At 52.0% G+C, this 347,034-nt stretch carries 326 protein-coding genes, 7 tRNA genes, 1 other RNA gene, 11 pseudogenes, 2 riboswitches and 1 other annotated feature (1 of these 348 running past the window's edge); of the genes and pseudogenes, 144 read left to right on the forward strand and 201 right to left on the reverse strand.

Annotated features, from left to right (window positions below; genetic code table 11):
• Both sopF and icd read right to left on the reverse strand, forming a co-directional pair.
• Window positions 1-117, reverse strand: the 5' end (the start) of a protein-coding gene (gene sopF, locus NA197_RS02650) for a type III secretion system effector SopF (RefSeq protein ID WP_058115935.1). Its footprint begins 1,008 nt before the window's first position; only the first 117 of its 1,125 coding nucleotides appear in the window; it begins with the start codon at window positions 115-117; its stop codon lies off the left edge, out of view.
• Window positions 118-574: 457 nt separating this feature from the next.
• Entirely contained in the window at window positions 575-1,825 is a 1,251-nt protein-coding gene (gene icd, locus NA197_RS02655) for an NADP-dependent isocitrate dehydrogenase (RefSeq protein ID WP_000444508.1), read from the reverse strand.
• Between the two features lie 171 nt (window positions 1,826-1,996).
• Here icd and rluE point away from each other — a divergent pair, with 171 nt between their 5' ends.
• The 9 genes from rluE to roxA all read left to right on the forward strand — a co-directional run bounded on the left by rluE (window position 1,997) and on the right by roxA (window position 10,186).
• Window positions 1,997-2,662 carry a 23S rRNA pseudouridine(2457) synthase RluE gene (gene rluE / locus NA197_RS02660; RefSeq protein WP_023233928.1) on the forward strand — a complete coding sequence of 222 codons (666 nt, stop codon included), beginning with the start codon at window positions 1,997-1,999 and terminating at the stop codon, window positions 2,660-2,662.
• Window positions 2,659-2,988 carry a lysozyme inhibitor LprI family protein gene (locus tag NA197_RS02665; RefSeq protein ID WP_000825956.1) on the forward strand — a complete coding sequence of 110 codons (330 nt, stop codon included), beginning with the start codon at window positions 2,659-2,661 and terminating at the stop codon, window positions 2,986-2,988. The genes rluE and NA197_RS02665 overlap by 4 nt, the downstream gene beginning before the upstream one ends.
• 11 nt (window positions 2,989-2,999) lie before the next feature.
• Window positions 3,000-3,461: an NUDIX hydrolase gene (locus tag NA197_RS02670; RefSeq protein WP_000476064.1), complete on the forward strand. Its 462-nt coding sequence runs from the start codon at window positions 3,000-3,002 to the stop codon at window positions 3,459-3,461.
• A gap of 53 nt (window positions 3,462-3,514) precedes the next feature.
• Window positions 3,515-4,621 carry a tRNA 2-thiouridine(34) synthase MnmA gene (mnmA, locus tag NA197_RS02675; RefSeq protein ID WP_000004540.1) on the forward strand — a complete coding sequence of 369 codons (1,107 nt, stop codon included), beginning with the start codon at window positions 3,515-3,517 and terminating at the stop codon, window positions 4,619-4,621.
• An 86-nt stretch (window positions 4,622-4,707) separates the two neighbouring features.
• Window positions 4,708-5,349 carry a high frequency lysogenization protein HflD gene (gene hflD, locus NA197_RS02680; RefSeq protein ID WP_001519653.1) on the forward strand — a complete coding sequence of 214 codons (642 nt, stop codon included), beginning with the start codon at window positions 4,708-4,710 and terminating at the stop codon, window positions 5,347-5,349.
• A gap of 3 nt (window positions 5,350-5,352) precedes the next feature.
• The gene (gene purB, locus NA197_RS02685; protein ID WP_058115952.1) at window positions 5,353-6,723 is read left to right on the forward strand and encodes an adenylosuccinate lyase; all 1,371 of its coding nucleotides are present in this window, start codon (window positions 5,353-5,355) and stop codon (window positions 6,721-6,723) included.
• Window positions 6,724-6,849: 126 nt separating this feature from the next.
• The gene (phoP, locus tag NA197_RS02690) at window positions 6,850-7,521 is read left to right on the forward strand and encodes a two-component system response regulator PhoP (RefSeq protein WP_001537766.1); all 672 of its coding nucleotides are present in this window, start codon (window positions 6,850-6,852) and stop codon (window positions 7,519-7,521) included.
• On the forward strand, window positions 7,521-8,984 hold the full coding sequence (phoQ, locus tag NA197_RS02695; RefSeq protein WP_001031687.1) for a two-component system sensor histidine kinase PhoQ: 1,464 nt from the start codon (window positions 7,521-7,523) through the stop codon (window positions 8,982-8,984). Before phoP ends, phoQ begins: the two co-directional genes overlap by 1 nt.
• 80 nt (window positions 8,985-9,064) lie before the next feature.
• Complete coding sequence (roxA, locus tag NA197_RS02700; protein WP_000456514.1) at window positions 9,065-10,186, forward strand: [50S ribosomal protein L16]-arginine 3-hydroxylase; 1,122 nt, start codon at window positions 9,065-9,067, stop codon at window positions 10,184-10,186.
• A 39-nt stretch (window positions 10,187-10,225) separates the two neighbouring features.
• On the opposite strand, the gene NA197_RS02705 is transcribed toward roxA, so the two are convergent.
• Entirely contained in the window at window positions 10,226-11,560 is a 1,335-nt protein-coding gene (locus NA197_RS02705) for a hypothetical protein (RefSeq protein WP_064043269.1), read from the reverse strand.
• A 3-nt stretch (window positions 11,561-11,563) separates the two neighbouring features.
• Window positions 11,564-12,793: a peptidase T gene (gene pepT, locus NA197_RS02710; protein WP_000359412.1), complete on the reverse strand. Its 1,230-nt coding sequence runs from the start codon at window positions 12,791-12,793 to the stop codon at window positions 11,564-11,566.
• 250 nt (window positions 12,794-13,043) lie between these two features.
• Between pepT and potA the strand changes: the two genes are divergently transcribed.
• The 5 genes from potA (at window position 13,044) to potD (ending at window position 18,532) form a co-directional block, all read left to right on the forward strand.
• Window positions 13,044-14,180 (forward strand): spermidine/putrescine ABC transporter ATP-binding protein PotA, encoded by a 1,137-nt coding sequence (gene potA, locus NA197_RS02715; protein ID WP_000531607.1) that lies wholly within the window; start codon window positions 13,044-13,046, stop codon window positions 14,178-14,180.
• The gene (gene potB, locus NA197_RS02720; RefSeq protein ID WP_000799391.1) at window positions 14,164-15,027 is read left to right on the forward strand and encodes a spermidine/putrescine ABC transporter permease PotB; all 864 of its coding nucleotides are present in this window, start codon (window positions 14,164-14,166) and stop codon (window positions 15,025-15,027) included. The genes potA and potB overlap by 17 nt, the downstream gene beginning before the upstream one ends.
• A 328-nt stretch (window positions 15,028-15,355) precedes the next feature.
• Entirely contained in the window at window positions 15,356-16,366 is a 1,011-nt protein-coding gene (sifA, locus tag NA197_RS02725; RefSeq protein ID WP_064043270.1) for an SPI-2 type III secretion system effector SifA, read from the forward strand.
• A 315-nt stretch (window positions 16,367-16,681) separates the two neighbouring features.
• Window positions 16,682-17,461 carry a spermidine/putrescine ABC transporter permease PotC gene (gene potC / locus NA197_RS02730; RefSeq protein WP_000580299.1) on the forward strand — a complete coding sequence of 260 codons (780 nt, stop codon included), beginning with the start codon at window positions 16,682-16,684 and terminating at the stop codon, window positions 17,459-17,461.
• Window positions 17,462-17,485: 24 nt separating this feature from the next.
• The gene (potD, locus tag NA197_RS02735; protein WP_000759329.1) at window positions 17,486-18,532 is read left to right on the forward strand and encodes a spermidine/putrescine ABC transporter substrate-binding protein PotD; all 1,047 of its coding nucleotides are present in this window, start codon (window positions 17,486-17,488) and stop codon (window positions 18,530-18,532) included.
• A gap of 81 nt (window positions 18,533-18,613) precedes the next feature.
• Here the strand turns inward: potD and cobB are convergent, their stop codons facing one another.
• Genes cobB through lolC form a run of 5 tightly spaced genes read right to left on the reverse strand, consistent with a single transcriptional unit; the run spans window position 18,614 to window position 23,531 of the window.
• Window positions 18,614-19,435 carry a Sir2 family NAD+-dependent deacetylase gene (gene cobB / locus NA197_RS02740; protein ID WP_001191854.1) on the reverse strand — a complete coding sequence of 274 codons (822 nt, stop codon included), beginning with the start codon at window positions 19,433-19,435 and terminating at the stop codon, window positions 18,614-18,616.
• 18 nt (window positions 19,436-19,453) lie between these two features.
• On the reverse strand, window positions 19,454-20,365 hold the full coding sequence (nagK, locus tag NA197_RS02745) for an N-acetylglucosamine kinase (protein WP_000291319.1): 912 nt from the start codon (window positions 20,363-20,365) through the stop codon (window positions 19,454-19,456).
• A 28-nt stretch (window positions 20,366-20,393) separates the two neighbouring features.
• Entirely contained in the window at window positions 20,394-21,638 is a 1,245-nt protein-coding gene (gene lolE, locus NA197_RS02750) for a lipoprotein-releasing ABC transporter permease subunit LolE (RefSeq protein ID WP_023233932.1), read from the reverse strand.
• On the reverse strand, window positions 21,638-22,339 hold the full coding sequence (gene lolD / locus NA197_RS02755) for a lipoprotein-releasing ABC transporter ATP-binding protein LolD (RefSeq protein WP_001033714.1): 702 nt from the start codon (window positions 22,337-22,339) through the stop codon (window positions 21,638-21,640). Before lolD ends, lolE begins: the two co-directional genes overlap by 1 nt.
• Window positions 22,332-23,531, reverse strand: coding sequence for a lipoprotein-releasing ABC transporter permease subunit LolC (lolC, locus tag NA197_RS02760; RefSeq protein ID WP_001518787.1), 1,200 nt, complete (start codon window positions 23,529-23,531; stop codon window positions 22,332-22,334). Before lolC ends, lolD begins: the two co-directional genes overlap by 8 nt.
• A 337-nt stretch (window positions 23,532-23,868) precedes the next feature.
• Between lolC and mfd the strand changes: the two genes are divergently transcribed.
• Both mfd and ldtC read left to right on the forward strand, forming a co-directional pair.
• Window positions 23,869-27,315 carry a transcription-repair coupling factor gene (mfd, locus tag NA197_RS02765; RefSeq protein ID WP_064043271.1) on the forward strand — a complete coding sequence of 1,149 codons (3,447 nt, stop codon included), beginning with the start codon at window positions 23,869-23,871 and terminating at the stop codon, window positions 27,313-27,315.
• 147 nt (window positions 27,316-27,462) lie between these two features.
• The gene (gene ldtC, locus NA197_RS02770) at window positions 27,463-28,428 is read left to right on the forward strand and encodes a L,D-transpeptidase LdtC (RefSeq protein WP_023233933.1); all 966 of its coding nucleotides are present in this window, start codon (window positions 27,463-27,465) and stop codon (window positions 28,426-28,428) included.
• A gap of 96 nt (window positions 28,429-28,524) precedes the next feature.
• Here ldtC and bhsA read toward each other — a convergent pair whose 3' ends face one another.
• Window positions 28,525-28,782, reverse strand: coding sequence for a multiple stress resistance protein BhsA (gene bhsA, locus NA197_RS02775; protein ID WP_000800159.1), 258 nt, complete (start codon window positions 28,780-28,782; stop codon window positions 28,525-28,527).
• Between the two features lie 241 nt (window positions 28,783-29,023).
• Here bhsA and comR point away from each other — a divergent pair, with 241 nt between their 5' ends.
• On the forward strand, window positions 29,024-29,659 hold the full coding sequence (gene comR, locus NA197_RS02780; protein WP_000205986.1) for a TetR family copper-responsive transcriptional repressor ComR: 636 nt from the start codon (window positions 29,024-29,026) through the stop codon (window positions 29,657-29,659).
• A gap of 73 nt (window positions 29,660-29,732) precedes the next feature.
• On the opposite strand, the gene NA197_RS02785 is transcribed toward comR, so the two are convergent.
• From NA197_RS02785 to hinT, 8 genes are all read right to left on the reverse strand, one after another.
• Complete coding sequence (locus NA197_RS02785; RefSeq protein ID WP_001043449.1) at window positions 29,733-30,272, reverse strand: glycine zipper 2TM domain-containing protein; 540 nt, start codon at window positions 30,270-30,272, stop codon at window positions 29,733-29,735.
• Between the two features lie 178 nt (window positions 30,273-30,450).
• A complete protein-coding gene (gene ndh / locus NA197_RS02790) occupies window positions 30,451-31,755 on the reverse strand; it encodes an NADH-quinone dehydrogenase (RefSeq protein ID WP_000211053.1) in 1,305 nt (434 codons plus the stop codon).
• A gap of 253 nt (window positions 31,756-32,008) precedes the next feature.
• The gene (ycfP, locus tag NA197_RS02795) at window positions 32,009-32,551 is read right to left on the reverse strand and encodes an alpha/beta hydrolase YcfP (RefSeq protein WP_000587943.1); all 543 of its coding nucleotides are present in this window, start codon (window positions 32,549-32,551) and stop codon (window positions 32,009-32,011) included.
• 24 nt (window positions 32,552-32,575) lie between these two features.
• Window positions 32,576-33,601: a beta-N-acetylhexosaminidase gene (gene nagZ, locus NA197_RS02800; protein ID WP_000529339.1), complete on the reverse strand. Its 1,026-nt coding sequence runs from the start codon at window positions 33,599-33,601 to the stop codon at window positions 32,576-32,578.
• 10 nt (window positions 33,602-33,611) lie between these two features.
• Window positions 33,612-34,436 (reverse strand): thiamine kinase, encoded by an 825-nt coding sequence (gene thiK / locus NA197_RS02805; RefSeq protein ID WP_001257334.1) that lies wholly within the window; start codon window positions 34,434-34,436, stop codon window positions 33,612-33,614.
• Window positions 34,417-35,055: a penicillin-binding protein activator LpoB gene (gene lpoB, locus NA197_RS02810; RefSeq protein ID WP_000164359.1), complete on the reverse strand. Its 639-nt coding sequence runs from the start codon at window positions 35,053-35,055 to the stop codon at window positions 34,417-34,419. Before lpoB ends, thiK begins: the two co-directional genes overlap by 20 nt.
• 13 nt (window positions 35,056-35,068) lie before the next feature.
• Complete coding sequence (locus NA197_RS02815) at window positions 35,069-35,443, reverse strand: YcfL family protein (protein ID WP_000589565.1); 375 nt, start codon at window positions 35,441-35,443, stop codon at window positions 35,069-35,071.
• Between the two features lie 2 nt (window positions 35,444-35,445).
• Complete coding sequence (gene hinT / locus NA197_RS02820) at window positions 35,446-35,805, reverse strand: purine nucleoside phosphoramidase (protein ID WP_001532068.1); 360 nt, start codon at window positions 35,803-35,805, stop codon at window positions 35,446-35,448.
• A 341-nt stretch (window positions 35,806-36,146) separates the two neighbouring features.
• On the opposite strand from hinT, the gene fhuE reads away from it, so the two are divergent.
• Window positions 36,147-38,321 carry a ferric-rhodotorulic acid/ferric-coprogen receptor FhuE gene (fhuE, locus tag NA197_RS02825; RefSeq protein WP_064043272.1) on the forward strand — a complete coding sequence of 725 codons (2,175 nt, stop codon included), beginning with the start codon at window positions 36,147-36,149 and terminating at the stop codon, window positions 38,319-38,321.
• Between the two features lie 84 nt (window positions 38,322-38,405).
• Here the strand turns inward: fhuE and ptsG are convergent, their stop codons facing one another.
• The 14 genes from ptsG to yceD form a co-directional block, all read right to left on the reverse strand.
• Window positions 38,406-39,839 (reverse strand): PTS glucose transporter subunit IIBC, encoded by a 1,434-nt coding sequence (gene ptsG / locus NA197_RS02830; protein ID WP_000475708.1) that lies wholly within the window; start codon window positions 39,837-39,839, stop codon window positions 38,406-38,408.
• Between the two features lie 294 nt (window positions 39,840-40,133).
• Complete coding sequence (locus NA197_RS02835; RefSeq protein ID WP_000480274.1) at window positions 40,134-40,931, reverse strand: metal-dependent hydrolase; 798 nt, start codon at window positions 40,929-40,931, stop codon at window positions 40,134-40,136.
• Between the two features lie 10 nt (window positions 40,932-40,941).
• Window positions 40,942-41,946 (reverse strand): DNA polymerase III subunit delta', encoded by a 1,005-nt coding sequence (holB, locus tag NA197_RS02840; protein WP_000872450.1) that lies wholly within the window; start codon window positions 41,944-41,946, stop codon window positions 40,942-40,944.
• On the reverse strand, window positions 41,943-42,584 hold the full coding sequence (gene tmk / locus NA197_RS02845; RefSeq protein WP_000535396.1) for a dTMP kinase: 642 nt from the start codon (window positions 42,582-42,584) through the stop codon (window positions 41,943-41,945). The genes holB and tmk overlap by 4 nt, the downstream gene beginning before the upstream one ends.
• Entirely contained in the window at window positions 42,574-43,596 is a 1,023-nt protein-coding gene (yceG, locus tag NA197_RS02850) for a cell division protein YceG (protein ID WP_000736459.1), read from the reverse strand. Before yceG ends, tmk begins: the two co-directional genes overlap by 11 nt.
• A 2-nt stretch (window positions 43,597-43,598) precedes the next feature.
• The gene (gene pabC, locus NA197_RS02855; protein ID WP_000478653.1) at window positions 43,599-44,408 is read right to left on the reverse strand and encodes an aminodeoxychorismate lyase; all 810 of its coding nucleotides are present in this window, start codon (window positions 44,406-44,408) and stop codon (window positions 43,599-43,601) included.
• A 123-nt stretch (window positions 44,409-44,531) separates the two neighbouring features.
• Complete coding sequence (gene fabF / locus NA197_RS02860) at window positions 44,532-45,773, reverse strand: beta-ketoacyl-ACP synthase II (RefSeq protein ID WP_000044664.1); 1,242 nt, start codon at window positions 45,771-45,773, stop codon at window positions 44,532-44,534.
• An 85-nt stretch (window positions 45,774-45,858) separates the two neighbouring features.
• Window positions 45,859-46,095 (reverse strand): acyl carrier protein, encoded by a 237-nt coding sequence (gene acpP, locus NA197_RS02865; RefSeq protein WP_000103754.1) that lies wholly within the window; start codon window positions 46,093-46,095, stop codon window positions 45,859-45,861.
• Between the two features lie 155 nt (window positions 46,096-46,250).
• Window positions 46,251-46,985: a 3-oxoacyl-ACP reductase FabG gene (gene fabG / locus NA197_RS02870; protein ID WP_000007236.1), complete on the reverse strand. Its 735-nt coding sequence runs from the start codon at window positions 46,983-46,985 to the stop codon at window positions 46,251-46,253.
• A 12-nt stretch (window positions 46,986-46,997) separates the two neighbouring features.
• Window positions 46,998-47,927 carry an ACP S-malonyltransferase gene (gene fabD, locus NA197_RS02875; protein ID WP_064043273.1) on the reverse strand — a complete coding sequence of 310 codons (930 nt, stop codon included), beginning with the start codon at window positions 47,925-47,927 and terminating at the stop codon, window positions 46,998-47,000.
• Window positions 47,928-47,942: 15 nt separating this feature from the next.
• Window positions 47,943-48,896: a beta-ketoacyl-ACP synthase III gene (gene fabH / locus NA197_RS02880; protein ID WP_000288148.1), complete on the reverse strand. Its 954-nt coding sequence runs from the start codon at window positions 48,894-48,896 to the stop codon at window positions 47,943-47,945.
• 79 nt (window positions 48,897-48,975) lie between these two features.
• Window positions 48,976-50,055, reverse strand: coding sequence for a phosphate acyltransferase PlsX (gene plsX, locus NA197_RS02885; RefSeq protein ID WP_001518286.1), 1,080 nt, complete (start codon window positions 50,053-50,055; stop codon window positions 48,976-48,978).
• A 133-nt stretch (window positions 50,056-50,188) separates the two neighbouring features.
• Complete coding sequence (gene rpmF / locus NA197_RS02890) at window positions 50,189-50,362, reverse strand: 50S ribosomal protein L32 (protein WP_000290727.1); 174 nt, start codon at window positions 50,360-50,362, stop codon at window positions 50,189-50,191.
• A gap of 51 nt (window positions 50,363-50,413) precedes the next feature.
• A complete protein-coding gene (gene yceD, locus NA197_RS02895; RefSeq protein ID WP_001174492.1) occupies window positions 50,414-50,935 on the reverse strand; it encodes a 23S rRNA accumulation protein YceD in 522 nt (173 codons plus the stop codon).
• 197 nt (window positions 50,936-51,132) lie between these two features.
• Between yceD and NA197_RS02900 the strand changes: the two genes are divergently transcribed.
• Complete coding sequence (locus tag NA197_RS02900; RefSeq protein ID WP_001137603.1) at window positions 51,133-51,717, forward strand: Maf family protein; 585 nt, start codon at window positions 51,133-51,135, stop codon at window positions 51,715-51,717.
• 82 nt (window positions 51,718-51,799) lie between these two features.
• Here the strand turns inward: NA197_RS02900 and rluC are convergent, their stop codons facing one another.
• The gene (gene rluC / locus NA197_RS02905; RefSeq protein ID WP_064043274.1) at window positions 51,800-52,759 is read right to left on the reverse strand and encodes a 23S rRNA pseudouridine(955/2504/2580) synthase RluC; all 960 of its coding nucleotides are present in this window, start codon (window positions 52,757-52,759) and stop codon (window positions 51,800-51,802) included.
• Between the two features lie 573 nt (window positions 52,760-53,332).
• Between rluC and rne the strand changes: the two genes are divergently transcribed.
• Window positions 53,333-56,539 (forward strand): ribonuclease E, encoded by a 3,207-nt coding sequence (gene rne / locus NA197_RS02910; protein WP_064043275.1) that lies wholly within the window; start codon window positions 53,333-53,335, stop codon window positions 56,537-56,539.
• Window positions 56,540-56,795: 256 nt separating this feature from the next.
• Here the strand turns inward: rne and flgL are convergent, their stop codons facing one another.
• From flgL to flgB, 11 genes are all read right to left on the reverse strand, one after another.
• Window positions 56,796-57,749 (reverse strand): flagellar hook-associated protein FlgL, encoded by a 954-nt coding sequence (gene flgL / locus NA197_RS02915; RefSeq protein WP_001223032.1) that lies wholly within the window; start codon window positions 57,747-57,749, stop codon window positions 56,796-56,798.
• A gap of 14 nt (window positions 57,750-57,763) precedes the next feature.
• Entirely contained in the window at window positions 57,764-59,425 is a 1,662-nt protein-coding gene (gene flgK, locus NA197_RS02920) for a flagellar hook-associated protein FlgK (protein WP_000096425.1), read from the reverse strand.
• 64 nt (window positions 59,426-59,489) lie between these two features.
• Entirely contained in the window at window positions 59,490-60,440 is a 951-nt protein-coding gene (gene flgJ / locus NA197_RS02925; protein WP_000578680.1) for a flagellar assembly peptidoglycan hydrolase FlgJ, read from the reverse strand.
• Window positions 60,440-61,537 carry a flagellar basal body P-ring protein FlgI gene (locus tag NA197_RS02930; protein WP_001518955.1) on the reverse strand — a complete coding sequence of 366 codons (1,098 nt, stop codon included), beginning with the start codon at window positions 61,535-61,537 and terminating at the stop codon, window positions 60,440-60,442. Before NA197_RS02930 ends, flgJ begins: the two co-directional genes overlap by 1 nt.
• A gap of 11 nt (window positions 61,538-61,548) precedes the next feature.
• Entirely contained in the window at window positions 61,549-62,247 is a 699-nt protein-coding gene (flgH, locus tag NA197_RS02935) for a flagellar basal body L-ring protein FlgH (RefSeq protein WP_001174897.1), read from the reverse strand.
• A gap of 54 nt (window positions 62,248-62,301) precedes the next feature.
• A complete protein-coding gene (gene flgG / locus NA197_RS02940) occupies window positions 62,302-63,084 on the reverse strand; it encodes a flagellar basal-body rod protein FlgG (RefSeq protein ID WP_000625851.1) in 783 nt (260 codons plus the stop codon).
• A 13-nt stretch (window positions 63,085-63,097) separates the two neighbouring features.
• A complete protein-coding gene (locus NA197_RS02945) occupies window positions 63,098-63,853 on the reverse strand; it encodes a flagellar basal body rod protein FlgF (RefSeq protein WP_000349278.1) in 756 nt (251 codons plus the stop codon).
• Between the two features lie 20 nt (window positions 63,854-63,873).
• Window positions 63,874-65,085, reverse strand: coding sequence for a flagellar hook protein FlgE (gene flgE, locus NA197_RS02950; protein ID WP_000010567.1), 1,212 nt, complete (start codon window positions 65,083-65,085; stop codon window positions 63,874-63,876).
• 26 nt (window positions 65,086-65,111) lie between these two features.
• The gene (flgD, locus tag NA197_RS02955; protein WP_000020450.1) at window positions 65,112-65,810 is read right to left on the reverse strand and encodes a flagellar hook assembly protein FlgD; all 699 of its coding nucleotides are present in this window, start codon (window positions 65,808-65,810) and stop codon (window positions 65,112-65,114) included.
• Between the two features lie 11 nt (window positions 65,811-65,821).
• Window positions 65,822-66,226 (reverse strand): flagellar basal body rod protein FlgC, encoded by a 405-nt coding sequence (flgC, locus tag NA197_RS02960; RefSeq protein ID WP_001196448.1) that lies wholly within the window; start codon window positions 66,224-66,226, stop codon window positions 65,822-65,824.
• A gap of 3 nt (window positions 66,227-66,229) precedes the next feature.
• Complete coding sequence (flgB, locus tag NA197_RS02965) at window positions 66,230-66,646, reverse strand: flagellar basal body rod protein FlgB (RefSeq protein WP_000887043.1); 417 nt, start codon at window positions 66,644-66,646, stop codon at window positions 66,230-66,232.
• Window positions 66,647-66,802: 156 nt separating this feature from the next.
• On the opposite strand from flgB, the gene flgA reads away from it, so the two are divergent.
• From flgA to flgN, 3 genes are all read left to right on the forward strand, one after another.
• Complete coding sequence (flgA, locus tag NA197_RS02970; protein WP_001194088.1) at window positions 66,803-67,462, forward strand: flagellar basal body P-ring formation chaperone FlgA; 660 nt, start codon at window positions 66,803-66,805, stop codon at window positions 67,460-67,462.
• 91 nt (window positions 67,463-67,553) lie between these two features.
• Complete coding sequence (flgM, locus tag NA197_RS02975) at window positions 67,554-67,847, forward strand: flagellar biosynthesis anti-sigma factor FlgM (RefSeq protein ID WP_000020893.1); 294 nt, start codon at window positions 67,554-67,556, stop codon at window positions 67,845-67,847.
• Window positions 67,848-67,851: 4 nt separating this feature from the next.
• A complete protein-coding gene (gene flgN / locus NA197_RS02980; RefSeq protein ID WP_000197547.1) occupies window positions 67,852-68,274 on the forward strand; it encodes a flagella biosynthesis chaperone FlgN in 423 nt (140 codons plus the stop codon).
• 81 nt (window positions 68,275-68,355) lie between these two features.
• Here flgN and murJ read toward each other — a convergent pair whose 3' ends face one another.
• The 4 genes from murJ to rimJ all read right to left on the reverse strand — a co-directional run bounded on the left by murJ (window position 68,356) and on the right by rimJ (window position 72,387).
• Complete coding sequence (murJ, locus tag NA197_RS02985; RefSeq protein ID WP_064043278.1) at window positions 68,356-69,891, reverse strand: murein biosynthesis integral membrane protein MurJ; 1,536 nt, start codon at window positions 69,889-69,891, stop codon at window positions 68,356-68,358.
• Window positions 69,892-70,194: 303 nt separating this feature from the next.
• Window positions 70,195-71,118, reverse strand: a complete 924-nt coding sequence (locus NA197_RS02990) for a Gfo/Idh/MocA family protein (RefSeq protein WP_001259725.1) — start codon at window positions 71,116-71,118, stop codon at window positions 70,195-70,197.
• 1 nt (window position 71,119) lies between these two features.
• Window positions 71,120-71,767, reverse strand: a complete 648-nt coding sequence (locus NA197_RS02995) for a YceH family protein (RefSeq protein WP_064043276.1) — start codon at window positions 71,765-71,767, stop codon at window positions 71,120-71,122.
• Window positions 71,768-71,802: 35 nt separating this feature from the next.
• Complete coding sequence (rimJ, locus tag NA197_RS03000; RefSeq protein ID WP_000468204.1) at window positions 71,803-72,387, reverse strand: ribosomal protein S5-alanine N-acetyltransferase; 585 nt, start codon at window positions 72,385-72,387, stop codon at window positions 71,803-71,805.
• 236 nt (window positions 72,388-72,623) lie between these two features.
• On the opposite strand from rimJ, the gene mdtH reads away from it, so the two are divergent.
• The 10 genes from mdtH to NA197_RS03050 all read left to right on the forward strand — a co-directional run bounded on the left by mdtH (window position 72,624) and on the right by NA197_RS03050 (window position 80,033).
• Window positions 72,624-73,832 (forward strand): multidrug efflux MFS transporter MdtH, encoded by a 1,209-nt coding sequence (gene mdtH, locus NA197_RS03005; RefSeq protein WP_064043277.1) that lies wholly within the window; start codon window positions 72,624-72,626, stop codon window positions 73,830-73,832.
• Between the two features lie 63 nt (window positions 73,833-73,895).
• The gene (grxB, locus tag NA197_RS03010; protein WP_000780893.1) at window positions 73,896-74,543 is read left to right on the forward strand and encodes a glutaredoxin 2; all 648 of its coding nucleotides are present in this window, start codon (window positions 73,896-73,898) and stop codon (window positions 74,541-74,543) included.
• A 124-nt stretch (window positions 74,544-74,667) separates the two neighbouring features.
• A complete protein-coding gene (locus NA197_RS03015; RefSeq protein ID WP_000713057.1) occupies window positions 74,668-75,228 on the forward strand; it encodes a lipoprotein in 561 nt (186 codons plus the stop codon).
• Between the two features lie 103 nt (window positions 75,229-75,331).
• Window positions 75,332-76,378 (forward strand): dihydroorotase, encoded by a 1,047-nt coding sequence (pyrC, locus tag NA197_RS03020; protein WP_000126587.1) that lies wholly within the window; start codon window positions 75,332-75,334, stop codon window positions 76,376-76,378.
• Window positions 76,379-76,451: 73 nt separating this feature from the next.
• Window positions 76,452-76,697, forward strand: coding sequence for a DNA damage-inducible protein I (gene dinI / locus NA197_RS03025; RefSeq protein WP_001217763.1), 246 nt, complete (start codon window positions 76,452-76,454; stop codon window positions 76,695-76,697).
• 289 nt (window positions 76,698-76,986) lie between these two features.
• Window positions 76,987-77,241, forward strand: coding sequence for a biofilm formation regulator BssS (bssS, locus tag NA197_RS03030; RefSeq protein WP_000414441.1), 255 nt, complete (start codon window positions 76,987-76,989; stop codon window positions 77,239-77,241).
• Between the two features lie 112 nt (window positions 77,242-77,353).
• Window positions 77,354-78,472 (forward strand): N-methyl-L-tryptophan oxidase, encoded by a 1,119-nt coding sequence (gene solA / locus NA197_RS03035; RefSeq protein ID WP_023227756.1) that lies wholly within the window; start codon window positions 77,354-77,356, stop codon window positions 78,470-78,472.
• Window positions 78,473-78,512: 40 nt separating this feature from the next.
• Window positions 78,513-78,626 (forward strand): YceO family protein, encoded by a 114-nt coding sequence (locus tag NA197_RS03040; protein WP_001253282.1) that lies wholly within the window; start codon window positions 78,513-78,515, stop codon window positions 78,624-78,626.
• 262 nt (window positions 78,627-78,888) lie between these two features.
• Window positions 78,889-79,461, forward strand: a complete 573-nt coding sequence (locus NA197_RS03045; RefSeq protein WP_001159780.1) for a cytochrome b — start codon at window positions 78,889-78,891, stop codon at window positions 79,459-79,461.
• Entirely contained in the window at window positions 79,458-80,033 is a 576-nt protein-coding gene (locus NA197_RS03050) for a YceI family protein (protein ID WP_000739886.1), read from the forward strand. The genes NA197_RS03045 and NA197_RS03050 overlap by 4 nt, the downstream gene beginning before the upstream one ends.
• Before the next feature lie 51 nt (window positions 80,034-80,084).
• On the opposite strand, the gene trhO is transcribed toward NA197_RS03050, so the two are convergent.
• Window positions 80,085-81,137 (reverse strand): oxygen-dependent tRNA uridine(34) hydroxylase TrhO, encoded by a 1,053-nt coding sequence (gene trhO / locus NA197_RS03055; RefSeq protein ID WP_023227755.1) that lies wholly within the window; start codon window positions 81,135-81,137, stop codon window positions 80,085-80,087.
• Window positions 81,138-81,356: 219 nt separating this feature from the next.
• Here trhO and NA197_RS03060 point away from each other — a divergent pair, with 219 nt between their 5' ends.
• The 3 genes from NA197_RS03060 (at window position 81,357) to NA197_RS03070 (ending at window position 84,102) form a co-directional block, all read left to right on the forward strand.
• Entirely contained in the window at window positions 81,357-82,277 is a 921-nt protein-coding gene (locus tag NA197_RS03060) for a Kdo(2)-lipid IV(A) acyltransferase (RefSeq protein WP_000163973.1), read from the forward strand.
• Window positions 82,278-82,431: 154 nt separating this feature from the next.
• Window positions 82,432-83,646, forward strand: a complete 1,215-nt coding sequence (mdtG, locus tag NA197_RS03065; protein ID WP_000075053.1) for a multidrug efflux MFS transporter MdtG — start codon at window positions 82,432-82,434, stop codon at window positions 83,644-83,646.
• An 81-nt stretch (window positions 83,647-83,727) separates the two neighbouring features.
• Window positions 83,728-84,102, forward strand: a complete 375-nt coding sequence (locus NA197_RS03070) for a MysB family protein (RefSeq protein ID WP_000180050.1) — start codon at window positions 83,728-83,730, stop codon at window positions 84,100-84,102.
• Here the strand turns inward: NA197_RS03070 and NA197_RS03075 are convergent, their stop codons facing one another.
• From NA197_RS03075 to mdoG, 3 genes are all read right to left on the reverse strand, one after another.
• The gene (locus tag NA197_RS03075) at window positions 84,103-84,330 is read right to left on the reverse strand and encodes a YceK/YidQ family lipoprotein (RefSeq protein WP_001217832.1); all 228 of its coding nucleotides are present in this window, start codon (window positions 84,328-84,330) and stop codon (window positions 84,103-84,105) included.
• A gap of 73 nt (window positions 84,331-84,403) precedes the next feature.
• Window positions 84,404-86,947, reverse strand: a complete 2,544-nt coding sequence (gene mdoH / locus NA197_RS03080; protein WP_001044607.1) for a glucans biosynthesis glucosyltransferase MdoH — start codon at window positions 86,945-86,947, stop codon at window positions 84,404-84,406.
• Window positions 86,940-88,475: a glucans biosynthesis protein MdoG gene (mdoG, locus tag NA197_RS03085; protein ID WP_001562609.1), complete on the reverse strand. Its 1,536-nt coding sequence runs from the start codon at window positions 88,473-88,475 to the stop codon at window positions 86,940-86,942. Before mdoG ends, mdoH begins: the two co-directional genes overlap by 8 nt.
• Window positions 88,476-88,746: 271 nt before the next feature.
• Here mdoG and mdoC point away from each other — a divergent pair, with 271 nt between their 5' ends.
• Window positions 88,747-89,901, forward strand: coding sequence for a glucans biosynthesis protein MdoC (gene mdoC, locus NA197_RS03090; protein WP_000100055.1), 1,155 nt, complete (start codon window positions 88,747-88,749; stop codon window positions 89,899-89,901).
• Between the two features lie 16 nt (window positions 89,902-89,917).
• On the opposite strand, the gene NA197_RS03095 is transcribed toward mdoC, so the two are convergent.
• The 6 genes from NA197_RS03095 to csgB all read right to left on the reverse strand — a co-directional run bounded on the left by NA197_RS03095 (window position 89,918) and on the right by csgB (window position 93,759).
• Window positions 89,918-91,405 carry a phospholipase D family protein gene (locus tag NA197_RS03095; RefSeq protein ID WP_000976323.1) on the reverse strand — a complete coding sequence of 496 codons (1,488 nt, stop codon included), beginning with the start codon at window positions 91,403-91,405 and terminating at the stop codon, window positions 89,918-89,920.
• Entirely contained in the window at window positions 91,341-91,880 is a 540-nt protein-coding gene (gene ymdB, locus NA197_RS03100; protein ID WP_000203944.1) for an O-acetyl-ADP-ribose deacetylase, read from the reverse strand. The genes NA197_RS03095 and ymdB overlap by 65 nt, the downstream gene beginning before the upstream one ends.
• An 87-nt stretch (window positions 91,881-91,967) precedes the next feature.
• Window positions 91,968-92,288, reverse strand: a complete 321-nt coding sequence (locus NA197_RS03105; RefSeq protein WP_000111254.1) for a type 1 fimbrial protein — start codon at window positions 92,286-92,288, stop codon at window positions 91,968-91,970.
• A gap of 130 nt (window positions 92,289-92,418) precedes the next feature.
• Window positions 92,419-92,745, reverse strand: coding sequence for a curli assembly chaperone CsgC (gene csgC / locus NA197_RS03110; RefSeq protein ID WP_000557256.1), 327 nt, complete (start codon window positions 92,743-92,745; stop codon window positions 92,419-92,421).
• Between the two features lie 61 nt (window positions 92,746-92,806).
• Window positions 92,807-93,262 carry a curli major subunit CsgA gene (csgA, locus tag NA197_RS03115; protein WP_000771416.1) on the reverse strand — a complete coding sequence of 152 codons (456 nt, stop codon included), beginning with the start codon at window positions 93,260-93,262 and terminating at the stop codon, window positions 92,807-92,809.
• 41 nt (window positions 93,263-93,303) lie between these two features.
• Complete coding sequence (gene csgB / locus NA197_RS03120; RefSeq protein ID WP_000791655.1) at window positions 93,304-93,759, reverse strand: curli minor subunit CsgB; 456 nt, start codon at window positions 93,757-93,759, stop codon at window positions 93,304-93,306.
• A 754-nt stretch (window positions 93,760-94,513) separates the two neighbouring features.
• Here csgB and csgD point away from each other — a divergent pair.
• The 4 genes from csgD to csgG are packed head-to-tail and all read left to right on the forward strand — an operon-like array spanning window position 94,514 to window position 96,867.
• The gene (gene csgD, locus NA197_RS03125; protein WP_000481519.1) at window positions 94,514-95,164 is read left to right on the forward strand and encodes a biofilm master transcriptional regulator CsgD; all 651 of its coding nucleotides are present in this window, start codon (window positions 94,514-94,516) and stop codon (window positions 95,162-95,164) included.
• A 4-nt stretch (window positions 95,165-95,168) separates the two neighbouring features.
• Window positions 95,169-95,564 (forward strand): curli production assembly/transport protein CsgE, encoded by a 396-nt coding sequence (gene csgE / locus NA197_RS03130; RefSeq protein WP_000833307.1) that lies wholly within the window; start codon window positions 95,169-95,171, stop codon window positions 95,562-95,564.
• Window positions 95,565-95,590: 26 nt separating this feature from the next.
• Window positions 95,591-96,007, forward strand: coding sequence for a curli production assembly/transport protein CsgF (csgF, locus tag NA197_RS03135; RefSeq protein ID WP_001264072.1), 417 nt, complete (start codon window positions 95,591-95,593; stop codon window positions 96,005-96,007).
• Between the two features lie 26 nt (window positions 96,008-96,033).
• Complete coding sequence (csgG, locus tag NA197_RS03140; RefSeq protein WP_001137620.1) at window positions 96,034-96,867, forward strand: curli production assembly/transport protein CsgG; 834 nt, start codon at window positions 96,034-96,036, stop codon at window positions 96,865-96,867.
• Between the two features lie 37 nt (window positions 96,868-96,904).
• On the opposite strand, the gene NA197_RS03145 is transcribed toward csgG, so the two are convergent.
• The 4 genes from NA197_RS03145 to ghrA form a co-directional block, all read right to left on the reverse strand.
• Window positions 96,905-97,387 (reverse strand): DUF1097 domain-containing protein, encoded by a 483-nt coding sequence (locus tag NA197_RS03145; RefSeq protein ID WP_001546652.1) that lies wholly within the window; start codon window positions 97,385-97,387, stop codon window positions 96,905-96,907.
• 100 nt (window positions 97,388-97,487) lie between these two features.
• Entirely contained in the window at window positions 97,488-98,042 is a 555-nt protein-coding gene (locus NA197_RS03150; RefSeq protein WP_001001883.1) for a TorD/DmsD family molecular chaperone, read from the reverse strand.
• Window positions 98,043-98,065: 23 nt separating this feature from the next.
• On the reverse strand, window positions 98,066-98,803 hold the full coding sequence (locus NA197_RS03155) for a phosphatase (RefSeq protein ID WP_000283643.1): 738 nt from the start codon (window positions 98,801-98,803) through the stop codon (window positions 98,066-98,068).
• Window positions 98,804-98,887: 84 nt separating this feature from the next.
• Window positions 98,888-99,826 (reverse strand): glyoxylate/hydroxypyruvate reductase GhrA, encoded by a 939-nt coding sequence (gene ghrA / locus NA197_RS03160; protein WP_000402552.1) that lies wholly within the window; start codon window positions 99,824-99,826, stop codon window positions 98,888-98,890.
• A 235-nt stretch (window positions 99,827-100,061) separates the two neighbouring features.
• Between ghrA and NA197_RS03165 the strand changes: the two genes are divergently transcribed.
• The 4 genes and pseudogenes from NA197_RS03165 to NA197_RS03180 form a co-directional block, all read left to right on the forward strand.
• Window positions 100,062-100,149, forward strand: a tRNA-Ser gene (locus NA197_RS03165).
• Window positions 100,150-100,197: 48 nt separating this feature from the next.
• Window positions 100,198-100,334, forward strand: a non-coding RNA gene (locus NA197_RS03170) — RtT sRNA.
• Between the two features lie 239 nt (window positions 100,335-100,573).
• A pseudogene (locus tag NA197_RS03175) lies at window positions 100,574-100,681 on the forward strand (tyrosine-type recombinase/integrase); the annotation flags it as partial.
• Window positions 100,682-100,763: 82 nt separating this feature from the next.
• Window positions 100,764-100,880 (forward strand): annotated as a pseudogene (locus tag NA197_RS03180) (transposase); the annotation flags it as partial.
• Window positions 100,881-101,105: 225 nt separating this feature from the next.
• On the opposite strand, the gene NA197_RS03185 reads toward NA197_RS03180, so the two are convergent.
• Complete coding sequence (locus NA197_RS03185) at window positions 101,106-102,122, reverse strand: IS110-like element ISSaen1 family transposase (RefSeq protein ID WP_064043399.1); 1,017 nt, start codon at window positions 102,120-102,122, stop codon at window positions 101,106-101,108.
• A gap of 69 nt (window positions 102,123-102,191) precedes the next feature.
• Here NA197_RS03185 and NA197_RS03190 point away from each other — a divergent pair.
• A pseudogene (locus NA197_RS03190) lies at window positions 102,192-102,323 on the forward strand (transposase); the annotation flags it as partial.
• A 260-nt stretch (window positions 102,324-102,583) separates the two neighbouring features.
• On the opposite strand, the gene NA197_RS03195 reads toward NA197_RS03190, so the two are convergent.
• The 3 genes from NA197_RS03195 to NA197_RS03205 all read right to left on the reverse strand — a co-directional run bounded on the left by NA197_RS03195 (window position 102,584) and on the right by NA197_RS03205 (window position 104,506).
• Window positions 102,584-103,402 (reverse strand): hypothetical protein, encoded by an 819-nt coding sequence (locus tag NA197_RS03195; protein ID WP_064043400.1) that lies wholly within the window; start codon window positions 103,400-103,402, stop codon window positions 102,584-102,586.
• Between the two features lie 480 nt (window positions 103,403-103,882).
• Window positions 103,883-104,149 (reverse strand): hypothetical protein, encoded by a 267-nt coding sequence (locus tag NA197_RS03200; protein WP_058108647.1) that lies wholly within the window; start codon window positions 104,147-104,149, stop codon window positions 103,883-103,885.
• 267 nt (window positions 104,150-104,416) lie between these two features.
• Window positions 104,417-104,506, reverse strand: a tRNA-Ser gene (locus NA197_RS03205).
• An 88-nt stretch (window positions 104,507-104,594) separates the two neighbouring features.
• Here NA197_RS03205 and mtfA point away from each other — a divergent pair.
• The 6 genes and pseudogenes from mtfA to NA197_RS03235 form a co-directional block, all read left to right on the forward strand.
• Window positions 104,595-105,392 carry a DgsA anti-repressor MtfA gene (mtfA, locus tag NA197_RS03210; protein ID WP_000598920.1) on the forward strand — a complete coding sequence of 266 codons (798 nt, stop codon included), beginning with the start codon at window positions 104,595-104,597 and terminating at the stop codon, window positions 105,390-105,392.
• Window positions 105,393-105,492: 100 nt separating this feature from the next.
• Window positions 105,493-105,568, forward strand: a tRNA-Asn gene (locus NA197_RS03215).
• 167 nt (window positions 105,569-105,735) lie between these two features.
• A pseudogene (locus NA197_RS03220) lies at window positions 105,736-106,041 on the forward strand (Arm DNA-binding domain-containing protein); the annotation flags it as partial.
• A 420-nt stretch (window positions 106,042-106,461) separates the two neighbouring features.
• Window positions 106,462-106,537: transfer RNA gene (locus NA197_RS03225), tRNA-Asn, on the forward strand.
• Between the two features lie 162 nt (window positions 106,538-106,699).
• Window positions 106,700-106,858, forward strand: a pseudogene (locus NA197_RS03230) (Arm DNA-binding domain-containing protein); the annotation flags it as partial.
• Window positions 106,852-106,974 (forward strand): annotated as a pseudogene (locus NA197_RS03235) (integrase domain-containing protein); the annotation flags it as partial. The pseudogenes NA197_RS03230 and NA197_RS03235, both read left to right, overlap by 7 nt.
• 317 nt (window positions 106,975-107,291) lie before the next feature.
• On the opposite strand, the gene NA197_RS03240 reads toward NA197_RS03235, so the two are convergent.
• A complete protein-coding gene (locus NA197_RS03240; protein ID WP_023226656.1) occupies window positions 107,292-107,633 on the reverse strand; it encodes a winged helix-turn-helix transcriptional regulator in 342 nt (113 codons plus the stop codon).
• A gap of 111 nt (window positions 107,634-107,744) precedes the next feature.
• On the opposite strand from NA197_RS03240, the gene NA197_RS03245 reads away from it, so the two are divergent.
• Window positions 107,745-108,305 carry an NAD(P)H-dependent oxidoreductase gene (locus tag NA197_RS03245; protein WP_430536883.1) on the forward strand — a complete coding sequence of 187 codons (561 nt, stop codon included), beginning with the start codon at window positions 107,745-107,747 and terminating at the stop codon, window positions 108,303-108,305.
• Between the two features lie 917 nt (window positions 108,306-109,222).
• On the opposite strand, the gene NA197_RS03250 is transcribed toward NA197_RS03245, so the two are convergent.
• The 4 genes from NA197_RS03250 to NA197_RS03265 form a co-directional block, all read right to left on the reverse strand.
• Window positions 109,223-110,677 (reverse strand): AMP nucleosidase, encoded by a 1,455-nt coding sequence (locus tag NA197_RS03250; protein WP_000428191.1) that lies wholly within the window; start codon window positions 110,675-110,677, stop codon window positions 109,223-109,225.
• Window positions 110,678-110,694: 17 nt separating this feature from the next.
• On the reverse strand, window positions 110,695-110,883 hold the full coding sequence (locus tag NA197_RS03255; RefSeq protein ID WP_023226659.1) for a hypothetical protein: 189 nt from the start codon (window positions 110,881-110,883) through the stop codon (window positions 110,695-110,697).
• A gap of 446 nt (window positions 110,884-111,329) precedes the next feature.
• A tRNA-Asn gene (locus NA197_RS03260) sits at window positions 111,330-111,405 on the reverse strand.
• 140 nt (window positions 111,406-111,545) lie between these two features.
• Window positions 111,546-113,003, reverse strand: a complete 1,458-nt coding sequence (locus NA197_RS03265) for an EmmdR/YeeO family multidrug/toxin efflux MATE transporter (protein ID WP_001669456.1) — start codon at window positions 113,001-113,003, stop codon at window positions 111,546-111,548.
• Window positions 113,004-113,162: 159 nt separating this feature from the next.
• Here NA197_RS03265 and NA197_RS03270 point away from each other — a divergent pair.
• Window positions 113,163-113,238 (forward strand) — tRNA-Asn (locus NA197_RS03270).
• A 225-nt stretch (window positions 113,239-113,463) separates the two neighbouring features.
• On the opposite strand, the gene ldtA is transcribed toward NA197_RS03270, so the two are convergent.
• From ldtA to pduF, 23 genes and pseudogenes are all read right to left on the reverse strand, one after another.
• On the reverse strand, window positions 113,464-114,393 hold the full coding sequence (gene ldtA, locus NA197_RS03275) for a L,D-transpeptidase (RefSeq protein ID WP_064043500.1): 930 nt from the start codon (window positions 114,391-114,393) through the stop codon (window positions 113,464-113,466).
• 77 nt (window positions 114,394-114,470) lie between these two features.
• Window positions 114,471-115,541 (reverse strand): nicotinate-nucleotide--dimethylbenzimidazole phosphoribosyltransferase, encoded by a 1,071-nt coding sequence (gene cobT, locus NA197_RS03280; protein ID WP_064043501.1) that lies wholly within the window; start codon window positions 115,539-115,541, stop codon window positions 114,471-114,473.
• 26 nt (window positions 115,542-115,567) lie between these two features.
• A complete protein-coding gene (cobS, locus tag NA197_RS03285) occupies window positions 115,568-116,311 on the reverse strand; it encodes an adenosylcobinamide-GDP ribazoletransferase (RefSeq protein ID WP_064043502.1) in 744 nt (247 codons plus the stop codon).
• Window positions 116,308-116,853 (reverse strand): bifunctional adenosylcobinamide kinase/adenosylcobinamide-phosphate guanylyltransferase, encoded by a 546-nt coding sequence (gene cobU, locus NA197_RS03290; protein WP_000973185.1) that lies wholly within the window; start codon window positions 116,851-116,853, stop codon window positions 116,308-116,310. Before cobU ends, cobS begins: the two co-directional genes overlap by 4 nt.
• On the reverse strand, window positions 116,850-118,370 hold the full coding sequence (locus NA197_RS03295) for a cobyric acid synthase (protein WP_058115988.1): 1,521 nt from the start codon (window positions 118,368-118,370) through the stop codon (window positions 116,850-116,852). Before NA197_RS03295 ends, cobU begins: the two co-directional genes overlap by 4 nt.
• Window positions 118,367-119,182 carry an energy-coupling factor ABC transporter ATP-binding protein gene (locus NA197_RS03300; RefSeq protein ID WP_000881535.1) on the reverse strand — a complete coding sequence of 272 codons (816 nt, stop codon included), beginning with the start codon at window positions 119,180-119,182 and terminating at the stop codon, window positions 118,367-118,369. Before NA197_RS03300 ends, NA197_RS03295 begins: the two co-directional genes overlap by 4 nt.
• Window positions 119,183-119,190: 8 nt before the next feature.
• Entirely contained in the window at window positions 119,191-119,868 is a 678-nt protein-coding gene (locus tag NA197_RS03305; RefSeq protein ID WP_000147141.1) for an energy-coupling factor ABC transporter transmembrane protein, read from the reverse strand.
• Entirely contained in the window at window positions 119,855-120,136 is a 282-nt protein-coding gene (locus tag NA197_RS03310) for an energy-coupling factor ABC transporter substrate-binding protein (protein ID WP_000753212.1), read from the reverse strand. The genes NA197_RS03305 and NA197_RS03310 overlap by 14 nt, the downstream gene beginning before the upstream one ends.
• A 1-nt stretch (window position 120,137) precedes the next feature.
• Entirely contained in the window at window positions 120,138-120,875 is a 738-nt protein-coding gene (cbiM, locus tag NA197_RS03315; protein WP_000764336.1) for a cobalt ECF transporter S component CbiM, read from the reverse strand.
• The gene (locus NA197_RS03320; RefSeq protein ID WP_001013552.1) at window positions 120,872-121,585 is read right to left on the reverse strand and encodes a cobalt-factor II C(20)-methyltransferase; all 714 of its coding nucleotides are present in this window, start codon (window positions 121,583-121,585) and stop codon (window positions 120,872-120,874) included. Before NA197_RS03320 ends, cbiM begins: the two co-directional genes overlap by 4 nt.
• Window positions 121,582-122,376: a sirohydrochlorin cobaltochelatase gene (gene cbiK, locus NA197_RS03325; RefSeq protein ID WP_000709784.1), complete on the reverse strand. Its 795-nt coding sequence runs from the start codon at window positions 122,374-122,376 to the stop codon at window positions 121,582-121,584. The genes NA197_RS03320 and cbiK overlap by 4 nt, the downstream gene beginning before the upstream one ends.
• Before the next feature lie 2 nt (window positions 122,377-122,378).
• Window positions 122,379-123,169, reverse strand: a pseudogene (locus tag NA197_RS03330) (cobalt-precorrin-6A reductase).
• Entirely contained in the window at window positions 123,166-123,891 is a 726-nt protein-coding gene (locus NA197_RS03335) for a precorrin-3B C(17)-methyltransferase (protein WP_000953637.1), read from the reverse strand. The pseudogene NA197_RS03330 and the gene NA197_RS03335 overlap by 4 nt, the downstream one beginning before the upstream one ends.
• Window positions 123,891-124,946, reverse strand: coding sequence for a cobalt-precorrin 5A hydrolase (gene cbiG, locus NA197_RS03340; RefSeq protein WP_001098923.1), 1,056 nt, complete (start codon window positions 124,944-124,946; stop codon window positions 123,891-123,893). The genes NA197_RS03335 and cbiG overlap by 1 nt, the downstream gene beginning before the upstream one ends.
• On the reverse strand, window positions 124,927-125,700 hold the full coding sequence (locus tag NA197_RS03345; RefSeq protein ID WP_000004867.1) for a cobalt-precorrin-4 methyltransferase: 774 nt from the start codon (window positions 125,698-125,700) through the stop codon (window positions 124,927-124,929). The genes cbiG and NA197_RS03345 overlap by 20 nt, the downstream gene beginning before the upstream one ends.
• The gene (locus NA197_RS03350; protein WP_000650990.1) at window positions 125,684-126,262 is read right to left on the reverse strand and encodes a decarboxylating cobalt-precorrin-6B (C(15))-methyltransferase; all 579 of its coding nucleotides are present in this window, start codon (window positions 126,260-126,262) and stop codon (window positions 125,684-125,686) included. The genes NA197_RS03345 and NA197_RS03350 overlap by 17 nt, the downstream gene beginning before the upstream one ends.
• Window positions 126,252-126,857, reverse strand: coding sequence for a cobalt-precorrin-7 (C(5))-methyltransferase (locus NA197_RS03355; protein WP_000958833.1), 606 nt, complete (start codon window positions 126,855-126,857; stop codon window positions 126,252-126,254). Before NA197_RS03355 ends, NA197_RS03350 begins: the two co-directional genes overlap by 11 nt.
• The gene (gene cbiD, locus NA197_RS03360) at window positions 126,851-127,990 is read right to left on the reverse strand and encodes a cobalt-precorrin-5B (C(1))-methyltransferase CbiD (RefSeq protein ID WP_001292908.1); all 1,140 of its coding nucleotides are present in this window, start codon (window positions 127,988-127,990) and stop codon (window positions 126,851-126,853) included. Before cbiD ends, NA197_RS03355 begins: the two co-directional genes overlap by 7 nt.
• Entirely contained in the window at window positions 127,990-128,622 is a 633-nt protein-coding gene (locus tag NA197_RS03365; protein WP_000558988.1) for a cobalt-precorrin-8 methylmutase, read from the reverse strand. Before NA197_RS03365 ends, cbiD begins: the two co-directional genes overlap by 1 nt.
• A 10-nt stretch (window positions 128,623-128,632) precedes the next feature.
• Window positions 128,633-129,592, reverse strand: coding sequence for an adenosylcobinamide-phosphate synthase CbiB (gene cbiB, locus NA197_RS03370; RefSeq protein ID WP_064043503.1), 960 nt, complete (start codon window positions 129,590-129,592; stop codon window positions 128,633-128,635).
• Window positions 129,589-130,968 (reverse strand): cobyrinate a,c-diamide synthase, encoded by a 1,380-nt coding sequence (locus NA197_RS03375; RefSeq protein ID WP_064043504.1) that lies wholly within the window; start codon window positions 130,966-130,968, stop codon window positions 129,589-129,591. The genes cbiB and NA197_RS03375 overlap by 4 nt, the downstream gene beginning before the upstream one ends.
• A 97-nt stretch (window positions 130,969-131,065) precedes the next feature.
• A riboswitch (cobalamin riboswitch) is annotated at window positions 131,066-131,240 on the reverse strand.
• Window positions 131,241-131,565: 325 nt separating this feature from the next.
• The gene (gene pocR, locus NA197_RS03380; protein WP_064043505.1) at window positions 131,566-132,477 is read right to left on the reverse strand and encodes a transcriptional regulator PocR; all 912 of its coding nucleotides are present in this window, start codon (window positions 132,475-132,477) and stop codon (window positions 131,566-131,568) included.
• Between the two features lie 216 nt (window positions 132,478-132,693).
• Window positions 132,694-133,488 (reverse strand): propanediol diffusion facilitator PduF, encoded by a 795-nt coding sequence (pduF, locus tag NA197_RS03385; protein ID WP_001000023.1) that lies wholly within the window; start codon window positions 133,486-133,488, stop codon window positions 132,694-132,696.
• A 524-nt stretch (window positions 133,489-134,012) separates the two neighbouring features.
• Between pduF and pduA the strand changes: the two genes are divergently transcribed.
• From pduA to pduX, 21 genes are all read left to right on the forward strand, one after another.
• Window positions 134,013-134,297, forward strand: a complete 285-nt coding sequence (pduA, locus tag NA197_RS03390) for a propanediol utilization microcompartment protein PduA (protein WP_001183618.1) — start codon at window positions 134,013-134,015, stop codon at window positions 134,295-134,297.
• Window positions 134,294-135,106, forward strand: coding sequence for a propanediol utilization microcompartment protein PduB (gene pduB, locus NA197_RS03395; protein WP_000097500.1), 813 nt, complete (start codon window positions 134,294-134,296; stop codon window positions 135,104-135,106). The genes pduA and pduB overlap by 4 nt, the downstream gene beginning before the upstream one ends.
• A gap of 18 nt (window positions 135,107-135,124) precedes the next feature.
• Window positions 135,125-136,789 (forward strand): propanediol dehydratase large subunit PduC, encoded by a 1,665-nt coding sequence (gene pduC, locus NA197_RS03400; protein ID WP_001256896.1) that lies wholly within the window; start codon window positions 135,125-135,127, stop codon window positions 136,787-136,789.
• A 10-nt stretch (window positions 136,790-136,799) separates the two neighbouring features.
• A complete protein-coding gene (gene pduD, locus NA197_RS03405; protein WP_000405048.1) occupies window positions 136,800-137,474 on the forward strand; it encodes a propanediol dehydratase medium subunit PduD in 675 nt (224 codons plus the stop codon).
• Between the two features lie 14 nt (window positions 137,475-137,488).
• Window positions 137,489-138,010 (forward strand): propanediol dehydratase small subunit PduE, encoded by a 522-nt coding sequence (pduE, locus tag NA197_RS03410; protein WP_001090597.1) that lies wholly within the window; start codon window positions 137,489-137,491, stop codon window positions 138,008-138,010.
• Window positions 138,011-138,019: 9 nt separating this feature from the next.
• A complete protein-coding gene (gene pduG / locus NA197_RS03415; RefSeq protein WP_001268879.1) occupies window positions 138,020-139,852 on the forward strand; it encodes a propanediol dehydratase reactivase alpha subunit PduG in 1,833 nt (610 codons plus the stop codon).
• Window positions 139,842-140,192, forward strand: coding sequence for a propanediol dehydratase reactivase beta subunit PduH (gene pduH / locus NA197_RS03420; RefSeq protein ID WP_017465522.1), 351 nt, complete (start codon window positions 139,842-139,844; stop codon window positions 140,190-140,192). The genes pduG and pduH overlap by 11 nt, the downstream gene beginning before the upstream one ends.
• Window positions 140,193-140,211: 19 nt before the next feature.
• Window positions 140,212-140,487: a propanediol utilization microcompartment protein PduJ gene (pduJ, locus tag NA197_RS03425; protein ID WP_001057755.1), complete on the forward strand. Its 276-nt coding sequence runs from the start codon at window positions 140,212-140,214 to the stop codon at window positions 140,485-140,487.
• Window positions 140,488-140,490: 3 nt separating this feature from the next.
• Window positions 140,491-140,973, forward strand: coding sequence for a propanediol utilization microcompartment protein PduK (gene pduK / locus NA197_RS03430; RefSeq protein WP_001284382.1), 483 nt, complete (start codon window positions 140,491-140,493; stop codon window positions 140,971-140,973).
• Entirely contained in the window at window positions 140,973-141,605 is a 633-nt protein-coding gene (locus NA197_RS03435; protein WP_000356712.1) for a phosphate propanoyltransferase, read from the forward strand. The genes pduK and NA197_RS03435 overlap by 1 nt, the downstream gene beginning before the upstream one ends.
• Window positions 141,602-142,093: a propanediol utilization microcompartment protein PduM gene (gene pduM / locus NA197_RS03440; protein WP_064043506.1), complete on the forward strand. Its 492-nt coding sequence runs from the start codon at window positions 141,602-141,604 to the stop codon at window positions 142,091-142,093. The genes NA197_RS03435 and pduM overlap by 4 nt, the downstream gene beginning before the upstream one ends.
• Before the next feature lie 3 nt (window positions 142,094-142,096).
• On the forward strand, window positions 142,097-142,372 hold the full coding sequence (gene pduN, locus NA197_RS03445; RefSeq protein WP_000549825.1) for a propanediol utilization microcompartment protein PduN: 276 nt from the start codon (window positions 142,097-142,099) through the stop codon (window positions 142,370-142,372).
• A 9-nt stretch (window positions 142,373-142,381) separates the two neighbouring features.
• Window positions 142,382-143,392 carry a two-domain cob(I)yrinic acid a,c-diamide adenosyltransferase PduO gene (pduO, locus tag NA197_RS03450; protein ID WP_058331800.1) on the forward strand — a complete coding sequence of 337 codons (1,011 nt, stop codon included), beginning with the start codon at window positions 142,382-142,384 and terminating at the stop codon, window positions 143,390-143,392.
• Window positions 143,389-144,783, forward strand: coding sequence for a CoA-acylating propionaldehyde dehydrogenase PduP (gene pduP, locus NA197_RS03455; protein ID WP_023234599.1), 1,395 nt, complete (start codon window positions 143,389-143,391; stop codon window positions 144,781-144,783). The genes pduO and pduP overlap by 4 nt, the downstream gene beginning before the upstream one ends.
• A gap of 11 nt (window positions 144,784-144,794) precedes the next feature.
• Window positions 144,795-145,907, forward strand: coding sequence for a 1-propanol dehydrogenase PduQ (pduQ, locus tag NA197_RS03460; RefSeq protein ID WP_064043507.1), 1,113 nt, complete (start codon window positions 144,795-144,797; stop codon window positions 145,905-145,907).
• Window positions 145,904-147,259 carry a cobalamin reductase PduS gene (pduS, locus tag NA197_RS03465; protein ID WP_064043508.1) on the forward strand — a complete coding sequence of 452 codons (1,356 nt, stop codon included), beginning with the start codon at window positions 145,904-145,906 and terminating at the stop codon, window positions 147,257-147,259. The genes pduQ and pduS overlap by 4 nt, the downstream gene beginning before the upstream one ends.
• Window positions 147,260-147,261: 2 nt before the next feature.
• Complete coding sequence (pduT, locus tag NA197_RS03470) at window positions 147,262-147,816, forward strand: propanediol utilization microcompartment protein PduT (RefSeq protein WP_000075774.1); 555 nt, start codon at window positions 147,262-147,264, stop codon at window positions 147,814-147,816.
• Entirely contained in the window at window positions 147,816-148,166 is a 351-nt protein-coding gene (pduU, locus tag NA197_RS03475) for a propanediol utilization microcompartment protein PduU (RefSeq protein WP_000441103.1), read from the forward strand. The genes pduT and pduU overlap by 1 nt, the downstream gene beginning before the upstream one ends.
• 4 nt (window positions 148,167-148,170) lie before the next feature.
• Complete coding sequence (gene pduV / locus NA197_RS03480; RefSeq protein ID WP_052931836.1) at window positions 148,171-148,623, forward strand: propanediol utilization protein PduV; 453 nt, start codon at window positions 148,171-148,173, stop codon at window positions 148,621-148,623.
• Window positions 148,608-149,822 (forward strand): propanediol utilization propionate kinase PduW, encoded by a 1,215-nt coding sequence (gene pduW / locus NA197_RS03485; protein ID WP_064043509.1) that lies wholly within the window; start codon window positions 148,608-148,610, stop codon window positions 149,820-149,822. The genes pduV and pduW overlap by 16 nt, the downstream gene beginning before the upstream one ends.
• Before the next feature lie 93 nt (window positions 149,823-149,915).
• Window positions 149,916-150,782 (forward strand): L-threonine kinase PduX, encoded by an 867-nt coding sequence (gene pduX, locus NA197_RS03490; protein WP_001808089.1) that lies wholly within the window; start codon window positions 149,916-149,918, stop codon window positions 150,780-150,782.
• A 33-nt stretch (window positions 150,783-150,815) separates the two neighbouring features.
• Here pduX and NA197_RS03495 read toward each other — a convergent pair whose 3' ends face one another.
• The 8 genes and pseudogenes from NA197_RS03495 to NA197_RS03530 all read right to left on the reverse strand — a co-directional run.
• On the reverse strand, window positions 150,816-151,151 hold the full coding sequence (locus tag NA197_RS03495; RefSeq protein ID WP_000450405.1) for a DUF496 family protein: 336 nt from the start codon (window positions 151,149-151,151) through the stop codon (window positions 150,816-150,818).
• Window positions 151,152-151,395: 244 nt separating this feature from the next.
• On the reverse strand, window positions 151,396-152,454 hold the full coding sequence (locus tag NA197_RS03500; RefSeq protein WP_001200858.1) for an FUSC family protein: 1,059 nt from the start codon (window positions 152,452-152,454) through the stop codon (window positions 151,396-151,398).
• A 118-nt stretch (window positions 152,455-152,572) separates the two neighbouring features.
• Window positions 152,573-153,040: a DNA gyrase inhibitor SbmC gene (gene sbmC, locus NA197_RS03505; RefSeq protein WP_000384326.1), complete on the reverse strand. Its 468-nt coding sequence runs from the start codon at window positions 153,038-153,040 to the stop codon at window positions 152,573-152,575.
• A 150-nt stretch (window positions 153,041-153,190) separates the two neighbouring features.
• The gene (dacD, locus tag NA197_RS03510; protein ID WP_058116001.1) at window positions 153,191-154,363 is read right to left on the reverse strand and encodes a serine-type D-Ala-D-Ala carboxypeptidase DacD; all 1,173 of its coding nucleotides are present in this window, start codon (window positions 154,361-154,363) and stop codon (window positions 153,191-153,193) included.
• Window positions 154,364-154,486: 123 nt separating this feature from the next.
• Window positions 154,487-155,251: a thiosulfate reductase cytochrome B subunit gene (gene phsC / locus NA197_RS03515; RefSeq protein ID WP_001092553.1), complete on the reverse strand. Its 765-nt coding sequence runs from the start codon at window positions 155,249-155,251 to the stop codon at window positions 154,487-154,489.
• Entirely contained in the window at window positions 155,248-155,826 is a 579-nt protein-coding gene (gene phsB, locus NA197_RS03520) for a thiosulfate reductase electron transport protein PhsB (RefSeq protein ID WP_001016236.1), read from the reverse strand. Before phsB ends, phsC begins: the two co-directional genes overlap by 4 nt.
• Window positions 155,827-155,840: 14 nt before the next feature.
• Window positions 155,841-158,117: a thiosulfate reductase PhsA gene (phsA, locus tag NA197_RS03525; protein ID WP_064043510.1), complete on the reverse strand. Its 2,277-nt coding sequence runs from the start codon at window positions 158,115-158,117 to the stop codon at window positions 155,841-155,843.
• Window positions 158,118-158,376: 259 nt separating this feature from the next.
• A pseudogene (locus tag NA197_RS03530) lies at window positions 158,377-158,472 on the reverse strand (heavy metal-binding domain-containing protein); the annotation flags it as partial.
• 262 nt (window positions 158,473-158,734) lie between these two features.
• On the opposite strand from NA197_RS03530, the pseudogene sopA reads away from it, so the two are divergent.
• Window positions 158,735-161,082: pseudogene (gene sopA / locus NA197_RS03535) on the forward strand (SPI-1 type III secretion system effector HECT-type E3 ubiquitin transferase SopA).
• Window positions 161,083-161,211: 129 nt separating this feature from the next.
• Here the strand turns inward: sopA and NA197_RS03540 are convergent.
• Window positions 161,212-161,289: pseudogene (locus tag NA197_RS03540) on the reverse strand (hypothetical protein); the annotation flags it as partial.
• 135 nt (window positions 161,290-161,424) lie between these two features.
• Between NA197_RS03540 and sbcB the strand changes: the two are divergent.
• Complete coding sequence (gene sbcB, locus NA197_RS03545) at window positions 161,425-162,855, forward strand: exodeoxyribonuclease I (protein ID WP_053445049.1); 1,431 nt, start codon at window positions 161,425-161,427, stop codon at window positions 162,853-162,855.
• A gap of 135 nt (window positions 162,856-162,990) precedes the next feature.
• Here sbcB and plaP read toward each other — a convergent pair whose 3' ends face one another.
• The 4 genes from plaP to NA197_RS03565 form a co-directional block, all read right to left on the reverse strand.
• Window positions 162,991-164,349: a putrescine/proton symporter PlaP gene (gene plaP, locus NA197_RS03550; RefSeq protein WP_001519005.1), complete on the reverse strand. Its 1,359-nt coding sequence runs from the start codon at window positions 164,347-164,349 to the stop codon at window positions 162,991-162,993.
• Entirely contained in the window at window positions 164,339-164,401 is a 63-nt protein-coding gene (yoeI, locus tag NA197_RS03555; protein WP_096335044.1) for a membrane protein YoeI, read from the reverse strand. Before yoeI ends, plaP begins: the two co-directional genes overlap by 11 nt.
• 233 nt (window positions 164,402-164,634) lie before the next feature.
• Window positions 164,635-165,549, reverse strand: coding sequence for a LysR substrate-binding domain-containing protein (locus NA197_RS03560; protein ID WP_064042938.1), 915 nt, complete (start codon window positions 165,547-165,549; stop codon window positions 164,635-164,637).
• 45 nt (window positions 165,550-165,594) lie between these two features.
• On the reverse strand, window positions 165,595-166,419 hold the full coding sequence (locus NA197_RS03565; protein ID WP_000754712.1) for an SDR family oxidoreductase: 825 nt from the start codon (window positions 166,417-166,419) through the stop codon (window positions 165,595-165,597).
• A 162-nt stretch (window positions 166,420-166,581) separates the two neighbouring features.
• Here NA197_RS03565 and hisL point away from each other — a divergent pair, with 162 nt between their 5' ends.
• The 9 genes from hisL (at window position 166,582) to hisIE (ending at window position 173,914) form a co-directional block, all read left to right on the forward strand.
• Window positions 166,582-166,632, forward strand: coding sequence for a his operon leader peptide (gene hisL, locus NA197_RS03570; protein WP_001364200.1), 51 nt, complete (start codon window positions 166,582-166,584; stop codon window positions 166,630-166,632).
• Window positions 166,608-166,731, forward strand: a sequence feature (His leader region). It overlaps the preceding gene by 25 nt.
• Before the next feature lie 46 nt (window positions 166,732-166,777).
• On the forward strand, window positions 166,778-167,677 hold the full coding sequence (gene hisG, locus NA197_RS03575; RefSeq protein WP_000886604.1) for an ATP phosphoribosyltransferase: 900 nt from the start codon (window positions 166,778-166,780) through the stop codon (window positions 167,675-167,677).
• 102 nt (window positions 167,678-167,779) lie between these two features.
• A complete protein-coding gene (hisD, locus tag NA197_RS03580) occupies window positions 167,780-169,084 on the forward strand; it encodes a histidinol dehydrogenase (RefSeq protein ID WP_023226683.1) in 1,305 nt (434 codons plus the stop codon).
• A complete protein-coding gene (gene hisC / locus NA197_RS03585) occupies window positions 169,081-170,160 on the forward strand; it encodes a histidinol-phosphate transaminase (protein WP_000102716.1) in 1,080 nt (359 codons plus the stop codon). Before hisD ends, hisC begins: the two co-directional genes overlap by 4 nt.
• A complete protein-coding gene (gene hisB / locus NA197_RS03590; protein ID WP_000080042.1) occupies window positions 170,157-171,224 on the forward strand; it encodes a bifunctional histidinol-phosphatase/imidazoleglycerol-phosphate dehydratase HisB in 1,068 nt (355 codons plus the stop codon). The genes hisC and hisB overlap by 4 nt, the downstream gene beginning before the upstream one ends.
• Window positions 171,224-171,814 carry an imidazole glycerol phosphate synthase subunit HisH gene (gene hisH / locus NA197_RS03595; protein ID WP_064042940.1) on the forward strand — a complete coding sequence of 197 codons (591 nt, stop codon included), beginning with the start codon at window positions 171,224-171,226 and terminating at the stop codon, window positions 171,812-171,814. The genes hisB and hisH overlap by 1 nt, the downstream gene beginning before the upstream one ends.
• Entirely contained in the window at window positions 171,814-172,551 is a 738-nt protein-coding gene (gene hisA, locus NA197_RS03600; protein WP_000586403.1) for a 1-(5-phosphoribosyl)-5-[(5-phosphoribosylamino)methylideneamino]imidazole-4-carboxamide isomerase, read from the forward strand. Before hisH ends, hisA begins: the two co-directional genes overlap by 1 nt.
• Entirely contained in the window at window positions 172,533-173,309 is a 777-nt protein-coding gene (hisF, locus tag NA197_RS03605; protein WP_000880125.1) for an imidazole glycerol phosphate synthase subunit HisF, read from the forward strand. Before hisA ends, hisF begins: the two co-directional genes overlap by 19 nt.
• Window positions 173,303-173,914, forward strand: coding sequence for a bifunctional phosphoribosyl-AMP cyclohydrolase/phosphoribosyl-ATP diphosphatase HisIE (gene hisIE / locus NA197_RS03610; RefSeq protein WP_000954840.1), 612 nt, complete (start codon window positions 173,303-173,305; stop codon window positions 173,912-173,914). The genes hisF and hisIE overlap by 7 nt, the downstream gene beginning before the upstream one ends.
• Before the next feature lie 95 nt (window positions 173,915-174,009).
• Here hisIE and wzzB read toward each other — a convergent pair whose 3' ends face one another.
• The 36 genes from wzzB to NA197_RS03790 all read right to left on the reverse strand — a co-directional run bounded on the left by wzzB (window position 174,010) and on the right by NA197_RS03790 (window position 216,606).
• Window positions 174,010-174,993 carry an LPS O-antigen chain length determinant protein WzzB gene (gene wzzB, locus NA197_RS03615; RefSeq protein WP_064042941.1) on the reverse strand — a complete coding sequence of 328 codons (984 nt, stop codon included), beginning with the start codon at window positions 174,991-174,993 and terminating at the stop codon, window positions 174,010-174,012.
• Window positions 174,994-175,135: 142 nt separating this feature from the next.
• Window positions 175,136-176,302 (reverse strand): UDP-glucose 6-dehydrogenase, encoded by a 1,167-nt coding sequence (gene ugd / locus NA197_RS03620; protein ID WP_000704817.1) that lies wholly within the window; start codon window positions 176,300-176,302, stop codon window positions 175,136-175,138.
• Window positions 176,303-176,538: 236 nt separating this feature from the next.
• Entirely contained in the window at window positions 176,539-177,945 is a 1,407-nt protein-coding gene (gene gndA / locus NA197_RS03625; protein ID WP_000043532.1) for an NADP-dependent phosphogluconate dehydrogenase, read from the reverse strand.
• A gap of 251 nt (window positions 177,946-178,196) precedes the next feature.
• Window positions 178,197-179,303, reverse strand: a complete 1,107-nt coding sequence (locus NA197_RS03630) for an acyltransferase family protein (RefSeq protein WP_064042942.1) — start codon at window positions 179,301-179,303, stop codon at window positions 178,197-178,199.
• Window positions 179,304-179,477: 174 nt separating this feature from the next.
• Window positions 179,478-180,908, reverse strand: coding sequence for an undecaprenyl-phosphate galactose phosphotransferase (locus NA197_RS03635; protein ID WP_000368705.1), 1,431 nt, complete (start codon window positions 180,906-180,908; stop codon window positions 179,478-179,480).
• A gap of 71 nt (window positions 180,909-180,979) precedes the next feature.
• Window positions 180,980-182,413 (reverse strand): O-antigen biosynthesis phosphomannomutase RfbK, encoded by a 1,434-nt coding sequence (gene rfbK / locus NA197_RS03640; RefSeq protein WP_001103633.1) that lies wholly within the window; start codon window positions 182,411-182,413, stop codon window positions 180,980-180,982.
• The gene (locus tag NA197_RS03645; RefSeq protein ID WP_064042943.1) at window positions 182,400-183,839 is read right to left on the reverse strand and encodes a mannose-1-phosphate guanylyltransferase/mannose-6-phosphate isomerase; all 1,440 of its coding nucleotides are present in this window, start codon (window positions 183,837-183,839) and stop codon (window positions 182,400-182,402) included. The genes rfbK and NA197_RS03645 overlap by 14 nt, the downstream gene beginning before the upstream one ends.
• Window positions 183,840-184,787: a glycosyltransferase family 2 protein gene (locus NA197_RS03650; RefSeq protein ID WP_001138991.1), complete on the reverse strand. Its 948-nt coding sequence runs from the start codon at window positions 184,785-184,787 to the stop codon at window positions 183,840-183,842.
• A gap of 3 nt (window positions 184,788-184,790) precedes the next feature.
• Window positions 184,791-185,861 carry a glycosyltransferase gene (locus NA197_RS03655; protein ID WP_223195404.1) on the reverse strand — a complete coding sequence of 357 codons (1,071 nt, stop codon included), beginning with the start codon at window positions 185,859-185,861 and terminating at the stop codon, window positions 184,791-184,793.
• 7 nt (window positions 185,862-185,868) lie between these two features.
• Window positions 185,869-187,047, reverse strand: coding sequence for an O-antigen polymerase (locus NA197_RS03660; RefSeq protein WP_064042944.1), 1,179 nt, complete (start codon window positions 187,045-187,047; stop codon window positions 185,869-185,871).
• 188 nt (window positions 187,048-187,235) lie between these two features.
• Entirely contained in the window at window positions 187,236-188,774 is a 1,539-nt protein-coding gene (locus tag NA197_RS03665) for a lipopolysaccharide biosynthesis protein (RefSeq protein ID WP_052931862.1), read from the reverse strand.
• Window positions 188,775-189,120: 346 nt separating this feature from the next.
• Window positions 189,121-189,651: a dTDP-4-dehydrorhamnose 3,5-epimerase gene (gene rfbC, locus NA197_RS03670; protein ID WP_001100808.1), complete on the reverse strand. Its 531-nt coding sequence runs from the start codon at window positions 189,649-189,651 to the stop codon at window positions 189,121-189,123.
• 4 nt (window positions 189,652-189,655) lie between these two features.
• A complete protein-coding gene (gene rfbA / locus NA197_RS03675; RefSeq protein ID WP_023215752.1) occupies window positions 189,656-190,534 on the reverse strand; it encodes a glucose-1-phosphate thymidylyltransferase RfbA in 879 nt (292 codons plus the stop codon).
• Window positions 190,535-190,581: 47 nt separating this feature from the next.
• Entirely contained in the window at window positions 190,582-191,481 is a 900-nt protein-coding gene (gene rfbD, locus NA197_RS03680; protein ID WP_001023662.1) for a dTDP-4-dehydrorhamnose reductase, read from the reverse strand.
• On the reverse strand, window positions 191,481-192,566 hold the full coding sequence (gene rfbB / locus NA197_RS03685) for a dTDP-glucose 4,6-dehydratase (protein WP_000697846.1): 1,086 nt from the start codon (window positions 192,564-192,566) through the stop codon (window positions 191,481-191,483). Before rfbB ends, rfbD begins: the two co-directional genes overlap by 1 nt.
• 376 nt (window positions 192,567-192,942) lie before the next feature.
• Window positions 192,943-193,836 carry a GalU regulator GalF gene (galF, locus tag NA197_RS03690; protein WP_000981469.1) on the reverse strand — a complete coding sequence of 298 codons (894 nt, stop codon included), beginning with the start codon at window positions 193,834-193,836 and terminating at the stop codon, window positions 192,943-192,945.
• 177 nt (window positions 193,837-194,013) lie between these two features.
• Complete coding sequence (wcaM, locus tag NA197_RS03695; RefSeq protein WP_064042945.1) at window positions 194,014-195,417, reverse strand: colanic acid biosynthesis protein WcaM; 1,404 nt, start codon at window positions 195,415-195,417, stop codon at window positions 194,014-194,016.
• 10 nt (window positions 195,418-195,427) lie between these two features.
• Window positions 195,428-196,648, reverse strand: a complete 1,221-nt coding sequence (gene wcaL / locus NA197_RS03700) for a colanic acid biosynthesis glycosyltransferase WcaL (protein ID WP_064042946.1) — start codon at window positions 196,646-196,648, stop codon at window positions 195,428-195,430.
• The gene (wcaK, locus tag NA197_RS03705; RefSeq protein WP_064042947.1) at window positions 196,645-197,925 is read right to left on the reverse strand and encodes a colanic acid biosynthesis pyruvyl transferase WcaK; all 1,281 of its coding nucleotides are present in this window, start codon (window positions 197,923-197,925) and stop codon (window positions 196,645-196,647) included. Before wcaK ends, wcaL begins: the two co-directional genes overlap by 4 nt.
• A 21-nt stretch (window positions 197,926-197,946) precedes the next feature.
• On the reverse strand, window positions 197,947-199,425 hold the full coding sequence (gene wzxC, locus NA197_RS03710; protein ID WP_000058674.1) for a colanic acid undecaprenyl disphosphate flippase WzxC: 1,479 nt from the start codon (window positions 199,423-199,425) through the stop codon (window positions 197,947-197,949).
• A gap of 101 nt (window positions 199,426-199,526) precedes the next feature.
• On the reverse strand, window positions 199,527-200,921 hold the full coding sequence (gene wcaJ, locus NA197_RS03715; protein ID WP_000183166.1) for an undecaprenyl-phosphate glucose phosphotransferase: 1,395 nt from the start codon (window positions 200,919-200,921) through the stop codon (window positions 199,527-199,529).
• Between the two features lie 53 nt (window positions 200,922-200,974).
• On the reverse strand, window positions 200,975-202,345 hold the full coding sequence (cpsG, locus tag NA197_RS03720; RefSeq protein ID WP_064042948.1) for a colanic acid biosynthesis phosphomannomutase CpsG: 1,371 nt from the start codon (window positions 202,343-202,345) through the stop codon (window positions 200,975-200,977).
• A gap of 110 nt (window positions 202,346-202,455) precedes the next feature.
• On the reverse strand, window positions 202,456-203,898 hold the full coding sequence (gene cpsB / locus NA197_RS03725; RefSeq protein ID WP_074181576.1) for a mannose-1-phosphate guanyltransferase: 1,443 nt from the start codon (window positions 203,896-203,898) through the stop codon (window positions 202,456-202,458).
• Window positions 203,895-205,118: a colanic acid biosynthesis fucosyltransferase WcaI gene (wcaI, locus tag NA197_RS03730; protein ID WP_064042950.1), complete on the reverse strand. Its 1,224-nt coding sequence runs from the start codon at window positions 205,116-205,118 to the stop codon at window positions 203,895-203,897. The genes cpsB and wcaI overlap by 4 nt, the downstream gene beginning before the upstream one ends.
• Window positions 205,115-205,588, reverse strand: coding sequence for a GDP-mannose mannosyl hydrolase (locus tag NA197_RS03735; protein ID WP_023138394.1), 474 nt, complete (start codon window positions 205,586-205,588; stop codon window positions 205,115-205,117). The genes wcaI and NA197_RS03735 overlap by 4 nt, the downstream gene beginning before the upstream one ends.
• Window positions 205,589-205,590: 2 nt before the next feature.
• Window positions 205,591-206,556: a GDP-L-fucose synthase gene (fcl, locus tag NA197_RS03740; protein ID WP_064042951.1), complete on the reverse strand. Its 966-nt coding sequence runs from the start codon at window positions 206,554-206,556 to the stop codon at window positions 205,591-205,593.
• A 2-nt stretch (window positions 206,557-206,558) separates the two neighbouring features.
• Complete coding sequence (gene gmd, locus NA197_RS03745) at window positions 206,559-207,680, reverse strand: GDP-mannose 4,6-dehydratase (protein ID WP_000048160.1); 1,122 nt, start codon at window positions 207,678-207,680, stop codon at window positions 206,559-206,561.
• Between the two features lie 23 nt (window positions 207,681-207,703).
• Window positions 207,704-208,258, reverse strand: coding sequence for a colanic acid biosynthesis acetyltransferase WcaF (gene wcaF, locus NA197_RS03750; protein WP_001153601.1), 555 nt, complete (start codon window positions 208,256-208,258; stop codon window positions 207,704-207,706).
• A 15-nt stretch (window positions 208,259-208,273) separates the two neighbouring features.
• Window positions 208,274-209,020, reverse strand: coding sequence for a colanic acid biosynthesis glycosyltransferase WcaE (gene wcaE, locus NA197_RS03755; RefSeq protein WP_000480132.1), 747 nt, complete (start codon window positions 209,018-209,020; stop codon window positions 208,274-208,276).
• Window positions 209,021-209,032: 12 nt separating this feature from the next.
• On the reverse strand, window positions 209,033-210,247 hold the full coding sequence (gene wcaD, locus NA197_RS03760; RefSeq protein WP_000091392.1) for a colanic acid polymerase WcaD: 1,215 nt from the start codon (window positions 210,245-210,247) through the stop codon (window positions 209,033-209,035).
• A complete protein-coding gene (wcaC, locus tag NA197_RS03765; protein WP_064042952.1) occupies window positions 210,222-211,439 on the reverse strand; it encodes a colanic acid biosynthesis glycosyltransferase WcaC in 1,218 nt (405 codons plus the stop codon). Before wcaC ends, wcaD begins: the two co-directional genes overlap by 26 nt.
• Window positions 211,436-211,924, reverse strand: a complete 489-nt coding sequence (gene wcaB / locus NA197_RS03770; RefSeq protein WP_000888724.1) for a colanic acid biosynthesis acetyltransferase WcaB — start codon at window positions 211,922-211,924, stop codon at window positions 211,436-211,438. The genes wcaC and wcaB overlap by 4 nt, the downstream gene beginning before the upstream one ends.
• Before the next feature lie 2 nt (window positions 211,925-211,926).
• Window positions 211,927-212,769, reverse strand: coding sequence for a colanic acid biosynthesis glycosyltransferase WcaA (wcaA, locus tag NA197_RS03775; protein ID WP_000205695.1), 843 nt, complete (start codon window positions 212,767-212,769; stop codon window positions 211,927-211,929).
• Between the two features lie 86 nt (window positions 212,770-212,855).
• Window positions 212,856-215,015 (reverse strand): tyrosine-protein kinase Wzc, encoded by a 2,160-nt coding sequence (wzc, locus tag NA197_RS03780; protein ID WP_023261719.1) that lies wholly within the window; start codon window positions 215,013-215,015, stop codon window positions 212,856-212,858.
• Complete coding sequence (gene wzb / locus NA197_RS03785) at window positions 215,012-215,461, reverse strand: low molecular weight protein-tyrosine-phosphatase Wzb (protein ID WP_000482224.1); 450 nt, start codon at window positions 215,459-215,461, stop codon at window positions 215,012-215,014. Before wzb ends, wzc begins: the two co-directional genes overlap by 4 nt.
• Window positions 215,462-215,466: 5 nt before the next feature.
• On the reverse strand, window positions 215,467-216,606 hold the full coding sequence (locus NA197_RS03790; protein ID WP_000978077.1) for a polysaccharide export protein: 1,140 nt from the start codon (window positions 216,604-216,606) through the stop codon (window positions 215,467-215,469).
• A gap of 674 nt (window positions 216,607-217,280) precedes the next feature.
• On the opposite strand from NA197_RS03790, the gene NA197_RS03795 reads away from it, so the two are divergent.
• Window positions 217,281-218,861, forward strand: a complete 1,581-nt coding sequence (locus tag NA197_RS03795) for a TerC family protein (protein WP_000454716.1) — start codon at window positions 217,281-217,283, stop codon at window positions 218,859-218,861.
• An 85-nt stretch (window positions 218,862-218,946) separates the two neighbouring features.
• Here NA197_RS03795 and asmA read toward each other — a convergent pair whose 3' ends face one another.
• The 3 genes from asmA to udk form a co-directional block, all read right to left on the reverse strand.
• Window positions 218,947-220,803 carry an outer membrane assembly protein AsmA gene (gene asmA, locus NA197_RS03800; protein ID WP_064042953.1) on the reverse strand — a complete coding sequence of 619 codons (1,857 nt, stop codon included), beginning with the start codon at window positions 220,801-220,803 and terminating at the stop codon, window positions 218,947-218,949.
• Window positions 220,804-220,841: 38 nt separating this feature from the next.
• Window positions 220,842-221,423, reverse strand: coding sequence for a dCTP deaminase (gene dcd, locus NA197_RS03805; RefSeq protein ID WP_001234783.1), 582 nt, complete (start codon window positions 221,421-221,423; stop codon window positions 220,842-220,844).
• A 90-nt stretch (window positions 221,424-221,513) separates the two neighbouring features.
• A complete protein-coding gene (udk, locus tag NA197_RS03810; RefSeq protein WP_000132082.1) occupies window positions 221,514-222,155 on the reverse strand; it encodes a uridine kinase in 642 nt (213 codons plus the stop codon).
• 330 nt (window positions 222,156-222,485) lie between these two features.
• On the opposite strand from udk, the gene NA197_RS03815 reads away from it, so the two are divergent.
• Window positions 222,486-225,476 carry an MASE1 domain-containing protein gene (locus tag NA197_RS03815; protein WP_064042954.1) on the forward strand — a complete coding sequence of 997 codons (2,991 nt, stop codon included), beginning with the start codon at window positions 222,486-222,488 and terminating at the stop codon, window positions 225,474-225,476.
• Here the strand turns inward: NA197_RS03815 and alkA are convergent.
• On the reverse strand, window positions 225,444-226,313 hold the full coding sequence (gene alkA / locus NA197_RS03820; RefSeq protein WP_064042955.1) for a DNA-3-methyladenine glycosylase 2: 870 nt from the start codon (window positions 226,311-226,313) through the stop codon (window positions 225,444-225,446). The two genes, NA197_RS03815 and alkA, sit on opposite strands and share 33 nt — an antisense overlap.
• Window positions 226,314-226,446: 133 nt before the next feature.
• On the opposite strand from alkA, the gene yegD reads away from it, so the two are divergent.
• Window positions 226,447-227,799, forward strand: a complete 1,353-nt coding sequence (yegD, locus tag NA197_RS03825) for a molecular chaperone (RefSeq protein WP_000469629.1) — start codon at window positions 226,447-226,449, stop codon at window positions 227,797-227,799.
• Window positions 227,800-227,897: 98 nt separating this feature from the next.
• Here yegD and ibsA read toward each other — a convergent pair whose 3' ends face one another.
• The gene (gene ibsA, locus NA197_RS03830; RefSeq protein WP_074430376.1) at window positions 227,898-227,957 is read right to left on the reverse strand and encodes a type I toxin-antitoxin system Ibs family toxin; all 60 of its coding nucleotides are present in this window, start codon (window positions 227,955-227,957) and stop codon (window positions 227,898-227,900) included.
• 282 nt (window positions 227,958-228,239) lie between these two features.
• On the opposite strand from ibsA, the gene mdtA reads away from it, so the two are divergent.
• The 11 genes from mdtA to sseK2 all read left to right on the forward strand — a co-directional run bounded on the left by mdtA (window position 228,240) and on the right by sseK2 (window position 246,498).
• Entirely contained in the window at window positions 228,240-229,481 is a 1,242-nt protein-coding gene (mdtA, locus tag NA197_RS03835; RefSeq protein WP_064042956.1) for a multidrug efflux RND transporter subunit MdtA, read from the forward strand.
• A complete protein-coding gene (gene mdtB / locus NA197_RS03840) occupies window positions 229,481-232,603 on the forward strand; it encodes a multidrug efflux RND transporter permease subunit MdtB (protein WP_064042957.1) in 3,123 nt (1,040 codons plus the stop codon). The genes mdtA and mdtB overlap by 1 nt, the downstream gene beginning before the upstream one ends.
• Window positions 232,604-235,684 carry a multidrug efflux RND transporter permease subunit MdtC gene (gene mdtC, locus NA197_RS03845; RefSeq protein ID WP_064042958.1) on the forward strand — a complete coding sequence of 1,027 codons (3,081 nt, stop codon included), beginning with the start codon at window positions 232,604-232,606 and terminating at the stop codon, window positions 235,682-235,684.
• Complete coding sequence (locus NA197_RS03850) at window positions 235,681-237,093, forward strand: MFS transporter (protein WP_000137818.1); 1,413 nt, start codon at window positions 235,681-235,683, stop codon at window positions 237,091-237,093. The genes mdtC and NA197_RS03850 overlap by 4 nt, the downstream gene beginning before the upstream one ends.
• Window positions 237,093-238,496, forward strand: a complete 1,404-nt coding sequence (baeS, locus tag NA197_RS03855; protein ID WP_000870081.1) for a two-component system sensor histidine kinase BaeS — start codon at window positions 237,093-237,095, stop codon at window positions 238,494-238,496. The genes NA197_RS03850 and baeS overlap by 1 nt, the downstream gene beginning before the upstream one ends.
• A complete protein-coding gene (baeR, locus tag NA197_RS03860; RefSeq protein ID WP_000137854.1) occupies window positions 238,493-239,215 on the forward strand; it encodes a two-component system response regulator BaeR in 723 nt (240 codons plus the stop codon). Before baeS ends, baeR begins: the two co-directional genes overlap by 4 nt.
• Before the next feature lie 268 nt (window positions 239,216-239,483).
• On the forward strand, window positions 239,484-240,686 hold the full coding sequence (locus NA197_RS03865; protein ID WP_064042959.1) for a cytoplasmic protein: 1,203 nt from the start codon (window positions 239,484-239,486) through the stop codon (window positions 240,684-240,686).
• A complete protein-coding gene (locus NA197_RS03870; RefSeq protein WP_000498587.1) occupies window positions 240,686-241,402 on the forward strand; it encodes a DUF1266 domain-containing protein in 717 nt (238 codons plus the stop codon). The genes NA197_RS03865 and NA197_RS03870 overlap by 1 nt, the downstream gene beginning before the upstream one ends.
• A gap of 10 nt (window positions 241,403-241,412) precedes the next feature.
• On the forward strand, window positions 241,413-243,524 hold the full coding sequence (locus tag NA197_RS03875; RefSeq protein WP_064042961.1) for a DUF4034 domain-containing protein: 2,112 nt from the start codon (window positions 241,413-241,415) through the stop codon (window positions 243,522-243,524).
• A gap of 115 nt (window positions 243,525-243,639) precedes the next feature.
• Window positions 243,640-245,001, forward strand: coding sequence for a prephenate-dependent tRNA uridine(34) hydroxylase TrhP (trhP, locus tag NA197_RS03880; RefSeq protein ID WP_064042970.1), 1,362 nt, complete (start codon window positions 243,640-243,642; stop codon window positions 244,999-245,001).
• A gap of 450 nt (window positions 245,002-245,451) precedes the next feature.
• Window positions 245,452-246,498: a type III secretion system effector arginine glycosyltransferase SseK2 gene (gene sseK2, locus NA197_RS03885; RefSeq protein ID WP_077950656.1), complete on the forward strand. Its 1,047-nt coding sequence runs from the start codon at window positions 245,452-245,454 to the stop codon at window positions 246,496-246,498.
• Window positions 246,499-246,533: 35 nt separating this feature from the next.
• Here the strand turns inward: sseK2 and NA197_RS03890 are convergent, their stop codons facing one another.
• Window positions 246,534-246,950 (reverse strand): CesT family type III secretion system chaperone, encoded by a 417-nt coding sequence (locus NA197_RS03890; protein ID WP_001581072.1) that lies wholly within the window; start codon window positions 246,948-246,950, stop codon window positions 246,534-246,536.
• Between the two features lie 121 nt (window positions 246,951-247,071).
• Complete coding sequence (gene steD / locus NA197_RS03895) at window positions 247,072-247,407, reverse strand: type III secretion system effector SteD (RefSeq protein ID WP_001581073.1); 336 nt, start codon at window positions 247,405-247,407, stop codon at window positions 247,072-247,074.
• A gap of 564 nt (window positions 247,408-247,971) precedes the next feature.
• Here steD and yegS point away from each other — a divergent pair.
• Window positions 247,972-248,871, forward strand: coding sequence for a lipid kinase YegS (yegS, locus tag NA197_RS03900; RefSeq protein WP_001273393.1), 900 nt, complete (start codon window positions 247,972-247,974; stop codon window positions 248,869-248,871).
• A gap of 52 nt (window positions 248,872-248,923) precedes the next feature.
• Here the strand turns inward: yegS and fbaB are convergent, their stop codons facing one another.
• Complete coding sequence (gene fbaB, locus NA197_RS03905) at window positions 248,924-249,976, reverse strand: class I fructose-bisphosphate aldolase (RefSeq protein ID WP_000129590.1); 1,053 nt, start codon at window positions 249,974-249,976, stop codon at window positions 248,924-248,926.
• A 253-nt stretch (window positions 249,977-250,229) separates the two neighbouring features.
• Here fbaB and NA197_RS03910 point away from each other — a divergent pair, with 253 nt between their 5' ends.
• From NA197_RS03910 to NA197_RS03920, 3 genes are read left to right on the forward strand one after another with little or no spacing between them, the layout of a single operon-like run.
• Entirely contained in the window at window positions 250,230-251,501 is a 1,272-nt protein-coding gene (locus NA197_RS03910; protein ID WP_438796677.1) for a nucleoside permease, read from the forward strand.
• Window positions 251,498-252,502 carry an ADP-ribosylglycohydrolase family protein gene (locus NA197_RS03915; RefSeq protein ID WP_000642793.1) on the forward strand — a complete coding sequence of 335 codons (1,005 nt, stop codon included), beginning with the start codon at window positions 251,498-251,500 and terminating at the stop codon, window positions 252,500-252,502. The genes NA197_RS03910 and NA197_RS03915 overlap by 4 nt, the downstream gene beginning before the upstream one ends.
• Window positions 252,499-253,464: a PfkB family carbohydrate kinase gene (locus NA197_RS03920; protein ID WP_064042963.1), complete on the forward strand. Its 966-nt coding sequence runs from the start codon at window positions 252,499-252,501 to the stop codon at window positions 253,462-253,464. Before NA197_RS03915 ends, NA197_RS03920 begins: the two co-directional genes overlap by 4 nt.
• On the opposite strand, the gene NA197_RS03925 is transcribed toward NA197_RS03920, so the two are convergent.
• Genes NA197_RS03925 through thiM form a run of 3 tightly spaced genes read right to left on the reverse strand, consistent with a single transcriptional unit; the run spans window position 253,438 to window position 255,804 of the window.
• Window positions 253,438-254,184: a GntR family transcriptional regulator gene (locus NA197_RS03925; protein WP_000434062.1), complete on the reverse strand. Its 747-nt coding sequence runs from the start codon at window positions 254,182-254,184 to the stop codon at window positions 253,438-253,440. The two genes, NA197_RS03920 and NA197_RS03925, sit on opposite strands and share 27 nt — an antisense overlap.
• 35 nt (window positions 254,185-254,219) lie before the next feature.
• Window positions 254,220-255,020 (reverse strand): bifunctional hydroxymethylpyrimidine kinase/phosphomethylpyrimidine kinase, encoded by an 801-nt coding sequence (gene thiD / locus NA197_RS03930; RefSeq protein ID WP_001188957.1) that lies wholly within the window; start codon window positions 255,018-255,020, stop codon window positions 254,220-254,222.
• Window positions 255,007-255,804 (reverse strand): hydroxyethylthiazole kinase, encoded by a 798-nt coding sequence (thiM, locus tag NA197_RS03935; RefSeq protein ID WP_001182158.1) that lies wholly within the window; start codon window positions 255,802-255,804, stop codon window positions 255,007-255,009. Before thiM ends, thiD begins: the two co-directional genes overlap by 14 nt.
• A 31-nt stretch (window positions 255,805-255,835) precedes the next feature.
• Window positions 255,836-255,932: riboswitch (TPP riboswitch) on the reverse strand.
• A gap of 281 nt (window positions 255,933-256,213) precedes the next feature.
• Here thiM and rcnB point away from each other — a divergent pair.
• On the forward strand, window positions 256,214-256,528 hold the full coding sequence (gene rcnB / locus NA197_RS03940) for a Ni(II)/Co(II) efflux transporter accessory subunit RcnB (protein ID WP_000837534.1): 315 nt from the start codon (window positions 256,214-256,216) through the stop codon (window positions 256,526-256,528).
• A 41-nt stretch (window positions 256,529-256,569) separates the two neighbouring features.
• On the opposite strand, the gene NA197_RS03945 is transcribed toward rcnB, so the two are convergent.
• The 6 genes from NA197_RS03945 to apbC all read right to left on the reverse strand — a co-directional run bounded on the left by NA197_RS03945 (window position 256,570) and on the right by apbC (window position 263,287).
• Window positions 256,570-257,577 (reverse strand): fimbrial protein, encoded by a 1,008-nt coding sequence (locus NA197_RS03945; RefSeq protein WP_023226719.1) that lies wholly within the window; start codon window positions 257,575-257,577, stop codon window positions 256,570-256,572.
• An 8-nt stretch (window positions 257,578-257,585) separates the two neighbouring features.
• Window positions 257,586-260,066, reverse strand: a complete 2,481-nt coding sequence (locus NA197_RS03950) for a fimbrial biogenesis outer membrane usher protein (RefSeq protein ID WP_000945357.1) — start codon at window positions 260,064-260,066, stop codon at window positions 257,586-257,588.
• Between the two features lie 12 nt (window positions 260,067-260,078).
• Window positions 260,079-260,759: a fimbria/pilus periplasmic chaperone gene (locus NA197_RS03955; RefSeq protein WP_000734580.1), complete on the reverse strand. Its 681-nt coding sequence runs from the start codon at window positions 260,757-260,759 to the stop codon at window positions 260,079-260,081.
• Between the two features lie 46 nt (window positions 260,760-260,805).
• Window positions 260,806-261,351, reverse strand: coding sequence for a fimbrial protein (locus NA197_RS03960; RefSeq protein WP_000830494.1), 546 nt, complete (start codon window positions 261,349-261,351; stop codon window positions 260,806-260,808).
• 278 nt (window positions 261,352-261,629) lie between these two features.
• On the reverse strand, window positions 261,630-261,911 hold the full coding sequence (locus NA197_RS03965; protein ID WP_001543027.1) for a DUF2574 family protein: 282 nt from the start codon (window positions 261,909-261,911) through the stop codon (window positions 261,630-261,632).
• A 266-nt stretch (window positions 261,912-262,177) separates the two neighbouring features.
• Window positions 262,178-263,287, reverse strand: coding sequence for an iron-sulfur cluster carrier protein ApbC (apbC, locus tag NA197_RS03970; protein ID WP_001005424.1), 1,110 nt, complete (start codon window positions 263,285-263,287; stop codon window positions 262,178-262,180).
• A gap of 164 nt (window positions 263,288-263,451) precedes the next feature.
• On the opposite strand from apbC, the gene metG reads away from it, so the two are divergent.
• The 3 genes from metG to NA197_RS03985 all read left to right on the forward strand — a co-directional run bounded on the left by metG (window position 263,452) and on the right by NA197_RS03985 (window position 266,886).
• Window positions 263,452-265,485 carry a methionine--tRNA ligase gene (gene metG, locus NA197_RS03975; RefSeq protein WP_064042964.1) on the forward strand — a complete coding sequence of 678 codons (2,034 nt, stop codon included), beginning with the start codon at window positions 263,452-263,454 and terminating at the stop codon, window positions 265,483-265,485.
• A 240-nt stretch (window positions 265,486-265,725) separates the two neighbouring features.
• Complete coding sequence (locus NA197_RS03980; protein ID WP_000703137.1) at window positions 265,726-266,184, forward strand: YehR family lipoprotein; 459 nt, start codon at window positions 265,726-265,728, stop codon at window positions 266,182-266,184.
• 171 nt (window positions 266,185-266,355) lie between these two features.
• On the forward strand, window positions 266,356-266,886 hold the full coding sequence (locus NA197_RS03985) for a YehR family lipoprotein (RefSeq protein WP_001197951.1): 531 nt from the start codon (window positions 266,356-266,358) through the stop codon (window positions 266,884-266,886).
• A gap of 56 nt (window positions 266,887-266,942) precedes the next feature.
• On the opposite strand, the gene NA197_RS03990 is transcribed toward NA197_RS03985, so the two are convergent.
• Genes NA197_RS03990 through NA197_RS04000 form a run of 3 tightly spaced genes read right to left on the reverse strand, consistent with a single transcriptional unit; the run spans window position 266,943 to window position 269,858 of the window.
• The gene (locus NA197_RS03990; protein ID WP_064042965.1) at window positions 266,943-267,410 is read right to left on the reverse strand and encodes a DUF1456 family protein; all 468 of its coding nucleotides are present in this window, start codon (window positions 267,408-267,410) and stop codon (window positions 266,943-266,945) included.
• Window positions 267,411-267,456: 46 nt separating this feature from the next.
• Window positions 267,457-268,176 carry a two-component system response regulator BtsR gene (gene btsR / locus NA197_RS03995; protein WP_000598637.1) on the reverse strand — a complete coding sequence of 240 codons (720 nt, stop codon included), beginning with the start codon at window positions 268,174-268,176 and terminating at the stop codon, window positions 267,457-267,459.
• On the reverse strand, window positions 268,173-269,858 hold the full coding sequence (locus NA197_RS04000; protein ID WP_000272850.1) for a sensor histidine kinase: 1,686 nt from the start codon (window positions 269,856-269,858) through the stop codon (window positions 268,173-268,175). The genes btsR and NA197_RS04000 overlap by 4 nt, the downstream gene beginning before the upstream one ends.
• Before the next feature lie 222 nt (window positions 269,859-270,080).
• Between NA197_RS04000 and mlrA the strand changes: the two genes are divergently transcribed.
• Window positions 270,081-270,812, forward strand: coding sequence for an HTH-type transcriptional regulator MlrA (gene mlrA / locus NA197_RS04005; RefSeq protein ID WP_001240418.1), 732 nt, complete (start codon window positions 270,081-270,083; stop codon window positions 270,810-270,812).
• A gap of 59 nt (window positions 270,813-270,871) precedes the next feature.
• Window positions 270,872-270,979 carry a protein YohO gene (locus NA197_RS04010; RefSeq protein ID WP_001261696.1) on the forward strand — a complete coding sequence of 36 codons (108 nt, stop codon included), beginning with the start codon at window positions 270,872-270,874 and terminating at the stop codon, window positions 270,977-270,979.
• On the opposite strand, the gene NA197_RS04015 is transcribed toward NA197_RS04010, so the two are convergent.
• The 5 genes from NA197_RS04015 to bglX all read right to left on the reverse strand — a co-directional run bounded on the left by NA197_RS04015 (window position 270,960) and on the right by bglX (window position 277,183).
• Window positions 270,960-271,691: an ABC transporter permease gene (locus tag NA197_RS04015; protein WP_000824854.1), complete on the reverse strand. Its 732-nt coding sequence runs from the start codon at window positions 271,689-271,691 to the stop codon at window positions 270,960-270,962. The genes NA197_RS04010 and NA197_RS04015 overlap by 20 nt on opposite strands.
• Complete coding sequence (locus NA197_RS04020; RefSeq protein WP_000569166.1) at window positions 271,675-272,622, reverse strand: ABC transporter ATP-binding protein; 948 nt, start codon at window positions 272,620-272,622, stop codon at window positions 271,675-271,677. Before NA197_RS04020 ends, NA197_RS04015 begins: the two co-directional genes overlap by 17 nt.
• A complete protein-coding gene (locus NA197_RS04025) occupies window positions 272,615-273,784 on the reverse strand; it encodes an ABC transporter permease (protein ID WP_064042966.1) in 1,170 nt (389 codons plus the stop codon). Before NA197_RS04025 ends, NA197_RS04020 begins: the two co-directional genes overlap by 8 nt.
• A gap of 3 nt (window positions 273,785-273,787) precedes the next feature.
• Window positions 273,788-274,705, reverse strand: coding sequence for a glycine betaine ABC transporter substrate-binding protein OsmF (gene osmF, locus NA197_RS04030; RefSeq protein ID WP_064042967.1), 918 nt, complete (start codon window positions 274,703-274,705; stop codon window positions 273,788-273,790).
• Between the two features lie 180 nt (window positions 274,706-274,885).
• Entirely contained in the window at window positions 274,886-277,183 is a 2,298-nt protein-coding gene (gene bglX, locus NA197_RS04035) for a beta-glucosidase BglX (protein ID WP_000871544.1), read from the reverse strand.
• 266 nt (window positions 277,184-277,449) lie between these two features.
• Between bglX and dld the strand changes: the two genes are divergently transcribed.
• Window positions 277,450-279,180 (forward strand): D-lactate dehydrogenase, encoded by a 1,731-nt coding sequence (gene dld, locus NA197_RS04040; protein WP_000095234.1) that lies wholly within the window; start codon window positions 277,450-277,452, stop codon window positions 279,178-279,180.
• A 57-nt stretch (window positions 279,181-279,237) separates the two neighbouring features.
• Here the strand turns inward: dld and pbpG are convergent, their stop codons facing one another.
• Window positions 279,238-280,191: a D-alanyl-D-alanine endopeptidase gene (pbpG, locus tag NA197_RS04045; protein ID WP_023234556.1), complete on the reverse strand. Its 954-nt coding sequence runs from the start codon at window positions 280,189-280,191 to the stop codon at window positions 279,238-279,240.
• Window positions 280,192-280,356: 165 nt separating this feature from the next.
• Complete coding sequence (locus tag NA197_RS04050; protein WP_001017057.1) at window positions 280,357-280,944, reverse strand: Yip1 family protein; 588 nt, start codon at window positions 280,942-280,944, stop codon at window positions 280,357-280,359.
• 158 nt (window positions 280,945-281,102) lie between these two features.
• On the opposite strand from NA197_RS04050, the gene NA197_RS04055 reads away from it, so the two are divergent.
• On the forward strand, window positions 281,103-281,672 hold the full coding sequence (locus NA197_RS04055; RefSeq protein WP_001523476.1) for a DedA family protein: 570 nt from the start codon (window positions 281,103-281,105) through the stop codon (window positions 281,670-281,672).
• Window positions 281,673-281,720: 48 nt separating this feature from the next.
• On the opposite strand, the gene NA197_RS04060 is transcribed toward NA197_RS04055, so the two are convergent.
• Both NA197_RS04060 and mdtQ read right to left on the reverse strand, forming a co-directional pair.
• Window positions 281,721-282,482 (reverse strand): SDR family oxidoreductase, encoded by a 762-nt coding sequence (locus tag NA197_RS04060; RefSeq protein WP_023234555.1) that lies wholly within the window; start codon window positions 282,480-282,482, stop codon window positions 281,721-281,723.
• Window positions 282,483-282,547: 65 nt separating this feature from the next.
• Window positions 282,548-283,984, reverse strand: a complete 1,437-nt coding sequence (gene mdtQ, locus NA197_RS04065; RefSeq protein WP_023234554.1) for a multidrug resistance outer membrane protein MdtQ — start codon at window positions 283,982-283,984, stop codon at window positions 282,548-282,550.
• Window positions 283,985-284,301: 317 nt separating this feature from the next.
• On the opposite strand from mdtQ, the gene yohP reads away from it, so the two are divergent.
• Complete coding sequence (gene yohP, locus NA197_RS04070) at window positions 284,302-284,385, forward strand: small membrane protein YohP (protein WP_000698460.1); 84 nt, start codon at window positions 284,302-284,304, stop codon at window positions 284,383-284,385.
• A gap of 57 nt (window positions 284,386-284,442) precedes the next feature.
• Here the strand turns inward: yohP and dusC are convergent, their stop codons facing one another.
• The 6 genes from dusC to mhbT all read right to left on the reverse strand — a co-directional run bounded on the left by dusC (window position 284,443) and on the right by mhbT (window position 290,475).
• Window positions 284,443-285,381 carry a tRNA dihydrouridine(16) synthase DusC gene (gene dusC / locus NA197_RS04075; RefSeq protein ID WP_001264839.1) on the reverse strand — a complete coding sequence of 313 codons (939 nt, stop codon included), beginning with the start codon at window positions 285,379-285,381 and terminating at the stop codon, window positions 284,443-284,445.
• A 108-nt stretch (window positions 285,382-285,489) separates the two neighbouring features.
• Window positions 285,490-286,683, reverse strand: coding sequence for a 3-hydroxybenzoate 6-monooxygenase (locus NA197_RS04080; RefSeq protein WP_000150103.1), 1,194 nt, complete (start codon window positions 286,681-286,683; stop codon window positions 285,490-285,492).
• Window positions 286,684-286,697: 14 nt separating this feature from the next.
• Window positions 286,698-287,342: a maleylacetoacetate isomerase gene (gene maiA / locus NA197_RS04085; protein ID WP_000781183.1), complete on the reverse strand. Its 645-nt coding sequence runs from the start codon at window positions 287,340-287,342 to the stop codon at window positions 286,698-286,700.
• Window positions 287,343-287,350: 8 nt separating this feature from the next.
• The gene (locus tag NA197_RS04090; protein ID WP_000170626.1) at window positions 287,351-288,052 is read right to left on the reverse strand and encodes a fumarylacetoacetate hydrolase family protein; all 702 of its coding nucleotides are present in this window, start codon (window positions 288,050-288,052) and stop codon (window positions 287,351-287,353) included.
• Between the two features lie 15 nt (window positions 288,053-288,067).
• Window positions 288,068-289,105: a gentisate 1,2-dioxygenase gene (gene gtdA / locus NA197_RS04095; protein WP_001289857.1), complete on the reverse strand. Its 1,038-nt coding sequence runs from the start codon at window positions 289,103-289,105 to the stop codon at window positions 288,068-288,070.
• Between the two features lie 11 nt (window positions 289,106-289,116).
• Window positions 289,117-290,475: a 3-hydroxybenzoate transporter MhbT gene (mhbT, locus tag NA197_RS04100; protein WP_000194222.1), complete on the reverse strand. Its 1,359-nt coding sequence runs from the start codon at window positions 290,473-290,475 to the stop codon at window positions 289,117-289,119.
• A gap of 125 nt (window positions 290,476-290,600) precedes the next feature.
• On the opposite strand from mhbT, the gene NA197_RS04105 reads away from it, so the two are divergent.
• From NA197_RS04105 to preA, 8 genes are all read left to right on the forward strand, one after another.
• Complete coding sequence (locus NA197_RS04105) at window positions 290,601-291,509, forward strand: LysR substrate-binding domain-containing protein (protein WP_023234553.1); 909 nt, start codon at window positions 290,601-290,603, stop codon at window positions 291,507-291,509.
• A gap of 131 nt (window positions 291,510-291,640) precedes the next feature.
• Window positions 291,641-292,039, forward strand: a complete 399-nt coding sequence (locus NA197_RS04110) for a CidA/LrgA family protein (protein ID WP_000045719.1) — start codon at window positions 291,641-291,643, stop codon at window positions 292,037-292,039.
• The gene (locus tag NA197_RS04115) at window positions 292,036-292,731 is read left to right on the forward strand and encodes a CidB/LrgB family autolysis modulator (protein ID WP_000989296.1); all 696 of its coding nucleotides are present in this window, start codon (window positions 292,036-292,038) and stop codon (window positions 292,729-292,731) included. Before NA197_RS04110 ends, NA197_RS04115 begins: the two co-directional genes overlap by 4 nt.
• Before the next feature lie 153 nt (window positions 292,732-292,884).
• Complete coding sequence (gene cdd, locus NA197_RS04120; protein ID WP_000553526.1) at window positions 292,885-293,769, forward strand: cytidine deaminase; 885 nt, start codon at window positions 292,885-292,887, stop codon at window positions 293,767-293,769.
• 176 nt (window positions 293,770-293,945) lie between these two features.
• Entirely contained in the window at window positions 293,946-294,665 is a 720-nt protein-coding gene (gene sanA / locus NA197_RS04125; RefSeq protein ID WP_000920081.1) for an outer membrane permeability protein SanA, read from the forward strand.
• Entirely contained in the window at window positions 294,662-294,907 is a 246-nt protein-coding gene (locus tag NA197_RS04130; RefSeq protein WP_000605187.1) for a DUF2542 family protein, read from the forward strand. The genes sanA and NA197_RS04130 overlap by 4 nt, the downstream gene beginning before the upstream one ends.
• 204 nt (window positions 294,908-295,111) lie before the next feature.
• Window positions 295,112-296,353 (forward strand): NAD(P)-dependent oxidoreductase, encoded by a 1,242-nt coding sequence (locus NA197_RS04135; protein WP_064042968.1) that lies wholly within the window; start codon window positions 295,112-295,114, stop codon window positions 296,351-296,353.
• Window positions 296,347-297,582: an NAD-dependent dihydropyrimidine dehydrogenase subunit PreA gene (preA, locus tag NA197_RS04140; protein WP_000956095.1), complete on the forward strand. Its 1,236-nt coding sequence runs from the start codon at window positions 296,347-296,349 to the stop codon at window positions 297,580-297,582. Before NA197_RS04135 ends, preA begins: the two co-directional genes overlap by 7 nt.
• A gap of 74 nt (window positions 297,583-297,656) precedes the next feature.
• Here the strand turns inward: preA and mglC are convergent, their stop codons facing one another.
• From mglC to folE, 6 genes are all read right to left on the reverse strand, one after another.
• Window positions 297,657-298,667, reverse strand: a complete 1,011-nt coding sequence (gene mglC / locus NA197_RS04145; RefSeq protein ID WP_001275101.1) for a galactose/methyl galactoside ABC transporter permease MglC — start codon at window positions 298,665-298,667, stop codon at window positions 297,657-297,659.
• A gap of 15 nt (window positions 298,668-298,682) precedes the next feature.
• Window positions 298,683-300,203, reverse strand: a complete 1,521-nt coding sequence (gene mglA, locus NA197_RS04150) for a galactose/methyl galactoside ABC transporter ATP-binding protein MglA (protein ID WP_000535913.1) — start codon at window positions 300,201-300,203, stop codon at window positions 298,683-298,685.
• Between the two features lie 133 nt (window positions 300,204-300,336).
• Window positions 300,337-301,335, reverse strand: coding sequence for a galactose/glucose ABC transporter substrate-binding protein MglB (mglB, locus tag NA197_RS04155; protein WP_064042969.1), 999 nt, complete (start codon window positions 301,333-301,335; stop codon window positions 300,337-300,339).
• A gap of 498 nt (window positions 301,336-301,833) precedes the next feature.
• Complete coding sequence (gene galS / locus NA197_RS04160) at window positions 301,834-302,856, reverse strand: HTH-type transcriptional regulator GalS (RefSeq protein WP_000628634.1); 1,023 nt, start codon at window positions 302,854-302,856, stop codon at window positions 301,834-301,836.
• Between the two features lie 149 nt (window positions 302,857-303,005).
• Window positions 303,006-304,148, reverse strand: a complete 1,143-nt coding sequence (gene yeiB / locus NA197_RS04165; protein ID WP_023224104.1) for a DUF418 domain-containing protein YeiB — start codon at window positions 304,146-304,148, stop codon at window positions 303,006-303,008.
• A 14-nt stretch (window positions 304,149-304,162) separates the two neighbouring features.
• Entirely contained in the window at window positions 304,163-304,831 is a 669-nt protein-coding gene (gene folE / locus NA197_RS04170; RefSeq protein ID WP_001139611.1) for a GTP cyclohydrolase I FolE, read from the reverse strand.
• 329 nt (window positions 304,832-305,160) lie between these two features.
• Here folE and fghA point away from each other — a divergent pair, with 329 nt between their 5' ends.
• On the forward strand, window positions 305,161-306,018 hold the full coding sequence (gene fghA, locus NA197_RS04175) for an S-formylglutathione hydrolase (protein ID WP_064043422.1): 858 nt from the start codon (window positions 305,161-305,163) through the stop codon (window positions 306,016-306,018).
• Here the strand turns inward: fghA and NA197_RS04180 are convergent.
• Together NA197_RS04180 and NA197_RS04185 are read right to left on the reverse strand one after the other, a co-directional pair.
• On the reverse strand, window positions 306,007-306,396 hold the full coding sequence (locus tag NA197_RS04180; protein ID WP_000876817.1) for a helix-turn-helix domain-containing protein: 390 nt from the start codon (window positions 306,394-306,396) through the stop codon (window positions 306,007-306,009). The genes fghA and NA197_RS04180 overlap by 12 nt on opposite strands.
• Window positions 306,397-306,400: 4 nt before the next feature.
• Window positions 306,401-307,768: an L-serine ammonia-lyase gene (locus NA197_RS04185; protein WP_064043423.1), complete on the reverse strand. Its 1,368-nt coding sequence runs from the start codon at window positions 307,766-307,768 to the stop codon at window positions 306,401-306,403.
• Between the two features lie 216 nt (window positions 307,769-307,984).
• On the opposite strand from NA197_RS04185, the gene serB reads away from it, so the two are divergent.
• Both serB and NA197_RS04195 read left to right on the forward strand, forming a co-directional pair.
• On the forward strand, window positions 307,985-308,872 hold the full coding sequence (gene serB / locus NA197_RS04190) for a phosphoserine phosphatase SerB (RefSeq protein ID WP_064043424.1): 888 nt from the start codon (window positions 307,985-307,987) through the stop codon (window positions 308,870-308,872).
• Window positions 308,873-308,904: 32 nt separating this feature from the next.
• The gene (locus tag NA197_RS04195; RefSeq protein ID WP_000023813.1) at window positions 308,905-310,227 is read left to right on the forward strand and encodes an MFS transporter; all 1,323 of its coding nucleotides are present in this window, start codon (window positions 308,905-308,907) and stop codon (window positions 310,225-310,227) included.
• A gap of 43 nt (window positions 310,228-310,270) precedes the next feature.
• Here the strand turns inward: NA197_RS04195 and cirA are convergent, their stop codons facing one another.
• The 3 genes from cirA to yieE all read right to left on the reverse strand — a co-directional run bounded on the left by cirA (window position 310,271) and on the right by yieE (window position 315,130).
• Window positions 310,271-312,262 (reverse strand): catecholate siderophore receptor CirA, encoded by a 1,992-nt coding sequence (cirA, locus tag NA197_RS04200; protein WP_000488254.1) that lies wholly within the window; start codon window positions 312,260-312,262, stop codon window positions 310,271-310,273.
• Window positions 312,263-312,607: 345 nt separating this feature from the next.
• Window positions 312,608-314,077: a lysine-specific permease gene (gene lysP / locus NA197_RS04205; protein ID WP_371062127.1), complete on the reverse strand. Its 1,470-nt coding sequence runs from the start codon at window positions 314,075-314,077 to the stop codon at window positions 312,608-312,610.
• 189 nt (window positions 314,078-314,266) lie between these two features.
• Window positions 314,267-315,130: a DNA-binding transcriptional regulator YeiE gene (gene yieE, locus NA197_RS04210; protein WP_021000521.1), complete on the reverse strand. Its 864-nt coding sequence runs from the start codon at window positions 315,128-315,130 to the stop codon at window positions 314,267-314,269.
• Between the two features lie 120 nt (window positions 315,131-315,250).
• On the opposite strand from yieE, the gene NA197_RS04215 reads away from it, so the two are divergent.
• Both NA197_RS04215 and nfo read left to right on the forward strand, forming a co-directional pair.
• The gene (locus tag NA197_RS04215; RefSeq protein ID WP_000137966.1) at window positions 315,251-316,300 is read left to right on the forward strand and encodes a YeiH family protein; all 1,050 of its coding nucleotides are present in this window, start codon (window positions 315,251-315,253) and stop codon (window positions 316,298-316,300) included.
• 78 nt (window positions 316,301-316,378) lie between these two features.
• Window positions 316,379-317,236, forward strand: coding sequence for a deoxyribonuclease IV (gene nfo, locus NA197_RS04220; protein ID WP_000873916.1), 858 nt, complete (start codon window positions 316,379-316,381; stop codon window positions 317,234-317,236).
• Between the two features lie 64 nt (window positions 317,237-317,300).
• Here the strand turns inward: nfo and fruA are convergent, their stop codons facing one another.
• Genes fruA through fruB form a run of 3 tightly spaced genes read right to left on the reverse strand, consistent with a single transcriptional unit; the run spans window position 317,301 to window position 321,074 of the window.
• Window positions 317,301-318,989, reverse strand: a complete 1,689-nt coding sequence (gene fruA, locus NA197_RS04225) for a PTS fructose transporter subunit IIBC (protein WP_438796678.1) — start codon at window positions 318,987-318,989, stop codon at window positions 317,301-317,303.
• 16 nt (window positions 318,990-319,005) lie between these two features.
• Window positions 319,006-319,944, reverse strand: coding sequence for a 1-phosphofructokinase (gene fruK / locus NA197_RS04230; RefSeq protein ID WP_000091249.1), 939 nt, complete (start codon window positions 319,942-319,944; stop codon window positions 319,006-319,008).
• Entirely contained in the window at window positions 319,944-321,074 is a 1,131-nt protein-coding gene (gene fruB, locus NA197_RS04235) for a fused PTS fructose transporter subunit IIA/HPr protein (RefSeq protein WP_000487287.1), read from the reverse strand. The genes fruK and fruB overlap by 1 nt, the downstream gene beginning before the upstream one ends.
• Window positions 321,075-321,442: 368 nt before the next feature.
• Here fruB and setB point away from each other — a divergent pair, with 368 nt between their 5' ends.
• Window positions 321,443-322,624 carry a sugar efflux transporter SetB gene (gene setB, locus NA197_RS04240; protein ID WP_064043425.1) on the forward strand — a complete coding sequence of 394 codons (1,182 nt, stop codon included), beginning with the start codon at window positions 321,443-321,445 and terminating at the stop codon, window positions 322,622-322,624.
• A gap of 63 nt (window positions 322,625-322,687) precedes the next feature.
• Here setB and NA197_RS04245 read toward each other — a convergent pair whose 3' ends face one another.
• The 3 genes from NA197_RS04245 to NA197_RS04255 all read right to left on the reverse strand — a co-directional run bounded on the left by NA197_RS04245 (window position 322,688) and on the right by NA197_RS04255 (window position 324,146).
• Window positions 322,688-323,353 (reverse strand): GNVR domain-containing protein, encoded by a 666-nt coding sequence (locus tag NA197_RS04245; RefSeq protein ID WP_064043426.1) that lies wholly within the window; start codon window positions 323,351-323,353, stop codon window positions 322,688-322,690.
• A 1-nt stretch (window position 323,354) separates the two neighbouring features.
• Window positions 323,355-323,477 (reverse strand): hypothetical protein, encoded by a 123-nt coding sequence (locus NA197_RS04250; protein WP_001533779.1) that lies wholly within the window; start codon window positions 323,475-323,477, stop codon window positions 323,355-323,357.
• Between the two features lie 414 nt (window positions 323,478-323,891).
• On the reverse strand, window positions 323,892-324,146 hold the full coding sequence (locus NA197_RS04255) for a zinc/iron-chelating domain-containing protein (RefSeq protein ID WP_023209193.1): 255 nt from the start codon (window positions 324,144-324,146) through the stop codon (window positions 323,892-323,894).
• Window positions 324,147-324,470: 324 nt separating this feature from the next.
• Here NA197_RS04255 and yeiP point away from each other — a divergent pair, with 324 nt between their 5' ends.
• The 9 genes from yeiP (at window position 324,471) to yejF (ending at window position 335,491) form a co-directional block, all read left to right on the forward strand.
• Window positions 324,471-325,043, forward strand: coding sequence for an elongation factor P-like protein YeiP (gene yeiP / locus NA197_RS04260; RefSeq protein ID WP_001136822.1), 573 nt, complete (start codon window positions 324,471-324,473; stop codon window positions 325,041-325,043).
• A 212-nt stretch (window positions 325,044-325,255) separates the two neighbouring features.
• On the forward strand, window positions 325,256-326,242 hold the full coding sequence (locus NA197_RS04265) for a CobW family GTP-binding protein (RefSeq protein ID WP_000169350.1): 987 nt from the start codon (window positions 325,256-325,258) through the stop codon (window positions 326,240-326,242).
• Window positions 326,243-326,271: 29 nt separating this feature from the next.
• Entirely contained in the window at window positions 326,272-326,991 is a 720-nt protein-coding gene (locus tag NA197_RS04270) for a phosphatase PAP2 family protein (RefSeq protein WP_000178091.1), read from the forward strand.
• A gap of 413 nt (window positions 326,992-327,404) precedes the next feature.
• Window positions 327,405-327,977 (forward strand): bifunctional murein DD-endopeptidase/murein LD-carboxypeptidase, encoded by a 573-nt coding sequence (gene mepS, locus NA197_RS04275; protein WP_000241015.1) that lies wholly within the window; start codon window positions 327,405-327,407, stop codon window positions 327,975-327,977.
• 325 nt (window positions 327,978-328,302) lie between these two features.
• On the forward strand, window positions 328,303-329,859 hold the full coding sequence (locus NA197_RS04280) for a cyclic di-GMP phosphodiesterase (RefSeq protein WP_064043427.1): 1,557 nt from the start codon (window positions 328,303-328,305) through the stop codon (window positions 329,857-329,859).
• Window positions 329,860-329,965: 106 nt separating this feature from the next.
• Entirely contained in the window at window positions 329,966-331,771 is a 1,806-nt protein-coding gene (locus tag NA197_RS04285; protein ID WP_000561742.1) for an extracellular solute-binding protein, read from the forward strand.
• A gap of 9 nt (window positions 331,772-331,780) precedes the next feature.
• Window positions 331,781-332,875, forward strand: a complete 1,095-nt coding sequence (locus tag NA197_RS04290; RefSeq protein ID WP_000501623.1) for a microcin C ABC transporter permease YejB — start codon at window positions 331,781-331,783, stop codon at window positions 332,873-332,875.
• Window positions 332,875-333,900 carry an ABC transporter permease gene (locus tag NA197_RS04295; protein ID WP_001137761.1) on the forward strand — a complete coding sequence of 342 codons (1,026 nt, stop codon included), beginning with the start codon at window positions 332,875-332,877 and terminating at the stop codon, window positions 333,898-333,900. The genes NA197_RS04290 and NA197_RS04295 overlap by 1 nt, the downstream gene beginning before the upstream one ends.
• Before the next feature lies 1 nt (window position 333,901).
• Window positions 333,902-335,491 carry a microcin C ABC transporter ATP-binding protein YejF gene (gene yejF, locus NA197_RS04300; protein WP_064043428.1) on the forward strand — a complete coding sequence of 530 codons (1,590 nt, stop codon included), beginning with the start codon at window positions 333,902-333,904 and terminating at the stop codon, window positions 335,489-335,491.
• Window positions 335,492-335,494: 3 nt separating this feature from the next.
• On the opposite strand, the gene NA197_RS04305 is transcribed toward yejF, so the two are convergent.
• The 3 genes from NA197_RS04305 to rsuA all read right to left on the reverse strand — a co-directional run bounded on the left by NA197_RS04305 (window position 335,495) and on the right by rsuA (window position 338,143).
• The gene (locus tag NA197_RS04305; protein ID WP_001094639.1) at window positions 335,495-335,839 is read right to left on the reverse strand and encodes a YejG family protein; all 345 of its coding nucleotides are present in this window, start codon (window positions 335,837-335,839) and stop codon (window positions 335,495-335,497) included.
• A gap of 390 nt (window positions 335,840-336,229) precedes the next feature.
• Window positions 336,230-337,420 carry a Bcr/CflA family multidrug efflux MFS transporter gene (locus NA197_RS04310; RefSeq protein WP_000213349.1) on the reverse strand — a complete coding sequence of 397 codons (1,191 nt, stop codon included), beginning with the start codon at window positions 337,418-337,420 and terminating at the stop codon, window positions 336,230-336,232.
• A gap of 27 nt (window positions 337,421-337,447) precedes the next feature.
• Window positions 337,448-338,143: a 16S rRNA pseudouridine(516) synthase RsuA gene (gene rsuA / locus NA197_RS04315; RefSeq protein ID WP_001234836.1), complete on the reverse strand. Its 696-nt coding sequence runs from the start codon at window positions 338,141-338,143 to the stop codon at window positions 337,448-337,450.
• A 151-nt stretch (window positions 338,144-338,294) separates the two neighbouring features.
• Here rsuA and NA197_RS04320 point away from each other — a divergent pair, with 151 nt between their 5' ends.
• Together NA197_RS04320 and rplY are read left to right on the forward strand one after the other, a co-directional pair.
• Window positions 338,295-340,055: a DEAD/DEAH box helicase gene (locus NA197_RS04320; protein WP_064043429.1), complete on the forward strand. Its 1,761-nt coding sequence runs from the start codon at window positions 338,295-338,297 to the stop codon at window positions 340,053-340,055.
• Window positions 340,056-340,179: 124 nt separating this feature from the next.
• The gene (gene rplY, locus NA197_RS04325; RefSeq protein WP_000494192.1) at window positions 340,180-340,464 is read left to right on the forward strand and encodes a 50S ribosomal protein L25; all 285 of its coding nucleotides are present in this window, start codon (window positions 340,180-340,182) and stop codon (window positions 340,462-340,464) included.
• 108 nt (window positions 340,465-340,572) lie between these two features.
• Here rplY and NA197_RS04330 read toward each other — a convergent pair whose 3' ends face one another.
• Window positions 340,573-341,193 (reverse strand): hypothetical protein, encoded by a 621-nt coding sequence (locus NA197_RS04330; protein ID WP_064001110.1) that lies wholly within the window; start codon window positions 341,191-341,193, stop codon window positions 340,573-340,575.
• 27 nt (window positions 341,194-341,220) lie between these two features.
• Window positions 341,221-342,228 (reverse strand): nucleoid-associated protein YejK, encoded by a 1,008-nt coding sequence (yejK, locus tag NA197_RS04335; RefSeq protein WP_000050806.1) that lies wholly within the window; start codon window positions 342,226-342,228, stop codon window positions 341,221-341,223.
• A gap of 179 nt (window positions 342,229-342,407) precedes the next feature.
• On the opposite strand from yejK, the gene NA197_RS04340 reads away from it, so the two are divergent.
• The 5 genes and pseudogenes from NA197_RS04340 (at window position 342,408) to NA197_RS04360 (ending at window position 344,822) form a co-directional block, all read left to right on the forward strand.
• Window positions 342,408-342,635, forward strand: a complete 228-nt coding sequence (locus tag NA197_RS04340; RefSeq protein ID WP_001135904.1) for a YejL family protein — start codon at window positions 342,408-342,410, stop codon at window positions 342,633-342,635.
• A gap of 31 nt (window positions 342,636-342,666) precedes the next feature.
• Window positions 342,667-344,427 carry an LPS biosynthesis-modulating metalloenzyme YejM gene (gene yejM / locus NA197_RS04345; protein ID WP_023234546.1) on the forward strand — a complete coding sequence of 587 codons (1,761 nt, stop codon included), beginning with the start codon at window positions 342,667-342,669 and terminating at the stop codon, window positions 344,425-344,427.
• Window positions 344,428-344,500: 73 nt separating this feature from the next.
• Window positions 344,501-344,577, forward strand: a tRNA-Pro gene (locus tag NA197_RS04350).
• A pseudogene (locus NA197_RS04355) lies at window positions 344,533-344,625 on the forward strand (hypothetical protein); the annotation flags it as partial. The gene NA197_RS04350 and the pseudogene NA197_RS04355, both read left to right, overlap by 45 nt.
• Entirely contained in the window at window positions 344,619-344,822 is a 204-nt protein-coding gene (locus NA197_RS04360) for a DinI-like family protein (RefSeq protein WP_023234545.1), read from the forward strand. The pseudogene NA197_RS04355 and the gene NA197_RS04360, both read left to right, overlap by 7 nt.
• A gap of 192 nt (window positions 344,823-345,014) precedes the next feature.
• Here the strand turns inward: NA197_RS04360 and pagL are convergent, their stop codons facing one another.
• A complete protein-coding gene (pagL, locus tag NA197_RS04365) occupies window positions 345,015-345,578 on the reverse strand; it encodes a lipid A 3-O-deacylase PagL (protein WP_000281877.1) in 564 nt (187 codons plus the stop codon).
• A 729-nt stretch (window positions 345,579-346,307) separates the two neighbouring features.
• On the opposite strand from pagL, the gene narP reads away from it, so the two are divergent.
• Entirely contained in the window at window positions 346,308-346,955 is a 648-nt protein-coding gene (narP, locus tag NA197_RS04370) for a nitrate/nitrite response regulator protein NarP (protein WP_001115497.1), read from the forward strand.
• The last annotated feature ends 79 nt before the right edge of the window (window positions 346,956-347,034 follow it).

Here is a 347,034-nt window from a genome sequence, read left to right on the forward strand (position 1 = left end):
ATTTTTAATTTGCTGAATGTCTGAAGATAGAGGAGTACGTCCGACATTTTTTTCCTTATCTGTTTCCAGATATTCCGGAACCTTCACACTTCCACTGTAGAAGATAGGTTTGAGCATATGTCTCCTGAATTTTTATGACTAATATAGCATTCACTGTCGCTGACGTATTCTTTACCAGGCTGATATTTCAACACCTCTTAACAGCCTTGTAGAAGTGCAAATAAAGACACTAATAATTTCATAAAATGCTTAATCTACCCACTATTGCAGGCAATAAATCATCACCTTTTATTGAAATAATCCCCTGATAATAACAATAAATCTGGTAAGGCACTTTCAAAAAATAGCCAAACCACACATCATAAAGAAAACCACCACAATCAAAATCGGTAACTATCAGCTTTCAGGGGGTCTCACGTTACCACGACGATTGGGGTAAAGAATGGATTACTATTGCGGTCTGAATTGAGGAAGTTTTGATAATTTTTTTTGCTAAAATTTTGATAACCGTTCGAAGACTAATAATAAAAACGGGGACGTTAAGTCCCCGTTTTTATTTTAACAATTATCGATATTACATATTCGCGATAATCGCGTCGCCAAACTCACTACATTTCAGCAGCTTAGCGCCTTCCATCAGGCGTTCAAAGTCATAGGTCACGGTCTTCGCGGCAATCGCGCCTTCCATACCTTTAACAATCAGATCCGCCGCTTCGAACCACTGCATGTGGCGCAGCATCATCTCCGCAGACAGAATAATGGAGCCTGGGTTGACTTTATCCTGGCCCGCATATTTCGGCGCAGTCCCGTGAGTCGCTTCAAACAACGCGCATTCGTCGCCGATATTCGCACCCGGTGCAATACCGATACCGCCAACCTGAGCCGCCAGGGCATCGGAAATATAGTCACCGTTCAGGTTCATACAGGCGATAACGTCGTATTCCGCCGGACGCAACAGGATCTGTTGCAGGAACGCATCGGCGATAACGTCTTTAACCACGATCTCTTTACCCGTGTTCGGGTTCTTAATTTTCAGCCACGGACCGCCGTCAATAAGCTCACCACCGAACTCGTCGCGCGCTAACTGGTAGCCCCAGTCTTTAAACGCGCCTTCGGTGAACTTCATGATATTGCCTTTATGTACCAGCGTAACGGAATCGCGATCGTTGGTAATAGCGTATTCAATCGCCGCGCGAACCAGACGTTTAGTGCCTTCTTCAGAACACGGTTTGATACCGATACCGCAGTGCTCCGGGAAGCGAATTTTCTTCACGCCCATCTCTTCGCGCAGGAACTTGATCACTTTCTCAGCGTCTGCAGAGTCAGCTTTCCATTCAATTCCGGCGTAGATGTCTTCAGAGTTTTCACGGAAGATGACCATATCGGTCAGCTCCGGATGTTTCACCGGACTTGGCGTGCCCTGATAGTAGCGAACGGGACGCAGACAAACGTACAGGTCAAGCTCCTGACGCAGGGCAACGTTCAGAGAGCGAATACCGCCGCCAACCGGCGTGGTCAACGGACCTTTAATCGCTACGCGGTAATCACGAATTAAATCAAGGGTTTCAGCGGGAAGCCAGACATCCTGGCCGTAAACCTGTGTGGATTTTTCTCCGGTGTAAATTTCCATCCAGGAAATTTTACGCTCGCCTTTATAGGCTTTCTCGACGGCGGCATCGACCACTTTAAGCATGGCTGGAGTGACATCAACACCGATACCATCGCCTTCAATAAACGGGATAATCGGATTCTCAGGAACGTTGAGTTTGCCGTTTTGCAGGGTGATCTTCTTACCTTCCACCGGAACAACTACTTTGCTTTCCATTCACCTCTCCTTCGAGCGCTTCTGGTTTGCTCGTCTGTCATCGCGCTGCATGTGCAATGGCGTCCTGCTGCACGACTGCGTTAGAGCAATTTTTTGTTAATGTTTTGTAATGAGCATGTCAATACTACCCTATTGTTTGCCGCCATGAAAGACACTCATTATTGCGCTATAATGCGGCAATTAATAAGTTCTGAAAACACCATGCAAAAAACTTCTTTTAGAAATCACTACGTTAAGCGATTCAGCTCACGACAAGCATCTAAATCACGGAAAGAAAACCAGCCAAAACGCGTGGTTTTGTTCAATAAACCTTACGATGTGTTGCCGCAGTTCACGGATGAAGCAGGTCGCCGCACGTTAAAAGATTTTATTCCTGTGCAAGGCGTTTATGCCGCAGGCCGCCTGGACCGCGACAGCGAAGGGCTTTTGGTGCTGACTAATGACGGCGCGCTGCAGGCGCGCCTCACGCAACCGGGCAAGCGCACCGGCAAGATTTACTATGTTCAGGTAGAAGGCATCCCGGATAATGCAGCGCTGCAGGCGCTTCGTACTGGCGTCACGCTCAACGATGGCCCTACCCTACCCGCCGGTATTGAGATTGTCGCGGAGCCTGACTGGCTGTGGCCGCGCACCCCGCCGATTCGCGAACGGAAGAATATTCCCACCAGTTGGCTAAAAGTCACCTTATATGAAGGCCGCAACCGCCAGGTAAGACGCATGACAGCGCATGTCGGTCATCCAACGCTACGATTAATTCGTTACAGCATGGGCGACTACACGCTCAACGGCCTCGATAATGGACAGTGGCGCGAGATCGTACAGGAGAAAGACAGATGAAACGGCTTCTCATTGCTTTTGCTTTATTAACACCGCTATCCGTCAATGCGGCCAGCTTCGACTGCCAGAAAGCGCAGGCTGCGGATGAAAAGGCTATCTGCGCGCACCTGACGCTGAATGATAAAGACGTGGAAATGCACACCAAATATCAGTTTCTAAAAGGGTTGTTCGCGATGGGCAGTCGCGGCGCGCTGCAGGACGCCCAGCAGAGCTGGCTTAAACAGCGTCAGCAGTGCAAGGCCGATGTCACCTGCCTGACAAAAGCTTATAACGAGCGTCTGAAACAGCTTGACGCGATCTATGACCACATTGATAAACCGCTTTAATAAGGATGCCTATGTTCAAGCCGCACGTGACCGTTGCCTGCATCGTACATGCCGAAGATAAATTTCTGGTGGTGGAAGAGACCATCAACGGTAAATCGTTATGGAATCAACCTGCCGGACACCTGGAGGCAGATGAAACGCTGGCGCAGGCCGCCGCGCGAGAACTGTGGGAAGAGACTGGCATCACGGCGCAACCACAGTATTTTATCCGTATGCATCAGTGGATTGCGCCGGATAAAACCCCGTTCCTGCGCTTTTTATTCGCTATCAAGCTTGATCATATTTGCGCGACCGCCCCCCATGACAATGACATCGATTGCTGCCGTTGGGTGAGCGCCGACGAGATTCTGAACGCACCGAATTTACGTTCTCCGCTGGTGGCTGAAAGCATTCGCAGTTATCAAACGGGACAACGTTACCCCTTATCCATAGTGGGCGAATTTAACTGGCCGTTTACAGAGGGTGTCAAGTAAAGGGCTGCGTGATAGAATACGCCGCCTTGAAGTTCAATGTCGCGAGTATTCCAATGTCAGAAAGCCCAAAAAAAGTGATCGTCGGCATGTCCGGCGGTGTCGATTCCTCCGTTTCCGCCTGGCTGTTGCAACAACAGGGTTATCAGGTAGAAGGCCTGTTCATGAAGAACTGGGAAGAGGACGATGGTGAGGAATACTGTACCGCGGCAGCCGATCTGGCTGACGCGCAGGCCGTGTGCGACAAACTTGGCATTGAACTGCATACCGTCAATTTTGCCGCAGAATATTGGGATAACGTCTTTGAACTGTTCCTTGAAGAGTACAAAGCGGGCCGTACGCCGAACCCGGATATTCTGTGCAATAAAGAGATCAAATTTAAAGCCTTCCTTGAATTTGCCGCAGAAGATTTAGGCGCCGACTATATCGCCACCGGTCACTACGTTCGCCGCGCGGATGTAAACGGCAAAAGCCGGTTGTTGCGCGGACTCGACGGTAACAAAGATCAGAGCTACTTCCTCTATACGCTTGGCCATGAGCAGATTGCGCAAAGTCTGTTCCCGGTTGGCGAGCTGGAAAAACCGCAGGTGCGTAAAATCGCCGAAGATCTGGGGCTGGTAACCGCCAAGAAAAAAGATTCTACCGGTATCTGCTTTATCGGCGAGCGCAAATTCCGCGACTTTTTAGGGCGCTATCTGCCTGCGCAGCCGGGGAAAATCATTACCGTTGACGGCGATGAAATCGGCGAGCATCAGGGTCTGATGTATCATACGCTCGGTCAGCGTAAAGGGCTGGGGATTGGCGGCACCAAAGACGGTAGCGAAGACCCCTGGTATGTGGTGGATAAAGACGTTGAAAACAATGTGTTAATTGTCGCCCAGGGGCATGAGCACCCACGTCTGATGTCGGTAGGCCTCATCGCCCAGCAGCTACATTGGGTCGATCGCGAACCGTTCACCGGCACTCTGCGCTGTACGGTAAAAACCCGCTACCGCCAGACCGATATTCCGTGCACGATTAACGCGCTGGATGACGATCGTATCGAGGTCATTTTTGACGAGCCGGTTGCCGCCGTTACGCCGGGCCAGTCCGCTGTCTTTTACAGCGGCGAAGTCTGCCTGGGTGGCGGCATTATCGAGCAGCGACTGCCGCTGACGGTCTGATTATTCAATACACAACACCATTCAAGTCGCCTCAAAGTGGCTTAAAAGATGAAGTGTATTTTATTTGATACAAGGAAGCAGTGATTGTGGCAAAGAATTATTATGACATCACCCTCGCGCTGTCTGGCATTTGCCAGTCGGCACGCCTGGTGCAACAACTGGCGCACCAGGGGCACTGTGATGCCGACGCGTTGCACGTTTCACTCAACAGTGTCATTGATATGAATCCCAGTTCTACTCTGGGCGTGTTCGGCGGCAGCGAAGCTAACCTGCGTCTTGGTCTGGAAACACTGCTCGGCGTGCTGAATGCCAGCAGCCGACAAGGACTTAACGCCGAACTGACGCGTTATACGCTTAGCCTGATGGTGCTGGAGCGCAAGCTGTCATCCGCCAAAGGCGCATTGAATACGTTAGGCGATCGCATTAACGGCCTGCAGCGCCAGCTTGATCATTTTGATTTACAGTCAGACACGTTAATGAGCGCCATGGCGGGCATCTACGTGGATGTGATTAGCCCATTGGGCCCGCGCATTCAGGTGACGGGCTCCCCGGCCGTTCTGCAAAGTCCGCAGGTGCAGGCCAAAGTCCGCGCCTCGCTACTGGCAGGCATCCGTGCAGCCGTGCTCTGGCATCAGGTAGGCGGTGGTCGCCTACAGCTTATGTTTTCTCGTCATCGCCTGACGACTCAGGCAAAACAAATTCTTGCTCATTTAACCCCGGAGTTATGATCTATGGAATTATCCTCACTGACCGCCGTTTCCCCTGTCGATGGACGCTACGGCGATAAAGTCAGCGCGCTGCGCGGAATTTTTAGCGAATACGGTTTGCTGAAATTTCGTGTACAAGTCGAAGTACGTTGGCTGCAGAAATTAGCCGCGCACGCAGCGATCAAGGAAGTTCCTGCTTTTGCTGCCGACGCAAACGGTTACCTGGATACGCTTGTTGCAAACTTCAATGAAGAAGATGCCGCGCGCATTAAAACCATTGAGCGCACCACAAATCACGATGTGAAAGCGGTTGAGTATTTTCTGAAAGAAAAAGTCGCCGCGATCCCGGCGCTACATGACGTTTCCGAATTTATCCACTTTGCCTGCACTTCTGAGGACATTAACAACCTGTCGCACGCGTTAATGCTCAAAACCGCGCGCGATGAAGTGATCCTGCCTTACTGGCGTCAGGTGATTAACGCGGTTAAAGATCTCGCCACGCAGTATCGCGATATTCCTCTGCTCTCCCGCACCCACGGCCAGCCGGCAACACCTTCCACTCTGGGTAAAGAGATGGCGAACGTGGCGTATCGGATGGAGCGTCAGTTCCGCCAGCTCAACCAGGTGGAGATCCTCGGTAAAATTAACGGCGCCGTAGGCAACTATAACGCGCATATCGCCGCCTATCCGGAAGTTGACTGGCATCAGTTCAGCGAAGAGTTCGTCACCTCGCTGGGCATCCAGTGGAATCCTTACACCACCCAGATTGAACCGCATGATTATATTGCGGAACTGTTTGACTGTATCGCGCGCTTTAACACTATCCTGATCGATTTCGATCGCGATATCTGGGGCTATATTGCGTTGAACCATTTCAAACAGAAAACCATCGCCGGGGAGATCGGTTCTTCTACCATGCCGCATAAAGTTAACCCCATTGACTTTGAAAACTCAGAAGGCAACCTCGGTCTGTCTAACGCAGTGTTGCACCATCTGGCAAACAAACTGCCGGTTTCCCGCTGGCAGCGCGATCTGACCGACTCAACCGTCCTGCGTAACCTGGGTGTCGGCATCGGCTATGCGCTTATCGCTTATCAGTCCACCCTGAAGGGCGTCAGCAAGCTGGAAGTAAACCGCGATCATCTGCTTGACGAACTGGATCACAACTGGGAAGTATTAGCCGAACCGATCCAGACCGTCATGCGCCGCTATGGTATTGAAAAACCATATGAAAAACTGAAAGAGTTGACCCGTGGCAAGCGTGTCGATGCCGAAGGAATGAAACAGTTTATTGATAGTCTGGCCCTGCCGGAAGCAGAAAAAACGCGCCTTAAAGCCATGACGCCGGCAAATTATATCGGTCGCGCTGTGACTCTGGTCGACGAACTTAAATAATATGTGCCTCACCCTCTTTTCTTCAGAAAGAGGGTGACTATTTGTCTGGTTTATTAACTGTTTATCCCCAAAGCACCATAATCAACGCTAGACTGTTCTTATTGTTAACACAAGGGAGAAGAGATGATGCGCGTACTGGTTGTAGAGGATAATGCATTATTACGCCACCACCTGAAGGTTCAGCTCCAGGATTCAGGTCACCAGGTCGATGCCGCAGAAGATGCCAGGGAAGCTGATTACTACCTTAATGAACACCTTCCGGATATCGCTATTGTCGATTTAGGTTTGCCGGATGAAGACGGCCTTTCCTTAATACGCCGCTGGCGCAGCAGTGATGTTTCACTGCCGGTTCTGGTGTTAACCGCGCGCGAAGGCTGGCAGGATAAAGTCGAGGTTCTCAGCTCCGGGGCCGATGACTACGTGACGAAGCCATTCCACATCGAAGAGGTAATGGCGCGTATGCAGGCGTTAATGCGCCGTAATAGCGGTCTGGCCTCCCAGGTGATTAACATCCCGCCGTTCCAGGTGGATCTCTCACGCCGGGAATTATCCGTCAATGAAGAGGTCATCAAACTCACGGCGTTCGAATACACCATTATGGAAACGCTTATCCGTAACAACGGTAAAGTGGTCAGCAAAGATTCGCTGATGCTTCAGCTGTATCCGGATGCGGAACTGCGGGAAAGTCATACCATTGATGTTCTCATGGGGCGTCTGCGGAAAAAAATACAGGCCCAGTATCCGCACGATGTCATTACCACCGTACGCGGACAAGGATATCTTTTTGAATTGCGCTAATGAATAAATTTGCTCGCCATTTTCTGCCGCTGTCGCTGCGGGTTCGTTTTTTGCTGGCGACAGCCGGCGTCGTGCTGGTGCTTTCTTTGGCATATGGCATAGTGGCGCTGGTCGGCTATAGCGTAAGTTTTGATAAAACCACCTTTCGTTTGCTGCGCGGCGAAAGCAACCTGTTTTATACCCTCGCCAAATGGGAAAATAATAAAATCAGCGTTGAGCTGCCTGAAAATCTGGACATGCAAAGCCCGACCATGACGCTGATTTACGATGAAACGGGCAAATTATTATGGACGCAGCGCAATATCCCCTGGCTGATTAAAAGCATTCAACCGGAATGGTTAAAAACGAACGGCTTCCATGAAATTGAAACCAACGTAGACGCCACCAGCACGCTGTTGAGCGAGGACCATTCCGCGCAGGAAAAACTCAAAGAAGTACGTGAAGATGACGATGATGCGGAGATGACCCACTCGGTAGCGGTAAATATTTATCCTGCCACGGCGCGGATGCCGCAGTTAACCATCGTGGTGGTCGATACCATTCCGATAGAGCTAAAACGCTCCTATATGGTGTGGAGCTGGTTCGTTTACGTACTGGCCGCCAATTTATTGTTAGTCATTCCTTTACTGTGGATCGCCGCCTGGTGGAGCTTACGCCCTATCGAGGCGCTGGCGCGGGAAGTCCGCGAGCTTGAAGATCATCACCGCGAAATGCTCAATCCGGAGACGACGCGTGAGCTGACCAGCCTTGTGCGCAACCTTAATCAACTGCTCAAAAGCGAGCGTGAACGTTATAACAAATACCGCACGACCCTGACCGACCTGACGCACAGTTTAAAAACGCCGCTCGCGGTTTTGCAGAGTACGTTACGCTCTTTACGCAACGAAAAGATGAGCGTCAGCAAAGCTGAACCGGTGATGCTGGAACAGATCAGCCGGATTTCCCAGCAGATTGGCTATTATCTGCATCGCGCCAGTATGCGCGGTAGCGGCGTATTGTTAAGCCGCGAACTGCATCCCGTCGCGCCGTTGTTAGATAACCTGATCTCCGCGCTCAATAAAGTTTATCAGCGTAAAGGGGTGAATATCAGTATGGATATTTCACCAGAGATCAGTTTTGTCGGCGAACAAAACGACTTTGTCGAAGTAATGGGCAACGTACTGGACAACGCTTGTAAATATTGTCTGGAGTTTGTCGAGATTTCGGCTCGCCAGACCGACGATCATTTGCATATTTTCGTCGAAGATGACGGCCCAGGCATTCCCCACAGCAAACGTTCCCTGGTGTTTGATCGCGGTCAGCGCGCCGATACCCTGCGACCAGGACAAGGCGTGGGGCTGGCTGTCGCGCGCGAGATTACGGAACAATACGCCGGGCAGATCATTGCCAGCGACAGTCTGCTCGGCGGCGCCCGTATGGAGGTCGTTTTTGGCCGACAGCATCCCACACAGAAAGAGGAATAAACATTTCTGTGCGTTCTTCCACGCATCTCGTTAAGCATCCGTTATAATCGGTGTCAGATACCAGCCTGCGGATACTTAACATGGAATACCAATTAACTCTTAACTGGCCCGACTTTCTTGAACGCCACTGGCAAAAACGCCCGGTGGTCTTAAAACGTGGGTTTAGCAACTTTATCGATCCGCTCTCGCCGGATGAGCTGGCGGGGCTGGCGATGGAAAGCGAAATCGACAGCCGTCTCGTTAGCCATCAGGATGGCAAATGGCAGGTCAGCCATGGCCCTTTCGAAAGCTACGATCATCTGGGTGAGAGCAACTGGTCGCTGCTGGTACAGGCGGTAAACCACTGGCACGAACCCACCGCCGCCTTGATGCGCCCGTTCCGCGCTCTGCCGGACTGGCGTATCGACGATCTGATGATCTCCTTTTCCGTTCCCGGCGGCGGCGTTGGCCCGCATCTGGATCAGTATGATGTGTTTATTATCCAGGGAACCGGTCGCCGTCGCTGGCGCGTGGGCGAAAAGCTGCAAATGCGTCAGCACTGCCCACATCCCGACCTGTTACAAGTCGATCCGTTCGAGGCCATTATTGATGAAGAGCTGGAGCCGGGCGACATTCTGTATATTCCGCCAGGATTCCCGCATGAAGGCTATGCGCTGGAAAACGCCATGAACTATTCGGTCGGTTTTCGCGCGCCCAATAGCCGTGAGCTGATCAGCGGTTTTGCCGATTACGTCCTGCAACGGGAGTTGGGCAATACATACTACAGCGATCCGGATATGCCGTCCCGCAAGCATCCGGCGGATATCCTGCCGCAGGAGATGGATAAACTGCGTAATATGATGCTCGATTTGATCAATCAACCCGCGCATTTCCAACAGTGGCTTGGCGAGTTTCTCTCTCAGTCACGCCACGAACTGGATATTGCGCCGCCGGAGCCGCCGTATCAGCCTGATGAAATTTACGATGCCTTAAAGCAAGGCGAGGTATTAGTACGTCTCGGCGGGCTTCGCGTATTGCGTATCGGCGATGAGGTCTATGCGAATGGCGAAAAAATAGACTCTCCGCATCGCCCCGCTCTGGAGGCGCTCGCCAGTCATATTGCACTGACCGCTGAAAACTTCGGCGATGCGCTGGAAGACCCGTCCTTCCTCGCGATGCTGGCGGCGCTGGTGAATAGCGGATACTGGTTTTTCGAAGGATAAGAACATCGCAATGCCCGGCGACCGCCGGGCTGACGCAAACTATCCACAACGATCGCCGCCAGGTTTGGCGAAATCGTTATATTGCGGATCGCCCGGATAAATCGAGTGGGCCATTCGATGGCGAAATGACAATTGTCGGTAACGTCGCGCCAGTACGTTATCGCCAAGACCTTCGGCAATATTAGCCAGTCGCTGTAATCGTTCATACTGCATCTTTGCTGGATAAGCTACGGCATCAAGCGTAAAGGCGCGTTCCGCAAAGTCTTTTGCTTGTTCAAGCTGTTGATTATTCTGATAAAGCAGCGAAATACCATACAACACCATGGATACGTCAGACTGCCGACGTTTATATTCTTCCAGCAATGGGAGATAGGGGGAGGTACTGTCCAGGTCGATGTTTTCGGGCAAATAAAAGCGTAATCGTGATATTACCGTCGCCATTGGCGTTAAACGGCTCTGGTAATACGCGATAAGTTTAAGGTAGAGATCTTTCGCTTCCTTATAATGATGGCCCTGTGCATAAAAGCCAGCAAGATTATTGCTGTCAACCGTCATTTCGCCGAATTCGGCGCCATAAAGCGTTTGCTCAATTTTTAGCACCTGACTTAGCGCATTAATCGCCTCGCTAATATGCCCTGCATTATAAGCAATATCCGCTTTCTGCTGCAAAAAAGAGGCGACGCGCTCACGATTATCCCAGGTTTTATCTCGTAAAATAACGCTCAGCCACTGCCGCTCCGTTGCGTCTATCTTCGCCAAATAATAGGCTTTACGCGCACTATCACATTCGACATCCCGCTCTTCCAGCGCATCAGAATAAGCGTCGCGCATCCTGTTTAAGGTATAAACCAATGCCTCCGTCGATGCCTTTTTGTCTTTAAGACGCCACGTTAATGCCTGCTCTTGCCAGGCTATTCGCTGACGGTAATCAACCTTGATCTCGTATCGCCACTGCTCTGTAGATGAATACTCTATATGGCGATCGTCACTGTAAACATTAAAGGCCGCAAGGTGTTCAAACATATCGGCCCGATCGCCCGGATAAGTGCCCGCCGGAAATGTTTTCATGATTGCCCGCGCTCGCAGCAGCATTTGCGGCGTTAATTCAGGTTTACCCAGCCATTGATAAATATCGCTTTGTAATAGCAGGCTACGAACAAGCTGTATTGAGCGTTTGCCATATTGCCGCGAGGCCAGCCTCACCGCATCATCAATAAACGTCATGCAGGTTTCATCGCCGGTCATAAAACATGCTGCAGATTGTTGCTGGCGCTGGGACCAGGAAGGCGGATTTTCGGCGCTCCAGGCAGAAAAATTGATGGCGGAAAATATCCCGCCATAAATAATAAAACGCTTCACCACAATGCGTAACATTCGCTACTGGCCGCGCTTCGCCGTCAGCTCCGCGATACGTACAATCACCTGTACCGCTTTTTCCATCCCCTCCAGCGTCACAAACTCATGTTTACCATGATAGTTATATCCGCCGGTAAAGAGATTAGGACACGGCAGGCCCATAAACGACAGTTGCGCCCCGTCTGTACCGCCGCGAATTGGTTTCATCTCCGGCGTAATATGACAGTCACGCATGGCCTGCTGGGCGATATCGAGAATATGCGGATGCTCAACCACTTTTTCGCGCATATTGTAATAACTGTCTTCAATCACCAGTTCGATATAGCAGTCCGGATGCAGCCCCTTACCGACTTTTTTGGCAATCTCCATCATTTTGCGTTTACGCGCTTCAAACTGCTTACGGTCGAAATCGCGAATGATGTAGTGCATTTCGGCCCGGTCAACGGTGCCTTTCATGCTGGCCAGATGATAAAACCCTTCGTAACCTTCAGTGGTTTCAGGCGCTTCATCCGCCGGCACTTCCGCGTGAATCCTCGCCGCCAACGACAGCGCATTGACCATCACACCTTTCGCCGTACCAGGATGCACGTTATTGCCGACGATTTTGATATTCACCGAGGCGGCATTGAAGTTTTCAAACTCCAGTTCGCCCACGCCGCCGCCGTCGACCGTATAGGCCCACTGCGCGCCAAATTCCTCGACATCGAAGTGCTTCGCGCCTTTCCCTACCTCTTCGTCAGGCGTAAACGCCACTTTAATGTCGCCGTGGGGAATAGGATTACCTTTCAGCACCGCCAGCGCGGTCATGATCTCCGCAACGCCGGCTTTATCGTCCGCGCCCAGCAATGTCTTACCATCGGTAGTAATCAGCGTCTGTCCCAGTAATTGATGCAGTACCGGGAACATCACGGGTGACAACACCTCATCGCCAATCCCTAATGCTATATCGCCGCCGCGATAATTCTCGACAATCTGCGGATTAACGTTTTTACCGCTGAAATCCGGAGAGGTATCCACATGGGAGATAAAACCAATGGCGGGAATATCCCCCTCAACATTGGCCGGGAGCGTCGCCATCAACGTCCCTTTTTCACTTAATGTAATGTTAACCAGCCCCATCTCTTCGAGCTGCTGTTTGAGCAAACGTAGTAACTTCCACTGCCCCTCAGTGCTGGGAACCTGCCGAACACCCGACTTTGATTGGGTATCCAGCGATACGTAGTGTAAAAAACGCTCAAGTAGTTTATCCATGCAGTCACCCTCACTTTTCGTGACAACATTATTAATAAGCAAGAAAAGACAAATATTGCGTCAGGTCACTTTTATCCCTGCAAACAAGAATATTTCACTTTGACACGCTTTCTGACTATAAAGCTAAGTCAGTAATTCGCAACAAGGATTGGCGATCACAGTGGTTTGCCGTAGAATGACCGCCCTCATTAAGAGTGATTAAGGTGGTTAACCACAAACCCCGCAGCGGTCAGCCATCCGTTGCGTTTACATGGGACAGAGTAAGAAATTGAATAATCAACCGCGTTCGCTTTCACCGCTGGTGCTTTTGTCGGGAATTAGCAAAAGTTTCGATGGCAAAGAGGTCATTTCACAGCTGGATTTGACCATTAACAATGGCGAATTCCTCACGCTGCTTGGCCCTTCCGGCTGCGGTAAAACAACCGTTCTTCGCCTGATTGCCGGCCTGGAAACCGTTGATGCCGGGCATATCATGTTGGATAACCAGGATATCACCCACGTTCCCGCCGAAAATCGTTATGTAAATACCGTATTTCAAAGCTACGCTTTATTTCCGCATATGACGGTGTTTGAAAATGTCGCGTTTGGCTTACGAATGCAAAAAACGCCAGCCGCCGAGATAGCGCCTCGCGTGACCGATGCGCTGCGTATGGTGCAGCTTGAAGAGTTTGCACAACGTAAACCGCACCAGCTTTCCGGCGGACAGCAGCAGCGTGTGGCTATCGCTCGCGCGGTGGTGAATAAACCTCGCCTGTTATTACTGGATGAATCGCTTTCCGCGCTGGACTATAAATTGCGCAAACAAATGCAGAACGAGCTGAAAGCATTACAGCGTAAACTCGGTATCACGTTTGTTTTTGTCACTCACGATCAGGAAGAAGCGCTCACCATGTCCGATCGTATCGTGGTAATGCGTAATGGCGTAATTGAGCAAGACGGCACGCCGCGTGAAATCTATGAAGAGCCAAAAAACCTGTTTGTCGCCGGTTTTATCGGCGAAATTAACCGCTTTGACGCAACCGTCATTGAACGGCTTGATGAACAGCGCGTCCGCGCCAGCGTAGAAGGTCGGGAGTGCAATATATACGTCAATTTCGCTGTCGAACCGGGCCAAAAACTGAACGTCCTGCTGCGACCGGAAGATCTACGCGTCGAAGAGATCAACGATGATAACCACATCGAAGGGCTTATCGGCTACGTGCGCGAGCGCAATTATAAAGGTATGACGCTGGAGTCGGTGGTTGAACTGGAAAATGGCAAAATGGTGATGGTCAGCGAATTCTTCAACGAAGACGATCCTGACTTCGACCATTCACTTGACCAAAAAATGGCCATTAGTTGGGTAGAAAGCTGGGAGGTCGTACTGGCTGATGAAGAACACAAGTAAATTCCAGAATGTAGTGATTGTCACTATCGTCGGTTGGCTTGTGTTGTTTGTTTTTCTGCCCAACCTGATGATCATTGGCACCAGCTTTCTGACCCGTGACGACGCCAGTTTCGTCAAGATGGTCTTTACGCTGGATAACTACGCGCGCCTGCTCGATCCGCTCTATTTTGAAGTGCTCCTGCACTCTCTGAATATGGCGCTGATCGCCACCCTCTCCTGCCTGGTGCTGGGCTATCCTTTTGCCTGGTTCCTGGCGAAGTTACCGGAAAAGATACGTCCGTTATTGCTGTTTTTGCTGATCGTTCCTTTCTGGACCAACTCACTGATCCGCATCTATGGGCTAAAAATATTCCTGAGCACTAAAGGTTATCTCAATGAATTCCTGCTGTGGCTGGGCGTGATTGATACGCCGATTCGCATCATGTTCACCCCGAGCGCCGTTATTATCGGCCTGGTTTACATTTTGCTGCCATTTATGGTCATGCCGCTCTACTCCAGCATTGAGAAGCTCGACAAACCACTACTGGAGGCCGCACGCGATCTCGGCGCCAGTAAAATGCAAACGTTCATCCGCATCATTATTCCATTAACCATGCCGGGCATTGTCGCCGGTTGCCTGCTCGTGATGCTACCGGCAATGGGCCTGTTCTACGTCTCCGATTTAATGGGTGGCGCGAAAAACCTGCTGATTGGTAACGTCATTAAGGTACAGTTCCTGAATATTCGCGACTGGCCGTTTGGCGCGGCGACCAGCATTACGCTGACCATTGTGATGGGACTCATGCTGTTGATTTACTGGCGGGCTTCCCGCTTGTTGAATAAGAAGGTGAGTGATATAAGCGATTAATTGCGCAACGCTAACAAATTCACGCGCATTCAGGCATGAAGTTTATTCAAGGGTAAACTTCATGCCTCCGACATAAAAAACGCATGAAAGCAGTTTCCGCCAGCATTTCAAATCTACAGCATTATCTGCGGCAGGCCTTCTATTACTTTTACCTGTAGCGACGCTATCACAGACAGTAATGCATTTATACGTGGAGCTCTCAGGTTTTATACTGATTGCCAGTCTCTTTTAAATATTATATTACATCTGATGCGCCCGCAGTTGAGATAAAAAGGGTCGATTTAATCAATTATGTAGTCATTTTTACTCCAGTTTAAGTGAGATTATTATGCCGATTACTATAGGGAATGGTTTTTTAAAAAGCGAAATACTTATCAATCCCCCAGGGAATACGAAAGAAACATGTTGCAAAGTTTTATGGGAAAAAATTAAAGACCTCTTTTTTTCTACTGGCAAAGCAAAAGCGGACCGTTGTCTACATGAGATGTTGTTTGCCGATTGCACCCCCACACGAGAGCGGCTTACAGAGATTTTTTTTGAGTTGAAGGCATTAGCCTGCGCATCGCAAAGAGATAGATTTCAGGTTCATAATCCTCATGAAAATGATGCCATCATGATTCTTCGTATCATGGATCAAAACGAAGAGAACGAATTGTTACGTATCACTCAAAATACCGATACCTTTAGCTGCGAAGTCATGGGGAAGGTCTATTTTTTAATGAAAGATCGCCCGGATATTTTAAAATCGCATCCACAAATGACGGCCATGATTAATAGAAGATATAGCGACATCGCAGATTACCCCTTCCCTTCGACATTATGTCTCAATCTTGCTGGCGCGCCGACATTATCGGTTCCATTAGACAACATAGAGGGGTATTTATATTCTGAATGGAGAAAAGGACATTTAGATGAGTGGAAAACGCAAGAAAAGGTAACCTACCTGGCAGCGAAAATTCAGTCCGGGATTGAAAAGACAACGCGCATTTTACAGCATGCGAATATATCCGAAAGTACTCAGCAAAACGCATTTTTAGAAACAATGGCGATGTGTGGATTAAAACAGCTTGAAATACCACCACCGCATACCCACATACCTATTGAAAAAATGGTAAAAGAGGTTTTACTGGCGGATAAGACGTTTCAGGCGTTCCTCGTAACAGACCCCAGCACCAGCCAAAGTATGTTAGCTGAGATAGTCGAAGTCATCTCTGATCAGGTTTTTCACGCCATTTTTAGAATAGACCCCCAGGCTATACAAAAAATGGCGGAAGAACAGTTAACCACGCTACACGTTCGCTCAGAACAACAAAGCGGCTGTTTATGTTGTTTTTTGTAAAATCAGACGACGCTTTCTCAGACGTCACGTTCAGGGTTTACTCACGTACTTCCTGTTTGCCTACAGAGTAACCTCTTGCCAGGCGCAATAATGCCGCATATGACCGGATCGGATGAGAATAGTCATTTAAATGGCCTTTTTTTCCCGCTCGTCTGGCAATTTGTTGTAAAATTCGCGGCTTCAAGCGGCAGCTTGCTTCTTCCTGGCTGCTGATAACCGCGAGACGTTTTGGAGAGATTTTGGAGAAGAGAAAAAATTGATCATTTTCAATACTCTAAAAGCACCCCATCCTCTGAATAAGAAGGTGGAACTTGAATGATCGGTCGGCTGCTCCGTGGCGGTTTCATGACTGCCATCTATGCGTATCTGTATATTCCCATCATTATTCTGATCGTGAACTCCTTCAACAGTTCGCGGTTCGGCATTAACTGGCAGGGCTTTACCACTAAATGGTACGAACTCCTGGTCAATAACGACAGTCTGTTGCAGGCCGCTCAACATTCACTGACGATGGCGATTTTCTCAGCGACCTTCGCCACGTTGATTGGCTCGTTAACCGCGGTGGCGCTTTATCGCTACCGCTTTCGCGGGAAGCCATTCGTCAGCGGGATGCTGTTTGTAGTAATGATGTCGCCGGATATCGTGATGGCGATCTCCCTGCTGGTGCTATTTATGTTACTCGGCATTCAACTGGGCTTTTGGTCGTTGCTGTTCTCGCACATCACCTTTAGCCTGCCGTTTGTGGTCGTCACGGTCTATTCGCGCCTGAAAGGCTTTGATGTCAGAATGCTGGAAGCCGCAAAAGACCTGGGGGCCAGTGAGGTAACGATTTTACGCAAAATCATTCTGCCGCTGGCGATGCCGGCGGTGGCGGCGGGCTGGTTGCTGAGCTTTACGTTGTCGATGGACGATGTAGTGGTCTCGTCGTTTGTCACCGGGCCGGGCTATGAAATTTTACCCTTAAAGATTTATTCCATGGTAAAAGTCGGCGTTTCACCAGAAGTGAACGCGCTGGCGACCGTTTTATTGGTGCTGTCTCTGGTAATGGTCATTGCCAGCCAGCTTATTGCTCGTGATAAAACCAAGGGCCGATAAGGCCCGTAATTCAGGGGACGTTAAATGAAAAAATGGTCACGCCACCTGCTCGCGGCGGGCGCCCTGGCGCTGGGTATGAGTGCCGCTCATGCCTCCGACAACGACACGCTCTATTTCTATAACTGGACTGAGTATGTACCGCCGGGCCTGCTGGAACAGTTCACTAAAGAGACAGGCATTAAGGTGATTTATTCGACCTACGAGTCGAACGAAACCATGTATGCCAAACTCAAAACCTATAAAGATGGCGCGTATGACCTGGTTGTTCCTTCTACATACTATGTCGACAAAATGCGCAAAGAAGGCATGATCCAGAAGATCGATAAGTCGAAATTAACCAATTTCCACAACCTCGATCCGGAAATGCTCAACAAACCGTTTGACCCCAACAACGATTATTCTGTCCCGTATATCTGGGGCGCAACGGCGATTGGCGTGAACAGCGATGCTATCGATCCAAAAACCATTACCAGCTGGGCTGACTTGTGGAAACCGGAATATAAAAACAGCCTGCTTTTAACCGACGATGCGCGAGAAGTCTTCCAGATGGCGCTGCGCAAGCTAGGTTATTCCGGTAACACTACCGATCCGAAAGAGATCGAAGCGGCATATGAAGAGTTGAAAAAACTGATGCCGAACGTAGCGGCCTTCAACTCCGATAATCCGGCGAATCCGTATATGGAAGGGGAAGTCAATCTGGGGATGGTGTGGAACGGTTCGGCCTTCGTTGCTCGTCAGGCTGGCACGCCGCTGGAGGTCGTCTGGCCGAAAGAAGGCGGTATTTTCTGGATGGACAGCCTGGCTATTCCGGCAAACGCGAAAAATAAAGAGGGCGCGCTGAAGCTAATCAACTTCCTGCTGCGTCCTGACGTCGCGAAAGAGGTGGCAGAAACCATCGGCTACCCTACCCCCAACCTGGCGGCGCGTAAGCTGTTAAGCCCGGAGGTCGCCAATGATAAGTCGCTCTATCCGGATGCGCAAACCATCAGCAAAGGCGAGTGGCAAAACGATGTCGGCGACGCCAGCGCCATTTATGAAGAGTATTATCAGAAGCTAAAAGCAGGACGCTAATTCAGCCAAAGCGCCTGTCGGGCCTACAGATGAACGTAACGTGAAATGTAGGCCGGATAAGGCGTTACCGGGCAAACAGCACTACAGCCCTTTCAGGAATTTATCAACAAATTCCGGCACAACCTGGCTTGCCGGGCCGTAGTGCTTCTCTTCAAACTCGCTGCCGACCTGGCTTGGCTCAAGATTCAGTTCCACCGTATGTGCGCCGTGCAGTTTTGCTTCATGCACAAAACCCGCAGCCGGATAGACATGACCGGATGTGCCAATGGCGATAAAAATATCCGCCATCGACAGCGCCATATAAATTTCATCCATGCCAAGCGGCATCTCGCCAAACCACACCACGTGCGGACGTAGCGGCGCCGGGAACTGGCAGCAGTGACATTTATCTTCCGGCATCACATCGCCGTTCCATTCCAGAATCTGGCCGCTTTGCGAACAGCGCACCTTCAACAGCTCGCCATGCATATGAATGATGTTGCGATTGCCCGCGCGTTCATGCAAATTGTCGATGTTTTGCGTCACTAGCAAAAAGCGATCGCCAAGCGCTTCTTCAAGCTTCGCTAACGCCAGATGCGCCGCATTGGGTTGTATTTCCGGCTGTTGAAGCTGCTGACGGCGGGCATTATAAAATGCCTGCACCAGCCCCGGATTACGGGCGAATCCTTCCGGCGTTGCCACGTCTTCAACCCGATGCTCTTCCCAAAGTCCATCCGCCGCGCGAAACGTACGAATACCAGACTCTGCAGAAATTCCTGCACCTGTAAGGACTAATACTCTTGGGTTTTCCATCATTTCCGGCACCACTCTGTCTCTGAAAAAGATCCGCTGGCGCAGACGTTCACGCAACAGACGTTTATTTTTACGAAAGCGGCTTAATCGATGAAACCGACGCGACTGCATAACAACCTCTTTTTTTAATTAGTCGGTAAGATGTAAAAAAGCAGCACCGCGCATCCCACCTGCATCCCCATGCCGCGCACGCTCAATGCGCGGCGCGCGGGCAACAGGGAGGAGATGGCGCGGTAGTCTTTCCGCCAGTTGCGTTGTTATTGCCGTAAAGTTCGATAGTCCGCCGCCGATCACCAATAAATCGGGATCGACAATCGTCAGTATATTCCCCAGACAAACCGCCAGTAAATCCAGATAGCGCTCAACATGCGCGTGCGCCTGCTCATCGCCCTGCTCCCACAACGCGATAATCTCCGGCGCCTGCAGCGATTGATGATAATAATGCTGATATAGCCACGCAAACCCGCGCCCGGACAGATAATTCTCAATGCAGCCCATCTGACCGCATCCACAACGGCGGAGAGGAAAATCAAACCCCATCAACGTTAGCGCGTCAACCGGCAAACGCATATGGCCAAACTCGCCGGTGATATAGCTCTGACCGGTAATCGGCTTCCCGTTTAGCACCAGGCCACCGCCGACGCCGGTGCCGAGGATAAGCCCCATAACCAAAGGATATTGCGTGAATTCATCATCCCAGGCTTCGGACAAGGCAAAACAGTTAGCGTCATTGTCCAGACGCACATCGCGATCCAGTCGGGCGCTGAGATCGGCGCGCAACGGCTTACCGCTGGCTGCCGGGACATTCGCGGCGTACAGCGTGCCGTCTTCGGTTTCCGGCATACCGGGTATGCCAATCCCTACCGACCCTTTTACGCCAAATCGCTGGTCGGCTTCCGCGACCAGTTCGCACACAGCGTCTAAAAAGGCACCATAGCTGGCATGAGGCGTGGGAACCCGTTTTTCCCACTGTAGCCGCCGCGTTGAGTCAAATACGCCTAACGCAATCTTTGTTCCGCCAATGTCAAACCCGTAATACATCACCGCTCCTTGTTTTTATATTCCGCGATTACTGGCCGCTCAATACTCGCGCAGGGTCAATGTTGCTCGCCCGCCGCGCCGGATACCAGCTCGCCAGTAAGCTTAACAACAACGCCGTGACCAGTACGTAAACAACGTCCAGCCAATGTAATTCGGATGGCAGGAAGTCGATAAAATAGATATCGCCGGACAAAAACTGATGCCCGATCGCCTTTTCAATCCCATTAATAATGGCGGTAAGCTGAAGCGAAACGACAACGCCGATCGCCACGCCAATCAAGCTGCCCAGCAAGCCCGCCAGTAGTCCGTACCAGACGAAAATGGCACGAATCAAACCATCTTTCGCCCCCAGCGTTCTTAATACCGCAATGTCGCCGCTTTTGTCTTTTACCGCCATCACTAAGGTGGAAACGATATTAAAACAGGCCACGCCGATCACCAGAATCATCGCCAGATACATAATGGCGCGAATCATCTGGATATCGCGATACATATAGCCGTAGGTGCCGATCCAGCTCTTAATGTAGACATAGCTGTTAGTCACCTCACCCGCATCACGCACCAGTTTGTTCGCATTAAACACGTCGTGGACTTTAAGCGCGATACCGGAAACGCTGGACCCCATATCCAGATACTGCTGCGCATCCTCAAGCGGGATCATGGCGAAGCTGTGATCGAGCTGGCCGCTCAGTTGCAGAATCCCGATGACATGCAAACGCACGCGTTTGGGCTGGAGCAGCTTATGGTCGGCATTCGCATTGGGGATCATGATGGACACCCAGTCGCCCTGTTTCACGTTCAGCGCATCGGCGACGCCTTTGCCGATAATGATCTGCTGCTCGCCCGCTTTGAAATGATCCCAGCCGTGATTTTGCACAAATGACGGTAACGCGCTAAGCTGCTGCTCTTGCTTAGGGTCGACGCCTTTAACCTGAATGGCGCGCAAATTGGCCCCGCTCTCTACCAGGCCGGTAAAGTTGATATACGGCGCGGCGGCGGCAATGCCCGGTACCTTCTGCACTTTTGCCAGCGCTTCACGCCAGTTGGTCCACGGCTGATTGACCGCTTCAATCTCTCCGTGTGGAACCACCGCCAGAATACGGTTATTCAACTCGCGTTCGAAACCGTTCATCGCGCTTAAACCGACAATCAATACCGCCACGCCCAGCGCGATACCGATGGTAGAAATGACGGAAATGAGCGAAACCATACCGCCGCGCCGCCGCCCACGGCTGAAGCGCAAGCCAATTAACAATGATAAAGGCGACGCCATTACTCAGCCCCCATCAGGCTCAGTTCCGCCGTCAGGCGGCCATCGCGCATCTCAAGCTGGCGGCTCATACGTTTCGCCAGTTGCAAATCGTGAGTCACCACCAGAAACGCGGTTCCCTGCAGACGATTTAACTCGCCCAGAAGCTCAAAAATACTGTCGGCATTACGCGCATCCAGATTACCGGTCGGCTCATCCGCCAGTACCAGACGCGGGTTATTCACCAACGCGCGCGCTATCGCGACACGCTGGCGCTCACCGCCGGAAAGTTCCGAAGGTCGATGGGTTGCGCGATGCTCCAGCCCTACAGCGTGCAGCATTTCTCGCGCCCGAGCGTCAATCTCCGCCGGTTTCTTTTTGCCAATCAATAATGGCATCGCCACGTTTTCCAGCGCCGTAAAATCCGGCAGGAGATGATGAAACTGATAGATAAACCCCAGTTTCTGGTTACGTAATTCCGCTTTTGCCGCAGAAGAGAGTTTGCTCATCGGCTGGCCGCTAAAAATCACATCGCCGGAGGTAGGCGTATCCAGCCCGCCTAACAGATGCAGCAACGTACTTTTACCCGAACCGGAACTGCCGACGATCGCCATCATTTCGCCTTCGCCGATACTGAAGCTGACATCGTGCAACACGTCGGTTTGTACGGTGCCTTCCTGATAGCGTTTGCACAGGTTGTCGCATTGCAACAGGATCTTATTCATAACGTAAAGCCTCAGCGGGTTGAGTGGCGGCAGCGCGCCAGGAAGGATAAAGCGTAGAAAGCAGCGCGATGGCCATTGCCACCAGAGCGATAACGATCACCTGTAACGGCTCTATCGCCACGGGCAACGCAGCGCCATCCAGAAACGCGCCGATGATCGGCATCAGGTTATTCAGTTGGCTGGCAAGCAATGCGCCCAGCGCGGCGCCCAACAGCGCGCCGATAATCCCGGCGCTGGCGCCCTGCACCATAAAGACCATCATAATTTGTCGCGGCGTCAGCCCTTGAGTTTGTAAAATCGCCACTTCGCCCTGCTTCTCCATGACCATCAGACCCAACGAAGTAATAATGTTAAAAGCCGCGACCGCCACGATGAGGCTCAGCAACAATCCCATCATGTTCTTTTCCATGCGCACAGCCTGGAACAACTCGCCTTTACGTTCGCGCCAGTCCTGCCACTTCGTGCCTTGCGGCAGCGTCTGTTGGCTGAGGGTATCGACTTGCAGCGGTTCATCCAGCCACAGACGCCAGCCGGTAATATTGCCTGCCGGATAGCGCATTAAACGCGACGCGTCCTGAATATTGACCAGCATTTCATAGCCATCGACCTCGCTATTGGCGGCAAATGTGCCAATCACCGTAAACAGACGCTGGCTGGGCAGACGTCCCATTGGCGTAAACTGGCTGGCAGATGGCACCATTAGCCGAATCTGATCGCCGCGGTTGACCCCTAACTGTCCGGCGAGCTGCTCGCCGAGGATGACATTATACTTACCCGGCTGTAATTCGCTTTGCTTCACATTGACCAGATACGGCGTTAACGGATCTTTTTGCGCCGGATCGATACCCAACATCACGCCAACCGCAACGCTACGCGCGCTTTGCAGTACGACATCGCCCGTCGTCAGCGGCGCAATACGGTTAACGCCTTGCAGATTCACCGCTTTTTCCGGCATCTGATTCGGGTTAAGAGAGCCATGTTCAGCAGAGAGGATGGCCTGAGGCATCAAACCAAGAATGTTATTTTGCAGTTCGCGCTCAAAACCGTTCATCACCGACAATACCGTGACCAGCGCCATCACCCCCAGGGTAATGCCGATAGTGGAAAGCCAGGAAACGAAGCGACCGAAGCGATCTGCTGCACGCCCGCGCATGTAACGCAGGCCGATGAATAGAGCGACAGGTTGATACATGTAATCCGTCTGGTTGCTGTTAGCAAAGTCCCGAGTATATAAGCGAAAGCGGAATGCGTAAATGTCTGAACCGTAAGAGTTCGTCAGCGTTATTCTGAAAAAGGCCGACAAATCAAGTCACTTACATGTTCATACTTTACCTGTTCGGCGCGTTATCCGGCGGATTCAATTTGCTAATAAACAACGATCGCGGATAATAAAGAACATTGCTTATCAGTCATATGCCCCTGAATACCTGAGTCCTTCATGCTGTCCCGGCGCGCAGCCAACCATGAAGCAGCCTGAAGGGTGACGCGTAGAGTGCGGCGTAAAACAAAAAGAGATACTGACAACCGTTATGCCTGAAAAACAACGTTACACGCTGCCGACAAAAGCGGGCGATCTGCGCCAGTTGGGCGAACTTACCGGTGCCGCCTGCGCTACGCTGGTGGCGGAGATAGCCGAACGCCATGCCGGTCCGGTGGTACTCATAGCGCCTGACATGCAAAATGCTCTGCGATTGCATGATGAAATCCGCCAGTTTACCGATCAGATGGTCATGAACCTGGCGGACTGGGAAACGCTACCGTATGACAGCTTCTCCCCGCATCAGGAAATTATCTCTTCGCGTCTGTCCACGCTCTACCAGTTGCCGTCGATGCAGCGCGGCGTCTTGATTGTACCGGTAAACACCCTGATGCAGCGCGTTTGTCCGCATAGCTATCTGCATGGTCATGCGCTGGTGATGAAAAAAGGCCAGCGGCTGTCCCGCGACGCTCTGCGCGCGCAGCTTGACAGCGCCGGTTATCGGCATGTCGATCAGGTGATGGAGCATGGCGAATACGCGACGCGCGGCGCGCTGTTGGATCTCTTTCCGATGGGCAGCGAACAGCCTTATCGCCTCGACTTTTTTGATGATGAAATCGACAGCCTGCGTCTGTTTGACGCGGATACCCAGCGTACGCTGGAGGAGGTCGAGGCCATCAATTTGTTGCCCGCGCACGAATTTCCTACCGACAAAGCCGCTATTGAGCTTTTCCGTAGCCAATGGCGCGATACCTTTGAGGTAAAACGCGACGCCGAGCACATCTATCAGCAGGTCAGCAAAGGCACCCTGCCCGCCGGGATCGAATACTGGCAGCCGCTCTTTTTCAGCGAACCGTTACCGCCATTATTTAGCTACTTCCCCGCCAATACTCTGGTGGTGAATACCGGCTCGCTGGAAACCAGCGCCGAACGTTTTCAGGCCGACACGCTGGCGCGTTTTGAAAATCGCGGCGTCGATCCTATGCGTCCGCTTTTGCCGCCGGAAGCCCTCTGGCTACGGGTAGATGAGCTCTTTTCCGAGCTTAAACGCTGGCCGCGCCTCCAGCTTAAAACCGACCATCTGCCGGAAAAAGCCGCCAATACCAATCTCGGTTTCCAGAAATTACCGGATTTGGCTATCCAGGCACAGCAGAAAGCGCCGCTGGACGCGCTACGTAAGTTCCTCGAATCTTTCAGCGGCCCGGTGATTTTTTCTGTGGAAAGCGAAGGACGCCGCGAAGCGCTGGGAGAGCTCCTGGCTCGCATAAAAATCGCGCCGAAGCGGATATTACGCCTGGACGAGGCGCAGGATGCGGGACGCTATCTGATGATTGGCGCCGCAGAACATGGCTTTATCGACACCCAACGCAATCTGGCGCTGATTTGTGAAAGCGATCTCCTGGGTGAACGGGTCGCGCGTCGCCGCCTGGATTCCCGCCGCACGATCAACCCGGATACGTTGATTCGTAACCTGGCGGAGCTCCACGTCGGTCAGCCGGTAGTGCATCTGGAGCACGGCGTCGGACGCTATGCCGGCATGACCACTCTGGAAGCTGGCGGCATCAAGGGTGAGTATCTGATGCTCACCTACGCCAATGACGCCAAACTGTATGTGCCGGTCTCCTCATTGCATCTGATTAGCCGCTATGCTGGCGGCGCGGAAGAAAGTGCGCCGCTGCATAAACTGGGCGGCGACGCCTGGTCGCGCGCCCGGCAGAAAGCGGCGGAAAAAGTGCGCGATGTCGCAGCGGAACTGTTGGATATTTATGCGCAACGGGCGGCAAAAGAGGGTTTTGCCTTTAAGCATGATCGTGAGCAGTATCAGTTATTCTGCGACAGCTTCCCGTTTGAAACGACGCCCGATCAGGCACAGGCGATTAACGCCGTATTGAGCGATATGTGCCAACCGCTGGCGATGGACAGGCTGGTGTGCGGCGACGTCGGCTTCGGCAAAACCGAAGTGGCGATGCGCGCCGCGTTCCTGGCAGTGGAAAACCATAAACAAGTAGCGGTACTGGTGCCGACTACGCTGCTGGCGCAGCAACACTATGACAACTTCCGCGACCGTTTCGCCAACTGGCCGGTACGCATTGAGATGCTGTCCCGCTTTCGCAGCGCCAAAGAGCAGACGCAAATCCTGGCGGAAGCCGCCGAGGGTAAGATCGATATTCTGATCGGTACGCATAAACTGCTACAAAGCGATGTGAAGCTGCGCGACCTCGGCCTGCTGATTGTCGATGAAGAGCACCGTTTCGGCGTGCGCCACAAAGAGCGAATTAAGGCGATGCGCGCCGATGTCGATATTCTGACGCTCACGGCGACGCCGATCCCGCGGACGCTGAATATGGCGATGAGCGGTATGCGCGATCTCTCCATTATCGCCACCCCCCCTGCCCGTCGTCTGGCGGTAAAAACCTTTGTCCGCGAGTATGATAGCCTGGTAGTAAGGGAAGCGATTCTGCGTGAAATCCTGCGCGGCGGTCAGGTTTACTATTTGTACAATGACGTCGAAAATATTCAGAAAGCCGCAGAGCGGCTGGCGGAACTGGTGCCGGAAGCGCGAATCGCTATAGGCCACGGGCAGATGCGCGAACGTGAGCTGGAACGAGTCATGAACGATTTCCACCATCAACGTTTTAACGTGCTGGTGTGTACTACCATTATCGAAACGGGGATTGATATCCCCACCGCAAACACGATCATCATTGAACGCGCGGATCATTTCGGCCTCGCGCAGTTGCACCAGTTGCGTGGCCGCGTTGGGCGCTCTCACCACCAGGCCTATGCCTGGCTGTTGACGCCACATCCTAAGGCCATGACCACCGATGCGCAAAAACGGCTGGAGGCGATTGCGTCGCTGGAGGATTTAGGCGCCGGGTTTGCGCTGGCGACCCACGATCTGGAGATCCGCGGCGCGGGCGAGCTGCTTGGCGAAGAGCAAAGCGGCTCAATGGAAACCATTGGCTTCTCACTCTACATGGAACTGTTGGAAAACGCCGTTGATGCGCTGAAAGCAGGCCGCGAACCCTCGCTGGAAGATCTCACCAGTCAGCAAACGGAAGTCGAGCTGCGAATGCCGTCGTTACTGCCGGATGATTTTATTCCGGATGTTAATACCCGGCTGTCATTCTATAAACGCATTGCCAGCGCGAAGAACGAAAACGAGCTGGAAGAGATCAAAGTGGAATTGATCGATCGCTTCGGCCTGCTGCCCGATCCGGCGCGTAATCTGCTGGATATCGCCCGCCTGCGCCAACAGGCGCAAAAGCTCGGCATCCGAAAACTGGAGGGTAACGAGAAAGGCGGAACGATTGAGTTCGCCGAGAAAAACCACGTTGACCCCGCCTGGCTTATCGGGTTGCTGCAAAAACAGCCGCAGCATTTCCGTCTGGATGGCCCGACGCGCCTCAAGTTTATTCAGGATTTAAGCGAACGTAAAACGCGTATAGACTGGGTACGCCAGTTCATGCAGCAACTGGAAGAAAACGCTATTGCATAAGCGTCAGGTCGGGCGTCATTACTCTGCGTCCGGCCTAATCTTTACAAATTCTTTGCACTTCCCTGCAGTTCCAGACACAGCCAGCCGCCATAATTCTTATTTCCTCTTTTATAAAAATAACCACATAATAATCATGGGTTTATTATAATGTTCAACAATACGCGACTCTCTCGCTGGTGGGCGTTGTTTGCGCTTACCGCGACCATCATGCTTGCCCTTCCCGCGCAGGCGAATACGTGGCCTCTTCCCCCCCCCGGCAGTCGACTGGTGGGAGAAAATAAATTCCATGTCGTTGAAGACGACGGCGGCTCGCTGGAGGCGATCGCCAAAAAATATAATGTGGGCTTTTTAGCCCTGTTACAGGCCAACCCTGGCATTGATCCTTACGTGCCACGCGCAGGCAGCGTGCTGACGATTCCTCTGCAAACGCTGCTACCGGACGCGCCACGTGAAGGTATCGTCATTAACCTCGCGGAATTACGGCTTTACTATTATCAACCGGGGAAAAATACGGTCACGGTCTACCCTATCGGGATTGGCCAACTAGGCGGCGATACCCTGACGCCAACGATGGTGACGACCATTTCGGATAAACGCGCCAATCCAACCTGGACGCCGACCGCCAATATTCGCGCCCGTTATAAAGCGCAAGGCATCGATCTCCCCGCCGTGGTGCCTGCCGGTCCCGATAACCCAATGGGGCATCACGCGATTCGTTTAGCGGCCTACGGCGGCGTCTATCTGTTACATGGCACGAATGCCGATTTTGGCATTGGTATGCGCGTCAGTTCCGGCTGTATCCGTCTGCGCGACGGTGATATAGAGACATTGTTCCGTCAGGTCACGCCGGGAACCAAAGTGAATATAATCAATACGCCGATTAAAGCCTCGGTGGAGCCAGGCGGCGTGCGACTGGTGGAAGTTCATCAGCCGCTGTCTAAAAATATAGGCGACGATCCACAGGTGCTGCCGATTGTGCTGAATGGCCCGATGCAGGCCTTTAAGGACGCGCCGCAGACCGATGCTGCGGTGATGGAACATGTTATGGAAGTGCGTTCCGGAATGCCGGTGGATGTAACCCGTCAATCAGAGGCGAAACCGCAGTCGCTGTAAGCGTGAATAGCTGACCGACAAAAAAGCCTCGCGATGCATCGCGAGGCTTTCTTTTTTTATTGTGGCAATCGCAGCGGCATTAATGAGGGTTAATGCTTACTTATAGATTACCGCCGTACCGTGAAGGGTATTCGGGCCGGTAACAGAGGTAATACGGAAAGACTTCGCCCCCATCTCCTGCGCTTTTTGCGCCAGCTGATCTTCCAGCGAGCCCAGATTCGTGCCGCCATTCGCGGAAATGGTGCCGAACTTCTGTTGACCTTCTGGCGTTGCCTGAACTTCAACGGCGGCGAAGCTGGCGAATGAGAGCGAACTCAGTACCGCAGCAGCGATGAGGGTTTTTACGTTTTTCATAGTGATGACCTTTAGCAGATTAATGGGTGTCGTAAGCATTAACTTAACGATCGATAAATTAATCATAGATGTGATCTACATCACACGTCAACCTCTTTTTATAATGATCGTTATATAATTTATAAAGATGTTATTTTTCATGTGAATAGAATTGATTTATTTTTCTAATGAATAATCTGGAGCCAGAAGTGGTTTGTTTTTATAATAGAGAGACCGCTCTTTAAACAGGTACAACGGCATCATGACAACGGATACCACGAGTTGCGCGAAGAAAAGCCGTGGCCGACCAAAAGTGTTCGACAGGGAAGCCGCGCTTGATAAGGCCATGACTCTCTTCTGGCAGCACGGCTATGAAGCAACTTCGCTTGCCGATCTCGTAGAGGCTACCGGGGCGAAAGCGCCTACTCTCTATGCGGAATTCACTAATAAAGAAGGATTATTTCGCGCTGTACTGGATCGCTACATCACTCGCTTTGCCTCAAAGCACGAAGCCCAGCTGTTTTGTGAAGAGAAAAGCGTGGAATCGGCGCTGGAAGATTACTTCACAGAAATTGCCGCCTGCTTTACCAGTACAGACACGCCGGCTGGCTGCTTTATGATTAATACGTCCGCCACCCTCGCCGCCTCCTCGCGCGATATCGCCCGCACGGTAAAATCACGCCACGCCATGCAGGAACAGACGCTCATCCAGTTTCTGCGCCAACGTCAGGAGCGCGGTGAAATTCCGGCGCACTGTAACCCGCAGGCGCTCGCGGAATATATAAACTGTATTTTACAGGGAATGTCGATCAGCGCCCGTGAAGGAGCCACCTTCGAACAACTGATGCAAATTACGCGTACGACTCTGCGCATCTGGCCTGAACTACTCAAGTCCTGAACGACGCGGCTTCGGATAAAAAAAGCCCCTCAGCCTGAGCGAATGAGGGGCTAACTTGCAGAGTACAGCTTTTTTATGCTTTGTTATTCAGAACCAGTTGGCCATTGCCGTCGAGGGGAATTTGCGTTCCGGGGTCTTTATCCATGCGGATTTTGCCCTGCTGATCGCCAATTTTGTAGGTCACGTCGTAGCCAAGCATCTTTTCAGATTTGTCATACACCGTCTTACAGCGTTGCTGCGTGGTAGTGTAGGTATCACTTTCTTGCATTGATCCCTGGATTTGATTGCCAGCATAACCGCCGCCCAGCGCCCCGACGACCGTCGCCACATCTTTACCACGACCGCCGCCAAATTGATGTCCAATCACGCCGCCTGCTACTGCGCCAAGCACCGAGCCGGCAATACGGTTTTCGTCCTGAACCGGTCTGCGATGCGTGACCGTGACATTACGGCACTCCTGACGCGGCGTTTTTACCGTCTCTTTAATCGGTTTAGCCGATATCACCTGCGCATATTGCGGACCACGATCAAATACGTTGAGACTGGCCACTGCCGCCACACCCAGCGCAGCCGCTACGCCAATCCCTATACCCGCCAACATTGATTTATTCACGGGAGTTCCTCCTTCGTTGCTATTGGTAACAATTTTGCAACCAGTATGCGAACAAAGCCAATCGGAATGAGGATGAAAAATGCGGGATGAGGCGGTAAAGCTGAAGGATTCGGACAACTCCGAAGCGAGTGATGTAGAAGCGCTCACCGGCGCGAGCAGCCGGTGAGGCGCAGAGAAATTAATGCAGTTTCAGGCGCGGACGAATGACGCGGTTAATACTGCCCACCAACATCATCAGGCCGGTTTTAAAGTATCCATGCAGCGCTATCTGGTGCATACGGTATAGCGAGATATACACGAAGCGGGCGATACGTCCTTCAATCATCATTGAACCGCGGGTCAGGTTCCCCATCAGACTACCCACGGTAGAGAAGTTGGACAGAGAGACCAGCGAACCATGATCTTTATACTGGTAAGCTTTCAGCGGTTTGCCATTCATCTGCGCCAGAATGTTATTCATCGCGCAGGTAGCCATCTGATGCGCCGCCTGAGCGCGAGGCGGCACAAAACCTCCCTCCGGACGTGCGCAGGAAGCGCAGTCGCCAATCGCATAAATATCAGGATCGCGCGTGGTTTGCAGCGTCGGTTCCACCACCAGTTGGTTAATGCGGTTCGTTTCCAGACCACCAATCTCTTTCATAAAATCTGGCGCTTTGATACCCGCCGCCCACACCATCAGATCGGCCTGAATATATTCACCTTCTTTCGTATGCAGACCGCCTTCGTCGGCGCTGGTGACCATAGTTTGCGTCAGCACGCGAACGCCCAGTTTGGTCAGTTCATTATGCGCGGCGCTGGAGATACGCGGCGGCAACGCAGGCAGAATACGCTCGCCAGCCTCAACCAACGTCACGTTCAGCGCGTCGTTGGTCAGCCCCTTATAACCATAGCTATGCAGCTGTTTTACCGCATTATGCAGTTCAGCCGACAGCTCAACCCCCGTCGCACCGCCGCCAACGATGGCGATATTGACCTTACCGTTCGCGCCCAGGTTAGCCGAATACTTGAGGAACAAGTTCAGCATCTCCTGGTGAAAACGGCGCGCCTGATGCGGGTTATCGAGGAAGATACAGTGCTCTTTCACGCCCGGCGTGTTGAAATCATTAGAGGTGCTGCCCAGCGCCATCACCAGCGTGTCATACGCGATTTTGCGCTCCGGCACCAGCAGTTCGCCCTTTTCATCACGTAACTCGGCAATAGTGATGGTTTTCGCTTCGCGATCGATATCCATCACCGACCCCAGTTGGAACTGGAAACCATGATTGCGCGCATGGGCCAGATAGCTCAGCGCATCCACGCCTTCGTCCAGAGAGCCAGTCGCCACTTCGTGCAGCAATGGTTTCCACAGATGGCTGTGATTTCTGTCTACCAGCGTGATTTTCGCTTTTTTCTTGCGCCCCAGTTTATGGCCTAACTGCGTCGCCATTTCCAGCCCGCCAGCGCCGCCGCCGACAATCACGATCTTTTTTAATGGTGTAGTCAACGTGACCCCCTTAAATTTATTAACCAATTGTTAATTAAAAGTTATTAACATAGCCTTTAATTAACAACAAGTTACGTTAATGAGAATAAGCTTCTGATATGAGAATAGCATGAACGGTGCATTGGTCATACCAAAATTGATGTGCATCAAGTTTTCATGCTGAAAAGATAGACAGTTTGCGAGAATTGAGCATAAAAAAACCAGCCGCAAGGCTGGTTATCCGGTCACTGATAACGCCATATTGCCGGGGGCGTTACCCCAGCGTTTTAAACGCTTTGATACGTTGCAAATGCGGCGAAATATTTTTGAATTTGTGAGTCTGTTCCTCATCCCACACAATTTCATAAAACGGGTGAAGCGCTTGCGCTGAGCGTTGGCTGTCCAGCGCTTCGTCATGACGCGAGAGGATCACCAGACAACGATCGCGATTTTTTTCGCGAAAGTTGGTCACGCACTTTGTAGCGATGTCCGCATATTCTTCCGGGCGATCGATTTTCCCCTCCATGTTTTCATAGGGGAACAGGTTCGGGTTAAAAACCACCTGACGGATATCGCACAAAAAGCCAATCCGCTCCGCCCAGTAACCGCCCAGCCCCACGCCACAGATTAAAGGGCGCTCGTCCACATTCAACTGCAACATTTTGTCCACTTCTTTCAGCAGATGCTGCATATCGTGCTTAGGATGCCGCGTACTGTAGCTTACCAGCCGAACATCCGGGTCGATAAACTGTAATTGCAACACTTTTTCATGGTTGCCCGGACTATTTGAATCAAAACCGTGTAAATAAATAATCATCTGGCACCCTCACGAAAACTCGAGTTAATGACCTGCTTTTTCTTCCTGCCAGCGTTCATGTAACTGGTTGAGCTGGGCGCTGGCTGTTTTCCAGCGTGCTGAGTCCATGAGCTCCCGGCGTGAAAATGAACCTTTATGATACAAACGTGTAACACGTTCTGCTTTGATCGGCGACAGATTATCCAGCACGCTGACTGCGCCTTTACGATTATTGCAGACCAGAATCATATCGCAACCCGCATCCAGCGACGCCTGAGCGCGCTCAGCATAGCTGCCCATAATCGCCGCGCCCTCCATCGACAGATCGTCGGAGAAAATGACGCCGTCAAAGCCTAACTCCTGACGCAGCACCGTTTTCAGCCAGTACGGCGAACCGCTTGCCGGGCGTGGATCGATAGCGCGGTAGATTACGTGGGCAGGCATAATCGCATCCAGTTTATTCTCACTAATCAGCGCGCGGAACACCGACATATCTTTGCCACGGATGTCCGTTTCAGGACGTGGATCGCACGGCGTCTCTTTGTGGGAGTCCGCCGTGACCGCGCCGTGGCCGGGGAAATGCTTACCGGTCGTTTTCATCCCGGCGTCATGCATACCGTCAATAAAGCGTGTTGCCATTGCCAACGCTTTTGCGGGATCGGCATGATAAGAACGCTCGCCAATTGCCGCGCTGATATGCCCGACATCCAGCACTGGCGCAAAACTGATATCAATATCCATCGCGATCATTTCGCTGGCCATCAGCCACCCTGCCTCCTGCGCCAGTCGCCCCCCCTCTTCCAGCCCATGCAGCGCAAAAAAAGATTGCGCCGCGGGCAGGCGGGTAAACCCTTCACGGAAACGCTGTACGCGCCCGCCTTCCTGATCGACGGCCACCACCAGATGGTTACGCGATGCCGCCCGAATCTGGCGCACTAATTCGCGCAACTGTTCCGGGTCATGGTAATTACGCGTGAACAGAATAAGCCCGCCAACCAGCGGATGCGCCAGTATCTCGCGCTCCTCCGCATCCAGCTCACATCCTTCGACATTCAACATTACTGGGCCCACACTGCTCTCCTTATCCTTTCATACGTAGCTGGCGCCAGGTTTCATCGGCCAGCCTGATAAATTGTTGCTCGCCGGTTTGTCGCCAGCGGTATTCGAACCACCCTGCTTTTAGCATAATGACCCAGGGGTGCCATAATCGTATCTGTCGCCATAGCTGCCGGGCGTCGATTCGCGCGCACGCGGCATAAGCGTTTGCCAGTTGTCGGTGCTGGCGTTCATCCTCAACCCATACTGCCGCCAGCTCCAACGCAATATCGCCGTCACCGGCATACTCCCAGTCAATCAGTCTCAACCCGGCGGACGTTAATACTATATTGTCGCCATGGACATCCATATGCAAAGGCGCGAGCCGCAGCGGGCGAGGTTCACCGTTTTTTTGCAACTGTTTGAGCCGCCGCAACCAAAACGGCGTACGCCTTGCCGGATCGCAACACGACCAGTACTGCGCCAATAGTGGCGATAGCGCAATACGCCAGCCAAAACGCGGCTGTTGATGCAAATGATACAGTAAGGCCGCCAGTTCGTCGGCATCTGGCAGAGCGGAATTTACCACACCATGCAGATATTCTACCGCCATCCAGCCTGGCGTATAAAAAAGCGCTCGCGGCGCAAGACTGGCCGGCAATTGGGATAAGGCGCGGTAATGACGTAAAAAATGGGCTGGTGGAGCGTCGGGGTCGTGATGACGGCGCAGCACGACACGGTGAGTATCGTGAGCAATAATACAGCTCCCGCCGCTTAGCCCCTGCGATGCGGCGACGGCGGGACGATACTGGGGAAAATAGCGCGACAGGATCTCGTCGCGCGTTAAGGGATTATTGTTGTTGGACCGCACCTTTACCTGACCAGATTATCTCGCCAGTTTGCACCAGCATTAACTGCATCTGTAATGCAGGCGCGTTAACGTTACCGGATGCGCTGGAGTAAAGTACATATTGCGCCCCGACATTGCGCGCAATGCCAATAGCTTTACTGCGCGTTCCCAGGCTATCCTGCGGAGACAATCCTAACTGCTGTTTTGCCATCGAGAGTTGCTGTACGGAGACCAGCGTAAATTTACCGTTGTTCGCCAGCGCATTACGTAACGTTTCCGTTGCCTCGTTCGCATTTAACGACCCATTCGTCCGGTTATTCACGCTGTCGACAAGCAATACGCTTCCGGCCGTCACGCCATCAGCCTGCAACATTTTGCTGACCAGCGGTTGCATCGCGCCGTTCCAGTCATAGTGGCGCACCTTAGGCGCTGGCTGGCCCGTTTGATCTTCATGTTCGATCGGCCCCGGTTGCTGTGGAATGGTTGGCACAGACGGCACAACAGGAGGCTGTGGTGGCTGCGCGGGTTGTTCTGGCGCTGGTTTTACCTCTTCAACTGGCGCAGGTTGACGTTGCGCCATACACCCGGAGAGAAATATCGCCAGCGCAGCGATGGCGGCGTAGCGATGCATTTTTGTCATCAAAATTCACTCCTCACAAATAAAGATAAAGCCTGACCTTATGCGCCCCCAGATAATTGGCGCTGCCAAATAGCGTTACCGACGAACGCGCGGGTATGGTTACGCTACGCGGCGCCTCCAGCGGATGCATCTCCAGCCCCCGCGCGTCATACCAGTAAAACCGATAATGAACGGTTATGGGCTCTTGCCTTTCGTTATAGACGCGGGAAGAGGCTGATGGCTGGATATCAGACGCCGTCAGCTCAGGCTGCTCTGCGGTGACGCCCGCCGCCAGAACCGTGGACTCCATCACCAGCGACTGCGCGTCGCTTACCGGAATTTCAGGGTGTGACCGGCAGCCGGTAAGCAGCAGCAAGCCCAGAGAAACCGCGATGCATCCTTTGATCATACTTACAAGCCTTTATGCGCCAGCATCGGGCCTAGCGGGCGGCCGCCCAGTAGGTGCATATGGATATGATAAACTTCCTGACCCCCATGACGGTTGGTATTCATGATTAAACGATACCCATCTTCGGCAATGCCTTCCTGTTCGGCGATTTTCGCCGCCACGGTGATCATCCGACCTAACGCCTGTTCATGTTCCGCCGTCACGTCATTGACGGTTGGGATCAGGATATTGGGAATAATCAAGATATGCGTCGGCGCCTGCGGTGAAATATCACGAAAGGCGGTGACCAGCTCATCCTGATAAACGATATCCGAAGGGATTTCACGACGAATAATTTTGCTGAATATAGTTTCTTCTGCCACGACGTTTTCCTTTTTCATAATAGCCCTTGCAGCGCACATGCTACGCCGAGCCATACTGCGAGTATAGAGTATGAGCGAGTTACCGACGCTCTTTCAACTTTAACCCACGATTTATTAAGCGAAAAATGACTACATGCTGGACTTACCGCCATATCCCCCTGCCATGACGCCTTTGTACGCTTAAAAAATATTTCTAGTTTCCCTGTTTATACCGTTTTACACATTTAATACAAATGCGTATATTTCTCATTTGCATTTTTATGCGCATTAACTAGCAAAGAATGAAAAGGTTCAACGTCATACGTCCTGAACTTACCCCAATAACAAGCAAGGATTTTCAGATGTCTTTCATTCAATACCGCCGGGACAAACACCTTCCGTCCACCGCCGCACCGTCGCTGTTAGCTATGGGTATGGCGATGGCATTTATGCCTGCCGCCTTCGCGGCTGAGGATACCGTTATTGTCGAGGGCGCGACGACCGCTGACGCCGTAAACCGTGAAGAACAGGATTACAGCGTGAAAACGACCGCTGCGGGCACCAAAATGCCGATGACTCAGCGCGATATCCCGCAGTCGGTCAGTATTGTCAGCCAACAGCGGATGGAAGACCAGCAGTTGCAAACCCTGGGCGAGGTGATGACCAATACGCTGGGGATCAGCGGAAGCCAGGCTGACTCCGATCGCATCAGCTATTACTCGCGCGGGTTTGAAATTGACAACTATATGGTTGACGGTATTCCAACGTATTTTGAGTCCCGCTGGAATCTGGGCGATGCGCTAACGGATACCGCGCTGTATGAGCGCGTGGAGGTGGTTCGCGGCGCGAATGGGCTGATGACCGGAACCGGCAATCCTTCTGCCTCAATTAATATGATCCGTAAACACGCCACCAGTCGGGAGTTCAAAGGTAACGTCTCCACAGAATACGGTAGCTGGAATAAGCAGCGTTACGTCATGGATCTGCAAAGTCCGCTCACCGCAGACGGTAATGTCCGTGGGCGCATCGTGGCGGGTTATCAGAATAATGATTCCTGGCTGGACCGCTATAACAGTGAGAAAGCGTTCTTTTCCGGAATTGTCGATGCCGATCTGGGTGCAACCACTGACCTTTCAGCCGGTTATGAATATCAAAAAATTGATGTCAACAGCCCAACCTGGGGCGGTCTGCCGCGCTGGAACACCGATGGCAGCAAAAATAGCTATGACCGCGCGCGTAGTACCGCCCCGGACTGGGCTTATAACAACAAAGAGATAAATAAATTCTTCGTCACGCTTAAACAGCGTTTTGCCGAAAGCTGGCAGGCGACTCTGAATGCGACCCATACTGAGGTCAAATTCGACAGTAAAATGATGTATATCGATGCGTTAGTCGATAAAGAGACAGGTACGCTGGTGAGTCCTTATGGCGCAAGCTACCCCGTGGTCGGCGGTACTGGCTGGAACAGCGGCAAGCGCAAAGTAGATGCCATAGATCTCTTTGCCGATGGCGCTTATGAGCTGTTTGGCCGTCAGCACAATATGATGTTTGGCGGCAGTTATAGTAAGCAGAATAACCGCTATTTTAGCGCCTGGGCGAACGTCTTTCCGGACGACATTGGCAACTTCAGCGCCTTTAACGGTAATTTCCCCCAAACCCACTGGGCGCCACAAAATCTGGCGCAGGACGATACCACGCATATGAAATCGCTGTATGCCGCTACGCGCATTTCGTTGGCTGACCCGCTGCATCTGATTCTTGGCGCTCGTTATACCAACTGGCGTGTTGATACACTGACCTACAGCATGGAGAAAAACCATACCACGCCGTATGCCGGGCTGATTTATGATATCAACGACAACTGGTCCGCTTATGCCAGTTATACCTCTATCTTTCAGCCGCAGAATAAACGCGACAAAGCGGGTCAATATCTGGCTCCGATTACCGGTAATAACTATGAAGCGGGCCTGAAGTCCGACTGGATGAACAGTCGCCTCACCACCACGTTGTCCGTGTTCCGCATTGAGCAGAATAACGTCGCTCAGGCAACCACTATTCCCATCCCTGGCAGTAATGGGGAGTTTGCCTGGAAGTCTACTGACGGAACGGTGAGCAAAGGCGTCGAATTTGAAGTAAACGGCGCAATTACCGATAACTGGCAGATGACTTTCGGGGCTACCCGGTATGTTGCCGAGGACAATGAAGGTAACGCCGTGAACCCTAATCTTCCGCGCACCAGCGTGAAGTTATTCACCCGCTATCGTCTGCCAGCGATACCGGAGCTGACGGTCGGCGGCGGCGTGAACTGGCAGAATCGGGTTTACAAAGATACCACGACGCCGTACGGCACTTTCCGCGCCGAACAGGGCAGCTATGCGCTGGTCGATCTGTTTACCCGTTATCAGGTGACGAAAAATTTCTCCGTACAGGGAAACATCAACAACCTGTTCGATAAAACCTACGACACCAATATTGATGGTTCCATTGTTTACGGCGCGCCGCGTAACGTCAGCCTCACCGCCAATTATCAGTTCTGACAGACTGTCGGAGAGCGGCATGTAAAGCGCCATTAAAAAAGGCAGCCGAATGGCTGCCTTAATTCTCCCCAACATCATTACTGCTTAGCTGTTACGGATGTACTCATCCATTTCCGTTTTCAGGTTATCGGATTTCGTACCGAAAATAGCCTGAACGCCGGAACCCGCGACGACAACGCCTGCCGCGCCCAGTTTCTTCAGGCCAGCCTGATCCACTTTCGCTACATCGGCTACGCTCACGCGCAGACGCGTGATACAGGCATCCAGGTTAGTAATGTTCTCTTTACCGCCAAACGCCGCAACCAAAGCCGGCGCCATTTCGCTGGTCGCGCCCGCTTTTGCGTCATCAGTAGTGTCTTCACGACCCGGCGTTTTCAGATCCAGCGCTTTGATCAGCACGCGGAACACGGTGTAGTACACAATCGCATAACCGGCGCCAACAATCGGGAACAGCCACAATTTGCTGCTGTTACCGGACAGCACGATAAAGTCGATCAGACCGTGGGAGAACGACGTACCGTCACGCATCCCCAGCAGGATACAGATCGGGAATGCCAGACCTGCCAGAATCGCGTGAATAATGTACAGGATCGGCGCCACGAACATGAAGGAGAACTCGATAGGCTCGGTAATACCCGTCAAAAACGAGGTCAGCGCGGCGGAAATCATGATACCGCCCACTTTTGCGCGGTTTTCCGGTTTAGCAGAGTGCCAGATAGCAATGGCCGCAGCCGGCAGACCGTACATTTTGAACAGGAAGCCGCCAGACAACATACCCGCCGTCGGGTCGCCCGCCATATAGCGCGGAATGTCGCCGTGGAATACCTGACCCGCGGCGTTGGTGTATTCGCCGATCTGCATCTGGAAAGGAACGTTCCAGATATGATGCAGACCAAACGGCACCAGGCAACGCTCGATAAAACCGTAAATACCAAACGCGACAACCGGGTTCTGATAAGCAGCCCACTGCGAGAACGCCTGGATAGCCGTACCGACTGGCGGCCATACGAAAGACAGCACCACACCGGTAAAAATAGCGGCCAGACCCGAAATGATCGGCACGAAGCGTTTGCCCGCAAAGAAGCCCAGATACTCAGGCAATTTGATACGGTAGAAGCGGTTAAACATATACGCTGCGATCGCACCGGAGATAATCCCCCCGAGAACACCCGTATCAGCAAGGTGTTTAGCGGCGATCTCTTCAGCAGGTAAATGCAGAACCAGCGGCGCAACCACAGCCATGGTTTTCACCATGATGCCATACGCTACTACCGCCGCCAGAGCCGAAACGCCGTCGTTGTTGGTGAAGCCCAACGCCACGCCGATAGCGAAAATCAGCGGCATATTGGCAAAAACAGATCCGCCCGCTTCTGCCATAACGTGCGATACAACGGCTGGCAGCCAGCTGAAGTTAGCGGAACCGACACCCAGCAGGATACCTGCGATAGGGAGTACGGATACCGGCAGCATCAGCGATTTACCGACCTTTTGCAGGTTAGCAAATGCATTCTTAAACATAATTGAGAGTGCTCCTGAGTATTTGTGCTTTTCTACGTTCTCACGCATTGGCGAGGGGGGAGAACCCCGCCGTGGACAGGACATCTAAGTGCCCTTTTATTTATTACACAGAGTAAAATAAATACGTCTGATTTTGTTTGACGGCTATCACGTTTCAGCGCCAGATAGCCTAAAAAGTATCACATTCTGCCAAAATGAGTTTCCGAATGTTTCCATAAGCTCGCTCACCGCCCCTTTTGTGGCGGTGAACTTTACGCGTTTTGCTTATTAATTACGAGCTTTAAAAAAACTCGTTTAACGGATTGATGACAGGCGAGACGCGTCAATATGGAACAGGCGCGCAAAGTTATCGGTGGTGATCTGCGCCAATTCCTCAACGGCAACCCCTTTCAATACCGCCATATATTCTGCGACGTCGCGTACCATCGCAGGCTGGTTCTCTTTACCGCGATGCGGCACCGGCGCCAGATAAGGAGAATCGGTCTCGACTAATAACCGATCCAGCGGCACATAGCGCGCCGCATCGCGCAACTGCTCAGCGTTACGGAACGTTACGATGCCGGAAAAAGAGATATAAAACCCCAGATCCAACAATTTGCCGGCCGTTTCTCTGTCTTCTGTAAAACAGTGTAGTACGCCGCCGCAATCCGTCACTTTTTCTTCGCGCAGGATAGCCAGCGTATCGGCGCGCGCGTCGCGAGTATGGACAATCACCGGTTTATGCAATTCGCGGCCAATCTGGATATGATGAATAAAAGACGCCTGCTGGCGGATTTTGGTCTCAGGCGTGTAAAAGTAATCAAGCCCGGTCTCGCCCATCGCCACCACATCGTCTTCTGCAGCAAGGAGGCGCAGTTCTTCTACGTCATATACTTCATCCTGATTTAAAGGATGCACGCCGCAGGAAAAGACCACATTATCGCGCTTGCCCACCAGCTCGCGCATATGGCGATACCCCGGCAGCGTCGTCGCCACCGCTAAACAGAACTTCACATCGCGCGCGGCGGCTTTCGCCAGCACATCGTCCACGTCCTTATGCAAAGATTGATAATCCAGACCATCAAGATGGCAGTGCGAGTCGACTAAAAACATAATGTCTCTCTCAAAGATGAGGAACAGGCAACAAGGTGCCTGGTTGCAGGTAATGCTCGATGCGGAGAATGAGATCGGTTAATACCAGTTCGCGGTTTAATCCGGTCACATGAAGTAATTGATCACGACAATGACAAACATCGTTCAGGATTGCCTGAATACGCGCCGGGGATAGCGGCCCCGCCAGCGCGGCAACAACCGCGTCCGCATCAACGTTTGTCAGGTACGACGCGCCGTGCTGACGTTTCAGCGCGTCTACCAGCAGCGTCGCCAGCCAATGCAGGCGCGCCGGGGCTTGCTCATGATTGAGCGCCGTTAATAACGCATACCAGTCGCCCGTATGTAAACTGTCCATCAACGCCTGACACAGCGCCTCACGCTGCGCCCAACGTTCAGACTGCAACAGCGCCAGCGCGGCGCCGGGCGACCCCGCATTCAGGCGTAGCGCCGTGAGCAATGCTTCTTGTGACGCTGTCACTTCTCGCGACAACCATGACATCGCATACGATTCGGACGGCGGCGCCAGATGATGCAGCCGGCAGCGGCTGCGTAATGTCGCCAACAGACGAGCAGGCTCCGGGCTGGCAAGGAAAAACCAGGTTTGCTCCGGCGGCTCTTCCAGCGTTTTGAGCAACGCATTGGCAGCGGCGTCGGTTAATAGCGCCGCATCCGCAATCCACACCACCTTCGCACCGCCCAGACGGGAGTGCTCGTACAATTTCTCGCTGACCTCGCGTACCGCATCTACGCCGAGGCTGCTTTTGCCTTTATCCGGCGTCAGCGTGTAATAGTCCGGATGCGTGCCAGCCTGCATAAGCTGACAGCCACGGCAATGCCCACAGCTTTTGTGGCCCTCAGGCTGCTGGCATAACAGATAACGGCTCAGCGCATAGCACAGCGCCTCGTCGCCCATGCCAGGTAAGGCCTGAATCAGTAGCGCATGGTGCCCACGTCCCGCCTGGTAACTTTCTACCAGTTTTTCATAGGCGGGCCGTAACCATGGATACCATTTCATGCCGCTTGCTCCTGCACCCACTTCGTCACCGTGGCGCGAATGTCGCGCATGACGGCATCCAGCGGCTGGGTCGCGTCAATGGTGCGGATACGCGAGTCTTGCGCCGCCAGTTCCAGATAGCGCGCGCGAGTCCGGTTAAAGAAATCAAAAGATTCCTGCTCAATGCGATCCAAATCGCCGCGCGCTCTGGCGCGTTTTAGCCCGACTTCCGGCGTGACATCCAGATACAGCGTCAGGTCAGGGCGAAAATCGCCCAGCACGGCATCGCGTAGTGTCGCCAGCATAGTTTGATCAATGCCGCGTCCTCCCCCCTGATACGCCTGGGTCGAGAGATCGTGGCGATCGCCGATCACCCATATGCCTTGCGCCAGCGCGGGTTTGATTACCGTTTCGACGAGCTGTACGCGAGCGGCATAAAACATCAGCACTTCCGCTTTATCGGTAATCACTTCGTCGCCTACCGATCGGATATCCAGCACCAGACTTCGTAGTTTTTCGGCAAGTTGCGTACCGCCCGGCTCACGGGTAAAAATCATGTTACGAATACCCAGCTGCTCAAGGGTCTCCACCACCACGTCGCGCGCAGTGGTTTTTCCGGCGCCTTCCAGGCCCTCGATGACGATATAATTACTGCCCATTTTTTTCCTTAAGCACTTTCAGGTACTCCTGCACTGACCGATTATGGCTGGCAAGATTGGTGTTAAATGTGTGACCGCCTTTACCGTCGGCCACAAAATAGAGATACGGCGTTTTCGCCGGATGCGCCGCCGCCTGCAATGACGCTTCGCTGGGCGATGCAATCGGCCCTGGCGGCAGCCCGGTTATGGTATACGTGTTATAAGCCGTCGGCTTTTCCAGATCCGCACGCGACAAGTTACCATTATAACTCGTCCCCATCCCGTAAATCACGGTGGGATCGGTCTGAAGGCGCATACCGATTCTCAGGCGATTAATAAAGACTGAGGCCACCTGATCGCGTTCGCTGGCGACAGCCGTCTCTTTTTCAATAATCGAGGCCATTGTCACCAGTTGGTTCTGATCTTTATAAGGCAGCCCCTCGGCCCGGCCTTTCCAGACAGTATCGACAGCTTTCACCATCTTTTGATGCGCTCGCTTGAGAATAGCGACATCGCTGGTGTTGGCGGTATACATCCAGGTATCAGGCCAGAACCACCCTTCTACCCATTCCGGGTGCGCAAGCTTTAATGCCTGAGCGACAGTGGCGTAGTCATCATCCGGCAATGTATGGCGAATATACGGCGCCTCTCGTAACTGTTTCAGGTAATCGCTAAGGCGCATCCCTTCCACAAACCGCAACGGGAATTGCGCTTCTTTGCCGCTCTCCAGCAACTCAAGCATTTCCCGTACGGTCATCCCCGGCGTAAAACGGTAAGTTCCCGCTTTAAAGTGCGATAACTCAGGCTCCACGCGCAGCAGCCACTGAAATACCCGGGGGCGATTAATGATTTTTTCATCATAAAGCTGGTCACCAAGCGCCAGCCGCCCCGTTCCCGCCTTGAGCGTAAAGATAGTCTCGTTTTTAATAAGTAATGTGCTGTTCGCCAGATGGCGAACTTTCCACATCCCCACGCCCGCGGCAATACCCAGCACAACCAACAGCAGAAGGAAAACGCCTGACAATTTTTTCATAACTAATTCGGATGCTCACAAAATGGGGCTAAAAATTGAAACAGTGTTCGCGAAGAATACGACGTCCCGTGATAGGCGCGTATGGGAATAATCGGCATTAGCGCGTTGCAGATGATAATCTCATCCGCCTGCCTGACTGCCTCCTCTCTCGCCTGTACTTCAAGAACCTGGAAAGGAGATTGCGCCAGTTGGCGTAAACAAAATTGTCGCATAATGCCGTTCACCCCGGCCTGATCCAGACGCGGCGTAAAAACAATGTCGCCTGTACGCCAGAACAAATTAGCCGCACAGCATTCCGTAACCCATCCCTCGCTGTCAAGAACCAGCGCCTCATCGGCGTCCGTCTGCTCAAGATGAGAGCGAATCAACACCTGTTCGAGGCGGTTCAGATGTTTTAATCCGGCAAGATAAGGATTGCGCCCAAGCGGTATGGGACTAAGGGTAAGAGTGATGCCTTGCTTACGCCACTGAGAATAATAAGCGGGATAAGCAGAAACGGAGAGGATTCGGGTAGCTGCCTGACAATTCATGGCGCTGTATCCCCGGCCGCCGCTGCCACGGCTAATGATCACTTTCAACACGCCTGAATCATGCCCTGTGGCCAACATTGTCATCTCTTGCCGAAGGGTCGCCCAATGGCTAAAAGCGATCCGTAATTTTTCACAGGCAACCTGCAAGCGCTGAAGATGCGCTTCCAGATGGCAAATGTTGCCATCAACAATACGTGCGGTCGTAAAACTGCCATCGCCGAACTGCGTCGCCCGGTCGCTTACAGCAAGTTGATCCTGCGCATGGCCATTAATTAAAAACATAGTGGCTCCTTATCCGTCGCCTGCTAGTGTGGCAGGATGAATAACGCAGAACAAGAGGTGATATGCCTGATAAAAAAGGCCCGACAAGCGGACCTTTTTATTAATGTCTGTCTCTGGCTTAACTTAGATCTTTTTAAAAATCAAGGAACCGTTAGTTCCGCCAAAGCCAAAGGAGTTACACAGAGCGTACTCCAGATCGCTGACCTGGCGCGCTTCATGCGGCACGAAGTCCAGATCGCAACCTTCATCCGGGTTATCCAGATTAATGGTTGGCGGAATGGCCTGATCGCGCAGCGCCAGAATAGAGAAAATAGACTCTACTGCGCCTGCGGCGCCCAACAGATGGCCGGTCATCGATTTGGTCGAGCTCACCATCACTCGGCTTGCAGCATCGCCAAAGACTGACTTAACTGCCTGCGTCTCAGCTTTGTCGCCGGCAGGCGTCGACGTGCCGTGCGCGTTGACGTAGCCAATCTGAGCAGGCTCAATCGCGGCATCACGCAACGCGTTAACCATCGCCAGCGCAGCGCCTGCGCCATTTTCCGGCGGCGACGTCATATGGTAAGCATCGCTGCTCATACCAAAGCCGACGATTTCAGCATAGATTTTCGCACCACGCGCTTTTGCATGTTCGTACTCTTCAAGCACCAACATACCGGCACCGTCGCCCAGTACAAAACCATCGCGTTCTTTATCCCACGGACGGCTCGCCGCCTGTGGGTTATCGTTGCGGGTCGACAGCGCGCGCGCTGCGCCAAAACCGCCTACGCCCAGCGGCGTACTGGCTTTTTCTGCGCCACCTGCCACCATCGCGTCCGCATCGCCATAGGCGATGATACGCGCGGCATGGCCGATGTTATGCACGCCTGAAGTACAGGCAGTCGCAATAGAGATGCTTGGCCCACGCAGGCCATACATGATAGTCAGATGGCCTGCTACCATGTTAACAATCGTCGACGGGACAAAGAACGGGCTAATCTTACGCGGTCCGCCTTTTACCAGCGAACTGTGGTTTTCTTCGATCAGACCGAGACCACCGATACCGGAGCCGATAGCGGCGCCAATACGGCTTGCGTTCTCTTCCGTCACTTCAAGGCCAGAATCCTGCATGGCCTGTACGCCAGCGACAATTCCATATTGAATGAAGGCATCCATCTTGCGCTGTTCTTTGCGCGAGATAATGTCATCACAGTTAAAATCCTTTACTAAGCCAGCAAATTTCGTTGCATAGGCGCTAGTATCGAAATGGTCGATCAGGCTGATGCCACTCTGACCGGCAAGGAGAGCTTTCCAGGTAGACTCTACGGTATTGCCGACAGGAGACAACATGCCCAGTCCGGTCACAACTACACGACGCTTAGACACGGTTGTCCTCCAGGGAGGGAAAATGATTCTAGTGGGACAAAAAGATAAAACTCAGGCGGTCGAACGACCGCCTGGAGATGTTCACTTACGCCTGGTGGCCGTTGATGTAATCAATGGCAGCCTGAACGGTGGTGATTTTCTCAGCTTCTTCGTCCGGAATCTCAGTATCAAACTCTTCTTCCAGAGCCATTACCAGCTCAACGGTGTCAAGAGAATCTGCGCCCAGGTCTTCAACGAAAGAAGCATTGTTGGTTACTTCTTCCTGCTTAACGCCCAGCTGTTCGCCGATAATTTTCTTAACGCGTTCTTCGATAGTGCTCATACTCTTAAATTTCCTATCAAAACTCGCTTTCGCGATGGTTTTCGTAGTGTATAAAATGTTGAAAAATTTGCAACTAAATCCCGGCAGGTCTTACCACGATTTTACGTTATTTTGCGGCCTTTCGCCCTAATAACGCAAATATTTTTCAATCGTGATTAAACCATGTACATTCCGCCGTTGACGTGCAGAGTCTCACCAGTGATGTAACTCGCTTCGTCAGAGGCTAAAAATGCAACCGCACTGGCGATTTCCTGAGCGCCGCCGAGGCGACCCGCAGGCACCTGCGCCAGGATACCCGCACGCTGATCGTCAGACAGCGCACGCGTCATGTCCGTTTCAATAAAACCCGGAGCCACAACATTGACAGTAATACCACGGGACGCAACTTCACGCGCCAGTGATTTACTGAAACCGATCAGGCCCGCTTTCGCCGCAGCGTAGTTTGCCTGACCTGCATTTCCCATGGTACCAACCACAGAACCAATAGTGATAATGCGACCACAACGCTTTTTCATCATAGCGCGCATTACCGCTTTTGACAGGCGGAAAACGGATGATAAGTTGGTTTCGATAATATCGTTCCACTCATCATCTTTCATTCGCATCAACAGATTATCACGAGTGATACCGGCATTATTAACCAGGATATCCACTTCACCAAATTCTGCGCGAATATTTTCCAGAACAGATTCAATAGATGCAGGATCGGTCACATTCAACATCAAACCTTTCCCGTTAGCACCTAAATAGTCGCTAATGTTCTTCGCACCATTTTCACTGGTCGCAGTCCCGATAACTTTCGCGCCGCGGGCAACGAGAGTCTCTGCAATTGCGCGGCCTATGCCACGGCTTGCACCAGTCACCAGCGCAATCTTTCCTTCAAAGCTCATGGTTTTCCTCTTTTATTGCGTAAGTGCCGCAGACAGCGCCGCCGGCTCGTTCAGCGCCGACGCTGTCAGGGTGTCGACAATACGTTTCGTCAGACCAGTGAGGACTTTACCTGGACCCACTTCATAAAGATGTTCAACGCCCTGCGCCGCGATAAATTCCACGCTCTTCGTCCACTGTACCGGATTGTACAACTGGCGAACCAGCGCATCGCGGATAGCGGCGGCATCGGTTTCACATTTCACGTCAACGTTGTTTACTACCGGCACCGTTGGCGCGCTAAAGGTAATTTTGGCTAATTCAACCGCCAGCTTATCTGCCGCTGGTTTCATCAGCGCACAGTGCGACGGCACGCTCACCGGCAGCGGCAGCGCGCGTTTCGCGCCAGCGGCTTTACAGGCTACGCCCGCGCGTTCTACCGCCTCTTTATGCCCGGCGATAACCACCTGTCCCGGCGAGTTAAAGTTAACCGGCGAAACAACCTGCCCTTCGGCAGATTCTTCACAGGCTTTAGCAATAGAGGCATCATCCAGCCCGATGATCGCAGACATGCCGCCAGTGCCTTCCGGAACCGCTTCCTGCATGAATTTACCACGCATTTCCACCAGACGAACGGCATCAGCAAAGTTGATGACGCCAGCGCAAACCAGCGCGGAATATTCGCCCAGGCTGTGACCTGCCATTAACGCAGGCATTTTACCGCCCTGCTGCTGCCAAACGCGCCAAAGCGCGACGGAAGCGGTTAATAACGCCGGCTGCGTCTGCCAGGTTTTATTCAGTTCTTCCGCTGGACCTTGCTGGGTGAGCGCCCACAGATCATATCCCAGAGCCGCAGAAGCTTCAGCAAACGTTTCTTCTACGATAGGGTAATTTGCCGCCATTTCGGCCAACATCCCAACGCTCTGAGAACCCTGACCGGGGAACACAAATGCAAATTGCGTCATGTTTAAATCCTTATACTAGAAACGAATCAGCGCGGAGCCCCAGGTGAATCCACCCCCGAAGGCTTCAAGCAATACCAGCTGACCGGCTTTAATTCGCCCGTCACGCACGGCTTCATCCAGCGCGCACGGCACAGAAGCCGCGGAGGTATTGCCGTGCCTGTCCAGCGTGACGACGACATTGTCCATCGACATGCCGAGTTTTTTCGCTGTCGCGCTAATGATACGCAGGTTAGCCTGATGCGGCACCAGCCAATCGAGTTCTGAGCGATCCAGGTTATTAGCCGCCAGCGTCTCATCGACAATATGCGCCAGTTCAGTGACCGCCACTTTAAAGACTTCATTACCCGCCATCGTCAGGTAAATCGGGTTATCCGGATTTACACGATCGGCATTCGGCAGGGTCAGTAATTCACCGTAACGGCCATCGGCATGAAGATGAGTGGAGATAATACCCGGTTCTTCAGAAGCGCTCAGTACGGCCGCGCCTGCGCCATCGCCGAAAATAATGATCGTACCGCGATCGCCAGGATCGCAAGTGCGGGCTAATACATCGGAACCGACCACCAGCGCGTGTTTAACCGCGCCGGATTTAACGTACTGGTCGGCGATGCTTAACGCGTAGGTGAAACCTGCGCACGCTGCCGCGACATCAAACGCCGGGCAACCTTTAATACCGAGCATACTTTGAATCTGACATGCCGCGCTTGGAAATGCATGCGTTGCTGATGTGGTAGCCACCACAATCAAGCCAATTTGGTCTTTATCGATCCCCGCCATCTCAATCGCGCGATTCGCAGCGGTAAAGCCCATCGTCGCGACAGTTTCATTCGGCGCGGCGATATGGCGTTCACGAATACCTGTACGAGTGACAATCCACTCGTCAGAGGTCTCAACCATTTTTTCCAGATCGGCGTTAGTCCGCACTTGTTCGGGCAGATAGCTGCCAGTACCAATAATCTTCGTATACATGTACGCTCAGTCACTTTTCGGTTATATACCGTTACCTGTAAACGTCTGGCACGCTGGCGGCGCCGGGGAGACAGCGATATTATCTGTGCGCCCGCAGGTTTACGCCTTTGCCATCGTCCAGCGGTTCAAATCCGGCTGGGTATACAGATTCCAGGCGAGCGGCAATTCGCTGAGGAACTTGTCGCTGCACCGCCTGCACTGCCTGTTCAATCGCGACTGCAAATGCTCGCTGATTGGCCGCACCATGACTTTTTATCACCGTGCCGCGCAATCCTAACAGACAGGCGCCATTATACTGGTCGGGGTTGAGGTGACTGAATCGCCTCGTCAGGCTTTTTTGTAACCAACGTTTTAATAACAGCAGCCACCACGACCGTTTTTTCCCCTCACCCTGTGATTTCAGCAGTGAAAGGAACATTCTGACAACCCCCTCCATCGTTTTAAGTGTGACATTGCCTGTAAAGCCGTCACACACCAGTACATCGGTTTTTCCCGTCAGTAACTCATTCGCCTCAAGGTAGCCGATGTAATTGATGGTTGGGACTGTTTTTAACATTAAAGAGGCTTCGCGAATACTGTCGAGGCCTTTGGTTTCTTCTTCCCCGATATTGAGTAGCGCCACGCGGGGATTTTTGATCCCGACGACCTCTTCCGCCAAAACGGCGCCCATCACGGCAAACTGCACCAGCATGGTACTGTCACAGTCGACGTTGGCCCCCAAATCAAGCACTACCGTTTTGCCCTTTTGCTGGTGCGGTAATACCGTCACCAACGCCGGACGCTCAATCCCCTCAAGAGGCTTGAGTAATAATTTCGCCAGCCCCATCAGCGCCCCGGTATTACCGGCGCTAACGCAAGCTTCGGCTCGGCCTTCTTTCACAAGCTCCAGGGCCACACGCATGGATGTCCCGCGACTGGCGCGGATCGCCTGCGAAGGCCGGGCATCACTGGCAATAACTGACTGTGCAGGGATAATCTGCAGACGCGAACGTTGTTCAAAGTCAGCTTTGGCAAGTAATGGCGTGATAATATCGGGATTCCCGACTAAAAGAAGAGTGAGCTGCGAATTAGCGTTCAGTGCCTGCAATGCTGCAGGCACCGTCACGGAAGGACCAAAATCGCCCCCCATGACATCTAACGCCAGGGTTAGACGTGTCAAGGTATCGTCGCTGCCTGGTTCGGTGTTCTCCGCTTACGCGGAGAAATCCTCACTAAGCTTTATCACGCTTGTACTCTTCGGCTTTTACACCACAGGCACGCCTGTGATGCAAAAGGCATCGAGTATCGCGCGATTACTTAGCGATGACCTTACGGCCGCGGTAGTAACCGTCGGCAGTGATGTGGTGACGCAGGTGTTTTTCACCAGAAGTTTTGTCTACAGACAGGCTGGTGACTGCGGTCAGAGCGTCATGGGAACGACGCATGCCACGTTTGGAACGGGTTGGTTTATTCTGTTGTACGGCCATGGACCTTACTCCTCAATTACGGTTTATCCCTGCGTCCGCGGGGAAGACCTATTACTTACGCTTTAAGCTGGCTAATACGGCAAATGGGTTTGGCTTTTGCGCTTCATCAGGCAGTTCGCCAAAGACCATGTCCGCCTCGGACACTTCACAGTGTTCAGAATCATGCACCGGAACTACCGGCAAGGCGAGGATGATTTCATCTTCAACCGTCGCCAGCAGATCGATTTCGCCGAATTCGTTTACCTCAATCGGCTCATACGCTTCCGGCAGTGCTTCAGCCTGCTCGTCGGAACGGACAGGGCTAAAACAATACGTTGTGTGAACCTGATGGGTAAACGGTTTCCCGCAACGCTGGCATTCGAGCGACACCGTAACGACCGCATCGCCGGTCAAAACGGCGAGACGCTGGTTATCGATAGCGAACGACATGGAGCATTCCACATCACTGTCCACACTGACTACAGATTCGGCAACGCGCTCAACCTGATCGGGGGTATAGATACCCTGGTAATCAAGGCGTTTTTGAGCGGTACGAACCGGATCAAGAGTCAGGGGTAATTTTACCTTTTGCATAGGGCGCGCATATTAACTTCGTAACGTCATATAGTCAAAGAAAAAGGCAGCCTGCGGTTGCCTTTTGCCAATAATTCGCACACATTGCGGGTTACAGACTTATTTTCGCTCAAGACGAGTCAGTATGACAGGCTTGAAGACCGAAGAGCATAGTTTAAGATGGCTCTCATCATTACGCTATATCTGAGGGAAAAAATATGCCCCGTCTCATCCTTGCGTCTACCTCTCCCTGGCGTCGCGCGCTGCTGGAAAAGCTGACGATTCCTTTCGAATGCGCCGCGCCGGATGTTGATGAAACCCCCATGCCGGGCGAAGCGCCGCGTCAGTTGGTGCTGCGGCTGGCGCAGGCGAAGGCGCAATCGCTCGCCGCGCGTTTCCCGAATCATTTGATTATTGGCTCCGACCAAATTTGTGTTCTGGACGGCGAAATCACCGGCAAACCGCTGACGGAAGAAAAAGCGCGTCAGCAATTAGCCAAAGCCAGCGGAAATATTGTGACGTTTTATACCGGACTGGCACTGTATAACTCCGCCTCCGGGCACTTACAAACCGAAGTGGAGCCTTTTGACGTTCATTTTCGCCATTTAAGCGAAGCGGAAATAGACGACTATGTCCGTAAAGAGCATCCGCTGCACTGCGCGGGAAGTTTTAAAAGCGAAGGTTTAGGCATTGCATTATTTGAGCGCTTAGAGGGCCGCGATCCGAACACGCTGATCGGCTTGCCGCTTATTGCCCTGTGCCAGATGCTGCGACGGGAAGAGATGAACCCGCTGAATGCCTGATTAATCTGCCTGATGGCGACGCGATGCGTCTTATCAGGCCTACGGTGCATCACACGATTGTAGGCCTGATAAGCAACGCGCATCAGGCTTTACTACGTAATACCTCAAGGCAGCGCTTCAATTGCTTATCCATTGGCGCTTCAATGCGCATGACATCGCCCGTTCCCGGATGCGTGAACTTCAGCGCCGCGGCGTGCAGAAAGAGACGTTTAAGACCGGTTCCCGCTTCGGTAAGCTGTTGATCAAACTCACGGTCGCCGTAGCGATCGTCGAACGCAATAGGGTGACCGGCATATTGGGTATGTACGCGAATCTGATGCGTACGGCCCGTGACCGGGCTACAGCGCACCAGCGTGGCGAAGGCATAACGCTCTTCCACCTTGAAGCGCGTTTCTGACGGTTTACCTTCCTGGCTCACGCGAACAATGCGTTCGCCGCTTTGCAGAATGTTCTTTAATAATGGCGCCTGTACGGTTTTAACGTGTGATTGCCACTGGCCGCGCACCAGCGCCAGATAATCTTTCTGCATTCCCTTTTCGCGCAGTTGCTCATGCAGCGAACGCAGCGCGGAGCGTTTTTTCGCCACCAACAGCACGCCGGAAGTATCGCGGTCAAGACGATGCACCAGTTCCAGGAATCGCGCTTCCGGGCGCAATGCCCGCAGCCCTTCGATGACGCCGAAACTTAACCCGCTCCCGCCGTGTACGGCGGTGCCGGAAGGCTTATTCAGCACCAGAATATGGTCGTCTTCATACAAAATGACGTCCGCCAACGCCGCCACTTTTTGCAAATGCGGCGACACGGCCTCTTCTTCGCGTTCAGCAACGCGAACCGGCGGAATGCGGACTTCATCGCCCGCTTCCAGTTTGTATTCCGGTTTAATGCGTTTTTTGTTCACCCGCACCTCGCCTTTACGCAAGATGCGATAAATCATACTTTTTGGTACCCCTTTCAGTTGGGTGCGCAAAAAGTTATCAATGCGTTGCCCCGCTTCGTCAGCGGCGATGGCAACAATTTTTACGGATGGCGTTTCTGTTTTCATGGGGGGCGATTCTAAATAGCCTGTGAGATTCGCGCCACACATTTTTCTATGCTTATAGAGACGTCTACGCCAGTGGATGAACATTTTTCACTGCGGTTTTGCTGGTTATTAAAGCGATTGGCTCGCGCTGGTGAAAAAACTGTGAGTAAGCGGGTGATAAATGGTAAAAGTCATCTTGCTATAACAAGGTTAGCAGTGGAATAATGATGCGGTTTCCGCACCGAAACTTGTTAAAACAAAAAGTTTAGCGGAATAACCCATTTTGTCTGACCGATCATCAACGCAGCAATGGCGTAAGACGTATTGATTTTTCAGACAGTTAGCGGGCTGCGGGTTGCAGTCCTTACCGGTAGATAGGATCTTCTCTGGAGAGTAATGCCCAGGCTGCTTCCCTGATAATTGCGCTGTGTTTCCGTATGAAATACAGGCAACCGACACTCTGCGCCTCTTTGAGCTGACGATAACCGTGAGGTTGGCGACGCGAAATAGTCACGAGGCCATCGGTTCATGCCCGGTAAGGCGTCACCATGCCCGCAGCTTAGTCGTCAACGTAAGAATAATGAGTAAGTTACGATGAAAAGAATGTTAATCAACGCGACTCAGCAGGAAGAGTTGCGCGTCGCCCTTGTAGATGGGCAGCGTCTGTACGATCTGGATATAGAAAGCCCCGGACACGAGCAGAAAAAAGCGAACATCTATAAAGGCAAAATTACCCGTATTGAACCGAGCCTGGAAGCGGCTTTTGTTGATTACGGCGCAGAACGCCACGGTTTCCTCCCGTTAAAAGAAATTGCCCGCGAATATTTCCCCGCTAACTACAGCGCTCATGGTCGCCCGAACATTAAAGACGTGTTACGCGAAGGCCAGGAAGTCATTGTTCAAATCGATAAAGAAGAGCGCGGCAACAAAGGCGCGGCGTTAACCACCTTTATCAGTCTGGCGGGCAGCTACCTGGTACTGATGCCGAATAACCCGCGCGCGGGTGGTATTTCCCGTCGCATTGAAGGCGACGATCGTACCGAGTTAAAAGAAGCGTTGGCCAGCCTGGAACTTCCTGAAGGGATGGGGCTTATCGTGCGTACCGCGGGCGTGGGTAAATCCGCCGAAGCGTTGCAGTGGGATTTAAGCTTCCGCCTGAAACACTGGGAGGCCATTCAGAAAGCCGCTGAAAGCCGTCCCGCGCCGTTCCTGATCCATCAGGAAAGCAACGTCATCGTACGCGCGTTTCGCGACTATCTGCGTCAGGATATCGGTGAAATCCTGATCGACAATCCAAAAGTGATGGAAATGGCGCGTCAGCATATCGCCGCGTTGGGCCGCCCGGATTTTAGCAGCAAAATTAAGCTGTACACCGGTGAAATCCCGTTGTTCAGCCATTACCAGATCGAATCGCAGATCGAGTCAGCGTTCCAGCGTGAAGTGCGCCTGCCCTCCGGCGGCTCCATCGTCATTGACAGTACCGAAGCGTTAACCGCCATCGATATCAACTCCGCCCGCGCGACTCGCGGCGGCGATATCGAAGAAACCGCGTTTAACACCAACCTGGAAGCGGCCGATGAGATTGCCCGCCAGTTGCGTCTGCGCGACTTGGGCGGCCTGATCGTTATCGACTTTATCGATATGACGCCGGTACGTCACCAGCGCGCGGTAGAAAACCGTCTGCGTGAAGCGGTGCGTCAGGACCGGGCGCGTATTCAGATTAGCCATATTTCCCGCTTCGGCCTGCTCGAAATGTCTCGTCAGCGCCTGAGCCCGTCGCTGGGCGAATCCAGCCATCACGTGTGTCCGCGCTGTAGCGGTACCGGCACCGTGCGCGATAACGAATCTCTGTCGCTGTCCATTCTGCGCCTGATTGAAGAAGAAGCGCTGAAAGAGAATACGCAGGAAGTCCATGCCATTGTTCCTGTGCCGATCGCCTCTTATCTGCTTAACGAAAAACGGACGGCAGTTAACGCTATTGAGACGCGTCAGGATGGCGTCCGCTGTGTCATCGTCCCGAACGATCAGATGGAAACGCCGCACTATTCCGTGCTGCGCGTACGCAAAGGGGAAGAAACGCCGACCCTGAGCTACATGCTGCCGAAGCTGCACGAAGAAGCGATGGCGCTGCCTTCTGAAGAAGAGTACGCCGAGCGTAAACGCCCGGAACAGCCTGCGCTGGCGACATTCGCTATGCCAGATGTGCCTCCGGCGCCGACGCCTGTCGAACCGGCGGTTAGCGTCGCCACGGCGAAAAAGGATAATGTTGCCGCCGCGCAGCCTGCCCAGCCGGGTCTGTTTAGCCGCTTCCTTAACGCGCTGAAACAACTGTTCAGCGGTGAAGAAACGAAAACCGTCGAAACAGCCGCGCCGAAAGCGGAAGAAAAAGCGGAGCGTCAGCAGGATCGTCGCAAGCCACGGCAGAACAACCGTCGCGATCGTAACGAACGCCGCGACACCCGTGATAACCGTGCCGGACGTGACGGCGGCGAGAGCCGCGACGATAATCGTCGTAATCGTCGCCAGGCGCAGCAGCAAAATGCGGAAACGCGCGATACCCGCCAGCAGGAAACGGCGGAAAAAGTGAAAACCGGCGATGAGCAGCAACAGACGCCGCGTCGCGAACGCAGCCGCCGCCGCAATGATGACAAACGCCAGGCGCAGCAGGAAGTAAAAGCGCTTAACCGCGAAGAACAACCTGTCCAGGAGACCGAGCAGGAAGAACGCGTTCAGCAGGTTCAGCCGCGCCGCAAGCAGCGTCAGCTTAATCAGAAAGTCCGCTTTACCAACAGCGCAGTGGTTGAAACGGTTGACACGCCGGTCGTCGTCGACGAACCACGCCCGGTTGAAAACGTTGAACAGCCCGTTCCAGCGCCGCGTACCGAGCTGGCGAAAGTTGATTTACCTGTCGTCGCCGATATCGCGCCGGAGCAGGATGATAGCGTAGAACCTCGCGATAATACCGGTATGCCGCGTCGCTCCCGCCGTTCTCCGCGCCACCTGCGCGTAAGCGGTCAGCGTCGCCGTCGCTATCGTGACGAGCGCTACCCGACACAATCGCCGATGCCGCTAACCGTCGCCTGCGCGTCGCCGGAAATGGCGTCCGGTAAAGTCTGGATCCGCTACCCGATTGTCCGTCCTCAGGAAACGCAGGTTGTTGACGAGCAGCGTGAAGCAGATCTGGCGCTGCCACAACCGGTTGTCGCTGAACCGCAGGTTATCGCTGCGACCGTAGCGCTCGAACCACAAGCGTCGGTACAGGCGGTAGAAAACGTTGCCGTTGAGCCGCAGACCGTCGCCGAACCACAGGCGCCGGAAGTCGTCGAGGTCGAGACAACGCATCCGGAAGTGATTGCCGCACCGGTTGATGAACAGCCGCAACTGATTGCCGAAAGCGATACGCCGGTGGCGCAAGAGGTTATTGCTGACGCCGAACCGGTAGCAGAAACCGCAGACGCGTCCATTACGGTGGCTGAAAACGTGGCTGATGTTGTCGTTGTCGAGCCAGAAGAAGAGACAAAAGCGGAAGCGGCTGTTGTGGAGCACACGGCAGAAGAAACCGTTATCGCACCGGCCCAGGTGGTGGAAAAGCCGCAGGACGTTGTCTGCGTTGACGACGATCATAATCACGCCAGCGCGCCGATGACGCGTGCGCCAGCGCCGGAATATGTGCCGGAAACCCCGCACCATAGCGACTGGCAGCGCCCTTCCTTCCACTTTGAAGGTAAAGGCGCAGCAGGCGGACACAGCGCCACACGTCACGCCAGCGCCCCGGCAACACGACCACAGCCGGTAGAATGATGTAAATGCTGATACAAAGCCGACCGCCAGGTCGGCTTTTTTATGCCCCTTACAGGGCGATGCCTCACCCCATGGCGTCTTTTAGTCACTCCAGGCGTTTATGAGATCGGGTGGGATAATACGTACGGATGGCGTCGCTACGGGCGCGACAATATGACCACTAACTCAATGACGACTAAAAAAATGCCCGCGCCGGGGTGGATGGCGCGGGCAGACAAAACATATCCAGTTTCGTGATATGTTTCAAAAAGAGGCGTTACCGGTTCAACTGGAAAAGCGACATTCCCTGCATGTCGGTAAACGTTTTATAGGACGCCTGTAATGCCGCCTGTTGCATGACGTAGGAGGAAATGACCGAGTTCCAGTCCACATCTACCAGATTGCTCATCTGCAGCTTCTGTCCCAGCGCACGGTCGCTTCCCAGTGAATCCAGCGTACTGAGTTCGCTCAGTTGCGTTCCCAGTTCCGCACGAACGGTCAGGACGTTATTGAGCGAATTTTTTAAGCCGCGATTGGTTTTATCAATGGCGGCAGCGGCCTTTTCTTTTTCCACGTCATTGCCTTCCACCGGGGTCTTGAGCGCGGCAATTGCCGTATCGAGCATGACAAACAGATTCTTTTCGGAGTCCGAGCCATCCGGTTCCGGCACCGCATTGCTGGTGATGCTATTAAAAATTTGCGCTCCCGTATGGCCAATTACCATCGTGCGTGCGGAATCCACCTGCTGGGTAACACTTTTCTCGCCGCCATGATAACCACCTGTCGCCTGGTCGAATGGCGCCGCTTCCGTTTTATACCCGGCAAAGATATAGCGACCATTGCCGTCAGTGCTGTTTGCCAGGTTCATCAGCTGATCGCGGATGCCCTGTAAATCCGTCGCCAGCGACGCGCGGTCATCGTCGCTTAACGTGCCGTTTCCGGCATAGACGATTTTTTCCTGCGCGGTTTGAATCGCCGTCGTCACCTGACTGAGTACGCTTTCTTCCAGCGACACTTTTTGGGTGGCAAACGTACGCGCCAGGGCGTACTGGCTATTCTGCGCCTGCGCCTGAGAGAGTACTACCGCCTGCGACGCGGCGATCGGATCGTCAGATGGGTTGGTAACGCGCTTACCGGTAGACATCTGCTCGCCCAGCTTCATCCATTCGGCCTGAGAATTAGTGATGCCGCTCATATTTTGTTCGTACATCATCTGGGTACTGATACGCATGTCATCCTTCTCCTTTAGCGAATATTCAGTAACGCATCAAACAGCGCATTCGCGGTCTGCAATACTTGCGCATTCGCCAGATAATACTGCTGATAACGCTGCAAATTGCCGTACTCTTCGTCGAGGTTAACGCCGGAAACCGACTGTTGCTGTTTATAAAGCTGTTTAACCACATTCGCCTGCGTGGTGCTGCTGGTTTTCAGCGTTGACGTTTTGTTACCCACATCGCTGACCAACGTGGCATAAGCATCGTTAAAGGTTTTGTTGCCGCCCACTACATTGCTGTTTTGTAAGTCCAGCAATGCCTGACCATTGCGGTTATCGCTGTCGCCGGTATCCACGTCAGGATCGAGTTTTGACTCAGACGCCATCGCAATCTCGGCTTCATTCGTCACTTTAACGTTCATGTCGACGATAGCATTGCTGACCGGCTTGAGAAGAAAACTGTCGTTTTTCTGTGCGCCGGTTCCTACCGTCACTTTCAGACCGTCAATCTCCAGTTTTCCGTCAGCATCTTTTGTCGCCGTGAAAGTGGTGTTATCCGCAGTGCGAGTAACCTGCCAGTCTGTACCGTCAAAAACAATCTTATAATCCGTCGCCTGAACCTTCGTGCTGTCGACCACCTTAGCGGTTAGCGATACCGTTTTATCGGCATTATTACTGTTGCTATATACCACCGGCGAGCCAATGCTAAAAAAGTCTTTCCCTTTATTGCCGTCGGCGTCATAACCTTTGGTATGCTGCGCGTTAAACGCATCGGCAAACGCCAACGCCAACTGGCCCAGCGTATTACGAGTCTGATCCAGATCCTGAGAACGGAACGTCAGTAATCCGCCGAGCGAACCGGTGTTCAGCAACTTTTCCGGAATTTCGATGTTACCGGCGGCCTCATCGACATAAGCGACAGTCGTTCGCGTCGGGTCGGCGCTGGAGGGAACCGCCGCCAACTGACGCGCCGTCGACCCCTGCACCAGCGTATAGCCATTGGCCATCGTCAGGTTATAGGTGCCGCCGTCCTGTACACTCACCTCGACGCCAACGATCTTGTTAAGCTCGCTAACCAACTGATCACGTTGATCGAGCAGGTCGTTCGGCGATGCGCCCGCGCCTACGCCCGTCATACGGGAGATTTGATCGTTCAGGTTAGCTATCTGCTTCGCGTAATTGTTGATTTGCGCCACGCTGGAGCCAATCGCGATATTGACCTGTTTATCCTGATCGCGCAGATACTGATCGGTGGTTTTGAACTGGTTTACCAGCCCTTCCGCTTTACCAATCAGCGCCTGACGCGCCGCAGGATCTTCCGCGTTACTGACTAACGTTTGCAGGCTGGTAAAAAAACTCTGCAGCGAGCCAGACAGTGAGCTGGATTTATCGGCCAGCAGGTTGTCGATTTTCGACATCTGTTCATAGCGCGTGGTCAAGCCGCTGCTCTGGTTTTGCGCGCCGCGTAGCTGATTAGTGATAAACGCATCATATTCGCGCTGTACGCCTGAAACGTAAACGCCATTACCTATCCAGCCGCCAGCCCCTAACGTACTGTTTGCCTGCGCCAGAATAGTTGTCTGCCGGGTATAACCCGCAACGTTATAATTGTTGATGTTATTACTGACCGTATTTAACGCGGCCTGCGCGGCGTTAAGTCCGCTCATGGCGTGATTAATCAAGCTGGACATGATGGTTCCTTTTAATCCTTCAATACTCGTTGTTATCGGCAGCGACTACGTGGACTTGAGCAATTTAAAAGAGATTGTCGAGATTCGCGCTGTAGGTTTTGCTGACCTTTTCACTCATCGCTTTCAACTGCTGAATCATGCTGGTCAATTTACGCGCGTAATTCGGGTCAGTGGCGTATCCGGCGTTTTGCAGGGCCACTGCGCCTTGCTCTGCCGTGGCGGCAGTGGTCACGGCAGCGTAGCGTGGGTTACGCGTTAACAGCGCGACATAATCCGATAACGCCTCCAGATACGAGTTATAGACGCGGAATTTCGCTTTCACTTTTTTCGCTTCGCCATTTTCGTATTCAGTGGTGGTGATTTCCGTCACCGGCCCTTTCCAACTGGCGGTCGCTTTCACGCCAAATACGTTATAGCTGGGTTCGCCATTCTCCCGCAGGATTTGCCGCTGCCCCCAGCCGGACTCCAGCGCCGCCTGCGCCAGAATCAGATGATGCGGCACCCCGCTTTGTTCGCTGGCCAGTCTCGCCGGGAGCGAAAGCCGGGCCAGAAAGTCTTTACTGTCGCCGGAGAGCGGCGCATCGCTGCTGTCCGGCGTTTTCGGTATGGCTTTGCGCACCAGTTGGGTCAGAGCCTGATTTTGATAGCTGTTTACCGTCTCCAGGGAGAATTTAAGCGGTACTTGCGGCGCATCATCTGCAGGCATCGTCTGCCCGCCCGTCATCTGTTTAACCATCATATCCGCCAGCCCCAATCCCTTACCGGCGGTCATCTGCTGGGCGATCTGCTGGTCATACATGCTGGTATACAGACGCGTCTGATCGCTGCTGAATAAACCATCTTTGGGTAAAGCCTCGCGCATACTTTTCAGCATCATCTGGACAAACATCCCTTCCACCTGACGGGCCACAGGACGGATATTCGCCGCCGGGTCCTGGCCCGCTTTCGCTTTCAGTTCGTTCAGAGATTGCGCATCCCAGGCCGCGCTGGCCAGCAATTTACCGTCTCCTATCATCAGATGATTTCCAGTTTGGCGCGTAGACAGCCCGCGCTCTGCATGGACTGCAAAATCGACATCAGGTCCATCGGCGTCGCGCCAAGCGCATTCAGCGCGCGCACTACGCTGTTCAGATTGGCGCTGGAACGCACGCTCTGTAGCGATCCGCCGCTCTGACGCAAATCTATCTGAGTCTGTGGCGTCACCACGGTCTGCCCGCCGCCAAATGGCGTATTCGGCTGGTTGACGTTGAGCTGGCGATTGACTGTCACTGACAAATTGCCCTGCGCCACAGCGCAGCTATCCAGCGTGACTTCCCGATTCATGACCACCGAACCGGTACGCGAGTTGATCACGACTTTTGCATCCTGCGGCGTCACGTTGACTTCCATATTTTGAATGTCCGCCAGAAAACGCACCTGCGAGCTGTTGCCGCTGGGCACGCGCACCTGTACCGTTCGCGCATCAAGCGCAGTGGCGCTGCCGTAACCGCGGGCGCGGTTGATGGCGTCGGTAATTTGCTGCGCCATCGTAAAATCTTCGTCGTTCAATTGCAGATTAATGGTGTTGCCAGCGCCGAACTGAGTCGGCAACTCGCGTTCGATAATCGCGCCGTTAGTGATGCGCCCGCCATTAAGCTGGTTAACCTGCACGCTACTGCCGCCTGCGGAAGCGCCCGCGCCGCCGACCAGAATATTGCCCTGCGCCAGAGCATACACCTGGCTGTCCACCCCTTTTAACGGCGTCATTAATAACGTCCCGCCACGCAGACTTTTAGCGTTCCCCATTGAGGAAACGACGACATCGATCGTTTGTCCCTGTCGCGCAAAAGGCGGATACGACGCCGTCACCATCACCGCCGCCACGTTTTTCAACTGCATATTGGTGCCGGTGGGGACCGTAATCCCCAGTTGTGACAGCATGTTATTCAGCGTCTGAGTGGTAAATGGCGTCTGGGTCGTCTGGTCGCCCGTACCGTCCAACCCGACCACCAGCCCGTAGCCGATCAGCGAGTTTTCCCGTACTCCCTGGACACTGGTCAGATCCCGGATACGCTCGGCGTGCGCCAGAGTGGCAACCAGTGCCAGAACGATTCCTGCAAGAGCTTTAAACACATACACCTCGCTTACATCGGCGACAAATTAAGGAAGAAACGTTGCAGCCAGCCCATATTTTGCGCTTCGTTAATATAGCCGTTCCCGACATATTCAATCCGCGCATCCGCCACCTGTGTCGAGGGAACGGAGTTGCTGCCGCTGATGGTGCGTGGATTTACCACGCCGGAGAAGCGGATGAATTCCGTTCCCTGATTAATCGCGATCTGTTTTTCCCCCACGACGTGTAAATTGCCATTGGCCAGAACCTGATCGACGGTCACGGTCAGCGTGCCGCTAAAGGTATTGCTGGCATTCGCGCCGCCTTTGCCGTTAAAAGAGTTGCCGCCGGAGGCCTCCATATCCGCGCGGGAATTACCGAATAATCCCTGCAGATAACGCGGTACCGTATCAAAACCAAAACTGGTTTTGCCGTCGCGACTGGCATTTGCCGACGAGCTTTTACTGGCGCTGACGTTTTCCTGTAACACAATCGTGAGCGTATCGCCGATATTACGCGGTCGACGATCTTCAAAAAGCGGCTGATAGCCATAATTAATCGGCTGCGCAGACTGAAATATGGAGCCATTCGCCACCGGTACCGGGCCAGGTATCGGCTGCGCCGTGGTCGCCCCCTGCACGAGCGGTTTAGCGGGTATCCAGGCGCATCCTGTCAGCGTCGCGACCATCAGGGCCATAACTGGGTAAGCGTGAAGCGCGTATTTTTGCATTACCTTCATCTTCAAAATCAGGGAGCCGGTGGCGTATCCCCCACCGGCGGCCCCTTAGAGTTGCGTCAGTTTCTGCAGCATCTGATCGGTCGTCGATACTGCTTTACTGTTAATTTCATAGGCGCGTTGAACCTGAATCATGTTCACCAGCTCTTCCGCCACGTTAACGTTCGACGTTTCGACATACCCTTGATACAACAACCCCGCGCCGTTGAGCCCCGGCGTGCTTTCGTTCGGCGCGCCGGACGATTGCGTTTCGATATAGAGGTTCTCGCCAATGCTTTCCAGCCCGGTGTCGTTCATAAAGGTGGTCAGGTTAAGCTGCCCGACCTGAACCGGCGCGGCCTGCCCCTGCTGGGTAACGCTGACCACGCCGTCGCGGCCAATCGTGATGCTTAACGCGTTGGCCGGAATGGTGATTGCCGGCTGCACCTGAAAACCGCCCGCCGTCACCAGTTGACCATTCTGATCCACCTGGAAAGAGCCGTCGCGGGTATAGGCAGACGTACCGTCCGGCAGCATGACCTGGAAAAAGCCCTGCCCTTTAATCGCCACATCTTTACTGTTGTTGGTCTGCGACAGGTTCCCCTGACTGTGCAGACGCTCCGTGGCGACCGGACGCACGCCGGTACCGATTTGCAGCCCTGAAGGCAGCGTCGTCTGCTCGGACGACTGCGCGCCCGGCTGGCGGATGGTCTGATACAACAGATCTTCAAATACCGCGCGCTGACGCTTAAAACCATTGGTGCTGACGTTTGCCAGGTTATTGGCAATCACATCCATATTGGTTTGCTGCGCGTCCAGACCGGTTTTGGCGATCCATAATGAACTGATCATAAAATGTCCTGTATTAACTCATCGACAGCAGTTGGTTAGCTCGCCCTTCGTTCTCATCTACGCTGGTGATAACCTTCATCTGCATTTCAAAACGACGTGCGTTGGCGATCATGTCGGTCATGGCTTCAACCGGCTTGACGTTACTGCCCTCCAGCACGCCCGACATAATGCGAATTGACGGGTCGGCGGCCAGTACCGCCCCGCGTTCAGCCTGTGCCTCGGCGGTAAGGCGGAATAAACCGTCATCGCTCCGCTGCACCTCATTGCCTTCCGCTTTGACCAGCTTCAGTCGCCCAACGGGCGCCACCGTGTTTGGCGGGTCGCCGGGATTGAGCGCGGAGATCGTGCCGTCTGCCGCAATGGTGATTTCCGACCCTTCAGGAACGGTAATCGGGCCGCCTTCGCCGATAACCGGATGTCCCTGAATGGTTAACTGCCCGGTCGGACCCACCTGGATATTCCCGTTACGGGTATATCCTTCAGCGCCATCCGCCGCTTGCACTACCAGCCAGCCGTCCTGCTGTAACGCGACATCCAGCGGACGGGAGGTGTAGTCCAACTGACCCGGGGTCATATCCGCCCCGGGCGTCGACGCCGTAACCAGCGTGCGCGTTGCTAAAGAGAGGCCATCAACGGGCACCGCGCGTAGCGCGTTAAGCTGCGCGCGAAAGCCCGGCGTTGAGGCATTAGCCAGGTTGCTGGCCGTTACCGCCTGCTGGTTAAGCGTCTGGCTGGCCGCCCCCATAGCGGTATAAATTGCGTGATCCATTAAGCTATCCCGTCAGGCGCTTAGCGCAGGTTAACCAGCGTATTGAGGATCTGGTCCTGAGTTTTGATGGTCTGCGCATTCGACTGGTAGTTACGCTGCGCGACGATCATATTCACCAGCTCTTTACTCAAATCCACGTTAGAGGCTTCCAGCGCGCCGTTCGTCAGCTTACCGAAGTTGCCGGAACCGGCAGTCCCCAGCAGCGCAACCCCGGAAGCCTGCGTCGCCGCCCAGACGTTATCGCCCTGGGATGCCAGACCTTCGTTGTTGGCGAAGTTAGCCAGCACAATCTGCCCCAGCACCTGCTCCTGCTCGTTGGAGTAGTTGCCAACCACGGTGCCGTCGTTGTTAATCTGGTAGCTCACCAGGTCGCCCGGCTTATAGCCGTTTTGATTGGTGGCGACGATGTTATTAGCCCCGGTGTTCTGCTGCATGGAGTTAAGGAAGCTGAGGGAGAAGGTGGCCGCTGTCGCGCCATTAATCGTACCGGTGGTGATGTTCACCGTACCGCCAGACTCCAGAATCCCGTTTTCATTGAATTTCAGCGTAGTGGACGCCGTTGTTGGCGCAGTGGCTGCAGGATCGCTGCTGTCATGGGTGTACACAGCCCATTCATTATCTTTGGTTTTCACAAAATAGACGTTCATGTCATGGGCATTACCCTGGCTGTCATAAACGGTGACGGTGCCTTTTTTGTTATACGAATCCGCATCACTCACGCTAAAGGGCGTTTTAGACGGTACAGGGTCCGTTGAGTTCAGGTTGATCTGCATTGACGCGGTGGTGGTCGATTTCGCCGCCATCAGCGTGTTCGGAATGGTGATCGGCGCAGGATTCGCCCCCTGCTGAATGGTCGGCGGCGTACCGGTGGCCGGATAGCCGGTCAACTGCATCCCCTGCATATTGACCAGATTACGGTTCTCGTCCAGTTTGAACTGGCCGTTGCGGCTATAGAACACGGAACCGTTGCTGTCTACCAGGCGGAAAAAACCGTTCTGGCTAATCGCGACATCCAGCCCGCGCCCGGTGTTCGTTGTCGTACCGTCGGTAAAATCCTGGGTAATCCCCGCCACTTTTACGCCCAGCCCCACTTTGGAACCGGCGAACATATCGGCAAATGATGCCGTACCGGACTTAAAGCCATAGGTGGCGGAGTTGGCGATGTTATTACCGATAACATCAAGGTTGGTGGCCGCAGCGTTCAGGCCGCTAACCGCTTGAGAAAAAGACATGACTGACTCCTGATAAGTGTAAGGGCTTAGATTATTTGCCGAACTTCGTCGAGTGTGGTGGTGCCGTAGGTACCCAGATCCAACAGGTTGCCGTTACTGCCCTTCGTCACGCCCTGTACCAGAGCGAATTGCAGCGGCTGCGCCACCAGTTGCGTCCCGCCATTGCTGGCGGTAATCGCAATGTTGTAAGAACCATTCGGTACCGTTGTTCCGTCCGTTTGCTTACCATCCCAGGTAAAGGTGTGTACCCCGGCTCGCAACTCACCGATCTCCAGCGTCCGTACCACCCGGCCATCTTTATCGGTAATGGTTGCCGTCACTTTGTCCGCAGGCTGTTGCAATTCCACGCCAAACGGCGTCGTGGACGTCACGGCCCCTTCTTCCGCGCCTTTACCCGCCAGAATTGTGGTGCCAGGCACCATAACGCCATGTCCAATCAGCGTGGTCGCCTGTAGGGACTGACTATTATCGATTTGCCCGGAAATAGCCCCCAGCGTCGTATTCAGTTTTTCAATGCCGCTCACGGTACTGATTTGCGCCAACTGTGTCGTTAACTCATTATTTTGTAATGGGTTAGTCGGGTCCTGGTTCTTCAATTGCGCGACCAGTAAGGTCAGGAAACTGCTTTGCAGATCGGCAGCGTTGCTTCCGGTCATCGACCCGCTGCCGGTCGTCGTTTTGACGCCCGTGTTGGTCGGGTCATTCATATTTACGGCAATAGACATACGCGCCTCCTTTACTGGCCTAATGTCAGCGTTTTAAGCATCATGCTTTTTACGGTATTCAGGACTTCGATATTTGCCTGATAGCTGCGCGAGGCTGACATCGTGTTAACCATTTCGCCGACCACATCGACGTTGGGCATTTTGACGTAACCATTAGCGTCCGCCAGCGGATTGCCTGGCTCATAAACCAGCTTTTCCGGTGCCTGACTTTCAATCACGCTGGCGACCTTTACCCCGCCAGTGGCTTGACCCGGCGCGGCGTCCACCTGAAAAACCACCTGTTTGGCGCGATAAGGCTGTCCGTCCGGGCCGGTGACGCTATCCGCATTCGCCAGGTTACTGGCCGCAACGTTCAACCGCTTGGACTGCGCGGCAAGCGCCGATCCGGCAATATCAAAAATGTTTAACAGCGCCACGAATTAGTTTCCTCCCTGTAGCACATTCATCATGCCTTTGAGTTGGCTACCCAGAACGGTAAGCCCCATCTGATATTTGAGACTGTTATCCGCAAACTGCGTACGTTCCCTGTCCATATCTACGGTGTTACCATCCAAAGAAGGCTGATCGGGTACGCGGTAAAGCAGATCCACTGCGGGAGAAGAGACCGCCTGGGCGGGAATATGGTGAGAGGAAGTCAACGTTAACGCGACGCCGCCGGTTTCTTCCCGTCCACGCACCATCACCTTTTTTAACTCACTGGCAAAATCAATATCGCGCGCCTGATACCCCGGCGTATCGGCATTGGCGATATTCGCCGCTAATATTTCCTGACGTTGCGCGCGCAGATTTAGCGCTTCCTGCTGAAATCGTAAGGCGGCATCGAGCCTGTCGAGCATATCTCCTCCGCAAATGGCAAAATTCAGCCGACAGCTTAAATGCCTTCACGCGCGCGTTATCGCCGGAATAAACGCAAAATGCGTCGCTATTTATTGCGTTGATGCCTGCTTCACACGGGTAGAATCCTGTCATGACATCAACCAGGGGGAAGTACCATGCAAACGTTAAAACGAGGATTCGCCGTGGCGGCTTTGCTGTTCAGCCCCCTGACAATGGCGCAGGACATCAACGCCCAGCTGACCACGTGGTTTTCCCAGCGTCTGGCTGGCTTCAGCGACGAGGTGGTTGTCACGCTCCGTTCATCGCCCAATCTGCTACCGAGCTGCGAACAGCCAGCCTTCAGCATGACGGGCAGCGCGAAGCTGTGGGGCAACGTCAATGTGGTGGCGCGCTGCGCCAATGAAAAACGTTATTTGCAGGTGAATGTGCAAGCGACCGGCAATTATGTCGCCGTTGCCGCGCCCGTCGCGCGCGGCGGAAAATTGACGTCGGCCAACGTCACGTTAAAACGTGGCAGGCTGGATCAGTTACCGCCGCGAACGGTACTGGATATCCGTCAGATTCAGGATGCCGTCAGTTTGCGCGATCTCGCTCCCGGGCAGCCGGTACAGCTTACGATGATACGGCAGGCCTGGCGCGTCAAAGCGGGGCAACGAGTACAGGTCATCGCCAATGGCGAGGGTTTTAGCGTCAATGCGGAAGGCCAGGCGATGAATAATGCCGCCGTCGCGCAAAATGCGCGCGTGCGCATGACATCGGGTCAAATCGTGAGTGGAACCGTCGATTCTGATGGGAATATTCTTATTAACCTATAATTGTGTAAAGATTTTGTCGCGGCTGCCGATGAGATATTCAACCATGATGGTAGCTGGCCGCTACAACGTAACCCTCGATGAGGATAAATAAATGAGCATTGACCGTACCTCACCTTTGAAACCCGTTAGCACTGTCCAGACGCGCGAAACCAGCGACACGCCGGTACAAAAAACGCGTCAGGAAAAAACGTCCGCCGCGACGAGCGCCAGCGTAACGTTAAGCGACGCGCAAGCGAAGCTCATGCAGCCAGGCGTCAGCGACATTAATATGGAACGCGTCGAAGCATTAAAAACGGCTATCCGTAACGGTGAGTTAAAAATGGATACGGGAAAAATAGCAGACTCGCTCATTCGCGAGGCGCAGAGCTACTTACAGAGTAAATAAGCGTATGACTCGTTTGTCAGAAATACTTGACCAGATGACCACCGTCCTGAATGACCTGAAGACGGTGATGGACGCCGAGCAACAACAGCTTTCCGTAGGCCAGATTAACGGCAGCCAGCTACAGCGTATTACAGAAGAAAAAAGCTCGTTGCTGGCGACGCTGGATTATCTGGAACAACAGCGCCGTCTGGAGCAGAATGCGCAGCGTAGCGCAAACGATGACATTGCAGAGCGCTGGCAGGCGATTACCGAAAAAACGCAGCATCTTCGCGACCTCAACCAGCACAACGGCTGGCTGCTGGAAGGGCAAATCGAGCGTAATCAACAGGCGCTGGAGGTGCTGAAACCTCACCAAGAGCCGACCTTGTACGGGGCTGACGGTCAGACTTCCGTCTCTCACCGCGGCGGTAAAAAAATTTCTATCTAATCATTGCCGGATGGCGACGTTGCGCCTTTCCGGCCTGAATGCCTTGTAGGCCTGATAGCACAGCGCTATCAGGCACTGAATTTACGCCGTCCGGCGAACAAACTCTTTCACTTTAAAGCCCAGCACGGCAAGCGCGGCGAAATAGGCCGCGATACCCGCGATCACTACCGCCATCAAACGCAGCAAACGCCATAACATCGACCCTTGCGACCACTCCGGCATAATATGCAACACGCCGAACAATACGGCGGCCATCACCAGTACGGAAATGATCAGACGCATCAGGAACCACATCCAACCCGGTTGTGGCGTAAAGATATTCTGTTTGCGCAGTTGCCAGTACAGCAGCGACGCATTGAGACATGCCGCCAGACCAATAGAGAGCGACAGCCCGGCGTGTTTCAGCGGTCCAATAAACGCCAGGTTCATTAACTGAGTCATGATTAACGTCACTATGGCGATTTTCACCGGCGTTTTAATATCCTGGCGAGAATAGAAGCCCGGGGCCAACACTTTTACGACGATCAAGCCAATCAGCCCCACCGAATAGGCGATTAACGCCCGCTGCGTCATCGCCGCATCAAAGGCGGTGAATTTACCGTACTGAAACAGCGAGACCGTCAGCGGCTTCGCCAGAATGCCTAACGCTACCGCGCTCGGCAACGCCAGTAAAAAGCACAAACGCAGCCCCCAGTCCATCAGGCGGCAGTACTCATCATGATTGCCGCTGGCAAAACTTTTCGACAATGACGGCAACAGGATGGTCCCCAACGCCACGCCCAGCACGCCGGACGGGAACTCCATCAACCGATCGGCATAGTACATCCATGAGACCGAGCCGGAGGCCAGAAACGAGGCGAAAATGGTATTGATGATAAGGGAGATCTGACTGACGGAAACGCCCAAAATCGCCGGCCCCATCTGTTTGACCACCCGCATCGCCCCGGTGTCGCGAAAGTTAATGCGCGGCAGCACCAGCATACCGATCTTTTTCAAATACGGAAGTTGATACACCAGTTGCAGCACGCCGCCGACGGTGACTGCCCAGGCTAACGCCAGCACCGGCGGATTAAAGTATGGCGCGGCGAATAATGCAAAACCGATCATGCTGATATTAAGAAATGTCGGCGCAAAAGCGGGAATAGAGAAGCGATTCCAGGTGTTGAGAATGGCGCCAACCAGTGAAGCCAGCGAGATCAGCAGAATATAGGGAAACGTAATCCGCAGCAGTTGCGTCGTCAGCGCGAATTTATCCGCAGTATCGGCAAAACCCGGCGCGGTTACCATAATCACCCACGGGGCGGCCAGCATACCGGCCACCGTCACGACGGCCAATGCCAGCGTCAACAGGCCGGAAACGTAAGCGACAAAGATCCGCGTCGCTTCTTCACCCTGCTTGCTCTTATATTCCGCCAGGATAGGCACAAAGGCCTGAGAAAAAGCGCCTTCGGCAAAGATCCGGCGTAGTAAATTAGGGAGTTTAAACGCCACAAAAAAGGCGTCGGCCGCCATCCCTGCGCCAAAAATTCTGGCGACAATCGCATCACGGGCAAAGCCCAACACGCGTGAAAACATAGTCATCGAGCTGACGGCAGCCAGCGATTTCAATAAATTCATTTCTTTTGTATTCCAGACCCTGGCGTAAAACTCCTGCATGGCTGATCCATCGACCGGATAACGCAACTTCTGCCGTATCCGGCTGTATCACCGCGCCTGACGGCGACGTTAAAACGTCTTATCAGGCCTTACAGACTCCCCACGGTTTGCCATTATTCACTGTGAAAAGAGGTATTATGTAGAGTGGGCATATATACCCGCCATACTTCGAGCTGCATGTGCGTTAGCTTTTCTGCAACTCGAATTATTGAGGGTATAGTACCTGGATTACGATGAATTACTACCGCCAGATGTTACAGAGGGTTATTCGCTGATGGCGTCCCGCCACAGCGCCTCCACGACGCGCTGGGCCAAAATCGCCTGCTCCCCCGCCGTTTCCGGAACCGTCTGATTTTGTACGCAGTCAATGAAATGCCGCGCGCATCCGACAAAACCACGCTGCTCAAGCGTCGTTTGCCAACCCGGAATGGGTTTGATGAGAATACCCTGCCCGCGCTCTTCGCGCCATTCACGCATATCCGTCACGTCATACAACCCGCCGTCGGTGACGGCCTGGACCGATTCACGCTGACTTCCGGCGCGCCGGTGCATACTGGTGGTAATTTGTAATTTGTCGGCGGAAAAATGATGTTCCGCATAGCACATTTCGCCGGACTCGCTGGTGAGCAACGTGCCGCTGGCAAGGCGCGCCTCGCCGCCCGCCAGCCACAGAGCGGTATCCACGACATGCAGATAGTCATCGAGCAAAGTAAAACGTAAGTCATGCGGCCCGATGCTATCGGTACGATGTTTATCCATACGCAGTGACGCCGCAGTGCCGAGGCGCGTCTTCAGTTCACGGTACAGCGGCGCGAAACGGCGATTAAAGCCAACCATCAGCGTCAATTTTTTTTGCGCCGCCAGCGCCACCAGCCGTTCGGCATCACGTAGATTTTCCGCCAGCGGTTTATCCACGCAGACATGGACGCCAGCGTTGAGAAGTTCGCTGACCACGGCATAATGGCTTGCGGTACTGGAGTGGACGAAGACCGCATCGCAGCCGGACGCTAAATTCGCCAGCGAATCCACATACGGTATGCGCCAGCTTTCGCAAATACGTAAGGCTTTATCCCGCGAAGGAGACCAGGCGCCCTGTAACGTCCATCCGGCGGTGTTGGTTAATACCGGCAGCCAGGCCTTCTGCGCAATACCACCTAACCCGACAATGCCAATCCGTAATGTTCTCACATTACTCTCCCAGGTGAGCTAACAAAGAATCCAGCCGCTGCTTTAACTCCGCCACTTCGCTTTCCAGCGCTTCGACGCGCGACTGAAGATCGCCCGACGCACTTTCCGGCGCAGACGTCTGGAGAGACAGTTCATCGACGTCGCCGCAAAAAAGGTGCATATAGCGGCTTTCGCGCTTACCCGGTTCACGCGCCAGACGGACGACATACGGGCCGTCCTCACGACTGGCAAGCCGTTCCAGCGTGGATTCAACTTCCGCCATATCGCTGAATTCATGCATCCGCGACGCCCGGCTACGCAACTCGCCGGGCGTTTGCGCGCCGCGCAGCAGCAGCGTAGTGACGAGCGCCACTTCCGCCGCGCTAAGTTTCAGATCGCCAAATTCGGAATTACAGAAGCGCTGTTCATATTTGGTGACGCGGTTGCCAAACCCGCTGACCGTACGCAGAAAGTGGCGTTTCACCAGGTTATCGAGCTGTTCTTGTACCTCTTGTTCCGTCAGGTTTATCACCGGTTCACGGTTGGTTTTCTGATTACAGGCTGTCACCACCCCGTTGACGGAAAGCGGATACTGTTCCGGCGTTGTCACCTGCTTTTCCAGCAGACAGCCAATCACTCGCGCTTCAGTGGCGGTTAATTCATATTTCATCGTTTTCTCCCTTTGCCTCTCATTCCGTAAGCCGCTCAACGCCCCGGCGTCCATAACGGCGTGGTTAACGCCGTCAGGACATGGTCGCGCCATTGTCCATCAATCAACAGGTAATCTTTCGCATAGCCTTCTTTCTCAAAGCCAAGCCGCGCCAGCAACGCGCCGCTACGTTTGTTGTGCGGCATATAGTTCGCCATGATACGGTGGATATGCTGAGTGCGCTGCATATAGCGAATCGCAGCGGTTAAGGCTTCAAACATCAGCCCCTGCCCCTGCCACTTCTGCGCAATGGAATAGCCCAGATAACAGGCATGAAAAGAACCGCGCACCACATTGGAAAAATTCGCCACGCCGATAATTTCTTTTTCTTCCGGATCAAGTAGCGCGAAATAGAAGGCGGAGCCCTGTTTGTGAAATTCACCGATCATTCCCAGACGCGCCTGCCATCCTGAAGGATAACAATGACTTTCATCACGGACCGGTTCCCAGGGTTTTAAAAAATGACGATTTTCCGCGTAATAATCGGCCAGACGCCAGGCATCACGCTCATGCACTAAACGTACCACCAGACGATCGGTGGTTAAGCGCACTTTTGGCACGTTACTACGATAGCCAAACATTCTATACCTACTCCTTCCTGTAACGTCTTCAGCACGCCAGTAACATTACTATACCTGCGCAACCAGGCTCTGTGAAAAGCGCAAATCGTCATTTTTTGAATTGCTGCCACTTTTTGATGAAAACTCTCGATTAAAAAGGACTTTTGATAAAAAAATATTGTCCCGCTAACGGTAGGAAAAAACGAAACGCCGCCGCAGAATAGAAGACGCTCATCTTTTATTTCCCGGGAGGGGAAATGTCGCGCGTCTCGCAGGCGAGGAACCTGGGTAAATATTTTCTTCTCATCGATAACATGTTGGTGGTGCTGGGTTTTTTCGTCGTCTTCCCGCTCATCTCTATTCGCTTTGTCGATCAAATGGGGTGGGCTGCCGTAATGGTAGGGATCGCGCTCGGCCTGCGTCAGTTTATTCAACAAGGTCTGGGCATTTTTGGCGGCGCCATCGCCGATCGCTTTGGCGCGAAACCGATGATTGTCACCGGTATGCTGATGCGCGCCGCAGGCTTTGCCACCATGGGTATCGCGCATGAGCCCTGGCTCTTGTGGTTTTCCTGCTTTCTTTCCGGTCTCGGCGGTACGCTTTTCGACCCGCCGCGTTCAGCGCTGGTGGTCAAATTAATTCGTCCGGAGCAACGGGGCCGCTTCTTCTCTCTGTTGATGATGCAGGACAGCGCGGGCGCGGTGATTGGCGCGCTGCTGGGAAGCTGGTTGCTACAATACGAATTTCGCCTGGTCTGCGCGACAGGCGCTATTTTGTTCATATTATGCGCCCTTTTCAATGCATGGCTGCTTCCGGCCTGGAAGCTATCAACGGTCAGAACGCCGGTGCGTGAAGGAATGCGCCGCGTCATGAGCGATAAAAGGTTTGTCACCTACGTGCTGACGCTGGCGGGCTACTATATGCTGGCGGTACAGGTCATGTTAATGCTGCCGATTATGGTAAACGATATCGCCGGTTCGCCTGCTGCCGTGAAATGGATGTACGCTATTGAGGCGTGTCTCTCGCTGACGTTGCTCTACCCGATTGCCCGCTGGAGCGAAAAGCGTTTTCGGCTGGAGCATCGGCTGATGGCCGGTTTGCTCGTCATGTCGCTGAGCATGCTCCCCATCGGGATGGTGGGCAATTTACAGCAGCTTTTTACGCTTATTTGCGCTTTCTACATCGGCTCGGTTATCGCCGAACCGGCGCGCGAAACGCTCAGCGCGTCGCTCGCGGACGCGAGGGCGCGGGGAAGCTATATGGGCTTTAGCCGTCTGGGATTAGCCATTGGCGGCGCGATTGGTTATATCGGCGGCGGCTGGTTGTTTGATATGGGGAAAGCGCTTGCGCAGCCTGAACTACCGTGGATGATGCTCGGTATTATCGGCTTTATCACCTTTTTGGCTTTAGGCTGGCAATTTAGTCATAAGCGCACGCCGCGCCGGATGCTGGAACCCGGCGCCTGATTTGATACCTGTCGCTATCTCCTCCATACTGGTCAGGAACCGACAGTCAAATGGAGGAGAAACGTGAAGCTTTATATTTACGATCATTGCCCTTTCTGCGTTAAAGCCCGCATGATTTTCGGCCTGAAGAACATCCCCGTTGAACTTAACGTGTTACAAAATGACGACGAGGCGACGCCCACCCGGATGATTGGTCAAAAGATGGTGCCCATCCTGCAAAAAGATGATAGTCGCTACCTTCCTGAAAGTATGGATATTGTACATTATGTCGACAACCTCGACGGCAAACCGCTGTTAACCGGGAAACGTAATCCAGCCATTGAAGAGTGGTTGCGCAAAGTTAACGGTTACGTTAATCAGCTACTGCTGCCGCGATTTGCAAAATCCGCTTTCGATGAATTTTCTACCCCTGCGGCGCGCCAGTATTTTATCCGCAAAAAAGAAGCCTCATCTGGCAGTTTTGACAACCATCTTGCGCACTCTGCCGGACTGATTAAAAAGATCGGCGATGATTTACGTTTGCTGGATAAACTCATCGTACAGCCTAACGCCGTTAACGGCGAATTATCGGAAGATGATATTCATCTGTTTCCGCTTCTGCGTAATCTGACGCTGGTCGCCGGTATCCACTGGCCGACAAAAGTCGCGGACTATCGCGATAATATGGCGAAGCAGACGCAAATTAATTTACTCTCCTCAATGGCTATCTAACTCCCGCCAGGCGGCAACCCTTTCTTGCCGCCTTTTTCAGCTTTTTCTAGTGGCACCATGTCCGCTGGCGCGACATGCTGCTTTGTGTCAAGATTAGGGCACAGGCAACATGCTAAGGAACGCCATGAAAAAGTTTTTTTTTGCCGCTGCGCTGGTAGTTAGCGGCCTGTTAGTGGGTTGTAATCAACTTACGCAATACACCATTAGCGAACAAGAAATCAATCAAGCGCTTGAAAAAAGGAATAATTTCTCAAAAGATATTGGTCTGCCCGGCATTGCCGACGCGCATATCGTATTGACTAACCTTGTCAGCCAGATTGGTCGGGAAGAACCTAATAAAGTCACCCTTACTGGCGATGCCAGGCTGGATATGAATTCCCTGTTTGGCAGTCAAAAAGCGACGATGAAACTCAAGCTAAAAGCCCTGCCGGTCTTTGATAAAGAAAAAGGCGCCATCTATCTTCAGGAGATGGAAGTAGTAGACGCCACCGTGACGCCGGAGAAAATGCAATCGGTGCTACAAACGCTCCTGCCCTATTTAAATCAGTCTTTACGTAGCTACTTTAACCAGCGGCCCGCTTACGTGTTGCGTGAGGACAGCAGTAAAGGCGAAGCGTTAGCGAAGAAACTCGCGAAAGGCATTGAAGTTAAACCTGGTGAAATCGTTATTCCTTTCACCAATTGATTTCGGAGGGCGCGCTCGCGCCCTTTTTTTACGTGCAAACGAAAACGTTTCCGCTTATCCTTTGTTTCCGGCAAAAAGACTATTCCTCAGCCGGAGCTTATTAATGACTGCACCATCCCAGGTTTTAAAGATCCGCCGCCCGGACGACTGGCACGTTCACCTTCGCGATGGCGACATGTTAAAAACGGTCGTACCCTATACCAGCGAAATTTATGGTCGCGCTATCGTGATGCCGAACCTGGCGTCCCCCATCACGACCGTTGATGCAGCGATCGCCTACCGCCAGCGTATTCTCGATGCGGTGCCCGCCGGGCATGATTTCACGCCGTTAATGACCTGCTATTTAACGGATTCGCTCGATGCCGATGAACTGGAGCGTGGTTTCCATGAAGGCGTGTTTACTGCGGCTAAGCTTTACCCGGCCAATGCCACCACTAACTCCAGTCATGGCGTAACGTCAGTCGACGCTATCATGCCGGTACTGGAGCGGATGGAAAAACTCGGAATGCCATTGCTGGTCCACGGTGAGGTGACCCATGCGGATGTTGATATCTTCGATCGCGAAGCGCGTTTTATCGACACCGTAATGGAACCGCTACGCCAGCGTCTGACCGCGCTTAAAGTGGTCTTTGAGCACATCACGACCAAAGATGCCGCGCAGTATGTACGTGACGGCAACGACTACCTGGCGGCTACCATTACGCCTCAACATTTAATGTTTAACCGTAATGATATGCTGGTCGGCGGCATTCGTCCTCACCTGTACTGTCTGCCGATTCTGAAACGCAATATTCACCAACAGGCGTTACGCGAACTGGTTGCCAGTGGTTTTACGCGCGCCTTCCTGGGGACGGATTCAGCGCCGCATTCACGTCATCGTAAAGAGACCAGTTGCGGCTGCGCCGGTTGTTTCAACGCCCCCTCCGCCCTTGGCAGTTATGCCGCCGTGTTTGAGGAAATGAACGCGCTGGCGCACTTTGAAGCGTTCTGTTCACTGAATGGCCCGCAATTCTATGGCCTGCCGGTGAATACGGGGTGGGTGGAACTGGTTCGCGATGAACAACAGGTACCGGAAAATATCGCGCTGGCTGATGATTCGCTGGTGCCTTTTTTAGCGGGTGAAACAGTACGCTGGTCAGTAAAAAAATAAAAAATGCGCTTACCTGTTGCTATATATTGGATTTAACTGTATATATATCCAGTATATTCAACAGGGGGCCATTATGCGTATTGAAGTCACTATAGCCAAAACGTCACCTCTGCCTGCCGGTGCGATTGATGCGCTGGCGGGCGAACTCTCCCGCCGTATTAGCCATCATTTTCCGGAGAATTTGGGTAACGTCACCGTGCGTTACGCTACCGCCAACAACTTGTCGGTCATTGGCGCATCAAAAGAGGATAAAGAACGCATTAGCGAGATTCTCCAGGAGACCTGGGAGAGCGCTGATGACTGGTTCATCAATGAATAAAAAATGATATGCAGTGATGTATGTTTGCCGGGTCGCCCCGGCTTTTTTATTTGCGCAACTGATGAATATTTCGCCTGACCGTCAAAATAATTGCACAACATCCTAAAAAAATATGAATGAACTGCCGCTTTATTGTTCATATAATTCTTAAAAAGAGAAATTTATCCTCCGGTCTCTTTAAAAACGCAGTGAATAGCCTTATTAATTGGTATACTGAAGTTGCTTCAGAAGAAAAACACGCATTGAACCTCGAGAACCGTTGTCTTATAACACGTACCAGGGGGGCATGATGGAAAAGAATAATGAAGTCATTCAGACCCATCCGCTTGTAGGATGGGACATCAGCACCGTCGATAGCTATGATGCGCTGATGCTGCGTTTACACTACCAGACCCCAAATCGTCCGGAACCGGAAGGGACTGAAGTTGGTCAAACGCTCTGGTTAACAACAGATGTAGCCAGGCAATTTATTTCAATATTAGAAGCCGGCATCGCCAAAATAGAATCAGGCGATTACCAGGAAAACGAGTATCGTCGCCATTAGCGTGACGCGCTCCCCCTCTCTCAGGCACCGTAAGGTGCCTCACTTATTTCTGGCTTGTATATCTCAGCGCAGTTATTTACCCTGAAATCATCGCGATAGCAGAGAGAAGCTGATGAAATACGACCTTATTATTATCGGCAGCGGTTCGGTTGGCGCCGCCGCTGGTTATTACGCCACCCGCGCCGGGCTAAAGGTCCTGATGACCGATGCGCATATGCCGCCTCATCAACAGGGCAGCCACCACGGCGATACCCGTCTTATCCGCCACGCTTATGGTGAAGGCGAAAAATATGTCCCGCTGGTGCTTCGCGCCCAGACGCTTTGGGATGAACTCTCCACACACAATGAAGAGCCTATTTTTGTCCGCTCCGGCGTCGTCAACCTCGGCCCGGCCGATTCCGCTTTCTTAGCCAACGTCGCACGAAGCGCGCAACAGTGGCAATTGAACGTCGAGCGCCTGGACGCGACGGCCCTCATGACGCGCTGGCCGGAAATTCGCGTGCCCGATAATTATATCGGGCTGTTTGAAGCTGACTCCGGTTTCCTGCGCAGCGAATTAGCCATTACCACATGGCTTCGTCTGGCCCGAGAAGCAGGCTGCGCACAGCTATTCAACAGCCCGGTAAGCCATATTCACCATGATGATAACGGTGTGACGATAGAGACGAGTGAAGGCTGCTACCACGCCAGCAAGGCGCTGATTAGCGCGGGCACCTGGGTCAAAGCGCTGGTACCGGAGCTGCCCGTTCAGCCCGTACGTAAAGTTTTTGCCTGGTTTAAGGCGGATGGACGTTACAGCACTAAAAACCGCTTTCCGGCCTTTACCGGCGAAATGCCCAACGGCGATCAATATTACGGTTTCCCGGCGGAGAACGACGAGTTAAAAATCGGCAAACACAATGGCGGACAGCGAATACAGGCTCAGGAAGAGCGCAAGCCCTTTGCCGCCGTTGCCAGCGATGGCGCGGAAGCATTTCCTTTCCTGCGTAACGTACTGCCGGGTATCGGCGGTTGTTTACATGGGGCGGCATGTACCTATGATAATTCGCCGGACGAGGATTTTATTATCGATACGCTGCCTGGTCATGAGAATACGCTTGTCATCACTGGACTCAGCGGACATGGTTTTAAATTCGCCCCCGTGTTAGGAGAAATCGCTGCAGATTTTGCGTTGGGAAAAACGCCCTCCTTTGATCTGACGCCGTTCCGGCTGTCCCGTTTTAGCCAATAATTTGTCGGCCCCGTAAAGGGGCTGTTTATTAAGGTAAGCTATGCGTCGTCTCTTTCATTTTCTGATGAATAATATTCGCGAACATTTCATGCTTTACGTTATTCTTTGGTCGCTGCTGGCGGTAATGGATATTGTTTATCTCCTTTTCTTCTGATTGCTTTTCATTGACGTTAACTGACACTTCCTGAAAGTTCCTCACTTTTTATTTCATAATGTTGAAGCACGGCAATAATGCCAACTCCTGCCGTTGTGCGGTTATCAGGGGGAAATATCTCGAAACTTCTGAAGCTGAACCGCAAACAACATCAAAATTATTGAAATAAAAATAAATATCATTCAAATTCTTATTTATAAGTTGCATTCGGCGCTTTTCCACGCCATTTTCATTCTCTCGTGAAATATTCATTGGTGTGTTTATGCAATTTAAAAATACTCCACAACGTTATGGCGTAGTTTCCGCCGCGCTCCACTGGCTGACCGCCCTGGTGGTCTATGGCATGTTTGCGTTGGGTTTATGGATGGTCACGCTCAGTTATTACGACGGCTGGTATCACCAGGCACCGGAAATACATAAAAGTATTGGCATATTACTGATGATGGCGCTGATCGTGCGTATTATCTGGCGGCATTATTCTCCGCCGCCCGTTGCGTTGACCAGCTATTCCCGTTTAACGCGCGCTGGCGCCGCCGCGGGTCATCTCCTCCTGTATCTCCTGCTCTTTGCGATAATCATTAGCGGCTACCTGATTTCCACCGCCGATGGTAAACCGATTAGCGTCTTTGGCTGGTTTGAGATTCCGGCCACGCTTACGGACGCGGGCGCGCAGGCTGACATCGCCGGAACGCTGCATCTGTGGTTTGCCTGGTCGCTGGTCATTATCTCGCTCTCGCATGGGGTTATGGCGCTAAAACACCATTTCATCGATAAAGACGACACACTGAAACGTATGACAGGAATGTCGTCATCTGACTATGGAGCTCAAAAATGAAAAAAAACCTGCTGGGATTCACCCTCGCATCCTTGTTATTCACGACCGGTTCCGCCGTGGCGGCGGAGTATAAAATTGATAAAGAAGGCCAACATGCGTTCGTCAATTTCCGCATCCAGCATCTGGGCTACAGCTGGCTGTACGGCACCTTTAAAGATTTCGACGGCACGTTCACTTTTGACGAAAAAAATCCGTCGGCAGACAAAGTGAACGTGACCATTAACACCAATAGCGTCGACACTAACCATGCCGAACGTGACAAACACCTGCGTAGCGCGGAATTTCTTAATGTTGCGAAATTCCCGCAGGCAACCTTCACCTCTACCAGCGTGAAAAAAGAGGGCGATGAACTAGATATTACCGGCAATCTGACGCTCAATGGCGTGACTAAACCGGTGACGCTGGAAGCGAAGCTGATGGGCCAGGGCGACGATCCGTGGGGCGGTAAGCGCGCGGGCTTTGAGGCCGAAGGAAAAATTAAGCTGAAGGATTTCAATATAACTACCGATCTCGGCCCGGCCTCACAAGAGGTTGAGCTTATCATCTCAGTAGAAGGCGTTCAGCAGAAGTAACGCCTGGCGAAATGCCGGATAGCGGCCTTTACGCGGCTATCCGGCAAAATATTACTCAGCCGGATCGGGAATGCTCAGTTTGCTATTAAGCCGACCACGCGATTTATTAAAAATTTTGTTGCCGTTCTCGCGACCCGCACGACGTCGGCGCTGTTCTTCCTCCGGCAAGGCCAACTCTTCACAGCATTGTTCACTACAGCAGCCGTTAAATTTACTGGCGCACTGCGGACACTGGATAAACAGCAGATGGCAACCGTCATTTTTGCAGTTGGTATGGCTGTCGCAGGACGCGCCGCACTGATGGCAATGCGCGATAACCTCATCCGAGATTCGTTCGCCCATTCGCTCATCAAATACAAAATTTTTGCCGATAAAGCGAACGGGAAGCCCCTGCTCGCGCGCGCGACGGGCGTATTCAATGATGCCACCCTCAATATGCCAGACTTTATTGAAACCGTTGTGTTTCATCCAGGCGCTGGCTTTCTCACAACGAATACCGCCGGTACAGTACATCACTATCTTTTTATCTGCATGTTCCCGCAGCATTTCAACCGCTTTTGGCAACTGTTCACGAAACGTATCCGCCGGGATTTCCAGAGCATTTTCGAAATGGCCAACTTCATACTCATAGTGGTTGCGCATATCAATAAAGACCGCATCAGGATCGTCCAGCATCTCATTCACATCTGCCGCCTTCAGATAATCGCCGACATTACTGGCGTCAAAACTCGGATCGTCAATACCGTCAGCAACGATACGGTCGCGAACTTTCATACGCAGCACCCAAAATGACTTTCCGTCATCCTCCAGCGCAATATTTAAACGCAGCCCGTCCAGCACGGGGTCGAACGTATAAAGCTGTTGACGAAACGTCTCGAGCTTGCTTTGCGGCACGCTGATTTGCGCATTGATGCCTTCATGCGCCAGGTAAACGCGACCAAAAACGTCCAACGCCGTAAACACCTGATACAACGCGTCCCGCGTCTGTTGCGGAGAGGCGATAGTGAAATATTTATAAAAAGAAATTGTCGTACGCGGCTCGCTTTCCGCCAGCATTTTGGCTTTCAGCTCGTCATTAGAGATGCGGTTGTGTAACACTGGCATGGTGTACGTATCCTGCAATCAGCAAAAAATAAAGTGGGCAGGCATGATAAGGCAAGTCTCGCCAATTTACATCCACACATTTTGCGCTACATTTCCTGCTTTACACTAAATAATTAACAACAATTGCCGATTTAATCGCCACTCTCCTGCTACATATTTTTGCTCAACGCAAAAAGATGCGAGAATACGGGGAATTGTTCGTTGAAAGACAGGATAGAAATGACGAAGTTGCCTAAGTTCTCCGTGGCCTTACTGCACCCGCGCTATTGGTTAACCTGGTTGGGTATAGGCGCGCTTTGGTTGGTCGTGCAACTCCCCTACCCGGTCATCTATAAATTGGGTTGCGCATTGGGCCACCTGGCGCGACGCGTAATGAAACGCCGCGCGAAAATCGCCTATCGCAACCTTGAATTATGCTTTCCGGAAATGAGCGCGCAGGAACGCCACACCATGGTGGTCAAAAACTTTGAATCCGTCGGTATGGGCGTGATGGAAACCGGCATGGCCTGGTTCTGGCCCGATCGGCGAGTGAACCGCTGGATGGAAGCGAGCGGTCTGGAGCATATCCGTGAAGTTAAGGCGCAGGGGCTGGGGTTCATTCTGGTAGGAATACATTTTCTTACCCTTGAGTTTGGCGCCCGCATGTTTGGTATGCATAACCCGGGGATCGGAGTTTATCGCCCGAATGATAATCCGTTGCTCGACTGGTTACAGACCTGGGGACGCTTACGCTCCAATAAATCGATGTTGGATCGCAAAGATCTGAAAGGCATGGTTAAAGCATTGAAAAGCGGCGAATTGATCTGGTATGCGCCGGATCACGATTATGGTCCGCGCGCCAGCGTTTTTGTACCATTATTCGCTGTCGACCAGGCTGCCACGACCTCCGGTACCTGGATGCTCGCGCGCATGTCTAAAGCCTGTATTATCCCCTTCGTGCCTCGCCGTAAACCCGATGGGAAAGGCTACGAACTGATCATTCTTCCTGCGGAATATTCGCCTCCGCTGGAGAGCGCAGAAGCGACTGCCGCGTGGATGAATAAAATTGTTGAGCAGTGCATTATGATGGCGCCAGAGCAGTATATGTGGCTGCATCGCCGCTTTAAAACTCGCCCTGAAGGCGTACCGTCGCGCTATTGACAGGATTGCAGCCGTCAGGCTGCAATTTTTCCCCTCTTTTAGCTTTAAAAGCTCCCCACATTGCGAGGCTGGTAAGGTCGGCGCATAATTATAATTAGTACGCTCATAATTAAATTGATGATAGCGCAAACCGCGCATCATACTGTGGAACGCTATGTCACCCTCTGATGTCCCCATAAACTGGAAACGCAATCTAACCGTTACCTGGCTGGGCTGTTTTTTAACCGGCGCGGCATTCAGCCTGGTCATGCCTTTTCTTCCTCTTTACGTTGAGCAACTCGGCGTAACAGGCCATAGCGCGCTCAACATGTGGTCCGGGCTGGTCTTTAGTATTACGTTCCTCTTTTCAGCTATCGCTTCCCCTTTTTGGGGCGGCCTGGCGGATCGTAAAGGGCGTAAGATCATGCTGTTGCGTTCCGCTCTCGGCATGGCCATTGTGATGCTGTTAATGGGCATGGCGCAAAATATCTGGCAATTTCTGATCCTCCGCGCGTTATTAGGCCTGTTGGGCGGATTTATTCCCAACGCCAATGCGCTCATCGCCACTCAGGTGCCGCGCCATAAAAGCGGCTGGGCGTTAGGGACGCTCTCTACTGGCGGCGTCAGCGGCGCTCTTCTTGGCCCACTTGCGGGCGGTCTGCTCGCCGACCATTACGGCCTTCGCCCGGTCTTTTTTATTACCGCCAGCGTTTTGTTTATCTGTTTTCTGCTTACCTTCTTTTTTATTCGCGAGAATTTCCTGCCGGTGAGCAAAAAAGAGATGCTTCACGTTCGGGAAGTGGTCGCCTCGTTAAAAAATCCCCGCCTGGTGTTAAGCCTGTTTGTCACCACGCTGATTATTCAGGTGGCGACGGGGTCTATTGCGCCCATCCTGACGCTCTATGTGCGCGAACTCGCGGGAAATGTCAGTAATATTGCGTTCATTAGCGGGATGATAGCGTCCGTTCCCGGCGTGGCGGCATTACTTAGCGCCCCCCGGCTCGGCAAGCTCGGCGACAGAATTGGCCCGGAAAAGATCCTTATCGTCGCGCTGATTATTTCCGTACTGCTGCTGATTCCAATGTCTTTTGTGCAAACGCCGTGGCAGCTCGCGCTATTGCGGTTTCTGCTTGGCGCGGCGGATGGCGCGCTGCTGCCAGCCGTTCAAACTCTGCTGGTTTACAACTCTACCAACCAGATAGCCGGGCGCATATTCAGTTACAACCAATCTTTCCGCGATATCGGCAACGTCACCGGCCCTCTCATGGGTGCCGCAATTTCCGCGAGCTATGGCTTCCGCGCCGTATTCTGCGTCACGGCAGGCGTGGTGTTGTTCAATGCTATCTATTCATGGAACAGCTTACGACGGCGCAGACTGGCAATAGAATAATTTTTGCGCTTTCATACTTGCAATATTACAGAATCAGCTATTCTTTCCCTAAATACCTCATCAAATCAAAGGGAGACACTGATGACCATGTATGCCACGCTGGAAGAAGCTATCGATGCAGCCCGGGAAGAATTTCTGGCTGACCATCCAGGCCTCGAACAAGACGAAGCGAATGTGCAGCAGTTCAACGTTCAGAAATATGTACTGCAGGATGGGGACATCATGTGGCAGGTCGAATTTTTCGCCGATGAAGGTGAAGATGGCGAATGTCTGCCGATGCTGAGTGGTGAAGCCGCACAGAGCGTGTTTGACGGCGATTATGATGAGATAGAGATCCGCCAGGAATGGCAGGAAGAGAATACTTTGCATGAATGGGATGAAGGGGAATTCCAGCTTGAACCCCCGCTTGATACCGAGGAAGGCCGTACTGCGGCAGACGAATGGGATGAGCGTTAATTACTCATAAGGCCCGTGGTGAATATCGAGAGGCAGTAGCAGTGTATCGAAGATCAGTGAGAAGGGCAGATCGAGGATAGTGATATAGCGCCATGCGGAATCACGCATATCCCACTGCACGCCAGGGTAATACTGGTTGCCGTGTCCTTGTCCGGGGATCGTTCTGCTGATAATACTGCCGCAGCCGCTCAGGGTAATCACCATTATGCTCACCGCGAATATACGCACCTGATACCTCATTTCACTATAAAAATACCGGCATCACGCCGGTATTTTTCACCTCACTCCAGACCTGAAGACCTTATCCCGCAGACGATGCTCGTCCCTGCAACGCCTGCGGATTCAGGACGAGAGACTGATAATGGTTTACCCAGGAAGAGTATCTCTCTGGCGCATTCCAGACCCGATAGTGTAAACGCGCCATTGTCACCGGATCGCTGAGCAAAACCAGACGCCGATCGCGGTTCAGTTTCTCCGGCGTTTCGTTTAGCGCCTGCTCCACATGACGATCGCGGGCTATTTCCAACACCTTACTGGCGCGGTGACGCGCGGTGGCCATCGCGGTCGCCAGCGCATTCAGCGACGGGTTAAATACCGCATGCATAAAGCCATCGTCCAGAATACGGCGGCGATTCATCTCCAGATATTTATCGGTATCGACCAACACCTGAGGCGGCGAATACTCTTCCGGGATCAGGAACAGCTTCCAGCGTTTGGTGCGTAATCCTACCGTTGAACGACTGGAGATCACCGAAACAAATGGCGACAGAATCAGCGAAAAGACAATCGGCGCCAGCCAGAACAGAAAGCGTAAATCCAGCCACGCCATACCCACCGCCCAGACCAGCCCCAGCAGCAGTTGAGAACCGTGACGCATAAAGGCTTCTCCCCACGGCGTAGAATCATCGTCGCGTTGCGGTGAGTTCCAGACCACTTCCCAGCCGAGGAACGCGCTGACCACAAACACGGTATGAAACAGCATACGCACCGGCGCCAGCAATACGGAGAACAGCACTTCCAGCAACAGCGACAGCGTAACGCGCCAGAAACCGCCATACTCTTTGGTGCCTTTACACCAGATCAGCATAATACTGAGCAGCTTCGGCAGGAACAGCAGCACCATCGTTGACGCAAACAGCGCGATTGCCAGTTCCGGACGCCACTGCGGCCAGACCGGAAAAAGCTGGCGCGGCTGAAGGAAATATTGCGGCTCTGTTAACGCATGAACGACCTGCAGCGCGGTAGAAAGCGCGAGGAACATAAACCATAACGGCGCGGACAGATATGACATTACCCCCGTCAGGAACACGGCGCGATGCACCGGGTGCATTCCTTTCACCAGGAACAGACGAAAGTTCATCAGGTTGCCGTGACACCAGCGGCGGTCGCGTTTAAGCTCATCCAGCAGGTTTGGCGGCAGCTCTTCATAGGAACCGGGGAGATCGTAGGCAATCCAGACGCCCCACCCTGCCCGACGCATTAGCGCCGCCTCCACAAAGTCGTGGGAAAGAATCGATCCGGCGAACGAACCTTCTCCCGGCAGCGGCGCCAGAGCGCAGTGCTCGATAAACGGCTTCACGCGGATAATGGCATTGTGCCCCCAGTAGTGCGACTCCCCCAACTGCCAGAAGTGCAGCCCGGCGGTAAACAGCGGCCCATAAACACGGGTCGCGAACTGTTGGCAGCGGGCATACAGAGTATCCATCCCCGACGCTTTCGGCGAAGACTGGATAATCCCGGCGTTTGGATTCGCTTCCATCAGGCGCACCAGACCGCTCAGACACTCGCCGCTCATCACTGAGTCCGCGTCCAGCACCACCATATAGCTGTACTGATTGCCCCAGCGGCGGCAAAAATCGTCAATATTGCCGCTTTTGCGTTTCATACGGCGGCGGCGGCGACGGTAAAAAATTTGGCCTTCGCCCTGCACTTCCGCGATAAGCTCCATCCACGCCTTTTGCTCCGCCACGCAGATATCCGGGTTATAACTGTCGCTAAGGATATAGACGTCGAAATGCGCGGCGTTGCCTGTGGCTTTAACGGACTCCCAGGTCGCGCGCAGACCGGCGAAAACGCGGCTAACGTCTTCATTACAGATAGGCATGATCAGCGCCGTCCGGTGTTCCGGATTGAGGGGCTCATCGCCAACCGTAGACGCGGAGATGCTGTACTTATCGCGCCCGATAAGCAGTTGCAGGAAGCCCATCAGCGCCGTCCAGAATCCGGCTGACACCCAGCAGAACAGCACGGCAAACAGAATCAGGATACCGGTTTGCAGCATGTAGGGCAGGAGCTGCATAAAGGAGACCCAAATATCCTGCCCCACCATATCCATAGGATTGATGAGCGCCCATCCCTGATAAGGCAGAATGGTCTTCATATACCAGGTCGCGACGACGGTTTGCGCCAGAGTCAAAATTAACAAAATATAGCGGCGTATAGTGCCGACGGTACGCCATTTTTGCTCGCTCGCCTGCTCTTCTTTTGTCAGACGAGAAACATAGCGCGGCGTTACATCCCGCCCACGCAGACGATCCCAGAAACGTCCAACCGGGTTGGTTCGCCAGGGATCGGGAAACATCGAAGAGCGCGTCGCTTTTGGCATAGCCTGCAACTGATCGCGCCCTTCATCATCTTTAATTAACTGCCCCTTCGCCAATGAATCCGGCCAGGCGTGTTCAAGGCGGGCTTTTACGGAACCCTGCGGTGAATCGTCTTCTCGCGAGTAAGTCCGATGCTCGGCATCCAGCGCCTGATGCACGGCGCGGATGTCAGTTTTCGGCAATGCCGCTTTCTCACGTTCAGAAAGCAGCAGTGCGTCAATATACTCAGTTGTTTTATTCATTGGCAGGTAACTGGTAGCTCCAGGTTTCACTTAGCGTCTGATCGGCATTCACCAATGCGGCACGCATTTCCGTGGTTTTCTTCGCGTCTTTGACTTTCACGCGCAGCATTAAACGCCAGCCTTTAGTGACTGGGTTATAGCGTACATTACTGTCAACGATTTCACCGTTATCGCCAATGCTGGTTTGCGCAGCGACAGGCGTATCCGGCGGCAGTTTTTTCATGTCGGCGCCAACGAAATCCACCACAAAGGCAATGGTGCCGTCGGGCTGGCGAATCAGATTCGACTGTTTAACGTCGCCCGTTGAGCGGCGTGTTTGCAGCACCCAGGCATTATCCGGCGCATGAAGTTTATCTTCATCGCGGCTGAAGGTCAGAGTGTACTTGAAGTTCATCTCTTTACCCGGTTCCGGCAGTTGATCCGGAGTCCAGTAAGCGACGATGTTATCGTTGGTTTCATCATTGGTCGGAATTTCAACCAGTTCAACCTTACCTTTGCCCCAGTCGCCTTTCGGGGTAATCCAGGCGCTTGGACGCAGGTCGTAGCGATCGTCTAAATCTTCAAAGCGCGAGAACTCGCGACCACGCTGCAACAGGCCGAATCCCTGAGGGTTTTCCATTGCATAGCTGCTCACAGCGAGGTGTTTTGGATTGTTCAGCGGACGCCAAATCCACTCGCCATTACCCGCATGAATGGATAAGCCGTTCGAGTCATGCAGTTCCGGACGATAGTTGGTCGTCGGCGACGGCTGGTTTGGCCCAAACAGGAACATACTGGTTAATGGCGCAACGCCCAGCTTGCCCACTTTATCGCGCAGATAGACTTTTGACTGCACGTCCACCACGGTATCGCGGCCAGGAATGATCACAAAACGGTAAGCGCCGGTCGCGCGCGGAGAATCGAGTAATGCATAGACGGTCAAACGCTTATCGGTGGGTTTTGGACGCTCAATCCAGAACTCGCGAAAGCGGGGAAACTCTTCACCAGATGGTAAGGCGGTATCAATCGCCAGGCCGCGCGCAGATAAGCCATATACCTGGCCTGCGCCGATAACGCGGAAATAGCTGGCGCCAAGCATACTGACGATTTCGTCGTTCTTATCTTTACTGTTGATGGGGTACAGAACTTTGAACCCGGCGAAGCCTAAATCTTTTACCGTGTCTTTATCGTGCTGAACATTGCCAAAATTGAAGTAATCCGGGCTGTATTTGATTCTTTTGACCGTCGTCGCCGTCACTTCGTTAATCTTGACCGGCGTATCGAAGTACATCCCCTGATGGTAAAATTCGAGCTTAAAAGGGGTCTTTAAGTTGTTCCAGTAGGCTTTATCGCTGTTAAACTGGATCTGCTGATAATCCGCATATTTCATGTCGCGGAAAACGGAGGGCAAGTTGCTTTTAGGCGCCTCATAGCCTTTCCCGGCTAAAGATTGAGCTTGTTTTGCCACGTCATCAATACTGAACGCCCAGCTCGATGATGCGTAGAGCGTTAACATAATAGCTGCGCCCAACCAACGCATTTTCATCATTTGTCGTTTATGTTTCATAATAAGTAAGCACTTCCCCCTTTGTGTGCTTATATCGATCCGATCCATTTTAATGGATAATCAGGCATTACGACAACTGAATCCAGGCTTTGTTCAGCGCGCTGGCTCATGGATTAAGCACCTCCCGCGCCTGTTTTCACTTTGCGTGCTTATCCTGGAGACAGGTTGTCGGAGTTGGTGTAGGGTTGCTACCGAATGTAACTATAATTCGCCTTATGGATAAGGTGAAAAATCTGAGAATACGTGACCTTATATGAGCTCTGTACCCGCGCCGCGTGAATATTTTCTTGACTCTATCCGCGCATGGCTGATGTTGTTAGGGATTCCCTTTCATATCTCGTTGATCTATTCCACTCACAGTTGGCATGTCAATAGCGCCGCGCCATCGTGGTGGCTAACCCTGTTTAACGATTTTATCCACGCTTTTCGTATGCAGGTGTTTTTTGTTATTTCTGGTTATTTTTCGTACATGTTGTTTTTACGTTATCCATTAAAACACTGGTGGAAAGTACGGGTAGAACGTGTGGGTATTCCCATGCTTACCGCAATCCCTTTGCTTACCTTGCCGCAATTTATCCTGTTGCAATATGTCAAAGAGAAAACAGAGAACTGGCCTACACTTTCTGCCTATGAAAAATATAATACGTTAGCGTGGGAACTCATTTCACATCTGTGGTTTTTACTGGTGCTGGTGATATTAACCACCGTCAGCATCGGGATTTTTACCTGGTTCCAAAAAAGGCAGGAAACAAGCAAGCCTCGTCCCGCCGCTATTTCGCTGGCCAAACTTTCGCTTATTTTTTTCCTGCTGGGGGTGGCGTACGCTGCTATCAGGCGCATTATATTCATCGTATATCCGGCAATCCTCAGTGACGGCATGTTCAATTTTATTGTGATGCAAACGCTATTTTATGTGCCGTTTTTTATTCTCGGCGCGTTGGCCTTCATTCACCCCGATCTGAAAGCGCGCTTCACCACGCCCTCACGCGGATGCACTTTAGGCGCTGCCGTTGCTTTTATCGCGTATCTGCTGAATCAACGTTATGGGAGCGGCGACGCCTGGATGTACGAAACCGAATCCGTGATTACGATGGTAATGGGGCTATGGATGGTGAACGTGGTCTTTTCACTGGGGCATCGCTTGTTAAACTTTCAGTCCGCACGTGTCACCTATTTCGTGAATGCTTCGCTGTTTATCTATCTGGTGCATCATCCCTTAACGCTTTTCTTTGGCGCGTATATTACGCCGCATATCTCCTCCAACCTGATCGGGTTCTTGTGCGGGCTGATATTTGTTATGGGTATTGCGTTAATTCTGTATGAAATTCATTTACGCATCCCGCTCCTGAAATTTCTCTTTTCAGGTAAACCGCCGGTAAAACGAGAAAGTCGCGCCACGATCGGGTAGTTTTCCGCGCGTGGGTTCAAAGCAGCCATTCAACAGGTAAAATTGCCGCCAACCGTACCAGAACTCGCTGCCAGAAACGTGTAGCGGGTTCTTTCTTTAACACTTTTTCCTCTTCTTGCTGACGATCGATCCAGTTAATTCGTCCCCAGCGATCCAGCCGCAGTTGCCAGGCCGCATCGCGTTGGCTCTGTGTAAAACGCTTATGGATAAGCGTCGCCAGCGTTTCACTTTCAATGACAAAGCCCATTTCGGTATTTAAAAGCGTTGAACGGGGATCAAAATTAAGCGACCCGATAAACACCTTACTACCATCAATACTGAACGTTTTAGCATGTAAGCTGGAACCTGAGTTCCCGGTGAGTCCGCGATCATGTACGGCGGTTTCATGTTCGCGGGTCGGTTTCAGTTCGTAGAGCTCCACGCCATAGCGCAGTAATTTCTTGCGCCAGCGCGCGTACCCTGCGTGAACGACCGCCACATCGTTGGCCGCCAGAGAGTTAGTTAAGATGGCGATCTTCACGCCTTTCCTGACCAGATTAAGCAACTGCGCCACGCCTGCGCGCGTAGGAACAAAGTAAGCGGAAATAATGTCGATACGCTCCGTCGGCGACCCCATCACGTCAAATAATCGCTGCGGAAGAAGCGAATGGCGCTGCGCCTTCCCCTCGCCTTTAGAAGGGTCATCGCTAAGCAAGCGTGTTTTTGCCCAAATCAGCGGCAACGTTCCGCGATCTAGATCCGCCATAAACTGACTGGTTTCCAGCTTATGCAGATAACGGCGGGTGATCTCATCGTTATACCAGGATTCGGGAAGTTCGATACGCTGCGTCAGTTCCTGCTCAGAAAGGGATAATACTTGCTGCAATGTCGACACTGAACTACAGCGCCAGTAACGTTCAAAATCATTGGCGACATCATTGACCACCGGGCCAATGGCCATCACGTCCAGATCGGAAAATAGCGGCTCCTCGCCAGCGCCGAAATAGGCATCGCCGATGTTGCGCCCACCGACCAGCGTCACTACGCCGTCAGCAGTGTAACTTTTATTGTGCATCCGCCGATTCAGCCGCGCAAAATCCGTCAAATATCCCAGCGCGCGTAGCGTACGAAAAGAGAAAGGATTAAACAGACGAACTTCGATATTAGGATGGCTATCCAGCAAGCGCAACGTATCATCCAGACCAGGCGTATTGTTATCATCCAGCAACAGACGAACATGAACGCCGCGCTTCGCCGCCGACAGCAGTACCGAAAAGAGCAGTCGCCCGGACATATCGTCTTCCCAAATATAATACTGCACATCCAGCGTCCGCGCCGCCATTTCGGTCAGGCGGTAGCGGGCGGCAAAAGCGTCCAGACTGTTATCCAGCGCAAGAATGCCGCACTCTCCGGGATGGCGCGCGCATAGCGGTTCAACGGCACGCTCCAGGCGTGTTTTATCAGGCAGGGTCGTCGCCTTGCTGAGTAAGTAATCTTGCGTAAAGCCGGGCAGTTTCTTCATCATAACAGACAAAGTATACCTGTTCAGGCAGAGCGTAACGGGTAATAAAATCTGAAACCGTCCTGACGGCGACTTCAGCGGCCTGGGCGCGTGGATAGCCATAAACGCCGGTACTGATTGCCGGAAAAGCGATGGAACGAAAGTGATTCGCCTCGGCAAGCAGCAAACAATTCCGGTATGCCTCTTCGAGTAGCTCAGCTTCCTGGTGTTCGCCGCCTCGCCAGACGGGCCCCACTGTGTGAATAACCGCCTTTGCCGAAAGCTTGCCAGCAGGCGTGATAACCGCATGTCCCGTCTGACATTCGCCCTGTTGCTGACGGATGAGTTTACAGGCGTCCAGCAATGCCGGCCCCGCCGCGCGATGAATCGCGCCGTCTACGCCACCGCCGCCCATTAATGATGCGTTAGCGGCATTCACAATCGCATCGACGCTAAGTTGAGTGATATCACCCTGTATGACCTGAAGACGTGATGTCATAACCCCCCCCTTTTGTCTCACCTTATCTGCAAAGTGTACAGCAGGGCTTTCAACAGAGTCGCTCTTTTTATATCTATGACACCGCCGTTAACGGTACTCAATATTCATCACCGCCAGGCTTTTTTGCGCATCGAGATAATGCAGCCGTACCGTCGCAATGGACTGAATATCCTGCGGTAATCCAGATGCCTGCCGAAGGTCTATCCGGTGCATTTGCTTTTTACCTTCGCGTAGGCAGGTTAAATCAATATTTTCGGCGTGAGTAGAAATATCGCACAGTGGCTCAACAATCGCGCCGCGAAAATGGATAACGCCGCCCTGTACCGTTTGTTGCCCTACCGCAGAATGGATAAAAAAAGCGCAGATACACAGGCCTATGGCAGGGATATTTTTCTTGATTACGGACATGTTAACTCCTCAATGATTAGTCATCCTCGAGGGTTCGGCGTTACCTTTTAGCGACATGCCGAGACGATGAGACGCTTTTATCGCCTCTTTATACCCAGGTCAGCCAATCCATTTCCGCCACCATCAAAAACTACTGTGCAGAAGGCGGCCATTGTTGTGATAAATGCAGTGATTGTCCGTCCGAAACAGTAACAATAATTTTAACCGAGTCCTCTGAAGATATATTTACACTAAGACGAGACAACTCAATCGGTTGATTAGCAGGTAAAGATAGCGTTTGTTTTTGCTGTGTATGGCTTTGCCCCCCGACGCCGTCGCGCACAGAGAGAATTTGCACCTGACAGACGCAGGGTTCGTTTAATGTGACCTGAGGGATCACCGTGTAAATATCGCCTTGCTGAGTCGTGGTAAACGTAATCTGATTTGAAAGTGCGGCAAGGAGCAATAAAGTATGCATAATTTCCTCCCGAAAAAAAACAGGGCTTATGCCCTGTTTTTTTATTAGCGCAGACGCTAAATTAATACTGGTTAGCCGTGGCGTTGTTGCCAAAACCAACCTGACGCACCATTACGCTGGAATCAGATGCGGTCTGATTAACCAGCGCAGCGTTATTACCGCCGTATTGACCGACAGTAATATCGGAGTTTTTAGCGTTCCACTGGTCGATGGTGGCATTGTTTCTGAAACCATTCTGAGTCAGTTCAATAGTACTATTATCCGCACCCTGGCCTACATCGGCGCCGTTACCATAACCGCTCTGGGTAATGGTCGTTTCAGATTTACGGGCATCGCTTTGCAGAGCAAGCGCAGCGTTAGCGGAACCGTACTGATAAATGCTCAACGTTGAGTCCGGACCGGAACTATTGCCGCCGCCGTTATGATTACCGCCGCCGCCCCATTGTGGAACGACGCCAGCCAGAGCACTGCCAGAAACTACGATTGCTGCGAATGCTGCCACTTTTAAAAGTTTCATGGTAAAACCCCCATCGGATTGATTTAAAAGTCGTAACGGTATTAGCGTTGGGTGACGCGAATAGCCATATGCGACTGTTTCTGCACTACAACTGCTGTTTTCTGCGTACCGTACTGGGTAATATTGGCCTTATTTCCAGAACCTTTCTGTATAATAGCCGCACTATTACCGTAAGCGCTTTGCGATATACTGGCATCGTTGGCATTGCCCGTTTGCTCAATATACGCAAAGTTATAATTCCCTGCCTGGTCGACTTTCGCCCGATTATTTCCTCCTTCTTGTGAAATAACGGACAATAGTTTTGATCCTTCCTGGCGTACTCTGGCACTATTATCCGTGCCGACTTGACCAATAATGGCCGCCTGATTAAATGAAGACTTGCTTAATTCATTTACCGCAAAATTATACTCTGAACGAGCCAGATCATAATTTGTCGCGGTTGCAATCCCAGGCGCACCCAGTATTGTCAACATCATAAATAACAATTTGTTTTTCATGCTGTCACCCTGGACCTGGTCGTACATAGCGAAAATTATCTATTACCTTGTTAGCGACATGCGTTTTTTGTTAACGCGTCGTTACGATGAAGAGTATGTCCGTGGAAACATTTTTAATAACTCACCCACGCGTGGTATTTTGTTATTTAAGCTCATACCAAAGTGCTAATAAAACGATAGCCATGTGATTTTTTATAATTGATTTTTGGCCATAGAAGATAGTGTATCGCGAACCAAAAAAATGAAGTGTTGGTGTGTGTTATGCCGCCATGGGGATGTTCTTATGCTTCCCATGGGGGGCAATACGCACAAGACGTGACACACTTCGTTTTTTTTGTCTTTGTGCTGTCCAGGTTAATGCCACGTCTCAAATTTCAAGAAAAAATAAAATCAAAACATGACATACAATAATTAAAATGATTAAAAATCAATTAATTATTATAATTTGTATGATTTTTTAAATCTATGCAATAACAGCGAAATGTACAACTTTACTATCAAATCTAAACTTCAAAAAAACCCAAAAACAACATTTTAATATATATTTTTACATCTTGTTACAAGTTTAACACTTGCTTTAAGATTTGTAATGGCTAGATTGAAAACAGTTAAAAGTATTTTCGTAAATATTTTTCTCTTTCTGGATAATGGGCTATTTCAACCCACAGCAGTGCAACATCTGTCAGTACTTCTGGTGCCTTTATTTTATGGGGGCAGCTGTCAGATGTGCGATTAAAAAAAGTGGAGTTTCATCATGTTTAATGAAGTCCATAGTAGTCATGGTCACACACTATTGTTGATCACAAAGCCATCTCTGCAAGCTACGGCATTATTGCAACATTTAAAGCAATCGCTGGCCATAACCGGAAAACTGCATAATATTCAACGTTCTCTGGAAGATATCTCAGCCAGTTGCATTGTTTTAATGGATATGATGGAAGCGGATAAGAAGCTTATCCACTATTGGCAGGATAATTTAAGCCGCAAAAACAATAATATAAAAACATTATTGTTAAATACCCCTGACGATTATCCCTACCGTGAAATTGAAAACTGGCCTCATATTAACGGCGTGTTTTACGCCACTGAAGACCAGGAACACGTGGTCAGCGGATTACAGGGTATTCTGCGTGGCGAATGCTATTTTTCACAAAAATTAGCCAGTTACCTGATTACGCACTCAGGAAATTACCGCTACAACAGCACCGAGTCCGCATTACTCACTCACCGCGAAAAAGAGATCCTCAATAAGTTACGTATTGGTGCCTCTAATAATGAAATCGCCAGGTCGCTATTTATCAGCGAGAATACGGTTAAGACACATCTTTATAATCTTTTCAAAAAGATAGCTGTCAAAAATCGTACCCAGGCAGTTTCATGGGCAAACGATAATCTCAGGCGGTAAGGCCATGAAACGCTATCTGACCTGGATTGTAGCAGCAGAGTTACTGTTCGCTACCGGAAACCTGCATGCCAATGAAGTTGAAGTCGAGGTTCCCGGATTGTTAACCGACCATACCGTCTCTTCGATAGGACATGAATTCTATCGTGCATTCAGCGACAAATGGGAAAGCGAATACACCGGCAATCTGACCATTAATGAAAGACCCAGTGCGCGTTGGGGAAGCTGGATCACCATAACGGTAAATCAGGACGTTATTTTCCAGACCTTTTTATTTCCAATGAAAAGAGACTTCGAGAAAACCGTCGTCTTCGCATTAGCGCAAACAGAGGAAGCATTAAATCGCCGACAAATAGATCAAACGCTATTAAGTACGAGTGATTTAGCGCGTGATGAATTCTAAAACATGATTTTTATCCGGAGGCTGTCATGCGTGTTAAACATGCAGTAGTGCTGCTCATGCTTTTTTCGCCACTAACCTGGGCTGGAAATATGACGTTCCAGTTCCGTAATCCTAACTTTGGTGGAAACCCCAATAACGGTTCCTTTTTATTGAATAGCGCCCAGGCGCAAAATTCATATAAAGACCCCGCTTATGATAACGATTTTGGTATCGAACCCCCCTCAGCGTTGGATAACTTTACACAGGCTATTCAATCGCAAATTCTGGGCGGCTTGTTGACCAATATTAATACCGGGAAACCAGGACGTATGGTGACCAACGATTTTATTATCGATATCGCTAATCGCGACGGACAGCTCCAGCTCAACGTCACGGACAGAAAAACGGGAAGAACCTCGACCATCGAAGTGTCAGGTTTACAAACTCAGTCAACCGATTTTTAAGCTACAGTCACTAAAGGATATAAATCATGCCGCGCTTACTTATTTTGGTTGCCGTTTTATTGTTGAGCGGATGCTTAACTGCCCCGCCGAAACAAGCTGCGAAACCGACATTAATGCCCCGCGCACAAAGTTACAAAGATTTGACGCATTTACCTGCTCCCACCGGTAAGATCTTTGTTTCGGTATATAACATTCAGGATGAAACGGGCCAATTTAAACCTTACCCGGCAAGTAACTTTTCTACGGCTGTGCCGCAGAGCGCCACCGCTATGTTGGTCACTGCGCTGAAAGATTCGCGCTGGTTTATCCCGCTGGAACGACAAGGCTTACAGAATCTTTTGAATGAACGGAAAATTATTCGCGCAGCCCAGGAAAACGGCACCGTGGCGATGAATAACCGTATCCCGCTTCAGTCGCTGACGGCGGCAAATATTATGGTGGAAGGTTCTATTATTGGTTATGAAAGTAACGTCAAATCCGGCGGGGTCGGCGCAAGATATTTCGGTATTGGCGCCGATACGCAGTATCAGCTGGATCAGATTGCTGTCAACCTGCGCGTGGTTAACGTCAGTACGGGCGAGATCCTTTCTTCGGTGAACACCAGTAAAACGATCCTTTCCTATGAAGTACAGGCAGGCGTGTTCCGTTTTATTGATTACCAGCGCTTACTGGAAGGCGAAATCGGCTATACCTCGAACGAACCGGTGATGCTGTGTCTGATGTCAGCCATTGAAACCGGCGTTATCTTCCTCATTAATGATGGTATCGATCGCGGACTGTGGGATTTGCAGAATAAAGCGGACAGGCAAAATGATATTCTGGTGAAATACCGTGAGCTGTCAGTACCGCCAGAATCCTGATGAATACGACAAAGCGTGGGGAAAACCCCACGCTTTTTTATTTTGTGACCGCCGTATTCGCTGAATGTTGCTCGCGGCGTGATGCCAGCCATAGCCCACTATTTTTCATGGCATAGCCAAAGATTAGCCCCAGCGCCAGCGACGGTAATACCAACCGCCAGTCACCCTGCCCTGCAAATGTCGCGCAGGCGCCGATAAATGTTCCCGGAACAAAAGAAAGCAATAGCTGCTTTGCCTGGATACACATCAGGAATGCCACGATCCCCGTCAACACGTAACTGACAATTTCCAGATGCGGCGCCAACGCGCTACCGTGAATAATGACCAGCGCCCACACCATACCGCTTAACAGCGTACAGGCGGAAATCAACAATCCCTTAAAGCCGCCCTGCGGACAGGCGAAATAAGCCGTACAGCCTAAAAAACCGGCCCAGCTTAGTAACCCCAGGGAGACGGCCACCCATCCCCATATTCCAGAAAGGATGCCCGTCGTGATAGCAATAGAAAGAAGTATGTTCATGGCGCGCATCATAACAGAAAAGCGGCACATTAATGAGATCACGCACACATTTTATGCAATGATGTAAAACCAGTTGCAGTTAAAAGTGATTTACATCACATTATTCTTCATCTTCTTCCTGAAGTTCATCCCACATGGCCCCTATCGCATCACGCGTTAGCGGCGCCAGAGTGCGCCAGAATGGCGTAACGGCATGGGCTTCAACTTTACCGAGGAAGGTATTGCACCAGGGAAGCAGATAATCGGCAAATAAGGTTTCCAGCGCTTCACTTTCATCTTCGGCAGACTGATCTTCCAGCCAGGAGGCCGCGAGCAATAAAGTGCCAATGTGATCGGCAGGCGTATCGGCCAGCGGCATCCCTCGCGACGTTAAAAAAGCGCGCACCTCAGACTCTTCCGCGCCTTCGACCCACGCACTGCGGTATGGCGCTACCGCGCACTCTTCCCCAACAAATAACGCATTGTAATCAGTGGAAATCTGCGTGATATCGCAGCTTTTCTGTAAACGCGCCAGCATGTCATCCTGCTCCAGCGGCCAGTTTGCCGCCAGTTTACCTTCACGGATTAACGTAAACAGCGGAACCAGTAAAGGATCTTGCGGTTGGCGGTAAAACAACGATCCCAGCACACGGCACAGGATTGAAAACTCATTCATTGATATCTTCCCGTAAATAACGATTATAGTTCGGCAAATTCCGGTACAGGCGCCATACCGCGTGATTCGAGGAAGGCCAGTAAGCGCTGCGGCGAGACGTTCAGGATTCGATCTTCCGGGAAATTCACCGCATCCAGAATTTTCCGGCATTCGGTGAAATCGCCAAGCGTAAAGGCCGTATGGGAATCAGAGCCTAACGCTACCCAGCCTCCCGCATCGCGTACGGCGGCAGCGACCGCGCGGCAATTATCTTCACTTCCTTTACGCGAATGCAGAAAAGAAGAGTTGTTGATTTCCAGCGCTACATGGTGTTTCGCCGCCGCCTGCGCGATGGCTTTAACCTCCACTGGATACTTTGGATTTCCGGGGTGACTAATTATATGCACCTTGCCGCTGGCGATGGTCGCGATCATCGCCTGGGTATTGGTTTCTTTATCATGTGGCGCAAAAACGGGCTCATGAAAGCCTGCGATAATCAGATCCAGCGAGTCGAACATCTTTCCAGAACAATCAATTTCACCGTTAATGTTCTTGATATTCGCCTCAATGCCACGCAGTATCCCCACGCCGTCAACCAGACGCGGCCAGATGCGCATGTTAATAAAATGCCAGTGATGCGGCGCATCTTCCATGTCCGGACCATGATCGGTAATCGCAAAAAGTTTAATGCCTTTGCGTTTGGCTTCCGCGATATAATCGCTCAGAGTACTGTAGGCATGAGTGCTGGCGACGGTATGCATATGCAGGTCAACGGGATACATTGCTCTCTCCTGTAGTCATTTCCGACAAGGATAGCAGGTATCGCCAGCGTTTTTTAGCGAAACCCGGCCCGCGCCGGGTTGATATCAATATCCTCTCGCCCGATCCACCTGCCCCGTCACCGGCTCTCCCTTCTCCAGCTGGGTAATGGTGCGGCTAATATAATCGATGGCTTCCGCCGGACGGGTGACTGCCGCAATGTGCGGCGTCATGGCGACTCGCGGATGGCGCCATAATGGGCTTTCCTGCGGTAACGGTTCCTGGCTAAAGACATCCAACATCGCGCCTTTTAGCTTACCGCTATCAAGCGCAGCCAGCAGATCCGCCTCCTGAACATGAACGCCGCGCGCGAGGTTCAGCACGTAAGCGCCATCCGGCAATTGATCCAACAATTCGCTATTAATAATTCCTACCGTTTGGGCCGTATTCGGCAGCAGATTAATCAGCACCCGCGTCTGGTTCAGGAAAGCGCGCAGCTCTTCACGCCCTACATAACTTTCCACGCCAGGCCAGGATTTGCGACTACGACTCCAGCAACGTAACGGGAACCCCCACGCCTGTAGACTTTCTGCCACTTTTGCGCCCAGCACCCCTGCGCCCATGATACCGACGCTAAACTCTTCGCGGGTATATTCCGGCAACGGTTTCCATAGCGCCTGATTTTTCAGCGCCTGATAATCATCGAAACGGCGGAACCAGTGTAAGACCTGACTTACGGCATACTCCTGCATTTGCAGGCCCATTCCGGTATCTTCCAGACGGAATAGAGGAATGGAGGCGTCCAGCATTTCCGGATGCGCATTTAATTTACTCAGAATTGCATCCACCCCCGCGCCCAGCGCAAAGACGGCTTTTAAGCGTCTTCCGGCCAGCATTTCAACCGGGGGCTGCCATACAAGCGCATAGTCTGCGGGGTTGTTATCACCGACCTTCCATTCACGAACGCGCGCATGTGGGAGAGCCTTCTCCAGCGCATTTACCCACCAGGCGGCGTTAAATGTCGGGTGATAAAAAATTATCTCCATGTTATCTCCTGAGCAGTATTGTGCGGAATGTGATTGCGCCTGTTATCAGCGTTTTCAACGGGATGTGCAGCATAGCAAATTTCCCGGCGCGGGCAAAAAAAGCAGTTTTCGCTTATTAAAACCACAGATTGGTGGAAGTTTGTATAAACGCGCTTTTTTTTAAAAAAGTTGATTGACGTAGAAAAGATATTTCCCTACATTAGCGCCCGTTCCAGTAATGCTGGAGCGACAATTTGGTGAGGTGTCCGAGTGGCTGAAGGAGCACGCCTGGAAAGTGTGTATACGGCAACGTATCGGGGGTTCGAATCCCCCCCTCACCGCCATCTTCAAGTTGAGAGCCTGTACAGAAGTACGGGCTTTTTGCTTATATGTATCCCCCAAACCAAGGGGGGATGAGAACCACCGACCGGGGTTCGACAACTGGCGCAGCCAGTTGGACAGACGACGAGCTTGCGAGGAGACTGCCCGAAGGGCGAGCGCAGCGAGTCAATCCCCCCCCTCACCGCCATATTTGATACAAAATCAATTAGTTACGATGCATATTTGGTTTTGTCCTGCATAAAATGCAGCATAAAGAAGCTCGTGTAAACGAGCTTTTTTTGTATCTGAACTTCTTGTTTTTACTGTGATTTTCCTGATAAAAGGTTTGTTTTTGGACCTTTGGTTGCTACACCAAACTTACTATAGATTGTGTAAAACAGCCCCACTCCCCTACCTGAAACGCTTTAGAAAAGTTTGCATAAGTATCTCTCGGCAGCAAAAGAACACCGGGTTCCTCTATCTGATGCTGTTGTTGCTCTGCTAAAAGATTTACCACGATTGAAAGATAACAATCATGTATTCCCTGCCCCTCGCGCTTGACCTTCCCCCTGTAAACAGTATCAGTCTAAACTGAAGTTTCCGGTCTTTCTTCCATCTCACAGAGAGGCGCATTGTCATGAAAAAGACCCGTTATACCGAAGAACAGATTGCATTTGCCCTGAAACAGGCTGAAACCGGCACCCGCGTCGGGGAAGTCTGCAGAAAGATGGGAATTTCTGAGGCCACATTTTACATCTATGGACTGCCTCCGTTTTGCAAGTACTGAATCTGGTTTTGGGTTGTTGCTTACATCTATCCGGCATCAGGAAAATCTGTGCCCAAATGGGTAATCCGCACACAATCGCCTCAACAACTGGGCGGCCTCTGAGGCCAGTATAAAAATCAGGTTCCGATTGTGCAGGTGCAACCTGTCATCATTTCTCAGTACGCTGCAACTTTTGCTGGCAGGGGATTAATTTCACACTACCTGATACTCGGTCTCATTTCTCAGCATCGACCAGATTATTCTCGCGTTTTTGTTAGCGACCGCCACGGTCGTTTTATTAAATCCGCGCCGTTCCTTTAACTGGTTAACCCACTGATTCATATGACCATCATTGTTATTCGTGGCAACCCTGACGACAGCGCGGGCACCATGAATAAAAAGTGTCCGCAGATGCTTGTCGCCTTTTTTCGTCATATTCATCAGCACCTGCCTGTCGCCACTCGAATGCTGGCGTGGAACCAGACCCAGCCATGCAGCAAAGTGGCGACCATTCTTAAATTCAGTTCCTTTGCCAATAGCAGCAACAACGGCCGTAGCCGTTTTAGGACCAATGCCTTTAACTTTGGCGATATGCTGACAGGCTTCTGATTGCCTGAATACTGTTTCAATTTCCTTATCAAAAAAATGGATCCGACGCCCGAGATCGTTAAAGAGATCATAGAGTTCGGCAATTGTTCTGCGCATACGGGAACTTAGACCGTTTTCTGCATCTTCAAGGATAAGAGGAATAGCACGGCGAGCTCTGGAGACAGCACTGCCAATGGGGATCCCCCGGTCAAGTAACAGCCCTCTTATTTGACAGACTGTAGCAGTGCGGTGATTGACAATACGCTGCCTTGCCCGGTGTAAAGCCTGGATATCCTGCTGTTCGGGGCTTTTTGGCGGCACGAACTGCATTGTCGGTTGCATCAGAGCCACTGCGATGGCCTGTGCATCATTACCATCATTTTTTTGCCCGCGGACAAAGGGTTTTACATACTGAGGACTGATGACCTTTACTTTGTGCCCCAGTTTCTCAAACTCACGCTGCCAGTAAAATGCCCCGGTGGACGCTTCGATCCCAATCAGACATGCAGGAATATTTGCCAGCGTCTGGAGCAATTCTTTTCGGCCAGTGCGTTTCGTATAAACCGGTTTGCCGGCCTGGTTTAACCCGCAGAGCTGAAAAACATTTTTAGCCAGATCAATACCCAGAAATACGATATTCATGGTGATTCTCCTGGTGAGCACATTTCGTACAGTTAACCGCAGCGGGAGGAGGTAGTCCATCCCATTAACTGGAAGAAAAAATTTGCCGGGCCGGGCGTGACGGAACTGCGGCGTCTGCGGCAACTGGAGGATGAAAATCAGCGGCTGAAGAAGCTGGTCGCTGAGCTGAGTCTGGACAAGGAGATGCTGCAGGAGGTACTGAACTGACCAAAGCACCATGATAAACACTGACAACAAATTAAAAGTGTAGTATTTTTGATTTGCGGCAACAAAATTAATAAGAGTCATGGTAGCTAAAAAAACTCTTTTTCTTTTCCTGTACAAATAACATAAAAATCGCTTCATCCACCACCGCAAGAATATGTATATTATCTGTTATTACTATTTCGATAACACAATATCAAATTAAATATATCTCTATTACCTATCCATTAGTGTAATTTTCTTAAACTGAAAATTTATCATTTACAGCCCAAACTCTTACGCATTTTTTCTTTTAATGGCTCGGCTACTTCTGGACGTAATTTTGAGTATAAATTTTGTACATTTTCACAGCCAGCAGGTTGGCCTGATGATAAAGGTTCTATTTTCGTCAGGATATTCCACAAAATATAAGTTGCAAATGCGATTAGCATTATACTTAAAAAATAAACACGGATACCCCGAGCATTAAACAACGCAGGGACATTTGATGCATCTTGTTTAACGGATGGCACATAATTTACGACTGGAGCAGCAACCTCAGGAATAACAAGTTGTTTTCCATACGGAACGAAGTAAGCAGAAATATGCTCTGGACTATAATGCTGTTCAACACGTTTCCACTCATCTGACGGAATGAGTAAGAACGATAATGTATCACTAAAAGTGCTGTTCTGATATACCCGCAAAGTATATCCACTGTTAGCCAATATATGCTCAATGCGCACCAGTTCTGTATCAAAACCATCACTTCCCATTGGGTAGTGATGAAACACATACTGCGTATCAATCAAATTTATCGTTGCTGTTTCAATCTCACTATCATAATCGAATTTGACCGTGACAGGCTTCTCTTCCTGATTAGCTGAAAGTGCCTCAAGCAGGCTAAAAGTTCCCTCTTTCCAGTCAATATTAATTCCGTAGATACTCATAAACAGCGCCTGGTAGTCCTCTAATGCAGACTCAGACAGCCACGATTCTTTATGTTTCTCCAAAAAAAACTTACGCCTTAAAGAGGCTTGTTCATCATCATTGGCAGCAAAAAAATCAAAAAACTCATCCTGTTCTGGTAATTGCATCGTGATTCCATCCAGTATTTTTTAATCAAAAATCGATCCCAGCAGCCAATTTCCCCTGCTGTCTATGATAGAATAGAATATGTGATCTCAAAGCGTCAAGATGACAAGACCAAACGAGCACGCATCCATTCAATAAATGAATAAACCCTGTTAATACAAATAGTTTTAAAAATAATTCATCTGGACAACTGAAATTATCTTTATACTGATAACAGTACAGCCATTTCTGTAAGTTTAAATGACAAATAAAAAACACGGACAAATCGTTTTATGTTATTTCCAATATTTTTCAATGTCTGCCCTCTGTTTTTTTACGTAATCTCTATGTTGTCGCGACGGGAACAATAATAGCGAATTCGCGTATGACGTTTTAGGGGCATTCATAAAAGAGTTTTTTGAAAAACATGAAGGGAGATGAACGGAAAAAGGTTCGTTAAGGCTGGATGCGATCACGTTCGCTTACGGCGAACGTAACCCTTTTTACCTGGCTGCATTTTTCTTCTTCTTTTCGTCCTCAACATGCTTATCAACAGGTGAGTCTTTTAAGCGATTGTTTTGCATGATGTCATCTTCAAGCGATTTTAGATAGCTTGCATCAGTCAGCAAGGCTATTGCCAGCGTTTTCGCATAAAATTGCGCGTGGCTTCGTGTCGTAGGATTTACCGCGTAGGTTCTGGCAAGCTCATGTCCGGGGTGGCAGTATCCCACTGAAAATGATTTCGCCTCTTTTTCTCCATCCTCCAGCAATCCATTTCCTTTAAGATACCCTTACAAGATCCGTGTGAAGCAACGGCAGTTAAACTGTTTTGTCACCAGAGATATGAGATGGGCGTTGCAAAAGAGTGTGAGCTTGTGAGCTAAAGAAGATAAAAGTGGATGCCCGACGCGCAGCAAAATGGTAAAAAACAGCATCAGTAGTAAGAAAAATCGAGCGAGTGAAAGAAATTTTAATGCAGGGATTTATGTATGACGAAATCAAAAACGCTTTGTCAGTGATTGATTTTGTTGAATGATTGGCGGAGAGAGGGGGATTTGAACCCCCGGTAGAGTTGCCCCTACTCCGGTTTTCGAGACCGGTCCGTTCAGCCGCTCCGGCATCTCTCCGTATATTGCAATGATGCCAGGTAATTTGGCATTTTAACAGACCCTATTCGGGTAATTTTGTTCAAGTGACGAGTTTACGAGCAAAACGATGATTAAGTGGCCCTGGAAAGCACAAGAAATAACCCAGAACGAAGACTGGCCGTGGGATGATGCGCTAGCTATACCTCTTCTGGTAAACCTCACCGCGCAAGAACAGGCTCGGCTTATTGCGCTAGCCGAACGTTTTTTGCAGCAGAAAAGACTGGTAGCGCTACAGGGGTTTGAGCTCGACTCGTTAAAAAGTGCACGTATTGCGTTAATTTTTTGCTTACCGATCCTGGAGCTCGGTATTGAGTGGCTTGATGGTTTTCATGAAGTGCTCATTTATCCCGCGCCCTTTGTGGTAGATGATGAATGGGAAGATGACATAGGTCTGGTGCATAGCCAGCGTGTCGTACAGTCGGGGCAAAGCTGGCAACAAGGGCCCATCATTCTGAACTGGCTGGATATCCAGGACTCGTTCGATGCTTCGGGTTTCAACCTCATTATTCATGAAGTCGCGCACAAACTGGATATGCGTAATGGCGATCGCGCCAGCGGCATCCCTTTCATCCCGTTGCGCGATGTGGCTGGCTGGGAACACGATCTCCACGCGGCAATGAATAATATTCAGGATGAAATCGATCTTGTTGGCGAAAGCGCTGCCAGTATAGATGCCTATGCCGCCACCGACCCTGCAGAATGTTTTGCCGTGTTGTCAGAGTATTTTTTCAGCGCGCCAGAACTGTTTGCTCCACGTTTCCCGGCGCTATGGCAGCGTTTTTGCCAGTTCTATCGCCAGGATCCTTCTCAGCGCTTACGGGTAAGCGCTGCCGAAGGCGACTACGGCGAGGAATCCGAACATTAATTCCTCACTTTGTGGGTTAATTAACCAATTGAATTGGCGCGTTAATTTTACTGTTGACACGTTATAGCCGGCCCAGTATTATGCGCCTCGTTGAAACAATTCCTCTGTAGTTCAGTCGGTAGAACGGCGGACTGTTAATCCGTATGTCACTGGTTCGAGTCCAGTCAGAGGAGCCAAATTAAGGAAAGCAGACGTTTACTGACGTCTGCTTTCTGCATTTATATCAATTGATTATCCCTTTCTTCAGGTTCACTCTCGTTCACTAAAAACCACTCGAAGCCAGACCCTTTTGCTGGTAAAGCTGGTTCGATTTGCGTTTTACCAGCACGCGGAGGGAACCGTCATGTCACTGACTGATACTAAAGTAAAAAATGCCAGACCAGCGGAAAAGGCCGTCAAGGTCGCTGACGGGTTTGGCCTCTATCGATTCAAAATACTGGCAGTCAGGCTATCGCTTCGATGGCAAACAGAAGGTGTTTTCTATTGGGGTTTACCTTGCTATATCGCTTGCTGATGCCAGACAACGCCGTGACGAGGCCAAAAGGCTGCTGGCTCAGGGGATTGACCCGAACGCAAATAACAGGCTGATGAAAAAATCCTTCAGAAAAAGCGCGATAAAACCCGCTCGTTCCGTGTCGTTGCCAAAAGCTGATGCGCCATAATTCTGCCTATGATATTGACGGAAATCTTTTCGCCTGCACCAGAAATTTATCTGCCATTTCCGCTACCGGCGTCAGACTGCCTGTATCAACCATTTTCACAAAATATCTCACGTCTAAAGTTCATTCTGCCCCCTGCCCTTAATCTCTACGGCGTTATGTCTCAGAAGTATTTGCCAGTGCCTGCCAGTTTTTCAGGCCTCATCAGGCGCTGGTGCATAGCCATTGCGGTAAGGTCACAGCATTTGACTTGTGCAATTACAGACAAAGTTGCGCCATGCCGGGGCAAAGTAGAAATTAGATCAAAACTTCAACGCTTTGTTGTTTTTGTCAGCAAACAAACGCGCAACCTTATTTCCCCCTTTGACAAGCCGATCGCACATCGTTACTATGCGCCCCGTTCACACGATTCCTCTGTAGTTCAGTCGGTAGAACGGCGGACTGTTAATCCGTATGTCACTGGTTCGAGTCCAGTCAGAGGAGCCAGATTTTAGTTTCGGGACATCCTGGCGAGTCCGGAGACGTTTAAAAAACAAGAAGTTATCTTTACCCGGTTGATCTGATAAGGTTTGCCGGGTTTTTTGACATCCATAGTTTTTGGGCTTAATCGGGGCCTCACGGTTCGTTGAGTAAATGGAGCCCCCTCCCATGGCATTAACCGATACCGCTATCCGCAAGATCAAACCCACCGAGAAATCCTTCAAGATCACCGACAGTTCAGGACCCAACCTGCTGCTCAAACCCAACGGCTCAAAACTCTGGTACATGAAGTACCGCGTTGATGGCAAAGAGAAGAAGCTAGCCTTCGTTACTATCTGGCGCAGGGGTTTAGCAGGAAAGAGGCGCTGGCGATGGTAGCGATGGATTTGGGGCATGGTGACGGGCGTGGGAGGTATGTGGCGCAGGTGTATAGCCAGTTCTGACAGTCGGCTAAGAACGGGATATAGCCATTCGCCCCCTAAGGCTTACACTTTGAAGTGATTCAGAAAATATCTGCATTTATCTATCATGATATGCAGGCTATCAGCTAAGCTACGATAACGTGTTCCTAAATAGTGTGGAATAGCAGATCGCTTTGAGGGGACTCAGCCCGGATTGTGCGATCTGATCAATCGCTAAACATCACCAGTCACCAGCCGGACTGAGCGATGCCAATCATTACACCGATCGCCGAAGTCTGCTATGAACAGTTGAGAATTACTCAGAGTTGTTCATCATCTGTATCCACACTACTAAATTATTAGTTGCGGTTTTTCCCACCCCAATCACACATTAAATCCAGAATTGGCATTAATGATTCCCCTCGTTTTGAAAGACTGTATTCAACTTTGGGCGGTATTTGAGGATACTCCACCCTATTGATTATTCCATCTTGTTCGAGTTCTTTCAGAGTATTACTCAGAGTTTTGAAAGAAATCGTACCGATGCGGCGTTTAAGCTCGTTGTATCGCATGACTGGTTTATTTTCATTTAACCAGTACATAACTATCATTTTATATTTCCCGCTAATTAAGGAAAGAGTATAACCAAAATCGGTTTCCTCCAGGTTGATACCAGTCTGTGAGCATGTCTCAGTCATCATTTACACTCTCCTTTTGGTAAGTATATAACCTAAATTTGCGTACTTCACAAACGACAGGGCCAATCATATACTCCTGAGTACCCCAATCGCAAGTCAGTCCTGAATGAGGAAATGATGAAAAAAACGCTTATAGTTGTCGCTCATCCAAATATTGAAAATTCAGTTGTTAATCAGTGTTGGATAAATGAGTTAAAAAAGTATCCTGATCAGTTTACTGTCCATGAGCTTTATAAAGCATACCCTGACGGCAGGATCAATATCGAAACTGAGCAAAGACTGGTTGAGCAACATGAGTCGCTGGTTTTGCAGTTCTCAGTTTACTGGTTCAACTGCCCTCCCATGTTGAAACAATGGCTGGATGAAGTGTTTCTTTATGGATGGGCATACGGCTCTACAGGCGATAAGCTGAAGAATAAAAAAATAGCTTTGGCTGTAACTGCCGGTATTGAACTTGCAGACTATATGGCGAATGGCCGTTATAAATTTACCATGCAAGAAGTACTTCGCCCATTTGAAATGACGATTAAATATGTTGGTGCTGAATATGTTCCACACTTTGCCTTTTATGGTGCAGAATATAACCCTTCCAAAGAAGTGATTAAAGAAAACGCAGTAGACTATGTTAAGTACTTAACTAAATTAACTTACAGTGAGTTAGTAAAAAGTAATTAATGTTAATTTGATAGCCCATTCTCATATATTTTCGCTTATGATGCAGTAAATAATATGGTTCTGCTTGCTGCATCAATTAGTGTCTTGATTGCCTTACTTGTAATTAAGCCAAAAGAACACAGTGAAATTTAACCGAACCATTACAAACCAACTCACAAATTTCGTATTGAGTTGGTTATCGTACTGATATTTTGGCTTTGGCACTCAGGTAATTACATAACCGATGTCCACTTTGACACAAAGCTGTCTGTCATGCCCACTTACGGCCAAAGAGTAATCTAAAACATGACAAATATCACATTTCAGAATAGTTATTGCGTTTGGAGCCTTATTGAGGGCTTCACTCCAATTTTAAAAATAAAATCTTCATAAATTCAATACGATAAATCAATATCAGTATCCAGTCAGAGGAGCCAAATTCCTGTTTTCAGGCTTACTTATAAATTCTTATTACCGCAGATTTCAATAAGTTAGCGTTAAAATTTCTCTCGATGCACATCTGGTTTTTCCTGCGCATCCGGCGAAACTTTAGGCCATTTCAGTTCGATAATGGAGTGACCATCCTGTGTCTCTAACCAACGCACAAATCCTCAGTATCAAGCCTTCTGACACCCCTTTAAGCTGACCGCTTCTCACGGTCGGTATCTGCTTGTTAATCCGGGCTTGTGGGTCAGGCGCTCAAGGAGCGTGAAGTGCGACACAATGTTTTCGCCTTCCGGCGCGTTTCCTGACGTAGACGCGATTATCGGCGACAGATCTCCGGCGATGGCGATGGCGATGGTGATGAAGCTCGCGGCACAATAAGGCCTTAGCGGGATGCAGAATCGCCTCCCGCTAAGGCTTCATTCAGCCGCTTTTCATATCACATAAATACGCCTCTTCCACTCCTGTCCAACAGCAGGCGACAGCTCATTTCGTTAGCGAAACGGCGGCTCGTTAAACGTGCGTAATTTACGTGAGTGCAAACGATCACCTTCTGCGCGTAGTAAATCAATAGCACGAATACCAATTTGCAAATGTTCTGAAATAGCCCCCTCATAAAACCGATTTGCCTGCCCGGGCAGTTTAATTTCACCGTGTAAAGGTTTGTCAGAAACACAAAGCAACGTGCCGTAAGGCACACGAAAGCGATAGCCCTGGGCTGCAATCGTCGCGCTCTCCATATCAATCGCGACCGCACGGCTAAGGTTGAATCGCAGCGCAGATGCGGAATAACGAAGCTCCCAGTTACGGTCATCCGTGGTGACGACCGTTCCCGTGCGCAGTCGCTGTTTCACCTCTTCGCCGGGCATTCCGCTAACCGCTTTGGTAGCGTCGTACAGCGCACGCTGTACTTCCGCAATGCTTGGAATCGGAATATCAGGCGGCAGAACGGCATCCAGCACATGATCATCGCGTAAGTAGGCATGGGCCAGCACATAATCACCAATCGCCTGACTTTCTCGTAACCCTCCACAGTGCCCAATCATAAGCCAGACGTCAGGCCGCAGCACGGCCAAATGGTCGCAAATCGTTTTAGCATTTGAAGGGCCGACACCGATATTTACCAGCGTAATCCCCTGCCCATCTGCCGTTACCAGGTGCCAGGCAGGCATCTGATGCTTCTTCCAGGCCAGATCGGAAATAGCCTCTTCCGGCGCTTCCGTTTCTGCCGTGATCCAAATTCCACCGGCACAGGAAAGCGCGATATAGGGGCTGTCAGGATCAAGAATTTGGCTGCATCCCCAGCGCACAAACTCATCGACATAGCGGGTGTAGTTGGTAAACAAAACGAAGGGCTGAAAATGTTCAACCGGCGTACCGGTATAGTGCCGTAACCGGGCCAACGAGAAGTCAACACGACGCGCGTCAAAGTGCGATAGCGGATAGAATTCGCCGGGGTGGAACAGACCGTCTGCCGTCTCATCGCCAATCTGCGCCAGTTCTGTGGTAGGAAAATGGCGCGTTAGCCCGGCGCTCATAGAACGATCCAGCGTCAGAGCCGAGCCATCGATCACATAAGGATACGGGATCTCATGGTGCGAGGCCTCTACCGCAATATGCGCGCCATAATCATGGTAAACGAGGTTAAGCTGTTCCAGAAGATAAGCGCGAAATAGCGCAGGCCGCGTAACGGTAGTGGTATAACAGCCGGGATGAGTAAAGCGTCCAAAAGCGCGTGTTTTAGGCGGGTTCGGTGTCGCGCCATCCCAGCTTACAGACAGCGAAGGATAAACAAACAGTCCGTTAAGCCTGGCATGGGGATCGGGCAGCGTGCCGTTATCAACATAGTCAGCGATGGCTTCACGGAGCGCGTTAACCGACTGCTCGTACAGCTCCTCCAGGCGATCCAGCGCCTGCTCGGGCGTCAGGTTTGTGCCTTTATTTTCCATATTATTCTCCTTAGCGTTCACAGGTGAGGCACGTCGTTCGATAGTATGACAGCAAAGGAGGAAACTAAAGGGGTTAGCGTAAGGGCGGCGGCACAGGTGACCATCAGTTCACCTGCCACATCCGCCTCTTCGTTAGCGGCGGCGGTGAAAGCGTCGCTGAAGATTTCCCATTTTGGCGCGGTATCAGAGGAGGCATTAACGCCCATATGATTAAAATGACATTCCCCAGGGCGGAGCCATCGACAGCGGTAATCGTCAGTTTACTATCAAAGACGCAGTTGGAAATTTCACTGGTTTTAATATTGGTTTTTTAAGCTAGCGTAAACAGGATCAAGATAATTATAAATAAGGGGCTGTCAGGCACCATGTATCAGGCAGCAGTTTTCGCACTCCCTGCATGGTTTCAGGACGCTGGATGCAATCTGTTATTTTCTAATGCAGAAATTTTTATCGGTGGGTTTGATCCTACGGATAGCAGTATCAGTGAGTGCCATCGTGAAAGGCTATTTGTTTAACGAACCTGGAGGCACTCGGACGCCAAAATGACAGATATCAAAAAACCCGGTAAACCTTCTCATGTCAACCGGGTAAAGATAAGTTATTGTTTTTTTAAACGTCTCCGGACTCACCAGGATATCCCGAAACTAAAATCTGGCTCCTCTGACTGGACTCGAACCAGTGACATACGGATTAACAGTCCGCCGTTCTACCGACTGAACTACAGAGGAATCGTTTGAACGGGGCGAATATTAACGAGGTGCCCCTGGCTTGTCAAAGCCTGTTTTCACAAAAAAAGTTCGTTTGCTGCTTTATTCCACACTTCGGTTAAAATTCACCGTTTCCTGATGATTTTCACAGCAAAAAGCGCTTACTCCCTCTTTACGCGCGGGTATCTCCACAGCCAGCGCCCGCTTATCAGACGCCAGTAAAACAGTGCGCCACGCACGGCCCAGTCAAGAAACATCCCCAGCCAAACCCCTACAACCCCCATACCCAGCACAATACCAAGCGTATACCCTGCCACAACGCGACAGCCCCACATCCCCAGCATCGATACCCACATCGCAAATCGCACATCGCGCGCGCCTTTAAAACCCGACGGCAGCACCCACGCGGCCGCCCAAATTGGCATAAAGGCAGCATTAAGCCAGAGCAGAACTTTAACTACCTCTTTTACGTCCTGCTCCTGGGTATAAAATGAGGCAAACAGACCCGCGAACGGCGCTGTCCCCCAGGCGATTGCCGTAAGTACGATAGTCGACATCCAGAATACATGGCGCAATTGACGCTCTGCCTGACCAATTTGCCCGGTACCAAGACGCTTACCGGTGATAATAGTCGACGCCGAACCAAGGGCGTTACCCGGCAGGTTGATAAGCGCCGCCACGGAAAAGGCAATAAAGTTACCCGCAATAACGTTAGTGCCCATTCCGGCGACAAACATTTGCGTCAGTAGCTTGCCACCGTTGAACAGCACTGATTCAATGCTCGCCGGAATACCGATACCCATCACTTCCCAGATAATGCCGAAATTCAGCGGCTTCAGATAGCTTTTCAGCGGAATGCGCAGCGCCGGATTAAAACCAATCATCAGCACCCAAATAATCGCTACCGCGCCGATGTAGCGCGAAATGGTTAATCCCAGCCCCGCGCCGGCAAAACCCAGCCCTTGCCAGGAGAAAGCCCCGTAAATCAGGATGCTGCTGATGATAATATTGAGAATGTTCATCCCGCCGTTAATCATCAACGGGATTTTCGTATTCCCTGCCCCACGCAGCGCGCCGCTACCGATTAGCGCAATTGCCGCAGCCGGATAACTCAGCACCGTCAGTTCAAGGTACGTTAACGCCAGCCCCTTTACTTCTGGCGTCGCCTCGCCTGCGACAATATTAATAATTTCACTGCCGAAATAATGAATGACCACTGCCAGCACAACGGCAAATAGCGTCATAATCACCAGCGACTGGCGCGCCGCTGCCCTTGCGCGTCGCCTGTCGCGCTTGCCGAGGCTAAAGGCGACCACCACCGTAGTACCAAGATCGATAGCCGCAAAAAAAGCCATAATTACCATATTAAAACTGTCGGCAAGCCCCACGCCCGCCATTGCTTCCTTGCCCAGCCAACTGACGAGAAAAGTACTGAGCACGCCCATTAGCAAAACACAGGTATTTTCCAGAAAAATGGGGATAGCAAGTGGGGTGATTTCACGCCAGAACAACACTTTGTAGCTCTTGCGTTTGGCATACCAGGGCGTACGGACGACAGCCTGGCGTAAGGCAGTGGAGACGTTCAAAATGGACCTTAAAGAAGAGAGTTGAAACCACATTTCAATAATGAGCGAGAAATCGTAAGGCTGCAAAGCTTTTTGCAGAAAAAATGTCTGCAAATGCAACAAAGTGATGAGATAACCCGCAATCGAATCTGTAAGAGGTTAAATGGGGTTTGACAAAAATTTTTCCGCCGCTAATATACGACCCCACACGATTCCTCTGTAGTTCAGTCGGTAGAACGGCGGACTGTTAATCCGTATGTCACTGGTTCGAGTCCAGTCAGAGGAGCCAGATTTTAGTTTCGGGACATCCTGGTGAGTCCGGAGACGTTTAAAAAACAAGAACTTATCTTTACCCGGTTGACCTGATAAGGTTTGCCGGGTTTTTTGACGCCCATAGTTTTTGGGGACTTAATCGGGGGCCTCACGGTTCGTTGAGAAAATGAAGCCCCTGCCATGACACTCACTACTAATACAGATACTCCAGCCCATGAAAACCAGCAATGTGGCAGGATATTTAAAGACCAGACCTGCCTGCGCTAATGTTGACCGGCATTCCGGAACGGCGCTCCAGCACCTCATTAACTCGCGAAGTATCAACGTCATCCCCTTTGATAAACGTGCGCAGCACTGGCGTAACGGGCAATGGAACTTTTTTGTCTGATTCAAATTCAGCACGGTTGCGAGAAAGCGGTTCGTGTACCTCCAGCCAACGACTGCCATCCGGCTCTACCGAAAATTTAACGGGCCTGTCGATAATCTGAACGCGGGTTCCTACAGGAACATGGTCGAATAAATATTTAATATCGTCATTGCGTAAACGGATACAGCCCTGACTGACGCGAAGGCCAATGCCAAAGTTAGCGTTAGTGCCATGGATGGCATATAACCTGCCGATATATATTGCGTATAGCCCCATAGGGTTATCCGGCCCCGCAGGCACCATCGCGGGCAGCGTTTTTCCCTCTTTAGCATATTCCCGACGCGTATTAGCCGTTGGCACCCAAACCGGGCCATCTTGTTTGCGTTCAACTGCAGTCACCCAGTTGCGCGGCGTTTCACGGCCAGCCTGACCAATACCAATGGGTAGCACCTCAACCGTATTCGTGCCTGCGGGATAATAATAAAGGCGCATCTCGGCGACGTTTACCACAATACCTTCACGAACGGTGTCAGGCAGAATCAACTGCTGCGGCACTACCAGTGTGGAACCAGACTGAGGTAAAAACACATCCACGCCGGGATTCGCTTCAAGCATATTACTCAGCCCCTGACCGTAGCGGGCGGCAAATGACTCTAAGGACTGAGTATTGTTCTGTGGTACGGCGATTGTGACAGCCTGTCCTACCAGACGACTGCCTTCGGGCGGCAACGGATAGCTTATAGCCAGCGAGAAATGGCTTACCAACAAGACGAAAAACGGAAAAAAAGGTGTGATACGACGCATTATATCCCTTCCTTTGTCGCGGCAGGTGTGCGTTAAGTATAGCTTTTTTCTCACATGGCTGGTGTTGTGCGCCCGGGTTATGTTGCGTTTGCGTTCCCCTCCGGCAGGACAATATTACTGGCCGCCAATTCCCCCATATTGTGGAACATGGCGCACGCGGCTTCCACGATCGGCATCGCCAGCGCCGCGCCGCTTCCTTCACCTAACCGCATCGCCATATGCAAATAGGGTTCCATAGACAAATGCGCGAGCGCGATGCGGGCGCCCTTTTCCGCCGAAAAGTGCGACGGGATCAGATAAGGTCTCACCGCAGGCGCAATCTGACAGGCCGCCAGCGCTGCCGCGTAGGAAAGAAAGCCATCCAGCAATACGGGTAAGCCACACCTTGCCGCGCCAAGCATCACGCCGGTCATCCCGACCAGATCAAAACCACCCACCTTCGACAACACATCAATGCCATCGCGCGGATTGGGCTGATTAATCCCAATCGCCCGCCGCACGACGTCCACTTTATTATCGATGCGGGAAGGCGGAAGATTCGCGCCAATCCCCACCACCTCTTTTGCATCACTTCCTGTAAAAACGCTGACCATCGCGGCGGCTGGCGTGGTGTTCGCCATTCCCAGCTCCCCTACGCCAAATAAGGTCACGCCGCGTTGCACCAGGTCGCAGGTGTAGCGGGAAACCTCCAACAAAAGCGCTTCAGCCTGCGAGCGACTCATCGCCGGGCCAACGGCAATATTTCCGCAGCCGCGCGCGACGCGCATATCAACTACGCCCGGAATAGGTTCGGCATCAATACCGACATCAATGACATGCACCTTCGCACCGGCCTGAGCGGCAAGCACGCATACGCCGGTTGTTCCCCGCGTCATATTCGCCGCCTGAATCGCCGTCACGATTTTGGGCGAAACCGCTACGCCTTCATCCCAGACGCCATGGTCGGCGCACATCACCAGCACCGCCTTTTCACCTACCTGCGGCGTACCGTTAAGACCCGGCATTCCCGCGAGCTGAACGGCTAAGGTTTCCAGTCTGCCCAGGCTGCCCGGCGGTTTGAGCAGGCCGTCAATATGTTGCTGCGCACGCGCCATCGCGTCGGCGTCCGGCGCAGGAATGTCACGGAGTAAAGCGTGTAGTGTCTGCATAAGATGTCTCGTCCGTAATAATCGGCTCATAACAGAGCCAGCAGAAAGATCAGTTCGCCAAGTTCGATCGCCGCGCCCAGCGTATCGCCGGTTTGACCGCCAAGCGTACGTTTAAGCAACTGGCCAAGGATGAAAATCGCCGCGAGTGTGACCACCATTGCGGCCAGTCCTTGCATACCAGGCAGTAATACCGTGGCGACGATTACCGCCAATCCCAGAGTAATGCAGGTTTGCCGTCCGCTGACTTTACCGATAAATACATTGCCAAGCCCCTCTTCACGGGCGTAGCGATGACGGTACATCAATAAAACGGCGCTGCCGCGTCCGGCCGCACAGGCCGCCGCCAGCGCCGCCAACATTGGCGTTCCACGTAACGCCAGTTCGCTGACCACCAGAATTTTTGCCAGTAGCACAAAAATAAGCGCCAGCCCGCCATGGGTTCCCAGACGACTATCGCGCATAATCTCCAGCATTCGCTCGCGGCGGCGCGCGGAAAAAATGCCATCGCAGGTATCGGCCAGCCCATCCAGGTGAAAACCACCGGTCAGCAGCGCCAGCGCCAGAATACAGAACAACGCCGCGAGCGGAATACCGCACCAGGGTTGCAGGAGGATGAAAATCAGGCCGCTAATCCCCCCCAGAATCAACCCGATAAAGGGAAACATCACGATCCCACGCGAATACTGCTCGAAATCCAGTCCCTGCGACCAGCGTGACGGCACGGGCAAGCGGCTAATAAAAGCGAGCATGGCCCAAAACAGCTTACTCATTTAATTTTGACTCCAATACCTGAGACTACCAGCCAGACCTCATCCGCCGCTGCCGCCAGTCGTTGGTTGACCCGGCCGGCAATATCACGAAAATGGCGCGCCAGACGGTTTTCCGGGACGATCCCCATTCCCACCTCATTTGTCACCAGTACCACTTTCGCCGGGCAGCGCTGGCAGGCTGCAATTAAAATCTGAATTTCATCGTCAATGGCGCGCTCCATCGCCGCGTAATCCCACTGTTCGGGATCGTTTTCGCCTCCCAGCGCAAACAGCAGATTCGTCACCATGGTGGTAATACATTCCAGCAAAATCGCGTCGTCAGGGGCAAGATCCGCGGTAATCAACGTATCAAGATGACGCCAGCATTCTGCGGTCCGCCAGTGTGCCGGCCTGCCATCTTTATGATGCTGAATTCTCGCCGCCATCTCGTCATCAAGAATCTGCGAGGTGGCGATATACAGTACCTGCGGCGCATCGCTAATTAAGGCTTCAGCATGACGGCTTTTACCACTACGCGCCCCGCCCGTCACCAGAATCATCATACCGGCTCCTGATGTTGTTGCATGATGGTATAAATTTTATTTATATCAATATGTTGCCGCATCGCTTCCGCCAGCAGATCAAATTGCCGCGCTTTATGATCCGCATAACAAAAAGTCGTTTCCCACGGCGTAAGTCCTTTTCGCGCCCGTAACCCATTGACCACCGCACGGGTAAAGGCATCGCTGTCAAACAGGCCGTGAAGGTAAGTGCCAAACGCCAGTCCGTCGGCGGTGACCGCGCCATCCGCCACAGAGCATCCATTTTTCTGTAACGTCATGGCCGTACAGCATCCTTCCTGCAGCACCGTTTCCCCCATGTGAATTTCATAACCGCGAACCGGTAGCCCCGCCGCGGCAGCCAGCCAGCCGGGCAGCTCGCCTGACATTGTCGCGTTAACCTGCGTCGTGGTTTTATCCTGTGCAAAGCGAGTGATCGTATTAAGCAGCCCCAGGCCCGGCTTCGTACCCAGCCCCGACTCCACCTCATCCACAATGGTGTCGCCCAGCATCTGGTAGCCGCCGCAAATCCCCATCACCGGCACGCCCTGCCGATGTGTCTGCAATACCGCATCCGCCATCCCGCTTTCGCGCAGCCAGGCGAGGTCGCTCAGCGTATTCTTACTGCCCGGCAGGATCACCAGATCAGCGTCAGTCAACGCTTCCGGGCGGCGAATATAGCGTATGCGCACATCCGGCTGCGCCGCCAGAGCGTTAAAATCCGTAAAGTTAGAAATATGTGGCAGTTGCACAATGGCAATAGTGATATCACGGGGGGCGTTACCGCGATATTTATCGTTTTGCAGCGCGACGCCATCTTCATCTTCCAGATCCACATCCAGCCACGGCATCACTCCCAGAACCGGGACGCCGGTAAGCGATTCGATTTGTTCGATACCGGAATAGAGTAGCGCCACGTCGCCGCGGAATTTGTTGATAATGACGCCCTTTACTCTGTCACGCTCCTGTTTATGCAGCAGCGCCAGCGTGCCATAAATAGCGGCGAATACGCCGCCCCGGTCGATATCCGCCACCAGAATAACCGGACACTGGGCCATTTCCGCCATTCCCATATTGACGATATCGCGATCGCGCAGATTGATTTCCGCCGGGCTTCCGGCGCCTTCCAGCACAATAACGTCATATTCCTGCGCCAGGCTGTTATAGACCGCAAGGATTTGCTCACGCAAACGCGGTTTATAGTCATGGTAACTCACCGCATCCATATTGGTCGCCACTTTCCCCATCAGCACGACCTGCGCCTGGCGATCGCTGGTCGGTTTGAGCAGCACCGGATTCATACGCACATCTGGCGTGATCCCCGCGGCTTCCGCCTGAAAAATCTGCGCCCGCCCCATCTCTTTACCATCCGGCGTAATACCAGAATTAAGCGCCATATTTTGCGATTTAAACGGCGCGGTACGCAGACCATCCTGATAAAAAATGCGGCATAAACCCGCCGCCAGCACACTTTTGCCGACGTCGGATGCCGTCCCCTGCAACATAACTGCCTGCGTCATGACGCCTCCCTGAATGCGCACTTTTGCATTCGATGAAAAAACTCCGTTTCTGTTTTACACAGCGGCAGTCCCAGTTGAGTATGAAGTTTGACCAGCCAGGGCTGGGTTAGCCCCGCGTGTTCCATCGCTTCCGTACACGCGAAAACCTCGCCAGGCGCGCCATGCATCAGGATCTGGCCCTGGCGTAACACGTATACGGCATCGCTAATTTCATAAATAAGATCGATATCATGGCTGGAGATAATGACATGATTTCCCTGCGCCACAATCCGCCTGATGATAGCAATCATCTGAGTGCGCCCTGCGGGATCAAGACCAGCAGTGGGTTCATCCAGCAATAGATAGCGCGCCTGTAGCACCAGCGCTCCGGCGATAGCCACACGTTTTTTTTGTCCATGACTCAAACACTGAATGGGCTGATGGCGAAAATGTTGGGCGTCAACCAGCGTTAGCGCCTCGTCGACGCGGCGCGTGATTTCCGCCTCCGGCACACCCAAATTACGTAAACTAAACGCAATGTCGCTATCGATATCAGTATAAAAAATCTGCTGTTCAGGGTCCTGAAAAACCGTCGCAACTTGCTGGCGCAGCGCCAGTAGTCCGCGCTTGCTGTAATCCAGCGGTTTTCCCTGCCACAATACGGCCCCTTTTTGCGGACGCAACAGGCCGCTCAGGTTCATAAAAAGCGTAGACTTCCCACAACCGTTCGCGCCCACCAAACCGGTAACAGGCGAGAGCGAAAAATCCAGATTTAACCCTTTAAGTACCGGCTCATCCTGATAACGAAACCACAGGTCTGAAGTGGCAAGCATAATAGTCCTTACAGGTGAAAATCACCCTGATACAGTTTGATATCCAGCGTGGTGGTCATTTGCTGATAACGCATTAACACCCGCGTAAACAGGAGTCCAGTCAGCATTGCCAGAGATCGATAGCCGTTCGGCAGGCTGCAATAACCAAAACGCAGCGTTTGCGCACGACGGATTGCCGCCGCCTCATCCAGAAGAATAAAGAGAAAGCGCCACGTTAACAGGATTTGCTCGGTAAGCAGGCGTGGAATATGCGCGCGCTTAAGCAAGCTAATTAACTGCGGAAACGGTAGGTTCATCACCAGCCACAACGTCGCGGACAGCGCCGTCAGGCTACGCCAGAACGTTTCATTCGCCGTAACCACGCCCGCACGGGTAATCCCGATCCAGTACGGCCCGACAGAGATGCCAGCCAGCAGCATTTGCGGCTCGCGGCTGATGCTGAAGATAATCGTTATCACGCCGACCAACAAAAATCCAAAAGGTATCGCCATCCATCGACACCAGCGCCAGAGGGATATGCGCAATAGCCAACAACTCAATCCGGCAATGATCAGCAGCTCAATGCCCTGCCCTACAGGCGGCAGAACAAACGCCAGTATCATCATCGCCAGCCACAGCAAAAACTTGCGCTGCGGCGCAACGTGTACCCAGCGGCTTTGATAGCTGAGTCGATCAAGCCCGGTCATCACGGCGTTGTTTACCTTTGCAATACCCCAGGATATAAAAAATCACCGCCGCGCCAAGAGAGCCCTGAAGGGTAAACAGCAGGCTTTCAATTTCACCGCTGGCAGGTTCATATAACGGCTGAAACCAGGGTTTATACTGCGGCGCAATAGCCTGAATCTGGCTTTCCGCTTCGCCGTCTGAACCGCCATATTCACCGCCATGGTTAATAAAAAACGGCAGAATCACCAGCGCCACCACCATCGCTAACAACATCAACGTTTTTTTCATTTTAATGTCCTTGTACGGTAATCACTTGCCGTTTGGTTAACTGGTCATAAATCATGACGGTTAATAAACCTTCAGCAATGGCGACAGGAATCTGTGTGAGGCAGAAAATCCCCATAAATTTCACAACAGACCCTGTCGCTCCGGCATGGGGATCGGGAAACGCAACGCCAAGCTGGACTGAAGTCACAAAATAGGTCGCCAAATCCGCCAGCATCGCGCACAGAAAAACGGCGACATCGCGGCGCAGTCCGGCACGGCAGGCCATTTTCCACACCAGATAACCGACAACCGGGCCAATCACCGCCATCGACATTCCATTTGCGCCAAGCGTCGTCAGGCCGCCGTGCGCCAGCAATAGCGCCTGAAACAACAGCACAACCGCGCCGAGAATCGCCACCACCCCGGGCCCGAACAAGATAACCGCCAGACCAACGCCGGTCGGATGTGAACAACTCCCCGTTACCGACGGAATTTTGAGCGCGGACAGGACAAAAATAAACGCGCCGCACAGCGCTAGCAGTACCTTCTGATGATTATCCTCCTGCACAATACGCCGTAGGCGCACCAGTCCATACCACAAGCAGGGTAAAAACAGTAACCACCAGGCCAGCGCCCACACTGGCGGTAAAAAGCCCTCCATGATATGCATCGCAAACGCCTGTTGCGGGACAACCATCAGCAATAGCGCTGCAGCCAGTCCACTGAAAGACAACTGTCGAAGCTGCTGTTCAAGTTTCATTCTGCATACTCCCACTGTTTATTGACCAGAATGGTCGAAAAATAGGGCAACGGTCGATCATCGTTGACCTCGTGGAGATGGCGCCAGCACTGCTCGCCGGGCAGTGTGGCCTCGGACATCATTAAGGCGCATTCCAGCAGGCCAGCCTGCGCCAGCAACGCTTTAATACGGGCGAACCGGCCATACACTTTCATCAACACCAGGCTATCATGCTGTTGTAGCGCCTGGGCTATTTCCGCTTCCGGCGCGGTACAAGAAATAACCGCCAGCGATTGCCGTTCTATGGCGAGCGGCATTTTCGCGCGGGCGGCTATCGCGGCGAAGGACGTGACGCCGGGGACAATCTCCAGCCACTCCGGGCAGCCGATTCGCTGGAGTAAAAAAATCCAGGTACTGAATAGCATCGCATCGCCCAGGGTAATAAAACCGACCTGTTTACCCGCTTCCACCTCTGCGGTAAGCGCGGCGGCAACCTCGTTCCAGACCGCTTCTTTCTCGGCGCCGTCAGCGCTCATAGGGAAATGGCAACAACGTACTTCCGTCTGCTCGCCGAGATAGTCGCGCACAATCGACAGCGCCAGACTATCGCCCCCCTTACGACCGGCGGGCGCATACAGAATGTCCAGCGAGCCAAGAATCCGCGCTGCGCGGACGGTTATCAGGTCGGGCGCGCCTGGCCCGGTACTTAATGCGTATAATTTACCGTTCATGCCGCCTCCTCTACCGCCATGTTCAGCGCCTGGTGCAAATGCGCGACAAACATCGCCCGGATAGCCGGGTTTTCTCCCAGCCCGCTCAGCCACGGCGTCGCCGGAATGCCCGCCGCGTTAAAGCGCATTTTCCATGAGTCGCCGTCGTCTGAAGCCATATCATTAATGGCGTGATCGCCCGCCACCAGCATTAATGGCATCAAATGTACGCCGGTGACGCCTTCGTCACGCAGGCTGTCGATCAGGATGTCGACCTCCGGGTAGCTTTCTACGGCGCCGACGCGCGCCGGAAAGCGCTGCGCGGTCATCATATGATCGAGACAGGCATAAGCTGCGAATGCGTGATGGCTGGCGCCGTGGCCCATAAAAACGACTTTCTCCGTTTGTCTGAGCGATGGCATCTGTTGTCGCAACGCCTGCATTAGCTGCACATAATCGTTATGGCTGCTCAACAGCGGCACGCCCAGCGTCAGGCGAGTGAATAACGGACGCAAGAGTTGTACCTCACGGACAATTTTTTCATATTCGTCGCCGTTAATAATGTGCAACGACTGAATCGCCACGTCCTGATATCCCTGTGCGGCAAGCTTTTGCAAAGCCTGTAATGGCGTATCGATGTCGATACCGTCACGCTGGCGAAGCTTGCGAATGATCATTCCGGAAGTGAAGGCGCGAAACAGGTCGCGATCGGGACAGGACGCCGCCAGATCACGTTCGCACGCCACAATGTTTTTTTCACAGGTGTCGTGATAGCTGGTGCCAAAACTGACTACCAGAAGCGCTTTTTTCATTTTTACTCCTTAGCTGCGGCCAGCCAGCGCGATAAACGCTGCGCAAAGGCGGCCTGGCTTTCCAGTAACTCATCACCCGTCACGAGCGGCGTCGGGCGCGCAATAACGATGCAGGGAATGCCCGCATCCAGACAGGGCTGAACTTTTTCCTGATATCCCCCTCCGCGCCGGACGCTTTGGTAATGACCACGTCAGCCCGGCACTGGCGGTAAAACGCGGCGTTAAAATCAGCGCTGAACGGCCCACACAGAGCGAAAATTTCTCCAACGCCGAACCCCAGTTCGCTGCAGCGTTGAATCACCTCCGCCACGGGCAGTACGCGCGCCAGCAACGTTTTTTCCGCCAGCCCGGCACGCCAGACGGCCAGATCTTTACTGCCGGTCGTCAGTAACACGCGCGGACCAAAACGCCTCGCTATCTCGCAGGCATCGGCAATACTGCGCGCCGTATAGAGAAGCGGATGCGTCAGATTGCTAAGCTGCTCCGGACGCTGATAACGACTTAACAACACGCCCGCCGTTTCACAGGCGCGAAGGAGGTTATGGCTGACCATTTCTGCATAAGGATGCGACGCATCTATTACCCAGCGAGTACGGTTTTCTTTTAGCCATGCGACCATCTGCCCGTACTCCAGACGACCACAGCGCACCTGTCCTTTAATGTCGCCAGCCAGCGCTTTTCCGGCTGGCGTCGCCACGGATAAGGTGTACGCGACGTTCGCCGCATCCAGTTGTCGGCATAACGCGCGCGCATCGCTGGTGCCGCCCACCACCAGCACTTCCCCCTCATTCACAGCGTGTAACCTCGCGGCGTTATCATCAGCCCATCCTGAACATAGGTCGTTTTATTACCAACGATGACCAGACTGGTCATATCTACCGGTTCAAAATCCATATCGCCGAGCGTAGTCAGCCATTTTTCCTCTTTCTTACGTCCGGCGGATTTCACCACGCCAACCGGCGTTTGCGCGCTTTTACTGGCGGCAAGCAAGTCAAACGCGCGCGCCAGATGCCCTTCGCGCCCGCGGCTGCGCGGGTTGTAAAAACAGATAACAAAGTCTGCCTCTCCGGCGGCAACAATACGTTTTTCAATCACCGGCCACGGGGTCAGCAGGTCGCTGAGGCTGATATGGCAGAAGTCATGCATCAGCGGCGCGCCCAGTAAAGAGGCGGCGGCGATGCTGGCGGTCATGCCAGGAATGAGCCGTACCTCGACGTCCAGTTTTTGCTTGCCGACCAGTTCCAGCACCAGACCCGCCATGCCGTAAATACCGGCGTCGCCGCTGCTAATCAGCGCTACGTTATGCCCGGCCTGCGCCAGTTCAATAGCCGCCTGGCAGCGTTCAATTTCCTTACACATGCCGGTCTTGATCACCTGTTTGTCGCCGGTGAATGCTTTAACCAGATGGGTATAGGTTTTGTAGCCCACGACGATTTCCGCCGCCTGAAGCGCCTCAATCGCCTCCATCGTCATCATTGCCTGCGAACCGGGGCCAATACCAATTACGCTCAACATCAGTGTGCAACTCCTAAAGTAATAGTGACGCCCTGCTCTCGCAGGGTCTCGCCTAACAATTGTCCCTGGCTTAATAACCACGCTGCCGGGCCGGATACGCTGCCAACGCCCACCGTTTTTCTGACGAAGCCAGAACCGGGAAAATGGTGTTCGAATTCGCGCAACGCTTCGGCGGTAAAGGTTTTAAAAGGCACGCGGCAGCAGGAGGCGAGCTGAATAAGCCCCGGCTCCCCTTTTTTGAGCGTGACGCTGCCAATCGCTTTTAACGCCAGCGGATCGAGTTTCTGCGCTTCAAGCTGGCGCGCCAGTAATGTCGCTAACAGGGGAAATGGCGTATCGCGGCGACAGCCAATTCCCGCCACCACGCGCTGGGGCACCAGTTTCCAGTGCGGTACGGGAAGCTCAGGGAGGTCATTACGCAAAGAGACGCAGATAAGCGCATCCAGTTCAGGCAACCGCTGCAAATCATCAACAGGGATAAAACCACGAATATCGCACTGGCCGATCTCTTCCGTTAGTTCGGCATCCCACCATAACCCCACACGTTGATGACTGACCAACATCTGGTTAACGGTTTTTACCGCCGTGCGAAGATCGGTCATGCGGGCGTTAAGCTGGAAAGCTAAGGTGTCCAACGCGGACATCTCATTGACATCCGTTGCCGTGGTAATCACCGGATCGGCGCCTAACATTCCTGCCAGGTAGCGCGTCAAGGCATTGGCCCCGCCCGCATGACCGGAAAGCAGGCTAATGACATGCTGACCACGTTCATCAATGACGACCACCGCCGGATCGCTGAACTTGTCGTTCACTAACGGTGCCAGGACACGAACGGCAATGCCGGTCGCGCCGATAAAAATAAGCGCGGTATAAGTGGTAAAAGCCTGCCGGGCGGTATTAGCGAATCCGCCATCGAAGGGAATAAATCCCTCTTCCCGCAGTTTTTCACTGGTAAAGCAGGTTAACGGCAGCATCGCGGCGAGTCTCTTTGCCAGCGCCACGCCGCCGGGAGTCAGGCAAAACAACGCAATGGATTCAGGCTTTACGGTATTCATGGCTAAAGTCCGCTGCATAAAGTCTTGAGTAGTGATACTCCTTACCCAGAAAATTCCCGACCAGAATCAGCGCCGTCTTACGGATGCCAGCATCACGTACTTTGTCGCTAATATCCGCTAACGTGCCGCGAACGGTCTGGCTTTCCGGCCAGGTAGCCTTATAGATGACCGCGACAGGCGTAGCTGCCGGATAACCGCCGGCAATGAGACGTTCCGCCACTCGGTGAATACGCTGAACGGAGAGATAAATCGCCATCGACGTCTGGTGACTGGCGAACGCCTCCAGTTGTTCGCGCGCCGGTACTGGCGTGCGCCCTTCCAGACGGGTAATAATGAGACTCTGCGATACCTCCGGTACGGTATACTCCACACCCAGCTCCGCCGCAGCGCCGAGAAACGCGCTGACGCCAGGCACTACCTGCCAGTCGATACCACGGCGGGTTAACTCTTCGCCTTGCTCACGTACGGAGCCGTACAGCGAGACATCGCCCGTTTGCAACCGCACCACCGTTTTTCCCGCTTTCACGCCCGCCGCCATCAGCTCGATAATCTGCTCAAGATGCAGTTCGGCGCTGTCGTAGCGTTCTGCCTGCGCGGGGCAGTAATCCAGCAGTTCGGTATTGATCAGCGAACCGGCATAGATAACTACCTGCGCCTGTTGCAGCAGGCGGTAGCCTTTAAGCGTGATCAGCTCGCGATCGCCCGGCCCGGCGCCGACGAACCATACACAGCGTGGATCAAATGTCTCTGACATGGTTTTCTTCCTTCTGACAGGCGATAACAAAAACAGGGTTGTTCGGTTTGAAATAGTGTCCCGCCCCCAGCGGCGTTAACGATGAAAGCTGAAGCTGTACACAGTCCATTCGGCATGCGCCGATGCGCGCAAGATGCGCCAGCGCGCTATGGAGGTTTTCCTGCAAGATAAAGGTCATCACCAGACGGCCACCGGGATGCAGATGGCCCATCGCCCAGTCAATCAGCGCCGTCAGATGCCCGCCGCTGCCGCCCATAAACACCGCATCGGCTTTCCCGGTTATGGTCATTGGCGCTTCGCCGGGGAGAATATCGATATTGCCGCAGGCAAAGCGCTGACGATTCTCATCAAGCAGCCGTAGCGCGGCAGGATTACGCTCGATAGCCGTCACCTGCAACGAAGGAAATTGCAGCGCCGCTTCAATTGAGACGCTTCCCGTTCCCGCCCCGACGTCAATCAGGTGACTGGCGCGGTGGAGCTCAAGTTTCGACAGTGCCAGCGCCCGTACCGCCTCTTTGGTCATTGGCACGTTCTCGCCGCGCAGAAAAAGCTCATCTTTCATCCAGGATCACCACTGCATTCATTTCATAGTCGGCGTTGACCGCACTGACAGGTAGCCAGTGGATCCGCTCATTTTCCATCGCCAGATTTTCACCAATCACCATTAAGCGATGCCCTTTGCCCCGCGCGACCAGTTCCCGCGCGATTTCTCGCGGCCCGCAGCGGGCATCCGTGACCATCGCCACTTTGCGATGGTTCGCCAACTGCTCGAAGCTGACGCAACGACCGTGGCTACTGGTCAACCACATGTCATTCATATCAATTCCAGCCTGTGCGCACAGATACTGTACGGCGCTGATGCCAGGGATAATACGAACCTGTTCGATACCAAAATGCGCCACCAGGCGTGTACCGATGCCATAAAACAGCGGATCACCGGAGGCCAGCACCACGATCCCTTTATCCCGACGGGCGGCAATCCATGACAACAACGCGCCAATATCCGCGCCCAGCGTAAATCGTTCGCCGCCAAACGCCGGAAACTGCGCCAAATGCCGTTTACCGCCTGCCAGCGCATCGGCGTGGTCTATCGCTTCCAGCGCCGCAGGCGTCATCAAATGCCGTCCAGCGGGCCCCATTCCCACGACCGTTAGCATTGCAGCTCCTTAGCAATCTCGTCGACGGGACGATTACTGCCGAGAATATGGTTATCAAAAGAAAACAGGATGGCGTCGCAGACAGGCGGCGTTTTGGTAAAACGCAGCATCTGCATGACTCGCAAACAAATACGCCTGGCAAGATGGTTATAGATATGCCCGAAGCCATATGCTTCAATGTGCTCCATTGCCGCTTCGGTGGTATCGCAATCGCTGACCAGGGTGAGTAACTCCAGTGGCGCGCCCAGTAAAGCTAAATGCGCGACCAGCGTTTCCATGCGCGCATCGGCAATATGGCTATGGGTATGAAAGATCCCGGCGGCGATTTTGATCAATTTTCCAGGATGACCCACCAGCACTATCTGGCAAAATCCCAGCCGTACCGCCTCTTCAATCATGTAGCCGACAAAATTGCTCATGGTGACGACTGCCTGTGTGTCGACGCCCATTTGTTCGCGAACAAACCGTTCGCCGTGGTTGCCCGGCACGAGTATCACCCGCGTTAATCCTGACGCCCGTTTGATCTCCAGTTCCAGCGATAGCGAGCGTTTCCAGCTTTCTTCCGACATCGGCGTCACAATGCCGGTAGTGCCAATAATGGAAATGCCGCCAAGAATGCCAAGCCGCGAGTTATACGTTTTTTGCGCCCGCGCTTCGCCTTCCGGGGCAAAAATCTCCACATCGGCCCCACGCGCCGGGCCTATCGCTTCGCGCACCGCTGACTCAATGGTATGGCGCGGCGTACGATTGATGGCGGCGCTCCCGAGCGGCAGTCCAATCCCTTTACGCGTTACCGTACCAATACCTTCGCCGCCAGTGAGCGTAATCTCACCGCTGTCGTTGAGCGTAACGCGGGCAAAAATCAGCATTCCGTGCGTGGCATCCACGTCATCGCCGCCATCTTTACGAATTGCGGCTATCGCCTGCTGGCCTTCAATGTGCGGCGACTCCACGTTCAGGCATAGCGTGACGCCCGACGGCGTGACGATGGAGACCTGATGAATCAGATGTTGACGTAATACCATCAGCGCGGCGACTTTTGCCGCCGCCGTCGCGCAGGAACCGGTGGTATATCCTTTACGTAACGCTTTACCGTGGTGCCAGACCGGCGCGTCAAAAGAAAGCTCGCTCATCAGGCCTCCCGGAGGTGATAGAGCAACGCATTGACGATAGCGGCAGCCACGTTACTGCCGCCTTTACGCCCTAACGCGGCAACCGCGGGGAAATGGCTATGGGTGAGTGCCTCTTTGGACTCCGCCGCGCCGACAAAGCCTACCGGTACGCCCACCACGCCGCTCACCGTCACGTTATGTTCAAGCAAACGGAACAGGGCCGTCGGCGCATTACCGAAAACAAAGAGCTTGTTTTTCTCCTCCTCGGCGATAGCGATATCGACGGCGGCCATTGAACGGGTAATCCCCTGCGTTTGTGCGGCGCGCACCACGCGCGGATCGCTGATATAACAGCGACACTCGCCGCCAAACGTCGCCAGTAATCTTTTATTAATGCCGGACAGCGCCATCGTGGTATCGGTATAAATAATGCACGGATGGCGTAACGCATCACAAAGCTGCTCCAGCGCATCGGCAGAGAACCACAAAATGTCCAGCCAGTCGAAATCGGCGGTGGTATGAATAACCCGCTTGATAATGGCCTCATGGAGCGGACTGGCGAAACGGTAATCAGGACGCGTTTCGCGAATAATGTCGCTAATAATGGTGAAACTGTTGGCCTCAATGGTTTGGGGCTGCTGGATATAATGCATACTGTCGTCCTCAGGCCACGCCAGATAACCCGCACCGCGCCGCAATAAACAGCGCCAGCGCCAGGGTTGAAGCGACCCACATCAATCGAATCGTTCGGGAAATATCGTCCACGGAAATATCGCGCTGCGCGTCGCCTATCCAGGGCTTGTCCACACGCTCGCCAAAGTAGTTATTTGGGCCGCCGAGCTGGATTCCTAAGGCGCCGGCCACACACGCTTCCGACCAGGCGCAATTTGGGCTACTGTGGTTATAACGGTCACGCCAGCCAATACGCAGCGCCCGCCAACCACTCAGGCGACACAGTCCTGCCGCAATGCCCAGCAACAGCCAGCTCAGTCGGGCAGGAAGATAGTTCGCTACGTCGTCCATACGGGCGCTGACCATACCAATCGCCCGGTATTTTTCATGTTTGTAGCCCACCATTGAATCCAGGGTATTGACGGCTTTGTAGGCCATCGCCAGCGGCGCGCCGCCGAGAAAGAGGAAAAAGAGCGGCGCGATAATGCCGTCAACGGTGTTTTCTGCAACCGTTTCCACCACGGCGCGATTGATCTGCGCTGGCTGAAGTTGCGACGTATCGCGCCCGACGATCCAGGAGAGTTTTATTCGGCTTTCCGCAAGGTCGTTCTCCCGCAACGGTCGTTCAACCTCCTGCGCGGCGCGGGCCAGAGAGCGTCCGGCCAGCGTGGTAAAGATCATCCAGACTTCGACGCTCCAGCCAAACCAGGGGTGAATCCGCTGCGCCAGCGCCAGTACGCCCCATGCCACGCCCCAGGTCGCCCCGACAACCACAACCCACATTACGCCGCCGCCAATCCGCAGCGCTTTATCGCCGGGACAATAGCGACGCACAATACGCTGCACAAACGTGATTAAACGGCCTACCCAGCGTACCGGATGGGGCCAGTGTTGAGGGTCGCCGATGATAAAATCCAGCACCCAGGCGATACACCAGGCAAGAATCGTCATAATACGCGCCTCGCCGCCGCCAGCCAGTGCTGCAACATTTCCGGACGCTGGGCGAAATGGACGTGCAGATAGCTGGCAAACGTGTTGCCTGTCTGCCAGCCGCCAGTCCATTCCTGTAACACGCGGCCATCGCGAACCTTACGACAGGCCATAACGGCGGGTGTTTCGGGGATAAAATCTGAGTAGTGAAATTCATGGCCGCGCACTATCTCGCCAGGCGCCGCCAATAGCGTTGGCTGCATAGCCTGCGCCTCACAGTAACCAAAGCGGGTAAGCCGCTTACCCATTTTGCTGTGACCGGGGATAATATTCGCCATCTGATGAATTTCCCCGCCGCTATCCTCCAGAGTGCTCCCCAGATACATCAGACCGCCACACTCCGCGTAAATCGCCACGCCGCGCTGATGCGCCGCCCGCAAATGTTTTAACATCGCCGTATTTGCCGCCAGATCCGCGGCGTATAATTCAGGATATCCACCGCCCAGCCAGATCATCTGACAATCAGGCAATACGCGGTCATGCAGTGGGCTAAAACGCACAATGTTAACGCCGGCGCGCTCCAGCAAATCGATGTTATCGGGGTAATAAAAGTTAAAGGCCTCATCATCCGCCAGAGCAAGCGTCAGCCCTGCCCCCGCTGTGTTATCGGGGCGCTCAGGCCACATTCCCGTCGGAAGCGCTGATAACACGCTCAGCGAGAGTAGCGCATCCACATCCACTGTTTGTTCCAGCGAGGCGGCAAAATCATGCCATGATTGCTGATTGACGAGGGATTCTCTGGCGGTAATCAACCCCAGGTGGCGTTCAGGTAATGCGACGCCGTCGCAAGGAGGGACATACCCCAGTACCGGCAGTGAGCAATAATGTTCAATGGCATTTTTGAGGAGCTGATAGTGGGCGTCGCTAGTGACGCGATTCACAATCACGCCCGCGAGGTTGAGGGTCGGGTCGAAGTGCTGAAATCCCATAACGGTAGCCGCAAGCGACGTTGAAACAGCCTTGCCGTCCACCAGTAGGATGACCGGGCAACCAAGCTGTTTGGCCATCGCGGCTGTGCTGCAGTAATTGGGGTCGACGCCATAGCCGTCATACAGCCCCATGACGCCTTCAATGACAGCGATATCCGCCTGCCGCATTTGTTCGCAAAATAAGGCGTTGAGAACAGGAGGAGGAAGCATGAAACTGTCAAGATTACGGGACGCCACGCCACAGATAGCGGTATGCCAGCCGGTATCAAGGTAATCTGGCCCAACTTTAAACGGCTGTACGCGCAGCGCGCGTTTTTGCAGCAGCCTCAACAAACCAAGCGTCACCGTGGTTTTGCCGCAACCGCTTCCTGTGCCTGCAAGAATAAATGCGTGATGCCTTGCCGCCATTACCCTGATCCTGTTCAGGGTGGTAGGGGTATACAGGTACGCGCATGTTCAGTCTTTCGACTGTACGCGTCTTCGCAACCCACTTCCCACCGAAGTTGTTGGTTATCACCGACAGGCAGGTCTTCTGGCTTAGCGTCCTCCTCGCCCGTCCTTCCCAATCTTGCGATCAGTGGTCTTTACGGGGTCGTCAGCATCACAGCAGCGGGGGCTGCGGGGGATTTTCACCCCCTTCCCTACCACAAATGTGGCAAACCTGTTGGTTTACGTTATGGCTGTACGGCACACCCATAACGGCAATTAATAATGTGCTACGTTTTACATTTCTGTGAGCAATAGCCTGAGCGGTTGCTCATCTGACGTTAATCTACTCATCCTTACCGGTATATTGACGATAAAACGTATCGACAAAGCGTAATAAAACTTATCTTTCCTGACACTGTACTTCATCACAAAAATAAAAACTGGTGCAGTTTATGCCCTAAATTTTATTATTTTGTTGCGCTATGACAATTTATTGTTACACCAGATAAATTTTCTTTCTGAAATGATTAAGATACAAAAGACTATCAAAAATCGGCAATAGCAAAATATTGCTATTCATAACGATGGAGGATGAGAATTCTCATTTATCTGCTGGCGATAAGCCTGCGGCGTAACCTGATAGGTCTGGCGGAAGACTTTGCAAAAATAGCTGGTTTGCGAAAAGCCTAAATTACGCGCAATACTGGCAATACTCCAGTCACTATGGCAAAGCAATTCTCTGGCGCTAACCATTCTCTGGCGGTTCACCCACGCATTAAATCCGATTCCCTGATATTTTTTGAATAGCTTACTGAAGTAATAGGGGCTGAGATAGACATGTGAGGCGACATCCTCAAGACGAAGATCGTCGGACAAATGCGCATCAATATAGCGAAGCGCTTTTTTCATTTTACTGTCATGCGGAGTGGGGCCACGAGTGGTTTTATTTGCCTCCGATTGCTGCGGATTGTCTTTGATAACCACGAAATTGAGCTGTTTTTTCAGGCAATTCTCAACAATCAGTTTAAGAAGATCGGCGGAAGCGATAACGCGTGAATAGTCCATCTCTGGCACATTCCGAAATTCATTCAAGAGCTTAGGGTCAGCCTGCCAGCGATCGTCGACATTAAGAATGTTTACCAGCTCCACGTCATTACTTAAACGAACCTGCCCGCATAAAACAAAACCAACTAAATGCCCTGCGATTACCAGCGGAATAGAAAAATCCGTTAGACCGGCATGACAACGATAAATACAGGGTTGATCGGACTTCGATGCCTCCAGTCCCCCGCAGCGATCGCTCATACGACAACGTGTACTATGCTGGGGATGCTGCCGCATCAACTGACAAAACGGCGTGAAATTGAATAGCTCAGATATTTCATCACCATGAATATTGACAACCACAACCGCCAGACCGGTGGCTTGTGCAAAATCCTGTGCGATTTTATTAATGAGTTCTGAGTTCAGAGCGCTCGCAGAAATCATGATAAAACCCCTCAGTTAATTTATTGTTATAAACAAAACACATTATTTACATTCACTTTTTATTAGCATTATCCTGGCCCTGATAAAAAGTACAATGACAATATCAAAAGTCTCCCATTGCTGGGAGACGTTTTGATCAGTTCGTGAAAGCAGATCACGAAATTGTCTCACCTGTTTTTACGATACATCATTGCTGTGAATCTGGTTCGCATTTTCTTACAGTTCACAGCGGTTACAAGGTAAATTCTTACCAATAAAATAGCGATATATGGCTGCTCCGGCACAGGCGCCGATAACAGGCGCGACAATCGGCACGATAAAATAAGGGATCTCTCGCCCACCGCTCATCGCCATGTTCCCCCACCCCGCTAACCATGTGAACAGTTTGGGACCGAAATCACGCGCCGGGTTCATTGCAAAACCGGTAAGGGGTCCAGTAGACGCGCCGATAACGGCAACCAGTATCCCAATAAGCAAAGGCGCAAGCGGCCCTTTAGGAATGCCATTGCCATCATCCGTCAATGCCATGATCATGCCCATCAGAATCGACGTAATGACCACTTCCACCAACGCAGCCTGCCATACATTTAGCGCTGCGGCCGGATAGGTACTGAAAATGCTGGCTAATTGCAAACTTTCGACGCTACCGCGCACCATATGATGCGCAGTCTCAAATTCAGTAAAAAGACTACTATAAAGCACATACGCCAGCAGAGCGCCGCCAAAAGCGCCGGCAAACTGGGCAATAATATAAGGCAATACTTTCTGTTTGGGAAAGCAGGCAAATAGCCACAGCGCAATCGTCACCGCAGGGTTAAGATGTCCGCCGGAGATCCCGGCCGTAAGGTAAACGGCCAGTGAAATTCCAAGCCCCCAAATAATGCAAATCTCCCATAATCCGAGGCTGGCGCCTGCGACTTTGAGCGCGCTCAAACAACCGATACCAAAAAACAAAAAGAGTCCGGTGCCTAAAAATTCCGCACCACATTGCGCCTTTAGAGAATCATTCATGTGACACCTTCTGAGCAAAGTTCGTGTCCTGGCCAGCGCAAGTTTCGGCTGGCGGTAGAGTACAGCTAACCTCACTATAAAAAGTGCCGCCTGTAAATTGTTGGCAACCTGCGGGCCTGCCTTCCGGAAAAATCGTGTTGCGATAGCAAAATTTTGCTTTTCCGATATTTTTATCAGCCCATCACACGGGAAATTTGAGCTATAAAATACGCCTGTGAAAATAATAAAATATTGCACAAGCCAACTTATCAATTTCGAATAAGCATCACATTTTGCGTCTTTCGCCATATCAAATAAAAATACTCTCGTCACTAACAAAAATGTAAAAATGAAATAATAAAAACAAAATAATCATATAGACAATAATAAATTAAATGTAATTTATCAATAAGTTATAAAAGCAAAAGACAATTTAGTCATATTGCTTTCCCATTATTTTCTGATGCTCAACAGCAAGTCAGCCATTCTTTTTCCTCGCATCTTCTTATAGTCCCAACTATCGGAACACTCCATGCGAGGTCTTTATGCAACAAGAAGCACTAGGAATGGTAGAAACCAAAGGCTTAACCGCAGCCATAGAGGCCGCTGATGCAATGGTTAAGTCAGCCAATGTGATGTTAGTGGGCTATGAAAAGATTGGCTCCGGGCTGGTAACCGTCATCGTGCGCGGCGATGTTGGCGCGGTCAAAGCGGCCACCGATGCAGGTGCCGCAGCCGCACGCAACGTGGGTGAAGTGAAAGCCGTACACGTCATCCCACGCCCTCACACCGATGTAGAAAAAATCTTACCGAAGGGAATTAGCCAATGAGCAGCAATGAGCTGGTGGAACAGATCATGGCGCAGGTGATTGCCCGTGTGGCAACGCCGGAACAACAGGCCATCCCTGGTCAACCCCAACCTATACGAGAGACGGCTATGGCAGAAAAAAGCTGCAGTTTAACGGAATTTGTCGGGACCGCTATTGGCGATACCCTTGGCCTGGTTATCGCCAACGTCGATACCGCCCTGCTGGACGCGATGAAACTTGAGAAGCGCTATCGTTCCATCGGCATTCTCGGCGCCCGCACCGGCGCAGGCCCGCACATTATGGCGGCGGACGAAGCGGTGAAAGCCACCAACACCGAAGTGGTCAGCATTGAGCTGCCGCGCGATACCAAAGGCGGAGCGGGCCACGGTTCGCTGATTATTTTAGGCGGTAACGATGTATCCGACGTCAAGCGCGGTATCGAAGTCGCGCTGAAAGAGCTGGACCGCACCTTCGGCGATGTTTACGGCAACGAAGCCGGGCATATCGAGCTGCAGTACACCGCTCGCGCCAGCTACGCCCTGGAAAAAGCGTTCGGCGCGCCGATTGGCCGTGCCTGCGGCGTCATCGTCGGCGCTCCGGCTTCCGTCGGCGTACTGATGGCCGATACCGCCCTGAAGTCAGCCAACGTTGAAGTCGTGGCGTACAGCTCTCCGGCGCACGGCACCAGCTTTAGTAACGAAGCCATTCTGGTGATTTCCGGCGACTCCGGCGCGGTCCGTCAGGCGGTGACCTCCGCCCGCGAAATCGGCAAAACCGTCCTTGCGACCCTCGGTTCTGAACCGAAAAACGATCGCCCGTCCTACATCTGATACCCACGAGGCTGATTCATGAGATCGAAAAGATTTGAAGCACTGGCGAAACGCCCTGTGAATCAGGACGGCTTTGTTAAGGAGTGGATCGAAGAAGGCTTTATCGCAATGGAAAGCCCGAACGACCCGAAACCGTCGATTAAAATCGTTAACGGCGCGGTAACCGAGCTGGACGGAAAACCGGTTAGCGAATTCGACCTGATCGACCACTTTATCGCCCGCTACGGCATCAACCTGAACCGCGCCGAAGAAGTGATGGCGATGGATTCGGTCAAGCTGGCTAACATGCTCTGCGATCCGAACGTCAAGCGCAGCGAAATCGTCCCGCTAACCACCGCGATGACCCCAGCGAAAATTGTTGAAGTGGTTTCGCATATGAACGTGGTTGAGATGATGATGGCGATGCAGAAAATGCGCGCCCGCCGCACTCCGTCTCAGCAGGCGCACGTCACCAACGTTAAAGACAACCCGGTGCAAATTGCCGCCGATGCCGCCGAAGGCGCATGGCGCGGGTTTGACGAACAAGAGACGACGGTTGCGGTAGCGCGCTATGCGCCGTTCAACGCCATCGCGCTGCTGGTTGGTTCTCAGGTAGGTCGTCCGGGGGTACTGACTCAATGCTCGCTGGAAGAAGCCACCGAGCTGAAGCTCGGCATGCTGGGCCACACCTGCTACGCCGAAACCATCTCCGTTTACGGCACCGAGCCGGTCTTCACCGACGGTGACGATACCCCATGGTCGAAGGGCTTCTTAGCCTCTTCCTATGCCTCTCGCGGCCTGAAAATGCGCTTCACCTCCGGCTCCGGATCCGAAGTACAGATGGGCTACGCCGAAGGCAAATCCATGCTGTATCTGGAAGCGCGCTGCATCTATATCACCAAAGCCGCGGGCGTTCAGGGGCTGCAAAACGGCTCCGTAAGCTGCATCGGCGTACCGTCTGCCGTGCCGTCAGGCATTCGTGCCGTGCTGGCGGAAAACCTGATCTGCTCTTCGCTGGATCTGGAATGCGCCTCCAGTAACGACCAGACCTTCACCCACTCCGATATGCGTCGTACCGCGCGCCTGCTGATGCAGTTCCTGCCGGGTACCGACTTTATCTCCTCTGGTTATTCCGCGGTGCCGAACTACGACAACATGTTCGCCGGTTCCAACGAAGATGCGGAAGACTTTGACGACTACAACGTTATCCAGCGCGACCTGAAAGTGGACGGCGGTCTGCGCCCGGTTCGTGAAGAGGACGTTATCGCCATCCGTAACAAAGCCGCCCGCGCGCTGCAGGCCGTGTTTGCCGGAATGGGACTACCGCCGATTACCGATGAAGAAGTTGAAGCCGCGACCTATGCCCACGGTTCGAAAGATATGCCGGAGCGTAACATCGTCGAAGACATCAAGTTCGCCCAGGAAATCATCAATAAAAACCGCAACGGTCTGGAAGTTGTGAAAGCGCTGGCGCAGGGCGGGTTTACCGACGTGGCCCAGGACATGCTCAACATCCAGAAAGCCAAGCTAACCGGCGACTATTTGCACACCTCCGCCATTATCGTCGGCGACGGACAAGTGCTCTCTGCGGTTAATGACGTCAATGACTATGCCGGTCCGGCAACAGGTTATCGCCTGCAGGGAGAACGCTGGGAAGAGATTAAAAACATCCCTGGCGCTCTTGATCCCAACGAGATTGATTAAGGGGTGAGAAATGGAAATTAATGAAAAATTGCTGCGCCAGATAATTGAAGACGTACTCCGCGATATGAAGGGCAGCGATAAACCCGTCTCGTTTAATGCGCCTGCGGCATCCACAGCGCCACAGACCGCTGCGCCTGCGGGCGACGGCTTTCTGACCGAAGTGGGCGAAGCGCGCCAGGGCACTCAGCAGGACGAAGTCATTATCGCCGTCGGCCCGGCATTTGGCCTGGCACAGACTGTTAATATCGTCGGCTTACCGCATAAGAGCATCCTGCGCGAAGTCATTGCCGGTATTGAAGAAGAAGGCATCAAAGCGCGCGTGATTCGCTGCTTTAAATCTTCCGACGTGGCGTTCGTCGCCGTTGAAGGTAACCGCCTGAGCGGATCCGGCATCTCCATCGGCATCCAGTCGAAAGGTACTACGGTTATCCACCAGCAGGGGCTACCGCCGCTCTCCAACCTGGAGCTGTTCCCGCAGGCACCGCTGCTGACGCTGGAAACCTACCGTCAGATTGGTAAAAACGCCGCCCGCTATGCGAAACGCGAATCACCGCAGCCGGTCCCTACGCTAAATGACCAGATGGCACGCCCGAAGTACCAGGCAAAGTCGGCCATTTTGCACATTAAAGAGACCAAGTACGTCGTGACGGGCAAAAACCCGCAGGAACTGCGCGTGGCGCTTTGATAAAGGATAACTCCATGAATACCGACGCAATTGAATCGATGGTTCGGGACGTATTGAGCCGCATGAACAGCCTGCAGGGCGATGCGCCAGCAGCGGCTCCGGCGGCAGGCGGCACGTCCCGCAGCGCAAAGGTCAGCGACTACCCGCTGGCGAACAAACACCCGGAATGGGTGAAAACCGCCACCAATAAAACGCTGGACGACTTTACGCTGGAAAACGTGCTGAGCAATAAAGTCACCGCTCAGGATATGCGTATTACCCCGGAAACCCTGCGTTTACAGGCTTCTATCGCCAAGGACGCGGGCCGCGACCGGCTGGCGATGAACTTCGAACGCGCCGCCGAACTGACCGCGGTACCGGACGATCGCATACTGGAAATCTACAACGCCCTTCGTCCGTATCGTTCAACGAAAGAAGAGCTGCTCGCTATCGCCGACGATCTCGAAAACCGTTATCAGGCAAAGATTTGCGCAGCTTTCGTTCGTGAAGCGGCAGGGCTGTACGTTGAGCGTAAAAAACTCAAAGGCGACGATTAAGGATTTCGTATGCGATATATAGCTGGCATTGACATTGGTAACTCATCGACGGAAGTCGCACTGGCGCGGCAAGATGAGACTGGCGCACTAACGATTACACACAGCGCGCTGGCGGAAACCACCGGGATCAAAGGCACGTTGCGTAACGTGTTCGGCATTCAGGAAGCGCTCGCCCTCGTCGCAAAGCGCGCGGGGATCAATGTCAGCGATATTTCGCTCATCCGCATTAACGAAGCCACGCCGGTGATTGGCGATGTGGCGATGGAAACCATTACCGAAACCATCATCACCGAATCGACAATGATCGGCCATAACCCAAAAACGCCGGGCGGAGCAGGCCTTGGTGTGGGTATCACGATTACGCCGGAGGAGCTGTTAACCCGCCCTGCGGACTCGTCCTATATTCTGGTGGTATCGTCAGCATTCGATTTTGCCGACATCGCCAATGTTATCAACGCCTCAATGCGCGCCGGATACCAGATTACCGGCGTCATTTTGCAGCGCGACGATGGCGTGCTGGTCAGCAACCGGCTGGAAAAATCGCTGCCGATCGTTGACGAAGTGCTCTACATCGACCGCATTCCGCTGGGGATGCTGGCGGCGATTGAAGTCGCCGTGCCGGGGAAGGTTATCGAGACCCTCTCCAACCCTTACGGCATCGCCACCGTATTCAACCTCAACGCCGATGAGACGAAAAACATCGTCCCGATGGCGCGCGCGCTGATTGGCAACCGTTCCGCCGTGGTCGTTAAAACGCCATCCGGCGACGTCAAAGCGCGCGCAATACCCGCCGGTAACCTGGAGCTGCAGGCTCAGGGTCGTACCGTGCGCGTGGATGTTGCCGCCGGTGCCGAAGCTATCATGAAAGCGGTGGACGGCTGCGGCAAGCTCGACAACGTCACCGGCGAGGCCGGGACCAATATCGGCGGCATGCTGGAGCACGTACGCCAGACCATGGCCGAGCTAACCAATAAGCCCAGCAGCGAGATTTTCATTCAGGATCTTCTGGCCGTTGACACCTCGGTTCCGGTGAGCGTCACCGGCGGTCTGGCCGGGGAGTTCTCACTGGAGCAGGCCGTCGGCATCGCCTCGATGGTGAAATCAGACCGTCTGCAGATGGCGATGATTGCCCGTGAAATTGAGCAGAAGCTTAATATCGACGTGCAGATCGGCGGCGCTGAGGCTGAAGCCGCCATTCTGGGCGCGCTGACCACGCCGGGTACCACCCGACCGCTGGCGATCCTTGACCTCGGCGCGGGCTCCACCGATGCCTCCATCATCAACCCTAAAGGCGAAATCATCGCCACTCACCTCGCCGGTGCAGGCGACATGGTGACGATGATTATTGCCCGCGAGCTGGGGCTGGAAGACCGCTATCTGGCGGAAGAGATCAAAAAATACCCGCTGGCGAAGGTCGAAAGCCTGTTCCACTTACGCCACGAGGACGGCAGCGTCCAGTTCTTCCCGACGCCGCTGCCTCCCGCCGTGTTCGCCCGCGTCTGCGTGGTGAAACCGGACGAACTGGTGCCGCTTCCCGGCGACTTAGCGCTGGAAAAAGTGCGCGCCATTCGCCGCAGCGCTAAAGAACGCGTCTTTGTCACCAACGCCCTGCGCGCGCTGCGCCAGGTCAGTCCAACCGGCAACATTCGCGATATTCCGTTCGTGGTGCTGGTCGGCGGCTCGTCGCTGGATTTCGAAGTTCCTCAGTTGGTCACCGATGCGCTGGCGCACTACCGCCTGGTCGCCGGGCGAGGAAATATTCGCGGCAGCGAAGGCCCAAGAAACGCGGTGGCCACCGGCCTGATTCTCTCCTGGCACAAGGAGTTTGCGCATGGACAGTAATCACAGCGCCCCGGCTATCGTCATTACCGTTATCAACGACTGCGCCAGCCTCTGGCACGAAGTGCTGCTGGGCATTGAAGAGGAAGGCATCCCTTTCCTGCTTCAGCATCACCCGGCTGGAGATATCGTTGACAGCGCCTGGCAGGCGGCGCGCAGCTCGCCGCTGCTGGTCGGCATTGCCTGCGATCGACACTCGCTGGTCGTACATTACAAGAATTTACCCGCATCGGCGCCGCTTTTTACGCTGATGCATCATCAGGACAGTCAGGCCCAACGCAACACCGGTAATAACGCGGCACGGCTGGTCAAAGGGATCCCTTTCCGGGATCTGAATAGCTAAGCAACAGGAGAACTGCAGTATGAATAACGCACTGGGACTGGTTGAAACAAAAGGGTTAGTAGGCGCCATTGAAGCTGCCGACGCCATGGTTAAATCTGCCAACGTACAGCTGGTGGGCTACGAAAAAATTGGTTCTGGCCTGGTTACAGTCATGGTTCGCGGCGACGTCGGCGCGGTTAAAGCAGCCGTAGATGCCGGCAGCGCGGCGGCAAGCGTCGTGGGTGAAGTGAAATCCTGCCACGTTATCCCGCGTCCGCACAGCGATGTTGAGGCCATTTTACCGAAATCAGCCTAATCGATGGCGAATAAGGAGCACCGCGTGAAGCAATCACTGGGATTACTTGAAGTTTGTGGTCTGGCACTGGCTATCAGCTGCGCCGATATCATGGCGAAATCCGCTTCTATCACGCTGCTCGCCCTCGAAAAGACCAATGGTTCAGGCTGGATGGTGATTAAAATTACCGGTGATGTGGCCTCCGTTCAGGCGGCTATCACCACCGGTGCGCATTTCGCCGAACAGCGGAATGGACTGGTGGCCCACAAGGTTATCGCCAGGCCCGGAGAAGGGATCCTGCTCGCAGAGACGCCCCCACCCTCCGTCATTGAACCTGAGCCTGAAGCGTCAGAGATAGCTGATGTCGTTTCTGAAGCGCCAGCCGAAGAGGCCCCGCAGGAATCAGAACTGGTCAGTTGCAACCTGTGTCTGGATCCAAAATGTCCGCGCCAGAAGGGCGAACCTCGTACGCTTTGCATTCATTCCGGCAAGCGAGGTGAAGCGTAATGGATAAAGAGCTTCTGCAATCAACGGTCCGTAAAGTTCTCGACGAGATGCGCCAGCGGCCTATTCCGCTGGGCGTCTCAAACCGTCATATCCACCTGTCCGCGCAGGATTATGAGCGGCTGTTTCCCGGCCATCCCATCAGCGAAAAAAAAGCGCTACTGCAGCCGGGACAATATGCTGCGGAGCAAACCGTCACCCTGGTAGGGCCGAAAGGGCAGCTCAAAAATGTGCGCCTGCTCGGCCCGCTGCGCTCGGTAAGCCAGGTAGAAATATCGCGTACCGATGCCAGAACACTGGGGATTGCCGCGCCGCTGAGAATGTCCGGCAACCTGAAGGGCACACCTGGCATCCGCCTGGTCAGCCCCTTTGGCGAACTGGAGCTACCTTCCGGGGTTATCGTCGCGCAGCGGCATATTCATATGTCGCCGCTTGATGCGCTGATCCTGAAGGTCTCCCACGGCGATAGGGTTTCGGTAGCGATTGAAGGCGACGAGCGCGGGCTGATTTTCAACAATGTGGCGATTCGCGTTTCACCGGACATGCGCCTCGAAATGCACATTGATACCGATGAAGCCAACGCCGCAGGTGCCGATAACCCGCAGGCCTTTGCCCGGCTGGTAGGCCCGCGATGAACGGCGAAATTTTGCAGCGCATTGTCGAGGAGATTGTCTCCCGACTGCAGCGCCGTGCCCAGAGCACGGCGACGCTGAGCGTTACGCAGCTTCGCGATGCCGACTGTCCAGCGCTGTTCTGTCAGCACGCGTCGCTGCGCATCCAGCTCGTCGACCTGCCGCTGCTGGGTCAGCTTGCGGATGCAGAAACCGACGATGCCGTAGCCCGGAAAATTCACGACGCGCTGGCGTTTGGCATCCGCGTACAGCTCAGCCTGCACAGCCAGCTGCTGCCGGTTATCCCGGTCAAAAAACTGGCTCGTCTGCCGCTGGTATTCACCGACGAGCACGGACTGCCGCTGGTTCTGCATGCGGGTTCGGTGCTGAGCTATCGCGATGTCGCGCTGCTAAGCCGGGGGCGTGTGGTTGTCCACCGCAAATGCATCGTGACCGCCATGGCGTGTGACGCGGCCAATGCGCGGAATATTCAATTAATTAAGCAGGAGTAAATCATGCATCTGGCACGAGTCACGGGCGCGGTTGTCTCCACGCAAAAATCACCTTCTTTGATTGGGAAAAAGCTGCTGCTGGTGCGTCGGGTCAGCGCCGATGGCGAACTCCCCGCCTCGCCCACCTCCGGCGATGAAGTGGCCGTGGACTCCGTCGGCGCGGGCGTCGGCGAACTGGTTTTGCTCAGCGGCGGCTCCAGCGCCAGGCACGTTTTTTCCGGGCCAAATGAGGCCATCGACCTCGCCGTTGTCGGCATTGTAGATACGCTTTCGCGTTAAGGGGCGGTTATGGCGATTTATACCCGAACAGGTGACGCTGGCACCACATCACTGTTTACCGGCCAGCGGGTGAGCAAAACCCACCCGCGGGTTGAAGCCTACGGCACGCTGGATGAGCTGAACGCCGCGCTGAGCCTGTGCGCCTGCGCCGCTGCGGATGAAAATCACCGCACCTTACTCGAGGCCATCCAGCAGCAACTTTTTTGGTTTAGCGCAGAGCTGGCCAGCGACAGCGAGCAGCCGTCGCCCAAACAGCGCTACATCAGCAGCGAAGATATTTCGGCTCTGGAAGCCGCTATCGATCGGGCAATGGCCCGCGTCGAACCGCTGCACAGCTTTATTTTACCCGGACGCTGCGAAGCCGCGAGCCGCTTACATTTTGCCCGCACGCTGGCGCGCCGCGCCGAACGCCGTCTGGTTGAACTGGCAACTGAAGTCAACGTACGCCAGGTGCTGATGCGCTACATCAACCGCTTATCGGACTGCCTGTACGCCCTGGCCCGCGCGGAAGATAGCGATGCGCATCAGGCCAACATCATCCGTGAAGTTAGCAAGCGCTATCTGGCTGCCAGCCAGCCGACCCGCAGCAAGGAGACAACGCCCGTGGCCCTCTCATTCCACGATCTGCACCAGCTCACCCGCGCCGCCGTTGAGCGCGCGCAGCAGCTTCAGGTTCCGGTAGTCGTCAGCATCGTTGACGCACACGGCACGGAAACTGTGACCTGGCGGATGCCGGACGCCCTGCTGGTTAGCAGCGAGCTGGCGCCGAAAAAGGCCTGGACCGCTGTTGCCATGAAAACGGCGACCCACGAGCTGAGCGATGTTGTTCAGCCAGGCGCGGCGCTTTATGGCCTGGAAAGTCATTTACAGGGAAAAGTGGTCACCTTTGGCGGCGGTTACGCCCTGTGGCGCGACGGCATATTAATTGGGGGTCTTGGCATCAGCGGCGGCAGCGTTGAGCAGGACATGGACATAGCACAGACCGCCATTGCGGCTATTAACGTGGGAACTCATCAATGAATACTTCTGAACTCGAAACCCTGATTCGCACCATTCTTAGCGAGCAATTAACCACGCCGGCGCAAACTCCGGCCCAGCCTCAGGGCAAAGGGATTTTCCAGTCCGTGAGCGAGGCCATCGATGCCGCGCACCAGGCGTTCTTACGTTATCAGCAGTGCCCGCTAAAAACCCGCAGCGCCATTATCAGCGCGATGCGTCAGGAGCTGACGCCGCTGCTGGCGACCCTGGCGGAAGAGAGTGCCAATGAAACAGGGATGGGCAACAAAGAAGATAAGCTTCTCAAAAACAAGGCTGCGCTGGACAACACGCCGGGCGTAGAAGATCTCACCACCACCGCGCTGACCGGCGACGGCGGCATGGTGCTGTTTGAATACTCACCGTTTGGCGTTATCGGTTCGGTCGCGCCGAGCACCAACCCGACGGAAACCATCATCAACAACAGCATCAGCATGTTGGCGGCGGGCAACAGCGTCTACTTTAGCCCGCATCCGGGAGCGAAAAAGGTCTCTCTGAAGCTGATTAGCCTGATTGAAGAGATTGCCTTCCGCTGCTGCGGCATCCGCAATCTGGTGGTGACCGTGGCTGAACCCACCTTCGAAGCGACCCAGCAGATGATGGCCCACCCGCGAATCGCGGTACTGGCTATTACCGGCGGCCCCGGCATTGTGGCAATGGGCATGAAGAGCGGTAAGAAGGTGATTGGCGCTGGCGCGGGTAACCCGCCCTGCATCGTCGATGAAACAGCGGACCTGGTGAAAGCGGCAGAAGATATCATCAACGGCGCGTCATTCGATTATAACCTGCCCTGCATTGCCGAGAAAAGCCTGATCGTAGTGGAGAGCGTCGCCGAGCGTCTGGTGCAGCAAATGCAAACCTTCGGCGCGCTGTTGCTAAGCCCTGCCGATACCGACAAACTCCGCGCCGCCTGCCTGCCAGAAGGCCAGGCGAATAAAAAACTGGTCGGCAAGAGCCCATCGGCCATGCTGGAAGCCGCCGGGATCGCTGTCCCTGCAAAAGCGCCGCGTCTGCTGATTGCGCTGGTTAACGCTGACGATCCGTGGGTCACCAGCGAACAGTTGATGCCGATGCTGCCGGTGGTAAAAGTCAGCGATTTCGATAGCGCGCTAGCGCTGGCCCTGAAGGTTGAAGAGGGGCTGCATCATACCGCCATTATGCACTCGCAGAACGTGTCACGCCTGAACCTCGCGGCCCGCACGCTGCAAACCTCGATATTCGTCAAAAACGGCCCCTCTTATGCCGGGATCGGTGTCGGCGGCGAAGGCTTTACCACCTTCACTATCGCCACGCCAACCGGTGAAGGGACCACGTCAGCGCGTACTTTTGCCCGCTCCCGGCGCTGCGTGCTGACCAACGGCTTTTCTATTCGCTAACCGAGGTCGCGATGAATACCTTCTCACTACAAACGCGGTTGTACAGCGGTCAGGGCAGCCTGGCGGTACTCAAGCGCTTTACCAATAAGCACATCTGGATAATCTGCGATGGTTTTCTGGCGCGCTCTCCGCTGCTGGATACCCTGCGTAACGCGCTGCCCGCAGATAACCGCATCAGCGTCTTTAGCGAGATAACGCCGGACCCCTCCATCCATACCGTGGTGCAGGGCATTGCGCAAATGCAGGCCCTGCAACCGCAGGTGGTGATCGGTTTTGGCGGCGGCTCGGCAATGGACGCGGCGAAAGCGATTGTCTGGTTTAGCCAGCAAAGCGGCATCAATATCGAAACCTGCGTGGCGATCCCGACCACCAGCGGCACCGGTTCGGAAGTGACCAGCGCCTGCGTAATTAGCGACCCGGATAAAGGCATTAAGTACCCGCTGTTCAACAATGCGCTGTATCCGGATATGGCGATCCTCGACCCGGAGCTGGTGGTCAGCGTGCCGCCGCAGATTACCGCCAACACCGGTATGGACGTGCTGACCCACGCCCTGGAAGCGTGGGTGTCACCGCACGCCAGCGACTTTACCGACGCGCTGGCGGAAAAAGCCGCCAAACTGGTGTTCCAGTATCTGCCCACGGCGGTGGAAAAAGGCGACTGCGTGGCGACACGAGGAAAAATGCACAACGCCTCAACGCTCGCCGGGATGGCCTTCAGCCAGGCGGGGCTGGGGCTTAACCACGCGATAGCCCACCAGCTTGGCGGACAGTTTCATCTTCCGCATGGCCTGGCCAATGCGCTGCTGCTCACGACGGTGATCCGTTTTAACGCCGGAGTTCCGCGCGCAGCCAAACGCTACGCGCGGCTGGCCAAAGCCTGCGGTTTTTGCCCGGCAGAAGCCAACGATGTCACGGCGATCAATGCGCTGATTCAGCAAATCGAACTGCTTAAGCAACGCTGTGCCCTTCCCTCACTGGCCGTTGCGCTAAAAGAAGGAAGATCCGACTTTTCCGCACGTATTCCAGCGATGGTGCAGGCCGCGCTGGCGGATGTCACGTTGCGCACCAACCCGCGCCCGGCCAGCGCCGAGGAAATTCGTGAACTGCTGGAGGAACTGCTATGAGCGCCGCCATCAACAGCGTTGAAATGTCCCTTAGCGCCGATGAAATTCGTGAGCGCGTTCGCGCAGCGGGCGTTGTCGGTGCGGGCGGCGCAGGTTTTCCCGCCCACGTTAAGCTACAGGCGCAGGTAGAGATTTTTCTGGTGAACGCCGCCGAGTGTGAACCGATGCTCAAAGTTGACCAGCAACTGATGTGGCAGCAGGCCGCGCGTCTTGTCCGCGGCGTGCAGTACGCCATGACGGCAACCGGCGCGCGCGAAGGGGTGATTGCCCTGAAAGAAAAATACCGCCGGGCCATCGACGCCCTCTCCCCACTACTGCCAGCCGGTATCCGCCTGCATATTCTGCCGGATGTTTATCCGGCGGGCGATGAGGTGCTGACTATCTGGATGGCAACCGGCCGCCGGGTCGCCCCTGCCGCGCTGCCGGCCAGCGTCGGCGTGGTCGTCAATAACGTGCAAACGGTGCTCAATATTGCCCGGGCGGTCGAGCAGCAGTTTCCGGTCACTCGTCGCACGATAACCGTGAACGGCGCGGTCGCCAGACCGTTGACCGTTACCGTTCCTGTCGGCATGTCACTGCATGAAGTGCTGGCGCTGGCTGGCGGCGCGACGGTCGACAACCCCGGTTTTATTAACGGCGGCCCGATGATGGGTGGCCTGATTACCTCTCTTGATAACCCGGTGACGAAAACTACCGGCGGCCTGCTGGTGCTCCCAAAAAGCCATCCGCTTATCCAGCGCAGGATGCAGGACGAGCGCACAGTGCTTTCCGTCGCGCGCACCGTCTGCGAACAGTGCCGACTCTGTACCGATCTCTGCCCACGACATCTGATCGGCCACGAACTCTCTCCGCACCTGCTGGTGCGGGCGGTGAACTTTCATCAGGCTGCCACGCCGCAACTGCTGCTGAGCGCCCTTACCTGCTCGGAATGCAACGTTTGCGAAAGCGTGGCCTGCCCGGTCGGGATCTCGCCGATGCGCATCAACCGCATGTTAAAACGCGAGCTGCGGGCGCAAAACCAGCGCTACGAAGGGCCGCTGAATCCGGCCGACGAAATGGCGAAATATCGCCTCGTGCCAGTGAAGCGGCTGATCGCCAAACTGGGGCTTAGCCCCTGGTATCAGGAAGCACCGTTGGTTGAAGACGAACCGGCTGTAGGAACAGTGACTTTGCAACTGCGCCAGCATATTGGTGCCAGCGCAGTAGCGAACGTTGCGGTGGGAGAACGCGTGACACGCGGGCAATGCGTTGCCGATGTCCCTCCTGGCGCGCTCGGCGCCCCCATTCACGCCAGCATCGACGGCGTTGTATCGGCCATCAGCGAACAGGCCATCACGGTTGTAAGAGGTTAACCATGTCTCAGGCTATAGGAATTTTAGAACTCACCAGCATCGCCAAAGGGATGGAGCTTGGTGATGCGATGCTGAAAAGCGCCAACGTCGATCTATTGGTCAGCAAGACCATCTGCCCGGGGAAGTTTTTACTGATGCTCGGCGGGGATATCGGCGCTGTCCAGCAGGCCATTGAAACCGGTACGTCGCAGGCCGGCGAGATGCTCGTCGACAGCCTGGTGCTGGCGAATATTCATCCCAGCGTACTTCCGGCCATCAGCGGCCTGAACAGCGTCGATAAGCGCCAGGCGGTAGGTATCGTCGAAACCTGGAGCGTGGCGGCCTGCATTAGCGCCGCAGACCGGGCGGTGAAAGGCTCAAACGTCACCCTGGTGCGGGTGCATATGGCCTTCGGTATCGGCGGTAAATGTTACATGGTGGTGGCGGGCGACGTTTCTGACGTCAATAACGCCGTGACGGTCGCCAGCGAAAGCGCGGGCGAGAAAGGGTTGCTGGTTTACCGCTCGGTGATCCCACGCCCGCATGAAGCCATGTGGCGACAGATGGTGGAGGGATAATGGAAAGACAACCGACAACGGATCGCATGATTCAGGAATACGTGCCGGGGAAACAGGTCACTCTCGCGCACCTGATTGCTAATCCAGGGAAAGATCTCTTTAAGAAGCTGGGCCTGCAGGATGCGGTGTCCGCCATTGGCATCCTTACCATCACGCCGAGCGAAGCATCGATTATTGCCTGCGATATTGCTACCAAATCCGGCGCGGTGGAGATTGGGTTTCTTGACCGCTTTACCGGCGCGGTGGTGCTGACTGGCGATGTTTCCGCCGTGGAATATGCCCTTAAGCAGGTGACGCGCACGCTGGGCGAAATGATGCAGTTCACCACCTGTTCGATCACCCGGACGTAACGTCATGAAGCGTTTGATGTTTATCGGCCCCAGCCAGTGCGGGAAAACCTCGCTGACCCAAAGCCTGCGCGGCGAAGCGCTCCATTATAAGAAAACCCAGGCGATTGAATGGTCGCCGATGGCCATCGACACGCCGGGCGAGTACCTGGAGAACCGCTGCCTGTATAGCGCCCTGCTGACCAGCGCCTGCGAGGCCGACGTTATCGCCCTGGTGTTAAATGCCGACGCCCAGTGGTCGCCCTTTTCTCCGGGGTTTACCGCCCCGATGAACCGCCCGACGATTGGCCTGGTCACCAAGGCCGATCTCGCCGACCCGCAGCGTATTTCGCTGGTTGCACAATGGCTTACGCAGGCTGGCGCACAGCAGATTTTTATTACCAGCGCGCTAAATAACTCGGGTCTCGACGCCGTGCTGGATTTTCTGAATTCGAAGGAACCTTTATGTCTTACAAAATAATGGCCATTAACGCCGGCAGCTCATCGTTAAAATTCCAGCTGCTGGAGATGCCGCAGGGCGACATGCTCTGTCAGGGGCTGATTGAGCGTATCGGTATGGCGGATGCGCAGGTGACAATTAAGACGCACAGCCAAAAATGGCAGAAAACCGTCCCCGTTGCCGATCATCGCGATGCGGTAACGCTGCTTCTGGAAAAGCTGCTGGGTTATCAAATCATTAACAGTCTGCGGGACATTGATGGGGTGGGCCATCGTGTGGCGCACGGCGGTGAGTTTTTTAAAGACTCGACGCTGGTCACGAATGAAACGTTAGCGCAAATCGAACGTCTTGCTGAACTGGCCCCGCTTCACAACCCGGTAAACGCGTTGGGTATTCACATTTTCCGTCAACTGTTGCCTGATGCCCCTTCCGTAGCCGTGTTTGATACGGCATTTCACCAGACGCTGGATGAACCCGCCTATATTTACCCGCTTCCCTGGCATTATTATGCTGAACTGGGAATTCGCCGTTATGGCTTTCATGGCACCAGCCATAAGTATGTCAGCGGCGTTCTGGCGGAAAAGCTGGGCGTACCACTCAGCGCATTACGGGTGATTTGTTGTCATCTTGGAAACGGTAGCAGCATCTGCGCCATCAAGAACGGACGTTCGGTCAATACGTCGATGGGCTTTACGCCGCAGTCAGGCGTGATGATGGGCACCCGTAGCGGAGATATTGATCCCTCTATTCTGCCGTGGATAGCCCAGCGCGAAAGCAAAACGCCGCAACAGTTGAATCAGTTATTAAATAATGAGTCAGGCTTGCTGGGCGTTTCTGGCGTGTCGTCTGATTACCGCGATGTCGAACAGGCAGCCAATACCGGTAACCGGCAGGCTAAACTCGCTCTCACTCTGTTTGCCGAACGCATTCGCGCCACCATTGGCAGCTATATTATGCAGATGGGAGGACTGGATGCGCTGGTATTCACTGGGGGCATTGGCGAGAACTCAGCGCGCGCCAGATCGGCGGTGTGCCATAATTTGCAATTTTTAGGCTTAGCCGTTGATGAAGAGAAAAATCAGCGTAATGCAACATTTATCCAGACGGAGAACGCCCTGGTGAAAGTCGCTGTCATCAACACCAACGAAGAGTTAATGATCGCACAAGACGTTATGCGCATTGCGCTACCGGCCACGGAAGGGCTTTGTGTACCAGCCTGAGAGGGTTATACGACGCATTGCGGCAAGTCATGGTAATAACGCTTTTACCATGACACTATGCGCGCACACTATTCGTACCTGAAAGGTGATAACGTGGCTGTTGCGCAATGCCCCGCCTCATGCGGGGAACTTATCCAGGGATGGATTCTGGGCAGTGAGAAACTGGTCTCCTGCCCCGTTGACTGGTACAGCACCGTAGCAGTCACGGCTGCGCCGCCGTTGGTAAACGAGCGTCCATTGTCGCGGGCGATGGTGGAGCGAGTTCTGGCGCACTGGCAGTATCCTGCGCACTGGAGTAACGAGATTCGCGTCGATGTGCGTTCGTCAATTCCCGTTGCCAAAGGCATGGCCAGCAGCACCGCAGATATTGCCGCTACGGCGGTGGCAACGGCGCATCATCTTGGCCATTCGCTGGATGAAACCACCCTTGCACAGCTTTGCGTCTCAATCGAACCCACTGATAGCACCGTTTTTCATCAGTTAACGCTGTTTGATCATAATAATGCGGCCACGCAAATCGCCTGCGAGCCACCGCCGCCAATCGATTTGCTGGTACTGGAAAGCCCGGTCACACTGCGCACGCAAGATTACCACCGTCTCCCTCGCCAGCAGAAATTAATAGCAAGTTCACCAACCTTGCAGCAGGCCTGGAATCTGGTGCAGGAAGCCTGTATAACGCAAAATCCGCTCCGACTGGGTGAGGCGGCTACGCTTAGCGCTATCGCCAGCCAGACGCTGTTACCTAAGCCGGGCTTTACCGCCCTGCTATCGCTGGTCGAAGAGTGTGATTTATACGGATTGAACGTGGCGCATAGCGGTAGCGTGGTGGGTCTGATGCTGGACCGGAAACGTCATGATATTGCGCGCCTGAAAGGTAAGCTGGCAGAGAAAAAACTTACCCGACACTGGCCAAAACAACATTTACTCAAGATGGTCACAGGCGGGGTCAAACTGCAGTGAGAGCCTGATATACGCTCCCACTGCCGTAGCGCATTATTCGGCTTTTACATCGGCGTGTTTCATTTCGCCCATCGCTTTCAGCTTTTTGGAAATGTCGCGACGCTCTTTGGAGATTTCGGCATTTTTAATGATGTAGTCATCAACGCGATCTTCATAGTCGCTTTTCATACTGGCGATGATACCCTGAATCGCCTCAACGCTCATACCTGGCTTGATGTAGTCGCTCAGGTTGTCCAGCAGCAGCACACGCTTCTGGTTGTCACGGATCTTCTTCTCAATGTCCTGAATTTCACGCTGCAGTTTATTTTTGCGACGGAACAGACGAACAAACTCCAGCACGTCCTGGAAAGAAGGCTTGGTTGTTTCCATTTTTACACCCCTGATAATGTGAGATTCGGATTCGTTAAGCAACTGCTAGTGGATAAACATTACGTTTATCCCCGTCATACTTCAAGCCGCCAGAGGAAACACCGTTACGTCGCCGTCTGGGGAAACCTGAAGGTTCGGGGATAAAATCGTTGCCAGTAGCACTCATTTTATCCTTATATTAGTATCATACTCTTAATCTTTGCTGAATCGAAGCAGCAACAAATTCATTCGCCCCATCTGCTTTTTATTTGCGCAAAGCCCGGCAGATCAAGTGTGAAAGCAGTTCCAACTGTCGGGCCGTTTCCATACTTAGCCAAACATAGCCGTGGATGGGGGTTTCAGCCACCGCGTCGCCCTGCTGCTCGTTCATTAGCTGCCGCAACTCGGCAGCAATATCATTCAGTTTACCGGTATTTGCCAGTACCGGCTGCGGGTTGCCTTCAAACAACGCGTGGGCGATCGTTAACAAGGTTTGCTGCGTCATCTGCTGGGTTTCACGCAATGTGTGCGCGTTAAGCATCACAAAATGGCTGGCGCGCGTCGCCCAGTGGGCATTGATTTGTAATTCAAGCATACAAACCAGATTGCGGTTGATGGTCTGAATGGCCTCGAAAATAGATTTTTGTATCCGGGTTTCTTTACTGGCGGGCGTTATCAGCCCGCGCATTTTGACGACATCGTTCAGCAACCGTTGCAAATGTTTATCCAACCGGGGGCGCTCCAGCAAATTCGGCGACAGCGCTGCCTGATACACCCGATTATACGCCGTGACGCAATGCGCCAGTTGGATGCGCCAGTGCAAAAAGGCGCGCTGGGGCCAAATGCCGGTAAACAACATTGCCAGTAGCGACCCCAAAATCACATCCCCGCCACGCCATAATGCCGTATTCATATCACCAGCAGGAGCGCCGACAACAACGGCGAGCGTTATGCCTATCAGTAGCGCCTGATACGGTTTTTTCCCTAAGGCCAGCCAGCCGCACAAAAACATCGCTATCGCACACCACACCAGCATCAGCGGTAAGGAAAAGAGCTCCAGGCGTAGCGCCACCAGCCCTAACGCCGCGCCCAGGATCGTACCGCCTATGCGCTCAAAAGCACGAGGCACTACATTTCCCCAAAATGAGATGGGCCCCATAATCACCACTAACGTGATTAGCGGCCATGTGCCTTCGGGAATAGAAAACAGACGAACCAGCAGAAAGGTAAGAATGAACGCCAGGGCGATACGTATGCCATGCACAATGCGATAATGACGGTACAACCGTATTTCAAAAGGGCTTAATGACTTATCGGCACGCACGCTTGCGCTCCTTACGGGAATGGCAAAAAATGCATTGTACCTGCTTTATAGCAAAAATAGCGCACTGGCGGACGGAACACATTATCCGTCCGCTCTTTTCAGACAGGAAACCAGTCGATCACTTCCGCTGTACCGGAATATACATTTCAATATCCCAGTATCCATCTTCCATGCCGTTATTCAGATAGGTTTCAAAACAGGGCGCAGAGGCTATCTGATAAGCGCTATCCTGCTCCAGGACGTCAAAAAACCGTTCCCACGGCTTCGCAAAGTCACGGTCTTCCACACGCGCGACAGCAGTGGCATATTCGCCGCCTTCAATGGCGGTCACGATTACGCCTTCGCTATTGTCCGGCAGGATGAAATTCTCTGCCACGGACACCACGGTATCGCAGCGGAGTTTTTCCGCAGGTACGACATCTGGATTGTCGTAATAGACGGCAATCCATTCAACTGGCACGATCCGCTGTCGATCCACCCACGTCATCAGTTGTTCAAAACCCTGCTTCACGGTGTGTTCCCATGGACCGACCATGTGGAAACCGGCTATCTTGCGTTTTTGTTCCTGCCTGATTTCGTAATCCATGCTGCCTCCGTCACCTCACTACACTGTATGAATGTACAGTATAATTGCGACATTTTACGGTCACAAGGACAGAGTGAACATTTTGTGAGCAACCTCGCACTCCCGCCCTTTTGACACTTCAGGTGACGGTGAACGGTGTGTGACAACGGCTTACGCTTTATGCTGAAAATAGTCGCTCAGACGAGAGAACATACCGCCTTTACCCACCGATTCCAGAGTGACCAGCGGCCACTGAGCGATCAGTTTATCTCGATCGTAGAGCTCTATTTCACCTACCCGCTGATGAGCGGCGATTGGCGCCTCCAGATCATTTCTATCCAGCACATATTTTGCTTTGATATGCGGAATTTCCGCTTTAGGCAGCGCCATCCAGAAGTCCTGTTCCGTACCCAGCGCAATCTTTTCTTTATCTCCATACCAGATTCGCTCGCTGCCCACTTTTTTACCGCTGTGCAAAATCTGCACCGTCGCAAAGTTTTGCTGGCCCCATTGCAACAGTTTTCGCGCCTGTTCCTCGCGTCCTTTCGAACTTTTCGCTCCCATCACGACGGCGATAAGTCGACGCTGCCCGTCCACCGCCGATGCGATAAGATTAAATCCCGCCCCCGATGTGTGTCCGGTTTTAAGCCCATCAATATGCATGGTCTTATCCCACAACAAGCCGTTGCGGTTCTGCTGTGTGATGCCGTTCCAGGTCAGGCTCTTCTCGCTGTACATGTGATAAAATTCAGGTTCACCGTGAATAATCGCCCGGGAGAGTACGGCCAGGTCATACGCGGAGCTATGTTGTCCCGGCGCATCCAGACCGTGGACGGTTTCAAAATGGGTATCCCGTAAATTGAGTTTTTTCACATAGCTGTTCATCATCGCCACAAACTGCGGCTGCCCGCCCGCGATATAATCCGCCAGCGCCACACAGGCATCGTTACCGGAATCCACAATTAAGCCACGGCTTAAATCGCGTACCGACACGCGATCCCCTTCTTTTAAAAACATCAACGAGGAGCCGACAAACACCGGATTATCCTTCGCCCAGGCATCGCGCCCAACGGTGACGATATCGTCAGGGCTGATACGATGACTATCGATGGCGCGATCGACGACGTAGCCCGTCATTAGCTTGGTAAGGCTGGCGGGATTACGTTGCTGGTGTTCATTACCGGCGGTAAGAACCTGTCCCGTAGTGTAATCCATCAACACCCAGGCGCCTGCATCAATGGCTGGCGGTTGGGGAGCAAAACTTACGGCATCGGCCGCAAGCGCAGGAGAAAGGTGCATCGCGAATAAAGAAGCGGCAATAAACAAACGGCGTTTCAACAGCATGTCCTCAGGATGGTCTCAATTTGCCGTTCTTTTTACGGAAGTTCAGTTAAACAAACATGGATAAATTGCAAGAAAATGTGACACAAGGCACATTTTCTTGCTGACTTTATTTTATGGATATGCTCAGACGGCGGACTTATCCCCGCGCGGCGCGGTACGATGACGGTGATAGCCGTCAACCATGCTACGGAAAATTTGTCCCGGCGTGTCGCCAAGAGTACACAGATAGAGATGCGCGCAAATAAACAGTAAGCCGATGATAGCAAGCGCCATATGCAGCACCAGCATCACAGGGCCCAGACCCGCAACCTGCGGATAGAGACACAGCAAACCGGTGATGATTAACAGCGGTACCAGCGCGTACATAATTGCCAGATATGCCAGTTGTTGCAGTGGATTGAACTTATTCTGCTCTGTTGCCGCGAACGGATGCGCTTCCCCTTTCATGATGCCAAAAAGGTAAAAACGCGTCTGGCGTATGCAGCGCGTTACCAGTCCGGAAAAATTTACCCGATAGTGACGCCCGTTACCTGTGGTGAGGTTGATCAGCACAAACCCGACCCAGAAAGCCAGTAAGGCAAAACCACACCAGGTATGCACTTGTACCATTAGCGCTACAGGGCCGAGAGAAAAATGACCAAATAAACCGCTTAACAGTAATAAAACAAACAGTAACGCATTTCCCCAATGCCAACGGCGAATCGCCAGCGAGTAGAGATAGTCACGATGTTCTTCACCGCCCGCTGTTTTTGGCGCCAGCATCCGGCGCAATAACGCATGGATAACCAGCCCAACAAGCATGAGCAGCACCACGACGCCTGCATAAATTAACCACAGCGGCCAATAATCTGGCGCATAATGTAGTTCCGCTCCCCAGATAGTATTCATGCTTTACCCTCCTGATGGACTTCTTTACGACGGTACAGACTGACCGCGCCGCTACGCGCCTCCTGCTGGCGATAGACCTCTTTCTGACCGACCCAGCGCTGGATCTCGCTCTCATCCAGTCTGCCGAATTTCAGCGCGTCCGTTGGGCAAACGGATACGCACGCCGGAGACTGGCCAGCCGCCAACCGCGTGTCGGCGCAGAAGTTACACTTGTCGGCGACACCGGTTTGCGGATTCAAATAGCGCACATGGAAAGGACATGCGGCAACACAATAATCGCAGCCAATACAGCGCGATTTATCCACCTGCACGATCCCGTTTTCATCACGATATGACGCTCCGGTAGGACAAACGCTGACACATGGCGCATTTTCACAGTGCTGACAGGAGACGCGGACAAATTGAAAATGGGTTAGTGCGTTGGATGCCTGTTCAGGGGCGCGAATTTGTACCTGTACGCGGCTAAATCCCTCCGGTACGTCATTAAGCACTTTGCAGGCAACGGTACACGCCTGGCAGCCGATACAACGTTTTTCATCATGCAGCATGACGTACTGATTCGTTAAATGATTCATGGTTCCCTCCTCCCTCATGCCCGGCTCAGCGTCACGCCTGCGGTATGCACTACCGTACCGGATACCGGACTCGTCACGTGCGGCAGTAAATTGCCACAGTGGATACCGTGTGTCGTCGCCGCCGTTTTAGCCCCAGCTTTAGCGCCAAATCCCATATAGACAAAAAGCGTATCCGGGCGAATACCGGGCGTCACCAGCGCCTTACCTTTCTCTTTACCCGTGGCATTTTCCAGCCAGATCTCATCGCCGGTCTTAATGCCTTTTTCTTGCGCTGTTTGCGGATGGACCCAGACCGCGTTATCCCACATTAGCTCGCTGAGTAAAGGTACGTACTGCGTCGCGCCATTGGTATGCACGGCCACCTTGCCCTGAATGAAGTAAAGCTCATTCTCTTTTTTAAGCGCAAAGTCACGAACGCGCGGAACGCCGTAGCCTGGGAGCAATTCCTCCAGGGTTGCGGAATAAAGTTCGATTTTGCCGGAGGGCGATTTGAAGCGAAGCTGTTCGCCATAGGTGTTGTCACTGTCCGTCGCGATAGCGCCGGGGTAACGCGCCGTAAACTGGCGAACGGATTCTGGTTCGCGTAATAGCAGCGGAACGCCCCATTCGAGATACCCTTCCTGTCGCAGTTCCTTCGCTAAGGCATGGTCGCCGTTCAACTGATAGAGTTGGCGCGTCTGCATATCCTGCCACGGATAGTACTGCCCTAATCCCAACTGCTCGCCAAGTTCTTTCCAGATTTGCCAACTCGGACGCGCCTCGCCAATCGGTTCTACGACCTGTTGGCGCAGAGCGTAAGCCGGGTGCAGTCCCGACATATCCGATACCTCTTCGTCCCGTTCGAGATAGGTGCATTCCGGCAGCAGATAGTCGGCATACGCCGCGCTCTCGCTCAAATAGACATCGCAGCTGACCACCAGATCCAGTTGCTCAACGGTTTTTACCAGGTCCGAACGACAGGTGACGGTCTGGAAAGGATTATGCCGCGACATGATCCACGCCTTTATCGGGTAAGGCTTCTCGGTTAACACCGCGTCAATAATGCTTTGCACCACGCCGCCGCCAGCGGCGATATATTTAAACTGCGGTGCGATCAAATCGATGCGTTGCGCCGTCGGTTTCGGCATATTTTTAATGTTGAGTTTCGCCAGCGTTGGCGCGACCTTTTCTCCGGCCAGTTTATTGTAAACCGACGCGTTTTTTTTCTGATATAGCCCGCCTTCGCGCTCAATATTACCGAGCAGCACATTAAGCGTAAAAATCATACGCCGCATATCGATCTCTTCCTGCGAGAACGTCGCGCGATGACCAGGACTGACAATAGCGTGAGGCGCGCAGGCGGCCAGTTCGCGTGTCACCCGGACAATAACGTCGGCTGGGACATCGGCCTGCGCGGCGGCCCATTCCGGCGTCGTCTCTTTTACCGCCTGTGCTAACTGTTCAAATCCGCTGGTATAACGCTCAACAAAAGACGCATCGTAGAGCTGTTCATCAATCATGACGTGGCACATCGCCAGCAGAACCGCTAAATCCCCCCCGGGACGAATAGCGTGCCACTCATCCGCCTTGCTGGAAAATATCGACAAACGCGGATCGAAGCTCACCATTTTGGCCCCCTTCTCCTGCGCGGTCATTAACTCATGGGTATCGGCAACTTCAATCCCTTCATACAAATTGTGGCCAAACGAAACCAGATAGCGCGTGTTAGCGATATCCATCGCCAGATCGCCGCCCATCATCACTTTTGCCGCAATGGCTTTCCCGGCAGGGCATGTTGAGGCGTGCGTAAAGGTATTAGGCGAACCAAAGGCCGTAGCCAGATGGAAAAGATGGCTGGAGAGCGAGCCCGATTTGGAAGAGAAAGCCACGCTCTCGGGGCCATGCTGCGCTTTGATGGCATTCATTTTCGCCGCGATTTCCTGGTAAGCCTGTTGCCAGCTAATCACCTGCCATTCACCGTCGCCGCGTGGCCCGGTGCGTTTCATAGGTTTTACAATCCGTTGCGGGTCATTGACCAGGCTGACGCCGCTCCCGCCCCTGGCGCATATGCGCGTCCCCTGCTGCGGCGCAGAAGGATTGCCCTGGATAAAAACGGTCTTGTTATTGACTACCTGCGCCTGAATAGGGCAACGAAAGGAACACATTTCGCACAAGCTTGGTGTTAGCGTGGTTTTACCGCTAATGCCGGCAATCGGGTTGCGCGCCAGCGCCCCGGGCGGAAAAGCGCCCAGCGCGCAGGCAGAGCAGCCGATGCCCACCCCCTGCAAAAAAGAACGACGACTAATGCTCATATAACCTCCTGTTATTAGATATAGCTGAAGATTATATTTAATTTGTATTATGAAATGTCGGCTTCAATCACAATTTGAAATAGTTGTTAAAATGAACACGCTAACACGATAAGACCTTTTATTTTATAAATATTTTACATTTCCTGAACACGCACATGGACTGTCATTGAATAATCAGCAGAATTACCAAACAACCCGCTGTTAATTATAAAAATGATACAATTCCAATAACACGTAATAATATTTAAAAGAAAACGATTATTTCCTGAAAAGCGATTTCACGCGCTTTACGCAGTTCTTTCTCATACGCGCCGGAACGTCCGCCGACGATATCCCGAATACCGGCGAAAACGTTGGTTGCGCATCGAAGCGGGTTTAGTTTTTCGCGCACACGGGCTTCGTTACCCGACCCGCTCTCTTATGCCTGGATTTTTCCGCAGATACGTCAGCGTCCCATAATATGGTGACATGATGACAGGATGGACACTTTCTGAAAGAAACCTGCCAGATAACATGGTGAATTGTGATCTCCATCGCCATACCGACATATGAAGCTTACTTTTAAGGCGTTAAAAATCCAGACCGTTTTTCCATAATGATGTTGATAAGGAATTCTAATGAAGATATCATCAGGCGCAATTAATTTTTCTACTATTCCTAACCAGGTTAAAAAATTAATTACCTCTATTCGTGAACATACGAAAAACGGGTTCGCCTCAAAAATAACCAGTGTTAAAAACACGCATGCTTCTTTAAATGAAAAAATTAAAACAGGAAAGAGCTCATCGATTGAGTTCGCGTTACCACAAAAAATAAAAGACTTGTTTCAGCCGAAAAATAAAAACACCTTAAACAAGACATTGATTACCGTTAAAAATATTAAAGATACAAATAATGCAGGTAAGAAGAATATTTCAGAAGAAGATGCCTCAAAAATAAATGCAGCATTCATGCGTAAGCATATTGCAAATCAATCACGTGATTATAATTACAGAGTGACAGGTGCGGCCCCGCTCCCCGGTGGAGTCTCTGTATCAGCTAATAACAGGCCCACGGTTTCTGAAGGTAGAACACCACCAGTATCACCCTCCCTCTCACTTCAGGCTACGTCTTCCCCGTCATCACCTGCCGACTGGGCTAAGAAACTCACGGATGCAGTTTTACGGCAGAAAGCCGGAGAAACCCTTACGGCCGCAGATCGCGATTTTTCAAACGCAGATTTCCGTAATATTACATTCAGCAAAATATTGCCCCCCAGCTTCATGGAGCGAGACGGCGATATTATTAAGGGGTTCAACTTTTCAAATTCAAAATTTACTTATTCTGATATATCTCATTTACATTTTGACGAATGCCGATTCACTTATTCGACACTGAGTGATGTAGTCTGCAGTAATACAAAATTTAGTAATTCAGACATGAATGAAGTGTTTCTACAGTATTCAATTACTACACAACAACAGCCCTCTTTTATTGATACAACATTAAAAAATACGCTTATACGTCACAAAGCCAACCTCTCTGGCGTTATTTTACATGAACCGGATAATTCATCACCTCCGTCAGTATCAAGGGGCGGAAATTTTATTCGTCTAGGTGATATCTGGCTGCAAATGCCACTCCTTTGGACTGAGAACGCTGTGGATGGATTTTTAAATCATGAGCACAATAATGGTAAAAGTATTCTGATGACCATTGACAGCCTGCCCGATAAATACAGTCAGGAAAAAGTCCGGGCAATGGAAGACCTGGTGAAGTCATTGCGGGGCGGCCGTTTAACAGAGGCAGGTATCCGGCCAGTTGAAAGTTCGCTGGTGAGCGTACTGGCCCACCCCCCTATACGCAAAGTACGCTTATCAGCGAGTGGATCAGGCCTGTTCAGGAACGTTTTTTTGCCCACCAGTGCCAGACCTATAATGACGTTCCCCTGCCGGCTCCTGACACATATTATCAGCAGCGCATACTGCCTGTGTTGCTGGATTCGTTTGACAGGAACAGCGCCGCCATGACCACTCACAGCGGACTCTTTAATCAGGTGATTTTACACTGTATGACAGGCGTGGACTGCACTGATGGCACCCGCCAGAAAGCTGCAGCGCTTTATGAACAGTATCTTGCGCACCCGGCGGTGTCTCCCCACATCCATAATGGACTCTTCGGCAATTATGACGGCAGCCCGGACTGGACAACCCGCGCCGCAGATAATTTCCTGCTGTTTTCCTCCCAGGATTCAGACACGGCGATGATGCTCTCCACTGACACGCTGTTAACAATGCTAAACCCTACTCCTGACACTGCATGGGACAACTTTTACCTGCTGCGAGCCGGAGAGAACGTTTCCACCGCGCAAATCTCTCCGGTAGAGTTATTCCGTCATGACTTTCCGGTGTTTCTCGCCGCATTTAATCAGCAGGCCACGCAGCGACGCTTTGGGGAGCTGATTGATATCATCCTCAGCACTGAAGAGCACGGGGAGCTGAACCAGCAGTTTATTGCCGCCACGAACCAGAAACATTCCACCGTGAAGTTGATTGATGATGCCTCAGTGTCGCGTCTGAACACCGTTTTTGACCCCTTGCTTCCTGAAGGCAAACTCAGCCCGACACACTACCAGCACATCCTCAGTGCTTATCACCTGACGGACGCCACCCCACAGAAGCAGGCGGAAACCCTGTTCTGTCTCAGTACCGCATTCGCACGCTATTCCTCCAGCGCCATTTTCGGCACTGAGCATGACTCTCCGCCCGCCCTGAGAGGCTATGCGGAGGCGCTAATGCAGAAAGCCTGGGAGCTGTCTCCGGCGATATTCCCGTCCAGCGAACAGTTTACCGACTGGTCCGACCGTTTTCACGGCCTCCATGGCGCCTTTACCTGTACCAGCGTTGTGGCGGATAGTATGCAACGTCATGCCAGAAAATATTTCCCGAGTGTTCTGTCATCCATCCTGCCACTGGCCTGGGCGTAGTCCAGCCTCAACCCGCATGGAATTAAGGGACACAGCGTTGTGTCCCTTTGTAAATAGACCCGTTTTAGTCCATGCATTTTTTGAGATCCCGGCCAGATTGACCCTGGCCTAAATTCCATACAGTACTAAATCAGAATCAGTAATTTCAGATGGACCGGAATATGGTTTACCATAGAGGGAGCGTAGCTTAGTGTCGCTGATGATCATTTTAGTATTTTGTACTCACCATCGCATGTACCAACATTAGCAACAATACCAATTGGTGTACAAATACAATCAATCAACGACAAAATAAAAGAATAAAATATTTCATATACATATAACATCAGGCGTGTACATCAAGTGACAGTTAAAAACGACAGCATACAGAGCACATTCCTCTTCCACGATTACGAAACCTTCGGTACGCATCCGGCCCTCGACAGACCTGCGCAATTCGCCGCGCTCCGTACGGATAACGACTTCAACGTTATTGGCGAGCCGGAGGTGTTTTACTGCAAACCCGCTGATGATTATCTACCGCAGCCCGGCGCGGTGCTGATTACCGGCATCACGCCACAGGAAGCGCGTGAGAAAGGAGAAAACGAAGCCGCTTTCGCCAGACGCATTCATGCGCTGTTTACCGTTCCTAAAACCTGCGTTGTGGGTTACAACAATGTGCGTTTTGATGATGAAGTTACGCGCAATATTTTTTATCGCAACTTTTACGATCCCTACGCCTGGAGCTGGCAGCATGATAATTCACGTTGGGATCTATTGGATGTCATGCGCGCCTGTTATGCGCTGCGCCCGGAGGGAATTAACTGGCCGGAAAACGACGACGGCCTGCCCAGCTTTCGTCTGGAACATTTAACCCAGGCGAACGGGATCGAACACAGCAACGCGCATGATGCGATGGCGGATGTCTACGCCACTATTGCGATGGCGCAGCTGGTGAAAACACGCCAGCCGCGGCTGTTTGATTATCTTTATAGCCACCGCAGTAAACATAAACTGGCGGCGCTGATTGACGTTCCGCAAATGAAGCCGCTGGTGCATGTCTCCGGCATGTTTGGCGCGTGGCGCGGTAATACAAGCTGGGTCGCGCCGCTGGCGTGGCATCCTGAAAACCGTAACGCGGTGATCATGGTCGATTTAGCAGGCGATATTTATCCTCTTCTTGAGCTGGACAGCGACACCCTTCGCGAGCGGCTTTATACGGCCAAAGCCGATCTTGGCGATCACGCCGCAGTGCCGGTAAAGCTGGTGCATATCAATAAATGTCCGGTACTGGCGCAGGCGAATACCTTGCGCCCAGAGGATGCCGACCGACTGGGAATTAACCGCCAGCATTGCCTGGATAACCTGAAAGTGTTGCGTGAAAACCCGCAGGTTCGCGACAAAGTGGTGGCGATTTTCGCCGAAGCCGAACCTTTTGCCGCCTCGGATAACGTTGATGCCCAGCTCTATGATGGTTTTTTCAGCGATGCCGATCGCGCAGCCATGAAAATCGTACTCGAAACCGAGCCACGTAACCTGCCCGCGCTGGACATTACCTTTGTCGATAAGCGCATTGAGAAGCTGCTGTTTAATTACCGCGCACGCAATTTTCCCGGTACGCTGGATGACGCAGAGCAGCAGCGCTGGCTAGAGCATCGCCGTCAGGTGCTGACGCCGGAGTTTTTACAACAATATGCCAATGAATTGCAGATGCTTTCTCAGCAGTATGCGGAAGATAAAACGAAGCTGGGGTTGCTGAAATCACTGTGGCAGTACGCAACCGAGATTGTGTAATTGACCAATGCCTGACGGGCATTGTTAATCCAGAGCGGATAAAAAGTGACGCCGCCATCCGGTAAACATGCTGGATGACAAACAAAAAACCGGAGGCACTGCCTCCGGTTTTACTATTGCCGATAATACGCGCGATTACGCGACGTCTTCATACTGTGGAACCGGGTTGCGGAAGCTTTTAGTTACGCACGCCAGATAAATCAGCCCGATACCCGCCCAGATCAGGCCCAGTACCATTGAGCTCTCTTCCAGGTTAACCCACAACGCACCAACCGTGAGCGCACCGCACATAGGCAGGAACAGATACTGGAAGTGATCTTTCAACGTTTTATTACGCTTCTCACGGATCCAGAACTGCGAAATCACCGACAGGTTAACAAAGGTAAACGCGACCAGCGCGCCAAAGTTAATCAGCGCCGTCGCCATCACCAGGTCAAAATTAATCGCCAGCAGCGCGATCGCCCCGACCAGGATGATGTTCATCGCTGGCGTACGCCATTTCGGATGAACGTAACCGAAGAAGCTTTTCGGGAATACGCCGTCGCGCCCCATTACGTACATCAGGCGCGCTACGCCTGCATGCGCTGCCATACCGGAAGCCAGCACGGTGATAGTAGAGAAGATCAGCGCGCCCACCTGGAAGGTTTTACCCGCCACGTACAGCATGATTTCCGGCTGAGACGCATCCGGATCTTTAAAGCGAGAGATATCCGGGAAGTACAATTGCAGGAAATAGGTTGCAAAGATGAAGATCAGGCCGCCAATCAGCGCGGTCAGGAAAATCGCACGCGGGATCACGCGCTCAGCATCTTTGGTCTCTTCCGACAGGTTACTGATGCCGTCAAAGCCGGTAAAGGAGAAGCACAGGATCGTCGCTCCCGTAATCATCGGGATAACGTGCGCATCGCCGGACCAGAACGGACGGGTGCTCGCCAGCGTACCGGCGCCTTCGCCTTCAAATACGCCATAAACCACCATGCCCAGAATGACCGCAATCAGCACCACCTGTAGCACTACAATCACGGTGTTGAAGTTAGCGACCGATTTGAGGCTGCGCAGGTTAAAGGCCGTCATAAAGGCCACCAACGCCACGACAAACACCCATGACGGAATAGAGGGCACCAGCGCTTCAAAATAAATTTTTGCCAACAGAATGTTGATCATCGGCGCGAACAGATAATCGAGCAGAGAAGACCAACCCACCATAAAGCCAACGGTCGGGCTGATGGATTTCTGGGCATAGGTGTACGCCGAACCCGCGGAAGGATAGCGACGCACCAGTTTCCCGTAGCTCAACGCCGTAAACAGAATCGCGATTAACGCGAATGCATACGCCGTCGGTACGTGACCGTCAGTGAGGCCTGAAACGATACCAAATGTATCGAACAGCGTCATCGGCTGCATATAGGCAAGACCCATCATTACAACCGGAACTAACGTAAGCGTTTTACGTAATTCCACGCGAGAGGTGTTTGGAGTAACGTTATGCGACATGGTCATTCTCCTTTACGGCGAATGCCGTCGCGTAAGCAAAAAATTGCCCCATTTTCTGGATTCCTCAGCGACAACAACTGTCGATTTTTAAGTAAGTATCTATCCGGTACGAAGCCCGGCCTCTTGGTATTGAATGATGTGTTTGAAGCAAAAAAATAACCGACGCGTATTAAAACGTCGGTTAGTGTCATTTTTTGCAAGCGGCGTATTCTGCCCTAAATTGAAGTGAAATGACAAGAGAATGCGAGCGCGTTCAAAAAATTATTTTTCATAAGCGATTGATTTTTAAACCGGCGATTTTGCATACACCCCAGCAATAGCATTATTTGCTAAAATTTCATCCCGCCACCAGCCGCTGGCCAGCCCGGCGGTCTGTTCATTCCAGCCAACCCACACCGGTTCATAGACGATTTGCGCCACAACTTTCTTCTCTATAAGCGCGCCGCTTTCCAAAAATCGCTGCGCCAGATAACGCGGTAAATAGCCGCATCCCAGGCCGCTAATTTGCAGCTCCAGCTTGGTTTTAAAATCAAACACGGTAATCGCTTCCTGAGCGTCGAGCAGTTCAGACCCTATTGATTGCGAGGAATGGACGCTATCGCCAACCACAATCGCGCGAAAACGTTTGATCGTCTGGCGGCTAAGCGGTTCCTCTTCATGAACCAGCGGATGATGCGGGGCGACAGCAAACACCAGTTCAAGATCGCCCAGTCTTGCAAAGCCAAAGCCGGTGTCAGGCGGCGGCGCGCGCATGGCGCCAACAATAATATCCGCCCTTCCCTGCGTCAGCGTCTCCCATGAACCGCCGAGAACGCCATTGACAAATTTAAGGCGCGTCACGCTGTGGCGTTGATAAAAAGCGTCGATAAGCGGGGCCAGAAGAGAAAAGGGAAAGGTATCATCCACACCGATGACCAGTTCGTTCTCCCAGCCTTCATGCAGTTTAATCGCCTGCTTTTCCAGCTCGCGAACGGTGTGCAACACTTCACGGCCTTTTTCCAGTAGCATCTTACCGGTTCGCGTAAATCGCGCGCGATGCCCGCTACGGTCGAGCAGTTGGATATTAAGATCGTTTTCCAGCTTATGAACGGTATAACTGAGGGCGGACGGCGTTTTAAATAATTTTGCCGACGCCGCCGCGAAGCTGCCTTCTTTTTCTAACGCATCAAGAATAATCAGAACGTCCAGCAGTGGTTTCATACTCGTCCCCTTGCGCTATATGGCGACCACCTGCTGGACAGCGACTCACTCCATCGGCATCACCAGCGGATCGGGATATTGATATTCAAATCCCAGCTCATTACAAATCCGGCTACCGTCGATAATCTTCCCTTTGCCGTTGTCCGGTGCGTCACGAAAATGCGGCGGCGCCATTCCCAGCAAGCGCGTCATTTGCGGATAAAACACGTTGCGGGCTGGATGCGCCGGCGCGCATATATTATAGATGTGCCCTCCTTTCGGCGCCTGTAGCAAAAGGGTAATTGCGCCAACCACGTCTTCAAGATGCACCAGATTGACCCCGTGTTGACCATCCGGCGCGGTTTTTCCGGCAAAGAAACGACCGGGATGGCGTCCAGGCCCGACCAACCCCGCCAGCCGCAGAATATCCACTGACGTGCCCGGCAGATTATGCAACCAATCTTCCAGTTCCTTCAGGGTACGCCCGCTGGCCGTGACCGGATTACGCGGCGTATTCTCTTTCACCACGCCTTGCGCATCGCCGTAAACAGACGTCGAACTGGTAAAAATAATACGCGGGATACGATAAGCCAGCGCGCTGTCGACCAGCTCCTGCATCGCCTGCAGATAAAAATCCTCTCCCGGACCGCTACGGCGCGCGGGCAGTGTTATCACCAGCGCATCGACATCCAGCAGAGCGTCAAGATCGTCCGCCTCACAGACCAGCTCCGGCTCCAGACGCAGCGGATAGCTTTCAATTCCACTCATACGGGCCGCTTCCACCCCGTCAAGGGTGGTTTTGCTGCCGGTAACCTGCCAGCCTCTCGCTGCCAGCGACATTGCCAGCGGCATGCCTAACCAACCTAAACCGACAATTGCGACCTTTTTCATCCATTTTCTCCTGACTTTAACGCCTTATACATAAGGCTACGCCAGCCCGCCGTGACTGACAATTCATACTATAAATGCGAAATGAAAAAAGCACTTGCTTTAAGGCGTAAAAGTGGTTTAGGTTAAAAGGTATCAAATGAATAAGCATTCATCGGAATTTTTATGACACGCGTTCAATTTAAACACCACCATCATCACCATCATCCTGACTAGTCTTTCAGGCGATGTGTGCTGGAAGACATTCAGATCTTCCAGTGGTGCATGAACGCATGAGAAAGCCCCCGGAAGATCATCTTCCGGGGGCTTTTTTTTGGCGCGCTATACAGACCGGTTCAGACAGGATAAAGAGGAACGCAGAATGTTAGACAACACCCGCTTACGCATAGCTATTCAGAAATCAGGCCGTTTAAGCGATGATTCACGAGAATTGCTGGCCCGCTGCGGCATAAAAATTAATTTACACACTCAGCGCCTGATTGCGATGGCGGAAAACATGCCGATTGATATCCTGCGCGTGCGTGATGATGACATTCCGGGTCTGGTGATGGATGGCGTGGTCGATCTCGGTATTATCGGCGAAAACGTGCTGGAAGAAGAGCTACTCAACCGCCGCGCGCAGGGCGAAGATCCACGCTATTTAACCCTGCGCCGTCTTGACTTCGGCGGCTGCCGTTTATCGCTGGCAACACCGGTTGACGAAGCCTGGGACGGCCCGGCCGCGCTGGACGGTAAACGTATCGCTACCTCTTATCCGCACCTCCTCAAACGCTACCTCGACCAGAAAGGCGTCTCTTTTAAATCGTGTCTGTTAAATGGTTCTGTCGAAGTCGCGCCGCGCGCGGGGCTGGCCGACGCTATCTGCGATTTGGTCTCTACCGGCGCGACGCTTGAAGCTAACGGCCTGCGTGAAGTCGAAGTTATCTACCGCTCTAAAGCCTGTCTGATTCAGCGCGACGGTGAGATGGCACAGAGCAAGCAACAGCTGATCGATAAATTGCTGACCCGTATTCAGGGCGTGATTCAGGCGCGCGAATCGAAATACATCATGATGCACGCGCCAAGTGAACGCCTGGAAGAGGTTATCGCCCTGCTGCCAGGCGCTGAAAGGCCGACAATTCTGCCGCTGGCGGGCGAGCAACAGCGCGTGGCGATGCACATGGTCAGCAGCGAAACGTTGTTCTGGGAAACCATGGAGAAACTGAAAGCGCTTGGCGCCAGCTCGATTCTGGTACTGCCGATCGAGAAGATGATGGAGTGATCTGACGCCTGATAGCGCTGCGCTTATCAGGCCTACGTAATGCGTTGATATTTTGGGTTCTGTAGGCCGGATAAGGCGGAACCCTGTGATGGAGTAAAGACCATGAGCTTCAATACCCTGATTGACTGGAACAGCTGTAGCCCTGAACAGCAGCGTGCGCTGCTGACGCGTCCGGCGATTTCCGCCTCTGACAGTATTACCCGGACGGTCAGCGATATTCTGGATAATGTAAAAACGCGCGGTGACGATGCCCTGCGTGAATACAGCGCTAAATTTGATAAAACAGAAGTGACAGCGCTACGCGTCACCCCTGAAGAGATCGCCGCCGCCGGCGCGCGTCTGAGCGACGAATTAAAACAGGCGATGGCCGCTGCCGTCAAAAATATTGAAACGTTCCATTCCGCGCAGACGCTACCGCCTGTAGATGTGGAAACCCAGCCAGGCGTACGTTGTCAGCAGGTTACGCGTCCCATCGCGTCTGTCGGTCTTTATATTCCCGGCGGCTCGGCTCCGCTCTTCTCAACGGTGCTGATGCTGGCAACGCCGGCGCGCATTGCGGGATGTCAGAACGTGGTTTTGTGCTCGCCGCCGCCCATCGCTGATGAAATCCTCTATGCGGCGCAACTGTGTGGCGTGCAGGAAATCTTTAACGTCGGCGGCGCGCAGGCGATTGCCGCTCTGGCCTTCGGCAGCGAGTCCGTACCGAAAGTGGATAAAATTTTTGGCCCCGGCAACGCCTTTGTAACCGAAGCCAAGCGTCAGGTCAGCCAGCGTCTCGACGGCGCGGCTATCGATATGCCAGCCGGGCCGTCTGAAGTGCTGGTGATCGCCGACAGCGGCGCAACACCGGATTTCGTCGCTTCTGACCTGCTCTCCCAGGCTGAGCACGGCCCGGATTCCCAGGTGATCCTGCTGACGCCGGATGCTGACATTGCCCGCAAGGTGGCGGAGGCGGTAGAACGTCAACTGGCGGAACTGCCGCGCGCGGACACCGCCCGGCAGGCCCTGAGCGCCAGCCGTCTGATTGTGACCAAAGATTTAGCGCAGTGCGTCGCCATCTCTAATCAGTATGGGCCGGAACACTTAATTATCCAGACGCGCAATGCGCGCGATTTGGTGGATGCGATTACCAGCGCAGGCTCGGTATTTCTCGGCGACTGGTCGCCGGAATCCGCCGGTGATTACGCTTCCGGAACCAACCATGTCTTACCGACCTATGGCTATACTGCTACCTGTTCCAGCCTTGGGTTAGCGGATTTCCAGAAACGGATGACCGTTCAGGAACTGTCGAAAGCGGGCTTTTCCGCTCTGGCATCAACCATTGAAACATTGGCGGCGGCAGAACGTCTGACCGCCCATAAAAATGCCGTGACCCTGCGCGTAAACGCCCTCAAGGAGCAAGCATGAGCACTGAAAACACTCTCAGCGTCGCTGACTTAGCCCGTGAAAATGTCCGCAACCTGGTACCGTATCAGTCCGCCCGCCGTCTGGGCGGTAACGGCGATGTCTGGCTGAACGCGAATGAATTCCCGACAGCGGTGGAGTTTCAGCTCACCCAACAAACGCTTAACCGCTACCCGGAATGCCAGCCAAAGGCCGTGATTGAAAACTACGCGCAATATGCTGGCGTAAAGCCGGAGCAGGTGCTGGTCAGCCGCGGCGCGGATGAAGGGATCGAACTGGTGATCCGCGCCTTCTGCGAACCGGGAAAAGACGCCATTCTCTACTGTCCGCCCACTTACGGTATGTACAGCGTCAGCGCCGAAACCCTTGGCGTAGAGCGCCGGACGGTTCCCGCGCTTGAAAACTGGCAGCTGGATCTACAGGGGATTTCCGACAACCTTGACGGCGCAAAAGTGGTGTTCGTTTGTAGCCCCAATAACCCCACCGGGCAACTTATCAACCCGCAGGATCTGCGCACGCTGCTGGAGTTGACACGCGGTAAAGCGATAGTCGTCGCCGACGAAGCTTATATTGAGTTTTGCCCGCAGGCCACGCTGACAGGCTGGCTGGTTGAATATCCTCATCTGGTTATCCTGCGCACATTGTCGAAAGCTTTTGCGCTGGCGGGTCTGCGCTGCGGCTTTACGCTGGCTAATGAAGAGGTGATCAACCTGCTGTTAAAAGTGATCGCCCCTTATCCGCTTTCTACGCCAGTGGCGGATATCGCCGCCCAGGCGCTGAGTCCGCAGGGAATAAACGCAATGCGCGATCGCGTGGCGCAGACAGTGCAGGAACGTCAGTATCTGGTGAATGCCCTGCAACAGACCGCCTGCGTAGAACACGTCTTTGACTCTGAAACCAACTATATTTTGGCGCGGTTTACCGCCTCCAGCAGCGTGTTTAAATCCTTATGGGATCAGGGCATTATCTTACGCGATCAGAATAAACAACCTTCTTTAAGCGGCTGCCTGCGGATTACGGTCGGCACCCGCCAGGAAAACCAGCGCGTCATTGACGCCTTACGTGCGGAGCCAGTATGAGTCAGAAGTATCTTTTCATCGACCGGGACGGAACCTTAATTTCCGAACCACCAAGCGATTTTCAGGTAGACCGCTTTGATAAACTGGCCTTTGAGCCAGAGGTGATTCCCGTATTGCTGAAACTGCAAAAAGCCGGTTTTAAGCTGGTGATGATCACTAACCAGGATGGACTTGGCACGCAAAGCTTCCCGCAGGCGGACTTCGACGGACCGCACAACCTGATGATGCAGATTTTCACCTCTCAGGGCGTATGCTTTGATGAGGTGCTGATCTGCCCTCACCTGCCCGCAGACGACTGCGACTGCCGCAAGCCCAAAGTGAAGCTGGTGGAGCGTTATCTTGCGGAACAAGCGATGGATAGCGCCAACAGCTATGTGATTGGCGATCGTGCGACCGATATCCAGCTCGCTGATAATATGGGCATTACTGGTTTACGCTATCACCGTGAAACGCTGAACTGGACGATGATTGGCGAACAGCTAACGAAACGCGATCGTTATGCGCATGTGATCCGCAACACCAAAGAGACACAGATTGATGTTAGCGTCTGGCTGGATCGCGAAGGCAACAGCAAGATTAATACCGGCGTCGGCTTCTTTGACCATATGCTCGATCAAATCGCCACCCACGGCGGCTTTCGTATGGAGATTACCGTTAAGGGCGATCTCTATATCGACGATCACCACACGGTAGAAGATACCGGACTGGCGCTCGGTGAGGCATTAAAACTGGCACTCGGCGACAAGCGCGGTATCTGTCGTTTTGGCTTTGTCCTGCCGATGGATGAATGTCTGGCGCGCTGCGCGCTGGATATTTCCGGTCGTCCGCATCTGGAATATAAAGCTGAATTTACCTACCAGCGTGTGGGCGATTTGAGCACAGAGATGATTGAACACTTTTTCCGCTCACTCTCTTACACGATGGGCGTCACTCTGCATCTCAAGACTAAGGGTAAGAACGATCACCACCGTGTCGAAAGTTTGTTTAAAGCCTTTGGTCGTACGCTACGCCAGGCTATTCGCGTGGAGGGCGATACATTACCGTCCTCGAAAGGAGTGCTGTGATGAACGTCGTCATCCTTGACACCGGCTGCGCCAATTTAAGCTCGGTAAAATCCGCCGTGGCGCGCCACGGTTACACCCCGGTGGTCAGCCGCGAAGCGGAAATCGTATTACGCGCTGACAAACTCTTTCTGCCTGGCGTCGGCACGGCGCAGGCCGCTATGGATCAACTGCACGAACGTGAACTGATCGACTTAATTAAAGCGTGTACTCAGCCGGTACTGGGTATCTGCTTAGGGATGCAACTGCTGGGTCGTCGCAGCGAAGAGACGCGCGGCGTGGATCTGCTGAACATTATCGAGCAAGACGTGCCGAAAATGACCGACTTTGGTCTGCCGCTGCCGCACATGGGCTGGAATCGCGTGTATCCGCAGGCGGGCAACCGGCTGTTTCAGGGCATTGAAGATGGCGCCTATTTTTACTTTGTTCACAGCTACGCGATGCCGGTCAACCCGTGGACTATCGCCCAGTGCAATTACGGCGAGCCGTTTACCGCGGCGGTACAGAAAGATAATTTCTTCGGCGTACAGTTCCATCCGGAACGTTCGGGCGCGGCGGGCGCACAGTTGCTGAAAAACTTCCTGGAGATGTAATGATTATTCCAGCATTAGATTTAATTGACGGCACCGTGGTGCGTCTCCACCAGGGCGACTACGCCCGGCAGCGGGATTACGGTAACGATCCCCTGCCCCGTTTGCAGGATTACGCCGCCCAGGGCGCCGGGGTGCTGCATCTGGTAGATCTGACCGGCGCTAAAGATCCGGCTAAGCGACAGATACCGCTGATTAAAACCCTGGTCGCGGGCGTGAACGTGCCTGTTCAGGTCGGCGGCGGCGTGCGTACCGAAGAAGACGTTGCGGCATTACTGAAAGCTGGCGTTGCCCGTGTGGTCATCGGTTCAACGGCGGTGAAATCCCCTGACGTGGTGAAAGGCTGGTTTGAACGTTTTGGCGCGCAGGCGCTGGTACTGGCGCTGGACGTTCGCATAGACGAACACGGCAACAAGCAGGTGGCGGTTAGCGGCTGGCAAGAAAATTCCGGCGTCTCGCTGGAACAACTGGTGGAGACCTATCTCCCCGTCGGCCTGAAACATGTACTGTGTACCGATATTTCTCGCGACGGCACGCTGGCGGGCTCTAACGTTTCACTGTACGAAGAGATATGCGCCAGATATCCGCAGATCGCCTTTCAATCCTCCGGCGGTATTGGCGATATCGATGATATTGCCGCCCTGCGCGGCACCGGCGTGCGCGGCGTGATTGTCGGACGCGCTCTGCTGGAAGGGAAATTTACCGTTAAGGAGGCCATCCAATGCTGGCAAAACGTATAATTCCGTGTCTGGACGTTCGTGATGGTCAGGTGGTAAAAGGCGTACAGTTTCGCAACCATGAGATCATTGGCGATATCGTTCCGCTGGCCAAACGCTATGCCGACGAAGGCGCGGACGAACTGGTGTTCTATGACATTACCGCCTCCAGCGATGGTCGCGTAGTCGATAAAAGCTGGGTGGCGCGCGTTGCCGAGGTGATCGACATTCCGTTTTGTGTAGCGGGCGGTATCCGGTCAATTGACGACGCCGCCAAAATTCTCTCTTTCGGGGCGGATAAGATCTCTATCAACTCCCCTGCACTGGCTGACCCAACGCTGATTACCCGTCTGGCTGACCGTTTTGGCGTGCAGTGCATTGTCGTCGGGATTGATACCTGGTTTGACGACGCCACGGGGAAATATCATGTTAACCAGTATACCGGCGATGAAAACCGTACCCGCGTGACGCAGTGGGAGACGCTGGATTGGGTGCAAGAGGTACAACAGCGCGGCGCGGGGGAAATCGTCCTGAATATGATGAACCAGGACGGCGTGCGTAACGGTTACGATCTGACGCAGTTGAAAAAAGTCCGTGACGTTTGCCGCGTGCCGCTGATCGCCTCCGGCGGCGCGGGCACGATGGAACACTTTCTTGAGGCATTCCGTGATGCCGATGTCGACGGCGCGCTTGCCGCCTCCGTTTTTCACAAGCAAATCATCAATATTGGCGAATTAAAAGCGTACCTGGCAGGCCAGGGCGTGGAGATCAGGATATGTTAACAGAGCAACAACGCCGCGAGCTGGACTGGGAAAAAACCGATGGCCTGATGCCAGCCATCGTGCAACATGCGGTATCCGGCGAAGTATTGATGCTGGGCTATATGAACCCACAAGCGCTGGACAAAACCATTGAATCCGGCCATGTCACGTTCTTCTCACGCACGAAACAGCGTTTATGGACCAAAGGCGAAACCTCAGGCCATATGCTGAATGTCGTCAGCATTGCGCCAGATTGCGACAACGATACACTGCTGGTGCTGGCAAACCCTGTCGGGCCGACCTGCCACAAAGGTACCAGCAGCTGCTTTGGCGACGCCAGCCATCAATGGTTATTCCTGTATCAACTGGAGCAGCTACTGGCAGAGCGTAAAACCGCCGATCCGGCCAGCTCTTACACGGCGAAACTGTACGCCAGCGGTACCAAACGTATTGCGCAAAAAGTTGGCGAAGAAGGTGTGGAAACCGCGCTGGCGGCCACCGTTAACGATCGTGTTGAGCTGACCAATGAAGCGTCTGATTTGATGTACCACCTGCTGGTGCTGTTGCAGGATCAGGATCTCAACCTCACCACCGTGATCGACAATCTTCGTAAGCGTCATCAATAAGCGTAAAAAAAACCGGGCAATGCCCGGTTTTTTAATGAGAAATTTTACCTGTCGTAGCCGAATAAGGCACTTGTGCCGCCATCCGGCAAAGAAGCTTACAAGGCTTTTGGCTTATAGCTACGTAGCGCATTGCGCCCCAGCACAACCCCGGCGCCGATCATCCCGCCCAGCAACATAGCCAGCACGAGGGTAATGGCTGTTTTCGGGCTATCGCGACGGACCGGCAGCGTCGGCTTCATCACATAACGATAGACGTGCACCGTATCGGCAGTCACTTTCAGATTTTTAATGTCCAGCAGTGTCTGCTTCGTCTGGTAATAGGCCGGAGAAAAGACCAGTGGACGCGTCGCTTCGTTCTGTATCATCGATTTTAGCGCATCGCTCCCCAGCAGGAACATCGTGTCCTGGGTAACATCCTGGGTTTGCTGAATCTGCGGCTGCGTGATTTTGGCCTCATCCGCATAGCGCAACGCTTCTTCGATTTGCTTAATACGCAGATCTTTTTGCTCCTGCGCCACAACTTCCTGCGTCTCAAGGGACTCCTGCAACGTTTTGGTTTGCAGCGTGATGTTATCTTTCAGGTCAACTTCCAGTTCCTTAGCGACCTCTTCATCCACCTGTTGGATATATTCCGCCAGCCGACGCTGCGCCCCTTCAGCGGTAGTACTCACATAAGAAACCGAGAGTGGCAGCGCCTGCCCTTTTACCGACTGTTCAATGGTGAGCTTTTCCCGCTCTTTCTGATTATCCAGCGCTTCCGATAATGCGGAAAACGCAGAGCTAAAGCGGCTTATAAAATTCGCCTGCACTTCAGAGATTTTGGGGGCATTCCCGCCATACAAGACGTTGAGCGCGTTGGTATAGGTGGCAACCTGCGCGGCATCAGGTTGGGTAATAATCGCCGTGGATGTCCATTTTTCTTTGGCTATCATCAGGTAGCCTACGGCCAGCAAAATGGCGATAATAACGGCTACAATAATGGTCATCTTCCCACGCCATAACTGTAGCAATAACTCAATTAAATCAATCTGTTCCGGATCGTTCCCACGCCCGGAAGACGTATTACTATCCACTGTCATAGATACCCTAACTAAAAAAAGGATGAAGCTGGAGACAGTGTAGTCATAAAGCAAATATATGCCATAGGATTAATGATAAAAATCAGACATTATTTCCATTTGGTCAATAAATCATCGGGACTCATCAGCCCCGATTGCCTTATTAATCACTACCGAAAAGATCGCGGGTATACACTTTTTCAGCGACATCCAAAAGCTCTGCCGCCATCCTGTTGGAAATAATGACATCCGCCTGCTGTTTAAAGCAGTGCAAATCACGTTCAAGACGTGAGTTAAAGAAAGTATCTTCTTCCATTACCGGCTCATAGATGATGACCTCTACGCCTTTCGCTTTAATGCGCTTCATAATCCCCTGAATCGATGAGGCGCGGAAGTTATCGGAGCCACTCTTCATAATCAGGCGATAAATGCCCACCACTTTAGGCTTTCTGGCGAGGATAGCGTCGGCAATAAAATCTTTACGCGTACGGTTTGCTTCAACGATAGCGGAGATAATATTATTAGGCACCGACTGATAATTAGCCAGCAACTGTTTGGTATCTTTTGGCAAACAATATCCGCCATAACCAAAAGAGGGATTATTATAATGATTGCCAATACGCGGGTCGAGGCACACCCCTTCAATAATTTGTCGGGTATTTAATCCTAACGTTTCAGCATAGCTGTCTAATTCATTAAAATAAGCGACTCGCATAGCGAGATAAGTATTGGCGAAAAGTTTAATGGCTTCCGCTTCAGTGGAGTCCGTAAACAGCGTCGGAATCTCCTGTTTAATAGCGCCTTCCTGGAGTAATGCGGCAAATTCTCTGGCGCGCTCAGACTGTTCCCCAATCACGATACGGGAGGGATAAAGGTTATCGTAAAGGGCTTTACCTTCACGTAAAAACTCCGGAGAGAAAATGATATTTTCTGTCGCAAACTTCTGACGCATTGCCGCCGTGAAGCCAACCGGCACCGTAGACTTAATAATCATCACGGCTGCGGGGTTGATGCTGATCACATCCTGAATGACCGATTCCACACTGGACGTATTAAAATAGTTGGTTTTTGGATCGTAATCCGTAGGCGTAGCAATGATGACGTAATCTGCATTCTGGTATGCATCAAACTTATCCAGCGTTGCCCTGAATCTGATGTTATCTTCCTTTAAAAATTGCTGAATTTCTTTATCAACAATCGGAGATATCCGATCATTTAACAGTTCAACACGGGCAGGAACAATGTCTAACGCCACCACATCATGATGTTGTGCAATAAGCAAACCATTAGACAAGCCAACATAACCCGTCCCGGATATCGTGATTTTCATTATTCGCTCTCAGAATTAACTTAATTATGAATCATGATGTATTTCGCATCCTGATAAGATATTAAAGTTTTAACGCCTGAGTATATAAAGTGCAACGCAGACGAAAACAATTCAGATTATCTTCATTACGATAAACACAGATTATTAAGTTAATATTAAGCAAAAGCGATAAATCAATAAGAATAGAGATAAAAAAAAGCCCGGTATTAAACCGGGCTTAAACATTTTTGCAGAAATTACTCCAACCATTCGGTATGGAAAATGCCTTCTTTATCAGTACGTTTATAGGTGTGCGCACCAAAGTAGTCACGCTGCGCCTGAATTAAGTTAGCTGGCAGTACTGCGGCGCGATAGCTGTCATAGTAGGCCACTGCCGCAGAGAATGTCGGCACCGGAATGCCGTTCTGCACCGCGTAAGCCACAACATCACGCAACGCCTGCTGGTACTCATCAGCAATTTTCTTGAAGTAAGGCGCTAACAGCAAATTGGCAATACCAGCGTTTTCTGCGTAAGCATCGGTGATTTTCTGCAGGAACTGAGCGCGAATGATACAACCCGCACGGAAAATCTTAGCAATCTCGCCGTAGTTGAGATCCCAGTGATATTCATCAGACGCGGCGCGTAACTGCGAGAAGCCCTGCGCATAGGAGACGATCTTGCCAAGATACAGCGCGCGACGCACTTTCTCGATAAATTCCGCTTTGTCGCCTGCCGGCTGCGCTTTCGGCCCGGAGAGCACTTTAGATGCGGCAACACGTTGCGCTTTCAGAGAAGAGATGTAACGCGCAAAGACGGATTCGGTAATCAGCGACAGCGGTTCGCCCAGATCCAGCGCGCTCTGGCTGGTCCATTTACCGGTCCCTTTGTTGGCGGCTTCATCAAGAATGACATCCACCAGGTAGTTTCCGTCTTCATCTTTTTTAGTGAAGATGTCTTTAGTGATGTCGATCAGATAACTGCTCAGCTCGCCGTTATTCCACTCAGTAAAAGTGTTCGCCAACTCTTCATTGCTGAGGTTCAGGCCGCCTTTCAGCAGGGAGTAAGCTTCAGCGATAAGCTGCATATCGCCATATTCAATACCATTGTGGACCATCTTGACGTAGTGACCCGCGCCATCGGCGCCGATATAGGTCACGCACGGTTCGCCATCTTCCGCCACAGCAGCAATCTTCGTCAGGATCGGCGCCACCAGTTCATAGGCATCTTTCTGACCGCCAGGCATGATAGATGGCCCTTTCAGCGCGCCCTCTTCACCACCGGAAACACCGGTACCGATAAAGTTAAAACCTTCCGCAGACAGCTCGCGATTGCGACGGATTGTGTCCTGGAAGAAGGTGTTACCGCCATCAATAATGATATCGCCTTTTTCCAGATACGGTTTCAGCGAATCGATAGCTGCATCAGTACCTGCGCCCGCTTTCACCATTAACAGGATACGACGAGGCGTTTCGAGGGATTCAACAAACTCTTTCACCGTGTAATAAGGCACCAGCTTTTTGCCGGGATTCTCGGCAATCACTTCTTCGGTCTTTTCACGGGAGCGGTTGAAAACGGAGACGGTATAACCACGGCTTTCGATGTTGAGCGCGAGGTTGCGCCCCATCACTGCCATACCGACGACGCCGATCTGTTGCTTGGACATTACATACTCCTGTCAGGTGTGGTTACTCATAGGAACTATATCCAATGAGATGAAATGAATAATATGATAACCCAGACTTAAAGCCCGAAGAAACAATCATTAATTACCTATTTCTACCTACGACACACCGGAATCCTTATCTGGGAACGCGTAGGTAGACTAAATAAAAATCTCCTGAGTAACCTATTATGTGATATTTATCCAAAAATTAATACTTAAACATTAAGCTGCATTAAAGCTAAAATTAGCTTTTAATTGATTCTAAAATCCCGCTTAAATTTTATCTTCCCTATTACTTTCTGTTTCAGAATACTAAAAATTAGAGGCAGTAGCAAACCTAATGCAATGTAGACAGGAACGGACCATTTAGTGATAAAGTGATTATCATATACATCTGTTCCCGATAGGCTATAATCACCTAAAATTGAAGCAATTATATCTAAAATTACATATACAAGTAAATGATATGCCATGATAGCTCTTGAATTCTGACCTATCATTTTTAGCAGCTTAATTTCTTTCATTCCCCTTGTAATTAATAGAGAGATAAAAAACACAGCATAAATACCTATCAGCGCGTTAATAACAGACATTATTAACCCATCCGGATAATAACTCCATGACATAATTGTCTGCGTAGAGAAACCATAACTTTTCGAAACATATAATATTACAGTTAATAAAATAAAAACATAAAAATTTAATAAGCTATATATCTGATTTCTTATCACGTATCCAAAAATATAAAACGACATACCGGTTAACACTTGGCATATAAAATTCAGCTTATAGTCTTTTACCAGAATATATTGAGGGGATAAATATGTTATTGAGACTGTTATTAATAATACACTAATCGCCACCAACACCGATAATAATAAAGCATTGCTAACAACGACCCGTTTTATGCTTTTTATTATAATCACCGACAAAATGCTCACAAATATATAAGCAAACAGAAACCAACCTGTTAGAAACATTTTATTGTTATGAAAATTTGATTTTATAGCAAGTTTAACCGTTTCATATAGTCCTGTCGAAAAAGCATCACCTGTGTGTATTCCATAACGTACATTAATTAATAATGCAATAGAACCAATAATCAAATAAGTTATTATAAGATAAGGTAACTGTTTTTTTATAACATGCGCTGTAAAATTTGTTATACACCGTGTATCTTTATATAAAAGCCCACCAATAAAGAAAAATAATGGCATATGGAAAAGATAGGCATAATAAACATTAAATATGTCATTATTTATATGCCCAGCCAATACGAAAATCATACCAAAAGCTTTAACATAATCCATAGTTAAGGAATGTTCGTGGCTTATGGAAAAAGAGTTTTTTTCCGTCATAACTCCGATGATGTCTCCATAACAATAATGTTTCTCAATATATATACTGGACGTTTTTCATATAAAAATATGAAAATAATTGCACATGATTTACAATATAAGATAATTAGCACATAAATTACCTCAAACTGAACATGACAATTATACTAACACTCTGCCAAATATAATATAAAATTAATACGCACCGTTGCGGTGAAAAACAACTTTTACCGTTTTAAACAGAATGGCAATATCATTCCAAAGCGTCCAGTTTTTAACATACCAAGAATCAAAATAAACACGGGTGTCATAATCAACATCATTACGCCCACTCACTTGCCATAGACCTGTCATGCCCGGCTTTGCCATCAAATAATAATCAACATCATCACAATAACGCTCCAGTTCATCCGAAACGATAGGTCGTGGTCCAACCAGGCTCATATCACCTTTTAGTACATTAAAAAGTTGTGGCAACTCATCAAGGCTAGTTTTACGTATAAATCGACCTACAGCTGTGATTCGAGGATCATTTTTCAGTTTAAAATCTTTTTCCCATTCAGCCCTGGCAATAGGATCGTTAGCCAAAAGTTCTTTTAGTACCTCTTGAGAATTCATAACCATAGAACGAAATTTGTAGCATGGAAAAAGTTTTCCATGCCGACCTACTCGCTGGTGACCATAAATAGCCGGACCACCATCTCGAGTAACCTTATACCACAGATAAATCATAAGTGGTGATGCAATTATAAGAATCATTATTGAACAAACAATATCAAATGTCCGTTTGAGAAAACGGGACGACCTTTTAGCCAAGTTATTTTGTATCCTTAATAACATAACTTCATGGCTAAAGATAAAAGACATATCAGTATTATATAATGGCAATCCTCTAAACGAGGGGACTACAGTAACAGAACGACAATGATGTTTTGAAAGTTCACGTAGCCAAAAATGTGTTTTCTCCAACTCGGTGTATTCATAAGCAAGGATATAATGGACATCACCTGTACGATTTAAATCCCAAATAGTCTCAGTATCCTTTATCACCGGCAACATATTTATTTCAGCATCTGACGCATCCGTATCAAAAAAAGCGATAACATCAAACCCCATCATCTCCTCACTTTGCAGCGCAGAATATGCACCACGAGCATTCTGTCCGCTCCCTAGGATGATAGTTTTTTTCTTCCAGATACCTAGCTTGTTCAATAAATGCTTTGTAAGTGCGCGAAAAAAAGGCACCAGGATTATGGCAAAAGTCCAACAAAACACCCAGACATAGCGTGAAAACTGCCATTTTGTAAACGCTATCAGAGCCAAATCAAATATAGCAAAAATAACGATCGTACGAAAAATTTCTTTTAACTCATACCAAAATGGCTTACGGTATGTATAATGTCGCAAACGAATCCAAAACCAACCGACACATACTACTGACAAAATAAAATGTGTAATAACTCTTGTATCTAATTGGTCTTGAGGAATAAATCGCTGTACTTGATCAAAAATAAAATAGACACATCCTAATGAAAACCATAAGGCTAAATTAAAAAAAATCAAATCCGATATAGCCAAAAAAATTTTACATAGCTGTGGATTATACTTATTATCAATATTATCCATTTAATCCTCACCCTCTGACCGTGCATAATGTAAATAAAATAGGCATATTAAGTAAATAACATTCAATTCTTTTACAGCAAGCATCGTTTTTTAATATTAGCAAGCGTTGTATTTACAAGATCCTGAGCTCTATTTAATAAATTAGCTTCTGCATAGCAGCGTAACTCAGGTGCATTACCAGAAGCGCGCAAATGCACAATACATCCATCACGTAAGGTAATTCGCATACCATCTGTCATATCTGTAGAAATTGCACCTTCATTCTCCAAGCCAATATAGCTTAAGAGGTTGCTCAGATTTTCTCTGCCCATACTAATTAAGGATTGGCTTTTATCAGTTGTAATCCCCTGTAATCTGTCAGAATGGGTGTAACGAGTTGGGAGTTCATTGACTAAAGCGCTAATGCTGGTATTCCTACTTTTGTAAAGCAGCATTATTGCCGGTAATACAGCATCACGAGTTGGTAAGGCATGAAGATTCTGCTCGTTAATACAGATGTCGCTTCCTAATAAAAAGCCGCCATTGGCTTCAAAACCGACAATACGACTATAACTCCGCGATAGTTCATTAAAAGCTTCGATAACATAAGGCGAGCCAATTTTCGTAAGCTTAACATGTTTAAAAAAGCAGCCAGAAGAGATTATACTATTACAACTAACAGGAATAGCGACCGCTTCTGCATCCAATGCAAGTGAACATAATAGGCCTAGTATATCGCCTCTTAGCCACTCACCGGCCTCATCAGCAATAAGAGGGCGATCACCATCCCCATCTGTCGAGAATATGGCATCTAAATCGAACTCTTTAGCCCATGAGCGAGCTTTTTCCCGATCCTCTTTGCTTACAGCCTCTGTATCTATAGGTACAAAATTATCGCTTCTACCCAAGCTAACGACTTCAGCCCCCAATGCAATAAATAAAGGCTTATAAAGATCACGCCCAGCGCTTGAATGTTCGTAAATACCAATACGCTTATTTTTCAGGAATGGAGTAGAAAATAAAGATGTATAACGAGATATATAATTAACAGCAGCCATTTCTGAAACTATGAGTTCTTTAAGTTCTAAATGGCTACACGTATCTTCAACACTAAGGATCGCAGCCTCATCATGTTTCGTGATTTCACCATCAGGACGATAAAACTTGAGGCCGTTCCGCTCGAATGGAATATGACTTCCCGTAACCATTATCGCAGGCATATTGTCAGACATAGACTGAAAGGCCAAAGCTGGGGTTGGTACCACTCCATAAAAAATACAGTTAACGCCTTTATCCGCCAATGCAGCAGCACACGCCTGAGCCATCCCATAACTACTTGGACGATTATCTATTGCCAATGCTACGGTATCAAAGGAAAAATGTTCCTGCATAACGGCAATAAATGAAACCGTAAAAGCAGCACATACCTGAGGTGTAAAATCTTTTACAAGACCGCGAGCCCCACTCGTTCCAAACACAATACCTGATGAATGAATAACATCACGGCTATTATTAACTACGTTCATTAGTCCACTCCTTCGAAAATCCAGAACGTTGTTCTAAACGAATAATATCATCCTCACCAAGATAGGTACCTGATTGAATCTCAATTAACTTCAGGGGGATCATTCCGGGATTTTCCAGCGCGTGAATAGTATCCGGAGGAATAAATGTTGATTCATTTTCAGAAACCATATAAATCTGCTCTCCCTTTGTAACACGAGCAGTCCCGGATAATACTATCCAATGCTCAGCCCGGTGGTGATGCATCTGCGCCACAAATTTCTCACCCGGCTTAACAGTGATACATCTAACGAGGTAATTTTTTCCGCTATCAATAACATTATATTTTCCCCAGGGGCGGAAAACTTCTTGATGTTGTTTATATTCGTTCCTATCATTTCGTTTTAAATAATCAACAATTTTTTTAACATCTTGTACTGTATCTTTATTAGCCACCAGTAAAGCGTCTGTTGTTTGAACAATGACAAGATTGCTTACACCAATCGCACTTATAAACATATTTTCGGAATAAATGTAATTATCATTACAAGCATGTGCGAAGATATCTCCTTTTAAAACATTTCTCTGATGATCTTTATTCGATATATCCCAAAGTGAGGACCAGGATCCCACATCCGACCAGCCAGCACTCATTGGTATCACCACGGCATGCTGTGTGTGCTCCATAACTGCATAATCGATAGAATCACTCGGGCATGAGATAAACTCTTCTTTATCAATACGAATAAAATCAAGATCGGGATTTATATGTCCTACTGCCTTTTCACAAGCTTTGTAAATTTCAGGTGATAAGTACTTCAATTCGTTTAAATAAGAGCTTGCACGAAATAAAAACATACCGCTATTCCAGTAATATTTCCCTGATTTGAAATAGTCACCGGCGGTATCGATATCCGGTTTCTCCACAAATTCAGCCACTGCATAAGCGTCATTTCCTATCAACTCACCACGACGAATATATCCATAACCCGTTTCAGCATGCGTTGGAACAATACCAAAAGTTACAAGCTTACCATTTGCGGCATATTCTTCAGCATGTCTGACAGCTTTCGTAAAAGCTATTTCATCCTGGATCACATGATCTGCAGCAAGAACCAACAAAAGAGGATCAGCATTATCAGCATTCTGGAGCGCACTAAACGCGGCAAGAGCGATCGCTGGTGCAGTATTACGGCCTACCGGTTCGAGAATAATATTATTTGCTAACTTATCAATTTCACGGAGTTGTTCAGCGACTAAGAAACGGTGTCTGTCATTGCAAATGACAACGGGTTCTTCTGTAGAAAGTGAAGCTAATCGCTTTATAGTATTTTGCAGCATTGATAGTTTACCTTCAACGCTTAGAAACTGCTTCGGATGATATTCGCGTGAAAGCGGCCATAAACGGCTACCTGTGCCGCCAGCCATAATTACGGGAAGAAAAGACATTTATTTTATCTCTTTTGACGAAGAATATTGGATATTATTCCAATAACTCTTGTACATGCTAAAATAGCGACATGTAGGCAACGGTAAAGATTGCCAATGCTTGCCTAATTTGTAACCCAGAAATTTAGCAAAGGTTGTTAATAAAGCTCTTGGAATCCAGAACGGTGCATTTTTAAGCAGGAATTGAATCTCTGATTTTACGAAGCGGAAACCCTCACCACCGGCTCCGCCAAAGTCACGCTGAATCCAAGGGTTACAGGCATGAAATACCCCTGTATCAAAATACCGTTGGAACTCTTGTTTTGGCGTATAATTATGCGAATGCCTTACGCTGGCTTCTGCGCAATAAGCAATTTTATACCCCGCCTGGATCATTCTCGCAGCCATAAACATATCTTCAGCGAGGATAGTATGTTCAGGAAACCCCCCAAGTGCTTCAAAAACAGACCGCCGATAAGCTGCAAAAGAATTTGACATAAACACGGTTTTAATGCCGAGGTTTTTTATATCATTTTTACTTTTAATTAGAGTTTCAGTACCATAATTAAAATTTCTTGCGTGTATAGCAAGAGGATTAGCATCATGATGAGGAAGCTGTCTGCCACATACTGCAGCGACATTTTTGTCATTAAATAATGATAATATTTCTTCCAGGGCATTTTTGTTTTCAAATATAGCATCCTGGGTTAAAAAAACAACAAAATCACTTTCTTCGGCAGAAGCTAATGCTTTATTTCTCGTCCCTCCGTGATTAAATTCACTTGGTGATATAACTATAATATTGTTGGTATAAGTGCTTGCAATATTTCTAGTGTCATCTGTCGATGATGAATCAATGATTATCAATTGTAATGGCTGATTAGTTTGTTTTTGAAAAGCGTGAAACCACTCATTCCATCTAGCAGTACCAGCATTATATGTAGGAACAATTAAAGTAAAGGAGGGCATTTTTTAGTCCAAAAGCTCAAGTATTTTTTTACCAAATTGTGTTTTATTAACAATGTGAAGCTTTTTATGGCTTTCAATACCTTCAGCCCCAACCTCAGTAGCAACAACCGTTGCACCCGCCTCAAGCATCTGTAACACCTTTATTTTTACTCCAGCTCCATATAGTAAAGGTGCAACACTTAAATCGGCCTTTTGAAAAGCCAAGGTAGGATCTGATACAGCACCAGCGACATGTACGTTAGATATACACTTGCCGATCAACTTCAGTAAAGGTCTGGGAGCCAAGCCTAAAATCCAAAGATGGATATGTGGATTTTGTTTTCTTATTTTAAGAAAAACAAAAAATATAAACCATATTATAGACCAGTGGTTTTCCGCACGCTTCATGTAACCAAAAAAAATTAAATTTTTTCTATCCTTAAATTTATCTACAACCTCTTCAATCGGAATACCATTTAATACCTCACCAACTTTTTGTACTCCAAGATCAGCAACCTCTATAACTCCCTTATAATTCATTTGTTCAAGTAACAATTTATCTTTATGAGACATTGCCACAATTTTTTTCAACTTACAGAATAAGTTTGCCTCAACTTTTGCAATCTCTTTATTGATAGGTTTCTTTGTAAGAGAACGACTTGTGCGCTGTGATACAACATCATGGGCAAAATAATGAATATTTGGATGTAAAATATGTTTTACCACTCCTAAAACTGATGGAAAATCAAGCCATACTAAGTCGTAATTCGTGTGAGAGATCTTATTATTTATCCGTTTAATTAAGCTTTTATTTACTCTAGTAAAAAACCATGGCGCAATAAAAGATTTATATTTAGCATTGAAAAGTATCCCTTTAAGATAATCTTTCTTACTAACGTTGATTACTTCATAAGAATGGCATAGTGCTTTAATTTCGGGATTTTCATATTGTGTTGCAGGAGATATAACAATAACATCGACTTGACTGCCATTATTTACATGTTTTTTTAAATTATCACCACAAATGGCCTCACCAGCACCGATCGAACCTCTCGCCCCAGGATGAAAGGCACTAATAAAAAGAACTTTATGCATTTTTAATTCAACCATTATTTTTAAGTGGGAGTAACTTATAGATGAAATAAAAAATCATCATAAATATGAACAAAAGCGAAATATATTTAACACCATAGGTAAGGTCTTTTCTCATTGCAACAAATATGAGGGAAATAATTGGAAAATGATAAATTATGAGCCTGCTTTTCTTGGCTACACGATAAAATACTATTAGCATTACACCCAAGATTAAACCATGCAGAAATACTCCGACATAACCAAGTGAATGAAAAGCCTCTGTGAATATAAACTGCCCACCTTTATCCTCATAAAAACGCATCTCATTATTCTCGAACAAAGATTGTTTATCTAAACCAAAAATGCCATATATAAAAGCAGGGATAATAAATAATATGGGAGAAAATAAATCTAATACTCCCCCATAAGGTAAATTATTATATAAATGTGTTCTCACTTCATTAGCCAAAGTCGCTAAAGAAAAATGTGTTTCATACATCACGGCAAAAGGTATAGCTGTAAAAATACTTCCACCTGAAGTTGAAGTGCTTTCACGCAAATATAAACCTAATCCAGCAATGAAAAACATTATTATACAAATAATGCTTACTTTGATAATACGTTTAAAATTAATTTTATAATTTAGCATATAGAATGACACGAAACATAATATTAGCAAAATTAAATTTTCTCTTCGTCCCTGAATAAATATAGAAATAAGTATTAATAGCGATACTGCTATGACAACTTTATTAGTTATTGATATTTCTTTAAAGTTGACACGAATGCTAGTTAATAGTGCATAGTTAGCAAGCAATCCCGATGAAGATATGAGAATATCTCTGGTTTGATTTTCTGCACTACCTTCATAGATTGCTATATAAGGCGTATGTAGAAATGCTATGTAACCACCATATGCAGCGACGCCTAAGGCGAAAATTAGAAACGCTGAAATAATAAAGCATACTGAACAAAAGTTTATAAAACACGAATTATTAAAATCTTTTATTCCTGCTAACTTGATTTTAGAAAATGCAAAATAGCCGAGAAAAACTCCCACTACCCCCGTGGATACGACCATGATTACATCGCCCACTGTATCAGTATATGCAAGGGCCCCTAGTGGTGATAATTGAGGAAATTGAAGATAAAGAATTCCACATATTATATATATCCCAATAGCAATAAACCAAGCTAAAAATACCATAACACATCTCATATTATTAAGCGATAAGGAATAAGATAATACTTTATTACATATATTTATCTTGTTTGGATTTATACCTTATTTTCAATAGCCAAATAGTCGCTTTTGCGTACACCACTACGCTTAATATATATCGGTTTCATTATCAAACTATCAAGGCAACGATCTTTTTCTCCAATTTTAGAGAATCAATTTTCCCTATAATTTTTTTTAAACATAACAAACATGAATTTCCGAACGTTGCTATCAAAGACGCTGTATATCATTATCAATAACAATAAAGGAGTAATGCTACTCATACACACTTGTATAAAGAAATCTAGCCATTCATTGCTGACTATAACTTTTGCCCTTGTAATAAAGAAGATGGAAAGCAAGAATATGCTTATAAAGAACCATGATCTTATAAGCTCATGAATAATAAATGCATTATCCGATTTAAGGGCATTTTTGTATAAAAATACTGGTTTCAAGATCATGACAACGATGATATTACTAACGATAGTTCCAATAACTATCCCATTTAAACCTAAATAATGTACTAAAACTAATGAAACGATAATATTAATTATGGCTTCCAGTAGGGGTAATTCAATATCTGACATATAACCAAGGCCTACTTTTGCAACATCAAAAGAGATCCTTGCAATCAATACGAAGCAATTAACAGAAAGTAACAAAACTAATTGTTGGCTAAGTACAATTTCTTTTCCCATCCATAAAGATACAAATGTACTTGAAGATATATAAAACATATACGCGCAAAAAATACCTAGCATAAAAAAAAGTGAATTATAAAGTGATATAATCCTGATAACTTTTTCCTTACTATCAGAATATAGTTTTGCTCCTATATAGGCACCCAGTGGGGAAGCTATTGCTGATATCAGAAAAGCCAATGCTTGAATTAACATCATATAGGAAGAAAAAGATGTGATAACCGTTATACCTAGAAAGACAGATATAATTAAATAATCTGTATTAAATACAACAACACCGGCAATTTTATGTACAAACGTATATTTTATCTCTCTTTTTATTTTAGTTTTTACACTTATTATATTTTCTTTATTGATAGTATCAGTAATATCCAACTTTACTAATTGCGGATATTTTTTTAATGTTAGTTTGTTAAAAAGAATAAGTTGTATTACATTAGAAAGTAATTCAATAGCGCACACAATCCAAAAGGAGACGCCGCAAATCATTAGAAATATTTGCAATATATACGCTAAACTTCTAGTTAACCCAGTAATTAATTTAACCAAATAGACATTCTGGTCTGCTGTTAAAATGACAGATTGAGCAGAGTATAAATATGATAATGATGTGCTTATAACAAACACCCCCCATGTTATGTATAGATTTTCAGGGGATATACTTGCATTTACTATAGAATTTAATAACAAAAAGAAAAGTAGTCCAATAACTAATATGCCCAATGCTATAAAATGGTATATTTTCTTTATTATAAAATATAATTGTCTTAACTCACTATTTTCTTTTCTATGCAGTGGTTTAAATAGGATATATGTTAAGGCTGTACTTATACCTAGCTCAGCAAGATTTAATACTCCCATCAACTGTACTACTAATAAATAATACCCGGTTAAATCAGCACCATATACTTTAACAAAGTAACTTCTTAAAAAAAAGTTTGTTATTAATATAAGAACTGAAGTAAACAATCCTATCTGAGACCCAAGAGCAACTTTATTTCTAAACATATTAGGATAAAACTCGAATCATCTGTATTTTGTTAGCTAAAAAGGAATGTTGAATGATAGTTTCTAATATCATATTTTTATTTTCTTGAACTGACTTTACTTATTCCAAGTAAATATCTGTCTGATATTTTTGAAATCTATCTAATTTGGTTATTTTGTCTAAAAAACCCATATTCACACATCGTTCATACAACAGATGAATAGACTAAGCTCTTTAAAATATCTCTATAACTCTCTAAATTTTAATTACAATGCAATAAATAGGATTAGAAAATTTTAATAACACCTATAAAACGCTTATAGGTGTTGAACAATATCTATTCAATTATAAATAATGGCAATTATGTTACTTTACTAAACCTTTATGAATCTTATCTTTTAATGAAAGAATTGGACTATCTATTCCCCATGTAATATTAATATCAGGATCATTCCAAATAATACCTCTTTCATGTTCGCCAGAGTAATAGTTTGATGTCTTATAAACAAATTCAGCTTCTTCACTTAATACTAAGAACCCATGAGCAAAACCTTCAGGTATCCACAACTGCCTTTTGTTTTCAGAAGAAATATTGACACCAACCCATTTACCAAACGTTTCGGAATCGTTGCGAATATCTACAGCAACATCAAAAACTTCTCCCGCTATACAGCGTACAAGCTTCCCTTGAGCATAAGGTTCAACTTGATAATGTAAACCACGTAACACACCTTTAGTTGATTTTGAATGATTATCCTGAACAAATTCAATCTTTCGACCAACCGCTTCCTCAAATACTTTCTGATTAAAACTTTCCATAAAGAACCCACGTTCATCACTAAACACTTTAGGTTCAAAAATTAATACATCAGGAATTTCTGTTTTAATAACGTTCATTTTATTAATAACCTTTAATCATGTTCAGGAGATACTGCCCATAAGCATTCTTCGACAACGGTTTAGCCAGATTTTTAATCTGCTCTGCATCAATAAACCCTTTTCTATAAGCGATCTCTTCCGGGCAGGACACTTTCAGCCCCTGGCGTTCTTCGATGGTTGCAATAAAATTACTGGCCTCTATCAAACTCTGATGCGTCCCTGTATCCAGCCAAGCATAACCGCGCCCCATCATAGCGACAGACAATCTTCCCTGATCCATATAGATACGGTTAATATCCGTGATTTCTAACTCACCGCGAGCGGAAGGCTTAAGATTTTTCGCCATCTCCACCACGCTGTTATCGTAAAAATACAGCCCCGTTACCGCGTAATTACTCTTCGGTTGTAACGGTTTTTCCTCCAGACTAACGGCTGTGCCACTTTGGTCAAACTCAACCACACCGTAGCGCTCTGGATCGTTTACATGATAAGCAAAGACGGTAGCACCACTTTCTTTATTAACGGCAGCTTCCATTAACTTTGGTAAATCATGACCATAGAAGATATTGTCACCTAGTACTAATGCACAATCATCATGACCAATGAACTCTTCACCAATAATAAACGCCTGTGCTAAGCCATCCGGGCTTGGCTGTACTTTATATTGAAGATTCAGCCCCCACTGGCTGCCGTCTCCCAGCAGTTGTTGAAAACGCGGCGTGTCCTGTGGCGTACTGATGATCAGGATATCCCGAATACCTGCCAGCATAAGTGTGGAAAGGGGATAGTAAATCATCGGTTTATCATAAATTGGTAGCAATTGCTTACTTACCGCCATGGTCACCGGATAAAGACGGGTGCCGGAGCCCCCCGCTAAAATAATGCCCTTACGCGTTTTCATTTCCATTTCTCATTCATAGAAAATGCCCTGATGGGCATTTAAATTTATCAGATGGTTGTCGTCGTAAACATTTCAGTCAGCATACGCTTAACTCCTAATTCCCATTGCGGCAGAATAAGGTCAAAATTACGCTGAAACTTTTCAGTATTGAGACGCGAATTTCCAGGTCTGCTCGCCGGCGTCGGGTAGGCGCTGGTCGGCACAGCATTAAGCTCAGTCAGCGCAAGCGTTATCCCTGCCTTGCGCGCTTCGTCAAAGACTAAGGCCGCGTAGTCATGCCAGGTTGTGGTTCCCCCGGCAACCAGATGGTAAAGACCTGCGACTTCTGGTTTATTTAACGCCACACGGATCGCATGCGCCGTGCAGTCAGCCAGTAATTCCGCACCGGTCGGCGCACCGTACTGATCGTTGATGACTGAAAGTGTCTGACGCTCTTTCGCCAAACGAAGCATTGTCTTTGCGAAATTATTGCCCTTACCTGCATAAACCCAACTGGTGCGGAAGATAAGGTGCTTAGGGCAGTTATCCTGCAGGGCCTTTTCTCCCGCCAGTTTGGTTTTGCCATAGACATTCAGCGGCGACGTAGCGTCCGTTTCCTGCCATGGGATATCGCCGGTACCAGGAAATACATAATCGGTTGAATAATGCACTACCCATGCGCCAGTTTCGTTGGCCGCTTTAGCGATGGCTTCCACACTGGTGGCGTTAAGTAACTGCGCCAGTTCTGGTTCAGACTCTGCTTTATCTACTGCAGTATGTGCTGCTGCGTTAACAATCACATCGGGACGAAGCTTACGAACGGTTTCGGCAACGCCTTTCGGATTACTAAAATCACCGCAAAACTCTTTTGAATGGACATCCAGGGCAATCAAATTCCCCACTGGCGCCAGAGAACGTTGCAACTCCCAGCCTACTTGCCCTGTCTTACCAAAAAGTAAGATATTCATTACTGGCGTCCTTCATAGTTCTGTTCTATCCAACTCTGATACGCCCCACTTTTAACATTGTTTACCCATTGAGTATTTGCAAGGTACCATTCCACTGTTTTACGAATACCGCTTTCAAAGGTCTCCAGCGGTTTCCAGCCTAATTCGCGGCTAATTTTACCTGCATCAATGGCATAACGACGATCATGGCCCGGACGATCGGCGACATAAGTGATTTGTTCACGATAAGAAGTCGCTTTGGGTACAATTTCATCCAGCAGATCACAGATGGTAAATACCACATCGAGATTTTTCTTCTCATTGTGGCCACCAATGTTATAAGTCTCCCCTGCCTTGCCTTCAGTCACTACCATATGAAGCGCGCGAGCGTGATCTTCTACATATAGCCAATCGCGAATCTGATCCCCTTTGCCATAAATTGGCAAAGGCTTTCCTTCCAGTGCGTTCAAAATGACCAACGGAATCAGTTTTTCAGGGAAGTGATAAGGGCCATAGTTATTAGAACAATTGGTAACGATCGTTGGTAGACCATAGGTACGCCGCCAGGCACGGACTAAATGATCGCTGGATGCTTTTGACGCAGAATAGGGGCTACTTGGCGCATATGCCGTCGTTTCAGTAAATAACGGCAGTGTAACGCTGTTTTCAACTTCATCAGGATGCGGTAAATCGCCGTAAACTTCATCAGTGGAAATATGATGAAAACGAAAATTATTTTTTTTATCTTCGCCAAGCGCAGACCAGTATTTACGCGCAACTTCAAGAAGTACATAGGTGCCGACGATATTGGTTTCAATAAATGCTGCTGGCCCGGTAATCGAACGGTCCACATGACTTTCCGCAGCCAAATGCATCACCGCGTCCGGCTGGTACTGCTCAAAAATACGCGTTATTTCAGCGGAATCACAAATATCCGCGTGTTCAAAATTGTAGCGATTACTTTCAGAAATATCAGAAAGGGATTCAAGATTACCGGCGTAGGTTAATTTATCAATATTAACTACAGTGTCCTGTGTATTCTTAATAATATGGCGAACAACAGCTGATCCAATAAAACCTGCCCCGCCAGTAATAAGTATCTTCACTTTTCTATTCCATAAGGCGTATTTAATGTGGTATTTAATTTGCCAATAAAAATTAATTGCTCAAGTCGTTACACACGCTACCGCCCCTGGCTCATCAGCTACCAGTGCACTGCGTACATATCGACTTGTTACAAACCTCGCCCAGCAGGGCAAAGCTCACTAAAACTTAAACGCTAATTGTCTTATTAATTGCATCCGGAAACAAGGATTAATCTTATAAAATCAGCATTAAAATGCTCCAGATAACCCCTTGTTACTTAAGCCCTTTATACAAAACTAAAACGGCAGTCAACACTCGTTTCAGCCAACTTGCCGCTTCGAATGTTCACTGCCGTTATTATGTTTATCACCAACCATTTATCACGGTTGTTAATACTTATTCATGCAGAAGCTGCTCTATGCTCTTACGGAACTTCGCTCCTTCTTTCAGGTTGCGCAGCCCGTACTTCACAAATGCCTGCATGTAGCCCATTTTTTTACCGCAGTCATAGCTGTCACCCGTCATTAGCATCGCGTCAACTGACTGTTTTTTCGCCAGTTCAGCAATGGCATCGGTGAGCTGGATGCGACCCCAGGCGCCCGGTTCGGTTCTTTCCAGTTCCGCCCAGATGTCGGCTGAAAGCACATAACGGCCTACCGCCATCAAATCGGAATCCAGCGTCTGCGGCTGATCCGGTTTTTCGATAAACTCCACAATCCGGCTGACTTTGCCTTCATTATCCAGAGGTTCTTTCGTCTGGATAACGGAATACTCCGATAAATCACCTTTCATGCGCTTCGCCAGCACCTGGCTGCGACCCGTTTCATTGAAACGCGCCACCATCGCCGCAAGGTTATAGCGCAGCGGATCGGCGGTAGCATCATCAATAATAATATCCGGGAGTACCACAATGAAAGGGTTATCGCCCACAACCGGACGCGCGCACAGAATAGAGTGCCCCAGCCCTAAAGGCTGCGCCTGGCGAACGTTCATAATCGTCACGCCCGGCGGGCAGATAGATTGCACTTCCGCCAAAAGCTGACGCTTAACGCGCTGTTCAAGAAGTGATTCAAGTTCATAAGAGGTGTCGAAGTGGTTCTCAACGGCGTTTTTAGACGCGTGAGTCACCAGTACGATTTCTTTGATCCCTGCAGCCACAATCTCATCGACAATGTACTGAATCATTGGCTTGTCGACGATCGGTAGCATCTCTTTTGGGATTGCCTTGGTGGCAGGCAACATATGCATACCCAAACCCGCTACCGGTATAACTGCTTTCAAATTCATCATTGTTTCTTCCACCTGTAAAATGGTTGCTGAATTATAGCTCTTTAGCTTGTTTTCGCCAGCATGAATTACTCTGCTGCCAGGGATAATGATGGCACGCTCTACATTACGTCTTAGTCGGCACCATAACATTAAGTATGAACAACTTTTTCCCAGGAATTTTCGTAAAAATAGCGGTACTTACCCTCCCCGCTTCGGCAGCGAAAAATTCACTGCTTCGACATTCACGGTTTGGTGATTAATCCTGTCGATATCCACGGAACTCTGCCCGTTTTCATTGATGGCATGAACTTTAGCGAGGGAAAGCAGCGTGTCCTGGCGGGCCATAAATTGACCACGGACATCTTTACGCAAATCAAAATGCATTTTTAACGCCGGGCCAATCGCTGAAGTTTGCATCACGTTGATATTACGCAGAAAGAGGTGCTGCGGTTGATTATGCAGTTCCAGCGTAGCACGCGTCATCCGTACATTGGTGATGGCAACAAATGAGGGGGCGTTACCGGAGGAAATTTGAATGCCGCGTAATTTATAAGCAACCTGGCGATTATCCAACCGAATAGCGTTTAATTTAAAGTTTTGCGGAATTGACAGGTATTTTCCTTTAACGACGCCATAGCCGATGAGCATCCCGGCACTATTCGTCATATCAATATTATCAATGACGAAATTATCACAGCCATAAATGGCGATCGTTGCGTTATCAATACCCGCATTTTTACTGAAATCGGGCGTGATGTTTTTGGCTTTGACATTGCGAATGACGAAATGTTTGCCATTTTCTACGTGCACAAGCTGTCGGCAATCAGATCCGGTAATATTGGCCACCACAAAGTTTTTTACTGCCTGGTCTTCAGGATAACTATTGTCATAGGTACTACCCGCCAGCCCGATGCCGATCCCCCAGTTGATTTTGCCATTGGTACAATCAATGCGTTCGATGACATGATCGGAAATCAGGATGTCGCGGTCGTGAATCGCGACATTCCACTCAATGGCGTCCCCCTGCAAATCGCTAAAGCGGCTATGCGTAATCCGCGCGCCGTCCATTTGGTTATGAAATCCCTGGCGGAGAATGGCGTAGTTGGCGTGGGTAACGGTGATGTCATCGATAATGAGATTACGCATCACCTGCGGTTCCTTACCGCCAATGAAAATTTGCGCGACGGGGCCAAAGCCGCTCATCGCCACGCCTTTAATCACACAGTCCGACCCGCGAACATCCAGCGTCACATTGTGCAGACTGCCGCCCTGCTCCCCCACCACCTGACACCCGTCCTGCAAAATAAACCGTCCCCGGCCATTCCCACTCACCGCGCCCTGTACCCGCAGCGTTTTTCCCGCCGGAATCGTTATCGCCGCATTGATATTTTCACACACCCATCCTGGCGGTACGACCACGGTCTGTCCGTCGGCGAAGGCCTGTTTGAACGAGGCGATACCGTCATCCGCCGGATAATCCTTAATATCGACGGTCTCACGAGGTTCACGCGCCTGTACCGGCAAGGCGCGCAGAAAAGGAAGAACAGCAAGCGCAGAACCTGCCGTCAGGAGGGTACGTCGGGAGAATTTAGTCGCGGGCATACCACCTCGTTTATATCGTTTGTAGCAGGCTGGCTAACTGGCGATTAATCGCCTGCTGATTAAAATCTTGCGCCACTTTTTCACGGGCGCGCGTGATCACCGACTCCAGCGTGTCGTGGTCAATCCGGCTGAACTCAGCGAGTCGGGCCGCCAGCGCCTGCGCATCGTTTTCCGGCACCAGCCAGCCGGATTTGCCGGCCTCCACCAGTTCCGGAACACCGCTATGCACGGTAGATACCACGGGAATCCCTACCGCCATTGCCTCCATCAGCGCCACCGGAATACCTTCCATATCGCCATCCGTACCGGTAATCGACGGCAGCAAAAAAACATCGGCGTCATCCAGCATCGCCTTCACTTCATGGCTCGGTTTAAACCCCGACATCTCAATGACATCCTCTAGCTGATACTGCTCGATGAGCGTGCGCAGCCGACGTTCCCACGGGCCAATCCCCAGAATGCGGTAGCGAAACGCCACGCCCTGTGCTTTCAGTTGCCGACAGGCTTCAATCGCCACATGCAGGCCTTTTTTTTCTGTCAGGCGCGCGACGGAAATCATCTCCAGCGGCATCCCTGGCGCTTTCACCGGACGATGGGAAAAACGCGTCATGTCGACGCCCATGCGCGAAACGGCAATCTTTTCCGGCGGACAGCCCATACTTTTCAGGCGACCGGCCCACAGATCGCTGATGGGCAGCATCAGATCGCCACGACGAAACAACTGCTGATACTCCGGCGTGTAATGACTGAGCACTTCGCGGCTGGAAATATCAATCCCGTGGAAAATAGTCGCGATTTTGCCGCGAAGCACGCCCAGTTCGCGTAGTTTGGCCGCCGTCACGCCCGCCGGACCAAAGTGCGCGATGAACACATCCGCCACAAAAGGGTGGCTCACCTGCGCGCAAATCGCGGAAAGAATCAAATTGCGTGATTCATCGCCATAGCGGGTAAAATTGAGCGCTTTCCAGGTCGCCGCCCGATGCAGCCCCGGCAGCGTTTTACATGCCCGGTAGCGCAGTTTCGCCAGCCGTCCCTGGGGCTCATCCTGTAACCAGCGGGTTTTCGCCGCCAGGCCATACTTCTCCCAGGCGGCATGAGTATGTTGGGTATCGCCTTTTTGTAACGCGACAATCTCCACCTCATGGCCCATATCAATAAACGCAGTAATCTGATTCAGCACAAAGGTTTCCGATGAGAGTGGAAATTTCAGCAGAAAAAAGCTGACTTTCATTGTTCCTCCCGAATTCTGTCGAGAACGGATTTGATCATCGTGAACCCTTTCGCCCGCTCCTCGGTAACGGCGTTAGCCACTTTTGCCTTTAGCGCAGGCAATTGATTGAGCGTATCGGCCACCACGCTTTGTAATGAACCGTTCAGCAAGTGACGGATATCGATGGCCAATTCCGCCAGGCCTAGCTGCTGCATAATCCCGGCGGATTTATGTTCATAATTAATGGCGATGGCGGGTGTGCCAAAATTCATGGAGATAATGGCGGAATGCAGGCGCGTCCCGATGGTCAGTACGCAGGAGGCGAGGATCTTTCCGATTTCCACGTCATTGAGTTCGTCCATCGCGATATGGAAATGCTCTGAGTCGTTTACATACTTCGCCATCCGTAACGCAACCATCCGGTCATCGCGGTTATAGCGATCGATACTGGTGCAGGTTGACAGCGCCAGTACCTGATAACCGTCCGCAATCAGGCGATTCACGACCTGGGCAAATGCCTGCTCATAGGCCTGCTGAGTGGTGCCCAGGCGTTTATCAAACGGCTCCAGATCGCGCAACGTAATCGCGACGGTTTTGCGGCGCGCGGTGACGTCCAACCAGTGCTGCACAGCATAACTGGCGACAAACTCGTCGTGACGGCGTTCGACTAACCAGGCGGTATCCCCCCCCTGCTCCACTTTCCGGGTATCGATCTGCGCGGCGGTCATCAGATCGCGGCTGACGGTTTCACGCAGGATCAGCGCACTGGTGCGCCCAAAAACATAATTGGCGAGCTGGTTAAAGTCAGGATTCTGGAAAGGGCCGACGCTATGTCCCACCATATAAATTGGTTTATTCGCCATAAACGCGCACAGCGGATATTCAAAGTGAGTCAAACCGTATAAGTCGACATAGTTTGAACCGCCCACCTGAATGACGGCGTCATACTGCGCAATAAATTGCGCGAATTCGGCAAATTCCGGCGCGATAGCAAAATTACGCAGCGATCCTTCCAGGGCGACTTTAGACAATAAAATTTTATGCTGAAAACGACGGCGTAATACTTTTTTCACCCGACCGTTAAGCCCTGCCGCCGCCTGCTGTTTCTGGCTTAACTGATACAGCGGGTCGGCAATAATCGGGCGCCCCTGCAACCAGGCGGAACTCACCGGGAAACGGCTCATCACATCCATCTCCGCCTCTGGCGCCTGTTGACGGATGGCATCAAGCAAACCGCGCATAATGGCGCTATCACCACGGTTGCCGCATGTGTGGTTGCCTAAAATTAATAATTTCATAAATAGCCTCTTATATCCCCGTCATCCGACACGTAATAACTTTTTCATTTTTGCACTGCCAACAAGCTGATTTTTAATTTCCATCACCAGCGCATTGCGTGAAAAAATAATCATCAAAATAAAACTCAAAATACCGACCATAACCTGTAGCGCGAATACCCCTGACAACGGTAAATAGCCGTCGACCAGCTTTCCTGCGCCGTAGCTGGTAATAAATGTGGGCAATGAGAGATAAAACGGTAGCCACAGGCTGAGAATATACTGACGATAGCTGGAGCCGAGTACCGGCTTAATCATCACGAAATAGCTCAGAATGGTGTTGATGATTTGTACCACCAGGAACCCCAGCGTCACGCCAATCGCCCCCGCCAGATGGCCGCCAATGAGAATTGCCGGGATAAACAGAAACGTTTTAAAGACGTTGAACTTAAAGCTGATATCCACGCGCGCTTTCGCCATCAGCAGCGAACCAATCGGGTTGCCGACCGAACGCAGCAGCCCCACCACGCACAGCAATTGCAGGATCGGGATAATGCTGTTCCACTTCTCGCCAAACACTAACGGCACAAAATTGTTCGCCACTACCATCAGGCCCAACAGCGCGGGAAAATTGATAATTCCCACCACGGAAAGCAACTTATAGAAGTTGACGCGCAGCTTCTCGGTATCGTCCTGGATTTTGGCGAATGCCGGAAATAGCACGCGAGTAATGATGGGATTAAGCTTCGCCGGCGGCACAACCGCCACGTTGTACGCGAGGTTATATCCCCCGGCGACGCTTGCGCCGAGAATTCTCGCCAGTACCAGCGTCGATAAATTCGTGTTGATGTAATTGACGATACTGTCCGCCGTCAGCCACGCGCCAAAACGCAGGTTCGTGGACACCGATGCCAGCGAAAAATGCAGCCCCGGACGGTAAATCTTGCGGCCAAAGTAACCAAACAGCAGCGTTCGCACCGCGCTGTTCACCAGATAGCCGAGAATCGCGGTTAACGCCAGCGGCCAGTAATGGGCGCTAATCACCGTAAAGGTGAACCCCGCCAGCACGGAGGTCGTTTCGATCATGCCGATCTTATTGAACTCCAGCTCTTTTTGCATCAGCGCGCGGAACTGCTGCCCGTGAGGGATCACGATGAACGCCAGCGACAACGTTTTGATTAACGGCGCGAGATCCGGGTTATGCAAAACATGGGCAATCGCATCGCTCAGCCAAAAGACCACCGCAAATACCACAATCCCAAACCCAACGTTTAGCCAGTAAAGCGTGGTCAGCTCCAGATGCCCAATCGTTTTACGCTGGATAATCGAGTTCGCGATGCCAAAGTCCGAGATCGTGTCGGCCAGCGCGATAATCACCAGCGAGACGGTCAACAGGCCAAACTGGTGGTTGTCGATGATCCGCGCCAGCACCGTCATCTGAATTAACCCCAGACCGATAATCACTATCGTGGCGATAGCCGACCATTTAGCGCCGCTGATCGTTTTTTGTCGTAAACTCATTCTTTTCTCCAGAACCTGCTCACAAGGCGTCATTGGCGCAGCCAGATTGAGCACTGCCCTGGTGCAATATGGCAAGTAAAATAGCCTTGTGGGTCAGGTTCTTAATACGCCGCTTTATTAACAAACCCTTTAAAAATCGTCAGAAAAACGATTTTGATATCGAACCAAATACTCCATTCGCGGATGTATTCCAGGTCGAATTCCACGCGTTTTTCCATTTTCTCCAGCGTATCGGTCTCACCGCGCCAGCCATTAATTTGCGCCCAGCCGGTGATGCCCGGCTTCATCTTGTGGCGTAGCATGTAACCTTCAATCAACTGACGATACTGTTCGTTATGCGCCACCGCGTGCGGGCGAGGACCGACGATGGACATCCCGCCGGTTAACACGTTGATAAACTGCGGTAATTCATCCAGCGAGGTACGACGCAAAAAGTTACCTACCCGGGTGACGCGCGGATCGTTTTGCGTCGCCTGGGTAACGACCTTATCGTTCTCCATCACCTTCATTGAGCGGAACTTCCAGACCTTGATCGGCTTGCCGTCCATCCCGTAGCGCGTCTGACGGAAAATCACCGGCCCGGGCGAGCTCAATTTGACCGCCAGCGCAATGCAGCACAGTACCGGTGAGATGAGCAGCAGAATCAGCGACGCCAGCACGATATCCTCTGCCCGTTTAAGCAGACGGTTAATCCCTGACAGCGGCGTGTCATACAGCGGAACGACCGGAACGCCGCTCATCTCCTCCACGCGCGAGTGGAGAATATTAAAGGTGAACACATCGGGAATAAGGATCACCGAGCAGGTGGTATCGGCCAGCTCGCGCACCAGTTTTTTCACCATGGCGCCGTCGCTCATTGACATGGCGATATAAACATTGTGAATTCGCGAGGCTTTCGCATCGTCAATTAACTGCTCGAAGTTCCCGGCCCAGTCAGCAGAGACGCCGCCTGGTTTGGGATCGTGATAGACGCCCACCACCTCAAAACCCAGCCACGGCTCATTACGGAAGCTATCCAGCAACGTCTGGCCCGCAGGCAAATCTCCGGCGACGGCGACCCGGCGAGTGTTATAACCACGATTGCGTAGCCAGCCCGCGCCGAAACGAATAAATGAACGGCATAACACTAAGCCCAGGCTGGACAGCGCATACCAGGCCAGCCAGGTGGCGAGGCGGTTGTCAAAGTCATCATTAAACGCCACCAGACCGGCGCTGAAGATCAGGCTCAGCGTCCAGTTTTGCAGTAACAGCGTTAACTCTGTCGACATTTTGACGCCGCGCCAGGAGCGATAAAAATCGGTCATCCCGCCCAGCATTTGAAAAACAACCAGCGTAATCAGCGCCACCAACAGGTGCATGTACAGGAATGGCAGTCCACTGACTTCACAGATGAACCACAGCCCGCCAAACATGATGGTGATATCTGAAAAGCGTTGCACCATAGAGATTAACGATGCATTGGTTTTGGCTCGTTCGCGCTTTTTTAGATTTGTCATCGTTGTTCCTGTGATTGGCCCCTTACCCGCAGGCGGTAAGGGGAGATCTGACGTTACTGATTCAGCAGCGCCAGCAGAGTGCGTGTTCGCGCTTCCATCAGCGGTATATCGCCGCGTGATTCCACATTCAGGCGCACCACCGGTTCGGTGTTTGACGAGCGCAGGTTGAAACGCCAGTCGGCGAACGACATGCTGAGACCGTCCGTGCGGTCCACTGCCTGCGCCTCTTCCGCGAAGTGCGCTTCCACCCGCGCGATGGCCGCCGTCGGCTCCGCCAGTCTGCTGTTGATTTCCCCGCTCGCCGGGAACGCCGCCATCCGGTCGCGGACCAGCTCACCCAGCGACTGCCCCTTCAGGCATACCAGCTCCGCCACCAGCAGCCACGGGATCATCCCGCTGTCGCAGTAGGCAAAATCACGGAAATAGTGATGCGCGCTCATTTCCCCGCCATAAATGGCATTCTCCGTACGCATCCGCTCCTTGATAAAGGCGTGCCCGGTTTTTGACATTACCGGCGTCCCGCCCGCCGCCGTCACCACTGCCTCGGTGTTCCAGGTCAGGCGCGGGTCGTGGATAATCTTCGCCCCCGGGTGTTTTTCCAGGAATGCTTCCGCCAGCAGCCCGACGATGTAGTACCCCTCGATAAACTGCCCTTTCTCATCGAACAGGAAGCAGCGGTCGAAGTCGCCGTCAAAGGCGATGCCCATGTCCGCCCCGTGTTCAATAACGGCCTTGCGGGTGTCGTCGCGACACTCCGGCAGCAACGGGTTGGGAATGCCGTTCGGGAAGGTGCCGTCCGGGGTGTTGTGGATTTTGATGAACTCCACCGACGCGCCCAGCGCCTTCAGGCGCGCTTCGATGGCGTCAATGACCGGCCCCGCCGCGCCGTTGCCGGAATTCACTACCAGCTTCAGCGGGGTGAGATTGCTGACGCTGATATACCCCAGCAGGTGGTCGATGTAGGCGTCGCGCAGGCTGATTTGTCTGTAGCTGCCGCGCGCGGCCTCGTTCACCGGCGGGAAATCGCCCGCTTCCGCCAGACGCTGAACGTCGCGCAGACCGGTGTCGCCGCTTATCGGGCGGGCGCCCTCGCGTACCAGCTTCATACCGTTGTAGCCCATCGGGTTATGGCTGGCGGTCACCTCAATACCGCCGTCCACGCCAAGGTGGAAGGTGGCGAAGTAAATCTCTTCGGTGCCGGACATACCGATATCCAGCACGTCAACGCCCGCGTCCTGTAACCCTTTCGCCAGCGCCAGCTTCAGCGCCTCGCTGGTCAGACGCACGTCGCCGCCCAGCACGATGGTTTTCGGTTTTAAATATTCGCCGTAGGCGCGGCCAATCCGCCACGCGATATCTTCATTGAGCTCTTCGCCCAGCCTGCCGCGAATGTCGTAGGCCTTGAAACAGGTTAATTTTGTCATGTTCTTACCCTTCTTCAGGCAACAGTTAGCCCTGACCGTAAATGGCCAACATCGTTATTGTTATTCATTGCCGGATGGCGCGTTGCGCTTACCGGGCACCGTTGCAGGCGTCAGACCCGCCCGTAACGATCCTCGAACCGCACCACGTCGTCCTCTTCGAGATACGAGCCGGAACGCACTTCAATTAAATCGAGCGGTATTTTTCCCGGATTTTCCAGGCAGTGGGTCGCCCCCAGCGGAATATAGATGGACTCGTTTTCACCGAGCAGCTTAGCCTCGCCGTTGATGGTGACTCTGGCGGTCCCCGCCACCACCACCCAGTGCTCGGCGCGGTGATGGTGCATCTGCACCGACAGTCCTTCCCCCGGCTTGACGGTAATGCGCTTCACCTGATAGCGCTCGCCCGCGTCGATGGAGTCGTATTTGCCCCACGGACGGTAAACCTCGCGGTGCATGTGGTGCTCATGGCGTCCGTCGGCCTTGATCTTCTCCACCACCTTTTTCACGTCCTGCACCGCGTGGCGATCGGCAATCAGCACGGCGTCTTTGGTCTGCACCACCACCAGATCCTTCACGCCGACGGTGGTCACCAGGCCGGATTCGGCGTAAACGTAGCTGTTTTCCGTTTTATGGCTGATGACGTCGCCGTGGTGGACGTTTCCCTCCGGGGTGTGGGCGCTGATTTCCCACAGCGAGGACCACGAGCCGACATCGCTCCAGCCCGCGTCCATTGGCATCACCACCGCGTCCGCCGTTCGCTCCATCACCGCGTAGTCAATGGACTCTTCCGGACAGGCGAGGAAGGCCTCTTCATCCACACGAATGAAATCAAGATCCGGATCGACGCCGCGCATCGCCTGCTCACAGGCGGCCAGAATATCGGGGCGGAACTTTTTCAGCTCTTCCAGATAGCGTCCGGCGCGGAACAGAAACATGCCGCTGTTCCAGTAGTAATCGCCGCTGGCGACGTAGGCCTGGGCGGTTTCCAGCCCCGGCTTCTCAACGAACTGCGCCACCTCAAAAGCCACCGCATCCGTCGCGCCCGGCACGACATCACCACGCCGGATATAGCCATAGCCGGTTTCCGGCAGATCCGGCACGATACCGAAGGTCACCAGTTTGCCCGCGTCGGCACAGGGTATGGCGCTGCGCACCGCGTCGCGGAAGGCCTCTTCATTGGCGATCGCATGATCCGCCGCCAGTACCAGCATCAGCGGATCGCAGTCCGTATGCTGGCGCGTCGCCGCCAGCGCCGCCAACGCAATCGCCGGCGCGGTATTGCGCCCGGCGGGCTCAAGAATAATGTTCTCCGTCAGCTTATTGAGTTGGCGGAGCTGTTCGGCAACGATAAAACGGTGCTGTTCGTTGCAGATAACCACCGGGCTTTCGCACTCCACGCCGTTCAGACGGCAAATGGTGGTTTGCAGCATGGTGAGATCGCCTTTCAGGCACAGAAACTGTTTTGGATAAAGCACGCGAGAAAGCGGCCACAATCGGCTACCGGAGCCACCGGCCATCACAACCGGGTAAAGTTTTGTCTGACGCATTATCATCCCCGAATATCTGCAATAAATTGGCGTAGCACGTTCTCTTTATTGAGCGTGCGTTCGGCGTATTCACGTGCCGTCGTGTTGTTTTTCGGCATGGCGAGCGCCTGACTAATCCCGTCGACCAGCGCGTCGGTCGACTCCGGTTCCACGCAAACGGCGATGCCCGGATAGCGCGCGCAAAGTTGTCCTAATTCGGTGTGCGGCTCAGCGGTAATCACCGCATTGCCGCCGACCGCCAGAATGTTAGTCAGCTTGGAGGGCAGTACCGCATCCGCCGCGCCGCGCTTTTGCACCACCAGATGACAATCGCCCATTTTCAGCAGCGCGGGTAAGGCGTCGTAAGGCTGCAGCGGGAGGAATTTAATATTTGGCAGGCCGCGTTCGCGGGCCATGTTCTCCAGCCGCGCCTTGCCGCCCCCCTGGCCGACAATCGCAAAAATCAACGGTCGATCGCGTAATCGTTCCGCGGCGTCAATCACCTTTTCCAGCCCTTGCTTTTCGCCGATATTGCCGGAATAGAGCACGATTTTTTTACCCTCTGGCAAGCCAAGCTGCTGACGCAAAGCCGTCACGTCAGCGTCATTAACGTCCTGAAAGCGCGCCACTTCCGACCAGTTCGGAAAAAAGAGGATTTTTTCCGCCGCGACGCCCTTTTCCCGCGCTTTATTCATCATGGAGCGAGATATGGTCGAAACATTATCAACGTTACGCAGCGCGCTGCGTTCAAAGGCCGTCGCTAACCGCGCTACGCTGCCGCGCTTGCCTTTTCCCGCCATTCCTAAGCCGAGCATGGCATCCACTTCGTAATCCTGAATATGCAGTACGGTACGCGCGCCGGAGAGTATCGCCAGCAGGCGCATTCCCGGCGTACAAAAGAGCGTCGGTACAACGCCGATAATCCGATCCGGCTTCCAGCGACGCTGCGCCATCAGTGGGAAAAAACTGCTCAATGCAAAGCTCCCCAGATGAAGCAGTCGTTTTAGGGTGGAGGGCTGTTTCGGCACATACAGCGGGCAGCGCCAGACGGTAGCCTCGCCCTCTTCCCGGCAATAGCGCCAGGCGGAATAGCGCTCACCGACCTTCCACTGCGGGTAGTACGGCGGCGCAGTAATGACCCGCACCTCATGGCCTTCCCGCGCCATCCACGCCACCATTTCGCCGGTATATTTGCCGATACCGGTCAGTTCCGGTGAATAGTTAATGCCATAGACCAGGATCTTCATAGGCCCACCGCCGGCGCGTCAGGAGAGAAGTAGGCCCGACTGTTCTCATGAACATTATCGCTTGCCAGAAGCTGTTCCGGCGTCAGCCAGCGGTAACTGCCATGCTGGGTGTCAGGCAGGCGTAAATCGCTCTCCGCCACGCGCAGACGAAAGCCGAGCACGATGTAGTGAGTTGAAAAATCCTCACCGGAAAAGTTGTCGTCATAGAAGTGCTGCCAGACGCCATAAAACGTCCCTGCCGCCAGCGGCAGACGCACGCCCAGTTCCGCCTGCGTCAGGCGTGCAAAGGCGGTCTCCAGCGTTTCGTCTTTGCACACCCGCCCCCCCGGCACAAACCAGTAGCCCTGCGCCGGACGGTTGAGACGCTGGCCCAGTAAAATTTCCCCCTGGCCGTTTTCCACAATGAAATCGAGGGAGATGAGGGGCGTGGTCCGCACCACGGCGGCGAAATCTTCCTGACGTAAAAACATTGTCACCCCCGGAACCGTTGCTGATTCTCAAGGAACCACTGGTAAGTACCGGCAAGCCCTGCCTCCAGTGAAATTTCGTGATACCAGCCAAGCTGATGCAGGCGCGTGACGTCGAGCAATTTACGCGGCGTGCCGTCCGGCTTCGCGGCGTCGAACACCACCCGGCCCTGGTAACCCACCACCTTTGCGATGGTCTGCGCCAGCTCGCGGATGGTGCAGTCCACGCCAGTGCCGACGTTAATGTGCGACAGCATCGGGGCGGTGTTCTCCTGCCACACTTCGCGCGCCAGCTCCATCACGTGAATGCTGGCCGCCGCCATATCGTCAACGTGCAGAAATTCGCGCATCGGCGTACCGCTGCCCCACACCACCACCTCCGGCGCGTGGCTCTGCGCGGCCTCATGAAAACGGCGCAGCAGCGCCGGGATCACATGTGAATTGTCCGGATGGAAATTGTCATGCGGGCCGTACAGGTTGGTTGGCATCACCGAACGGTAGTCGCGACCGTACTGCCGGTTGTAGGACTCGCACAGTTTAATCCCGGCGATCTTGGCGATGGCATACGGCTCGTTGGTCGGCTCCAGCGTCCCCTGCAGCAGCTCGCTTTCCGCCATCGGCTGCCTTGCCAGTTTCGGATAGATACAGGACGAACCGAGAAACAGCAGTTTGTTCACGTTGTGCAGGTGCGCGGCGTGAATAATGTTGCTCTCTATCTTCATGTTTTCATAAATAAAATCCGCCGGATACGTGTTGTTGGCGACAATGCCGCCCACTTTCGCCGCCGCCAGATAAACCTGGTCGATACCCGCTCCGGCAAAGAACGCCTGTACCGCGCGCCCGTCGAGCAGATCCAGCTCATCGCGGGTGCGCAGCACCAGTTCCACGTCGCCGCGCTGCGCAAGCTGCCGTACAATGGCGGAGCCCACCATCCCGCGATGGCCCGCCACAAAAATTCGTTGCTTATTCATTCTCAGGACTCCAGCGCGATGGCCACCTCGTAACCGTGAGATTTCAGCAGTGAGTGTTTTTTCGCGGCTTCCAGATCGTTCGCCACCATCTCGGAGACCATCTCCGACAGGGTGATTTCCGGTTTCCAGCCCAGTTTCTCATGCGCTTTGGACGGGTCGCCCAGCAGGGTTTCCACTTCCGCCGGACGGAAATAACGCGGATCAACGGCCACAATCACATCCCCCGGTTTCACGCCCGGCGCATCGTGTCCGGTAACGGATACCACGATCCCTTTCTCATTAATGCCTTCGCCTTCAAAGCGCAGTTTTATCCCCAGTTGCGCCGCCGCCAGCTCCACAAACTGGCGTACGGAATACTGCACGCCGGTGGCAATCACGAAATCTTCCGGCTGCTCCTGCTGTAACATCATCCACTGCATCCGCACGTAATCTTTCGCATGACCCCAGTCGCGCAGCGAGTCCATGTTGCCGAGATACAGGCAGGACTCCAGTCCCTGCGCGATATTGGCGATGGCGCGGGTGATCTTACGGGTGACGAAGGTTTCGCCGCGACGCGGGGACTCATGGTTAAACAGAATGCCGTTACAGGCGTAAATACCGTAGGATTCACGGTAGTTGACGGTGATCCAGTAGGCGTACAGTTTCGCCACCGCATAGGGAGAACGCGGGTAGAACGGCGTGGTCTCTTTCTGCGGGATTTCCTGCACCAGCCCGTACAGTTCAGAGGTGGAGGCCTGGTAGAACCGCGTTTTCTTTTCAAGACCGAGGAAGCGGATCGCCTCCAGCAGGCGCAGAGTGCCCATCGCATCCACATCGGCGGTATATTCCGGCGACTCAAACGACACCGCCACGTGGCTCATTGCGCCCAGGTTGTAGACCTCGTCCGGCTGCACTTCCTGTAAAATGCGGGTCAGGTTGGAGGCGTCGGTCAGGTCACCATAATGCAGATGAAATTTCGGGTTGCAGCTGTGCGGGTCCTGATAAATATGGTCCACGCGCTCGGTATTAAACGATGACGCGCGACGCTTGATACCATGCACCTCATACCCTTTTTCCAGCAGAAATTCTGCCAGGTAAGACCCATCCTGTCCGGTTACGCCAGTAATGAGAGCGACTTTTGACATTTTCATTTCCTCAAATAGTCCCGTTAGGGAGTAACTTTCTGAACGCGCTGGCGCGTTACCACTGCGGGATTGCCCCGACAAATCGCATTTGCCGGTAATGATTTAAATACGCTGCTGCGCGCGCCGACGACGGTGCCATGACCTATCATCACGCCGGGCGCGACAAAAACATCGGTTGCCAGCCAACATTTTTCGCCAATAACAATCGGCGCGGCGTTAATATCGAAATGGGCGCTGGTATAATCATGGCTACCGGTACACAAATACCCTTTTTGTGAAATGACCGCATGTGCGCCAATATTAATTTCACCCAACGTATATAACACCGCGTCGTCGCCTACCCAGGCATAATCGCCGACGGTTAATTTCCACGGATAGGTAATTTTTACTGACGGTCGAATAACCACATTCTTTCCAATTTTGGCGCCAAACAGACGCAGCAAAAAGGCTCGCCAGCGATACAATATTTGCGGCGATCCGGCGAATAATGTCGCCTGTACCGCCCACCATAATTGTACTTTTAGCGCATTAGCGCCGCGGAACCCTTTCGGCACCGTAAAGCCGCTAAGATCCTGCATAATAACTCCCGGTGATTAGACTTTGTTATACCGCGCTTTTGTTTTACCCGTCGTTTTCAGACGTAATAAATAGGATAATTGCGCCCAAAACCCTGGCACACGTAATATTTTTCGCTGTACGTTTTTTGCATCCTGACATAATTCCAGATTATTCGAGGTTGACACGCCGCCCATCGAAAATTCAGATACCAGTCCGTTAATTCGCCGAAAAGGATAGCCTGCTTTATAGAGACGGGCCGCCAGTGCATAATCTGAAGAGACATGATATTGCAGATCATAAGGATACTTTTTTAACGCTGCCGTCGGGAAAAATATCGCCTGATGGCTGGCTGGCAAACTATGGTAGATATAATACCCGGGTTTAGCCTTCCGGCGTATTTTATGCCCGCCGCCGAAATCCAGCAGCGCGTCGCCAATATACATCGCCTCGCCCTTTTGCCGCGCCAGTTGGCGGACAAACAGCGCGGCATCATCATGGAACGCATCACCGGAATTAAGAAACAGGGTATAGCGCCCCTGCGCCAGCGCAATGCCTTTGTTCATGGCATCATAAATACCGCGATCCTTTTCACTGATAAAACGCAGGTTAAACTCACCATGACGTTTTTGCAGAAATTCGCGCGTGCCGTCCTCCGAACCGCCATCCACTACGATCCATTCAAATGACAGGCCCGGATCGCGCGCCAGATTGCGCAGCGAGCGCCAGGTTTTTACCACCCCTTCGTAATTGCGAAAGGCGACGGTAACGACGCTTAAAAACATGCAACCACCCCGTTATGAAATTTTTAACGCCTTGCGCAAAATGAACGGACAGACGATTAAAAAAGCATATTCCGGGCTAAATATTGAACCGGTAAAAAACAGCGACACCGGCGTAAAAAGATAGAGCTGCACCCGAAAATTGCGATTATCGCCAAACGCATTTAGCGCCATTTTTAAAACTTTCCCCATATACCACAGCGTCATTAGCACTGCGAACCAGGAAAAATAAATAATCAGTAGATACAATCCATTGTCTATGGTTTTCCCGACATCCGCACCGTTAAAGATTCCGAATGATGCAACATATTCATAAAGTGAGCCAAATCTGACTACACCATCAATATGGGTCAAGGAATATCCGACCATGACTAACGGGCCCACAATACGATAATAAGAAGATGAGCCTTCCGTCCCTAAATCGCCAAGTCGTGTCGCGATATAAGGAAATGCAATAATTACCCCAACCAAAAACAGGGTTAATGAGACCAGCGCCAGTGGAAGTTTTTTCTTTATCGCATCCTTATTCAAATATTGGAACGCCCACTCCAGAAGGTAAAACAGGATAAAGGTCATTACCCCTGAAAATGATCCTGATAATATTATCCCTGCCAGAATCATAGCATCGCTTTTCGGTGTTTTGATACCAAACTGTTTGATGCTCAGCCAAATTGAGATTAGTGCCAAAGCGAAAAATGCCGGTTCAAAATAAAGCGCAGTGGTACGCTTACCGCCAAATTTTATGAAGTTCAGTACATAGCTATTACTGTAAATGAGATATTTCGAAATTCCTTCCATAATACTGCTGCCGCCGGTAAGGATAATTTGCGCCATCTCAACTGCGGCGAGCGCGACCACTATACCCACCACCAGATAAAAAAAACGCAAAATCTTTCGGTGGTTATGCGCGGAAATGGTTTTGAATCGGATACTCCAGACCATCCCGATAATGACCACAATATAGACAAACAGCATCGTGGACGTGACATATTTACCGGCATTCAGCGACTGGCCGAACAGGAAGTTAAATGCCGTAAGCCCCGCGCCGATGCCTAAGGCGATCATCAATTTTTTTACGCTAATGCGTTCCACAAATAACAGCAGCAACAGCGGTAAAAAAGTGACGATGGTAATGGGAAAGCTTTCCCCCAGTTGGGCAATCTTGACATTGACCAGTAGGTAGATCAGCGGCAGCAGCAGATAGCTACAGATTCTGATAGAACGAGACATACTCCTCCAGCATCTGTTGACCGCTGTACGCGACGCGGCTACGCATACGAAAGGCGTCCAGCGTGGCGCCAAATACCGCCTGAGCAATCTCTGGCTTACGCCGCTGCGCCAAGCGCAGTACATCTGTAGCGGCAAAGGTCTGGCCGCCGGATTTCGCCAGCACCTCCTGCGCCGCCTCGCTGTGGGTAGCGAGCACCGGTACGCCGATCGAGAGCGCTTCACACAAGATCAGCGGATAGTTATCGACCCGCGAGCTAAAGACCAGCGCATCCATCTCATTGAGCGCGCTCATTAATTTGCGCTTATCGGTTTCAAAACCGTGATTAACGACGTTTTGGCCGGTAAAAGGCGAAAATTTACCGAAGGTATGCAGTTCAATTTTTTCGCCCAGCGCCATCATGTCGTGTACCAGACGCTGGTCAGTTTTGCCGTCGTAACGCAAGTCATGCGCCACAATGGCGATCCGCGGTTTGCCCGGATTCAGCGGCACAGGTGATAGTTGCGCGAGAATCGCCTCGGTCGCCAGATCGATACCGTTGTTAATCACCCGGCAGAGTCCCGCGCCATAAACGCTGTTAAAGGCCTCGGCCACATGCTGGCTCGGCGAAATAAACTGGCAGCCCAGCCGCAGCATGTCCCGAAAGCGCTGACGTTTGCCGTCAATAAGCTGGTGCGCCCGATCCACCCTGACTGGCGGATAATTGCTTAGGGTCGGGCATTTTTGGCAGCCGCTTTTCCAGCCCTCGCAACCGTCGGTGAAGGCGCAACGCCCGGTAACGCTCCAGTGATCGTGCAGCGTCCAGACCAACGTGACGTCCGGTTTTTGCGCTTTGACTTTTTCGCAAAACGTCACGATGTCCGCCAGGTTTAGCCAGTAACTGTGGAGAACATGAAAATGCAGCACCAGCGGGCCGGATGTCTGGATAACCGTGCGGTAAAGATTGTCGAGATTGCCAAACAGATCGCGATTCAGGAAACGAAACAGCGCGATATTAGCGATTGCCGTGCCGCGCGGCGTCTGTTTTATCACCTGCGGATAACGGTGGTGGCTGACGCTTTTTTTTCCGCCTTTGCCATAACCATAAACAAAATGCGACGTCAGCCCTTTTTGCAGCGCCCGCAGATGGAGATCCAACGCCACTCCCGCCGCGCCGCCTTCCGCCAGCCGTACATTAAATTGCAGAATATTCATGTGCTGACCTTCACCCGTGCTTTTTCTCCCACCACCAGCGCATGATCCGGAATACTGTCAAGCACCACGCTACCCGCGCCAATCGTGACGTGATTACCGATAGTAATATCGCCAAGCAGGATGACATTCGCCCCCAGCTCAACGCCGTGACCAATCACCGGACAAGCCAGGCTGTCCGCGCCGCGATTGCCAATGGTGACGCCGTGGCGAATGGTAAAATCGTCGCCGGCGACGACATGTTTGTTGATCACTACCGCGTAACCATGATGGATAGTGAACCGCCGACCAATGGTCGCGGCGGCCTGGATTTCATACCCGAACAGGCATTCCGTGATCACGCGATACAGCACCAGCACCGGCGCGGCCCACAGATTATTCAGCACATTCTTTTTGCGCCAGACGGAACAAAAATGAGCGATACGGTAGGCCAGCACCATGCAACAGGGGCGTAAGCTCCAGCTATTCGCGCGTAAGTCTTCCAGCATCGTTATCGCCCCCGCAGCCCGGCCGCCAGGCGTTTGCTGTTACGCACGGAGAGCAACGTCAGCAACGTGCGCCAGGTCATTCGCTTATTGCGAATTTGGTACAGGGTAAAAAGCTGGTATTTTTTGCTGGCGCGATCGAATTTATCTTTGTGCTTACGATAAAAATGGAAATAGCCGGAGAACTTTTTCGGCGAAGAGGTAATCTGCATCTCGCCGTGGTTGATATGTAAAATTTGCGTCGCCTCTTCGACTTTCCACGGTTCGCCATACTCCACCACCATGCGCAGAAAAATGTCGTAATCCTGCGCCGCCTTGAGTTCGGTATCGAACAAACACGCTTTAAAACGCCAGGCCCAGGTAAAAACCTGATTGCCAATAATATTGCGCTTGTAGAATAAGCGGCGCGAATAAGGGGATTTCGGATACAGCGGCAGGCTGGCAGGCTGAGAGTAGACCTCGCCCTCGCACACATAGTCGTTGGCATACAAAAAGGCGTGCGTAGTCAACTGGTGTTTATGGGCCAGAAACACGCTCAGACGGTTTGGCGTCCATTCATCGTCATCATCAATACCGGTAATGTAGTGTCCTTGCGCCTGCATAATGGCCTGGTTGCGAACCGCGCAGGCGCCGGTATTCCTGGCGTTATGGGTATAACGGACGCGCGGGTCGTTCAGCTCCTCAACAAATTGTTGTAGCTGCTGATAAGACGAGGAGCAATCATCCACGATGATCATCTCCCAGTGACGGTAGTCCTGACGTAGTACTGATTTAATCGCCCGGATAGCCAACTGCTGCCTGTTCCAGGTTGGCATATAAATTGAGATCAGCGGATTGTCTGTTGTCATGCTTATTCCCCAGATAGTTTTGCCGCATGGCGCTACGCTTGTCCGGCCTACAGTCACAGGCCGCGCCATCCGGCACGCCTTATTTTTTATTTGGAATCTGACTGGTATTCATACTCGTAATAGCCATAATCCTGGTAACCCGTCGCCCGGCGGAAAATGGAGTTGAGAATGACGCCTTTGACCTGAATGCCATTCTGGTCAAAACGGCTCAGACTGGTTTCCACCTCTTTTAAGGTGTTGACGGCATAACGCGCCACCATCAGCGTTGTCCCGACGTGACGACCCACAATCGCGGCGTCCGTCACGGCCAGAATCGGCGGCGTGTCGATTAATACCAGGTCGTAGCGGCTGCTTGCCCAGGCGATCAGCTCGCCGAAGCGCTCGCTCATCAGCAGTTCCGATGGATTAGGCGGCACCTGACCGCGCGGAATAAGATCAAAATTAGCAATCGCCGTGGGTTTCGCGCAGGAGGCTATCTCACCTTTGCCCGCCAGAATGTCAGATAAGCCGTCCACGTTATTGGTGCCGAGCAGTTCATGGGTGTAGCCCTTGCGCATATCGCAGTCGATCAGTAATACCCGTTTATGCGTCTGGCTGATGACGGCCGCCAGGTTGGCGCAAACAAAGGTTTTACCGATAGAGGGGCTGACGCCTGTGAGCATGAGTACATTATTTTGCGCCTGCATCATGGCGAAATGCAGGCTGGTGCGCAGGCTGCGAATCGCCTCAATCGCCAGATCGGTCGGATTGCCCACCGCCAGCAGTTGGCTCTGCTTGTAACGCTTAATCCCTTTAATGGTTTTGACGCTATCGCGCGCTTTTTGCCATTCCGACAGCGGAATACTGGCATAGACGCTGATCCCGTGCTCCTCCAGCGCCTGCGGGCTTTCAATACCGCGATTAAACAGCGAGCGCAGCAGCACGCCGACAATCGATAACATTAATCCCAGAATAATGCTGCCGAGAATAATCAACGCCTTTTTCGGCTTCAGCACGCCCGGCTGGGTAATCGCCGGGTCAACGATGCGCACGTCGCCAACGGTGCTGGCTTCGGTGATTTTCAGCTCCTGCTGTTTATTAAGCAGTTGCATATAGACCTGCTGGCCGGACTCCACATCGCGGGTCAAACGCACAATCTCCTGCTGGGTTTTCGGCATTGCCGTCACCCGCCCGTTCAGTTTGGCTTTTTCATCTTCCAGCGCTTTACGTTTTTCCAGCAGGGTGCGGTAAGCCGGATGCGCTTTGGTAAAGAGCTTGGAAATTTCCGCCTCTTTAAACGTCAACTCATTCAACTGGGCGTCGATATTAACCATCGAATCGAGCACCGCCTTCGCCTCCAGCGGTAAATCCACCGAGTCTTTATCCTGGCGGAAAGCGTTTAGCTTGTTTTCCGCCACATCCAGACGGCTGCGGACTTCCGGCAGTTGTTTTGCCAGAAACGCCAGGCTCTTCCCCGCCTCTTCAGATTTTCGCGCAATATCCTGTTGCAGATAGTTACGGGTAATACTGTTGAGAATGTCGCGGATCTGGTCGCGATCCTCTCCCGTGAACGTCAGGCTCAGAACGCCGGTATCTTTGCCGGTTTCCGTTACGGTGAGGTTATTTTGCAGGTTATTAATCATGCCAAGCGTTGAGAATTTACTCACCGTAAATTCTGTATCAGGACGGGCGTCAATCGCCTCTACCCGCATCGTCACGCCGTCTTTATTGAGTGGCTGGCCCACAACGCCCTGCGCGCTAAATCCGCCGTCGCTAACCAACTGATAACGTTTGTCGCCCAGCACTTTGAGGGTGAAGATCTGTCCGCTCATCGTCTCTGGTCGGGTGAATGTCGTGACTTTCACCATTTCATTGTGACGCCCCATCAGCCGTTCCCACCCGGCGCCAAAGAGCGGAAAAGTGTTTTTGGTGACGGCAATATCCAGATCCAGATCGTCAACGGTCTTCCCCAGCACCAGGCGCGATCGAATGAGCTGAATTTCCGCATCGGAAGCCGGCGGCTTATTCGCTAATGCGCTGTTGATATCCTGTACCAGCGAATTACCGGCGTTTTGTTCAATCTGCACCAGCGCATCGGCGCTATAGATGGGCGTGGCGAAGAACGTATAAATTACCGCGCACAGCGCAAATATGGCCGTCGTCCCCAACACCCACCAACGCGCTTCAATCACCGTTCCGACCAGACGCCCGATATCGATTTCATCGCTACCCGTAGCCGCCGCAGATTGTTTTACTTTTTCTGTCATGGTTTTCCCTGCTCTGCATTCAGTGCCTGCGCCCACTGGCGGGCAGACCTTTCCAGTAATGTGTACACCGCCTCAAACGCATCGCGGCTTTTGCGATACGGGTCCGGTATTTCACGCTCGCTGTCCCAGTGACCAAACAGCATTACCTTGCCGCGCATTTCCGGCGCAATGTCGCACAGGGCGGCGATGTGGCGTTTCTCCATCGTCAGAATCAGGTCATATTCCCGGCACAGACGCGCGGAAATTTGCCTTGCGCAGTGATTTTCCAAAGAAAGATCGTGGGCGCTCGCCACGCTCGCCGCCGCAGGATCGGCGCCTTTGCCGACCAGTGCGCCTAATCCGGCGGACGCAACCGTCAGCGAGGGATGAAAGCGTTTTAGCAAACGTTCCGCCGTCGGGGAACGGCAAACATTCCCCACACAGACCACTAAGATTTTGTTGAACATAACGATTACCAGGAATGAATGTCGCTGGCCGTATCCGTCATATAACGGACACCGCTAATGGTCGGCAGCAACTGATTGATCAGACGGTTCCAGCGAGCAACCGGCGCGGTCGTGACGTACACCACATCGTAAGGCTGAAGTCGGAATTCCGTCGCCATCACCAATGACGTGGCGTCAGACATATCAAGCTGGTAGATATTGGCGATCTTGCCGCCGCGTCCCCCCTCGCCTTTCAACGGACGAATCACAAAAATGCCGCTGGCGTTGGAGGTGGTCAGATCGATGCCTTCCGCATTGCCTAATGCTTCGGTGAGCGTCATGCCGCTGAAATCCATTTTGAGGGTGCTCTGTTTTTTCACTTCGCCCATGACAAAGACTTTCAGATCGTCATTGCGCGGCACATACAGAATGTCGCCAGGGTAGAGCAAGCGGTTCTGGCTAAGATCGCCATTTTGCATCAGCGCCTGTAGCGAAATGCGCTGTTCTTTGCCGTTGTGCGTCAACACGACGTTGCGCCAGTCCGCCATATCGGTCAGACCGCCCGCGGCGTTAATCGCATCCAGGACGGTTAGCGGTACGTTAGTAATAGCCTGCTGACCGGATTTATTCACCTGGCCGGAGATATACGCTTTTTGCGAGCGGAAAGCGGCGATATTGACATCCACCTGCGGGTCCGCGATGTACTTCGCTAAACGCCCGGTAATATCGCTGCGAATCTCTGACAAAGTTTTACCGACGACGCTAACCTTGCCAATGTAGGGATAAAACATGGTGCCGTCCGGCTGTACCCAGTTGCCGGTATCGCTTGAGCTACGGTACTGGCCCGCTGGCGTGGTCAATTCCGGGTGATCCCAGACGGTGACATTCAGCACATCGCCAGGCCCGACGCGATACTGATAGCTGGCAATCTCCTGGTCCAGCGACATATTCGGTTGCGCGACATTGGGCCGCGGGCGTAATTGCTCAACCAGCCGTGGCGTCAGCGGATACACATTGACCATCCGGTCGAGATCAAAGTCAGCGTCTTGCTGTTTGATCACATCTTTCCCCATCGTAGACATATTGCTGCCCGGAAGTACTGTGCAACCACTTATCAAGCTGAGCGACGCCAATAATGGCATCAATTTCATTTTGGATTTCATCATTGATTATTTATCACTTTGGCAGAGTCATTATCCTGTGCAATTTAAATAGCGGCTTCGTCCGTGCACATTTACCTTGCAGTTAATGGCAGAGAAAATTAACTGGCATCATTCTGAAAAAAAATCAATTCATCCGCAGGCTATTGACAGAATAATAAAGGCTTATATTCAGGCTTTCAGGCACGCTACCGCCCCTGGCTTCTTAGCTACCAATACACTGATTATTCTAAATTTTCGCATTCCCCTCCGATTTCATCCTCGTTCAGATAAAAATCTTCAGCGAAATAAAGGTTACGTATTAATAGTTTTCTCGATGTCGTGACAGGATATTTAAGAGCGCTATCTTAATCCTGCAAGAATTGTTGCAGCTAACCTAATGACAGGCAAGGTAACAAACCCGCCATTCTATATTTTTAAGATTAATATTAAACGAATTAACAGATGATTTTAGGATTTTATTGATGTTGACAATATTTATTTACCCCACTCCACCTGCGATATTTCCTAAATATATTCTTGACATTATTTAGTTTCCGATAGAAACATTACGGCTATTTTAAAGTTATTTTATAGCCGCGTAACAAAGATAAATTGCTCTGCGGCATTGCATTTTTCCGCCGTATTATCCATGATCGAATTGTGACAATTGTCATATTACAGAAGGTATTGCTCTTACTATGGAATGGATTGCCGATCCGTCAATCTGGGCCGGACTGGTGACGTTAATCGTTATCGAACTTGTTCTCGGCATTGATAACCTGGTCTTTATTGCCATCCTCGCTGAAAAACTACCGCCGGGGCAGCGCGACCGCGCGCGCATTACCGGCCTGATACTGGCGATGATCATGCGCCTGCTGCTGCTGGCGTCAATCTCGTGGCTGGTCACCTTGACTAAGCCGCTTTTTAGCGTACAGGCGTTAAGCTTTAGCGCCCGCGATCTGATTATGCTGTTCGGCGGCTTCTTCCTGCTCTTTAAAGCCACCATGGAGCTCAACGAACGGCTGGAAGGGAAAGATAGCGCCAACCCTACCCAGCGTAAGGGGGCGAAATTCTGGGCGGTGGTCGCGCAAATCGTGGTGCTGGACGCTATCTTTTCTCTCGACTCCGTGATTACCGCCGTGGGGATGGTCGATCACCTGGCGGTCATGATGGCGGCCGTGATAATCGCCATTAGCCTGATGCTGCTCGCCAGCAAGTCACTGACCCGATTTGTGAACAACCATCCCACCATTGTCATTTTGTGTCTTAGCTTCCTGCTAATGATCGGCTTTAGCCTGGTGGCGGAAGGGTTTGGTTTCCACATTCCGAAAGGGTATCTGTACGCGGCTATCGGCTTCTCGGTGATGATCGAGGCGCTCAACCAACTGGCTATTTTTAACCGCCGCCGTTTTCTTTCCGCTAACCATACGCTGCGCCAGCGCACAACAGAGGCCGTGATGCGGCTGATTAGCGGTAAAAAAGAGGATGCCGAACTGGATGCGGAAACCGCCGCGATGCTGGCAGACCATGACGACAGCCAGATTTTTAATCCGCAGGAGCGCAGGATGATTGAGCGGGTGCTGAATCTCAACCAGCGCACCGTAAGTAGCATCATGACGTCGCGTCACGATATCGAGCATATCGATCTCAACGCGCCGGAAGCGGAAATCCGCGCTCTGCTGGAAAAGAACCAGCATACGCGTCTGGTCGTGACGGGTGAAAATGAACAGGAAGATTTACTCGGCGTCGTCCACGTCATCGATCTGTTGCAACAATCGCTGCGCGGCGAACCGCTCAACCTGCGCGCGCTAATTCGCCAACCGCTGGTTTTCCCGGAAACATTGCCGCTGCTGCCTGCGCTGGAGCAGTTCCGTAACGCCAGAACCCATTTTGCCTTTGTCGTAGATGAGTTTGGCTCGGTTGAAGGTATTGTGACATTAAGCGATGTCATGGAGACTATTGCCGGTAATCTGCCGAATGAAGTCGAGGAAATTGACGCCCGCCACGATATTCAGAAGAACCCGGACGGTTCCTGGACAGCAAACGGCCATATGCCGCTGGAGGATTTGGTGCAGTACGTGCCACTACCGCTGGATGAAAAACGGGAATACCATACGATTGCCGGATTATTGATGGAATATTTGCAGCGCATACCGCAAACCGGTGAAGAGGTTCAGGTGGGCGATTATTTGTTGAAAACATTGCAGGTAGAAAGCCATCGAGTGCAGAAAGTGCAGTTAATTCCGCTGCGTAACGGCGAGCCAGACCCGGAGATGTAACGTCTGTTCGCCTGCCCCGGCCTGCTTACCAGGCAGGCCGGAGGCGCGTTAGCCTCGCCATCCGGCACTCCTCTTTGGCCAAAAACTACAGCTTATTCAGCAGTTTCTTCACATCTTTACCGTTGCGGGTATCTTTATTGCGATCCGCCCAGTCATTGAGCCGACGCTTTGCCTCATCCTGTAAATGCTTACGCAATAACTGATCCACTTGCAGGGTATAGTTCAGCTCCTGCCACTTGCCATAGACGCGCAGCGGCACCGGCGTCTCTTTCAGGAAGGTGATCAGGTTGCTATCGCCGTTCCAGCCGCCCAGCACACGCAGATTAAATTGCGTATCACAGCTCTGCTTAACCAGGTCCAGCGTTCCGCTGCCGGTTAACGCCAGCATAGAAGATTGCCCGACCATGTCGTCGAGCGTCAGCGTGCCCTTATTTAGCGTCAGATCGGTCGTGAAGCGATCCAGTCGGGTCGCGTTGTCCATATTTTCCTGCGACTGCTGCGCGTCGCCGCCGCTTCGCTCTACGGCCTGCTGCACCAGTTGCTGGAAATTCATTCCTTCGAGGCGCGTATTGCTCATGTCAACATGCGCTTTTCCTTTCCAGCTGTGGCGAAATGCCTCCGCGTCAATATCCGCCCCGGAGAAATCGCCAACCAGCGACATCTTACCGGTCAGGCTAATCGGATAATTAAAGGCTTTCAGGATAGTCCCAATCTCAACATGGTTGAGGCGAGGGTGGAACTCGATGCGCGGACTGGCGGTGCGGGCGTCAAGCGTGCCGGGCAGCGATATCTCTCCGTCGGCCAGTTTCCCCTGCAACTCGGTGATATCCAGCAATCCGGCCTGATTAGACATCTTCGTCGAAACCTGGGTAAAGTCCATTCCCCGCCAGCGAACTGAATCCGCCTGTAAAGCAATCTCCGCCGTAAAGCTTTGCAGCCCCTGATAAGGCGGTGCACCAACACGCGACGCGATAACTGGCCTGGTCAGGGGGAGCGTATTTTGCCCCTGCGACACCGCGCCGCCCGTCTGAGCCACGGTGCTATGATGCGGCAACAGGTTGTCCAGATTAAGCTTGCTGGACCGGAGGTCAATTTGCCATTCCGGCTGCTCCGCCAGCGTTACCTGAACGTGTCCGGTCAGAGAACTGTCATTCGCCGTTAAATTTAAATGGTTAAATGAAAGACGTTTTTGCGCTTCCTGCCACTGCGCCTGCAGTTGTCCCTGCCCCTCAATTCCCTGAGCTGGTAGATCCGCGCCCTGCAATTGCCAGCGCAGTTGCTCAATACCCGCGGTTAAATTATGCGGATAATCGGAAGCATCCACCGTTCCGCTGAACGATAATGCAAGATCCCGCTGATCGCGGTTCACGCGTCCCGAAAAATCAAACGTGCCGCGATGCTCGGCATCTTGTTCCATATTCAGACGAATATCGCGCACCGTGACCTGGTCATCATTTTCATGCTGGAAAACCAGCACGCTGTCGGCAACGCGCAGGCTACGAATATCAAACGACCAGCCACGATCTTCCGCTACGTCCGGCAAGGTATTATCTTTCGGCGCGACCGGCGCATCATCGCTGCGTACCGCTTCCGTTTGCGGCGTCAGTTGAATCACCCCGCCTTTCAGCATCACCTGCTTAACATGAAGCTGATGACTCAACAGCGGCCATAAAGCGACATCCAGGCGCATATTGTCAGCCCGCACCAGCGGTTCGCTGGCGCCTCGCGCCGTTAGCGTCATTCGCCCGGAAAGGATGCTGAGTTGCGGCCATACGTGCCAGCGCAGCGGCCCGTCCAGTTGCAACTGATATTCACTACGCGCGGCAACCTGCTGCACCATATAGGCGCGGAAATCATTCGGATTGACCAACAATACCAACGCAGAGAATCCGGCCACCAGCACGACCAGGAGAATCATCAGCGTCGTCAGAAATCGTCTCATGCTACCCTCAATGGACCGGCAGTATTGCGCCGAATGGCTCAGTCTTTATCAATCCGGCTGGCAACAGCGCCCTGCTGATCGCGATATTTGGCATCCTGACGGCGGTTATAAGGCCGCGCCGCCGGGCCGGACAGCGGCTCAAAGCTCAGCGCGCCGATGAGCATACCCGGACGCAACGCCAGCGGCAGCTTCCCGGAGTTGTAAAACTCAAGCACAATGCAGCCCGACCAGCCGGGATCGATACGGTGCGCCGTCACATGTACCATCAGCCCCAGACGCGCCAGCGAGGAACGACCATCCAGCCAGCCCACTAAATCCGGCGGCAGGGTAACGGATTCAAAGGTGACAGCCAGCGCCAACTCGCCCGGATGCAGATAAAATGCCTCGCCGTCCGGCAAAACGATTTCATCGCTCATCACGCGATCCAGCGCCGCGCTGACCTCATCTTTCGGCCCGCTCAGATCGATAAACGCCGCCGTATGGCCACGGAAGGTTCGAAATTTATTGCCAAGACGTACATCGACCGTCGCGCCGTTAATGCGCTCTACGGGAGGTCGCGGGGTGATAGACAAACGGCCTTCATCCAGCCAGGCTTCAATATCTCGGTCGCATAAACGCATGGCACTTTCTCCTTTCGCGCATCAAGCCCTTAAATCAAGCACATCAAGGGCTAACCAGGTTATCACTGAACGGTACACAATTCGCCAGATTTATTCAAAGAACTGGCTGATTTTCGCTTTCAGAATATCAATAGCGATGCGGTTTTTACCGCCGCGCGGCACGATAATATCCGCATATTGTTTGGAAGGCTCAATAAATTGCAGGAACATCGGACGCACCGTTTTCTGATATTGCGCCATCACCGAATCCATTGAGCGACCACGCTCGTTCACATCGCGTTTGATACGGCGCATCAAACAGATATCCAGCGGCGTATCGACAAAAATAGAGAAGTTCATCTCTTCACGCAAACGCGCGTCGGTCAGTAACAGAATACCTTCAAGAATAATCACTTTCTTCGGTTCTACGCGAACCGTTTCCTGCATACGGGTATGCTCAACATAACTGTATACCGGTAATTCAATCGCCGAACCGCGCTTGAGCGCCTGAAGATGCTGAAATAGCAGGCTGTGATCCATCGCATTCGGATGGTCATAGTTAGTTTTTACGCGTTCTTCCATCGACAGATGGCTTTGATCTTTGTAATAACTGTCTTCGGGAATAACGCCAATATGTTCGTCACCCACTTGTTCACGCAATTCGCGGTAAAGGGTACTGGCAATAAGACTCTTGCCGGAAGCCGATGCGCCAGCGATACCGATAATGACGCACTGATGAGACTGATCAGTCATAAATTTAGCGACCTGATTAACCTGGATGTAAGGAAGGGGGGCGCCGAAACGCCAAACGCGGCAATTATAGGGATTTCAGCAGCGCGATACCAGTCCGGCGCTATGCCACGGTGAATTTGTTGGCGGCGCATTCGACGTCGCGACGTAAAAGCGTTCAGTTTTAACGCGGGCAGCGGTTTTATCGACCCGTCTGGAGGAGGAATACGCCGGGAGCCACAATTTATATTCAGCCAGCGTATAAATCATTACGCGTTTATACTAGCATAATCACAGAGTAAACTGACGCGTCCGGTATTCCGCGACGTTACCGGCGATTCGGATAGAGTGGTAATGAGTAAACCATCCCAACATGTTTTCGTTACCGTCCCCCACCCGCTATTGCGTCTGGTCAGTTTAGGCCTGGTCGCGTTTGTCTTTACGCTCTTTTCGCTCGTATTATCGCGTGTCGGCACCCAACTCGCGCCGCTGTGGTTCCCCACCTCCATTATGATGGTCGCGTTTTACCGCCATGCGGGCCGTCTGTGGCCAGGGATCGCGGTCGCCTGCTCGCTCGGCAGCATCGGCGCCTCACTGACTTTATTTCCTGCCGCCTCGCTTAACTTTAGCTGGACGGCAATAAATATTATCGAGGCGGCCACTGGCGCGATACTGCTGCGAAAACTGCTCCCCAGCTACAACCCCTTACAAAATTTGAATGACTGGTTTCGTCTGGCTATCGGCAGCGCCGTGATTCCGCCGCTACTCGGCGGCCTGTTATTTTGGTTAATAGCGCCGGAAGCGGTCGCCTCGAAAGCGTTTCTGATTTGGGTATTATCGGAAGCCATCGGCGCGCTGACGCTGGTGCCGTTAGGTTTACTGTTTAAACCACACTATCTGTTGCGTCATCGCGACCCGCATCTGTTGCTGGAAACGCTATTGACGCTGGTCATTACGCTGGCGCTAAGCTGGCTCGCTATGCGCTATATTCCGTGGCCGTTTACGTGCGTTATCGTCCTGTTGATGTGGAGTGCGGTGCGCCTGCCGCGAATGGAGGCGTTTTTAATTTTTTTAGCTACCGTTATCGTGGTCTCGCTCATGCTGGCCAATGACCCCACGCTGCTCGCCACGCCGAAAACCGACGTGATGGTCAATATGCCGTGGCTGCCTTTTTTAATGATCCTGCTGCCTGCCAATATGATGACGATGGTGATGTACGCGTTTCGCACGGAGCGTAAACATATCACCGAGAGCGAATCCCGCTTTCGCAACGCGATGGAGTATTCCGCCATTGGTATGGCGCTGGTCGGTACGGAGGGTCAGTGGCTACAGGTCAATAAATCTCTGAGCCATTTTCTTGGCTATAGCCAGGATGAATTACGCACGATGACATTTCAGCAATTGACCTGGCCGGAAGACCTGAATAACGACCTTGAACAGCTAAACATGCTGGTGCGCGGCGACATCAACAGCTATTCCATGGAAAAACGCTACTACACCCGCAACGGCGATGTCGTCTGGGCGCTGCTGGCCGTCTCACTGGTTCGTCATAAAGACAATAAACCTCTCTATTTTATTGCTCAGATTGAAGACATTAACGATCTCAAGCAAAGCGAGCAGGAAAACCAGCGGTTGATGGAGCGTATTACACAGGCGAACGAGGCGCTGTTTCAGGAAAAAGAACGGTTGCACATCACGCTTGACTCTATCGGAGAAGCGGTGGTGTGTATTGATGTCGCGATGAATATCACCTTTATGAACCCGATCGCCGAGAAGATGAGCGGCTGGCGGCAAGAGGATGCTTTAGGCGCGCCATTATTAACGGTTCTGCGCATTACGTCAGGTAATAAGGGGCCGCTGCTGGAGGATATTTATCGCGCCGACAGGTCGCGATCGGACATGGAACAGGAGATAGTGCTCCATCGTCATAACGGCGGCAGCTACGATATTCATTACAGTATCACGCCGCTCAGTACGCTTGACGGCGATAAGATTGGTTCGGTTCTGGTTATCCAGGACGTTACCGAATCACGAAAAATGTTACGTCAGCTCAGCTACAGCGCAACGCATGACTCCCTCACCCAACTTGCCAACCGCGCCAGTTTTGAAAAACAGCTGCAACAGTGCCTGCAAACAATACAGGAATCGCCTCAACATCATGCGCTGGTGTTTATCGATCTGGACCGTTTTAAAGCGGTTAACGACAGCGCGGGACATGCCGCCGGCGATGCCTTATTGCGCGAACTCGCGTCACTGATGCTCAGTATGCTTCGATCCGGCGATCTTCTGGCCCGTCTGGGTGGCGATGAGTTTGGCCTGTTGCTGCCGGATTGTAATAGTGACAGCGCACGCTTTATCGTGACGCGGCTTATCAACGCCGTTAATGAGTATCACTTTATGTGGGAAGGACGCCTGCATCGGATCGGCGCCAGCGCCGGGATCACAATGATAAATGAACATAACTGCCAGCTCACAGAGGTCGTGTCTCAGGCCGATATAGCCTGCTACGCCGCGAAAAATAGCGGTCGCGGCCGTCTGACCGTGTACGAACCGCAGCACGCATTAACCTCCTCAAAGGGAATGATGCCGCTGGAAGAACAGTGGCATATGATTAAAAATAACCACCTGCTGATGCTTGCCAGAAACGTCGCGCCGCCGCGTACGCCGGAGGCCACCAGCTTTTGGCTGGTCTCACTCAGGCTGTGGACCAGCGAAGGGGAAGTGATGGAAGAGCGCGCGTTCCGGGCAGGGTTAGCCGACTCCGCGCTGCATCACGCGCTTGACCGACGGGTATTCCATGAGTTTTTCCACCATGCGGCGACCGCCGTCGCCAGCAAGGGATTAAGCGTTGCGCTGCCGCTGTCCGCCGCGGGATTATACAGCGCGACCCTTATTGATGAGCTGCTGGAACAACTGGAGCATAGTCCACTGCCGCCACGGTTATTACACCTGATTATCCCGGCTGACGTTATCGTTAAGCAGGCGCAGACCGCCGCTGCGACTCTGCGAAAACTGCGGCAACGCGGCTGCCAGGTGATTCTCAGCCATGTCGGGCGCGATTTACAGCTGTTTAATTTACTGCCCCCGCATATCGTCGATTATTTACTGCTGGATAGCGACCTTATCGCCAACGTTCATGAGAGTTTAATGGATGAAATGCTGACCTCGATCATCCAGGGACACGCCCAGCATCTGGGCATCAAAACGCTCGCCGGGCCGGTACAAAATCCACAGGTGCTGGATACGCTCTCCCGTATTGGCGTGGATCTGATTTATGGCGACACTATCGCCGAAGCGCAACCGCTGGATTTGTTACTGAATACCAGCTATTTCGCTATCCATTGACGGTTGCCAGCCGTGGGTATACCAGATATGCAGTAGCGCGTAGGAACGCCACGGTTTCCAGCGCTCCGCGTAGCGACGGATCTGCGCGGGCGTCATCCCGGCGAAGCGCTGCTTAATTAAGTAATCATCGGGTAAAAAGATATCTTTTGCCTGCCAACCGCGCAGGGCGAAATAGTTCGCCGTCCAGCGGCCAATTCCCGGAAACGTTTGTAAATTTTTAACGCTCTGCTCAATATCCGGCGGCGCGGCGAGCGCCAGTTTTCCCGCCAGCGTCGCCTGCGCCAGATGAATCAGCGCTTCGGCACGCCGCAGCGGCATCCCCAGAGCTTTAAGCGCCAGCGGATCGGCCAACGCCAGCGTTTCCGGACCGGGAAAACAGACATAATCGGGCGCATCCGACAACGCCTCGCCATAGCGGCGCGCCACTTTCGCCGTCAACCTGGCCGCCATCGCGACACTCACCAGTTGCCCCAATATCGCCCGCACGCCTTGTTCAAACGTATCAACCGATCCCGGTAAACGCAGCCCCGGTCTGTCCTCGCCCAGTGGCCCCAGCACGGCGGCAACTTGCGCGGGCTGGCAGTCAAGATCAAACAGACGCGAAACCTTCGCCAGACACGCCGGCGCGACGGGAAGTAATCCGGCACTCACGCTAACCTGCACAGTGTGGGTGGGCAGATGGGCCCTCACGCTGACCAGTCCGCGATGCTCGCCCACCACCAGGCTGCGCGCATAAAAGCCCTCGCCTACCGTTTCCACGCCGTCCACCGCACGCGCGGCAAGAAAGCCCAACATCCACGACCAGTCGTAAGGCGGCTGCCAGCTCAGGGTAAACATGCTTTTCTCCTTTATTTGATCTTTCAGCATAAACGCTAATCGCACGTAACGCCTTGCTTTCATATTCCAGTTGTCGCCGCGACGACATTTCGCTAAAGTCACGCCCCTTCTTCACTGGCATGGGGATTTTAAGGTGTTTATCGGATTTGATTACGGTACGGCAAACTGCTCGGTCGCCATTATGCGCGACGGGCATCCACAGTTGCTGACAATGGAGAATAACAGCGCATTACTGCCGTCTATGCTGTGCGCGCCGACACGCGAAGCGGTGAGCGAGTGGCTGTATCGCCATCATGATGTGCCGGCAACGGACGAAGAAACCCAGGCGCTGCTACGCCGCGCGATACGCTACAACCGCGAGGAAGATATTGAGGTTGGCGCGCAAAGCGTACAGTTTGGTCTGGCGTCGCTGGCGCACTATATTGACGATCCCCAGGAGGTCTGGTTCGTCAAATCGCCGAAATCCTTTTTAGGCGCCAGCGGCCTGAAACCGCAGCAGGTCGCGCTATTTGAAGATTTAGTCTGCGCCATGATGGTACATATTCGTCATACGGCGCACAGCCAATTGCCGGAGGCCATTACCCAGGCGGTGATCGGTCGCCCGATCAACTTTCAGGGACTGGGCGGCGATGACGCGAACCGCCAGGCGCAGGGTATTCTGGAGCGGGCGGCAAAACGCGCCGGTTTTCAGGAGGTGGTATTCCAGTACGAACCGGTTGCGGCGGGCCTGGACTACGAGGCTACGCTGCGGGAAGAGAAGCGTGTGCTGGTCGTGGATATTGGCGGCGGCACCACCGACTGCTCCATGCTGCTGATGGGGCCGCAGTGGCGTCAGCGCGCCGATCGTGAAAACAGCCTGTTGGGGCACAGCGGTTGCCGCGTGGGCGGAAACGATCTGGATATCGCGCTGGCCTTTAAAAATCTGATGCCTTTGCTGGGCATGGGCGGCGAAACCGAAAAAGGTATCGCCCTGCCGGTGCTGCCGTGGTGGAACGCCGTCGCGATTAACGACGTCCCGGCGCAAAGCGATTTTTACAGTAGCGCGAATGGTCGTCTGTTGAACGATTTGGTTCGCAACGCGCGTGAAGCAGACAAGGTCGCGTTGCTGCTCAAGGTCTGGCGTCAGCGGCTTAGCTACCGCCTGGTACGCTGCGCGGAAGAGAGCAAAATCGCCCTTTCCGGCCAGGCGGATGTTACGGCGAGGCTGCCATTTATCAGCGACGACCTGGCGGTCGCTATCAGCCAGCAAGGACTGGAAGCGGCGCTGGATCAACCGCTGACGCGCATTCTGGAACAGGTGCAACTGGCGCTGGACAGCGCGCAGGAAAAACCGGATGTCATCTATCTGACCGGCGGCAGCGCCCGTTCGCCATTGATTAAAAAAGCGCTTTCCGAACAGTTACCGGGCATACCCGTCGCTGGCGGCGATGATTTCGGCTCCGTCACCGCAGGACTGGCGCGCTGGGCAGAGGTCGTTTTCCGCTAAGCGCCTCGCAAGCCCAGCGCTGATGGATTGACATTATTCTTGATGTGGCTTAACGTCAGGAGTGAGGGTAAGGGAGGATTCCTCCTCCCCCTGGTGTCTTAGTAAGCCTGGAAGCTAATCACTAAGAGTATCACCAGTATGATGACTAACTTCATCATAACCCTTTCCTTATTTTGGCCCCTTTCTCGGGAGGGGCTTTCCCGTTTCAGCGTCCTGCTGAAATCGGTGGCTTACCTTCATTGCCGTGCCGCCACTTTACCGCACTCCGGCGCGTTAACGATTTTCACCGATGAGAGTTGCGTAGCGCCTCGCAAAGCGGGTCGCCATTCAGAATAATCCCGACCGTGTTCCATAATTCCTCCATTTTTCTCCCTTCCCTGCTGACTACAATAGAGGAAGCAACATTCCGCAAAACGTTTCAGGATGAGAAACTTATACCGATGAAAGGCAGTAATACTTTCCGCTGGGCAATAGCGATTGGGGTTGTAGTGGCCGCCGCCGCATTCTGGTTCTGGCATAGCCGTAGCGAAAGCCCGACCGCCGCGCCGGGCGTCGCCGCGCAAGCGCCGCATACCGCCGCCGCAGGTCGCCGCGGTATGCGCGACGGCCCTCTGGCGCCGGTACAGGCCGCGACCGCGACCACGCAGGCCGTACCGCGCTATCTGAGCGGGCTGGGCACCGTGACCGCCGCGAATACCGTTACGGTGCGTAGCCGCGTGGATGGTCAACTCATCGCCCTGCACTTTCAGGAAGGTCAGCAGGTCAACGCAGGCGATCTGCTGGCGCAAATCGATCCCAGCCAGTTTAAGGTCGCCCTGGCGCAGGCTCAGGGACAGTTGGCGAAAGATAACGCTACGCTGGCGAATGCGCGTCGTGATCTGGCGCGCTATCAGCAACTGGCAAAAACCAATCTGGTTTCCCGTCAGGAACTGGATGCGCAACAGGCGCTGGTCAACGAAACCCAGGGAACCATTAAAGCGGATGAAGCCAATGTCGCCAGCGCGCAGTTACAGCTCGACTGGAGTCGTATCACGGCCCCGGTCTCGGGACGCGTGGGTCTGAAACAGGTGGATGTCGGCAACCAGATTTCCAGCAGCGATACCGCAGGTATTGTCGTCATTACGCAAACGCACCCGATTGATCTCATTTTTACTCTGCCGGAAAGCGATATCGCGACCGTGGTTCAGGCGCAGAAAGCGGGGAAAACGCTGGTCGTAGAAGCCTGGGATCGGACTAACTCGCACAAATTGAGCGAAGGTGTGTTGCTCAGTCTGGACAACCAGATTGATCCCACAACGGGAACGATCAAAATTAAAGCGCGCTTTACCAATCAGGACGATACGCTGTTCCCCAATCAATTTGTGAACGCCCGGATGCTGGTCGATACCGAACAAAATGCCGTTGTGGTACCTGCCGCGGCGGTGCAAATGGGCAATGAGGGCCACTTTGTGTGGGTGCTGAACGACGAAAATAACGTCAGCAAGAAGCGGGTAAAAATCGGTATTCAGGATAACCGAAACGTGGTGATCAGCGCAGGCGTGTCGGCAGGCGATCGCGTCGTTACCGATGGTATTGATCGGCTGACGGAAGGCGCAAAAGTCGAGGTCGTTGAGCCGCAAACCACCGTGGCGGATGAAAAATCCCCTTCCCGCCATGAAGGTCAAAAAGGAGCGCGCGCCTGATGCAGGTATTACCTCCGGGCAGCACGGGCGGCCCCTCGCGTCTGTTTATTCTGCGCCCCGTGGCCACCACTCTGCTGATGGCGGCGATTTTACTCGCCGGGATTATCGGCTATCGCTTCCTGCCCGTCGCCGCTTTGCCGGAGGTCGACTACCCCACTATTCAGGTTGTTACGCTCTACCCTGGCGCCAGCCCGGATGTCATGACCTCCGCCGTCACCGCGCCGCTTGAGCGCCAGTTCGGCCAGATGTCAGGGCTGAAGCAGATGTCGTCGCAAAGCTCCGGCGGCGCATCGGTGGTGACGCTACAGTTTCAGTTGACGCTGCCGCTGGACGTTGCCGAGCAGGAAGTACAGGCGGCGATTAACGCAGCCACCAATTTATTGCCTTCCGACCTGCCGAATCCGCCGATTTATAGCAAAGTCAATCCGGCGGACCCGCCGATTATGACGCTTGCTGTCACCTCAAACGCGATGCCGATGACCCAGGTAGAGGACATGGTAGAAACCCGCGTGGCGCAGAAGATCTCGCAGGTCTCCGGCGTCGGGCTGGTGACGCTTGCCGGCGGGCAGCGCCCTGCGGTGCGTGTAAAACTGAATGCTCAGGCTGTCGCCGCGCTCGGTCTGACCAGCGAAACTATCCGTACCGCAATTACCGGCGCCAACGTCAACTCGGCGAAAGGCAGTCTGGATGGCCCCGAACGAGCGGTGACGCTTTCTGCTAACGATCAGATGCAGTCTGCCGACGAATACCGCAGGCTTATCATCGCGTATCAAAACGGCGCGCCGGTACGGCTGGGCGATGTCGCCACCGTCGAACAGGGAGCGGAAAATAGCTGGCTCGGCGCATGGGCGAATCAAGCGCCGGCTATCGTGATGAACGTTCAACGCCAGCCCGGCGCCAATATCATTGCGACAGCGGACAGCATTCGCCAGATGCTGCCCCAGCTTACCGAAAGCCTGCCGAAATCGGTGAAGGTCACGGTCCTGTCCGATCGCACCACCAATATTCGCGCTTCCGTGCGCGATACCCAGTTTGAACTGATGCTGGCGATCGCGCTGGTCGTCATGATTATCTATCTGTTTTTACGTAATATTCCCGCCACAATTATTCCCGGCGTCGCCGTACCGCTGTCGCTTATCGGCACCTTTGCGGTGATGGTATTTTTGGATTTTTCCATTAATAACCTGACGCTGATGGCGCTCACTATCGCCACGGGTTTCGTGGTGGACGATGCGATTGTGGTGATCGAGAACATCTCGCGCTACATCGAAAAAGGAGAAAAACCGCTGGCGGCGGCGCTCAAAGGCGCGGGCGAAATCGGCTTTACCATTATTTCCCTCACCTTTTCACTGATTGCAGTGCTGATCCCGTTGCTCTTTATGGGCGATATTGTTGGTCGACTGTTCCGCGAATTTGCGGTGACGTTGGCGGTAGCGATTTTAATCTCCGCCGTCGTCTCTTTGACGCTCACGCCCATGATGTGCGCACGTATGCTCAGCCAGCAGTCTCTGCGTAAACAAAACCGCTTTTCCCGCGCCTGCGAGCGGATGTTTGACCGCGTGATCGCCAGCTACGGACGCGGATTAGCGAAAGTGCTCAACCATCCATGGCTTACATTGAGCGTGGCATTCGCCACGCTCCTGCTCAGCGTTATGCTGTGGATAGTCATCCCGAAAGGGTTCTTTCCGGTACAGGATAACGGCATTATCCAGGGGACGCTGCAGGCGCCGCAATCATCATCGTATGCCAGTATGGCGCAACGTCAGCGCCAGGTGGCGGAGCGGATATTACAGGACCCGGCGGTGCAAAGCCTGACGACTTTTGTTGGCGTAGACGGCGCTAACCCCACGCTGAATAGCGCGCGCCTGCAAATTAACCTCAAGCCGCTGGATGCGCGTGATGACCGCGTGCAGCAGGTGATCTCCCGGCTGCAAACCGCCGTGGCGACGATTCCCGGCGTGGCGCTGTATCTCCAGCCGACGCAGGATTTAACCATCGACACGCAGGTCAGCCGCACGCAGTATCAGTTTACCCTGCAGGCCACGACGCTCGATGCGCTCAGCCACTGGGTGCCAAAACTGCAGAACGCGCTGCAGTCGTTACCACAGCTTTCCGAGGTAAGCAGCGACTGGCAAGATCGAGGATTAGCGGCCTGGGTGAATGTCGACCGCGACAGCGCCAGCCGTTTGGGTATCAGCATGGCGGATGTGGATAACGCGCTCTACAACGCGTTCGGACAACGCCTGATTTCAACGATTTATACCCAGGCGAACCAGTACCGCGTCGTGCTGGAACATAATACCGCCAGCACGCCGGGCCTGGCGGCGCTGGAGACGATTCGCCTGACGAGCCGCGACGGCGGCACCGTACCGCTCAGCGCGATTGCCCGCATTGAGCAGCGCTTCGCTCCGCTCTCCATCAATCATTTAGATCAGTTCCCGGTTACGACATTTTCGTTTAACGTGCCGGAGGGCTATTCGCTCGGCGATGCGGTGCAGGCGATTCTCGATACGGAAAAAACGCTCGCCCTGCCAGCGGATATTACAACGCAGTTTCAGGGTAGTACGCTCGCCTTCCAGGCGGCGCTAGGCAGCACCGTCTGGCTTATTGTCGCCGCCGTGGTGGCGATGTATATCGTGCTCGGCGTGCTGTATGAGAGTTTTATCCATCCGATCACGATTCTCTCAACGCTGCCTACGGCGGGCGTCGGCGCGCTGCTGGCGTTGATCATCGCTGGTAGCGAGCTCGATATTATCGCCATTATCGGCATTATTTTGCTGATCGGCATCGTGAAGAAAAACGCCATCATGATGATTGACTTCGCCCTCGCCGCCGAACGCGAACAGGGGATGAGCCCGCGCAACGCTATCTTCCAGGCCTGTCTGCTGCGTTTTCGACCGATTCTGATGACCACGCTGGCGGCGTTGCTCGGGGCATTGCCATTAATGTTGAGTACCGGCGTTGGCGCGGAATTACGTCGCCCGTTGGGGATCGCGATGGTGGGCGGCCTACTGGTCAGCCAGGTATTAACTCTGTTTACCACACCGGTGATTTATCTCCTGTTTGACCGCCTGTCGCTGTACGTGAAAAGTCGCTTTCCGCGCCATAAAGAGGAGGCGTAGATGCGCTTTTTCGCCCTTTTCATCTACCGCCCGGTCGCCACCATTTTGATTGCCGCCGCCATTACGCTGTGCGGCATTCTGGGCTTTCGTCTGCTGCCGGTCGCCCCGCTGCCGCAGGTCGATTTCCCAGTGATTATGGTTAGCGCCTCGCTGCCGGGCGCCTCGCCGGAAACCATGGCTTCGTCGGTGGCGACGCCGTTGGAACGTTCTTTGGGACGCATTGCAGGCGTCAATGAAATGACCTCCAGCAGCTCACTCGGCAGTACGCGCATTATTCTCGAATTTAATTTCGATCGCGATATTAACGGCGCGGCGCGCGATGTGCAGGCCGCCATCAACGCCGCGCAAAGCTTGTTGCCAGGCGGAATGCCCAGCCGCCCAACTTATCGCAAGGCCAACCCGTCCGACGCGCCGATTATGATTTTAACGCTCACCTCGGAGAGCTGGTCACAGGGCAAACTGTATGATTTCGCCTCTACCCAACTGGCGCAAACCATCGCGCAAATTGACGGCGTCGGCGATGTTGACGTCGGCGGCAGCTCCCTGCCCGCAGTACGTGTAGGCTTAAACCCGCAGGCGCTCTTTAACCAGGGCGTCTCGCTGGATGAGGTCCGCGAAGCGATCGACAGCGCCAACGTACGCCGACCGCAAGGCGCAATTGAAGATAGCGTCCACCGCTGGCAAATCCAGACCAACGACGAACTGAAAACCGCCGCCGAATACCAGCCGCTGATTATTCACTATAACAACGGCGCGGCGGTACGCCTGGGCGACGTCGCCAGCGTCACCGACTCGGTGCAGGATGTCCGTAACGCCGGGATGACGAACGCTAAACCCGCTATTTTGTTGATGATCCGCAAGTTGCCGGAGGCCAACATTATTCAGACGGTCGACGGCATCCGGGCAAAACTGCCGGAACTGCGGGCAATGATCCCCGCCGCTATCGATTTACAAATCGCCCAGGATCGTTCGCCGACGATTCGCGCGTCGCTGCAAGAGGTAGAAGAGACGCTGGCTATCTCTGTCGCGTTGGTGATCCTGGTGGTGTTTTTATTCCTGCGTTCCGGGCGCGCCACGCTAATCCCCGCCGTCGCCGTTCCCGTTTCGCTCATCGGCACCTTCGCCGCCATGTATCTGTGCGGCTTCAGCCTCAACAATCTGTCGCTGATGGCGCTGACTATCGCGACCGGATTTGTCGTTGATGATGCCATTGTGGTGCTGGAAAATATCGCCCGCCATCTGGAGGCGGGAATGAAACCTTTGCAGGCGGCATTACAGGGTACGCGGGAAGTCGGGTTTACGGTCATCTCCATGAGTCTGTCGCTGGTGGCGGTATTTCTGCCGCTGCTGTTAATGGGCGGTCTGCCAGGGCGATTATTACGGGAATTCGCCTTTACCCTCTCGGTGGCGATTGGCATTTCGCTGGTGGTCTCGCTCACGCTGACGCCGATGATGTGCGGCTGGATGCTTAAATCAAGCAAACCGCGCACCCAACCGCGTAAACGGGGCGTTGGCCGTTTGCTGGTAGCTTTGCAACAGGGTTACGGCACGTCGTTAAAATGGGTGCTTAACCATACGCGTCTTGTCGGGGTGGTATTTCTTGGCACCGTTGCGCTGAACATCTGGCTTTATATCGCCATCCCTAAAACATTCTTTCCGGAGCAGGATACCGGCGTGTTGATGGGCGGTATTCAGGCTGACCAGAGCATCTCTTTCCAGGCCATGCGCGGCAAGCTGCAGGATTTTATGAAAATTATTCGCGACGATCCGGCGGTGAATAATGTCACTGGTTTTACCGGCGGCTCGCGGGTGAATAGCGGCATGATGTTTATTACGCTGAAGCCGCGCGGCGAACGCAAAGAGACGGCGCAGCAAATCATTGATCGACTGCGGGTCAAACTGGCAAAAGAACCCGGCGCCAGGCTGTTTCTGATGGCGGTACAGGATATTCGCGTCGGCGGGCGGCAGGCTAACGCCAGTTACCAATATACGTTGCTGTCTGACTCCCTGCCGGCGCTGCGCGAGTGGGAGCCGAAAATACGCAAAGCGCTCTCGGCCCTGCCGCAACTGGCGGACGTAAACTCCGACCAGCAGGATAACGGCGCGGAGATGAACCTTATCTACGACCGCGACACCATGTCACGACTGGGCATTGATGTTCAGGCCGCAAACAGTCTGTTAAATAATGCTTTCGGCCAGCGGCAAATTTCCACCATTTATCAGCCGATGAACCAGTATAAAGTGGTGATGGAAGTCGATCCGCGCTATAGCCAGGATATCAGCGCGCTGGAGAAAATGTTTGTTATCAACCGCGACGGAAAAGCGATCCCCCTCTCTTATTTCGCCCAATGGCGGCCCGCCAATGCGCCGCTGTCGGTGAACCATCAGGGGCTTTCCGCGGCGTCCACGATTGCCTTTAACCTGCCGACCGGCACATCGTTATCGCAGGCGACGGAGGCCATTAATCGCACCATGACGCAGCTTGGCGTCCCTCCGACGGTACGCGGCAGTTTTTCCGGAACGGCGCAAGTCTTCCAGCAGACCATGAATTCACAGCTTGTTTTGATAGTGGCGGCGATCGCTACCGTCTACATTGTGCTGGGGATACTGTACGAAAGCTACGTCCATCCGCTGACCATTCTCTCTACTCTGCCATCGGCAGGCGTTGGGGCGCTTCTGGCGCTGGAGCTCTTCAATGCCCCTTTCAGCCTAATCGCCCTGATAGGGATCATGCTATTAATTGGCATTGTGAAGAAAAACGCCATTATGATGGTCGATTTTGCGCTTGAAGCGCAACGAAGCGGCGGCCTGACGCCGGCACAAGCCATTTTCCAGGCCTGCTTGTTACGCTTCCGTCCAATAATGATGACCACGCTGGCGGCGCTGTTCGGCGCACTGCCATTGGTGTTATCTGGCGGAGACGGTTCGGAATTACGGCAGCCGTTGGGGATAACCATTGTCGGCGGTTTGGTCATGAGCCAGCTCCTGACGCTCTATACCACGCCGGTGGTGTACCTCTTTTTCGATCGTCTGCGGCTGCGTTTTTCGCGTAAAAATAGCAAACCGGTAGTAGAAATATGACAGAACTTCCTGACAATACCCGCTGGCAACTCTGGATTGTGGCATTCGGCTTTTTTATGCAGTCGCTGGATACCACCATCGTCAACACTGCGCTGCCCTCCATGGCGAAAAGCCTGGGGGAAAGCCCGCTGCATATGCACATGGTAGTGGTGTCATATGTTCTTACCGTCGCCGTAATGCTCCCCGCCAGCGGCTGGCTGGCAGATAAAATCGGCGTGCGTAATATCTTCTTTGCCGCCATTGTGCTGTTCACGCTGGGTTCGCTGTTTTGCGCCCTCTCCGGTACGCTTAATCAACTGGTATTAGCGCGGGTTTTACAAGGCGTAGGCGGCGCGATGATGGTGCCGGTCGGACGCCTGACGGTCATGAAAATCGTGCCGCGCGCGCAATATATGGCGGCGATGACCTTCGTCACCCTGCCGGGTCAGATCGGGCCGTTACTCGGCCCCGCGCTGGGCGGGGTGCTGGTGGAATATGCTTCATGGCACTGGATCTTTCTGATCAATATCCCGGTGGGAATTGTCGGCGCTATGGCGACCTTTATGCTGATGCCAAACTACACCATAGAGACCCGGCGCTTTGATCTGCCGGGGTTCCTGCTGTTAGCTATCGGCATGGCGGTACTCACGCTGGCGCTGGACGGTAGTAAAAGCATGGGGATTTCGCCCTGGACATTAGCCGGACTTGCTGCGGGTGGCGCGGCAGCCATTCTGCTCTATCTCTTCCATGCCAAAAAAAACTCAGGCGCGTTATTCAGCCTGCGATTGTTCCGCACGCCCACGTTTTCACTGGGGTTGCTGGGCAGTTTTGCCGGGCGTATCGGCAGCGGTATGCTGCCGTTTATGACGCCGGTCTTTTTGCAAATTGGTCTTGGTTTTTCACCGTTTCATGCCGGTTTGATGATGATCCCCATGGTGCTGGGCAGCATGGGAATGAAGCGGATTGTGGTGCAGATAGTTAACCGTTTTGGCTATCGTCGGGTTCTGGTGGCGACTACGCTCGGACTGGCATTGGTTAGCCTGTTGTTTATGTCGGTCGCGCTGCTCGGCTGGTATTATCTCCTGCCGCTGGTACTGCTTTTGCAGGGAATGGTGAACTCGGCACGCTTTTCTTCCATGAATACCTTAACGCTAAAAGACCTTCCCGATACGCTGGCCAGCAGCGGCAATAGCTTATTATCGATGATTATGCAGCTCTCGATGAGTATCGGCGTCACTATTGCCGGAATGCTGCTGGGTATGTTTGGCCAACAGCATATCGGGATAGACAGTAGCGCCACACATCACGTCTTTATGTACACCTGGTTATGTATGGCGGTTATTATCGCGCTGCCGGCGATAATTTTTGCCCGCGTGCCGAACGATACACAGCAAAACATGGTCATTTCACGGCGTAAAAGGAGCCTGTAATGAAAGTCTGGCGGCCCGGAATCACCGGCAAGCTGTTTCTGGCGATTTTCGCCACCTGCATCGTGCTGCTGATCAGTATGCATTGGGCCGTGCGCGTCAGTTTTGAACGCGGATTTATTGACTATATCAAACACGGCAACGAGCAGCGGCTACAAATGCTGGGCGATGCGCTGGGCGACCAGTACCAGCAACACGGCAACTGGCGTTTTTTACGCAACAACGATCGCTTCGTTTTCCAGATTCTGCGTTCATTTGAGCATGACAACGACCGGGATAAACCCGGCCCCGGTATGCCGCCGCACGGTTGGCGCACCCAGTTCTGGGTCGTCGATCAAAATGGCCGGGTGCTGGTCGGCCCACGCGGTCCGGTGCCGCATGACGGTACTCGCCGCCCCATTCTGGTCAATGGCGTCGAAGTCGGCGCGATTATCGCCTCTCCTGTCGAGCGGCTGACGCGCAATACGGATATTAATTTTGATATGCAGCAGCGGCGCGCCAGTTGGATGATCGTGGCGTTATCAACGTTGCTGGCCGCGCTGGCGACGTTTTTGCTGGCGCGTGGCCTGCTCGCCCCGGTCAAACGGTTGGTCGAGGGTACGCACAGGCTGGCGGCGGGGGATTTTACCACGCGCGTGACCCCAACCAGCGCCGATGAGCTGGGAAAACTGGCGCAGGACTTTAACCAGCTTGCCAGCACGCTGGAAAAAAACCAGCAGATGCGCCGCGACTTTATGGCGGATATTTCCCACGAACTGCGCACGCCGCTGGCGGTATTGCGCGGCGAACTTGAAGCCATTCAGGATGGCGTTCGCCAGTTCACGCCAGAATCGGTTACCTCGCTACAGGCGGAAGTCGGTACGCTTACCAAACTGGTTGACGACCTGCATCAGCTGTCGTTGTCTGACGAAGGCGCGCTGGCTTACCAAAAAACGACCGTCGATCTTGTCCCCCTGTTGGAAGTCGCTGGCGGCGCGTTCAGAGAGCGCTTTACCAGCCGGGGGCTAACGCTACATTACGCGTTGCCGGATAGCATGACCGTCTTCGGCGACCCGGATCGCCTGATGCAACTGTTTAATAATCTACTGGAAAACAGTCTGCGCTACACCGACAGCGGCGGCGGCCTGCATATTTCCGCCGAACAACGCGACAAATCATTATTCCTGACCTTTGCCGATTCTGCACCGGGCGTCAGCGATGAACAGTTACAAAAGCTTTTTGACCGTTTTTACCGCACGGAAGTGTCCCGTAACCGCGCCAGCGGCGGTTCTGGACTGGGGCTGGCAATATGCGTCAATATTGTACACGCGCATAACGGTCATCTTCACGCCGCTCATTCGCCTTTTGGCGGGGTTAGCATTACAGTAGAGTTACCGCTGGATCGCGATTTACAGAGAGAAGTATGACTGAATTACCCATTGATGAAAACACGCCGCGCATTTTGATTGTTGAAGATGAACCCAAGCTGGGACAGCTGCTTATTGACTACTTACGCGCGGCGAGTTACGCCCCCACGCTCATCAATCATGGCGACAAGGTACTGCCGTATGTGCGTCAAACGCCGCCGGATCTGATCCTGCTGGATCTGATGCTGCCGGGTACCGATGGTCTGACGCTATGCCGGGAGATTCGCCGTTTTTCCGACATCCCCATTGTGATGGTCACGGCCAAAATCGAAGAGATCGACCGGCTGCTTGGGCTGGAAATCGGCGCCGATGATTATATCTGTAAGCCTTACAGCCCACGCGAAGTCGTGGCCCGCGTGAAAACCATTTTGCGCCGCTGTAAACCGCAGCGCGAACTCCAGCAGCAGGATGCCGAAAGCCCGTTAATGATTGATGAAAGCCGCTTTCAGGCCTCCTGGTGTGGTAAAGCGCTGGATTTAACCCCCGCTGAATTCCGCCTGCTAAAAACCTTATCGCTTGAACCGGGTAAAGTTTTTTCCCGCGAGCAGTTGTTAAACCACCTCTACGACGACTACCGTGTGGTGACCGATCGTACTATCGACAGCCACATTAAAAACCTGCGCCGTAAACTGGAATCGCTGGATGCCGAACAGTCATTTATACGCGCGGTCTACGGGGTGGGATATCGCTGGGAAGCGGATGCGTGTCGCCTGGTATAATGATTATTGGCATAACAATAACAAGGTCGTAAGACGATATTTTTCGCCAACGCTATTCTGGCGGAATTAACACACTGTCCTCTTTCCTTTGGCCGAGCTGTATCCCGAAAACTATGACGAACGCGATCGGGGACAATAAATTATTTGGCCGCTCTTTTTAGTTTACCGATATACTGTGAGTAGTTTTTTAAACTTATTGCGCATTAATTCATTAAGTGAATCTAAAAATACATAAACATAATACCAGCTTAATTATACATGGATTTTTATGACAGAAACGTCATCTCACCGCTATAAACCACGCAATGTAATAAATGCGCCAAATGTAAAATCGTCTATTTTTTCCCGGAGCCAACAACGCGGCGACAGCGAAAATATCCAGCGCTGGTTAAGCAATCATTTTTATCGTTGGATCATTGGTGACTTTCCTCATGTTTATCCTGTGCGCTCCGTCGCCGATTATGCCGTTTATTTTAGCGCTGATGCAGAAATCCCCGCCTGGCTGGCGCCAAAGCTGGGTGGCGATGAGCGCTTTTACTACCTTAACGTTCAGCACCCGCAACTTGTGGCAATGGAAAGAGATTTAGTGGAATTTCTTTCGCGTCAGGAAGGAACGCGGCTGGAAACTAAACTACAGCGCATCAACTGCTTTACCGTGCTGGCAATGCGCGAAGCGGAGCATCAAAAAATGCAGCGCCTGCGTGAACAAGGTTGGTATCCCTCCAACAGCGAGGCGCTAAAACCGGTGATGGCGGTGAATAACGGTGTACTGGTTGAGCTTGATGCGACAAACCCCGGCCTGCGCAGTGAAATGGCGTATGAATCCTGGCATATGCAACACTGCGTCGGAGATTTTGATAATAAAGGCGCGCTTTCCGGCGGCTACGGCGATTACTACGCCCGACAAATTGAACAACAAAAACTTCGCCTGTTCAGCCTGCGCGACGGCAATAATATTCCCCACGTCACAATAAGCCTGGTGGTGGGTAATAACGGCCTGAGCATTGATCAGATTAAAGGTAAGCAAAATCGCCATCCTATTAAGAAATATGCTAACGATGTTTTATCTCTGTTACGCCATCTGCAACCACTTCCTGAGCGCCACGCTGATTGCGAAGGGATGGGAATAGTTTATGAATCGACGCCGGAATATTCAGATTGGAAATTTATTACTCATATTCATGACCTCAATTTTCTGCTCAATGTGTTGCATGACAATTTTCATTTAATGGAACACTTCCCCACTCCCCCGGTAGCTTTACAGTGGCTGCTGCTGCACAGCGCCCCGGAGGCACTGCGCTACCTTCAGGTTGTTGATCCTAACGTGGCGACGGCTGCGGAAATGCTGTTTCCACGACATGAATGGCACCCTACGCTTGCCGGGAAAAACACCAGTAGCAAACCTTTCGAAATTGAAAGCCTGACGCTACAAACCACGCGCTATCTTTCTGCAACCGGGGAGGAGCGCTAATGTTCTGGATTGTTCTTATTATTGCCGCCCTATTTTTTAGCTGGCGCAACTACAAAAAAAACAAACCGCTGATTGCGGCCCGTATCGCCGAGGAGAAAGAAAAAGATCGCCTGAAGGATCTGCGTCGCGATACCCGACGGCGGCAATGGGCGCTGGCGCTAGCTGATATCCTCGCCCGGCGCAACGGGCTACCGATCAAAGGCGTTGAGCTGGTCTTCAAACTTGACGATGACAAACGCCGCTATCTGGCACAGCAGGTAAAAAAAGAGCTGGGCTTGAGCGAAAACCTCGACGGCGCGGCGTTACGCCACAAGGTTGAGGATATCTTACGCCGCTGGCCTGCGGGCATCGGCAGCTCGCCGCGCACGTTTTATCATCATCTGGCGGCCCAGGGCCAGGTCCGCGACGCGCTGGCCTTCGACTGTATGCGCACCGCCTTTCTGACCCGCTGTATCGCCGGGCTCGGCTGGTGTAACGAAAACGAGGCCTGGCTGGTGCTATTGCTCAACGCCCAGCGCGCTCAGGACTGTTTTGATTCCTGGGAGGATTACGCCACCGCCTACGTTCGCGCTCGCCGGGTATGGCTCACGCTACGTGACACGCCAACAGCGCTTGCCGGACGGGATTTACAGGAAGCCACCCATTATCTGCAAGACCCTGTCAGCCGCTGGCGACAACTGCCGTGGAATGAATTCAAAATTTTCGAGCCGATTTAAAGGACTATTTATGGAACAGGATGATCGTCTGCTCAACGCTATGTTTGAGATGTGCAACCACAAAAATCCCCTCAATGACGGGCAACGCGAATGGCATATCGCCGATATTCCCGGCCTACTGCGCGAAGAACGCTATGACGAACTGGACGAACGCTACAACCAGGCGCTGACGGAGAGCTTTACCAGCCGCGAAGCGGAAAAGCGCTATTTCTTCGCCTGGAATCAAATGGACAACCCTTTTTACGATATGGACACGCTGGTTGAGGCTGGGCCGCAAGGATTAGCGCTGATCAAAAACTGGCAGCGCGCTCGTCCCCGCTCCACTCACGCCTGGCTTGCCGAGGCGCAATACTGGAATCACCGTGCGTGGCTGTATCGCAGCTATGGCTGGGCGAGAGAAACCACCCGAGCGATGTGGATCTGCGCCGCCGCCTGCAACGAACGGATGGTCATCGCCGTGCTCAATGCTATCGACTGTGAACCGCGCCAGTGGATGGCGGCGGCCCTGACCAGCACCAACTCAAAAGTCTTCGGCCAGCCCGACTGGCTGGTTGAGTTCCTCGAGGGCGCGGATGTTGCCGGGCAGCCATTAATGGAAGATCTGGCTGAATATCATCGCCATTCACCGCAGGAGGTGGATGCGCTGATGGCCCATTCCGGGCTGTCGTTTGCCGACGCGGTTTGCCCAAATTTGCCGCGCCCGTCCGTGCTGCCGGAGTGCAATGACGATGCCGGGCAAAAATACTGGCTCGCCGTCTGCCTGGCTATTTTCCCGACGGCATTTTACGTGCTGGATGAATATATCCCGTTTCGTATGCCGCGCTGGGGAGGGTCTCACGAGGAAATCCGCGAATTTCTGGAATCAAGCGTATGCGATCACCTTTCTGCCGCAGAACGTGAACATCTGGAGCTATTGATCTGGTGGGACGATCACCGCGATCTGCGCATCAAAGAGGTTGACTCCCCGGCAGAACAGGAACGCATTATCGCCAAAGCCGAAGAGATTAGCCTGCGAGCGCATATCCAGGAATCTCGCCACAACGCGCTGAAGTGGCTGCGGGTCTGCTATAGCGATCTGGACGATAATGACGCGCTCTGGCGAACCCTTCAGCGTTCGATCGCGGAAAAAGTTAAGCTCAACAATTACTTCTCTGATGACACGATAAAGTTCGCCCTGCGCGATTTTCCTGACACCTGGTGGATGTATAATTTTCTCTGTCACAATGCGCAGCAAACGGAATTCGCAGTGCCGAAAATCCGTCGTGGCTACTTTCAGTACGCCGGGCTATTGGGTTTCGAAAAGGATGAGGCGCAAGGCCTCGCCTGGCTCGATAGCGTCGCCGACATTCAATATAACCATAACTGGCGGGCGGCGATTAAAAATTTCGACTGGTTCGGGCTCCCGGAACATTTCGTGCCGCTGGCAGAGCTGGGCGCACAAAGAAATATACCCGCCGCGCTAAACTTGCTGGGCCTTGAACACAATAATAAAGAGAACAACGGCCTACTACCTTACGATCCTGCCATCGCGTTAGGGTATTTTCAGCGCGCGGCGGAGATTTTGCACCGGCAGTTAGCGCTGCGCGAGAGCACCCCGTACAAATTAATAGATAACGGAGGCTATACCGACTATGAAAATGACCTGCAAAATATTCATTTCAGCATTGGCATCTGCAACCAGCGTCTGAGTAAACAAGAACCTGATACCGAAAAACGTTCCGCTTATGAAAAAGAACTGCTCGATAATCTCTGGCTGGCGCATCAGTACGGGCATAAAGAGGCCTGGGGCTTGTTCCTGCTGAATATTTTTGAAGTGAAGGATATTACGCTGGCGCATAAGCATCTGGAACTGGTGCAACAAGAAGCCAACAAAGGCACGCTACACGCTATGGTGACCCTATCGCGCCTGCATGGTAATAAACACGATCGAACACTGTTTAATATGAAGCTAAGCGCACGCTGGGCGCATTTTGCCTTCACGCTTTACCCGGATAATGAAATCGTTATGGACTGCCTGGACCACCTGCATTTCGATTCTTTCTGGAAACGCTTCCGTTTCGCCTGGTATACCGTCCGTATCCCGAATTCAGAGCTGCCGGGACAGGTCAACTCAATGGTGTAAGGTGGTTTACTCCCCTCTCCCACGGCGCTACAATGCCCGCCCTTAAAGTGAGGACTCTCCTCAAGCCGCCTCATCAGGTGAGGCGGATCTGACCTGTCATCAGAACGAGAAAATGATGTTTAAACCAGAACTTCTTTCGCCGGCGGGAACGCTGAAAAATATGCGTTACGCTTTCGCTTACGGTGCCGATGCCGTCTATGCGGGCCAACCGCGCTACTCTTTACGCGTGCGTAATAACGAATTCAATCACGAAAATTTGCAGCTTGGCATCAACGAAGCCCACGCGCTCGGAAAAAAATTCTACGTGGTGGTGAACATCGCCCCGCATAACGCCAAGCTCAAAACCTTTATCCGTGACCTGAAACCCGTCGTCGAGATGGGCCCGGATGCGCTGATCATGTCCGATCCAGGGTTGATTATGCTGGTACGCGAGCACTTCCCGGCAATGCCGATTCACCTGTCGGTACAGGCTAACGCCGTAAACTGGGCGACGGTAAAATTCTGGCAGCAGATGGGGCTGACCCGTGTGATTCTCTCCCGCGAGCTGTCGCTGGAAGAGATTGAGGAAATTCGCCAGCAGGTGCCGGATATGGAAATAGAAATTTTCGTCCACGGCGCGCTATGCATGGCCTATTCCGGCCGCTGCCTGCTTTCCGGCTACATCAATAAACGCGATCCGAATCAGGGCACCTGCACCAATGCCTGCCGTTGGGAATATAACGTGCAGGAAGGAAAAGAAGACGTTGTCGGCAACATCGTGCATAAGCACGAACCGATTCCGGTACAGAACGTTGAGCCGACGCTCGGTATCGGCGCGCCGACGGATAAAGTATTTATGATAGAAGAGGCCCAAAGACCGGGCGAATACATGACCGCGTTCGAAGACGAGCATGGCACCTATATCATGAACTCAAAAGATTTGCGCGCTATCGCCCACGTGGAGCGCCTGACAAAAATGGGCGTCCACTCGCTGAAAATCGAAGGTCGCACCAAATCCTTTTATTACTGCGCCCGTACCGCGCAGGTCTACCGTAAGGCCATCGACGACGCCGCCGCGGGTAAACCCTTCGACCCTACGCTGCTGGAAACGTTGGAAGGTCTGGCTCATCGCGGCTATACCGAAGGTTTCCTGCGTCGCCATACGCACGACGATTACCAGAATTACGAGTACGGGTACTCCGTTTCCGAACGCCAGCAATTTGTCGGCGAGTTCACCGGCGAGCGTAAAGGCCAACTGGCGGCCGTGGCGGTGAAAAATAAATTCTCCGTTGGCGATAGTCTGGAGCTGATGACACCGCAGGGAAATATCAATTTCACCCTGGAACAGATGGAGAACGCCAAAGGCGACGCTATGCCGGTGGCGCCTGGCGATGGCTATACCATCTGGATGCCCGTCCCGCAGGACGTTACGCTGGATTACGCACTATTGATGCGTAATTTCTCAGGCGAATCAACGCGTAACCCCCATGCTAAGTAGTTAATTGCGGTTATTTTTTCATGGCGGGAAGATTCTTAGAAATTGATCACATACCGCTTCGCTCAATGCGGGTATTATTCAACGCGCTGAAAAACATAACCCATAAATGCTAGCTGTACCAGGAACCACCTCCTTGGCCTGCGTAATCTCCCTTACGCAGGCTTATTTTTTGCGTATAATCAATAAAAAAGTGGTACTTCCCGCCATATCCAAAATTGACCACACTAACCAAAGCGCAAATGGGCGCTTAGGTTTACAGACCTCCCCTATTCATGGCCAGCCAGCAAGTCACAATCCTCCCCGCATCCGGTCAGACTCAGGACTTAGCATTCTGACGTTTACGTTTAACATCAGTGAATTAAATCAATAACTGCTTTGTGAGAACTTACACAAAAAGTTTCCAGGTTATTAAATTAAGGTTAAAAACTGATAATTTAAGCGTGTAAAGTTATGGCACGTTTTAATGCCGCTTTTACAAGGATTAAAATAATGTTTTCCCGGATTAGAGGTTTGATTTCATGTCAAAGTAATACTCAAACCATCGCACCTACGCTCAGTCCACCCTCATCAGGCCATGTAAGTTTTGCTGGGGTTGATTATCCTCTATTACCACTAGATCACCAAACGCCGCTCGTTTTTCAGTGGTTTGAACGCAATCCAGATAGATTTGGTCAAAACGAAATTCCCATTATCAATACGCAGAAAAACCCTTATCTTAATAATATTATCAATGCTGCTATAATAGAAAAAGAAAGAATTATTGGTATTTTCGTTGATGGCGATTTTAGCAAGGGACAAAGAAAAGCATTGGCAAAATTGGAACAAAATTATAGAAACATAAAGGTTATTTATAATTCTGACCTTAATTATAGCATGTATGATAAAAAGTTAACGACGATTTATTTAGAAAACATCACCAAACTGGAAGCTCAGTCAGCAAGTGAACGAGATGAGGTCTTGCTTAACGGGGTAAAAAAAAGCCTGGAAGATTTCTTGAAAAACAATCCGGAGGAAACGCTTATTTCATCTCATAATAAAGACAAAGGTCACTTATGGTTTGACTTCTACAGAAATCTTTTCCTGCTAAAAGGAAGCGATGCCTTTCTGGAAGCTGGTAAACCTGGTTGTCATCATCTGCAACCAGGCGGTGGGTGCATATATCTTGATGCAGATATGTTACTTACTGATAAACTCGGTACTTTGTATTTACCTGATGGTATCGCTATCCATGTAAGTCGTAAAGATAATCATGTTAGCCTTGAAAATGGAATTATTGCTGTTAACCGCAGCGAGCATCCAGCATTAATAAAAGGACTCGAAATTATGCACAGTAAACCTTATGGCGATCCCTATAATGATTGGCTCAGTAAAGGGTTGAGGCATTATTTTGACGGTTCTCATATACAAGATTATAACGCATTTTGCGATTTCATTGAATTTAAACACGAAAATATCATTATGAACACAAGCAGTTTAACTGCCAGTTCTTGGAGGTAATCATGATAGCCTTGTTTTACTCACCCTTCCCACCGTCACGTATAATCGGTATCCAAATTTATTCCTTTATCCTGTAAAATGTGATACAGATTCTCCATTGATCTAATAACTACCTCAATTTCACATTCAAGTTTCTCTACAGAACTTTCATTGAGTGAGAAGTTGAGAGCCAGTAATAATGATTGGGAGTTATTATCATAACACAAATGTGGTCCATTATTCTCTGCAAACCATAAATTAGCATTGAGAAATTCAAAAGCAAGATTATTATTATCCGGAGGTCTTCCGCAAAAACCGTATATCATTATATACTCGCTGTTAGTGCTTGTTAGTAAGATACGGTAACGGTTATCTATAATAAATGAGCATAATCTGTTTTCGTCAAAGACAATTGAATCGGCATTTAATTTTAGTGAAAACTGTCTTAATAAGCGATCGGCTCTTGAATACATAACACCCCATACTCTATTTAAAGAGTTTCTATATAAGCCATAAGCCTCTGGTCTGGACGCTTAACACCCCGTGTCATCGTCAGAATTCGTCTTTTCCCTATGACTTGCTGTGTTTGCTCATTTATGGCCAGGCTGGCCGGGTTCTGACGCCATTTGCGCTAAGGTATAGTCCGGCGCATATTCCCATCATACCAATTCCCCCCATGCCAAACGATGCGCCTAAAACCGTCAGAGCGGTAGTATATGCAGCACCACTACTGACACTGGCGACAGCCCCTGAGCATACCCCACTGAAAATACCTGTAAACAATGCCGTGGTTCCCACGCATATTAAACATCTGGGTTTATTGCCGTAAGCGTTAAACTCAACGATTTCAGCTGCCGGACTTTCTTCATTACACCGTTCAGAAGGGGGGAGCAATGGCGTTTGCGCATTCACGCCCGAAGTGACATTCATATAAACCTCTTCATGCACATGCCTGTTTATGTTTATGAAAAAAGCGATACCTCAGGCAACGGTACGACTATAAGACACCGCGCTAAGTCATCATCTAAATAGGTTTTATTTGATAACAAGAATAGTGTACTGCTAATAGTGCGCCTTGTTCCTGCCAAAGCAGTCTAAAGAACATTTCGATTTTATGCTATTAAAAAGTATGTTTGGTAATAAATATCAGGTTTTTATCTGATATTATGAAGTTTGAAATTAATACTGATAACTGACGTATGTTCGTCTTGTTAATTCTCCGTTTCGTTATCAAAGGCGCTATATCGGAAAGCGTCTGACTACCCCTTGTGATTTCCTTGCACTCTCACAAGCGCTACTCAATGCGCATACCGGCATCTCTCTTGTCGCCATTTGCCTTAAACCATGCTTCGCTTACCGCTGCGTACAGCAGGAAGAAAAACGGTAAAGCAATAAGTGCGCAACATTTCAATTTTCATCCTGTTCTGACCTCGCTTTTTCATTTCTGCTATACACTTTCTGGAGATTGTTGTTCAACCTATTAAGGCATAACGGATGGCTAACTTTCCCGCCAGCTTACTGATCCTCAATGGCAAAAGCGCTGATAACCAGCCGCTACGTGAGGCCATTACTCTACTTCGCGACGAAGGTATACAGATTCACGTTCGGGTAACCTGGGAAAAAGGCGACGCGCAGCGTTACGTTGATGAAGCCCGTAGACTGGGCGTTGAAACGGTGATTGCCGGCGGCGGAGACGGTACCATTAATGAAGTGTCGACCGCGCTCATCCAGATCCGCGACGGCGTAGCCCCTGCACTGGGCCTTTTGCCGCTCGGCACTGCCAACGATTTTGCCACCAGCGCCGGTATTCCTGAAGCGCTGGACAAAGCGCTGAAACTGGCGATTGCCGGAAACGCGATGGAAATTGATATGGCCAGGGTCAATGATAAAACCTGTTTTATCAATATGGCGACGGGCGGTTTTGGCACCCGCATTACCACTGAAACACCGGAAAAACTTAAAGCCGCGTTGGGCGGCGTCTCCTATCTTATTCACGGTCTGATGAGAATGGATACGCTGACCCCTGACCGCTGCGAAATACGTGGCGAAAACTTTCACTGGCAGGGAGATGCGCTGGTGATCGGCATCGGCAACGGTCGTCAGGCCGGCGGCGGGCAGCAATTATGTCCCACCGCGCTGATTAACGACGGGCTGTTACAGCTGCGAATTTTTACCGGCGAAGAGCTACTTCCGGCGCTGTTTTCCACGCTCACGCAGTCAGATGACAATCCGAATATTATTGACGGCGCCTCGGCGTGGTTTGATATTCATGCGCCGCATGAAATCACGTTTAATCTGGATGGCGAACCACTCAGCGGACAAGAATTTCATATTGAGGTGCTGCCAGGCGCATTACGCTGTCGGCTGCCGCCAGACTGCCCGTTGCTACGTTAATAACATCTGTCGCTGGCCGGATGCGCTCACATCCGGCTTTTCTTCGTTAAACTCAGGCGATGGTGACTTTGCTATCCAGATAGACATCCTGTACGGCGTTAATCAACTTCACTCCGTCAGCCATCGATTTCTTAAAGGCTTTACGTCCCAGAATTAGCCCCATTCCACCGGCTCGTTTGTTGATCACCGCGGTACGAACCGCGTCGCCGAGATCAGTATCGCCGCCGTCCGCGCCGCCGGAGTTGATAAGCCCGGCGCGTCCCATATAGCAGTTCGCCAACTGGTAACGTACCAAATCAATCGGGTTATCGCTGGTCAGTTTGCTGTACACGCGATCGTCGGTATAGCCGAAGTTGACCGCTTTATAACCGCCATTATTCTCGGCCATTTTCTGTTTCACAATATCCGCGCCAATCGTAGCGGCCAGATGGTTGGCTTGCCCCGTCAGGTCAGCGGATACATGGTAATCAACGCCGTCTTTTTTAAAGGAAGAATTACGCAGGTAAGCCCACAATACGGTCACCATACCCAGCTCATGCGCACGCTCAAAAGCGGCGGAGATCTCTTCAATCTGGCGACGAGACTGTTCCGAACCGAAATAGATCGTCGCGCCTACCGCCACGGCGCCCATATTGAACGCCTGCTCAACGCTGGCGTACAGGGTCTGATCGTACTCTGTCGGATAGCTCAATGTTTCGTTGTGATTCAGTTTGACCAAAAACGGAATACGGTGCGCATAGCGCCGTGAAACCGAGGCCAGTACGCCGTAGGTAGAGGCCACGCAGTTACAGCCGGCCTCAATCGCCAATTCAACAATGTTTTTTGGGTCAAAGTAGCGCGGGTTGGCCGCAAAAGAGGCGCCGGCGGAGTGCTCCACTCCCTGATCGACGGGCAGTATCGAAAGGTATCCTGTTCCCGCCAGGCGTCCAGTATTATAGAGCGTCTGCATATTACGCAGAACGGCTGGTGGACGATTATTGTCAATCATCACCCGGTCAACGTAATCCTTGCCGGGTAGATAAAGCTGATCGGAAGGAATGGTCATACAACGATGCTGTAAAAGGCTGTCGGCGTCTTTGCCAAGCAACTGCGCAATATCAGTCATAGCTATGCTCCCGTAAGTTCCGATAGGGTATCGGAAGGTGAATAGTCCTGCCCCGCAGATTGCGGGTCGCAATAAGCCTGGTACTGACCGACTATTTTTGCCAACTTTAGCGCATTTTTTCGGCGCTATCTGCTGACTCGATTCACGTCAGAAAAAGTGTTAGATCGGTCAAAATTAATGCTCAATGGTATTTAAAAGGTATTATTAAATGGTATTGTCATGGCGTACCTTACCTGTCATGAAGGATTCAAAAATGAAAACGACCTTTAAACTGTCGTTCATGATGTTCGTGGAGTGGTTTATCTGGGGCGCCTGGTTCGTCCCCCTGTGGCTATGGCTAAATAAAAGCGGGTTTTCCGCCGGTGAAATAGGCTGGTCTTATGCCTGTACCGCCATTGCGGCGATCCTGTCGCCGATTCTGGTCGGCTCCGTTACCGACCGTTTTTTCTCGGCGCAAAAAGTCCTGGCAGTACTGATGTTTGCAGGCGCCGTGCTGATGTATTTCGCGGCGCAGCAAACCACCTTTGCCGGATCCTTTCCGCTGCTTCTGGCCTATTCACTGACCTATATGCCGACCATCGCGCTGACAAACAGCATTGCCTTCGCTAACGTACCGGACGTTGAACGCGATTTTCCACGCATTCGCGTTATGGGTACCATTGGGTGGATAGCCTCCGGCCTCGCCTGTGGATTCCTGCCGCAAATGTTAGGCTATAACGATATTTCTCCCACCAACATTCCACTGCTAATAACCGCCGCAAGTTCAGCGTTGCTGGGCGTCTTTGCGTTCTGTCTGCCAGACACGCCGCCAAAAAGCACCGGCAAGATGGATATTAAAGTGATGCTGGGGCTGGATGCGCTGATCCTGCTGCGCGATAAAAACTTTCTCGTTTTCTTCTTCTGTTCCTTCCTGTTTGCGATGCCGCTGGCCTTCTACTACATCTTCGCTAACGGCTATCTGACGGAAGTGGGAATGAAGAACGCCACCGGCTGGATGACGCTCGGCCAGTTCTCTGAAATCTTCTTTATGCTGGCGCTGCCCTTTTTCACTAAGCGCTTTGGTATTAAAAAGGTATTATTACTTGGTCTTGTTACCGCTGCGATCCGCTACGGCTTTTTTGTCTATGGCGGCGCGGAAACGTACTTCACTTACGCCCTGCTGTTCCTCGGTATTTTGCTGCACGGCGTAAGTTACGATTTCTACTACGTCACCGCCTACATTTATGTCGATAAAAAAGCGCCGGTTCATATGCGTACCGCTGCGCAAGGGCTTATCACCCTCTGCTGTCAGGGATTCGGCAGCCTGCTGGGCTATCGTCTCGGCGGCGTGATGATGGAAAAAATGTTTGCTTATCCGCAACCGGTTAACGGTCTGACATTCAACTGGGCGGGCATGTGGACGTTTGGCGCAGTGATGATTGCCGTCATCGCGCTACTGTTTATGATTTTCTTTCGCGAATCGGACAAAGAGATCACTGCTATTGACGATCGCGATATTGCGTTGACACAAGGGGAAGTAAAATGAAAGCAGAACGTATTCTCGGTGCTCTTTACGGGCAAGCGTTAGGGGATGCGATGGGAATGCCCTCTGAGCTGTGGCCGAGAACGCGCGTCAAAGCGCATTTCGGCTGGATTGACCGCTTTCTGCCCGGCCCAAAAGAAAATAATGCCGCCTGCTATTTTAACCGCGCGGAGTTTACGGACGATACCGCAATGGCGCTCTGCCTGGCCGACGCGCTACTCGAATGCGAAGGCAACATTGATCCCGAGATTATTGGACGTAACATCCTCGCCTGGGCGGAACGCTTTGATGCGTTCAATAAAAATGTACTCGGCCCGACGTCAAAAATTGCGCTGAATGCGATTCGCGACGGCAAACCCATCGCGGCGCTGGAAAATAACGGCGTGACTAACGGCGCGGCCATGCGCGTTTCGCCGTTGGGCTGCCTGTTGCCGCCAACTAACCTGACAGCCTTTATAGCAGAAGTAGCGTTAGCCTCCAGCCCGACGCATAAATCCGATCTGGCGGTGGCTGGCGCCGTGGTTGTCGCCTGGGCCGTCTCGCGAGCGGTTAACGGCGACACGTGGCAAAGTATTGCCGACTCGCTCCCCGCCGTCGCCCATCAGGCGCAGACAGCGCGTATTACCACGTTTAGCGCCTCGCTATCGGCACGTCTGGAACTGGCGCTAAACATTGTCCGCCACGCCGACGGCGTCGAATCTGCCAGCGAACAGCTCTATCAGATCATCGGCGCGGGAACCAGCACCATTGAATCGGTTCCTTGCGCTATCGCCATGGTGGAGCTGGCGAATACCGATCCTAACCGCTGTGCCGTGCTGTGCGCTAACCTCGGCGGCGATACCGACACTATCGGTGCGATGGCTACCGCCATTTGCGGCGCGTTGCACGGGGTAAGCGCCATTAACCCCCAGTTAAAGCAAACGCTGGACGAGGTTAATCAGCTGGATTTTGCGCGCTATGCCGTTGCGCTGGCGAGTTATCGTCAACGGCGGGAGGCACTATGAACGGCGCACGGTTGCTGACATTATTACCGACCCTGCATACCCGGCGTCCGCTCACCGTTATCGGCGCGGCAGTGATCGATATCATTGCCGACGCCTGGACGTTGCCGCGTCGCGGAGGCGATATTGAACTGCAACAACAGAGCGTCAATGTCGGCGGCTGTGCGCTGAATATTGCCGTGGCATTGAAACGACTGGGGATTGACGCCAGCAATGCGCTGCCGCTGGGCCAGGGCGTGTGGGCGGAGAGGATTCGCCGCCGTCTGGCAAAAGAGGGATTATCCAGCGTGATTGACGCGGTTGAAGGAGATAACGGCTGGTGTCTGGCGTTAGTCGAACCGGATGGCGAACGCACGTTTACGTCTTTTAGCGGCGTGGAAAACCAGTGGAATGCGGACTGGCTGTCGCAGCTCAGGACACCGCGGGGCAGTCTTGTCTACCTGTCCGGCTATCAACTGGCCTCGTCCTGTGGCGAACCACTGATCCAGTGGCTGGAAACCGTCGACGATGTAACGCCTTTTATCGATTTTGGCCCACGAATCGGCGATATTACAGAAGATGCAATGGCGCGCATTATGGCCTGCCGGCCCATCGTCTCCCTCAATCGCCAGGAAGCCATCATCGCTGCGGAACGCGCCGGGCTTGCGACCGATACGCGCACTTTCGGCGAAGCATGGGTAAACCGCTTTTCCGCGCCGCTGGTGGTGCGCCACGATAAAGACGGAGCGTGGTATTTTAGCGCGCAATCTTCCGGCGTTGTGCCAGCGTTTCCGGCAACCGTGGTGGATACCATCGGCGCGGGCGACAGCCATGCTGGCGGCGTGCTGGCAGGACTGGCGTCAGGCTGGTCGCTCGCGGATGCCGTACTGCTGGGAAATGCGGTGGCGAGCTGGGTGGTCGGGCATCGCGGCGGCGACTGCGCGCCCACGCGCGAGGCGCTACTCCTCGCACACAAAAACGTATAGGTCGCTACGACAATAACTGATGCTGTATTCAATAGGCCGCTGCTGCTGATCGAGCGCCACCTGCTTAATCACCAGCACCGGCACTTTACCATCCATTTGAATATGCGACTGAAACTCATCATCCGGCATCCGGGCGCTGACGCGAGATCGGGTACGCTGAGGGTAAATGTGCTGGCGACGAAAATAGTCATACAGAGAAATACCAATCGCGTCGACATCATGAATCAGATGCGCGGGCACCCAGGACTCTTCAATCGATACCGCGTCCTCATCAACATAACGAATGCGTTTGAGTAAAAAGACGTCGCTGCCTGCGGGGATCGCCAGGTGCTGCGCGACCTCATCCGGACAACTTACCACGCGTTTGTTAACCCATAGCGTATCCGGTTTTTTGCCGCGCAAGACAACCTGCTGAGAAAATCCCCGCGCCTCTTTCAGGGAATATTCAAAGATATTATTGATTTGCGTACCGTAGCCGCGGGCGCGCGTGACGACACCCTCTTCTTCCAGCGCCTGCATCGCTTTTCGTACCGTGATGCGCGAGACGCCGGTAAGCTGGCTGAGATCGCGTTCGCCAGGCAAAATATTACCGTGCTCAAGAATACCGCTGCGCACGGCATCCTTTACCGTCTGGGCGAATTTCATGTATAGCGGCGTATTATCCGCCGCTGAAATTCGTTCATTCAGTTGCGCGATGAGCCGGGTATGCGCTTGTTCCATTTATCTTTCCTGACGACGGGTCTGTAGGCAGTATACTACCACCACGCGTGGAAATGATGTACCGGACCAATGCCCTTCCCCACTTCCAGCGTGTCCGCCTGCGCCAGCGCCGCCGAAAGCCATGCCTTCGCCTCGTTTACCGTCTCTCCCCAACTGCGATGTCGGGGCCGTAACGCCGCCAGCGCCGCCGACAGCGTACAGCCCGTCCCATGCGTATTTTTGGTGTTCACACGCGGCGCGCTAAAACGCTGCTCGCCCTCGCGGGTAAAGAGCCAGTCCGGGCTTTGCGCATCCTCTAAATGCCCGCCTTTCATCAATACCGCCTCACACCCCATCGCCAGTAACGCCCGCCCCTGCGCCAGCATCTCCTGTTCCGTACGCGCATGGGGCGCATCCAGTAATGCTGCGGCTTCCGGCAAATTAGGCGTAATCAGCGATACCTGCGGCAACAGCCGGACGCGTAATGTTTCTATCGCAGAGGGCGAGAGCAGCGGATCGCCGCTTTTCGCCAGCATCACCGTATCCAGCACCACATTACGTACATGATGGCGCTGTAGTCGCTCCGCCACGGCCTCGACAATATCGGTTTCCGCCAGCATGCCGATTTTTGTGGTATCAATGCGCACATCGCTGAACACGGAATCAAGTTGAGCGGCGACAAAGTCCGGCTCTATCCGGTACACCGACTGTACGCCACAGGTATTTTGCGCCACCAGCGCGGTGATGACCGAACAGCCATATGCGCCCAGCGCGGAAAAGGTCTTGAGATCCGCCTGGATACCGGCCCCGCCGCTGGGATCGGTGCCGGCAATCGTCAGCGCGTTAATTCGTTGCATTGGCCGCCTCCACATCCAGATGATAGAGCGCATCAAGAAAAGCCGGGATGAAGCTGCCCGGTCCTTCGCTACGCTCTGCCGCGGCCTGTCCAGCCAGTTTCATCCAGCAGCAAGCCGAAGCGACATTGTCCAGCGCGGCGCCCGGTAACGCGCAACTGGCGGCGACGACCGCCGACAACGCGCAGCCGGTGCCTACAATGCGAGTCATTAACGGATCGCCGCCGGGAATGCTCAGCGTGCGCTGACCGTTAGTGACGTAATCTACCTCTCCGGTAACCACAACGATGCAGTCTATCTGACGCGCCAGCGCCTGCGCCGCAGGCAGTGCGGCCAACGCCGCCTCGGTGGTATCTACGCCGCGTCCGCCCAGCGCCATGCCGGATAACGCCAGGATTTCCGAGGCGTTGCCGCGTATTGCCGCCGGGCGCAGGGACAAGAGATCCAGGCAAAATCGCCGACGAAATTCCAGCGCGCCCACCGCGACAGGATCAAGCGTCCACGGCGTTTTGGCATCATAAGCGCTTTCTACCGCCGCACGCATCGCGTCAGCGCGTGAGGCAGTTAATGTTCCGACATTAATCAGCAAGGCGTTGGCGATGGCGGCAAACGGTCTGGCCTCGACAGGATCAATCACCATGGCGGGTGAAGCGCCCAGCGCCAGCAACGTATTGGCGGTAAACGTTTGTACGACGTCATTCGTCATACAGTGCGTAAGCGGGGAGAGCGCGCGAAAGTGTTTTAACGTATGCGCCGCAAGCGTGCGGCAGTGCAGGTCAGGCTGCATGGTTCAGCTCCTGCCCGCGTGAAGAAGGGACACGAGCAGTGTCAGACTTCCCTACGCTGGCATTATCCAGATCAGGTGGTACGGGTATTTCTCAGCCTTCACAAAGAAGGGCACCCCGAGTCGTCAAGCCCCACCGTGTTAAGCGGGGTTTCGCTATTAAGCATACTGTCTGCGCCAGACAATGTAAATTTACAGCCAGCCGCGGACGATAATTTCAGCGTTATCAGATAGTTCTCAAAACCTATTCGGTTCTGGCAAACTTGCTGGCGGATATGTTGCTGCACGACGCTTTCGTTTACACTTTTTACGAAAAGGGGCGTGAGATAACAAAATAGCGCTTGTCAGATACGCCACCAGCAGAAATGATACACACGATGTTAACTGACCCGCATATGTGGAGGGTAAAAGTATGAAAAGTAAGTTGCTGCCTTGCGCGCTGTTGCTTGCAACCAGTTTTGCATGGGCCGCCCCCGCGACAACGGGCATTGATCAATATGAGTTAAAAAGTTTTATCGCCGACTTCACCCACTTCAAGCCCGGCGATACCGTTCCGCAGATGTACCGCACCGATGAGTATAATATTAAACAGTGGAAATTACGTAATCTGCCCGCGCCAGATGCCGGTACTCACTGGACCTATATGGGCGGCGCGTATGTACTGATTAACGATACCGATGGAAAAATCATCAAAGCCTATGATGGCGAGATTTTTTATCATCGATAAAAAAGCACACTCTCCGTTAAGGAGAGTGTGCTTAGCATTGATTACTGATAACTTGTAATAATATAAACACTACTTTTTACATTGCCCGGTTGGACGTTACCATATTTATAGTATTGTACACCCAGCTTCAGTTCTGAAGCTTCAGTCATTTCTTTATTATACCCTAACAGTTGCCTTTTCTCATCAGAGTTTACATGAATAAGGTTATCATTAAGGAAAATTTTAAACCCAACATTTTTTGCACTATCGGCGCTTGTTAATTCATTTGCCAAATAATCTCCATTGGTTGCTGAAACGGCAGAAAAATGATAATTTACAATACTTGTCGTCATTCCCAGCCCTCCATCACATGTAAATTTCAGTGCATCAGGAAAGTATTCGACCTGAGCATTACCAGCCAACAGATCACTTAATGAAATAGGAGGCAACGTAATCTCATTATTAGACAAAGAACATGTTGTCTTAGTAAAAAATATTTTTATCGGCACTTTAAAACTATATTCATGATTGGTGTTATCATGAGCACAAATAACTGCACCATGACAATCCAATGGTTTAACTTTGATATAATTTCCTAACAAAAAAGCTTCACCTGCAGATTTGGCTTCAATACTATTATCATCTGCCTCCACTTTCACCACCTTAGCCAACACCTTGTATTTTAAGTTATTGTTTAGTTTACTGGCTTGAGAAGTCTCATTGGCTTTTTGTTTTCCTGTTTGGCTACCATCAACAAACAATGTCACATCAACATACAACCTATGTCCGCTACCATCATTTATTTTATATCTTACAGTCTCCCCATTACCACTTGAATACGTTGTCTTAAAGCGGTTTTCTACAGCAGTCCCTCCCATACAATGGAATCCAGAGAAAGAATCTGGAAATACCATTGATACTTCTTTTTCAAAAACATTCCTGCTATCTAATTTAATTTCAATTACATCCTCTATTTTTGTATTACTAGCAGATTCCGGATTTATAATATAACAATACGCTTGCAAATTTGAAGATATAAAAATCATAAACAACATCAATAAATATCTCATGAAATTCCTCACCGACAAATATAAACTTTACTTTCATCAATCGTTTTGCCGAAAGTGATTGAGCATGAAAGTCCCTGTTGTTTATCAATCGCCACATTTATTTCCGGCGGTACTTCATTGGTGCGAATAAAGAGCTGGCTTCCCTGGCCTACCACGCCAATATTATGTCCATGAATATCCTCTACTTCGTAACCAAAGGTCAGCGGTGAACCATCGGGACGCTGCGCCCGGATATACCAAGGTTTACGTTGGTCGGTATCAAACGTCGCCAGAACGACTGCCCCCCGATATGGGGCTGTATTACGCCGATTCCCTTGCAGATCGGTTTCACTATTAGTGTTGGAGACATCCAGCATCAAGTGGTTTTCACGATACGGCGTTAAACCATCATAGACCACCACGCCATTACGGTTGGTGGTACGGTATTTCTGCCCGTTCACATACGCCCCTTCCAGACCCGGCGCATGCATCACGGCAAACGTTTCCGACAGTCGGTTGGCTAAATTCACGCCACCAGACCAGGCTACCAGGCCACCTGAAATACTGCCGCCAGTTTGCGTGTATTTAGAAGACTGACTGTAGCTACCGTTAAGCGTGGCGACCGGCGCATTCCACGTCAGATTCCCGCCAGCCGTTGTCTCGCTGTCCTGCCGTTGATGGCTGAGATTCACCCCATAGTTAAACTGATCGCGACTGCCTGCGGTGCCGGAAAGCCCGGTATTATTTGACGCAAAACCGTCATCATCAAAGGTCGTTGAGTTAGACACATACAAATGCCTGCGCGGAGCGCTAATATCATCTCCCCAATCGAACGGAATAGAGATGAAGACGTTAAAACGCTTATCTTCGTGATGATCTTCATCGTAAGTCTGGCTGGCGGAAAAGGTATAGCTAATCCGTTGCCAGCTATTGGAATAGCTCAGCTGATAATCTTTACTGTTACCGCTACGCCCCCAATAATCACGCCACAGCGTGCTCAAAGATACAGAGCCCCAGCCCTGCGGCAAAGATTGGCTGACGTTCGCCGAAAAACTGTTCTTACGACCAAAATCGTTCTGATAATAATCCGCAATGTCGTACACATCATTTTCATCACGATCATAGCTGTCTTTGTTATTGGCCCAAACGTGATCGTTAAACGTTCGGTAATCTCGTGACGAGTAACGATAGGCAGCAAGCCCAAAACGGGTGGCGGTTTGCGTCAAATACTTGTTATAGGCAATCTGGTAACTTTGCCCGTCAAACACATCACCATTGTCTTGCTTGCTATGCGATTGTGTCATATCGACGGAAATCGCGCCGATACGCGTATTCCAGCCAGTACCCAACGTAAATGCATTGTAGTTATCCGCCAGCATGGTGCCGCCGTACAGCGTTAAGAGATTATTCAGCCCGTATTGGTAGCTCATCTGCGCAAAATCGGTCTGGTTGCTGGCGCCTTCGATATGGCTACGCCCTGCCGCAAAATCATATTTTGAAACACCCGGCTGCAACATATTGGGCACCGCAGCATAGGGCACCAGATAGGTTGTTACCGATCCGTCAGCCTCTTTGACGCTAACATCAAGATCCGCACCGCCGCCTGCCAACTGTAAATCCGCAATAGAGAACGGGCCTGGCGGAACCTCTTTCTGGTAAACCACAAAACCGTTCTGTTCGATGGTGACCAGCGCGTTACTTTGCGCAATCCCCTGCACCAGCGGCGTAAAATTCTGTTTTGAGTTCGGCAGCATCTGCATATCGCGATACAGCCGTACGCCACGAAAACGCACCGCATCAAAAATATCTGATGAGGTATACATATCCCCGGCACGCAGAGTGCCCAGAATTTGTGGGATGCCGCGCTCCAAATACAGGGTGTTGCTTTTCCACTCCCCGCTGCTGTCATCGGTTTTGTTATAGCTGGCATCGGAATGCAGCTGCCAGCCCAGCAGGTTTAACCCGCTGGTGAAACGCGCGTAGGTACTTTTACTGTTGCCAGAATCCTTATAGTCGCTGTAATACTGGCTGGCATAGTACGAGGTATAGAAGGCATTAATGCCACGATCCCAGTTTTCCGGAGGAACATACCCTTGCTCAAGTTCATCGACAAACGCCTGCGGAACGCTAAGATCCAGACGAAACGTGCCAATATTCCAGGCATAACTGCCCCCTTGTACCGCCTGCTTCAAGGTTGGGCATTCATTCTGCTTGTCCAACGCTTGTATATTTATCCCCAGACGCGTTAATGCATCGCGGGATAAACAGGTGTCATCCGGATTATCCTTAACAGTAATATCATACTTACCACGCCACTGCTTATTGACGTAGATGTCAATATCATATTGTCCTGGCAGGGGTTGGTTATCATCGAGGCGAAAATCAGAAACCCGCTCACCTTTCATTCCACCCATCATAAAATTTGTATCAAACGTTTCTTCTGCGGCATGGGCGTCAATGCCGAGTAGCAACAGTAATACCGCCGAAGCAATCGGAGTCATCCTTAACATAACCAGCTCCTGTTATTTTAAGCTGACGTTATCGCTAATATAATTACCGTGATCGTCAATAATGGTCATTTTATACTGATTGGCATTAGCACTTTTTAATGCCACATCTGCACTGGAGAGCGGTGCAAGCATAATACTTTCGTTATTTATTTTAACACCATTAACTTTAACTTCTATTATCGTGACCCAATTAGCTGTATCATTCTGAATAGAATAACTACTAGCAGTACGTTTCATGGACAGTTTCTGAAAAGTACCTCTATTAACTGGGGCAATTCCTTTAGGCCGATAGAATAATTTGATGCGATTCTGCATTGCAAATTTCAATACATTTTTACCGGTGCTATTTGGATTGTTTGGTGGAATATCCAGCACGTTGAGATAAAACAAACTTTCTTTATTATTTGGTAGCATATTTGGCATTTTTTTAATTTTAATCTGCTGACCTGAATCCCCAGCCACCTTCGCAACAGGAGGTGTTAGCAAAAATGGAACCTTAATCTTTTCCGGTGGTAACGATGTATCTCCATCATCAATCCACGACTGAACCAATGAAGAACGCCCACCCTGATTCATTAACTGCACCAGTACTTCATTTTTCTCTGCTGGATAGATAATGCGAGTACCGTAAATAACCACACCGGCATTTGCCGTTGAAATGAAGAACAGCGAAAAAAAAAGAAGTTTTTTCATGGGTAACTACCTTATAAAAGGCCGGCAGGTTATGCCGGCCTACAAATCAATTATATGCAGCTTGCAGTGTTACGGTAGCGTTCACATCCCCTGACGTTACTGCGTCAGTACCTTGCTTAGCATAATAAACATCCAGTGGAATCGTATAGATCTTATCTGAGTCAAAATCTGTGGCTCCCACGATGATATTATTTGAGCTATGATCAACAGCTTTGTTTTTATATTTCAAAGCAAAACCGACACCTTTAGCACCATCAGGTAACGTATTTCCAATTACACCTTCAGCATCTAAAGTTGGTGCCTTGACAGTAATATTCAGACTTTTTCCTTCTTCAATACCTGGGCAGTAAATTTTGAGATGTGTGGTCTGTTCCGTGATTGGTGTATAAACCGAACCGGGACTCATCGTATCAAATACATTAGTTTCAACCTGACTTAACACCACATCCTCTGAATTATTTCCTGACACAAACTGGCATGATGTTCCAACTACTGTGCCAATAATGTTTAAAGTTCCGGTATCTTCAGCAAACGCCCCAGCACTCATAAATACAGCAGACAGTACAGCAGCAGAAATAATTGAACGTTTCATAGTATCTTCCTTAATAAAATAATTTCTATTTGTTAAGAGGGTTAACTCTTGGATTTAAATTCGCACACCAAAAACGTTACTGCAATGTAAACGTGTTGTTTTATTGATTTAAAACAAGTTACAAATATCAATATAGTTGTAGCAAATAAGTGAAGGTGAGTACTATTTTAAAATTTAATAAATTAGCGTAATTAATTGACAATAATTATTTGTACCGCAAATAAAAAAGCCTCTATCATTCATTTAAATGATAGAGGCTTAATAAACAATATATTTTCTTAGTCGTAGCGATTTAACACTATCTGTCGTGTGGAATCCCCAGGAACAGCGACAATTTCAGTAACAATGCCTTGTGCAGGAGTGGGGGTAACATTGTTAATATCTGTATGATGAAGAGTCTGACCACATCGCTGCTGCACCGTATTATTCACAACATCAGTACTGCATGTTGGTTCAACAACCCTCCCGGTAATGGTTAAGGTTGCCGTATCAGAAGCCAAAGCCTGTAAACTCATTCCATAAGCCAGAGTTATAAATCCCAAGAATAAACTTTTCTTCATTGCGTTCATTATTCCTGTTTTAAGTGGAAAACAGCGTACAAGCCATTTTTCCGTTGAATTATGTATTAACGTCCCTGCTAAAACCAATTGGAATGGTAGATTAATGAGATAGGTTTGATCAATTTAAATGATGCATTGAGGCGAATTATTCAGAAAAAGGCATGGATTATACAGGCAGGATAAACAATATTACGCAGCTTTTCCATTCCATATATTCATCGCATCAATATATCATTGATGCGATGAATAAGATTTAACACCAGAAATTACACCGCGCGGAAGGCGATTTCTCCCGGAATCACTTCACCCTGCCAGTAAAGCTGTGCCGCAACGCGATCGGCCAGTTCGCGATAGATCGCGGTAAATTCGCTCTCCGGACGGCTAACCACCGTCGGCGTACCACGATCGAGATCTTCGCGCAGACTAATATGCAGCGGCATCTGACCCAGAAGTTGAGTATGGTATTTTTCCGCCAGCTTCTGCGCGCCGCCCGTGCCGAAGATCGGTTCGTGATGGCCGCAGTTGCTACAAATATGCATACTCATATTTTCCACAATGCCGAGCACCGGCACTTCCACCTTCTCGAACATCACGATACCTTTTTTGGCGTCGATTAGCGCGATATCCTGCGGCGTAGTCACCACCACCGCGCCGGTAACAGGAATGTTCTGCGCCAGCGTTAGCTGAATATCCCCGGTTCCCGGCGGCATATCCAGTACCAGATAATCCAGATCCGGCCACAGCGTCTCCTGCAACATCTGCATCAGCGCCTTACTGGCCATTGGGCCGCGCCATACCATTGCGTTATCGTCAGTTACCAGATAGCCGATCGAGTTGGTCGCCAGGCCGTGAGACATAATCGGCGCCATATGCGTACCGTCTGGCGATGTCGGGCGCTGATCTTCTGCGCCAAGCATGGTTGGGATCGACGGACCGTAAATATCGGCATCGAGAACCCCGACCTTTGCGCCTTCAGCCGCTAACGCCAGCGCCAGGTTTACCGCCGTGGACGATTTACCCACCCCGCCTTTACCGGAGCTCACGGCAATGATGTTTTTCACGCCATTAATGCCAGGCTGATTTTTGACGCGTTTCAGCGTCGCAATGTTGTACGACAGTTTCCAGTCGATCGCTTTTGCGCCTGTAATACGTAACAGATCGGCGCTGCATTGCTCTTTTAAGACCTCAAACGCGCTGTTCCAGACGAACGGCATGACCAGCTCAACGTGCAGCGTATCATCCATCCAGGCGACGTGGTGCAACGCCTTAAGCGTGGTGAGGTTATGCTTCAGGGTTGGGTGCTGAAAATTCGCCAGCGTCCCGGCGACCATCGCTCGCAGGGTATCTGGTGATTTGGCCTGGGATTGTTCGTTCATCCCGACTCCTTTTGTAGTTCTGAAAAGTACGATTGTAACTTTGTAGTTTACTCCAGCGGTAACAATTATTCATTTACGGATAAATGCCCTTATCGATTGGCGCAGTAATTACCATTTTGGTACTATCAAAGCCCTTTTTTACAACAGAAGAAGTAATACCCACTATGACTCAAGTCGCGAAGAAAATTCTGGTAACGTGCGCGCTGCCGTACGCCAACGGCTCTATCCACCTCGGCCATATGCTGGAGCACATCCAGGCTGATGTCTGGGTCCGTTACCAGCGAATGCGCGGCCATGAGGTTAACTTCATCTGTGCCGATGACGCTCATGGCACGCCGATCATGCTGAAAGCGCAGCAGCTTGGTATTACACCGGAGCAAATGATCGGTGAAATGAGCCAGGAGCACCAGACCGATTTCGCCGGTTTTAATATTAGCTACGACAACTACCACTCAACGCACAGCGACGAGAATCGCGAGCTGTCCGAGCTGATTTATACGCGCCTGAAAGAGAACGGTTTTATTAAGAACCGCACCATCTCTCAACTCTACGATCCGGAAAAAGGCATGTTCCTGCCGGACCGATTTGTGAAAGGCACCTGCCCGAAATGTAAATCCGCGGACCAGTACGGCGATAACTGCGAAGTCTGCGGCGCAACTTACAGCCCGACCGAACTTATTGAGCCGAAATCCGTGGTGTCCGGCGCGACGCCGGTAATGCGTGACTCCGAGCACTTTTTCTTTGATCTGCCGTCATTCAGCGAAATGCTGCAGGCATGGACCCGCAGCGGCGCGCTGCAGGAGCAGGTGGCGAACAAAATGCAGGAGTGGTTTGAATCCGGCCTCCAGCAGTGGGACATTTCCCGCGATGCGCCGTATTTTGGTTTCGAAATCCCGAACGCGCCGGGCAAATATTTCTACGTCTGGCTGGACGCGCCGATTGGCTATATGGGCTCCTTCAAAAATCTGTGCGATAAGCGCGGTGACACGACCAGTTTTGATGAGTACTGGAAAAAAGACTCCGACGCCGAGCTGTACCACTTCATCGGCAAAGACATCGTCTATTTCCACAGCCTGTTCTGGCCTGCCATGCTGGAAGGCAGCCACTTCCGTAAGCCGACCAACCTGTTCGTTCACGGTTACGTGACGGTGAACGGCGCGAAGATGTCTAAGTCTCGCGGCACCTTTATTAAGGCCAGCACCTGGCTGAAACACTTTGACGCCGACAGCCTGCGCTACTACTACACCGCGAAGCTTTCTTCACGCATTGATGACATCGACCTGAACCTGGAAGACTTTGTCCAGCGCGTCAATGCCGATATCGTCAATAAAGTAGTCAACCTGGCCTCGCGTAACGCCGGTTTTATCAATAAGCGTTTCGACGGCGTGCTGGCGGCTGAACTGGCCGATCCGCAATTGTATAAAACCTTTACTGACGCCGCTGCGGTGATTGGCGAAGCATGGGAAAGCCGTGAATTCGGCAAAGCTATCCGTGAGATTATGGCGCTGGCCGACGTCGCTAACCGTTATGTTGACGAGCAAGCGCCGTGGGTGGTGGCTAAACAGGAAGGCCGCGACGCGGACCTGCAGGCCATTTGCTCGATGGGCATCAACCTGTTCCGCGTGCTGATGACGTATCTGAAACCGGTACTGCCGACGCTTTCTGAACGCGTTGAAGCCTTCCTGAACAGCGAACTGAACTGGGATGCCATCGAACAGCCGCTGCTCGGTCACAAGGTCAACACCTTTAAGGCGCTCTACAATCGCATCGACATGAAGCAAGTTGAAGCGCTGGTTGAAGCGTCTAAAGAAGAGGTGAAAGCCGCAGCCGCGCCGGTTACCGGCCCGTTAGCCGACTTCCCGATTCAGGAAACCATCACCTTTGACGATTTCGCCAAAGTCGATCTGCGCGTGGCGTTGATTGAAAACGCCGAGTTTGTGGAAGGCTCTGACAAATTGCTGCGTCTGACGCTGGATCTGGGCGGCGAGAAGCGTAACGTCTTCTCCGGCATTCGTTCCGCCTATCCGGACCCGCAGGCGCTGATTGGCCGCCAGACGGTAATGGTCGCCAACCTCGCGCCGCGCAAAATGCGCTTTGGCGTCTCCGAGGGAATGGTGATGGCCGCAGGACCTGGCGGGAAAGATATCTTCCTGTTAAGCCCTGATGACGGCGCGAAGCCTGGCCAACAGGTGAAATAAGCAACAAGCCGGAGCATGCTCCGGCTTTTTTAACCGCTTAATCCTGACTAGCATATCGCCCCATCCGCGCGTTTTAACTTTTTCCTTAATAAGCAATAGCGTTAAGACTCCATATCCGGACTGCTAAATAACGGCTAAAAGTCATATTCTATCTCTCCCTGATACATTGCTATTACTGGGTTAAATTAATTCATTGAAATTATTTTAAAAACCCAATCATTATATAAAATGGAGTCTTAGATGAAAATTTCTGGCAAGTTATTGTCCGCGGCTTTGGCTTCCGTACTGGTGTTCTCTCTTGCTGGCTGTGGCGATAAAGAAGAATCAAAGACCTTTAACGCAAACCTGGCGGGGACAGAAATTTCAATTACTTACACCTATAAAGGTGACAAAATCATTAAGCAGACGTCTGAAAGTAAAATCAGCTATGCCACTGTAGGCGCTAAAACGAAAGAAGATGCCGCCAAAATTCTCGATCCGCTGAGCGCGAAATATAAAAATATCGCCGGAGTGGAAGAAAAATTAACCTATGAAGATACCTATGCCCAGGAAAACGTCTCTGTGGATATGGAAAAAGTGGACTTTAAAGCGTTACAGCAAATCTCAGGGACGATGGTGTCCGGCGATACCAGCAAAGGTATCAGCATGAAACAAACCCAGACGCTGCTGGAAGCTGCTGGTTTTAAAGAAGCGAAATAACTGGCAGGCATAATGTATTGCATCGACTGGTAAAGTCGCTCAGGGCGCTGCTTCGGCAGCGTCTTTTCTTTATGAATTCCGAAAAAAGACAGCCTCGCTGTAAGTCCCCTCGCCAAAGCCTATAATCCCTGAATTCCTGGCCACACCAATACTTAACGACAAGGAATTGTTATGCAGGTTCTACGTCTTATGGCACTGCCACTATTCGCGCTCTCTCTATCGGTTAGCATAACTGGCTGCGATCAGAAAAACGATACTCTCCAGGGAAAGCAAAATAACATGACAGCGTTTATCAAGAAGATAGCCGCTAGCAAAGAGTCAGAGGAAACACAACGCTATGTAGGTAATCTCAACGGTATTGAAATCAAGTTAACCTATTACTACAAAGGGGATATCGTTTTACGTCAAATATCTGAACATAAACTACTTTATAAGACCCTGAAAGCCAATAATAAAGAAGAAGCACAAAAAATGCTGAGTCAAGTCGGCGAAGCTTATCAGGGTATGCCGGGTTTGACTGAACGAATCGACTATTATGATAGCTATGCTACGGAATATGTGGATATTGATTTTACCCAGGCAAAAATAAGCGACCTCTGTAAATTGCCAGGATCATCAATTGACAACTGTTCCGCGTACTATCTGTCAATGATTCGCTCGCAGAAACTGTTGGAAGAGAGCGGATATCATAGAATCAATTAGTATAATAATGCGTTTTCCCGGTCAGACAGGACGCTGCCGGGAACAATACCGCAGAATTACTTCGCCGCGTGTTCACGGGCCGCCAGACCGCGCAGAAAATAACGCATAAACTGATCGCCGCATTCGCGGAAGTTCTTATGGTCCGGCGCGCGCATCATCGCGGTGATCTCTGGCATCGAGACACGAAACAACTGACCGGTAAGTATCGCCAGGATATCATCTGTTTTTAGCGAAAAGGCAATACGCAGCTTTTTCAGCACAATATTGTTGTTGATACGACGTTCCGCCGTCAATGCAGGCGCCGCCTCATCTTTGCCGCGTTTTTCATAAATGAGGCCATTGAGAAATGAGGACAACACGATATCCGGGCAACGCTGAACCCCCTCTTCCTCTTCTTTGCGCAACCAGATTGCAATCTGCTCCGGCGTAGCATCAACGTTACCCAGCGTCAGGATACGCGCCAGATCGGTATTATTAGCTTTTAAAATGTAGCGCACGCTACGCAGAATATCGTTACTCAGCATGAGGCCTTCGGTCGTTTCTATGGCAAAACGATATTCTAACAGTCTTTTACAGGCCAATCGCCTCTTTTAAACTTTTCAGATAGCGACGGCTTACCGGCACCGTCAGGCCGTTGCGTAAAATCAGCTCTGCCTGCCCATTATCCTCCAGCCGAATTTCTTGCAAATGGGCCATATTCACCAGAAACTGACGATGACAACGCAGTAGCGGTGTCCGGCTTTCCAGCGTGCGCAGCGTCAGCTCGGTAAACCCCTCTTTCCCTTCACTGCTGGTCACATAAACGCCGCTCATACGGCTACTGACAAAGGCGACATCATCCATTTGCAACAAATAGATCCGGCTGTGTCCGGTACAGGGAATGAATTTAAGCGCCTGCTGGTTTTCCGGCAACAACGAAACATCCTGTTTACTGCGCTCCTGACGCAGACGATGTAACGTTTTTTCCAGCCGTTTCTCCTCTATCGGCTTGAGCAGATAATCAAAAGCGTGTTCTTCAAAGGCTTTGATGGCGTATTCGTCAAACGCGGTTAAAAAAACGATATACGGGCGGTGTTCCGGGTCAAGCATTCCTACCATCTCCAGTCCACTGATACGCGGCATCTGAATATCCAGAAACAGCACATCAGGTCGCAACTTATGTACCGCGCCAATCGCTTCTACCGCGTTCGCGCACTCTCCCACAATCTCAATGTCATCCTGCCCCTGGAGCAAAATCCGCAGATTTTCCCGCGCTAACGGCTCATCATCCACAATCAGCACTTTAATCATGCGTCCTCCTCCAGTGGAAGTCGTAATGTAATTCGGGTAAAACAGTCCGGCTCGCAGGCCACGCTAATACCATAATCATCGCCAAAGTGTTCGCGCAGACGTTTATCCACCAGACTCATCCCCAGCCCGCTACTGCCGGCGGAAGGCTGATACAGTCCCGCATTATCTTCAATATCTAACATCAAATGCTGCCCTTCGCGCCGGGCGCGAATAGCGACGTTGCCGGTATCAAGCAGTTGCGACGTGCCATGTTTAATGGCGTTCTCAACAATCGGCTGTAATGTAAACGCAGGCAATTTCTGACGTGAAAGCGTCGATGGAACATCAAGCTGTACCTGCAGACGCGACTGAAAACGCGCTTTTTCAATTTGCAGATAAGCGTTCACGTGTTCAATTTCATCCGCCAGCGTGACGATTTCCGACGGGCGTTTTAAATTTTTGCGAAAAAAGGTCGACAAGTACTGCACCAGTTGGCTGGCCTGTTCGCTGTCGCGGCGAATCACCGCTTTAATGGTATTGAGCGCGTTAAACAGAAAATGCGGATTCACCTGCGCGTGCAACAGCTTGATCTCTGACTGCGTCAGCAACGCCTTCTGCCGTTCATACTGCCCGGCCAGGATCTGCGCGGATAAAAGCTGCGCAATACCCTCTCCCAGGGTGCGGTTAATTGAGCTGAACAGTCGGTTTTTCGCTTCGTACAATTTAATGGTGCCCATGACTCGCTGATTTTCGCCACGCAGCGGAATCACCAGCGTCGAACCGAGTTTACACTGCGGGTGTAGCGAACAGCGATACGGCACTTCGTTGCCATCGGCATAAACCACCTCTCCAGTTTCAATTGCTTTCAGCGTATAACCTGATGAAATGGGTTTGCCCGGTAGATGGTGATCGTCGCCAATACCAGTAAAAGCCAGCAGTTTTTCGCGATCGGTGATGGCGACGGCGCCGATATCCAGCTCCTGATATAATACCTGCGCCACCTTCATACTGTTCACTTCGTTAAATCCCTGACGCAGAATCCCCTCCGTTGACGCGGCGACCTTCAGCGCGGTAGCAGAAAATGCCGAGGTATATTTTTCAAACATGGCGCGCTTATCGAGCAAAATACGCATGAACAGCGCGGCGCCAACGGTATTCGTCACCATCATCGGCGCGGCAATATTACTGACCAGATGCAGGGCATCGTCAAACGGCCTGGCTATCAATAAAATGATCAGCATCTGCACCAGTTCGGCAACACACGTAATTGCTCCCGCCGTCAGCGGGCTAAACACTTTGTCCGGGCGTCCGCGACGTATGAGAACGCTGTGTACCAACCCGCCCAGCAGCCCTTCGACGATGGTGGAAATCATACAGCTCAGCGCCGTCATGCCGCCCATAGAATACCGATGTAACCCACCGGTCAGACCGACCAGCCCGCCGACGACCGGCCCGCCGAGTAGGCCGCCCATCACCGCGCCAATCGCGCGGGTATTGGCAATCGAATCTTCGATATGCAGCCCAAAATAAGTGCCCATAATGCAGAAGATAGAAAACGTGACGTAACACAGAAGCTTGTGCGGCAGACGAACCGTGACCTGCATAAGCGGGATGAACAGGCGCGTTTTACTCATTAGCCACGCAATGACCAGAAACACGCACATCTGCTGAAGCAGCAGCAACACCAGATTAAACTCGTACATACCCGCAAACCACACTTCAATTAAAAGCGCGTAACATACATTGAGTACGATTAACTTTCTTTGAACTGTTGCATAAAAATATGAATTCGTGAATACGATCACTTAAACGCCGCGCCGCAACCCGCTACTTCGCGTTTTAATGCATAAAAAACAGGCAAAACTTCCTGGTTCCTAAAAGAGCGTCTAAAGTTAAACCGGGACCTCGCGAGCAAGGGTGAAACGATGGCGCTTTACACAATTGGTGAAGTGGCTTTGCTTTGTGATATCAATCCTGTCACGTTGCGCGCGTGGCAGAGACGTTATGGACTTTTAAAACCACAGCGAACGGATGGCGGTCATCGTCTGTTTAACGATGCCGATATCGACAGAATCCGCGAAATCAAGCGCTGGATAGATAACGGCGTCCAGGTCAGCAAAGTCAAAGTGCTGCTCAGTAGCGACAGTAGCGAACAACCTAACGGCTGGCGCGAACAGCAGGAGATCCTGCTGCACTATCTGCAAAGCAGTAATCTGCACAGTTTACGGTTATGGGTCAAAGAACGCGGTCAGGATTATCCAGCCCAAACATTGACCACTAACCTGTTCGTCCCGCTGCGGCGACGATTACAGTGCCAACAACCCGCCCTTCAGGCGCTGCTCGGCATTCTTGACGGTATCCTGATCAACTATATTGCGCTCTGCCTGGCGTCTGCGCGTAAGAAACAGGGAAAAGATGCGTTGGTGATCGGCTGGAATATCCATGATACCACCCGCCTGTGGCTGGAAGGTTGGGTCGCCAGCCAACAGGGATGGCGAATCGACGTGTTGGCGCATTCGCTTAGCCAGTTCCGCCCGGAACTGTTTGACGGCAAGACGTTACTGGTATGGTGCGGAGAAAACCAGACGCTGGCGCAGCAGCAGCAACTCCTGGCATGGCGCGCCCAGGGACGCGACATTCATCCCCTTGGCGTTTAAACAGCAGCTAACAAATTCGCTTTAATGTATACTCCTTTTATTAACATAAGGAGTACATAATGCGCGTAGCGAAAATCGGGGTGATCGCCCTTTTCCTGCTGATGGCTATTGGCGGTATCGGCGGCGTGATGCTGGCAGGTTACAGTTTTATTTTGCGTGCCGGGTAAGCGCGCGCGTCAGCCTTTCAAACAGGCGATCGATAATGATCGCCGCCAGCGCCACCAGCAGCGCCCCCTGGATAACATAGGCCGTATTAAAGCCGCTAAGCCCGATAATGATCGGCGTGCCTAACGTACTGGCCCCCACCGTTGAAGCGATGGTCGCCGTACCAATATTGATAATCACCGAGGTTCGGATGCCCGCCAGAATCACCGGCGCGGCCAGCGGCAGCTCAACCTGATACAACTGTTGGCGACGGCTCATTCCCATACCGCTGGCAACGCTCATCACGCTGGCAGGCACCGCGCCCAGCCCGGCCAGGGTCGCCTGCAGGATGGGCAACACCCCATACAGGATCAAGGCGATAATGGCCGGTTGCTGACCAAAACCCATGACGGGTACCGCGATCGCCAGTACCGCCACCGGCGGAAAGGTCTGCCCGACGGCGGCGATAGTCTCCACCAGGGGACGAAACTCTTTCCCACTTTCTCGCGTGACCGCAATCCCTGCGCCGACGCCCACCACGACGGCAAACAAACTTGAGATGCCCACCAACCAGAAATGGGCGAGCGCGAGGGCGGCAAAACTCTCCTGTTGGTAGACCGGGCGCGGTAAATCGGGAAACAGCGCGGCGAAGAACGGCTGGCTATAAGGCAATCCAAACAGCAGAAGCAAGAACAGAACAATAAGCCAGAGAAGCGGATCACACAGTCGTTTCACGGGGGGACGTCTCCGAAAGCAGATCGCGGAAATGGAGCGTACCGCAGGGCTCGCCCTGCTGATTCGCCACCGGCAGGACGTCGCACCGGCGGGCGACAAACATCGATAGCGCATCGCGTAGCGTCATCTCTTCCACCAGCGCGTCGCCGCTGAGCTGTTCATGCCGACGTACATAATCGCCTACGCTACGTAACGAAAGCAGCCTTACGCCCAGCTCGCTGCGGCCAAAAAATGCCTGCACGAAATCATTTTCCGGCGAGGTCAGCATAGAAAGCGGCGATCCCTGTTGGATAACGTGGCCCCCGTCCATCAGCACCAGATGGTCGGCGAGGCGTAGCGCCTCGTCGATGTCGTGCGTCACCAGTACGATGGTGCGCCCCAGTAGCTGATGAATGCGGGTCATCTCCTGCTGCAATGCGCCGCGCGTTACCGGATCAAGCGCGCCGAAAGGCTCGTCCATCAGCAATACCTGCGGATCGGCAGCCAGCGCCCGCGCAACGCCGACCCGCTGCTGTTGCCCGCCGGAAAGCTGATGCGGATAGCGATCGCGCAGCGCGCTTTCCAGACCCAATAATGCCATCAGTTCATCAATACGATCGTTAATCCGCGCGCGCGACCACTTTTGTAGTTGCGGTACGGTGGCGATATTTTGCGCCACCGTCCAGTGGGGAAAAAGACCGATAGACTGAATGGCATAGCCCATGCGACGGCGCAGTTCAAGCACCGGCAGGCTGCGGATCTCTTCCCCGGCAAAACGGATCGTTCCGCTATCATGCTCTACCAGCCGGTTAATCATCTTCAGAGTGGTCGATTTTCCCGAGCCGGAGGTGCCAATTAACACCGAAAAGCTGCCTTCGCTAAAGTGCAAATTGAGGTCGCTAACAGCCTGTTGATCGCCGAAGGTTTTACTGACATGGTTAAATTCAATCATCGGTTGCTCCCTTCAAAAACGCGATCCATAAATCAAACAGCGCGTCGATCACTACCGCCAGCGCAATCACCGGAATGACGCCCAACAGGACTAAATCAATGGCGCTGCTCAATAGCCCCTGAAACACCAGCGCGCCGAAACCTCCCGCGCCAATCAGCGCGGCGACGACGGCCATTCCCACTGTCTGGACCATTACTACCCGCAGGCTACGTAAAAAGACCGGCAGCGCCAGCGGCAGTTGCACATGCCTGAAGCGCTGGCCGCTACTCATTCCCATGGCTCTTGCGCTCTCCAGCACATCACGCGGCACCTGATTGAGCCCGGCGACCACGCCGCGCACCAGCGGCAATAACGCATAAAGCACCAGCGCTATCAGCGCAGGCGTCATGCCGGTTCCCGCGACGCCGAATGCGGCAAGCCACGGAAACTGTTTCACCAGCCCGGCCAACGGCGCGATCAGCAGGCCAAACAGCGCGACGGAAGGAATAGTCTGGATCACATTCAGTACGGTAAACACCGGCCCCTGGCGCGAGGCGGAAAAATAACACCAGACGCCCAACGGTAGTCCGATCGCCAACGCCGGCAGCACCGTGCCCGCCAGTAACATTAAATGTTGCACCAACGCGGCATCGAAAACATCCTGGCGGTTGGTATACTCTTTCAGAAGCGAGAGGTTGTCGAACGTGCCTGAAAACAGCAGCGCCAGCGGGACAATGACAATTTGCGCGTGCAGCAACCAGCGCCACAGCGGCCCAGTGGTAATACGGCGGATCGCATCGCTACAGGCCAGCAGCATCAGACCGAGGCCCAGCCACAATCCACTTCCCAGACTGGTACGCGCCAGCGGACTGCCCTCCTGCGCCAACTGGGTCGCCGCCCTGCCGACTCCCCACAGCATGACAATAAAAAGCGTCTGCGCCATCATCAGCGTCAGTACGCTACCGCGTTTACCGGGTACAAAGCACAGCGTAAACAGCGCGCTTCCCGCGCCAGTCAGCATCCAGATGGTCGCCGGCCAGATCTCCCATAACTGACGCCCCTCGCCGCTCACCAGACGATTCGGGGCGTAATTAATGAAAGGCAGCGCGACAGCAAGCAGGGCCAGAACAACCAACAGCAACAGCACACGATTAACCGTGATTTTTTTGGCAGCATCACTCACAGATTACTTCACCCACCCTTTTTGTCGGAGGTAATCTGCGGCGACTTTTTTCGCATCCAGCCCTTCTACGGCGATTCTGGCGTTCAACTGTTGCAGCGTTTTCTCATCAAGGCTGGCGAAAACGGGCTGTAGCCAGTCGGCTATCTGCGGATAGGCCTGTAACACCGATTCACGCACTACCGGCGCGGGGGCATAGATAGGCTGGACGCCTTTCGGGTCGCTCAAAGTTTGCAGACCCAGCGCGGCGACAGGGCCGTCGGTGCCATACGCCATCGCGGCGTTAACGCCGGATGTTTGTTGCGCGGCGGCTTTGATCGTGACCGCCGTATCGCCGCCCGCCAGCGACAAGAGCTGGTTCTGATTCAAGGTAAAATCATAGGCTTTTTCAAATGCCGGCAGCGCATCCGCCCGTTCGATAAATTCCGCAGACGCCGCCAGTTTAAAAGTGCCGCCCTCTTTCAGATAACGGCTGAGATCGGCAAGCGAGGAGAGTTTATTTTTTTCCGCGATGTCCTGGCGTACCGCGATGGTCCAGGTGTTGTTGGCCGGCGCAGGCGTCAACCAGACCAGCTTATTCTGCTCCGCATCCAGTTTTTTGACTTTCTCAAAGCCTTGCTTTGCATTTTTCCATGCCGGATCGTTTTCATCTTTAAAAAAGAACGCCCCGTTACCGGTGTATTCCGGATAGATATCCAGCTCTCCGGCGGTAATCGCGCCACGAACGACTGGCGTCGTCCCGAGCTGAATTTTATTGACCGTTTTAACGCCGTGGCTTTCCAGTACCTGCAAAATTATGTTGCCGAGCAGTGCGCCTTCGGTATCAATCTTTGACCCGACCGTCACGGGCGATGCCGCCTGTAGAGGTAAACTCACCGTCGCCAGCAACGCCAGCGAACTTACCCATAGCTTTGAGATCGTCATGATGCTTTCCTCATCCTTTTACGGCCTTTTTCAGAGACTTGAGAAAAAAGCATAGTTGAAAAGTCTGCGTTTAACCTGGGATTTTCCGCCAGTGTAAGTGACGTGGCAGGCAATAAAAGGGGGGACAGGAAAAGTCATTGCCAGACAGGGCGCTGCTATCGCGCCCTGTTGACGGCAGGCTTACAGTAGCTCGAACGATCCTTGTTTAACGCGAGCGGAATCCACGCCGATAAAGACGTTGAACTTGCCGGGTTCCGCGTCATATTTCATCTGCTGATTCCAGAACTTCAACGCCTCGATATCAATCGGGAAACTCACGGTTTTACTTTCGCCGGGCTTGAGGGTGATTTTTTCAAAGCCTTTTAATTGCTTCACCGGGCGGCTCATTGACGCCGTGACATCCTGTAAGTACATCTGGATGACCGTAGCCCCTTCGCGTTTACCGGTGTTCGTGACCTCTACGCTGGCCGTGACTTTGCCGTCGCGTTGCATTGTCGGTGAGGAGAGCGTGACGTCAGACACCGTAAATGTGGTGTAGCTCAGACCGTAACCAAACGGATAGAGCGGGCCATTCGCTTCGTCAAAATAGCGTGAGGTGTATTTGTTTGGCTTTTCAGGATTATACGGGCGTCCCGTATTGAGATGGCTGTAATAGACCGGAATTTGTCCCACCGAACGCGGGAAGGAGATCGGCAGTTTGCCTGACGGGTTGTAATCGCCAAACAGCACATCGGCAATGGCGTTGCCGCCTTCCGTCCCGGCAAACCAGGTCTCCAGAATCGCATCGGCCTGTTGATCTTCTTTTACCAGCGCCAGCGGTCTGCCGTTCATTAATACCAGTACCAGCGGCTTACCGGTGGCTTTCAGAGCGGTGATTAAGTCGCGCTGACTCTGCGGAATGGTGATATTGGTACGGCTGGAGGCTTCATGCGCCATCCCCTGCGACTCGCCTACCACTGCGACCACCACATCGGCCTGTTTCGCCGCCTGCACCGCCTCATCAATCATCGCCTGCGGTGAGCGCGGATCGATTTTCACCGCCTCTTCATACAGGTTTAAGAAATCGACGATATCTTTATCGTTAGTGATATTCGCCCCTTTGGCATAGAGGATCTTCGCCCCGTCGCCGACGGCATTTTGAATACCCGCCAGCACCGTCACCGACTGATTCGCGACCCCAGCAGCAGACCAGCTCCCCATGACATCACGTTGACTGTCGGCCAGCGGCCCAACAACGGCAATGGTGCCCGATTTTTTCAGCGGCAGCGTTTCCAGTCGGTTTTTCAGCAATACCACACTTTCCCGCGCCACTTCCCGCGCCTCTTTACGATGCAGGCGGCTTTCGGCATTGGTGTCCGCCGGGTCGCTCTCTTTCGGCCCCAGATGGCTATAGGGGTCGTTAAACAATCCCATGTCATATTTTACGTTGAGCACATGGCGCGTCGCGTCGTCCAGTTCCGCCATCGTCACTTTGCCCGACTTAATCAGACCCGGCAGATATTTGCTGTAATACTCATCCGCCATGCTCATATCCACCCCTGCCTTTAGCGCCACGCGCACCGCATCTTCCGGGTCGGCCGCGGTACCGTGTTTAATCAGTTCTTTAATAGCGCCGTGGTCGGAAACGGTAATTCCCTTAAAGCCCCACTCATCGCGCAGGACATCTTTCAATAGCCAGGAATCTGACGTCGCAGGCGTGCCGTTCAGCGAGTTCAGCGCCACCATCACCGCGCCGCTCCCCGCATCCAGCCCCGCTTTGTAAGGCGGCATATAGTCATTAAACAGACGCTGGGAACTCATATCCACGGTGTTGTATTCTTTACCGCCTTCAACGGCGCCATAGGCGGCAAAATGTTTCACGCTGGTCATCACCGAATAGCGATCCGCCGGACTTTTGCCCTGCATCGCTTTCACCATGGTTTCGCCCATGATGGAGGTTAAATATGTATCTTCGCCAAAGCCTTCGGAGGCGCGTCCCCAACGCGGATCGCGGGAGACATCCACCATCGGCGCCCAGGTCATATTCAGACCGTCGTCCGCCGCTTCATACGCCGATACGCGTCCTACGGTTCTTACCGCATCCAGATTAAAAGAAGAAGCCAGACCGAGGCTTATCGGGAAGACGGTTCGCTGGCCGTGTACCACGTCATAGGCAAAAAAGAGAGGAATTTTCAGGCGGCTCAACGCCATCACCTGATCCTGCATTTGACGGATATCCTGGCGGGTGACGGTATTGAAAATCGCCCCTACCTGCCCGTCTTTGATCATCTCGCGAATCGCTTCTTTCGGGTTATCAGGGCCGACGCTAATCAGACGTAACTGACCAATTTTTTCATCGACAGTCATTTTCTTGAGTAAATCCGTGACGAACGCGTCGCGCGCTTCGGGCGTCAGCGGGTGATTGCCAAACAGGTTTTCCGCCAATGCTGGCTGCATCGCCAGACTCACAGCAACACCTACTGAACATAACCATTTCATGTTGAGTCTCTCTTTATCTTTATCCCGACGAGGCGGTAAAAACAGAATAAAAACCGCAGTTTGCCATAAGCCTAAACGCGAGAGGAGAAGAAAGCGAAGGTTATTCTCCTAATTTTCCGCACAGTCGAATACGCAACCGCCAGCAAATGGTATCAAGGCGGCAAATGAATACCACCAACACAGAGACAATTTGAATGAGAAAGCGTATTGTCATACCAAGCGCTATGCTTAACGCTGATATTTTGTCCCACCACAAGGAGTGGAGAATGTCTTCCATAACAATGACTGATAATAAAACGTTCCTGAATGAGCTGGCCCGCCTGGTAGGCCATTCTCACCTGCTGACAGACCCCGCCAAAACCGCCCGCTATCGCAAGGGTTTCCGTTCCGGTCAGGGCGACGCGCTGGCCGTTGTTTTCCCGGGTTCGTTACTGGAACTGTGGCGTGTGCTCAACGCCTGCGTTAACGCTGACAAAATTATTCTGATGCAGGCCGCCAACACCGGTCTGACGGAAGGCTCCACGCCGAACGGCAACGACTACGATCGCGATATTGTGATTATCAGCACCCAGCGGCTGGATAAGCTGCACTTACTGGATAACGGCCAACAGGTTCTGGCCTGGCCCGGTACGACGCTCTATGCGCTGGAAAAAGCGCTTAAACCGCTGGGCCGTGAACCGCACTCGGTGATTGGTTCGTCGTGTATCGGCGCGTCGGTCATCGGCGGCATCTGTAATAACTCCGGCGGCTCGCTGGTGCAGCGCGGCCCGGCCTATACCGAGATGTCGCTTTTTGCCCGTATTGACGAGCAAGGTAAACTGCAACTGGTCAATCATCTGGGTATCGATCTTGGGCATACCCCGGAGCAGATCCTGAGCAAGCTGGATGATGAACGGATTAAAGATGAGGATGTGCGTCACGATGGTCGTCATGCGCACGATCACGACTACGTGACGCGGGTACGAGATATCAACGCCGATACGCCCGCCCGCTATAACGCCGACCCGGACCGTTTGTTTGAATCTTCCGGCTGCGCCGGAAAACTGGCGGTTTTTGCCGTTCGCCTTGATACCTTTGCAGCGGAAAAAAATCAGCAGGTTTTTTATATCGGCACCAATCAGCCCGCGGTACTGACTGAAATCCGTCGGCATATTCTGGCGAACTTCGACAATCTGCCAGTGGCGGGAGAATATATGCATCGCGATATCTACGATATTGCGGAGCAGTACGGTAAAGATACCTTTCTGATGATCGATAAACTCGGCACCGACAAGATGCCATTCTTTTTCACGCTAAAAGGCCGAACCGATGCGATGCTGGAAAAAGTAAAATTTTTCCGACCGCATTTCACAGACCGCGCGATGCAGAAATTCGGCCACCTGTTTCCCAGCCATCTGCCGCCGCGAATGAAAAACTGGCGCGATAAATATGAGCATCATCTGCTGTTAAAAATGGCGGGAGACGGCGTCGCAGAAGCGCAGCGCTGGCTGAATGAATTTTTTAAATCCGCTGAGGGCGGTTTCTTTACCTGTACGCCGGAAGAAGGCAGCAAAGCCTTCCTGCACCGCTTCGCCGCTGCTGGCGCGGCGATTCGTTATCAGGCCGTACACGCTGATGAAGTGGAAGATATCCTGGCGCTGGATATCGCTCTGCGCCGCAACGATACCGACTGGTTCGAGCATCTGCCGCCGGAAATCGACAGCCAACTGGTACATAAACTCTATTATGGCCACTTTATGTGCCACGTTTTTCATCAGGACTATATCGTGAAGAAAGGCGTCGACGTCCATGCGCTGAAAGCGCAAATGCTGGAGCTGTTGCAGGCGCGCGGGGCACAATACCCGGCGGAGCACAACGTTGGACATCTGTATAAAGCGCCGGAAACGCTGACGCGTTTTTATCGGCAAAATGACCCAACCAACAGTATGAACCCCGGTATCGGCAAAACGAGTAAGCGGAAATTCTGGCAGGAAAATACGCCCGACGAAACGCATTAACACGGTGTGGTTTACCGTGAAGCCCGGCGGCGCGATGCCTGCCGGGCCTGCGGCGATTTAATCGTTCTGTGCGGTTTGCGCCCCGGCACTGGCGCTGGCGCTGGCTGCCGCCATTTGCGCGGCTTTTTGCTTTTTATAGCTCAGCGCGGCAGCCGGAACGGGCATGACTTTACCGGTTTCAATCCATGTACGCAGGCGACTGGCGTCCGCAAAGTGGGTATATTTGCCGAACGCGTCCATGACCACCAGCGCGACCGGTTTGTTATTGATCACGGTACGCATCACCAGGCAATGCCCCGCCGCATTGGTAAAGCCGGTTTTCGTTAACTGGATATTCCAGTTATCACGGTAGACCAAATGGTTGGTATTGCGGAACGGCAGCGTATACGCCGGATGCGAGAATGTCGCCATATCTTCGCGCGTGGTGCTTAGCTGGCCAATCAGCGGGTATTGCTTCGTGGCAATCAGCAGTTTTGTTAAATCCCGCGCGGTCGAAACGTTATGAATCGACAGCCCCGTCGGCTCAACGAAGCGGGTATGCGTCATGCCCAGCGCTTTCGCCTTCGCATTCATCGCTTTAATAAACGCGTTATAACCGCCAGGATAATAGTGCGCCAGGCTTGCCGCCGCACGGTTTTCGGATGACATCAACGCCAGCAGCAACATATTTTTGCGGCTAATTTCGCTGTTCAGGCGTACGCGGGAGTAAACCCCTTTCATTTCCGGCGTCTGGCTGATATCGACCTTCAGTATTTCATCCAGCGGCAATCGCGCGTCGAGCACGACCATCGCCGTCATTAATTTGGTTATCGAGGCAATCGGACGCACCAGATCCGGGTGGTTCGAATAGATCACTTTATTGGTGTTGAGATCAACAATCATTGCGCTACCGGAGGCAATCTCAGGTTGAGACGCCGCAGTTGTCGCTGCCGTTTTCGCCACGGCCTGCGGGGCAAAAGGTACGGCCAACATCAGAGCAAGGCTCAGGAATGAAGCTCGGAATTTCAGCATGATGAGATTTCTGATAATGATTCACGCGCGTCGTAACGCACACCGCCTGAGCTAAGATTATACTCAAGCTAGCAGTGGCATCATAGCGGCACGCCAGCGTTGCCGCTACAGAAGAATCGTCAGCAAATGCTGCATTGCTGGCTTTTGCGCCAGCCCTTTTTCTCATCAGAACAGGCGGTAGCCGTATCCCCACAGGATCACGGTGATCGCCAGTAGCACCTCCAGGACCAGCACGCCGATAGCGAGCGTCGAACTGGAGAAGCTTAATCCTTCCTCTCTATTAATGTTAAGGAAAGTCGGAATACCCAAATACAGCAAATAGCCGGTGTAAAAGAGCGCGACAGCGCCGACCAGTGCGCATAGCCATACCAGGGGATAGAGCGCCACCAGACCACTTAAAAACAGCGGCGTCGCGACATAGCCGGCAAAAACCATACAGCGCGCAAGCGATGGTCGTTGCGGATAGTTTCGCGCCATCCACCAGATGACGCGTCCCATCACCGCGACGCCCGCCAGCATCACGCCGTAGAACAAGACCGCCAGCGCGAAAGCGGTAAACAGCGAGAGTTGTAACACGTTGCCGTCGCCAAAATTCCAGCCGATTTGCGTCGTGCCGATAAAGGCGCAGACGACGGGAATCGCCGCCATCAGCAAAACATGGTGCGTATAGTGATGCGAAACGGTTTCGTTTTCGCTTTTGATCACCTGCATTTCCCGATCGGGATGGGAAAAAAGCCCCCATACATGGTTCATACTGCCCCCTTCTGCTGCCTCAGATGCCAGTATGTTCAAGTATAATTCAGTTTCTGGTTATTTTATGAACAATGGCAAAATAGTCTCCGGCAAAACGTCGGCTTTGCCGCGCACGCCTCTTGCCAGGGTGTATGCTTAATGCCGGAGGTGGTTTACGCATGGATATCAACACGCTTATTACGCATTATGGCTATGCGGCGCTGGTTATCGGCAGTATGGCCGAAGGTGAAACCGTTACCCTGTTGGGGGGCGTCGCGGCGCATCAGGGATTGCTCAAGTTTCCGCTGGTGGCGGCGGCCGTCGCGCTGGGAGGGATGATGGGCGATCAGCTACTTTACCTGTTAGGACGATGCTATGGCGGGAAGATCCTGCGTCGTTTCCCGCGTTATCATACGAAGATTCGTCGCGCGCAGAAAATGATCCAACGCCATCCGTATCTGTTTGTGATCGGCACGCGTTTTATGTATGGCTTCCGGGTGGTTGGCCCGCTGCTGATTGGCGCCAGCCGCCTGCCGCCTAAAATTTTTCTGCCGCTGAATATTGTAGGCGCGCTGATCTGGGCGCTGCTGTTTACCACGCTGGGATATCTTGGCGGCGAGGTGATCGCGCCATGGCTGCACGACCTCGATCAGCATCTCAGGCACGGGGTCTGGCTGATTCTGGCCATCGTCCTGGTGGTGGGCGTGCGCTGGTGGCTGAAAAGACGCGGCAAAGCGGAGGCCCGTTAAACCCGATGGTATCCGGATGGCATAACGCCGCCATCCGGCACCCGGCGTTTATTTTGCGTTGAATTGCGGATTCGCCAGCATAAACCCGCCGTCGACAATCAGCGACTGACCGGTGGTGTAGCTTGCTCCTTCCGAACACAGCCAGGCGACGAGGCTGGCTATTTCATGCGTAGAACCTGGTCGGGCGATAGGGATTGAGGGTTCCGATCCCGGCTCAATGTCGCTGTCATCCATATCATTCATCGGCGTGGCGATAGCGCCTGGCGCGACGGCGTTGACCAAAATATGATGCTCAATCAGTTCCAGCGCCATGGATTTAGTCAATCCGCCCAGCGCATGTTTCGCCGCGGTATAGGCGCTGGCTTGCGGAAGCGGCGTATGCTCATGGACGGAGGTGATGTTGATAATGCGCCCTCCCTCTCCTTGTTTAATCATATGCCGGGCGGCGATCTGCGCGCAGAGAAACGCGCCGTCGACATCCACGGTAAAAATTTGCCGCCACTGCGTAAACGGCATATCAATAAACGCGGATTTGGTCATCGCCCCGGCATTATTGACCAGCACGTCAACGCGCCCCAGGCGCTGGATAAGATGTTCAATGGCCTGCGCGCCCTCGGGTAACTGGCTCAGGTCAAGATGAATGGTCTCTGCCCGCACACCAAACTGCGCCGCTTTTTTCGCCGTCTCCTGCGCGCCGTGTTCATCGGAATGCCAGGTGATACCAATATCAAAACCGTTTTGTGCTAATAACAACGCACACGCTTTGCCAATTCCCGAATCTGATGCCGTTACAATTGCGACTTTGGTCATATTCCTCTCCGGATGATTCATACACAGCCTAAGTATAGGAACCCTGTCTGAATCATCCGGAAAAATCAGGAATGATAACCGCCGCCCAGCGCGCTGGTAAGCTGAATAGAGGCATCCAGCCACTGGCCCTGCAACAGCAAGCCGTTACACTGCTCGCGCAGTGCCGGGATTTTGGCCTCGCTCACGCGGGAACCCGCAATAATGCCGGCATTAAAGCGCGCTTGCGCCAGACCGACCACACGCTGCGCGTCATGCTCAATCTGCTGCTGATGCTGGTTTTTCTGCGCCAGCGTCTCTACCTGACTGGCGGCGCGCGCCACATCATTAACCGCATCTACCACCGCTTTGTTGTAGTTGGCGATAGAAAGGTTGCTTTGCGCTTTGGCGATATCGAGGTTGGCATTCAGCCTGCCGCTGTCGAAAATCGGCAGCGTCAGCCCGCCGGTAATGCCATATTGCTGTGCGGAATGGCGGAACAGATCGCTCAGATGTAACGCATCCTGCTGTAAAAAAGCCATCAGATTGATATCGGGATAAAACGCGGCCTTCGCGGCGTCAATGCTGCTCAACGAGGATTCAATGTACCAGTGCGCGGCCTGTAGATCCGCCCGGCGCGCCAGCAACGAATACCCCAGTTGCGACGGTAACTGGCTTTCAACGGCGGGGAGACTCACCTGACGCAGCTTGAGCGCCGCCGATTGCGTATTGGTTAACGCGCTGAGCCGCGCTTCAATAACCTTCATTTTACCGTTAACGTCATTCAACTGCTGCTGGGTTTTGCTGGCGTCGATATCGGTCTCGACCCCTTCAACAGAAGAAGTAATGCCGTGTTGATACAGCTCCCGGTTTACCGTCACCACGTTTTGCTGCTCATGCTCGATTTGCATCAGCACATTTTTCAGCGCCGCCTGCGTCTGCCACTCCCAGTAGAGTCGCGCCACGCCGCTTGCCAGCAGTTGTCGGGTCTGCTCCTGCTCCGCTTCGCGCGCTTTGACCGCCCCGATCCGCGCGGTAACTTCAGCGCGGTTTTTCCCCCATAAATCCAGATCCCAGCCCGCCGTCAGGCCGAATGTACCGTTGGTATACCACGGCCCGGTCGTTCCCGCCGCGGGGTCGGTAATCGCGAATGGCCCCATCAGCCCTTCCGCGGACATTCGCTGGCGCTCAATGTCGGCAGAAAAGTCGAGCTGCGGGCCGTCCTGCGCCTCAACCGCTTTCGCCTGCGCTTCCGCCAGTTGAATACGCTGTTCAGCCACCTGCATATCCGGCGAATGCTGTATGGCATTATCAATCAGCGCGTCAAGCTGCGCATCGTGATACGCCTTCCACCACTGGCTATCCGGCCAACCGTTTTTCAATGCCGCCGGCAGGCTGGAATCAACATGAGAAGAGGGCGTCTGCTGGGTCAGCGGCTGGCGGGTATCGTGCATAGGGGCGCAGCCCGCCAGCAAAATAAAAAGCGGTAAGCTCGCTGTCGCGGCAAGGAAAGAATTACGATTCATGGAGGTGTTCTGATAAAAAAAGGTGCGCAGAGAGTACGTCTTACGGCGATCTATTTTTTAGTTACGCGTGGCAATACATCATCAGACAACAAAAGACATATTTTGAAATTTATATGATTAGCAAATAATTTCATGCAATACATTTTTTGATGTGATATTTCAGTATAAAGCCCCACTAACTCGTTAATAAATGAACAATTTTGCTGCAATACCCGCCAGCAGCCTTCATGAGTTAAACGTCGCCGCGCCCAACAAAGCAGCAGATGGCTTAATACTTTCCTATACTTTGTTTGTATTTACCAATAAAGGGACAAACAATGAAAATTCTTCTATGGGCAATCTTAATTATTTTTCTGATTGGGCTGTTGGTGGTAACGGGCGTGTTTAAGATGATTTTCTGATTCCTGCGCCGGGCAGCGATAATGTCTGTCCGGCACACGTTCTGGACGCTGTAGAGATTAGATTTTAATAGCCTGAATCGCCCGCGCAATCTCGGACGAACGGTTTAACGCCCGAATCGACTGAAAGAGTTCCGTCGCCTCAATATATTCCTTACGTAAATATCCCAGCCACTGTTTAATACGCGCGACATGATATAAACCGGTATCGCCCTGCTTTTCGAGTCGGGTATATTTTTGTAATAACGTCACCACTTCCGGCCACGGCATACGCGGTTCGTTATACTTCACCACCCGACTCAGGTTAGGAATATTTAACGCCCCACGGCCGATCATCACCGCATCGCAGCCGCTGGTCGCCATACATGCCTGCGCGCTCTGCCAGTCCCAGATTTCGCCATTAGCGATAACCGGAATAGTCAGACGCTGGCGTATTTCGCCGATCGCCTGCCAGTCGATATGCTCGGCGCGGTAGCCCTGCGCTTTGGTACGACCATGCACCACCAGTTCACTGGCGCCAGCCTGCTGCACCGCATCGGCGATTTCAAATTTTCTATCGCCGCTATCCCAGCCGAGACGCACTTTTACCGTCACCGGCAGATGCGACGGTACCGCGGCCCGCATCGCTTTCGCGCCCTGATAGATGAGTTCGGGATCTTTGAGCAATGTCGCGCCGCCGCCGCTGCCGTTCACCACTTTTGACGGACAGCCGCAGTTCAGGTCCACGCCATACGATCCCAACGCCGTCGCCCGCGCGGCGTTTTCCGCCAGCCACTGCGGATGCTGGCCCAGAAGCTGAATACGCACCGGCGTGCCGGACGGCGTGCGGCTGGCGTGATGCAACTCCGGGCAGATGCGATGAAACACTTTTACCGGCAGCAGCTGATCCACCACGCGCACAAATTCGGTGATGCAGAGATCGTAATCATTCACTTCGGTCAGCAGCTCGCGCACTAACGCGTCGAGCACGCCTTCCATCGGCGCCAGTAAAACACGCATATCGGTATCCACAGCAAAAAAAGAGGCGCTATCATAACGCCTCTCTGCGATGAGCAAAACTTTTTGCCGGGTGGCGGCGCAAACGCCACGCTACGTCACGTAAAGTGCTCAACGCGGCTCAAGACAGTTATCTTCTTTCCAGCCGTACAGCCATTCGATACCGCGATAAAACGCCTCCTGCGATTTCCCTTTCCACAACAGATTACGCACCTGACGCTCCACCCCGGCGGCGTGATAGAGACGCCCCATCTCGCGGGTAGACCAGACGATACGCGCCGTGCGGGGAATACGCACCGACTCATACAGCGCAAATGCCTGCTGCGCGTCGCCGTCGCAGCGTTCCAGCGCTTTGCCTAGCGTGACGGCGTCTTCCAGCGCCATACAGGCGCCCTGGGCCATATATTGCGCCACCGGATGCGCGGCGTCGCCCACCAGAGTGATACGCTCGGTTCCCCATTTTGCGACCGGCTCGCGATCGGCGGTCGACCAGCGGCGCCAGGAGGTCGGCTTATCCAGCATCTGGCGCGGGCGGGGATGAATGCCGGCAAAATAAGAGAGCACCTCTTCTTTACTGCCGTCTTTCACGCCCCACTCTTCTTGCTGGCGGCTGTGGAATGTCACCACCAGATTGTACTGTTGACCTCCACGGAGCGGATAATGGACCAGGTGACAATGCGGGCCTGCCCACAGCACCGGTGCGTTAATACGTAAATCGTCCGGCATATCGTCGCAATCAATCACCGCCCGATAAACTACATGCCCCGTTACGCGCGGCGCATCGCCGAGTAAACTTTGCCGCACGACCGATTTAACGCCGTCGCAGCCCACGAGAATATCCGCCGTCCAGCTATTTCCCTGCTCATCAAACACCGTAACGTCATCCGGCGTCTGGCGGATATCGACAATATGGGTCGAGGTACGATACTCCACGCCAGGGTGCGTCAGCACCGCTTCCCATACAGTTGCATGAATATCTACCCGGTGAATTACCGCATACGGCCCGCCAAAATGGTCGCGGAACGCCTGCCCGGTTTCAATGCATACCACTTCTTCGGCATTCACGGCATCCATCATGGTAATGTGATCGGTAAACACCGCACGCTGGCGGGCAACATCGCCCACACCGAGACTATCCAGCGCCGAAAAAGCGTTCGGCCCAAGCTGAATACCCGCGCCAATCTCGCCAATTTCGTGCGCTTTTTCCAACAGCATGACTTTTATTCCCTGGCGCGCCAGCGACAGCGCGGTCGCCGCGCCGCCGATTCCGCCACCTACAATAATTGCGCTTGTCACGTGAGTCATGGTCATTCTCCTTTTCAGGCCGGGATTTTATCTTGTTGATTTTCCGGCGCGGCGGCAATAAACGCCGGTAGCTGTACGCAGGCGTCATAAACGGCTTTACAGCGCGGATAGCCTGATAAATCGCAGCCCATCCTGAGCGCATTCGCCCACTGAGGAATCAGGCAGCAGTCCGCAAGTCCTGGCGCGTCGCCCACGCAGAATCGTCCGGACTGACTTTTACGCAATAGCTGCTCTACCGCGCTTAACCCTTGTTGTATCCAGTGGGCGTACCAGCGTTTTTTATCCTCCTCGCTAACCTTCAGCTCATCGGTCAGGTAGCGCAACACGCGCATGTTATTGATTGGGTGTATATCGCAGGCGATAGCGTAGACAATTTCCAGCGCCTGGCTGCGCGCCGGGTCGCTCGTCGGCAGCAGCGGCGTTTGCGGAAAATGTCGGTCCAGCCAGTCGACGATGGCCAGCGATTGCCCCAACGATTCGCCGTCATCAGTGACCAGCGTCGGCACCAGGCCTACCGGATTCATCCGTCGGTAGGCCAGCGCATTCTGCTGACCGATACGAATATTGACGCCCACCGTCTGGTAATCAATCCCCTTTAACGCCAGCGCAATACGTACACGATAAGACGCCGAACTATTAAAGAAACTGTACAGCTTCATCGTTCACCTCAGACAATTTTCACAGCAATCGGCGTCAGACCTTCTACGTTCCCGGTGATGACATCCCCTTTCACCACTGCGCCCACCCCCTCTGGCGTACCGGTGAAAATCAAATCGCCTGGCTGCAATTCAAAGAAGCCGGACAAATAGCTGATGGTTTCATTCACCGACCAAATCAGATGACGAATATCGCTGCGCTGATGGTCTTCGCCGTTAACCTGTAGCCAAATAGGGGCGTTATCCACATTATGCGTTTCAGCGGCTTTGTGTAATGGCGCAATGGGCGCGGAGAGATCGAACGCTTTGCCAATTTCCCATGGGCGTCCCATCTGACGCATTTCCATCTGACGATCGCGACGCGTCATGTCCAGACCTGTGGCGTATCCCCAGACATATTCATGGGCTTTTTCCAGCGGGATATCGCTCCCCTTTTTACCAATCGCCACCACCAGCTCAATTTCATAATGGTAGTTATCAGTCTGCGCCGGATACGGCAGTTCCAGGGTATCCCCCTCCGCTACCGGGACGACAGCGTCCGCTGGTTTACAAAAGAAGAACGGCGGTTCGCGATCGGGATCAAAGCCCATTTCACGGGCATGGGCGGCATAGTTGCGACCCACGCAGTAAACGCGACGTACCGGAAACTGCTCATCACTGCCCGCCACGGGTACTGTCACTGGGGCCTGCGGCTGGAATACATATTTGGTCATGTTCTCTCTCCCTAATTAATAACGTGCTTCGCGGAACAGCCCCAGGGCTTCCTGAACCGGCTTGTCCGAAAAGCTGAATAACACCGTGTCTTCGCTGCTGCGAAACGACACCTCATGCCAGGTCGGCGCCACAAAAATGTCTTTTGCGGAAAAATGAAAAGTTTCGTTGCCGATAGTGACCTGCCCTGCCCCTTCAACGACGTGGTAGATAGTGCTGTCGGTGCTCCGCGCCACACGCGAGGCAAAGCCTTTTGGCAACAGTTGCAGGAACGCGCCCATCGACGGCATCGGATAACCGCCGGTGACGGGATTAACGTAACGCAGCTTGTAACCTTCCCACTCATCCGGATCGCCCATACGGGTCAGATCGTGCAGCGCCTCGCGGCTGCGGTCGTAACGGTAGTTGAAAATCGGCGACGAGTTCCCGCGCTGGTGGCGCAGCGGCAGCATATTCGCTGCATAGCGCGGCAGATAATCGCCCTCTTTTCGCGTCACCGGCTGCTGATCTTCGGGATAGTCTTCCGCAAAACCACAGCCCAGGAGATTGACTAACGGCAGATCCAGACCATCCAGCCATACCACCGGCTCTGATCCCGGATTACCATGATCGTGCCAGCGCCACTGCGGCGTCAGGATAAAATCGCCGGTATGCATTGGCGTGCGCTCGCCATCCACCGCGGTAAATGCGCCTTTACCTTCGACGATAAAACGCAGCGCCGACTGGTTATGGCGATGACTCGGCGCGACTTCGCCGGGCAGGATCAGCTGTAAACCAGCGTATAAGGTCGCCGTGATCGACGACTGACCGCGCAATGCCGGATTTTCCAGCACCAGCACCCGGCGGATCGCCTCTTTCGCGCCAATGACATTGCCGCTTTCCATCAGTAGCGGACGAATTTCCTGATAATTCCAGTAGGCCGGCGCGCAGTTGGCGTTTGGCGTCTGCGGTACCAGGTGATGTAACGATTCCCACAGCGGCGTCAGATTCTGCCCGGAAATATGCTGGTAATACTGTTGACGGCTATCTTTTACGTTCTGATTTATTTCAGACATGGAGATTCTCCTTATTCGTTTACGACGCTGGCACGCGGCAGGTCGTCAGGTACAGAAATCGAAAGGCGGACAACCACCGTCAGCAGGGTAAGCATTACCGCGCTGATAGCCGCCGGAATAGCAATGACAAAAAACAACGTATCGAAAGAGAAATTGAGGGCCATCATCATGCCGCCGGAGAGCGAACCGACAATCGCCCCGCAGCGTCCAATGGCGTTCGACCAGCTCACGCCCGTCGCCCGGCTTTGGGTGGGGTACAGCGTCGCCGTCAGAGCATTAAGCCCTACCTGGGAACCGCTAATACCGATGCCGGTACCAAAAATTGCCAGCGCCATCAGCCAAAGGCCGTTTTCGCTCAGGCCTATCATGACAATGCAAACCGCGCCCAGCGCATAGCTCACCGCCAGTACCCGGAACGGGTTAAGCCGGTCCATCAATACGCCGAGTAACAGCGCGCCAAGCGTGCCGCCAACCTGGAATGCGGCAGTCACCCAAGACGCCTGTTGCAGATCAATACCGCGATGGTTAAGTAACGTCGGCATCCAGCTGGAAAGCAGATAGATAATGAGCAGGCTCATAAAGAACACCACCCATAACATCAGGGTAATGACAAGCTGTCGCCCGGCAAAAAGCTGGCGAATACTGCCTTTGGCGACGGCTGCCGTCTCATGCAGAAAGAATTGCGTATCGTGATAGCGCTCGCCGGTAATGGCGCTGACCGTCCGGGCGACAACGGCTTGCGGTAGTTGGCGGCGTACCTGCCAGCGGGGAGATTCCGGCAGCGCGAACAGCAGGCCGAAAAACAGCATCAAAGGCAAGATGCCGCCTAGCGCCAGAATTCCGTGCCAGCCAATCAGCGGCACCAGTTGCGCGCTCACAATCCCGCCCATCGCCGACCCCAGGGTAAAACCGCAGAACATCAGCGTGACCAGCGCTCCGCGTCGACGAGCGGGAAGGTATTCCGACGTCATGGTGATGGTATTCGGCATCGCTCCGCCCAGTCCCAGACCGGTTAAGAAGCGCAGCAACACCAGGGTTTCTATATCCGGCGAGAAAGCGGAAAGCAGGCTCAATGCGCCGAATAGCGCCACGCAAAGCTCAATGACCCGCTTGCGGCCAAAGCGATCCGCCAGCGGCCCGCATAGCAGCGCGCCGGCCGTAAGCCCCAGCAGCCCTGCGCCAAACAGCGGCGCAAGTTCGCTGGCGCTTAGCTGCCAGTGGGTACGAATATCCGGGGCGATGAAGCCAATCGCGGCGGTGTCGAAACCATCGAGCATAACCACCAGAAAACAGCAGATGATAACGCGCCACTGCATTTTGCCGACGGGCGCGGCATCAATAAGGGCTTGTAGATCACGTCGTTGAGTCATAGCTAATGCCTCAGTGCAGGGAGATAGATGTTGTTTTTATGTTTGCTATGTTACGAGTTTGTAGAGTGAGCGATAAAATGTACAATGGCTTTTCAGGCAGAGACATAACCTGGAGGTTATAGCGAATGGCGAACTGGGCGCAGAAATTGAAATTACATCACCTGCAAACGCTGGTTGCGCTGGGCGAACAGGGCAACCTGACGCACGTCGCCCGGATGATGAATATCTCCCAGCCGGCGCTATCGAAGTGGCTATCTCAACTCGAAGATGAGATAGGCATCACGCTTTTTGAGCGCCACAGTAAAGGGCTACGGCCCTCGGAAGGCGGTAAATTACTGATCCAGCACGCCCAGCGCCTAATTAACGATCTGGAGCGTTCACAGTATGAAATCGCCCGTTTCAAGCAGGGCGGCCTGGTTGGCAGCCTGAAGATCGGCTGTTCGCCCGTGGCGACTGACTGCGTATCACAGGCGATTCTGAGCCTGCTTAACGAAATGCCGACGCTGCATCTGAATATTGAAGAGAAGGTAATGACGCCGCTGCTGCACGATTTGCTTGCCGGTCAGGTGGATGTGGTGGTAGGGCGTGTCGGCGGACGCGCCCTGCAACTGCCGCTTAATTATCAGGTACTTTATACCGAGCCGGTCTGCTTTGTGGCGCGTCCGCACCATCCGCTGGCCGCGCGAGCGCAGATCGCCTGGAGCGATCTGGCGCACTGGCGGTGGATAGTCTGGCCAACCGGCACCCCTATTCGCATCAGTATTGATAACGCCCTCGTCGATAATGGCGTCATGCTCCCGGAAAACACCATTGAATCGGCGTCAATGAACGTCAGCACCAATTTGCTGCAAAGCAGCGATATGATCTCTATTCTTTCTTTACGGCTGGCGCAACGCTATGCCAGCCAGGGGCAACTGGCGATTTTAAACTTGCCAAAAATTGAGCAAAAAGGCAGCGTAGGGATGTTCTGGCGTAAGAATGAGACGCCGTCTTTGGCCCTGAGTCGCTTTTTGTATTTTTTAGCCCAGGTTTAACGCCGCCGACCAGGGGCATTGCCCGATGTTCCTGCTGTCTATACCCACTATGCTAAGAATTCATGATGTGATCGGTAGCACGTTTTAACGTTTAATTGTATGATGAATCCATCTCATCAAGGGCTTTAAACATGAGTAAGTCACTGAATATTATCTGGCAATATATACGCGCTTTTGTATTGATTTATGCCTGTTTGTACGCAGGCATTTTTCTTGCATCACTGCTTCCTATCACTATTCCCGGCAGCATTATCGGGATGTTAATTCTGTTTGTGTTGCTGGCGCTGCAAATTCTGCCGGCAAAATGGGTTAACCCCGGCTGTTATGTGCTGATTCGTTATATGGCGTTGCTGTTTGTGCCAATTGGCGTCGGGGTCATGCAATATTTTGATTTACTGCGCGCGCAATTCGGCCCGGTGGTGGTCTCTTGCGCTATCAGTACGCTGGTCGTTTTTGTGGTCGTAAGCTGGAGTTCACATCTGATACACGGTGAACGTAAAGTGGTTGGGCAGAAGGGAACGAAAAAATGATGACATATATCTGGTGGTCGTTACCGCTGACGCTGGCGGTATTTTTCGCCGCCCGCAGACTGGCGGCGCATTTTAAAATGCCGTTGCTGAATCCGCTGCTGGTGGCAATGGTAGTCATTATTCCTTTTCTGTTGCTGACCGGTATTCCCTACGAGCACTACTTCAAAGGCAGCGAAGTACTTAACGATCTGCTGCAACCGGCGGTGGTGGCGTTGGCCTATCCCCTTTATGAACAATTGCACCAGATTCGCGCGCGTTGGAAATCCATTATTAGCATCTGTTTTGTCGGCAGTCTGGTAGCGATGATTACCGGAACATCCGTTGCCTTGCTGATGGGCGCAACGCCTGAAATCGCGGCATCGGTACTGCCTAAATCCGTGACTACGCCTATCGCGATGGCGGTGGGCGGCAGCATCGGCGGCATCCCCGCGATCAGCGCGGTATGCGTAATTTTTGTCGGTATTCTGGGCGCGGTGTTTGGCCACACGCTGTTAAACGCGATGCACATCCGTACTAAAGCCGCACGCGGGCTGGCAATGGGGACCGCCTCACATGCGCTCGGTACTGCGCGCTGCGCCGAGCTGGATTACCAGGAAGGCGCGTTTAGCTCCCTGGCGCTGGTGATCTGCGGCATTATTACCTCGCTGGTAGCGCCCTTTTTGTTTCCGCTCATTCTAGCGGTAATGCGCTAACGACGGGACAAAAGACCGGGTTAAAATTTGCGATACGTCGCGCATTTTTCATTTAAGTTTCACAAGTTGCATAAGCAATGAGATTTAGATCACATATTAAGACATAGCAGGCCCGTAAACTACGGTTCCATTACATTGTTATGAGGCAACGCCATGCATCCACGTTTTCAAACTGCTTTTGCCCAGCTTGCGGATAATTTGCAATCAGCGCTGGCCCCTATCCTGGCGGACCACCATTTTCCCGCCATGCTGACCGCAGAGCAGGTCTCGACGCTTAAAAATACGGCGGGACTGGACGAAGACGCGCTGGCTTTCGCACTGTTACCTCTGGCGGCGGCCTGCGCCCGTACCGATTTGTCCCATTTCAACGTCGGCGCGATTGCGCGCGGCGTTAGCGGCAACTGGTATTTCGGCGCGAATATGGAGTTCCTGGGCGCCACCATGCAACAAACTGTGCATGCTGAACAAAGCGCGATTAGCCACGCCTGGCTACGCGGCGAAAAAGGGCTCGCCGCCGTCACCGTTAACTACACGCCTTGCGGCCACTGTCGCCAGTTTATGAACGAGCTGAACAGCGGTCTGGATCTGCGCATTCATCTGCCGGGCCGCGCGCCGCATACGTTACGCGATTATCTGCCTGACGCTTTCGGGCCAAAAGATCTGGAGATCAAAACGCTGCTGATGGACGAGCAGGATCATGGCTTTACGTTAACGGGCGATACGCTAACGCAAGCGGCGATTACGGCAGCCAATAAGAGCCATATGCCTTATAGCCACTCGCCGAGCGGCGTGGCGCTGGAATGTAAAGATGGCCGTATTTTCACCGGCAGCTATGCGGAAAACGCCGCCTTTAACCCTACGCTTCCCCCACTGCAAGGCGCGCTAAACCTGCTGAGTCTCAATGGCTATGACTATGCGGATATTCAGCGCGCGATTCTGGCGGAAAAAGGCGATGCGGCATTAATTCAATGGGATGCCACCGCCGCAACGCTGAAAGCGTTAGGTTGCCATAATATTGACCGCGTGCTTCTCGGCTAAGCAAATGTGCCGGATAGCGACGCACTGGCGTCTTATCCGGCCTGACTCTCCTCTCCCGCGACCCGATACAAGGGAAATCATGCTGAAAATCTCCGCAATCAGACGGCGGTTTCTTGCGCTACGTCTTCGGGTACAGTAGCCTGATCGTACTTTCATCCTGGTATCGAGTTTCCTGCATGTTAAAGCGCGTGTTTTACAGCCTGTTGGTCCTGGTAGGCTTGCTGCTGTTGACGGTGCTTGGCCTCGATCGGTGGATGAGCTGGAAAACAGCGCCCTATATCTATGACGAGCTACAGGATCTCCCCTACCGCCAGGTTGGCGTCGTGTTAGGGACAGCCAAATACTATCGCAAGGGTGTCATTAATCAGTACTATCGTTATCGTATCCAGGGCGCGTTAAACGCTTACAATAGCGGTAAAGTCAATTACCTGCTGCTCAGCGGCGACAATGCCCTGCAAAGCTATAACGAACCGATGACCATGCGCAAAGACCTTATCGCGGCGGGCGTCGATCCTGCGGACATTGTGCTTGATTACGCTGGCTTCCGTACGCTTGACTCCATTGTGCGTACCCGCAAAGTGTTTGATACCAACGACTTTATTATCATCACTCAGCGCTTCCACTGCGAACGCGCCTTGTTTATTGCGCTGCATATGGGCATTCAGGCGCAGTGTTACGCGGTACCTTCGCCCAAAAATATGCTGACAGTGCGCCTGCGCGAATTTGGCGCCCGCTTTAGCGCGCTGGCGGATCTCTATATTTTTAAACGCGAACCGCGTTTTTTAGGCCCGCTGGTACCTATTCCCACGCAGCATCAGGTGCCGAATGACGCCCAGGGGTATCCGGCCGTTACGCCGGAACAATTGCTTGAACTGGAAAAGAAAAAAGGGAAATGATCATGGATGTACAGACGATATTTGTCATATTAGCCTTTCTGCTACTCCCGCTTTTTTGCTTCCGTGAGGCCTGGAAAGGCTGGCGAACCGGCGCGGTAGATAAAGTTGTCAAAAATGCGCGAAAACCGGTTTATGTCTATCGCCATGCCGATCCCGTACAATATTGGTCTTATCTTTTTCTTTATACCGGTTGCGGTTTTTTATTTACTGGAATGATTATTTATCTTCTTTTTTATCGTTAATCTATTTATTATCCCTTTAAAATTGAGAATAGTTATTATTATGATATAAGGAACAAATGCTGTTTTGCATTCTGGTTTCATTTTTTTGTGAATTCTTTCACAGAATACCCTTCTTTCAATGCTTAGGCTGGCGGTAGATTTTGGATCATTAAAACGCGTTATTTGCGTTTCGCCTTAATTTATTCAAGCATTAAGGAAGATTATATGCCGCAACAAAATTATCTGGATGAACTCACGCCTGGTTTTACGCCATTACTGGCAATAAAAGAGGCTTCACGTTGTTTATTATGTCACGATGCGCCCTGTAGTCAGGCTTGCCCGGCGCAAACCGATCCGGGGAAATTTATTCGTTCTATTTACTTTCGCAATTTTAAAGGCGCAGCGGAAACTATCCGGGAAAATAATGCGCTTGGAGCCGTCTGCGCCAGAGTCTGTCCGACGGAAAAATTATGCCAGCGCGGATGTACACGTTCCGGAATAGATAAACCTATTGATATTGCACGCCTGCAACGTTTTATTACCGATTTTGAACAGCAGACTGCCATGCAGATTTATCAGCCCGGGAGTAAAACACGCGGGAAAGTCGCGATTATTGGCGCGGGTCCGGCAGGTTTGCAGGCAAGCGTGACGCTCACGCATTTAGGCTATGACGTCACCATTTACGAAAAACAGCCGCAGCCCGGCGGATGGCTGCGTCACGGCATCCCGGCATTTCGTCTGCCGCAAAGCGTACTCGATCAGGAAATTGCCCGCATTGTAGAAATGGGCGTCAATATTAAATGTAATTGTGAGGTGGGCGGGTCGCTATCGCTTGCGCAACTCAAAGCCGAATATCGCGCCGTGCTGATGACCGTCGGGATGTCCTGTGGCTCTGATTTACCGTTATTTGAGCAAGCCAGTCACGTAGAGATTGCCGTTGATTTTTTACAGCGCGCCCGTCAGGCCGACGGCGATATTAGCGTTCCGCATAGCGCATTAATTATTGGCGGCGGCGACGTAGCGATGGATGTCGCCAGTACGTTAAAAATTCTCGGCTGCCCTTCCGTCACCTGCGTGGCGCGGGAAGAATTAGCCGAATTCCCCGCCAGCGAAAAAGAATTTACCAGCACGCAGGCATTAGGCGTATCGATTATTGATGGTTTTACGCCTGTCGCCGTCAGCGGAAATAAAGTGACCTTCCACCATGTACGCCACTCAGGAGAACTGACGCTGGAAGCGGAAAATATTATTTTGGCCGTGGGGCAGCACGCGCGACTGGATACCTTTGCGGAGATAAAAGCGCAGCATAATATTATCGACACGCATAATTATCAAACCGACGACCCGGCGATCTTTGCCGCTGGCGATATTGTTAAAGGTGATAAGACCGTCGTTTATGCGGTAAAAACCGGAAAAGAAGCCGCTCAGGCTATTCATCATTATTTAGAGGAGGCCTGCTCATGTTAACAAAAGATTTGTCTGTTACCTTTTGCGGCGTTAAGTTTCCCAATCCGTTTTGCCTTTCTTCTTCTCCGGTAGGCAATTGTTATGAGATGTGCGCCAAAGCCTATGATACCGGCTGGGGCGGGATCGTTTTTAAAACCATTGGTTTTTTTATTGCCAACGAAGTCTCTCCACGTTTTGATCACCTGACGAAAGAAGATACCGGTTTTATTGGTTTCAAAAACATGGAGCAAATTGCTGAGCATCCGCTGGAAGAGAACCTGGCCGCCATTCGAAGGTTAAAACAGGATTATCCGGATAAGGTGCTGATTGCTTCCATCATGGGAGAAAATGAGCAGCAGTGGCAGGAACTGGCGCGTCTGGTTGAAGAAGCCGGCGCGGATATGATTGAGTGTAACTTCTCTTGCCCGCAGATGACCTCGCACGCCATGGGAAGCGATGTAGGGCAAAGCCCGGAGCTGGTTGAAAAATACTGCCGCGCCGTAAAACGCGGTTCATCTTTGCCAATGCTGGCGAAAATGACGCCGAATATTGGCGATATGTGCGAAGTCGCGCTGGCCGCTAAACGCGGCGGAGCCGACGGTATCGCCACCATCAACACCGTGAAATCCATTACTAACATCGACCTGAACCGCAAAATCGGGATGCCGGTGGTTAACGGTAAATCCAGTATCTCCGGTTATTCAGGAAAAGCGGTGAAACCCATTGCGCTGCGTTTTATCCAGCAGTTGCGAATGCACCCTGAACTGCGCGATTTCCCGATTAGCGGTATCGGCGGCATTGAAACCTGGGAAGACGCTGCCGAATTTCTGCTGCTGGGCGCGGCGACCCTACAGGTGACGACAGGCATTATGCAATACGGTTACCGCATTGTAGAAGATATGGCGAGCGGCCTCAGCCACTATCTGGCCGATCAGGGATTTGCCTCATTACAGGAGATGATCGGGCTGGCGAATGGCAATATTATCCCGGCGGAAGATCTGGATCGCAGCTATATCGTCTATCCGCGGATTAATCAGGAGAAATGCGTCGGCTGCGGACGTTGCTATATCTCCTGCTATGACGGCGGCCATCAGGCGATGGAGTGGGATGAACACAGCCGCACGCCGCATTGCAATACGGAAAAATGCGTCGGTTGTCTGCTGTGCGGTCATGTCTGCCCGGTCGCCTGTATTGATTTAGGCGAGGTCAAATTTAAAAAAGGCGAAAAAGAGCACGCGTTAACGCTGTAGCTCGAGGTATGAAGCCCGGCGCGCAGTTTCGCTGCGCCGGGTTATCTGATAAGCAAAGTAATAGGTCTGGATAACTACTTCTTACGCGCGTATTTCAGCGAGTCCAGCGCCACGGCGAAAATGATAATGCCGCCTTTGATAATGTACTGCCAGTACGGGTTTACCCCGATATAGGTCAGGCCATAGTTGATGACGGTAAAGATAATGACGCCGGTCACCACGCCGAAGACCGTCCCCACTCCGCCGCTAAACGATACGCCCCCGACCACGCACGCGGCAATCGCATCCAGTTCATACATAAAGCCGAGGTTGTTGGTGGCAGAACCAATACGCCCTGCTTCCAGTAAGCCGCCGAAGGCATAAAACACACCGGAGAGCGCATAAATCATCAGCAGGTTCAGCGCCACGTTTACGCCAGAAACTTTCGCCGCTTCCGGGTTGCCGCCAATAGCAAAAATGTTTTTACCAAAGCGGGTCTTATTCCACAGCACCCAGACAAACGCTACCGCAATCAGAGCGTAAAAGGTGATGTATGAGAGCCGGAAACTGCCCATCGCCACAAAGCCCTGCGCAAAGGTGGAAAAGCCGCTGTCAAAGCCGGAAATGGGCGAAGCGCCGACAAAGTCATAGTAAAGAGAGTTGATTCCATAAACGATAATCATCGTGCCAAGCGTGGTAATAAACGGCGTCACATTCAGGTAAGCAATGATGATGCCGTTCACCAGGCCAATCACCGCGCCAATCGCGCAGACAATCAGGATGACCAGCGCAATCGGCATGGTCGCCATTTCCGGAAACACTTTATTGGCGTTTTCCATTGATTGCAGTAATGTTGCCGCCACGACCGCCGCCAGCCCTACCTGACGCCCCGCCGACAGGTCTGTCCCCTGGGTGACGATGAGTCCCGCCACGCCCAGCGCGATAATAATACGTACCGAAGATTGCGTCAGAATATTACTTAAATTCAGCAAACTTAAAAAAGTCGGATCCTGGAAAATAATAATCGCCAGCAGCACTAAAAGAACGACGTAAATTCCGCCCTCTTTCAGCCAGGTCAAAAAGCTTTTCTTGTTTAACGCACTCATAAGGAGCCCCTGATCTTAAAGGTGCAAAGAAGCAAGACGCAAAATTTCGTTTTGCGTTGTTGTTTTAGTATCGACAATGCCGGAAACGAGACCGTTACTCATCACCAGGATACGATCGGTAATCCCTAACAGCTCCGGCATTTCAGAAGAGATAATGATGATCCCCTTGCCTTTTTTCGCCAGTTCCGCAATAAGCTGATAAATTTCAAACTTTGCGCCGACATCAATGCCGCGGGTCGGTTCGTCCAGCATTAATATTTCCGGCTGCGTTAATAGCCAGCGACCAATGATCACCTTTTGCTGATTGCCGCCGGAAAGCGAACCAATTTGCGTGCGATGCCCCGGCGTTTTTACCCGCATGGAATCAATGACCCATTGGGTGTCGCTTTTCATCCGGGAATTATCCAGTAACCCCACTTTATTTTTATAATTACGGATATTCGAAATTAATGAGTTAAATCCGATATCCAGATAGGCGTAAATTCCGGTGGAACGACGCTCTTCCGTCACCAGCGCAAAACCGTGGTTAATCGCTTCGTTCGCAGTGTGATTATTAATTTTCTTGCCATGTAAAGTGATTGTCCCGGACGACTTCTCACGAATACCAAACAGCGTTTCGACGATATCGGTACGCTTTGCCCCAACCAGGCCGGCAATGCCCAGAATTTCGCCCTTGTGCAAATCAAAGGAGACATCGCGAATGGAAGGCTGGCGCAGCGAGGTCAGGTGACGGACCTCCAGAATCACGTCGCCCGGCTTATTTTCTTTATCCGGAAAGCGCTGGTTCAGGGAACGCCCGACCATCATCGCAATGATCTTATCCATATCCAGCCCTTCCAGCGGCTGGGTGGCAATCCACTGACCGTCGCGCAAGATAGTAATTTCATCGCACAATTGAAAAATTTCTTCCATTTTATGCGAGATATAAACAATGCCGCAGCCGCGTTCTTTCAGCTTGCGAATAATGGTGAACAGATGATTAACCTCTTTCTCAGTTAACGATGAGGTCGGTTCATCCATAATAACGATCTTAGCGTTATAGGAAAACGCCTTCGCAATTTCAATCATCTGCATTTGCGAAACGGATAACGTTCCCACGCGCGCGCGCGGGTCAATATCGATATCCAGCTCATCAAATATCGCTTTGGTATCCTGGTACATTTTATCCTGGTCGACAAACATACCTTTGGTGGGATAACGCCCCAGCCACATGTTATCCATGACCGAACGTTGTAATACCAGGTTTAACTCCTGGTGTACCATCGAAATCCCATTCTCCAGCGCTTCTTTCGCCGAATGGAAGTCCACTTCTTTTCCCTGAAATACAATGCTGCCGGAGTCTTTTTGATAAATACCGAAAAGACATTTTAATAATGTTGATTTGCCTGCGCCGTTTTCGCCCATTAATGCATGAATAGAGTGCGGACGAACGTTTAAGTTGACATTATCAAGCGCTTTCACGCCGGGAAATGATTTGTTAATGCCACGCATTTCCAACAAATATTCACCCGACGACGGAGAGATCGTGCTGCCCATAATGATACCCTGTCGGCCTTTTTAATTATGACTATCCGCGCCGGATGGCAAAAGAAATACGTTATCCGGTCTGCGGCACGTCACCCTTCCACGGTTTCAGGGCGCAACAAAATTGCGCCCACAGACGGAAAAGTTATTTTTGGGTAAATTCGCTCAGATTGTCTTTGTCCACGCCGACATAAGGCACGCGCACGATTTTGTTCTCAATCTTCCAGTTGGTGCCGTCAGCCGCGCCCTTGCCTTCGGCGAGGTTTTTCGCCAGATCGAATGTCGCTTTCGCCTGATTGTTGGCGTCATTCAGTACCGTACCGGCCATCGCGCCCGATTTCACCAACGCCAGAGCTTCCGGTAACGCATCGACGCCAAAGACCGGAATCGACGATTTATTATGCGCTTTCAGCGCCTCTACCGCGCCCATCGCCATCGCATCGTTATTCGCGATAACCACTTCAATCTTGTTAGCGTTCGGGCCAGACAGCCAGGCATCCATCTTATCTTTTGCCTGCGCGGTATCCCACATGGCGGTGTCTAACGCCAGTTGCTCGGCCTGAATACCTTTATCATTTAATTCTTTCACCACATACGTCGTACGGGCTTCAGCATCCGGGTGCCCCGGCTCGCCTTTCAGCAGAACATACTGAATTTTACCGTCTTTATTCAGATCCCAACCCTGATTCGCCTGCCAGTGTTTGGCAATCAAGTCGCCCTGAATCACACCGGATTCTTTAGAGTCAGTCCCGACATAATACGCCTTGTCATAGCTGTCCAGCGCTTTGCGGGAAGGCTCTTTGTTAAAGAACACCACCGGCACATTTTGCCCGCGCGCTTTCTCAATCACCGTACCGGCAGCTGCCGGGTCGACCAGGTTAATCGCCAGAGCTTTAACCCCTTTCGCCAATAAAACGTCAATTTGATCATTCTGTTTGGACTGATCGTTTTGCGAGTCATTCATCAGTAGCTGAACATCCGGCGCGGATTTGCCATCTTTTTCAATAGCCTTACGCACCACGGACATAAAGTTATCGTCATATTTATAAATCGTCACGCCAATACGCGTATCAGCCGCGTGCGCGTGCGCGCCGAATAACAGACTTGCCATCACGGCAGAAAGGGTCAGTACCTTCTTATTCATGGTAGCTCCGGTTTTATTATGTAGGGTATAGCGTAAAAAAATGCCCGGCTGTTCAGCACGTTAACGCGTGTTACTGAACGCCGAAGCGTATTTAGAGCCTATCCCACCAGGCGTTATTGGCGCAGCCAGTTTGGACACGGACAGCGCGCAAAAACCGGAGCGTACACGTAGTACGTGAGGTTTGACTCGCTACGCTCACCCTTCGGGCCGCCGCAAGCGGCGTTCAAAACGCTAACGCGTTTTGGCGAGCACTGCCCAGGACCAAAATGGCAAGTAAAATAGCCCTAATGGGATAGGCTCTTATTCAACTCTTTATTTTTGTCCGGTAGTCGCGGGATATTGTGATAACGGTTTTTATAAGCGAAATACCCCAGTAAAACTGACAACTAACTGTTACACATTAGTTACAGTGCGACAAACGTTGTCATCATAACTATCACAATGTTAATAAACTGTGAATTTACTCACAGATTGAAAACGGTTACATGCGGTGCGTAATCAGTTAGTGATCAGTACCGCATTCTGTCGCCACGCCACCGAATGGCGCCGCACCAGGGTCGGCATAAAGCAGTGCGTCGCCGTGATATCCAGCGTGCCTGCGGCCCCCTGTAACGCCAGCTCGGTCGCGATTTTCGCCATAGAAGCAATAGGATAGCGCACGGTAGTCAACTGAGGATCGGTATAACGAGCAATAGGGATATCATCGAAACCGATGACAGACAGATGCAAGGGAATGGCGATGCCGTTATCTTTTAACGCCGTCAGCGCGCCCGCCGCCATGTTATCGTTATAGGCAAATACCGCCGTCAGTTGCAGATTGCGTCCCAGCAACTCAACCATTGCCGACTCGCCGCCCTGCATATCCGGCGTGCCGGTGCCAATCCAGCTCTCCGACGCAGCAACCCCCTGCTCTTGCAGCGCGTGTAACCACCCTTCTCTGCGCATCGCGTCATCTTCAATACGGTGGCTGGAGGCCAGGTAGCCGATGCGTTGATGTCCATTATTCAGCAACATTCGGGTCGCCATTCTGGCGCCGCTCACATTGTCGAGACAGACACAACGATGCGCATAACCCGGCACGATACGGTTAATCAGCACCATACCGGGGATCTGATCCATAAAGTCGCTCAGCTCGCGATCGGTTAAGGCTTTTGAGTGAACAATCAATGCGTTACAACGCTGACGGATCAAGACTTCAATCGCATGGCGCTCTTTTTCCGCCTCATGATAACTGTTGCCAATGAGAACATATTTCTGGTGCTGCTGCGCGACCAGATCTACGGCTTTCACCAGAGCGCCGAAAAAGGCATCGGAAACATCCATGACCACGACACCGATGGTATCGCTCACCTGGGTGGCCAGCGCTTGCGCATTCGCATTTGGCCGATATCCCAGCAGGGTGACGGCCTGCATAACGGCGTCACGGGTGTCGGGACTGACCAACGCGCTGTTATTCAGTACGCGGGAAACGGTCGCTACAGACACGCCAGCCTGGCGCGCTACATCACGAATGGTGATCATATTCACTGCCCTGTTTGAGTTCAAAAATGCTCACAAATGCCCCGTTAGCAGGCGGCTATTTTGTCAGCCCCCTGCCCAGGGCTGCGTGAGAAACATCACAGGGATGGAAACGGTTACAGCCATTTTGTTAATGAATGTGATCCAGATCGTTATCTGAGCGATCCTGACGCGCGCAACGTGAGTTGACGCCATAACCACTCGACCGGTCCCTGTCGCCAGAAACGTAGCCAGATGACGGAAAAGAGAAGGTTTATTGCCCATACCGGAACGACAAAGAACAAGAGTTCCAGTCGATTGAATTTCATAAATAAGCCAAACTGATAAAACAGCGTGGTACAGATGATCGTCTGCAGCAGATAATTGGTCAGCGCCATTCGCCCTACGCAGGCAATGGCAAGCGTCAGTCTGCATCGGCTAAGCTGCGGCCAGAAGCCAAACATCAGCGCGGCATAGCCCAGCGTTTGCAACGGCGCGCTCAGTTCGCGCGGCGCCTGCAATAAGAAGGCGCACCAGCGGTACGCCCAGTCCAGCCGCCATTGTAAAATGACCGCAGGCAGGTTGATCATTAGCCCTAACGCCACCAGCAGAACCCCGGTACGGCGATAGTGCCGCAGACTGTACTGACCTTTCAGCCAGCCGCTACGCATTAGCGCGGCGCCCAGCAGCATCATACCTGCCAGTTGCCAGCCATACTGCGCGCCGAGCGCCAGTAAACTATTCGACAGCATCTCTGCCCGGTTGCTGATAGCCTCCATGCCGCCGTTCAGCTTCCAGTATTTTTCATACAATATTGCCGACGCATCCGGCGTCCAGGCGCGGCTGGTTTCGCTACTCGATACCACGCCCAGCAGCAGTAGCACGCCAATCCCTACCAGATAAAGGAGTATGCCGGTATTGAACAGGCTTTTTACCGAAGGCGCATCGCGTATCAGTCGCCAGCAAATTAACCCGACCAGACCGTAGGCCAGCAGAATGTCGCCGTCCCAAAAGAATAACGCATGGATAAAACCTAACAGTACCAATAGCGTTAAGCGCGACTGAATCCACTGTTTACCACGCGGAAGCAGCATTTGTAGCCCCGCGCCAAACAACAACGCAAACAGCGTAAGAAATTTAGCCTGCGCCACAATATCGAGAATCGCCCAGGACCAGGCGTCTTCGGGAACGATCGCGCCGTACCAGGCGGGATTGAGATAAGCCGCCTTCGGCAATCCAAAGGCGCTAATGTTAAGAAGCAGGATACCGAGGATAGCGACGCCACGTACAAAATCCAGCGTGACATTACGCTCCATCGTCTCCGCCTTAATCATGGATGATGGCGAACGGCACGCAGAAACTCCTGGCGCGTATTCTGGCTGGACTTAAACAATCCGCCCAGCGACGTCGTCGTCGTGGCGCTGGTTGCGTCACGAATACCGCGCGCTTTCACGCAGTAATGCACCGCATCAATCGATACCGCTACATTATTGGTGCCGAGCAAGGTTTGCAGCGCCGTCAGAATTTGTTGGGTCAAACGTTCCTGAACCTGCGGACGCTGGGCGAAGAATTGCACGATGCGGTTAATTTTCGACAGGCCGATCACGGAATCTTTGGGGATATACGCGACGGTCGCTTTGCCATCAATGGTCACGAAGTGATGTTCACAGGTGCTGGTCAGCGTGATATCGCGGACGGTGACCATTTCATCCACCTTCATTTTATTTTCAATGAGGGTAATTTTCGGGAAATTGGCATAGTCGAGGCCAGCGAAAATCTCGTCAACGTACATCTTAGCGATACGATGCGGCGTTTCCATCAGACTGTCATCGCTCAAATCGAGATTCAGCAACTGCATAATCTCAGTCATATGCCCTGCGATAAGGCTTTTTCGCGTTTCATTATCCAGTTCATCCATAGGCGGGCGCAGCGGCGTTTCCAGCCCCCGGGCAACCAGCGCGTCATGAACCAGGGCCGCTTCTTTACTGAGTGATGGCATTAATCGTGTTCTCCTGCAGGTGTGGCGCCTCTGCCCTGCATGGGGCAAAGTTTGTCAATATTGTGACAGTGTGATTATTGTGCGTGAGGTAGCGCACATAATCCAGTATTCACGCCCATAATTGTTGAAATTGTCGCTGCCTTTCATGACATCTTTTCCGGTGCGAGAATGCTGGCAGGACAAAGGGCATATTTGTTAACGCAACGTTATTTAAATGATGAAGCATGTTTATGTATTACGGAAGTGAAAGTTACTCACAACGCGGTGAATAATCTGTATTATGAAGAATCTGCATACCTTATCAGGTTCACTATAAAAGGAGCCCCCGCATGGAAATGCTCGAAGAGCACCGATGTTTTGGCGGCTGGCAGCAGCGCTGGCGTCATCATGCCGCCACGCTAAACTGCGCCATGACATTCAGCATTTTTCTTCCGCCGACTCAGGATAATGAACCGCCTCCGGTACTGTACTGGTTGTCCGGGTTGACCTGCAATGATGAGAACTTTACCACCAAAGCAGGCGCGCAGCGTATCGCAGCAGAACTGGGCATTGTATTGGTGATGCCGGATACCAGTCCACGCGGTGAACAGGTCGCCGACGATAGCGGATACGATTTAGGCCACGGCGCCGGGTTTTATCTCAATGCCACACAGCCGCCCTGGGCCAGCCATTATCGCATGTACGATTACCTGCGCGATGAGCTTCCGGCGCTTATCCAGACACAGTTTAACGTCAGCGACCGTTGCGCCATCAGCGGGCACTCGATGGGCGGCCACGGCGCATTAATCATGGCGCTGAAAAATCCGGGCAAATACACCAGCGTCTCTGCTTTTGCGCCTATCGTCAACCCCAGCCGCGTGCCGTGGGGAATCAAAGCGCTTACCGCTTATCTCGGCGAAGATGAATCAGCCTGGACTGAGTGGGATAGCTGCGAATTAATGCTGGCCAGCCAGCCGCAGGACGCCATTCCTGTGCTCATCGATCAGGGCGACAGCGATCAATTCCTCGCCGATCAGCTTCAGCCCGCCGTACTGGCGGAAGCCGCGCGGCAAACCGCCTGGCCGATGACGCTAAGAATCCAGCCTGGCTACGATCATAGCTATTATTTTATTGCGTCCTTCATCGAGGACCATCTGCGCTTTCATGTCCGGTATTTACGGGACGAGCGTGAGGCGTCACCAACATAATGAATTTTCCAGCGCCGCGCTGTAGTTCACCTCCTCCGACTGCGGCGCGGAAGATTTATTATTTAAATCCGCGGCCTGCTGGCGTACCTGAAGGCGGCCGCTGCCCTCTCCGCCTTCATAACTTTCGTGAAAATTACGCAGCTCGGATTCAAACAGCACCGCATCAAGATTATGCAACTTATCCAGCGCCCGCAGGAGAGAAATTAGCGTATCAAGATTGAGCCCTCCCCCCTTCTCGATACGCTTGATGGTGGCGATGCCAACGTGCGCGCGATCGGCAAGCTGCTGCTGGGTCATCGAAAGAGACAGGCGCGTCTCCTTTAAGCGGGCGCACAACGACAGGATAATCTCGTCGTTATTCATCGTATTGTATTTCACGCTGTTACCCTCTCTTGCGCGGCTGAATTTTCCCCAGCGAACCATGATACGTTTCACGGTTTTTAGCGCTCATGTCTTTACCGGTCTCGTACATCGCAGCAATGATCTCATCGAGCGAGATACAGGGTTCACTTACGCGACTCATCGCCATCGTCGCCGCGTTTATCGCTTTCACGGCAGAGATGGCATTTCTCTCTATGCAGGGAATTTGTACCTGCCCGCCCAGCGGATCGCAGGTCAATCCCAGATGATGTTCCATGGCAATTTCAGCGGCGCTCAGCGTTTGCTCCACGGATGCGCCCATCAGTTCAGCCAGGCCCGCCGCCGCCATTGAGCACGCCACGCCGATTTCCCCCTGACAGCCAACTTCAGATCCCAGAATAGAGGCGTTTTGTTTAAACAATATCGCGATAGCGGCGGCGGTCAGGAAGAAACGGGTCAGAGCACCGGGCTCCAGCGGCGTGACAAATTTATCATACCAGCAGAGCGCTGCCGGAATGATGCCGCACGCGCCATTGGTTGGCGCGGTAACAATCTGTCCGCCGCTGGCATTTTCTTCGCTTACCGCAATCGCGAAGGCATTGACCCAGTTCAGCGCGGTTAAAAAATCGCTGGCGGAGCGGTTAGCCTGTAACGTCTTATGTAACGCACAGGCGCGCCGCGGTACCTGATAGGGACCGGGTAATACCCCCTCAGTATGCAGGCCGCGATAAACCGCCTGCTGCATCACGTCCCATATTTGCGCCAGATAATTCTGCAACGTCTGTGGCGAGTGGCGGCACAGCTCATTTTTCATCATCAGCGCCGCCACGGACAGGCCGTTACGCCGACACAGCGCCAGCAACTGCGCGGCATGACTAAATTCAAAGGGCGACACTGTACGCAAAGGAAGCGATGGCGTCAGCGGCTCGCCATGTTTACGAACCTGCCCGGCGCCGGTAGAAAACCAGGTCTCTTCATACACCGTAAAATAATCATCCCTGGCGCGAAACGTCATGGCATAAGGATGGCCTGGATGCGCCTGGTGATTAGCTATAATCTTGACTTTTATCGTGATTCCGCCCGCGTCAGAGAGCGGGAGTTCGATTTTGTTTTCATTTTCCGCACGCTTAATCACCGCCATATGCGAACGGAGATCGACATTCTCCGGCTGGCAACCCAGCAGCCCAAGATACAGGGCGGTATCCACATTGTGGCACTTGCGGCTTAACGATAACGCGCCATACAGCTCGATTTCAATTTCCCGAATTAGCGGCAACGTCTCTTGTTCTCTGAGCAATGAAGTAAAGTGACAGGCGGCGCGCATCGGCCCTACGGTACGTGAGCTGGATGGACCTATTACTATTTTGAATATATCAAGGCAACTCTCCATCGTTATATCAATCCTTTCAGTCTCATTCGCGTTCAGTAATAAATAACATCCTCGCACAGTTGGCATATCAAAAGTGATACCTTTTGTGTCTGAACTTTACCTGGTATCAAAAACAACGCTTTTTTAGCCCTTTTCTGGCTGTGATATCTGTGATAGCACGAGATTCCACGCCGCAAAAGAGCCATTATAATACCCGTAAATTAAGGGAGTTATCATATGAGCATTATTTATTTTATTACTACACAGGATATCGATACGTTTCAGAAAAAATTACAGGAAACGTTATTTAATGCCGTCACCATGCCGTTTCCGCTATTATTTGATAAACGTTATGCCGCGCTTATCAATACCGCTTATTTAAAGTTTACGCTGCCAGCGGAATGTCTGACGCCTGAATTTTATCGCTATTTACGCGAACTCTCATTGCAATGGCAGTTTGATTTTTTTATTAAGCCGCAGCCACTGCCTGCTAACGGTATTATCGCGTTTGATATGGACTCGACATTTATTGCGGAAGAAGGCGTGGATGAAATTGCCCGCGAGCTTGGCATGTCGACGCAAATCACCGCCATTACCCAACAGGCGATGGAGGGCAAGCTTGATTTTAACGCCAGTTTTACCCGACGTATCGGAATGTTGAAAGGCACGCCGAAAGCAGTGCTGAACGCCGTATGCGATCGCATGACCCTTTCGCCAGGCCTGTTAACTATTCTGCCAGTCATCAAGGCCAAAGAATTTAAAACCGCGATTATCTCCGGGGGACTGGATATATTCACCCAGCGTCTAAAAGAACGGTATCAACTGGATTATGCCTTTTCGAATACGGTTGAAATACGCGATAACGTTCTGACGGATAACATTACCTTGCCGATTATGAATGCCGCAAACAAAAAACAGACGCTGGTTGACCTGGCTGCCCGGTTAAATATTGCCACGGAGAATATTATTGCCTGCGGTGATGGCGCCAACGATCTGCCGATGTTAGAACATGCTGGCACCGGTATTGCCTGGAAAGCGAAGCCGGTTGTACGGGAAAAAATCCACCATCAGATTAATTATCACGGTTTCGAATTGCTTCTTTTTCTTATTGAAGATGAATTATAACGCGACTCACCTCGCCGGAAGGGAATTTTAAAATGAGTATAAAAACATTTATTTTCAGCCAGCCCGATAAGCCGATTGTAAAAGAGAAAAAAGAGATAGACCAGACCTATAAAAAATTTCGTATTGAGATTATCGCCTCAGTCTTTATCTCTTATGCCGTCTTTTATCTTACCCGTAAAAACTTCTCCGCCGCGATGCCGGCCATGCTGACGGAAACGTCGCTGACCGCAGAAGACTTCGCCATTATGTCTTCTATTTTTTACATTCTTTATGGCGCGATGAAGTTTGTCGGCGGGATGCTGGTCGATAAAATTAACCCGAAAGCCATGACCGGCCCGGTGCTGATTGGCGTGGGGATTGTAAATATTCTGTTCGGCTTTTCCGATAGCGTGGCGGCATTCTACGTACTGTACAGCCTCAACGCGATATTACAGGGCACCAGCTTTCCGCCGATGGCGAAAATTATGGCCTCGTGGTTTTCGAAAAACGAACGGGGACGCTGGTGGGCTATCGTTGAAGCGGCGCACAATATCGGCGGCAGCCTCGCGCCGCTGCTGACCAGTTTTGCTATCGCCTTTAGTGGTAGCTGGAAAATGGGGTTTTATGTTCCCGGCGCCATTTCGCTGCTGATGGGGATAGTGGCGCTATTTACCATTAAAGATCGTCCCGGTACGTTAGGTTTGCCCAACGTGGGGCAGTGGCGTAACGACCCGACGGAACTGGCCCAGGTCAAGGCCAGCCCGGTCAACCTGAGCTTCTGGCAGATTTTTGTGAAATATATCCTGACCAATCCACTGGTATGGATCATTATTATCGGTGATATGTCGGTTTATATTGCGCGCACCATCCTTAACGACTGGCCGCAGATTTACTATTCGCAGGTTCACGGCTGGAGCCTGATAAAAGCGAACTCGATTATTTCCTGGTTTGAGGCGGGCGGACTGGCGGGTGGGTTGCTGGCAGGCTACTTGTCTGACTTTATGTTCAAAAGTAACCGCTGGATGACCGGATTAATCTTCGCGTTAGCGCTGTGCATATGCATCGTGCTGGTGCCGCTGGTTCAGGATACCTCTTACACCCTCACCGCGATTCTGTTCACCATCATGGGCTTCGCCTTATACGGACCGCATATGCTTTTTGCCGTCGGCTGTCTGGATGTGACCCATAAGGATGCGGCGGGATCGATTACCGGCTTTCGGGGATTGTTCAGCTATGTCGGCGCGGCAATGGCCGGTGTGCCGGTAATTATGGTGAAAAATAGCTGGGCGTGGTCGGGCGTTTATATCTATGCGTTGATCGCCATTCTGCTAACGACTCTGTCGCTGGCGCTGCTCTCCAGGCTGCATCGGTTATAACATTCTGGCGACAGCGGCAAAACGCGGCTGTCGCCAGTCTCTGTCAGAAACGGTAATCCACCGCCATAAAGTAACGACGTCCGTCTTCGGTATAACCGTAGTCGTCGCGTTTGAGATCTTTATCGCCCACGTTCAGAACGCCCGCACGCAGTTTAACGTTTTTCGTCGCCTGCCATGCCGCGCCGGTATCCCAGACCACGTACCCGCCCGGCGTTTTCGCTGTTGCGCTGTCGGCCCGCTTACGCCCGGTATAATTCCCTGATACGTAGAATGACCAGTCTTCGAGCTGCGCCGGTTTCCAGTCCAGCGTACCGTTCGCGGTGTGGAACGGCAGATCGGAAAGCGGCTTGTTCCCGCCATTACTGACGTCGCGTCCGTCGTTATAGGTGTAATTCAACGACAGTTTCCACGCCTCGTTAAACGGAACTTTCAACTCGGTTTCCACGCCCTGAATACGCGCTTTATTCACGTTGTAATAACGGAAGACCGGAACGCGCTGTCCCCGACTGTTGGTTTCGAAACCGACAAAGTTGGAATAGCCGGGCGCGGCGTTAACGTCAGGGGTACGACTAATGCTGATGCGATTGTCCACATCGTTACGGAACGTGGTAACGCTCGCTTCCACGCCCTCCAGTATGCCTTCTTCGCCCCGGTAATAAAGGCCGAGCTCCCAGCTTTCACTGGTTTCAGGTTTCAGATCCGGGCTACCGACAATGCGGCATCCGCCACGGCAGGAGTTGGTCGCCCAGTCCGGACTTAATTGCAATAGCGACGGCGCTTTAAAGGCCGTGGCCCACCCACCTTTCACCGTCAGGGTATCCGTTGCGTTATAAACCAGATAAGCACGCGGGCTCCAGTGATCGCCATAGGTTTCATGGTCATCCATACGAATACCGGTGGTCAGCGCCAGCGGTTCGAAGATGCGCCACTCATCTTCAAGGAACAGAGCATACTGGCTGGCGGAGGTTTTAGTACTGGAACCGCCGGTCAGGTTCACCGCATCGCTCAGTTTATCGTGACGCCATTCGCCGCCGAAGGTGAGGAACTGGTTGACAGACGCTAACGGCAGAACGTATTTCCCGTCAATCGAATTGCTTTCTGACGTGATAGGGCTACTGTTGCCGGGGTTTTTGTTTTCCACTTTTTCGCCGTAGAATTTGAGCTCACTATTGCCGAGATCCCAACGTCCGTTATGGCTCAACGCATAGTTTTGCCGTTCCAGACGGTTTTTATCCAGCGAGTCGGAGTCCCGGTCCTGGCGATCAAAACCGTAGCCTGCGGTAACGTCATGATTTTCGTTTGGTGTCCAGGCAAACTCGACGTTTCCATCCCGGCTGGTAAATCCTTCAATGCGCGGCGTTTCACCCGTAGCGGTGGTGGCGGAACTCTGCTGCTCGTCTTTTTCGCGTTTCGCCAGGCTACCGTAGGCTTTCATTCCCAGCACGCCGTCGATCAGCGGACCGCTGGTAAAGAACTGACCGTTATAGGTATCGCCACGGTCGCGATGTTCCTGAATAGTGGAGTCAACCGTGACGCTGCCGTGCCATTTCTGACCAATTTTTTTGGTGATAATGTTGACCACGCCGCCCAGCGCATCGGAGCCATACAGCGAGGACATGGGGCCACGCACCACTTCAATACGTTCGATAGCGTCAACCGGTATCCAGTTCAGATCAAAATCATTATGGCGGAAGACCGCGTTACGGGAGTTAACGCGCTTACCGTCGATCAGGATCAGCGTATAGCTGCTGTCCAGACCACGAATACTCACGCCTTTACGGTTATCCCCTTCGTTAGTGAGCTGTACGCCCGGCACCTCTTTCAGGACATCTTTCAGGTTTTGCACGGGCCTGCGCTGTAAATCTTGCTGGGTAATGACGCTGATACTTGCTGGCGCATCTTTCAGATTTTGTTCGATGGCGGACGCGGTAACGACCATAGTTTCACCATCATCCGTTGCCGCGGCAACCGGCCAGGCCAACGTAACTGCGGACATACAAAGCCCTACCCGAACGAAAGGGTTAAACCTAAACATTCCATTTCTCCATGAGGTAAATACGACAAAAAAATCGGTTATCGCTCACAACGCATTACGTTTCGCCTGCGATAACGGTTATCACGGCGAACTCTTTTTATGCAGGCGAGTCGGGCTCATGAGTGACGGTCGCGCCCGAATCTTCATCCTTTCTGATTTCGAGCGTAACGATAAAGCAAACGATAATAATTATCAATTTAATTGTTAATAATTATGTCATTTGAACCAATCATGAAGAAAAAACAAAAAACCCTCTCGAATGAGAGGGTTAGAAGAGTCAGATTCAGGCAGTCAGTGCCGGATAGCGGCATAAAAGCCTATCCGGCCTATGACGAGAATACCGCGTTACTTTTTAACGCGTTCCGGGAAGTGCATTTCGCTATAGCGCACGAAATGCGTACCTTTTATCAGCTTGTAGCCGAACCAGATAAGCAGGAACAGCGGAATACCGATATAGGTCGCCGCGACGCCGCCCCAGTCGATGGTATCTTTCAGGAACGCTTCATAGTTCTGCCCCAACGTAATAATCAGGCACAGTACAAAGGCGAAAATCGGCCCCAGCGGGAAGAACCCGGAACGGTACGGCAAATCATTCACATCATACCCTTGTATCACGTAACCGCGACGGAAGCGATAATGGCTAATGGCAATCCCCAGCCAGGCGATGAAGCCCGTCATACCGGAGGTGTTCAACAGCCACAGATAGACCGTCTGGTTGCCGAACATTGAGGTCAAAAAGCAAAGACCGGCAATCACGGTGGTGGTATAAAGCGCATTGCGCGGTACGCCGCCGCGGGACAATTTCGCAAAAATACGCGGGGCCTTACCGTCACAGGCCAGGGTGTAGAGCATACGGGTCGAGGCATACATCCCGGAGTTACCCGCAGACAGTACCGCCGTCAGGATAACCGCATTCATTATCGCCGCCGCAGACAACAAGCCCGCATGCTGGAACACTAAGGTAAACGGACTGACGCTAATGTCTTTGACGTCGTTACGCAGCAGGTTTGGATCGGTATAAGGAATGATCAGGCTGATAATCAAAATCGCGAAAACATAAAACAGCAGAATACGCCAGAACACCTGACGCACCGCGCGCGGAATATTCTTCTCCGGGTTTTCAGATTCCCCGGCGGCAATACCAATCAGCTCAGTTCCCTGGAAAGAGAAGCCCACGATCATCGCGACGCCAATCATTGCCGCAAAACCGCCAGCAAAAGGCGCATCGCCTGTCGTCCAGTTGCTCCAGCCGACCGGCTCGACACCTTTAAAGATACCGATAATCATCGCTACGCCAACGATGATGAAGATAATAACGGTCGCGACTTTAATTAACGAGAACCAGTACTCCGCCTCGCCAAAACCGCGTACAGAAATGTAGTTCAGCAAGAAAATGACGCAGAGGAATAGCGCGCTCCAGATCCAGCCCGGCGTGTCCGGGAACCACCAGCCCATCACCAATTGCGCGGCAACCAGGTCAACAGCGATAGTCACCGCCCAGTTGTACCAGTAGTTCCAGCCCAGCGCGAAACCAAAGCCTTCTTCCACATAGTTCTGACCATATGTCGCAAACGAGCCAGATACCGGCATATAGGCCGCCAGCTCGCCAAGACTGGTCATCAGGAAGTAGACCATCAAACCAATCAGAATATAAGAAAACAGCGCGCCGCCTGGCCCCGCCTGAGAAATTGTCGCACCAGATGCAACGAAAAGACCTGTCCCGATGGAGCCGCCAATGGCAATCATCGTCAGGTGACGCGCCTTTAATTCGCGACGTAGCGCGGGCGCTTCTGTGGTTTTAGTTTTGGAACCCATGTGAAAATGCTATCCATCCAAAAAATGAGGCGCGATTGTAACAGACGAAATACTATCCTTCCGACACAAATGCGCGGTTATAAGAGACCTTCATGACCGGCCACGGATTATAAGTAAAGCAGAGAATAACGTATACGTAAGCGGATACTAAAAATGGCGATGCCGCCCGGGCAGCCCTCCTCTTCACCTTTATTCACAGTAACTCAAAAAACGCTGCAACGCGTTAGAAAGATGTTTCTGCCGATGATGAACACGCCACAACGTGCGCACCAGGCGCGGTAACGGCACCGCGACTTCGCCCAGGGTTCCCGCCTGGAGTTGTTCAGCAATCACCCGGCGCGATAAACAGCTTATCCCCAGTCCATGACGCACCGCATGTTTGATCGCTTCTGAATTCCCCAACTCCATCGCCATATGAAAGCGCGGCAAATGCGACAACAGCAAATAATCGACAATTTCCCGCGTACCGGAACCGCGCTCGCGTAAAATCCATGGGGATGTCGCAAGCTGTTCCAGCGTCACCGGCCCCTGCGTCAGCGGCGAGGACGGCGCGGCAAAGACCACCAGCTCATCTTCCAGCCACGGCTCAGAAATAATCTCTGTACTGTGACATGGTCCTTCAATCAGGCCGATATCAACCCGAAAATCCAGCACCGCGTTAATCACGTCCTGGCTGTTTCCCACGCTGAGTTCCAGCGGCAAGGCCGGATAATGCTGGCGATAGCGGGCAATCATGGCGGGTAAAATGTAATTGCCGATGGTGCTACTGGCATAAACCCGTATCGCGCCGTTATCTTCACGAAATAGCTGCTCAATTTCTACCGCTTGCTCCAGCAATGCCAGCGCGCGCGGGTATAACAAGCGCCCATGTTCGTTGACCACCAGCCGTTTCCCCACCCGATCAAACAACTGTACGCCGAGCTGACCTTCCAGATCGGTGAGCGCGGCGCTAACGGCGGACTGCGATAATGACAGCATGACCGACGCCTGGGTTGTTGAACCGCTTTTCAGTACTTCAGCAAACACTTCAAGTTGTCGTAGCGTAATATGCATAGTCGTATCCCACCGATAGCGTTTCACTTACCACTTATAAAGATTAATTATAAATATATAATCAATTTTATTTTTAAACCAGATCACCGTAACCTTATTGTCCATATACAGGAGAAGGTTATGACAGAACTCACCTTGCAGAATCATCGTCGTACAATGTGGCATTTTATACCGGGGCTCGCTCTGAGCGCCGTCATTACAGGAGTCGCCCTGTGGGGCGGCGCTATCCCTGCCGTTGCAGGCGCGGGGTTCAGCGCCCTGACCCTGGCTATCCTGCTGGGTATGGTTATCGGGAATACCGTCTATCCACAAATATGGAAACAATGCGACGGCGGCGTGCTGTTTGCAAAACAACATCTGCTGCGTTTAGGGATTATCCTTTACGGCTTCCGCCTTACCTTTTCACAAATCGCCGACGTGGGCATTAGCGGCATTGTGATTGACGTATTAACGCTTTCCAGCACGTTCATGCTGGCCTGCTTCTTAGGCCAAAAAGTCTTTGGTCTGGACAGGCACACCAGCTGGCTGATTGGCGCCGGTAGCAGTATCTGCGGCGCGGCGGCGGTACTGGCGACAGAACCGGTGGTAAAAGCGGAAGCCAGTAAGGTTACTGTAGCCGTCGCGACTGTCGTTATTTTCGGCACCATCGCTATTTTCCTTTACCCGGCAATGTATCCGCTGCTGGCGCACTGGTTCAGCCCGGAAACTTACGGCATCTATATCGGCTCAACCATGCATGAAGTCGCGCAAGTGGTCGCAGCGGGTCATGCCGTTAGCCCGGATGCGGAAAATGCGGCAGTTATCGCTAAGATGCTGCGTGTCATGATGCTGGCGCCGTTCCTGATCATTCTGGCGGCGCGCGTTAAACAGCTTTCACCGGCGACCGGCGCGGAAAAAAGCAAAATTACCATTCCGTGGTTTGCTATTTTCTTCATCGTAGTGGCGATCTTCAACTCTTTCCACCTGCTGCCGAAAGCCGTGGTGGATATGCTGGTGACGCTGGACACGGTACTGCTGGCGATGGCAATGGCGGCGTTGGGTCTGACCACTCACGTTAGCGCATTGAAAAAAGCGGGGGCGAAACCGCTGCTGATGGCGCTGGCATTATTCGCCTGGCTGATTATTGGCGGTGGCGCCATTAACGTCCTAATCCATAGCCTTATCGCATAAATTATTACGTTTCACGCCTGTTAACCCGTTATCATAGCGTTCGTAATGAACCGTTAGCGGGTTTAACAGGAGTCTTTTATGAAATACATCGGAGCGCACGTCAGCGCTGCTGGCGGTCTGGCTAACGCCCCTGCCCGCGCGGCTGAAATTGGCGCAACGGCCTTTGCGCTTTTCACAAAAAACCAGCGTCAGTGGCGTGCCGCCCCCCTTACTCCCCAGGTCATTGATGACTTTAAAATCGCCTGTGAAAAGTATCATTTTTCAGCGGCGCAAATCCTTCCCCACGATAGTTACCTGATTAATCTGGGCCATCCGGTCAGTGAAGCGCTGGAAAAATCACGCGATGCCTTTCTCGATGAAATGCAACGCTGTGAACAACTCGGCTTAACCTTGCTTAATTTTCATCCCGGTAGCCATCTGATGCAGATTGCACAGGAGGATTGCCTGGCGCGGATCGCGGAATCCATCAATATTGCCCTCGCGCAGACCGAGGGCGTTACGGCAGTTATCGAAAATACAGCCGGTCAGGGCAGTAATCTGGGGTTTGAGTTTGAACAGTTAGCCGCCATCATCGACGGCGTGGAAGATAAGTCGCGCGTTGGCGTCTGTATCGATACCTGCCATGCCTTTGCCGCCGGATACGATCTGCGTACGCCAGAGGCGTGCGAAAAAACGTTCACCGAATTCGGGAAAATTGTCGGATTTCAGTATTTGCGCGGAATGCACCTGAACGACGCCAAAAGCGCCTTCGGTAGCCGCGTTGACCGCCATCACAGTCTGGGTGAAGGCAATATCGGCCACGATGCGTTTCGTTGGATTATGCAGGATGGGCGTTTTGACGGTATTCCGCTGATACTGGAGACCATCAATCCTGATATCTGGGCGGAAGAGATTGCGTGGTTAAAAGCCCAGCAAATTGCCGAAGCGATGGCCTGACGCTCAATGTTCTTCAGGCAATAAAAAAGGCAGAGCGCGCTCTGCCTTTTTTAGCGTGTTTCTCTTACGCCGCTTTTGCCGCGACTTCCGTCTCCGGACGTTTCAGGACGGCATAAGCCAGTCCTGCCACCAGCGTACCGGCCACAATTGCCAGCAGGTATCCCAATACCGGCGTAATTGCGCCTGGGATAAGCAGAACAAACAGACCGCCATGCGGCGCCATCAATTTTGCGCCTACCGCCATAGAAATGGCCCCGGTCAACGCGCCGCCAACGATACAGCACGGCAGTACACGCATCGGGTCGCGCGCCGCAAACGGAATAGCGCCTTCAGTGATAAAGCACAGCCCCAGCACCAACGCCGCTTTACCGCCTTCCTGCTGCGCTTTGTCGAACTTACGACGCGCCACCATCGTCGCCAGACCCAGCGCTAACGGCGGTACCATACCTGCGGCCATGATCGCCGCCATCGGCGCGTAAGTTTGCGTACTCAGCAGACCAACGCCAAACGCATACGCCGCTTTGTTCACCGGGCCGCCCATGTCGGTACACATCATCCCGCCGAGAATCGCGCCCAACAGCACTGCGTTTGCGGTTCCCATGGTTTGCAGCCAGTGGGTGAGCCCTTCCAGAATCCCGGCAACCGGTTTACCGATCAGGTAAATCATTGCCAGCCCCACCACCAGACTGGAAATTAACGGGATGATCAGGATTGGCTTCAGCGCTTCCATACTTTGCGGAAGTTTCAGTTTGGTACTGATAAGCTTCGCCATATACCCGGCAAGGAAGCCGGCAATGATCCCGCCGATAAAACCGGAACCGGTGCTAACCGCCAGCATACCGCCAATCAGACCCGGCGTAAGGCCTGGGCGATCCGCGATGGAGAAAGCGATATAACCCGCCAGTACCGGCACCATCAGCGCAAACGCCGAACCGCCGCCAATCTGCATCAGCGCCGCTGCCAGCGTGTCCGGCACCTTAAAGGCTTCAATACCAAAGGCGAAGGAAAGCGCAATACACAGTCCCCCGGCAACCACCATAGGCAGCATGTAAGAAACGCCCGTCAACAGATGCCGGTATGCGCCAGCGCTCTCTTTCTTCCCTTCGGTCGCCGCTTGCGATGCCTTACCCGCCGGTTGATACGGCGTTGCTTCCGCTACGGCTTTATCCAGCTCCTGCGCCGTCTTTTTCAGCGCCAGGCCGGTCGACGTGCGGTACATCGGGAGACCGGCAAACTTCGCCAGATCCACTTCGATATCCGCCGCCACAATGACTAAATCCGCTTCCGCCACCTCTTCCGGGGTGATGGCATTGCCAGCCCCCACGGAACCGCGCGTTTCGACTTTTACCCACCAGCCGCGTTTTTTCGCTTCCGTTTCAATGGCTTCAGCCGCCATAAAAGTATGGGCGACGCCGGTCGGGCAGGCCGTTACCGCGACCACGCGTTTCGGACCGCCGCTCGCCGCAGGAACAGCCGCAGCAGGGGCGCTGTAAGGGGGCGCATGGCTTTTGGCTTCACTCAGAAACAGTTCCGGATGCGCGACGGCGCGACCAATATCCCCCAGCCAAACCTTTTTGCCGTTCAGAGCATTGTCGTTCGGCAGAGATTCGCCCAGCACGATCGCCAGCTCAGCATCATTCGGATTGTCGATAATTTCCAGATTTGCTTTATGCGCCGCCGCTCCAAGCAGGGTTTTCGCCATGTAAGCGCGAGCCTGGCCGAGATTAGCGTCAATTATCAGCAGCGTTTTCATTATGCCTCTCCTGCTGTCAGTTAAACGGTTGTAAGTCGACACGCGCCATCATTGCGGCCAACTGAGGACGATCGGTAATACCCACATTGCTCTGGCTGACCGCCAGCGCGGCAACCGCCGTCGCCAGGCGCAGCGTATGTTCGCTGGACTCGCGCATCAGCAGGCCGTAAATCAATCCGCCAACCATGGAATCGCCTGCGCCGACGGTACTTACCACGTCAACCGCCGGTGGTTTAGCGATCCATTCTCCTGAGGCGTTAACCCACAGCGCGCCTTCCGCCCCCAGCGAAATCACCACATGGGCGATACCCTGTTCGCGTAACGCGTGCGCCGCATCAATCACATCTTTCATTTCCGGGAGCTTACGACCCGCCCAAATTTCCAGTTCGCGGCGATTCGGTTTCACCAGCCACGGCGCAGCTTTAAGACCGGCGACTAACGCTTCACGGCTACTATCAAAGATAATGCATGGACACTGGCTGCGCAGACGCGTCATCCAGTCGGTGAACGCTTCCGGACTCACGCCAGCCGGTAAGCTACCGCTGACGCAGACCATATCGAACTGACCCAGCCAGCTCAGGGAGTCGTTAACAAAGCGTTCCCAGTCTGCGGGGGTCACGTCAAAGCCGGAAAAGTTGAAGTCGGTCACTTCGCCATCTTTTTCCGTCAGCTTCACGTTGATGCGGGTCCGGCCCTGAACCACCTGAAAGCGGTTAGCGATACCCAGTTCGCTGAACAATTGCTGAAAACCGTCCTGGTTATCTTTACCGAGAAAACCGCCGACGGTGACGTCGATGCCTAAGTCTTTCAGCACTTTGGCAACGTTAATGCCTTTGCCCGCCGCGTGCAGACCCGTGGTTTTCACCAGGTTCACTTCGCCGCGTTCGATTTCAGGGCAAAACCCAACCAGATCGTAAGCCGGATTAAGGGTAATGGTGGCAACACGCCTGCTCATTATGCGCCCTCCCCGAGACCGGCGGCGATCGCATCGCCAATCGCTTTCAGCGCCTGTTCAGCATCTTCACCCTGCGCGGTAAAGCGCAGACGATGGCCTTTCTTCACGCCTAACGCCACCACTTTCATCAGACTACGTCCGTTTGCCGGTTTGCCGGTTCCATCAAGGTTTGTCACGGTAATTTCACTGTTAAATTGTTTAATCGTATTCACCAGCATGGTGCCCGGACGGGCATGGAGACCATGCTCATTACGCACTACAAATTCCGCGCTCAGTACGTCATCCGTCAGCGCATCATCACTGGTCAGCAACGCCAGCAGCGTCGCGGCGTCGGCGCTCAGCAGACGATCGGCTTTATTGTTCAGCAACAGGTCGCCGAGGCGTTTTAACACGGCAATCGGCTGCTCGTCGTTCATCGCGACAGTGACTAATAAGGCTGCTTTTTCACCCTCTACGTCAAACGCCTGGGTCGCACGGCTTACCGCAACAGCGCTGCGCAAATTGCCTTCCGCGCTGTCGTTCAGCCAGATGCCTTGTCCCAGATTCATCGGACTATCGTTAATCGTTTTTGCGACGAACGCCGCATCAACCGCTCCCGCCTCTTTCAGACGCGCCGCATTTAGCGCCTGCAATGTGACCAGCGAGCTGGCGATGACATCCAGCGTCATCGTCTCATTATCAAGTTTTAATTGTTCACTTTGCTTCTCGCCCATCAGCAATGCGCGCAGCTCTTCCGCCGTTGTCGCGGATTTCAGCTGTTCAGCCACGGAGTCATCGCTCAGCACATGCGTCAGCTGACGCAGCAGGCCGAGGTGTTCGTCCGAACTGGCGGCAATACCAATCGCCACGTAGGCGACCTGGCCTTCTCCCCAGGTAACGCCCTGCGGAAATTGAAAGACCTGGACGCCGGTTTTCAGCACCTGATCGCGCGTGTCTGTTGTGCCATGGGGAATCGCAATACCATTGCCAAGAAAGGTCGAGGTTTGCTGTTCGCGCGCCAGCATACCGTCAACATAGCCGCCCGCCACATTCCCCGCCTGCGCTAACGCGGCGGCGATTTGCCGAATGGCCTCTTCTTTATTTCCGGCCTGCTCGCCCGGATGAATGTCCTGAACCGATAACTGGAACATGTGTCTCCTCTCCTGCTGAATTGAAACGATTCAGCCACTATGAGAAAAAAAGCGCCAATCTGAGTTATCAAAAAAACCAGATCGCGCTGAAACGTTTCAAGAAGTCTGGATCTTTCTGCTTCAGCACGCAAGAAAAGTTACCAGTTTTGTAGCAATTTTTTGAGGTGAAGCACATTTTTTCTCCAACAGTCCCTCAATAGCTGACGCATAAAAGGCTTCAGCTTTTTTCTTTCAGCTTGCGTCAGCACGCCCTGGTAACAAACTGGAATGCTATTTTGATTTTTCGTGTCGATTTTGATTCAGACGCCTGTTTATTTTCTGACGGGCAGCGTAAACTCCGCCTCTCTTCACACCACTGATATAGAAACATGCACAACAGTCCCGCCGCCGCTGCGCCCAAATCGTTTGACCTGACGTCTACCGCCTTTTTGATCGTCGCTTTTCTCACCGGTATTGCCGGTGCGCTACAGACGCCGACGCTCAGTATTTTTCTGACGGATGAGGTTCACGCCCGCCCCGGCATGGTGGGTTTCTTTTTTACCGGCAGCGCGGTTATCGGCATTATCGTGAGCCAGTTTCTGGCGGGTCGCTCAGATAAAAAAGGCGATCGCAAAAAACTGATCGTTTTCTGTTGCGTGCTGGGCATGTTGGCCTGCGTGTTGTTTGCCTGGAACCGCAACTACTTTATTTTGCTGTTCATCGGCGTCTTTCTCAGTAGCTTCGGCTCTACCGCCAACCCGCAGATGTTTGCGCTGGCCCGAGAACATGCCGATCGTACAGGTCGTGAAGCGGTGATGTTCAGCTCAATCCTCCGCGCCCAGGTCTCGTTGGCCTGGGTCATTGGGCCGCCGCTGGCCTATGCGCTGGCGATGGGTTTTAGCTTTACGGTGATGTATTTGAGCGCGGCGGTAGCTTTTATCGTCTGCGGCGTCATGGTGTGGTTCTTTTTACCGTCAATGCGCAAAGATGCGCCGCTGGCAACCGGCACGCTGGAAGCACCGCGTCGTAATCGCCGCGATACGCTGTTGCTGTTTGTCATCTGTACGTTAATGTGGGGAACTAACAGCCTGTATATCATTAATATGCCGCTGTTTATCATCAATGAGCTGCATCTTCCGGAAAAACTTGCAGGCGTGATGATGGGCACCGCCGCCGGGCTGGAGATTCCCACAATGCTGATTGCAGGTTACTTCGCCAAACGGTTGGGAAAACGCCTGTTAATGTGCATCGCCGTTGTCGCCGGACTGTGCTTTTATGCGGGGATGTTGCTGGCGCACGCACCGGCAACGTTGCTCGGCTTACAGTTGCTGAACGCGATTTACATCGGCATTCTTGGCGGGATTGGCATGCTCTATTTTCAGGATCTGATGCCAGGCCAGGCGGGTTCAGCCACCACGCTGTATACCAATACCATTCGCGTCGGCTGGATCATTGCCGGTTCGCTGGCGGGAATCGCCGCAGAAATCTGGAATTATCATGCGGCCTTCTGGTTTGCGTTAGTCATGATTGTCGCCACCATGTTCTGCCTGGCGCGTATTAAAGATGTTTAACTTGCAAGCCTGATACTTTTACTCTTCGACACATTCAGCGCAGAGTTTATCTCTGCGCGATGTTCATGCGCGGTCATTCATTGTCTTTTTCTCAATACGATATTCTGTTAGCGCCCTCTTACATAAGAGACCGGTTATTGAGAAAATTACGCCCATCAGTCCGCAAAGAACCAACACCAGCCGCATCTTATATTTTGGTGTGACAGCAACATCTATCACTTCAATGTTAGCATTATTTTTAACCGCCTCCGACAACAAGGATAGCTTTGTATATGTTTCCGTTTGTAACATATTTTTATGCACGCTATAACGTTTAATGTCACCATCATCGATATACCATGCTGCCATTTTATCGACGCTATTTTTCAGGGTGGAAATAATATTATTGACACTTTCTTCCCTCCCCTGCGCCTTAAAAAGGACAAGCTGATTTTTCGCGTCAAAACTTATTTTATTTTTATAGTTCGCAGGCAAGAAACGGCTAAACTGGTTAAGGATAACCGTTGTTTTACATTGAATATCATTAGTATAGCCACATAACGCATAGGTAGCAGGCGTATCCAGATTAGGTTTGATTGTCATACTCACAACCTTTGTATCATGCTGCACGCTCACAAAAACATAGCCAATGGCGACAAAAATAAAGGTAGCGATCACGATACTTAGCCATTTTCTTATAAGGAATAAGGAAACATCGACTAAATCAATTTCACTATTTTCTCCCCGCATTTCACATCCCTTTTAAAACGCTAATAGTCAACCCGCATACTGAAATAACAAAAAGCAACACCAGCGTAAAAATAAACGCCCTGGCTGCGAACGTATATTTCTTCATAAGATAAAACCCACACATAAGAATTCGAGTATTTTAAAGGAAAATAACAACACATTCACACTGGTTATATCGATCGGTAAATACATCAATGATAGATATAAACTATCAAATTCATGATATCGATCGTTACAAATAATTAAAATCGATCAAAATTCCTCTTTTTAATAGATAAAAACTATCATATAAATAAAATTGATCGTTTTTGTTTTATGTGACGGTTTGTTCGGTACACGCTCAGGCACCAACGGGGTTGAGCGGCGACATCTACCGCTTCAGAAGCCACGAAATAAGGGAAGCATGTATTACGCTATTTAATGGTAAAAGGAGGTAATTTGATGCGCAGCTTTTGTAGACTATTTCGGGATATAACGTAAGCCCCTGCACGTTTATCAAAAACAGCTGACTTAGAGCCTATCCCATTAGGCTCTTAGCTCATGGTAAGGTTTTCTGTTCGAGTTCCAGCAAATAAATAATGGCCTCTTCCCGGGTCGTTAAACACATGTCCCCTGCCGGTTGCAAACCAGAGCACACTTTTGGGCGTAAAGGCGAGCCAAAGATAAGGCACAAGTTATCTTCCGAAAGCTGCACGCATCTGGTATTCATCGGCTTGCCATTCGGCATTCCGGGTATCGGCGACGAAATTGAAGGCGCAATACAGCAAGCGCCACAACCGCTACGACAGTCCATGCTCAGCCCCTCTATTTATAACCAAATGAAAGATAACAGAATTTGTCCAAAGAAAAATCCAGATTTAAAATGTGGACGTCATCATGATCAGGCCTGTCCTCAGACATTCCGAAGACAAGGCTGGAAACAGAAGGGACAACACAGCACACTTCCCCCCTCCAGGCGACATGCCATCGCGTATTCTCGTTGAACGTGGAGCGGAAAGCGGGCGAACAGTATCACCTTTTTTGCACCAGCAAAAGTGACAATTCCACTTGCCTGGACGGCCCGGCGCGAGTAGTTTTACGCGATATTTTAGATAATCTCTACAACAGGATCTCCTCGATGCCAAGAGCGAACGAAATCAAAAAAGGTATGGTACTGAACTACAACGGCAAATTGCTGATTGTGAAAGATATCGACATTCAGTCGCCTACCGCCCGTGGCGCCGCCACACTGTATAAAATGCGCTTTTCCGATGTCCGCACCGGTCTGAAAGTGGAAGAACGTTTCAAAGGCGACGATATCGTTGATACCGTCACCCTGAGCCGTCGCGGCGTTGACTTTTCTTATGTCGATGGCAACGAATATGTGTTCATGGATAAAGAAGACTATACGCCGTATACCTTCACCAAAGATCAGATTGAAGAAGAGTTGCTGTTTATGCCTGAAGGCGGAATGCCGGATATGCAGGTTCTGACCTGGGACGGCCAACTGCTGGCGCTAGAGCTTCCGCAGACCGTGGATCTGGAAATCGTCGAAACCGCGCCGGGTATTAAAGGAGCGTCCGCCAGCGCACGTAACAAACCCGCGACATTAAGCACCGGTCTGGTGATTCAGGTTCCCGAATACCTGAGCGCAGGTGAGAAAATCCGCATTCATATCGAAGAGCGCCGTTATATGGGGCGCGCGGATTAAGTTTCACATTTTTCGGCTGCGCCCCAGGGCGCAGTCTGCCCCTTTTATTTATTGACTGTTCTGCACCAGGCAAGAGAAACGTTAAAAATTTAACATTTTCTGCTCTTAAGATGGCAGAAGCACGACTTCGTCAACTCAGCACTTCTCTTTTTCACGTTTATTCGCCAGGATTATTAAAAGTTGTTATGTTGTATCAATATTCTGGAGCTGACGTGACCAAAACCAATCTTATTACTGGATTTCTCGGTAGCGGAAAAACCACCTCTATCCTTCATTTATTAGCTCATAAAGATCCGGCTGAAAAGTGGGCCGTCCTGGTTAATGAATTTGGTGAAGTGGGTATTGACGGCGCGCTGCTTGCCGACAGCGGCGCACTGCTAAAAGAGATCCCCGGCGGCTGCATGTGCTGCGTCAATGGATTGCCTATGCAGGTGGGGCTCAACACGCTGCTGCGCCAGGGCAAACCTGACCGGTTGCTGATTGAACCAACCGGACTGGGGCACCCAAAACAGATTCTGGATTTATTAACTGCGCCGGTTTATGAGCCGTGGATTGATTTACGCGCTACGCTCTGCATCCTTGACCCTCGCCTGCTACTGGACCAACAGAGCGTCGCCAATGAAAATTTCCGCGATCAGCTCGCCTCAGCCGATATTATCATCGCCAATAAGACCGATCGCGCCACGGCGCAGAGCGATGCCGCCCTGCAACAGTGGTGGCGACAGTACGGCGGCGATCGTCAACTGATTCATGCCGAACATGGACAGATAGACGGTAAGCTTCTGGATTTACCGCGACAAAATTTGGCGGAACTGCCGGCCAGCGCCGCGCATTCTCACACTCATGCCAGTAAAAAAGGACTCGCCGCGCTAAATCTGCCCGCACAGCAGCGCTGGCGACGCAGCCTCAATAGCGGACAGGGTCATCAGGCCTGCGGCTGGATTTTCGATGCCGATACCGTGTTTGACACCATTGGCCTACTCGAATGGGCGCGTCTGGCGCCGGTGGGCCGGGTGAAAGGCGTTATGCGCATACAAGAGGGGCTGGTACGCATCAATCGCCAGGGCGATGACCTGCACATCGAAACACAGAGTGTCGCGCCGCCGGATAGCCGGGTTGAACTTATCTCAAACACAGAAACCGACTGGAATACGTTACAGACGGCCTTGTTGAAGCTTCGTTTAGCGACGCACGCGTAAGGTTGCCACCGTTTAAAAACTATGGCGAAATGACGATGAAAACCCGCTATTCCTTGATAATTCTGCTTAATGCCGCCGGTCTGGCGCTGTTTTTGTCATGGTATCTTCCCGTCAATCACGGTTTCTGGTTCACCATTGATTCCGGCATATTCCACTTCTTTAACCAGAAACTGGTGGAAAGCCACGCGTTCCTCTGGTGGGTCGCTATTACCAATAATCGGGCGTTTGACGGCTGTTCGCTGCTGGCGATGGGCGGACTGATGCTCAGTTTCTGGCTAAAAGAAGACGCGTCGGGCCGGCGGCGCATTGTGATAATCGGATTGGTCATGCTGCTAACAGCGGTGGTGCTTAACCAACTCGGTCAGGCGCTGATCCCCGTCAAGCGCGCCAGCCCAACGCTCTCTTTTGAGCATATTTATCGCGTCAGCGAGTTGCTGCACATCCCGACAAAAGACGCGTCAAAAGACAGTTTCCCAGGCGATCACGGTATGATGCTGCTGATATTTTCCGCCTTTATGCTGCGTTATTTCGGCAAAACGGCGGGGATTATCGCCCTTATTATATTTGTGGTTTTCGCGTTTCCGCGCGTTATGATTGGCGCTCACTGGTTCACCGATATTGTGGTCGGGTCGCTCACGGTTATTTTGATTGGCCTCCCCTGGTGGCTGATGACCCCGCTCAGCGACCGGGCGATAGCGCTTTTTGAGAATTATCTCCCGGGCGGAAATAAACAAATTTTAAACAAATAACCTATGTAATTAACATTACCTTCAGCGATAGTTTTACATCGTTGAAGGTAATTTATGATGATATTCCCCCAGCCCATCATTTTTCGGTCATATTATTCCTCTGCAAAATGAACAGGTTGCACGATTTTTAAACGATTTGCGCTTAATTTGACCCGTGCTGATAGCTCACTTTTCGTATCATAAATTCTTATAAAAAATCACGCGAAATCGCTCGCAATGACAGCAACAATCGGGTAATCTCAAACTCGTTTTGCCTCGCCAGATAATTATTCTCATTGCGAATAAATTTGTGCGTTCCGCCACAGATTTGTGCACAAAGAATTGTCTCAAGCTGTGCAGGTAATTAGTCTCATCACGTTTGGCATTTTTATAACGATATTTATCGTTAAGGACTTCAAGGGAAAACAAACAACATGGTCAAATCTCAACCGATTTTGAGATATATTTTGCGCGGGATTCCTGCGATTGCAGTTGCGGTTCTGCTTTCTGCTTGTAGCACAACCACCAATACCGCAAAGAATATGCATTCTGAGACGCATGCTGTGGGCAATAGCGATAGCTCTTCACTGCAAGCCTCTCAGGATGAATTTGAAAATATGGTGCGTAACCTCGACGTTAAGTCGCGGATTATGGATCAGTATGCTGACTGGAAAGGCGTGCGTTACCGCCTGGGCGGCAGCACTAAGAAAGGCGTCGACTGTTCCAGCTTTGTACAGCGCACCTTCCGTGAACAGTTTGGTTTAGAGCTTCCGCGTTCAACCTATGAACAGCAGGAAATGGGCAAAGCAGTTTCACGCAATAACCTGCGTACGGGCGATCTGGTTCTGTTCCGCGCCGGTTCCACTGGTCGCCATGTCGGTATTTATATCGGCAATAACCAGTTTGTCCATGCGTCTACCAGTAGCGGCGTCATTATCTCCAGTATGAACGAACCGTACTGGAAAAAACGCTACAATGAAGCGCGTCGAGTTCTGAGCCGCAGTTAATCTTCATCAGGCAGCACCTCCCTTGGCTTACCTGATGAGACGACATAAAACGCACTGCTTCGGCAGTGCTTTTGCTTATTATCCCTTCTGAACCCGTTTTGCCGAATGGCGACGTGTGGCCTCTTATCCAGCCTACAACACACGAACGTAGGCCTGATAAACATAGCGCCATCAGGCATTCAGGTCGTTTCCCCCAACGCCTACTGCGACAATACGCTTTCCTGCGCATCACAGAAAAGCATGACTATCCGGGGTAATCCAGGCTATAGTCTTATAAATCAACCAGTTTAACCGGCATCCGCCTTTTCAGGTCACACCAGGAATTATGCTAACACGCGACTCCTCTTCCGGTCGGAAAATCCTGCTTACCTGTATCATTACGGGGATGGCGGCAGCATTACTTATTGGTAGCCTGCAATTTTTCCTGTCGTGGCATAAACGGGATGTTAAATACAATACGCTCCTTTCTGATGTACAACACTACCTGGCCAGCTATTTCGCCGACCTGAAAGCCACCACCGATATTCTTCAACCGTTGACGATCAACACCTGTCAGCAGGTTGGCGCAGAACTCACCTCAAGAGCCGCTTTTAGCCTTAATGTCCGCGCCTTCTTATTGATTAAAGATAAAAAAGTGTTCTGCTCTTCCGCCACTGGCGCCATGAATATGCCGCTTCAGCAACTGGTACCGGATATAGATATCCGCAAAAACGTTGCTATGGCGATTCTGCCCGGCACGCCAATGATGCCCAACAAACCGACAATGGTGATTTGGTATCGAAACCCATTATTAAATGACAGCGGCGTATTCACATCGCTGAATATTAACCTGACGCCCTACTTACTCTATACCACGCGCCAGGACGATTTTAACGGCATCGCGCTGATTGTCGGCAATACCGCGCTGTCGACCTTTTCTTCGCGTCTGCTGACCGTCACGGAGCTGCCGGGCACGCCTTCACGACAGGCAACTATCAACGGCCTGCCGCTTAAAATACAGCTTTATGCCGATAGCTGGACCTACAATGACTTGTGGTATGCGTTGATGCTGGGCTGCATTAGCGGCATCGTAGCGGGGTTTATCTGTTACTTTATCTATGCCCTCCGGACGCGACCGGGCAAAGAGATTTTAACGGCGATCAAACACGAGCAGTTTTATGTGGTTTATCAGCCCGTCGTCGATACTCGTACGCTAAGCGTCACCGGGCTTGAAGTCTTACTGCGCTGGCGTCACCCTACGGCAGGCGAGATTCCGCCGGATGCCTTTATCCACTATGCCGAAGCGCAGCAACTTATCGTACCGTTAACGCAGCATCTGTTTGAGCTGATCGCCCGCGACGCACCCACGCTACAGAAGGTGATGCCCGTCGGTGCCAAATTTGGCATTAACATCGCGCCGGAACATCTGCACAGCGACAGTTTTAAAGAGGATATGCACCGGCTCAGGGACGCCCTGCCCGCGCACCATTTTCATATTGTGCTGGAAATCACTGAACGCGATATGCTTCAGCAGTATGAAGCGGCCAAACTGTTCGAATGGCTGCATTCCGCCGGGTTTGAAATCGCTATAGATGATTTCGGTACAGGCCATAGCGCCCTGATTTATCTGGAGCGATTTACTTTAGATTATCTGAAAATTGATCGCGGTTTTATCCAGGCGATCGGCACGGAAACCGTCACGTCTCCGGTTCTGGATACCGTGCTGACGCTCTCCAGACGCCTGAATATGCTGACGGTGGCCGAGGGCGTTGAAACGCCGGAGCAGGCCCGTTGGCTACGCGATCACGGTGTTAATTACTTGCAGGGGTACTGGATTAGTCGTCCTTTACCCCTAAAAGATTTCGTGCTGTGGATGTCGGCGCCTTCTGTGCCTGAATGGTAGTCCCCTTACGGTTTTAACGGATTCACATCAGACGCAACGTCACTTATTATTCAGCGAAACGCCTGCCGGTTTGCAGCGGGCAATACGATAAGGAAACCGCCTTCAGATGATTGCGCGCGTAATGCTTCTGCTTGTCGCACTGGTTAGCGCTGGCGCCCAGGCCCAGGAAATCAAAGAAAGCTACGCTTTCGCCGTACTCGGCGAACCTAAGTATGCTTTTAACTTTGATCACTTTGATTATGTGAATCCTGCTGCGCCGAAAGGCGGTCAGATGACGCTTTCCGCCATTGGTACGTTCGATAATTTCAATCGCTACTCGCTGCGCGGCAATCCCGGCGTACGTACCGAAGCCCTTTACGATACGCTTTTTACCACTTCGGATGATGAACCCGGAAGCTATTACCCGCTGATTGCCGACCATGCCCGCTATGCCGCCGACTATTCCTGGGTGGAAATCTCGATTAATCCCCGCGCTCGTTTTCACGATGGCACGCCCATTACCGCCCGCGATGTGGCCTTTACCTTTCATAAGTTTATGACCGAAGGCGTACCGCAGTTCCGTCTGGTCTATAAAGGTACTACCGTGAAGGCGATTGCGCCTTTAACCGTGCGAATTGAGCTGGCGAAGCCTGGTAAAGAAGACATGCTTAGTCTGTTTTCATTACCGATCATGCCCGAAAAATTCTGGAAAAATCACAAACTTAGCGATCCGCTTTCAACGCCGCCCTTAGCCAGCGGGCCATACCGGATTACTCAGTGGAAAATGGGCCAGTACATTGTCTATTCACGCGTCAAAAACTACTGGGCGGCTAATCTGCCGGTCAATCGTGGACGTTTTAACCTCGACACTATCCGCTACGATTACTACCTTGATGACAATGTCGCTTTCGAGGCGTTTAAAGCGGGCGCATTTGATCTACGGCTGGAAAACGACGCTAAAAACTGGGCAACGCGCTACATCGGTAAAAATTTCGATAATCATTACATCATTAAAGAAGAGCAGAAAAACGAGTCGGCGCAGGACACACGCTGGCTGGCCTTTAACATTCAGCGCCCGGTATTTAAAGACCGGCGGGTACGTGAAGCTGTCACCCTGGCCTTCGATTTTGAGTGGATGAATAAAGCGCTGTTCTATAATGCCTGGAGCCGAACCAACAGTTACTTCCAGAATACCGAGTACGCCGCCAGAAATTATCCTGACGCCGACGAACTGGTATTACTCGCGCCGATGAAAAAAGATCTTCCTCCTGAAGTCTTCACTCAGATCTATCAGCCGCCGGTCTCTAACGGCGACGGCTACGATCGCGAAAATCTTCTTAAAGCTGACGCCTTGTTGACGCAGGCCGGATGGGTGATCAACGGACAGCAACGGGTCAATAGCGTCACCGGTAAGCCCCTGACGTTTGAACTTCTCCTTCCTGCCAGCAGTAATAGCCAGTGGGTTCTGCCCTTTCAGCATAATCTTCAGCGTCTGGGCATTACGATGACTATCCGTCAGGTTGATAATTCTCAACTCACCAACCGGATGCGTAGCCGCGACTATGACATGATGCCGAGGCTATGGCGGGCGATGCCCTGGCCCAGCTCCGATCTACAAATCTCATGGGCGTCGGAATACATTGACTCCAGTTATAACGCTCCCGGCGTACAAAGCCCGGTAGTGGATAAACTGATCGCGCAAATTATCGCAGCGCAGGGTGATAAAGCGAAACTGGTGCCGCTGGGACGGGCGCTGGATCGCGTGCTGACCTGGAACTATTACATGCTGCCGATGTGGTATATGGCGCAAGACAGGCTCGCCTGGTGGGATAAATTCTCCCATCCGGCGATTCGCCCGGTATATACCATCGGGTTAGATACCTGGTGGTATGATGTCAACAAAGCCGCCAAACTACCGGCAGCCAGGAGGTAGTAAGAATCAATGGGCGCCTATCTTATCCGTCGTCTGTTACTGGTGATCCCCACGCTATGGGCCATTATTACCATTAACTTTTTTATCGTGCAGATCGCTCCCGGCGGCCCTGTCGATCAGGCTATTGCCGCGATTGAATTTGGCCAGGGCGGCGCGTTGCCCGGCGCCAGCGGCGAAGGCGTTCGCGCCAGTCATGCGCAAACCGGCGTCGGCAATATCAGCGACAGCCATTATCGCGGCGGCCGGGGACTCGATCCGGAGGTGATCGCGGAGATCACCCATCGCTACGGCTTCGACAAACCGCTGCATGAGCGTTATTTCAAGATGCTACGGGACTATCTCTCTTTTGACTTCGGCGACAGTCTGTTTCGCAGCGCATCCGTACTAACGCTGATCAAAGATAGTCTTCCCGTCTCCATTACCCTGGGATTATGGAGCACGCTGATTATTTATCTGGTGTCTATCCCGCTGGGGATCCGCAAAGCCGTCCATAACGGCAGTCGCTTTGATGTGTGGAGCAGCGCGTTTATCATTATCGGTTATGCGATCCCCGCCTTTCTGTTCGCTATTTTATTAATCGTCTTTTTTGCCGGCGGCAGCTACTACGATATCTTTCCGCTACGTGGCCTGGTCTCCGCCAACTTTGACACGTTACCGTGGTACCAGAAAATTACCGATTATTTGTGGCATATTACGCTACCGGTGTTGGCGACCGTCATCGGCGGTTTTGCCGCCCTGACGATGCTGACGAAAAATTCGTTTCTCGACGAGGTGCGTAAACAGTATGTCGTTACCGCTCGCGCTAAAGGCGTGAGTGAAAAAAACATTCTCTGGAAACATGTTTTTCGTAACGCCATGCTGCTGGTGATCGCCGGGTTTCCCGCCACTTTTATCAGTATGTTTTTCACCGGCTCGCTGCTAATTGAAGTCATGTTCTCACTCAACGGCCTGGGGCTGCTGGGTTATGAAGCAACCGTTTCGCGCGACTATCCGGTGATGTTCGGTACGCTTTATATCTTTACCCTGATTGGCTTATTACTGAATATCCTGAGCGATATCAGCTATACGCTGGTCGATCCACGCATTGATTTTGAGGGACGATAATGCCGCGATTAAGCCCGGTCAATCAGGCCCGCTGGGCGCGTTTCCGCCATAATCGCCGGGGCTACTGGTCACTATGGATTTTCCTGGTAGTGTTCAGCCTGAGCTTATGCGCGGAACTGATTGCTAACGATAAGCCATTGCTGGTGCGCTATGAAGGCCAGTGGTATTTTCCGCTGGTAAAAAATTACAGCGAGCGCGATTTCGGCGGCCCGCTGGCGACAACGGCAGATTATCAGGACCCCTGGCTACAACGGCAGCTTGAGAATCGGGGCTGGGTGTTGTGGGCCCCCGTACGCTTTGGCGCCAATACCATTAATTTTGCCACCACGCAGCCTTTCCCCTCCCCGCCTTCGGCGAAAAACTGGCTGGGCACCGATGCGAATGGCGGCGACGTTTTCGCCCGCATCCTGTACGGCACCCGCATTTCTATTTTATTCGGCCTGATGTTAACGATTTGCTCCAGCGTCATGGGCGTACTGGCGGGCGCGCTACAGGGCTATTATGGCGGCAAAGTCGATTTATGGGGGCAACGTCTCATCGAAGTCTGGTCGGGGATGCCGACCCTGTTTCTGATTATTTTACTTTCCAGCGTAGTGCAGCCTAACTTCTGGTGGCTGCTGGCCATAACCGTACTGTTTGGCTGGATGAGTCTGGTGGGCGTGGTGCGCGCCGAGTTTTTACGGACCCGCAATTTTGACTATATCCGCGCCGCGCAGGCGCTTGGCGTCAGCGATCGTGACATTATCCTGCGCCATATGTTGCCTAATGCGATGGTCGCTACCCTGACATTTTTACCGTTCATTTTATGTAGCTCCATCACCACCCTGACGTCGCTGGATTTTCTGGGATTTGGTCTGCCGCTTGGCTCCCCTTCTCTCGGCGAACTTCTTTTACAGGGGAAAAACAACTTACAGGCTCCCTGGCTGGGGATCGCCGCCTTTCTGTCTGTCGCCATTCTGCTATCGCTGCTGATTTTTATCGGCGAAGCGGTACGCGACGCCTTTGATCCTGCTAAGGCGGTATAAGATGACATCTCCATTGCTTGCGATTGAAAATTTATCGGTAGGTTTCCGTCAGCAACAGCACGTGCGCCCTGTCGTTAACGCCATTTCGTTACAGGTGAACGCCGGGGAAACGCTGGCGCTGGTCGGCGAGTCCGGGTCAGGAAAAAGCGTGACGGCGCTTTCCATTCTGCGTCTTTTGCCTACCCCTCCCGCCGTCTACCTCTCCGGCGATATTCGCTTTCACGGCGAATCATTGCTTCATGCCAGCGAGCAGACGCTACGCAGCGTACGCGGCAATAAAATCGCCATGATTTTTCAGGAACCGATGGTTTCACTTAACCCGCTGCATACGCTGGAAAAACAGCTCTATGAAGTGCTTTCGCTCCACCGGGGAATGCGTCGGGAGGCGGCAAGAGCGGAGATGATCGGTTGTCTGGATCGGGTCGGTATCCGCCAGGCGAGCCAGCGTCTGCGCGATTATCCGCATCAGCTTTCCGGCGGCGAACGCCAGCGCGTCATGATAGCCATGGCGCTGTTAACACGACCGGAATTACTGATCGCCGATGAGCCGACCACCGCCCTCGACGTCTCCGTACAGGCGCAGATTTTATCTCTACTGCGGGAACTCCAGCGCGAGCTCAATATGGGATTGCTGTTTATCACCCATAACCTCAGCATTGTAAAAAAACTGGCGGATTCGGTGGCGGTAATGCAACACGGCAAGTGCGTAGAGAACCAACGCGCCGACACGCTGCTCTCCGCGCCGACCCATCCGTACACGCAAAAACTACTCAACAGCGAACCCACAGGCGATCCGGTTCCGCTCCCCGCCGGGCAGACGCCGTTGCTGGAGGTGGACAGGCTGCGCGTCGCCTTCCCGATCCGCAAAGGCATTCTGAAGCGCGTCGTGGATCATAATGTGGTGGTTAACAATATCAGTTTCACCCTGCATCCAGGCGAAACGCTGGGTCTGGTCGGCGAGTCAGGATCGGGAAAAAGTACCACCGGTCTGGCGCTGTTACGGCTTATCCGCTCCGAAGGCCGCATCGTGTTTGACGGTCAATCGCTGGATACGTTAAACCGCCGCCAGCTTTTACCTGTTCGCCACCGTATCCAGGTCGTATTCCAGGACCCGAACTCATCGCTAAACCCGCGTTTAAACGTGTTGCAAATTATCGAAGAAGGCCTGCGCGTCCACCAGCCTACGCTTTCAGGCGCGCAGCGCGAACAGCAGGTGAAAGCGGTCATGATGGAAGTCGGCCTGGACCCGGAAACACGGCATCGTTACCCCGCTGAGTTTTCCGGCGGCCAGCGTCAACGTATCGCCGTCGCCAGGGCGCTGATTTTAAAACCGTCGCTTATTATTCTGGATGAACCGACCTCATCGCTGGATAAAACCGTTCAGGCGCAGATTCTTGCCCTCCTGAAATCGCTCCAGCAAAAGCACCGTCTGGCCTATATCTTCATTAGCCACGATCTGCATGTAGTACGCACGCTGTGCCATCAGGTTATCGTGCTGCGGCAGGGGGAGGTGGTTGAACAGGGGCAATGCGAGCGCGTGTTTACCGCACCGCAACAGGCCTATACGCGTCAGCTACTCGCGTTAAGCTGACGCCTAAAAAGGATTATTGTTAGAAAAAGGTTCCGCTATCGCCACGCCGAAATTTTTCAGCCGACAGGTGGCGGCAAACTCATCCTGACGATTAACGAACAGGCACGGTTCCCCTTCGCACTCCAGCACGGAGCAAGGAACTTCAATATCGCTTAGCGCCTGGCTGAGCTTATGCATCACTGACCACGCGCTATCGCCTGCCGGACTCAACAGTTTAAGCGCCACCAGACTATTCTCGGTGCTCTGCCCGTTTTGCGGAATCGGTTCAACCTTTGACCCCGCAAAACCCGCCGACCAGCGATAGTTTTGCGGCAGACGGTGAACAATTGAGAGCTGTAATGTATTCACTTTCTTTCCCCGGAAGCACAATTACTTCACAATTTGCTTACATTTATATTAACACATCATTGACAACCCGTCCTTAAACAGATTGCTAACGCCCTTCTCTCCGTCAGTGGCTCTACAGCAAGCGGGAGTTAAAATAGTTTTACCGACGCGGAGATAGCGGCGGGCTATATGTACCCGTTTCTGCGATCTAACTCAACCTTTTTAACTACAATGATGTGACTTTTTACATAAATGGATTTTACATAAAATAAACATAAAGGAGGAAAATGATGAATTGGTAATTGATATACATCAACTATGAAAGCCGTTTGGCTTTGCCATCGTGTAGCGGATAGCGTCCCCCAACGCCGCCTGCGCATTCTTCGGCGCCATTGAGGGACAGCGCGCCCGTCACCGTTTTTTGGGACGGCTGGCGTAGAGATAAAACAGAATGGAACAGGCGGCGCAAAGCGCAATCGACCAAATCATCGGCCACGCACTGGTAAAGGTAGCCAGCGACAGCAACGCGCCGACGATAGCGCCAATACCAAAGCGGAAAGTGCCCGCCAACGAAGACGCCGTTCCGGCCATATGCGGAAACTCATCCAAAATGACCGCCATCGCATTGGACGAAACCATCGACACACAGCCGACAAACGCCGCAACGCCGACCACCAGCGCCCAGAATCCAATGCCCATCAGCGCGCTGAAAACCATCCATACCGCCATCGCAAACTGAATCCATAGCCCGGCCCGAAACATGTTTAGCGCCCCTACCCGTCTGACAAAACGGCTGTTGATAATCGTCATCACAAACAGAAATACGATGTTCAACGCGAAGTAGTAGCCGAAATCCTGCGGCGGAACATGATTAATTTCGATATAGACAAACGGCCCCGCGCTCAAAAAAGAGAACATACCGGCAAAACTGAACCCGCTCGCCAGCATATAGCTCAGTACGCGTTTGTGGCGAAACAACGCGGCAAAGTTACCTATTGTGGTACGAATATGAAAAGGCTGACGCCGCTCAACGGGCAGCGTCTCTTTAATCAGAGCAAAGATCATGACTGACGCCAGAATCGCCGCAATGGCCAGTATCCAGAAGATATAGTGCCAGCTTAACCATACCAACACCCAGCCGCCAACAATGGGCGCCATTAACGGCGCTATCGTAGTGACCAGCATGACAAATGACATCATGCGCGAAAACTCTTCCTTTGGATAAATATCCCGCATCAGCGCATTGATGACGACGCTTGCCGCCGCAGCCGCCAAACCGTGAAAGAAACGCATCACGATCAGTTGATCGATAGTCTGCGCCAACGCACAGGCGACCGCCGCAGCGGCAAATACCAGCGTCCCGCCCAGGATGACCGGCTTACGCCCGAGGCTATCCGCCATCGGTCCATAGATAAGCTGACCCAGCGCAAACCCCAGAATATAGGTGCTGAGCGTCATCTGCGCGCTACCGGCAGGCACGCCGAATTGCGCAGAAATCACCGGCAGCGCTGGAAGATACATATCAATCGACAGCGGCATTAACATGGCCAACAGGCCAAGAATAAAGACAATGGCAAAGGAAGAGTGCTGCCGGGTGGTCACATCGAACTCCTGAATTTAACGAGATAGTTAGCCGACGCTGGCGATTTCTTCTTCAGTCAACGGGCGGTACTCGCCGGGAGCCAGATTCTCATCCAGCGTAATGGCGCCAATCCGTTCGCGGTGCAGTTCCACAACGCGATTGCCTACTGCGGCAAACATCCGCTTCACCTGATGATAACGGCCTTCGCTGATGGTCAGACGAACCTGCACAGGCGTTATCACCTCCAGCGTAGCGGGTTTAGTGAGATCTTTTTCATTATGCAACTGCACGCCTTTCGCAAATTGCGCTGCCGTATCGTCGGCCACCGGCGACTCCAGGGTCACCAGATAGGTTTTTTCACAGTGATGGCGCGGCGACGTAATGCGGTGCGACCACTGACCGTCATCTGTCATTAACACCAGACCGGTAGTATCGATATCCAGACGTCCTGCGGCATGCAGCTTATACGCCACCGGCTCATCCAGGAAATACAGCACCGTTGGATGATCGGGATCATCGGTTGAACAAACGTATCCCTGCGGCTTGTTAAGCATAAAATAGCGTGGCCCGTGTTGCTGCGCTAAGGGATTGCCGTCATACGCAACCGCATGTTCCGGGAGCAGTTTGAAGGCCGCATTTTTAATGATGTCGCCATCGACGGTAACGCGGTTACCACGAATTTCACGCCCGGCAATAGCGCGGCTGACGCCAAGCTGCTGAGCGATAAATTTATCAAGTCGCATGTGTGTGATTTAGCCTGTAATAATACGGAAATCGGGCATTCTACCCGAAAAAAGGGAATTGCTATCCGCTCAGTATAGCGGGCTAACTATATCCCTCAAGGGAAATGATTCATGGCATACTATTCCCGGAACCGTTTAACGTAGTGAGACCATGATTTTTACACTCCGCCCCTACCAGCAAGAAGCCGTAGACGCCACGCTCAACCACTTTCGCCGCCACCGTACGCCCGCCGTGATTGTTCTGCCGACCGGCGCAGGTAAAAGCCTGGTGATCGCCGAACTGGCGCGCGTCGCCCGCGGACGGGTACTGGTGCTGGCGCATGTGAAAGAGCTGGTCGCGCAGAACCACGCCAAATATTGCGCGCTGGGGCTGGAAGCAGATATTTTCGCCGCCGGACTCAAACGTAAAGAGAGTCAGGGCAAAGTCGTGTTCGGCAGCGTACAGTCGGTGGCGCGTAATCTTGACGCCTTCCAGGAGGAGTTTTCGCTGTTGATTGTCGATGAATGCCACCGCATCGGTGACGATGAAGACAGTCAGTATCAGCAAATCCTCACTCACCTGAGTAAAGTTAATCCTCACTTACGTCTGCTTGGGCTCACCGCCACGCCCTTCCGCCTCGGAAAAGGCTGGATTTATCAATTTCATTACCACGGTATGGTGCGCGGCAACGACAACGCGCTGTTTCGCGACTGTATTTATGAACTGCCGCTGCGCTATATGATTAAACACGGCTATCTGACGCCGCCTGAGCGGCTTGATATGCCAGTGGTCCAATACGATTTCAGCCGTCTGCAGGCCCAAAGCAATGGGCTGTTCAGCGAAGCCGACCTGAACCGCGAGCTGAAAAAGCAGCAGCGGATTACGCCGCACATCATCAGCCAGATTATGGAATTTGCGCAAACGCGCAAAGGCGTGATGATTTTCGCCGCCACGGTCGAACATGCGAAAGAGATTGTCGGTTTGCTTCCGGCGGACGACGCGGCGCTGATTACCGGCGATACGCCAGGGCCCGAGCGCGACGCGCTGATTGATAATTTCAAGGCGCAGCGTTTTCGCTATCTGGTTAACGTCTCGGTGCTGACCACCGGCTTTGACGCCCCACACGTTGATCTCATCGCGATTCTACGTCCCACGGAGTCAGTTAGTCTTTACCAACAAATTGTCGGGCGTGGTCTGCGCCTTGCGCCGGGAAAGACCGATTGCCTGATTCTTGATTACGCAGGCAACCCGCACGACCTGTATGCCCCGGAGGTCGGTAGCCCGAAGGGAAAAAGCGATAACGTCCCTGTCCAGGTATTTTGCCCGGCCTGCGGCTTTGCCAACACCTTCTGGGGGAAAACCACTGCCGACGGCACGCTGATTGAACACTTTGGCCGTCGCTGCCAGGGTTGGTTTGACGATGACGACGGCCATCGCGAGCAGTGCGATTTTCGCTTTCGCTTCAAAAACTGCCCGCAGTGTAATGCCGAAAACGATATTGCCGCCCGACGCTGCCGGGAATGTGACGCCATTCTGGTCGACCCGGACGATATGTTAAAAGCGGCGCTCAGGCTCAAGGATGCGTTAGTCCTGCGCTGTAGCGGAATGACGATGCAGCATGGGCAGGATGAGAAAGGCGAATGGCTGAAAATCACTTACTATGACGAGGACGGCGCGGATGTCAGTGAGCGCTTCCGCTTGCACACGCCCGCCCAGCGTACCGCTTTCGAACAGCTATTTATTCGCCCGCATACCCGCACGCCCGGCGTTCCTTTACGCTGGATCACGGCGGCGGATATTGTCGCGCAGCAGGCGCTGTTGCGGCATCCCGATTTTGTGGTCGCGCGGATGAAAGGCCAGTACTGGCAGGTGCGTGAAAAAGTGTTCGACTATGAAGGCCGCTTCCGCCGGGCGCACGAATTACGTGGTTAATCGTACTTTTCATTGATGTAACGGCGATTTGAGTATAGAATCCCGCCCGCCTTTGCATACGCAAAGCAGATCACTTACCTGTTGCTGGGTCGCCTGTAGCAGGAATTATTAAAGAGAGATTTAAATGTTTACTATCAACGCAGAAGTACGTAAAGAGCAGGGTAAGGGTGCGAGCCGCCGCCTGCGCGCCGCTAACAAGTTCCCGGCAATCATCTACGGCGGTTCTGAAGCCCCGATTGCTATCGAACTGGACCACGACCAGGTGATGAACATGCAAGCTAAAGCTGAATTCTACAGCGAAGTTCTGACCCTCGTTGTTGACGGTAAAGAAGTAAAAGTTAAAGCTCAGGCTGTACAGCGTCACGCTTACAAACCGAAGCTGACTCACATCGACTTCGTTCGCGCGTAATCGCCTGGAAGTTGAAGAAAAACCCCGCCCCGGCGGGGTTTTTTTATGCGTTTAATTGAATTTGACGACATGCAGAGCAACGAGAACCCACTTTACTTTTCTGCTTTCTTACACCTCGCCATATTCAATTAGCGCCTCCCCTAATCGAGGATCTGTAGTTTCCGCCGCGGTATTCATACCTTTAAGCCGATTGAATAATGCCCGTTGACGAACGCTGGCACTTTCTGGTTTCCATGGCAAAATTCGTATTGGTATCGTTTGCCCGCCATTCAACGCATCAAATACCTTTTCATTGGTCAGTAAGTCGCCGCAGCTCCATGTCTTGCTATCAAACTGAAAATCAAATAAGACATGGAGCTCCAGTTCATCTACACGCACTTGACGCTTTGCATTATCGATGCGTATTTCCACCTTCTCTTTATGCGTCAAAGTTGCATCAAGATTGAGTCCATACCGTTTCAACTGCCCCTTGTCGTAATAGTAACGTATGCTGGACCAGGTTGATTTAAAAGCAAATCCAGTAATGAATAAACCACTTAACAAGAACAGCGGGCATATGAACAAGCTCAGTAACCAGTTGGCGCCATAAGTATAAAACAGTACCAACGAGAGAACGGTGAACACCATCCCGAGCACCAACATCATCAAAAATGCGACAATGTGCGCATACAAAACCTGCCGAAATAAACTGAAATTGACAGGCGGCTTCTGTCGTATTCCTTTACTCACTACGGCGTCCTTTTATGTCGTATGCCTTTATTTCCCGCCCGACGTGCGTCGCTGCAACTGATCGCGCAAATTCGGCGGCGTCCCTTTGATAGTCAGGGTATCGGTCGCCGGGTCCCAGAAAATCCGCTCGCCCAGTAGCATCGCATCAAAGTTAATCGTTAACCCGCCGCCGCTGCCGGCATATTTGGTTAACTGGCGTAGCGTACTGCGATCTGCCGGGAAGCTCTCTTCCAGCTCATAGCCTTTTTCGGCGGTAAATTCGCTGAAGCTGACTTCACTGACGCCGGAAAGCTCTTTAGACAGCGATTCCAGCTCAATCTCTTCCCCGGCTTGTAATTGCTCGTTGCAGTAGCTGTACACCTGCTGGCGCACGTTCTGACGTTCCGCTTTATCCAACTGCGCTTCTGCGGTGAAATCATCCACTGCCTGCAACAGGCCGCGATTCTGCGCTTTGGCGTTCAACCCTTCGCTGGCGCCGAGGAAATCCATAAAGAAGTCAGCGACCTTGCGCCCTACCCGACCTTTGAGAAACGTCAGATAGCGGGTCGATTGCGGATTAGTTTCCCACTCGGTAAGATCGATACGCGCCACGATATCCGCATGGTTGATATCAAGATAATGCGTCGGGTTAATGTCCAGATTTTCATTGACCCGCATACTGCTCAGGTTGTTCAGTACCGTAACCAGCAGATACTCCACCGCCAGGTAACGATAATGGCAGAACAATACAATGCCGCCGTCCGCAAAGGGATATTTCGCCAGTTCGTCACGCAGGCGTCCGGTCGCCGCCCGGCTAAAGGCAAGAAAATCTTCTTCCCCCTGACGTTGCAACCGCAGCGCTTGCGCCAGTTCACTCTCTTCATTAAACAGGCCATACGCCTTATTCTTGGCGCTATAGACCCGATGCAGTTCAGCCACCATCTCGACAACGGTGGTTGTCGGCTCCAGCAATGAATCGCGCAAGACCAGCTCAAGATTTTGCTCATCGCGCTTGATAAGCTGGTGCAGGGCAATCTGGTTGATATCCAGACTCATGATAAACTCTCCTTTAAGACCGGGCGGTATTCAACCACCGCCTGCCGGAAGACGCAAGCAATCGCCCTGTCATTTCAGGCGTTATCCGTAACGCGGATGATTTAGGGGATAAAAATGCAGAAAAAAAACTGTTGCTACGGTAATATGTTGCCCTTTCATGAACAAACAGATTTTGATTTATGCCACAACTCTCCCGCTATAGTGATGAACATGTTGAACAATTGCTGAGCGAACTGCTCAGTGTACTGGAAAAACATAAGGCGCCGACCGATCTTTCCCTGATGGTGCTGGGAAATATGGTCACCAACCTTATCAACACCAGCGTGGCGCCGGCTCAACGCCAGGCGATTGCGAACTCTTTTGCCCGCGCCTTGCAGTCTTCGATTAGCGAAGACAACGCGCACTAAAAAGCCGACTCCGGAGAAACAAGCGACAGGTATGGTAACTCATCGTCAGCGCTACCGTGAAAAAGTCTCCCAGATGGTTAGCTGGGGGCACTGGTTCGCTCTGTTCAATATACTGTTGGCTACGTTGCTCGGCAGCCGTTACCTGTTTGTCGCCGACTGGCCGACAACGCTTGCGGGTCGCATATACTCCTACCTGAGCATTGTCGGGCACTTTAGCTTTCTGGTGTTCGCCACCTATTTGCTTATTCTTTTTCCGCTCACGTTTATCGTGATGTCCCAGCGGCTGATGCGGTTTTTATCAGCCATTCTGGCGACCGCGGGCATGACGTTGTTGCTTATCGACAGCGAAGTCTTTACCCGTTTTCACTTGCATCTTAATCCCATTGTCTGGGAGCTGGTCATCAACCCTGACCAGAACGAAATGGCGCGCGACTGGCAGCTTATGTTTATTAGCGTGCCGGTTATCTTATTGATTGAGATGCTATTTGCGACATGGAGTTGGCAAAAGCTGCGCAGTCTCACGCGCCGTCGCCATTTCGCAAGGCCGCTTGCGGCATTCTTTTTCGTCTCCTTTATCGCATCGCATCTTATCTACATCTGGGCAGACGCTAATTTTTACCGGCCGATTACCATGCAGCGGGCAAACCTGCCGCTCTCTTATCCAATGACGGCGCGACGTTTTCTTGAAAAACACGGTCTGCTGGATGCGCAGGAATATCAGCGCCGTCTGGTAGAGCAAGGCAATCCGGAAGCGGTCTCCGTACAGTACCCGCTCAGCAATTTGCACTATCGCGATATGGGCACCGGTCAGAATGTGCTGCTCATTACCGTAGACGGCCTGAACTATTCTCGCTTTGAGAAGCAGATGCCGGAGCTGGCTAAATTTGCCGAACAAAACATCGACTTCACCCGTCATATGAGTTCAGGGAATACCACTGATAACGGTATTTTCGGCCTGTTCTATGGCATATCGCCAGGCTATATGGATGGCGTGTTATCCACCAGAACGCCTGCGGCGCTCATTACCGCGTTGAATCAGCAAGGCTACCAACTGGGACTGTTTTCTTCGGATGGCTTCGCCAGCCCGCTTTATCGTCAGGCATTACTGTCCGATTTCTCGATGCCGGCAGCGCAAACGCAGTCTGATGCGCAAACGGCCAGCCAGTGGATAGACTGGCTTGGGCGCTACGCACAGGAAGATAACCGCTGGTTCTCATGGATATCGTTTAACGGTACTAATATTGATGACAGTAACCAGAAAAATTTTGTTAAGCGTTACGCCAGTGCCGCCAGCGACGTGGATGCGCAAATCAATCGGGTTCTGAACGCGCTGCGAGAGGCCGGTAAATTCGACAATACTGTCGTGATCATTACCGCAGGACGCGGCATACCGTTGACGCCGGAAGAAAATCGCTTCGACTGGTCGCAAGGTCATCTGCAAGTACCGCTGGTGATCCACTGGCCGGGGACGCCTGCGCAGCGTATTAATGTGCTTACCGATCATACCGATGTGATGACCACGTTGATGCAACGCCTGTTACATGTCAGCACGCCAGCGAACGAATATTCACAGGGCCAGGACATCTTTACCGTTCCACGTCGTCATAACTGGGTAACGGCGGCAGACGGCAGTACGCTGGCAATCACGACGCCGCAAATGACCCTGGTGCTCAATAATAACGGTCATTATCAGACCTATGACTTACACGGCGAGAAGATCAAAGATCAGAAGCCGCAGCTCAGTCTGCTGCTGCAAGTGCTAACAGAAGAGAAACGTTTTATCGCTAACTGATTAATTATAAATCAGTTAGCACCGTTTCCCCTTGCATTCGCGTTGGAAAGAGGTAGTATTAGCACCCACAAGTCGGCACGTAGCGCAGCCTGGTAGCGCACCGTCATGGGGTGTCGGGGGTCGGAGGTTCAAATCCTCTCGTGCCGACCAAAATTCCCCTTAAAAACCAGCCTCTCAGGGCTGGTTTTTTTATGCCTACAATTAAAAAGTTAGCTGATGCCAGAGACGTTATTTTGCATGAACTGATTTTGCATAAACTGATCGGACACCTTTCCCGTGCAGTGGTCAACGTAAAGTCAATGCAGGCAAATAACGTAAACCATGTTTGTACTAAAACAGAAAAAGCGCATCTACACCCTATGCTGGAAGAAATGTTTGTAGTGGCAGGTAAATGAGTAAGCAATCTGTCGCAGCAATAATAAAACGTTCTGGTAAGGTAAACGGCCTACCACTTCTTTGTCACTAACAATTAGCCTCCCTGTCGCCATAGGGTCGATAACGATCGGCTAGTCACAACACGTTTTTGTAGACAACGTACGGTGATTAATTACTCCTTCAGCCAGCAACTCGCTAATTGTTATTCAACTTCAGAAATTATAACTAATTGAAGCACCTACAAAATTATGCCCTGAATTTTTATCCGTGAGTGATCCATTCGAGAAATGCCGGATATAAGCTTCTGTAGAAAAAGCCCCAAAGTTCCAGCCAAGAAACGCTTTTTCTCCAAAGGTAAATGCAGAATTGACACGCATATCATCTCGCGACTTAGATTTTATATAAGCCCCCAGACCAATACCGGTATAGATACCAGCGAAATGAACCAGCGCCACATCCTTCGAGATACCCAATACGCCCTGGTTATATTTATTGCAGGGAACGCTGCCAGAATGTTTACTGCAATCATCGCTACCCTTAGCCTTAAATCCTCCTAACTCCAGATTATTTCTTGCCTGTAAAAAGAAAAAATCGCTGGGTTCACTGTATGTCAGAAAAGCCGTATATAAGTGCTCAACCCCTCCTCTTCTTATACTTTCTCCCGCAGCAAAAGAGATCTGATGCTTGTTGCCCTTGCCAAAAAAAACATTATCATTAGCAGAACATGCGAATGCACAAGGTAATAATAGATATATAAATATTCTCTTCATATACACTCCACCACCATTTCAATGTCAATAGTTATTTTTAACCGGCTAACATATTTAAAATTTTCTACGCCATGCTTACGCTCACAGAAACGGCTGATATAGCATCCACACTACGTTCTCCCCTTGAGTCGCCCCAACGGGTGCTCAAAACGCCGCGAGTGTTGTTCAGGCACATCCAGGATAAGTTATAAGTGAATGACACTCATTTCTGACCACATTTTCATTTATGATAAGAATATCGTCAGAATCTCTTTATCGCATAAAAATACCTCTGCTATTGACTTAATATTTAATTTAACAGATGTCGCGGTTTATTCGTTCTGCTCAGATGTATTTCATTGACATTAATAAAACCATAAATAAATTCAGTTAAAATAATTTGTTAATAATGACAAGCTTTAGACGCTATGACTTTTAATAAGGAATTTCCTGCCAGTAAAGATAGTCTGGACTTACGGGTGCAAGGGCGCAGCAACATATGCCACACTTCTGTTATGTCACATTGTCCGAAAAAAGCGTCCAGACCAGTATTCAACTTCAGGGAGTATTCTGTTTTCTCTCACAACAGGTTGTTTTATCCTTTCTATCGTTCAGCTAATGACTCGCCTGTCACAGGTTTTACTACTTACCCATGCACTAATTAGGGTAAAATTTACGCGCTTGACAATGTGGCAAATCTGGACGATTTCCGCGCTGAAAACAATAATCATTCTAATAAAACTCAGGAGATACAGCATGCCTGAAGTAACACCTTTTCAGGTGCTTATTGTGGACGACCATCCACTTATGCGGCGAGGTATTCGTCAATTACTGGAACTGGACCCGGCTTTTCATGTCGTTGCCGAAGCGGGTGACGGGGCGAGTGCGATCGATCTGGCGAATCGCATTGAGCCCGATCTGATCCTGCTGGATCTGAATATGAAAGGTCTGAGCGGGTTAGATACCCTGAACGCGCTACGCCGGGATGGTGTGACGGCGCAAATTATTATTCTTACCGTCTCGGATTCCGCCAGCGACATCTACGCGCTGATCGACGCCGGTGCCGACGGTTATCTGCTCAAAGATAGCGATCCGGAAGTGCTGCTGGAGGCCATTCGCAAAGGCGCTAACGGCGGTAAAGTCTTTAGCGATCGGGTCAATGAATATCTGCGTGAGCGCGAACGGTTTGGCGCGCAGGAAGATCCCTTTAGTATCCTGACCGAACGAGAGTTAGATGTCTTGCATGAGCTGGCGCAGGGGCTTTCTAACAAACAGATTGCGTCAGTACTGAATATTTCTGAGCAGACGGTTAAGGTGCACATTCGTAATCTACTTCGCAAGCTAAACGTGCGCTCACGCGTCGCGGCGACCATTCTATTTTTACAAACACGCGGAATACAGTAACAAGCCAGGCCCGATGGCGCCACGCCACCGGGCCGTCAGGGTCTTATTTCTCCTGCGCCAGCCGGATACTGCGCTCTAT

This window comes from Salmonella sp. NW884 (assembly GCF_051700745.1).
In the GTDB taxonomy this organism is placed as follows: domain Bacteria; phylum Pseudomonadota; class Gammaproteobacteria; order Enterobacterales; family Enterobacteriaceae; genus Salmonella; species Salmonella enterica.

Excerpts from the sequence above, each read along its gene's own strand:
- icd (WP_000444508.1), bottom strand. The coding sequence starts at position 1,825 with ATGGAAAGCAAAGTAGTTGTTCCGGTGGAAGGTAAGAAGATCACCCTG.
- rluE (WP_023233928.1), top strand. The coding sequence starts at position 1,997 with ATGCGGCAATTAATAAGTTCTGAAAACACCATGCAAAAAACTTCTTTT.
- NA197_RS02665 (WP_000825956.1), top strand. The coding sequence starts at position 2,659 with ATGAAACGGCTTCTCATTGCTTTTGCTTTATTAACACCGCTATCCGTC.
- NA197_RS02670 (WP_000476064.1), top strand. The coding sequence starts at position 3,000 with ATGTTCAAGCCGCACGTGACCGTTGCCTGCATCGTACATGCCGAAGAT.
- mnmA (WP_000004540.1), top strand. The coding sequence starts at position 3,515 with ATGTCAGAAAGCCCAAAAAAAGTGATCGTCGGCATGTCCGGCGGTGTC.
- purB (WP_058115952.1), top strand. The coding sequence starts at position 5,353 with ATGGAATTATCCTCACTGACCGCCGTTTCCCCTGTCGATGGACGCTAC.
- phoP (WP_001537766.1), top strand. The coding sequence starts at position 6,850 with ATGCGCGTACTGGTTGTAGAGGATAATGCATTATTACGCCACCACCTG.
- phoQ (WP_001031687.1), top strand. The coding sequence starts at position 7,521 with ATGAATAAATTTGCTCGCCATTTTCTGCCGCTGTCGCTGCGGGTTCGT.
- roxA (WP_000456514.1), top strand. The coding sequence starts at position 9,065 with ATGGAATACCAATTAACTCTTAACTGGCCCGACTTTCTTGAACGCCAC.
- NA197_RS02705 (WP_064043269.1), bottom strand. The coding sequence starts at position 11,560 with ATGTTACGCATTGTGGTGAAGCGTTTTATTATTTATGGCGGGATATTT.
- pepT (WP_000359412.1), bottom strand. The coding sequence starts at position 12,793 with ATGGATAAACTACTTGAGCGTTTTTTACACTACGTATCGCTGGATACC.
- potA (WP_000531607.1), top strand. The coding sequence starts at position 13,044 with ATGGGACAGAGTAAGAAATTGAATAATCAACCGCGTTCGCTTTCACCG.
- potB (WP_000799391.1), top strand. The coding sequence starts at position 14,164 with ATGAAGAACACAAGTAAATTCCAGAATGTAGTGATTGTCACTATCGTC.
- sifA (WP_064043270.1), top strand. The coding sequence starts at position 15,356 with ATGCCGATTACTATAGGGAATGGTTTTTTAAAAAGCGAAATACTTATC.
- potC (WP_000580299.1), top strand. The coding sequence starts at position 16,682 with ATGATCGGTCGGCTGCTCCGTGGCGGTTTCATGACTGCCATCTATGCG.
- potD (WP_000759329.1), top strand. The coding sequence starts at position 17,486 with ATGAAAAAATGGTCACGCCACCTGCTCGCGGCGGGCGCCCTGGCGCTG.
- cobB (WP_001191854.1), bottom strand. The coding sequence starts at position 19,435 with ATGCAGTCGCGTCGGTTTCATCGATTAAGCCGCTTTCGTAAAAATAAA.
- nagK (WP_000291319.1), bottom strand. The coding sequence starts at position 20,365 with ATGTATTACGGGTTTGACATTGGCGGAACAAAGATTGCGTTAGGCGTA.
- lolE (WP_023233932.1), bottom strand. The coding sequence starts at position 21,638 with ATGGCGTCGCCTTTATCATTGTTAATTGGCTTGCGCTTCAGCCGTGGG.
- lolD (WP_001033714.1), bottom strand. The coding sequence starts at position 22,339 with ATGAATAAGATCCTGTTGCAATGCGACAACCTGTGCAAACGCTATCAG.
- lolC (WP_001518787.1), bottom strand. The coding sequence starts at position 23,531 with ATGTATCAACCTGTCGCTCTATTCATCGGCCTGCGTTACATGCGCGGG.
- mfd (WP_064043271.1), top strand. The coding sequence starts at position 23,869 with ATGCCTGAAAAACAACGTTACACGCTGCCGACAAAAGCGGGCGATCTG.
- ldtC (WP_023233933.1), top strand. The coding sequence starts at position 27,463 with ATGTTCAACAATACGCGACTCTCTCGCTGGTGGGCGTTGTTTGCGCTT.
- bhsA (WP_000800159.1), bottom strand. The coding sequence starts at position 28,782 with ATGAAAAACGTAAAAACCCTCATCGCTGCTGCGGTACTGAGTTCGCTC.
- comR (WP_000205986.1), top strand. The coding sequence starts at position 29,024 with ATGACAACGGATACCACGAGTTGCGCGAAGAAAAGCCGTGGCCGACCA.
- ycfP (WP_000587943.1), bottom strand. The coding sequence starts at position 32,551 with ATGATTATTTATTTACACGGTTTTGATTCAAATAGTCCGGGCAACCAT.
- lpoB (WP_000164359.1), bottom strand. The coding sequence starts at position 35,055 with ATGACAAAAATGCATCGCTACGCCGCCATCGCTGCGCTGGCGATATTT.
- NA197_RS02815 (WP_000589565.1), bottom strand. The coding sequence starts at position 35,443 with ATGATCAAAGGATGCATCGCGGTTTCTCTGGGCTTGCTGCTGCTTACC.
- fhuE (WP_064043272.1), top strand. The coding sequence starts at position 36,147 with ATGTCTTTCATTCAATACCGCCGGGACAAACACCTTCCGTCCACCGCC.
- ptsG (WP_000475708.1), bottom strand. The coding sequence starts at position 39,839 with ATGTTTAAGAATGCATTTGCTAACCTGCAAAAGGTCGGTAAATCGCTG.
- NA197_RS02835 (WP_000480274.1), bottom strand. The coding sequence starts at position 40,931 with ATGTTTTTAGTCGACTCGCACTGCCATCTTGATGGTCTGGATTATCAA.
- holB (WP_000872450.1), bottom strand. The coding sequence starts at position 41,946 with ATGAAATGGTATCCATGGTTACGGCCCGCCTATGAAAAACTGGTAGAA.
- tmk (WP_000535396.1), bottom strand. The coding sequence starts at position 42,584 with ATGGGCAGTAATTATATCGTCATCGAGGGCCTGGAAGGCGCCGGAAAA.
- yceG (WP_000736459.1), bottom strand. The coding sequence starts at position 43,596 with ATGAAAAAATTGTCAGGCGTTTTCCTTCTGCTGTTGGTTGTGCTGGGT.
- pabC (WP_000478653.1), bottom strand. The coding sequence starts at position 44,408 with ATGTTTTTAATTAATGGCCATGCGCAGGATCAACTTGCTGTAAGCGAC.
- acpP (WP_000103754.1), bottom strand. The coding sequence starts at position 46,095 with ATGAGCACTATCGAAGAACGCGTTAAGAAAATTATCGGCGAACAGCTG.
- fabG (WP_000007236.1), bottom strand. The coding sequence starts at position 46,985 with ATGAGCTTTGAAGGAAAGATTGCGCTGGTGACTGGTGCAAGCCGTGGC.
- fabD (WP_064043273.1), bottom strand. The coding sequence starts at position 47,927 with ATGACGCAATTTGCATTTGTGTTCCCCGGTCAGGGTTCTCAGAGCGTT.
- fabH (WP_000288148.1), bottom strand. The coding sequence starts at position 48,896 with ATGTATACGAAGATTATTGGTACTGGCAGCTATCTGCCCGAACAAGTG.
- rpmF (WP_000290727.1), bottom strand. The coding sequence starts at position 50,362 with ATGGCCGTACAACAGAATAAACCAACCCGTTCCAAACGTGGCATGCGT.
- yceD (WP_001174492.1), bottom strand. The coding sequence starts at position 50,935 with ATGCAAAAGGTAAAATTACCCCTGACTCTTGATCCGGTTCGTACCGCT.
- NA197_RS02900 (WP_001137603.1), top strand. The coding sequence starts at position 51,133 with ATGCCCCGTCTCATCCTTGCGTCTACCTCTCCCTGGCGTCGCGCGCTG.
- rluC (WP_064043274.1), bottom strand. The coding sequence starts at position 52,759 with ATGAAAACAGAAACGCCATCCGTAAAAATTGTTGCCATCGCCGCTGAC.
- rne (WP_064043275.1), top strand. The coding sequence starts at position 53,333 with ATGAAAAGAATGTTAATCAACGCGACTCAGCAGGAAGAGTTGCGCGTC.
- flgL (WP_001223032.1), bottom strand. The coding sequence starts at position 57,749 with ATGCGTATCAGTACCCAGATGATGTACGAACAAAATATGAGCGGCATC.
- flgK (WP_000096425.1), bottom strand. The coding sequence starts at position 59,425 with ATGTCCAGCTTGATTAATCACGCCATGAGCGGACTTAACGCCGCGCAG.
- flgJ (WP_000578680.1), bottom strand. The coding sequence starts at position 60,440 with ATGATAGGAGACGGTAAATTGCTGGCCAGCGCGGCCTGGGATGCGCAA.
- flgH (WP_001174897.1), bottom strand. The coding sequence starts at position 62,247 with ATGCAAAAATACGCGCTTCACGCTTACCCAGTTATGGCCCTGATGGTC.
- flgG (WP_000625851.1), bottom strand. The coding sequence starts at position 63,084 with ATGATCAGTTCATTATGGATCGCCAAAACCGGTCTGGACGCGCAGCAA.
- NA197_RS02945 (WP_000349278.1), bottom strand. The coding sequence starts at position 63,853 with ATGGATCACGCAATTTATACCGCTATGGGGGCGGCCAGCCAGACGCTT.
- flgE (WP_000010567.1), bottom strand. The coding sequence starts at position 65,085 with ATGTCTTTTTCTCAAGCGGTTAGCGGCCTGAACGCTGCGGCCACCAAC.
- flgD (WP_000020450.1), bottom strand. The coding sequence starts at position 65,810 with ATGTCTATTGCCGTAAATATGAATGACCCGACCAACACGGGCGTCAAA.
- flgB (WP_000887043.1), bottom strand. The coding sequence starts at position 66,646 with ATGCTCGACAGGCTCGATGCCGCCTTACGATTTCAGCAGGAAGCGCTA.
- flgA (WP_001194088.1), top strand. The coding sequence starts at position 66,803 with ATGCAAACGTTAAAACGAGGATTCGCCGTGGCGGCTTTGCTGTTCAGC.
- flgM (WP_000020893.1), top strand. The coding sequence starts at position 67,554 with ATGAGCATTGACCGTACCTCACCTTTGAAACCCGTTAGCACTGTCCAG.
- flgN (WP_000197547.1), top strand. The coding sequence starts at position 67,852 with ATGACTCGTTTGTCAGAAATACTTGACCAGATGACCACCGTCCTGAAT.
- murJ (WP_064043278.1), bottom strand. The coding sequence starts at position 69,891 with ATGAATTTATTGAAATCGCTGGCTGCCGTCAGCTCGATGACTATGTTT.
- NA197_RS02995 (WP_064043276.1), bottom strand. The coding sequence starts at position 71,767 with ATGAAATATGAATTAACCGCCACTGAAGCGCGAGTGATTGGCTGTCTG.
- rimJ (WP_000468204.1), bottom strand. The coding sequence starts at position 72,387 with ATGTTTGGCTATCGTAGTAACGTGCCAAAAGTGCGCTTAACCACCGAT.
- mdtH (WP_064043277.1), top strand. The coding sequence starts at position 72,624 with ATGTCGCGCGTCTCGCAGGCGAGGAACCTGGGTAAATATTTTCTTCTC.
- NA197_RS03015 (WP_000713057.1), top strand. The coding sequence starts at position 74,668 with ATGAAAAAGTTTTTTTTTGCCGCTGCGCTGGTAGTTAGCGGCCTGTTA.
- pyrC (WP_000126587.1), top strand. The coding sequence starts at position 75,332 with ATGACTGCACCATCCCAGGTTTTAAAGATCCGCCGCCCGGACGACTGG.
- dinI (WP_001217763.1), top strand. The coding sequence starts at position 76,452 with ATGCGTATTGAAGTCACTATAGCCAAAACGTCACCTCTGCCTGCCGGT.
- bssS (WP_000414441.1), top strand. The coding sequence starts at position 76,987 with ATGGAAAAGAATAATGAAGTCATTCAGACCCATCCGCTTGTAGGATGG.
- solA (WP_023227756.1), top strand. The coding sequence starts at position 77,354 with ATGAAATACGACCTTATTATTATCGGCAGCGGTTCGGTTGGCGCCGCC.
- NA197_RS03040 (WP_001253282.1), top strand. The coding sequence starts at position 78,513 with ATGCGTCGTCTCTTTCATTTTCTGATGAATAATATTCGCGAACATTTC.
- NA197_RS03045 (WP_001159780.1), top strand. The coding sequence starts at position 78,889 with ATGCAATTTAAAAATACTCCACAACGTTATGGCGTAGTTTCCGCCGCG.
- NA197_RS03050 (WP_000739886.1), top strand. The coding sequence starts at position 79,458 with ATGAAAAAAAACCTGCTGGGATTCACCCTCGCATCCTTGTTATTCACG.
- trhO (WP_023227755.1), bottom strand. The coding sequence starts at position 81,137 with ATGCCAGTGTTACACAACCGCATCTCTAATGACGAGCTGAAAGCCAAA.
- NA197_RS03060 (WP_000163973.1), top strand. The coding sequence starts at position 81,357 with ATGACGAAGTTGCCTAAGTTCTCCGTGGCCTTACTGCACCCGCGCTAT.
- mdtG (WP_000075053.1), top strand. The coding sequence starts at position 82,432 with ATGTCACCCTCTGATGTCCCCATAAACTGGAAACGCAATCTAACCGTT.
- NA197_RS03070 (WP_000180050.1), top strand. The coding sequence starts at position 83,728 with ATGACCATGTATGCCACGCTGGAAGAAGCTATCGATGCAGCCCGGGAA.
- mdoH (WP_001044607.1), bottom strand. The coding sequence starts at position 86,947 with ATGAATAAAACAACTGAGTATATTGACGCACTGCTGCTTTCTGAACGT.
- mdoG (WP_001562609.1), bottom strand. The coding sequence starts at position 88,475 with ATGATGAAAATGCGTTGGTTGGGCGCAGCTATTATGTTAACGCTCTAC.
- mdoC (WP_000100055.1), top strand. The coding sequence starts at position 88,747 with ATGAGCTCTGTACCCGCGCCGCGTGAATATTTTCTTGACTCTATCCGC.
- NA197_RS03095 (WP_000976323.1), bottom strand. The coding sequence starts at position 91,405 with ATGATGAAGAAACTGCCCGGCTTTACGCAAGATTACTTACTCAGCAAG.
- ymdB (WP_000203944.1), bottom strand. The coding sequence starts at position 91,880 with ATGACATCACGTCTTCAGGTCATACAGGGTGATATCACTCAACTTAGC.
- NA197_RS03105 (WP_000111254.1), bottom strand. The coding sequence starts at position 92,288 with ATGTCCGTAATCAAGAAAAATATCCCTGCCATAGGCCTGTGTATCTGC.
- csgC (WP_000557256.1), bottom strand. The coding sequence starts at position 92,745 with ATGCATACTTTATTGCTCCTTGCCGCACTTTCAAATCAGATTACGTTT.
- csgA (WP_000771416.1), bottom strand. The coding sequence starts at position 93,262 with ATGAAACTTTTAAAAGTGGCAGCATTCGCAGCAATCGTAGTTTCTGGC.
- csgB (WP_000791655.1), bottom strand. The coding sequence starts at position 93,759 with ATGAAAAACAAATTGTTATTTATGATGTTGACAATACTGGGTGCGCCT.
- csgD (WP_000481519.1), top strand. The coding sequence starts at position 94,514 with ATGTTTAATGAAGTCCATAGTAGTCATGGTCACACACTATTGTTGATC.
- csgE (WP_000833307.1), top strand. The coding sequence starts at position 95,169 with ATGAAACGCTATCTGACCTGGATTGTAGCAGCAGAGTTACTGTTCGCT.
- csgF (WP_001264072.1), top strand. The coding sequence starts at position 95,591 with ATGCGTGTTAAACATGCAGTAGTGCTGCTCATGCTTTTTTCGCCACTA.
- csgG (WP_001137620.1), top strand. The coding sequence starts at position 96,034 with ATGCCGCGCTTACTTATTTTGGTTGCCGTTTTATTGTTGAGCGGATGC.
- NA197_RS03145 (WP_001546652.1), bottom strand. The coding sequence starts at position 97,387 with ATGAACATACTTCTTTCTATTGCTATCACGACGGGCATCCTTTCTGGA.
- NA197_RS03150 (WP_001001883.1), bottom strand. The coding sequence starts at position 98,042 with ATGAATGAGTTTTCAATCCTGTGCCGTGTGCTGGGATCGTTGTTTTAC.
- NA197_RS03155 (WP_000283643.1), bottom strand. The coding sequence starts at position 98,803 with ATGTATCCCGTTGACCTGCATATGCATACCGTCGCCAGCACTCATGCC.
- ghrA (WP_000402552.1), bottom strand. The coding sequence starts at position 99,826 with ATGGAGATAATTTTTTATCACCCGACATTTAACGCCGCCTGGTGGGTA.
- NA197_RS03185 (WP_064043399.1), bottom strand. The coding sequence starts at position 102,122 with ATGAATATCGTATTTCTGGGTATTGATCTGGCTAAAAATGTTTTTCAG.
- NA197_RS03195 (WP_064043400.1), bottom strand. The coding sequence starts at position 103,402 with ATGCAATTACCAGAACAGGATGAGTTTTTTGATTTTTTTGCTGCCAAT.
- mtfA (WP_000598920.1), top strand. The coding sequence starts at position 104,595 with ATGATTAAGTGGCCCTGGAAAGCACAAGAAATAACCCAGAACGAAGAC.
- NA197_RS03240 (WP_023226656.1), bottom strand. The coding sequence starts at position 107,633 with ATGATGACTGAGACATGCTCACAGACTGGTATCAACCTGGAGGAAACC.
- NA197_RS03245 (WP_430536883.1), top strand. The coding sequence starts at position 107,745 with ATGATGAAAAAAACGCTTATAGTTGTCGCTCATCCAAATATTGAAAAT.
- NA197_RS03250 (WP_000428191.1), bottom strand. The coding sequence starts at position 110,677 with ATGGAAAATAAAGGCACAAACCTGACGCCCGAGCAGGCGCTGGATCGC.
- NA197_RS03255 (WP_023226659.1), bottom strand. The coding sequence starts at position 110,883 with ATGGGCGTTAATGCCTCCTCTGATACCGCGCCAAAATGGGAAATCTTC.
- NA197_RS03265 (WP_001669456.1), bottom strand. The coding sequence starts at position 113,003 with ATGTGGTTTCAACTCTCTTCTTTAAGGTCCATTTTGAACGTCTCCACT.
- ldtA (WP_064043500.1), bottom strand. The coding sequence starts at position 114,393 with ATGCGTCGTATCACACCTTTTTTTCCGTTTTTCGTCTTGTTGGTAAGC.
- cobT (WP_064043501.1), bottom strand. The coding sequence starts at position 115,541 with ATGCAGACACTACACGCTTTACTCCGTGACATTCCTGCGCCGGACGCC.
- cobS (WP_064043502.1), bottom strand. The coding sequence starts at position 116,311 with ATGAGTAAGCTGTTTTGGGCCATGCTCGCTTTTATTAGCCGCTTGCCC.
- cobU (WP_000973185.1), bottom strand. The coding sequence starts at position 116,853 with ATGATGATTCTGGTGACGGGCGGGGCGCGTAGTGGTAAAAGCCGTCAT.
- NA197_RS03295 (WP_058115988.1), bottom strand. The coding sequence starts at position 118,370 with ATGACGCAGGCAGTTATGTTGCAGGGGACGGCATCCGACGTCGGCAAA.
- NA197_RS03300 (WP_000881535.1), bottom strand. The coding sequence starts at position 119,182 with ATGCTTGCCACTTCAGACCTGTGGTTTCGTTATCAGGATGAGCCGGTA.
- NA197_RS03305 (WP_000147141.1), bottom strand. The coding sequence starts at position 119,868 with ATGACCGGGCTTGATCGACTCAGCTATCAAAGCCGCTGGGTACACGTT.
- NA197_RS03310 (WP_000753212.1), bottom strand. The coding sequence starts at position 120,136 with ATGAAAAAAACGTTGATGTTGTTAGCGATGGTGGTGGCGCTGGTGATT.
- cbiM (WP_000764336.1), bottom strand. The coding sequence starts at position 120,875 with ATGAAACTTGAACAGCAGCTTCGACAGTTGTCTTTCAGTGGACTGGCT.
- NA197_RS03320 (WP_001013552.1), bottom strand. The coding sequence starts at position 121,585 with ATGAACGGTAAATTATACGCATTAAGTACCGGGCCAGGCGCGCCCGAC.
- cbiK (WP_000709784.1), bottom strand. The coding sequence starts at position 122,376 with ATGAAAAAAGCGCTTCTGGTAGTCAGTTTTGGCACCAGCTATCACGAC.
- NA197_RS03335 (WP_000953637.1), bottom strand. The coding sequence starts at position 123,891 with ATGTTGAGCGTAATTGGTATTGGCCCCGGTTCGCAGGCAATGATGACG.
- cbiG (WP_001098923.1), bottom strand. The coding sequence starts at position 124,946 with ATGAATACCGTAAAGCCTGAATCCATTGCGTTGTTTTGCCTGACTCCC.
- NA197_RS03345 (WP_000004867.1), bottom strand. The coding sequence starts at position 125,700 with ATGTCAGAGACATTTGATCCACGCTGTGTATGGTTCGTCGGCGCCGGG.
- NA197_RS03350 (WP_000650990.1), bottom strand. The coding sequence starts at position 126,262 with ATGAAAGATGAGCTTTTTCTGCGCGGCGAGAACGTGCCAATGACCAAA.
- NA197_RS03355 (WP_000958833.1), bottom strand. The coding sequence starts at position 126,857 with ATGCTAACGGTCGTGGGAATGGGGCCCGCTGGACGGCATTTGATGACG.
- cbiD (WP_001292908.1), bottom strand. The coding sequence starts at position 127,990 with ATGAGCGAGCTTTCTTTTGACGCGCCGGTCTGGCACCACGGTAAAGCG.
- NA197_RS03365 (WP_000558988.1), bottom strand. The coding sequence starts at position 128,622 with ATGCATTATATCCAGCAGCCCCAAACCATTGAGGCCAACAGTTTCACC.
- cbiB (WP_064043503.1), bottom strand. The coding sequence starts at position 129,592 with ATGACGATTCTTGCCTGGTGTATCGCCTGGGTGCTGGATTTTATCATC.
- NA197_RS03375 (WP_064043504.1), bottom strand. The coding sequence starts at position 130,968 with ATGGCGGCAAGGCATCACGCATTTATTCTTGCAGGCACAGGAAGCGGT.
- pocR (WP_064043505.1), bottom strand. The coding sequence starts at position 132,477 with ATGATTTCTGCGAGCGCTCTGAACTCAGAACTCATTAATAAAATCGCA.
- pduF (WP_001000023.1), bottom strand. The coding sequence starts at position 133,488 with ATGAATGATTCTCTAAAGGCGCAATGTGGTGCGGAATTTTTAGGCACC.
- pduA (WP_001183618.1), top strand. The coding sequence starts at position 134,013 with ATGCAACAAGAAGCACTAGGAATGGTAGAAACCAAAGGCTTAACCGCA.
- pduB (WP_000097500.1), top strand. The coding sequence starts at position 134,294 with ATGAGCAGCAATGAGCTGGTGGAACAGATCATGGCGCAGGTGATTGCC.
- pduC (WP_001256896.1), top strand. The coding sequence starts at position 135,125 with ATGAGATCGAAAAGATTTGAAGCACTGGCGAAACGCCCTGTGAATCAG.
- pduD (WP_000405048.1), top strand. The coding sequence starts at position 136,800 with ATGGAAATTAATGAAAAATTGCTGCGCCAGATAATTGAAGACGTACTC.
- pduE (WP_001090597.1), top strand. The coding sequence starts at position 137,489 with ATGAATACCGACGCAATTGAATCGATGGTTCGGGACGTATTGAGCCGC.
- pduG (WP_001268879.1), top strand. The coding sequence starts at position 138,020 with ATGCGATATATAGCTGGCATTGACATTGGTAACTCATCGACGGAAGTC.
- pduH (WP_017465522.1), top strand. The coding sequence starts at position 139,842 with ATGGACAGTAATCACAGCGCCCCGGCTATCGTCATTACCGTTATCAAC.
- pduJ (WP_001057755.1), top strand. The coding sequence starts at position 140,212 with ATGAATAACGCACTGGGACTGGTTGAAACAAAAGGGTTAGTAGGCGCC.
- pduK (WP_001284382.1), top strand. The coding sequence starts at position 140,491 with ATGGCGAATAAGGAGCACCGCGTGAAGCAATCACTGGGATTACTTGAA.
- NA197_RS03435 (WP_000356712.1), top strand. The coding sequence starts at position 140,973 with ATGGATAAAGAGCTTCTGCAATCAACGGTCCGTAAAGTTCTCGACGAG.
- pduM (WP_064043506.1), top strand. The coding sequence starts at position 141,602 with ATGAACGGCGAAATTTTGCAGCGCATTGTCGAGGAGATTGTCTCCCGA.
- pduN (WP_000549825.1), top strand. The coding sequence starts at position 142,097 with ATGCATCTGGCACGAGTCACGGGCGCGGTTGTCTCCACGCAAAAATCA.
- pduO (WP_058331800.1), top strand. The coding sequence starts at position 142,382 with ATGGCGATTTATACCCGAACAGGTGACGCTGGCACCACATCACTGTTT.
- pduP (WP_023234599.1), top strand. The coding sequence starts at position 143,389 with ATGAATACTTCTGAACTCGAAACCCTGATTCGCACCATTCTTAGCGAG.
- pduQ (WP_064043507.1), top strand. The coding sequence starts at position 144,795 with ATGAATACCTTCTCACTACAAACGCGGTTGTACAGCGGTCAGGGCAGC.
- pduS (WP_064043508.1), top strand. The coding sequence starts at position 145,904 with ATGAGCGCCGCCATCAACAGCGTTGAAATGTCCCTTAGCGCCGATGAA.
- pduT (WP_000075774.1), top strand. The coding sequence starts at position 147,262 with ATGTCTCAGGCTATAGGAATTTTAGAACTCACCAGCATCGCCAAAGGG.
- pduU (WP_000441103.1), top strand. The coding sequence starts at position 147,816 with ATGGAAAGACAACCGACAACGGATCGCATGATTCAGGAATACGTGCCG.
- pduV (WP_052931836.1), top strand. The coding sequence starts at position 148,171 with ATGAAGCGTTTGATGTTTATCGGCCCCAGCCAGTGCGGGAAAACCTCG.
- pduW (WP_064043509.1), top strand. The coding sequence starts at position 148,608 with ATGTCTTACAAAATAATGGCCATTAACGCCGGCAGCTCATCGTTAAAA.
- NA197_RS03495 (WP_000450405.1), bottom strand. The coding sequence starts at position 151,151 with ATGGAAACAACCAAGCCTTCTTTCCAGGACGTGCTGGAGTTTGTTCGT.
- sbmC (WP_000384326.1), bottom strand. The coding sequence starts at position 153,040 with ATGGATTACGAAATCAGGCAGGAACAAAAACGCAAGATAGCCGGTTTC.
- dacD (WP_058116001.1), bottom strand. The coding sequence starts at position 154,363 with ATGCTGTTGAAACGCCGTTTGTTTATTGCCGCTTCTTTATTCGCGATG.
- phsC (WP_001092553.1), bottom strand. The coding sequence starts at position 155,251 with ATGAATACTATCTGGGGAGCGGAACTACATTATGCGCCAGATTATTGG.
- phsB (WP_001016236.1), bottom strand. The coding sequence starts at position 155,826 with ATGAATCATTTAACGAATCAGTACGTCATGCTGCATGATGAAAAACGT.
- phsA (WP_064043510.1), bottom strand. The coding sequence starts at position 158,117 with ATGAGCATTAGTCGTCGTTCTTTTTTGCAGGGGGTGGGCATCGGCTGC.
- plaP (WP_001519005.1), bottom strand. The coding sequence starts at position 164,349 with ATGTCGCATAACGTTACTCCAAACACCTCTCGCGTGGAATTACGTAAA.
- NA197_RS03560 (WP_064042938.1), bottom strand. The coding sequence starts at position 165,549 with ATGAAACCACTGCTGGACGTTCTGATTATTCTTGATGCGTTAGAAAAA.
- NA197_RS03565 (WP_000754712.1), bottom strand. The coding sequence starts at position 166,419 with ATGAAAAAGGTCGCAATTGTCGGTTTAGGTTGGTTAGGCATGCCGCTG.
- hisG (WP_000886604.1), top strand. The coding sequence starts at position 166,778 with ATGTTAGACAACACCCGCTTACGCATAGCTATTCAGAAATCAGGCCGT.
- hisD (WP_023226683.1), top strand. The coding sequence starts at position 167,780 with ATGAGCTTCAATACCCTGATTGACTGGAACAGCTGTAGCCCTGAACAG.
- hisC (WP_000102716.1), top strand. The coding sequence starts at position 169,081 with ATGAGCACTGAAAACACTCTCAGCGTCGCTGACTTAGCCCGTGAAAAT.
- hisB (WP_000080042.1), top strand. The coding sequence starts at position 170,157 with ATGAGTCAGAAGTATCTTTTCATCGACCGGGACGGAACCTTAATTTCC.
- hisH (WP_064042940.1), top strand. The coding sequence starts at position 171,224 with ATGAACGTCGTCATCCTTGACACCGGCTGCGCCAATTTAAGCTCGGTA.
- hisA (WP_000586403.1), top strand. The coding sequence starts at position 171,814 with ATGATTATTCCAGCATTAGATTTAATTGACGGCACCGTGGTGCGTCTC.
- hisF (WP_000880125.1), top strand. The coding sequence starts at position 172,533 with ATGCTGGCAAAACGTATAATTCCGTGTCTGGACGTTCGTGATGGTCAG.
- hisIE (WP_000954840.1), top strand. The coding sequence starts at position 173,303 with ATGTTAACAGAGCAACAACGCCGCGAGCTGGACTGGGAAAAAACCGAT.
- wzzB (WP_064042941.1), bottom strand. The coding sequence starts at position 174,993 with ATGACAGTGGATAGTAATACGTCTTCCGGGCGTGGGAACGATCCGGAA.
- ugd (WP_000704817.1), bottom strand. The coding sequence starts at position 176,302 with ATGAAAATCACGATATCCGGGACGGGTTATGTTGGCTTGTCTAATGGT.
- gndA (WP_000043532.1), bottom strand. The coding sequence starts at position 177,945 with ATGTCCAAGCAACAGATCGGCGTCGTCGGTATGGCAGTGATGGGGCGC.
- NA197_RS03630 (WP_064042942.1), bottom strand. The coding sequence starts at position 179,303 with ATGACGGAAAAAAACTCTTTTTCCATAAGCCACGAACATTCCTTAACT.
- NA197_RS03635 (WP_000368705.1), bottom strand. The coding sequence starts at position 180,908 with ATGGATAATATTGATAATAAGTATAATCCACAGCTATGTAAAATTTTT.
- rfbK (WP_001103633.1), bottom strand. The coding sequence starts at position 182,413 with ATGAACGTAGTTAATAATAGCCGTGATGTTATTCATTCATCAGGTATT.
- NA197_RS03645 (WP_064042943.1), bottom strand. The coding sequence starts at position 183,839 with ATGTCTTTTCTTCCCGTAATTATGGCTGGCGGCACAGGTAGCCGTTTA.
- NA197_RS03650 (WP_001138991.1), bottom strand. The coding sequence starts at position 184,787 with ATGCCCTCCTTTACTTTAATTGTTCCTACATATAATGCTGGTACTGCT.
- NA197_RS03655 (WP_223195404.1), bottom strand. The coding sequence starts at position 185,861 with ATGCATAAAGTTCTTTTTATTAGTGCCTTTCATCCTGGGGCGAGAGGT.
- NA197_RS03660 (WP_064042944.1), bottom strand. The coding sequence starts at position 187,047 with ATGGTATTTTTAGCTTGGTTTATTGCTATTGGGATATATATAATATGT.
- NA197_RS03665 (WP_052931862.1), bottom strand. The coding sequence starts at position 188,774 with ATGTTTAGAAATAAAGTTGCTCTTGGGTCTCAGATAGGATTGTTTACT.
- rfbC (WP_001100808.1), bottom strand. The coding sequence starts at position 189,651 with ATGAACGTTATTAAAACAGAAATTCCTGATGTATTAATTTTTGAACCT.
- rfbA (WP_023215752.1), bottom strand. The coding sequence starts at position 190,534 with ATGAAAACGCGTAAGGGCATTATTTTAGCGGGGGGCTCCGGCACCCGT.
- rfbD (WP_001023662.1), bottom strand. The coding sequence starts at position 191,481 with ATGAATATCTTACTTTTTGGTAAGACAGGGCAAGTAGGCTGGGAGTTG.
- galF (WP_000981469.1), bottom strand. The coding sequence starts at position 193,836 with ATGATGAATTTGAAAGCAGTTATACCGGTAGCGGGTTTGGGTATGCAT.
- wcaM (WP_064042945.1), bottom strand. The coding sequence starts at position 195,417 with ATGCCCGCGACTAAATTCTCCCGACGTACCCTCCTGACGGCAGGTTCT.
- wcaL (WP_064042946.1), bottom strand. The coding sequence starts at position 196,648 with ATGAAAGTCAGCTTTTTTCTGCTGAAATTTCCACTCTCATCGGAAACC.
- wcaK (WP_064042947.1), bottom strand. The coding sequence starts at position 197,925 with ATGAAATTATTAATTTTAGGCAACCACACATGCGGCAACCGTGGTGAT.
- wzxC (WP_000058674.1), bottom strand. The coding sequence starts at position 199,425 with ATGAGTTTACGACAAAAAACGATCAGCGGCGCTAAATGGTCGGCTATC.
- wcaJ (WP_000183166.1), bottom strand. The coding sequence starts at position 200,921 with ATGACAAATCTAAAAAAGCGCGAACGAGCCAAAACCAATGCATCGTTA.
- cpsG (WP_064042948.1), bottom strand. The coding sequence starts at position 202,345 with ATGACAAAATTAACCTGTTTCAAGGCCTACGACATTCGCGGCAGGCTG.
- cpsB (WP_074181576.1), bottom strand. The coding sequence starts at position 203,898 with ATGATAATGCGTCAGACAAAACTTTACCCGGTTGTGATGGCCGGTGGC.
- wcaI (WP_064042950.1), bottom strand. The coding sequence starts at position 205,118 with ATGAAGATCCTGGTCTATGGCATTAACTATTCACCGGAACTGACCGGT.
- NA197_RS03735 (WP_023138394.1), bottom strand. The coding sequence starts at position 205,588 with ATGTTTTTACGTCAGGAAGATTTCGCCGCCGTGGTGCGGACCACGCCC.
- fcl (WP_064042951.1), bottom strand. The coding sequence starts at position 206,556 with ATGAATAAGCAACGAATTTTTGTGGCGGGCCATCGCGGGATGGTGGGC.
- gmd (WP_000048160.1), bottom strand. The coding sequence starts at position 207,680 with ATGTCAAAAGTCGCTCTCATTACTGGCGTAACCGGACAGGATGGGTCT.
- wcaF (WP_001153601.1), bottom strand. The coding sequence starts at position 208,258 with ATGCAGGATCTTAGCGGCTTTACGGTGCCGAAAGGGTTCCGCGGCGCT.
- wcaE (WP_000480132.1), bottom strand. The coding sequence starts at position 209,020 with ATGTTTTTAAGCGTCGTTACCGTCGCCTTTCGCAATTACGAAGGGGTG.
- wcaD (WP_000091392.1), bottom strand. The coding sequence starts at position 210,247 with ATGTCTCGTTCTATCAGAATCTGTAGCTATCTGCTGCTGCCGCTGATC.
- wcaC (WP_064042952.1), bottom strand. The coding sequence starts at position 211,439 with ATGAATATTCTGCAATTTAATGTACGGCTGGCGGAAGGCGGCGCGGCG.
- wcaB (WP_000888724.1), bottom strand. The coding sequence starts at position 211,924 with ATGCTGGAAGACTTACGCGCGAATAGCTGGAGCTTACGCCCCTGTTGC.
- wcaA (WP_000205695.1), bottom strand. The coding sequence starts at position 212,769 with ATGACAACAGACAATCCGCTGATCTCAATTTATATGCCAACCTGGAAC.
- wzc (WP_023261719.1), bottom strand. The coding sequence starts at position 215,015 with ATGACAGAAAAAGTAAAACAATCTGCGGCGGCTACGGGTAGCGATGAA.
- wzb (WP_000482224.1), bottom strand. The coding sequence starts at position 215,461 with ATGTTCAACAAAATCTTAGTGGTCTGTGTGGGGAATGTTTGCCGTTCC.
- NA197_RS03790 (WP_000978077.1), bottom strand. The coding sequence starts at position 216,606 with ATGATGAAATCCAAAATGAAATTGATGCCATTATTGGCGTCGCTCAGC.
- NA197_RS03795 (WP_000454716.1), top strand. The coding sequence starts at position 217,281 with ATGGAATGGATTGCCGATCCGTCAATCTGGGCCGGACTGGTGACGTTA.
- asmA (WP_064042953.1), bottom strand. The coding sequence starts at position 220,803 with ATGAGACGATTTCTGACGACGCTGATGATTCTCCTGGTCGTGCTGGTG.
- dcd (WP_001234783.1), bottom strand. The coding sequence starts at position 221,423 with ATGCGTTTATGCGACCGAGATATTGAAGCCTGGCTGGATGAAGGCCGT.
- udk (WP_000132082.1), bottom strand. The coding sequence starts at position 222,155 with ATGACTGATCAGTCTCATCAGTGCGTCATTATCGGTATCGCTGGCGCA.
- NA197_RS03815 (WP_064042954.1), top strand. The coding sequence starts at position 222,486 with ATGAGTAAACCATCCCAACATGTTTTCGTTACCGTCCCCCACCCGCTA.
- alkA (WP_064042955.1), bottom strand. The coding sequence starts at position 226,313 with ATGTTTACCCTGAGCTGGCAGCCGCCTTACGACTGGTCGTGGATGTTG.
- mdtA (WP_064042956.1), top strand. The coding sequence starts at position 228,240 with ATGAAAGGCAGTAATACTTTCCGCTGGGCAATAGCGATTGGGGTTGTA.
- mdtB (WP_064042957.1), top strand. The coding sequence starts at position 229,481 with ATGCAGGTATTACCTCCGGGCAGCACGGGCGGCCCCTCGCGTCTGTTT.
- mdtC (WP_064042958.1), top strand. The coding sequence starts at position 232,604 with ATGCGCTTTTTCGCCCTTTTCATCTACCGCCCGGTCGCCACCATTTTG.
- NA197_RS03850 (WP_000137818.1), top strand. The coding sequence starts at position 235,681 with ATGACAGAACTTCCTGACAATACCCGCTGGCAACTCTGGATTGTGGCA.
- baeS (WP_000870081.1), top strand. The coding sequence starts at position 237,093 with ATGAAAGTCTGGCGGCCCGGAATCACCGGCAAGCTGTTTCTGGCGATT.
- baeR (WP_000137854.1), top strand. The coding sequence starts at position 238,493 with ATGACTGAATTACCCATTGATGAAAACACGCCGCGCATTTTGATTGTT.
- NA197_RS03865 (WP_064042959.1), top strand. The coding sequence starts at position 239,484 with ATGACAGAAACGTCATCTCACCGCTATAAACCACGCAATGTAATAAAT.
- NA197_RS03870 (WP_000498587.1), top strand. The coding sequence starts at position 240,686 with ATGTTCTGGATTGTTCTTATTATTGCCGCCCTATTTTTTAGCTGGCGC.
- NA197_RS03875 (WP_064042961.1), top strand. The coding sequence starts at position 241,413 with ATGGAACAGGATGATCGTCTGCTCAACGCTATGTTTGAGATGTGCAAC.
- trhP (WP_064042970.1), top strand. The coding sequence starts at position 243,640 with ATGTTTAAACCAGAACTTCTTTCGCCGGCGGGAACGCTGAAAAATATG.
- sseK2 (WP_077950656.1), top strand. The coding sequence starts at position 245,452 with ATGGCACGTTTTAATGCCGCTTTTACAAGGATTAAAATAATGTTTTCC.
- NA197_RS03890 (WP_001581072.1), bottom strand. The coding sequence starts at position 246,950 with ATGTATTCAAGAGCCGATCGCTTATTAAGACAGTTTTCACTAAAATTA.
- steD (WP_001581073.1), bottom strand. The coding sequence starts at position 247,407 with ATGAATGTCACTTCGGGCGTGAATGCGCAAACGCCATTGCTCCCCCCT.
- yegS (WP_001273393.1), top strand. The coding sequence starts at position 247,972 with ATGGCTAACTTTCCCGCCAGCTTACTGATCCTCAATGGCAAAAGCGCT.
- fbaB (WP_000129590.1), bottom strand. The coding sequence starts at position 249,976 with ATGACTGATATTGCGCAGTTGCTTGGCAAAGACGCCGACAGCCTTTTA.
- NA197_RS03910 (WP_438796677.1), top strand. The coding sequence starts at position 250,230 with ATGAAAACGACCTTTAAACTGTCGTTCATGATGTTCGTGGAGTGGTTT.
- NA197_RS03915 (WP_000642793.1), top strand. The coding sequence starts at position 251,498 with ATGAAAGCAGAACGTATTCTCGGTGCTCTTTACGGGCAAGCGTTAGGG.
- NA197_RS03920 (WP_064042963.1), top strand. The coding sequence starts at position 252,499 with ATGAACGGCGCACGGTTGCTGACATTATTACCGACCCTGCATACCCGG.
- NA197_RS03925 (WP_000434062.1), bottom strand. The coding sequence starts at position 254,184 with ATGGAACAAGCGCATACCCGGCTCATCGCGCAACTGAATGAACGAATT.
- thiD (WP_001188957.1), bottom strand. The coding sequence starts at position 255,020 with ATGCAACGAATTAACGCGCTGACGATTGCCGGCACCGATCCCAGCGGC.
- thiM (WP_001182158.1), bottom strand. The coding sequence starts at position 255,804 with ATGCAGCCTGACCTGCACTGCCGCACGCTTGCGGCGCATACGTTAAAA.
- rcnB (WP_000837534.1), top strand. The coding sequence starts at position 256,214 with ATGAAAAGTAAGTTGCTGCCTTGCGCGCTGTTGCTTGCAACCAGTTTT.
- NA197_RS03945 (WP_023226719.1), bottom strand. The coding sequence starts at position 257,577 with ATGAGATATTTATTGATGTTGTTTATGATTTTTATATCTTCAAATTTG.
- NA197_RS03950 (WP_000945357.1), bottom strand. The coding sequence starts at position 260,066 with ATGTTAAGGATGACTCCGATTGCTTCGGCGGTATTACTGTTGCTACTC.
- NA197_RS03955 (WP_000734580.1), bottom strand. The coding sequence starts at position 260,759 with ATGAAAAAACTTCTTTTTTTTTCGCTGTTCTTCATTTCAACGGCAAAT.
- NA197_RS03960 (WP_000830494.1), bottom strand. The coding sequence starts at position 261,351 with ATGAAACGTTCAATTATTTCTGCTGCTGTACTGTCTGCTGTATTTATG.
- NA197_RS03965 (WP_001543027.1), bottom strand. The coding sequence starts at position 261,911 with ATGAAGAAAAGTTTATTCTTGGGATTTATAACTCTGGCTTATGGAATG.
- apbC (WP_001005424.1), bottom strand. The coding sequence starts at position 263,287 with ATGAACGAACAATCCCAGGCCAAATCACCAGATACCCTGCGAGCGATG.
- metG (WP_064042964.1), top strand. The coding sequence starts at position 263,452 with ATGACTCAAGTCGCGAAGAAAATTCTGGTAACGTGCGCGCTGCCGTAC.
- NA197_RS03980 (WP_000703137.1), top strand. The coding sequence starts at position 265,726 with ATGAAAATTTCTGGCAAGTTATTGTCCGCGGCTTTGGCTTCCGTACTG.
- NA197_RS03985 (WP_001197951.1), top strand. The coding sequence starts at position 266,356 with ATGCAGGTTCTACGTCTTATGGCACTGCCACTATTCGCGCTCTCTCTA.
- NA197_RS03990 (WP_064042965.1), bottom strand. The coding sequence starts at position 267,410 with ATGCTGAGTAACGATATTCTGCGTAGCGTGCGCTACATTTTAAAAGCT.
- btsR (WP_000598637.1), bottom strand. The coding sequence starts at position 268,176 with ATGATTAAAGTGCTGATTGTGGATGATGAGCCGTTAGCGCGGGAAAAT.
- NA197_RS04000 (WP_000272850.1), bottom strand. The coding sequence starts at position 269,858 with ATGTACGAGTTTAATCTGGTGTTGCTGCTGCTTCAGCAGATGTGCGTG.
- mlrA (WP_001240418.1), top strand. The coding sequence starts at position 270,081 with ATGGCGCTTTACACAATTGGTGAAGTGGCTTTGCTTTGTGATATCAAT.
- NA197_RS04010 (WP_001261696.1), top strand. The coding sequence starts at position 270,872 with ATGCGCGTAGCGAAAATCGGGGTGATCGCCCTTTTCCTGCTGATGGCT.
- NA197_RS04020 (WP_000569166.1), bottom strand. The coding sequence starts at position 272,622 with ATGATTGAATTTAACCATGTCAGTAAAACCTTCGGCGATCAACAGGCT.
- osmF (WP_064042967.1), bottom strand. The coding sequence starts at position 274,705 with ATGACGATCTCAAAGCTATGGGTAAGTTCGCTGGCGTTGCTGGCGACG.
- bglX (WP_000871544.1), bottom strand. The coding sequence starts at position 277,183 with ATGAAATGGTTATGTTCAGTAGGTGTTGCTGTGAGTCTGGCGATGCAG.
- dld (WP_000095234.1), top strand. The coding sequence starts at position 277,450 with ATGTCTTCCATAACAATGACTGATAATAAAACGTTCCTGAATGAGCTG.
- pbpG (WP_023234556.1), bottom strand. The coding sequence starts at position 280,191 with ATGCTGAAATTCCGAGCTTCATTCCTGAGCCTTGCTCTGATGTTGGCC.
- NA197_RS04050 (WP_001017057.1), bottom strand. The coding sequence starts at position 280,944 with ATGAACCATGTATGGGGGCTTTTTTCCCATCCCGATCGGGAAATGCAG.
- NA197_RS04055 (WP_001523476.1), top strand. The coding sequence starts at position 281,103 with ATGGATATCAACACGCTTATTACGCATTATGGCTATGCGGCGCTGGTT.
- NA197_RS04060 (WP_023234555.1), bottom strand. The coding sequence starts at position 282,482 with ATGACCAAAGTCGCAATTGTAACGGCATCAGATTCGGGAATTGGCAAA.
- mdtQ (WP_023234554.1), bottom strand. The coding sequence starts at position 283,984 with ATGAATCGTAATTCTTTCCTTGCCGCGACAGCGAGCTTACCGCTTTTT.
- yohP (WP_000698460.1), top strand. The coding sequence starts at position 284,302 with ATGAAAATTCTTCTATGGGCAATCTTAATTATTTTTCTGATTGGGCTG.
- dusC (WP_001264839.1), bottom strand. The coding sequence starts at position 285,381 with ATGCGTGTTTTACTGGCGCCGATGGAAGGCGTGCTCGACGCGTTAGTG.
- NA197_RS04080 (WP_000150103.1), bottom strand. The coding sequence starts at position 286,683 with ATGACTCACGTGACAAGCGCAATTATTGTAGGTGGCGGAATCGGCGGC.
- maiA (WP_000781183.1), bottom strand. The coding sequence starts at position 287,342 with ATGAAGCTGTACAGTTTCTTTAATAGTTCGGCGTCTTATCGTGTACGT.
- NA197_RS04090 (WP_000170626.1), bottom strand. The coding sequence starts at position 288,052 with ATGACCAAATATGTATTCCAGCCGCAGGCCCCAGTGACAGTACCCGTG.
- gtdA (WP_001289857.1), bottom strand. The coding sequence starts at position 289,105 with ATGTCTGAAATAAATCAGAACGTAAAAGATAGCCGTCAACAGTATTAC.
- mhbT (WP_000194222.1), bottom strand. The coding sequence starts at position 290,475 with ATGACTCAACGACGTGATCTACAAGCCCTTATTGATGCCGCGCCCGTC.
- NA197_RS04105 (WP_023234553.1), top strand. The coding sequence starts at position 290,601 with ATGGCGAACTGGGCGCAGAAATTGAAATTACATCACCTGCAAACGCTG.
- NA197_RS04110 (WP_000045719.1), top strand. The coding sequence starts at position 291,641 with ATGAGTAAGTCACTGAATATTATCTGGCAATATATACGCGCTTTTGTA.
- NA197_RS04115 (WP_000989296.1), top strand. The coding sequence starts at position 292,036 with ATGATGACATATATCTGGTGGTCGTTACCGCTGACGCTGGCGGTATTT.
- cdd (WP_000553526.1), top strand. The coding sequence starts at position 292,885 with ATGCATCCACGTTTTCAAACTGCTTTTGCCCAGCTTGCGGATAATTTG.
- sanA (WP_000920081.1), top strand. The coding sequence starts at position 293,946 with ATGTTAAAGCGCGTGTTTTACAGCCTGTTGGTCCTGGTAGGCTTGCTG.
- NA197_RS04130 (WP_000605187.1), top strand. The coding sequence starts at position 294,662 with ATGATCATGGATGTACAGACGATATTTGTCATATTAGCCTTTCTGCTA.
- NA197_RS04135 (WP_064042968.1), top strand. The coding sequence starts at position 295,112 with ATGCCGCAACAAAATTATCTGGATGAACTCACGCCTGGTTTTACGCCA.
- preA (WP_000956095.1), top strand. The coding sequence starts at position 296,347 with ATGTTAACAAAAGATTTGTCTGTTACCTTTTGCGGCGTTAAGTTTCCC.
- mglC (WP_001275101.1), bottom strand. The coding sequence starts at position 298,667 with ATGAGTGCGTTAAACAAGAAAAGCTTTTTGACCTGGCTGAAAGAGGGC.
- mglA (WP_000535913.1), bottom strand. The coding sequence starts at position 300,203 with ATGGGCAGCACGATCTCTCCGTCGTCGGGTGAATATTTGTTGGAAATG.
- mglB (WP_064042969.1), bottom strand. The coding sequence starts at position 301,335 with ATGAATAAGAAGGTACTGACCCTTTCTGCCGTGATGGCAAGTCTGTTA.
- galS (WP_000628634.1), bottom strand. The coding sequence starts at position 302,856 with ATGATCACCATTCGTGATGTAGCGCGCCAGGCTGGCGTGTCTGTAGCG.
- yeiB (WP_023224104.1), bottom strand. The coding sequence starts at position 304,148 with ATGGAGCGTAATGTCACGCTGGATTTTGTACGTGGCGTCGCTATCCTC.
- folE (WP_001139611.1), bottom strand. The coding sequence starts at position 304,831 with ATGCCATCACTCAGTAAAGAAGCGGCCCTGGTTCATGACGCGCTGGTT.
- fghA (WP_064043422.1), top strand. The coding sequence starts at position 305,161 with ATGGAAATGCTCGAAGAGCACCGATGTTTTGGCGGCTGGCAGCAGCGC.
- NA197_RS04185 (WP_064043423.1), bottom strand. The coding sequence starts at position 307,768 with ATGGAGAGTTGCCTTGATATATTCAAAATAGTAATAGGTCCATCCAGC.
- serB (WP_064043424.1), top strand. The coding sequence starts at position 307,985 with ATGAGCATTATTTATTTTATTACTACACAGGATATCGATACGTTTCAG.
- NA197_RS04195 (WP_000023813.1), top strand. The coding sequence starts at position 308,905 with ATGAGTATAAAAACATTTATTTTCAGCCAGCCCGATAAGCCGATTGTA.
- cirA (WP_000488254.1), bottom strand. The coding sequence starts at position 312,262 with ATGTTTAGGTTTAACCCTTTCGTTCGGGTAGGGCTTTGTATGTCCGCA.
- lysP (WP_371062127.1), bottom strand. The coding sequence starts at position 314,077 with ATGGGTTCCAAAACTAAAACCACAGAAGCGCCCGCGCTACGTCGCGAA.
- yieE (WP_021000521.1), bottom strand. The coding sequence starts at position 315,130 with ATGCATATTACGCTACGACAACTTGAAGTGTTTGCTGAAGTACTGAAA.
- NA197_RS04215 (WP_000137966.1), top strand. The coding sequence starts at position 315,251 with ATGACAGAACTCACCTTGCAGAATCATCGTCGTACAATGTGGCATTTT.
- nfo (WP_000873916.1), top strand. The coding sequence starts at position 316,379 with ATGAAATACATCGGAGCGCACGTCAGCGCTGCTGGCGGTCTGGCTAAC.
- fruA (WP_438796678.1), bottom strand. The coding sequence starts at position 318,989 with ATGAAAACGCTGCTGATAATTGACGCTAATCTCGGCCAGGCTCGCGCT.
- fruK (WP_000091249.1), bottom strand. The coding sequence starts at position 319,944 with ATGAGCAGGCGTGTTGCCACCATTACCCTTAATCCGGCTTACGATCTG.
- fruB (WP_000487287.1), bottom strand. The coding sequence starts at position 321,074 with ATGTTCCAGTTATCGGTTCAGGACATTCATCCGGGCGAGCAGGCCGGA.
- setB (WP_064043425.1), top strand. The coding sequence starts at position 321,443 with ATGCACAACAGTCCCGCCGCCGCTGCGCCCAAATCGTTTGACCTGACG.
- NA197_RS04245 (WP_064043426.1), bottom strand. The coding sequence starts at position 323,353 with ATGCGGGGAGAAAATAGTGAAATTGATTTAGTCGATGTTTCCTTATTC.
- NA197_RS04250 (WP_001533779.1), bottom strand. The coding sequence starts at position 323,477 with ATGTGTGGGTTTTATCTTATGAAGAAATATACGTTCGCAGCCAGGGCG.
- NA197_RS04255 (WP_023209193.1), bottom strand. The coding sequence starts at position 324,146 with ATGGACTGTCGTAGCGGTTGTGGCGCTTGCTGTATTGCGCCTTCAATT.
- yeiP (WP_001136822.1), top strand. The coding sequence starts at position 324,471 with ATGCCAAGAGCGAACGAAATCAAAAAAGGTATGGTACTGAACTACAAC.
- NA197_RS04270 (WP_000178091.1), top strand. The coding sequence starts at position 326,272 with ATGACGATGAAAACCCGCTATTCCTTGATAATTCTGCTTAATGCCGCC.
- mepS (WP_000241015.1), top strand. The coding sequence starts at position 327,405 with ATGGTCAAATCTCAACCGATTTTGAGATATATTTTGCGCGGGATTCCT.
- NA197_RS04280 (WP_064043427.1), top strand. The coding sequence starts at position 328,303 with ATGCTAACACGCGACTCCTCTTCCGGTCGGAAAATCCTGCTTACCTGT.
- NA197_RS04285 (WP_000561742.1), top strand. The coding sequence starts at position 329,966 with ATGATTGCGCGCGTAATGCTTCTGCTTGTCGCACTGGTTAGCGCTGGC.
- NA197_RS04290 (WP_000501623.1), top strand. The coding sequence starts at position 331,781 with ATGGGCGCCTATCTTATCCGTCGTCTGTTACTGGTGATCCCCACGCTA.
- NA197_RS04295 (WP_001137761.1), top strand. The coding sequence starts at position 332,875 with ATGCCGCGATTAAGCCCGGTCAATCAGGCCCGCTGGGCGCGTTTCCGC.
- yejF (WP_064043428.1), top strand. The coding sequence starts at position 333,902 with ATGACATCTCCATTGCTTGCGATTGAAAATTTATCGGTAGGTTTCCGT.
- rsuA (WP_001234836.1), bottom strand. The coding sequence starts at position 338,143 with ATGCGACTTGATAAATTTATCGCTCAGCAGCTTGGCGTCAGCCGCGCT.
- NA197_RS04320 (WP_064043429.1), top strand. The coding sequence starts at position 338,295 with ATGATTTTTACACTCCGCCCCTACCAGCAAGAAGCCGTAGACGCCACG.
- rplY (WP_000494192.1), top strand. The coding sequence starts at position 340,180 with ATGTTTACTATCAACGCAGAAGTACGTAAAGAGCAGGGTAAGGGTGCG.
- yejK (WP_000050806.1), bottom strand. The coding sequence starts at position 342,228 with ATGAGTCTGGATATCAACCAGATTGCCCTGCACCAGCTTATCAAGCGC.
- NA197_RS04340 (WP_001135904.1), top strand. The coding sequence starts at position 342,408 with ATGCCACAACTCTCCCGCTATAGTGATGAACATGTTGAACAATTGCTG.
- yejM (WP_023234546.1), top strand. The coding sequence starts at position 342,667 with ATGGTAACTCATCGTCAGCGCTACCGTGAAAAAGTCTCCCAGATGGTT.
- NA197_RS04360 (WP_023234545.1), top strand. The coding sequence starts at position 344,619 with ATGCCTACAATTAAAAAGTTAGCTGATGCCAGAGACGTTATTTTGCAT.
- narP (WP_001115497.1), top strand. The coding sequence starts at position 346,308 with ATGCCTGAAGTAACACCTTTTCAGGTGCTTATTGTGGACGACCATCCA.